General features: G+C 70.8%; 388 protein-coding genes, 5 tRNA genes, 7 pseudogenes and 2 riboswitches (1 of these 402 only partly in view). Of the genes and pseudogenes, 237 read left to right on the top strand and 163 right to left on the bottom strand.

All coding sequences use genetic code 11. The annotated features are described in order from the left end of the window. The 4 genes from J2Z30_RS10025 to J2Z30_RS10010 all read left to right on the top strand — a co-directional run. Positions 1-357, top strand: partial view of a F0F1 ATP synthase subunit gamma gene (locus J2Z30_RS10025; protein WP_020868404.1) — the 3' portion only. 558 nt of this gene lie to the left of the window's left edge; the window shows 357 of its 915 coding nt (coding positions 559-915); its start codon lies beyond the left edge, outside the window; the stop codon is at positions 355-357. Positions 358-361: 4 nt separating this feature from the next. Beyond that, positions 362-1,807 carry a F0F1 ATP synthase subunit beta gene (atpD, locus tag J2Z30_RS10020; RefSeq protein WP_044569921.1) on the top strand — a complete coding sequence of 482 codons (1,446 nt, stop codon included), beginning with the start codon at positions 362-364 and terminating at the stop codon, positions 1,805-1,807. A gap of 111 nt (positions 1,808-1,918) precedes the next feature. Beyond that, positions 1,919-2,296, top strand: coding sequence for a F0F1 ATP synthase subunit epsilon (locus J2Z30_RS10015; protein ID WP_044569919.1), 378 nt, complete (start codon positions 1,919-1,921; stop codon positions 2,294-2,296). A gap of 121 nt (positions 2,297-2,417) precedes the next feature. Next, positions 2,418-2,867, top strand: coding sequence for a DUF2550 domain-containing protein (locus tag J2Z30_RS10010; RefSeq protein ID WP_044569916.1), 450 nt, complete (start codon positions 2,418-2,420; stop codon positions 2,865-2,867). 112 nt (positions 2,868-2,979) lie between these two features. Here the strand turns inward: J2Z30_RS10010 and J2Z30_RS10005 are convergent, their stop codons facing one another. Both J2Z30_RS10005 and J2Z30_RS10000 read right to left on the bottom strand, forming a co-directional pair. Continuing rightward, positions 2,980-3,669: a response regulator gene (locus J2Z30_RS10005; RefSeq protein WP_044569913.1), complete on the bottom strand. Its 690-nt coding sequence runs from the start codon at positions 3,667-3,669 to the stop codon at positions 2,980-2,982. Between the two features lie 52 nt (positions 3,670-3,721). After that, positions 3,722-4,936, bottom strand: coding sequence for a histidine kinase (locus tag J2Z30_RS10000; RefSeq protein ID WP_044581383.1), 1,215 nt, complete (start codon positions 4,934-4,936; stop codon positions 3,722-3,724). Between the two features lie 171 nt (positions 4,937-5,107). Between J2Z30_RS10000 and J2Z30_RS09995 the strand changes: the two genes are divergently transcribed. Beyond that, complete coding sequence (locus J2Z30_RS09995) at positions 5,108-5,659, top strand: hypothetical protein (RefSeq protein WP_044581382.1); 552 nt, start codon at positions 5,108-5,110, stop codon at positions 5,657-5,659. 94 nt (positions 5,660-5,753) lie between these two features. On the opposite strand, the gene J2Z30_RS09990 is transcribed toward J2Z30_RS09995, so the two are convergent. From J2Z30_RS09990 to J2Z30_RS09980, 3 genes are read right to left on the bottom strand one after another with little or no spacing between them, the layout of a single operon-like run. Beyond that, positions 5,754-6,326 carry a cob(I)yrinic acid a,c-diamide adenosyltransferase gene (locus J2Z30_RS09990; RefSeq protein WP_044569911.1) on the bottom strand — a complete coding sequence of 191 codons (573 nt, stop codon included), beginning with the start codon at positions 6,324-6,326 and terminating at the stop codon, positions 5,754-5,756. A gap of 23 nt (positions 6,327-6,349) precedes the next feature. Next, entirely contained in the window at positions 6,350-7,105 is a 756-nt protein-coding gene (locus J2Z30_RS09985) for an ABC transporter permease (RefSeq protein WP_044569909.1), read from the bottom strand. A gap of 53 nt (positions 7,106-7,158) precedes the next feature. After that, positions 7,159-7,941, bottom strand: a complete 783-nt coding sequence (locus J2Z30_RS09980; protein WP_044569907.1) for an ABC transporter ATP-binding protein — start codon at positions 7,939-7,941, stop codon at positions 7,159-7,161. Positions 7,942-8,021: 80 nt separating this feature from the next. Between J2Z30_RS09980 and J2Z30_RS09975 the strand changes: the two genes are divergently transcribed. The 4 genes from J2Z30_RS09975 (at position 8,022) to J2Z30_RS09960 (ending at position 12,961) form a co-directional block, all read left to right on the top strand. Continuing rightward, complete coding sequence (locus J2Z30_RS09975; RefSeq protein WP_044569904.1) at positions 8,022-8,663, top strand: TetR/AcrR family transcriptional regulator; 642 nt, start codon at positions 8,022-8,024, stop codon at positions 8,661-8,663. A 125-nt stretch (positions 8,664-8,788) separates the two neighbouring features. Then, on the top strand, positions 8,789-9,637 hold the full coding sequence (locus tag J2Z30_RS09970) for a 3-hydroxyacyl-CoA dehydrogenase family protein (RefSeq protein WP_044569901.1): 849 nt from the start codon (positions 8,789-8,791) through the stop codon (positions 9,635-9,637). A 155-nt stretch (positions 9,638-9,792) separates the two neighbouring features. Further along, the gene (locus J2Z30_RS09965) at positions 9,793-10,116 is read left to right on the top strand and encodes an STAS domain-containing protein (RefSeq protein WP_044569898.1); all 324 of its coding nucleotides are present in this window, start codon (positions 9,793-9,795) and stop codon (positions 10,114-10,116) included. Between the two features lie 211 nt (positions 10,117-10,327). Continuing rightward, positions 10,328-12,961: an ATP-binding protein gene (locus J2Z30_RS09960; protein WP_044569896.1), complete on the top strand. Its 2,634-nt coding sequence runs from the start codon at positions 10,328-10,330 to the stop codon at positions 12,959-12,961. 752 nt (positions 12,962-13,713) lie between these two features. On the opposite strand, the gene nucS is transcribed toward J2Z30_RS09960, so the two are convergent. Continuing rightward, entirely contained in the window at positions 13,714-14,376 is a 663-nt protein-coding gene (nucS, locus tag J2Z30_RS09955; RefSeq protein ID WP_044569893.1) for an endonuclease NucS, read from the bottom strand. 211 nt (positions 14,377-14,587) lie between these two features. Between nucS and J2Z30_RS09950 the strand changes: the two genes are divergently transcribed. Further along, positions 14,588-14,980 (top strand): SCO5389 family protein, encoded by a 393-nt coding sequence (locus J2Z30_RS09950; protein WP_037951008.1) that lies wholly within the window; start codon positions 14,588-14,590, stop codon positions 14,978-14,980. Positions 14,981-15,017: 37 nt separating this feature from the next. On the opposite strand, the gene J2Z30_RS09945 is transcribed toward J2Z30_RS09950, so the two are convergent. Further along, positions 15,018-16,058 carry an LLM class flavin-dependent oxidoreductase gene (locus J2Z30_RS09945; RefSeq protein ID WP_044569887.1) on the bottom strand — a complete coding sequence of 347 codons (1,041 nt, stop codon included), beginning with the start codon at positions 16,056-16,058 and terminating at the stop codon, positions 15,018-15,020. Positions 16,059-16,267: 209 nt separating this feature from the next. On the opposite strand from J2Z30_RS09945, the gene J2Z30_RS09940 reads away from it, so the two are divergent. Beyond that, entirely contained in the window at positions 16,268-16,585 is a 318-nt protein-coding gene (locus J2Z30_RS09940; RefSeq protein WP_044569885.1) for an Rv1322 family protein, read from the top strand. A gap of 38 nt (positions 16,586-16,623) precedes the next feature. Here the strand turns inward: J2Z30_RS09940 and J2Z30_RS09935 are convergent, their stop codons facing one another. The 6 genes from J2Z30_RS09935 to mce form a co-directional block, all read right to left on the bottom strand. Beyond that, positions 16,624-17,571, bottom strand: coding sequence for an ABC transporter permease (locus tag J2Z30_RS09935; protein WP_078956637.1), 948 nt, complete (start codon positions 17,569-17,571; stop codon positions 16,624-16,626). Beyond that, positions 17,568-18,812 carry an ABC transporter ATP-binding protein gene (locus tag J2Z30_RS09930; protein ID WP_044569879.1) on the bottom strand — a complete coding sequence of 415 codons (1,245 nt, stop codon included), beginning with the start codon at positions 18,810-18,812 and terminating at the stop codon, positions 17,568-17,570. Before J2Z30_RS09930 ends, J2Z30_RS09935 begins: the two co-directional genes overlap by 4 nt. 81 nt (positions 18,813-18,893) lie before the next feature. Then, positions 18,894-19,799, bottom strand: a complete 906-nt coding sequence (locus J2Z30_RS09925) for a hypothetical protein (protein ID WP_044569877.1) — start codon at positions 19,797-19,799, stop codon at positions 18,894-18,896. Between the two features lie 440 nt (positions 19,800-20,239). Further along, a complete protein-coding gene (locus J2Z30_RS09920) occupies positions 20,240-21,178 on the bottom strand; it encodes a coiled-coil domain-containing protein (protein ID WP_044569875.1) in 939 nt (312 codons plus the stop codon). Positions 21,179-21,437: 259 nt separating this feature from the next. Further along, positions 21,438-25,466, bottom strand: coding sequence for a polarized growth protein Scy (scy, locus tag J2Z30_RS09915; RefSeq protein WP_281062674.1), 4,029 nt, complete (start codon positions 25,464-25,466; stop codon positions 21,438-21,440). A 245-nt stretch (positions 25,467-25,711) separates the two neighbouring features. Further along, positions 25,712-26,164, bottom strand: coding sequence for a methylmalonyl-CoA epimerase (mce, locus tag J2Z30_RS09910; protein WP_020868383.1), 453 nt, complete (start codon positions 26,162-26,164; stop codon positions 25,712-25,714). A gap of 156 nt (positions 26,165-26,320) precedes the next feature. Between mce and J2Z30_RS09905 the strand changes: the two genes are divergently transcribed. Next, complete coding sequence (locus J2Z30_RS09905; protein ID WP_044569871.1) at positions 26,321-27,499, top strand: acetyl-CoA C-acetyltransferase; 1,179 nt, start codon at positions 26,321-26,323, stop codon at positions 27,497-27,499. A gap of 96 nt (positions 27,500-27,595) precedes the next feature. Beyond that, the gene (gene meaB / locus J2Z30_RS09900; RefSeq protein WP_044569869.1) at positions 27,596-28,555 is read left to right on the top strand and encodes a methylmalonyl Co-A mutase-associated GTPase MeaB; all 960 of its coding nucleotides are present in this window, start codon (positions 27,596-27,598) and stop codon (positions 28,553-28,555) included. 256 nt (positions 28,556-28,811) lie between these two features. Here meaB and J2Z30_RS09895 read toward each other — a convergent pair whose 3' ends face one another. Then, on the bottom strand, positions 28,812-29,339 hold the full coding sequence (locus J2Z30_RS09895; protein WP_044569867.1) for a PepSY domain-containing protein: 528 nt from the start codon (positions 29,337-29,339) through the stop codon (positions 28,812-28,814). 112 nt (positions 29,340-29,451) lie between these two features. On the opposite strand from J2Z30_RS09895, the gene J2Z30_RS09890 reads away from it, so the two are divergent. Both J2Z30_RS09890 and J2Z30_RS09885 read left to right on the top strand, forming a co-directional pair. Then, the gene (locus J2Z30_RS09890; protein WP_044569864.1) at positions 29,452-30,108 is read left to right on the top strand and encodes a response regulator transcription factor; all 657 of its coding nucleotides are present in this window, start codon (positions 29,452-29,454) and stop codon (positions 30,106-30,108) included. Beyond that, positions 30,101-31,501 carry a sensor histidine kinase gene (locus J2Z30_RS09885; RefSeq protein WP_044569862.1) on the top strand — a complete coding sequence of 467 codons (1,401 nt, stop codon included), beginning with the start codon at positions 30,101-30,103 and terminating at the stop codon, positions 31,499-31,501. The genes J2Z30_RS09890 and J2Z30_RS09885 overlap by 8 nt, the downstream gene beginning before the upstream one ends. On the opposite strand, the gene J2Z30_RS09880 is transcribed toward J2Z30_RS09885, so the two are convergent. The 4 genes from J2Z30_RS09880 to J2Z30_RS09865 all read right to left on the bottom strand — a co-directional run bounded on the left by J2Z30_RS09880 (position 31,498) and on the right by J2Z30_RS09865 (position 34,034). Then, the gene (locus tag J2Z30_RS09880) at positions 31,498-31,974 is read right to left on the bottom strand and encodes a MarR family winged helix-turn-helix transcriptional regulator (RefSeq protein ID WP_044569859.1); all 477 of its coding nucleotides are present in this window, start codon (positions 31,972-31,974) and stop codon (positions 31,498-31,500) included. The genes J2Z30_RS09885 and J2Z30_RS09880 overlap by 4 nt on opposite strands. Positions 31,975-32,068: 94 nt before the next feature. Beyond that, positions 32,069-32,749, bottom strand: a complete 681-nt coding sequence (locus tag J2Z30_RS09875) for an AIM24 family protein (RefSeq protein WP_044569856.1) — start codon at positions 32,747-32,749, stop codon at positions 32,069-32,071. Then, complete coding sequence (locus tag J2Z30_RS09870; RefSeq protein ID WP_044569854.1) at positions 32,746-33,396, bottom strand: AIM24 family protein; 651 nt, start codon at positions 33,394-33,396, stop codon at positions 32,746-32,748. The genes J2Z30_RS09875 and J2Z30_RS09870 overlap by 4 nt, the downstream gene beginning before the upstream one ends. Further along, complete coding sequence (locus J2Z30_RS09865; protein ID WP_078956636.1) at positions 33,396-34,034, bottom strand: AIM24 family protein; 639 nt, start codon at positions 34,032-34,034, stop codon at positions 33,396-33,398. Before J2Z30_RS09865 ends, J2Z30_RS09870 begins: the two co-directional genes overlap by 1 nt. A 171-nt stretch (positions 34,035-34,205) precedes the next feature. On the opposite strand from J2Z30_RS09865, the gene J2Z30_RS09860 reads away from it, so the two are divergent. Both J2Z30_RS09860 and J2Z30_RS09855 read left to right on the top strand, forming a co-directional pair. Beyond that, complete coding sequence (locus tag J2Z30_RS09860; protein WP_020868373.1) at positions 34,206-34,550, top strand: DUF3817 domain-containing protein; 345 nt, start codon at positions 34,206-34,208, stop codon at positions 34,548-34,550. Then, positions 34,547-34,840: an MTH1187 family thiamine-binding protein gene (locus J2Z30_RS09855; RefSeq protein WP_020868372.1), complete on the top strand. Its 294-nt coding sequence runs from the start codon at positions 34,547-34,549 to the stop codon at positions 34,838-34,840. The genes J2Z30_RS09860 and J2Z30_RS09855 overlap by 4 nt, the downstream gene beginning before the upstream one ends. A gap of 21 nt (positions 34,841-34,861) precedes the next feature. Here the strand turns inward: J2Z30_RS09855 and J2Z30_RS09850 are convergent, their stop codons facing one another. Then, positions 34,862-35,848 carry an ArsR/SmtB family transcription factor gene (locus J2Z30_RS09850; protein WP_044569849.1) on the bottom strand — a complete coding sequence of 329 codons (987 nt, stop codon included), beginning with the start codon at positions 35,846-35,848 and terminating at the stop codon, positions 34,862-34,864. A gap of 101 nt (positions 35,849-35,949) precedes the next feature. On the opposite strand from J2Z30_RS09850, the gene J2Z30_RS09845 reads away from it, so the two are divergent. The 4 genes from J2Z30_RS09845 (at position 35,950) to icmA (ending at position 40,165) form a co-directional block, all read left to right on the top strand. Continuing rightward, positions 35,950-37,281 (top strand): MFS transporter, encoded by a 1,332-nt coding sequence (locus J2Z30_RS09845; RefSeq protein ID WP_044569847.1) that lies wholly within the window; start codon positions 35,950-35,952, stop codon positions 37,279-37,281. A 68-nt stretch (positions 37,282-37,349) separates the two neighbouring features. Beyond that, on the top strand, positions 37,350-37,859 hold the full coding sequence (locus J2Z30_RS09840) for a MarR family winged helix-turn-helix transcriptional regulator (protein WP_044569846.1): 510 nt from the start codon (positions 37,350-37,352) through the stop codon (positions 37,857-37,859). Between the two features lie 98 nt (positions 37,860-37,957). After that, positions 37,958-38,290, top strand: a complete 333-nt coding sequence (locus J2Z30_RS09835; protein ID WP_078956635.1) for a DUF3817 domain-containing protein — start codon at positions 37,958-37,960, stop codon at positions 38,288-38,290. A 138-nt stretch (positions 38,291-38,428) separates the two neighbouring features. Next, on the top strand, positions 38,429-40,165 hold the full coding sequence (icmA, locus tag J2Z30_RS09830) for a coenzyme B12-dependent isobutyryl-CoA mutase large subunit (protein WP_044569842.1): 1,737 nt from the start codon (positions 38,429-38,431) through the stop codon (positions 40,163-40,165). On the opposite strand, the gene J2Z30_RS09825 is transcribed toward icmA, so the two are convergent. Further along, on the bottom strand, positions 40,141-40,818 hold the full coding sequence (locus tag J2Z30_RS09825) for a TetR/AcrR family transcriptional regulator (protein ID WP_044569840.1): 678 nt from the start codon (positions 40,816-40,818) through the stop codon (positions 40,141-40,143). The two genes, icmA and J2Z30_RS09825, sit on opposite strands and share 25 nt — an antisense overlap. 138 nt (positions 40,819-40,956) lie before the next feature. Between J2Z30_RS09825 and J2Z30_RS09820 the strand changes: the two genes are divergently transcribed. The 4 genes from J2Z30_RS09820 to J2Z30_RS09805 all read left to right on the top strand — a co-directional run bounded on the left by J2Z30_RS09820 (position 40,957) and on the right by J2Z30_RS09805 (position 45,096). After that, positions 40,957-41,928 carry a tetratricopeptide repeat protein gene (locus J2Z30_RS09820; RefSeq protein WP_044569838.1) on the top strand — a complete coding sequence of 324 codons (972 nt, stop codon included), beginning with the start codon at positions 40,957-40,959 and terminating at the stop codon, positions 41,926-41,928. A gap of 562 nt (positions 41,929-42,490) precedes the next feature. Beyond that, on the top strand, positions 42,491-43,108 hold the full coding sequence (locus J2Z30_RS09815; protein WP_020868364.1) for a DUF6230 family protein: 618 nt from the start codon (positions 42,491-42,493) through the stop codon (positions 43,106-43,108). 136 nt (positions 43,109-43,244) lie between these two features. Next, positions 43,245-43,775, top strand: a complete 531-nt coding sequence (locus J2Z30_RS09810) for a DUF6114 domain-containing protein (protein ID WP_044569836.1) — start codon at positions 43,245-43,247, stop codon at positions 43,773-43,775. Then, on the top strand, positions 43,753-45,096 hold the full coding sequence (locus tag J2Z30_RS09805) for a hypothetical protein (RefSeq protein ID WP_044569833.1): 1,344 nt from the start codon (positions 43,753-43,755) through the stop codon (positions 45,094-45,096). The genes J2Z30_RS09810 and J2Z30_RS09805 overlap by 23 nt, the downstream gene beginning before the upstream one ends. 120 nt (positions 45,097-45,216) lie before the next feature. Here J2Z30_RS09805 and pyk read toward each other — a convergent pair whose 3' ends face one another. The 3 genes from pyk to pta all read right to left on the bottom strand — a co-directional run bounded on the left by pyk (position 45,217) and on the right by pta (position 49,974). Beyond that, positions 45,217-46,644 (bottom strand): pyruvate kinase, encoded by a 1,428-nt coding sequence (pyk, locus tag J2Z30_RS09800; RefSeq protein ID WP_044569831.1) that lies wholly within the window; start codon positions 46,642-46,644, stop codon positions 45,217-45,219. A gap of 61 nt (positions 46,645-46,705) precedes the next feature. Continuing rightward, positions 46,706-47,851, bottom strand: a complete 1,146-nt coding sequence (locus tag J2Z30_RS09795) for an acetate kinase (RefSeq protein WP_044569830.1) — start codon at positions 47,849-47,851, stop codon at positions 46,706-46,708. Next, positions 47,848-49,974 carry a phosphate acetyltransferase gene (gene pta / locus J2Z30_RS09790; protein ID WP_044569828.1) on the bottom strand — a complete coding sequence of 709 codons (2,127 nt, stop codon included), beginning with the start codon at positions 49,972-49,974 and terminating at the stop codon, positions 47,848-47,850. Before pta ends, J2Z30_RS09795 begins: the two co-directional genes overlap by 4 nt. A gap of 209 nt (positions 49,975-50,183) precedes the next feature. Here pta and J2Z30_RS09785 point away from each other — a divergent pair, with 209 nt between their 5' ends. The 10 genes from J2Z30_RS09785 to J2Z30_RS09740 all read left to right on the top strand — a co-directional run bounded on the left by J2Z30_RS09785 (position 50,184) and on the right by J2Z30_RS09740 (position 60,504). Beyond that, the gene (locus J2Z30_RS09785) at positions 50,184-51,209 is read left to right on the top strand and encodes a 6-phosphofructokinase (RefSeq protein WP_044569825.1); all 1,026 of its coding nucleotides are present in this window, start codon (positions 50,184-50,186) and stop codon (positions 51,207-51,209) included. A gap of 53 nt (positions 51,210-51,262) precedes the next feature. Continuing rightward, positions 51,263-52,645, top strand: a complete 1,383-nt coding sequence (locus tag J2Z30_RS09780) for a hypothetical protein (protein ID WP_044569822.1) — start codon at positions 51,263-51,265, stop codon at positions 52,643-52,645. Next, a complete protein-coding gene (locus J2Z30_RS09775) occupies positions 52,636-53,808 on the top strand; it encodes a hypothetical protein (RefSeq protein WP_044569820.1) in 1,173 nt (390 codons plus the stop codon). The genes J2Z30_RS09780 and J2Z30_RS09775 overlap by 10 nt, the downstream gene beginning before the upstream one ends. 49 nt (positions 53,809-53,857) lie before the next feature. Further along, positions 53,858-54,373: an Lrp/AsnC family transcriptional regulator gene (locus J2Z30_RS09770; RefSeq protein ID WP_052701358.1), complete on the top strand. Its 516-nt coding sequence runs from the start codon at positions 53,858-53,860 to the stop codon at positions 54,371-54,373. Between the two features lie 213 nt (positions 54,374-54,586). After that, positions 54,587-55,702: an aromatic ring-hydroxylating oxygenase subunit alpha gene (locus J2Z30_RS09765; protein ID WP_044569817.1), complete on the top strand. Its 1,116-nt coding sequence runs from the start codon at positions 54,587-54,589 to the stop codon at positions 55,700-55,702. A gap of 25 nt (positions 55,703-55,727) precedes the next feature. Beyond that, positions 55,728-55,925 (top strand): ferredoxin, encoded by a 198-nt coding sequence (locus J2Z30_RS09760; protein ID WP_044569814.1) that lies wholly within the window; start codon positions 55,728-55,730, stop codon positions 55,923-55,925. Further along, entirely contained in the window at positions 55,922-57,118 is a 1,197-nt protein-coding gene (locus tag J2Z30_RS09755; RefSeq protein WP_044569812.1) for an NAD(P)/FAD-dependent oxidoreductase, read from the top strand. The genes J2Z30_RS09760 and J2Z30_RS09755 overlap by 4 nt, the downstream gene beginning before the upstream one ends. Positions 57,119-57,153: 35 nt before the next feature. Beyond that, positions 57,154-58,662 carry an APC family permease gene (locus tag J2Z30_RS09750; RefSeq protein ID WP_209468627.1) on the top strand — a complete coding sequence of 503 codons (1,509 nt, stop codon included), beginning with the start codon at positions 57,154-57,156 and terminating at the stop codon, positions 58,660-58,662. 14 nt (positions 58,663-58,676) lie between these two features. After that, entirely contained in the window at positions 58,677-59,441 is a 765-nt protein-coding gene (locus tag J2Z30_RS09745) for an SDR family NAD(P)-dependent oxidoreductase (RefSeq protein ID WP_052701357.1), read from the top strand. Between the two features lie 34 nt (positions 59,442-59,475). Continuing rightward, positions 59,476-60,504, top strand: coding sequence for an NAD(P)-dependent alcohol dehydrogenase (locus J2Z30_RS09740; RefSeq protein WP_044569807.1), 1,029 nt, complete (start codon positions 59,476-59,478; stop codon positions 60,502-60,504). Between the two features lie 52 nt (positions 60,505-60,556). On the opposite strand, the gene J2Z30_RS09735 is transcribed toward J2Z30_RS09740, so the two are convergent. The 10 genes from J2Z30_RS09735 to J2Z30_RS09690 form a co-directional block, all read right to left on the bottom strand. Beyond that, positions 60,557-61,369 (bottom strand): carbohydrate ABC transporter permease, encoded by an 813-nt coding sequence (locus J2Z30_RS09735; protein ID WP_044581379.1) that lies wholly within the window; start codon positions 61,367-61,369, stop codon positions 60,557-60,559. 176 nt (positions 61,370-61,545) lie between these two features. Next, complete coding sequence (locus tag J2Z30_RS09730; protein ID WP_044569805.1) at positions 61,546-62,832, bottom strand: LCP family protein; 1,287 nt, start codon at positions 62,830-62,832, stop codon at positions 61,546-61,548. Positions 62,833-62,930: 98 nt separating this feature from the next. After that, positions 62,931-65,051 carry a bifunctional polysaccharide deacetylase/glycosyltransferase family 2 protein gene (locus J2Z30_RS09725; RefSeq protein ID WP_044569802.1) on the bottom strand — a complete coding sequence of 707 codons (2,121 nt, stop codon included), beginning with the start codon at positions 65,049-65,051 and terminating at the stop codon, positions 62,931-62,933. A gap of 186 nt (positions 65,052-65,237) precedes the next feature. Further along, positions 65,238-65,864 (bottom strand): TIGR03086 family metal-binding protein, encoded by a 627-nt coding sequence (locus tag J2Z30_RS09720; RefSeq protein WP_044581378.1) that lies wholly within the window; start codon positions 65,862-65,864, stop codon positions 65,238-65,240. 82 nt (positions 65,865-65,946) lie between these two features. Next, positions 65,947-67,401, bottom strand: coding sequence for an FAD-dependent monooxygenase (locus J2Z30_RS09715; protein WP_044569800.1), 1,455 nt, complete (start codon positions 67,399-67,401; stop codon positions 65,947-65,949). 33 nt (positions 67,402-67,434) lie between these two features. Beyond that, entirely contained in the window at positions 67,435-68,043 is a 609-nt protein-coding gene (locus tag J2Z30_RS09710) for an acyl-CoA-like ligand-binding transcription factor (protein WP_044569797.1), read from the bottom strand. Between the two features lie 53 nt (positions 68,044-68,096). After that, positions 68,097-69,284 carry a methyltransferase domain-containing protein gene (locus tag J2Z30_RS09705; protein ID WP_052701356.1) on the bottom strand — a complete coding sequence of 396 codons (1,188 nt, stop codon included), beginning with the start codon at positions 69,282-69,284 and terminating at the stop codon, positions 68,097-68,099. Further along, entirely contained in the window at positions 69,281-70,246 is a 966-nt protein-coding gene (gene tgmB / locus J2Z30_RS09700; protein ID WP_044569796.1) for an ATP-grasp ribosomal peptide maturase, read from the bottom strand. The genes J2Z30_RS09705 and tgmB overlap by 4 nt, the downstream gene beginning before the upstream one ends. 4 nt (positions 70,247-70,250) lie before the next feature. Further along, complete coding sequence (gene tgmA / locus J2Z30_RS09695; RefSeq protein ID WP_044569794.1) at positions 70,251-70,547, bottom strand: putative ATP-grasp-modified RiPP; 297 nt, start codon at positions 70,545-70,547, stop codon at positions 70,251-70,253. Positions 70,548-70,600: 53 nt separating this feature from the next. Continuing rightward, complete coding sequence (locus J2Z30_RS09690) at positions 70,601-71,047, bottom strand: ATP-binding protein (RefSeq protein WP_044569793.1); 447 nt, start codon at positions 71,045-71,047, stop codon at positions 70,601-70,603. Positions 71,048-71,236: 189 nt separating this feature from the next. On the opposite strand from J2Z30_RS09690, the gene J2Z30_RS09685 reads away from it, so the two are divergent. Further along, positions 71,237-72,115 (top strand): helix-turn-helix domain-containing protein, encoded by an 879-nt coding sequence (locus J2Z30_RS09685; RefSeq protein ID WP_044569791.1) that lies wholly within the window; start codon positions 71,237-71,239, stop codon positions 72,113-72,115. Then, the gene (locus J2Z30_RS09680) at positions 72,102-72,293 is read left to right on the top strand and encodes a DUF397 domain-containing protein (protein WP_044569789.1); all 192 of its coding nucleotides are present in this window, start codon (positions 72,102-72,104) and stop codon (positions 72,291-72,293) included. The genes J2Z30_RS09685 and J2Z30_RS09680 overlap by 14 nt, the downstream gene beginning before the upstream one ends. Here J2Z30_RS09680 and pip read toward each other — a convergent pair. Beyond that, positions 72,267-73,247, bottom strand: coding sequence for a prolyl aminopeptidase (gene pip, locus J2Z30_RS09675; protein WP_044569787.1), 981 nt, complete (start codon positions 73,245-73,247; stop codon positions 72,267-72,269). The two genes, J2Z30_RS09680 and pip, sit on opposite strands and share 27 nt — an antisense overlap. 42 nt (positions 73,248-73,289) lie before the next feature. Beyond that, entirely contained in the window at positions 73,290-73,997 is a 708-nt protein-coding gene (locus tag J2Z30_RS09670; protein ID WP_044581376.1) for a TetR/AcrR family transcriptional regulator, read from the bottom strand. A 52-nt stretch (positions 73,998-74,049) separates the two neighbouring features. Here J2Z30_RS09670 and J2Z30_RS09665 point away from each other — a divergent pair, with 52 nt between their 5' ends. Beyond that, complete coding sequence (locus tag J2Z30_RS09665; RefSeq protein WP_044569784.1) at positions 74,050-75,171, top strand: FAD-dependent oxidoreductase; 1,122 nt, start codon at positions 74,050-74,052, stop codon at positions 75,169-75,171. A 12-nt stretch (positions 75,172-75,183) separates the two neighbouring features. Here J2Z30_RS09665 and J2Z30_RS09660 read toward each other — a convergent pair whose 3' ends face one another. Further along, complete coding sequence (locus J2Z30_RS09660) at positions 75,184-76,080, bottom strand: NmrA family NAD(P)-binding protein (RefSeq protein ID WP_044581375.1); 897 nt, start codon at positions 76,078-76,080, stop codon at positions 75,184-75,186. A 151-nt stretch (positions 76,081-76,231) separates the two neighbouring features. Here J2Z30_RS09660 and J2Z30_RS09655 point away from each other — a divergent pair, with 151 nt between their 5' ends. Next, on the top strand, positions 76,232-77,026 hold the full coding sequence (locus J2Z30_RS09655) for a TetR/AcrR family transcriptional regulator (protein ID WP_308279898.1): 795 nt from the start codon (positions 76,232-76,234) through the stop codon (positions 77,024-77,026). 7 nt (positions 77,027-77,033) lie between these two features. On the opposite strand, the gene J2Z30_RS09650 is transcribed toward J2Z30_RS09655, so the two are convergent. From J2Z30_RS09650 to J2Z30_RS09640, 3 genes are all read right to left on the bottom strand, one after another. Further along, positions 77,034-77,951 carry a carbohydrate ABC transporter permease gene (locus J2Z30_RS09650; RefSeq protein ID WP_020868341.1) on the bottom strand — a complete coding sequence of 306 codons (918 nt, stop codon included), beginning with the start codon at positions 77,949-77,951 and terminating at the stop codon, positions 77,034-77,036. Between the two features lie 13 nt (positions 77,952-77,964). Further along, complete coding sequence (locus tag J2Z30_RS09645; protein ID WP_044569780.1) at positions 77,965-79,341, bottom strand: ABC transporter substrate-binding protein; 1,377 nt, start codon at positions 79,339-79,341, stop codon at positions 77,965-77,967. A gap of 158 nt (positions 79,342-79,499) precedes the next feature. Continuing rightward, complete coding sequence (locus tag J2Z30_RS09640; protein WP_052701354.1) at positions 79,500-80,510, bottom strand: chitinase; 1,011 nt, start codon at positions 80,508-80,510, stop codon at positions 79,500-79,502. Between the two features lie 302 nt (positions 80,511-80,812). On the opposite strand from J2Z30_RS09640, the gene J2Z30_RS09635 reads away from it, so the two are divergent. Then, a complete protein-coding gene (locus tag J2Z30_RS09635) occupies positions 80,813-81,832 on the top strand; it encodes a GlxA family transcriptional regulator (RefSeq protein ID WP_044569777.1) in 1,020 nt (339 codons plus the stop codon). Between the two features lie 45 nt (positions 81,833-81,877). Here the strand turns inward: J2Z30_RS09635 and J2Z30_RS09630 are convergent, their stop codons facing one another. The 4 genes and pseudogenes from J2Z30_RS09630 to J2Z30_RS09620 all read right to left on the bottom strand — a co-directional run bounded on the left by J2Z30_RS09630 (position 81,878) and on the right by J2Z30_RS09620 (position 86,865). Beyond that, positions 81,878-84,661 carry a multifunctional oxoglutarate decarboxylase/oxoglutarate dehydrogenase thiamine pyrophosphate-binding subunit/dihydrolipoyllysine-residue succinyltransferase subunit gene (locus J2Z30_RS09630; protein ID WP_078956632.1) on the bottom strand — a complete coding sequence of 928 codons (2,784 nt, stop codon included), beginning with the start codon at positions 84,659-84,661 and terminating at the stop codon, positions 81,878-81,880. Further along, the gene (locus J2Z30_RS09625) at positions 84,661-85,764 is read right to left on the bottom strand and encodes a TDT family transporter (protein WP_044581372.1); all 1,104 of its coding nucleotides are present in this window, start codon (positions 85,762-85,764) and stop codon (positions 84,661-84,663) included. The genes J2Z30_RS09630 and J2Z30_RS09625 overlap by 1 nt, the downstream gene beginning before the upstream one ends. A gap of 103 nt (positions 85,765-85,867) precedes the next feature. Then, positions 85,868-86,107, bottom strand: a pseudogene (locus J2Z30_RS49445) (two-component system response regulator); the annotation flags it as partial. 113 nt (positions 86,108-86,220) lie between these two features. Then, the gene (locus J2Z30_RS09620; protein ID WP_044569772.1) at positions 86,221-86,865 is read right to left on the bottom strand and encodes a dihydrofolate reductase family protein; all 645 of its coding nucleotides are present in this window, start codon (positions 86,863-86,865) and stop codon (positions 86,221-86,223) included. Positions 86,866-86,994: 129 nt separating this feature from the next. On the opposite strand from J2Z30_RS09620, the pseudogene J2Z30_RS09615 reads away from it, so the two are divergent. Beyond that, positions 86,995-87,474, top strand: a pseudogene (locus J2Z30_RS09615) (winged helix-turn-helix transcriptional regulator); the annotation flags it as partial. A gap of 136 nt (positions 87,475-87,610) precedes the next feature. Here the strand turns inward: J2Z30_RS09615 and J2Z30_RS09610 are convergent. Further along, positions 87,611-88,321: a response regulator gene (locus J2Z30_RS09610; protein WP_044569769.1), complete on the bottom strand. Its 711-nt coding sequence runs from the start codon at positions 88,319-88,321 to the stop codon at positions 87,611-87,613. 202 nt (positions 88,322-88,523) lie between these two features. Beyond that, positions 88,524-90,146 carry a sensor histidine kinase gene (locus J2Z30_RS09605; RefSeq protein ID WP_044581370.1) on the bottom strand — a complete coding sequence of 541 codons (1,623 nt, stop codon included), beginning with the start codon at positions 90,144-90,146 and terminating at the stop codon, positions 88,524-88,526. Between the two features lie 163 nt (positions 90,147-90,309). Between J2Z30_RS09605 and J2Z30_RS09600 the strand changes: the two genes are divergently transcribed. Continuing rightward, complete coding sequence (locus J2Z30_RS09600) at positions 90,310-91,749, top strand: cation:dicarboxylate symporter family transporter (protein WP_044569767.1); 1,440 nt, start codon at positions 90,310-90,312, stop codon at positions 91,747-91,749. A gap of 457 nt (positions 91,750-92,206) precedes the next feature. Here J2Z30_RS09600 and J2Z30_RS09595 read toward each other — a convergent pair whose 3' ends face one another. Next, positions 92,207-92,401 (bottom strand): hypothetical protein, encoded by a 195-nt coding sequence (locus J2Z30_RS09595; RefSeq protein ID WP_020868332.1) that lies wholly within the window; start codon positions 92,399-92,401, stop codon positions 92,207-92,209. A 278-nt stretch (positions 92,402-92,679) separates the two neighbouring features. Here J2Z30_RS09595 and J2Z30_RS09590 point away from each other — a divergent pair, with 278 nt between their 5' ends. Continuing rightward, complete coding sequence (locus tag J2Z30_RS09590) at positions 92,680-95,793, top strand: AfsR/SARP family transcriptional regulator (RefSeq protein WP_245387775.1); 3,114 nt, start codon at positions 92,680-92,682, stop codon at positions 95,791-95,793. A 39-nt stretch (positions 95,794-95,832) separates the two neighbouring features. Here J2Z30_RS09590 and glgB read toward each other — a convergent pair whose 3' ends face one another. The 8 genes from glgB to J2Z30_RS09550 all read right to left on the bottom strand — a co-directional run bounded on the left by glgB (position 95,833) and on the right by J2Z30_RS09550 (position 109,391). Next, positions 95,833-98,364 carry a 1,4-alpha-glucan branching enzyme gene (gene glgB, locus J2Z30_RS09585; RefSeq protein WP_308279883.1) on the bottom strand — a complete coding sequence of 844 codons (2,532 nt, stop codon included), beginning with the start codon at positions 98,362-98,364 and terminating at the stop codon, positions 95,833-95,835. Positions 98,365-98,451: 87 nt separating this feature from the next. Further along, positions 98,452-99,987 carry a maltokinase N-terminal cap-like domain-containing protein gene (locus J2Z30_RS09580; protein WP_044569758.1) on the bottom strand — a complete coding sequence of 512 codons (1,536 nt, stop codon included), beginning with the start codon at positions 99,985-99,987 and terminating at the stop codon, positions 98,452-98,454. Between the two features lie 442 nt (positions 99,988-100,429). Further along, entirely contained in the window at positions 100,430-102,175 is a 1,746-nt protein-coding gene (gene treS / locus J2Z30_RS09575) for a maltose alpha-D-glucosyltransferase (protein WP_044569755.1), read from the bottom strand. After that, positions 102,172-104,166: an alpha-1,4-glucan--maltose-1-phosphate maltosyltransferase gene (locus tag J2Z30_RS09570; protein WP_044569752.1), complete on the bottom strand. Its 1,995-nt coding sequence runs from the start codon at positions 104,164-104,166 to the stop codon at positions 102,172-102,174. Before J2Z30_RS09570 ends, treS begins: the two co-directional genes overlap by 4 nt. Before the next feature lie 279 nt (positions 104,167-104,445). Beyond that, positions 104,446-105,699 (bottom strand): S8 family peptidase, encoded by a 1,254-nt coding sequence (locus tag J2Z30_RS09565; RefSeq protein ID WP_044569749.1) that lies wholly within the window; start codon positions 105,697-105,699, stop codon positions 104,446-104,448. A 68-nt stretch (positions 105,700-105,767) separates the two neighbouring features. Beyond that, positions 105,768-106,631 carry a helix-turn-helix domain-containing protein gene (locus tag J2Z30_RS09560; protein WP_044569746.1) on the bottom strand — a complete coding sequence of 288 codons (864 nt, stop codon included), beginning with the start codon at positions 106,629-106,631 and terminating at the stop codon, positions 105,768-105,770. Positions 106,632-106,719: 88 nt separating this feature from the next. Further along, positions 106,720-107,517, bottom strand: a complete 798-nt coding sequence (locus J2Z30_RS09555; protein ID WP_044569744.1) for a pectate lyase — start codon at positions 107,515-107,517, stop codon at positions 106,720-106,722. 26 nt (positions 107,518-107,543) lie between these two features. After that, entirely contained in the window at positions 107,544-109,391 is a 1,848-nt protein-coding gene (locus J2Z30_RS09550) for a rhamnogalacturonan lyase (protein WP_372453253.1), read from the bottom strand. Positions 109,392-109,607: 216 nt separating this feature from the next. On the opposite strand from J2Z30_RS09550, the gene glgP reads away from it, so the two are divergent. Together glgP and J2Z30_RS09540 are read left to right on the top strand one after the other, a co-directional pair. Continuing rightward, the gene (glgP, locus tag J2Z30_RS09545) at positions 109,608-112,295 is read left to right on the top strand and encodes an alpha-glucan family phosphorylase (RefSeq protein ID WP_044569741.1); all 2,688 of its coding nucleotides are present in this window, start codon (positions 109,608-109,610) and stop codon (positions 112,293-112,295) included. A 268-nt stretch (positions 112,296-112,563) separates the two neighbouring features. After that, the gene (locus J2Z30_RS09540; RefSeq protein ID WP_209468625.1) at positions 112,564-112,719 is read left to right on the top strand and encodes a hypothetical protein; all 156 of its coding nucleotides are present in this window, start codon (positions 112,564-112,566) and stop codon (positions 112,717-112,719) included. Between the two features lie 221 nt (positions 112,720-112,940). On the opposite strand, the gene J2Z30_RS09535 is transcribed toward J2Z30_RS09540, so the two are convergent. Continuing rightward, on the bottom strand, positions 112,941-113,471 hold the full coding sequence (locus tag J2Z30_RS09535; protein ID WP_044569739.1) for a hypothetical protein: 531 nt from the start codon (positions 113,469-113,471) through the stop codon (positions 112,941-112,943). A 212-nt stretch (positions 113,472-113,683) separates the two neighbouring features. On the opposite strand from J2Z30_RS09535, the gene J2Z30_RS09530 reads away from it, so the two are divergent. From J2Z30_RS09530 to J2Z30_RS09520, 3 genes are all read left to right on the top strand, one after another. Then, positions 113,684-113,881: a hypothetical protein gene (locus J2Z30_RS09530; protein ID WP_078957305.1), complete on the top strand. Its 198-nt coding sequence runs from the start codon at positions 113,684-113,686 to the stop codon at positions 113,879-113,881. A 55-nt stretch (positions 113,882-113,936) separates the two neighbouring features. After that, positions 113,937-114,821, top strand: a complete 885-nt coding sequence (locus J2Z30_RS09525) for a hypothetical protein (RefSeq protein WP_044569737.1) — start codon at positions 113,937-113,939, stop codon at positions 114,819-114,821. Positions 114,822-114,925: 104 nt separating this feature from the next. Then, positions 114,926-116,479, top strand: coding sequence for a phosphate ABC transporter substrate-binding protein (locus J2Z30_RS09520; protein ID WP_044569736.1), 1,554 nt, complete (start codon positions 114,926-114,928; stop codon positions 116,477-116,479). A gap of 54 nt (positions 116,480-116,533) precedes the next feature. Here J2Z30_RS09520 and J2Z30_RS09515 read toward each other — a convergent pair whose 3' ends face one another. The 5 genes from J2Z30_RS09515 to J2Z30_RS09495 all read right to left on the bottom strand — a co-directional run bounded on the left by J2Z30_RS09515 (position 116,534) and on the right by J2Z30_RS09495 (position 124,693). Continuing rightward, entirely contained in the window at positions 116,534-118,213 is a 1,680-nt protein-coding gene (locus tag J2Z30_RS09515) for a M4 family metallopeptidase (RefSeq protein WP_078956630.1), read from the bottom strand. Between the two features lie 145 nt (positions 118,214-118,358). Then, the gene (locus tag J2Z30_RS09510; protein WP_044581367.1) at positions 118,359-119,990 is read right to left on the bottom strand and encodes a M4 family metallopeptidase; all 1,632 of its coding nucleotides are present in this window, start codon (positions 119,988-119,990) and stop codon (positions 118,359-118,361) included. Between the two features lie 338 nt (positions 119,991-120,328). Further along, positions 120,329-122,575 carry a M4 family metallopeptidase gene (locus J2Z30_RS09505; protein WP_044569735.1) on the bottom strand — a complete coding sequence of 749 codons (2,247 nt, stop codon included), beginning with the start codon at positions 122,573-122,575 and terminating at the stop codon, positions 120,329-120,331. 499 nt (positions 122,576-123,074) lie between these two features. After that, on the bottom strand, positions 123,075-123,806 hold the full coding sequence (gene pepE, locus J2Z30_RS09500) for a dipeptidase PepE (protein WP_044569733.1): 732 nt from the start codon (positions 123,804-123,806) through the stop codon (positions 123,075-123,077). 74 nt (positions 123,807-123,880) lie between these two features. After that, positions 123,881-124,693: an IclR family transcriptional regulator gene (locus J2Z30_RS09495; RefSeq protein WP_044569732.1), complete on the bottom strand. Its 813-nt coding sequence runs from the start codon at positions 124,691-124,693 to the stop codon at positions 123,881-123,883. A gap of 256 nt (positions 124,694-124,949) precedes the next feature. On the opposite strand from J2Z30_RS09495, the gene J2Z30_RS09490 reads away from it, so the two are divergent. The 4 genes from J2Z30_RS09490 (at position 124,950) to J2Z30_RS09475 (ending at position 129,354) form a co-directional block, all read left to right on the top strand. Further along, a complete protein-coding gene (locus J2Z30_RS09490) occupies positions 124,950-125,912 on the top strand; it encodes a DUF1177 domain-containing protein (RefSeq protein ID WP_044569731.1) in 963 nt (320 codons plus the stop codon). A 36-nt stretch (positions 125,913-125,948) separates the two neighbouring features. After that, positions 125,949-127,640, top strand: coding sequence for an OPT/YSL family transporter (locus tag J2Z30_RS09485; protein ID WP_044569730.1), 1,692 nt, complete (start codon positions 125,949-125,951; stop codon positions 127,638-127,640). A gap of 62 nt (positions 127,641-127,702) precedes the next feature. Next, the gene (locus J2Z30_RS09480; protein ID WP_044569729.1) at positions 127,703-128,461 is read left to right on the top strand and encodes an AroM family protein; all 759 of its coding nucleotides are present in this window, start codon (positions 127,703-127,705) and stop codon (positions 128,459-128,461) included. 224 nt (positions 128,462-128,685) lie between these two features. After that, a complete protein-coding gene (locus tag J2Z30_RS09475; protein ID WP_044569728.1) occupies positions 128,686-129,354 on the top strand; it encodes an aspartate/glutamate racemase family protein in 669 nt (222 codons plus the stop codon). A gap of 68 nt (positions 129,355-129,422) precedes the next feature. Here the strand turns inward: J2Z30_RS09475 and J2Z30_RS09470 are convergent, their stop codons facing one another. Then, a complete protein-coding gene (locus J2Z30_RS09470; protein WP_209468624.1) occupies positions 129,423-130,649 on the bottom strand; it encodes a DUF3500 domain-containing protein in 1,227 nt (408 codons plus the stop codon). Between the two features lie 111 nt (positions 130,650-130,760). Continuing rightward, positions 130,761-131,408, bottom strand: a complete 648-nt coding sequence (locus J2Z30_RS09465) for an NAD(P)-dependent oxidoreductase (protein ID WP_044569725.1) — start codon at positions 131,406-131,408, stop codon at positions 130,761-130,763. Positions 131,409-131,496: 88 nt separating this feature from the next. Between J2Z30_RS09465 and J2Z30_RS09460 the strand changes: the two genes are divergently transcribed. Continuing rightward, positions 131,497-131,913 carry a winged helix-turn-helix transcriptional regulator gene (locus J2Z30_RS09460; protein WP_308279879.1) on the top strand — a complete coding sequence of 139 codons (417 nt, stop codon included), beginning with the start codon at positions 131,497-131,499 and terminating at the stop codon, positions 131,911-131,913. A 105-nt stretch (positions 131,914-132,018) separates the two neighbouring features. Here the strand turns inward: J2Z30_RS09460 and J2Z30_RS09455 are convergent, their stop codons facing one another. From J2Z30_RS09455 to glgX, 3 genes are read right to left on the bottom strand one after another with little or no spacing between them, the layout of a single operon-like run. Beyond that, positions 132,019-133,884 carry an ABC transporter ATP-binding protein gene (locus J2Z30_RS09455; RefSeq protein ID WP_044569722.1) on the bottom strand — a complete coding sequence of 622 codons (1,866 nt, stop codon included), beginning with the start codon at positions 133,882-133,884 and terminating at the stop codon, positions 132,019-132,021. Further along, positions 133,881-135,785, bottom strand: a complete 1,905-nt coding sequence (locus J2Z30_RS09450) for an ABC transporter ATP-binding protein (protein ID WP_044569721.1) — start codon at positions 135,783-135,785, stop codon at positions 133,881-133,883. Before J2Z30_RS09450 ends, J2Z30_RS09455 begins: the two co-directional genes overlap by 4 nt. Before the next feature lie 34 nt (positions 135,786-135,819). Then, positions 135,820-138,168, bottom strand: coding sequence for a glycogen debranching protein GlgX (gene glgX / locus J2Z30_RS09445; protein WP_044569720.1), 2,349 nt, complete (start codon positions 138,166-138,168; stop codon positions 135,820-135,822). Between the two features lie 326 nt (positions 138,169-138,494). On the opposite strand from glgX, the gene J2Z30_RS09440 reads away from it, so the two are divergent. The 5 genes from J2Z30_RS09440 to J2Z30_RS09420 all read left to right on the top strand — a co-directional run bounded on the left by J2Z30_RS09440 (position 138,495) and on the right by J2Z30_RS09420 (position 143,090). Then, positions 138,495-139,721: a L,D-transpeptidase gene (locus tag J2Z30_RS09440; protein WP_044569719.1), complete on the top strand. Its 1,227-nt coding sequence runs from the start codon at positions 138,495-138,497 to the stop codon at positions 139,719-139,721. Between the two features lie 260 nt (positions 139,722-139,981). Further along, entirely contained in the window at positions 139,982-140,749 is a 768-nt protein-coding gene (locus tag J2Z30_RS09435; RefSeq protein WP_044569717.1) for an enoyl-CoA hydratase/isomerase family protein, read from the top strand. Between the two features lie 301 nt (positions 140,750-141,050). Continuing rightward, complete coding sequence (locus tag J2Z30_RS09430) at positions 141,051-141,554, top strand: ATP-binding protein (RefSeq protein WP_044569715.1); 504 nt, start codon at positions 141,051-141,053, stop codon at positions 141,552-141,554. Between the two features lie 496 nt (positions 141,555-142,050). After that, complete coding sequence (locus tag J2Z30_RS09425; protein ID WP_044569714.1) at positions 142,051-142,698, top strand: N-acetylmuramoyl-L-alanine amidase; 648 nt, start codon at positions 142,051-142,053, stop codon at positions 142,696-142,698. A gap of 161 nt (positions 142,699-142,859) precedes the next feature. Continuing rightward, positions 142,860-143,090: an EF-hand domain-containing protein gene (locus tag J2Z30_RS09420; protein WP_037960901.1), complete on the top strand. Its 231-nt coding sequence runs from the start codon at positions 142,860-142,862 to the stop codon at positions 143,088-143,090. Between the two features lie 119 nt (positions 143,091-143,209). On the opposite strand, the gene J2Z30_RS09415 is transcribed toward J2Z30_RS09420, so the two are convergent. Both J2Z30_RS09415 and J2Z30_RS09410 read right to left on the bottom strand, forming a co-directional pair. Continuing rightward, on the bottom strand, positions 143,210-143,518 hold the full coding sequence (locus J2Z30_RS09415) for a hypothetical protein (protein WP_020868286.1): 309 nt from the start codon (positions 143,516-143,518) through the stop codon (positions 143,210-143,212). A gap of 61 nt (positions 143,519-143,579) precedes the next feature. Beyond that, the gene (locus J2Z30_RS09410; RefSeq protein ID WP_044569713.1) at positions 143,580-144,239 is read right to left on the bottom strand and encodes a glycoside hydrolase family 25 protein; all 660 of its coding nucleotides are present in this window, start codon (positions 144,237-144,239) and stop codon (positions 143,580-143,582) included. Between the two features lie 467 nt (positions 144,240-144,706). Between J2Z30_RS09410 and J2Z30_RS09405 the strand changes: the two genes are divergently transcribed. Then, positions 144,707-145,216, top strand: a complete 510-nt coding sequence (locus J2Z30_RS09405) for a hypothetical protein (RefSeq protein WP_044569712.1) — start codon at positions 144,707-144,709, stop codon at positions 145,214-145,216. Positions 145,217-145,261: 45 nt separating this feature from the next. Here J2Z30_RS09405 and J2Z30_RS09400 read toward each other — a convergent pair whose 3' ends face one another. Continuing rightward, a complete protein-coding gene (locus J2Z30_RS09400) occupies positions 145,262-145,510 on the bottom strand; it encodes a hypothetical protein (protein ID WP_044569711.1) in 249 nt (82 codons plus the stop codon). Further along, on the bottom strand, positions 145,507-145,668 hold the full coding sequence (locus tag J2Z30_RS09395; RefSeq protein WP_209468623.1) for a hypothetical protein: 162 nt from the start codon (positions 145,666-145,668) through the stop codon (positions 145,507-145,509). Before J2Z30_RS09395 ends, J2Z30_RS09400 begins: the two co-directional genes overlap by 4 nt. Before the next feature lie 382 nt (positions 145,669-146,050). Here J2Z30_RS09395 and J2Z30_RS09390 point away from each other — a divergent pair, with 382 nt between their 5' ends. Together J2Z30_RS09390 and J2Z30_RS09385 are read left to right on the top strand one after the other, a co-directional pair. Further along, entirely contained in the window at positions 146,051-146,875 is an 825-nt protein-coding gene (locus J2Z30_RS09390; RefSeq protein WP_044569710.1) for a helix-turn-helix domain-containing protein, read from the top strand. Beyond that, positions 146,872-147,096 carry a DUF397 domain-containing protein gene (locus J2Z30_RS09385; protein WP_044569709.1) on the top strand — a complete coding sequence of 75 codons (225 nt, stop codon included), beginning with the start codon at positions 146,872-146,874 and terminating at the stop codon, positions 147,094-147,096. The genes J2Z30_RS09390 and J2Z30_RS09385 overlap by 4 nt, the downstream gene beginning before the upstream one ends. 24 nt (positions 147,097-147,120) lie before the next feature. On the opposite strand, the gene J2Z30_RS09380 is transcribed toward J2Z30_RS09385, so the two are convergent. The 3 genes from J2Z30_RS09380 to J2Z30_RS09370 form a co-directional block, all read right to left on the bottom strand. Further along, complete coding sequence (locus J2Z30_RS09380) at positions 147,121-147,465, bottom strand: hypothetical protein (protein WP_044581365.1); 345 nt, start codon at positions 147,463-147,465, stop codon at positions 147,121-147,123. A 65-nt stretch (positions 147,466-147,530) separates the two neighbouring features. After that, positions 147,531-152,765, bottom strand: a complete 5,235-nt coding sequence (locus J2Z30_RS09375) for a DUF6531 domain-containing protein (protein WP_209468622.1) — start codon at positions 152,763-152,765, stop codon at positions 147,531-147,533. Between the two features lie 149 nt (positions 152,766-152,914). Further along, on the bottom strand, positions 152,915-153,637 hold the full coding sequence (locus J2Z30_RS09370; protein WP_052701351.1) for a hypothetical protein: 723 nt from the start codon (positions 153,635-153,637) through the stop codon (positions 152,915-152,917). Between the two features lie 88 nt (positions 153,638-153,725). Here J2Z30_RS09370 and J2Z30_RS09365 point away from each other — a divergent pair, with 88 nt between their 5' ends. Beyond that, positions 153,726-154,292, top strand: coding sequence for a MarR family winged helix-turn-helix transcriptional regulator (locus J2Z30_RS09365; RefSeq protein ID WP_044569708.1), 567 nt, complete (start codon positions 153,726-153,728; stop codon positions 154,290-154,292). A gap of 579 nt (positions 154,293-154,871) precedes the next feature. Further along, positions 154,872-155,438: a Uma2 family endonuclease gene (locus J2Z30_RS09360; RefSeq protein ID WP_044569707.1), complete on the top strand. Its 567-nt coding sequence runs from the start codon at positions 154,872-154,874 to the stop codon at positions 155,436-155,438. A 4-nt stretch (positions 155,439-155,442) separates the two neighbouring features. Here the strand turns inward: J2Z30_RS09360 and J2Z30_RS09355 are convergent, their stop codons facing one another. Continuing rightward, positions 155,443-156,069, bottom strand: coding sequence for a TetR/AcrR family transcriptional regulator (locus J2Z30_RS09355; RefSeq protein ID WP_107073281.1), 627 nt, complete (start codon positions 156,067-156,069; stop codon positions 155,443-155,445). A 160-nt stretch (positions 156,070-156,229) separates the two neighbouring features. Here J2Z30_RS09355 and mca point away from each other — a divergent pair, with 160 nt between their 5' ends. Beyond that, entirely contained in the window at positions 156,230-157,123 is an 894-nt protein-coding gene (mca, locus tag J2Z30_RS09350; RefSeq protein ID WP_044581362.1) for a mycothiol conjugate amidase Mca, read from the top strand. On the opposite strand, the gene J2Z30_RS09345 is transcribed toward mca, so the two are convergent. The 10 genes from J2Z30_RS09345 to J2Z30_RS49435 all read right to left on the bottom strand — a co-directional run bounded on the left by J2Z30_RS09345 (position 157,080) and on the right by J2Z30_RS49435 (position 166,980). After that, on the bottom strand, positions 157,080-157,937 hold the full coding sequence (locus J2Z30_RS09345; RefSeq protein ID WP_078956624.1) for an RNA polymerase sigma-70 factor: 858 nt from the start codon (positions 157,935-157,937) through the stop codon (positions 157,080-157,082). The two genes, mca and J2Z30_RS09345, sit on opposite strands and share 44 nt — an antisense overlap. Then, positions 157,934-158,491: a carboxymuconolactone decarboxylase family protein gene (locus J2Z30_RS09340; RefSeq protein ID WP_044569705.1), complete on the bottom strand. Its 558-nt coding sequence runs from the start codon at positions 158,489-158,491 to the stop codon at positions 157,934-157,936. Before J2Z30_RS09340 ends, J2Z30_RS09345 begins: the two co-directional genes overlap by 4 nt. 244 nt (positions 158,492-158,735) lie before the next feature. Then, entirely contained in the window at positions 158,736-159,425 is a 690-nt protein-coding gene (locus tag J2Z30_RS09335; RefSeq protein ID WP_078956623.1) for a 4'-phosphopantetheinyl transferase family protein, read from the bottom strand. Between the two features lie 486 nt (positions 159,426-159,911). After that, a complete protein-coding gene (locus J2Z30_RS09330; RefSeq protein ID WP_078956622.1) occupies positions 159,912-161,891 on the bottom strand; it encodes an AfsR/SARP family transcriptional regulator in 1,980 nt (659 codons plus the stop codon). Positions 161,892-161,961: 70 nt separating this feature from the next. Then, positions 161,962-163,287 carry a cation:proton antiporter gene (locus tag J2Z30_RS09325; RefSeq protein WP_044569703.1) on the bottom strand — a complete coding sequence of 442 codons (1,326 nt, stop codon included), beginning with the start codon at positions 163,285-163,287 and terminating at the stop codon, positions 161,962-161,964. Positions 163,288-163,388: 101 nt separating this feature from the next. Beyond that, positions 163,389-164,168 (bottom strand): thioesterase II family protein, encoded by a 780-nt coding sequence (locus J2Z30_RS09320; protein ID WP_052701349.1) that lies wholly within the window; start codon positions 164,166-164,168, stop codon positions 163,389-163,391. Positions 164,169-164,174: 6 nt separating this feature from the next. After that, a complete protein-coding gene (gene accC, locus J2Z30_RS09315; RefSeq protein ID WP_044581358.1) occupies positions 164,175-165,524 on the bottom strand; it encodes an acetyl-CoA carboxylase biotin carboxylase subunit in 1,350 nt (449 codons plus the stop codon). 5 nt (positions 165,525-165,529) lie between these two features. Next, positions 165,530-166,006, bottom strand: coding sequence for an acetyl-CoA carboxylase biotin carboxyl carrier protein (locus J2Z30_RS09310; RefSeq protein WP_044569702.1), 477 nt, complete (start codon positions 166,004-166,006; stop codon positions 165,530-165,532). Then, positions 165,993-166,343, bottom strand: a complete 351-nt coding sequence (locus J2Z30_RS49440) for a Clp protease/crotonase-like domain-containing protein (protein WP_245387774.1) — start codon at positions 166,341-166,343, stop codon at positions 165,993-165,995. The genes J2Z30_RS09310 and J2Z30_RS49440 overlap by 14 nt, the downstream gene beginning before the upstream one ends. After that, positions 166,312-166,980: a hypothetical protein gene (locus J2Z30_RS49435; RefSeq protein WP_308279897.1), complete on the bottom strand. Its 669-nt coding sequence runs from the start codon at positions 166,978-166,980 to the stop codon at positions 166,312-166,314. The genes J2Z30_RS49440 and J2Z30_RS49435 overlap by 32 nt, the downstream gene beginning before the upstream one ends. A gap of 13 nt (positions 166,981-166,993) precedes the next feature. Between J2Z30_RS49435 and J2Z30_RS49430 the strand changes: the two genes are divergently transcribed. Then, positions 166,994-167,266: a hypothetical protein gene (locus J2Z30_RS49430; RefSeq protein ID WP_044569700.1), complete on the top strand. Its 273-nt coding sequence runs from the start codon at positions 166,994-166,996 to the stop codon at positions 167,264-167,266. 78 nt (positions 167,267-167,344) lie between these two features. Here J2Z30_RS49430 and J2Z30_RS49425 read toward each other — a convergent pair. The 10 genes and pseudogenes from J2Z30_RS49425 to J2Z30_RS09260 form a co-directional block, all read right to left on the bottom strand. Further along, positions 167,345-167,446: pseudogene (locus J2Z30_RS49425) on the bottom strand (hypothetical protein); the annotation flags it as partial. A gap of 15 nt (positions 167,447-167,461) precedes the next feature. Further along, a complete protein-coding gene (locus J2Z30_RS09300; RefSeq protein ID WP_044569699.1) occupies positions 167,462-167,782 on the bottom strand; it encodes an antibiotic biosynthesis monooxygenase family protein in 321 nt (106 codons plus the stop codon). Between the two features lie 2 nt (positions 167,783-167,784). Further along, positions 167,785-169,029, bottom strand: coding sequence for a ketosynthase chain-length factor (locus J2Z30_RS09295; RefSeq protein WP_044569698.1), 1,245 nt, complete (start codon positions 169,027-169,029; stop codon positions 167,785-167,787). Continuing rightward, a complete protein-coding gene (locus J2Z30_RS09290; RefSeq protein WP_044569697.1) occupies positions 169,029-170,288 on the bottom strand; it encodes a beta-ketoacyl-[acyl-carrier-protein] synthase family protein in 1,260 nt (419 codons plus the stop codon). Before J2Z30_RS09290 ends, J2Z30_RS09295 begins: the two co-directional genes overlap by 1 nt. A gap of 3 nt (positions 170,289-170,291) precedes the next feature. Then, a complete protein-coding gene (locus J2Z30_RS09285; protein WP_308279873.1) occupies positions 170,292-170,708 on the bottom strand; it encodes a cupin domain-containing protein in 417 nt (138 codons plus the stop codon). A 3-nt stretch (positions 170,709-170,711) separates the two neighbouring features. Next, positions 170,712-171,050, bottom strand: a complete 339-nt coding sequence (locus tag J2Z30_RS09280; RefSeq protein WP_044569693.1) for a TcmI family type II polyketide cyclase — start codon at positions 171,048-171,050, stop codon at positions 170,712-170,714. Then, complete coding sequence (locus tag J2Z30_RS09275; protein WP_044569692.1) at positions 171,038-172,606, bottom strand: AMP-binding protein; 1,569 nt, start codon at positions 172,604-172,606, stop codon at positions 171,038-171,040. Before J2Z30_RS09275 ends, J2Z30_RS09280 begins: the two co-directional genes overlap by 13 nt. A gap of 9 nt (positions 172,607-172,615) precedes the next feature. Then, a complete protein-coding gene (locus tag J2Z30_RS09270; RefSeq protein WP_044569691.1) occupies positions 172,616-173,071 on the bottom strand; it encodes an SRPBCC family protein in 456 nt (151 codons plus the stop codon). Continuing rightward, positions 173,071-173,313, bottom strand: a complete 243-nt coding sequence (locus J2Z30_RS09265) for an acyl carrier protein (RefSeq protein WP_044569689.1) — start codon at positions 173,311-173,313, stop codon at positions 173,071-173,073. The genes J2Z30_RS09270 and J2Z30_RS09265 overlap by 1 nt, the downstream gene beginning before the upstream one ends. A 52-nt stretch (positions 173,314-173,365) precedes the next feature. Continuing rightward, positions 173,366-174,607 (bottom strand): methyltransferase, encoded by a 1,242-nt coding sequence (locus J2Z30_RS09260; protein WP_209468619.1) that lies wholly within the window; start codon positions 174,605-174,607, stop codon positions 173,366-173,368. A 250-nt stretch (positions 174,608-174,857) separates the two neighbouring features. Between J2Z30_RS09260 and J2Z30_RS09255 the strand changes: the two genes are divergently transcribed. The 7 genes from J2Z30_RS09255 to J2Z30_RS09225 all read left to right on the top strand — a co-directional run bounded on the left by J2Z30_RS09255 (position 174,858) and on the right by J2Z30_RS09225 (position 181,269). Next, the gene (locus J2Z30_RS09255; RefSeq protein WP_044569687.1) at positions 174,858-176,504 is read left to right on the top strand and encodes an FAD-dependent monooxygenase; all 1,647 of its coding nucleotides are present in this window, start codon (positions 174,858-174,860) and stop codon (positions 176,502-176,504) included. A 28-nt stretch (positions 176,505-176,532) separates the two neighbouring features. Further along, positions 176,533-176,856, top strand: coding sequence for an antibiotic biosynthesis monooxygenase family protein (locus J2Z30_RS09250; protein ID WP_044569685.1), 324 nt, complete (start codon positions 176,533-176,535; stop codon positions 176,854-176,856). Positions 176,857-176,904: 48 nt separating this feature from the next. Continuing rightward, positions 176,905-177,228 carry an antibiotic biosynthesis monooxygenase family protein gene (locus J2Z30_RS09245; protein ID WP_052701345.1) on the top strand — a complete coding sequence of 108 codons (324 nt, stop codon included), beginning with the start codon at positions 176,905-176,907 and terminating at the stop codon, positions 177,226-177,228. A gap of 28 nt (positions 177,229-177,256) precedes the next feature. Further along, a complete protein-coding gene (locus J2Z30_RS09240; protein ID WP_044569683.1) occupies positions 177,257-178,183 on the top strand; it encodes an NADP-dependent oxidoreductase in 927 nt (308 codons plus the stop codon). A 259-nt stretch (positions 178,184-178,442) separates the two neighbouring features. Then, complete coding sequence (locus tag J2Z30_RS09235) at positions 178,443-179,318, top strand: AfsR/SARP family transcriptional regulator (protein ID WP_052701344.1); 876 nt, start codon at positions 178,443-178,445, stop codon at positions 179,316-179,318. Between the two features lie 32 nt (positions 179,319-179,350). Further along, positions 179,351-180,367, top strand: a complete 1,017-nt coding sequence (locus J2Z30_RS09230) for a methyltransferase (protein WP_209468618.1) — start codon at positions 179,351-179,353, stop codon at positions 180,365-180,367. Positions 180,368-180,543: 176 nt separating this feature from the next. Then, a complete protein-coding gene (locus J2Z30_RS09225) occupies positions 180,544-181,269 on the top strand; it encodes a TetR/AcrR family transcriptional regulator (RefSeq protein WP_078956620.1) in 726 nt (241 codons plus the stop codon). A gap of 97 nt (positions 181,270-181,366) precedes the next feature. Here the strand turns inward: J2Z30_RS09225 and J2Z30_RS09220 are convergent, their stop codons facing one another. The 6 genes from J2Z30_RS09220 to J2Z30_RS09195 all read right to left on the bottom strand — a co-directional run bounded on the left by J2Z30_RS09220 (position 181,367) and on the right by J2Z30_RS09195 (position 188,114). Beyond that, positions 181,367-182,590, bottom strand: a complete 1,224-nt coding sequence (locus J2Z30_RS09220; protein WP_052701341.1) for an acyltransferase family protein — start codon at positions 182,588-182,590, stop codon at positions 181,367-181,369. 1 nt (position 182,591) lies between these two features. Continuing rightward, positions 182,592-183,425: an SDR family oxidoreductase gene (locus J2Z30_RS09215; RefSeq protein WP_044569679.1), complete on the bottom strand. Its 834-nt coding sequence runs from the start codon at positions 183,423-183,425 to the stop codon at positions 182,592-182,594. A 38-nt stretch (positions 183,426-183,463) separates the two neighbouring features. After that, on the bottom strand, positions 183,464-183,781 hold the full coding sequence (locus J2Z30_RS09210; RefSeq protein ID WP_044569678.1) for a putative quinol monooxygenase: 318 nt from the start codon (positions 183,779-183,781) through the stop codon (positions 183,464-183,466). Positions 183,782-183,952: 171 nt separating this feature from the next. Further along, the gene (locus J2Z30_RS09205) at positions 183,953-185,506 is read right to left on the bottom strand and encodes an MFS transporter (protein WP_209468617.1); all 1,554 of its coding nucleotides are present in this window, start codon (positions 185,504-185,506) and stop codon (positions 183,953-183,955) included. Between the two features lie 187 nt (positions 185,507-185,693). Next, entirely contained in the window at positions 185,694-186,947 is a 1,254-nt protein-coding gene (locus J2Z30_RS09200; RefSeq protein ID WP_044569677.1) for an NAD(P)/FAD-dependent oxidoreductase, read from the bottom strand. A 108-nt stretch (positions 186,948-187,055) separates the two neighbouring features. Next, positions 187,056-188,114, bottom strand: a complete 1,059-nt coding sequence (locus J2Z30_RS09195) for a histidinol-phosphate transaminase (protein WP_044569675.1) — start codon at positions 188,112-188,114, stop codon at positions 187,056-187,058. 249 nt (positions 188,115-188,363) lie between these two features. On the opposite strand from J2Z30_RS09195, the gene J2Z30_RS09190 reads away from it, so the two are divergent. Then, positions 188,364-189,263 (top strand): MBL fold metallo-hydrolase, encoded by a 900-nt coding sequence (locus tag J2Z30_RS09190; RefSeq protein WP_044569674.1) that lies wholly within the window; start codon positions 188,364-188,366, stop codon positions 189,261-189,263. Positions 189,264-190,026: 763 nt separating this feature from the next. Here J2Z30_RS09190 and J2Z30_RS09185 read toward each other — a convergent pair. The 4 genes from J2Z30_RS09185 to gcvT form a co-directional block, all read right to left on the bottom strand. Further along, the gene (locus tag J2Z30_RS09185; protein WP_044569673.1) at positions 190,027-191,409 is read right to left on the bottom strand and encodes an L-serine ammonia-lyase; all 1,383 of its coding nucleotides are present in this window, start codon (positions 191,407-191,409) and stop codon (positions 190,027-190,029) included. 137 nt (positions 191,410-191,546) lie between these two features. After that, positions 191,547-192,827: a serine hydroxymethyltransferase gene (gene glyA / locus J2Z30_RS09180; protein WP_044569672.1), complete on the bottom strand. Its 1,281-nt coding sequence runs from the start codon at positions 192,825-192,827 to the stop codon at positions 191,547-191,549. Between the two features lie 26 nt (positions 192,828-192,853). Next, positions 192,854-193,234, bottom strand: a complete 381-nt coding sequence (gene gcvH, locus J2Z30_RS09175) for a glycine cleavage system protein GcvH (RefSeq protein ID WP_044569671.1) — start codon at positions 193,232-193,234, stop codon at positions 192,854-192,856. 247 nt (positions 193,235-193,481) lie between these two features. Then, entirely contained in the window at positions 193,482-194,609 is a 1,128-nt protein-coding gene (gene gcvT, locus J2Z30_RS09170) for a glycine cleavage system aminomethyltransferase GcvT (RefSeq protein WP_044569670.1), read from the bottom strand. Between the two features lie 170 nt (positions 194,610-194,779). Then, positions 194,780-194,890, bottom strand: a riboswitch (glycine riboswitch). 164 nt (positions 194,891-195,054) lie between these two features. On the opposite strand from gcvT, the gene J2Z30_RS09165 reads away from it, so the two are divergent. From J2Z30_RS09165 to J2Z30_RS09115, 11 genes are all read left to right on the top strand, one after another. Next, a complete protein-coding gene (locus J2Z30_RS09165; protein WP_372453255.1) occupies positions 195,055-195,759 on the top strand; it encodes an AAA family ATPase in 705 nt (234 codons plus the stop codon). Positions 195,760-195,997: 238 nt separating this feature from the next. Next, positions 195,998-196,804: an enhanced serine sensitivity protein SseB gene (locus J2Z30_RS09160; RefSeq protein WP_044569667.1), complete on the top strand. Its 807-nt coding sequence runs from the start codon at positions 195,998-196,000 to the stop codon at positions 196,802-196,804. A gap of 111 nt (positions 196,805-196,915) precedes the next feature. Continuing rightward, positions 196,916-197,713: an enhanced serine sensitivity protein SseB C-terminal domain-containing protein gene (locus J2Z30_RS09155; RefSeq protein ID WP_044569665.1), complete on the top strand. Its 798-nt coding sequence runs from the start codon at positions 196,916-196,918 to the stop codon at positions 197,711-197,713. A 388-nt stretch (positions 197,714-198,101) separates the two neighbouring features. After that, positions 198,102-199,106: an ABC transporter permease gene (locus tag J2Z30_RS09150; protein ID WP_044569663.1), complete on the top strand. Its 1,005-nt coding sequence runs from the start codon at positions 198,102-198,104 to the stop codon at positions 199,104-199,106. Between the two features lie 125 nt (positions 199,107-199,231). Then, positions 199,232-200,992: an ABC transporter substrate-binding protein gene (locus tag J2Z30_RS09145; RefSeq protein ID WP_209468616.1), complete on the top strand. Its 1,761-nt coding sequence runs from the start codon at positions 199,232-199,234 to the stop codon at positions 200,990-200,992. A 160-nt stretch (positions 200,993-201,152) separates the two neighbouring features. After that, entirely contained in the window at positions 201,153-202,127 is a 975-nt protein-coding gene (locus tag J2Z30_RS09140; RefSeq protein ID WP_078957303.1) for an ABC transporter permease, read from the top strand. After that, positions 202,124-203,266: an ABC transporter ATP-binding protein gene (locus tag J2Z30_RS09135; RefSeq protein WP_044569659.1), complete on the top strand. Its 1,143-nt coding sequence runs from the start codon at positions 202,124-202,126 to the stop codon at positions 203,264-203,266. The genes J2Z30_RS09140 and J2Z30_RS09135 overlap by 4 nt, the downstream gene beginning before the upstream one ends. Before the next feature lie 20 nt (positions 203,267-203,286). Next, positions 203,287-204,363, top strand: coding sequence for an ABC transporter ATP-binding protein (locus J2Z30_RS09130; RefSeq protein ID WP_044581350.1), 1,077 nt, complete (start codon positions 203,287-203,289; stop codon positions 204,361-204,363). Between the two features lie 52 nt (positions 204,364-204,415). Then, positions 204,416-205,075 carry a trimeric intracellular cation channel family protein gene (locus J2Z30_RS09125; RefSeq protein ID WP_107073280.1) on the top strand — a complete coding sequence of 220 codons (660 nt, stop codon included), beginning with the start codon at positions 204,416-204,418 and terminating at the stop codon, positions 205,073-205,075. Between the two features lie 62 nt (positions 205,076-205,137). Next, a complete protein-coding gene (locus J2Z30_RS09120) occupies positions 205,138-205,536 on the top strand; it encodes an ArsR/SmtB family transcription factor (RefSeq protein ID WP_044569658.1) in 399 nt (132 codons plus the stop codon). Next, complete coding sequence (locus tag J2Z30_RS09115) at positions 205,533-206,414, top strand: SRPBCC family protein (protein ID WP_044569656.1); 882 nt, start codon at positions 205,533-205,535, stop codon at positions 206,412-206,414. Before J2Z30_RS09120 ends, J2Z30_RS09115 begins: the two co-directional genes overlap by 4 nt. 227 nt (positions 206,415-206,641) lie before the next feature. Here J2Z30_RS09115 and J2Z30_RS09110 read toward each other — a convergent pair whose 3' ends face one another. Then, positions 206,642-207,505, bottom strand: a complete 864-nt coding sequence (locus J2Z30_RS09110) for an alpha/beta fold hydrolase (protein WP_044569654.1) — start codon at positions 207,503-207,505, stop codon at positions 206,642-206,644. Positions 207,506-207,626: 121 nt separating this feature from the next. Here J2Z30_RS09110 and J2Z30_RS09105 point away from each other — a divergent pair, with 121 nt between their 5' ends. Then, positions 207,627-208,796 carry a cysteine desulfurase family protein gene (locus J2Z30_RS09105; protein WP_044569653.1) on the top strand — a complete coding sequence of 390 codons (1,170 nt, stop codon included), beginning with the start codon at positions 207,627-207,629 and terminating at the stop codon, positions 208,794-208,796. 206 nt (positions 208,797-209,002) lie between these two features. Further along, entirely contained in the window at positions 209,003-210,436 is a 1,434-nt protein-coding gene (locus tag J2Z30_RS09100; RefSeq protein WP_245387772.1) for a hypothetical protein, read from the top strand. 10 nt (positions 210,437-210,446) lie between these two features. Here J2Z30_RS09100 and J2Z30_RS09095 read toward each other — a convergent pair whose 3' ends face one another. Beyond that, positions 210,447-211,121 (bottom strand): N-acetylmuramoyl-L-alanine amidase, encoded by a 675-nt coding sequence (locus J2Z30_RS09095; protein ID WP_044569651.1) that lies wholly within the window; start codon positions 211,119-211,121, stop codon positions 210,447-210,449. A 165-nt stretch (positions 211,122-211,286) separates the two neighbouring features. Here J2Z30_RS09095 and J2Z30_RS09090 point away from each other — a divergent pair, with 165 nt between their 5' ends. The 3 genes from J2Z30_RS09090 (at position 211,287) to J2Z30_RS09080 (ending at position 215,303) form a co-directional block, all read left to right on the top strand. After that, on the top strand, positions 211,287-212,198 hold the full coding sequence (locus J2Z30_RS09090) for a TIGR03619 family F420-dependent LLM class oxidoreductase (RefSeq protein WP_044569649.1): 912 nt from the start codon (positions 211,287-211,289) through the stop codon (positions 212,196-212,198). Positions 212,199-212,268: 70 nt separating this feature from the next. Continuing rightward, positions 212,269-213,420: a tRNA 2-thiouridine(34) synthase MnmA gene (gene mnmA / locus J2Z30_RS09085; RefSeq protein ID WP_044569648.1), complete on the top strand. Its 1,152-nt coding sequence runs from the start codon at positions 212,269-212,271 to the stop codon at positions 213,418-213,420. 128 nt (positions 213,421-213,548) lie between these two features. Then, positions 213,549-215,303: a glycine/sarcosine N-methyltransferase gene (locus J2Z30_RS09080; RefSeq protein WP_078956616.1), complete on the top strand. Its 1,755-nt coding sequence runs from the start codon at positions 213,549-213,551 to the stop codon at positions 215,301-215,303. 116 nt (positions 215,304-215,419) lie between these two features. Here the strand turns inward: J2Z30_RS09080 and J2Z30_RS09075 are convergent, their stop codons facing one another. Continuing rightward, positions 215,420-216,472 (bottom strand): helix-turn-helix domain-containing protein, encoded by a 1,053-nt coding sequence (locus tag J2Z30_RS09075; protein ID WP_308279868.1) that lies wholly within the window; start codon positions 216,470-216,472, stop codon positions 215,420-215,422. Between J2Z30_RS09075 and J2Z30_RS09070 the strand changes: the two genes are divergently transcribed. The 10 genes from J2Z30_RS09070 (at position 216,473) to gatB (ending at position 229,478) form a co-directional block, all read left to right on the top strand. Then, the gene (locus J2Z30_RS09070) at positions 216,473-217,690 is read left to right on the top strand and encodes a glycosyltransferase (RefSeq protein WP_044581346.1); all 1,218 of its coding nucleotides are present in this window, start codon (positions 216,473-216,475) and stop codon (positions 217,688-217,690) included. An 825-nt stretch (positions 217,691-218,515) separates the two neighbouring features. Next, entirely contained in the window at positions 218,516-219,043 is a 528-nt protein-coding gene (locus J2Z30_RS09065) for an LOG family protein (protein ID WP_044569646.1), read from the top strand. 172 nt (positions 219,044-219,215) lie between these two features. Beyond that, complete coding sequence (locus J2Z30_RS09060; protein ID WP_044569645.1) at positions 219,216-219,905, top strand: SDR family oxidoreductase; 690 nt, start codon at positions 219,216-219,218, stop codon at positions 219,903-219,905. A 213-nt stretch (positions 219,906-220,118) separates the two neighbouring features. Then, positions 220,119-221,072: a methionine synthase gene (locus J2Z30_RS09055; RefSeq protein WP_044569644.1), complete on the top strand. Its 954-nt coding sequence runs from the start codon at positions 220,119-220,121 to the stop codon at positions 221,070-221,072. A gap of 15 nt (positions 221,073-221,087) precedes the next feature. Next, the gene (gene ligA / locus J2Z30_RS09050; RefSeq protein ID WP_044569643.1) at positions 221,088-223,298 is read left to right on the top strand and encodes an NAD-dependent DNA ligase LigA; all 2,211 of its coding nucleotides are present in this window, start codon (positions 221,088-221,090) and stop codon (positions 223,296-223,298) included. Positions 223,299-223,601: 303 nt separating this feature from the next. Then, positions 223,602-225,707 (top strand): putative bifunctional diguanylate cyclase/phosphodiesterase, encoded by a 2,106-nt coding sequence (locus tag J2Z30_RS09045; RefSeq protein WP_044569641.1) that lies wholly within the window; start codon positions 223,602-223,604, stop codon positions 225,705-225,707. A 218-nt stretch (positions 225,708-225,925) separates the two neighbouring features. After that, complete coding sequence (gene gatC / locus J2Z30_RS09040; protein ID WP_014055099.1) at positions 225,926-226,222, top strand: Asp-tRNA(Asn)/Glu-tRNA(Gln) amidotransferase subunit GatC; 297 nt, start codon at positions 225,926-225,928, stop codon at positions 226,220-226,222. A 5-nt stretch (positions 226,223-226,227) separates the two neighbouring features. Continuing rightward, positions 226,228-227,721 carry an Asp-tRNA(Asn)/Glu-tRNA(Gln) amidotransferase subunit GatA gene (gene gatA, locus J2Z30_RS09035; protein ID WP_044581345.1) on the top strand — a complete coding sequence of 498 codons (1,494 nt, stop codon included), beginning with the start codon at positions 226,228-226,230 and terminating at the stop codon, positions 227,719-227,721. Next, the gene (locus J2Z30_RS09030; RefSeq protein WP_020868240.1) at positions 227,718-227,957 is read left to right on the top strand and encodes a hypothetical protein; all 240 of its coding nucleotides are present in this window, start codon (positions 227,718-227,720) and stop codon (positions 227,955-227,957) included. Before gatA ends, J2Z30_RS09030 begins: the two co-directional genes overlap by 4 nt. Positions 227,958-227,972: 15 nt before the next feature. Further along, the gene (gene gatB / locus J2Z30_RS09025; protein ID WP_044569639.1) at positions 227,973-229,478 is read left to right on the top strand and encodes an Asp-tRNA(Asn)/Glu-tRNA(Gln) amidotransferase subunit GatB; all 1,506 of its coding nucleotides are present in this window, start codon (positions 227,973-227,975) and stop codon (positions 229,476-229,478) included. 582 nt (positions 229,479-230,060) lie between these two features. Here the strand turns inward: gatB and J2Z30_RS09020 are convergent. Further along, on the bottom strand, positions 230,061-231,608 hold the full coding sequence (locus J2Z30_RS09020; RefSeq protein WP_281062673.1) for a M81 family metallopeptidase: 1,548 nt from the start codon (positions 231,606-231,608) through the stop codon (positions 230,061-230,063). 152 nt (positions 231,609-231,760) lie between these two features. Then, positions 231,761-232,942, bottom strand: coding sequence for an ROK family transcriptional regulator (locus tag J2Z30_RS09015; RefSeq protein ID WP_044569637.1), 1,182 nt, complete (start codon positions 232,940-232,942; stop codon positions 231,761-231,763). A 230-nt stretch (positions 232,943-233,172) separates the two neighbouring features. Between J2Z30_RS09015 and J2Z30_RS09010 the strand changes: the two genes are divergently transcribed. The 7 genes from J2Z30_RS09010 (at position 233,173) to J2Z30_RS08980 (ending at position 245,481) form a co-directional block, all read left to right on the top strand. Beyond that, positions 233,173-234,978, top strand: coding sequence for a peptide ABC transporter substrate-binding protein (locus tag J2Z30_RS09010; RefSeq protein WP_044569636.1), 1,806 nt, complete (start codon positions 233,173-233,175; stop codon positions 234,976-234,978). After that, positions 234,975-235,925 carry an ABC transporter permease gene (locus J2Z30_RS09005; RefSeq protein WP_044569634.1) on the top strand — a complete coding sequence of 317 codons (951 nt, stop codon included), beginning with the start codon at positions 234,975-234,977 and terminating at the stop codon, positions 235,923-235,925. Before J2Z30_RS09010 ends, J2Z30_RS09005 begins: the two co-directional genes overlap by 4 nt. After that, positions 235,922-236,839, top strand: coding sequence for an ABC transporter permease (locus J2Z30_RS09000; protein WP_078956614.1), 918 nt, complete (start codon positions 235,922-235,924; stop codon positions 236,837-236,839). Before J2Z30_RS09005 ends, J2Z30_RS09000 begins: the two co-directional genes overlap by 4 nt. Continuing rightward, the gene (locus J2Z30_RS08995; RefSeq protein WP_044569632.1) at positions 236,839-239,037 is read left to right on the top strand and encodes an ABC transporter ATP-binding protein; all 2,199 of its coding nucleotides are present in this window, start codon (positions 236,839-236,841) and stop codon (positions 239,035-239,037) included. Before J2Z30_RS09000 ends, J2Z30_RS08995 begins: the two co-directional genes overlap by 1 nt. 158 nt (positions 239,038-239,195) lie before the next feature. After that, entirely contained in the window at positions 239,196-241,568 is a 2,373-nt protein-coding gene (locus J2Z30_RS08990; RefSeq protein WP_044569630.1) for an MMPL family transporter, read from the top strand. Positions 241,569-241,718: 150 nt separating this feature from the next. Beyond that, positions 241,719-241,910, top strand: coding sequence for a hypothetical protein (locus J2Z30_RS08985; protein WP_044569628.1), 192 nt, complete (start codon positions 241,719-241,721; stop codon positions 241,908-241,910). Positions 241,911-242,049: 139 nt separating this feature from the next. Next, positions 242,050-245,481, top strand: a complete 3,432-nt coding sequence (locus J2Z30_RS08980; RefSeq protein WP_245387771.1) for an AAA family ATPase — start codon at positions 242,050-242,052, stop codon at positions 245,479-245,481. Positions 245,482-245,603: 122 nt separating this feature from the next. Here J2Z30_RS08980 and J2Z30_RS08970 read toward each other — a convergent pair whose 3' ends face one another. The 3 genes from J2Z30_RS08970 to J2Z30_RS08960 form a co-directional block, all read right to left on the bottom strand. After that, on the bottom strand, positions 245,604-245,771 hold the full coding sequence (locus J2Z30_RS08970) for a DUF6191 domain-containing protein (RefSeq protein ID WP_167396640.1): 168 nt from the start codon (positions 245,769-245,771) through the stop codon (positions 245,604-245,606). A 139-nt stretch (positions 245,772-245,910) separates the two neighbouring features. Then, the gene (locus J2Z30_RS08965; protein ID WP_044569626.1) at positions 245,911-247,104 is read right to left on the bottom strand and encodes a PQQ-dependent sugar dehydrogenase; all 1,194 of its coding nucleotides are present in this window, start codon (positions 247,102-247,104) and stop codon (positions 245,911-245,913) included. Between the two features lie 135 nt (positions 247,105-247,239). Then, positions 247,240-248,238 (bottom strand): aldo/keto reductase, encoded by a 999-nt coding sequence (locus tag J2Z30_RS08960; protein ID WP_078956613.1) that lies wholly within the window; start codon positions 248,236-248,238, stop codon positions 247,240-247,242. Positions 248,239-248,313: 75 nt separating this feature from the next. On the opposite strand from J2Z30_RS08960, the gene J2Z30_RS08955 reads away from it, so the two are divergent. From J2Z30_RS08955 to J2Z30_RS08920, 8 genes are all read left to right on the top strand, one after another. Then, the gene (locus J2Z30_RS08955) at positions 248,314-249,312 is read left to right on the top strand and encodes a 2-hydroxyacid dehydrogenase (protein ID WP_209468615.1); all 999 of its coding nucleotides are present in this window, start codon (positions 248,314-248,316) and stop codon (positions 249,310-249,312) included. A 346-nt stretch (positions 249,313-249,658) separates the two neighbouring features. Next, complete coding sequence (locus tag J2Z30_RS08950; RefSeq protein WP_044569624.1) at positions 249,659-252,574, top strand: putative bifunctional diguanylate cyclase/phosphodiesterase; 2,916 nt, start codon at positions 249,659-249,661, stop codon at positions 252,572-252,574. 228 nt (positions 252,575-252,802) lie between these two features. After that, a complete protein-coding gene (locus J2Z30_RS08945) occupies positions 252,803-254,656 on the top strand; it encodes an acetolactate synthase large subunit (RefSeq protein WP_044581341.1) in 1,854 nt (617 codons plus the stop codon). A gap of 33 nt (positions 254,657-254,689) precedes the next feature. After that, the gene (gene ilvN / locus J2Z30_RS08940) at positions 254,690-255,214 is read left to right on the top strand and encodes an acetolactate synthase small subunit (RefSeq protein ID WP_044569623.1); all 525 of its coding nucleotides are present in this window, start codon (positions 254,690-254,692) and stop codon (positions 255,212-255,214) included. A gap of 136 nt (positions 255,215-255,350) precedes the next feature. Beyond that, positions 255,351-256,349: a ketol-acid reductoisomerase gene (gene ilvC, locus J2Z30_RS08935; RefSeq protein ID WP_044569622.1), complete on the top strand. Its 999-nt coding sequence runs from the start codon at positions 255,351-255,353 to the stop codon at positions 256,347-256,349. A 272-nt stretch (positions 256,350-256,621) separates the two neighbouring features. Beyond that, complete coding sequence (gene serA, locus J2Z30_RS08930) at positions 256,622-258,223, top strand: phosphoglycerate dehydrogenase (protein ID WP_044569621.1); 1,602 nt, start codon at positions 256,622-256,624, stop codon at positions 258,221-258,223. Positions 258,224-258,439: 216 nt separating this feature from the next. After that, complete coding sequence (locus J2Z30_RS08925; RefSeq protein WP_308279863.1) at positions 258,440-259,240, top strand: TetR/AcrR family transcriptional regulator; 801 nt, start codon at positions 258,440-258,442, stop codon at positions 259,238-259,240. A 44-nt stretch (positions 259,241-259,284) separates the two neighbouring features. Then, positions 259,285-260,787 (top strand): MFS transporter, encoded by a 1,503-nt coding sequence (locus J2Z30_RS08920; protein ID WP_044569620.1) that lies wholly within the window; start codon positions 259,285-259,287, stop codon positions 260,785-260,787. Positions 260,788-260,853: 66 nt separating this feature from the next. On the opposite strand, the gene J2Z30_RS08915 is transcribed toward J2Z30_RS08920, so the two are convergent. After that, entirely contained in the window at positions 260,854-261,438 is a 585-nt protein-coding gene (locus J2Z30_RS08915) for a peroxiredoxin-like family protein (RefSeq protein WP_044569618.1), read from the bottom strand. A 71-nt stretch (positions 261,439-261,509) separates the two neighbouring features. Between J2Z30_RS08915 and J2Z30_RS08910 the strand changes: the two genes are divergently transcribed. Beyond that, positions 261,510-262,124 carry a TetR/AcrR family transcriptional regulator gene (locus J2Z30_RS08910; RefSeq protein ID WP_044569617.1) on the top strand — a complete coding sequence of 205 codons (615 nt, stop codon included), beginning with the start codon at positions 261,510-261,512 and terminating at the stop codon, positions 262,122-262,124. A gap of 108 nt (positions 262,125-262,232) precedes the next feature. Then, positions 262,233-262,817, top strand: coding sequence for a Uma2 family endonuclease (locus J2Z30_RS08905; protein WP_044569616.1), 585 nt, complete (start codon positions 262,233-262,235; stop codon positions 262,815-262,817). A 30-nt stretch (positions 262,818-262,847) separates the two neighbouring features. Here the strand turns inward: J2Z30_RS08905 and J2Z30_RS08900 are convergent, their stop codons facing one another. Continuing rightward, a complete protein-coding gene (locus J2Z30_RS08900) occupies positions 262,848-263,804 on the bottom strand; it encodes a glycoside hydrolase family 6 protein (protein WP_044581339.1) in 957 nt (318 codons plus the stop codon). Between the two features lie 203 nt (positions 263,805-264,007). Then, complete coding sequence (locus J2Z30_RS08895; RefSeq protein WP_044569615.1) at positions 264,008-265,594, bottom strand: MFS transporter; 1,587 nt, start codon at positions 265,592-265,594, stop codon at positions 264,008-264,010. Between the two features lie 109 nt (positions 265,595-265,703). Here J2Z30_RS08895 and J2Z30_RS50830 point away from each other — a divergent pair, with 109 nt between their 5' ends. Beyond that, entirely contained in the window at positions 265,704-266,345 is a 642-nt protein-coding gene (locus J2Z30_RS50830; RefSeq protein WP_044569613.1) for a TetR/AcrR family transcriptional regulator, read from the top strand. Between the two features lie 62 nt (positions 266,346-266,407). Here J2Z30_RS50830 and J2Z30_RS08885 read toward each other — a convergent pair whose 3' ends face one another. Beyond that, the gene (locus tag J2Z30_RS08885; RefSeq protein WP_044569612.1) at positions 266,408-267,673 is read right to left on the bottom strand and encodes a PucR family transcriptional regulator; all 1,266 of its coding nucleotides are present in this window, start codon (positions 267,671-267,673) and stop codon (positions 266,408-266,410) included. A gap of 164 nt (positions 267,674-267,837) precedes the next feature. On the opposite strand from J2Z30_RS08885, the gene J2Z30_RS08880 reads away from it, so the two are divergent. The 3 genes from J2Z30_RS08880 to J2Z30_RS50825 all read left to right on the top strand — a co-directional run bounded on the left by J2Z30_RS08880 (position 267,838) and on the right by J2Z30_RS50825 (position 271,111). Continuing rightward, positions 267,838-268,764 carry a proline dehydrogenase family protein gene (locus J2Z30_RS08880; protein ID WP_044569611.1) on the top strand — a complete coding sequence of 309 codons (927 nt, stop codon included), beginning with the start codon at positions 267,838-267,840 and terminating at the stop codon, positions 268,762-268,764. A gap of 68 nt (positions 268,765-268,832) precedes the next feature. Then, complete coding sequence (gene pruA / locus J2Z30_RS08875) at positions 268,833-270,464, top strand: L-glutamate gamma-semialdehyde dehydrogenase (RefSeq protein WP_044569610.1); 1,632 nt, start codon at positions 268,833-268,835, stop codon at positions 270,462-270,464. A 524-nt stretch (positions 270,465-270,988) separates the two neighbouring features. Beyond that, on the top strand, positions 270,989-271,111 hold the full coding sequence (locus J2Z30_RS50825) for a hypothetical protein (protein WP_020868213.1): 123 nt from the start codon (positions 270,989-270,991) through the stop codon (positions 271,109-271,111). Here J2Z30_RS50825 and J2Z30_RS08870 read toward each other — a convergent pair. Further along, positions 271,105-272,688 carry a purple acid phosphatase family protein gene (locus J2Z30_RS08870; protein ID WP_044569609.1) on the bottom strand — a complete coding sequence of 528 codons (1,584 nt, stop codon included), beginning with the start codon at positions 272,686-272,688 and terminating at the stop codon, positions 271,105-271,107. The genes J2Z30_RS50825 and J2Z30_RS08870 overlap by 7 nt on opposite strands. Before the next feature lie 128 nt (positions 272,689-272,816). Here J2Z30_RS08870 and J2Z30_RS08865 point away from each other — a divergent pair, with 128 nt between their 5' ends. From J2Z30_RS08865 to J2Z30_RS08845, 5 genes are all read left to right on the top strand, one after another. Beyond that, complete coding sequence (locus J2Z30_RS08865; protein WP_044569608.1) at positions 272,817-273,860, top strand: 3-isopropylmalate dehydrogenase; 1,044 nt, start codon at positions 272,817-272,819, stop codon at positions 273,858-273,860. 203 nt (positions 273,861-274,063) lie between these two features. After that, complete coding sequence (locus J2Z30_RS08860) at positions 274,064-275,149, top strand: branched-chain amino acid aminotransferase (protein ID WP_044569606.1); 1,086 nt, start codon at positions 274,064-274,066, stop codon at positions 275,147-275,149. Between the two features lie 323 nt (positions 275,150-275,472). Next, positions 275,473-277,071 (top strand): citramalate synthase, encoded by a 1,599-nt coding sequence (gene cimA, locus J2Z30_RS08855; protein ID WP_044569605.1) that lies wholly within the window; start codon positions 275,473-275,475, stop codon positions 277,069-277,071. Between the two features lie 329 nt (positions 277,072-277,400). Then, complete coding sequence (locus J2Z30_RS08850; protein WP_044569604.1) at positions 277,401-278,984, top strand: acyl-CoA carboxylase subunit beta; 1,584 nt, start codon at positions 277,401-277,403, stop codon at positions 278,982-278,984. 55 nt (positions 278,985-279,039) lie between these two features. After that, positions 279,040-279,279 carry an acyl-CoA carboxylase subunit epsilon gene (locus J2Z30_RS08845; protein WP_078956611.1) on the top strand — a complete coding sequence of 80 codons (240 nt, stop codon included), beginning with the start codon at positions 279,040-279,042 and terminating at the stop codon, positions 279,277-279,279. 133 nt (positions 279,280-279,412) lie between these two features. Here the strand turns inward: J2Z30_RS08845 and J2Z30_RS08840 are convergent, their stop codons facing one another. The 8 genes from J2Z30_RS08840 to J2Z30_RS08805 form a co-directional block, all read right to left on the bottom strand. Next, a complete protein-coding gene (locus J2Z30_RS08840; RefSeq protein WP_078956610.1) occupies positions 279,413-279,991 on the bottom strand; it encodes a GTP-binding protein in 579 nt (192 codons plus the stop codon). After that, entirely contained in the window at positions 279,972-280,634 is a 663-nt protein-coding gene (locus tag J2Z30_RS08835) for a DUF742 domain-containing protein (protein WP_063790901.1), read from the bottom strand. The genes J2Z30_RS08840 and J2Z30_RS08835 overlap by 20 nt, the downstream gene beginning before the upstream one ends. A gap of 82 nt (positions 280,635-280,716) precedes the next feature. Beyond that, positions 280,717-281,130, bottom strand: a complete 414-nt coding sequence (locus J2Z30_RS08830; RefSeq protein WP_020868201.1) for a roadblock/LC7 domain-containing protein — start codon at positions 281,128-281,130, stop codon at positions 280,717-280,719. A gap of 10 nt (positions 281,131-281,140) precedes the next feature. Further along, positions 281,141-284,179, bottom strand: a complete 3,039-nt coding sequence (locus J2Z30_RS08825; protein ID WP_063790899.1) for a nitrate- and nitrite sensing domain-containing protein — start codon at positions 284,177-284,179, stop codon at positions 281,141-281,143. A gap of 335 nt (positions 284,180-284,514) precedes the next feature. Next, positions 284,515-285,099, bottom strand: a complete 585-nt coding sequence (locus J2Z30_RS08820) for a GTP-binding protein (protein ID WP_078956609.1) — start codon at positions 285,097-285,099, stop codon at positions 284,515-284,517. Beyond that, positions 285,080-285,490 (bottom strand): DUF742 domain-containing protein, encoded by a 411-nt coding sequence (locus J2Z30_RS08815; protein ID WP_014055140.1) that lies wholly within the window; start codon positions 285,488-285,490, stop codon positions 285,080-285,082. Before J2Z30_RS08815 ends, J2Z30_RS08820 begins: the two co-directional genes overlap by 20 nt. Before the next feature lie 106 nt (positions 285,491-285,596). Beyond that, entirely contained in the window at positions 285,597-286,010 is a 414-nt protein-coding gene (locus tag J2Z30_RS08810; protein ID WP_020868201.1) for a roadblock/LC7 domain-containing protein, read from the bottom strand. A gap of 9 nt (positions 286,011-286,019) precedes the next feature. Next, positions 286,020-289,952: a sensor histidine kinase gene (locus J2Z30_RS08805; protein ID WP_044569601.1), complete on the bottom strand. Its 3,933-nt coding sequence runs from the start codon at positions 289,950-289,952 to the stop codon at positions 286,020-286,022. Between the two features lie 595 nt (positions 289,953-290,547). On the opposite strand from J2Z30_RS08805, the gene J2Z30_RS08800 reads away from it, so the two are divergent. The 8 genes from J2Z30_RS08800 to J2Z30_RS08765 all read left to right on the top strand — a co-directional run bounded on the left by J2Z30_RS08800 (position 290,548) and on the right by J2Z30_RS08765 (position 293,807). Further along, positions 290,548-290,763, top strand: a complete 216-nt coding sequence (locus J2Z30_RS08800) for a hypothetical protein (RefSeq protein ID WP_044569599.1) — start codon at positions 290,548-290,550, stop codon at positions 290,761-290,763. 122 nt (positions 290,764-290,885) lie between these two features. Next, positions 290,886-291,677, top strand: coding sequence for a fumarylacetoacetate hydrolase family protein (locus J2Z30_RS08795; RefSeq protein WP_044569598.1), 792 nt, complete (start codon positions 290,886-290,888; stop codon positions 291,675-291,677). After that, the gene (gene gltX, locus J2Z30_RS08790; protein ID WP_044569597.1) at positions 291,670-293,157 is read left to right on the top strand and encodes a glutamate--tRNA ligase; all 1,488 of its coding nucleotides are present in this window, start codon (positions 291,670-291,672) and stop codon (positions 293,155-293,157) included. Before J2Z30_RS08795 ends, gltX begins: the two co-directional genes overlap by 8 nt. Positions 293,158-293,325: 168 nt before the next feature. Continuing rightward, a tRNA-Gln gene (locus J2Z30_RS08785) sits at positions 293,326-293,397 on the top strand. A 50-nt stretch (positions 293,398-293,447) separates the two neighbouring features. Further along, positions 293,448-293,520 (top strand) — tRNA-Glu (locus J2Z30_RS08780). A gap of 31 nt (positions 293,521-293,551) precedes the next feature. Further along, positions 293,552-293,624, top strand: a tRNA-Glu gene (locus tag J2Z30_RS08775). Positions 293,625-293,637: 13 nt separating this feature from the next. Continuing rightward, a tRNA-Gln gene (locus J2Z30_RS08770) sits at positions 293,638-293,709 on the top strand. Positions 293,710-293,731: 22 nt separating this feature from the next. Beyond that, a tRNA-Glu gene (locus tag J2Z30_RS08765) sits at positions 293,732-293,807 on the top strand. A 63-nt stretch (positions 293,808-293,870) separates the two neighbouring features. Here J2Z30_RS08765 and J2Z30_RS08760 read toward each other — a convergent pair. Then, complete coding sequence (locus tag J2Z30_RS08760; protein WP_044569596.1) at positions 293,871-294,512, bottom strand: MerR family transcriptional regulator; 642 nt, start codon at positions 294,510-294,512, stop codon at positions 293,871-293,873. A gap of 96 nt (positions 294,513-294,608) precedes the next feature. Here J2Z30_RS08760 and J2Z30_RS08755 point away from each other — a divergent pair, with 96 nt between their 5' ends. After that, the gene (locus J2Z30_RS08755) at positions 294,609-295,100 is read left to right on the top strand and encodes a DUF4188 domain-containing protein (RefSeq protein WP_209468614.1); all 492 of its coding nucleotides are present in this window, start codon (positions 294,609-294,611) and stop codon (positions 295,098-295,100) included. Between the two features lie 30 nt (positions 295,101-295,130). Here J2Z30_RS08755 and ndgR read toward each other — a convergent pair whose 3' ends face one another. Beyond that, positions 295,131-295,847 carry an IclR family transcriptional regulator NdgR gene (gene ndgR / locus J2Z30_RS08750; RefSeq protein ID WP_030834082.1) on the bottom strand — a complete coding sequence of 239 codons (717 nt, stop codon included), beginning with the start codon at positions 295,845-295,847 and terminating at the stop codon, positions 295,131-295,133. 143 nt (positions 295,848-295,990) lie between these two features. On the opposite strand from ndgR, the gene leuC reads away from it, so the two are divergent. The 4 genes from leuC to J2Z30_RS08730 all read left to right on the top strand — a co-directional run bounded on the left by leuC (position 295,991) and on the right by J2Z30_RS08730 (position 299,092). Further along, on the top strand, positions 295,991-297,421 hold the full coding sequence (leuC, locus tag J2Z30_RS08745) for a 3-isopropylmalate dehydratase large subunit (RefSeq protein ID WP_044569595.1): 1,431 nt from the start codon (positions 295,991-295,993) through the stop codon (positions 297,419-297,421). 6 nt (positions 297,422-297,427) lie between these two features. Then, the gene (gene leuD, locus J2Z30_RS08740) at positions 297,428-298,021 is read left to right on the top strand and encodes a 3-isopropylmalate dehydratase small subunit (RefSeq protein ID WP_044569594.1); all 594 of its coding nucleotides are present in this window, start codon (positions 297,428-297,430) and stop codon (positions 298,019-298,021) included. 124 nt (positions 298,022-298,145) lie between these two features. After that, a complete protein-coding gene (locus tag J2Z30_RS08735; RefSeq protein WP_044569593.1) occupies positions 298,146-298,391 on the top strand; it encodes an SCO5555 family protein in 246 nt (81 codons plus the stop codon). 125 nt (positions 298,392-298,516) lie between these two features. After that, the gene (locus J2Z30_RS08730; protein WP_044569592.1) at positions 298,517-299,092 is read left to right on the top strand and encodes an HU family DNA-binding protein; all 576 of its coding nucleotides are present in this window, start codon (positions 298,517-298,519) and stop codon (positions 299,090-299,092) included. A gap of 357 nt (positions 299,093-299,449) precedes the next feature. Here J2Z30_RS08730 and cofC read toward each other — a convergent pair. Then, positions 299,450-300,070 (bottom strand): annotated as a pseudogene (cofC, locus tag J2Z30_RS08725) (2-phospho-L-lactate guanylyltransferase); the annotation flags it as partial. 171 nt (positions 300,071-300,241) lie between these two features. Here cofC and J2Z30_RS08720 point away from each other — a divergent pair. The 3 genes from J2Z30_RS08720 to J2Z30_RS08710 are packed head-to-tail and all read left to right on the top strand — an operon-like array spanning position 300,242 to position 303,205. Further along, positions 300,242-301,000 (top strand): lysophospholipid acyltransferase family protein, encoded by a 759-nt coding sequence (locus J2Z30_RS08720; RefSeq protein ID WP_044569591.1) that lies wholly within the window; start codon positions 300,242-300,244, stop codon positions 300,998-301,000. Further along, the gene (locus J2Z30_RS08715) at positions 300,997-301,998 is read left to right on the top strand and encodes an NAD(P)H-dependent glycerol-3-phosphate dehydrogenase (RefSeq protein WP_044569587.1); all 1,002 of its coding nucleotides are present in this window, start codon (positions 300,997-300,999) and stop codon (positions 301,996-301,998) included. The genes J2Z30_RS08720 and J2Z30_RS08715 overlap by 4 nt, the downstream gene beginning before the upstream one ends. Positions 301,999-302,032: 34 nt before the next feature. After that, the gene (locus J2Z30_RS08710; RefSeq protein WP_044569586.1) at positions 302,033-303,205 is read left to right on the top strand and encodes a D-alanine--D-alanine ligase family protein; all 1,173 of its coding nucleotides are present in this window, start codon (positions 302,033-302,035) and stop codon (positions 303,203-303,205) included. A 108-nt stretch (positions 303,206-303,313) separates the two neighbouring features. On the opposite strand, the gene J2Z30_RS08705 is transcribed toward J2Z30_RS08710, so the two are convergent. Next, positions 303,314-303,811 (bottom strand): DUF3515 domain-containing protein, encoded by a 498-nt coding sequence (locus J2Z30_RS08705; RefSeq protein ID WP_044569585.1) that lies wholly within the window; start codon positions 303,809-303,811, stop codon positions 303,314-303,316. 20 nt (positions 303,812-303,831) lie between these two features. Then, positions 303,832-304,065, bottom strand: coding sequence for an Lrp/AsnC family transcriptional regulator (locus J2Z30_RS08700; RefSeq protein ID WP_020868183.1), 234 nt, complete (start codon positions 304,063-304,065; stop codon positions 303,832-303,834). A 136-nt stretch (positions 304,066-304,201) separates the two neighbouring features. Between J2Z30_RS08700 and J2Z30_RS08695 the strand changes: the two genes are divergently transcribed. Both J2Z30_RS08695 and thiD read left to right on the top strand, forming a co-directional pair. Further along, complete coding sequence (locus tag J2Z30_RS08695) at positions 304,202-305,170, top strand: thiamine-phosphate kinase (protein WP_044569584.1); 969 nt, start codon at positions 304,202-304,204, stop codon at positions 305,168-305,170. Between the two features lie 92 nt (positions 305,171-305,262). Beyond that, positions 305,263-306,120 carry a bifunctional hydroxymethylpyrimidine kinase/phosphomethylpyrimidine kinase gene (thiD, locus tag J2Z30_RS08690; protein WP_044569583.1) on the top strand — a complete coding sequence of 286 codons (858 nt, stop codon included), beginning with the start codon at positions 305,263-305,265 and terminating at the stop codon, positions 306,118-306,120. A 164-nt stretch (positions 306,121-306,284) separates the two neighbouring features. On the opposite strand, the pseudogene rpmB reads toward thiD, so the two are convergent. Further along, positions 306,285-306,395, bottom strand: a pseudogene (gene rpmB / locus J2Z30_RS52110) (50S ribosomal protein L28); the annotation flags it as partial. A 216-nt stretch (positions 306,396-306,611) separates the two neighbouring features. Between rpmB and J2Z30_RS08680 the strand changes: the two are divergent. The 9 genes from J2Z30_RS08680 to mutM all read left to right on the top strand — a co-directional run bounded on the left by J2Z30_RS08680 (position 306,612) and on the right by mutM (position 316,107). Further along, positions 306,612-308,417, top strand: coding sequence for a DAK2 domain-containing protein (locus tag J2Z30_RS08680; protein WP_044581334.1), 1,806 nt, complete (start codon positions 306,612-306,614; stop codon positions 308,415-308,417). Between the two features lie 166 nt (positions 308,418-308,583). Beyond that, positions 308,584-310,731, top strand: coding sequence for an ATP-dependent DNA helicase RecG (gene recG, locus J2Z30_RS08675; RefSeq protein ID WP_044581333.1), 2,148 nt, complete (start codon positions 308,584-308,586; stop codon positions 310,729-310,731). A gap of 122 nt (positions 310,732-310,853) precedes the next feature. Next, positions 310,854-311,441: a 16S rRNA (guanine(966)-N(2))-methyltransferase RsmD gene (gene rsmD / locus J2Z30_RS08670; protein WP_044569582.1), complete on the top strand. Its 588-nt coding sequence runs from the start codon at positions 310,854-310,856 to the stop codon at positions 311,439-311,441. Then, positions 311,438-311,947, top strand: coding sequence for a pantetheine-phosphate adenylyltransferase (gene coaD, locus J2Z30_RS08665; RefSeq protein WP_044569581.1), 510 nt, complete (start codon positions 311,438-311,440; stop codon positions 311,945-311,947). The genes rsmD and coaD overlap by 4 nt, the downstream gene beginning before the upstream one ends. 107 nt (positions 311,948-312,054) lie before the next feature. After that, the gene (locus J2Z30_RS08660; protein WP_044569580.1) at positions 312,055-313,128 is read left to right on the top strand and encodes a F0F1 ATP synthase subunit B family protein; all 1,074 of its coding nucleotides are present in this window, start codon (positions 312,055-312,057) and stop codon (positions 313,126-313,128) included. 292 nt (positions 313,129-313,420) lie between these two features. Further along, a complete protein-coding gene (locus J2Z30_RS08655) occupies positions 313,421-314,011 on the top strand; it encodes a YceD family protein (protein ID WP_044569579.1) in 591 nt (196 codons plus the stop codon). A gap of 2 nt (positions 314,012-314,013) precedes the next feature. After that, positions 314,014-314,187: a 50S ribosomal protein L32 gene (rpmF, locus tag J2Z30_RS08650; RefSeq protein ID WP_037948573.1), complete on the top strand. Its 174-nt coding sequence runs from the start codon at positions 314,014-314,016 to the stop codon at positions 314,185-314,187. Positions 314,188-314,206: 19 nt separating this feature from the next. Beyond that, a complete protein-coding gene (rnc, locus tag J2Z30_RS08645; protein WP_044569578.1) occupies positions 314,207-315,043 on the top strand; it encodes a ribonuclease III in 837 nt (278 codons plus the stop codon). A 125-nt stretch (positions 315,044-315,168) separates the two neighbouring features. Next, on the top strand, positions 315,169-316,107 hold the full coding sequence (mutM, locus tag J2Z30_RS08640) for a bifunctional DNA-formamidopyrimidine glycosylase/DNA-(apurinic or apyrimidinic site) lyase (protein WP_044569577.1): 939 nt from the start codon (positions 315,169-315,171) through the stop codon (positions 316,105-316,107). Here mutM and J2Z30_RS08635 read toward each other — a convergent pair. Together J2Z30_RS08635 and J2Z30_RS08630 are read right to left on the bottom strand one after the other, a co-directional pair. After that, entirely contained in the window at positions 316,017-316,496 is a 480-nt protein-coding gene (locus J2Z30_RS08635; protein ID WP_044569575.1) for a winged helix-turn-helix transcriptional regulator, read from the bottom strand. The genes mutM and J2Z30_RS08635 overlap by 91 nt on opposite strands. A gap of 162 nt (positions 316,497-316,658) precedes the next feature. Then, the gene (locus tag J2Z30_RS08630; protein ID WP_044569574.1) at positions 316,659-317,603 is read right to left on the bottom strand and encodes a CAP domain-containing protein; all 945 of its coding nucleotides are present in this window, start codon (positions 317,601-317,603) and stop codon (positions 316,659-316,661) included. A 191-nt stretch (positions 317,604-317,794) separates the two neighbouring features. Here J2Z30_RS08630 and J2Z30_RS08625 point away from each other — a divergent pair, with 191 nt between their 5' ends. From J2Z30_RS08625 to J2Z30_RS08610, 4 genes are all read left to right on the top strand, one after another. After that, complete coding sequence (locus tag J2Z30_RS08625) at positions 317,795-318,076, top strand: acylphosphatase (RefSeq protein ID WP_037948581.1); 282 nt, start codon at positions 317,795-317,797, stop codon at positions 318,074-318,076. Positions 318,077-318,449: 373 nt separating this feature from the next. Continuing rightward, complete coding sequence (locus J2Z30_RS08620; RefSeq protein ID WP_020868169.1) at positions 318,450-318,656, top strand: hypothetical protein; 207 nt, start codon at positions 318,450-318,452, stop codon at positions 318,654-318,656. Between the two features lie 240 nt (positions 318,657-318,896). Beyond that, positions 318,897-323,357, top strand: coding sequence for a chromosome segregation SMC family protein (locus tag J2Z30_RS08615; protein ID WP_044569571.1), 4,461 nt, complete (start codon positions 318,897-318,899; stop codon positions 323,355-323,357). Between the two features lie 216 nt (positions 323,358-323,573). Continuing rightward, complete coding sequence (locus J2Z30_RS08610; RefSeq protein WP_044569570.1) at positions 323,574-324,992, top strand: sugar porter family MFS transporter; 1,419 nt, start codon at positions 323,574-323,576, stop codon at positions 324,990-324,992. Positions 324,993-325,035: 43 nt separating this feature from the next. On the opposite strand, the gene J2Z30_RS08605 is transcribed toward J2Z30_RS08610, so the two are convergent. Then, positions 325,036-326,022 (bottom strand): LLM class flavin-dependent oxidoreductase, encoded by a 987-nt coding sequence (locus J2Z30_RS08605; RefSeq protein ID WP_044581332.1) that lies wholly within the window; start codon positions 326,020-326,022, stop codon positions 325,036-325,038. A gap of 204 nt (positions 326,023-326,226) precedes the next feature. On the opposite strand from J2Z30_RS08605, the gene J2Z30_RS08600 reads away from it, so the two are divergent. The 5 genes from J2Z30_RS08600 to ftsY all read left to right on the top strand — a co-directional run bounded on the left by J2Z30_RS08600 (position 326,227) and on the right by ftsY (position 331,288). Next, positions 326,227-326,655 carry a YqxI family protein gene (locus J2Z30_RS08600; protein ID WP_044569569.1) on the top strand — a complete coding sequence of 143 codons (429 nt, stop codon included), beginning with the start codon at positions 326,227-326,229 and terminating at the stop codon, positions 326,653-326,655. Positions 326,656-326,786: 131 nt separating this feature from the next. After that, entirely contained in the window at positions 326,787-327,098 is a 312-nt protein-coding gene (locus tag J2Z30_RS08595; RefSeq protein WP_044569568.1) for a hypothetical protein, read from the top strand. A 34-nt stretch (positions 327,099-327,132) separates the two neighbouring features. Further along, the gene (locus J2Z30_RS08590) at positions 327,133-329,232 is read left to right on the top strand and encodes a sensor histidine kinase (protein WP_052702042.1); all 2,100 of its coding nucleotides are present in this window, start codon (positions 327,133-327,135) and stop codon (positions 329,230-329,232) included. Between the two features lie 176 nt (positions 329,233-329,408). Then, complete coding sequence (locus J2Z30_RS08585) at positions 329,409-330,035, top strand: response regulator (protein WP_308279857.1); 627 nt, start codon at positions 329,409-329,411, stop codon at positions 330,033-330,035. 35 nt (positions 330,036-330,070) lie between these two features. Continuing rightward, positions 330,071-331,288 (top strand): signal recognition particle-docking protein FtsY, encoded by a 1,218-nt coding sequence (gene ftsY, locus J2Z30_RS08580; RefSeq protein ID WP_044569564.1) that lies wholly within the window; start codon positions 330,071-330,073, stop codon positions 331,286-331,288. A gap of 94 nt (positions 331,289-331,382) precedes the next feature. On the opposite strand, the gene J2Z30_RS08575 is transcribed toward ftsY, so the two are convergent. Continuing rightward, positions 331,383-332,054, bottom strand: a complete 672-nt coding sequence (locus J2Z30_RS08575) for a bifunctional DNA primase/polymerase (protein ID WP_044569563.1) — start codon at positions 332,052-332,054, stop codon at positions 331,383-331,385. 450 nt (positions 332,055-332,504) lie between these two features. Here J2Z30_RS08575 and nsdA point away from each other — a divergent pair, with 450 nt between their 5' ends. The 5 genes from nsdA to ffh all read left to right on the top strand — a co-directional run bounded on the left by nsdA (position 332,505) and on the right by ffh (position 340,364). Then, on the top strand, positions 332,505-334,019 hold the full coding sequence (nsdA, locus tag J2Z30_RS08570) for a transcriptional repressor NsdA (protein WP_044569562.1): 1,515 nt from the start codon (positions 332,505-332,507) through the stop codon (positions 334,017-334,019). A 207-nt stretch (positions 334,020-334,226) separates the two neighbouring features. Beyond that, positions 334,227-335,519 (top strand): ammonium transporter, encoded by a 1,293-nt coding sequence (locus J2Z30_RS08565; protein WP_044569561.1) that lies wholly within the window; start codon positions 334,227-334,229, stop codon positions 335,517-335,519. After that, positions 335,516-335,854, top strand: a complete 339-nt coding sequence (locus J2Z30_RS08560) for a P-II family nitrogen regulator (protein ID WP_014055184.1) — start codon at positions 335,516-335,518, stop codon at positions 335,852-335,854. The genes J2Z30_RS08565 and J2Z30_RS08560 overlap by 4 nt, the downstream gene beginning before the upstream one ends. A 40-nt stretch (positions 335,855-335,894) precedes the next feature. Then, positions 335,895-338,477 (top strand): [protein-PII] uridylyltransferase, encoded by a 2,583-nt coding sequence (locus J2Z30_RS08555; RefSeq protein WP_044569559.1) that lies wholly within the window; start codon positions 335,895-335,897, stop codon positions 338,475-338,477. Positions 338,478-338,816: 339 nt separating this feature from the next. Beyond that, complete coding sequence (ffh, locus tag J2Z30_RS08550) at positions 338,817-340,364, top strand: signal recognition particle protein (protein ID WP_044569558.1); 1,548 nt, start codon at positions 338,817-338,819, stop codon at positions 340,362-340,364. 86 nt (positions 340,365-340,450) lie between these two features. On the opposite strand, the gene J2Z30_RS08545 is transcribed toward ffh, so the two are convergent. Next, a complete protein-coding gene (locus tag J2Z30_RS08545) occupies positions 340,451-341,353 on the bottom strand; it encodes a methyltransferase domain-containing protein (protein WP_044569557.1) in 903 nt (300 codons plus the stop codon). Between the two features lie 335 nt (positions 341,354-341,688). Between J2Z30_RS08545 and proS the strand changes: the two genes are divergently transcribed. The 18 genes and pseudogenes from proS (at position 341,689) to J2Z30_RS08455 (ending at position 356,720) form a co-directional block, all read left to right on the top strand. Further along, positions 341,689-343,104, top strand: a complete 1,416-nt coding sequence (gene proS, locus J2Z30_RS08540; RefSeq protein ID WP_044569556.1) for a proline--tRNA ligase — start codon at positions 341,689-341,691, stop codon at positions 343,102-343,104. Positions 343,105-343,297: 193 nt separating this feature from the next. After that, positions 343,298-343,891 carry a hypothetical protein gene (locus J2Z30_RS08535; RefSeq protein WP_020868151.1) on the top strand — a complete coding sequence of 198 codons (594 nt, stop codon included), beginning with the start codon at positions 343,298-343,300 and terminating at the stop codon, positions 343,889-343,891. A gap of 155 nt (positions 343,892-344,046) precedes the next feature. Beyond that, entirely contained in the window at positions 344,047-344,490 is a 444-nt protein-coding gene (rpsP, locus tag J2Z30_RS08530; RefSeq protein ID WP_044569555.1) for a 30S ribosomal protein S16, read from the top strand. A 2-nt stretch (positions 344,491-344,492) separates the two neighbouring features. Next, positions 344,493-344,732, top strand: coding sequence for an RNA-binding protein (locus J2Z30_RS08525; RefSeq protein WP_020868149.1), 240 nt, complete (start codon positions 344,493-344,495; stop codon positions 344,730-344,732). Positions 344,733-344,813: 81 nt separating this feature from the next. Further along, complete coding sequence (gene rimM, locus J2Z30_RS08520) at positions 344,814-345,458, top strand: ribosome maturation factor RimM (RefSeq protein ID WP_044581331.1); 645 nt, start codon at positions 344,814-344,816, stop codon at positions 345,456-345,458. Next, positions 345,455-346,333, top strand: a complete 879-nt coding sequence (gene trmD / locus J2Z30_RS08515; RefSeq protein ID WP_044569554.1) for a tRNA (guanosine(37)-N1)-methyltransferase TrmD — start codon at positions 345,455-345,457, stop codon at positions 346,331-346,333. The genes rimM and trmD overlap by 4 nt, the downstream gene beginning before the upstream one ends. A gap of 133 nt (positions 346,334-346,466) precedes the next feature. Continuing rightward, entirely contained in the window at positions 346,467-346,817 is a 351-nt protein-coding gene (gene rplS / locus J2Z30_RS08510; protein WP_030834224.1) for a 50S ribosomal protein L19, read from the top strand. Between the two features lie 83 nt (positions 346,818-346,900). Next, positions 346,901-347,752, top strand: coding sequence for a signal peptidase I (gene lepB / locus J2Z30_RS08505; protein ID WP_044569553.1), 852 nt, complete (start codon positions 346,901-346,903; stop codon positions 347,750-347,752). Next, positions 347,745-348,785 (top strand): annotated as a pseudogene (gene lepB / locus J2Z30_RS08500) (signal peptidase I); the annotation flags it as partial. The gene lepB (J2Z30_RS08505) and the pseudogene lepB (J2Z30_RS08500), both read left to right, overlap by 8 nt. Continuing rightward, entirely contained in the window at positions 348,733-349,818 is a 1,086-nt protein-coding gene (gene lepB / locus J2Z30_RS08495; RefSeq protein ID WP_372453254.1) for a signal peptidase I, read from the top strand. The pseudogene lepB (J2Z30_RS08500) and the gene lepB (J2Z30_RS08495), both read left to right, overlap by 53 nt. A gap of 96 nt (positions 349,819-349,914) precedes the next feature. After that, the gene (gene lepB / locus J2Z30_RS08490) at positions 349,915-350,685 is read left to right on the top strand and encodes a signal peptidase I (protein WP_044569551.1); all 771 of its coding nucleotides are present in this window, start codon (positions 349,915-349,917) and stop codon (positions 350,683-350,685) included. Beyond that, on the top strand, positions 350,678-351,208 hold the full coding sequence (locus tag J2Z30_RS08485) for an NUDIX hydrolase (protein ID WP_044569550.1): 531 nt from the start codon (positions 350,678-350,680) through the stop codon (positions 351,206-351,208). The genes lepB (J2Z30_RS08490) and J2Z30_RS08485 overlap by 8 nt, the downstream gene beginning before the upstream one ends. 39 nt (positions 351,209-351,247) lie before the next feature. After that, positions 351,248-351,556, top strand: coding sequence for a DUF2469 domain-containing protein (locus J2Z30_RS08480; RefSeq protein WP_009714730.1), 309 nt, complete (start codon positions 351,248-351,250; stop codon positions 351,554-351,556). A gap of 177 nt (positions 351,557-351,733) precedes the next feature. Continuing rightward, the gene (locus tag J2Z30_RS08475) at positions 351,734-352,093 is read left to right on the top strand and encodes a YraN family protein (RefSeq protein WP_044569549.1); all 360 of its coding nucleotides are present in this window, start codon (positions 351,734-351,736) and stop codon (positions 352,091-352,093) included. Then, the gene (locus J2Z30_RS08470) at positions 352,093-353,715 is read left to right on the top strand and encodes a YifB family Mg chelatase-like AAA ATPase (protein WP_044569548.1); all 1,623 of its coding nucleotides are present in this window, start codon (positions 352,093-352,095) and stop codon (positions 353,713-353,715) included. Before J2Z30_RS08475 ends, J2Z30_RS08470 begins: the two co-directional genes overlap by 1 nt. Next, positions 353,715-355,124: a DNA-processing protein DprA gene (gene dprA / locus J2Z30_RS08465; RefSeq protein WP_245387767.1), complete on the top strand. Its 1,410-nt coding sequence runs from the start codon at positions 353,715-353,717 to the stop codon at positions 355,122-355,124. The genes J2Z30_RS08470 and dprA overlap by 1 nt, the downstream gene beginning before the upstream one ends. A gap of 129 nt (positions 355,125-355,253) precedes the next feature. Then, complete coding sequence (whiG, locus tag J2Z30_RS08460; RefSeq protein WP_044569547.1) at positions 355,254-356,087, top strand: RNA polymerase sigma factor WhiG; 834 nt, start codon at positions 355,254-355,256, stop codon at positions 356,085-356,087. 93 nt (positions 356,088-356,180) lie between these two features. After that, a complete protein-coding gene (locus tag J2Z30_RS08455) occupies positions 356,181-356,720 on the top strand; it encodes a TetR/AcrR family transcriptional regulator (protein ID WP_044581329.1) in 540 nt (179 codons plus the stop codon). A 359-nt stretch (positions 356,721-357,079) separates the two neighbouring features. On the opposite strand, the pseudogene J2Z30_RS08450 reads toward J2Z30_RS08455, so the two are convergent. After that, positions 357,080-357,625, bottom strand: a pseudogene (locus J2Z30_RS08450) (peptidoglycan DD-metalloendopeptidase family protein); the annotation flags it as partial. 313 nt (positions 357,626-357,938) lie between these two features. Between J2Z30_RS08450 and rpsB the strand changes: the two are divergent. The 9 genes from rpsB (at position 357,939) to J2Z30_RS08405 (ending at position 367,808) form a co-directional block, all read left to right on the top strand. Beyond that, on the top strand, positions 357,939-358,919 hold the full coding sequence (gene rpsB, locus J2Z30_RS08445; RefSeq protein ID WP_044569545.1) for a 30S ribosomal protein S2: 981 nt from the start codon (positions 357,939-357,941) through the stop codon (positions 358,917-358,919). A gap of 110 nt (positions 358,920-359,029) precedes the next feature. Continuing rightward, positions 359,030-359,866 carry a translation elongation factor Ts gene (tsf, locus tag J2Z30_RS08440; protein WP_044569543.1) on the top strand — a complete coding sequence of 279 codons (837 nt, stop codon included), beginning with the start codon at positions 359,030-359,032 and terminating at the stop codon, positions 359,864-359,866. Between the two features lie 155 nt (positions 359,867-360,021). After that, positions 360,022-360,804 carry a UMP kinase gene (gene pyrH / locus J2Z30_RS08435; RefSeq protein ID WP_044569542.1) on the top strand — a complete coding sequence of 261 codons (783 nt, stop codon included), beginning with the start codon at positions 360,022-360,024 and terminating at the stop codon, positions 360,802-360,804. Positions 360,805-360,908: 104 nt separating this feature from the next. Continuing rightward, the gene (frr, locus tag J2Z30_RS08430) at positions 360,909-361,466 is read left to right on the top strand and encodes a ribosome recycling factor (RefSeq protein WP_044569540.1); all 558 of its coding nucleotides are present in this window, start codon (positions 360,909-360,911) and stop codon (positions 361,464-361,466) included. Beyond that, the gene (locus J2Z30_RS08425; RefSeq protein ID WP_063790895.1) at positions 361,466-362,635 is read left to right on the top strand and encodes a phosphatidate cytidylyltransferase; all 1,170 of its coding nucleotides are present in this window, start codon (positions 361,466-361,468) and stop codon (positions 362,633-362,635) included. Before frr ends, J2Z30_RS08425 begins: the two co-directional genes overlap by 1 nt. Before the next feature lie 72 nt (positions 362,636-362,707). Continuing rightward, complete coding sequence (gene rlmN / locus J2Z30_RS08420) at positions 362,708-363,814, top strand: dual-specificity RNA methyltransferase RlmN (RefSeq protein WP_044569537.1); 1,107 nt, start codon at positions 362,708-362,710, stop codon at positions 363,812-363,814. A gap of 73 nt (positions 363,815-363,887) precedes the next feature. Then, positions 363,888-363,992: riboswitch (TPP riboswitch) on the top strand. Then, positions 363,988-365,061, top strand: coding sequence for a thiamine ABC transporter substrate-binding protein (locus J2Z30_RS08415; RefSeq protein ID WP_044569536.1), 1,074 nt, complete (start codon positions 363,988-363,990; stop codon positions 365,059-365,061). It overlaps the preceding riboswitch by 5 nt. A 95-nt stretch (positions 365,062-365,156) precedes the next feature. After that, positions 365,157-366,770 (top strand): ABC transporter permease, encoded by a 1,614-nt coding sequence (locus J2Z30_RS08410; protein WP_044581328.1) that lies wholly within the window; start codon positions 365,157-365,159, stop codon positions 366,768-366,770. Beyond that, the gene (locus J2Z30_RS08405; protein WP_044569535.1) at positions 366,771-367,808 is read left to right on the top strand and encodes an ABC transporter ATP-binding protein; all 1,038 of its coding nucleotides are present in this window, start codon (positions 366,771-366,773) and stop codon (positions 367,806-367,808) included. Positions 367,809-367,859: 51 nt separating this feature from the next. Here the strand turns inward: J2Z30_RS08405 and J2Z30_RS08400 are convergent, their stop codons facing one another. From J2Z30_RS08400 to J2Z30_RS08380, 5 genes are all read right to left on the bottom strand, one after another. Continuing rightward, positions 367,860-368,957 (bottom strand): LOG family protein, encoded by a 1,098-nt coding sequence (locus J2Z30_RS08400; protein WP_044569534.1) that lies wholly within the window; start codon positions 368,955-368,957, stop codon positions 367,860-367,862. 105 nt (positions 368,958-369,062) lie between these two features. Next, positions 369,063-370,319 (bottom strand): hypothetical protein, encoded by a 1,257-nt coding sequence (locus J2Z30_RS08395; protein ID WP_044569533.1) that lies wholly within the window; start codon positions 370,317-370,319, stop codon positions 369,063-369,065. Then, on the bottom strand, positions 370,301-371,026 hold the full coding sequence (locus tag J2Z30_RS08390; RefSeq protein ID WP_044581327.1) for an ABC transporter ATP-binding protein: 726 nt from the start codon (positions 371,024-371,026) through the stop codon (positions 370,301-370,303). The genes J2Z30_RS08395 and J2Z30_RS08390 overlap by 19 nt, the downstream gene beginning before the upstream one ends. Positions 371,027-371,195: 169 nt before the next feature. Beyond that, positions 371,196-372,890, bottom strand: a complete 1,695-nt coding sequence (locus J2Z30_RS08385; RefSeq protein WP_044569532.1) for a thiamine pyrophosphate-binding protein — start codon at positions 372,888-372,890, stop codon at positions 371,196-371,198. Positions 372,891-372,944: 54 nt separating this feature from the next. Beyond that, positions 372,945-374,420, bottom strand: coding sequence for a sodium:solute symporter family protein (locus J2Z30_RS08380; protein ID WP_044569531.1), 1,476 nt, complete (start codon positions 374,418-374,420; stop codon positions 372,945-372,947). A 241-nt stretch (positions 374,421-374,661) separates the two neighbouring features. Here J2Z30_RS08380 and J2Z30_RS08375 point away from each other — a divergent pair, with 241 nt between their 5' ends. Beyond that, complete coding sequence (locus J2Z30_RS08375) at positions 374,662-376,464, top strand: PucR family transcriptional regulator ligand-binding domain-containing protein (RefSeq protein ID WP_044569530.1); 1,803 nt, start codon at positions 374,662-374,664, stop codon at positions 376,462-376,464. 42 nt (positions 376,465-376,506) lie between these two features. Here J2Z30_RS08375 and J2Z30_RS08370 read toward each other — a convergent pair whose 3' ends face one another. Both J2Z30_RS08370 and J2Z30_RS08365 read right to left on the bottom strand, forming a co-directional pair. Further along, complete coding sequence (locus tag J2Z30_RS08370) at positions 376,507-377,868, bottom strand: aspartate aminotransferase family protein (protein WP_044569528.1); 1,362 nt, start codon at positions 377,866-377,868, stop codon at positions 376,507-376,509. Between the two features lie 2 nt (positions 377,869-377,870). Further along, positions 377,871-378,344 (bottom strand): Lrp/AsnC family transcriptional regulator, encoded by a 474-nt coding sequence (locus tag J2Z30_RS08365; RefSeq protein ID WP_020868121.1) that lies wholly within the window; start codon positions 378,342-378,344, stop codon positions 377,871-377,873. A 178-nt stretch (positions 378,345-378,522) separates the two neighbouring features. Between J2Z30_RS08365 and J2Z30_RS08360 the strand changes: the two genes are divergently transcribed. Then, a complete protein-coding gene (locus J2Z30_RS08360; protein WP_044569527.1) occupies positions 378,523-379,974 on the top strand; it encodes a gamma-aminobutyraldehyde dehydrogenase in 1,452 nt (483 codons plus the stop codon). A 113-nt stretch (positions 379,975-380,087) separates the two neighbouring features. Here J2Z30_RS08360 and J2Z30_RS08355 read toward each other — a convergent pair whose 3' ends face one another. Together J2Z30_RS08355 and J2Z30_RS08350 are read right to left on the bottom strand one after the other, a co-directional pair. Beyond that, positions 380,088-380,795: a glycerophosphodiester phosphodiesterase gene (locus J2Z30_RS08355; protein WP_044569525.1), complete on the bottom strand. Its 708-nt coding sequence runs from the start codon at positions 380,793-380,795 to the stop codon at positions 380,088-380,090. Beyond that, complete coding sequence (locus J2Z30_RS08350) at positions 380,792-381,814, bottom strand: adenosine deaminase (RefSeq protein WP_044569524.1); 1,023 nt, start codon at positions 381,812-381,814, stop codon at positions 380,792-380,794. The genes J2Z30_RS08355 and J2Z30_RS08350 overlap by 4 nt, the downstream gene beginning before the upstream one ends. Positions 381,815-381,925: 111 nt before the next feature. Between J2Z30_RS08350 and J2Z30_RS08345 the strand changes: the two genes are divergently transcribed. Next, complete coding sequence (locus J2Z30_RS08345; RefSeq protein ID WP_052701338.1) at positions 381,926-383,014, top strand: DUF4190 domain-containing protein; 1,089 nt, start codon at positions 381,926-381,928, stop codon at positions 383,012-383,014. Here the strand turns inward: J2Z30_RS08345 and ybiA are convergent. Further along, entirely contained in the window at positions 382,954-383,610 is a 657-nt protein-coding gene (ybiA, locus tag J2Z30_RS08340; RefSeq protein WP_044569523.1) for a riboflavin biosynthesis intermediates N-glycosidase, read from the bottom strand. The two genes, J2Z30_RS08345 and ybiA, sit on opposite strands and share 61 nt — an antisense overlap. Before the next feature lie 115 nt (positions 383,611-383,725). On the opposite strand from ybiA, the gene J2Z30_RS08335 reads away from it, so the two are divergent. The 7 genes from J2Z30_RS08335 (at position 383,726) to J2Z30_RS08305 (ending at position 391,721) form a co-directional block, all read left to right on the top strand. Beyond that, on the top strand, positions 383,726-384,160 hold the full coding sequence (locus J2Z30_RS08335; protein WP_044569522.1) for a DUF4190 domain-containing protein: 435 nt from the start codon (positions 383,726-383,728) through the stop codon (positions 384,158-384,160). A gap of 252 nt (positions 384,161-384,412) precedes the next feature. Then, entirely contained in the window at positions 384,413-385,933 is a 1,521-nt protein-coding gene (locus J2Z30_RS08330; protein WP_044569521.1) for a gamma-aminobutyraldehyde dehydrogenase, read from the top strand. A 67-nt stretch (positions 385,934-386,000) separates the two neighbouring features. Continuing rightward, positions 386,001-387,248, top strand: a complete 1,248-nt coding sequence (locus J2Z30_RS08325; protein WP_044569520.1) for a polyamine ABC transporter substrate-binding protein — start codon at positions 386,001-386,003, stop codon at positions 387,246-387,248. A gap of 21 nt (positions 387,249-387,269) precedes the next feature. Continuing rightward, positions 387,270-388,421: an ABC transporter ATP-binding protein gene (locus tag J2Z30_RS08320; RefSeq protein WP_044569519.1), complete on the top strand. Its 1,152-nt coding sequence runs from the start codon at positions 387,270-387,272 to the stop codon at positions 388,419-388,421. Continuing rightward, a complete protein-coding gene (locus J2Z30_RS08315) occupies positions 388,418-389,473 on the top strand; it encodes an ABC transporter permease (protein WP_245387766.1) in 1,056 nt (351 codons plus the stop codon). The genes J2Z30_RS08320 and J2Z30_RS08315 overlap by 4 nt, the downstream gene beginning before the upstream one ends. Continuing rightward, a complete protein-coding gene (locus J2Z30_RS08310) occupies positions 389,470-390,267 on the top strand; it encodes an ABC transporter permease (RefSeq protein WP_037948688.1) in 798 nt (265 codons plus the stop codon). Before J2Z30_RS08315 ends, J2Z30_RS08310 begins: the two co-directional genes overlap by 4 nt. Positions 390,268-390,272: 5 nt before the next feature. Continuing rightward, positions 390,273-391,721 (top strand): NAD(P)/FAD-dependent oxidoreductase, encoded by a 1,449-nt coding sequence (locus J2Z30_RS08305; RefSeq protein ID WP_245387765.1) that lies wholly within the window; start codon positions 390,273-390,275, stop codon positions 391,719-391,721. A gap of 21 nt (positions 391,722-391,742) precedes the next feature. Here J2Z30_RS08305 and J2Z30_RS08300 read toward each other — a convergent pair whose 3' ends face one another. Both J2Z30_RS08300 and gabT read right to left on the bottom strand, forming a co-directional pair. Beyond that, positions 391,743-392,426, bottom strand: coding sequence for a phosphatase PAP2 family protein (locus J2Z30_RS08300; RefSeq protein WP_308279849.1), 684 nt, complete (start codon positions 392,424-392,426; stop codon positions 391,743-391,745). 387 nt (positions 392,427-392,813) lie between these two features. Next, positions 392,814-394,163, bottom strand: a complete 1,350-nt coding sequence (gene gabT / locus J2Z30_RS08295) for a 4-aminobutyrate--2-oxoglutarate transaminase (protein ID WP_044569516.1) — start codon at positions 394,161-394,163, stop codon at positions 392,814-392,816. 250 nt (positions 394,164-394,413) lie between these two features. Here gabT and J2Z30_RS08290 point away from each other — a divergent pair, with 250 nt between their 5' ends. The 3 genes from J2Z30_RS08290 to J2Z30_RS08280 all read left to right on the top strand — a co-directional run bounded on the left by J2Z30_RS08290 (position 394,414) and on the right by J2Z30_RS08280 (position 400,321). Beyond that, positions 394,414-396,582 (top strand): type IV secretory system conjugative DNA transfer family protein, encoded by a 2,169-nt coding sequence (locus J2Z30_RS08290; RefSeq protein WP_044569515.1) that lies wholly within the window; start codon positions 394,414-394,416, stop codon positions 396,580-396,582. Between the two features lie 303 nt (positions 396,583-396,885). Further along, positions 396,886-398,637 (top strand): PucR family transcriptional regulator, encoded by a 1,752-nt coding sequence (locus J2Z30_RS08285; protein ID WP_044569514.1) that lies wholly within the window; start codon positions 396,886-396,888, stop codon positions 398,635-398,637. 223 nt (positions 398,638-398,860) lie between these two features. After that, complete coding sequence (locus J2Z30_RS08280) at positions 398,861-400,321, top strand: aldehyde dehydrogenase family protein (protein ID WP_044569512.1); 1,461 nt, start codon at positions 398,861-398,863, stop codon at positions 400,319-400,321. 86 nt (positions 400,322-400,407) lie between these two features. Here J2Z30_RS08280 and J2Z30_RS08275 read toward each other — a convergent pair whose 3' ends face one another. Beyond that, complete coding sequence (locus J2Z30_RS08275) at positions 400,408-403,335, bottom strand: glycoside hydrolase family 3 C-terminal domain-containing protein (RefSeq protein ID WP_078956604.1); 2,928 nt, start codon at positions 403,333-403,335, stop codon at positions 400,408-400,410. Between the two features lie 300 nt (positions 403,336-403,635). On the opposite strand from J2Z30_RS08275, the gene J2Z30_RS08270 reads away from it, so the two are divergent. From J2Z30_RS08270 to J2Z30_RS08250, 5 genes are read left to right on the top strand one after another with little or no spacing between them, the layout of a single operon-like run. After that, positions 403,636-405,318 (top strand): extracellular solute-binding protein, encoded by a 1,683-nt coding sequence (locus tag J2Z30_RS08270; RefSeq protein ID WP_044569510.1) that lies wholly within the window; start codon positions 403,636-403,638, stop codon positions 405,316-405,318. Continuing rightward, complete coding sequence (locus tag J2Z30_RS08265; RefSeq protein WP_107073275.1) at positions 405,318-406,352, top strand: ABC transporter permease; 1,035 nt, start codon at positions 405,318-405,320, stop codon at positions 406,350-406,352. Before J2Z30_RS08270 ends, J2Z30_RS08265 begins: the two co-directional genes overlap by 1 nt. Then, a complete protein-coding gene (locus J2Z30_RS08260) occupies positions 406,349-407,308 on the top strand; it encodes a carbohydrate ABC transporter permease (RefSeq protein ID WP_044569509.1) in 960 nt (319 codons plus the stop codon). Before J2Z30_RS08265 ends, J2Z30_RS08260 begins: the two co-directional genes overlap by 4 nt. Positions 407,309-407,351: 43 nt before the next feature. Further along, positions 407,352-409,364 (top strand): beta-galactosidase, encoded by a 2,013-nt coding sequence (locus J2Z30_RS08255; RefSeq protein WP_044569508.1) that lies wholly within the window; start codon positions 407,352-407,354, stop codon positions 409,362-409,364. Positions 409,365-409,402: 38 nt separating this feature from the next. Further along, positions 409,403-410,104: a glycoside hydrolase family 12 protein gene (locus J2Z30_RS08250; RefSeq protein WP_044569506.1), complete on the top strand. Its 702-nt coding sequence runs from the start codon at positions 409,403-409,405 to the stop codon at positions 410,102-410,104. Positions 410,105-410,168: 64 nt separating this feature from the next. On the opposite strand, the gene J2Z30_RS08245 is transcribed toward J2Z30_RS08250, so the two are convergent. Continuing rightward, complete coding sequence (locus J2Z30_RS08245) at positions 410,169-411,185, bottom strand: LacI family DNA-binding transcriptional regulator (RefSeq protein ID WP_044569505.1); 1,017 nt, start codon at positions 411,183-411,185, stop codon at positions 410,169-410,171. A gap of 300 nt (positions 411,186-411,485) precedes the next feature. On the opposite strand from J2Z30_RS08245, the gene J2Z30_RS08240 reads away from it, so the two are divergent. The 7 genes from J2Z30_RS08240 to J2Z30_RS08210 all read left to right on the top strand — a co-directional run bounded on the left by J2Z30_RS08240 (position 411,486) and on the right by J2Z30_RS08210 (position 420,909). Beyond that, positions 411,486-413,420, top strand: a complete 1,935-nt coding sequence (locus J2Z30_RS08240) for an acyl-CoA dehydrogenase family protein (RefSeq protein WP_044569504.1) — start codon at positions 411,486-411,488, stop codon at positions 413,418-413,420. A 111-nt stretch (positions 413,421-413,531) separates the two neighbouring features. Beyond that, positions 413,532-414,794 carry a 1-deoxy-D-xylulose-5-phosphate reductoisomerase gene (gene dxr / locus J2Z30_RS08235; RefSeq protein ID WP_044569503.1) on the top strand — a complete coding sequence of 421 codons (1,263 nt, stop codon included), beginning with the start codon at positions 413,532-413,534 and terminating at the stop codon, positions 414,792-414,794. Next, complete coding sequence (locus J2Z30_RS08230; protein ID WP_044569502.1) at positions 414,791-416,092, top strand: M50 family metallopeptidase; 1,302 nt, start codon at positions 414,791-414,793, stop codon at positions 416,090-416,092. Before dxr ends, J2Z30_RS08230 begins: the two co-directional genes overlap by 4 nt. Positions 416,093-416,230: 138 nt before the next feature. Continuing rightward, on the top strand, positions 416,231-417,388 hold the full coding sequence (gene ispG / locus J2Z30_RS08225; protein ID WP_209468613.1) for a flavodoxin-dependent (E)-4-hydroxy-3-methylbut-2-enyl-diphosphate synthase: 1,158 nt from the start codon (positions 416,231-416,233) through the stop codon (positions 417,386-417,388). A 127-nt stretch (positions 417,389-417,515) separates the two neighbouring features. After that, on the top strand, positions 417,516-418,361 hold the full coding sequence (locus J2Z30_RS08220; protein ID WP_044569500.1) for a GNAT family N-acetyltransferase: 846 nt from the start codon (positions 417,516-417,518) through the stop codon (positions 418,359-418,361). A 25-nt stretch (positions 418,362-418,386) separates the two neighbouring features. Further along, positions 418,387-418,956: a GNAT family N-acetyltransferase gene (locus J2Z30_RS08215; RefSeq protein WP_044581320.1), complete on the top strand. Its 570-nt coding sequence runs from the start codon at positions 418,387-418,389 to the stop codon at positions 418,954-418,956. 237 nt (positions 418,957-419,193) lie between these two features. Next, positions 419,194-420,909: a proline--tRNA ligase gene (locus J2Z30_RS08210; protein ID WP_044569498.1), complete on the top strand. Its 1,716-nt coding sequence runs from the start codon at positions 419,194-419,196 to the stop codon at positions 420,907-420,909. A gap of 120 nt (positions 420,910-421,029) precedes the next feature. Here the strand turns inward: J2Z30_RS08210 and J2Z30_RS08205 are convergent, their stop codons facing one another. From J2Z30_RS08205 to J2Z30_RS08195, 3 genes are read right to left on the bottom strand one after another with little or no spacing between them, the layout of a single operon-like run. Then, a complete protein-coding gene (locus J2Z30_RS08205; protein ID WP_044569497.1) occupies positions 421,030-421,974 on the bottom strand; it encodes an aminoglycoside phosphotransferase family protein in 945 nt (314 codons plus the stop codon). A 31-nt stretch (positions 421,975-422,005) separates the two neighbouring features. Beyond that, positions 422,006-422,509, bottom strand: a complete 504-nt coding sequence (locus tag J2Z30_RS08200) for a ferritin-like domain-containing protein (protein ID WP_044569495.1) — start codon at positions 422,507-422,509, stop codon at positions 422,006-422,008. A 33-nt stretch (positions 422,510-422,542) separates the two neighbouring features. Beyond that, the gene (locus tag J2Z30_RS08195) at positions 422,543-423,265 is read right to left on the bottom strand and encodes a hypothetical protein (RefSeq protein ID WP_245387764.1); all 723 of its coding nucleotides are present in this window, start codon (positions 423,263-423,265) and stop codon (positions 422,543-422,545) included. A 137-nt stretch (positions 423,266-423,402) separates the two neighbouring features. On the opposite strand from J2Z30_RS08195, the gene rimP reads away from it, so the two are divergent. The 8 genes from rimP to J2Z30_RS08155 all read left to right on the top strand — a co-directional run bounded on the left by rimP (position 423,403) and on the right by J2Z30_RS08155 (position 431,662). Then, positions 423,403-423,927 (top strand): ribosome maturation factor RimP, encoded by a 525-nt coding sequence (rimP, locus tag J2Z30_RS08190; RefSeq protein WP_044569493.1) that lies wholly within the window; start codon positions 423,403-423,405, stop codon positions 423,925-423,927. Positions 423,928-423,929: 2 nt separating this feature from the next. Beyond that, positions 423,930-424,922 (top strand): transcription termination factor NusA, encoded by a 993-nt coding sequence (nusA, locus tag J2Z30_RS08185; RefSeq protein WP_044569492.1) that lies wholly within the window; start codon positions 423,930-423,932, stop codon positions 424,920-424,922. Positions 424,923-425,018: 96 nt separating this feature from the next. Next, positions 425,019-425,306, top strand: a complete 288-nt coding sequence (locus J2Z30_RS08180; protein ID WP_078956603.1) for a YlxR family protein — start codon at positions 425,019-425,021, stop codon at positions 425,304-425,306. A gap of 152 nt (positions 425,307-425,458) precedes the next feature. After that, entirely contained in the window at positions 425,459-428,581 is a 3,123-nt protein-coding gene (gene infB, locus J2Z30_RS08175; protein WP_078956602.1) for a translation initiation factor IF-2, read from the top strand. Positions 428,582-428,703: 122 nt separating this feature from the next. Further along, complete coding sequence (locus J2Z30_RS08170) at positions 428,704-429,000, top strand: DUF503 domain-containing protein (RefSeq protein ID WP_044569488.1); 297 nt, start codon at positions 428,704-428,706, stop codon at positions 428,998-429,000. Between the two features lie 72 nt (positions 429,001-429,072). Next, positions 429,073-429,543, top strand: a complete 471-nt coding sequence (gene rbfA, locus J2Z30_RS08165) for a 30S ribosome-binding factor RbfA (RefSeq protein ID WP_044569487.1) — start codon at positions 429,073-429,075, stop codon at positions 429,541-429,543. After that, positions 429,540-430,463, top strand: a complete 924-nt coding sequence (gene truB / locus J2Z30_RS08160) for a tRNA pseudouridine(55) synthase TruB (protein WP_044569485.1) — start codon at positions 429,540-429,542, stop codon at positions 430,461-430,463. The genes rbfA and truB overlap by 4 nt, the downstream gene beginning before the upstream one ends. A gap of 245 nt (positions 430,464-430,708) precedes the next feature. Continuing rightward, positions 430,709-431,662 carry a bifunctional riboflavin kinase/FAD synthetase gene (locus J2Z30_RS08155; RefSeq protein ID WP_044569484.1) on the top strand — a complete coding sequence of 318 codons (954 nt, stop codon included), beginning with the start codon at positions 430,709-430,711 and terminating at the stop codon, positions 431,660-431,662. A 160-nt stretch (positions 431,663-431,822) separates the two neighbouring features. On the opposite strand, the gene J2Z30_RS51315 is transcribed toward J2Z30_RS08155, so the two are convergent. Next, on the bottom strand, positions 431,823-435,206 hold the full coding sequence (locus J2Z30_RS51315) for an SCO5717 family growth-regulating ATPase (RefSeq protein WP_044569483.1): 3,384 nt from the start codon (positions 435,204-435,206) through the stop codon (positions 431,823-431,825). A gap of 809 nt (positions 435,207-436,015) precedes the next feature. Between J2Z30_RS51315 and J2Z30_RS08145 the strand changes: the two genes are divergently transcribed. Beyond that, positions 436,016-437,395, top strand: a complete 1,380-nt coding sequence (locus J2Z30_RS08145; protein WP_245387847.1) for an outer membrane protein assembly factor BamB family protein — start codon at positions 436,016-436,018, stop codon at positions 437,393-437,395. A gap of 83 nt (positions 437,396-437,478) precedes the next feature. Here the strand turns inward: J2Z30_RS08145 and J2Z30_RS08140 are convergent, their stop codons facing one another. The 3 genes from J2Z30_RS08140 to eccE all read right to left on the bottom strand — a co-directional run bounded on the left by J2Z30_RS08140 (position 437,479) and on the right by eccE (position 439,954). Beyond that, complete coding sequence (locus J2Z30_RS08140) at positions 437,479-437,709, bottom strand: DUF397 domain-containing protein (RefSeq protein ID WP_044569480.1); 231 nt, start codon at positions 437,707-437,709, stop codon at positions 437,479-437,481. A gap of 95 nt (positions 437,710-437,804) precedes the next feature. Continuing rightward, positions 437,805-438,611, bottom strand: coding sequence for a hypothetical protein (locus tag J2Z30_RS08135; RefSeq protein ID WP_044569478.1), 807 nt, complete (start codon positions 438,609-438,611; stop codon positions 437,805-437,807). Continuing rightward, a complete protein-coding gene (eccE, locus tag J2Z30_RS08130) occupies positions 438,611-439,954 on the bottom strand; it encodes a type VII secretion protein EccE (protein ID WP_044569477.1) in 1,344 nt (447 codons plus the stop codon). The genes J2Z30_RS08135 and eccE overlap by 1 nt, the downstream gene beginning before the upstream one ends. Positions 439,955-440,135: 181 nt before the next feature. On the opposite strand from eccE, the gene eccB reads away from it, so the two are divergent. The 6 genes from eccB (at position 440,136) to J2Z30_RS08100 (ending at position 446,824) form a co-directional block, all read left to right on the top strand. Continuing rightward, a complete protein-coding gene (eccB, locus tag J2Z30_RS08125) occupies positions 440,136-441,698 on the top strand; it encodes a type VII secretion protein EccB (protein ID WP_044569476.1) in 1,563 nt (520 codons plus the stop codon). 3 nt (positions 441,699-441,701) lie between these two features. Then, complete coding sequence (gene mycP, locus J2Z30_RS08120; RefSeq protein WP_372453248.1) at positions 441,702-442,979, top strand: type VII secretion-associated serine protease mycosin; 1,278 nt, start codon at positions 441,702-441,704, stop codon at positions 442,977-442,979. Between the two features lie 89 nt (positions 442,980-443,068). After that, entirely contained in the window at positions 443,069-443,533 is a 465-nt protein-coding gene (locus J2Z30_RS08115; RefSeq protein WP_044569471.1) for a hypothetical protein, read from the top strand. A gap of 9 nt (positions 443,534-443,542) precedes the next feature. Beyond that, positions 443,543-445,408 carry an alpha/beta hydrolase gene (locus J2Z30_RS08110; protein WP_044569469.1) on the top strand — a complete coding sequence of 622 codons (1,866 nt, stop codon included), beginning with the start codon at positions 443,543-443,545 and terminating at the stop codon, positions 445,406-445,408. An 88-nt stretch (positions 445,409-445,496) separates the two neighbouring features. Beyond that, complete coding sequence (locus J2Z30_RS08105) at positions 445,497-445,982, top strand: hypothetical protein (RefSeq protein ID WP_044569467.1); 486 nt, start codon at positions 445,497-445,499, stop codon at positions 445,980-445,982. Positions 445,983-446,362: 380 nt separating this feature from the next. Continuing rightward, positions 446,363-446,824 carry a DUF2563 family protein gene (locus J2Z30_RS08100; RefSeq protein ID WP_052701335.1) on the top strand — a complete coding sequence of 154 codons (462 nt, stop codon included), beginning with the start codon at positions 446,363-446,365 and terminating at the stop codon, positions 446,822-446,824. On the opposite strand, the gene J2Z30_RS08095 is transcribed toward J2Z30_RS08100, so the two are convergent. Continuing rightward, on the bottom strand, positions 446,788-447,273 hold the full coding sequence (locus tag J2Z30_RS08095) for a hypothetical protein (protein WP_209468611.1): 486 nt from the start codon (positions 447,271-447,273) through the stop codon (positions 446,788-446,790). The genes J2Z30_RS08100 and J2Z30_RS08095 overlap by 37 nt on opposite strands. Before the next feature lie 1,178 nt (positions 447,274-448,451). On the opposite strand from J2Z30_RS08095, the gene J2Z30_RS08090 reads away from it, so the two are divergent. The 3 genes from J2Z30_RS08090 (at position 448,452) to J2Z30_RS08080 (ending at position 450,586) form a co-directional block, all read left to right on the top strand. Beyond that, positions 448,452-449,696 (top strand): S8 family serine peptidase, encoded by a 1,245-nt coding sequence (locus J2Z30_RS08090; protein WP_078956601.1) that lies wholly within the window; start codon positions 448,452-448,454, stop codon positions 449,694-449,696. 125 nt (positions 449,697-449,821) lie between these two features. Then, positions 449,822-450,196 carry a WXG100 family type VII secretion target gene (locus J2Z30_RS08085; protein WP_052701333.1) on the top strand — a complete coding sequence of 125 codons (375 nt, stop codon included), beginning with the start codon at positions 449,822-449,824 and terminating at the stop codon, positions 450,194-450,196. A gap of 78 nt (positions 450,197-450,274) precedes the next feature. Continuing rightward, the gene (locus J2Z30_RS08080) at positions 450,275-450,586 is read left to right on the top strand and encodes a WXG100 family type VII secretion target (RefSeq protein WP_044569463.1); all 312 of its coding nucleotides are present in this window, start codon (positions 450,275-450,277) and stop codon (positions 450,584-450,586) included. 755 nt (positions 450,587-451,341) lie between these two features. Here the strand turns inward: J2Z30_RS08080 and J2Z30_RS08075 are convergent. Next, positions 451,342-451,809 carry a hypothetical protein gene (locus tag J2Z30_RS08075; RefSeq protein WP_044569459.1) on the bottom strand — a complete coding sequence of 156 codons (468 nt, stop codon included), beginning with the start codon at positions 451,807-451,809 and terminating at the stop codon, positions 451,342-451,344. A 119-nt stretch (positions 451,810-451,928) separates the two neighbouring features. After that, the gene (locus J2Z30_RS08070; protein WP_044569456.1) at positions 451,929-455,879 is read right to left on the bottom strand and encodes a type VII secretion protein EccC; all 3,951 of its coding nucleotides are present in this window, start codon (positions 455,877-455,879) and stop codon (positions 451,929-451,931) included. A gap of 174 nt (positions 455,880-456,053) precedes the next feature. On the opposite strand from J2Z30_RS08070, the gene eccD reads away from it, so the two are divergent. After that, positions 456,054-457,511, top strand: coding sequence for a type VII secretion integral membrane protein EccD (eccD, locus tag J2Z30_RS08065; RefSeq protein WP_044569453.1), 1,458 nt, complete (start codon positions 456,054-456,056; stop codon positions 457,509-457,511). 150 nt (positions 457,512-457,661) lie between these two features. On the opposite strand, the gene J2Z30_RS08060 is transcribed toward eccD, so the two are convergent. The 3 genes from J2Z30_RS08060 to J2Z30_RS08050 are packed head-to-tail and all read right to left on the bottom strand — an operon-like array spanning position 457,662 to position 461,114. Further along, on the bottom strand, positions 457,662-458,360 hold the full coding sequence (locus J2Z30_RS08060) for a hypothetical protein (protein WP_209468610.1): 699 nt from the start codon (positions 458,358-458,360) through the stop codon (positions 457,662-457,664). A 6-nt stretch (positions 458,361-458,366) separates the two neighbouring features. Continuing rightward, a complete protein-coding gene (locus J2Z30_RS08055; protein WP_044569449.1) occupies positions 458,367-460,661 on the bottom strand; it encodes a DUF6571 family protein in 2,295 nt (764 codons plus the stop codon). 12 nt (positions 460,662-460,673) lie between these two features. Beyond that, entirely contained in the window at positions 460,674-461,114 is a 441-nt protein-coding gene (locus tag J2Z30_RS08050) for a hypothetical protein (RefSeq protein ID WP_308279835.1), read from the bottom strand. Between the last annotated feature and the right edge of the window lie 259 nt (positions 461,115-461,373).

Below are 461,373 nucleotides of genomic sequence, written 5' to 3'. Positions count from 1 at the left end.
ACCCCGGTCCAGGACCGGCTGCTGCCGCTCAGCCTCGAGGAAAAGGCGGAGGAGCAGGAGAAGAAGGGCGAGATCCTCCCGCTCTTCGACTTCGAGCCGTCCTCCGAGGACGTGCTGGACGCCCTGCTGCCCCGGTATGTCGAGGCCCGTATCTACAACGCCCTGCTCCAGGCCGCCGCCTCCAAGCACGCGGCGACCCGGCGGGCGATGAAGTCGGCGACCGACAATGCCGATGAACTCATCAAGTCGCTCACGCGGCTTGCCAACGCGGCCCGCCAGGCCGACATCACCCAGGAAATCAGCGAGATCGTCGGTGGCGCGAGCGCTCTGGCCGACGCCTCCGCGGGGAGTGACTGACACTATGACCACCACTGTTGAGCCAACCGCTGTGGCCGCCGGCCGCGTCGCGCGGGTCATCGGCCCGGTCGTCGACGTGGAGTTCCCCGTCGACGCGATGCCGGACATCTACAACGCGCTGACCGTCGAGGTCGCCGACCCGGCCCAGGACGGGGCGAAGAAGACCCTGACCCTCGAGGTCGCGCAGCACCTCGGCGAGGGCCTGGTGCGCTCCATCTCCATGCAGCCCACCGACGGCCTGGTCCGCCAGGCCGCCGTGACCGACACCGGCGCCGGCATCACCGTGCCCGTCGGCGACGTCACCAAGGGCCGCGTGTTCAACACCCTCGGCCAGATCCTCAACGAGCCCGAGGCCGAGTCCGAGATCACCGAGCGCTGGTCCATCCACCGCAAGGCCCCGGCCTTCGACCAGCTCGAGTCCAAGACCGAGATGTTCGAGACCGGTCTGAAGGTCGTCGACCTGCTGACCCCATACGTCAAGGGCGGCAAGATCGGCCTGTTCGGCGGCGCGGGCGTCGGCAAGACCGTCCTCATCCAGGAAATGATCATGCGTGTGGCCAAGCTGCACGAGGGCGTTTCCGTGTTCGCCGGTGTCGGCGAGCGCACCCGTGAGGGCAACGACCTGATCGAGGAGATGGCCGAGTCCGGCGTGCTCCCGCAGACCGCGCTGGTCTTCGGCCAGATGGACGAGCCCCCGGGCACCCGGCTGCGGGTCGCCCTGGCCGGTCTGACCATGGCGGAGTACTTCCGCGATGTGCAGAAGCAGGACGTGCTGTTCTTCGTCGACAACATCTTCCGCTTCACCCAGGCCGGTTCCGAGGTCTCGACCCTGCTCGGCCGGATGCCCTCCGCGGTGGGCTACCAGCCGAACCTGGCCGACGAGATGGGCCTTCTCCAGGAGCGCATCACCTCGACCCGTGGTCACTCCATCACCTCGATGCAGGCGATCTACGTCCCCGCGGACGACCTGACCGACCCGGCCCCGGCGAACGTCTTCGCGCACCTCGACGCGACGACGACGCTGTCCCGGCCGATCTCGGAGAAGGGCATCTACCCGGCGGTGGACCCGCTGGACTCGACGTCCCGGATCCTGGACCCGCGCTACATCTCGCAGGACCACTACGACTGCGCCTCGCGGGTGAAGTCGATCCTGCAGAAGTACAAGGACCTCCAGGACATCATCAACATCCTGGGCATCGACGAGCTCGGCGAGGAGGACAAGCTCACCGTCTTCCGCGCCCGTCGTATCGAGCGCTTCCTGTCGCAGAACACCCACGCGGCGAAGCAGTTCACCGGTCTCGACGGATCGGACGTGCCGCTGGACGAGTCCATCGCCGCGTTCAACGCGATCGCCGACGGTGAGTTCGACCACTTCCCCGAGCAGGCGTTCTTCATGTGCGGTGGCCTGGAGGACCTCAAGGCCAAGGCCAAGGAGCTGGGCGTCTCCTGAGCCCGGTAGCTCCGTGAGAGGGGTGGGCCCGGTCCCGCCCCTCTCCGTACGCCCGTTATTCTTTGACGAAAGCCCTGCCCGACCCGGCAGGGAGAGACCCGAGGAGCCACGTTGGCTGCTGAGCTGCAGGTCGAGATGGTCGCGGCGGACCGTAGTGTCTGGTCCGGTGCGGCCACCTTGGTCATCGCGCGCACCACATCGGGTGACATCGGCGTCATGCCCGGCCACCAGCCGCTGCTCGGTGTGCTGGAGTCCGGCCCGGTGACCATCCGTTCGGTCGATGGCGGGACGGTCGTGGCCGCGGTGCACGGTGGGTTCATCTCGTTCTCGGACGACAAGCTCTCACTGCTGGCCGAGGTCGCGGAGCTGTCCGACGAAATCGATGTGAAGCGCGCGGAGCGGGCGCTGGAGCGTGCCAAGTCGGAGGCGGACGCCGCCGCCGAGCGGCGCGCCGACGTCCGGCTGCGCGCGGTGGCGGGAGCGCACTGAGCCTGTCACGTACGGTCGGAAAACCTCAGCCGCGGACCTCGCTGGAGCTCCCCTTCAGCGGGTCCGCGGCTGAGGCGATGCAGGTGCGGTTTTTCCGGATGACGCGAGGAGGTCGGTGAAGATGGTCCTCGCTCTGCTTGTGGGCGGCGTGGTCGTCGCGCTGGTGGTGGTGGGACTCTTCGTCTTCGGTCTCCGGCGGCGGCTGATCCAGCGGTCCGGCGGAACCTTCGACTGTTCACTGCGCTGGGATCCCCCGCCAAGCGAATCCGACCCCAGCGGCAAGGGCTGGGTGTACGGCGTCGCCCGCTACAACGGTGACCGCGTCGAGTGGTTCCGGGTCTTCTCCTACGCGCCGAGGCCCCGGCGGATCCTGGAGCGCGCCTCGATCGAGGTGCTGGAGCGGCGCACCCCCAAGGGCGAGGAGGAGCTGGCGCTGCTCTCCGACGCGGTGGTGCTCGCCTGCCGGCACGGCGGCACCCGGCTGGAACTGGCCATGAGCGATGACGCCCTGACCGGCTTTCTGGCCTGGCTGGAGGCCGCGCCCCCCGGCCAGCGCGTCAACGTGGCCTGAAGCAGAAGGGGCGCGGGGCTGTGTCGATGTGCGGCTCCGCCGCGTGGGCGCGACCAGCCACGACGGCGCCGCAGTCGGCCGACGACGCATCGCGACACTTCCAGCGGAGCGCTTAGCGCACGCCCAGTTCCTGGGCCAGCACCGCGGCCTGGACCCGGCTGCGCAGCTCCAGCTTGTTCAGCAGCCGGCTGACATGCGTCTTCACCGTCGCCTCCGCCATGGTGAGCCGTTCCGCGATCTGCGCGTTCGACAGCCCCTGCCCCAGACAGGCCAGCACCTCCCGCTCCCGCGGGGTGAGCGTGGCGAGCACCTCGGGGCTGGGTGCGGTGGGGGAGGGGACGGCCTGGGGCCGGGCGAACTCCGCGATCAGACGGCGGGTGACCGCGGTGGCGATCATGCCCTCGCCGCGCCCCACCGTACGGACGGCCTCGATCAGATCGGCCGCCTCGCTGTCCTTGAGCAGGAACCCGGCGGCACCCGCGCGCAGCGCCCCGAAGACATACTCGTCCAGGTCGAAGGTGGTCAGCACCAGCACGTCCGCCAGCTGCTCGGCGACCACCTGACGGGTGGCCGACACCCCGTCCAGCCGGGGCATCTGGACGTCCATGAGCACCACGTCGGGGCGCAGCGTCCGGGCCATCTCCACCGCCTGGAGGCCGTCCACCGCCTCGCCGACCACCTCCACATCGGGGGCGGACCGCAGGATCAGCACCAGCCCGGAGCGGACCGAGCCCTGGTCCTCGGCGACCAGCACCCGGATCGGCTTGGACGCGGAACGGGCGGGCGGGGCGGGCGGGGTCACGGCGGCTCCTGGCTGGTCGTCGAAGGGTCATGGCACACGCTGAGCCGAGGGGTCATGGCACACGCCGAGCGCTCTCCTCGCCCAGCGGCAGCGCGGCCCGCACCTGCCACACCGTGCCCCCGGGCCCGGAGACCGGGCCGGCGTCGAGGGTGCCGCCGAGCAGGGACACCCGCTCGCGCATCCCGATCAGCCCGGTGCCGGAGCCGGGCGCCCGGGGGCCCTCGCGGTCGCCGTACGGGCTGATGACGCTGACCTCGAGCGGGCCGTCCGCGCGATGCGCCAGCGTCACGTCCACCCGGCCGGACGCGGCGTGCTTGAGGGCGTTGGTGAGCGACTCCTGGACGATGCGGTACGCGGCGAGCTCGACCGGGGCGGGCAGCGCGGCGGCGCCGTCCGGCCGCTCGTCGCACAGGACGATGTCCTGACCGCCGGAGCGGGCGTTGGTGCGGGCCTGCTCCAGCAGGGTGTCGAGCGCGTCGAGGGTGGAGGTGGCGGCGGGTTCCGAGGTCTCCCCGGGGTCCCGCAGCAGCCCGATCAGCCGGCGCATCTCGGCCAGGCCGCGCACGCTGTTCTCCCGGATGACGCCGAGCGCCTCGTCGGTCGCGGCGGGGTCCTTGAGCGAGAGCGCGGCGCTGGAGTGGATGGCGATGGCCGAGAGGTGGTTGGCCACCATGTCGTGGAGTTCGCGCGCCATCCGGGAGCGCTCCGAGGCCACCGCCTCCCGCCGGTCCAACTCGGCCAGCAGCGCGACGCGTTCGGCCTCCAGACGGGCGGCCGCGGCCTCCTCGCGGTGGTTGCGGACCACCGCCCCGGTCCACGCCGGGGTGAGGGTGAGCAGCGCGACGAACGTGCCGACCAGCAGCGCCAGCGGGTCGTTGTAGACGGCCAGCGGCACCACGGTCGCCAGCACCGTGAGGAGCCCGCAGAGCCGGGGGATGCGCCGGGCGGCGCCGGGGCCGGAGTACATGACGGCCGCGTACACCAGGTCGGTGTACATCAGGAACGTCACGGCCAGCCCGCCGCTGAGGACGTCGAGGGAGATCGCGGCGGTCCCCACGCCCAGGCCGACGAGCGGCCGGGAGCGCCGGAGCAGTTCGGACGCGGCGATCACGACGAGCGCGATCAGCCCCAGCCAGCGGGGCGTATGGAAGAACGACTGGTTGTTGTGCACCCCCACCGCCCACATCAGGGCCCCGCCGAGCAGTCCGCTCAGGGCGATGAGGACGTCATGCCGGTGTGGGCGTGGGAGGTGGGGACGGGACGGCATGGCACCCATCACACCATGTGGCGCGCCGGGCGGACCTCCCCCTTGGGGCCGGGCCCGCCGCCCGGCGGCGTACATCGAAGGATGCAGTCGGGATTCATCGCCGCCGACGACGCGCGCGGCCCTGTCGACCGGGAGGGTTGGGACCAAGGGCAGAGCGAGAGAGGAAACATCGTGGTTGTCGCGCTGATCATCGCCTGTGAGGTCGGCTTCTGGGTGCTGCTGGGCATCGGCATTCTGCTGCGCTACGTGGCGAAGATGCCGAAGGCGAGCACCGTGGTGCTCTTGTGCGAACCGGTGCTGGAGGTGGTGCTGTTCGTGACGACCGTGATCGACCTGAGGAACGGCGCCGAACCGGACTGGAAGCACGGTCTGGCCGCGGTCTACATCGGCTACTCGGCCGCGCTCGGCCATTCGACGATCAAATGGGTCGACGCCCGGGTGGCCCACCGCTTCTTCGGCGGGCCGCCGCCGGTCAAGCCCGCGAAGTACGGTGCGGCGCGCACGCTGCACGAGTGGAAGAACGCCGGGCGCTGGGTGCTGGCCGCGGTCATCGCCATGGCACTGCTCCAGGGCGGGATCTGGTACGTCGGCGACGACGGTGAGATCGGCTCGCTGCGCGACTGGCAGCTGAAGATGCTGTTCCTGATCGGCATCAACGTGGCCATCGCGCTCAGCTACACGCTCTTTCCCAAGCGGGAGCGCTCCGCGTCGTCTGCCCGCTAACCCCCGTAACGGGCAGACGGCGCCGGGCCCCGCCCCGCCCCGTCGGCCCCGGCGACGCGCGACGCGCGGCCGGGCCGACGGGGCCCGTGGCTTTTCAGCGGTTCTCGCCCGGGACCCACAGGACGTCGCCGACCTCCTTGTTGGCCGAGCGGGCCAGGATGAACAGCAGATCCGAGAGCCGGTTGAGATAGGTGGCGGTGAGCGCGTTCATCGAGTCCCCGTGCTCGGTGAGCGCCGCCCAGGTGGAGCGCTCGGCGCGGCGCGCCACCGTGCACGCCTGGTGCAGCAGCGCCGCGCCCGGGGTGCCGCCCGGGAGGATGAAGCTGCGCAGCTTCTCCAGCCCCTCCAGAAAGTGGTCGCAGTCCGCCTCCAGCTTGTCGATATAGCTCTGCGCCACGCGCAGCGGCGGATGGGCGGGGTCCTCCACCACCGGTGTGCACAGGTCCGCGCCCACGTCGAACAGGTCGTTCTGGACGCGGACCAGCACCTTGACGATCTCGGCGGGCAGCTGGCCCAGTGCGATGGCCACCCCGATCGCGGCGTTCGCCTCGTTGGCGTCGGCGTACGCGCCGATCCGCGAATCGGTCTTGGCGGTGCGGCTCATATCGCCGAGGGCGGTGGAGCCCGTGTCGCCGGTACGCGTATAGATGCGGGTGAGATTGACCATGGCTCCGAGCCTACGCGGCGGCGTTACGCCCCGGCCTGCTGGAAGAGCCGTGCCCCGAGGGTGACGGCCACGGCCGCGAGCGCGGTGGCGACCAGCGCGGCCAGCGCGATCTTCCCGTCCCCGTACTCCCCGGTGAAGGCGGCCCGCACCCCGTCCACGAGGTAGCGGAACGGCACGAAGTGCGAGGCGATGTCGAGCCAGCGGGGCCCGAGCGACATCGGCAGCAGGATGCCGGACAGCAGCATCGCGGGCATGGTGATGGAGTTGATGACCGGCGCGAACCCCTGCGGCGAGGCCACTCGCATCGCCAGCGCGTAGGAGAGCGAGGCGAGCGAGATGGTCAGCACGCCGACGAAGACGAAGCCGATCGCCACGCCCAGCACCGGGGCGCGCAGCCCGAGCGCCACGGCGACGCACACCAGCATCAGGGACTGCCAGAGCAGCTGGACGACGTCCTTGAGCACCCGGCCCATGAGCAGCGCCAGCCGGCTGACCGGGGTCACCCGCATCCGCTCGATGACGCCCGTACGGCGCTCGAGGATCAGCCCGATCCCGGTGAACGAGGCGCTGAACAGGCCGAGTTGGACGAGGATGCCGGGGACGATGGTCTGCCAGGAGCCGGCCCGGCCGCCGAGCGGCAGATCGGTGAGCAGCGGGCCGAAGAAGACGAGGAAGAGCAGCGGCTGGACCATCCCGAAGATCAGGGCGGGTTTGGAGCGCAGCGTCTGGCGGGCGTAGCGGCCGAATATCAGGGCCGTGTCGGAGACGAGATGAGGCATCGGGCCTTCTTCCGGGGCTTGGGGGTAGGCGTCCTTGGGGGTAGGCGTCCTGGTCAGACGGCGAGCGGGGCGGGGTTCCGCGGGGCGGTGCCGCGCCCGGTGATGGCGATGAAGGCGTCCTGCAGGGTGGTGTCCGGTGCGCCGCCGTGCTCGGCCTTGAGCCGCTCCGCCGTCCCCTCGGCGGCCACCAGGCCCTGGTCGACGATGACCAGCCGGTCGGACAGCGCCTCCGCCTCGTCCAGGTAGTGGGTGGTCAGGAAGACCGTCATGCCGTGCTCGGCGCGCAGCCGGCGGATCAGCTGCCACAGCTCGGCGCGGCTGCCGGGGTCGAGCCCGGTGGTCGGTTCGTCCAGGAAGAGGACCTCGGGCCGGTGGACCAGGCCGAGGGCGATGTCCAGCCGCCGCCGCTGGCCGCCGGAGAGCGCGGCGCAGGGGCGGTCCAGCAGCTCGGCCAGGCCCAGGTCCCGGGCGAGCTCCCCGGCGCGGGCGGTGGCCTCGGCCCTGCCCATCCGGTAGAGCCGCCCCTGGGTGACCAGCTCCTCCCGTACGGAGACGGTGGGATCGACCCCGCCGGACTGGGCCACATAGCCGATCCGCCGGCGCACCCCGGCCGGATCGCGGGCGAGGTCGTGCCCGGCGACGGTGGCGCTGCCGCCGGTGGGCGGGAGCAGCGTGGTGAGCATGCGCAGCGTGGTGGTCTTGCCCGCTCCGTTGGGTCCGAGGAAGCCGAGGATCTCACCGCGCTCGACGGTCAGGTCGATTCCGCGCACGGCTGCCACGGGGCCGCGCTTGGTCCGGAAGGTGTGGGTGAGGCCGTTCGTCGTGATGACTGCCATGGGACCCAGAAAAACAGAGACGCACCAATTTTGCAATCACCCCAAAAATCAAGGAGCCCCAGCGAAGCTAGGATGAGGCCATGGCGGAAGGACTCAGGGAGCGGAAGAAGCGGCAGACCAGGCAGCACATCTCGGACATCGCGACCGGGCTGTTCATGGCGCGCGGCTTCGAGGCGGTCACGATCGCGGAGATCGCCGAGGCGGCCGAGGTCTCCGTCAACACGGTCTACAACTACTTCCCGACCAAGGAGGACCTCTTCGTCGACCGCGAGGAGGAGGTCGTCGACCGCCCCTCCCGGCTCGTACGGGAGCGCGCGGCCGGTCAGTCGGCGGCGCGGGCGCTGATGGACCAGCTGCGCCAGGACATCCGCGAACGGCACCCCTACGTCGGGCTGAGCGAGGGCTACGACCGGTTCCGGCAGGTCATCGTGGAGTCCCCGACGCTGATGGCCAGGCTCTTCGCCATCCAGGGCAAGGCGGTCCACCAGCTCGGGGTCACCCTGCGAGAGGAGGCCGCCGCCGACTCCGAGGACCCCAGACCCGAGTTCATCGCCCACCAGCTCGTCGGGTTGCAGAACGCGGTGCTGCGCTCGATCATCCGCGGGCTCGCGGAGGGCGGCGGCGTGGACGCCGTCGCCGAGGACGCCCTCCGCAAGGTCGACGTCATGGAGTCGCTCCTGAGCGACACGGTCCTCAACTATGCGGCGAAGAACACACCGTGACGCGCGTTACGAGGGGCTGCCCGCGGGGGTGAACGGACGTTAAGGTCCGGCACATCGGACTGTCGACAGATCAGACGGACTGCCGGCGGAACGGACGGAAGCTACCGAACGGAGAGGTGTGTGTCGTGGCCAAGAAGCTCGCGGTCATCGGAGCCGGACTCATGGGGTCCGGTATCGCGCAGGTCTCGGCCCAGGCCGGCTGGGACGTGGTGCTGCGCGATGTGACCGACGAGGCGCTGCGGCGCGGCACGGACACCATCCGGGCCTCGTACGACAAGTTCGTCTCCAAGGGCAAGCTGGGGGCGGAGGAGGCCGAGCGGGCGCTGGGCCGGATCACCACCACGACCGACCTGGACGCCGCCGCCGACGCGGATGTCGTGGTGGAGGCGGTCTTCGAGAAGATCGAGGTCAAGCGGGAGATCTTCGGCACCCTCGATGAACTGGTCAAGGACGACACGATCCTGGCCTCGAACACCTCGGCCATCCCGATCACCAAGATCGCCGCGGCCACCCGGCGCCCGGAGCGGGTCGTCGGCACCCACTTCTTCTCGCCGGTGCCGATGATGGGGCTGTGCGAGCTGGTGCGCGGGCACAAGACGAGCGATGAAACCCTGGCCGCCGCACGGGAGTTCGCGGAGGGCGTCGGCAAGACCTGTATCGTCGTCAACCGCGATGTCGCGGGCTTCGTCACCACCCGGCTGATCTCCGCCCTCGTCGTGGAAGCGGCGAAGCTGTACGAGTCGGGGGTCGCCACGGCCGAGGACATCGACACCGCCTGCAAGCTGGGCTTCGGCCATGCGATGGGACCGCTCGCGACGGCCGACCTGACCGGCGTGGACATCCTGCTGCACGCCACCGACAACATCTACACCGAGTCGCAGGACGAGAAGTTCGCACCGCCGGAGATCATGCGCCGGATGGTCGATGCGGGGGACATCGGCCGGAAGAGCGGCGAGGGCTTCTACCGCTACTGAGGGCCTTGGTGCGGCGCCAGGCCCGGAACTCACCCTCCTGGGTGAATTCGGTATCGGTTCGCTTACAGACGGCAACTTCCTCGTGTGAGAGACAGTCAGTTCTGTAGACAGAAATGGCGCATTGACGACACGACGCACCGTATAGGGGAGCGCATATGCACATCAGGGGCGACCACGCCGAGCTGGTCGTCGGGGGCCGGCTGGACGTCCGGAGCGCGGCGGACGCCCGTACGGCCCTGCACACCGCCGTCGACGCGGGCGGCGGGGATCTCGTCCTCGACCTCACCGAACTGGACTCCTGGGACGCCACCGGGCTCGGGGTGATCATGGGTGCGCACCGCCGCGCGGGCCGGGCGGGCAGACGGCTGGTGCTGCGCGGGGTGCCGCCCCAGATGCAGCGGCTGCTGGTGGCCACCCGGCTGCACCGCATCCTCGCGATCGAAGGCGGACTGGAGGCGGAGTCCCTGCCGCGTGTCTGAGCGGCGGGGACCGCCTGCCCCGGGGCCGGTGGGTTACCCGGGGTGGCGTGGGCCCCCTCCGGCGCGGTGGATACTGTGAACAGGTCCAGGCCGTCTGATACGGCCCGGGGTTCGGCGAGCGCCGGACACATTCCCTACGGCGGCACCGGACCAGAAGCGAAGGCAGGCCGGGGAGCCTTACAGCACGCCACGCATCTGGGGGGCAAGGACATTGGACCCGAAGAACCGCGGATCGCAGGAGCACGGCCACGACGAGGCCGCGCCGGGTGTGGCTTCCGGTGCGTCGCGTGCGGCGGACAGTCCGGGCGACGGCCCGTCGCCGCGCCTGCCGCGCCTGCCGCGCCCGACGGGGCCGACGGGGGACGTACCGACGCCCCCGCTGGGCGCCCCGGTGCCCGGCGCGTCCGCCTCCCCGCCCTCCTCCGCCTCTTCCGCTTCCTCTCCCTCCTCCGCGCCCACTTCCGCGTCCCCGGCCCGCACCGCGCGCATCGTCGCCGGTGACCATCTGCTGACGGTCAACCCCGTCGACGGCAGCGAGATAGAACCCTGCCCGCCCGGTGAGCGCCCCGCGCGGCCCGAGCGCCACGGCCCCGACGAGCGGGCCGAGCTGCGCCGGGCCGCCGCCGCGCCCCGCCCGTCCGGCACCGTCGTGCCCGAGCTGCCGATGCTGGAGCGGGACGAGGAGCGGGAGCGGCTCGCCCGGCTGCTCGCCCGCGGCCGCTCGGTGCGGGTCACCGGGCCCTCCGGCGCCGGGCGCAGCACCCTGCTGGAGGCCGTCGCCTCCGACTGCGAGCGGCTCGCCCCCGACGGCGTCGTACGCCTCTCCGGCTACCACCGCACCCCCACCGACCTCCTCCACGACCTCTACGCCGCCGTCCTCAGCGCCCCGCTCTACCGGCCGGACCGCGCGGAGCTGCTGGCGGCGGCCCTGGAGATCGGCGCGGTCGTCGTCCTGGACGACGTCGAGTTCGGCGGCGCCGCGCTGGACGAGTTCCTCGACGCGACCCCCGAATGCGCGTTCCTGATCTCCGCCACCCCCGATGTCCCGGCGCCGTCCCCCGACTCCCACCTGGAGGAGGTCTTCCTCTCCGGGCTCAGCCGCACGGCCGGACTCGAACTGCTCGAGCGGGCCGCACGACGGCCCCTGGACGAGGACGAGGCGAGCTGGGCCGCGGACCTGTGGTTCGAGTCCGAGGGGCTGCCACTGCGCTTCGTCCAGGCGGGCGCGCTGCTGCGGCAGCGGGACGCCCGGCGCGGCGACGCCTCCGCGCCGGAGGACGGGGGCGCGCTGCCCTCGATCGCCGAGGCGGCGTCCCCCGCCGCGCTGCTCGCCGGACGGCTGAGCGAGGCGGCCCACGACGCCCTGCGGTTCGCGGTCGCGCTCGGCGGCGAATGCCCGGACCAGGTGCATCTGCGCGCGCTGTCCGCGGACACCCACGCCGACGCGGCCCTCGGCGAGCTGCTCGGCTGTGGCCTCGTCACCCCGGCCGGATCGCACTACCGGCTGGCGGCGCGCGTCACCGCCCAGCTCGCGGAGGCGGGCTACGCCGACGAGGACGCCGCGCGCGCACACGCCGTCGCCCAGCACTACGCCTGGTGGGCCGCGCACCCCTCGGTGGCCCCCGGGCGCGTCGCCGCCGAGGCCGACGCGATCCTCGCGGCGATGACCGCGCTCATCGGCAGCCGCGAGGCGGGCCACGCCGACGCCGCCGTGCTCCTGGCCCGCGCCGCCGCGCCCGCCCTCGCCACGGCGCTGCACTGGGGCGCCTGGGAGCGCGCGGTGCGGCACGGCCAGGAGGCCGCGCGGCTCGCGGGGCAGGTCGCGGACGAGGCGTACTTCCACCACGAGCTGGGCGTCCTCGCGCTGTGCACGGGCCATCTGGAGCGGGCCCGCGCCGAGCTGGAGGCGTCCATCGGGCTGCGGGGCGTCCTCGCGGACAAGCGGGGCACGGTCGCGGGCCGGCGCGCGCTGGCGCTGGTCGCCGACCGCTCGCCCGGCTCGGCGATGGCCGGGGCGTTCGGGACGAGCGGTGGGAACCGTAAGGACGACGCGGCGCCCCCGGCGGCGGACGGAGCGCCGGACGACACCGAGACCACGATCGTCACCCCGAAGGTGGCGCCCACGACGCCGATGGCCGCCATGGGCGGCACGGCGGCGACGACGGCGGTGACCGCGGCGGTCCCGTCCGCCTCCCGGACCTCGGTGGCCGCCCCCGCCACGCCCACGGTCCTCACCGCCGAGTCCGCCCCCGCCGGGCCCCCGGGCGGCAAGCCGGGCGGTCTGCGGCGGCTGACGGCGCACGGTGCCCGGCGCAATGTGGTCGCGGCGGCCTCGGGTGTGCTGCTGGTGGCCGTGCTCGGCACCGTGGTGACCCTGGGCACCACCTCGGGCGACGACTCGGACAGCCCGGCCGACAAGGTCAAGCCGGACCGTTCGGCCAGCCAGCGGGACGACGACAAGGGGCTGACCGCCGACGAGCCCACGAGCGGCACCAGCCAGGCCCCGCAGCCCGGCCTCAGCGGGGTGCCGAAGGCGTCCACGTCACCGACCGCGCCCAGCGGCTCGCCCAGCGGCTCCACGGCGACCAGCGGCCCGTCGTCCACCAGCGGCTCGCCCTCGGACACCGAGCAGCCGCCCTCGCCGCCGTCCTCGCACCCCACGACCTCCGACCCGCGGCCGACGACCAAGCCGCCGACGAGCAGGCCGCCGACGCCGACCGGCGAACCCACCGAGCCGACGCCCACGACGTCGCCCCCGACCACGACGCCCACCGGCGACACCTCGACCACCGCGAGCGCCCCCACGACCCACACGGCGCCGAGCACGGCCACTCCGGTCGCGTAGCGGCCCGGGAAGGCGGTGCGGGGGCGCCGGATCGCGCCAGTGGGTGCGGCGCCTCCGTGGCGTGATGTGATCGGCTCAGGGGGGTGTCCGGCGGATCGTGACGACTGCGGCGGGCTGCTCCCCTCCCCGCCCCTCCCCGAAACTGGGGCCCCGCCCCAGCCCCCGCTCCTCAAGCGCCGGAGAGGCTGGAAGGCGGGGCTCCGCCCCTTCCCACGGCATCGATATGCGGCTCCGCCGCGTGGTGGGGCTCCGCCCAGCGGGGCTGCCCCAGACGCTGGACCGGGGTTCCGCCCCAGCCCCCGCTCCTCAAACGCCGGAGGGGCTGGAAGGCGGGGCTCCGCCCCTTCCTGCGGCATCGATGTGTGGCTTCGCCGCGTGGTGGGGCTCCGCCCCTGGGCCCCGGGCCGGGGCTGCCCCAGACGGCGGGTCGGGGCTCCGCCCCAGCCCCCGCTCCTGGAGCGCCGGAGAGGCTGGAAGGCGCAGACTCCGGACGGGGGCTCCGCCGCTTCCCGCGGCATCGATGTGCGGCTTCGCCGCGCGGTGAAGCTCCGTCCCTGGGCTCCGGGGTCCAGGGGCGGAGTCCCTGGTATCGGGAAGGGGCGGGGAGGGGAAAGCGTCGATGCGCGGCTCTCCGTCGCGTGGTCCGCTGGGCGCCGCGTAGGGGCTCGGCTCCGGGGGCGGGCGCGGCTCGTACGACGGGAGGAGGCCGGGGCCTCACGGCCACGGCCTCTCACGTCGGAGCGGGCCCCGCGTCAGAAGAGCCGGAGCTTGTCGTCCTCGATGCCCCGGAGCGCGTCGTAGTCCAGCACCGCACACCCGATGCCCCGGTCCGTGGCGAGGACGCGCGCCTGCGGCTTGATCTCCTGGGCGGCGAAGATGCCCTTCACCGGGGCGAGGTGCGGGTCGCGGTTGAGGAGTTCGAGATAGCGGGTGAGCTGCTCGACACCGTCGATCTCACCACGGCGTTTGATCTCCACGGCGACCGTCCCCCCGTCCGCGTCGCGGCAGAGAATGTCCACGGGGCCGATGGCGGTGGGGTATTCACGCCGAATAAGCGTCCAGCCATCGCCAAGTGTCTCGATACGATCGGCGAGCAGCTCCTGCAGATGGGCCTCGACACCGTCCTTGATCAGGCCGGGGTCGACGCCGAGTTCGTGCGAGGAGTCATGGAGGACCTCCTCCATGGTGATGATGAGCTTCTCGCCCGCCTTGTTCACGACCGTCCACACATCGTCGTCGCCTTCCTTCAGCGTGCACGGCGGAGACATCCAGTTGAGGGGTTTGTAGGCCCTGTCGTCCGCGTGGATGGACACACTGCCGTCGGCCTTGACCAGGATCAGACGGGGTGCCGAGGGGAGGTGGGCGGTGAGGCGGCCGGCGTAGTCCACCGAGCACCGGGCGATGACGAGACGCATGGTCGGCAACGCTACTCGACCACCACCGCCGCACGCGATTCGTCCGCCGATGGACCCCTTCGGCGATGGCTGGTTGTGTGCCCATTCTCCTGGTGCGGGCGCAGTGGCCGAATTACCGTTGAAGCGGGCGGTCGTCGGACGGGTACGCTGCGTCGCCGTCCGCCCTTCCCATCCCTGAGACCCCGCGCGCGGGGTCGCGAGAGGAGAACCCATGTCGCTCGACGTCTCACCGGCCCTGCTCGAACAGGCCGAGCGAGGCGAGGTCGACGAAGCGGCCTTCGTCGACTGCGTCCGGAACTCCCTACCGTACGCATGGGAGATGATCAGCTCGCTGGTGGCCCAGCTGAAGGTGGACGGCGGGGAGTTCGCCGACAACCAGACGCCGCCGCCCGATGAGCAGGCACGCGGTCAACTGCTCCGCGCACTCGCCAGTGACGCGATACGCGGCGCACTGCAGCGCCACTTCGGGGTGCGGCTGGCCTTCCAGAACTGTCACCGGGTGGCGGTCTTCCCGATGGACGCATCGGCCGACGAGCGCCTCGCCCGCTTCACCTCGGTCCGGGGGCAGCTGCTCAACCAGTCACCCGAACTCCGCGACTGCTGACGGGACGTACGCTGCCGCTCCACCAGGGGGAGGTGTATCAGCGCAGGAGCGGCAGCACCTCACCACCGAGCCGTCGTACGTTCTCCTCCGTGGCCGCCAGATCGCCCGATCCCTCGACCAGCAGCGCGAACCGGTGGATCCCGGTGCGCTCGGCGGTCGCCGCCAGCCGGTCGGCGCACAGCCGCGGCGAGCCCACCGGATGCAGCTCGCACAGCAGCTCCGCATAGGCCACGGGGTCGCGCATCCGGCGCTCCCGGCCGTCGACCGTCACATGCGCCTCAAGACCCTGCCGCAGCCAGCCGGGCATCGCCTTGGTCAGGATCTCGGCCGCCGCGGAGCGGGTGTCCGCGATCTGCGCCACCCCGGCCGAGACATGGCGGGCCGCCACCGCCTCGACGTGCTCCGGCGAACGGCCCGCCGCCAGCGCGGACTTCCGCCACAGGCCGACCACCTCGGCCTTCTCCTCATCCCCGCAGTGCATCCCGAGCAGCATGGGCAGTCCGCGCTCGGCGGCCAGCCGCACGCTGGTGGGCGAGGTGCAGGCGACGACCACCGGCGGGGCGCCCACCACCGGCCCGGCGAGGGCGTCGTCGGGGCGCGGCACCACCGCCACCTCGCGGAAGGCGAACCGCTCGCCGTCCGCCTCCACCCGGGGCTCGCGCAGCCAGCGCAGCAGCAGATCGAGCGATTCGGGGAAGCCCTGCTCGTACGCCCGCAGGCCTGAGCCGAAGACCTCGAGGTCCACCCAGGGACCGCCACGGCCGACACCCAGCGTGAACCGGCCACCGGAGAGGAGATGGAGCAGTGCCGCCTGCTCACCCAGCGCGACGGGATGCGCGGTCGGCAGTACGCTCACCGCCGTACCGACGCCGATCCGGCGGGTACGTCCCAGCAGCAGCGCGGCGAGGGTGACCGCGGACGGGCAGACGCCATACGGAACGAAGTGGTGCTCGGCGACCCAGACCGCGTCCAGCCCGGTCTCCTCGGAGAGCTCGGCCGACCGCACCGCCCGGTGCAGCGCCTCCTCCTGTCCCTGGCCTGGGAATTGAGCGGCCAGGATGAAAGCCCCCACATCCATCGTGAAACTGCCTCCTTGTCGCGGCTGAAGTGCCGGCGTGGGCATCCCCCCTCATAGGCATTAACGCCTGACACGTGCCAAGGGCACGGCCGTGCATGAAGTTTTCATGATGATCAGAGGGTGGGTGTGGATGACGGCTTTCCCGGAGGGTGACCGTAGCGCGTACGCTGGTCACAGCCCGTTAGCTCCCAGCTCTGTCGAGGTGCCCCGTGTCTCCACGCCGAAACCGCCCGCGAGGCGGCGAAATGCCTGTCGGCCACGAGAGTACGGACCGTTATGGCCTCGACCGCATGGAGACCTGGCAGGGGGAGGAGTGGGTGGTCCGGCAGGTCGGCGGCGGGGCGGCCGCCAAGCACTACCGCTGCCCGGGTTGCGATCAGGAGATTCCGCCGGGGGTGGCGCATGTGGTCGCCTGGCAGGAGCACATGGGAGCGGACGACCGGCGCCACTGGCACAAGGCGTGCTGGAACGCACGGGACCGCCGGAGCGCGAAGCTCCAGCGGTCCCGTAACGCACCGCGACATTGACTCAGGCGCGGGTACGTCCGGCTCGGGCCGCGCGAGCCCTACACGTCGCGCTTCTCCAGCAGCACATAGGCGGCGATCATCGCCGCCGCCGTGACTCCGGCCAGCGCCCACAGCTGGGGCCAGCCGCTGTTCAGGCTCTCGTCGATCCGGAAGAGGGAGGCCAGCGCCTGGGGCGAGGAGTACTCCTGCATCTTCTCCCCCAGATCACGGAGGCTGTCCGACATCATCAGGAACGCGGGGAGGATGGCCGGGAGCAGCACCACACCGAGCATCGCGGTGATCGCGCCCGCGGAGTGCCGCAGCATGCAGCCGACGGCCAGCGAGAGCAGCCCCAGCAGCGACATATAGAGCCCGGCGCCGACCGTCGCGCCCAGGAGCTGGTCACTCGACGGCTCCTGGACACCCGGACCGCTGTGCATCCCGGCGCTGGCGAGCGCCACCAGCGCGAGCGCGAGGGTCGTGGTGGTGAACGAGAGGGTGAAGAACACCAGCGCCTTGGCGGTGAGCACCCGGGAGCGCTGCGGGGAGGCGGTGAGGGTGGTCCGGATCATCCCGGTGCCGTACTCGGAGGTGATCACGAGCACCCCGAGCGTGACGATGCACAGCTGGCCGAGCAGGGTGCCGAAGAACCCGGGGAGGGTGGTGGGGAGGGTCTCGTAGTCGCTGTCGCTGGTGCTCGCCGCCACCAGGAGTCCGATCCCGGCCACCAGCGCCACCATCACGCCCAGCGTCCAGATCGTGGAGCGCACCGACTTGATCTTGGTCCACTCGGAGGCGAGGGCATTGCCGAGGTGGGTCTGGCGGACCGGGATCGGCGAGGTGTACGGGCCGACACCGGCGTACGGCTGCGACGGAGGCCCGGAGGGCACCGGCTGGTGCGGGGCCGCCTGCGGCGGCATCTGCGGAGGACCACCCTGCGGAGGCCCCTGCGGAGGCCCCTGCGGGGGGACGGGCGCCTGGTACTGCTGCTGGTACGGGGTCGTCATCGGGCGTCCTCGGTGTCGCTCTTGGTCAGATCGGCGGGGGCGGACGGCGCCGCGGGCGGCTGAGCCGGGGGAGCGGTGGGCGGCATCGCGGGGGCGGCGGGAGCGGCGGACGGGGCCCCCGGTGCGGAGGGCATCGGTGCGCCCGGGGTGTACGGGGCGCCCGGGGCGTGCTGCTGTGGCGGGGCCGGGGGTTCGGCGTAGCCCGGCAGCATGGTCCCGGGCGGGAAGCCCACCTGCTGTGCCGGGGCGCCCGGCGCATGGCCGTACGGCCCGCCCTGCGGCACCGCGCCCGGCATCTGCTGCTGCAGGGCGGCGCGCTCGTCGACGGTCGAGCGGTAGTCCACCGCGCCCTGGGTCATCCGCATGTACGCCTCTTCCAGCGACGCCTGGTGCGGAGAGAGCTCCCACAGCCGTACGTCCGCCCCATGCGCCAGATCGCTGATGCGCGGCAGCGGCAGCCCGGTCACCCGCAGCGCGCCGTCCTGCTCCGGCAGCACCTGGCCGCCCGCCTCGCTCAGCGCGGCGGTCAGCTTCTCGCGCTGCCCCGGGTCGCCCTCGGGGGTGCGGACGCGCGCGAAGTCCGCGGAGTTGTAGGAGATGAAGTCCTTGACGCTCATATCGGCGAGCAGCTGCCCGCGCCCGATCACGATCAGATGGTCGGCGGTGAGCGCCATCTCACTCATCAGATGGCTGGAGACGAAGACGGTGCGGCCCTCGGAGGCCAGCTGCTTCATGAAGTTGCGGACCCAGAGGATGCCCTCGGGGTCCAGGCCGTTGACCGGCTCGTCGAAGAGCAGCACCTGCGGGTCGCCGAGAAGGGCGGCCGCGATGCCCAGCCGCTGGCCCATGCCGAGCGAGAAGCCCTTGGAGCGCTTGCGCGCCACGTTCTGGAGGCCCACCACGCCCAGCACCTCGTCCACCCGGCGGGCCGGGATGCCGGACAGCTGGGCAAGGCAGAGCAGGTGCTGGCGGGCGCTGCGGCCGCCGTGCACCGCCTTGGCGTCGAGCAGCGCGCCCACCTGGCGGGGGGCGTTGGGGAGTTTGCGGAACGGGTAGCCGCCGACCGTGACATGGCCGGCGGTGGGCTCGTCGAGGCCCAGGATCATCCGCATGGTGGTGGACTTGCCCGACCCGTTGGGCCCGAGAAAGCCGGTGACGGCACCGGGCCTCACCTGGAAGGACAGGTTGTACACGGCCGTCTTGGCACCGTAGCGCTTCGTCAGGCCGACTGCCTCGATCATTCTCCGCCCCTCATGAGCATGGGTCGGGCGTGCTCGCCCCCGATGAGGCTTAGGAGCCTAACGGCGCGGTGACGGTTCCCGTTACTCGGGAGATGAGAGCGCATCGTAACTCTTGGGGTTGCCGCACCCTCCGGGCCCGCCCTGCCGCTCGTCCTCCGGGCAGCGGAGGAGGTCGGGCTGCGGCAGCGCCCAGCCCTCCTCCTGGAAGATCCGGGTGCCGGTTCTGCGTACGGCGGGGTCGGCGCCCGCGCGGGTGACCCAGGCGCGGGGGTCCGGTCCGAGGAGTGCGCGCAGCCGTGGCGAGCCGGCGAGCAGGCGGGTGAGCAGGGCGCTCTGGTCGCCGCCGCCGGGGAGCGGGCGCTCGGTGCCGTCCGGGGACATCAGCACTCCGCGCTCGCCGACGTAGAGGTACGCGCCGCCGAGCCGCTCGCCGGACGGCATGACCATCGGGTACTGGCCGCCGGGCAGCAGGACGCGGCGGTAGTTGGGGTACTCGGTGGCGTCCACGGCCGCCAGCTGCTCGGCGTCCAGCCAGCTGATGACGAGCGGGGTGCGGGCGCCGGGCGCCGTGTACGGGGCGGAGGCCACATAGCCGTACCGGCCGATGTGGGCCGAGCAGCCGACCGCGATGCCGTGTACGTCGACCGGGACCATGGGGACGGTGGCCGGGTGGCCGGGGCGGGACAGCTTGTGGTGGAGCTGGGCGGGGGAGGCGTTGGAGCCGACCGCGATGACGGGGTGGCGGTGGGGGGTCGGGGGGTGGCCCAGGTGGGTGAGGACGGCGTCGAGTGGCTCTTCGGGCGCTTCGTCTTTGCCGGGGCGTGGGTTGACCGTCCAGGTGCCCAGGCGGCCTGGGTTGGGGGTGAGGTCCCAGAGCTCGCCGGTGGTGAGGAGGGTGGGGTGGGTGATGGGGCGGCCGGGGTAGGTGAGGGGTTGTTGGGCGGGGACGTCGGCGAAGCCGAGGGTTTTGAGGGTGCGGTCGGTCACGGGGGGTTGCCTCCCCCACCCCGCCCCTCCCCGAAACCGGGCCCCGCCCGGCCCCGCCGGGGGCTCCGCCCCCGGATCCCCGCTCCTCAATCGCCGGAGGGGCTGGATTGTTCCCCTGGAAGGCCGCCCGAAGGGGCTGGTTGTGCGTGCCGCGCCCCAGGGCGCGGGCGGTTGGTCCCGGCCCCTGCCTGCCATGCGCGGGAGTCCCTGCGTCCGCACGGCCGCCCCGGGCCCCAACGCGTCTCAAGGCCCGAGGGCCAGGTTTTGGGGCCCGCCCCGGGCGCGGCTTCATGCGGCGGGGGCCGGGCTCCGCTCGCGTCGGGGCGCGGCCGAAGTGCCATGGCCAGCCTGGCCGGGAAGGCGATTGTTGCCCATAACATGCGCGTGCCCCGCGCCGCTTGGGCGGCGCGGGGCATCGGGCGCTCCGGTGTGACCGAGGGTCACCGGGACTGCTGGGCCGGGACGCCGCGGGTGGCCGCCTCGTCCTCGCCCGGGGCACCGGCCGCGGCCACCGCCGCGCCGGTCAGCGTGGCCAGCATCTCGCGGACGTTGGTCAGCTGGGCGTTGATGCTGTCGCGGCGGTTGGTGAGGGCCGCGAGCTCGCGCTCGGATTCGCTGCGGATGCGGTCCGCCTTGGCGTTGGCGTCGGCCACGATGTCCTCGGCCTGGCGCTGGGCGGTCTCCACCGTCTGGCGGGCGCGGCGCTCGGCGTCGGTGCGCAGCTTCTCGGCCTCCAGGCGCAGCTGCTCGGCGCGGTGCTCGATCTCCGCGAGCCGCTTCTCGGCCTTGGCCTGACGCGACGCCAGGTCGCGCTCGGACTGCTCGCGGCGCTTGGCGAGGTTGGTCTCGAAGTCGGCGGCGGCCTGCGCGGCCTTGGCGCGGGTCTCCTCGAAGAGGGAGTCCGCCTCCTCGCGCTTGGACTGGGCGTCCTTCTGCGCCTCCTGGCGCAGCGTGGCCGCCTCGCCCTTCGCCTTCTCGACGATCCGCGCGCCCTCGTCCTCGGCCTTGGTCTTGCGGTCGGCGGCGAACGACTCGGCGTCGTTGCGGACCTGCTGGGCGGCCGACTCGGCCAGCTCACGGTGCTGTTCGGCGGCGCGCCGAGCCTCCTCGCGCAGATCCTTCGCCTCTTCCTCGGCGAGACGGAGGATCTTCTCGACCCGGGCGCCGAGCCCCGCGTAGGACGGCTCCGAATCGTTGATCTGGGCCTGAGCGTTCTGCGTCTCGAGGTGCAGCTCCTCGATGCGCTTTTCCAGAGAGGTGATACGGGCCAGTGCACTGTCACGATCGGCGACGAGCTTGGAAATGCGGTCGTCCACCTGACCGCGGTCGTACCCACGCCGCACGAGCTCGAAGCCGAAGGGGGAGGAAGTGTCGCTCATGGGGTTCCTGTCGAAAGAGACCGGTGAGGTGATAGAGGGAATCCTAGGGGGCCGAACGGCGTGTCATCGAGTCAACGTCTGTTTGATCTGCTGAATCTCCAGCCTTTTGAGTGGCAGTAAGACGGAGACCTCGTCACTCGTCGGGATGATACGGACATGCCGTGATGGACGCAGCCTGACGCGAGACTTACGCGAAACCGACGCGAGACTTAAGCGAAACCTCGATAGGCACAGCTGAGACTCGTCCCCCCGGATACGGTTACCCCTCCGACCGCTTTCCACTCCTCGTCGCACCCGCACCCGCCGCTGTCTTGACTTGGCCGTTCTCCTTGCCGCCCGCGCCACCCGACGCGGGGGTCTCGAAGGATTCCAACGCCTCGAGGACGTCCTGGACACGGGAGATCTCCGCGTTGATGTCCTCGCGGCGGCGCTTGAGCAATTCCAGCTCGCGCTTGCCCTCGTCCACGATCTGCTGTGCCTCGTCCGTGGCCTGGGTCCGGAGCCGGTCCGCCTCCCGCTCGGCCTCGGTCTTCTTCTGCTCGGCCTCCTTCAGCAGACCCTCGGCCTTCTTCACCGCCGCGATCCGCACCCGGCTCGCTTCGCTCTCCGCCTCCGCGACCAGCGACTTGGCCTTCTCCTCGGCCTTCATCAGCTGCGCGGTGGCCGCCGCGACCAGCTTGTCGACCCGCTCGCCGGTGGCCTTCATCTGCTCCGCGGACTCCCGGCGGGCCCGCTCGTGCAACTCCTCGACCTCGGCCTCGGTACGGGCGCGCAGCTCCTCGGCACGCTCCCGGATGGCCGTGGCGTCGCCCCGGGCCTCGCCCAGCATGGTGTCGGAGTCCGTACGGGCCTTCTCCACCATGGCGTTGGACTCGGCCGTGGCCTCGGAGACCAGCCGGTCCGCCTCATGGCGGGCCATGCCCACCATGGTGTCCGCCTGCTCCTCGGCCGCGGTCGCCGCGCGCAGCGCCGCCTCCTGCGCCTCGGAGGTGAGCCGCTCGGCCTCCGCCGAGGACTCGGTGATCAGCCGGTCGGCCTGCTCGGCGGCGTCCGAACGCCGCTTGTTGGCGTCCTCGCGCGCCCGGTCGATCAGCCGGTCCGTCTCGGCCTGCGCCTCGTTGCGGATCCGCTCCGCCTCGGCCGCCGCCTCGGTCGAGACCCGCTCGGCCTCGGCGCGGGTGCGCGCCGCGTGCTGCTGCGCCGAACCGACGGTCTCCGCGGCCTCGCTGCGCAGCCGCTCCGCCTCGCCGCTCGCCTCCGCGTGCAGCCGGTCGGCCTCGTTCCGGGCCTCGGTGACCAGGCGGTCCGCCTGCTCGGCCGCCTCCGAGCGGATGCTGTTGGCGTCGCCGCGGGCCTGGGCCCGGGTGCGGGCCGCGTCCTGCTCCGCGGTCGCCCGTGCGTCGGACGCCTCCGTACGCAGCGCCTGCGCCCGGGTGGTGGCCTCCGAGACCAGCCGCTGGGCCTCCTCGGTGGCGCCGCCGATGAGCGTATCGGCCTGCTCGGCGGCCTCGGCACGGGACTTGTTGGCCGAGCGGCGCGCCTCGTCGAGCGTCTCGTTGGCCTCGGCGCGCAGCCGCTCGGCCTCGTGGGTGGCCTCGGTGACCAGCCGGTCCGCCTGCTCGGCGGCATCGGCGCGGCGCCTGTTCGCCTCCTCGCGGGCCCGCTCGGTCAGCCGCTCCGACTCGGCGATCGCCTCCGCGACCGTGCGCTCCGCGAGCGACTTGGCGGCCTCGGACTCCTCCGTGGCCTCCCGCCGCACCCGGGTGGCGTCCTGCGAGGCGCGCTCCCGCTCCGCGTAGGCGTCCGCGCGGACCCGGTCGGCCTCGGCCTGCGCCTCGTCGCGCACCCGCTCCGCGGCGTGCTCCGCGGCGTTGCGCAGCGCGGTGATCTCCTGCTCGGCCTGCTCGTGCAGCCCCGCGACCGAGTCCCGCACCTGCTGGGCGGTCTGCTCGGCGGCGGCCACCAGGTCGGCCGAGCGCCGCTCGGCCTCCTCGACCAGCCGCTGCGCCTCGGCCTGCGCCTCGGAGACCCGGTTCCGGGCGGCGGCCAGCAGCTCCTCGCTCTGCTCCCGCGCCGCCGTACGCTCCGCCTGCGCCTCCTCGCGGGCGTCGGCGAGCAGCTCCTCGGCCTCGCGGCGGCGGCGGGCCGCCTCCTCCTGGGCGGCGGCCAGGGCCTCCGCGGCCTCGGTGCCGATCCGCTCGGCGGCGCTCGCCGCCTCCGCGCGCACCCGGTCGGCCGTCTCCTGGGCCTCCGAGCGCAGCCGCTCGGCCTCCGCGGCGGCCTCGCCGCGCAGCCGTACGGCCACCGACTCGCCCTCGGCGCGCGCGTTCGACGCGTCGGCCGCGGCCTCGTCGCGCAGCCGGGCGGCCTCGTCCTCCGCCTGCTGGCGCAGCGCGTTCAGCCGTTCGGCGGACTCGGTGCGCTGCCGCTCGATCTCCTCGCCGGTCTCCTTGCGCAGCCGCTCCGCCTCTTCGCGGGCGTCCCGCAGCGCCTGGTCGGCGGAGGAGAGCCGCTGCTCGGCCTCCTGGTGCAGCCGGTTCAGCTCGCCCTCGGCCTCGGCGCGGCGGTCCTCGGCGGCGCGCTCGGCCTCCTCGCGCAGCTCCTCGGCCGCGGTGGCCGCCTCCGACTTGACCCGCTCGGCCTGCTCCTCGGCCGAGGTCACCAGCTCCTCGGCCTCGCCACGCGCCCGCTTCAGCAGCTCATCGGCCTGCCGGCGCAGCGCGTTGGCCCGCTCGATGGCCTCGGTGCGCACCCGCTCGCTCTCGGCGGTGGCACCGGAGCGGGTCTCCTCCGCGTCGGCCTTCGCCTTGGTCAGCAGGTCCTCGGCGGTGCTGGCCGCCTCCTCGATCTGCTGGACCGCCTCGCGGCGCGCGTCGGCGCGGACCCGCTCGCCCTCGGCGGCCGCCTCCGACTTCAGCTGCTCGGCCTCGCCGCGCAGCCGGCGGGCCTCCTCCTGCAGCTCGACGGTCTTGGCGCGGTACTCCTTGGTGTCGTCCTTGGCCGTGCCCTTGAGCTGCTCGGCGGTGTCGTGCGCCTCTGCCCGCAGCCGGTCGGCCTCGTCCTCGGCCTCGCGCCGGATCCGCTCCGCCTCGTCGGTGGCCGCCTTGGTGGTGGACTGCGCCTTCTCCGAGGCGCGGGTCAGCACCTCCTCGGCGCTCCGGGCCGCCTTGGCCAGCTGGGCCGCGGAGTCCTCGGCGGCCCTGGCCCGAGCGTCGTCTCCCGCCTCGGCGACCATCCGCTCGGCCTCGGCACGGGCGTCGTCCCGCAGCTGCTCGGCCTCGGCCCGCAGCCGCTCGGCCTCCTTGGTGGCCTCGCCGACCAGCCGGGCGACCTCCGCCTTGGCGGTACGGGTGCGCGTCTCGTTGTCCGACTCGGCGGCGCTGAGCCGCTTGGACGCCGCGTCCTTGGCCTCGGTGACCACCTTCTCGGCCTCGCTGCGCGCCTCCCGCAGCGCCTGCTCGGCCTCGTGCATCCGCTGCTCGGCGGCGCGGGTCTGCTCGGCCGCGGCACGGCGGGCCTGGTCCGCCTCGCTGGCGGTGGAGGTGCGCAGCTGCTCGGCGTGGTCGGTGGCCTCCTGGGCCTGGGTGCCCGCGTTGGTCAGCAGCCGCTCGGCGTCGGTACGGGCCCGGCGCAGAATCGCCTCGGCCTCGGCGCGGGCGGCCTCCGCCTCCGACCCCAGCCGCTGGCGCGCCTGTTCGGTCATCCGCTGGGCCTCGGCGCGGGCCTCGGCCAGGGCCTGCTCGGCCTCCGTCCGGGACTCGTCCATCAGCCGGCGGGCCTGCGCCTCGGTACGGGCCCGCAGCTGCTCGGCCCAGGCCACGTTCTCGTTGACGTGGGACTCGACGGTGGCGCGGCGCTCGGCCAGCTCCTGGTCAAGACGCTGGCGCCGGGCCACGGCCTCGGCGTGCAGCTCGGCCTCGAGCCGGGACTGCCGCTCGGCCTGCTCCTGGAGCAGCCGCTGGGTCTGGGCGCGGGTCTCGCGCAGCTCCCGCTCGGCGTTGGCGCGCAGCTGGTCCGCCTGGAGCTGGGCGTCCCGCAGCAACTGCTCAGCCTGGTAGCCGGCGTTGGTGCTGTCGTAGGCGGGGCGGGCCGCCAGATTACGGCGCGCCTCATGCAGCTTGGCGCGCAGCACCTCGACTTGGTAGCCGAGGTCGTCGGCGTGCTGGACGGCCTTCTCCCGCTCGGTCTTCAGCCGCTCCATCTCGGCCTCGAACTTCGAGAGCTGATCGTCAGGCTCGTAGCGGTCGTAGCCCCGCACTGCGCGGTCCCATCCGTCCCCTGGTCGCATTGGCGGCCGGCTCCGTAACCCTCCAGGCTCCCGTGGTCCCTTGCGGTGCCCGGGGTCCCTCGACGGTTTCCCTTGCGGTACCGACCAGGCGAGGTGCGTGCCGGGTCGGACCGGAGCTGGCCCTTCCGAGAAATGGTGTCAGATCATCGGCGGAGTCCGGGCCGGACGCCGAACCCTCTCCGTTTCCGTACCCCGGCCGATGCAGCACTCTACCGGCCGGGGAAGGGGTAGGTCAGTGGTCCGCTTTAGTGATCCTCTTCGTCCTTGTGCGCGGCGGGGTTCGCGGCGGTGACGAGCTCGGTCAGCACACCGTGACAGTCCTTGGGGTGGAGGAAGGTGATGCGGGAGTCCATCGAGCCGCGGCGGGGCTGTTCGTAGAGGACCCGGACGCCCTTGTCGCGGATGGCCTCGGAGTCGGTGTCGACATCGGCGGTGCCGAAGGCGATGTGGTGGACGCCCTCACCGTTCTTGGCCATCCATTTGCCGACCGCGGAGTCCTCCCGGATCGGCTCGAGAAGCTGCAGGTAGGAGGCCCCGCCGTCGGAGGTCTCATTGATCTTGAGCATGGCCTCACGGACGCCCTGCTCTTCGTTGATCTCGGAGTGGAACACCTCGAAGCCGTACGTGGCACGGTAGAACTCGACAGTCTTGTCGAGGTCGGAGCAGGCGATCCCGATGTGGTCGATTCTCGTCAGCATGGGAACAGTGCACCGCCGTACGGTCGGTTACGCAACGTGCGCGCGATCACACCGATGGGCCGGTGACCGCGCGGGTACTCGTCAGTACATTGACGATAACCCTCGTTAACTTCCTTCTTCTCGTGAAGGGACGCACCAATGACTGGTACGACCTCTGTGATGGTGGCGGGCGCGCGCACGCCCATGGGACGGCTGCTCGGCAGTCTGCGCTCGTTTTCCGGCGCCGACCTGGGCGGAATCGCGATCAAGGCAGCGCTGGAGCGGGCCGGAGTCGGTGCCGAGCAGGTGCAATACGTGATCATGGGGCAGGTGCTCCAGGCGGGCACCGGACAGATCCCCGCCCGTCAGGCGGCGGTCAAGGCCGGTATCCCGATGAGCGTGCCCGCCATCACGATCAACAAGGTCTGCCTCTCCGGGCTGGACGCGATCGCCCTGGCCGACCAGCTGATCCGCGCCGGTGAGTTCGACATCGTGGTCGCGGGCGGCCAGGAGTCCATGACCAACGCCCCCCATCTGCTGCCCAAGTCCCGTGAGGGGTACAAGTACGGCGCGATCGAGATGCTCGACGCGATGGCGTACGACGGGCTGACGGACGCCTTCGAGCACATCGCCATGGGCGAGTCCACCGAGAAGCACAACACCCGGCTGGGCATCCAGCGCCCCGAGCAGGACGAGTTCGCGGCCCAGTCCCACCAGCGGGCCGCCGCCGCGCAGAAGAACGGCCTCTTCGACGCCGAGATCACCCCGGTGGAGATCCCGCAGCGCAAGGGCGAGCCGGTGGTCTTCGACAAGGACGAGGGCATCCGCGGCGAGACCACCGCGGAGCTGCTGGCCCGGCTGAAGCCCGCCTTCACCAAGGACGGGACGATCACCGCCGGCACGTCTTCGCAGATCTCCGACGGTGCGGCCGCGGTCGTCGTGATGAGCAAGGCCAAGGCGGAGGAACTGGGGCTGGAGTGGATCGCCGAGATCGGCGCCCACGGAAATGTGGCGGGACCCGACAACTCGCTCCAGTCGCAGCCGTCCAACGCGATCGCGCACGCCCTGGGCAAGGACGGGCTGACGGTGGACGACCTCGATCTCATCGAGATCAACGAGGCGTTCTCCGCGGTCGCCGTGCAGTCAATGAAGGACCTGGGCGTCTCCCCCGAAAAGGTGAATGTGAATGGGGGCGCGATCGCCCTCGGCCACCCCATCGGAATGTCCGGCGCGCGCATCGCGCTGCATCTGGCGCTGGAGCTGCGGCGGCGCGGCGGCGGCACCGGCGCGGCGGGGCTGTGCGGTGGCGGCGGGCAGGGCGACGCGCTGATCCTGCGGGTGCCGGCGGGGAAGTAGACGGTCCTCGCGTTCCCGCGCGGGGCGTCGGATTCCGCTGTGATCAAGCGACTGTGATCAAGCGATTGTGGTCGAGCGATAAGGAGTACGGCACCCATGGCTGATGTGCCCACGCTGGTGGAGCAGGCACGGCAGGGGCGGCCGCGTGCGGTCGCCCGGCTGATCTCGCTGGTCGAGGGCGCCTCGCCGCAGCTGCGCGAGGTGATGGCCGCGCTCGCTCCGCTGGCCGGCGGCGCGTATGTGGTCGGGGTGACCGGCTCGCCGGGGGTCGGCAAGTCCACGTCGACCTCCGCGCTCGTCTCCGCCTACCGGCGGGCGGGCAAGCGGGTGGGCGTGCTCGCCGTGGACCCCTCCTCGCCGTTCTCCGGCGGGGCGCTCCTCGGCGACCGGGTGCGGATGTCGGAGCACGCCTCCGACCCCGGCGTCTACATCCGCTCCATGGCCACCCGCGGCCATCTCGGCGGGCTCGCCTGGGCCGCCCCGCAGGCCATCCGGGTGCTGGACGCGGCCGGCTGCGACGTCATCCTGGTGGAGACGGTGGGCGTCGGCCAGTCCGAGGTCGAGATCGCCGCCCAGGCAGACACCAGCGTGCTGCTGCTCGCGCCGGGGATGGGCGACGGGATCCAGGCGGCCAAGGCCGGGATCCTGGAGATCGGCGATGTGTACGTGGTCAACAAGGCCGACCGGGAGGGCGCCGACGCCACGGCCCGTGAGCTCAACCACATGCTGGGGCTGGGCGAGTCGCGGTCGCCGGGCGACTGGCGGCCGCCGATCGTGAAGACCGTGGCGGCGCGCGGCGAGGGGATCGAGGAGGTCGTCGAGGCGCTGGAGAAGCACCGTGCGTGGATGGAGGAGCACGGTGTGCTCGCCGAGCGCCGGATGCGGCGGGCGGCGGGCGAGGTCGAGACGATCGCGGTGACCGCGCTGCGGGAGCGGATCGGCGATCTGCACGGCGACCGCCGCCTGGGGGCGCTCGCCGAGCGGGTCGTCGCGGGCGGGCTGGACCCGTACACGGCGGCGGACGAGCTGGTGGCGGCGGTGACCGAGCAGGGCTAGCGCGTGCGCTCGGGTTCGGGTGCGCCGAGGGCGCGTTCCGGGTGCGCCGGGGGTGCGCTCGGGTGCGTTTCCGGTGCGCCGGGGGTGCGTTCCGGGTGCGGGGGCGGGGCCTCCGGGGCGGGGCCCTGGACCGTATATTTACGGCGCCATAGGCCGGGGGCTTGCGTGGGCCGGTGATTGGCGCCGTAAATACACGTAAGCGTCCAGGACCCCACCCCTCCGACCCCGCCCCCTCCTGCCTCGTCGGCGGCTCTCCCTAGTCGTCGTCGCCGTGGTCGTCGTCGGCCGGGGCCTGGGTGACCTTGCCGGACTGCGGGTCGACGATCAGGTCGCGCTCCTTGTGGTTCTTGACGGTCTCGACCTCCCACACCGGGCTGCGGTCACCGTCGAACTCCACCGAGGTCACGGTGGAACCCGACGCGGCCTTCCGGGCCGCCTCGGTGGCCGAGACGTCGGCGTTCCGCAGGGCCTTGGCCTCGGCGGCGTCCTCGGGGTCGGTGTCCCTGTCGACGTGCTGACCGATTACCTTGCCGTTGGCGTCCAGCGTGACCTCGTGCCACTTGCCGTCCTTGCCCAGGACGTCCGCCTCCCAGCGGCCGTGGTCGCGGTCGATGGAGTCCAGCGTGCCCGGGACGGCCTTCAGCGCGGCACCGGCCGCCTGGGTCAGCGAGGTGCCGGTGGACGCGGCCGCCGGGGTGGAGGACTGGGTGCCCGCCACCGCGACGGCCGTACCGCCCGTGACCAGGGCGGCTGTGGCGACAGATGCGATGATGATGCGCTTCATGTGGGTTCCTCCCCATTCGTGTTCGGACGTCAACCACCCTGGCCGATCGATGCTGAAGCCCAGCTGAAGCCGCCTGAAGAGATCTTCAGGTTCGCTCTGCGACGCTGGTCGCATGCGTTTGCTGATCGTGGAGGACGAGCGGCGGCTGGCCCTGTCGCTGGCCAAGGGGCTGCGTGCGGAGGGGTTCGCCGTGGATGTTGTGCACGACGGCCAGGAGGGGCTGCACCGTGCGCAGGAGGGGGTGTACGACCTCGTCGTCCTCGACATCATGCTGCCGGGGCTGAACGGCTACCGCGTGTGCGGGGCGCTCCGGGCGGTCGGCAACGAGGTGCCGATCCTGATGCTCACCGCCAAGGACGGCGAGTACGACGAGGCGGAGGGGCTCGACACCGGGGCCGACGACTATCTGACCAAGCCGTTCTCGTATGTGGTGCTGGTGGCGCGGGTACGGGCGCTGCTGCGGCGGCGCGGCCCGGGGGCCTCGCCCGTGGTGCGGGTGGGGCCGCTCACCGTGGACCGGGGCGCGCGCCGGGTGGAGCGGGACGGCCGGGAGGTGCCGCTGACCGCCAAGGAGTTCTCCGTGCTGGAGCAATTGGCGACGCGGGCGGGGGACGTGGTTTCCAAGGCGGAGATCCTGGAGCATGTGTGGGACTTCGCCTATGACGGCGACCCCAACATCGTCGAGGTGTACGTGAGCGCGCTGCGCCGCAAGTTGGGCGCGGGGTTCATCGAGACCGTACGGGGAGCGGGGTACCGGCTCCGTGGGTAAGGTCTTCGGCTCCGTACGGGCGCGGGCGGCGCTGGGTGCGACCGTGGTGGTCGCGGTGGCGTTGGTGGCCGCGGGGATCGCGGTGCTCGCGGTGTTGCAGAGCAATCTGGCGGACCGGGCCGAGGTCGACGCCGGGGCCACCGCGCGGGCGGTGGCCTCCAAGGTCGCCGGTGGGGTGCCGTACCAGGAGCTGGACCTCGGCGACGACACCCCGGTGCAGATCGTGGACGAGGACCACCGGGTCCGCGCCGTCAGCGACGACCTCCAGGCCGTCACGGGCACCGGCAGTTCCTCGGTACGGCCGGTCCCGGCGGCGCCGGGAGAGGACGACGACGATGACGACGGCGGCGCGGGGGAGGTCTCCTCGACGCCCGACTACAGCTCCGGCACGGCCCGGGTCGACGACAAGACGGCGGAGTACCGCTGGGCGGCTGTCGAGGTCACCGACGCCCGGGGCGAGGACGTCACCGTCTACGCGGGCGCCCCGCTGGCCACCGAGCGCGGCGCGGTCACCACGGTGCGGAACGCGATGCTGCTCGGGCTGCCGCTGTTGCTGGTGGTCGTGGCGGCCGTGACCTGGCTGGTGACCCGGCGCGCGCTGCGGCCCGTGGAGGGCATCCGGCGCGAGATGGCCGCCATCACGGCGAGTACGGACCTGGCCCGGCGGGTGCCCGAGCCGGGGTCGCACGACGAGGTGGCGCGGCTGGCCCGGACCACCAACGAGACGCTCACGGCGCTGGAGGCGTCCGTGGAGCGGCAGCGGGCCTTCGTGGCCGACGCCTCCCATGAGCTGCGCTCCCCGGTGGCCTCGCTCCGCACCCAGCTGGAGGTGGGCGCCGCCCATCCGGAGCTGCTGGACCTGGACGGCGCCGTGGAGGACGTGGTGCGGCTGCAGCGGCTCGCGGCCGATCTGCTGCTGCTGGCCCGGCTGGACGCGGGGGAGCGGCCCACAGGGGAGACACCGGTGGCGCTGGACGCCCTGGTGCGCGAGGAGCTGGCCCAGCGGGTGGCGGACCGGGTGCCGGTGCGGGACGAGGCGGCGCCGGTCGCGGTGCCGGGCTTGCGCGGGCAGCTGGCCCAGGTGCTGGGCAATCTGGTCGACAACGCCCAGCGGCACGCCCGGAGCGGGGTGCGGGTGACGGTGCGCGAGGAGGGCCGGTGGGCCGTGCTGGAGGTCGCGGACGACGGCGCGGGCGTGCCCGAGGCCGAGCGGGAGCGGATCTTCGAGCGGTTCGTACGGCTCGACGACGCCCGCAGCCGCGACGATGGCGGGGCCGGGCTCGGCCTCGCCATCGCGCGGGACGTGGCGGTGCGCCACGGCGGCACGCTGGCCGTCCGTACGGCACCCGAGGGCGGCGCCCTGTTCGAGCTGCGGCTGCCGGCGGGCCCCTAGACCCGGCCCCGCTGGGTGCGCAGATGCTCCGCGACGGGTACCAGCGATCCGTACAGCGCCTTGAGGTCCTCCGGCGCGAGCAGATCGATGAAGTGCCTGCGCACGGACGCCACATGGTGGGGGGCGACCTTGCGCATGGTGTCCCAGCCCTGCTCGGTCAGCACGGCGTACAGCCCCCGCCGGTCCGATTCGCAGTTCTCGCGGCGGACCAGGCCGGCGTTCTCCATCCGGGTGATCTGGTGGGACAGCCGGCTCTTGGACTGCAGGGTCGCGGACGCGAGATCGCTCATCCGCATCCGGTGGTCCTCCGACTCCGAGAGGTTGACCAGGATCTCGTAGTCGTTCATGGTCAGGCCGAACGGCTGCAGGTCTTTTTCGAGCTGGTAGGTCAGCAGCCGGCTGACGTCCAGATGGGTGCGCCAGGCGCGCTGTTCCTCTTCGCTGAGCCAGCGCGTGCCGTTCTCGGTCTCCATGGGATGTATTCTACCTATAGAAGTTGAATTCCGAACCAATGGATGTATCGGGCTAGAGGTCACCTGTTCGACGTTACACTCCGCACCTTCGTGCTCACGAACCGGTACCCCCTGTCTCGCCGACCGATATCTCGGCGACGACCTCCTCCGTGGACTGGAGCAGTACGGTCCCCGCGCCCACGAACTCGAATTGGTGCTCCTCGCCCGATGCGCCCCCGATGCCCGTACGCGACCGGACGGCCCCGAGGAAGCCGCGCAGATACTGGTGGTCGTAGTGGTGGCACGGCGTCGGGCAGTCCGCCCAGCCGACCAGCGCCTGGGGATCCACCCGGATCGGCGGCTCCATGAAGACCACGGGACCGTTGGAGGCGGCCACGAACTTCCCCGTGCCGATGAGGGTGAGGAAGCCCGGGACGATGGACTGCTTCAGGGACAGCGAGGGCTGGAAGGCGAGCAGATTGCCGGACCGGATGGAGAGGTTGCCGTCGTCCAGGTCGTAGGAGTTGACGTCGAAGGCGCGGTCCGCGAGCACCATCTTGCCCTGCCCCTCGGCCACCACCCACTCCGCCGCGTGCAGCGGGGAGTGGAAGCTGTGGGCGATGAGGTGGTCGAGGTGGCCGAGGCCGACGCCCTGGAAGTCGATCTGCCCGTAGTAGGCGACCATCTTCCCCTTCTGCAGGAACCACTGCCCGTTCAGATCCACGCTGAAGGCGTACGGATTGATGTTGTCGTCGACGGGCAGCGTCCAGACGTCATGGATGACGGGGCTGTTCACAGCTTCTCCTCCGATGCCTGGACGTAGACCATGCCGGTGCCGGACAGCTCCAGTTGGAACGCCTCGCCCGAGCCGCGGCCCACCATTTCGCGCCAGCCGATCGCCGTCGAGAGCTTATTGCGAACATCACCCCGGTGGGCGACATAGGCTTGCGGATCGACATGCACCGGACGTCCCGGGCCGATCGGCAGCTCCAGCACCCCGCCGTGCGCCATGACCGCCGCCGAGCCGTGCCCCTCCAGGGTGGTGGTGAACAGCCCCTGGCCGGTGACCTGGCCGCGCACCATGCCCATCACCCCGCCCTGGGAGCCCAGGAACATCGTGCCCTGGCGCAGCGAGCCGTCGAAGGCCAGCAGCCGGTCCGACTCCACACAGAGGGTGTCGCCGACCAGGTCGATCACATGGACGTGGTGGCCGCCGTGCCCGAACATCACCGTGCCCTGGCCCTCGACGGTCATCAGCGGAGTGGCCTCATTGGCGACCCGCCGCCCGATCATTCCCCGCAGCCCGCCCTGGCCGCCGGTGATGCTGGGCGTGAACCGCACGTCCCCGCGGTAGGCGAGCATCGCGCCACGCTGGCTGAACAGGGTCTGTCCGGGCATCACCTGGGCCTCGACCATCCGCGAGGTGAGCAGATTGAACGGCATCACACCTCACCCCCGATCGTGTTGCGCTCACTGGGCTGCACGTAGACCAGCCCATCGCCCTCGAAGCGGATCTGGAAGGACTCCCCGCCGCTCTCGCCTATCAGCGCGCGGAAGTTCACCCCCGCCTGGAAGTGCTGCTTGAGACCGCCGGTGTGGGCGAGGTACGCGCCCGGGTCGACCTGGAGCGGTGTCTGCGGGGTGACGCGCAGTACGACCGCCGTGCCGGCGGAGACGAGCGCGGCCTGGCCGGTGCCCTCGACGGTCGTGGTGAACAGCCCGTTGCCCTGAGAGGAGCCGCGCAGCCCGGTGAAGGAGGTGCCGGTGCGCAGCGCGGAGTCCGCGCACAGCAGATTGCTGGACTCCACATAGAGCTTCTCGCCCCGCAGCGACACCAGGTTGATCTCGCTCGCCCGGTCGGCGAAGTAGCACGTGCCGTGCCCCTTCACCTCCATGACCGCCATCTGCTCACCGGTGAGCCGCCGGGTCACCATCCCGCGCAGCCCCTCCCCGCCGCCCGTCCTCTTCTTGAAGGTCATATCCCCCTCGTAGGCGACCATCGCGCCGTTCTTGGCCTTCACGGAGTCGCCGGTCAGGTCGACCGCGAGCACCCTGCTTCCCTGGAGCCGAAACTGAGCCACGGAGCCGACGGTAGCGGTCCGGCGACGTCGGGGGACAGGGAGCGCGGGGGCATGAGGTGACCCCCGGACGGAGATCGCCCGCGCGGCTGCGACAATGGGCGAAAGCTTGTGCATTCCTTCACAAGCTGGTCTGTGCTCTCCCGTCTTCTCTCTTCACACGAAGGTGCTCTCGTGGACTTCAAGACCGCCACCGCGCTGCGCCGGCTCCGCCTGGTCTCCGCGCCCGAGGCCGTGTCGTTCCTGCTGCTGCTCATCTGCTCGGTGCTCAAGCGCACCACGGACTTCAACGCGGTGCCGGTGATGGGCATGGTGCACGGCGTGCTCTTCATCCTCTACGTGGTCTTCTGGGCGGACGCCTGGAACCGCGCCAAGTGGAAGTGGCAGACCGCGGCCCTGTACTTCGTCCTCTCCGTCCTGCCCACCGGCGGCTTCTTCGCCGAGCGCAAGCTCAAGCGGGAGACCGAGGCCGGGGTGATCGCGGCCCGCGCCCGTAAGGAGGGCGTGGTCAACGCATGATCGTCGCCTTTTCGGTGACGCCGCTGGGCGTCGGCGAGGACGTGGGGGAGTACGTGGCCGACGCGGTGCGGGTGGTCCGCGAGTCGGGGCTGCCGAACCGTACGGACGCGATGTTCACCTCGATCGAGGGCGAGTGGGACGAGGTCATGGACGTCGTCAAGCGTGCTGTCGCGGTGGTGGAGGCGCGGGCGCCCCGGGTCTCGGTGGTCCTCAAGGCCGATATCCGCCCGGGGGTCACGGACGGTCTGACCTCCAAGGTCGAGACGGTCGAGCGTCACCTCTCCGACTGACCCCGGTGCGGGCGGGCGGCCTCAGCCCCCGCCCACCAGGGCCATGCCCAGCGGGGTGCGTTCGTACAGCACCTGATGGCCCTGGCGGCGCGAGCTGAGCAGCCCGGCGGCGCGCAGCACCGCCAGATGCGCCGAGACCGACGAGGGCGCCAGGCGGTGCCGGGCGGCCAGGGCCGTGGTGGACGCGGGCTCCTCCAGACCGGAGAGGATCGCGGCCCGGCTGGCCCCCAGGAGCCGTACGAGCGCGTCCGCCGTGACCGCGTCCGGCTCCCGCCACAGCCCGCCGACCCCGCGCGCCGGATAGATCACCGTGGGCTGCCACGGCGGGGCGAAGCCGCTGACCACATCCGGCCAGACGAAGACGCTGGGCATCAGCAGCACCCCGCGGCCGTCGAGGTCCTGCGTCTGGGCGGGCACCACGGAGTTGCGGATGGTGAGCGTGGAGTCGGTCCAGCGCAGCGCCGGGCGCAGATCCGCGAACAGCCGCTCCAGGCCGCCCTCGGCCAGCTGCCGTGAGCGATGGGCGATATCGGTCTCCAGTAACGCCCGCAGCCGGGGCCAGTCCGGTGCCACCAGGGCCCGCCAGGCCCGTTCGGTCACATCCGCCAGCCGCTGGACGGCCCGCGCCGGATCGTCCAGCATCGCCCGGCCCCGCGCGGAGCCGGCCGCCCCCGGCGTGCACTCCAGGGACAGGGCCAGCTCACGGCGGGCGACGGCGGGGTCCGTGGCCCGCATCCGCGCCAGCTCGTCCTCGAACGGCGCGTACGGCACCTCCGGCGGCGGGCCCAGGAAGTCCGGGGTGTAGCCGCGCCCCGGCATCAGCAGCCACAGCTCCGACAGATCGAGCCCGGCCATCGCCTCCCGTACCCGCCGCAGCCACGGCAGGTGATAGCCGTGCCGCTCGGTCCGGCGCAGCGTGCGCACCGCCTCATGGGTCTGGCACAGCGGCGAGATGGCGAACCGGCAGCGCAGCAGATCATCGGCACCGAACTGCATATGCAGTGGCATGGCGGCACCCCCGGGCCCGAAGATTCGGCTCAGTCCGAGACAGGATTCGGCTCAGTCCGAAACACTAGAGCCCGCCCCGCCCGTACGGGCACGCTTCCGGCATGGCAACGCCCTCCGGGCCCGGCACCACGGACCCCCTCGAGCCGCGCACCGACGCGCCCGCCTCCCGACCCGAGCTCGCGCCCGGCGCCGACGAGGGGCCGCCGCGGGGCCCGGGGAGCGTTGGCTACCGCGCGGTGTTCGCGGTCGGTGAGTTCCGGGCCGTTTTCGCCGCGCACCTGGTCTCCATGCTCGGCGAGGTGGTCGGCCAGCTGGCGCTGTCCGTCCTGGTCTTCCGGCTCACCGGATCGCCGCTGCTGAGCGCCCTGACGTTCGCCACCTCGATGCTGCCGTACGTGATCGGCGGCGCCCTGCTCTCCTCCGTCGCCGACCGCTTCCCGGCCCGCCGGGTGCTGGTGGTCTGCGATCTGGTGCACGCCGCGTGCGTGGCCGCCATGGTGGTGCCGGGGATGCCGGTGGCGGCGCTGCTCGCGCTGCGCTGTGTGCCCGCCGCGATCTCCCCGGTGTTCAGCGGCACCCGGTCGGCGACGCTCGGCGACATCCTCGGCGAGGGCGACCCCTTCGTACTGGGCCGCTCGGTCATCCGGATCACCGCCCAGACCGCGCAGCTCGCCGGGTTCGGCGTCGGCGGGCTGCTGCTGGCCGCCGTCTCGCCGCGGGCCGCGCTGGCGCTCACCGCGGCGGCGCTCGTCGGCTCGGCGCTGGTGCTCCGCTTCGGCACCCGCCGCCGCCCGGCGCGGCAGCTGACCGGGGGCGGGGCTCCCCCAGCTACCGCTGGGAGATGCCCCCTGCTCGGGGACTCGCTGAGCGGGGTCCGGCGGCTGTTCGCCGACCGCCGGATCCGGGCGCTGATGCTGCTGTCGTGGGTGCCGCCGATGTTCGTGGTGATGCCCGAGGTCCTGCTGACGCCGTACTCCGATGGGCTGGGTCTCGGCTCGGTGGGTCTTGGGCTGCTGATGTGCGGGATGCCGGTGGGCGCGGTCGCGAGCGAGGCGCTGGTGGGCTCGCTGCTGGGACCGCGCGCTCGGGCCCGGCTGACGCTGCCGGTCGGCGTCGTGGCGATGCTGCCCGCCCTGGGGTACGCCGTCCGTCCGTCGTTCGGCTGGGCGCTGGCCCTCCAGGTGCTGACCGGCTGCGGTATCGCCTACAGCCTCGGCCTCGACCAGTGGTTCTTCGCCGCCGTCCCCGATGAGCTGCGCGGCCGGGCGATGACGGTGATGACGGCCGGGCTGATGACCGCGCAGGGTCTCGGCATGGCGGTCTCGGGCGCGGTCGCCGAGTTCGTACCGGTCCATGTGGTGGCCGCGACCGCGGGCGGCTGCGGGGCGCTGTGCTCGCTGCTGGTGGCGCTGGAGGTGCGGCGTACGGTCTGAAGGGCTCGTCCGGCCCGAAGTGTGAGATAGGGCTGACCACGATATGACCGGCCGGTAGGGTCGGTGGTGTGCCGAAGCCGCTCAGCCTGTCGTTCGACCCCATCGCCCGCGCCGATGAGCTCTGGAAGCAGCGGTGGGGGTCCGTGCCCTCGATGGCCGCGATCACCTCGATCATGCGGGCCCACCAGATCCTGCTCAGCCAGGTCGACGCGGTCGTCAGACCCTACGGACTGACCTTCGCCCGCTATGAGGCGCTGGTGCTGCTCACCTTCTCCAAGGCCGGTGAGCTGCCGATGTCCAAGATCGGCGAGCGGCTGATGGTCCACCCGACCTCGGTCACCAATACGGTGGACCGCCTGGTCAAATCGGGTCTGGTCGACAAGCGGCCGAACCCCAACGACGGCCGCGGCACCCTGGCCTCGATCACCGACCGGGGCCGTGAGGTGGTCGAGTCGGCCAGCCGTGATCTGATGGCGATGGAGTTCGGGCTCGGGGCCTACGACGCCGAGGACTGCGGCAGGCTCTTTGAGATGCTGCGCCCGCTGCGGGTCGCCGCGGAGGACTTCGAGGACGACTGAGCAGCGCCTCGAGGACGACTGACGCGGGGCTCGGGGGGCGGCCGCCGCGGACCGGGGGCGGCGAAGATCGCCCCGGAACGGGCGGTTACGCTCAGGGCATGAAACGCAGCGTGCTGACCCGCTACCGGGTCATGGCCTACATCACCGCAGTGATGCTGCTCGTGCTCTGCACCTGCATGGTGTTCAAGTACGGCTTCGACACGGGCGAGGACCTCACGCTCGTGGTCTCCCAGATCCACGGCGTGCTCTACATCGTCTACCTGGTCTTCGCCTTCGACCTCGGCTCCAAGGCCAAGTGGCCGTTCGGCAAGCTGCTGTGGGTCCTGGTGGCGGGCACCATCCCGACGGCCGCGTTCTTCGTCGAGCGCAAGGTGACCCATGAGGTGGAGCCGCTGGTCAGCGGCGCGGAGCCCGCGCCCGCGCGGGTCTGACCAGCGGTTTGTGGCCCTTCCGCGCGTCCCGTCCGGGATCGGACGAGGCGCACGGAAGGGGAGCGGGATGCCCCCATTCGGCTGAGTGTGGTGAGTTTCGCGTCGACAATTAGTAGGACGTCCAAGTACTTTTGAAGCATGGACGCCGAAGGCATTGACGCGGGCCGCCGACGGTGGCAGGCCCGGTACGACGCGGCACGCAAGCGCGATGCCGCCGGGGGTTTGGGGGCGAAGCCCCCAAGGGATTGGACGCGCAGCACGTTGTCGGGTGACCCCGTCGAGCCAGTCTACGGACCCGCCCCGGGCGACTCCGTGGAGGGGTTCGAGCGGATCGGCTGGCCCGGGGAGTTCCCCTTCACCCGTGGCCTCTACGCCACCGGGTACCGGGGCCGGTCCTGGACCATCCGCCAGTTCGCCGGGTTCGGCAATGCCGAGCAGACCAACGAGCGCTACAAGATGATCCTCGAGGCGGGCGGCGGCGGGCTCTCGGTCGCCTTCGACATGCCCACGCTGATGGGTCGCGACTCCGACGACCCGCGCTCGCTCGGCGAGGTCGGCCACTGCGGTGTCGCCATCGACTCCGCCGCCGACATGGAGATCCTCTTCAAGGACATCCCGCTCGGCGACGTCACCACCTCGATGACCATCAGCGGTCCGGCCGTCCCCGTCTTCTGTATGTACCTGGTCGCGGCCGAGCGCCAGGGCGTGGACATCGCACGGCTGAACGGCACGCTCCAGACGGACATCTTCAAGGAGTACATCGCCCAGAAGGAGTGGCTCTTCCCGCCGGAGCCGCATCTGAAGCTGATCGGCGACCTGATGGAGTACTGCTCCGAGGGCATCCCCGCGTACAAGCCGCTGTCCGTCTCCGGCTACCACATCCGCGAGGCCGGGGCGACGGCGGCGCAGGAGCTCGCGTACACCCTCGCCGACGGCTTCGGCTATGTGGAGCTGGGTCTCTCCCGGGGCCTTGACGTCGACACCTTCGCGCCCGGCCTGTCCTTCTTCTTCGACGCGCATGTCGACTTCTTCGAGGAGATCGCCAAGTTCCGCGCCGCCCGCCGGATCTGGGCCCGCTGGATGCGCGACGTCTACGGGGCGACCACCGAGAAGGCGCAGTGGCTGCGGTTCCACACCCAGACCGCCGGGGTCTCGCTCACCGCCCAGCAGCCGTACAACAACGTGGTGCGGACCGCCGTGGAGGCCCTCGCCGCCGTCCTCGGCGGCACCAACTCGCTGCACACCAACGCCCTGGACGAGACCCTCGCGCTGCCCAGCGAGCAGGCCGCCGAGATCGCCCTGCGCACCCAGCAGGTGCTGATGGAGGAGACCGGGGTGGTCAATGTGGCCGATCCGCTGGGCGGTTCCTGGTACATCGAGGCGCTGACCGACCGGATCGAGGCCGACGCCGAGAAGATCTTCGAGCGGATCAAGGAGCGCGGCCGCCGCACGGTGCCGGGCGGGCAGGAGCCCCGGTGGCCGATCACCGCCGGCATCCTCCAGGGCATCGAGGACGGCTGGTTCACCGGCGAGATCGCCGAATCCGCCTTCCGCTACCAGCGGGCCCTGGAGAAGGGCGACAAGAAGGTCGTCGGCGTCAACTGCCACGAGGGCTCGGTCACCGGCGATCTGGAGATCCTGCGGGTCAGCCACGAGGTCGAGCGCGAGCAGGTGCGGGCGCTGGGCGGCCGCAAGGCCGGGCGTGACGAGGCCGAGATCACCAAGGGGCTCCGGGCGATGGTCGCCGCCGCCCGCGAGGGGTCCAACATGATCGAGCCGATGCTGGCCGCGGTGCGCGCCGAGGCGACACTCGGCGAGGTCTGCGACGCCCTCCGCGACGAGTGGGGCGTCTACACGGAGCCGGCCGGCTTCTGAGCCCCGTCCGGGGCGGGTCCGGCGGCCGCCGCGCCACCGGCGTCCGCCCCGGTCATCCCGTACAGCAGCAGATCCGTGAAGTCCCGGGCCCAGCGCGGGTCCACCGGCTCCGCGCTGACCATCAGCCGGTGGAGCACCGTCCCGGCGACCGCGTCGAAGATCAGGTCCGCGTTGCGGGCCGACGCCTCCGGGTCCTCCTCGCGCGGCAGCTCACCACGGAGCCGGGCGCGCTCCCGGCCGATCGTCACCAGCCGCTTCTGCCGGTCCACGATCGCCGAGCGCACCCGGCACCGCAGCGACTCGTCGTGCGTGGCCTCGGCGAGGACGGCCATCAGCGCGGTGCCCGTCTCGGGGCGCTCCAGCAGCGCCCCCAGCCGGATCACCGCGGCCTCCACATCGGCGTGCAGACTGCCGTGGTCGCCCGCTTCCAGGTGTTCGTCGAAGACCGCCGCGACCGCGTCCACCACCAGCTCGCACTTGCTCGCCCAGCGGCGGTAGAGGGTCGTCTTGGCGACTCCGGCACGGGCCGCCACATCGCCCAGGGTCAGCTTCGCCCAGCCCAGTTCCACCAGGGCGGCACGCGTGGCGCCCAGGATGGCGCGGTCGGCCTCGGCGCTGCGCGGGCGCCCGGTGCGGCGTGCGGACGGGCTCATGCGCGGCACCCTACCCGCCAGTACCGCGCATCGTCCCGGGTGAGTTACGCTACGACTCGTAGCGTAAGGGCGTGCCACGGCCGGTCCATCGGCTGATGCGCTTTTCCCTTCACCGCGCGAAGAGGGGAGGATGGGACCATGCAGCCACGGAACATGTCCATGAGTGGAGCGGTCGACCTCGCCGCGGTGAAGGCGGCCGGAGAAGCGAAGCAGAAGGCGGAGCGGGCGCGGGCCGAGACGGCCCGCACCGGGGGCGCCCCCGCGCCCGGCCGTCTGATCTTCAATGTCGACGAGGCGGGTTTTCAGCAGGACGTCCTGCAGCGCTCCACCGAAGTGCCGGTCGTCATCGACTTCTGGGCCGAGTGGTGCGAGCCGTGCAAGCAGCTCGGCCCCGTCCTGGAGCGGCTGGCCACGGAGTACGCGGGGCAGTTCGTCCTCGCGAAGATCGACGTCGACGCCAACCAGATGCTCTTCCAGCAGTTCGGCGTGCAGGGCATCCCCGCGGTCTTCGCGGTGATCGCGGGCCAGCCGGTGCCGCTCTTCCAGGGCGCCGCGCCCGAGGCGCAGATCCGCCAGGTGCTGGACCAGCTGATCCAGGCGGCGGAGCAGCAGTTCGGCATCGTGGGCACACCGGTTGAACCCGGCGCCCAGGACGAGGCCGCCGAGGAGGACGTGCCGGAGGTCCCCGAGTCGCCGCAGGACCTCGCGCTCGCCGCGGCCCACCAGGCGCTGGACGCCGGTGACCTGGGCGGCGCGGTGCGGGCGTACCAGGGTCTGCTCGCCGACGACCCCGCCAACGGCGAGGCCAAGCTGGGCCTGGCCCAGGCCCAGTTGCTGGAGCGCGTCCAGGGAGCGGACGCCACGCAGGTGCGCAAGGCGGCCGCGGAGGGCCCGGCGGATGTCAGGGCCCAGATCGCGGCGGCCGACCTCGACCTGGTGGGCGGTCATGTGGAGGACGCCTTCGGCCGGTTGGTGGACGCGGTGCGCCGCACGGCGGGGGAGGACCGGGACGCGGCCCGGGTTCATCTCCTGAGTCTGTTCGATGTGATCGGCGGTGAGGACCCCCGAGTGGTGGCGGCGCGCGGCGCGTTGGCGCGGGTGCTGTTCTGACCTCCGGCTCCTCAAACAACACAGCGACCGCTCTTTACTAAAACTTGGTAAACGCGGTCGCTGTTACTGCCAGTAAATGCGAGCCCCGGCTTTGTCCGGTCTTGGAGTAAATCTCCCTCTCTTTCCGGTCACTGTCCGGCAACCCTGTGTGGCCGATCTCGACCGTCCTGCCGCAGTTCGGTTATCCGTCCGTTACTCGCTAGTAACGAACCCCTTGTGCCCAGGCCGGGAATGGACCACGATCGGCCAAGCTCGGTCCATCCCCCCGTAGCTCGGCATCCGGTCGGCGCGTCGGTGTGGTTGGGTCCCCACCGGGCAGGTCGGCGGCAGTGGCGCCGGCCGTGGACAGGGGGGTCTCTGCCCACAAGGCAGGGCCTGTCCAGGAGGTTGCGCGAGATTGCGTGGCCAGTGGTTGTCGCTCGGGGGTGATCGCCGGTGTTTCGGGTGCGGTGTGCGCCTGTGAGACGTGGGCGCTCTCCTTCCCGAGGACGTAGCACTTCTCCCATCCCAGGTCCGGGGCCCCGCCCCGGCCGGAGATGTACGTCCGAGAAGGAGGAAAGTCATGGAGTCCGTGGCTCGTGGCGGCACCAGATGGAAGCGGTTCGCCGTTGTCATGGTGCCGAGCGTTGCTGCCACGGCCGCGATCGGCGTCGCCCTGTCCCAGGGTGCGCTCGCGGCCTCGTTCAACGTGTCCGGTCAGCAGTTCAAGGTTTCGGTCGACCGGCTCGACGGCACCGGGTTCGCGCAGTACGGCGCGCTTGACACCCAGCACGGGGGCAAGAAGATCCCCGTAGCGGTGTCGGCGTTCAAGAGCGCGAAGCTCAAGGGCCTGTGCCAGTCCGTCGTGATCCCGGTTCCGGTCTTCGGCGATGTGTCGCTGAAGCTGACGGCCGGCAACGGCAGCAAGCAGGTTGAGGCCAAGAACCTCTTCATCGATCTGGATCAGCTCAACGCGGACGCCACGTTCCGTGGGATCGACATCGGTGTCGCGGCGGGTGACGCCCATAAGGGTCCCGGAATCAACAAGGGCGACGTGGCCGATCCCGGCTCGTTCGGCCAGCAGTCCGATTCCGCCACGCTGACCGGTGTGAAGCAGACCGCCTGGGCGACCAGCGCGGGCACGTTCAAGCTCTCCGGCCTTTCGATGAAGGTCAGCAAGGGCAAGAACGAGTGCTTCTGATCAGCTGAGCCAAGGGTGGGGGGCCGCGGTGCTGCCCCTCACCCGGGCATCGACCCGCAGCGGGTATGCGCCAGGCTAGTACCGCTGTAGAACAACCGCGATCACACCGATCGCCAGCCCCAGGGAGCTGTTTTCAATGAGTGCCGAGTCGCCGGGGGCGAGTGACCGTATCAGCCGTTGGCGGGGGTCCTTCAGGGCATGGCGCTGGCAGCGCCCGTTCTGGGCCGGGCTGTTGAGCCTGCTGGCGGGCGTACCGATCATGTACTTCCCGTACAACGACCTCAACGCCGGTGGATTCACCATCAACATGTCCACCACCGCCGGATCGGCCTCGCTGATCATCGGGGTGTTGTTGGTGGTCCTGGGCCTGACCATGTGGTTCCAGCCCATGGTGCGGGTGTTCGCCGGAGTCGCCACCATCCTGCTCGGTCTGGTGTCGATCCCCGTCTCGAACTTCGGCGGCTTCCTGATGGGATTCCTGCTCGCGCTGTTCGGCGGCGGCATGAGCATCTCCTGGGCACCCGGGGAGAATCCCTCCGCGCAGCCGGCCGCGGGGCCGGGAAACGCGTCGGAGGACGACGGGAACGGTGACAGCGTGCCGGAGCCGGCCGGGGCCGGGTCCGCGTCGGACCAGGAAGCCAGGAATGGGAGGCACCGTGCGGGGTGAAGACCGACCCGAGCAGCCGGAGGGAGTGAGCCCGCGCCGGGTCAGAACCGGCCCACGGCACGCGGCACCGAAGAAGTCGGTACTCACCCGCCTTCAGGTGCCCGCCGGCAAGGCCATAGCGCTGGCCGCCATGCCGACGGCCGTGCTGATGGGCATGGGGCTCACTCCGCAGCTCGCCTCGGCCAACCCCCGGCCCGAGGACCGCTACAAGCCCGGCCCGTGTGTGTCGCAGCCGGACGAGGCGGACAAGGACGACGCCAAGGGTGGCAAGGAGGCCCAGGGCGAGGACAAGGACTCCAAGGACGCCAAGGACTCCAAGGGTTCGTCCGAGAAGGGCTCCAAGGACGACTCCAAGGGCTCTGAGGAGTCCTCGGGCGGCCGGACCGGTTCCCGGGACGACAAGGCCGCTCCCACGCCGTCTCCGTCCAGTTCCTCCTCCGCTCCGTCGTCCGGCTCCGAGGACGAGAAGGAGTCGAAGGAGCCCTCGGCCTCGCCGAGCCCCTCCAAGTCCAAGAACCCGCTGGACCCGCTGGGCCTCGGGGACACGCTCCACGACGTCCTCACGCCCGACGAGAAGAGCGGGGACGACTCGGCCGAGCCGAGCACCTCGCCGAGCCCGTCCTCCAGCGCCGAGCCCAGCTCGTCGCCGTCCCCGTCCAAGTCCTCCGACAAGCTCACCGATCCGGTCAAGGACACGGTGGACAAGGTGGGCAAGGGCGTCAAGGACACCGTGGACGGGGTGGGCAAGACCGTCGACGACGCCAAGGACAAGGCGGACAAGGCGCTTCCGGGGCCCTCCGCGTCCGCCTCGAAGGACGCGGACGGCAAGGAGGCGTTCCCCTGCCCGAAGTTCGACGCCGACGCGTACGAGAACGCCGAGACGGACCCGACCTCGAGCCTGCTGCCCGAGGACCCCTGGACCCTCAAGAGCACGATGCTGAGCCTGCACGGCCTGGACTACAAGGGCATCGTGGAGGTCAAGACGCAGGGGGGCCAGATCAAGAAGGTCCTGAAGTTCACCGCCTCGGGCGTGGACATCAAGGACCTCCACCAGCTGGTGGTGGGTCCGGCCGGGACCACCACGCACGTGCAGGCGCGCGGGGGGTCCACCTCGACCATTCGCAACGGCACGGTGACCATGTACACCGAGGAGCTGAAGGGGAACCTGCTGGGGCTCATCCCGATCACCTTCAGCCCCAAGAGCCCGCCGCCGGTGAACATCCCCGAGGTGTTCTTCACCGATGTCACGGTCACCCAGGCCGGTCAGTTCGGTGGCGATCTCACCGTTCCGGGGATGCATCTGTTCAAGACCGGGGAGTGATCCCGCGACCCCAGCGACCCGTTCGGGAGCCGCACAGCCCCTCCATGAGGAGGGAAACGCCCGTGGGCACCGCCTCCATTCGGAGACGGTGCCCACGGTCGCGTCGCGGGGCGTTCGGCGCTACTTGCTCGCGCCGCCCAGGTGGTGCACCCGGACCATGTTGGTGGTGCCGGGGACGCCGGGGGGCGAACCGGCGGTCATGATCATGGTGTCGCCCTCGGAGTAGCGGCCCAGCTTCAGCAGCTCGGCGTCCACCAGGTCGACCATCGCGTCGGTGTGCTCGACATACGGCACCACGAAGGACTCCACGCCCCAGCTCAGCGTGAGCTGGTTGCGGGTGGACGCGTCGGTGGTGAAGGCCACGATCGGCTGCTGGGCGCGGTAGCGGGACAGCCGGCGGGCGGTGTCACCGGACTGGGTGAACGCCACCAGCGACTTGGCGCCCAGGAAGTCGGCGATCTCGCACGCCGCACGCGCCACCGAACCGCCCTGGGTGCGCGGCTTCTTGCCCGGCACCAGCGGCTGGAGACCGCGCGAGAGCAGCTCCTGCTCGGCGGCCTCGACGATCCGGGACATCACCTTGACCGTCTCGATCGGGTACGAGCCGACCGAGGACTCGGCGGAGAGCATCACCGCGTCGGCGCCGTCCAGGATCGCGTTGGCGACGTCGGACGCCTCGGCGCGGGTGGGCCGGGAGTTGGTGATCATCGACTCCATCATCTGGGTCGCGACGATCACCGGCTTGGCGTTGCGGCGGCAGAGCTCGATCAGCCGCTTCTGCACCATCGGGACCTTCTCCAGCGGATACTCCACCGCGAGGTCACCACGGGCCACCATCACCCCATCGAAGGCCGCGACGACGTCGGTCATGTTGGCGACCGCCTGCGGCTTCTCCACCTTGGCGATCACCGGCACCCGGCGGCCCACCTCGTCCATGATCCGGTGGACGTCCCGGACGTCGCCGGCGTCCCGGACGAAGGACAGGGCGACCATGTCGCAGCCCATCCGCAGGGCGAACTTCAGGTCCTCGATGTCCTTCTCGGACAGCGCGGGCACATTGACCGCCGCCCCCGGCAGGTTGATCCCCTTGTGGTCGGAGATCACCCCGCCCTCGATGACGATGGTCCGCACCCGCGGGCCCTCGACGGAGGTGACCCGCAGCTCGACATTGCCGTCGTTGATCAGGACCTGGTCGCCCTTGGAGACGTCGCCCGGCAGACCCTTGTAGGTGGTGCCGCAGATGGTCCGGTCACCGTCCACGTCCTCGGTGGTGATGATGAACTCGTCCCCGCGGACCAGCTCAACGGGTCCGTCCTTGAAGGTCTCCAGACGGATCTTGGGGCCCTGGAGGTCGGCGAGGACGCCGACCGCGTGCCCGGTCTCCTCGGATGCCTTGCGGACGCGGTGGTACCGCTCCTCGTGCTCCGGGTGGCTTCCGTGGCTCATGTTGAACCGGGCCACGTTCATCCCGGCCTCGATCAGGGACTTCAGCTGGTCGTAGGAGTCGACGGCGGGGCCCAGAGTGCAGACGATTTTGGAACGGCGCATGAGGCAGATCCTATCGGGTTTGTTTCGGAGCGGAATATTCAAGTCAAGGGCACAGCGGAGCCTAGGCGCTGACCAGGTCGAACGTCTGGCTGGCGATCTCCAGCTCCTCATCGGTGGGCACCACGGCCACCGCGACCCGGCTGGTCTCCGTGGAGATCAGCCGCGCCGTGGCGGAGCGCAGCGCGTTGCGGACGCCGTCCACCTCGATGCCGAACGCGGTGAGGCCGCGCATCGCCGCCTCCCGTACCGCCGCGGAGTTCTCCCCCACACCGGCGGTGAACGCGATGGCGTCCACCCGTCCCAGCACCGCGGTGTACGCGCCCACATACTTCCGCAGTCGGTGGATGTAGATGTCGAAGGCGAGCTGGGCGGCGTCGTCGCCCTCGCCCATCCGGCGGCCGATCTCGCGCATGTCGTTGTCCCCGCACAGCCCGGCCAGCCCGCTGCGCTTGTTGAGCAGCGTGTCGATCTCATCGGTCGACATACCGCCCACCCGGGACAGATGGAAGATCGCCGCCGGGTCGATGTCCCCGGACCGGGTACCCATCACCAGGCCCTCCAACGGGGTCAGCCCCATCGAGGTCTCCACGCATACACCGCCGCGCACCGCCGAGGCGCTGGCCCCGTTGCCCAGGTGCAGCACGATCGTGTTGACCTCCGCGGGCTCCTTGCCCAGCAGCTCCGCGGTGGCCCGGGAGACATACGCGTGCGAGGTGCCGTGGAAGCCGTAGCGCCGCACCCCCCAGCGGTCGGCGGTCGCCACGTCGATCGCGTAGCGCGCCGCCGCCTCCGGGATGGTGGAGTGGAACGCCGTGTCGAAGACCGCGACCTGCGGCAGGTCCGGGCGCAGTGAGCGGGCCACCTTGATCCCGGTGACATTGGCCGGGTTGTGCAGCGGGGCCAGCGGGATCAGCTTCTCGATCTCCTCGACCACCTCGTCGGTGATCAGGGTCGGCTCGGTGAACCGGGTGCCGCCGTGCACCACCCGGTGGCCGACCGCCGCCAGCTCGGGCGAGTCGAGGCCCAGGCCCTTGGCGGCCAGCTCGTCGGCCACCTGCTTGAGGGCCGCCGCGTGGTCGGCGACCGGGCCCTCACCGATCCGCTCCACGATGCCGGAGGCCGGACGGGATCCGTCGGCCATGTCCAGCAGCTGGTACTTCACGGACGAGGAGCCGGAGTTGAGGACGAGGACTCGGGAGCCGTTCACGCGGACTGCGCCTTCTGTGTCGGGGAGGTCGGGGAGGTGGCGGTTGCCGGGGACGTGGGGGACTGGGCCTGGATGGCGGTGATCGAGACCGTGTTGACGATGTCCTGCACGAGTGCCCCGCGGGACAGGTCGTTCACCGGCTTGCGCAGGCCCTGGAGCACCGGGCCGACCGCGACGGCGCCCGCCGAGCGCTGTACGGCCTTGTAGGTGTTGTTGCCGGTGTTCAGGTCCGGGAAGATCAGCACGGTGGCCTTGCCCGCCACCTCGGACTCGGGCAGCTTGGTCGCCGCCACCGCGGCGTCCACCGCCGCGTCGTACTGGATCGGGCCCTCGACCAGCAGATCCGGGCGGCGCTCGCGGACCAGCTCGGTCGCCTTGCGCACCTTGTCCACGTCCGCGCCGGAGCCCGAGGTGCCGGTGGAGTACGACAGCATCGCGATCCTCGGCTCCACCCCGAACCGGGCGGCCGTCGTCGCCGACTGGATGGCGATGTCAGCGAGCTGCTCGGCGCCCGGGTCGGGGTTGACCGCGCAGTCGCCGTACACCAGCACCCGGTCGGCCAGGCACATGAAGAAGACCGAGGAGACGATCTGGGCGCCCGGGGCGGTCTTGATGATCTCGAAGGCGGGCCGGATGGTGGCGGCGGTGGAGTGCACCGCGCCCGAGACCATGCCGTCGGCCAGCCCCTCCTGGACCATCAGGGTGCCGAAGTAGGAGACGTCGGCCACCACGTCGTACGCCAGCTCGTAGGAGACGCCCTTGTGGGCGCGCAGCTTCGCGTAGCCCTCCGCGAAGCGCTCCCGCAGCGGGGAGGTCTGCGGATCGATGATCTGCGCCTCGGCGAGCTGGATGCCGAGCTCGGCGGCGCGCTTTCGGATCGAGTCCTCCTCGCCCAGCAGTGTGAGATCGCACACATCGCGGCGGAGCAGTACGTCGGCGGCGCGCAGCACCCGCTCCTCCGCGCCCTCGGGCAGCACCACCCGGCGGCGGTGGGACCGGGACCGCTCGATCAGCTCGCGCTCGAACATCATCGGGGTCACCCGGCTGGAGCGGCCCACCGAGATGCGCTCGGTCAGCGCCGCGGTGTCCACATGCCGCTCGAAGAGGCCCAGCGCGGTCTCCGCCTTGCGCGGCGCGCTCGCCGTGAGCTTGCCCTCGACGGCGAACAGCTCGGCCGCCGTCGGGAAGGACCCGCCCGCCACCGACACCACCGGGGTCCCCGGGGCCAGCCGCGAGGCCAGCGCCAGGATGTCCGGACCCGGCCGCTCGTCCAGGGTGAGCAGCACCCCGGCGATCGGCGGGGCGCCCGCGCTGTGCGCGGCGAGCGCGCCGACGATCAGGTCCGCGCGGTCCCCGGGCGTCACCACCAGGCAGCCCTCGGTCAGCGCGGGCAGGAAGCTCGGCAGCATCGCGCCGCCGAAGACGAAGTCCCGCACATCCCGGGAGAGCCCGGTGTGATCGCCGAGCAGCACCTCGGCGCCCAGGGAGCGGACGATCTGGGAGACGGTGGGCGCCGACAGCGACCCGTCCTCGGGCAGCACATAGCTGGGGACCGGCAGCTTGGCGGCCAGCCGCTCGGCGATGGCCGCGCGGTCCCCGGGCGCCACCCGGTTGACGACCACCGCGACCACGTCGCAGCCCCGCCCCTCATAGGCGCGGTAGGCGTTGTGGGCCTCGGCGCCGGCCGACTCGGCGGTCTGCTTCTGCCCGCCGACCACCGTGATCACCGAGGCGCCGAACTCATTGGCCAGCCGTGCGTTCAGCCCCAGTTCGTCGGGGAGGCTGGTGGCCGCGTAGTCGCTGCCCAGCACCAGGACGTAGTCATACGCGTCGGCCACCTCGTGGAAGCGGCCGACCAGCTGCGAGACCAGCTCGTCGGTGCCCCGCTCGGCCTGGAGCGTGGCCGCGTCCTCGTAACGCATGCCGAAGACGGACTCCGGCGACTGGCTGAGCCGGTAGCGCGCCCGCAGCAGATCGAAGAGGCGGTCGGGGTCGTCGTGCACCAGGGGGCGGAAGACGCCGACCCGGTCGACGTGGCGGGTCAGGAGCTCCATGACTCCCAGCTCCACGACCTGGCGTCCGTCGCCACGCTCGACTCCGGTCACGTACACGCTGCGTGTCACGCGTGCTCTCCGTTCCTCTGGCGTTCGTCGGTGTTTTCGTCATGTGCGCCCATCGGACACAAATCGGCCACATTGACCGGCCCAGTCCTCTTGACAATACCTGCGACCGTGATTAAGGCGCTTGTCGCTGGGGGGATACAGCACCACCCCGCCCATGAAACAATCGGACTGGCTCACATCTACCCGTAGGGAGCAGGAGACACAGCACGATGCGCATCGGAGTTCTCACCGCAGGCGGCGACTGCCCCGGTCTCAACGCTGTGATCCGGTCGGTGGTGCACCGCGCGGTCGCCGGCCACGGAGACGAGGTGATCGGATTCGAGGACGGTTTCAAGGGGCTCCTCGACGGCCGTCACCGCAAGCTCGACCTCGACGCCGTCAGCGGCATCCTCGCCCGCGGCGGCACCATCCTCGGTTCCTCCCGCCTGGAGCGCGCCCGGCTGCGCGAGGCGTGCGAGACCTCGAAGGACCACGCCCGTGACTACGGGATAGACGTATTGATCCCGATCGGTGGCGAGGGCACCCTCACCGCGGCGCGGATGCTCTCCGACGCCGGGCTGCCGATCGTCGGCGTCCCCAAGACGATCGACAACGACATCTCCTCCACCGACCGAACCTTCGGCTTCGACACCGCCGTCGGCGTCGCCACCGAGGCCATGGACCGGCTGAAGACCACCGCCGAATCCCATCAGCGGGTGATGGTCGTCGAGGTCATGGGGCGCCACGCGGGCTGGATCGCGCTGGAGTCCGGGATGGCCGGCGGCGCCCACGGCATCTGCCTGCCGGAGCGGCCCTTCGAGGTCGACGGGCTGGTGAAGATGGTCGAGGAGCGATTCGCCCGCGGCAAGAAGTTCGCCGTCATCTGCGTCGCCGAGGGCGCGCACCCGGCCGAGGGCTCCATGGACTACCAGAAGGGCGAGATCGACCAGTACGGGCATGAGCGGTTCACCGGGATCGGCAACCGCCTCGCGGCCGAGCTGGAGCGGCGCCTGGGCAAGGAGGCCCGCCCGGTCATCCTGGGGCATGTGCAGCGCGGCGGCACGCCCACCGCGTACGACCGCGTGCTGGCCACCCGCTTCGGCTGGCACGCCGTCGAGGCGGCGCACCGGGGCGACTTCGGCATGATGACCGCGCTGCGCGGCACGGACATCACGATGGTGCCGATCGCCAACGCGGTCACCGAGCTCAAGACCGTGCCGGTGGACCGGATGGACGAGGCCGAGTCGGTCTTCTGACCCCGCCTGATCAAGGGGGAACTGGCCAGGGGATGTAAGGAGTTACGGGCGGGATGCGTGGTTTATGGGGCCGTGTGTGGCAGCGCCGCACGCCCCTTGTCGTACTGATGGCGGTCGTGGGGATCGCGGGGGCCGTCCTCGTGACCCGGGACAGCGGCGGCGGCCATCTCGCCGCCAACCGGGCCCAGTTGAGGAAGGCATGCGACGGCACCCTGCCGTACGGGGACCTCGAACGGCTGGTGCGTGACGAGCGGCCGGGCGAGCTCAGAGAGCACGGCACGATGCTCGCCCCCGGTCAGGAGAGCCGCTCGTTGCTGGACTGCTCGCTGTCGTGGGGCGACGGATACGGGGTCACGGTCCACGCCGAGGCGCTGGTTTCCGATGTGCCCGAGGCAGTCGAGACCCGGGACCTCCTCGAACCGGCCGGTGGCCGTGGCACCTTCGTGGCGCCGGGTACCACCGGCCAGTACGGGAAGCGGGGCGCCTGGCTGGTGGCCGACTGCCTGGGCGGGCTCGGCGGCCGGGTCAGGCCCACGACCGATCTGTATGTGACGGCCCGGGTGACGGACGGGACCGACGGCGGGGTCGGCGGGACTGACGGCACCGACTCGGCAGACGAGGCCGACGAGGCGGCGGCGGGGAACGGCAAGCCGGACCGCGCCACCGCGCTCCTCGGCTTCCGTACCGCCGTGCACGTGGCCAACGCCCTCACCAAGGCCCAGCACTGCGGCTCCGGCCCGCTCACGACGCCGACCGCCGTGGTGGACACGGACGAGACCCATGGCGCGCCCGGTCAGGGACTGCGCAAATGCGAGTGGATCGACGGCTCCTCGCTCCCCGGTGTCGCCTCCGGCTCCTGGACCACCCTCGGCGATCTCCAGGAGTCCACCGGCCTGAGCGCCTGCGCCGGGGAGTGGGACGCGGAGAAGAACGCCGGTGAGCGCCCGCGCCCGAAGCAGTGGCAGGTCACCGAGGTCGAGGCGGCCAGCTGGTCGGGGATCCTCGGCCGGTCGGCGTACGACTCCTACGAACGCGAGGGCCATGTGCCCGGGTGGGGAGCGGAGGACGACAAGCGCCCCTCCGAGGCCGGTTCCGAGACGGACTCCGAGGCCGGTTCCGAGACGGACTCCGAGACGGACGCGGGCGCTGACACCCGGCAGGACGACCGCGTCTCCTCCTACGCCGGACGGCCCCAACTCGCCCTGTGGGCCCGGTCGGTGTGCGGCGGCCGCACCACCTACCACCGGGTCGCCGTCCTCCCCGAGATCCGGCTCGAGGACGGTGAGACGGCCGTCATCGGTGGCAAGGACCGCGCCAGGCTCTCCACCGCCGCGCGTACGGTCCTGGACCGCTATCTCGACGCCGACGACGGCTGGCCCGCGTCCGCGAAGTGCCACGGCACCAAGGTGCTCGGGGAGGTGGAGCAGTGGCACTGACCCGACCCACACTCACCCGGCGGCAGATCCGCGCCCTGGTGGCCGTCGCGGTGGCGCTGGCCGCCCTCACCGGAGCGTTCGTCTGGTTCGCGGGCAGCGAGGACCGGGCGCTGGAAGGGGCCTGCGACGGGGTGCTGCCGATCGGCGAGGTCCGCGCGGTGCTCGGCGACGACGCCGAACTGGACGTCACGAACCGCACCGAGGGCTCCTTCGGCAAGACGGCCGCCAAGAGCGGAGAGGGCGACGAGAACGGCACCGAGCGGGCCAACTCCCTCTCCGCCCACTGCCGGATCACCGCCGAGGACACCGGCCACATCGCCGTCTCCATCGCGGGCTCGCCCCGCCCCCGCGCCGAGTACGGATACGACGACCTCTACGCCGCCGTACCCGCCCGCCGCACGCTCCCCGTCCCCCTCGGCCACGGCTGGTCCGGCCTGTTCGCCACCGACACCGCACGGCTGGACGACGCCGAGGACGGCACGGCCACCACCGCCGTGCTGCTCGACTGCGCCCGGCGCGGCGAGAGTCTGCTGATCACCGTCGAGACCGCGCTGCGCGGCCGCACCACCCTCGACGACCCCGCCGTCCGCCCCGACTTCGTCCGCACCGCCACCGCGACCGCCGAGGCGGCCAACGACCACTGGGGCTGCGGCGCGCGCCTGGGCAAGCCGGTCCGCACCGTCGGCCTGCCGGTGAACGAGGACGAGTACGAACCGCTGCTCGGCGCCAAGGGCACCTGCGCGGCCGTCCCCACCGCCTCCCGCTCCGCCGTCTCCACCGCCCGCGAGACCGCCCGCGACCGCGCACCGCGCGAGGCTTGCGTCCTCGGCACCCGGGACGGCTCACCGCTCTACCGGCTGGAGGCGTACTACGGCCCCTACGCGGAGGACGCCCGCTCCCAGTACACCCGGGACTACGACTACGAGAACGTGACCCCCGCCGAGAAGCCCGCCGGGCGGCTCGGCCGGAGCGCCTACTGGGCCGGTGCCACCTGCCCGCGCGGCGCCGAGTCCGCCCTCTACCTCATCCGCGCCGACGCCGCCGACGGCGAGACCCGCCGCCGCCCCGACCTCGCCTACGAACGCGCCGCCCTGGCGGCTTTCGCCGCCGCCTCGGCCGAACACCACGGCTGCGCGGCGCCGACGTTGCCGGAGGGCGGGTGAGGCGTCCGGGGCCCGCGGAGGTCCGGGGGAGCGCGGCTATGCTGAGCCAATGAGCACGACGGGTGACGATCGTACGAAGGGGCCGGAGCAGGAACCGGGCGGCGAGGCGGCCGGGCCGGACAGGCCGCTCGACGAGCTCGACCACGCGATCGTGGGGCTGCTCCAGCAGGACGGCCGGATGGCGTACCGGCAGATCGCGCGGGAGCTCGACGTCTCCGAGGGGACCGTACGCTTCCGGGTCAATCGGCTTCAGACCTCGGGCGTGCTGACCGTGATCGCCATCGCCGATCCCCACCGGATGGGTTACCAGGTGCTGGCGTTCAGCCTGCTGTCGGTCGACCTCGACCGGCAGAAGGAAGTGGTCGACACGCTCGCGGAATGGGACGAGATCACCTACATCTCGTCGTGCACGGGCCGTGCGGACCTGTATGTCCAGCTCGTCTGCCGCGATCACGACCACATGTGGCATCTGCTCTATGAGCGCCTTCCGGCCGTGGAGGGCGTCACCAAGGCGGAGACCTTCATGGAGCTCAAGATGCACAAGGTGTCGTACGGGTACCGCTGACCGCCCCTGACCCACCGCCCACGAACCACCCCACGCCCCACCCGAGCCCCTGCGCCCGCGCGCAGGGGCTTTACGCATTGCGTGAGCGCCAAGGGTTGACTATGCGCAAAATCGAACGCACTGTGTTACGCAAGCAGCGATCAGAGCAGGTATCTGCTGCTGTTCGCGTAAAGCGGCTTGCGCAATCCATGATGTGAAGGGACTGACGGCCCCATGGCGCTGCTCGATGACATCCGGACCAGGTACGGACTGCCGTCCGACCAGGAGATCCTCAGGGGTCTGGAACGAGGCGAAACCCTGCCCGCGGAGTTCTACTTCGCCCCCGAGATCCAGGATCTGGAGCAGGAGAGGATCTTCTCCAAGTCCTGGCAGTACGCCTGCCACGAGTCCAAGGTGGCCAAGCCCGGCGACTACGCCGTGACCACGGCGGGCAACATCCCGATCATCATCACCCACGGCCGTGACGGGGAGGTCCGCGGCTTTGTCAACGTGTGCCGCCACCGGCTGCACGCCATCGCCACGGAAGACGGCAACAAGCCGCTGTTGCAGTGCCCGTACCACGGCTGGACCTACGGTCTCGACGGCCGGCTGACCTCCGCGCCGAGGTCGGAGCGGGAGTCCGGGTTCGACTGCTCCTCGCGTTCGCTGATCCCGGTCGCGGTCGAGCGCTGGGACCAATGGATCTTCGTCAATCCCGACACCGGGGCGACGCCGCTCGCGGAGGTCACCCGCGACATCCGCGCCAGGACCGACGAGCTCAACACCGACCTCAGGGAGTACGAGTTCCAGGTCAGGTACGAGTACACGATGGACTGCAACTGGAAGGTGTGGGCGGAGAACGCGGTGGAGTGCTACCACTGTCCGACCCTGCACCGGAGCAGCTTCGGCAGGACCTACGACACCGGCCCGGACGACTACTCGGTGGCCGCCCAGGACCGCGATCGGACCATCTGGAACAGCGGCCCCATCAAGTGGCTCCCCGGCGATGCCGAGCCGGAGCGGCTGAAGGGATTCCGGTTCGCCTTCACCTTCCCGTCCTCGTTCTTCGCCCTCGACGACTACGTCGGATTCGTCGGTAGCGTGCTGCCGCTGTCCCCGGAGCGGTGCTGGGCCTTCGTCGACATGTACGCCAAGCCCGGCGCGGACGAGGACATCGTCAAGGCATGGCTGGAGATGTGGGACCAGACCCTCGTCGAGGACAAGCGGGCCACCGACTGTCAGCAGATCGGCTACCGGTCCGCCCGGGTGCGCAACGGCCGGCTGATGCTCGACAGCGAACACCCCCTGCGCGCCTTCATGAAGGCGACGTTCACCGCGCTCTCGGCATGAGGACGCCCGGCGAAGGGAGCGGATCATGAGCAGAATCGACGTCGACCCACATGTGTGCCAGGGCTACGCAAACTGCGTGGTCACCGCGCCGGAGCTGCTGGACCTGGGCGACGACGGCAAGGTGGACATCCTCCGGGCCGAGGTCCACGGGGCCGACCTGGCGACGGCCGAGGACGCGGTGCGGGCCTGCCCCGTCGCCGCGCTTCGGCTGGAGAACCGATGACGTCCCGGCGCGTCGTCGTCGTGGGCGCGTCACTGGCCGGGGCGACCGTGGCCCGGACACTGCGGAGCAACGGTTTCACCGGGGAGGTGACGCTGGCCGGCGCCGAAGGCCACCGGCCCTACGACCGGCCGCCGCTGTCGAAGCAGGTGCTCACGGACGAGACCCGGACCGAGTTCCGTCCCGCCGGCCCCGGCGACCTCGACGACCTGGACATCACCTGGCGGCCGGGCGCCACCGCGACGGGCGTCGATCTGCCCCGCCGTGCCGTCACCCTCGACTCCGGAGCCTCGATCGGCTTCGACGACCTGGTCATCGCCACCGGGGCCCGCCCGCTGCAGCCGTTCGCGGACCCGCCGGACGGTGTCGTGTGCCTGCGCACGCTCGACGAGGCGATGGCACTGCGGGCGGCGATGCGGAAGTCCACGCGTCTGGCCGTCATCGGCGGCGGCTTCATCGGGCTCGAAGTGGCCTCCGCCGCACGCTCGATCGGCCTGGACGTGGTCGTGGTGGAAGCGGCGCGGACGGTCCTGTCCCGCGGTCTGGTCCCGGAGGCGGGCGAGGTTCTCGCGACCATCGCCCGCGACAGCGGGGTGACGGTCCGCTGTGGACGCCAGGTGGTGGGCTTCGCCGGCGCCGAGCGGGTCGAGGGGGTGGTACTCGACGGGGGCGACATCGAGCCCTGTGACCTCGTCGTCGTGGGAGTCGGCGCCGTGCCCAATGTCGAATGGCTCGCCGGATCCGGCATCGAGGCGACGCGGCGGGGTGTCCTGTGCGACGCCTCGGGACGTGCCGCCCACCAGGCCGAGGGGGTATGGGCGGTGGGCGACGCGGCGTGCTGGCAAGGGCCCGACCTGGAGCACCGCCGGTACGAGAACTGGACCTCGGCGTCGGAACAGGCCCGGGTCGTGGCCGCCAACATCGCCGACAACGGAAGCCGCACGGTGCGCTCGGCGCCGTACGTCTGGTCCGACCAGTTCGGCAGGCGGCTCCATGTGATCGGCGAGACGCTCGACCACGACGCGGTCCGATTCGTCTGCTCCGAGCCGGACGATCTCGCCGTCCTCTACGCGAGGGAGGGGGCCCTGGTCGGCGCATGCGTCATCGACCGGGCGCGACTGGCACTGCGATGCCGCACCTGGGTGGCGCGTGCCACCCCCCTGCACGACATCCCCCCATGGCAGGACGCCGCGTAGCGGCACCGTTCTTCCGCCTTACGAGAGGCACTTCCATGGCATCGTCCGAATCAAGCCCGCACAGCGCGGCGAATACGATGCGCCACGCGCTCACCTGGCGTGACGGAGTCATCTTCGCGCTGAACCTGCCCATCGGGCTCTTCCTCACCCTCGGCTACACCGTCGGCGCGATCGGCGGCCTCACCGCCATCTGCATCTGGGCGGCGGCCTGCGTACTGGCCTATCTGCAGAACAACCTGTTCGCCGAGATGGCGGGCATGTTCCCGGACAGGTCCGGCGGAATCTCGGTCTACGCCTACGAAGGCTGGAAACGGCACTTCGCCCCCCTGGGCGCGATCGCCGCGTTCGGCTACTGGATGGGCTGGTCGCTTTCCCTGTCGGTGGAAGGCGTGGCCCTCGGCAAACTGATGCAGCAGGCCTTCTTCCCGCATGTGACGTTCGCGCTCCCGCTCCCCACCGGGCATGAGCTCAGCTTCGAATATCTGATCGCGATCGCCGCCATCTTCTCCGCCTGGGCGCTGAACTACTTCGGCGTCAAGGTCGCCGCCGGAGTAGCCAAGATCACTGGTGGACTGCTGGTCATCGGCCTGATCGTGCTCATCGCGGGGCCTCTGCTCTCCTCGGGAGCCGACTTCGACCCGGCACGGCTGTCCTGGACCGGATCGAGTTCTCCCTTCGGCTGGCGCGAGATCACCGTGTGGTTCTACATCACCGCGTGGACCACCTACGGCAGCGAACTGTGCGCCGGATTCGCCCCGGAGTACAAGAACCCCGTCAAGGACACCGCGAAGGCGCTGCGCGTCTCCGGACTGCTCATCCTGGGGCTGTACATCGTCCTGCCGTACATGGTGGTCGGCACGATCGGTGAACACACCGTCGGGCTCAATCCGGTCGGCTACATCGGCATCGCGTTCCATCACATCCTCGGCGGCTACGCGTGGCTGGGCCAGATCCCGGTCATGGCGGCGTTCGTCATCGCGATGATGACCGCCACCGCCGACGGCGGGCGCTCACTGTACGGAATCTCCCGCTCCGGCGGAACGATCCGCCAGCTCGGCGTCCTCAACAGGTACGGCGTGCCGGGGCGCGCACTGACCACCGACATGCTCATCAACGTGCTGATCCTGCTGATCCTCGGTGAGCCGATCGCGATCCTGCTGGCCAGCAACCTCGGCTATCTCTCCGCCGCCACACTGGCCGTCGGCGCGTTCGTCCTGCTGCGCCGCGATCGGCCCGGCCTTCCGAGACCGATCCGGCTCACACCGGTCTGGATTCCCATCGCCTGCGCACTGTTCGTGCTGAACGTCTTCGTGATCGTCATCGGAACCGCCAGCCCCCAGCTGACCGGCTACGGCGGACCGCTCGAGACAGTCGCCGGCGTAGGAATCCTGATGTTCGCCTGCGTGCTCTGGTGGTACCGCCAGCGCGTCCAGGACAAGACCCGCATCCAGTGGCGGATACGCGACTCCGACGGCGCCGCGCCGGATCAGCCGGATCGACCGGATCAGCCCCGGCCCCGCCACGACGTCACCACCACCGACTGACCAGGAGGATGAATATGTCTCTCGACGACCGCGTCACCGTAGTCACCGGGGCGAGCCAGGGAATCGGACAGGGAGTCGCCCTGCGCATGGCCCGGACCGGATCACGGATCGCCATCCTGGACCGGCAGCCGGCCGAGGAAACCACCGAACTCCTCACTCAGCAGGGAGCCGACTGGTGGCAGTACGAGGTCGACATCGCCGAGGCAGGACAGGTGGCCGAGGCGTTCAGCCGGATGGAGAACGAGTTCGGCGTTCCGTACGCGCTGGTCAACGCGGCGGGAGTCTTCGCCGACAAGCCGTTCCTCGACACACCCGTGGAGGTGTGGGACCGGGTCCTCGCGGTCAACGCCCGTGGCGCGTTCCTCACCTGCCAGGAAGCCGGACGCCGCATGAGGGACCACGGTGGCGGCCGTATCGTCAACATCCTCTCCACGGCGGCGGCCCAGGGCTTCGCCCAGGAGACCGCCTACTGCGCGTCGAAGGGCGCCGCGCTGCTGCTGACCCGTACGCTGGCCGTCGAGTTCGCGCAGTACGGCATCACCGTCAACGGAGTCGGGCCCGGGACCGTCGAGACCCCCATGGGCGGCGACTACCTCGGCGACGGTCCCATCGCCGGACACGAGCTCGCCCGGACCCCGCTGGGCCGCTTCGGGCAGCCCGCGGACATCGCCGAGGCGGTCGCGTTCTTCATCGGCGGTGCCACCTGGGTGACGGGGCAGGCGTTGTACGTCGACGGCGGATTCCTGGCCGCCGGACTGCCGCTGCTCAAGGGCATGTGAACGAGGCGATGTCTGCGCGAAGGAGTACGGAAAGATGAAAGCGGTACGCGTACACGCATACGGTGAGCCGGCCCGGATCGAGTCCGTTCCCGACCCCGTGGTCAGGGGTCCGCTGGAGGTGCTGGTCGAGATCAACGCGGCCGGTGTCTGCCGCACCGATCTGCACATCCTCGAAGGACAGTGGGCGGACAAGAGCGGGGTGACCCTGCCCTACACCATCGGCCACGAGAACGCGGGCACGGTACGCGAGGTCGGCTCCGCCGTCTCGGGAGTCCGGCCCGGTGACAAGGTGATCCTGCATCCGCTGGTCACCTGCGGACTGTGCCGGCCGTGCCGGTCCGGCGACGACGTGCACTGCGAGAACTCGTCGTTCCCCGGCATCGACACCGACGGTGGCATGGCCGAGCTGATGCTGACCAACGCCCGCTCGGTGGTCCGGCTCAGCGAGCAGCTCGCGCCCGCCGATGTCGCCGCCCTGGCCGACGCCGGCCTGACCGCCTACCACGCGGTGCGCAAGGCCGTACCGTCGCTGTACCCCGGAACCCATGCCGTCGTGATCGGCGCGGGCGGCCTCGGCCATATCGGACTCCAGGCGCTGCTGGCCCTGACCCCGGCGCGGACCATCGTCGTCGACAGGTCACCCGAAGTGCTGCGGCTGGCCGGTGAACTGGGCGCGCATCACACGGTCCACGCGGACGGCTCCCAGGTCGACGCGGTCCGCGACCTCACCCGCGGCGCGGGCGCCCAGGTGGTCCTGGACTTCGTGGGCGAGCACGGAACGGAATCCGACGGTATCGCGATGACCCGCGACGCCGGTTCCTACTTCGTGATCGGTTACGGGGGCAGGGTCGACGTGCCGACCATCGACATCATCTCCCGCGAGATCAACGTGATCGGCAACCTCGTCGGCTCCTACAACGACCTCGACGAGCTGATGACCCTGACCGCACAGGGCAAGGTCGCACTGCGCACCCGCACCTACCCCCTGGACGCGGCCCTCGACGCCCTCGCCGACCTCGACGCCAACCGCATCCCCGGAGGACGGGCCATCCTCGTCCCCTGAACGCTCCGGGGAACGTCCCGATGCGGCCACCGGCCGAACCGCGGCGGCGCCGTCATCCCTTGACGGCGCCGCCCAGGGCGAAGCCGCCGCCCAGACGGCGGGAGATCAGGATGTAGAGCAGGAGCACGGGCGTGGAGTAGAGGATCGAGAAGGCGGCCAGCTGGCCGTAGACGACCTGGCCGTAGTTGCCGAAGAAGGTGAAGATCGAGACGGACGCGGGGAGTTGTTCGGGGGAGAGCAGCAGCATGAAGGGGACGAAGAAGTTGCCCCACATCATGATGAAGCTGTAGATCATCACGACCGTGATGCCCGGCCCCATCAGCGGCAGGATCACCCGGGTCAGGCTCTGCAGCCAGGACGCGCCGTCGGTCCACGCGGCCTCCTCCAGGATCACCGGCACGCCGTCCATGAAGTTCTTCATCAGCCAGATCGCGAACGGGAGTTGGGAGGCGGCGAGGAAGAGGGCCGTGCCGGACATGGTGTCGATGAGGTCCACCTGGACGAAGAGTCCATAGACCGGAACCATGATCGCGGTGATCGGCAGACAGGTGGTGAAGAGCACCGTCAGCAGATACGGGCGCACGACGCGGGAGCGGAAGCGGGAGAGGGGATAGGCGGCGAGGGCCGCGCAGGCGACGGTCAGGACGGTGGCGCCGCCGCACAGGAGCAGGCTGTTGAGCATCGGTGTGAAGGTGATCTCGTCCGTCCACACCGCCGAGAAGTTGTCCATCGTGGGCGAGCCGGGCGCCGAGACCCGCAGGGTGGCATCGTTGTCGATCGAGGCCAGGACCAGCCAGGCGAGCGGAAGCAGGAACGCGGCGGCGATGAGCAGCAGCGCGGCGTCGGCGGCCAGCCGGCGGCGCAGCCGCGGGGACCACCGGGGGCCGGTACGGCTCTTGACGGAGCGGGGCCAGGGGCGGGCGGTGCGGGCGGAGAGCGCGGACAACCTCGGACCTCCTCGCGCGCTTGCGAGCGCAGTCGATCAGCGTGCGTCCATGAAACCCGTTGCCGCTCGCGTTGGGGAAGACGCGTGCGCGGTCCTTACGGCGCCGGTGGGGCCGCGGTCACCGGCTGGTCGTTCCGCAACTGGTCGAAGAGGCGCCGCGCCTGCGTCACGTTCCACTGCACCGCGCTGCCCTTGGAGGTCCGGAGGTTGGTGTCGGACACCGGGACGTTGAGCTGCTTGCCGTTGCCCGAGGTGACGCCCTTCACCGCCTCGAACAGGGACATCAGGGTCGGCAGGCCCATGTCCTTGTCCACGATCAGCGTGTCCAGACCCGCGCGCACGGTCGGGAAGGCCGCGAACGGGTTGGCCAGGACGCCCGGTGTGGCGGCCTTGGCCGCGAGCGCGGTCAGGAACTTCTGCTGGTTCTGGGTGCGGCCCAGGTCGCCCTTGGCCTCCTGCTTGCGCTGGCGGACGAACGCGAGCGCCTTGGCGCCGTCGAGGGTGTGGCAGCCCCTCTTCAGGTCCAGCCCGGACTTGGGGTCCTTGATGTCTCGGTCCACACACATCCGTACCCCGCCGACCGCGTCCACGACGTCCACGAACCCGGAGAAGCCGATCTCCGCGTAGTGGTCGATGCGCAGTCCCGTGTTGCGCTCGATGGTCGAGACGAGCAGATCGGGGCCGCCCATCGAATAGGCCGCGTTCAGCTTGTTCTGGGACGGGTTGTAGCGCCTGCCGGTCTCGGGGCGGACGAAACCGGGGATGTTCACCCAGGAGTCGCGCGGCAGGCTCATCATCGTGGTGCCGCTTGCGCCGGTGTGCAGGACCATCATCGAGTCGGTGCGGCGGCCCTCGGCCGAGCCGGTGCGCAGGCTCTTCCTGGCGTCCTCGGAGAGGCCCTCCCGGCTGTCGGAGCCCACGATGAGGTAGTTGGTGCCCTTGCCGGGCGGGGGGCGGTCCGGTGCCCTGCCGAGGTCGACCTCGCGGTTGAGCTGGGTGTCGGCCCAGACGTAGGCGCCGCCGGAGGCGAGGAGCAGCGCGGAGACCGCCACGATGGCCAGCCGGACGATCCGGCGGCGCCGGCTGAGCGGCTCCTTGGGGGCGCGGCGCCGGACGGTGGGGGTGGGCACGGGCGTGGGTACGGGCTCGAGGGTGCTGGTCTCGTCGCCCGTCCGGTAGGGGGCCGGTTTGGTGGGCACGCCATGGGGCGCGGGGACGCCCGGTGGCGCGGATGGCCCCTGCGCGGGGATGCCCTGGGCGCCCGCTGCGGGCATGCCCTGGCCCCCCTGCACGGGGATGCTCTGCGTGTCCGCCGTGGAGATGTCCCAGGCCCGCGCCGACGGCCGGTCCCCGGCGGCCCACCCGTCCAACCGATCGCTCATGGACGGCAGTCTGCCGAGCGGCCGGCGGCGCCCGCCGTCCGTTCATAGAGGTATGACAACTTCGGTGCCGCGTTGAACGCGGACCGGGTCGCCATACGTCACCTCGACGTCAGGCTCCGGTGCCCGGGTGCCTCGCCGAGCGCCTGGGCGGCCGTCCCGGAGCGCTGGATGCGGTGCCACCGCAGCCGCGTCCCGAGCAGGAGGGCGACCACGGACTGGATGACCACCAGATACATCAGCTGCCGGTAGACGAAGAGCTGGAACGGCAGGGACCACAGCGCCCGCATCCGCTCCCCGTCCAGCCGCAGCGCGTATCCGGCGCAGACCACCTGGATGGTGAGATAGCCGAACCACACCCCGGCCGCCTCCGCCGGGTCGAGGAAGAGCGCGCCGTACAGCGCGAAGAGGTCGATCACGGGTGCCAGCAGCGGCAGCAGCACCTGGAAGAGCGTGAGATAGCTGAGTCCCCGGCGGCCGAACCGCCCCACCGAGCCCAGCGAGGTCATCGCGCGGCGGTGCTTCCACATGGCCTGGAGCGTGCCGTACCCCCAGCGGTACCGCTGCCGCCACAACTGGCGCAGCGAGGTGGGCACCTCGGTCCAGGCGACGGCGGTCTCCTCGTACACCACCCGCCAGCCCGCCCGCCACAGCGCCATGGTGAGGTCGGTGTCCTCGGCGAGGGTGTCCTCGCTGACGCCGCCGACGCCCATCACCGCGTCCCGCCGGAAGGCCCCGATGGCGCCGGGCACGGTCGGCATGCACTCCAGTACCTCGAACATCCGCCGGTCGAGGTTGAATCCGAAGACGTACTCCAGGTGCTGCCACCGGCCCAGCAGACTGCGCCGGTTGCCCACCTTGGTGTTGCCGCTGACCGCGCCGATGGCCGGGTGGGCGAGCGGCTGGATGAGCTGGTGGATGGCGTCCGGTTCGAAGACGGTGTCGGCGTCGACCATGACCACGATGTCGTGCTTGGTGTGCGCCAGACCGGTGTTGAGGGCGGCCGCCTTGCCCGCGTTGGGCTGCCGGACCACCAGCACCCGGCGGTCCCTGACGCTCGCGGCGATATCGGCCGTACGGTCCGTCGAGCCGTCGTCGATCACCACGACTTGCAGCCGCTGATGGGTGGAGGCGAGCAGCGAGCGGATGGTGGCCTCGATGCCCGCCTCCTCGTTGTACGCGGGGATCAGCACTGTCACCGGCTCGTTGACCTGCTTCCCGGGCCGGAAGCGGGTGAGCCGCCGGACATGGGTGCGGGCGAACACCACCAGCATCAGCAGCCGCAGCACCCCCAGCGCCCCCGCGATCCCCAGCACCCATGCCATGGTGGACACGAAGCCCCGGCCGATGGCCGCGACCCAGATCAGCGCCTTGCCCTCCCAGCGCTCCAGGCCGGAGACCGGGACGTCGACCGGGGGCACGCCGAGCCCGCCGGTCACGGTGGTGAACTTCTTGGCCCGCGGGTCCTTGAGCAGCCTCTCCGTCTCCTGGTACGCGGTGTCCGTCTGGCTGAGCTGCCGGATCATCCCCTGCGAGGGCTTCGTGCCCGACCGGTCGGCGGCCACCAGCGCATAGCCCTCCGCCGCCACGCGCCGCGCCGCCTGCCACTCGTCGCCGCACAGCGTGTCCACATCGGTGGTCAGCGGCAGCCGCAGCAGCCTCGGCTGGACCCCCACGGAGCCCGCCAGCGCCGACTCGGTCAGGGACAGCTCCATCCGGGAGCGGCTGGAGGACGCCGTGCCCATGTCGGCGCCGGTGTAGGTGTTCGACCCGATCTCATGGCCCTCGGCGCGGATCCGGCGTACGAGGCCGGGGTACTGGGCCGCCTTGGCGCCGGAGACGAAGAACGTGGCCCGCGCGTCGTACCGGCGCAACAGGTCCAGCAGACGCGGCGTCTGGACGGGGTCCGGCCCGCCGTCGTAGGTCAGCGCCACCGTCCCGGCGGGCATCCCCACGGTCCGCACCCGGCCCCCGTTGATCTGCACCACCGGCCCGCCGTCGGCCAGCGCCCGGGGCACCGGACTGGTGCAGGGCCGCCGCGCCTTCGCCGCGTCGACCTCGTGGTTGGTCCAGCCCTGGAACATCAGCAGGCCGAACATGGCGGGAAGGACGAGGAGAAGGAGCAGCCAGTGCGCGCGCGGATCACGGGACCGCTTGTGCCGACCTCCCCGGGACGGGTGGTTTGGTTCCTGGCGTTTTTTCGACCGGTTGCCCTCAAACATGGTTGGTCGCACCGTAGTTGCCGGGTGCGCGGCGGATCCGGTGAAGCAGCGGGAATGGATAAGAATTCCCGGGACGCTCCCCGCCGCGTGGCCGGATCGCGTAGTGGGCATGCGGAAGGCCCGCCTCCGCGGGTCGGCTCCGCTCGGCAGACGCGTAGCTCAACCGGGGTTCTCGATCACACGGGCTCAGTGACCTCGTACGGGCGTCTCGGGCGTCCTCCCCATTCGGTGCAGCAGTCGCGTCTGTGGGGATGTGTCATGAGCGAGCACGCCCTCGGGAGCGGCGAAGAACCGGTGAGTGGTCTCGACGGCGGTGGGCGTTTCCGCCAGACCGGCGTAGATCTCCTCGAGATGTTCGTCGATCCATGCCACGAGGCTTTCATCGAGGGTGTCGTCCACGTGGACGGCCCGTGCGAGATCCCAGGTGTGGACAGTGCTGTCCGTGATTCTCACGGCAAGTGCCTGTCGGCCGGTCACCGGACCCAGGGGATAGTCCAGAATCCGCCGCAGAGCACCGGTCTCGCCGAACGCCTGGGCGCACTCCCGGACGGACCGGACGTACGCGCCGACCGGATCCGTGCCCAGCGCGTCGGCGTCCCGCAGCCGCAGGAAATCGGCGGCGGCGCCGCCGTGCAGCAGACTCACGTAATTGAGGTTTCCGCGCGTCATGTGGTTGACCAACTGCCGCACGTTCCACTCCGTGCAGGGAGTCGGCCAGGACCACTGTTCGGATCGCACGGCTCGCAGCTTCCGTTCGAACTCGGCGCCGGCCCCGAGGAACCGATCGATGAGCCCTTCAAACGCGTTGACCATGTGGCCCAGCATGCCCGCCGTGGGCGGCCGGGTCCGGCGGGTATCGGACGTCGAGGTCGCGGCACTGGGAGCCGCGGCGGCCTCAGGCGGCCCGGAACCAGGTGGCCAGGGCCTCGTGCAGACCGTCGTCCGTGGTGCCCTGCCACGCGACATAGCAGTCGGGGCGGAGCAGCAGTGCGGTGTCGAGGCCGGGGACGGTCGCGGTGTCGACGTGGGGTGACCAGGGGCCCGGGTCGAGGGTGCCGGTGGGGTCCAGGAGGAGGGGGCGGGCGGTGCGGGTCAGATCGCGCAGGCCCGGGAGGTCCGGGGCCCAGTGGCCGACGAGGGGGCCGGTCGCCGGGCCCATGGCGTAGGTGATGTCCGCGCCGGAGAGCAGCCCCGCGATGTGCTGCCGGGTCGTGGGCTGGCCGAGCAGTTCGCCGAACAGTTCGCGCAGCGCCGTCACATCGCCGCCCGGCCGGGTCAGCAGCGACTGCGCCTGGGTGTGCATGGCGACCCGCCGGGCCGCGGGGTGCCGCTCCGACTCGTACGTGTCGAGCAGCCCCTCCGCCGCGTGGCCGCGCACCTCGGCGGCCAGCTTCCAGCCGAGGTTCACCGCGTCCTGGAGGCCCAGGTTGAGCCCCGGGCCACCGATCGCGGAGTGCACATGGGCCGCGTCGCCGAGCAGCAGGACGCGGCCCGCGCGGTACCGCTCGGCGATCCGGGTGTTGCCGCCGAAGAGCCGCCGCATCAGATGCGGTCCCGGCCCGGTCGGCGGGGAGAGGGCGATGTCCGTGCCGAGCACCCGGCGGGCGCTGGCCCGCAGCTCGTCCAGCGACGCCTCGCCCTCGGCCGGTTGGCCCCATTCCACGGTGCTCAAGCCCGGGTCGCGGCCCGGGAACGGCGCCCAGGAGATCAGGCCGTGCTCGGTCCGCAGATGCTGGAACGGCGGTATGACGCCGAAACCGGGCACGGTCAGGCCGCCATCGGCACCGATCGCGTCCGGGTCCACGCTCACATGTCCGGTGCGCGACACCGAGTCGTCCGTCGTCACGCCGGGGAACGCGATCCCGGCGAGCTTGCGGACCACGCTGCGCCCGCCGTCGGCGCCGACCACGAACTCCGCCTCGATCGGATCCTGTTCGCGCAGCTCGACCGTCACCGACTTCTCGCCCTGCGTGAGCCCGACGACCTCGTGGCCGCGCCGGATGTCGACGCCCAGCTCCGCCGCGCGCTCGGCGAGCATGCTCTCGATCCGGCGCTGCGGCACCAGGAGCGTGTAGAGCGGGTTGTCCGGCAGGTCGCTCAGGTGGATCGGGAACGCGCCGAAGGTGAAACGGGGCGCCGGTTCGGGTGCGGTGCCGGGCTCGGTCAGCCGCTCGTACAGCCCGCGCCGGTCGAGCATGCGGACGACCTGGCCCACGAGGCCGTTGGCGCGCTGAGCGTCGTGCGGTTCGGTGAAGCGCTCCAGGACGACCGGGCGCACACCGGCCAGGGCGAGTTCGCAGGCGAGCATCAGGCCGTTGGGCCCCGCACCTGCGATGACGACCTCGATCATGAATTCCCTTTCGGGGCAGGGGGTTTGAGTGAGTTACGGGGTGGACAGCCCCGGGGCGACCCGGGCGAGAGCGTCCGTGAGCAGGCGGCGCACCGGCACGGCGGCGTCGGTGCGGAGATGGTGGGCGATGGCGGTGTTGACCGCGCCCATGACCGCCGAGGCGACGAGATGCGGGTACAGGTCCCGCTCCAGGTCGCCGCCGGTACGTGCCGCGACGGCCGCCGCGATCTCGGCCTCGGCGACGGCCCCGGCCCGCAACATCTCGCCCCGCAGGGCCGGTTCCGCGACCATCACCCGCACACCCGCCGTCCACTGCGCGGCGTCGGTGGCCGGGGGATGGGTCATCGACTCCACGTCCGCCGCGAACTGCCGCAGTACGGAGTCGGTGATCGCGTCCCACAGCGGCTCGCCCGGCCGTTCGCGCAACGCCTCCGCGACGCGCAGACAGCGGTCGAGGTGGCGGAACGCGATCGCCTCGGCCTTGCTCGAGAAGTAGTTGTTGAAAGTACGCGGCGAGACCCCGGCGGCCTCGGCGATGTCCTCCACCTTGACCTTGTCGAACCCACGCTCCACGGTCAGCCGCACCGCGGCCCAGCTGAGCGCGGCATGCGTCTGGGCCTTCTTCCGCTCTCGCAGTCCCATGGAGGGAGCGTAGCAAAATTTGCGGACCCCGCAAATATGCGTGTCCCGCAACCTCAGGCGTCGAGAGGCCAGCGATGTCCGTCCGGAATGTGCCACGCGTAGTGGCGTCCGTCGGCTTCGCGGGCATAGCCGAAACGGTCCTGAGCGGGGCGGTCGTGGTCGTTCCACCACTGCCAGACGGCCTCCGCTCGCCGCCACAGGTCGGCGCTCCCGCCGTATGTGGCGATGGTGGTGTCTTCATCGGCGATCGGCGCGCGTGCCCATGTGCCGTCGCGCCCCTGGAGCTGGAGCGACATGGCCCCGGTGTCGTCGTCCACGTGATAGACCAACTCGGCGCCGGGAAGATGGAAGGCGAGCAGCAGCCGGAACGGATAGTGCGCGCGGATGTCGGCAGCGGTGAGCGAGGCGGAGCGGAACCCGGCTCGGGGCGCGTAAGGCGCCCGCCCGGGGTGCCGGTAGGCATGCGCGTCACTGCGGGCGGCCATGAACCGGCCGGTTGTGGTGGTGAAGTGGCCCACGGCGCGTCCCTCTTCGTTCACGGTCAGGCGGACCAGGCCACCCTCGATGCCCATGGACACGTCGGCGAGGATCGCGCCGCCGGGTCGCGTCTGCTCGATCCAGGCGGCCGGGATACGGGGGACCGAGCAGGTCGCGATGGTCCGGTCGAACGGTGCGGGGTGCCCCGGGAAGCCCTGTTGCCCGTCTCCGGCGGCGAGGTGCGGCCGGTACCCCGCGGCGGCGAGCCGGCGGCGGGCAGCTTCCACGAGACCGGGCGAGACGTCGACGGAGTGCACAAGGCGATCGCCCAGCCGGGCGGACAGAAGGGCGGCGTTGTACCCCGTGCCGGTGCCGACTTCCAGCACTCGGTGGCCGTCCGCCACGCCCAGGTCCTCCAGCATCTGCGCCATGAGGCTGGGCATGGTGCTGGAGGATGTCGGAATACCGGTCCACGCTCGCTCGCCGACGCGTTCGGCGGTGTCGGGGTCGAGTGCCGTGACGAGGGTCTGGTCGCTGTAGACGGTGGCTTCCCAGGCATCACGGTCGGCCGCGTCACGTTGGCGCCATACGGTGATGCCCCTGCTGTCGGCCTCCTGCCCGTACCACTCCGGCACGAAGACATGGCGCGGCACCCTGGCGAAGGCCTCGGCCCAGGCGGCCGAACGGATCGCTCCCACCCGCCGCAAGTCCTCGACCAACGAGCGCAGTCGCGACGGCGCGCCGTCGAAGTGGGGGACACTCACGTGGGTACTCCTTGCAGTTCATCGGCGATGGCTTCGGCGATGGGCAGACCCGTGGCGCCTTGAATCCAGTCCCATTGCCCGCACGGATTAGCCTCCAGGAACGTCCATGCTCCCGATGGTGAGACGACGAAATCGAGGGCGGCGAAGCGAAGGTCCAGGCGGCCCATCAGGCGGTGCACCCCCTCGGCGACGTCCGCCGGTGTGTCCGTCCGGTGATAGATGAGTGAGCCGTAGTCGCTGCGCCAGTCCTCATGACCTCGGGCGCTCCGGGCGTGGACTTCCGCCGCGAGCAGACGGTCGCCCGCGATGGTGAGCCGGACCTCGTACGCCTTCTCGATCCAGGCTTGGAAGAGATGGGCGGTGGTGTCGATGCCACGCAGATCGACCAGGTCGTGCGGGGAGAGACGCCGGGTGTAGACGGTCTTGAGTTCATTGCCCTCGATGAATACCGGTGAGGCTACGGGCTTGCAGATGATCGGGCCCGGGGTGTCCTCGGCGAATGCCCTGACGGCATCGGGGTCGTTCGTCACGAGGGTCGGGGGGATGGTGAGGCCGCACTCACGGGCTGTCGCGAGTTGGATCGGTTTGTACTCGGCGCGAGTCATCGCCGCCGGGTGGTTGACCCACCGGGCGTCGAGCGCCGAGATCACTCCGCCGAACCCCGCGCGTGCCTGTGCCGCGGCGAACCGTTGTTCGGCCTTGGACATTCCGTCCGTGAGCCGGAACTGATGAGGCGCGCGGAAGTAGACGGCTTCGATGTCCGAGAGTTCGACAGCCCGGTGGGAGTTGGCGAGTCGGCCCGACCACCCCCGCCGGGTGCCGATGCGCCCAGCGAGGATGGCCTGCTGCGGAAAGTCCGCGGTGTCCATCCGGAATACCCGCACCCCTCGGTTGGTGAGTACGTTCACGACGCGGTCCGTCGGCCAGTCGTCGCGGGCGGCGATCACGAGGATGGTGGGCATGGCCTCAATCCTTCGGGCCCTCGTCGAGGGGCGGCGGATTGGTCATGTTGCCGTCGGGGACGGTGGGGCTGTGCGTCGTCATGTACGGCAGCGGGCCGTCGTAGAGCCCGACCGACATCTGCGATCCCTCGTCATAGACCGCCGCTGGTTTCTCGATCGCCTGTGTGGAGTCGGGTACACGGGCGAAACGAAGAATCCATGGGCGCGTGGTGGAGCCCGAGGGCCCCTCGTTGCTCTGCGGAGTCCGCTCGCTATGGGGTAGGAGCGGAAACGCCTCACGGGGATGTGCGAACGTGGTCACTGCTTGCTGTCCTTTTCCTCGCGATGGTCGAAGCGGCAAGAACCAGTGTGGTCCTATTCGCCTTGGTTACAGCTCGTTTGTGTATCCAGCTCGGCCCAGATCTCCTTGCCGACGGTGCGTTCGCGGACGCCCCAGCGGTCCGCGAGTGCGCGGACGATGAGCAGGCCGCGGCCGTGCTTGTCGCGGGGCGACGGGCGGCGGGGCCGGGGAAGCCGCTCGCCCCGGGGGTCGGATACGGCGATCCGCAGGCGGGTCTTGGTGAGCGTGAGCTCAACGCGGAAGAGCCGCCCGGGTACGTGCCCGTGCCGTAAGGCGTTGGTGGCCAGCTCGGACACGATGAGCGCCGTGTCGTCGGCGAGCGCGGGGTGCCCCCAGTCGGCGATGAGTCGTGTGGCGTGCCGGCGGGCCCTGGTCACGCTTATCGGTGTCGGGACGTAGTCGACGCGGCCCTCGTTGATGACGGGGTCCGGGATCCGGGGGTCTTGGGGCGCGAATGCCATCGCGTACCTCCAGTGGGCAGGGCAGGGCGGACTCCGTCCGCCAACTGACGTCCCTGTGCGAGCGGTTCATCACGGACCGTAGCGCTGCCGCCTTGCGGCGCACAAGTTCCTCTTGGAGGATTTCCCCCGATCTGGTTTGCGGCGGCTGCGCCGGGCGGCCAGACTGTGCGCGTGACGACAAGTCAGCCGATGCAGGGCAATAGCACCTCGACCGTTCTGGGACGCAGGCTCGGTGGTGAGCTGACCAGGCTCCGCACCGCGGCGGGCTTGACGCAGACCCACGCCGCCAAGGTGCTCACCGGGTCCACGACCAAGGTCGCCAAGATGGAGGGCGGCTGGGTCCCGATGCGGGACCCGGACATCCGCGCGCTGTGCGAGTTGTACGGCCTGAGCGACCCTGCGGCCGTGGGCGGCTTGCTGGAGCTGGCTCGGGTTGACCGCGAGCGTCGCAAGGCGAAGGGCTGGTGGAACGAGTTCCCGAACCTCGGGGACATGCAGGAGTACGTCGCCCTGGAGAACGCGGCGACGAGCATCAGGACCTGGCAGCTCTGCCTCGTGCCCGGCCTGCTCCAAACCCCCGGTTACGCACGTGCGTTGGCGATGGGCAATTCGACGAAGGGCCACCCCGACCGGGGTGAGACGTTGGTCGCCACAAGGATCGCGCGGCAGCGGCGGCTCTCCGAGGAGCCGATTCTCGATCTATGGGCGGTGGTCCACGAAAGCGCACTCCGGCATCGTGTTGGCGGTCCGGCGGTGATGCGTGAGCAGTTGAAGCGTCTGGAGGAGGCGGCCCAGCAGCCGAACATCACCATCCAGATCTTGCCGTTCGAGGCCGGAGAACATCTCGGCATGGGCGGGGCCTTCAACATCATCTCGTTCGCGGAGCCGGGAGCCATGGACGTGGTGTATACAGAAACTGCCTTCGGTCAGCTGTGGGTTGAGGGAGGTGACGAAGCCGCTCAGCACCAGGAGCTGTTCGAGAAGATCGCCCGCGACGCCCTCGCCGAGTCGGAGAGCAGATCATTCATCGAGGCGCTCCGAGGAGATGTGAGCAATGGCGGCTTTTGAGTTCCGGAAGTCCAGCTTCAGCACTGGCGATCGCGAATGCGTCGAGGTGGCCACGAACGTGCCCAACACCGTGGCGATACGGGACTCCAAGGACCCGGAGGGTCGAATACTCAGGTTCACCCCCGCCGCCTGGGCGGACTTCCAGGGTGCGCTAACCCAGGAGCCCAGCACGGTGTGACCGGCCGAAGCGGGCGATCGCGTCCAGGACCGCGTCCCGCAGCGTGGGGCTGCCCGTGTGGCCCGAGTCGTCGATCACCTTCAGCTCCGCGTCCGGCCAGGCCTTGGACAGCTCCCACGCGCTCTTGAGCGGACTGCCCAGGTCGAGTCGCCCATGGATCAGCACCGCGGGGATACCGGCCAGCCGGTGCGCGTCGCGGAGGAGTTGGCCGTCCTCGAGCCACCCGGCGTGGGCGAAGTAGTGGGCGCAGATCCGGACGAAGGCCATCAGCGCGTCGTCGGTCTTGTCGCTGTAGTAGCCGGGGCTCCCAAGGACCTCGTGGGCGATGACCGCGTCCTCCCAAGCGCACCAGGCCCGCGCCGCGTTGACCCTGACCGCCTCGTCCGGGCTGCTCACCAGCCGGTCGTAGGCCGCGACGAGATTGCCGCCCCGCTCCGCCTCCGGCACCGCGTCGCGGAACGTCTCCCAGGGGCCGGGCAGCAGGCGTCCGACGCCGTGGTAGAGCCAGTCGATCTCGTCCGGCCGGGTCATGGTGACGCCTGAGATGACGATCTCGGAGACCCGCTCGGGGTAGCGCTCGGCGTAGGCGAGGATCAGCGTCGAGCCCCAGGAGCCGCCGTAGAGGAGCCAGCGGTCGATGCCCAAGTGCTCGCGCAGTCGCTCCATATCGGCGATGAGGTGGTCGGTGGTGTTGTGGTCGAGGCCGACGGACGGGTCGGAGGCGTGAGGCAGGCTTTCACCGCAGCCGCGCTGGTCGAACAGGACGATCCGGAAGACCTCGGGATCGAACATCGTGCGCGCGCCGCGGCGCCCTCCGCTGCCGGGGCCGCCGTGCACCCACAAGGCCGCCTTCCCCTGGGGGTTCCCGCTGGTCTCCCAGTAGATCCGGTTTCCGTCGCCGACCTCGAGGAGGCCTTGCGCGTACGGTTCGACGGGCGGGAACGGCTCGGCCATGGCGGTCTCCTCCTGAAGGCGCGAAAGGGCAACCTCGCGAGGCTAGTCCACGGCTGACCCGGCGTCTCCTGATTTGAGTTTGGCGGCCACGGCGTCGAGGACCCAGTCCAGGCCGGTCGCGAAGGATGTCTCGGCGTCCACGTCCGTGCCGTCGTACACGGCCTTGGCCAGCGCCGGGAAGCGGCCCGTGGCCAGCATTCTCGTCACATGCGGGCCGGAGGCGCGCTGCCAGTCGCGCTTGGAAAGGCCCGTGGCGCGCTCGGCCCGCAGGTTCGCGATCTCGCGCCTGATCGCGCCGGTGAAGTAGGCGCTGACAGTCTCCACGGCGCGCATGACGGTGTCGACGTCGGCGAGGCCGTCGAGGGCGGCCAGCGTGGCCTCGGTCACGGCGAGGCCGTTCGGGCCCAGGGTCGGGCGGCCGCCGAGCAGATCGGCCAGCCATTCGTGCCGGAGAGCGGTCCGCCTGGTGCGGTGGGCGAGGACGCGCAGCGCCTCCCGCCAGTCACCGGGCTGCTCATCGGGGAGTATCTCGGCCTGGGCCTCGTCCACCATGAGGTCGAACAGTTCCTCCTTGGTGGAGATGTATCCGTACAGCCGCATCGGCCCCGCGTTCAGCCGGGCGGCGACCTTGCGCAACGACACCGCTCCCAGCCCGCCCTCGTCGGCCAGCGCGATGGCGGCGGCGACGATCCGCTCCCGGTCGAGCGGCACGGGGCGAATCGGCGGCTCAGGCCGGTCCCACACAGTCATGGTCACACCGTATGTTGCGATGCGTCGTAATGAAGAAATACAGTGTATTGGCATGAGACATCGTATCGCCGTGGTCGGGGGCGGCCCTGCCAGCCTTACCTTCGCCCGCGTCCTGCACCGCCACGATTACCCCGTCGCCGTCCTCGAACGCGATCCCGCCCCCGACGCCCGCCCCCCGGGCGGCGCGCTGGACCTGCACGAAGGGCTGGGCCAGCGCGCGCTGGACAAGGCGGGGCTGCTGGCGGAGTTCCAGGCGCTGTCCCGTCCCGAGGGGCAGGCCATGCGCATCCTGGACGCGGACGGGACCGTCCTGCGCGACTGGCGACCCCGTCCGGATGACCGGGCCAATCCCGAGATCGACCGCGGGCAACTCCGTGATCTGCTGCTCGGCCCTCTCGACGTCCGGTGGGGGGAGGGCGTGACGGAGGTGGTGCCGGGGACCAGGGATGGCGTACTGGTCCAGTTCGCGGACGGACGACAGGAGACGTTCGACCTGGTGGTCGGCGCGGACGGCGGCTGGTCCCGGATCCGCCCGGCGGTCTCGTCGGTGACGCCGCACTACACCGGCGTCACCTCGGTCGAGACCTCACTGGACGACGTCGACACCCGCCATCCCGGCCTCGCCCGGCTGATCGGCGACGGTTCCGTGGCCGTGTACGGCGTGAACCGAGCTCTCGTCGCCCAGCGCAACAGCGGCGGCCATGCCAAGGTGTACGCCCAGTTCCGCGCGGAGTTGGACTGGCACACTGACCTGGACCCGACCGACGTCGAGGCCGTGCGATCGAGCCTGCTGGCGCTGTTCGACGGCTGGGCCGCTCCCGTCCTCGACCTCCTCCGCCACGGCACCGCTTTCGTACACCGCCCCCTCTACGTCCTGCCCGTGTCCCACACCTGGACCCACGTCTCCGGGGTGACGCTACTGGGCGACGCCGCCCATCTGATGCCCCCCTTGGGGGCGGGCGCGAACCTCGCGATGCTGGAAGGCGCCGAACTCGCCGAGTCCATCGCCGCCACCGGCCCCGGAGATCTGGACGAGGCCGTCCGCGCCTTCGAGGAACGGATGTGGGAACGGGCCGGCAGGTGGGCGAAGATCACGACGGCCGGTCTGGAACGCCTCGTGAGCCCGGACCCCGCCCAAGCCCTCGCCCTCTTCGACGAAGTCCAGCCATCCTGACTGCCAAGTGCGTCAGGCGTTCAGCAGGGCCTTGAGGCGGGCCGCGCCGTGGTGGGTCAGCCAGTCCTCGAAGGTGAGCAGGCCGGGGTGGAGAGCGCGCAGGGACTCGATGTCGACCAAGGGGTAGATACCGTCGTTGAGGGACTGGATGCCGCGGGCCGCCTCCTCGCTCTGGGCGCGTACGGCATCGAGGGGGATATGGACGTACGGGACCTCCTGCCCTGTGGCCCGGCTGATGGCGGCGGCGGTCTCCGGCGGGGTGAGGGTGTCGCCCGCCAGATCGAAGGCGCGGGAGCGGAAGCGGTCGGGGTCGTCGAAGGCGAGGGCGGCGAAGGCCGCGACGTCGGACAGCGCGATGAACTGCTGGCGGGTGTCCGGGTCGTAGGGGGTGGCCAGGGCGCCGCCCCGCAGACCCCAGGTGGGGTGGACGAGGTTTTCCATGAAGGACGCGGGCCGCAGGACGGTCGCGGGCATGCCGATCGAGCCGATGTGCTCCTCGATGTGCCGCTTGCTCTCCAGCGTCGACAGCCCGCTGTCGACATCGGCGCCGAACGCGGAGGCGTAGACGAGGAGTCGGGCCCCGGCCGCCAGCGCGGCGGCCGCCACGTTCCCACCCCGCCGTACCTCGTCGTCCGGTCCGTATTCCGCGGGCAGGCCCGGCATGCCGGGGGTGGGCTGGACGCTGAAGACACCGTGGGCTCCGCGGGCCGCCGCGTCGAGCGAGGCGCGGTCGTCCAGGTCGCCCGCGACCAATTCGGCGCCCGCCGAGGCGAGGGCGCGTGCCGCGGGGCTGGTGGTGTCCCGGGTGAGCGCGCGTACGTGCCGGCCGTCCGCGAGCAGTCGCCTCGCGGTGGCGCCGCCCTGCTGACCGGTCGCGCCGGTCACCAGGATGGTTCGCTTCGACGTCATGGGGGTCATAGTGGAAGGCTCCCGAGTAGAATCGGAACGAGTAACCCGGTTAACGTACCGGAGCGGCTGACCCGCTTGTCAATCAGGAATCAGGAAGAGGGGCACGGAGACAGTGAGGGAAGCGGCGCACGGCGCGGCAGATGGTGAAGGGCTGCCTCCGCAAGGGCTGCCTCCGCAGGGTCTGCCGCCGGAAGGTCTGCCCTCGCGGGCCGACGCGCGGCGGAACAGGGCGCGGGTACTGGCCGCGGCCAGGGCCTCGTTCGCGGCGGAGGGCCGCATGGCGCCGCTCGGCGCCATCGCCGCGCGGGCCGGGGTGGGCGCCGGGACGGTGTACCGCCACTTCCCCTCCAAGGAGGACCTTTTCGAAGCGGTGATAGCCGACAGCGTTGAGGGGTTCGTCGCCGAGGGGCGGGCGTTGGCCGTGGCCGACGACCCGGGGGCGGCGTTCTTCGGCTTCCTGGAGCGCGTGGTCGGGGAGGCTTCGCTCAACCGTGCGCTGTGCGAGGCCTTCGCCCGGGAGTCGCCCGGCCGCATCCCCGACGCGGCGGCGGCCGGTGCCAGGCACGAGTTCGGTGACGTGCTGAGGGTGCTGCTCCGGCGTTCCCAGGAAGCCGGAGCGGTCAGGGCGGATGTCGAAGTGCCGGACGTACAGGCGCTGGTGGCGGGGTGTGCGGCCATGGAGCAGGCACGCGGTCCCGGCACCGGGGTGCTGACGGCGGTGATGTGCGACGGACTGCGAGCGGAGCGATCCGTAACGAAATCCCATAACGTAACGGGGGAGGCGCACGGCGGAGCCACCGTTACGCGTGACGAAATCGATCGGTGCGGGATGTGCGGTGGCCCGCTGCCCGGCGATCGCACCAGCCGTGCGGGCCGCCCCGCGCGGTTCTGCGGGGCGGCCTGCAGACAGAAGGCCTACCGGCGGCGCACCCGCGCCAGTGGCTGACCGCGGCTCAGACCTCCTCGCGCATCAGCCGCAGATACACCACCGAGAACACCGCGCCCACCAGCAGCAACAGCAGTGCCACCGCCGTGCCGTAGCCGATCAGGGACTTGTTGAACGCCTGGTCGTACATGAAGACCGGCAGGGTCTGGCTGCGGTTTCCCGGGCCGCCTCGGGTCATGGCCCAGATGAGGCCGAACACCGACAGCGTCTGGAGGGTGTTCAGCATCAGATTGGTGCCGATGGAGCGGCGGATCATCGGCAGGGTGATGTGCCAGAAGCGGCCCAGCCCGCCGGCGCCGTCGACCTCCGCCGCCTCGGTGATCTCCTTGGGGATCTCCGAGAGGGCGGCGGAGTAGACGAGCATCGAGAAGGCCGTGCCGCGCCAGACGTTGGCGAAGGAGACGGCGAGGATGGGCAGCGTGTAGAGCCAGTTCTGGGACGGCAGGCCCAGCCAGTCCAGCAGCGCGTTGAGCGTGCCCTCGCGGCGGAAGAACGCGTACAGCAGGAAGCCCGCCACGATCTCGGGGACGACCCAGGCCGCGATGACGATCGAGCCGGTCAGCGTGCGCACCGGCCGGGAGGCGCGCTGCATCAGGGCGGCCAGGGCCAGGCCGAGGGTGTTCTGGCCGACGAGGGAGGAGAGCAGGGTGAAGACGAGGGTGAGGACGACCGCGTTGCGGAAGTCGTCGTCCCCGAAGGCGCGCTGGAAGTTGTCCAGGCCCACGAAGTCCGTGGAGGACGCGCCCGTGAGCTGCATATTGGTGAAGGCGATATAGACGCAGTAGGCGATCGGGCCACCGAGGAAGAGCAGCAGCATGACGGTGGCGGGGGCGAGCGGAAGCCAGCGCAGGGGGCGGCCGCGACGGGGGCCCGGCCGGGCCGGGGTCTCCGTCGGGGCCGCCGCCACCTTGGTCGCGGTTGCCATCGGGGGTCGGCCCTCAGCCCCGGCCGCCCGCCGCCACCGTGGCGCCGTCGGCGATGGACTTCAGCTGGTCGTCGTAGGACTTCGCGGCCTTCTCCGGTGAGGTGTCACCCGTGGTCGCCGCCTCCATCGCCTCGCCGATCGCCGTGGACACCTGGGGATAGACGGGGGTGGTGGGGCGGTAGTGGGTGTGCTTCACCAGGCCCGTGAAGAAGGTGATGCCGGGCATGGACGAGGTGTACTTCGGGTCCTGCGCGACGTCCTTGCGGACCGCGATCTGCGCGTCGACGATGTCCCAGGTGACCGCGTTGTCCTTGGTCTGGAGCCGCTCGATGAACTTCCAGGCCAGATCCGGGTTCTTGGACTTCGCGGTGATCGCCCACGTCCAGCCGCCGGACATGCTGACCTTGCCGGGCGCCTGGCCGTGCTGCGTGGGCATCGGGGCCTGGCCGAGGGTCTTGGACCACTCGGGCCAGGGCTTGCCGCCGGTCTTCAGCCAGTTCTGGCCGAGCCAGGAGCCGTCGAGGGCGATGGCCAGTTTGCCCTCGGGGAGCCATTCGCTGAAGACCGTGGTGCCGACGTTGGGGTCGAGGGCGTCGGAGATATCCGGGCCGAGCTTCTGCGAGTAGACGGTCTTGAGGAAGCCGAGGGCGTCGCTGAACCCCTTGCCGCCGGTGACCCACTTCTTGGCGCCGGGGTCGTAGAGCGGGTTCCCGCCCGCCTCACCCGTGCCGTACAGCAGCATCTCGAAGCCCTGCATCACGGAGGTCTCGCCCGGGGCCTTGCCGGTGTAGACGTTGAGCGGGGTGACGCCGGGGACCTTCTTCTTGATCGTGCGCGCCGCCTGGAGGATCTCGTTCCAGTTCTTGGGCGACCAGTCGGCGGGCAGCCCGGCCTTGGCGAAGATCTCCTTGTTGAACCACAGGCCACGGGTGTCGGTACCGTCCGGGACGCCGTACGTCTTGCCGTCCTCGGCCTTGGCCGCGGCCTTCGCGGTGTCGACGAACTGGTCCCAGGTCTTCCACTTGGCCAGATACTCGTCCAGGGGGCGCAGATAGCCCGCCTTGATGTCGGAGTTGATCCGGAAGGTGTCCTCGTAGACCAGGTCCGGGGCGGTCTTGGGGGACCGCATCATCTGCTGGACCTTGGTGGCGTAGTCGTTGTCCTGCGCCTGGATCGGGATCAGCTTGACCTTCTTGCCGGGGTTGGCCTTCTCGAACTGCTTCTTGACCTCGGCGAGATGGTTGTCCTTGAAGCGGATCTTGTTGTCGGTGGAGCGGTTGTAGGCGACCTTGACGGTGTCCGGGTCGCTGCCCGAACCGCCACCGCAGGATGTGAGTCCGGCGGTGGCGGCGAGGGTGGCGGCGAGGATCAGTGGGGCGGTGGGGCGCACGGGCACGACCTCCTTGCTGGCCTCTGTGGGCTGCGGGCTGACCGTAAGGTCGGCTTCAACGGAAGGTCAATCCCCGTGACCTGGATGGTCGCTTGATCGAACGCCGCCCGGTGGGCGGACGGGCCCGGTCCGGTGTCACGGACGGGCCCGGTCCGGTGTCAGCCGGTGTAGCCCGCGAGCGCCTTGGTGAAGTCGTACGTGCCCTGGTCGATACCGCTGCACGCGTCCCCGTCCGTGCCGGAGCCGCACTTGCGGTCGCGGTTGAGCGACCAGAAGCTGACGCGGGCCAGGTGGTGGCTCTTGGCGTAGGAGACCATGTCCTTGAAGTTGTTCAGGGATATGGTCTCGCCCGCGACGTCGGTCTTGCCGTTCATCGAGGAGAAGCCGACCTTGCGGTAGGCGGCGTCGGAGGAGAGGCCGTACGCGCTGGCCACCGTGTTCTTCAGACCGTCCACCGCGGACTTGGTGGCCGCCGCCATGTCGATCGAGCCCTGGCCGAAGTCGAACGGCATGACCGCCCAGCCGTCCACGTCGAGCCCGGCCGTGGCACCGCGCTTGACCAGATCCTTTCCGTTGGAGTCGGGCCCTGTCGTGGTGGTGCCGAAGGTGACGTACACCTTGATGCCGCTGTTCTTCTGCTTGACCGTCTTGAGCGCGTCGATCACGCGCTGGCGGACCGTGGCGTTCTCGAACTCGGTCGACTCGATGTCGATGTCGATCGACTTGAGCTTGTACGCGTCGATGACCTTCTGATACGCGCCGGCGAGCGCGGACGCGGAGGAGCACTTCTCGCCCAGCTTGTTACCGCTCCAGCCGCCGAAGGAGACGGTGACATCGCCGCCCGCCGAGCGGATGGAGTTGATCGTCGACTGGTCGTTGCCGCCGGTGAGCGCGCGGGAGCCGTCCCACTTGGGGTTGCAGCCGCCGTCGGAGAGCATGAAGGCCATCGTGAACTGCTGGGTGCCGGTGGCCGACATGACGTCCGTGGCCTTGGGCGGGGAGCCCCAACCCAGGTAGAGGTAGGGGCCGTTGAGCCCGCTGGGCGCGGCGGCGGTGTGCGCCGCGCGCGGCGCCGCCTGGGCGGTGGCCGCCGTGGCGGCGCCCGCGCCGAGCAGGCCGATGGCGGCGGCGAGGGCGAGTCTGCGGTGCGTCGGCTTGGAAAGAGGCATGGCTGATGGAGCCTCCTGGGTGGGGGGTGGGAGGAAGTCGAGCGAAGCTGAACCTAGCGAGGCGGCATGGCCGCGACAAGATGTCGGATAGGAAACTTTCCTATTGGGGGCTCGCGGGCGACTGGGAGGATGTGCCTACCAGCAGGGAGGACACCGGTCGTAGCCCCGGTCGTGGCCGCGGTCGGAGACTGACCGCAGGAGGGGCGCCCCCGATCCGTCCTGGAACTGGAACGCTCGCCGACCGGCGCTCAACGGTCGCCGGTGTCCGCCCGCCCCCTCCGCGTACGGCCCGGAGGCAACCGATGAACCACAAGCGCCCAGCAAGGGGCCCGCTCACCGTGACGGTGTTCGTCTTCCCTGGGGTGCGGCTGCTCGATGTGACCGGCCCCATCGAAGTGTTCGCTTCGGCCAACGAGATCGGCGGGCGCTATCGGGTGCGGACCGTGTCCGAGGACGGGGCGGAGGTGATCACCGCCGCCGGGACCCGCCTCGGCGCCGACCTGCGCGTCGATGAGGTGGGTGAGCCGTGCGACGTTCTGGTGATCCCGGGCGGCCCGGAATGGGAAACGCTGATCAAGGACGACGCGTTCCTGGACGTCGTCCGGCGACTGCACGGGAAGGCCCGCCGCACGGCATCGGTGTGCACGGGAGCTTTTCTGCTGGCGGCGGCGGGACTGCTGGACGGGCGTCGCGCCGCGACACACTGGCGGCACGCACGGCAACTGGCCGAGCGTTTCCCGTCCGTGCGGGTCAAACCGGACGCCATCTTCGTGCGGGACGGGCGCGTGATGACTTCGGCGGGTGTCAGCGCCGGGATCGACCTCTCCCTGGCGCTCGTCGAAGAGCATTACGGTGCGGAGGTGGCTCGAGCGGTTGCCAAGGACATGGTCGTCTTCATGCAACGACCGGGGAACCAGTCCCAGTTCAGCGTCCGCTCCCAGGTCCCGCACTCCCGTCGGGAGACGCTCCGCCGGGTGCTGGACGAGGTCGCCGAGGACCCCGGGGCCAACCACACGCTGTCGGCCATGGCACGCAAGGCGGGCGTCAGCGTCCGTCATGTGACCCGGCTCTTCGACGAGGAGGTGGGAACCACTCCGGCCCGGTACGTGGAGCAGGTCCGGTTGGAGGCCGCCCAGGTGCTGCTGGAGACGGGCGATGACGCCATGACGGTGGTGGCGCGGCGTACCGGGTTCGGTTCGCCCGAGTCGATGCGCAGGGCGTTCGTACGGCACCTGGGTGTGACGCCCGGTGCGTATCGGACCAGTTTCCGCACGACCGGGATGGGCGCGAAGGACGCGGCGCCCGAACCCGTCTCGCGGTAGCCGAGGGCGCGACGGGTCCCTTCCGCGGTGTGGCAGGCCGCGCGGTCAGCGGAAGGCGGAGGCCACCAGAGCCTTCTGCTCGTCGGCGTGCCGCCGGGCGGAGCCCACGGCCGGGGCCGGGGCCGGCGGCCGGCTGACGCATTCGACGGGGCGGCTCGCCGGCCGCCGCACGCGCGGCCCCACGAAGGACCAGGCGCCCTGGTTCTCCGGCTCCTCCTGCACCCACCGCACCTCGGCGTCGGCGGGGAAACGGGCGAGTTCCGCGCTGAGCTCCCGCTCCGGGAACGGGTGGAGACGCTCCACGCGGACGATCGCGGTGTCCGAAAGGTTCGAGCTTCGCCGGTGGGCGTCCAGGTCGTAGAAGACCTTGCCCGAGCACACCAGCACCCGCCGGGTCCTGGCGGCATCGGCCGTCTCGTCCGGCAGGACCGCACGGAACGCGCCCGTGGTGAGCTCCGTCAGCGTGGAGGTGGCCGCCTTCAGCCGCAGCATCGACTTCGGAGTGAACACGACCAGCGGCCTTCTGCGTTCGCGCTCGCCGAGCGCCTGCTGCCTGAGCAGGTGGAAGTAGTTGCCGGGAACGGAGGGCACGGCGACGCTCATGTTCCCCTGCGCACACAGTTGGAGGAACCGCTCGATCCTGCCGGAGGAGTGGTCCGGTCCCTGCCCCTCCAAACCGTGCGGCAGCAGCAGCGTCACCCCGGAGCGCTGCCCCCATTTCTGTTCGGACGACGCGATGTACTCGTCGATCACCATCTGGGCGCCGTTGGCGAAGTCGCCGAACTGTGCCTCCCACAGCACCAGGGCGTCGGGCCGAGCCAGGGAGTAGCCGTATTCGAAGGCCAGGGCCGCCAGTTCGGAGAGCATCGAGTCGTAGGGCGCGAAGTCCGCGGCCGACGCGCCGAGGGAGCTCAGCGGTATGTGTTCCAGGCCGGTGCGCCGGTCGGTGAGCACGGCGTGCCGCTGCCCGAACGTGCCGCGGCGGGAATCCTGCCCGGCCAGCCGCACCGGAACCCCGTCCAGCAACAGGGAGCCGATGGCGAGGGACTCCGCGGTGGCCCAGTCGATCGTTCCCGCGTCCAGCATCGTGGCGCGTCGGCGCAGCTGCGGCAGAACGCGCGGGTGCACGGTGAAGCCTTGCGGCGGGCTGGTCTGGGCCGCGATCACGTGCCGGGCGGTCGCCTCGGTGATCGCGGTGGGCGCTTGAGGGGCGGCCTCGGCCTCGGCGTCCCCGGGAACGACCCGTGCCGGGGAGCGGCCGGGAACCGACGGCGCCCGGGTCTCGACGAAGGCGCGCTCAAGGCGTTCCCGGTAGTCCCGCAGGGCGCCCTCGACCTGACGTTCGCTGATGTCCCCGCGGCGGATCAGCGCCTCGGCGTACAGCTTGCGCACCGATGGCCTGGCGACGATGCGGTCGTACATCGCCGGCTGTGTGATGGACGGGTCATCGACCTCGCTGTGGCCGTGGCGCCGGTAGCAGATCAGATCGATGACGACGTCCTTGTGGAACGCCTGACGGTAGTCGAAGGCCAACCGTGCGACGCGGACGACCGCCTCGGGGTCGTCTCCGTTGACGTGGAAGACGGGGGCTTCGACGGACCGTGCCGCATCGGTGGCGTAGCCGCTCGTACGGCCGTAGGCGGGTGAGGTCGTGAAGCCGAGCTGGTTGTTGATGACGATGTGCACCGTCCCCCCGGTGCGGTAGCCGGGCAGCTGCGACATGTTCAGCGTCTCGCCGACCACACCCTGACCCGCGAACGCGGCGTCCCCGTGGATGACGATGGGCAGGATGGGGAAGGCGTCGGCGCCGTCCGTGGCCACCTCCTGCCTGGCGCGGACCACTCCCTGGGCCACCGGCCCCACGATCTCCAGGTGCGAGGGGTTCGCCACGACGGAGACGGCGATGGTGCCGCCGTTCAGGGCGCGGTAGTTCCCCTCCGCGCCGAGGTGGTACTTCACGTCCCCGGATCCCTGGACCGACCGGATGTCCACCGCGTCCTCGAACTCGTGGAAGATCTCCGCGGAGGACTTGCCGACGATGTTGGCGAGAACGTTGAGCCGGCCGCGGTGTGCCATACCGATGACGGCTTCGCTCACCCCGGTCTTGATGCAGCGGTGCAGCAGCGCGTCCAGCAGCACGATTGCGGACTCGCCGCCTTCGAGTGAATACCGCTTCTGGCCCACGTATTTGGTGTGCAGGAACGTCTCGAGGGCCTCCGCCGCGCCCAGTCGGTAGAGGATCTGCAATTGTTCCGCGCGGTCCGTCCCGGGGGGAGGCGATTCGATCCGCTGCTGGACCCAGCGACGTTCTCCGGCGCTTTGGATGTGCATGTACTGGGCGCCGACGGTCCGGCAGTAGGACTCCCGCAGGACCCGCAGAACGTCGCGAAGGGACATGGTGACCCGCCCGGCGAAGCCGTCGACGACGAACGTCCTCTCCAGGTCCTCGTCGCCGAGCCCGAAGGCATCGATGTCGAGCTCCGGGTGCGAACCCCTCCGCTGCGCTGTAAGCGGATCGGTGTCGGCCATCAGATGTCCGCGCACGCGATACGCGTGGATGAGCGCCGCGACGCGGACCGCCTTCACCGCATGGTCACTCACCGTGCCGGAGTCGTGACGCTCTTGGTCCGCCGCGGAGGCGGAGGAGGTGAAGAGGTCCCGCCACGCCTGGTCGACCGAGCCCGGGTCATGGAGATACCGCTCGTGCTGCTCCTCGACAAGCCATTCGTTGAGGCCGAATTCCAGCTCGTACGACTGTGTCATGCCATCCACGCTAAAACAGCTGGAAAGATGAGAAAGACAGGTGAATATGACATAGCGACGGCACATCAGGACATATCGCCTGCCGGGTCGAGCAGGAGGTGCCGGCGGGCGTGGCCCAGGGAGTGGCCGGTCACCACCACCCAGGCGATGACGAGCAGCCCGTAGAGCGGCACGGCGATCCAGACGAACAGATCCGAACCGGTCCGTCCCGCGAGGGCGCTGGTGGCCGTCACACAGGCGCCGACCGGGAAGATGAAGGACCACCAGGTGGGCGCGAACGGCAGCCCGGCCCGGATCGTCCGTACGGTCAGTGCCGTGGCCAGCACCCCCCACAGCATGGCGAAGCCCCACAGCACGATCCCGCCCAGCAGCGCGAACACCTCGGTGCCCCGCGCGTAGGGCGCGGGCAGCGCGCTCGGTGCCACTGCGGCCAGCGCGCCGAGCGCCGTCACCGCCTGGCCCAACGCCCCCACCCCGATCCACACCGTGGGCACCACCGCTCCGGCGGGGGCCTCATGGTGCACCAGACGGCCGTAGATCATAGCCAGCACCAGCAGCGCCGCGACCAGGCCGAGTCCGAGCATCGCGTAGCAGCCCAGCAGCAGGGCGAGCCGCGGCTGCCCGGCCGGGGCATGCGGGACGAGCAGCGCGCCGGTCGCGGCCGAGACCATCGGCGGCACCACTGGCATCAGCCAGCCCCCGAACGCCGCGTCCGGCGTGAAGCGGTGCCGGGTGACCATCAGATAGGGCACCGCGCAGGCCGTGACGAGGCCGAGCACGGTACCGAGCGACCACAGCACCCAGTCCACGTCCAGTGCCGTTTCGGCCCCGATCAGCGGGCGGCCGAGCAGCAGCGCCCCGGAGCCCACTGTGAGCAGCGCCATCGGCGGCGCGCCGAAGAACTGGGCGGTCACCGGATCACCGGCGTGCGACCGCAGTGCCCCCTGCCGGAGGTAACCGGCGGCCAGCAGGACCAGCAGGAGCGCGGCGCCCAGCCAGACCACCAGGGCGGCGGTCCGCAGCGGGTGGAAGCTCCGTGGCAGGGTGACCGCCGCGTTGGCGACGATGCCGGTACCCATCACGGCGGCGAACCAACTGGGGGCGAGGAGCGGACGCCGCTTCCTGTGTGCCGTGGGCGCCAACGGGCCGACGCATGCGGAACGATTCATTTGGCAAACGTAGGCGTGGATCAGGGCGGCGCTGCCGAGCATGTCCTGATGTAAGCGCCGCGTGGCAGACATCGAGCGACCGGCGCGGCGGCTCCTGGTGCTCGCTGAGCCATCGGTACAGCGGCTCGGGCCGTCCGATCTGCCCGTAGCGCGGGGCGCGGGCGGCGCGCCCCGCCTCCACCAGGTGTTCCAGATAGCGGCGGGCGGTGATCCGGGAGATTCCCACGGTCTCGGCGGTGGCCGCGGTGGAGATGCCCTCTTCCGCCGCGCCGCGCAGCGCCTCGGTGACCGCGTGCAGGGTGGCCTGGGTCAGCCCCTTCGGCATCGCGGCGGGCTGCGCGCGATCCGCCGCTGGCCGTCGAGCATCAGCAGCCCTTCGCGCACGGCGTGCAGCGCGGCCTGGTGGTAGTCGTGCATCCGGCTCACCAAGGAGGCTTGGGCGATACCGGGCCGGGTCTAGCCGCGGATGGTCCGATTCCAGAAGTGGTGGGTGAGGCCGCTCGCCGAGGTCGCCGACTCGGTGGTGAAGCGGTCCTGGACCTCGGCCTGCCCGTCCCACAGCGAGACCCCGGTGCCGAGGGTGATGGGCACGGTGACCAGGTGCATGAAGTCGATGAGGTCGGCCGTCAGAAACTGCCGGACGGTGGAGGGGCCGCCGCCGATGCGCACGTCCCGGCCGTCGGCGAGATCCTGGGCGTAGGCGAGCGCGTCCTCCGGTGTGGCGTCGAGAAAGTGGAAGCTCGTCCCATTGTCGAAGTGGATGGGGTCACGCCGATGGTGGGTGAGCACCACCACGGGCGTGCGGAAGGGGGGTTCGTCGCCCCACCAGCCTCGCCAGTCCTCGTCGGTCCACTCGCCGGTCTGCGGGCCGAACTTGCCCCGGCCCATGATCTCGACCCCGATGCCCTGCCCCCAGGTGCTGGTGAGGGCGCGATCGAGGGTGATCGGTTCATCCATGACGTCCACGCCGTGGATGAACCGCCCGTCGAAGCCCGCGAACAGTCTCTCCGCGCCCCCGATGGGCTTGTCGAGTGTGATCGTGTCGCCCGCGCTGTAGCCGTCGAGGGAGATGAAGAAGTTGTGCACTCGGACCCTGGCCATGCGGTCCACCTCCGATGAGTGATTGCGATCTGCAACTGGTTGAGGGAACTCTACGATGGAGGGGTTGCGAGTCGCAATCAGTGGCGGTCGGCCGTCATCGGTCTTCATCGGTCAGGAGGTGCGTGCGCGATGCGCGAGGAGCCGCGCTCGGGGTGTGCGATCAACGCCGCGGTGGAGGCCCTGGGGGACCCGTGGACTCTGATCGTGCTGCGTGACGTGATCTTCGGTGGACGCCGCCACTTCCGCGATCTGCTGACCCGGAACGACGAGGGCATCGCGTCCAACGTCCTCGCCAGCCGGCTGCGCAAGCTCGTCGAGGGAGGCCTGCTCACCCGCGACGGTGCCACGCGTGGCCAGAAGGCGACCTACACCCTCACCGAAGCCGGCATCCAGACGCTCCCGGTGATGGTCGCCCTCGGCGCATGGGGGTTGCGGCATCGGCCCACCACCTCGGAGCTCGCGGTGCGTGCCCGGCTTCTCGCGGAGGGGTCCCCGGACCTCGTCGAGGAGCTCATGGACGAACTTCGCGAGATCCACCTCGGCGTCATGCGCGAAAGCCCGAAGAGCCCCACCGCTTCCGAGCGGTTGCAGCGAGCGTACGAAGCCGCGATCGCGACCGCGACCGCGGACAGCGCCCCGAAGGGGCGCGGGGCTGTATCGATATGCGGCTCCGCCGCGGGGCGCGACCAGCCACGAGGGCGCCGCAGTCGATCGACGGCAGGTCAGGGCACTTCCAGCGAAGCGCCTAGTGCTCGCTGAGCCAGCGGTACAGCAGCTCGGGCCGTCCGATCTGCCCGTAGTGCGGGGCGCGGGCGGCGCGCCCCGCCTCCACCAGGTGTTCCAGATAGCGGCGGGCGGTGATCCGGGAGATTCCCACGGTCTCGGCGGTGGCCGCGGCCGAGATGCCCTCTTCCGCCGCGCCGCGCAGCGCCTCGGTGACCGCGTGCAGGGTGGCCTGGGTCAGCCCCTTCGGCATCGCGGCGGGCTGCGGCGCCCGCAGTGCGGCCAGCGCCCGGTCCACCTCGTCCTGCCCGCTGGCCTCGCCCGCGGTCGCGCGGAACTCGGCGTACCGGAGGAGGCGGTCCCGGAGGGTGGAGAAGGTGAACGGTTTCAGCACGTACTGCACGACCCCGAGGGAGACTCCGTCGCGGACCACCGCGAGGTCCCGGGCCGAGGTGACCGCGATCACATCCGCGCCGTTCCCGGCGGCGCGCAGCGCCCGTACGAGCTGGAGGCCGTGCCCGTCGGGGAGGTAGAGGTCCAGCAGCAGCAGATCGGCGGGCGTCCGCTCCAGCAACCGCTGCGCGTCCCCGCCACTCCGCGCCGCTCCGACGACGGCGAAGCCGGGAACGCGCTCGACGTACATCCGGTGCGCGTCCGCCGCGACGGGGTCGTCTTCGACGACGAGAACCCGGATCGGCGCCGGATCCCCCGGTCTCGCCTGCGGCGGGCTCATGAACGGATTCCTCTCGAAACGCGGTCGAAACGCGGTGCGCGCGGGAAGCTCAGGGCTCCAATTTACGGAGGGTAACCGCAAGTGGCCAGATCCCTACGGTGACGATTCCCCTACGCCCTGTCTCCCGGGGCCTCCGCCCGCGGACCCCCACTCCCGGACGGCCGGATATGGCCGCCGGCGGCCGGGTCGTCCAGAGGGCCGCTCACGGCGTGACGGCCGGGGTCGTCAGGGGGAGACGGGCGGTGAATTCGGCGCCGCCGTCGGGGGAGGTGGTCACTTCCACCGTGCCCGCGTTGCGGCGGGTGGCCTGCCGGACCAGGGCCAGGCCGATGCCGCGCCCCGGGGACTTCGTGCTCCAGCCGCGGCGGAAGACCTCCTCGGCCGCCGCCGGGTCGAGCCCGGCGCCGGTGTCCGACACCCGCAGGGTCAGCTCGCCGGCGTCCGTGCGGGCGGTGACCGTGACGCGGGCGCTGCGCGGGGCCGACTCGTTGCCGACGCCCTCGGCGGCCGCGTCCGTGGCGTTGTCGATGAGGTTGCCGAGGATGGTCACCAGGTCGCGGGCGGGCAGGCCGGGCGGGAGGACGCCGTCGTCGATACGGCTGTCGGGGGCCAGGACGAGCTCGACGCCGCGCTCGCTGGCCTGGGCCGCCTTGCCCAGCAGCAGGGCGGCCAGGACGGGTTCGGCGACGGCCGCCACCACCTGGTCGGTCAGGGCCTGGGCCAGCTCCAGCTCGGCGGTGGCGAAGTCGACCGCCTCGTCCTCCCGGCCCAGTTCGATCAGTGAGACGACGGCATGCAGCCGGTTCGCGGCCTCATGGGCCTGGGAGCGCAGCGCCTCCGCGAAGCCGCGCACCGAGTCCAGTTCGCCGGAGAGCGCCTGAAGCTCGGTGTGGTCGCGCAGCGTGACGACCGTGCCGCGTTGCTCACCGCTGCTCACCGGTGAGGTGTTGAGGACCACGACCCGTTCCGCGGTCAGATGCAGTTCGTCCACGCGCGGCTCGGTGGCCAGCAGGGCGCCGGTCAGTGCGGGTGGCAGGCCCAGGTCGGAGGCGTAGCGGCCGACGGAGTCCTCGGGCAGGCCGAGCAGTTCCCGCCCGCCGTCGTTGATCAGCGCGATCCGCCGCTGGCCGTCGAGCATCAGCAGCCCTTCGCGCACGGCGTGCAGCGCGGCCTGGTGGTAGTCGTGCATCCGGCTCAGCTCGGCCGCGTTCATCCCGTGTGTATGGCGGCGCAGCCGGGCGTTGATCACATACGCGCACAGGCCGCCGACCGCGAGCGCGGCGGCCGCGACGCCGAGCAGCGCGAGCAGCTGGCGGCGCACCTGGGCGCTGATCGTGTCCACCGTTATGCCCGCGCTGACCAGCGCGGTGATCCGGCCCCCGGCGCGGGCGTCGCGCACCGGGGCGACCACGCGCACGGAGGAGCCGAGCGTGCCGGTGTACGTCTCGTCGAAGATCCGCCCGCGCAGCGCGGGCTTGATGTGGCCGAGATAGGTGGCGCCGATCTGGCGCGGATCGGGGTGCGCCCAGCGCACCCCGTGGGTATCCATGATCGTGACGAAGGTGACGCCGGTGTCCCGGCGCACCTTCTCCGCGTACGGCTGGAGCCGGGCCGTGGGGTCCTTGGACCGCGCGGCCTCGGCGACCGACGGGGAGTCGGCGACGGCCACCGCGGCGGCGGTCGCCCGCTGCCGCGCGGCCACTACCGCCTGCTCGCGGTCGGTCACGTAGGCGAAGACGGCGCATCCGGCCACCAGGGCGGCGACCAGCACGACCTGCATCGCGAACAGCTGGCCCGCCAGGCTCCGGGGGTGGGGGATGCGCATGGCCATCAGTCTGCACACGCATCTTTGCGTGAACGAAATGAACGGAAGGGTGACCCCCGTCACAGGCTGGGGCATAGTCGCCGGGACCGTTCAAGGCGGTGTGCGAGCCGCACACAGTACAGCGCCGGGACAGTTGGACGGCAGAAAAGAAGGAGGCAGCACCGTGGCTGCGGACACCACGCCGCCCGCATCCGGGCGTACGGAACCGGATGGGACGAAGCCGAAGAAAGAAAGGATTCACTACCTCTACCTCGCCGTCATCGGGGCGGTGGCGCTCGGCATCCTCGTGGGCTTCGTGGCCCCCGATACCGCGGTGGAGCTCAAGCCCATCGGCGAAGGCTTCGTCAACCTGATCAAGATGCTGATCTCGCCGATCATCTTCTGCACGATCGTGCTCGGCATCGGTTCGGTGCGGAAGGCCGCGAAGGTCGGTGCCGTAGGCGGTCTCGCACTCGGCTACTTCATGCTGATGTCCACCGTCGCCCTCGCGATCGGTCTGATCGTCGGCAACTTCCTCGATCCCGGCAGCGGTCTGCACATGAGCCACGAGGCGGCCCAGGCCGGGCAGAGCCAGGCCGAGGGCGCCCATGAGTCGATGGCGGACTTCCTGGTCGGCATCATCCCGACCACGCTCGTGTCCGCCTTCACCGGTGGCGAGGTGCTGCAGACGCTGTTCGTGGCGCTGCTCGCGGGCTTCGCCCTCCAGGCGATGGGCAAGGCGGGCGAGCCGGTGCTGCGCGGCATAGGCCACATACAGCAGCTCGTCTTCAAGCTGCTGTCGATGGTCATGTGGGCCGCCCCGATCGGCGCCTTCGGCGCGATCGCCGCCGTGGTCGGCGAGACCGGTCTGGACGCGCTCAAGGCGCTCGCGGTCATCATGATCGGCTTCTATACCACCTGCTTGCTGTTCGTCTTCGTCGTCCTCGGGACGATCCTGCGGCTGGTCGCGGGCGTGAACATCTTCCTGCTGCTGAAGTACCTGGCGCGGGAGTTCCTGCTGATCCTGTCGACGTCCTCCTCCGAGTCGGCGCTGCCGCTGCTCATCGCGAAGATGGAGCACGCGGGTGTCAGCAGGCCGGTCGTCGGCATCACCGTCCCCACCGGCTACTCCTTCAACCTGGACGGCACCGCCATCTACCTGACCATGTCCTCGCTGTTCATCGCCGAGGCCATGGGTGACCCGCTCTCCATAGGCCAGCAGATATCCCTGCTCGTCTTCATGATCGTCGCCTCGAAGGGCGCCGCCGGTGTGACCGGCGCGGGAATGGCGACGCTGGCGGGCGGTCTGCAGTCGCACCGGCCCGAACTGGTCGACGGCGTCGGCCTGATCGTCGGCATCGACCGCTTCATGAGCGAGGCCCGCGCCCTCACCAACTTCGCGGGCAACGCGGTCGCGACCGTCCTGGTCGGCACCTGGACCAAGGAGGTCGACAAGGAGCGGATGAACGAAGTCCTCGCCGGACGGCTGCCGTTCGACGCCTCCGCGTTCGCCTACAAGGGGGGCGGCCACGGCCCGGCCGCGGACGACTCCGAGGCGGCCGAGGGCAAGTCCCTCCCCGAGCGGCGTGGCGGTGACACGGCGAAGGAGCACGTGCCCGCCTGACACCCCACGCGCAACGCGGCCCTGCCCTCCTGAATCGGGGCAGGGCCGTGCGCGTTTCATGTGCCCGGGGCGCATGGCGTGGCGCACAAGACGAATGGCGCCCCGCACAGGTCGCGTGGCGTCTTGCGCACGACGGAGGGCAGGGCCTTGTGGACACGCCGCGTGGCGTCCGGCGCACGACAACCGCGTCGCGCACAAGACGAATGGCGCCCCGCGTCTTCCCCCCGTTGGAAGACGCGAGACGCCGGCATTGGCCCGGCCGCCAAGGGGTCCTCGGCGGTGCCCGGCTGGTCTTGGCGCCGAAGGCGCGTCAGCGCCTTACGGGGTGTCCGGCGGCCCCTGGGCCCCGGGGTCTGGGGCGGAGCCCCACCACGCGGCGGAGCCGCATATCGATGCTTCGGGAAAGGGCGGGGAGGGGAACAGCCCGCCGCAGGCGTCACCATCCGCCGGACACCTCCTACCGCTCGCCGTCCGGCGCGCGGCGCAGCTGTTCCGGCAGGGCCGTCCACTCGGGGCCCTCGCGCAGGGGTTTGACCCAGGCGATGTTCCCGCCGGTGTCCACGTAGGCGACCCGGCCCATGGCCTCGCGCTCGAGGTCGTAGACGAGTTCGCCGATCCGTGGTGTGCTCCGTGTTCCTCCTGCGGTGGTCATGAGCCGCCTCCTCGGCACCTCACTGCCATACCGTCCCCCGTTCATCGTCGGAAGAGGGCCCGGAGACCGGAGAGTTCCGGTCCGGCCGCCGCCGCCAGCGGTGACCGGGGAGAGCTTCTGGTGCCCGTGGGACCCTCGAACACTCGTAGGGTGCTACGAGCCGCTGATATCCCGCTGATGCCTCGCTGACCCGAACCCGTGGGTAGGCTTCCAAGTGGTCACAGTGAAATCTCTGGTACCAACGGGGGCAGTGTGTGGATGGGACCGAGTTTCGCCTGTTGGGACCGGTCGGAATATGGCAGGGCGAGCGTCTGCTGGGGCCGACCGCCGCACAACAGCGGTCCGTTCTGGCGATGCTGCTGATGGCCTCCGGCCGCGTGGTGTCCGTCGACAGGCTGGTGTTGGCAGTATGGGGCGAGGACCCACCGGGGTCCGCGCGAAACGCCGTACAGGTACAGATTTCCAAGCTGCGGCGGATCCTGTCCGCCTTGCCCGGGGCCGAGTTGACGACGTCGGCGAAGGGCTATTCGCTGACCGCCGCGCGTGAGCAGGTCGATCTGCACCGGTTCCGCGATCTGGTGCGGGCCGCGCGGGAGGCTCCCAAGGACGCCGGGGCCACCGGGGAGCCCGAGGCCGCCGTGGCCGCCGAGGCCCGAGCCGGGGAGCTGCTGCGCGCCGCGCTCCAGCTGTGGCGCGGGCCCGCGCTGGCGGATGTCGCGGGCGGCTGGCTGCCCGAGACCCTGGGCGCCGGTCTGGAGGAGGAGCGGCGGGCCGCGGTCGAGGAGTGTGCCGCGATCGATCTGCGCTCCGGACGCCACCACGAGGCCGCCGCGGAGCTGTCTGCCCTGGTGGCCGAACACCCCTTGCGGGAATGCTCGGTGGCGCTGCTGATGGAGGCGCTACGGCGCTGTGGCAGGCGGGCCGACGCCCTCGCGCTGTTCCGCTCCACCCGCCGGAGGTACGTGGAGGAGCTGGGCATCGAGCCCGGCGACGAGCTGCAGCGGCTCCACCGGCAGGCGCTGGAGGACAGCCGGGACGGGCGGGACAGCCGGGACGGGTGGGACGCGTGGGACGGGTGGGACGGGCGGGACAGCCAAGACGGCCGCTCCGCGGATCCCTCCGGGCCGTCCGGCGCGTACGGGAGCGCTCCCGCGGTGCCGACGCCGCCCGACGCGCCACCCGGCCCGACCCCCGCGCCCGCGCCCGCGCCCGCCCCCGCCCCGGAGGGCATCCCGCCCGCCGACGAGGCCGAAGCCCCCGAGCTCGCCGCCGACCCCTCGGGCACCTCCACCCCCGCCACCGCCCCCGCCCCCGAGCAGATCACCGCCGTCACCGCCGTACCCCAGCAACTCCCCTCCGACGTCGCCCACTTCACCGGCCGTGAGCGCGAACTGGCCGGGCTGGACGCCCTGCTGCCCGCGGGCACGGGCACGGGCGAGGGCGACGGCGGGGGAGGGGGACGGGCGTCCACGGCCGCGAGGATCACCGTGATCGCGGGCAGCGGCGGCCTCGGCAAGACCACCCTCGCGGTGCACTGGGCCCACCGCGTCCGCGACCGGTTCCCCGATGGCCAGCTCTATGTGAATCTGCGCGGCTTCGGCCCCACCGACTCGGCCATGACCGTCGCCGAGGCCGTACGGGGCTTCCTGGACGCCTTCCAGGTGCCCGCCCACCGGATCCCCGCGACCCTGGAGGCGCAGACCGCGCTGTACCGGAGCCTGCTGGCCGACCGCCGGATGCTGATCCTGCTCGACAACGCCCGGGACGCCGAGCAGGTGCGGCCCCTGCTGCCCGGTTCCCCCGGCTGTCTGGTGGTGCTGACCAGCCGTAACGAGCTCACCAGCCTGGTCGTCGCCGAGCAGGCCCAGCCGCTGCCGCTGGATCTGCTCGACCGCGACGAGGCGCGCGAACTGCTGATCAGCCGGGTGGGCGGTGAGCGGGTGGCCGCGGAGCCCGAGGCCGTGGAGGAGGTCATCACGGTGTGCGCCGGGCTGCCGCTCGCGCTCGCCATCGTGGCCGCCCGCGCCGCCACCCACCCCCGCTTCGGCCTGGAGGCGCTCGCCGGGGAGCTGCGCGACGCCCGCGGCAGCCTCGACGCGTTCGAGGGCGGGGACGCCACCACCGATGTCCGGGCCGTCTTCTCCTGGTCGTACCACACCCTGGACGCCGACGCCGCCCGGCTGTTCCGGCTGCTGGGCGTGCACCCTGGCCCCGACATCGCGGCCCCCGCGGCCGCCAGCCTGGTGGGGATCCCGGTGCCGCAGGCCCGCCGGCTGCTGATCCAGCTGACCCGGGCGCATCTGATCACCGAGCGCGCCCCCGGTCAGTACGGCTTCCACGATCTGCTGCGCGCCTACGCCATGGAGCTCACCCAGGCGTACGACGCGCAGGAGGAGCGCCGTACCGCGCTGCACCGGATGCTCGACCACTATCTGCACACCGCCGTGGCCGCCGGGAGGGCCTTCACCCCGCACCGGGAGCGGATCACGGTCGAGCCGGTCCGGCCCGGTGTCGGCGTCGGCGAGTTCGCGGGGCACGGCCAGGCGCTGCTCTGGTTCATCGTCACCTGTCCGGCGCTGATGGCGGCCCTGCAGGAGGCCGCGGAGGCCGGATTCGAGACCCACGCCTGGCAACTGGCCTGGTCGCTCACGGAGTTCCTGGACCAGCGGGGCCACTGGCACGACCAGCGCACCGTGCACCGGATCGCCCTGGGCTCGGCCCACCGCATCCGCGACCTCGCCGGTCAGGCTCACTCCTGCTATGCCCTGGGCCTCGCCGATCTGCGGATGGGGCGCTACGACCGGGCCCGCGGCCATCTGGTGCGCGCCCTGAACCTGCACCGCGAGACCGGCAACGCCGTCGGCCAGGCCCTGGCCCATGGCGCGCTCAACCTCGCCAGTGAGCGGGAGGGACGCCATGACGAGGGACTGCACCACGCGCTGCGCGCCCTGAAGCTGTACCGGGCGGCGGGCCACCGCAGCGGCGAGGCGTACGCCCTGAACAACGTCGGCTGGGCGTACGCCATGCTGGGTGACTTCCAGCAGACCCTCGTCCACTGCGAGAAGGCGCTGACCATGCTGCGGCAGGCGGGGGACAGGCGCGGGGAGTCCGCCGCCTGGGACAGCCTCGGCTACGCCCATCAGCACGTCGGCGACCACCAGCAGGCCATCAGCTGCTACCGGCACGCGGTGGATCTGCGGCGCGGCCGGGGCGAGCGGGTCCGGGAGGCCGAGTCCCTGCACCGGCTCGGCAGCGCCCAGCTGGCCGCCGGGGACCGGGCCGGGGCCCGCCGCAGCTGGCAGCGGGCCCTGACCCGGTTCGACTCCCTCGGCCACCCCGACGCCCACCGGGTCCGGGACGGCCTCACCGGTCTTGGCGGATCGGACGGCTGACGGGACGTAAGGCTGTGAAGCAGGGGGTGTACGTACGGCTCAGGCGGGCCGCAGCCAGACCGTTCCCAGCGGCGGCAGCACCGGCAGGACGGAGGCCGGACGGCCGTGCCACCCCGTGGGCTCGGCCTTCAGCGGCTCGGCGTTGACCACGCCACCGCCGCCGTAGCGCCGGTCGTCGGTGTTCAGCACCTCGCGCCACACCGGCACCGCCTCCGGTGTCCCGACGCGGTACTCATGGCGGACCACCGGGGAGAAGTTGCTGATGGCCAGCAGCGGGGAGCCCTCGGCGTCGTAGCGGAGGAAGGCGAAGACGTTGTCCTCGCGGGCATCGCCCTCGACCCAGGAGAAGCCCTCGGGGTCGGTGTCCCGCTGCCACAGCGCGGGCGTGGCCGCGTACGCCTGGTTGAGGTCGCGGACCAGATCGCGGACGCCCCGGTGGTCGGGCTCGGCGGAGTACGACGGGTCCAGCAGCCACCAGTCGGGACCGTGCGCCTCCGACCATTCGGCGCCCTGCGCGAACTCCTGTCCCATGAAGAGGAGTTGCTTGCCCGGGTGGGCCCACATGAAGCCGAGGTAGGCGCGGTGGGTGGCGCGCCGCTGCCACCAGTCGCCGGGCATCTTCGACACCAGGGCCCGCTTGCCGTGCACCACCTCGTCGTGCGAGATCGGCAGCACATAGTTCTCGCTGTACGCGTACACCATCGAGAACGTCATCTCGTGGTGGTGATAGGCGCGGTGCACCGGCTCGTGCGCGAGATAGGCCAGCGAGTCGTGCATCCACCCCATGTTCCACTTCAGCCCGAAGCCGAGGCCGCCGAAGCCGCTGGGGCCCACATGGTGGGTGGCGCGGGTGACCCCGTCCCACGCGGTCGACTCCTCGGCGATGGTGACCACACCCGGACAGCGGCGGTAGACGGTCGCGTTCATCTCCTGGAGGAAGGCGACCGCGTCCAGGTTCTCCCGGCCGCCGTGCGCGTTGGGCGTCCACTGGCCGGGCTCGCGGGAGTAGTCGAGGTAGAGCATGGAGGCGACGGCGTCCACGCGCAGACCGTCGACGTGGAACTCCTCGCACCAGTAGACCGCGTTCGCCACCAGGAAGTTGCGCACCTCCGTACGCCCGTAGTCGAACTCCAGCGTGCCCCAGTCGGGGTGCGCGGCCCGCAGCGGATCCGCGGGCTCGTACAGCGGACGGCCGTCGAACTCCGCCAGTGCCCAGGCGTCCTTCGGGAAGTGCGCGGGCACCCAGTCCACGATGACCCCGATGCCCGCCCGGTGCAGCGCGTCCACCAGGTGCTTGAAGTCGTCGGGGGTGCCGAGGCGGGCCGTGGGCGCGTAGAAGCCGGTCACCTGGTAGCCCCAGGAACCGCCGAAGGGGTGCTCGGCCACCGGCATCAGCTCGACGTGGGTGAAGCCCAGGTCCTTGACGTACGCCGGGAGCTGCTCGGCGAGCTGCCGGTAGGTCAGCCCCGGCCGCCAGGACGGCAGATGCACCTCGTAGACGGAGAACGGCAGCTCATGGACGCGCCCGCCCGCCCGGCCCGCCATCCACGCGTCATCGCCCCAGTCGTGGTGCGAGGCGTGGACGACGGAGGCGGTGGCGGGCGGGCACTCGGTGCGCCGCGCCATCGGGTCGGCGCGCAGCGAGTGGCCGCCGTCGGGCCGGGCGATCTCGAACTTGTAGAGCGCGCCCTCGCCGACGCCGGGCAGGAACAGCTCCCACACGCCGCTGCCGCCGAGCGAGCGCATCGGCAGCGCGGTGCCGTCCCAGTAGGTGAAGTCGCCGGTCAGCCGCACTCCGAGGGCATTGGGCGCCCATACGGTGAAGCGGGTGCCGGCCACGCCGTCGTGGGTCATCGGCCGCGCGCCGAGCGCCCGCCACAGCTCCTCGTGGCGGCCCTCGCCGATGAGATGCAGATCGAGCTCGCCGATGGCGGGCAGGAAGCGGTACGGGTCGTGCAGCTCCAGCTTGGCGTCCTCGTACGCCACCAGCAGCCGGTAGTCCGGGACCTCCCGCAGCGGCAGCACCCCGGAGAACAGCCCGTCCCCCTCGGCCCGCAGCCGGGCGCGCAGCCCGGCGGCGGTGACGGTCACCGAGCGGGCGTACGGGCGCAGGGCCCGGAACAGCACCCCGCCGCGCACGGGGTGGGCGCCGAGCACGGCGTGCGGATCGTGATGCGCCCCGGCCAGCAGCCGCCGCCGGTCCTCGTCCCCCAGCGCGGGCGCGGCCCGCACCCCCCGCTCGTCCTCCCCCGCGTCCTCGGGGCCCGCGCCACCCCCGGCCACGGGCCGCCCGGCCACCCGCGACGGCCCGCCCACGCCGCCGTCCTCCATGTGCCGTTCCTCCTCGTACCGCTCCTCCTCGTGCCGCTCCTCGTCCGCGCGAGGCGCCCGGGGCACGGGCGGTGAGCCGTAGGACACCCGGGCCGCGGAGCCCGGGTGCGCGGGCGGATGGGGGCGGCCGGAGAGGAACGTCGCCGGGACCGCCGGGCCGGTTGTGGCGCCGGTGGCGGCGGGCGCGTGGCCCGGTCCCTCGTCGGACGGGTACTGGCCGGACGGCGGTCGTGCGGTCACGGGGTGGTCCTCCCGGGGGTGTCGGAGGTGTCGGAGGGAACGGCGGGCAAGCGGGCCGGGCCGGGGCGGGACCGCCCCGGCCCGGGGTCAGGCGCGGGTGGCGGCCAGGCGGTGGATCGCGGTCATCGGGACGGACAGCCAGTCGGGGCGGTGCCGCGCCTCGTAGAGCACCTCGTAGACGGCCTTGTCGGTCTCGTGGGCGCGCAGCAGCTCCGGTTCGTCGCGCGGATCGGTGCCGGACGCCTCCGCGTAGCCCGCGCAGTACGCGGCGCGGGTGCGGCCCGCCCACTCCTGCGGGTGCTCATGGCGTCCCACGGCCGCCGCGTAGTCGAAGGACCGCAGCATGCCCGCGATGTCGCGCACCGGCGGCTGCGGGCGGCGCCGCTCGGCCAGCGGACGGGATGGCTCGCCCTCGAAGTCGATGAGCGACCACCGTCCGCCTGCTCCGCCGCCGTCGTCCCCGGTCAGCAGCGCCTGCCCCAGGTGCAGATCGCCGTGGATGCGCTGGGCCGCCCAGGCGCGGCCCGCGCGCCCCAGCGCTGCCAGGTCCTCGTACGCGCCGTGCAGCGCGGTGCGGTACGGCTGGAGGGCGGGCACCGCGGCGGCGGCCGAGTCGAGCCGCTCGCTCATGGCGGCGGCGAGGTGCTCGATCTGCGGGCGGCGCAGCACGGAGGTGGGCAGCGCGCGGGCCATGGCCAGATGGACCTCGGCGGTGGCGTGCCCCAGCGCGCGGGCGGCGTCGGTGAAGTCGCCGTCGGCGGCCAGGGCGTCCAGCGCCAGCTGCCAGCCGTCCCGGGAACCGGCCAGGAAGGGCTGGAGCACCCCCAGAGTGAAGGGCTCCGGCCGTGGCCCGGCCCCCTCGGCCGGGGGCTCGGCCTCGAACCAGGCGGCGGGCGCGGGCACCCTGGAGCAGCCGGTGCGGGCGAGCGCGAGGGGGAGTTCGAGGTCCGGGTTGGTGCCGGGGCTGACCCGCCGGAAGAGCTTGAGAATAAACGTATCGCCGTAAACCACCGAGGAGTTGGACTGCTCCGCGGTCATCACCCGGGGCGCGAGCGCGGACGGGATGGCGCTGGACGGCTCCCGTACGAAACGCAGCGGGCCGAGCCGTCCGGGCATCCGCAGCCGCTCCAGCAGCAGCGTCGTGAGCCGGGGGTCGGCCAGCGCCTCGTACACCGTCTGCCCGTCCAGCGGCCCGCCGCTGGGCCGGCCGATGAGCGCGGGGGCGAGCGGCGGCGGCAGGGCGGGGCGCGCCCCGAGCAGGAGCTGGTAGCAGTCGCTGGCCGCCGCCCCGCGCCGGTGGCCGCAGCCGAAGCCGTGCCGGTGGCCGGGCGGCTCCGGCTGCTGGGCGCGGATCAGCAGATGGAGCAGTCCCGGCGTGCCGCCGCTCGCCCGCCACGGCAGCAGCTCGGTCGCGGAGACCAGCGCGAAGCCGCTGACGGGACGGCCCTTGCCCGCGAACCAGCGCTGCCGGGGCAGCCACTCGGCGAGCAGCGGCGCGAGCGAGGCGAGCAGCCCGGGTGGGCCCGCGGCCGCGGCGGTGCGGGCCGCGGCCGGTGGGGGCTGGTCCCGCGGTACGGCGGTCGGCGGGTGATGTGCCCCCCGGGAGAGCGGAGCTTCCGGCATGGCGTCGCGTCCTTTCCCCGGGCACACGACAGATCAGGGCAAAGTGTCCCGGATTGCGGCATTGACTGTGCGACGGTGCGGGACGTGTCGGGCGAGGATCGTCCGTACGGAGAGCCCGGTGAACGCCATCGGGCCCGCCGGTGACGGTGTGAGTACAGAGTGCCCATGACGGGGGGTCGAAAACGCCCGTACGCGCCCGAGATGGACGCGTACGGACGAGCGAAGGCCGGGCCCGGCCCAAACCGGATGGCGGGCTTGGCGCCTGCGGCGGGCTGTTCCCCTACCCGCCCCTTCCCGAAGCACCGATATGCGGCTCCGCCGCGTGGCAGGGGCTCCGCCCCTGGACCCCGGACCGGCTGAAATCAGCCCCTCCGGCGCTTGAGGAGCGGGGTCTGGGGCGGTGCCCCAGCTGAGGGAAGGGGCGGGGAGGGGAAAGCGTCGCTCAGCCGACGCGGTCGGCCCAGTGCCCCATCACCTCACTGCGCCGCAGCCGGAACCAGTAGAAGCCGTGCCCGGCCAGGGTGAGCAGATACGGCAGCTCGCCGATGGCCGGGAAGCGGACCCCGCCGATCAGCTCGACCGGATGGCGGCCCGCGAAGGACTGCAGGTCCAGCTCGGTGGGCTGGGCGAAGCGCGAGAAGTTGTTCACGCACAGCACCAGGTCGTCCTCGCCGTCCCGGGTCCTCGGGGCCTCGCGCAGGAACGCGAGGACGGCCGGGTTGGAGGACGGCAGCTCGGTGAAGGAGCCGAGCCCGAAGGCGGGGTTCTGCTTACGGATCTCGATCATCCGGCGGGTCCAGTGCAGCAGCGAGGACGGGCTGCTCATGGCCGCCTCGACATTGGTGACCTGATAGCCGTAGACCGGATCCATGATGGTCGGCAGGAACAGCCGCCCCGGATCGCAGGAGGAGAAGCCCGCGTTCCGGTCGGGGGTCCACTGCATGGGGGTGCGCACGGCGTCGCGGTCGCCGAGCCAGATGTTGTCGCCCATGCCGATCTCGTCGCCGTAGTAGAGGATCGGCGAGCCGGGCAGGGACAGCAGCAGCGCGGTGAACAGCTCGATCTGGTTGCGGTCGTTGTCCAGCAGGGGCGCCAGTCGTCTGCGGATGCCGATGTTGGCCCGCATTCTCGGATCCTTGGCGTACTCCGCGTACATGTAGTCGCGCTCTTCGTCGGTGACCATCTCCAGCGTCAGCTCGTCGTGGTTGCGCAGGAAGATGCCCCACTGGCAGCCGGAGGGGATGGCGGGGGTCTTGGCGAGGATCTCCGAGACCGGATAGCGGGACTCGCGCCGCACGGCCATGAAGATGCGCGGCATCACCGGGAAGTGGAAGGCCATATGGCATTCGTCGCCGCCCGCCGAGAAGTCGCCGAAGTAGTCGACGACGTCCTCCGGCCACTGATTGGCCTCGGCCAGCAGCACGGTGTCCGGATAGTGGGCGTCGATCTCGGCCCGGACGCGCCTGAGCATCTCATGTGTCCGGGGCAGGTTCTCGCAGTCGGTGCCTTCCTCGGCATACAGATATGGGACGGCGTCGAGCCGGAATCCGTCGATGCCCAGGTCCAGCCAGAAGCGCAGGGCGGCCAGTACCTCCTCCTGGACGGCGGGGTTCTCGAAGTTGAGGTCCGGCTGGTGCGAGAAGAAGCGGTGCCAGTAGTACTGCTTACGTACCGGATCAAAGGTCCAGTTGGACGCCTCGGTGTCGACGAAGATGATCCGCGCGTCCTGGTACTGCTTGTCGTCGTCGGCCCAGACGTAGTAGTCGCCGTACGGTCCGTCCGGGTCGCTGCGGGACTCCTGGAACCACGGATGCTGATCACTCGTGTGGTTCATGACAAAGTCAATGATCACGCGCATCCCGCGCTGATGAGCGGCGTCGACGAACTCCACGAAGTCCGCGAGGTCCCCGAACTCCGGCAGCACGGCGGTGTAGTCCGAGACGTCATAGCCGCCGTCGCGCAGCGGTGAGGCGAAGAACGGCGGCAGCCACAGGCAGTCCACGCCCAGCCACTGCAGATAGTCCAGCTTGGCCGTCAGGCCCTTGAGGTCGCCGACGCCGTCGCCGTTGCTGTCCTGGAAGGAGCGGACCAGGACCTCGTAGAAGACCGCGCGCTTGAACCAGTCGGGATCGCGGTCGCCCGCGGGCGTGTCCTCGAATGTGTCCGGTACGGGCTCGTTGACGATCATGTTGTGGGTGACCCTCCGATCGGTGAGGACGGTCGCAGGGACAGCACATGCGCCGGAGCCGTGTCCCGCCCCGGCTCCAGGCGCACATAGTTGTCCCTGCCCCAGTGATAGGTCTCGCCGGTGAGCTCGTCGCGCACCGGGACGGACTCATGCCACTCGAGGCCGAGTTCCGGCATGTTCAACGAGACCGTCGCCTCCTGGGTGTGGTGAGGGTCGAGGTTGACGACCGTGACCACACACGAGTCGCCCGCACGCTTGGAGTAGACGATGACGGAATCGTTGTCGGCGTGGTGGAATCTGAGGTTGCGCAGCCGGCGCAGGGCGGGCTGGCGGCGGCGCACCCGGTTCAGCCGGGCGAGCAGCGGGGTGATCGTTCTTCCCTCGCGCTCGGCCGCCGCCCAGTCGCGCGGCCGCAGCTGGTACTTCTCCGAGTCCAGGTACTCCTCGCCGCCCTGCCGCACCGGGGTGCCCTCGCACAGCTCGTAGCCCGCGTAGACGCCCCAGGCGGGGGAGAGGGTGGCGGCGAGCACGGCCCGCACCTCGAAGGCGGGGCGGCCGCCCTCCTGGAGGTAGGCGTGCAGGATGTCGGGGGTGTTGACGAAGAAGTTGGGCCGGATCCAGGCGGCCGCGTCCCCCGACAGCTCGGTGAGGTAGTCGGTGAGCTCCTGCTTGGTGTTCCGCCAGGTGAAGTAGGTGTACGACTGGTGGAAGCCGACCGCGCCCAGGGCGTTGAGCATCGCAGGGCGGGTGAACGCCTCGGAGAGGAAGAGGACATCGGGGTCGCTGCGGTGGATGTCGCCGAGCACCTTCTCCCAGAAGACCACCGGCTTGGTGTGCGGATTGTCCACGCGGAAGATCCGCACCCCGTGCGCCATCCAGAAGCGCAGCACCCGCTCGGTCTCCCGGACCAGCCCGTGGAAGTCCCGGTCGAAGGCGAGCGGATAGATGTCCTGGTACTTCTTGGGCGGGTTCTCGGCGTACCCGATGGTGCCGTCGGCGCGCTGGTGGAACCACTCGGGGTGCTGGGAGACCCAGGGGTGGTCCGGGGAGCACTGGAGCGCGAAGTCCAGCGCCACCTCCATGCGCAGCTCCCGGGCGCGCGCCACGAAGTGGTCGAAGTCCTCGAAGGTGCCGAGGTCGGGGTGGATCGCGTCATGGCCGCCGTCGGCCGAGCCGATGGCCCAGGGCGAGCCCACGTCGAAGGGGCCCGCGGAGAGCGTGTTGTTGGGGCCCTTGCGGAACGCGGTGCCGATGGGGTGGATCGGCGGCAGATAGACCACGTCGAAGCCCGCGGCGGCGATCGCGGGCAGCCGCTCGGCGGCGGTACGCAGGGTGCCGCTGACCGGCCGCCGCCCCTCGGACACCTTGGCGCCCTCCGAGCGCGGGAAGAGCTCGTACCAGGAGCCGAACAGCGCGCGCTCCCGGTCCACCTGGAGCGGCATGGGGCGCGAGGAACTGACCAACTCCCGCAGCGGGTGGCGGTCGAGGGCCGCGGTCACATCGGGCGCGAGGGCGGCGGCGAGCCGGTCGGCCACCGGGCGGCGCTCGTCGCGCAGCCCGTCGACCGCCGCCAGCACCGCCTCCCGGCCGTCGTTCTTGGGCACTCCGGCGGCGGCCCGCTCATGCAGCCGGGCCCCCTCCTCCAGGACCAGATCGGTGTCGATCCCGGCCGGGATCTTGATGCGGGCGTGATGGCGCCAGGTGGCGATCGGATCGCTCCACGCCTCGACCGTGTACGTCCAGCGGCCGGGCGCGCCGGGGGTGACCTCGGCGCCCCAGCGGTCGGTGCCGGGGGCGAGTTCACGCATCGGGGTCCAGGGGCCGGAGCGGCCGGACGGATCCCGGAGGACCACATTGGCGTTGACCGCGTCATGGCCCTCCCGGAACACGGTGGCACTGACCTCGAAGGTCTCGTCCACCACCGCCTTGGCGGGGCGGCGGCCGCAGTCGATCAGCGGGCGGATATCCAGAATGGGAATGCGACCGATCATAGGATCACCTGACGGCAGTGCGGATGGAGGCGCGGGGGCGGCTTTTGTCCTTTGTATCGGTTTTGCCGCCGGGCGTTGGGTTGCGGGCATGACAGCTCCTGTCCGCGTTCACTCTGGTGGGCGGATGGGGTCGGCCATGGGGGGCGCGCGTGGAAAGCCTTCCCCCGCGGAACGGGGAGACAATCCGGGTTCCCGTTAACTACCGGTTCGTAACGCGGGGTACACGAATCGACCCCGCCCGTAGGCGGGGCCGTCCACTCGATACGTTCTGTGTTTACGTCAGTTGGCCACCCGCAGCAGACGGTTCGGCGAGCCCGGACCCGCACCGCGCACCCGGCCCTTGCTCGCCCCGGCCGTCAGCGCGGCCCCGACCTGGGCCGGAGTCGCGAAGCGATGGCCGGCGAGATACAGCGCGGCGGCGCCCGCGACATGCGGGGCCGCCATCGACGTACCGGAGAGCGTCCTGACCGCCGTGTCGCTCGCGTCGGACGCCGAGACGATCCGGTCCCCGGGCGCGAACAGGTCAACTCCCGGGCCCCAGTTGGAGAAACCCGAGCGCCGGTCGGCGCGGTCGGTCGCGCCCACCGTGAGCGCCCCCGGCACCCGGCCCGGCGAGAACGAGGCGGCGGACCGGTCCTGGTTGCCCGCCGCCACGGTGAAGACCAGACCGGCGGCGATCCCCGCCCGTACCGCCGCGTCCCACTCGGGCAGCGGAGTCGCGGCCGCCGAGCCCAGACTCAGATTGACCACCGCGGGCCGCCTGGCGTGTCGCAGCACCCAGTCCATTCCGGCCAGCACCTGCGCGATGGTCCCCTCGCCCCGGTCGTCCAGCACCCGGACGGCCACGATCGCGGCCTCCTTCGCCACGCCGTAGCGCGCGCCCGCCGCCGTCGCGGCCACATGGGTGCCATGGCCATTGCCGTCCTCGGCCACCGGATCGTCGTCCACGAAGTCCCAGCCGGAGCGGGCCCGGCCGCCGAAGTCCTCATGGGAGGTGCGGACCCCGGAGTCGATCACATAGATCGTGGTGCCGCGCCCGCCGCCACGGGGCGCGGTGTACGCCCCGTCCAGCCGCCGGTCCGGCTGGTCGATCCGGTCCAGACCCCACGGCGGCCGCGCCCGGCCGCGCGGTGGGGCCGGTAACCGCGCCCGGGACCAGCGCAGCGACACCCGCTCGTCCCGGGTCACCGAGGCGATGCGCGGATCGGCCGCCAGCCGCCCGGCCTGTGCCGCGTTCGCCCGTACCGCATAGCCGTTGAGCGCGGTGCGGTAGACCCGGCGCACCCGCGCCCCGTACCGCTCGACCAGCGCCCGGCCCGCCCCGGACGCCGCCATGGGCACTCCCGGGCCCCGCTTCAGGGCGACGATATAGCCGTGGTCCGCCGCGATATGGCCTTGGGTCCCCGCTCCGCCCGTGGCCTGGACCCCCTGCGCGGGAACGGTCTGAGCGGGCGACAAGACCACCAGGACCACCGCGACGACGGCGGCCGGCGCCGCCACCCTCCGACGGGGGCCCGCGGATGCGCATGCCATGGAACGATCCCCTCCCCAACTCGACGGCGCAAGCGTCGCGTGGGACGAAAGATCCCGACAAGGGCGCATCAGGGGGCGTAGAACGCGACGGCCTCCCTCGACAGCAGCCGCAGCGCCGCCTCCGACGGCGACCCCGGCTCCGCCCCGTACATCAGCAGGGCCTGGCCCCCCGAGTCCGGCAGCCGGGTCATCTCGAAGTCCAGCTCCAGGGGCCCCACCAGCGGATGGTGGAAGGACTTGGTGCCGAAGGCGCACCGGCGCACCGGGTGGCGCGACCACAGCGCCGCGAACTCCCCGCTCCTCATGGTCAGTTCGCCGACCAGCTCCGCCAGCCGCCGGTCGTCGGGGTGCGCCCCGGCCACCAGCCGCAGCGAGGAGACCGCGCGCCGCGCCTCGCCCTTCCAGTCCGGATACAGCTCACGGGTGTGCGGATCGAGGAACAGCATCCGCTGGGTGTTGGGCCGGTCGTCGGGGTGCTCGGGCGCGTCGGCGGGCAGATGCCCGGCGATCAGGGCGTGCCCCAGCGGATTCCACGCCAGGACGTCGAAGCGCGCACCGAGGACCACGGCCGGTACGCCGTCCATCGCGGCGAGCAGCCGCCGGGTCGCCGGGCGCGCGGACTCGGCGCGCCGCGCGGGGCGGCGCCCGGCACGCGGCGGACGGGCCAGGTTGCCGAGGTGCGCCCGCTCGTCCGGGCTCAGCCGCAGTGCGCGGGCGATGGCGTCCAGCACCCCGTCCGAGGCACCGCTGGACTGGCCCTGCTCCAGCCGGGTGTAGTACGCCGCGCTCACCCCGGCCAGCTGCGCCAGCTCCTCGCGGCGCAGCCCCGGGACCCGGCGCCGGGTCCCGTACGCGACCAGGCCGACGTCCTCCGGGCGCAGCCCGGCGCGGCGGGTGCGCAGAAAGCTCCCCAGCTCGGCAGGTGTGTCCATACCGACCAGTGTCCGGTACGGGCACGCGCCGTGCCTGTCCCTGTGAGGGTCAGGCACGGCGCGGCCAGGGGGGATCACTCGTGGGCGATCACCTGTACGTGATGTCGGAGCTGCTGTACTTGCAGTAGGTGCCGTCGGGGCCGCTGCCGTTCTTGCTCGGCTCGGCGCCGGTGTTGTTCCCGATGTACTTCTGGCACGGGACGATCTTCTTGCTGCTGTCGCCGACGATCGTGATCCCGCGCAGGGTCAGCGAGTCGCCGTAGTTGGTGTTGATCCCGCCGATGACCTTGCCGGGGGCGGTGATCTCGGTGTTGCTCACGTTGATCGTGCGCTTGTACTGCGAGGAGCAGTTGCCGCAGGAGCGGACGAAGGTCGAGAAGTCCTGCCCGGCGAAGCCCGAGATGTTGAGCGTGCCGCCGCCGTTGAACTGGAAGATCTTGTCCGCGGCCTTACGGGCGCCGCCACCGATGACATTGAACGTCTTGCCGGTGCCGCGGAAGGTGGCGGCGTCCTCGCCGACGTCCTCCCACCAGACGTTCTGCAGGGTGCAGCTGCCCTCGCAGTGGACGCCGTCGGCGGCCGGGGCGCCGAGGATGACGTTCTTCAGGGTGGCGCCGTCCTTCAGCTCGAACAGCGGGCCCTGGTCCTCCTCCTGGCCGTCGCCGCCGAGGTCGCCGGAGCCGTAGTAGCGCTTCATACCGCCGTCGGTGGTCCCGCTGACGCCGATGGTCTTGGAGACCGCCTGCGGGGTGCCGCTGGGCGTGGGCCAGGTGGCGGCGGAGGCCGTGGGCAGGGTCAGCCCGGTGGTGATCGCGCCCGCGGTGAGGGCGACGGCGCCGAGGGCCCCGGCTATCGCCCGGTGCCGCTTGGTGCGTTGTTCAGCCATGTCGGATCTCCTTCTCTGTGGGGGTCTCACGGGGTGGTGATGGCCGGCCGCGGCGGGGTCGCCATCTTGTCGCCGATGAAGAAGCTGGGGTGCGGGGGCTGGTTGTAGGCCGTGTTCTGCCAGGCCAGCGCCTCGCGGTACTGCCGGTCGTGGAGCAGCGTGGTGATCTTCCGGTCGGTCTCGTACGGCGTGGAGTAGATCCGCAGCGCCTTGTTGTCGCTCGTCGGCCAGACCACCTCCTCGCGCCAGTCGCCGAGGATGTCGCCGGACAGCGACGGGGTGGCCTTGGTGCCGTTGTCGGAGTGCACTCCGGAGCCGGTGAGCAGCCGGGTGTCACCCGAGGTGCCGTACTTGTCGATGTGGGTGCCGTCCAGCAGCTCGCGCACCGGATCGCCGTCCCACCAGGCCAGGAAGTTGATCGAGGAGGGCTTGCGGCCCTTGGTGCCGCCGCCCTCGTCGCGGATCTGGCCGTCCCGCGCGGACCACATCTCGGCGCCGTCGCTGCCCGCCCAGATGTCACCGGCCACGCCGCGCCCGTTGTCGCCGCCGGACGCGGTGGACCAGAGCACCTGGCCGGTGCGGGCGTCGGCGAGGTACGAGCCCGGCTTGGCGGAGTCCTCGTCCACCTTGAAGTACTCAAGACCCGCCCGTGAGGGGTCGAGGTCGCCGAGGTGGGCGGCGTCGCCGTGGCCGTTCTTCGTGGTCCACAGCCCGGAGCCGTTGTCGTCCACGGCCATCGAGCCGTAGACGATCTCGTCCCGGCCGTCGCCGTCCACATCGCCGGTGGCCAGCGCGTGGTTGCCCTGGCCGTCGTAGCCCTTGCCGGTGTTGGTGGAGCTGTTGGTGTCGAACGTCCACTGGCGGGTGAGCTGGCCTCCGCTGAACCTCCAGGCGGAGATCACGGTGCGGGTGTAGTAGCCGCGCGCCTCGATCAGCGAGGGGGTGGAGCCGTTGAGATACGCCGTCCCGGCCAGGAAGCGGTCCACGCGGTTGCCGTAGGAGTCGCCCCAGGAGGAGACGGTGCCGCGCGGCGGGACGTAGTCCACCGTGCTCATCGCGGCGCCGGTGCGGCCGTTGAACATCGTCAGATATTCCGGTCCGCTGAGCACATAGCCGCTGGAGTTGCGGTAGTCGGCGGAGGCGTTGCCGATCGTCTTACCGGCGCCGTCGACCGTGCCGTCCGCGGTCTTCATCGCGATCTCGGCCTGGCCGTCGCCGTCGTAGTCGTACACCTGGAACTGGGTGTAGTGGGCGCCGGAGCGGATGTTGCGGCCCAGGTCGATACGCCACAGCCGCTGCCCCTGGAGGGTGTAGCCGTCGACGATGGTGTTGCCGGTGACGCCCGACTGGGAGTTGTCCTTGGCGTTGGTCGGCTGCCACTTCAGGACGAAGTCCAGGTCGCCGTCGCCGTCGAGGTCACCCACGGAGGCGTCATTGGCCTCGTAGGTGTAGTCCGAGCCGCCCGCCGGGGGTGAGATCGGCACGTCGTAGTACCCCGGGCGGAACTGGATCGCGCTCGGCGAGGCGGGCTGCTCCGCCCCGCCCACGATGGCCCGCACGGTGTAGTCGGCGCTGCTCGGGGCGTCCTTGTGGAGGTAATTGGCCGTGGTGATGGGGGAGGAGTTGACCTTGACGCCGCCCCGGTAGAGGTTGAACGTGACACCGTCCGGGTCGGTGGCCAGCCAGCGCCAGCTGACCAGGTTGTCATTGCCGGTGTGCACGCTCACCAGCCCCCGGTCCAGCTTCTCGAGCTGGGCCGCGGCGGCCGCCTTGGGGCCTGCGGCCCCCTTTGCACCCCCGGGTTCGGCGGCCCCCGAGACGCCTCCCAGCATGGTGACGGTCAGCGCGCCCGCCGCGCAGGCGGCGGCCAGCATCCGGCCGCGTGTCCTCCGCGCCGGGGATCTGGGCGGATGAGCGGGGGGCGGAGTGTGCGAACTGTCCCGAGAGCGCACGTGGTCCTCCAAGGCATGGGGGGAAGGTGTGCCCCGTAGTCGTCCCCTTGGCCGGAAAGGTTGCCGCCTTCGGGCCGACTTCTCGGGAGCGGGGCGAAACAGTCGAAACGGGGACTCGTCGGCCGCTACCGTCGAAGGGTGAAGGCCATTCGTCGATTCAGCGTGCGCCCCGTCCTTCCGGAGCCCCTGCGACCGCTCAACCGGCTGGCGCGCAATCTGCGCTGGTCCTGGCACCCCGAGACCCGCGAGCTCTTCGAGTCCGTGGACCCCGAGGGATGGCGGGAGTCGGGCGGCGACCCGGTGCGGCTGCTGGGCGCCGTGCCCCTCTCCCGGCTCGCGGACCTCGCCGAGGACCGCTCCTTCCTGCGCCGTCTCACGGCGGCCGCGGATGATCTGCACGACTATCTGACCGGGCCCCGGTGGTATCAGGGGCGGGTCGCCGCAGAGGACAGAGCCGGGCCGATCCCGGTCGAGTCCGCGGTTCCAGGGGCGCCTGTGTCAGCAGACGCGCCCGTGCCGTCAGGCTCGTCCGTACCCCCAGACGCACCCGCCGCCTCCGGGCTGCCCACCGCCATCGCCTACTTCTCGCCGGAGTTCGGGATCACCGCCGCCCTGCCCCAGTACTCCGGCGGCCTCGGCATCCTCGCCGGTGACCACCTCAAGGCCGCCAGCGACCTCGGCGTGCCTCTGATGGGCGTCGGACTGCTCTACCGCCACGGCTACTTCCGGCAGTCGCTCTCCCGCGACGGCTGGCAGCAGGAGCACTATCCGGTCCTGGACCCCGACGAGCTGCCGCTCACCCAGCTGTGCGAGACGGACGGCCGGCCCGTCCGGATCCCGCTCACCCTGCCCGGCGGCCGTCCGCTCCACGCCCGCGTCTGGCAGGCCCAGGTGGGCAGGGTGCCGCTGCTGCTGCTCGACTCCGACGTGGAGGAGAACGGCCACGGCGAGCGCGAGGTCACCGACCGGCTCTACGGCGGCGGCAGCGAGCACCGGCTGCTCCAGGAGATGCTGCTGGGCATCGGCGGCGTCCGCGCCCTGCGCGCGTACTGCGGGCTCACCGGCCACCCCGAACCCGAGGTGTTCCACACCAACGAGGGCCACGCCGGGTTCCAGGGCCTGGAGCGCATCCGCGAACTGATCGACGGCGGGGCCGACTTCGAGGCCGCCCATGAGGCGGTGCGGGCCGGGACCGTCTTCACCACCCACACCCCCGTGCCCGCCGGGATCGACCGCTTCGACCGCGAGCTGGTCGCCCGCCACTTCGGCGACGACGCCGAGCTGCCCGGGATCGAGGTCGAGCGGATCCTCGCGCTCGGTATGGAGACGTACCCCGGCGGGGAGCCCAACCTCTTCAACATGGCCGTGATGGGGCTGCGGCTGGGCCGGCGCGCCAATGGGGTGTCCACCCTGCACGGCCGCGTCAGCCGGGAGATGTTCGCCGGGCTCTGGCCTGGCTTCGACCCCGAGGAGGTGCCCATCACCTCCGTCACCAACGGGGTGCACGCACCCACCTGGACGGCCCCCGAGGTCACCCGGCTCGGCGCCCGCCAGTTCGGCCACCTCGGCGACTCCGAGCTGTGGGAGCTGCGCCGCACCCTGCGCAAGCGGCTGGTCGCCGAGGTCCGGCAGCGGCTGTACGCCTCCTGGCGGCAGCGCGGCGCGGGCACCGCCGAGCTCGGCTGGATCGACGGGGTGCTCGACCCCGACGTCCTCACCATCGGCTTCGCCCGCCGCGTCCCCTCCTACAAGCGGCTCACCCTGATGCTGCGCGACCAGGACCGGCTGATGGAGCTGCTGCTCCACCCCGAACGGCCGATCCAGATCGTCGTCGCGGGCAAGGCCCACCCGGCCGACGACGGCGGCAAGCGCCTCGTCCAGGAACTCGTCCGCTTCGCCGACGACCCCCGGGTGCGCCACCGCCTGGTCTTCCTGCCCGACTACGGCATGGGCATGGCCCAGAAGCTCTACCCCGGCTGCGACGTCTGGCTCAACAACCCGCTGCGCCCGCTGGAGGCATGCGGCACCAGCGGTATGAAGGCGGCCCTGAACGGCTGTCTCAACCTCTCCGTCCTCGACGGCTGGTGGGACGAGTGGTACGAGCCGGACTTCGGCTGGGCCATCCCCACAGCCGACGGCGACGCCATCGACGAGACCCGCCGCGACGACCTGGAGGCCGCCGCCCTCTACGACCTGCTGGAGCAGCGGGTCGCCCCGCGCTTCTACGACCGCGGCCTGGACGGCCTCCCCGGCCGCTGGATCGCCATGGTCCGCCGCACCCTCACCACCCTCGGCCCCAAGGTGCTCGCGGGCCGCATGGTCCGCGAATACGTCGAGCGCCTCTACGCCCCCGCCGCCCGCTCGCACCGAGCCCTGAACCTCGAGGCGGCCGCCGAACTGGCCACCTGGAAGACCCGAATCCGTGCCGCCTGGCCGGACGTCGCCGTCGACCACGTCGAGGCCCACCTCACCCCACCCGCCCCGGGCGGCGCCGCGGAACTCGGCTCGACGCTCTCCCTCCGCGTCCGGGTGCGCCTCGGCGGCCTGGACCCGACGGACGTCGAAGTCCAGGCCGTGGCCGGCCGCGTGGACGACACCGACCGCATCACCGACGCCACCCATGTCCCCCTCAAACCCACCGCGGGCCCCGACCTCGAAGGCAGCCGCCTCTACGAAGCCCCCCTGGCCCTCAACCGCACCGGCCCCTTCGGCTACACCATCCGCGTCCTCCCCACTCACCCCCTCCTCTCCCACCCCGCCGAACCGGGCCTCATCGCCATCCCCTCGGAGTCCACATCCGAAGCGGCGGGAGTCCTGATGCGCTGAGCCTCCGGCGGCTAAACTGGTGACGGACCGTCCGGCACGGGGGAAAGTGCCACCCCAAGCCCGACGTCTCGGGGTGCACGAAAAAAGCCGGCCGCCGCCCGCGTGGCGGCCGGAATTGCCGACGGTCCCGGAGAGCGCCGCTCTCCGGCTGTTCGTATTGAGATCTTGGACGTCGGCAGGACCTCAGCTGACCACCGTACGAGGTGGTCGGGCTGAGCTGCCTGCCGGGCCATCGGTTCGACCACCCGACTGAGGGGTGTGAGAACTGGTGGACTGGGACACCGTCACCCTGCTCGTGCTCGCCGCATTCGGCCTGGCCGGGCTGATACTCACCATGGCAGCGGAGCTCCTGTCCAAGATTCCGGCCGTCATCGAGGCCTGGCGCCGGGTCCGCGCGACATGGCGCGGGGGCGACGATGGCTAGGCGGCCAGCTTTGTGTGCACGTCGCGGCAGGAGAGCGCGAGCCCATCATGCTCCGCGAGAGCGAGGAGCTACGAGCGACTCAGGCAGGCCCTCGGTCGACGTCCGGCGGTACTCCACTCCTTGGGGGTGTAGTGAGTCAGCAACTCAGGCGGGACGACGATGAATTCCTCGGACTCCTTGATGTCTCGCAGCTGGGTGCCCCGTTGGCACTGCTGAACAGATCAATCCGGTACCAGGTACTCCCACCGCTTGACGTGAGCACAACTGCGTAGACCGGCCTTCTTGGCTGCCGCCCCCGCCTCCTCCGCGCTGTCCTTGACGATGTTGGCGGTCACGGCGAGCAGCAGCTCCATGCCGGGCTTGAGGTTCTGGATGACGCTGTGCATCGTGTACAGCTCTTTCGCGTACGCGTCCAGCTTGCCCAGCCAGGCGTTCAGTGCGGCCCGGTCGGCCGCGGAATCGGGTTGGGGCAGCTCTTTGACGTCCTTCCGCAGGTCCCTGATCAGAGTGTTCCGCTTGCGCACCTTCGTCAGGTCGTCCGATCCGAGTGTCTTGCCGTAGGCCAGGTCCCCGGTGAACCGGTCGGTGATGGTGTCGCACTTCTTGTCGGCGCTCTCGACCAGCCCGGGAGGCGACGACGAGCAACCGCCCAGGGCGACGACGGTGACCAGCGCGGCCGTACCGGCGGCGCTCGCTTGCCAGGGCGCGCGGGGCCGCTGTGGTCGATGGCAATAGGTGCTCTCGTCGCGCATGTCGTCCCGTTCCGCCGTGGGCCATGGCGGCCGGGACGCCCCGGCCGCCAGCCGGGATGGTCTCGCGGCTGCTGGGGACCCCTCCCCGGACCGTGCGCATCGCCGGGGAGGGGTCGAGTTGTCCGGTTGTGTACTGTCCGTCAGTCAATGTGCCTCGTAGGCTCGCGGGTTGGCTGTCCGCCTTTTCAGGAGGTGTCGTGCGAGACCAGAAGATGTACTGCTACACCTGCGGATCCGACGAGCTGCACCGTCGGCTCACCGCCGACGAGAAGTCCTGGCTGAAAAACCGCACGGGGCGGAAGACGGTCGAGGAGTTCTTCATGTGCAAGGCGCCGGACTGCCGCAATCTGCGGACCGGTTTCCAGAAGCGCCCCTTCGATCCCGTCATCCGCCTGCCCTTGCCCGACTGACCCTTCATGCGGCCACGGTTGACCTTGTCGCAGCGGCAGGGTTTCTACTGGCGGCATGCGTATCGGAGAGGGCGGCGAGGCCGTCAAGGGCCTGCGGGTCGCGCGGGTGGCGGTGTGGGTGGTGCTGCCCGCCGAGGTGGTCGTCGCGGTGTGTGTGGTGGCAGGCGTACGGATACCCGGAGCGGTTCTCGTGGGGGCCGAGGCGCTGGTCGCGACCGTGCTCGCGCTGGAGGCCGTCGTTCTGTGGCGGCTGTACGCCGTCCGGCGGCGGGCCGGGGCCGGGCGGCGGGACGCCATGCGAGGGGCGCTGCGTACGCTGGTACCGGTGGTCGCGCGCAGGCTCATCGTGCATGAGGTCCGGGCCCTGCACAGCGTCGGGCTGTGGGTGCTGCGCCGCCGTCACCAGGTCCCCGAGGGGGCGCTGGCCGCCGCGTACACCGGACCCCAGACGGCCATGATGTACGGGCTGCTCTTCGTCTCCGTGGTCGAAACGGTCGGGCTGGCGCTGGTGATCCCCTGGCCGGTCGTGCACGCGATCCTGCTCGTCGTCGATGTGTACGGGGTGGTGCTGATCCTCGCCCTGCACGCGTCCTGCGTGGTCCGGCCGCATGTCGTGGGATCCGACGGCTCGTTGCGCATACGGTTCGGCGCACTGTTCGACCTGCGGGTTCCGGCCGCCACCATCGCCGCCGCCCGGGTCGAGCGGCGCTACCCCGACGGACGGCTGCTGCAGGTGAGCGCGGACGGGGTGCTCGACCTCGCGGTGGGCAGCCAGACCACGGTGACGGTGGAGCTGACGGAACCGGTGGAGTTCGTGCGACCGCTCGGCGGGCCGGGCTTCGCCCGTACGCTCCGGTTTCACGCGGACGACCCGCGTGGAACGGTCGCCGCCCTCACGCGGGTTGGAGCCTCCGTTCCGGACCACGACAGGGGTCGTTGAACGCGGGACGAACATTGGATGAGAGGTGAGCCACATCGGCCACATGTGCGTTCGTGGAGCGTACATTCGCCCCCCTGAAGCCATTGCGTGCACGGGGGGCAATCGTGAAGTGGCTGGAGCAGTTGACGGCGCCCGAAAATCTGCTGGCGCTGCTCGGCGTCGTGGTGACGGTCGGGGGGCTGTCGTACGAGCGGCTGATTCCCGGGCGGAAGCGTATCGGCTATCGCGTGCAGATGGACACGTTGATAGACGACAGCACCCAGGACGGGCCGATTCATCAGCGGTTGCGGATGCTGGAGAATACCCCGGATCTGGCCGGGGCCTCCTTGGTGCTGTTGCGGATTGAGAATGATGGGTTTCGGAGCATTGACGCCGACGACTACATCACGGCGCCGGCGACGAATCACCGTGGGCTCACCGCGACCTTTCCCAATCGCACCGTGCGGGATGTGGCGGTCACCGAGCCCAGCCATCCGGATCTGCTGCGGCATCTGCCGCAGCGCGGGACGCCGGAGAATCCCGGGCTGGTCTGTGCGGGCAATGAGATCTCGCTGCCCCGGGTGCCGCTGAACAAGGGGGATCACTTCAAGCTGCTGGTGCTGCTGACGGGTGCCGGGACCGATAAGCCGCCGCATGTGGGCGGGCGGATCAAAGAGGGCAGGATCCGCAACAACGAGAAGTTCCGGCGGCCCAGCAATCGCATGCTCGGGCTGATCGGCAGTCTGCTGGCCATGCTGATGCTCCAGTCGTTCGGTATGCGGGTGTGGCGGGACGATCCGCTGCCGCGCGGCTGCGCCGAGGGGAATCTGACGATCGTCGGCTCGACCGCGTTCAAGCCGGTGACGCAGGACGCGGGCGAGGCGTATCAGGGCGACTGCCGGGATGCCCATGTCACCGTCGAGGCGCAGGGCAGTGGGCGCGGTACGAAGACGCTGATCGACGCCGGGGAGGCGGCGAAGGGCGGATTCCCGGGATATCTCGCATTTTCCGACGGCCCGGAGGGGGATGGGGACCCCAAGCTCAAGGAGCATCTGGTGGCGCTGTCCGTCTTCAGCGTGGTGGTGAACAAGGACGTACGGATGCCCGATCTCTCGCTCGAGGAGCTTCGCAGGCTCTATTCGGGCCGGATCACCAACTGGAACCAGCTGCCCGGCGGGCCCGATCTGCCGGTGCGGCTGGTGAGCCGGGACGCGAAATCGGGGACGCGCGGGGTGTTCGAGAACCGGGTGCTGGGGCGTAACGAGATCTCGCGGACGTCCGACAACTGCCGGACCCCGAAATTCACCGGGGACGCCGTCGTCCGCTGTGAACTCGACAGCACCGGCGAGGTGTTGAAGACGGTGGCGAACACCCCCGGCGCGATCGGCTACGCCGAATTGCATTCCGCCGAGGAGAGCGCCCGGAAGGGGAATCTCCATCTGGTGGCCCTCGACAACCGCAAGCCTTCCATCGACGCGGTGCGGGAGCGGATCTACCCCTTCTGGGAGCCGGAGTACGCGTACACCTACACCGCACCGCCCGCGAACTCCCTGACCTCGAAGTTCCTCGACTATCTGGCCGGGGACACCGGGCGGAACCTCATCGAGACCCACGGCCATCTGCCCTGCGCCGCCGCGGAGAACCAGCGGGCGTGCCAGTTGGCGGCCGGCGGGCGGTAGGAGATGGAGGGGTAACCGGTCGGCCGGGCTGGGCAGCCCGGCCGACCGGCGGGGTCACTTGACGTTCACGCCGCCCCAGGCGTTGTCGACCGCCTTGTACTCGGCGCTGCTCGCGCCGTACAGCGCCTTCGCGGCCTTGAGGGTCGCGGTGCGGGCCTTGGCGTAGTTGGTGGTCGAGGTCATGTACGTGGTCAGGGCCTTGTACCAGATCTTCTCGGCCTTGGCGCGGCCGATGCCCTTGACGGTGCGGCCGTCCTTGGTCGGGCTGTTGTAGGTCACCCCGCCGATGACCTTGCGGCCGCTGCCCTCGGACAGCAGATAGAAGAAGTGGTTGGCGATACCGGAGGTGAAGTGCGGGTCGTCGTCGCCCACACCGCTCTTCCAGTAGTCGTAGGACAGGCCGTCCTTGCTGGGCTTGTCCATGTAGCGCAGCGGGGTGCCGTCGCCGTTGATGTCGATCTTCTCGCCGATGAGGTAGTCACCGGGGTCCTTGGCGTTCTTGGCGTACCACTCCACGGCGGTGCCGAAGATGTCGGAGGTGGCCTCGTTGAGCCCGCCGGACTCGCCGCTGTACTCGAGGTTGGCGGTGGCCGAGGTGAGCCCGTGGCTCATCTCGTGGCCGGCGACGTCGAGCGAGGTCAGCGGCTTCTTGTTGCCCGCGCCGTCGCCGTAGGTCATGCAGAAGCAGTCGTCGTCCCAGAAGGCGTTCTCGTACGCGTCGCCGTAGTGGACGCGGGAGTACGCGGCCTTGCCGTTGCCCTTGATGCCGTTCCGGCCGAGGACGTACTTGTAGTAGTCCCAGGTCATGGCCGCGCCGTAGTGGACGTCCACGGCGGCGGTCTGCGCGATGGTGGGCTTGCCGTTGCCCCAGACGTTGTCGGCGTCGTAGAACGCCGACCCCTTCTTGGTGTCTTCCCACGCGTGCTTGAGGTTGTACGTCTGGTGGCCGCCGCGCGGGGCGTCCTTCAGCATCCACTGGCTGCCGCTGCGGACGCTGCCGACGGTGACCTTGCCGTTGTGCTGGCCGGTGCCGGTGCCGTTCTCGACGGCCTGGAACTCGTAGAGCTTCCGGCCGGAGTCGGCGTCGGTGATGACGTGCAGCTTGCTCGGCGTACCGTCCTTCTGCACCCCGGTGACGACCGTCTCGTACGCGAGCGTGGGCTTGCCGGTGGCGGCCCAGATCACCTTGCGCGCGTCCTCGGCCCCCGCCTTCTTGTCGCCCGCGGCCCGCGCGGCGCCGAGGGCGGACCGCTCGGCGCCGGAGGGGGCGATGGCGGCGCTGGTGTCGCCGACCTCGATGTCGGCGTCGGTCGCCTTGTCGACACCCTGGGAGGCGCCGGTCGCGGACTCATGGACGATCAGATCGCCGCCGAGGACCGGCAGTCCCGCGTAGGTGCGCTCGTAGCGGGTGTGGGTGGTGCCGTCGGCGTCCTTGACGACGTCCCTGACGACCAGCTTCTCCTTGGCACCGAGCCGCAGCGACTTCGCGGTGGAGACGGCGGTGGAGCCCGCCTCCCGCAGCAGCTCGGCGCGGACCGAGGGGGAGAGCGGGACGGTGGCGGCACCCGAGGGGGTGGCCGAAGGAGCCGAAGGAGCGGCCGCGTTCGCGGATCCGGCGGTGGCGCCGGCGACGAGCAGGGAGGCGGCCAGGGTCGCCGCTCCGGCGGCGAGGGCGGTACGCGAGCGTCTGAGACGGGATATGCCGGATATGGCTGACGTCGAACGTGAATCCACGCGTATCTCCAGTTGTGTTGGGGAGTTGGGTGAAGCTTCCGCCCAACGCGACAAAGATGTCGCTTTACCGTGGATGAAACATACCGGTGCCCGGGGCCTCAGGCCCCGGGCACCGGCAGAGTGTCGTGCGGTAACTCAGTTGGTTTTACTTGACGTTGACCCCGGCCCAGGCGGCGTCCACGCCCTTGGACTCGGCGCTGTCGGCGCCGTACAGGTCCGTGGCGGCCTTCTGCGTGGCCTCACGGGCGGCGTGGTAGTCGGTGTTGGAGGTCATGTACGTGGTCAGGGCCTTGTACCAGATCTTCTCGGCCTTGTCCCGCCCGATGCCCTCGACCTTGGAGCCGTCGGAGGTGGGGCTGTCGTACTTCACACCGTTGATCTCCTTCGCGCCGCTGCCCTCGGACAGCAGGTAGAAGAAGTGGTTGGCGACACCGGAGGAGTAGTGCACGTCCTGGTCGCCCACGCCGTCGGACCAGTTGTCCGCGGACTGGCCGTCCTTGCTGGGCTTGTCCATGTAGCGCAGCGGGGTGCCGTCACCGTTGATGTCGATCGCCTCGCCGATGAGGTAGTCACCGACGTCGGTGGTGTTCTTGACGTTGAACTCCACCGAGGTGCCGAAGATGTCGGAGGTGGCCTCGTTGAGGCCGCCCGACTCGCCGCTGTACTCCAGGCCCGCGGTCGTGGAGGTGACGCCGTGGCTCATCTCGTGGCCCGCCACGTCGAGCGCGGTCAGCGGGGCCTTGTTGCCCTGGCCGTCGCCGTAGGTCATGCAGAAGCAGCTGTCGTCCCAGAAGGCGTTGACGTAGCTGTCGCCGTAGTGCACGCGGGAGTAGGCGCCCTTGCCGTCGCCCGCGATGCCGTCGCGGCCGTGCACGTTCTTGTAGTAGTCCCAGGTGGCGGCGGCGCCGTAGTGGGCGTCGACGGCGGCGGTCTGGGGGTCGTCCGGCTTGCCGGTGCCCCAGTTGTCGTCGTCGTCGGTGAAGGCCTTGCCCTCGCCGTCCTCCTTGTTCTCCAGGTTGGTGGTCTTGTGGCCGCCGCGGTCGGCGTCGGTCAGGGTGTAACCGCTGCCTTCCTTGCTGGTGCCCAGCTCGACCGAGCCGCTGTACTCGCTCTCGCCCTTGCCGGTCTCGATGCCCTGGTACTCGTAGAGCTTCTTGCCGGTGGCGGCGTCGGTGATGACGTGCAGCTGGTTCGGGGTGCCGTCCTTCTGCACCCCGCCGACGACGGTCTCGTAGGCGAGCACGGGCTTGCCGTCGGCGGCCCAGATCACCTTGCGCGGGGCCTGGTCGGCCGCGGCCTTGGCGGTGTCGTCGGCCTTGGCCAGCTTGACGGCCGACTTCGCCGCGGCGCTCGGGGCGATCCCGGCCGTGGTGGAGGCGACCTTGACGGTGGCCTTGGTGGCCTTGGTGACACTTCGGACGTCACCGCCCTTGGCGCGGTGGACGATCAGGTCGCCACCGAGGACGGGCAGTCCGTCGTAGGTGCGGTCGTAGCGGGTGTGGGTGGTGCCGTCGGCGTCCTTGATGACGTCCTTGACGACCAGCTTCTCCTTGGCGCCGAGGCCGAGCGACGAGGCGGTGTCCGCCTTGGTCGTGTTGGCCTCGCGGAGCAGCTCGGCACGGGCCGAGGCGGTGAGCGCCGTGGGCTGGGCGCCGGACTTGGCCGGGGCGGCACCCGCGGTGCCGGTGCTCAGTCCGGAGGCGAGCAGGGCCGCCGCGGCGACCGCGGTACCGGCGGCGATGGCGGAACGCCGCTTCGCCGCACCGGATATGGGCATGCTGAAGGTCTTGCGCACGCGATCTCCTCGTTGCTGTGGGGGGTCAGCGCCGGACTGCGGGGAAGTGCGGTCCGGTGCTGAACAAGAGGTACTGATGCGTAATGCGTTGGGCAGACTGTCACACAAGTCCGGGACATGTCACGGGTTTCACGACAGGTCGAAGGGAAAATGTTCGTTGAATGCTGATCAACCTTCGGATTCCGGACAGGCGTATGTAAGAGTCATGGACTGAAAATGGGCTAAAAGAGGCGCCGCCAGGGGGAGTCGGGTCGACCCCTGGCGGCGCCTGTCCTGGGTGAGCCTCGAGGCTCGGTCAGAACGTCAGTGCGTCAGAACCTTCAGAACGTCAGCTTCCAGCTGTTGATGTAGCCGGTGTCCTGGGCGTACATGTCCTGCACCCGCAGCTTCCAGGTGCCGACCGCGGTCTCGGAGGACGCGTTCACGGTGTACGTGGTCCGCACATCGTCCGCCGAGTCGAAGAGGCTGCTGTCCTTGAGCCGGTAGGCCGTACCGTCCGGGGCCACCAGGTCGATCACCAGGTCGCCGCGGTAGGTGTGCACGATGTCCACGCCCACCTGGAGGTTGCTGGGCGCGTTGCCGGCCCGGCTCACCGAGATCGGCGAGGTGATCGGCTCACCCGCGTCCGGGATGGCGATGTCCGCGGTGTTCTCGAAGACATTGCCGCCGCTGGTGCCGACCGTCCAGGTGAAGGACGCCGTACCCGTCTTGCCGGCCGAGTCGGTCACCGTGACGGTCACCGAGCTCGACCCGACGGTGGTCGGGGTGCCGGAGACCAGACCGCTGGCGGAGTCGATGGCCAGGCCCGCGGGGAGCCCGGTGGCCGCGTAGCTCAGCGCGCCCGGGTTGGAGCTGGTCGCGGTGATCTGGAGGCCGGTGGCCTGGTTGACGACGCTGGTCTGGTCGCCGGGCGGGGTGACGGTGACGCCGTCGGCGATCCGGGTGCCGACGTTGACCCCGGCCCAGGCGTTGGCCACCGCGTTGTACTGCGCGCTGCCCTGGCCGAACAGCTCGCCCGCCGCCCACAGTGTGGCGTCGCGGGCGCCCGCGTAGTTGGTGTTGGAGGTCATCCGCTGGCTCAGCGCCTTGAACCAGATCTTCTCCGCGTTGTCCCGCCCGATGCCGGTGACCGGGAGGTTGTCGTACGTCGGGCTGTTGTAGCTCACGCCGTTGATGACCTTGGCGCCGCTGCCCTCGGAGAGCAGGTAGAAGAAGTGGTTGGCGATGCCGGACGAGTAGTGGACGTCCACATTGCCGACACCGGAGTACCAGCTGTCCTTGGAGGCCCCGTCCTTGCTGGGCTTGTCCATGTAGCGCAGCGGGGTGCCGTTGCCGTTGATGTCGATCTTCTCGCCGACGAGGTAGTCACCGGGGTCGTTCGCGTTGTTCGCGTAGAACTCGACGGCGGCGGCGAAGATGTCGGAGGTGCCCTCGTTGAGCCCGCCGGACTCACCGCTGTAGGTGAGGTTGGCGGTGGCCGCGGTGACACCGTGGCTCATCTCGTGCGCGGCGACATCGATGGAGGTCAGCGGCTTGGCGTTGCCCGAGCCATCGCCGTAGGTCATGCAGAAGCAGGCGTCCTGCCAGAAGGCGTTGACGTAACCGCTGCTGTAGTGGACCCGGGAGTACGCCCCGACGCCGTCGCCCCGGATACCGGTGCGGCCGTGGACGTTCTTGTAGTAGTCCCAGGTCTCGGCGGCGCCGTAGTGCGCGTCCACCCCGGCGGTCGCGGCGTCGGAGGTGGTGCCGTTGCCCCAGACGTCGTCGGCGTCCGTGAAGAGCGTGCCGGTGCCCGAGGTGGAGCGGTTGAGGTTGTACGTCTTGTGGTTGCCGCGACCGGAGTCGGTGAGGTTGTACGAGCCGGCGCTGCCCGAGGTGCCGAGGGTCACCTGGCCGCTGTACTGGCTGTTCCCGGTGCCCTTCTTGACGCCCTGGAACTCGAACAGCTTCTTGCCGGTGGCCGCGTCGGTGATGACGTGCAGCTCGTTCGGAGTGCCGTCCTCCTGGAGGCCGCCGACGACCGTCTCGTAGGCGAGGGTCGGGGTGCCCTTCGCGGCCCAGATCACCTTGCGGGGCGCCCGGTCGGCGGAGGTCTTCCGCGAGCCCTGCGCGTTCGCCGCCTTCACGGCGGCCTTCTCGGCGGTGGCGGGTGCGACGGCGGCGCTGGTGGTCGGGACGGTCAGCCGGGCCTTGGTGGCCTTGGCGACGGTCAGCGGCGCGCCGCTCTTCGCCCGGTCGACGACCAAGTCGCCGCCGAGGACGGGGAGTCCGGCGTAGGTGCGCTCGTAGCGGGTGTGCGTCGTGCCGTCGGCGTCCTTGACGACGTCCTTGACGACCAGCTTCTCCTTGGCCCCGAGCTTGAGGTCCTGGGCGGTCTCGCCCTTGGCGGCGTCCGCCTCGCGGATCAGCTCGGCGCGCTGGGCGGGGGACAGCTTCACGGGGAGGGCGCCGCGGTCGGGGGCGCCGGAGATCGTGCGGGCGGCGGGACGGTCGGCGGCGTTCGCGGCCTTCGCGGAGTCGTCCGGGCGGGCGGCGGCGGTGCCGCTCTGGAAGCCGACGCCGATCATCGCCGCCGCGACGACCAGCGCACCGGTCGCGATGGCCCGATTGCCCGGGGTGCGACCGGATCTGCGGCTACTGGGTCTGAGGTGCCGTTGGGGGAGCGATCTCACACTGACTCCTTCTGCGCTGGCCGCGCGGTGGCACGGCCGGGACGACCGGGCGGCTGGGTCGCCGTCCGGGCAGGGCAGGGCAGAACGCGTGCTGGTGTGGAGGGTGGCTGTGGCTGTCGCTGTGCCTGTGGCTTCGGGCGCGGCTGTGGGCTGGGGGAAGCGCCGCGCCTCGGCCGAGGGAAGAGTGGCACCAATGGACTCGACCTGTCAGGATCGCGACAAAAACTTGTCCGGAAAGTGTCCGTTGACAGGTGTGCCGTGTTCATATGACGGTGATTTACGGTCAATTTCGGTAAGGGGTGATGTCGGTGGCGTATCCCAGCATCACCTGCCATGTCCCACCCCTTACGTCCCACCCCCATGCCCCCGAACTCGGCGAACCCGATCCCCGCCGTCAGCGCACGGCGGAGTCGAAGCGCGGCTCCTCGCGCAGCAGGGCGCTCAGATCGGCACCGGGGCGCAGCTCCGCCGGGTCCTCGCCCCGGCGGAAGAGGATCGCCCCGGCGTCGATGCCGCCCAGGGTCAACCGGTCCGCGTTCCGGCGCAGCCAGGTGCCCTCGCGGAGGCCGAGCACGGGGACGTCGTTCTCCTCGAGGAACTGCTCGAGTCGCTGGGCCCGGGTCTCGCCCATGTGAGCGGTGTCCGGTTTGGCGTCGAGGTAGTGCGGGTTGATCTGGAACGGCAGCAGGCCCAGCGCCTCGAAGCTGGGCGGCTGGACGATGGGCATGTCGTTGGTGGTGCGCAGGGTCGGGCAGGCCATGTTGGTGCCCGCGCTGGAGCCCATGTAGACCGCGCCCGCGGCCACCCGCTCCCGTATCGCCCGGACCAGATCGCGCTCGTGCAACGCCTTGAGCAGCCGGAAGCTGTTGCCGCCGCCGACGAACACCGCCCGTGCCCCGCGCACCAGACCGGCCGGGTCGTCGGCGGTGTGCGCACCGGTGACCTCCACGCCCAGCGGCTCCAGGGCCGAGGCCACCTGGGCGGTGTAGCCGTCGTGGTCGGCCAGCGCGTACGGCACGAAGACGAGCCGGCGCGCGCCGTCCAGCACCGAGGCGATCTCCTCCCGTGCGTGTTCCAGATAGCCACGGCCGGGCGCGGCGGAGTTCGACAGCAGCAGCAACTGCATGAGGGGGCCTTTCCGAGACGGGTCACAAGGGAGGCGGCGGGACGCCGGGTGGCCCGCCGCCGACGCCGCGCCGTTCAGCGCCGCTCGCCGTGCGGGGCGCGCCGGGGCCGGGCGGGCGTCAGTGCCCGGCCCAGATCGGCGGCGCCCTGGAGCAGCGGTGCCACCAGCTGCTCCCGGCGTGGGCGCAGCACCTCGGGGGTGGCGGCCAGGGTCAGGGTGCCCACCGGACGTCTGCCCACCAGAACCGGCGCCGCGAGCGCGGCGGTGTCCGGATCGTACTCGCCCTCGGAGTAGGCGTAGCCCTCGCGCCGCACCTCGGAGAAGCGCTCCTCCAGCCGCATTGGATCGGTCAGAGTGTGCTCGCCGAAGCGCGCCATCGGGCGGCCGTACAGCAGGACGGCCCGGTCACCGGGCGCGAGCATACCGAAGTAGGCGCGGGAGGTGGCCCCGGCGTGCGCCGGGTACAGCTCGCCCGCCAGTACGTAGTAGCGCAGCGGGCCGGTGGCCCCGTCCACCGCCGCGACGCAGCGCATATGCACCCCGTCCGGGACCGCGAACAGCGCGTTCACCCCGACCGCCCCGGCCAGCGCCTCCAGGGTGGGCCGGGCCAGGCTGGCCATGCCGCCGCCTCGCTCCCACACCCAGGACAGATGCCACACCGCCGGGCCCAGCCGGTAGCGGCGTGAGCGCTTGTCGGAGACCAGGAAGCCCCGGTAGGCGAGCGCGGCCAGCAGCCGCTGGGCCACCGACTTGTCCAGCCCGAACTCCTCGGCGATCTCGGTGACGCCCCACTCCGGGCGCTCCCGGTCGAAGGACAGCAGCACATTCAGCACGCGGTCCGCGGTCTGGAGGGGTGGGGCGCCGGTTACGGGCGTCTGCTCAGCCATGACGAAAGGGTAAACATTCTCGGATATAGAGAAAACATTGCGCACTGTGCGACACCGGGCGGACCCTGGCGGGGCCGGCGCCGGGAGGATCCCTGGCCAGGCCGGTGCCCGGTGGCAGTGCCCGCCCCGCGCACCGCTTCCCCGCTCGTGTCCGGTCGGGCCATCGGCGTCACCGACCGCATCATCCCGACCGGCCGCATCACCCCGACCACCGCTTCACCCCGACCACCGCATCACCCGCCGTGAGAGGCCAGCCGTGCTCAAACACGTCCTTGACATCATCGAACTCCTCGACCGTCCGCAGACCAGCGGCGCCCTCCTCGCCGACCATCTGCGCGCGGTCCAGACCGCGGCCGGAGCCGACCCCCAGACGGCGCCCGCGATCGAGGTACGCACCGTCGAGGGCGACAAGGGCAGCACGGACTTCGTCTCCGTCACCGTCCCCGGCCGCCGCGGCAAGCTGGCCGGCGGCGCCGCCCCGACGCTGGGCATCCTCGGCCGGCTCGGCGGAGTCGGCGCCCGACCGGAGCGGATCGGGCTGGTCTCGGACGCCGACGGGGCGGTCGCGGCGCTGTCCGCCGCGGCCAAGCTGCTGGACATGCACGCCCGGGGCGACGTCCTGGACGGCGATGTCACGCTCTCCACGCACGTCTCCGGCTGGGCTCCCACCCAGCCGCACGACCCCGTACCCTTCATGGACTCCCCGGTGGACACCCTGGTGTGCAACCGCGAGGAGATCTCGACCGCGATGGACGCGGTCGTCTCCATCGACACCACCAAGGGCAACCGGCTGCTCAACCACCGCGGCGTCGCCCTGTCGCCCACGGTCTGCCAGGGCTGGATCCTGCGGGTCAGCGAGGATCTGGTGTCGGTCCTGGAGAGCGTGACCGGCGAGTCGGCGCGGATCCTGCCGATCACCACCCAGGACATCACCCCGTACGGCAACGGAGTGCACCACCTCAACTCCATCCTCCAGCCCGCCGTGGCCACCACCGCCCCCGTCGTCGGCCTCGCGATCACGGCGGGCACGGCGGTGGCCGGATGCGCCACCGGCGCCAGCCATGAGACCGACATCGCCGTCGCCGCCCGGTTCGCCGTCGAGACCGCCAAGGAGTTCGGACGCGGCGTCGCCCGCTTCCTGGACGCCGAGGAGTTCGCCCGCCTGGTCGAGCTGTACGGACCCATGACCCACCTCCAGGCCCTCACCCCAGCGGGGTGACCGACCCGTCCCCACCCGGACCCCGCAGGAGTCCCCATGAACCCGAACCCCCAGGCCACCACGGCCGCGGACGCCCCACCGCGGTCGCACCCCAGAGCCTTCGAACCGGTCACCCTCGTCCTGACCATCGTGCTGTCGGTCCTCGGCGCCCTGATCGGCATCGTGCTGATCACCACGCTCGGGGTGTCGCCCAATACGGCGGTGATCGGCGCCCTGGTGGCGATGCTCATCGGCCGCGTCCCGGTGGGCGTGCTGACCCGGATGCGTTCGAAGCACCGGCAGAACCTGGTGCAGTCGGCGATCTCCGGCTCCACCTTCGCCGCGGCGAACTCCCTGCTCACCCCCATCGCGGTGCCGTTCGCTCTCGGGCGTAACGACCTGGTGTGGCCCATGCTCGGCGGGGCCGTCATCGGCCTGGCGGTCGACAGCTGGGTGCTGTACCGGGTGTTCGACTCCAAGCTGCTGCCCGCCACCGGCTCCTGGCCGGCCGGTATCGCGGCGGCCGAGACGATCAATGCCGGGGACACCGGCGGGCGCAAGGCCGCGATCCTGGGCGTGGGGGCCGTGGTCGGCTTCGTCGGCGCGCTGTTCAAGCTGCCGACCAGCGCCGCGGGTGTGGGCTTCCTGGGCAACATCTGGGCGCTGGCCATGTTCGGCATCGGGCTGACCGTGGGGCAGTACGCCCCCGACTTCGGCTTCGACCTGGGCGCGAACCATGTGCCCCACGGGCTGATGATCGGCGCCGGGCTGGTCGCCCTGACCCAGGCGCTGCTCCTGATGCGGACGCGGAAGGGCGGGGGCGAAGGGGCTGATCAGGCGGAGAGCGCCGATGGCGGCCCGGACACCGATGGCCCGGACGCCGACGGTGGCCGTACGGTCCGGGCCCCCCAGCTGCGGCGGGGACTGCTGGAGGGCATGGGTCTGTTCATCTGTGGCGCGGTCGTGGTCGCGATCGCGGGCGGCGTGGTCGGCGGGCTCTCGCTGCCCGCCCTGGTCGGCTGGGTGCTGCTGGCCGGTGTCGCCGCCATCGTCCACCAGCTGATCGTGGGGCTGGCGGCGATGCACTCCGGCTGGTTCCCGGCCTTCGCCGTCACCCTGATCTTCCTGATCATCGGCCTGGTGCTGCACATACCGACCGTCCCGCTCGCCCTGCTGGTCGGCTACACGGCCTCCACCGGCCCCGCCTTCGCCGACCTCGGCTACGACTTCAAGGCGGGCTGGCTGCTGCGCCGGGACGCCGCGCCCTGGCGGCCCTTCGAGATCGAGGGGCGGCGTCAGCAGTACCTCGCCCAGCTCGTCGGCTTCGGTGTGGCGCTCGTCGTCGTCGCCGTCGCCTGGAAGGCCTTCTTCTCCGAAGGCAAGGTGCCGCCGGTCGCCGAGGTCTACGTCACCACCATCAAGACCGGCCTCGAACCCGGCACCATGACCACCATGCTGCTGTGGGCGATCCCCGGCGCGCTGGTCCAGCTGATCGGCGGACCCTCCCGGCAGATGGGCGTCCTGCTGGCCACCGGCCTTCTGGTGGCCACGCCCCAGGCCGGATGGATGGTCCTCGGCGCCCTGGTGGTCCGTCAGCTCTACACCATGTGGCGGCGGCGCGGGATCGCCGACGCGAGGGCGCGCAAGGAGTCCGACGAGCAGGCCGAGAACGATCTGTCGCTGGTCGGCGCGGGACTCGTCGCCGGAAGCTCCCTCAACGACGTCGGACAGCTCACCAAGGCGCTGTGAACGAGCCCGTGGCGGGCTCCGAGCCTTTGAACAGTTCTGTGAACGGCCCTGTGAGGAAGGACATGCACGCTGTGGACACCACGGAGACCGTGGACCGCGAAGACCCGGCGGGCGGTCCGGCCCTCGGCCTCGTCACCATCGGCCAGGCCCCGCGCGCCGACCTCCGCCCGGACGCCGAACCGCTGCTGCCCGGGGTGCGCCTGGTCGAACACGGCGCGCTCGACGCCGACCGGTTCGACGGCGACGCCGAGGCCGCGACCCGCCGACTGCTGGCCCCCGAACACGGCGAGGCACCGCTGGTCTCCCGGCTGCGCGACGGCCGTTCGGTGCTGCTCGGGCATGGTGCGATCGTCCCGCGGATCACGGACGCGGTCGCCCGCGCGGAGCGGGACGGCGCAGCCGCGACGCTGCTGCTGTGCACCGGGCGCTTCCCGGCGGTACGGGCCCGGCGGCCGCTGCTGTTCGCCGAACCGCTGGTGCAGCAGGCCGTGGCCGCGGCCGTGGGCACCGACCCCGTGGGCATCGTCTGCCCGCACCCGGACCAGGCGGAGGACGTCTCCCGGCGCTGGGCGGAGCTGCTGCCCGGCCGGGTGGAGGCCGCGGTCGCCGATCCGTACGGCCCCGCCGAGCGCGTCCTGGACGACGTGGCCGCCGCCGCGCGCGGCCTGGCCGAGCGCGGCAGCTCCTGGCTCGTCCTGGACTGCATCGGCTACACCGAGCGGATGCGCACCGCCGCCCTGCGGGCCGCCGACCGCCCCGTGCTCCTGGCCCGCGCCATCGCCGTCCGGATGGCGGCGGAGGTGGTGGCGGCCTCGGCGTAACGGGTGCGCGGTGCCTGCCGCGTTGCCCACGCACATCCTCGGCGTGACGGGTGCGCGGTGCCTGCCGCGTTCCCCACGCACATCCTCGGTGCGACGGGTGCGCGGCGCCTTCGCGTATTCCACTCGCACCCTCGGGGCGACCGGCGGGCGGCGCCCCTCCCGCGCCGCGCCCCCGCCCGCACCCTTCGTCCGACCCGATGCGCCTCACCCACCGGAGGTCCCTCATGTCCGTGCCCCCGTCCGAAGCCCCGGCCCGGCCCATCGGGGTGATCCGCGTCCTCACCAGCGAGGACCCCGCCGCCGTCGCCACCCATGGCACGGCCATCGAGGAGCGCTACGGTCTGCCGACCGTCTCGCGGTGCATCCCCGACCAGCCGTACGGCATCCACGACGACGAGTCCGAGGCCCGCGCCGAACCCAAGATCGTCGCCCTCGCCCGGGAGTTGGCCGATGCCGGGGCGCAGGCGCTGATCATCAGCTGCGCCGCCGATCCGGCGCTCCAGGAGACCCGTCGGGCCGTCGGCGTCCCCGTCATCGGCGCGGGGTCGGCGGCCGCCGCCGTCGCCCTGGGCCTCGGCCGCCGGGTCGGGGTACTGGGCATCCGGGACGAGGCACCGCCCGCGGTACGCGCCCTGCTCGGCGACCGCTTCACCGCCTCCGCCCGCCCCCACGGCGTCCACCGCACCACCGACCTGCTCGCCCCGGAGGGGCCCGAGGCGGTGCTGGAGGCCGCGGCCGGGCTCGTCGCCTCGGGCGCGGACACGCTGCTCCTCGCCTGTACGGGCCTGAACACCATCGGCATCCGGCCCCTGCTGGAGCGGCGGCTGGGCGTCCCGGTCGTGGACCCGGTGCTCGCCGCGGGGCTGCTGGCCTCGTACGCGCACGGGGCCTGAGCGACCGGCAACGGATCGCCGGGCCGCACCCGGCGCCCGGCCGCCGGGCTCACCGAGTCCCGGTTTGGTCAACCGCCGTGGTGGAGCCGGTAGTGCTGGGCGAGGAGATCACGTCCGTAGTCGTTGCCGTTGGGGGCCCGCACGATGGTGTGGACGTGGAAGCGGGCGGGCTCGGGATTGGCGAGGAAGACACCGGGATGGTTGTCGTACTCGACCAGGAGTACGGGTGAGTGGATCCGGTAGTAGAAGGCGCACTCGTCGTCGTGGCCGCCGCGCCAGGCGAACCGCGTCTCGTCGAAGTGCTCACGGACGAGTGCCAGGGTGCGCTCGGCCTGTGGCGTCGGGAGGCGGTCGAGGTAGACCCGGATCAGCTCCACCAGACCGTCACGCTGGTCGGCCGGCAGGCTTGCCGCGACGATCCCCTCGGGAGGCAGGACGAGGTTGTCACTGCCCGCACCGGCGAGATGCCGTCCGTTCCACGGTCCGGCGAGTTCGGGCGGAAGGTCCTCCGCGCGCAGCGAGGACCCCATCAGGAACTCGCCCTCCCGGTCGGGGTCCAGGGTGCGGCGGAAGGCCAGGGCGACCTCGGTCTCGTCGCCGAAGGCCGTGATGCCCTCGAACCGTCCCGTCCCGGTCGTCGGCTCGGCACCGAGGAACACGGGGGCGAGAACCACCTGCCCTCCGACAAAGACGCAATGCAGGTCCACGTGATGGCCCATCAGCTGCCATCCCCACGGGGAGTCGCCCGAGGGAGTCCCGAAGACGGTGAACCAGTAGGCGAACTCCGTGAGGGTGTCCCGGTAGTCGTCGATGAGCTCGCCCAAGTGCTCGTTGAGTGCCATCGCCGCTCTCACCTGGGCGTATCCGGCAGGGCTGAGGCTCGCCTCGATGACGGCGAGTGCGCGGTCGCGGTCGCTGTCGGCGAGCCGTTCCAGGCGCATGCCCTTCGGGTGCCATGTCGGGATCGCGTTCGTCCACAACCGCCACTCCGGGGCGTCCATCGGTAACGCGGCGACCACCCTCTGGTGGGGCGTCAGCCCGTCGAGGTAGGCCCGTGCGGCCATGACGGCGGTCTTCGGGGATGCCCCCGCATCATTGAGACGGTAGAGGCCGGGGCGCGGGGTGCCGTTCTCGGTGATGCCGACGTAGGGCTCGCGATGACGGCGTACGCCTGCGGTGATCTCGAAGGCCACCTCCGGCGGGATCAAGTCGTCGAACAGGTGGGAGTCGACGATCGGCAGGGCGCTTCGAGTGGTCGGAAGGGGGAAATCTTCCCTGCTTCGTTGGCGGGACATGCGCTCGTTGCCTTTCTCGACAGGTCTGGAGAGTGACAAGCCGTTGTCGGGGGGAGCGCGTCAACGGTGCGCTTCCTCGGCCGACCCCGGAAGCCCTCCGGGGTCGACCACTCAGTGGGCGAGGTTGACGTGTGCCCTGTGGTGGTCGCCTTTCTCGATCAGGTCGACGAACCCGAGGGCGTAGTCCGGGGCGGAGATCGCGCCGCCGTCCTCGGGCTGAACCGCGACGTCGTCGCCGAGCCGATACTGGCCGAGCCGTTCGCCGGGCATACGTGCACCGAACCTGAGCGCCGGGCTCACGAAGACCCAGTCGAGTGTCGCGGGGGTGGCAGGGAGGTCCTCGATGATGAGCGCGGCCCCGACGCGGATCTCGTCGTGGAGCTCTGCGGGGATGTGGCTGAGGTCGGTGACGAAACGATCCGCCCCGGGCGCGGGGCGCAGCGACGAGGCGCCGCCCACGACGAACAGGACTACGCCTGCGGCATCGGCCAGACGTGCGATGGTGCTGTAGACGTCGCGGAAGGTGCCGGCCAGCGGGCCGCGTGGGGCGAGTGCGCCCACCGCGACGTCCGCGCCCTCGATGGAGGCCGAGAGCGTCGCTTCGTCGGCGGCGTCGCCTTGGACATAGGTCACGTTCGGGATGGGCGCGTCGGGGAGCGAGCGGCTCAGTGCGGTGACCTGGTGACCGCGGGCAGCGGCCTCCGCGACGATGGCCGAACCTGCATAGCCGGTGCCGCCGATAACGGTGATGCGAGACATGAGGCGCCTTTCTACGGAACGGTTGGCGTCGGGCGACGCGCTGCAATTACCGTATGAATGCAGCTCTCCGATGGGAAGAAGGCACTTTGTGGTAACCACTCAGGACGAATTGGTGCTCCGCGGCAGCCCCTACCGTGCGGACTGCCCGACTCGCCACATCCTGGATCGCATTGGCGACCGTTGGACGGTGCTCATAGTGGGCGCCCTCTGGGACGGCAGCGCCCGCTTCTCGGAGTTGCGTCGGCGCATCGAGGGCGTCTCGCAGAAGATGCTCACCCAGACTCTCCGCGGGCTCGAACGGGACGGGATCGTGCGCCGCACCGTCCACCCCGAAGTTCCGGTCCGCGTCGAGTACACGCTCACCGAGGCGGGCCGCACCCTGCGCGAGCCGCTGCGCGCACTTCAGGAATGGTCGATCGCGCATTTCGACCACGTGTCAGCGTCGCAGGAAGCCTACGACCACGCGAATCGGCCTTCTCCCGACTCCACGGATCGCGACAAGTAACGCGGCGATTTAGGCGCTGCTTACCGCCGGCATTCGCATTTCTGCCGTCGCCGTGGACCTTTGACGCCGTGCGGTTTCATTGGATACGAGTACACGGCGCCCGCCTCATACCAAGCTGTCCCGCCACGCCTGGTGCAGTGCCGCGAACCGGCCCTCGCCCGCGATCAGCCGGTCCGGCGGGCCGTCCTCGACGATCCGGCCGTCGGCCATGACCAGCACTCGGTCGGCCGTCTCGACGGTCGACAGCCGGTGGGCGATGACGACCGCCGTACGGCCGCGCAGCACCGTGTCCATGGCGCGCTGCACCGCCCGCTCGCCAGGGATGTCGAGGGAGGAGGTGGCCTCGTCGAGGATGAGGACGGACGGATCGGCGAGCAACGCGCGGGCGAACGCGACCAGTTGGCGCTGACCGGCCGAGATCCGGCCGCCGCGCTTGCGTACATCGGTGTCGTAGCCGTTGGGCAGCGCGGCGATGAAGTCATGCGCGCCGATCGCCTTGGCCGCCTGCTCGATCTCGGCGCGGGTGGCGTCGGGGCGGCCGATGGTGATGTTGTCGGCGACCGTGCCGGAGAACAGGAACGCCTCCTGCGTCACCATGACCACACCGCGCCGCAGTTCGGGCATGGCCAGATCGCGCAGATCCACCCCGTCGAGCAGCACCCGGCCGTCGCTGGGGTCGTAGAACCGGGCCAGCAGCTTGGCCAGGGTGGACTTGCCCGCGCCGGTGGCCCCGACCACCGCGACTGTCTGCCCGGCGGGCAGCGTGAGGTCGAAGCGGGGCAGCACCTCGCCGCCGGTGCGATAGGCGAAGCGCACCCCGCCGAAGACCACCTCCCGGCCGGGGGCCTTCGTCGGGCGCGGCGGCAGCGGCTTGGGGTCTGCGGGCTCGGGCACGGAGGGGCGCTGGGCCAGCAGGCCCGCGATCTTCTCCAGCGAGGCGGCCGCGGACTGGTAGGAGTTGAGGAACATCCCCAGCCGGTCGATCGGGTCGTACAGCCTGCGCAGATACAGCGCCGCCGCGGCGAGCACCCCGAGCGCGAGCGATCCGGAGGCCACCCGGTAGGCGCCCCAGAGGACGATGGCGGCCACCGCCGCGTTGGCGACCAGCCGGGAGCTGACCACATAGCGGGCCATCTCCAGGATCGCGTCCCCGTTGGCGCGCTCATGGTGGTGGTTCTGCTCGCCGAAGCGCGCGTCGTTGGCGCGCTCGCGGCGGAACGCCTGCACGGGGCGGATGCCGTTCATGGTCTCGGTGAACGTCACGATGACCGCCGCGATGGCCGTCGACCGCTTGCGGTACACCCGCATGGAGCGGCGCTGGAAGGAGCGGATCAGCAGATACAGCGGCCAGAAGGAGAGCACGGCCGCCCCGCCGAGACCCCAGTCCAGATACAGCAGCGTGATGGAGATGTAGACCACCGACAGGGCGACCCCGAGCAGCTCCTCCAGGCCCTCGATGAGCAGCTCGCGCAGCGACTCGACGTCCGTCGTGGCGCGGGAGATCAGCCGGCCGGAGGTGTACCGCTCATGGAAGTCCACGCTCAGCGCCTGGGCATGACGGAAGATCCGGCCGCGCAGATCCAGCAGCACGTCCTGGCTGATCCGCGCGGAGGCGCGGATGAACGCGTACTGCAGCGCCCCGGAGGCGAGCGCACAGCCCAGATAGCCCGCGCCGACGGCGATCAGCGGGCCGTGGCCACCGTCGCGGAAGGCGGGCACGGCACGGTCGATGGCGTACGCCACGAGCAGCGGACCCGCCTGGACGGCGGCCTGCTGGAGCAGCAGCAGAACGGTCGCCAGCCACACCCGCCGCCGGCGCGGGGAGAGCAGCGAGCGCAGCAGGGCCCGCGACGCGCCCTTGGGCACGGGCAGGACATCGCGGTCGAACCGGTCGTCGGACGACGCCGCCCGGCCCCCGTCCTCGTCGTCCCAGTCGTCCGCGCTCTCCCGCTCCTCCTCGACCGTGGTCATGGGCTTCTCTCCCCCTCCTCGGCTTCCTGCCCGGACATCAGCGAGCGGTACTCCGCGCTCTCCCGCAGCAGCCGCTGATGGGTGCCGACGGCGGCGATCCGGCCCCCCGACAGCAGCGCGACCCGGTCGGCGAGCAGCACGGTGGACGGCCGGTGGGCGACGACCAGCGCGGTCGTGGACGCCAGCACCCGCCGCAGCGCCGCCTCCACCAGCGCTTCGGTGTGTACGTCGAGGGCGGACAGCGGATCGTCGAGCACCAGGAACCGGGGGCCGCCCACGACGGCCCGCGCCAGCGCGAGCCGCTGCCGCTGACCGCCGGACAGACTCAGCCCCTGCTCGCCGACCTCGGTGTCGGTGCCCTCGGGCAGGGCGTGCACGAAGTCGGCCTGCGCCACCTTCAGGGCCCGCAGCAGCTCCTCCGTCCCCGCGTCGGCGGCGCCCATGAGGACGTTCTCCCCGGCGGTGGCGGAGAACAGCGTGGGCTCCTCGAACGCGACGGCCACCAGGGCGCGCAGCTCCTCCCGGGCGAGGGCGGTGATGTCCCGGCCGTCGAGGGTGATCCGGCCGCGCGTGACCTCATGGAGCCGGGGGACGAGGGCGGTGAGGGTGGTCTTGCCGGAACCGGTCGCCCCGACCAGCGCCATGGTCTCGCCGGGGCGGATGTGGAGATCGACCCCGCGCAGCACGGGCGGCTCGTCGGGCGGCGCGTCCGCGTAGGCGAACTCCACCCCCTCGAACCGCAGCCCGCCCTCGCCCTCCTGCTCTTGGCCGCCGTCGCTCTCCTGCTCCTGGCCGCGCTCGCCCTCCTGCTCCTGGCCGCCCTCGCCCTCCTGCTCCTGGCCGCGCTCCCGCGAAGGCGCGGCCCGAAGCCGGTCGGCGGCCGTGGCCGGTTCCGCGTCCATGACGTCGAAATAGCGGTCGGTGGCCGTGGCCGCGTCCTGGCTCATCGCGAGGAGGAAGCCCAGGGACTCCACCGGCCAGCGCAGCGTCAGGGCGGTGGAGAGGAAGGCGACCAGCGTGCCCGCCGACAGATCCCCGTCGGCCACCCGCACCGTGCCCAGCACCAGCGCCGCGCCGATCGCCAGCTCCGGCAGGGTCATGATCAGCGCCCAGAGCGTGGCCAGCAGCCGCGCCTTGTGCAGCTCGGTGGAGCGGACCTGCTCGGACAGCGCGCGGAAGGCGCGGGCCTGGCTGCGGTGGCGGCCGAAGCCCTTGACGATCCGGACGCCCAGCACGCCCTCCTCCACGACCGTCGTCAGATCGCCGGTCTGGTCCTGCACGGTGCGGGCCACCGTCGCGTACCGCGTCTCGAACAGCGAGCAAAGGATCACCAGCGGCACCGCCGGGATCACCAGGACCAGGCCCAGCGTCCACTCCTGGGACAGCAGAATGGCGAACCCGGCCAGGATGGTCACCCCGTTGACCACCAGGAAGGTGAGCGGGAAGGCCAGGAACATCCGCAGCAGCATCAGATCGGTCGTGGCCCGCGACAGCAGCTGGCCCGAGGCCCAGCGGTCGTGGAAGGAGACCGGCAGCCGCTGCAGATGTCGGTAGAGATCGGCGCGCATCGCGGCCTCCACGGATGCCAGCGGCCGCCCCACCAGCCAGCGCCGCAGCCCGAACAGCGCCGCCTCGGCCGTGCCGAGGGCGAGCAGCAGCGCACCGCCCAGCCAGACCCCGCCCGGGTCCCGGTGGGCCACCGGCCCGTCCACCATCCACTTGAGGACCAGCGGGATGACCAGCCCCATACAGGAGGCGACGACCGCCACCCCGGCCGCGCCGAACAGCCGCGCCCGCACCGGGCGCACATATGGCCACAGCCGCAGGAGCGAACGCGTGGCGGAGCGGTGCCGCGGGGCGGCACCGCCTTCCTGGGCGCGGGGTTCACTCGTCACAGCCATCAGTGGGGAGACTACGGTCCGCCACTGACAGTGCTCACTCGGTTTTTTGGCGTAGGTCCACGGAGGTGAGGGCGCGCAGCAGCAGGACCGAGCGTTCCGGAAGCTCGATGGGCGCGCCCGCCGCGAGGAGCGTGCCCGGGGGCGCGTCCTGCTCCTCGCGGGCGGTGTCCAGCAGGAGCTCGTACCCCCGGGCCCAGGGCCGTCCGGGCAGGGTGAAGGAGACCGGCCGCGGGCCCGCGTGCAGCAGCGCGAGGAAGCTGTCGTCGGTGACCGGGGCGCCGTGCGGATCGGGCTGGGGCAGTTCGCGGCCCGATAGATACGCCCCGAGGGCGGTCGTCGGCGCGTACCAGTCGGATTCGGTCATCTCGGTGCCGTGCGGGGTGAACCAGGCCAGGTCGCGCAGCCCCTCCGGGGGCCGGGCCAGACCGGAGAAGAAGACCGGGCGGCGCAGCACCGGATGGGCCCGGCGCAGTCGTATCAGCCGGGCGGTGAGCTCGGTGAGGGCGCGCCAGCCGGGGTCCTCCAGCAGCGACCAGTCCAGCCAGCCGGTCTCGTTGTCCTGGCAGTACGCGTTGTTGTTGCCGCCCTGGGTGCGGCCCAGTTCATCGCCCGCGATCAGCATCGGCACCCCGGTGGACAGCAGCAGGGTGGCCAGCAGATTGCGCAGCTGGCGGCGGCGCAGCGCGCGTATGCCGGGGTCGTCGGACTCGCCCTCGGCGCCGCAGTTCCAGGCGCGGTTGTCGGGGGAGCCGTCGCGATTGCCCTCCCCGTTGGCCTCGTTGTGCTTGCGCTCGTACGAGACCAGGTCGCGCAGGGTGAAACCGTCGTGCGCGGTGATGAAGTTGACCGAGGCGTACGGGCGGCGGCCACCGCGCTCGTACAGGTCGCTGGAGCCGGAGAGCCGGTAGCCCAGATCGCGGGCATCGGGCAGCGCCCCGCGCCAGAAGTCCCTCACCGCGTCGCGGTAGCGGTCGTTCCACTCCGCCCACAGCGGCGGGAAGGCGCCCACCTGATAGCCGCCGGAGCCCACGTCCCACGGCTCCGCGATCAGCTTGACCCGGCGCAGTACGGGATCCTGCGCGATCACGGCCAGGAAGGGCGAGAGCATGTCCACGCCGTGCGCGGCGCGGGCGAGCGCGCTGGCCAGGTCGAAGCGGAAGCCGTCCACGCCCATCTCGGTGACCCAGTAGCGCAGCGAGTCGGTGATCAGCCGCAGCACCTGGGGCTGGAGGACGTTGAGGGTGTTGCCGCAGCCGGTGAAGTCGGCGTAGCGGCGGGGGTCCTGCTGCAGCCGGTAGTAGCCGCGGTTGTCCACGCCGCGCAGCGAGAGGGTGGGGCCCAGCTCATCGGCCTCGGCGGTGTGGTTGTAGACCACGTCGAGGATCACCTCGATCCCGGCGGCGTGCAGGGCCCGCACCATCCGCCGGAACTCCGCGACCTGCTGGCCCCGGGTGCCGCCGGCCGCGTATCCGGCGTGCGGCGCGAAGTAGCCGATGGAGTTGTAGCCCCAGTAGTTGCGTAAGCCACGCCGCAGCAGATGGTCCTCATGGGCGAACTGATGCACCGGCAGCAGTTCCACCGCCGTGACCCCGAGCCGGGTCAGATGCTCGATCGCCGCCGGATGCGCCAGCCCCGCGTAGGTGCCGCGCAGCTCGGGCTCCACCCCGGGGTGGCGCATGGTGAAGCCGCGCACATGGAGCTCGTAGATCACCGATTCGGCCCACGGCGTCTTGGGCCGCCGGTCCTCGGTCCACTCGTCGGGCGCCCCGTCCGCCGCGTCGTCGCCGATGACCACGCCCTTGGGGACGTACGGGGCGGAGTCGCGATCGTCGCGTACGGTGTCCGCCACATGCTGCTGCGGCCAGTCCCGCACATGTCCGTAGACCTCCGCCGGGAGCGCGAAGTCCCCGTCCACGGCGCGGGCGTACGGATCCAGCAGCAGCTTCGCCGGATTCCAGCGGGCGCCCATCCAGGGGTCCCAGCGGCCGTGCACCCGGTAGCCGTAGCGGCGGCCGGGCAGCACACCGGGGACGAAGCCGTGCCATACCTCGTGGGTGAGCTCGGTGAGCGGACAGCGCAGCTCGTGGCCGTCGTCGTCGAACAGGCAGAGGTCGACGGCCTCGGCGCCGCCCGCCCACAGCGCGAAGTTGGTCCCCCACGCCCCGCCCGGCCCCCGGCAGGGGCGGGCGCCGAGCGGCTCCGGGCTGCCCGGCAGGACGGCGGGGCCCGCCGCGGGGGCGGTGGTCCGGTCGCGGCGCGGCGCGGCGGCCGTGGGCCGGTGGCCGACGGGGTGCCCCACCGCCGTCGCCGAGGGGCGTGCGGGGGTGCCGTCGCGCATCGCCTGCTGGGCTGCGCGGGTCTCCTGCTCGGCTGCGCTGGACACATCGGCCTCCGCGGCTCGTGGCCAACCGCCTCCGCCCCGTGGGAGGGAGGCGGGCAGCACCTCATGGCGGGCCGGTGGGCCCGCGGTGTCCCGTCCCGCACGGCCCGGCCCGCGCCCTCCCACCTGTTCTGCCCGTAATCCCGCCGACTCGCACGTTTTCCGCTGCCGCCACCGGCCGATCATCGTGGAGCCCCTCTGGCCTGGGACTGAAACGTGACCATCGAGGGGAGTCCACTGTCGGCGGCGTGTGATTACCTATCGCCAGGCGCGCCTGCGCGTGATCGGGGTTGCCGCGGGGGCGCGGCCCTGGGGAGGGGAGAGCTGTTGTGACGGTGCGGCGGATACCGGGGGCGGCGGCGCTGGGCGGCCGTAAGGGGCTTCTCGCGTTGCTGCTCGGGGCGTTGCTGATGGCGGTGGCCGCATGCGGCGGCGGTGGCTCCGACGACGACGGTAAGAAGGGCAAGGACGGCAAGGGCGACCGGCCCAAGACCTCGCGGGCCGTGGTGACCATCGCGCCCAAGGACGGCGCCAAGGGCGTGGACACCAGCGGCGCCCTGAAGGTCACCTCGGCGAAGGGCACGCTGTCCTCGGTCAAGGTCGAGGACGCGAAGGGCACCGCGGTCGAGGGGAAGATCACCCAGGGCGGGAAGGGCTGGCGGCCCGACGCCCATCTCCGCTCGGACACCACCTACACCGTGGACGCGGTCGCCAAGGACTCCCACGGTCTGACCACGGCCAAGCACGCCACCTTCACCACCCTCCGTCCCAAGAACACCTTCGTGGGCATCTACACCCCGGAGGACGGCACGACGGTCGGCGTCGGCATGCCGGTCTCGCTCCACTTCAACCGCGGCATCACCCACCCGGCGGACGTGGAGAAGGGGATAAAGGTCAGCGCCTCGCCGTCGGTGCCGATCGAGGGCCACTGGTTCGGCAACGACCGGCTGGACTTCCGGCCGGAGGAGTACTGGAAGCCCGGCACCAAGGTGACGCTCCGCATGGACCTCGACGGGATCGAGGGCAGGCCGGGGGTGTACGGCGAGCAGCGGAAGTCCGTGACGTTCACCGTCGGCCGCAGCCAGATCTCCGTCGTCGACGCCAAGTCCAAGAAGATGACGGTCAAACGGGACGGCAAGACCATCAAGACCATCCCCATCACCTCCGGCGCGCCCGGCCACGAGACCTACAACGGCAAGATGGTGATCAGCGAGAAGCATCCGGTGACCCGGATGGACGGCGCCACGGTCGGCTTCGACGGGGAGTACGACATCAAGGACGTGCCGCACGCCATGCGACTGTCGACCTCCGGCACCTTCATTCACGGCAACTACTGGGCGGGGCGGCCCACGTTCGGTTCGTCCAACGTCAGCCACGGCTGTGTGGGCCTGTTCGACCAGCGCGGCGGAGGGGACTCCTCCACGCCGGCGTCCTGGTTCTTCCGCAAGTCGATCATCGGCGATGTGGTCATCGTGAAGAACTCCCATGACGAGACCGTCCAGCCGGACAACGGGCTCAATGGCTGGAACATGTCCTGGGAGAAGTGGAAGGCGTGACCTCGGCCGGTGTCCGGGCGCCCTGTCGGGGCGTCCCGGCGCCGCCCCGGCGCGCGCTCCCAACACCGGCCCGCGACACCGGCCCGTGACGCTCGCCCGCGACACCGGCTCGCGGCGTCCGTCCGCGACATCGGCCTGCGGCGTCCGTCCGCGACACCGGCCCGCGTCCGTCCGCGGCGTCCGTCCCGGCGCCCCCGTCATCCCTTCCGGCATCCGCCCCGGCCCTCCGCTCCCGTGTTAGCGGGCGCTAACCTGCGCTCATGACTGTGAACCTCGAGGTTGCCGACGGCGTTGCCACCTTCCGTCTTGACCGCCCCCCGATGAACGCGCTCGACATCGCCACCCAGGACCGGCTGCGGGAGCTCGCGGCCGAGGTGACCCGCCGCGACGACGTGCGCGCGGTGGTCATCTGGGGCGGTGAGAAGGTGTTCGCGGCCGGCGCGGACATCAAGGAGATGCGGGAGATGGACCACGCCGCGATGGTGGTCCGCTCCGGTGAGCTGCAGGAGTCCTTCACCGCCGTGGCCCGGATCCCCAAGCCCGTGGTCGCCGCCGTCACCGGCTACGCCCTCGGCGGCGGCTGCGAGCTGGCGCTGTGCGCCGACTTCCGGATCGCCGCGGAGAACGCCAAGCTCGGCCAGCCCGAGATCCTGCTCGGTCTGATCCCGGGCGCGGGCGGCACCCAGCGGCTGGCCCGGCTGGTCGGCCCGGCCAAGGCCAAGGACCTCATCTTCACGGGCCGTCAGGTCAAGGCCGACGAGGCGCTCACCATCGGCCTGGTGGACCGGGTCGTACCGGCCGAGGAGGTCTACGAGCAGGCCCACGCCTGGGCGGCGAAGCTGGCCAAGGGCCCGGCGATCGCGCTGCGCGCGGCCAAGGAGTCGGTGGACCGGGGGCTGGAGACGGACCTCGACAGTGGTCTCGCCATCGAACGGAACTGGTTCGCCGGGCTGTTCGCCACGGAGGACCGGGAGATCGGGATGCGCAGCTTTGTCGAGGACGGGCCGGGCAAGGCCACGTTCCGCTGACACCCGACCGGTTCCGATCGCCTCGGCCGGGGTTTACGAAGCCACCCCGGTCGAGGTCGTGAAGCCGCGTATGCCCCGTGCGAGCGAATTTTCTTCGCCAACGATCGGCCCTCGACTGACCCGGTCCGGTACGCTGGGTGATCACGCGTACGCGCGGTGACATCGCTGGTCAGATGGGGTGTTGCGGTTCCCCAACTGCCCTTGGCATATGTCGGATCGGATTTATGGAGCCTGGGGCTCCGGTGTTCGGAATCCCACGGTTCCGCCCCGGATGGCCTTTTGGGCGGCCATGATGGGGGGCATGGCGGGCTTGGAGGGAATGGAGCAGCCGCAGCAGCGCACTGGTACGGCTGCGGTGCGGGGGGCGCCGTCCGTCGAGGACGACCTGGCCCTCAGAGCGCTTGACCTCTTCGGGAACCCCGCGTGCGAGGAGGTACGGCTGCCCTCCCGCCCCGAGTCCGCGGGGACCGCCCGCCGGATGGCCGAATTCGTGGTGGCGCGGGACTGGGGGCTGGGCCTTCAGCTCGCCGAGCACACCGTGCTGCTGGTCTCCGAGCTCGTCGGCAACGCCGTACGGCACACCGGTGCCCGCACCTTCGGGCTGCGGATGCTGCGGCGGCGCGGCTGGATCCGGGTCGAGGTCCGCGACCCGTCGCGGGGGCTGCCGTGTCTGATGCCGGTGGGGGAGCTCGACACCAGCGGACGCGGGCTGATGCTGGTCGACCAGCTCTCCCAGCGGTGGGGCGTCGATCTGCTGCCGTGCGGCAAGACGACCTGGTTCGAGATGCGAGTGGCCGAAAACTGATCGTTCGTACACCGATCCAGACCTCACGCAGAGCGTGAAGCGGAATGAAGCGGCGCGAAAGAGGCGTGAAAGCGGCTGAAAGGGGCCTCCGTGTCGTCGCGCACCGACGGCATGGAGGCCCCTTCCGTCCCCGGCCATGGCGCGAAAGGGGTGTTCGCCGTGGCATTCGGGGGAAGCGACCTCGCTCGGGTCAATGGGGGTCGCGGCCCCGACTATCGCAGAGACGGTAGAGCAGTTCCAAGCCAACCCAAGGTGAGGTGTAACACTTGCCTTGTTAATGGCGGGTAGAGCGGCAAATTTCCTTCGTTGTCGGCCTGATTCTTTCGAAACTCCAGTGGTCCAGACCGTGACACGAAATCTTTCTTTGCCCGTCGGTTCTTGGCATGGCCCTGCCGAGGACCCACCATGGAACCGCGCTACGCGCGTCACACCCCCACGCGTCACACCCCCACGCGTCACCCCATTTGTCCCCGCTACGACATTCGGGAGACCCCCCATGGAAGCGCACGGCCGCACCCCCACCCGGCGCGCCCTGCTCCGCTCGGGCGCCTATCTCGCCACCGCCGCCACCGGACTCGCCGCCACGGCCGCAACGGCCACCACCGCCCACGCCGACGGCAGACGCCGCCGTCGCGTGGCCGCCTATCCCCCCACCCACTGGATCCCGGCCTCCACCGCCAACTACCGCGTCTCCAGCCGCCCGACCTCGTATCCGATCGACTTCATCGTCATCCATGTGACGCAGGAGACCTTCCCGGACGCGATGAAGATCTTCCAGGACCCGGCCAAGCAGGTGTCCACCCACTACATGGTCGCCTCGGCCGACGGCTACATCGGGCAGTTCGTCCGGGAGAAGGACGTCGCTTGGCACGCGGGCAACAAGGACTACAACAACCGCAGCATCGGCATCGAGCACGAGGGCTGGGTGGACGACCCCAAGTGGTTCACGGACGAGATGTACGCCTCGTCCGCCGCCCTGACCGCGGCCGTCTGCGACCGCTACGGCATCCCCAAGAACCGCGACCACATCATCGGCCATGTGGAGGTCCCCGGCACCGACCACACCGACCCCGGCCCGCTGTGGGACTGGGACCGCTATATCGGGCTGGTCAACGGAGGGAGCCGGGTACACCGCGGAGTCTGAGGCCGCGCACCGCGGCGTACGCCTCGTACGCCTCGTATGACTCGTACGCCGCGTGCGCCGCGAACCGAACGCCGAGCGCGCCGTGACACTGCCGGGACGAACCGGCCACCCCCGACCGCTAATCTGTGCGGGTCAAGAAACGCACGGAAGGGGCGGAACAGGTGGCGGACATCGAGGCGGCGCGCAAGGCGTTCGAGCGGTATGACCTCAACGGTGACGGTCAGATCACCGCGGCCGAGTACAAGAGCGTGATGGCGCAGCTGGGGGACCCGTATGTCACGGAGCCCGTCGCCCAGGCCGTCATCAACGCCCACGACTCCAACGGTGACGGGCTGCTCACCTTCGACGAGTTCTGGGCGGCCCAGAACAAGAGCGGCGAGAAGACCGCCTGAAACAAGCCGGAAGCGGACCCGCTGAGCAGGCCGAAGACCGGCTGAACGGGCCGAAGACCGGCTGATCGGGGCCGAAGACCGGTTGATCGGGCCGTACGGACGACGGCGCGGCCGGCGCGTCAGCGCCAGCCGCGCCGCTGTGCGCCGGCCCGCCGTCTGCGGTCGTTGCACAGCAGACATCGGCCGTAGCCGGGCGGCAGCGGGTCGTCCGGATCCCCGTACAGCGGATCGACGGCCCCGCGCGGATGCTCCGGGCAGCCCGTCGAACCGTGCTCAGCGGTCAGCGATCCCGCCGCGGCGAGTGCCCGCCGCAGGGCGTCGGTGAGCAGCTCGGTCTCCGGCCCGGAGGGTGCGGCGTCCAGCGAGAAGGCGATGTCCGACGCGGTGGTGAGCGCGCTGCGGAGTTCGCGCAGGTCTGCGTAACTCATACCGGGCAGCGTAGGCGCCCCCACCGACAACGCCCGAGGGGCCCGGGGCCCCGGGGTCCGGTCAGGCCCCGCCCGCCACGTTCTCCCCGTCCTCCCCATCCGCCACGTCCTCCGCCGTGTGGACGTCCGCCACGTCCTCCGCCTCCTCATCGGCGGTGAGCGCCGCCCGGCTGGGGTCGGCCCATGCCTGGAGCGCGGACTTGCTGGAGAAGTTCGCCACGTCCTTGTCCAGCGGGCGGTCGGTGTACTGGTGGATCCGCCACTTCGCCTTGATGCGCGGCTTGCCCGCCGTCACGTAGTCCGCTATCCACAGGCCGTCGCCGGCGTACGACGTGGTGTCGTAGTTGAGCCAGAAGTTCCGGTTGCAGTAGAGCATGACCCGGTGGGTGGGCCGCAGCTTCTTGACCTCGCGGATGAACCGGTCCTTCTCGGCGTTGCTGGCGCGGGTGCCGGAACCGGTGGTCTCCCAGTCCACGGCGAGCAGATCGTGCTTCTGGGACGCGCACTTCTCGACGAAGTAGCGCGCCTGTGCCGAGATGTTGCCCGGCCACAGGAAGTGGTAGAAGCCGACGACGCATCCCGCCTTACGCGCCCGGGACGCCTGCGAGGTCTGCTTCGGGTTGATGTACGACCGGCCTTCGGTCGCCTTGATGAAGACGAAGGCCAGTCCGTCCGCGTCGAACGTGGACTGGTGCGAACTCACGTCGATGCCGTGCAGCATGGCGCCTACCTCGGGTCAAGAACGGGTGAATACACGGGTGTTATTCCCCCTCTCGTACGCAGGACCCTACTGGGACGGGATCTCGATCCGCAGGTGTTCGGGCCCACGCCCGGGGGAGCGGCACACCGAGGGAACGGGCACGCCAGAGGAACGGGTAGGCCGACGGAACGGGTAGGCCGAGGGACGGACACTCCGACCGAACGGCCACAAAGAGAAGCGGACCCGAGGGTTTGGCCATCCCCCGGGCCCTGTGATGCCGCCCAACTGCGCACGCCCCGGATGGGAACGGGTCAATCTGATGTCGTCTTCTTCGTACGGACGGCCCGGACGGATCAGCCGGGTCAGCGTGTCGTCGCGGTATCGCGAAGGACGTCCTCCGCGGACCCCGCCCGGGACCGGTCCCGCAGCCGATGTGCCAGCTTGGTCGTGCTGAGGAAGGCCCTCAAATCCACCCACGGGAGCCAGCCATGCGCGGGAAACCCTCCCCCGGACGACGCGACCCGCTCGCGGCCGCCTCCGCTGCCTTTGGCGTGGCCGCCGTGCTGCTGCTGGCGGGCTGCGGCACCGACGACTCACACCCCGAGGCGGCCTCGCCCAAGCCGAGCACGACCACTACGTCGGCCGGCACGTCACCACCCCCAACCTCCAAGCCCCCCACAACTCCCGTCACCCCCTCGGCCTCACCCACCGACCACAGGCTTCCGGTGCAGGTCCCGTCGGACGCCAGTGACCAGGCCAAGGAAGACTTGCTGGGCCTCCGCGCCCTTGAACTCCAAAGCGCCCTACGCGACATCGACCCGGCGCTCGGGGCCGCCGAAGACATCAACAAGGCCGGCGAACAGTGCTACGACCTCCGCCGAAAGGCTGCGAACCCTGACGAGAAAGCGGCACGTCGCTTCAGCAGCGCACACCACAAGGTGACCGTGTCCAACGGCAAGCGAATCAACGCGCTGCTGCGTGAGGGCTACTGCTCCTGAGGAACGCCGAGGCGCTCCGCGAGCACCTCGGTGGACTCGACGGCATCAGACGGTCCTTTCCTCATCCGTCGGGAAACGCAGGGCCGCAGCATCGGCCGTCCACTCGACCCCGCCTCGCTCCGGCCGGAGGAACGCGACGGGATCGCTGGTCATCCGGTGGTCGAAGCGCAATTCGGCGACGCTGTGCACCGCCTGCACCACGCCGGTACGGCCACTGGCCGGGTCGTACGCCACCTGGCCGGGGGCGGGCCCTGGACGGGTGCTGGGCCGTGGCTGATGGGGCTGGTGGTTCATGCGATGCGTCCTTTGGGCTGCCGGGGGATGTGGACGGTGTGGGCGGGGTGGCGCCGGCGCAGTACCTCGTAGTCGGTGGCCTTGCTGTAGTCCCCGGCTTGTCTGGCCTGTTCGCGCAGTGCCGCGTAGTGGCGGCAGGTGGGGCAGACGTCGTTCAACGGTCACTCTCCGGTGGGTGCGGGTGCGGGTGCGGGTGTGGGTGAGAGGCAGGGCGGCTGTCGGCGCCGTGCGAGATCTTCGGGGAGCGCCCCGCAGAAGAGGACGTACGGAGTCCCTCCCGCCGCTGGCTCGGCCGGGCCCGCCGAACTCCAGCCACGTCGCCGCGCCACTTCTCGCATCTCGCGGGTGACCCGGTCCGCGACGCGATGTCGCGTGGATTCGGTGATGTGTTCGGGGGGAAACACCATGGGGGGTTCTTCCTGACCTGGATGTGTCTTGCGAGCTTTAATCACTCTGTGTACTCCCAGCGTTGCCCTGCGGGGCCGCGCGCAACAGGGATTCGGGCACACCAAGAGGCTTGGGGTGAGGGGAGAACCACAGGTGAGTGAGGCCAAGGAAGGCCAGGAACCGCCCAGCGGGGCGGCGTTCTTAGGAGCCGAGGTACGGACCTGGCGCATGCGGGCGGAGCTGAGCCAGCGGGAGTTGGGCTTGAAGGCCAACTACGGGCAGCAGTATGTGGCCAAGGTGGAGGCAGGGGAGCGGCTGGCCAGCCCGGAGTTCGCCGAGGCGTGCGATCGGGTCTTCGGCACGCCGGGCACGTTCGCGCGCCTTCGGAAGCGGGCCAGCCAGCACGGCTATCCGGACTGGTTCGTGCCGTACGTGCAGTTGGAGCGGCAGGCGGTCAGCATCCTGGACTACTCGGCGACGCTCATCATGGGCATGCTGCAAACGCCCGAGTACGCGCGCGAGATCTTCCGGGCTGTCCACCCCCGGGCGAGTGCCAATGAAATCGATGCGAAGGTCGAGCGGCGGCTGCGGAGGCGGGAGGTGATGGAGAAGGACACGCCTCCGCTGCTGTGGTGCATCCTGAACGAGGCGTGCCTACGGCACACGGTGGGTGGCGCCGGAGTCATGGCCGCACAGCTTGCCCACCTCCTGAAGGCGGCGGAGTCCCCGCACATCACCATCCAGGTACTACCGTTCGCGGTGGGGGCACCGCCTGCGGCGGAGAGTTTCACGCTTCTGGTATTCGATGAGGGACCGAATGTCCTCTACGCGGATACGGCGATCGCAGGCCAACTCATCGATTCGCCCGAAGCGGTGGGGAGCGCGACGGCCACCTATGATCGGCTACGGGCTGCCGCGCTGCACCCTGATGAGTCGTTGTCCATGATCCGTAGTGTGATGGAGGAATACGCCCGATGAAAATTTCCCTCGACCTTTCCCGTGCCGTATGGGTCAAGTCCAGCTACAGCAACGGGAACGAAGGCCAGTGCGTGGAGTTCGCGCCCTCCATAGCCGCCACCGCCGGTGTCGTCCCGGTCCGGGACAGCAAGCACCCGGCAGGCCCCGCCCTCGTCTTCCCCGTAGAAGCGTGGACTTCGTTCACGAGCGCCGTGTGCGGTGGACAGTTCCCGGCGCTCTGAGGCGCCGGTCTTGGTCGATGGGCGTCAGGCATGGTCAATCGTTGTGGCGATGCCGGACGCCCCGAGAAGTTCAGCAAGCAGGGAAACCTCTACCAGGGTTCCCCGATATCCCTCTTCCTCGGCAAGCTCATTGGCCGATTGCTTCGCCTCGCCGATGGATACCCCGAAGGCATTTCGGAACGCTCTGAGGACCTTTCCTCCTGAACTGATGGACCCCTCGACCCGGATTCGCCGATACCCGTGCTCGGCCAGGATGGGCCGCCGCACTTCGTCCGGAGCGATACCCCAATCACCGTCGTGCGAAACGCCACAGTCGTCGCAGGCCCACTCAAGCTCCCAGCGGAGCCTGCCCTCCTTCACCAATTGCACCGCCCACCCCTCGCACGGTCGGCCGCAATCGCCACACGGCTCAATGAGCCTGGCCGCCTGCTGAATCATCGCCAGCCTCGCATTCTCATGTATCTGTCCACCGTTTCATAGAATTTCGCGGACATGCCGGAGCCGTCGCGAGGGTGATGTGTGCCACCGGGGATGCCGCGCCCGTACCAGCGGTGGTGGAGTTCCTCGTGCACAAGTGTGTTACGCAGCTCGTCCCTACTGGCAAATGACTTCCATCCGACTTGAGTGCCCACATTATTTTTGGCGATTCCCGTGCTTGCCCAGGGGCTGTACCGGGGTCGATGCGTGAACCGCAGGTGCTGGAAATCCTCTCTGATCATGGCGTCGATCGCCCGATTCCGTGATCGTGCCGTCTTGCCGGTCACATGGCTCAGGTCCTTCGTCCAGACATTCCCTATGCCCCTCTGCTCATCCTGTATGAGCGCCCCCGGACCGGGGCGGCATGGCGCGAGACCGTCAGGGTCCAGCGAAACATGAGGATTGTGGACGTACGTGACGAGGTTGGGATCCGGCGCGAGGCCCAGGGGGTCGGGGGAGAGGTAGCGGGCGGTTTCGGGGTCGTAATAGCGGTGGAAATTGTAGTGGAGGCCGGTTTCGGGGTCGAAGTATTGGCCGGGAAAGCGGAGCGGGGTGTAGGCCGTGCTGTCGGCGGCCCAGGTGGTGGTGCCCCAGAGGGTGGAGCGGGTATGCCACGCGATGGTGCCCGATTCGTCGATGAGTACGGTGGGGGTGCCGACCAGGTCGGTGACGATCGCGAAGAAGCGGGCGTCGATCTCGCGTTGGGTGGTGGCTTCGGTGACGCGTTCGGTCTGGGTTATGGGGTGAAGGCCCTCGTGGTCCCAGGTGAGGGTGACGGGGTGAGGGAAGTCCGGGGTAGTGGTGGTCTGTTCCACCAGGGTGGGGCCGTCCCAGGTGAAATCCGTTTGCTCCAGGACGCTTTCGCCGTCGGCCGCGAGGCGTTGTTTGGTGGTGCGGCGACCGAAGGGGTCGTACAGGTAGCGCCAGACCGTACCGTCGGGGGTGGTGACCGATACCAGGCGGTCTTCGGAGTCCCAGGTGTAGCGCCAGGTATCGGGCTTCTTCGACAGGCGGGTCCTTTGGCGGAGGGTGAGGCGGCCCGCGTCGTCGTGTTCGTAGCGGACCGAGCCCGCGCCGGTGATGCGCGTGCCGGTGTAGGTGCGGGGGCCCGTCGCCTCCTGGGCGGGTTGCGTGCTCGGCCAGGCCGCGTGCGTTTGGTTGCCCGCCTCGTCGTAGGCGTAGGTCTCGGTCCAACTGTCGGCGTGGACGGCCGTCACCCGGCCCGTCGCGTCCAGACCGAAGGTGCGTCGGCCCGATAGGTGGTCGTCCACCGCGATCAGGTGGCCGTCGGCTCGATAGTCGTACGTCCGGTGGTGGATGCCGCCGGATGCGCCGGTCAGCGATTGCGTGGTCAGGCGGCCAAGTGGGTCCCAGGCGTTGGTGAGGGTGAGGGCGTCGCCGATGTGGCGCGTAGTCTCGCGGCCCGCCGCGTCGTGTGCCGAGGCGAGGGTGTGGTTCCCGGCGGTCAGAGCGGTGCGGTTGCCCGCCGCGTCATAGGCGTAGGTCGTGACGGCACCGGTGGGTGTGGTGCGGCGGGTGCGGCGGCCGAGGGGGTCGTAGGTGTGCGTCAGGGCGCGGCCGTTCACCGTTTCGGACGTCACTCGGCCCAGGAGGTCACGTTGGTAGACGAGCTTCGCGTCCGGGTCGGCGGCTGAGGTAAGGAGCCCGGCGGGGTCGTAGGTGAAGGTTGTGGTGCGGTCGTCGGACGCTTTGCGTATCAGTCGGCCGAGCACGTCGTACTCGTACGTGGTGGTCTGGCCCAAGGGCGTGGTCCGGGCGGTGAGCTGGCCCGCCGCGTCGTATGCGTAGCGCACTTCGCGGTCGTCGAAGTCCGTCTCCGTCACCAGGCGGCCCGCCAGGTCGTACGCGTAACTCCAGGTCAGCCCCTGTGGATTGGTGACCTTCGCCAGCCGCAGCGCCGCGTCATGCTCGAACTCGTACCGGACGCCATCCGGGCCCGTGCGGGCGGCCAGCAGGTCGAAGTGGGTGTATTCGAAGACGGTCGTGCCGCCGACGGGGTCGGTGTGGGTGGTGCGGTTGCCCTCGCCGTCGTACGTCCAGGACTCCGCCGACCCATCCGGGCCGGTGCGGCGCAGGAGTTTGCCCTCCGGGTTCCAGTCGTAGCGGGTCACCGCGCCCAGCGGGTCGGTCTCGGCCACGACGCGGCCGAACGCGTCCCGCCGGTAGCAGGTCGTGGCGCCCAGCGGGTCGGTGATCTCGACCGGGAGCCCGGCTCCGTCGCAGCGCACCCGGGTCGTCGCGCCCAGCGGATCGGTGACGGCGAGCAGACCTCCGCGCGGGTCGTAGAGGTAGTGGGTGGTGGCGGCGAGGGGGTCGGTGAGGGTCGTGCGGTTGCCCGCGGCGTCGAAGGTCTGCTGCCACACCGCGCCGCCCGGGTCGGTGATCCGTACAGGGTTGCCCTGTGCGTCCGGCGCCGCGCTGATCTCGCTGCCGTCCGGGCGGATCACGGCCGTCAGATGGCCGTGTTCGTCGTAGCGCAAGCCGGTGGTGCGGCCCAGCGGGTCGGTTTCGGCGACCGTACGGCCCGCCTGGTCGTACGCCGTGCGGCTGACCGCGCCGGACGCGTCGATCTCCCCGACGACCTGGTGCGCCTCGTCGATCAGATAGCGGGTGACCGCATCGTCCGGTGAGGTGAGGGTCGTGACCTTCAGGCCGGGGAAATCCGGGTCCACCCCGTCGTAGCCGATCCGGAGGGTGTAGTGGCCGCCTTCGCCGCCCTCGGCGACGACCCGGTCCCGCTCGTCGTAGGCGTAGGAGTACCACCGGTTGTTGGTGTCGATCCAGGACGTGACCCGCCCGGCCCGGTCGTAGACGAAACGCAGCGGCAGCCCCGAGGAGCCCGTCACTTCGGTGAGATGGCCGTCGGTGTAGCCGTAGCCCATCACCCTTACGTCCCCCACCCACAGGCCGGTGATCCGCTCGTGCTCCGACGTCAGCCGAAGCCGGTAGCCGCCGCTGTGGAGGATCTCGAGGGGGGTGCCGGAAGCGTCGTAGGTGAAGGTGACGCGGTTGCCGTTGCGGTCGGTGATCTCCCGCAGCAGCGCGAGCGCCTCGCCGCCGTGCGCGGTGAAGGTGCGTACGAGCCCGGCGTCCGGGTCGGTGAGGGTGTACGTCACCCCGTCCGCCGTCCGTGCCAGCGGCCACCGCGGACCCTCCGCGGGCAGGACCGCGGCGCCGCCCGGCACCGGATGCGGATAGGCCAGCAGCAGACCGTCCTCGGTGAAGAAGATCACGCCCTGCTCGTCGGACTCCAGTCGCTGGTCGGCCGTCGACGCCCAGGTCGGGCCGAACCAACCTCCGGCGCGGTACCCGGAGTCCACCCGGCGGGAGAACACCAGCGGCAGCACACCCGGCAGCTCCACATCCGTCTGCGGCAGGAACATCCGCCCGGTCGCCAGATCCACCGGATCGGTACGGCCGTGCCGCACCCGGTCCCAGGTACGGGAGAAGAACCCCCGGCCACGGCTCCGGAGCGCGCCGCGCGCCCATTGCGTGGCCTCGCGCGCCGCCAGCCTGGCTCCGACGCGTGAGGCGATCGGGGCCAGGGCGCGCGGGGCGAGGCCCATCAGCAGGGTCTCCGCCAGCCCGCCGCCCATGGCGAGCTCCAGCGGCAGCGCGTAGGGCATGGCGAACATGGCGAGGGTGAGGAGAAGAGGAAGGCCGGTCTCCAGGAGCTTTTCCAGCAGGAAGCGGTCGGTGCCGAGGATGCGGTAGCCCGCAAGCGGGGCCTCGCCATCGGCGATGGCCGACCAGCGGGACAGCAGCAGGACGCCGACCACCAGCGAGCCCGCGCAGACGGCGATGCGGAACTGGACCAGGGCGACGGCCTCGCCCAGCGGAGACGCGCCCGCCCTCCGATAGCCGCGTACGGCGGAGATCAGACGCCACAGGGTCAGGGCCAGCCCGGCCAGACCGACGCCGACCAGAACGCGCAGCCCGGTGCCCCCGGCGAAGTACTCCTGCAGATCCTTCGTGGCCGGGAAGGAGCCCACCGCCAGATACAGCAGGGAGGGGACGGCCAGCAGCAGGCTGAGCACCAGGAGGACTTTCTCCTGCCGCGGCCACCGGGGGCGCTGCTCCCGGGCCCGGTGCCACAGCTGCCGTAAGGTCACGCCACGCCATGCCTCCTGGCTGTGGCTGGCGTCCATACGGCGGGTCTGCTCGACGACCGACGCGCGCAGCGGCTCCAGCTTCTCCGCGCGGGTACGGGGGTGGGCCGTGGCGTACAGGAGCGCCCGGCGCTGCCGGGCGTAACCCAGGGCGATGATCCAGGTGGCCGGAAGGCGCAGCAGGGCGTACCCGGAGAGAGCTTCGGGGGCGGTCCGGCCCTGGCGCTCGGCCGCCAGCGCGACATCGGGCGCGCGCCGCCGCCCCAGGCGGGACCGGCGCAGATCCCAGATCCACGCGGTGGCAAGGCACCCCAGGATGATCCACAGCCCCCACTCCCCGGCCAGCCGCTCCCGCCACTCCATCGCCGTGTCGTCGCCCTGGAAGACCGCGGCGTAATTGGTCACCCAGTGGATCGCCACCGCCCCGGCCAGCGGTACCAGTGCCGCGACCCGGGTCACCGCGCGGGCACCACACCACAGCAGGCCCACCGCCAGCCCACCGAGCGCACTGGCGAAGATGTGTACGTCATAGGGGAGTACCGCTCCCTCGACGACTTCGACGGTGCCGGTCGGTGCGGGAAACCAACTGCCGACGATCTGACCGAGGCCGGGAACGTACGGGTGGTCGATCAGCCCCTTCGCGATCAGCCAGCCTCCCTCGTCCGAAGGAACGGCCTTGCCCGCGGACTCGGCGTACATCAGGAGGTTTTCCAGCAGGCCGAACCCCGCCCCGGCGGCACCGCCCAGCACCACGAAGTCCGCCAGACCCCACTGCATCCGCTCGCGCAGGGCCCACCCCGCGACCAGGAGCGGTGCGATCTTGATCAGCTCCTCCACCACCGGAGCCGTCGTCCACGACACCTCGTCCATGACGGCCGACAGCGAGGTCCCCCTCGTGGTGGCCAACTGCCGTGCCACCACGAGCTCCAGCACCATCGAGAGCACACCGCAGCCGTAAGCGCCCACCCCGAAGGCGAGCAGCACCGTCGGCCACCGCACCGTCCGCACCGGCCAGGACAGCAACAACAGCTGCAGCACAGCCCATAACGACGTCGCAGCCATCCAGAACGCCACGCCCCGCGCCCCCTCAACTTGTCAGTGATCCGTCACGCTAAGTCGAACGGCGGTCACCTACAAGGGAGTTCATGGGCGTGTCGCCCATGGACCCGCGCTCTGTGCGGGTCCTCGGCGGGTCCGCGCGTCCGACGGGCTCACTGGTGCCGGGACGGGCGGGTGCGGGGCAGCAGGAACGCGGTGGTGACCAGCCAGATGAGCCCGCCGAAGCGGACGACCGGCAGCAGGTAGCCGAACGGGTCGGCGATCAGCGAGAGCAGGGAGGCCATGCCCACGGCGGCCAGTGCCAGCCCGGTCCAGGTGAGCGGACGGGGCAGCAGGCGGGTCATCAGCCCGGTCACCGAGATGCCGGAGACGAGCATCGCGAACGTCACCGAGTAGGCGACGCCGCCGGACAGGAACGACAGGTCGGCCAGCGCGCGGGCCAGGGCCGGATCGGCGTCCATGGGCAGACGGCCGCCGGCCCAGCCGAACAGCGCGCCGCCGGTCAGCGCCGCGGCCGCCAGCACCCCGCCCACCAGCGTGATCGCCGAGCCCGGTGCGGTGATGCCGAGTGCTCGCAGCCGCCGGTAGAGCACCGCCGCCATGAGCGCCAGTGGTGTGGCCGAGGCGAGGAGCAGGAGCGAACCCAGCTCGATGGTGGTGCCGTTGTCCCGCGCGTACCGCAGGACCTCCTTGCCGGAGGCGTCGGGGCGTGGGGTCGAGCTGTTGACGACGACGTAGCCGATGGTCAGGACGGCGAACGCGAGCACGGGCGCCGCCAGCGGAGGCCCGCCCTGCGGGCGACGGCCGGGGGTGTGCTCGGCAGGGGCGCTCCGGGTGGCAGGGGTGGGGGGCGGCTGGGGGGTCGTGCTGGGCATGGCTTCTCCTCCGTTGGTCGGTCAGGCAACCGATACGAAAGATAATGATTACGAACTGAAACGATTGTCAAGCAGGTATGATGTCTGCATGGGAATGACCAACGAAGGTGAACGGCCGCCGGGTCCGCCCCCGACCGGTGCCGCCTTCCTGCTCGCCCAGCTCGGCGCCCACGCCGCCGAGCTGTTCGCCGAACGCCTCGCCGAGCTGGACCTGACCCCGCCGCAGGGCGGCCTGCTCCGGCTGCTGGCCGACTCACCGGGCCGCAGTCAGCGCGAGCTCGCCGACGACCTGGGCATGCCACCGAGCCGGTTCGTCGCGTTCGCCGACGAACTGGAGGAGCGCGGGTTGATCGAGCGCCGCAGGAACCCCGTCGACCGGCGCCTGTACGCGGTCCATCTGACCGATGAGGGCCGGAAGTTGCTGGAAGGGCTGCGGAAGGTGGGCGCGGAGCACGAGCGCCGGATGACCGATGGCCTCTCGGAGCAGGAGCGGGATCAACTGACCGGGCTGCTGCGGCGACTGGCGGACCGGCAGGGCCTCAGCCCCGGCGTCCACCCCGGCTTCCGCTCGGTGCGCGCCGAACGCTCCGGCCGCCGGGGAGGCCGCCGGAAGGGGACGCCCACCGACGGCGCGGACACCGACACCGCCCCGTAAGCGGCAGGCGGGGGGACTGGGCGCGGCGTTACCCATGGTGGCCGCGAGCGTGTACGGCGTGGCGCAGCTTCTGGTGCTGTCCTCTGGTGCTGTCCTCGCCGACCCGGTCGGTGCGTGTCTCCACGACGCTGCTGGCATCGCGGTCGGTGTGTATGGGGCCGGGGCCGCGGCGGCGCCTGATGAAGCTGGCGCCGCTGCTGTTCGTGGCGTGGAACGTGAGAATCCGCCGCCAGTGGGGGCTGACCGATTACGTCGTGCTCGGCGCGGCGCTGGGGGTGGGAGTCCGATGTACGCAGGGCCGCTGCCCTTGCGCTGGGCCACCTGGCCCGGCTTCACCGGCAGGTATCACCTGAGGCAGTCGAGGCGGTGGGGAGGCTTCGGGACGACCAGTCCCTCGCGGGCGCTGCCGCCGACGCACTCGAAGACGTGGAGATCTTCACCTGTGAACCGTGACGGGGTGGGGGATGCGGGCCGGCGGGTCCCTGCGCTGGGGCCGTGAGTCCGGAGTAGGGGGCGCCTCCCCCGGTACGCTGAGCCCAGCAGTGCCACACCCGTCGCGCGGGTTCAGGGAGGTGAGTCATGACCGCCGAGATGGTCGCTCCGGCGTGGATGCATGAGCAGATCACGGCTGAGCAGTACGACTCCTGGTCCGAGGAGCAGTGCGCGGGCATCGAGATCGTGGACGGGATGGTCGTGGTGAGCCCCAGCGCGTCGAAGCGGCACAACCGCCTGGCTCGGATCCTTGCCAACGCCCTGGAAGACGCCGCGGGCCCTGACTGGAACGCCGATACGGACTTCGACGTCCGGCTTCAGGATGTGCCGCTCACCAATCGTCGTCCGGACGTGGTCGTGTATCGGGCGGAAACGATCGACGTCACGCCCACCCGCCCCGAGCATGTGCTGCTGGTCGCCGAGGTGGTGTCGCCGGGTTCGGAAACCACCGACCGCATTGTGAAGGTGGACCAGTATGCCAAGGCGGGCATCGCCTTCTACTGGCGGATCGAGCAGGCGGCCACCGGCGTCCCGCTCGTCTATACCTACGTCCTCGACCCCGCGACCAAGACCTACCGGGAGGGAGACGTGTTCACCGGTGTGGTGAAGGTCGTGGCTCCGTTTCCGGTGCGGGTCGATCTCGGCCAGCTCTGACGGCTCAGCGCACCGCGTAGCCGCCAAAGGAAGGCTCCAGCAGGTCGAAGACCTTCTCGGCTGAGCGGGTCGCCGCGCCGGCGATCTCCTCGTCGGGGTGGCCCGCGCGGGTCAGGGCCTGGACGTGGTGGAACAGGGTGCGGTGGGCGGCGGTGAGGAGGGCGGCGGCGGCTCGGGGGGTGGGGTCGTCGGGGGTGGGTGCCGTGGCGGTGGTGAGTGCGTCCGCCAGGGCTTCCTCGCGTTGGTCGTGCAGTTCGCGGAGTCTCGCGGTCAGGGTGGGGCTGTCGGCGAGCATGTGGGCGAACTCCGGGCTGGAGAAGCCGACGACCGGGTCGTGACGGTCGACCGCGGCCAGATGCGCGCGGCGCAGCGCCGTCAGGGCCGATTCGCCGGTCGGGCGGTCCGCGACCGTCCGGGCCAGGGCGGTGGTGATGGTCTCGTGGTAGTCGAGGGCCAGGTCTTCCTTGCGTGGGAAGTAGTTCGTGACCGTCATCTTGGCCACCTGGGCGGCCGCGGCGATCTCGGCGATGGTCACCGCCTCGAAGCCGCGCTCCATGAAGAGGCGGGTCGCGGTGTCGGAGATCATCTGGCGCGTCTGCCGCTTCTTCAGCTCACGCAGTCCTGCTGTCATGGCACCCATCCTCGCATGGGCGGTTCTAAGATTGTGGTTGACCTAAATTTGGGTTCGGGCTATTTTCTCTTCGTCAGTCGCCCAGTCGCCCAGTCGCCCAGTCGCCCAGCCATTCAGCCACCACGAGCCATCCCTAGGAGTGCGTTTGAACCTGCGTCTGATGAGCGTGCACGCCCACCCCGACGACGAGTCCAGCAAGGGCGCCGCCACGCTGGCCAAATACGCCGCCGAGGGAGTGGAGGTGCTGGTGGTCACCTGCACCGGAGGGGAGCGCGGCGATGTGCTCAACCCCGCCATGGACCGGCCCGGCGTGCGGGAGAACCTCACCGCGATACGGCGGGACGAGATGGCCGAGGCCCGTCGGATCCTGGGGGTGCGGCAGCGCTTTCTGGGGTTCGTCGACTCGGGGCTCCCGGGGCCGGGCCAGCCGCTGCCCGACGGCTGCTTCGCGCTCGCGCCGCTGGAGGAGGCGGCCGGGCGCCTGGTGGGGCTGATGCGGAGCTTCCGGCCGCATGTAGTCGTCACGTACGACGAGACCGGCGGCTATCCGCACCCGGATCACATCAGGACCCATGAGGTGACGGCCGCGGCCTTCGACGCGGTGGGGGAGGCAAGCAGTCATCCCGAGGCGGGGGCGGCTTGGCGGCCGCTGAAGCTGTACTACCAGGGCGGCTTGTCGCGGCCGTGGTTCCAGGCCATGCACGACGCCATGACCGCGCGGGGCATGGACTCGGGCATGCGGGAGGTGCTGGCCGAACTGCCCGTGGCCGGGCTGGAGATCACCACGCGGGTGCCGTGCGCGGAGTACTTCGCGACCAGGGACCGGGCGCTGCTCGCGCATGCCACGCAGATCGACCCGAACGCCGGGTTCATGGTTCACGACCGTGACGTTGAGCGGCAGGTCTGGCCCACTGAGGACTACCACCTGGCCCGGTCCCACGTCGTTGTCGACGTCGACGGCGCGACTCCCGAGGACGATCTGTTCGCCGGTGTGCGGCGCCCCCAGCGGCCTACGGCGACGGCAGGTGCCGCAGCTTCTCCGGGTTGCGGATGATGCGGATCTCGGTGATGCGCCCGTCCTCGACCTCCGCACAGGCGACCGTGTCCGGGCGGCCCGCGACCGTGAGCAGCAGTCCCGGCCGGCCGTTGACGTCCACCGCGTGCACCCGGGGGTCGTCCATCGGCTGGGCGATGACCGCGGCGAGGAAACGGGCGACCTTCTCGGCGCCCTGCTGCGGGCGGAGGGCGGCCTTCACCTTGCCGCCGCCGTCGCTCCACGCCGTCACATCGGGGGCGAGCAGCTCCATCATGCGGTTCAGGTCGCCGCCGAGACAGGCGGCCAGGAACTCCTCGGTGACCCGCCGCCGCACCTCCGCCGGGGCGTCGTAACGCGGCCGCCGGGCCTGGACATGGGCCCTGGCCCGGCTGCCCACCTGCCGTACGGCCGCCTCGCCGCGGTCCAGCATTCCGGCGATCTCCCGGAAGGAGAAGCCGAAGACGTCCTTGAGTACGAAGACCGCCCGCTCCAGCGGCGACAGACTCTCCAGGACGACGAGCATGGCGAGCGAGACCGACTCGGCCAGCTCCACCTCCTCCCCGACGTCCGGCCGGGTGACCAGCGGCTCGGGCAGCCAGGGGCCGACGTACTGCTCCCGGGTGGCGGCGGCCGAGGTGAGCCGGTTGAGCGCGAGGTTGGTGACCGTACGGGCAAGATAGCCCGCCGGGTTCTCCACCGGCGTGGACACCTGACTGCAGCGCAGCCAGGCGTCCTGCACCACGTCCTCGGCATCGGCGACGGAGCCGAGCATGCGGTAGGCGATGCCGAACAGCATCCGCCGGTGCTCTTCGAAGGTGGTCGTGTCGATCACGCCTGTGACGGTACCTCGCAGACGTCCGAGAAGCCCTGGCTGGTCAGGCCGAAGGCGCTGTTGACGCGATAGCGGTAGTTCTCCAGGCCGACCATGGCGGTGAGTTCGACGAACGCGGCCTCACCGAGCCGCTCGATCAGGGCGGCCGCGAGCTCGTCGGTCACGCGGGGCTCGGTCTCGGTCATCGCCTCGGCGTAGTCCAGGACGAGCAGCTCCAGCTCGGTGAAGGCGTCCTCGTGGTCGCGCCACCGCGGCACCTTGGAGATCTTGTCCATCGGGAGCCCGAGGTTGTCGGCCTCCCAGTGGCCGAAGTCCATGCACCACGAGCAGTTGACCCTGGCCGCCGCGGCCATGACCGCGAGGTGCTTGAGGCCCGGGTCGAGGCGGTTCCACTTGGCGGCACCGCGCTCCTGCCGTACGTAGGTGAGCAGCACCCGCGGATTGTGGCCGACGGCCAGACCGGGGTCGAGCACCTTGCCGTAGGTGCGCCGGGAGTACCAGGCGCCGACGCGGTTGAGCAGCGTGCTGGGCGGGGTGAGCGGGATACGGGCCATGGCGGGCTCTCCATCGTGTCGTACCTGTGGTGGCGATGCCGTGCGCAGGTACGACAGAGAAGCCCGCCGGAGTGTGACATCCGGCGGGCACTCATCGGAAACGAAACCGGCCGGAGCCGGTTCCCGGTTCCCTCGGCGCTGGATGAGCGGCTCAGCACTCGATGACGTTCACCGCGAGCCCGCCCCGCGCCGTCTCCTTGTACTTGACCTTCATATCGGCCGCTTTTTCGGCCGCGAGGACGCATCACCCCTGGGTACGGCGGACAGTCACAGCGGTGGCAAGGTAGCCAGCGTGACAGAGCCATTTCCCGACGAAGCCGGAGAGGCGGCGTCCCTCAAGTGAGGGGCCCGGGACCAACAGGTTGGCTGTAAAGGCACCGGCCATGGGGTCACCGGGCGTACGTGTCAAGTTGATTCGCGCCTGATCGAAGCTCAGCTCCGATTGCGTCATCGGATACCAAGTCTTGAAAACTGATTCCTTGGCGCTGAGTAGGAGCCGATCCCAACGGATTTCAGGGCCGTCGTCCAACAGCACTCTGATTGAGTTGCGTTCTTCAGCGAGCGTGACGAGATCCAGAGTGCCTCCCGGCAGTGGGGCGTTGGGCTCGGCGTCGATACCGATCGATGCAACGAGTTCCTTACTGGCGACGGCGGCCGCCCGGTAGCCGTCGCAGTGCGTCATACTGCCAGTCACGCCCCCTGGCCAGCTGGGTGCTCCGCGCCTGCCTGGGAGCAAGGGCGCGGGCGGATATCCCAGCATGCTCAGCGCGCGGCGGGCGCAGATCCGTACGGTGGAAAACTCACGTTGGCGTTTCTCGACTGCGCAGGCGACCGCCGATGCTTCCTGCGGATACAGGTAATCAAACGGTGGCCTGACCGGATCCTGGAAGGCTTCGGACGTGGCAACGTCGTCGGGCAGGAGACGCTCGATCACTGGTGTGCTCCCGGTGCATCAGCAGTTAGGAATGCCTCATGCAGAAGAATGCGGCAAGGGTGGGGCGACCGCTCATCGCGGTCGATCGTCATCGTCTTCTCGTTGTCCGTGAGCGCGCAGGCCAAGGCGCAGCTGTGCGACGACCGCGGTCTTCTCGCGCTGCGCGAATTGCTCGGCCGCAGTCAGCCGCTCCCGCGTCTCCTACTCCTTGGTCGTCAGCTCACCTCCTTTTCAACCTGAGTACCAAAAGGGATCTGGAGTGCTTCGCAGTTCGCGCGGCAGTTCCTTTCGGCGTGTCCGTTCGGCAGCGGGGGAGAGGTAAATCTGTTTGGAGCCGCCGGGTGCCGTCGGGCGGTCCATCTCCACCGAGGATGTCGTCGGATGCGGGCCTTCGGCCTGCGCTCCTGGCCCCATCGATTCGTTGTCAGTGAGCAAGCTCGGTTTCCTGCGGCTTTGCCGCGGCCTGATTTGCCAGGGCCCGGCTTGTCAGGCGTAGTCGAACACCAGGTGGTCCGTGGGCGGACATGTGGTCGTGGCTGCCCCCGGAGCCTCCTGCGTCGTGACGAAGACGCGGACGAGCTCGGGAAGGATGTAGCGCAGTTCGCCGGAGCACACAGGATCCGTCAGCAGCAGCCGGGCCTCGTAGATGGTACGCAGCTGGGCTTCGACCTGGGATTTTGCCCCGATCAGAGCCGCCGCCTCCTGGACCGTGAAAGCTGTGGCGCTCTGCTCACTGAGCGAACGAAGCAGTTCGCGCTCCAGGTCCCCTATCGCCTGATAGCTTTCCCTTATCTTCTCCTGAATATCCAGGTCGCCCGATTTCAGCTCACCAAGCCTCTTGCGTTTGTCGGCGAGACGGGCCGCTGTCTTCTTCAGTGAGAAACCTGTCGGATTCGCCAGCTTCACGCCCACTGCCCGAATCGCCATAGGCAGGTTGTCGCAGAGTTTGACGATCGTGTTGGCGGCCTGCAGTTCTTCCTGGTCTCGTGGCCGGCCGGTGATACGGAGCAGTAGTTCCAGCCCGTCTTCGCTCGATAGCGGGTTCAGTTCGACGTGGCGCGCTCCGCTCAGGCCGTACAGCGGCTTCCGATTGGTGACGATGACGGCGCACCGCGGGCCGCCGGGAAGCAGGGGGCGGACCTGCTCCTCCGATACCGCGTCGTCGAGTATCAGCAGTACTCGCCGATCGGCGCACCAACTACGGAAAAGCTGGCTGCGCGCCTCCAGAGAGGTGGGAGTCTCCGCAGGCGGGATTCCGATAGCCAGAAGGAAGCCTTCCAGCGCGTCCACCGGAATGACAGGCCGGGCGCCGCCACTCTTCAGCGAGGTGAAGAACTGGCCGTCCGGGAAGAGATGACGCAGCTGGTGGGCGAGCCGGACGGCGAGCGTCGTCTTGCCCACACCGCCCATGCCGGTCAGGGAGAGCAGTGCGGTGGTTTGACTGTCGCAGCTCGCCGTCAGGGCCTGCTCCAGTTCGGCGACGAGAGATTCAGGCGCGACGAGATCGGCGATGTCGGGCGGGAGCTGGGCGGGGGGCACCGGCGCCGTGGATCCGAAGCGACCGGCCGGGGAGGCTCCGTCGAGCGCCGGATCGCCGGCCAAGAGCCTCTGGTGAAGCTGTCGGACTGAGAATGAGGGCTCGATCCCCAGCTCGTTGGCGAGCGTCCGGCGGAGCCGCCGGTAGGTGTCGAGTGCTTCGTGGCGTCGGCCCGCCCGGTGCAGGGCGACCATCAAGGAGCAGTGAAAGCCCTCGTGCAGGGGGTGTCTGACGGTGAGTGATTTCAGCTCACGGATCGCGTCGAGATGGCGCCCGAGGCGTAGGTAGGCGTCGATGCGCAGCTCAGTGGCCTGAGTCCAGGTCTCCTCCAGCCTGGCCGCGTAGGCATCCAGGAACTGGCCCTTGTCCACATCGGCCAGCACGGACGCCCCCCACAGGGCCTCTGTGCTGCCGAGAGCGCTGAACGCCCGTTCGTACTGGTGCTCGGCGAACGCCTTCTGAGCTGCCTCAAAACACTGTTCGAAGCACGCCACGTCCACTGATTCCGTCGGCACGCGCAGCATGTACCCAGACGGCCTCGTCAGCAGCGCGACACCGTCGACGCTCCGTCCATCGGTGATGCCGAGGAGCTTGCGCAGCTGGTAGACATAGGTCTGGATAGTGGCCATGGCCGTCGTGGGCGGTTCGCCGAGCCACAGTTCGTCGATGATGTCGCTGACAGGCACGATACGGTCGTGCATAGCGATAAGCATGGCCAGAATGGTGCGTAATTTCGGAGGCAGGGAAACGTTTTCGCAGGTTCCCGCATGAACCCTGAGATTGCCAAGTAGCCTGAATTGCACGAGCCCCCCGTTTCTCCTTTTGGGTCTTTCGGGTGGCCTGAAGAAACCCGGTTGTCCGAAAAGGATTCTTGGATGTGTTTGGCTGAAGCCTCTAGCGGTGCTCGGGTATTTCACCCTAATGCCCATTGGGGGTGTGTGCAAGGAGGGGGTGGGTGGGTATTGTCAAGGTCGGGTAAAATGAGGAGAGTGGAGCATTTCATTCCGCTGCGCTGATCAATTCATTTTTCGAGCGATCTTTCTCCGGCAACATTACCTGCAAAGACACACCGGCTCTCGCCATCGCGAAGCGGAGTACCGGAGGTGCCATCAGGGACGTCGCGATGGCCACGAGGACGACGATGGTATATACGTCGGGACTGAGCACGCCCAAGCGCAGGCCAGCCATCGCGACCACTACCTCGATGACGCCGCGAGCGTTCATCCCTGCTCCGATGGCCAGACTCTCCCAGTGGCCGAGCCGGCTCAGCCGACCGCCCACGTAGGCCCCCGCGAACTTGCCCGTCGTGGCGACGAGCAGCAGCACCACGCCCGTCGCCAGCACGACGGGCTCGGCAAGCGCCGACAAGTCGATCCGCAGTCCCGCGGTGGCGAAGAAGAGAGGCGCCAGGATCGTCAGCGTGGTCGTGCGCACCGCCGCCAGCTGATCGGCCGCCGCGCGGCCCCATCCACCAACCACGACACCGCCGACGAACGCCCCGAACACCGCTTCCAGGCCCATCGCCTGAGTGGCGGCCGCGCAGAGCAGGATGAAGGCTACCGCCAGCGCGGCCGACGTGCCGTCCCGTGTCCCTCGGTCGACCGCCCGCAGTCCGGCTCCCACTGGCCTGCGCACCAGCAGCACCATCACCAGTACGACCACGAGCCAGCCCATGGAGGTCAGTACCGCTCCGGCACGGATCCCGGTCGTCGCCATCGCGGAGACAACGGACAGCAGGATCCAGCCGACCGTATCGTCCACCACTACCGCGCACATGATCAGTCGGCCGATCTCGTGGTGGATCAACCGGAGCTCGATGAGGGCCTTTGCGATGACCGGCATGGCGCTGATTCCCATGGCCACTCCCAGGAAGAGGGCGAAGACGGGACGGCGCGCGGTCTCCGCCATCAGCGACGCGGGTATGACGAATCCGGCACAGACCCCGAGCCCCAGCGGCACCAGGATCCCCGCGGCACTCACTCCGGCTGCCGCGGGCGCGTTCCGCCGCAGCGCTCCAGCATCGAGTTCGACCCCGGTCAGGCCGATCAGCATCAGTACGCCGAGCTGGCCCGCCGCGTCGAGGAGATGGAACTGGGCCGGATCGTTCGGCAGTAACCAGTGCGACACGGCTGGGGCAGCATGGGACAGAACCGAGGGGCCGACCAGGACCCCGGTGCACAGCTCGCCGACGATCGCGGGCATCCTCAGCTGGATCGCCAGTCGGCCGAGCAGCGTGGCGAGCAGCAGGAGCGTGCCCACCTGAAGGAGGAAGAGAAGTAGTTGATGAGCGCCGATGGGTGCGGTCGGTGCGAGGCTGAACGCCACGAGGGGTCTCCCGGGGTGTGGAAGCAGGTGCGGGACAAGGGGCACAGCCGGGCGCCACGCCCGGGTGCCGGTCGGGCGAACGGGTGGGGCCACGGCCCGGGTCAGGACAGAGCGGCGCCGAGCTCCCGAGCCAGAACCCGAGCGAAAGCCGGGAGATTCTCGGCGTGGAAGAAGTGGCCGCCATCGATCACATGGAGGCGGAAACCGGCATTGGCCAACTCGCTCCAACGCCGCATCACTTGCGCCCCCGCCAGCCGGTCCCGGCTGCCGGCGAAGGCGACGACTGGGACCGTCAGAGCTGCGGACGGCTGCTGACCCGCGAGGCGATAGGTGGCCAGCCATCGCACATCCGCCCGCACCACCTCGACGAACCGGGCTCGCAGCCGCGGATGGCCGAGCGCAGTCGTCGGGAGGCCGCCCAGAGCGGCAACCTCCGAGACCAGCGCGTCGTCGGCCAGGTCTGCCCAACGCTCGAACACGTTGGGCGCGAGATGGGGCGGTCGGCTGGCGCCCACGCACAGGCACAGGGGCGGCGGTCCGCCCAGTGCCGCGATCCGGCGGACGACCTCCTGCGCGAGCACGCCGCCCATGCTGTGCCCGTAGATCGCATACGGTCGGTCGGCCCGGCGCAGCAGCGCACGGGCCACCTCCCACGGCTCGATACGAGCGGGCTCACGAAGCCGGCTCTCCCGTCCGGGCAGCTGGACCGGTTGCACTCCGACGAACCCGGGCAGCGCGTCGCGCCACCGGGCGAAGCTTGTGCCACCCCCGCCGGCGTGCGGTAGGCAGAACAGCAGCAGTCGCGCCTGTGTCGGCGCCCCGGACCTGGGAAACCAGCGGTCGCCCGAGTCCGGGACCGGTGTCAGGGAATACCCCGTCACGGCTTCTCACATCCCGAGGTGCCGGGGCAGGAAGTCGGTGCGCACTTCTCCGCTGCGGAAGGCGGGATGATCCAGCACCCGCTGGTGGAAGGGGATCGTGGTGCGTATCCCGGGACCGACGACCGTGGTCTCGCCGAGCGCGCGCCGCGCACGGTCCAGGGCCGCTCGGCGGTCGGACGCCCACACGATCAGCTTCGCGATCATCGAGTCGTAGTGGGGGGAGACGTCCGCGCCCGGAACGCAGTGCGAGTCGACCCGGACGCCCGGACCGCCCGGTGTCCGGAACTCGGTCAGTGTGCCCGGGGTCGGGGCGAAGCCGCGGTCCGGGTCCTCGGCGTTGATCCGTACCTCCACCGCGTGCCCGCGCAGCTGCACGTCGGCCTGGCCGAGTTGGAGACGGCAGCCTGCCGCGATACAAATTTGTTCCGCCACCAGGTCCACCCCGGTGATCGCCTCGGTGACGGGGTGCTCGACCTGGATCCGCGCGTTCATCTCCATGAACCAGTAGCGGCCGTCGTCATCCAGGAGGAACTCCATGGTTCCCGCGCCGCAGTAGCCGAGGGACTTCGTGCCCCGCAGCGCCGCTTCCCCCATCTGCGTACGGGTCTGCTCGTCCAGTGCCGACGACGGCCCCTCCTCGATCAGCTTCTGGTGCCGGCGCTGCACTGAGCAGTCCCGCTCGCCCAGGTGGACCGCGTTGCCGAAGCCGTCGGCCAGTAGCTGGAACTCGATGTGCCGCGCCGACTCGAGGTAACGCTCCAGGTAGACCCGGCTGTCGCCGAAGACCGCCTGCGCCCCCGCCCGGGTCTGGCGGTACGCCGTCCGGAGCGCCTCGGGCGACCGGGCGACCGCGATGCCGCGTCCGCCGCCGCCGGCCACTGCCTTCACCACCACCGGGTACCCGATCCGCCCGGTGGCGGCCAGGGCATCATCCAGCGAGGCGACGGGCTCAGTGGTGCCCGGCAGCAGAGGCAGACCTGCGTCGGCCATGAGCCTGCGGGTGGTCGCCTTGTCCCCGGCCGACTCCATCACCCCGGGGGGCGGTCCGATGAAGGTGATGCCGTTCTCTGCGCATATCTCGGCGAAGTACGGATCCTCGGAGAGGAAGCCATAGCCGGGGTGAATGGCCTCGGCGCCGGTCTTGAGGGCCGCCGCGATCACGTTCGGGATGTTCAGGTAGCTGCGGCGGGCGGCGGCCGGGCCGATCCGCACGGCCTCGTCGGCGAGTTCCACGTGCGCCGACGAGGCGTCCGCCGTGGAGTACACGGCGACGGACCGGACCCCCAGCTCACGGCACGCCCGGATGATCCGGACGGCGATCTCGCCCCGGTTGGCGATGAGCACCTTGCGGAACACCTTCCTCACCCCTCCACTGGTACATAGTCGATCAGCGGCTGGTCGTACTCGACCATGTCCCCGTCTGCTACGTGCACGGCGGTGATCCGGCCTCGGGTGTCCATCGTGATCGGGGTGAAGAGCTTCATTGCCTCCACCAGGGCGATCTGTTGTCCGGGTTCCACTACGTCTCCGACTTCCACGAACGCCGACTCCTCCGGGGACGGGCCGCGGTAGAACGTACCGACGAGGGGTGAGCGCACCGTGAGGGTTCCGTCGTCCGGTTCGCCGGGGGATTCCTCCCATGGCGCCGCGAGAACCGGCCCCGGGGGCGGCGGCGCGGTCACCGCTGCCGGGGCGTCCCAGGAGACATCGATCGAGCATTCTCCGGCCCGCACGGTCACCTGTCGCACGGGGCCCGGAAGGCTTTCCACCACAGCCCTGAGCGCGCTGCTCAGCTGGTGGACGCCCGCCACGTCAACCGTGGTCTCACTGTCCCTCATGGGTGTCCACCTCAACGAGTCGTGGCTGCTGAACCGGGTCGCCGAACCGCGCGAACCGCTTGTACCGCTGCTCGACCAGCTCGCGGGGGCCGAGCGCGTCGAACTCCGTCAGGACCGCCAGTAGCGCGGACCTGACGTGGTCCGCGGTCCGCGCGTGATCGGCGCGGGCGTCACCCTCCGGCTCGGTTATCACCCCGTCCACCACCCCAAGCGCCAGCAGGTCGGCCGAGGTCAGCCGGAGTTGTTCCGCGGCCCGCGGGGCCGAGGCCGCACTGCCGAACAGGATGGTCGAGCAGCCCTCGGGGCTAATCACCGACAGATAGGCGTTCTCCAGCATGAGAACCCGGTTGCCGACGGCCAGGGCCAGGGCCCCGCCGCTGCCGCCTTCGCCGGGAGGCGAGCCCGCCCACGGTGGCCGGGTCGTCGTTGCCGAGGCGGTCGCCGGGCAACTCGACGAAGTCGTCGAAGAGGTGGGCGCAGTAGTCCAGTGTCGTCGGGCGCCCGGTGTCGCGGGCGAGAGCCACGACGTCGCGAGCGGCCCGCACGGGTGCCGCGGGCTGCAGGGGTGGTTCGGGCGGCGGTGCCACGGCGGCCGCAGCGCGCTCCGGTGACCGGGCGTGCAGCTTGAGGATCCGGGCCAGGAGCGGACGCAGCCCTTCGCGCGGAACCACCATATCGATCAGGCCGTGGTCGCGCAGGAACTCCGCGGTCTGGAAGCCCTCCGGTAGTTCCTGGCGGATGGTCTGCCGGATCACGCCCGGGCCGGCGAAACCGATCCGTGCGCCCGGCTCGGCGACGACGATGTCGCCGAGCATGGAGAAGGACGCCGTCGCGCCCCCGTAGGTAGGGTCGGTGTTGAGGTTGAGGACCATCACACCGGCTTCTCGTAGCCGTTCCAACTCCTGGCTGGTCTTCGCCAGTTGCATCAGCGAGATCGCGCCCTCCTGCATCCGGGCACCGCCCGAGGCTGACACGATCAGCAAAGGTGTGCGGTCCTCGAGCGCCCGGCGGGCCGAACCGGGCGATCAGCTCGCCGACCGCGCCGCCGACACTGCCGCCGAGGAAGGCGAAGTCCAGGGCGGCGACGACGACGGGCGCTCCCTCCACTCGTCCGGTCCCGCACACCACGGCGGCGTTGTTCCCGGTGCGGGACCGGTTCTCCTCCAGCCGCTGCCTGTACGGCTTGGTATCGACGAAGCCGAGGATGTCGTCAGAGGTCACGTCGGCCCCGAACCGGCTGAGACTGCCGGGATCGAGTAGCAGGTCCAGCCGCTGCCGGACACCGATCCGGCCATGGTGCCCGCACTCGGGGCACACCTGAAGATGTCGTTCCCACCGCTTGCGGTAGATGGGCTCTCCACAGCTGTCGCACCGCACCCAGCTGTTGTCCGTACCGCCGAAGCGGGACGTCCGCGGCGGGGTCCTGTCCGTCGTCGTCATCGCCCGCACCCTGCCTCAGACACCGTCGTGGGCGTAGGCGACGCGGCAGAAGACCGAGTCGATCCCGGCCAGTTCGCGACAGCGCCGGAAGTGACCTTGGACGCTTGGGTGCCGCTGCATGGCCTCGAACTGCTCCTCGCTGCGCCACTGGGCGTAGTTCACGACTCGGGAGCCGTCCTCGCCCATGTGCACGTTCGCCGACACGAAGCCGGGAAACCGCTTGATGATGTCGGTGACGCCGACGATCTCGTCGTACATCCGCTGCTGGTTCTCGGGCTTGACCGTGAACACGTTGATCAGCGTGTAGTAGCCGTCCGCCGTCGAGATAAGTGCCATGATCAATCACTCCCTGGTGTCTCCGGCCCCCGCACCACCAGTGCGGAGTTGAAACCGCCGAGCCCTCGCGCCACGACCAGCGTGGTGCGCACCGGCATGCGGCGGTGCGCGCCGGTGACGACGTCGATCTCGTACTCCTCGGGCACGTCGCCGATGTTGACAGCAGCGGGAACGATTCCGTCGCGAATCATCATCAGTGCGCTGAACACGTCCAAAGCGGCGCCGCCGGAGTAGAGGCGGCCCGTCATCGTCTTGGGAGCGGCCACCGGGACCGCTCGTGCGCCGAAGACCCCGGCGATCGCGGCGGCCTCGACCCGGTCGAGATCGGGACTGCCGTGGGCGTCGGCCACGACTACGTCCACCTCGCCCGGAGCGACCCCGGCGTCGTCCAGGGCACCGGTGACGGCCCTGACCAGTGCCCGGTCACGGCCGGATCCGGGTGCCGGGTCGAAGGTCGCCGCGTAACCGGCGAGTTCGCCGTAGATCCGTCGCGCGCCGCGCTCACGCGCCGCCCCGGCCTCCTCCAGGACGAAGAACGCGCCACCCTCCCCAGGGACGTATCCACACGCGTCCTGGTCGAAGGGCAGGTAGGAGCGGTGCGGCTCGGGACGTCGGCTCAGGCGCCCGTTGGGGATCTGCGCTGTCAGTCCCCACGGGCCCAGCGGTGCGTCCACTCCGCCGGCGAGCGCGACCGCGAGGGTGCCGGAGCGTACCTTGCGACGGGCCGCGGCCAGTGCGTCGAGCCCGCCCGCTTGCTCCGTCACCAACACCGAGCTATGACCTCGCAGACCGTGCCGGATCGACAGCTGGCCGGTGTTGACAGCGTAGAACCATGCGAAGGACTGGTAGGCGCTGACCCGGTGTGGTCCCTCGCTCCACAGCTTCTGCAGCTCGTGCTGACCGAACTCGAAGCCACCGCACGCGTTGGCCGTCACGACGCCCGCGTCGTATTCGCCAAGCGCGTGCGCGTCCACCTCGGCGTCGTCGAACGCCCAGGCCGCGGCGGCGAGCGCGTACTGGGTCGTACGGTCCGTCTGCGGACGCAGACGGCTCGGCACATGCTGCGTCAGGTCGAAGTCGGTGATCTCCCCACCCACCGTGACGGGGTATGAGGACGGGTCGAAACGGCTCAGCCTGCGAATTCCACTGCGTCCCTGAATCACCGCTGTCCAGTACGCGTCGGCGCCCACCCCGTTCGGAGCGACCGCGCCCACCCCGGTAACGACGACACTGGCGGCACGTCCCATCACACGGCCTCCGAACGCCTGAGGACCGCAGCGCTCTGGAAGCCGCCGAATCCGCTGCCGACAGTGAGAGCGGCGTCCACCCGGGTCTCCCGGGCGACCAGGGGCACGTAGTCCAGGTCGCACTCGGGGTCGGGCACCCGCAGGTTCGCCGTCGGCGGGATCACCCCGTGCTCGATGGCGAGAGCGCACGCGGCGATCTCCAGTGAGCCGACGGATCCCAGCGAGTGACCGATCATCGACTTGATCGAACTGACCGGGATTCCGTAGGCGCTCAAGCCGAGGGCGTGCTTGAATGCGGCTGTCTCGTGCAGATCGTTCTGGCGCGTGCCCGAACCATGGGCGTTGATGTAGTCCAGGTCGTCCGGGGCCATACGGGCTTGGCGCATGGCCGCGTCGATCGCCTCGGCCATCTCCAGACCGTCGGGGCTCAGTCCCGTCATGTGGTAGGCGTTGCAGCGGGTGGCGAAACCGGCCAGTTCGGCGTGGACATGGGCGCCGCGCCGTCTGGCGTGCTCGTACTCCTCCAGGACGAACACCGCCGCCCCTTCCCCCAGGGCGAAGCCGTTACGGGTCAGGTCGAACGGCCGGCACGCTCCCGCGGGGTCGTCGTTGTCCGGGGAGGTGGCTCGCAGGGCGTCGAAGCAGGCGTAGGTGATGGGTGACAGGGGGGCGTCCGAGGCTCCGGTGATCATCACGTCGGCGGTGCCGTCGAGGATCAGGTCGAGGGCGTAGCCCACGGCGTCCAGGCCGGAGGTGCAGCCGGTGGAGACGACCGCGGCCGGTCCCTCGGCTCCGGCGGCCCACGCCACTTCGCGGGACAGCGACGTCGGGACGAAGAAGTCGAACAGGTGTCCGACGGCGCGGGTGTGATCGACCAACCAGTCCCGTCCGCTGCTGCTGACCGTCGCGTATTGGCTCTCCAGCCCCATGGTGCAGCCGACCGCCGTCCCGATGCTGACGCCGATCCGGTGCGGCGCGGGACTCTCCATCGGCAGGCCGCTGTCGTCCAGGGCTTCCCGGAGAGCGACGAGCGCGAACTGCACCATCCGGTCGAGTCCTTCGGCCTGTTCGGGCCGCAGGCCGGCCGCGACGGGGTCGAAGTCGACCTCGCCGGCGATCCGCGAACGGTAGCCGGTGGCGTCGAAGAGGGTGACAGGCCGGGTGGCGGACCGGCCGGAGGTGATCTGCTCCCAGAACGGCTTGGTACCGACGCCGCCCGGCGCGACCACGCCGATGCCGGTGAGAACGGCTCTGCGCACGAGTCAACTCCCTACGGACGGCGGCGTGGCGTCCGGGTTGGGTGCGGGTTCCACCTCGACGTGTCCCTCGGCGGGGCTGGGGGCCAGCGGCGCCATCTGGAAGACCACGAGCGCCGGTTCACCGCCGTCGTTCTGGATGCGGTGCGGGGTGAACTTGGGGACCATGGCGGCCTCTGTCCTGCTCAGCCGCAGCTCCTCGCCGCCCGCAGTCAGCAGGACCTCGCCCTCCGCGATGAAGATGAACTCCTCCGAGTGCGGGTGGTAGTGGGCGGCGATGAACTCTCCGGGCGCCAGCTTCATCGCGCCGAGGAATCCGGCGCTGGCCCCCACGGAGCCCGGGGTGAGCAGCGGGTAGATGCTCCCGCCGAGTCTGCGGCTGGGGACGACGTCCCCGAGTGCCACCTTGGTCAGTACGGACACGATTCACTCCTTCGACGCGGACCACTGGTAGAACTCCTCGGCACGGGTGTCCAACAGACCGCGGCAGTCCGAGGAGTAGGGGGTGAGATACGTGGCCAAGCGGTCGCGGACCTCGATGTACGACGGGTGGGTGCGGGCTGAGTGGATCTGCTCGGCGAGGTCGACGGTCAGGTCCGGCCGGGCCGCTACGACATGCATGTACAGGCCGCGGAACCGGTAGAGGGTCCGCCGGGCGACCCCGATCTCCTCCGGCAGGCCGGTGCGGTCGTGCTCGTCCCAGATCCGGGCCACGCGGGGGGCGTCCTCGGGACTCATCCGGTCGACGAAGATCACGTGCTGCATTCGGTCTCTTCCCTTCGGGCGACCGACTGCGCGATGGCACGGCGGTCCACCTTTCCGTTGGCGTTCAGCGGCAGGTCCGGCCAGTGCGCGATCGTGCGCGGCAGCATGTGGGCGGGCAGCCGTCGACGCAGGGCGGCTGAGAGCGCGTCCTGCGACCCGGCCTCTCCGGTGTAGACGGCGTGCAGTACGGCGGCTCGGCCCGACGCTTCGACCACGACCACGACGGCGTCCAGCACCCACGGTTGGTCGTGCAGAGCGGACTCGATCTCGCCCAGCTCGATCCGGTAGCCCTGGATCTTCACCTGGTGGTCCAGTCGGCCCAGATGGACCAGCCCCCACTCGGTGCGCCGCACGCGGTCGCCGGTGCGGTACCAGAGGCCGTCGTCCGGGTGCTCCGTCGCGTTCACGACAGTCGCCCGGGTGCCGTCGAAGGACACGAACCGGTCGGCGTTGTCCGCGGGATCCAGATAGCCGCCGAAGCGCTGCGGACCGCGGATGCACAGCTCGCCCTCGGTGGCCACCCTGCCCCGCGGGTCTATGACCAGTTCCTCGTGCCCCGGGTGCAACTCACCGATCGGCACCGTCCCGTTGGACGGCGACGGCCAGCTGCCCGGGTCCGCACTGAGCCGGTACTGGGCGCAGCTCAGGGTCAGCTCGGTGGGCCCGTACAGGTTCTCCAGCACGGCACCCGGGGCGGCGGCACGCCAGGCTCGGGCCTGGGCGAGGGTGAGCTGCTCGCCGCAGAACAGGCTCCAGCGCAGCCCCGGCATGGACCCGGCCGACAGCCGTCCCAGCCGCCGGGCCAACGAGACGACGGACGGCACGGAGAACCAGTGCGTGATCCGCCGCTCCACGACGAACCTGACCGGGGCGAGCAGGTCGGCCCGGGACGGCACGACCAGGGTCGCCCCCGATCCCCACGAGGCGAACAGATCGAACACCGCCAGGTCGAAGGTGAGGTCGAACATCTGTGTCACCCGGCTGTCCGGCCCGAGTCCGTAGCGCGGGATGACGTGATCCAAGTACGCGGACACGTTCCGGTGTGCGACGGGCACGCCCTTGGGCACTCCGGTCGAGCCGGAGGTGAACAGCAGGTACGCGGTGTCCTGCCCGTCCGTCGGCCCGGTGGGCGTGGGGATCGCTTCCGGCGGGGCCGGTGTGTCACGAAGCCGGGCGAGCACCGCCGGTGTCAGGGCGAGGACCGGCTGCGGCAGCGGGGAGGCGTCGTTCTCCGAGAGCACCGCGTCCACCCGCGCGGTGGCAGCGACCGTCGCGTTGCGCGTGGCCGGGAACAGCGGGTTGAACGGTACGGCCACGGCGCCCAGGCGCTGAATCGCGAGGTATCCGGCGTAGGCGGCGAGGGTACGTGAGGCGTACAGGCCGATGGTCCGGGGTGTACGGCCGAGCGTCCGTACGAGTTCCACGGCGATGGTGCCGGCGAGCCGGTCCAGTTCCGCGTAGGTCACCCGGGCGTCATTGAGCTCGACCGCCACAGCCTGACCATGCAGCGCCGCGGAACCGGCGAACCGCTCGTACAGGGTCTGGTGATCCGCCATGGCCGCGGGTCACCCCTGTGTCTTGGCGCGTTCGATCTTCTCCTTGATGACCTTCATCTGGATCGCGGTGTTGTCGTTGATCCTCTTGGTGATGGCGTCGTCGTCGAACGGCGCGGTCGGCTTCGCCTCGAACTCCTGGCGCCAGCGCATGGTTGTGCCCTGTGCGTCGCCGTCGAAGTCCCAGTAGATGCGCATGTACTCGAACGGTCCGGTCTCCACCCGGTGGGCTCGGACGGTCTTGGTGGATTCGTCCCAGGTGCGCTCGCTGACCCAGCTCCACACGGTGCCGTCGGGGTCGGGCACCATCGTCAGCCGGAACCGGACGGTGTTCTCATCCTCTTTCAGGACGTCTATCGCGGCGTACTCGGTGAACAAGTCTGGCCAGGACCGCACGTCGTTGGTCATGCGCCAGACGAGTTCCAGAGGCGCGTCGATGCGGATGCTGTTGTCGGTGCTGTTGGCCATCAGAGTGAATCTCCTGGGGAGTTGAGGTGGATGAGGATCTGATCGATGGTCATGGCAGGGGTGTCCTCGGGCAGGGCAATGCCGTAGCGGTCGTCCAGGACCTTCTCCAGCTCCAGGACACCGATCGAGTCGATGCCGAGGTCACTGGGTGTCAGGGCGCCCTCGATCGCCTGGGGATCGACCCCGATGTGCGTGCTGAGAATGGCGTACAGGTCGTTTCGGGATACGCTCGCCGTACTCATCGGCGGACCTCCGTGATATCGCGGGGAAGGGACCTGACGGCTGCCGCGGTGGTCACACGGGCCGGCACTCGAGCAGGGTCCAGTGGTAGATCGGTTCGGAGAGCAGCTCGAACCCGGCGGCGGTGAACAGGGCCTTCCAATCGTCGAGGGTGCGCTCCCGGCCGCCGTGCAGGACGAGCATGTCGAGGTCCAGGAACTTGCCGTGGTCCCACGCGTTGCCCGAGTCGAGGATCGAGTCGACGACGAGCAGCCGGGCCCCGCTGTCGCCGATCGTCGACCGGATCCGGCCGAGTACCCGGCCGGCCTCGTCGTCCGGCAGATCGTGCAGCACGGCCTTGACGAAGTAGCAGTCGCACCCCTCGGGCAGCGGGGCCGTGAGCAGGTCACCGGCCTGGACGATCACCCGGTCCTCGACCTGATGCTCGGCGAGGACCTTGGCGGCCTTCTCCGCCATCCAGGCCAGCTCCACCAGATGGCCGGTCGTGCCTGGATGCCGCCTGAGCACTTGGGCCAGGAAGTAGCCGTCTCCTCCACCGAGATCGGCGATCCTGCTGAACCGCCCCAGGTCCCACCGGTCCAGCTCCTCCTGGACGAACCCCCGGCTCCAGTGGGACATGAAGGAGTCGTAGAACGCGTCGATCTCCGGGGTGCGCTGGAGGTACTCGATGAACGACATGCCGTACGCCCGGCGGAATCCGGGCTCCCCGGTCCGCACGGTGTGGGCGAGTTCGGCGTACGCCTTCTCGGTCAGCGGCATCCGGTTGTACTCGGCGAGCGCCAGGATGTTCTGGGGGTTGTCCGCGCGCAGGCCGTCGGCCAGCGGGGTCAGGCCGAAGGTACCCTTCGGCCCCTCCGCGAAGATTCCCACTCCGGCGGCACAGCGCAGCAGCCGGTACAGCGAGGGCCCATGCGTCGAGGTGTGCTCGGCTATCGTCTCGATCGGCAGCGGGCCGTCGCCGAGCAGGTCGGCCACGCGCAGTTCCATCAGCAACTCGACCAGCTGCGACAACCGGCCGGAGCAGGCCAGCAGGATCAGGTGCTGGGCGTGCAGATCGTCGGGAACGGGGTTCGGAATCTTCGTATTCCTCTGCTCGGCCATGTCACTCCTGATGGGATTGCCGTTGATCGCGGCATTGACCGCGTTGAGCACGTCGCGTGGCGATTTTGAGGTCCCTACGACCTCGTCGGCCAGGTCTATTCCGTACTGATTCCGGATCTGGCTCAACACCTCGAGAAGAGCGACCGAGTCGTAGCCGAGGTTTCCGAAAAGGACGTCGATTACATCACCGTCCAATGCACCGTCCTCGGCCTCTCCGGCGTGCCTCTTCGTCAGGGCAACCAATTCCTCAAGGCTCAGTTCCCGCATGTTCCTCAGGGTTCGGCACGCCCATATTGCGCGTCAAGAAGCTTTCAGTGGGCCACCAGTGGTCCTTCAGTGCAACGTGTCTGACATGGCCGTTCACCATATCTTCAGAAGCGCATGAGCGACTTCGAGAACCCTGGGTGCAGGTCAGAGAAATTACCGTGAGAACGGGGATACGATCATGTCGGATGTCGAGGTTCCCGTGTTGATTGTCGGGGGCGGAATGTCCGGTCTGGCGGCCGCTCTGTTTCTTCGTCAGCACGGAGTGGACTGCCTGCTGGCAGAACGGAACACCACCACCTCGCAGTTGTTGCGCTCGACGCACGTCAGCCCGCGCACCATGGAGCTCTTCCGCACTGTGGGCATCCAGCAGGTGGTGTGGGACGTGGCGGAGAAAGTGGTGCCGGGCATGTACTGGTCCCGCCAGGACCTGCCGCCCCGGCAGCTGCCGCGCGCCATCCTGCGGGCGGGGTCGCTCGCCGACGTTGTGGCCGGTGACATCGTCGTCATGGAGGAGGGCATCAACCAGTTCACGAACATTGGGCCTTGTGAGCCGGTCTGGTGCGGGCAGGACAAGGTGGAACCGATCATGCTCCGGGAAGCGGCGGAGCGCGGAGCCCGGGTCGGTTTCAACACCGAGATGCTCCAGTACACGCACGATCCGGACGGTGTCACCGCGGTGCTGCGCGACCGTGGCACCGGCGAGAAGATCACGGTGCGCGCCCGGTACCTGATCGCGGCCGACGGCGCCGGTGGGTCGATCCGTACGACGGAGGGCATCGGACGCTCGGGGCGGGGGACGGTCGGCCATGTGCTGAACGTGCTGTTCAAGGCGGATCTCGACGCCATCCTGGGCGGCCGTCGGTTCCTCATCCTGTATCTGACGAACCATCAGGCATCGGGCATGCTGTTCAAGCTCGACAACGAGAGGTGGATCTTCGGTCTCTTCTGTGGCCCGGACGACATCGTCGAGGGGAAGATTTCCCACGACGAGTGTGCGGAACTGATCCGTACCGCCACGGGCGAGCCGGACCTGGCCATCGACATCCACACGACGATGGGCTGGTGGATGGCGCACGAGGTCGCCGACAGCTACCGCAGCGGCCGGGTCTTCCTGGTCGGCGACGCCTGCCACGTGCTGCCCCCGACCGGCGGTTTCGGAGCCAACGCCGGTGTCCAGGACGCGAACAACCTGGCCTGGAAGCTCGCCGGCGTGCTCAACGGCTGGGCGGGTGAGGAACTGCTGGAGACCTACGAGGCGGAGCGCCTGCGGGTGGGCCGGGAGACCGCGGACCAGGCATGGCTGCGGCACATGCGGTGGAGCGGTCCGCAGGACGGCGCCACGGACCCGCAGCGGGATCAGACGGTGGTGACCACCGCCTATCGCTACACCTCCCGGGCCGTGGTCGGTGAGCCCTTCCCTGAGGCATTCGGGCACGACCTGACCATCGACGGCCGTCCGGGAATGCGGGTGCCGCACGTCTGGCTGACGCTCGGCGAGCGACGCGTGTCCTCCGTCGACCTGGCCGGTGACGCGTTCGCGCTGATCGCCGGCGCCGATGGCGCGCCGTGGGCCGAGGCGGCGCGCGAGGCAGCGGCCGACAGTGGCATCCCGCTGCGGGCGCATGTGCTGGACCGAGCCGGCGACCCGGCGGATCCAGCGGGCGAGTTCGCCGCCGCCGCGGGCATCGGCCGGAGCGGCGCCCTGCTGGTACGGCCGGACAGCTTTGTCGCCTGGCGGGCCGTCGGCCCGTCGGCCGACACCGGGCCGATGGTGCGGGGCGTTCTCTCCGCAGTCACCGGGCGCGGGGTCGGCGCAGCCATCTGAGAATCACCTGAGAAAAGGAGCAACGAGAATGCCGGAAATCTCCCTCAAGAAAAACTACTTCACCACGATCAGTGTGTTCACGGCTGCGCCGGAGGACCAGCGGCGGCTGTTCGAGATCATCGTCGAGGGCGAGGAGAAACTGCGCGGAATTTCCGGACTGGTCGCGTCCGCCGTGCATCTCAGCCATGACGGCACGCGTGTCATCGGATATGCGCAGTGGGAGCGCAAGGAGGACTTCGAGGCGATGCGTGCGGACCCGGACCGGCAGGGGCACTTCCGTGAGGTGCGAGAACTGGTCAAAGGTGTGGATCTGATCGCTTGCCGAGTCGCGTTCACGCACGACAACTCGTAATCTGCCGACGCCCACCCGCATCGCACACCCACCTGAAAGGAAGAGAAAGTGGCGCGTATCCCGGCCGACAAGGCCCACTTTACGATGGTCAACACCTTCCACACCGACCCGGAACACCAAGAGCGCTTGTTCGAGGTCATGTCCAAGGGCTCCGACGTCATGGGCGAGCACCCGGGGTGTATCTCGGTCACCATGCACCTCAGCCACGACGGCAAGCGACTGATCACCATCACCGAATGGGAGAGCAAGGAGGACTTCGACGCCATGCGGGCCCGCTCGGACCTCCAGCAGTACTTCAAGGAGGTGAGCGGGATCATCACCTCCGTCGATCCCACTCCTTGCCGTGTGGCCTACAGCCACACGGTGGTCTGAGCCGGCCGGACTCTTCCCAGGAGGCAGAATGCGAGCGGTAGGTATCACCTCGTTCGGCGGCCCGGAGGCACTGACGGTCGTCGACGTACCCGTGCCGGAGCCCGCGGCGGGCCAGGTGCGCATCAAGGTGGCGGCAGCGGCCGTGGCCAACTTCGACCTGGTCGCACGGGCCGGCTGGCTGGGGCCCATGCTGCCTGCGGCCCCGCTGTACGTCTTCGGATGGGATGCCTCGGGCACGGTGGACGCGGTCGGGCCGGGCGTCGTCGGATTCGCCCCGGGCGATCCGGTCGTCGCGGTCTCCGACTGGCTCGACACCAAGGTCGGTACCCAGGCGGAGTACGTGGTGCTGGACGCGGCCGCCTTGGCGGCGGCGCCCTCCACGGTGGATCTGACTGAGGCGGCGGCACTGCCCGTCAACGCGCATACCGCGACCCGGGCGCTGGATCTTCTGGGGCTGGAGGCCGGACAGACCCTCGCGATCACCGGAGCGGGCGGAGCGGTTGGCGGCTTCACCCTGGAGCTGGCCCGGGAACGCGGGCTGAAGGTTGTCGGACTCGCCTCCGCCCGGGATGAAGAGTTCGTCACGTCGCGGGACGCGGTCTACGTGCCGCGCTCCGACGACCCGGTTGGGGCGCTGCGCGCCGTGGCCCCGGAGGGTGTGGATGCCATGGTGGACGCGGCCGCGATCGGGCCGCAGATGGTGGGCACGGTGAAGGACGGCGGCGCGTTCGCGAGTCTGACACCGCCGAAGACACCGGAGCCCGAACGCGGCATCGAAGTCCACCGGGTTCACATGCACAGCGACGGGGCGGAGCTGAGCCGGCTGGCGGCGCTGGTCGACCGGGGCCGACTGACCCTCCGGGTCCACCAGACCGTCCCGTTCGAACAGGCTGCCCAGGCGCACGAGATGCTCGCCAAGGGCGGCATACGAGGGCGGCTGGTGCTCATACCGTAGCGAGGCTGGTCCGTGCCTGCGGACCGGGATCCAGCGTCACCCCGCGGGGCGTCCGGCACTGGCCGGACGCCCCGCTCGCGCGTGTCCGGCCCGCCGTGTACGGGCGTGGCCGAAACGTTGCCCACCCCGGGCACTGGCATTGCCGGAAGGAGCCTAGCGTCGCTAGGCTATGACTAGCGGCGCTAGGGGGGGTGGTGGGCTCCGAACCGCCAGGGCCGGTGGATGCCGCCCGATCCACAACCGTGCGAGGTGACGAAAGATGCAGGAGAAGCGACACGCTCTGCGGTTCCAGCTACTGGGGCCGGTAGAGGCGTGGTGGTCGAGGGGGCGCCTCCCGGTCGGCGGCGTCAAACGCCGTACGACGCTCGCCGCGTTCCTGCTGCGGCCGGGTACGGTTATCCCGCTCGACGAGATCGTCCAGGCCGTCTGGGGCCCGGACGCGTTACCTACCCTCCGCAACGCGGCACAGGCCCACATCTCGCGGCTGCGACGCTCGCTGCCGGCGCCGTCGCCCGTGGCGATCTCGGCCCGTTCGGGGGGCTACGTCCTGGACGTCGACCCGGACTGCATCGACCTGTACCGCTTCCGCCGCATGGTCGCGGACGCCCGGACGAGCGGCCGCGCGGAGCAGTTCCGGCAGGCGCTGGAGGTCTGGCGCGGCCGCGCGCTGGCCGACATCGACTCGCCGTGGCTGACCGGGCTGTGCGGAGGCAATCTGGAGGAGGAGCGGCTGGGCGTCGTCGAGGACTGGATCGACGCCGAGGTGCGCGAGGGTAACTACGCAGACGTCCTCGCCGGCCTGTCCGACCTGGCTCGAGCGCACGCGTCTCGGGAGCGGGTGCACGAGTTGCTCATCATCGCCCTGTGCCAGGCAGGACGGCAGGCGGAGGCCATGCTCGCGTACGAGCGGGCGCGTGAGTGGTTGGACCGGGAACTGGGAGTCCCTCCCGGGGCTCGGCTGCAGCGGCTCGCCCGGCAGATCCTCGGCGACCGGGCCCCCGGCACGCGCCCCGCCCTCGCGCCCGCGGCGGCGACCGCGTGGGGGAGGCCGCTGGCCGTCGCGTCCGTCAGGGACGCCATCGTGCCGAGCCTGACCCCGTCTTCAGTGACTTCCGATCTGTGTGTCCGAGGATGACTGTACGGATTTCCGCGAGAAGGGAGCAGCAGGTGGAGGCCTCGGATTCGGTCAGTTCCGATCTTGACTTCGTCATGGATATCGCCAGCGGATTCTGGCGGTCGCGGGCCCTGTTCAGCGCCGTGGAGTTAGGCCTGTTCACCGAACTGGCCCAGGCACCTATGACGGATGAGCAAATCACGGTGAAACTCGGGCTGCACCCCCGGGCGGCACAGGACTTCCTGGACGCGCTGGTCGCACTCGGGTTGCTGAGCCGTACCGGAGATGGCCAGTACGCCAACTCCGTGCCCGCGCAGCGGCTGCTGGACCGCGACCAGCCCGGCTACGTCGGCGGTTTCCTGTCCTTCATGGGCCGCGCGCTGTACCCGGCCTGGGGTCGCCTGAGCGACCTGCTGAGGACCGGACGGCTCCAGGAGGGCGACGACACGTTCGGCGAGTTCTACAAGGACCACGACCGGGTACGGGGTTTCATGGCCGCCATGGACAGCGCGTCCGCGGCCGTGGCTGCCCGACTCGTCGAGTGCGTGGACTGGAGCCGCTACCGGAGCGTGGCGGACCTGGGCGGGGCCCGCGGCAATCTGGTGGCGAGGATCGTCTCGACGCATCCGCACCTGCGGGGCGTGTGCGTCGACCTGCCGCCGCTCAAAGCGCACTTCGACGAGCACATGGCGGCCCTCGGAACCGCCGGGCGGGTCACCTTCCACGCGGCCGACTTCCGGACCGATCCGCTGCCCGAGGCCGACGTGATGATCTTCGGTCATGTCCTGCACGACTGGGACGAGCCGAGCCGGGCGCTGCTGGTGGGGCGGGTCTACGAGGCCCTCGCCCCGGGCGGTGACCTGCTCATCTACGACGAGCTGATCGACGACGACCGCTCCGGTCCCGCGCGCAGCCTGCTGATGAGTGTGAACATGAAGCTGGTCCGCAGCGGCGGCGCCGAGTACACCTCCGCAGATGCCCTGTCGTGGCTGGGAGCCGCCGGGTTCCAGGACATCCGCACCGAACCGCTGACCGCCACGGAGCGGCTCATCACCGCGCACAAGAAGTGACCCATCCCAAGGCCGGCGATCATCCCCGGGCATCCCCCGACCGGGGATGATCGCCTTCATTACGGCCGCATCGCCGTGCGGGCTCCTCGCAGTACTGGCACGTACAGGTCCATGGCAACCATGCAGTGCTAGCTTGTAGCTCAAACGCGCAGAGCCCGATTGGACCCAAGCAGCAGATGACAGCTCAACGTGCCGGTGATCCGCAGAAAGGGAAGCCCCGCCGCAGTTCGCGGAGTCTGTGGAACGACAATCGGACCGCCGAGCCGCAGCTGACCCGCTCCGAGATCGTACGCGTCGCCCTGGAATTGCTGGTGAGGCACGGATATGAAGCGTTCAGCATGCGTAAACTCGCAGCCGAACTCGACGTCAAGAATCCTTCTCTCTACTGGCATTTTCAGAACAAGGAGGATCTCTTCGACCTGGTCGCCGACGCGATTGTCGGCGAATGCGTGCTCCCGGAGGACGGAGAACCCGAGGCGTGGGCGGAGCGGCTGGCCGAGACCGCCCGTAATCTGCGCGCCGCGTTCCTCGAATACTCCGCCGCCATGCCGCTGTTCACCGGCCGCGCCCTCCTCGGACCGAACGGACTCAGGCTCAGCGATTACGTCATCGGCACCATGCGACGGGCCGGTTTCGACGACCGGACCGCCGGCTACGCCTATCTGCTGCTCACCTACTACGTCGTCGGGTTCGTCATCCAGGAGACAGCTTTCGGCCGGGGTGAGGCCGGTGAGGCACGGCTGCGCGAGATGAACGATTTGCTCAGAGGGCTGTCCCCGGAGCGCTTCCCGAACATCGCAGCCATACGTGAGACGCTGACCGAACGAGGCCTCGATGAGCGGTTCGAGCTCGGCCTGCGCGGCATGCTCGGCGGCTTCGCGGGGGAACGAAAAGAGAACTGACGAAGCGTCGGGCAGGAGCTCGGGCGCCGATCTGCAGCAGTCTCTGGAGCCCCTGCCCGTGTGTCCTGTGTCCAGCCGCACGTAAACCGGTGGCCTGTCACCGGTCGGCCATCACCTGCTGTCCCGCATCCTGGGCCCTTCTGTTGGGCGGCGGGCCCAGGAACCGTAGGAGAGGTGCTTCCCACCGCGTGTACATCAGCCAGGACAGCGCCTGGGTGACCGCGAAGATGAGCACGAAGAGCCCGGCCGCCTGGGCCACGTTCCACCGCGCGTCCGTCCCGACCAGGTGGTGCGCGCTGATGAGCACCATGTAGTGCAGGAGATAGAACGCGTAGGACTGCACACCCAGTTCGACGACGAGCCGATTGCGCAGCGGAGACACCTGCCCGCGCACATCGGCGGCGGCCGCAGCCAGGATCAGCAGGGCGATGGGCACGATCGTGGTCGCCACCTGTTGGTAGAGGTACGGCGAGTCGATGGTGGCGATGTAGACCACGACCAGCAGGGCGCTCGCCGTCGGGAGGTTCACGGGAACCCGGCGGCCGGTCTGGAGGATCCGGGCGAGCAGAATGCCCAGCACGAACTCCAGCAAACGCACGGGCGGGAAGTTGTTGACGAACAGCACCTGATACAGCGGCTCCGGGTTCCAGACGTAGCCCGGCTTCTCAGGCAGCAGCTTGGCGACCAGCGGCATGCACATCACCAGCCCCATGAGGCCCCAGGCGTATGGCCACAACCGCTCGGGCCGGATCCGCCGTAGGTAGCGGTACAGCAGAGGGAAGAGCAAGTAGAAGAACGCCTCACAGGCCAGGGTCCAGGCCACCGGATTGGCGCTGAGGAAGACCTTGGCCTGGGGGAACCATGCCTGGATCAGGAAGAGGTTGGGCAGCGCGGGCAGCCAGGTGTCCGGGGCGGTGAGCCGTGGGACGCTTTGGAATGGCTCCAGGGTCCATCCGGCCATGGCCATCAGGACGATGGCGGCCGTCCAGGCGACGAAGTGGTTCGGGTAGACCTTGGCGAACCGGCGGCGCCAGAAGCGGGGCGCCGTGTCGTCGGGCCGGGCGGACCAGGTCAGCACGAAGCCGCTGAGCACGAAGAACAGCGACACCCCGGCCCAGCCGGCCTTGCCGAAGGCGTGCATGGTGAAGTCCACCGCGCCCGGCTCGCTCCACATCCCCTCGTAGGTGAAGTGGAAGAGGAAGACGAATATGGCGGCCACGAAGCGGAGTCCTGTGAGGGACGGCAGCCGTTCGTCGCCCGCGATGGCCGACCGCTGTGGCGCTGGCGCGGACCGGGCACCTCTGCCACGGGGAGTCCGCATGTCAGATTCCTTCCTCCCCGGGACCCGCAGGACAGGGGAGGGCCTCCAGATCCGGTATGCCGAGGTCCACGTTCGTGGTCTCGATGCCACCGTCCACCTCCAGCAGGGTGCCGGTGACGTACGAGGCGGCGGGGGAGGCCAGGTAGACGACAGCGTGCGCGACGTCCTCAGGCGTCCCTGCTCGGCGCATCGGCGTCGCGGCCTCCAACTCGCGGCGCGCCGCGTCGTCTTCCATCACGAACCGCAGGTTGTCGGTGGCGATGGCGCCCGGCACGACCCCGTTGACCCTGACCCTGGGCGCCAGATCGTGGGCGGCGAGCCGCGTGTAGTGGGCCAGTGCCGCCTTCGACATGCCGTAGGACAGCCAGCCGCGGGCCGCCACCCTGCCTACGGTGGAACAGATGTTCACCACGGCACCCCCGTCCCGCGCAGCGAGCAGGTGCGGCAGGGCGGCACGGGTCAGCGCGTGAGCGGTTCCGACGTTGTACCGGAGCGCCTTTTCGACGGCCTCCCAGGAGGTTTCCTGGAACGGCTCGATCTCGGCGTCGCCCACGTTGTTCACCACGATGTCCAGCCGGCCGAAGGTGTCCATAGCCCGTTCGGCCAGTTCCCCGGCTGTCCCCGGCGCGGAGAGGTCAGCCCGGACGACGACGGCACGGCGGCCGTGGCTCTCGATCTCCTTGGCCACCGCACGCAGATCCTCCTGCGTGCGGGAAGCGATCAGCACGTCGGCGCCGGCCCGGGCCAGGGCTATGGCGGTCGCGGCGCCGATGCCGCGTCCGGCTCCGGTGACCACGGCAGCGCGGTCGTTGAGGAAGAAGGGGGTCATGGACATATTTCTGCACCACCTCGGGGTCGCTGGGGTTCGCAGGCTTAGTCGCGGCTGTATCCGACCGCGCATGTGAGCGGGGTGAACTGGGTGACCAGATCGCGAATCCGGCCGAAGTGCGCGGTCAGCGCGGGCTCCTGCCGCATCGCGCTGAAATGCCCCTCCGATTCCCACTGCGCGTAGACCACGAAACGGGTCCGGTCGTCGCTGGTGTGCACGTTCGCCGACACGAAGCCCGGCATCCGCCTCATCGCCCTCACCATGTCGGGGATGACGGTCATCACCTGGTCCAGATTCTCGGGAAGCACGGTTCCGAGGTTGATGATGGTGAACAGGTTATCTTCGGTGGAAATGTGTGCCATCGACGAACACCTCCCGGTGAATTGGGGCGGCCTCAGGTCCGCGTCGCCGCCGTCGATCGTCAGCCTCGCGGACCACTCTCCGGTTCTTCTGAAGGACCGGTCAGGAGGTGCGGACGCAGCTGGTTGCTGTGGAGGGGCAGCCATGGCGATCAGCCCGGCTGAGGGGAGGGGTCAGTTGTCCGTGGCGCGGGCCCTGAGCCGTACCAGCGTCACGGTGAGGACGGCGCCGACGAAGGCCACGCCGGCCACGACGAGGAACAGGAGATTCATCCCGGCCACGAACCCCTCACGAGCCGCGCTGACCACCTGTGCCCTCACGGCCCCGCTCAGTTGGCCCACGGACTGCGCGATGTCACCACCGGCCGCCGCGTTCGCCAGCTCCCGCACAGGCAGCCCACCGTCCAGGCGGTCACTCATCGTGGTGCTCACCTGGTGCTCCAGCAAGGCGCCGTAGACGGCGATGCTGATGGTCATGCCGGCCTGCCCCACCGTCGAGTTGATCCCGGCGGCCATGCCGAGCCGGCGGGAGTCGGCGACTTCCATCGCCAGTGCGCCGAGCGAGGGGAGAGCGATGCCGAGACCGAAGCCGACCGCGATCAACCCCGGGATCAGCGCCTTGACGGTGGAGTCGGTGGTGATGCCGTACATCAGGATCATGCCGACGCCGACGAGCATGAGACCCAGGGTCGGTAGCACCCGGGCCGGCAGTCGGTCCATCAGGGAACCCGCGATCGGACCGGCCAGCAGGATCGGCACGTTGGCGGCGAGGAAGCACAGGCCCGCCTTCAGCGCCGAATAGCCGAGCTGGTTCTGCAGATACAGGGATAGGTAGACCAGCAGTCCGAAGAAACTGGCGTTGGTGCACAGAGTGGCCAGCTGGGTGCCGGTGAACGAACGGCCGCGGAAGAGCGACAGGTCGAGCATCGGGTCGGGGTGCCGTGCCTCGATGAACAGGAAGGCGGCGAGGCAGGCCACCGCGGCGGTCAGCAGCACGACGACCTTGTTACTGGTCCACCCGTAGTCGTCGCCGCTCAGGAGTACGTACGTCAGCAGTAGAAGGCCTGCGGTGAGCGTGCTCAGACCGCCCCCGTCGAAGCGCTGGACCTTGCGTAGCTCCAGTTGCTCGGGGATGTTGAACCAGCCGATCACGACGACGGCGGCCACGATGGGTACGTTGATGAAGAAGATCCAGCGCCAGCCCAGCGACGAGACGATGACTCCGCCCAGCAGGGGACTGAGGACAACCATGGCGCCGGCGACGCCACCGCGGACCCCGAAGGCGGTGCCGCGGGCCTTTCCGGTGTAGCACTGGGCGATCAGGGCCATGGTCATGGAGAAGATGGCCGCGCCCGATGCGCCCTGGACGGCCCGTGCCGCGATGAGGAACTCAGGGGACCAGGCCAGACCGCACGCCACCGACGCCGCCCCGAACAGCAGCACACCGCCGAGGAACATCCGCCGGCGGCCGAATCGGTCACCGAGGAAGCCGACCGCGAGCTGGAAGGAGGCCAGGGCGAGCGTGAAGGCGTTGAGTACCCACTGCGAGTCCCTGAGGGTTGTGTGCAGGCTGTCCTGAATGTCCGGCAGAGCCACAATGACCACCGTGCCGTCGAGCATCAGCATCGACACGGCCAGGACAATCGCGACCAGCGGCCACCAGCCGCCGGTGGTCTCGGTCCGCTCGGGGCTCGACGACGCATCGGTGTCGGCCGGTAAGCCCTTCATGTCCATTGATCTTCAGCCTTCCGTTCCAGCGGGACTAGCATCGCTAGAGGAAAGGCTAGCAGTGGTAGGGTTTCTCTTGCAATGCTAGGGATTGGGTGGGTGTGGCAGTCCGGCCCTGGAGCGAGGAGCCAGGGCCGGACTGCGGCTGTTCCGTGGCGTGCTCGGCCGCGCGGGATCGGCGCGCGGACTACGCGATGACCGAGCTGCTCAGGTTGTCGGTGTCCAGGTCGAAGATCGGGCGTAGTGAGTTGAGGCCGGAGATCAGGGTCACGAAGTCCTTGCGTGGGAAGAAGAGCTTCCCCGGGTCCACCAGGGCCTGTGCGTACTTGTAGTACTCCTCGCGATCCAGGCCCGCGTTGTAGAAGAACCGGACGAAAGACAGGATGCTCTCCAAGAACTCTCGGTACGAGCGCTCGTACCGCTCGCCTACAGCGGCCTCCCGTGCGGGATCACACAGAACGCAGTCGACCGCCTTGGCCGCAGCGCCGGCGGCCAGCATGGCCAGCGTCACACCGGTGGAGAAGAGCGGATCCACGAACGCGGCGGCGTCACCGGCGAGCATCCAGCCCGGCCCGGCCATGCGATCGCAGGCGTAGGACCAGTCCCGGGCGCTGCGGTACGCGCTCACCCGGGTGCCGTTCTCCAGCATCTGCCGCAGATGGGTGGACTCCTTGAGCTTCGTTTCCAGCAGCTCCGGGAGGCCGAGCCCCGTCGCGGACGCGTCCTCGGCAGCGGTGACGTAGCCCACGCTGTGGGTGCTGTCGTACATCGGGATATACCAGAACCAACCCCCGGGGACGTGCTCGATGAATATGTTCCCGGCCTCGTCGCCGGTCAGGGGGAGGCCGTTCTGGAAGTAGCTCCACACGGCCACGTTGCGCAGATCCTCGTGGAACTCGACCTGGGTCATTTCCCGCCCGAGAACCCGGGCCTGCCCGGAGCAGTCGATGACGAACCGGGCCCTGACCCGGCACTCGGCGCCGCCCCGCTCGGCATAGGCGACCCCGACGACCCGCTCGTCCTCGACGAGCGGCTTCCTGACCGTCACCTCCTCCCGCACCTCGGCCCCCAGCTCGCGGGCCCGGGTCAGGATGAGGGCGTCGAAGTCCGCCCGGCGCACGTTGTATGCGTTGGGGAACTCCGGTTCGCCCTCGGTGAACTTGAACTGCCACCGGCCATCGCGCCCCCAGACCAGGCTGCCGCCGAACTTCTTGACGAAACCGAGGGCCTCGACCCGTTCCCTGACGCCGAGTTCCTCCAGCACTCCGACGCAGCCCGTGATCAGGGACTCCCCAATGTGGTAGCGCGGGAACTTCTCCCGTTCCAGGACCAGGACCCTGTGTCCCCGTTGGGCGAGCAGCCCGGCCGTCGAGGCGCCGGCCGGTCCTCCGCCGACGACGATGACGTCCCATTCCTCGCTGAGTGGTTCCTCGTTCGGCATCGTGCCTTCCCCTCTTCCTCGATGGGGTGCCGGTCGTCCGGCCCGCTCGGGAGAGGCTTTCGTGCCGGTCTGAAGGCACGCTCGTGGAACAGTGAGGACAGGTCGCGATCACGCTGCGGAGAAGCGGGAAGCCACGAATAGAACCAGGTTGTTCGCCTCCACCTCGCGGATGGTGACGCGCACCCCCGTCCGGTGCACCTCATGGACGGCCACACCGAGATCGGCGCAGGCCCGCCGGAACTCTGCGGATCGGTCGCCGAGCGGCAGCCATAGGAAGTTCCCGCCGGCAGCGGGGATCCGCCAGCCTCTGGCCCGCAGGAACCCCGCCACCCGGTCCCGTTCCCGCCGCAGCGCGAGCACCCGTTCTGACACCTCGGCCTTGGCCCGCAGTGACGCGAGCGCCGCCGCCTGTGCCATGACGTCCACCGCGTACGGCAGACCTGTCCTGCGTACTGCGCGGGCCACCGCTGGACGGGCGATCGCGAAGCCGACCCGCAGACCCGCCAGCCCGTTCGCGTGCGAGAAGGAGCGGACCACCGCCACATTGGGCCGTTCAAGGTGCAGTCGTACGCCGTCAGGGCCGCTCGGAGCGTCGGTGGACTCCTGGTACTCCTCGTCGAGTATGACGAGGACGTCGCTGGGCACACGTTCCAGGAAGACGTCGAGGTCGCGCCGGTCCACACTGGTACCCGTAGGGTCATTGGGGTTGCCGATGAAGATCAGCCGAGTGCGGGCCGTCACTGCTTCGGCAAGCCCCCTCAGATCCTGGTCGGGCCCTCGGAGCGGTACGCTCACCGGTCGGGCCCCAGCGACCGCGCTCAGCGTCGGATACCGCTCGAACGACGGCCAGGAGAAGACGACTTCATCGCCGTGTTCTACCGTGGCCAGCAGTAGCTGCTGAACGATCGCGGTACTCCCCGGCCCGACCGCGACATGCGCTGTGGGGACGAGCAGGTCCTCCGCAATGGCGCGGACAAGCTCGGAACACCGGTCGTCCGGGTATCGGTTCATCGCGGCTCCCGCCTCGTTCACGGACTCGATCACCGCGCGGACCGGAGGGTAGGGGCATTCGTTGGCGTGGGCACGGTAGATGCTGTCCGTCATCGCCCGCGGGCGAGAGGACAGGGTGTTCAGGACGGCCCGCAGCCGAGGTTCTGGTCCCGTCATCGCAGAGCTCCTGTGAGAACGCATCTGTGACCAGGTACACAACCTGTCATGGCGGCATCGTGCCAAGGACCGTTGACAAAGCGCTGACAGTGACTTGTCCGGTTCAGCGGCAGGCCATGATTCCGGGCATTCTGCTGTCACTGCCCCTGAGTACGCCAGCAGCGTGCGCGAGCCGCTGACCTGTGCCCTCAGCGGATCCGCCAGCACCTCTTCATCCAACTACCAGCTCTGGAACGTAACTTCACCGACATGACGACTCCACAGAAGATGTCCGAGAGCGCGAGCTGGCAAATCGGCGAGATGACGGTGCACCGAATCGAGGAGATTCCTCTGCGGGGGTTCGGGCGATGGCTCCTCCCCCGTGCAACGCCGGACGTGGTCGCCGAATCGGCCTGGCTGCGACCGTCGTACGTGGACGACGACGGGCAACTCCTCGGATCGGTGCATGCTTTCGCCGTCGAGCTCGGCGACGCACGGATCCTCGTCGACAGTGGCGTCGGAAACGGCAAGAGCCGACCCTTCCCTGCCTGGGACCACCTGAGTACCCCCTTCCTGGATCGGCTGGCGGCTGTCGGCTTCACACCCGAGAACGTGAACGTGGTGGTCAACACCCATCTGCACCAGGACCACGTCGGCTGGAACACCCGCCTGGTCGGTGACACATGGGTGCCCACGTTCGTCAACGCGCGTTACGTGTGCGCACAGGCCGAGCACGGGTACTGGGCCGATCGCGAGCTGAAGGACGACGAGCGCGAGATGTTCGCCGACTCCATCGACCCACTGCGGGGGACCGGACAACTGTCCCCCACCGATGTCCCGGAAGCCGGCACTGAGATCGCCCCCGGCGTCCGGCTGCTGCCGGCGCCCGGCCACACGCCTGGCCAGGTAATGGTCCGGCTCGACAGCGCCGGGCACTCCGCGGTGATCTCCGCCGACTGCCTCCACCACCCGGTCCAGTTCGCCCAGACCGACATGTGCGCCACCGCCGACGTGGACCCGGCGCAGGCCACTCGTACGCGCCAGAATCTCTTCGCCGAGTTGGCCAAAAGTGACACCGTCCTCTTTGGCAGCCACTTCGACGCTCCCGTCGCTGGCAGGGTGCGTGACGAAGGACGGGCCTATCGGTTTGTGCCTGTGCCCGGGGAGTGAGACCTCTCTCCACAGCCCAGTGTCTACTGCGGCAGATCCGGCAATCCCGGTATCCTGACTCGGGAGTTTTGCCCCCGGTCTGTCACCCCGCGCACCGCGGGGTGACAACCCGGCTGCAGGCAGGAAATCGGGGTCGCTGTCCGGGACTGGAGTGCCACCGGTGGCGACCAGGGGAGCGCGGACGCCTTTGGGCTCTGCAACACGGGTTGCGCTTAGCGGGACCGCGATATGTGCTGGCGGCGCGGCGGCCACGCGGCCCGGTGTTGAGGAGGCCCGCGCCCACTTCGTGATCAGCTGTTCGGCGAGGCGCCACGGCCAGTAGCGCTGTCGTCGTGGGGCTGGTCCGCGATTCCCTGGAGAACGGAGTCGATCACGTGGGCGGCCCGTTCGGCGTCCGTGGGCCGACCGGCGAGGTGGTCGGCGTAACACGCCCCCGACAGCGCTCACCGCCTGCTCCAGATCGGCGTCCTCGTGGACCTGGCCGTTACTTTGCGCGGCCCGGAGAACCCGCAGGAAGATCTCGCGCCTGGGCAGCAGCCGCGCTTCTGATCGTCTTGAGGGTTCGTGGTCCGGACCCGCGAAGCCGCGGTCGGCGCGGGCAACTATCACTACGTGCTGCCCATGTGAGTACCACGAACTTCCAGGTCAGACGCCCGTCTTGAGGGGATTTCCCCAGGGACTTTTCAGGGACTTTCCGCTACGTAAACAGGGAAGGCCCCGACAGCGCTGAAAGAAACAAACACGCTGGTCAGAGCCCATTTCCCTAGCACTCGATGACGTTCACCGCGAGCCCGCCCCGCGCCGTCTCCTTGTACTTGACCTTCATATCCGCGCCCGTCTGCTTCATCGTCTTGATGACCTTGTCGAGCGAGACATGGTGGCGGCCGTCGCCGCGCAGGGCCATCCTCGCGGCGGTGACCGCCTTGACCGAGGCCATGCCGTTGCGCTCGATGCAGGGGATCTGGACCAGCCCGCCGACGGGGTCGCAGGTGAGGCCGAGGTTGTGTTCCATGCCGATCTCGGCGGCGTTCTCCACCTGCTCCGGGGAGCCGCCGAGGACCTCGGCGAGGCCGCCGGCGGCCATCGAGCAGGCGGAGCCGACCTCGCCCTGGCAGCCGACCTCGGCGCCGGAGATCGAGGCGTTCTCCTTGAAGAGCATGCCGATGGCGCCCGCGGCGAGGAGGAAGCGGATGACGCCCTCCTCGTCGGCGCCCGGGACGAACCGGGTGTAGTAGTGCAGGACGGCGGGGATGATGCCCGCCGCACCGTTGGTGGGGGCGGTGACCACGCGGCCGCCCGCCGCGTTCTCCTCGTTGACCGCCATGGCGTAGAGGGTGATCCACTCCATGGCACGGGCGCCCGGGTCGCCCTCGGAGCGCAGGGCGCGGGCGGCGGTGGCGGCGCGGCGGCGGACCTTGAGGCCGCCGGGCAGAATGCCCTCCTGGGACATGCCGCGGGCCACGCATGCCTCCATGACCTGCCAGATCTCCAGCAGCCCGGTCCGGATCTCCTGCTCCGTGCGCCACGCCTTCTCGTTCTCCAGCATCAGGGCCGAGATGGACAGGCCCGTCTCCTGGGAGAGCCGCAGCAGCTCGTCACCGGTGCGGAAGGGGTGGGTGAGGACGGTGTCGTCGAGCTTGATGCGGTCCTCGCCGACCGCGTCCTCGTCCACCACGAAGCCGCCGCCGACCGAGTAGTACGTCTTCTCCAGCAGCGGATGGCCCTCCGCGTCGTACGCGCACAGCGTCATGCCGTTGGCGTGGTACGGCAGCGAGCGGCGGCGGTGCAGGATCAGCTGGGCCGAGTCGTCGAAGTCGATCTCGTGGCCGGGGCCGATCTCGGCGCCGAGCAGCCGCAGCCGCTTGGTGGTGCGGATGCGCTCCACCTCGCCGTCGGCCGTATCGACGTCGACGGTGCGCGGGGAGTTGCCCTCCAGGCCCAGCAGTACGGCCTTCGGGGTGCCGTGGCCATGACCGGTGGCGCCCAGGGAGCCGAAGAGCTCGGCGCGGACGGACGCGGTGTGGGCCAGCAGACCCTCGTTCTTCAGCCGGCGGACGAACATCCGCGCGGCCCGCATCGGGCCCACGGTGTGCGAACTGGACGGGCCGATGCCGATCGAGAAGAGGTCGAATACGGAAATGGCCACCGGGAGACTCCTTCGTCTGCACGCCGGGGGAAGCGTGTGCCCGCCGGGGAAGCGCGCGGGCCGTGCATGGGGTGGTGCGGGGTCGGTGCGGATGGTGCGGTGGGGGCGCGCCGGGCGGACGCGCCCCCGTGCCCGGGTTACTTGGACAGGTGCGCGTACAGCGGGTGCTTGTCGGCCAGGGCGGTGACCCGGGCCTTCAGCGCGTCCGCGTCGGCCGCCCCGAAGGGAGAGGGCGCCTTCAGCGTCTCCGCGATCACGTCGGCGACCTCGCGGAAGTCCTCCGTGGTGAAGCCGCGCGTGGCCAGCGCCGGGGTGCCGATCCGCAGACCCGAGGTGACCATCGGGGGCCGCGGGTCGTTCGGGATCGCGTTGCGGTTGACCGTGATGCCGACCTCGTGCAGCCGGTCCTCGGCCTGCCGCCCGTCCAGCTCGGAGTCGCGCAGATCGACCAGGACCAGATGGACATCGGTGCCGCCGGAGAGGACGGCGACGCCCACCTCCCGCACATCGTCCTGGCTCAGGCGCTCGGCGAGGATCCTGGCGCCCTCCAGCGTGCGCTCCTGACGCTCCTTGAACGCCGAGCTCGCCGCCACCTTGAAGGACACCGCCTTCGCCGCGACCACATGCTCCAGCGGACCGCCCTGCTGGCCCGGGAAGACCGCCGAGTTGATCTTCTTGGCCAGGTCGGCGGTGGAGAGGATCACGCCACCGCGCGGACCGCCCAGGGTCTTGTGGGTGGTGGTGGTCACCACATGGGCGTGCGGTACGGGCGAGGGGTGCAGCCCGGCCGCCACCAGACCCGCGAAGTGGGCCATGTCGACCATCAGGTACGCGCCGACCTCGTCCGCGATCCGGCGGAAGGCGGCGAAGTCCAGCTGGCGCGGGTACGCCGACCAGCCCGCGATCACCAGCTTGGGGCGGTGCTCCTTGGCCAGCCGCTCGACCTCGTCCATGTCGACCAGACCGGTCTCGGCGTCCACGTGGTAGGGCACCACGTTGTAGAGCTTGCCGGAGAAGTTGATCTTCATGCCGTGGGTCAGATGGCCGCCGTGTGCCAGGTTCAGCCCCAGGATGGTGTCGCCGGGGGAGAGCAGGGCGAACATCGCGGCGGCGTTGGCCTGGGCGCCCGAGTGCGGCTGGACGTTCGCCGCCTCGGCGCCGAAGAGCTCCTTCACCCGGTCGATGGCGATCTGCTCGACCACGTCGACGTATTCACAGCCGCCGTAGTAGCGGCGGCCGGGGTAGCCCTCGGCGTATTTGTTGGTCAGGACCGAGCCCTGGGCCTCCATGACCGCCGACGGAGCGAAGTTCTCCGAGGCGATCATCTCCAGGGTGGACTGCTGGCGGTGGAGTTCGGCGTCGACAGCAGCGGCGACGTCCGGGTCGAGCTCGTGCAGGGAGCTGTTGAGAAGCGACATCGAGGGTCCCGATCGAATAAGGAGGGTCAGTTTTCGGCGAAGGCGGTGTACTCGTCGGCGGAGAGCAGGTCCTCCGGCTCGCTCGTCACCCGCACCTTGAACAGCCAGCCGCCCTCGAAGGGGGCGGAATTCACCAGCGCCGGATCGTTCACCACGTCCTCGTTGATCTCGGTGACCTCACCGGAGACCGGCGTGTACAGGTCGCTGACCGACTTGGTGGACTCCAGCTCACCGCAGGTGTCACCGGCGGAGACCGTGGAGCCGACGTCCGGGAGCTGGACATAGACGACGTCGCCGAGCGCGTTGGCCGCGAATTCGGTGATGCCGATCGTCGACACGCCGTCATCGCCGGCGGCCGACAGCCACTCGTGCTCCTTGCTGTACCGCAGCTGCTGGGGGTTGCTCATGGTCCGATTCTCCTGGATACGGGGGAGTGCTTGGGAAACGGGTCTTAGCTGGTGGGATGCGGCGCCGAGGGATACGACGCCGAGGGGACGCGATGGGCCGGGGCCCGCTCGTGCTCGGAGAGGCTCAGCGATGGGCCGGGGTTCCGTGCGCGCGTGGACATGCTGTCCCCGGCCGCGGGCTACGGTCAGGGCTGTCTCGGGGTTCCGTGTGCGCGTGGACATGCTCAGCGCTCGCGCCCGGAGAAGCTCAGCGCTCGCGCTTGTAGAAGGGGAGCGCCACGACCTCGTACGGCTCCCGGGCACCGCGGATGTCCACGAAGACCCCCTCGGTGCCGGGCTTCGCGTACTCCGGGTCCACGTACGCCATCGCGATCGGCCTGCCCAGCGTCGGCGAGGGCGCGCCCGAGGTGACCTGGCCGATCGATGCGCCGTCGGCGGCCACCACGGCGTATCCGGCGCGCGGCACCCGGCGGCCTGAAGCGATCAGGCCGACCAGGGTGCGCGGGGTGACGGTGTCCGCCTGGTGGGACGCGGCCTCCAGGGCCTCGCGGCCGACGAAGCCGCCCGGCTTGTCGAACTTCACCACCCGGCCGAGCCCCGCGTCGAAGGGGGTGGTGTCGGTGGTCAGCTCATGCCCGTACAGCGGCATCCCCGCCTCGAGACGCAGAGTGTCCCGGCAGGAGAGACCGCAGGGCACCAGGCCCGCCGGGGCCCCGGCCTCGGTCAGCGCCTCCCACACCCGCTCGGCGTCGTCCGGCGCCAGGAACAGCTCGAAGCCGTCCTCGCCCGTGTAGCCGGTGCGGGCGATCATGGCGGAGACGCCCGCGACGGTGCCCGGCAGCCCGGCGTAGTACTTCAGCCCGTCCAGGTCGGCGTCGGTCAGGCGCTTCAGGATCCCCGCGGACTCGGGCCCCTGGACGGCGAGCAGCGCGTAGGCGTCGCGGTCGTCCCTTACGGTCGCCTCGAAACCGCCGGCCCGCCCGGTCAGCGCGTCCAGCACCACCTGGGCGTTGGCGGCGTTGGCCACGACCAGGAACTCCTCGTCCCCGAGGCGGTAGACGATCAGGTCGTCCAGGATGCCGCCCTCGTCGTCGCAGATCATGGTGTAGCGGGCGCGGCCCACGGCGAGCGCGGACAGCCGGCCGACCAGCGCGTGGTCCAGGGCGTCCCCGGCCTGCGGACCGATGAGAGAGATCTCACCCATGTGGGAGAGGTCGAAGAGCCCGGCGCGGGTGCGCACCGCGGTGTGCTCGTCGCGCTCGCTGCCGTAGCGCAGCGGCATGTCCCAGCCGGCGAAGTCGGTCATGGTGGCGCCGAGCGCGCGGTGCCGCGCGTCCAGCGCGGTACGGCGTGGGGTGGGCGGGGCGTCGGTCACGATTCAGGCTCCAGAGGTCGGGGTCGCGCGACGGCGAGGACGGACGACAAGGACGCGTGCGTCCTCCCCATCTGTCATCGGAACCTGAGAGGTTCGCCGTGACGCCCGTAAGGGGCCCGACTTGCACCTTGGGTGGAGCCGCGCCCGCGCGGCCCGCTTTTCAGATCTGCCTCGTCCGCGCGGTATCGGGGCCTGAGAGATTCAAGGGAGGACTTGCTCCTTCGGCGCCCCGGACACCCGGCACGGATGCCGGTCACCAAGGACTCTCCCGCGCGGATTCAAGCGGCCGGTATGGAGTTGCGCGGACATCATCGCATGTATGGCCGAGAAGGGAAGCCCCGATCCGACCGGGCTTCCGGCCGCCCGGTCAGGGGCAGCCTTGCCCGACATTACCTTTTCTTGACACTCTGCGGGTACGAGCAGCGTTGACCGACCTGGGAGGACGATCACGGTGCATGGGCAGGGAACGCACGCGACAACACAGAAGCTCCTGCCGGCGCGGCGTGGGCGCACACCCTCCGGGTCGACGGCCCGCCCCGGTCGAAGAAGCGCGGTGCACGATCTGCGCGCCGGGGCGGAGGGTGGCGGCACGGACCCACGTGAGCTGCGCTTTCCGGCAGGGGATGTGCTGGTCGCCTCCGGGCTGCCGGGCAGCGGCAAGAGCACCCTGATCAATCGGACGGTGCCGCTCCTGGACGAGACGGGCGCGGTCGTGATCAGGGTGGACTCGCAGAACACCCGCGAGGTGTGGGAGCGCCGGCTGCCCGGCTGGCTGCCGTACGCGCTCTACCGCCCGCTGGTCCGGTACGCCCACTACGCCGGGCTGCGCAGGGCGCTGCGCTCGGGCGTGAGCGTCGTGGTGCACGACTGCGGGGCGCTGCCGTGGGTCCGCCGCTGGCTGGCGCGGGACGTGCGGCGCCGGGGCCGCAGTCTCCACATGGTGCTGCTGGACGTGGGCGCCACGGAGGCGCTGGAGGGCCAGGCCGCCCGTGGCCGCGGGGTCTCCGTCTACGCCTTCGGGCGGCATCTGCGCGCGATGCGGCGGCTGATCACCGGGATGGAGGAGGGGCGTCCGCCGCGGGGGTGCGCGTCGGCGGTGCTGCTGGACCGGCGAGGCGCGAGCGCGCTGCGCTGCATCTCCTTCGAGTGATCACGCCTCTCCCTCGGGTGGCCGAAAATCGGCCATCGGCATCACACAGCGTGACGAGGGTCAGGGTCCTTCTGGCGGATCTCCGCGGCGTCGCCACGCCGCGGAGATCCGTCAGAAGGACCCTGGTCCGGACGAGGTGGGGAAGTGCTGTGGAGATCGCCGCCGCCCCCTCCGGCCCCGGGCCGCCCAGCGGTTAGGGTGCTTCGGGCAGGTCGGACGAGATGGCGGTTGGACGAAGATGAGCTTCCCGGAGCAGTACGGAGTGGCCCCGGCGCACGGAGGATTCCCGGACGGCGGGTATGCCGCGCATCCGGCGTTTCCCGGCAATGAGCTCGAAGAGGTGATGGCCGCCTCCGTCGACGTCCCCGGCGCCGGAGCGCGCATCGTCGAGACGCTCTCCCGCAGCCACCTGTGGATTCCGCTGCCCAATGGCGGGGGTCCGGGCAGCCCGAGTCTCGATCTGCCCACGATGGAGATCGACGGCGGCGCGTATGTCCCGGTGTTCAGCTCCGAGCAGCAGTTCCTGCGGCTCGTCGGCTCCCATATGTCCTTCACCGTCGCCCCGGCCGTGGAGTTCGCCCGCGGACTGCCGCCCCAGCTCGGCATCGCGGTGAACCCCGGAGGCGCGGTGGTCGTACCGCTGCCTCCGCCCGCCGTCCGGGAGTTGTGCCGCGCCGGGCGCACCGAGCTCGACGGCCCGGCCAACGGTGGCCGGGTGCGGCTCTTCGAACCGGACTGGCAGGACGAGCCGGTGGACTTCCTGGCCGCCGCCGGGATCGAGTTCGCCAAGGGCACCGGGGTGCGGACCGCCCGGCGCGCCCTGGCCAGCGTCGAGGGCGACGAGCCGGCGCTCTTCGTCGGTGTGCAGCTCGACGAGCCCGGCCCCGAGGGACAGGCGCGCGCGGTGGAGGCGCTGGGCCGCGCCCTCGGCTCGGTGCCGGTGCCGTGGAAGGTTCAGCTGGTGCTCCTGGACGTGGCGCAGGGCGATCCGGTGGCCGACTGGATGCTGGGACGGGTGCGGCCGTTCTACGACCGTGACATCTGACTCACCCCTGGGTCCGCTGCCGCGGCCCGTAAGCTGGTTTGATGACCAGGAGGGGTGCGAGCACGCTCCCCGGTGAGGTGTGGGCAAGGCGATGAGAAGGGGCGGACCCAGGTGAGCGCGGGCGCGGATTGGGGGGCGGCGGCCGGCCAGGTTGAGCGAGCGTTGCAACAGGTCGCTCCCGGCCGGTACGACGCCTACGAGGCGCTGTTGCACGCCATCGGCGAGGGCCAGGTCTGGATGCTGCTGTGGCATGGCGCGCCCGGCTCGCCCGACGCCCAGTACGGGAACATGGACGTGGACGGCCTCGGTTACGCCCCGTGTGTGACCTCCGCGCAGGAATTGGCCGCCAGTGGCTGGAACCGTGCGCATGAGGTGGTCGACGGACGCCTCATCGCCGACTCGCTCTACCGTGACCGCTACGGCCTCTGGCTCAACCCCCACGCCCGTGGCGGCGGGGTGGGCATCCCGTGGCCGGATCTGCGCCGGATCGCGGGCGGTCTGGACCGGCTGCCCGCCGGGCCGCTGCGGCTGACCGAGCCCGCCATCGACATCCCGCAGTTCTACGCCCTGTTGGGGCAGAACGCGCATCGCACCGCCGCGGTTCGGTCGCTGCGGCGCGTCTGGGTGCAGCCCGCGCTGGGCGCCCCGTACCTGGCGATCGGCCTGGATCTGTACGACACCGGCGCCGCGTCGGTGCAGTCGGTGCGGGTGATGATGGAGCAGTCGATCACCGCCGTGCCGGACGGGCTGCCGGTCTCCACGGTCGCGCTCTCGGACGAGTACGACCCCGTCGCCATGTGGATGCGGGCCAACGCCCGCCCCTTCTTCGACCGTGACGCCTATGGCGCCACGTCCGCAGCGCCGCCGTCGTACGGCTACGGCTATCCGCCCCCGCGCCCCGCGTACTGAGCCACCCCGTCCCACGTACTGAGCCACCGCGTCCCGCCGCGTACTGAGCCGCGCACCGATTGACGGGATTGCCCGACCGGCCTTCCGCCCCTATCGGGCCGAACACCCCATTACGGGCGCGAGGTTACTGCTGCGTTCTCGTGTCGCGACCGTCCGTATAGCGGAGCGGTACTCCTCACATCACGGTTAGGCATCCATTGCCCGGGAGTACTGGCGGGTGATCACAAACGCGTTGAAGACTCCCGCTCCAAGGGGTGCGGTTCCTGTGTACGACCCCTTCCGAGAAGGTTCCGTACCAGAACGCGACTTTCACCCAGGTTGTGAACGAAGCCGCCACAGCGGCGAGTCGTGGGCCGGTCACCACCGGTCGAGAGGGGTCTCCACCACGATGACGGCACCATTGCACGGCACGAGCACGGACAGCGATCCGGTCGCGACTGCCGATGTAGCGGCGGATGTGGTCAAAGCGTCCGTCGAAGGCAGATCGCTACGGCAGATCGCCTGGTCACGCCTGAAGCGCGACAAGCTCGCACTGGCGGGTGGCATCGTTGTCGTCTTCCTCGTGCTGGTGGCGATCTTCGCTCCGCTCATCGTGAGTCTGCTCGGGCATCCGCCCAATGAGTTCCACCAGGAGGAGATCGACCCGCTGTTCGGCACCCCGAAGGGGTCCATGGGCGGCATCAGCTCGGACTTCCTCTTCGGCGTGGAGCCGTCCAACGGCCGCGACGTCTTCAGCCGGGTCGTCTACGGTGCCCGGATCTCGCTGCTTGTGGCCTTCCTCGCGGCGGTGGTCGCGGTGGTCCTCGGCACCGTGTTCGGCATCATCGCCGGGTACTTCGGCGGCTGGGTGGACTCGGTGATCAGCCGGGTGATGGACATGCTGCTGGCCTTCCCGCAGCTGCTCTTCATCATCTCCCTGGTCTCGGTGCTCCCCAACGACCTGCTGGGGCTGACCGGCAGCGGGGTGCGGATCGCGATCCTGGTCTCGGTCATCGGCTTCTTCGGCTGGCCGTACGTCGGCCGCATCGTGCGCGGCCAGACGCTGTCGCTGCGCGAGAAGGAGTACATCGAGGCCGCGCGGAGCCTGGGCGCGGGCCGGCGCTACATCCTCTTCCGTGAGCTGCTGCCCAACCTGGTGGCGCCGATCACCGTCTACGCGACGCTGATGATCCCCACCAACATCCTCACCGAGGCCGCGCTCAGCTTCCTCGGCGCGGGCGTGAAGCCGCCCACCGCCTCCTGGGGGCAGATGCTCTCCAAGGCGGTCGGCACCTACGAGGACGACCCGATGTTCATGATCATCCCGGGTGTGGCGATCTTCGTCACGGTGCTGGCCTTCAACCTCTTCGGCGACGGCGTCCGCGACGCACTGGATCCGAAGGGCACCCGATGACGGCGCGGCACACGGCCGCCCGGTCGCACTCGAACGCATCAGCCCCTGCCGCATCCGGCAGACGGCTCCCCAAGGTATTCCGCGGCGCCATGCCTAGGACCGCTAACCCGGAGGTTGCAGCAACTATGAAACGGCTCTCGAGAAGCAGGCGGATCGCCGGAGCGGCGGCTGTCGTCGGCGCTCTGCTGGCCACCGCCGCCTGCGGCGGTGGCGATTCCGGCGACGAGGGCTCGGGCGCCGGGTTCAACGCCGCGGTGAAGGGTGTCGCGGCCAAGTCCGCCAAGAAGGGCGGCACCCTCAAGTTCATCAACAAGCAGGAGTTCGACTCCCTCGACCCGCAGCGTCAGTACTACGGGTTCGCCTGGGACTTCTCCCGCTTCTACGCGCGCCAACTGATCTCCTACACGCCGAAGCCGGGCAACGCCGCGAACGAGCTGATGCCGGACCTCGCCACCTCCACCGGCAAGATCACCAACGGCGGCAAGACCTACACCTACACCCTGCGCGACGGGATCACCTGGGAGGACGGCTCCCCGATCACGTCCAAGGACGTCAAGTACGGCATCGAGCGCATCTGGGCCAAGGACGTCGTCTCCGGCGGCCCCGGCTATCTGCGCCAGGTCCTGGACCCCAAGGGCGAGTACAAGGGCCCGTACAAGGACAAGTCCAAGGACAAGCTGGGTCTGAAGGCGATTGAGACGCCGAACGACAAGACGGTCGTCTTCAACCTCGCCAAGCCCAACGGTGACTTCGAGCAGATGCTCGCGATGCCGACCGGCTCCCCGGTGAAGGCGGACAAGGACACCGGCGCCAAGTACACCAACCGGCCGTTCTCCTCCGGTCCGTACAAGGTCCAGTCGTACACCCCGGGCAAGAGCCTGTCGCTGGTCCGCAACAGCAACTGGAAGAAGGCCTCCGACCCGATCCGCCCGGCCCTGCCGGACAAGGTCTCGGTCACCTTCAACTCCAACCTCGAGGCGATCGACCGGCTGCTGATCAAGGGCGACTACGACGTCTTCCTCAGCGCCACGGGTATGACCCCCTCGGGCCGTAACGAGGCCCTCAAGCAGCACAAGGGCAACGTCGACAACATCACCACCAGCTTCGTCCGGTACGTCGACTTCACCACCAAGGTCAAGCCGTTCAACAACATCCACTGCCGCAAGGCGGTCATCTACGGCACCGACTACAAGTCGCTCCAGACCACCCGCGGTGGCCCGCAGGCCGGTGGTGACCTCGCCACCAACATGCTCCCCAAGAGCGTGAAGGGCGCGGACAACTACGACCCGTACGGCATCCTCAAGCGCGGCGGCAAGCCGGACGCGGCCAAGGCCAAGGACGAGCTCAAGCAGTGCGGCAAGCCGGGCGGCTTCTCGACCAGCATCGTGGCCCGCAGCGACCAGCCCGCCGAGGTCGAGGCCGCGGAGGCGCTGCAGGCCTCGCTGAAGAAGGTCGGCATCGGCCTCAACGTGGAGCCGATCCAGGGCAGCACCTCCGCCAGCATCACCGGTTCGCCGTCGGTGATGAAGAAGCGCGGCTACGGCCTGTCCATGACCGGCTGGGGCCCGGACTTCCCCACCGGCCAGGGCTTCTCCCAGCCGCTGATCGACGGCCGCTTCATCGAGCAGACCGGTAACTACAACGTCTCCGAGACCAACAACGCGGAGATCAACCAGTACTTCGACGACGCGCTCAAGGAGACCGACCCCAACAAGGCCGGGGCGATCTACCAGAAGATGAACCACAAGGTCAGCGACCTGGCCGTGCAGATGCCGTTCATCTACGAGAAGAACATCTCCTGGCGCAGCTCGCGGCTGACGAACGTCTTCTCGTCGGCGGCCTACAACGGCCGCTACGACTACTCCCAGCTGGGCGTCGTCAAGTGACGGCAGGTCACCGGATCCGCCACACACGTTAACCGTCGCCGCACCCGATAGGCCCGAAGGGCAGGTGATGGCCGCGGGCGGTGGCCCGTGATCCCCCTCAACCGGGGGGTCACGGGCCACCCCCGGGCCGCGCACAGTGCTTGCTTATCTCATCCGGCGCTTGTTCGCCGTCGTCGTGATGCTGTTGGTCGTCACCCTTACGACCTTCGCCATCTTCTTCGTGATCCCGAAGTGGGCCGGTGCCGATCCCGCGCTGCTGTTCGTCGGCAAACAGGCCGACCCCGCGGCCATCGAGGGCATCCGGCAGAAGCTCAGTCTCGGTGATCCGGTCCTGGTGCAGTTCTGGCACTTCGTCCAGGGCCTCTTCGTCGGCCGGGACTACGCCAGCGGCACGGACGTCACCCACTGCCCGGCGCCCTGCTTCGGCTACTCCTTCCGCACCGAGCAGGCGGTGTGGCCGCAGCTCACCGACGCCATGCCGGTCACCCTCTCGCTCGCCGCGGGCGCCTGTCTGCTGTGGCTGGTCGGCGGCATCACCACCGGTGTCGTCTCCGCGCTGCGCCGGGGCACCCTGTGGGACCGCTCGGCGATGACGGTCGCGCTGGCCGGTGTCTCGCTGCCGATCTACTTCACCGGTCTGCTCTCGCTGGCGATCTTCAGCTACTCGTTGAAGTGGGTCAACGTGGACTACAAGGGGCTCGGTGACGATCCGGCGATGTGGTTCGAGAGCCTGATCCTCCCATGGATCACGCTCGCCTTCCTCTATGCGGCGATGTACGCCCGGCTCACCCGGGCCACCATGCTGGAGATCATGGGAGAGGACTACATCCGCACCGCCCGTGCCAAGGGTCTGCGGGAGCGGGTGGTGATCGGCCGGCACGCGATGCGCTCGACCTGGACCCCGGTTCTCACCCTGCTCGGCCTCGACCTGGGCGCGCTGCTGGGCGGCGCGGTCCTCACCGAGACCACCTACAACCTGCCCGGCCTCGGGCGGCTCGCGGTGAACGCGATCACCGAGAAGGATCTGCCGGTCATTCTCGGCGTCACCTTGATCGCGGCCGTCTTCATCGTGATCGCCAACCTCGTCGTGGACCTCCTGTACGCCGTCATCGACCCGCGAGTGAGGCTCGGATGACCGACCTGACCAAGCCCTCCGGACAGCCCGGGAACGGCGATCTGCCGGCCACCGGGACCGCCGCCGTGGGCGAGGTGGCCGCGGCGGGCTCGCCCGCCCCCACCGCCTTCCTCGAGGTGCGCGATCTGCACGTCCACTTCCCGACCGACGACGGTCTGGTGAAGTCCGTGGACGGGCTCAGCTTCCGGCTGGAGAAGGGCAAGACGCTCGGCATCGTCGGCGAGTCCGGCTCCGGCAAGTCCGTCACCTCGCTCGGCATCATGGGGCTGCACACCGCGGGCCAGTACGGCCGCCGCAAGGCGCGGATCTCCGGTGAGATCTGGCTCAACGGCCAGGAACTGCTGGGCGCCGACCCCGACGAGGTGCGCAAGCTGCGCGGCCGCGAGATGTCGATGATCTTCCAGGATCCGCTGTCCGCGCTGCACCCGTACTACACCATCGGCCGCCAGATCATCGAGGCGTACCGGGTGCACCACGAGGTCACCAAGGGGGTGGCCCGCAAGCGCGCGATCGAGCTGCTGGACCGCGTCGGCATCCCGCAGCCCGACAAGCGGGTGGACAGCTATCCGCACGAGTTCTCCGGCGGTATGCGCCAGCGCGCCATGATCGCGATGGCGCTGGTCAACAACCCCGAGCTGCTGATCGCCGACGAGCCGACCACCGCCCTGGACGTCACCGTCCAGGCCCAGATCCTCGACCTCATCCGGGATCTGCAGAAGGAGTTCGGCTCCGCGGTCATCATCATCACCCATGACCTGGGCGTGGTCGCCGAGCTCGCCGACGATCTGCTGGTGATGTACGGCGGCCGCTGTGTCGAGCGCGGCCCGGCCGAAAAGGTCTTCTACGAGCCCCAGCACCCGTACACCTGGGGACTGCTGGGCTCGATGCCCCGTATCGACCGCGACCAGACCGAGCGGCTCATCCCGGTCAAGGGCTCCCCGCCCAGCCTCATCAACGTGCCGTCAGGCTGCGCCTTCCACCCGCGCTGCCCGTACGCCGAGGTGCCGAAGGACAACATCACCCGCACCGAGCGGCCGGAGCTCACCGAGGCCGGGGGCGGCGGGCACTTCTCCGCGTGCCATATGACGCAGGAGGAGCGCACCCGGATCTGGACCGAAGAGATTGCGCCGAAGCTGTGACCGACACGAAGGATCCGAAGATGACGGTCCCGGAGAAGGCGACGACGTCGCCCGAGCCCCTGCTCAAGGTGTCGGGTCTGGTCAAGCACTTCCCCATCAAGAAGGGGCTGCTCCAGCGGCAGTCCGGTGCGGTCCAGGCGGTCGACGGGCTCGACTTCGACGTCCGGCCGGGGGAGACCCTGGGCGTGGTGGGCGAGTCGGGCTGCGGCAAGTCCACCATGGGGCGGCTGGTCACCCGGCTGCTCGAACCCACCTCGGGCAGGATCGAGTTCGAGGGCAAGGACATCACGCATCTCAACACCGCCCAGATGCGGCCGATGCGGCGCGACGTCCAGATGATCTTCCAGGATCCGTACTCCTCGCTGAACCCCCGGCACACCGTGGGCGCGATCGTCAGCGCGCCCTTCCGGCTCCAGGGCGTCACCCCCGAGGGCGGGATCAAGGCGGAGGTCCAGCGGCTGCTGGCGCTGGTCGGGCTCAACCCCGAGCACTACAACCGCTATCCCCACGAGTTCTCCGGCGGTCAGCGGCAGCGCATCGGCATCGCTCGGGCGCTGGCCCTCAAGCCCAAGCTGGTCGTGGCCGACGAGCCGGTGTCGGCACTGGACGTGTCGATCCAGGCGCAGGTGGTCAACCTGCTGGACGACCTCCAGGACGAGCTGGGCCTGACGTATGTGATCATCGCGCACGACCTGTCGGTCATCCGCCATGTCTCGGACCGGATCGCGGTGATGTACCTGGGGAAGATCGTCGAGCTGGCGGACCGCAAGGACCTCTACGAGCGCCCCATGCACCCGTACACCAAGGCGCTGCTGTCCGCCGTGCCGGTGCCGGACCCCAGGCGGCGCGCCAAGCGGGAGCGGATCCTGCTCAAGGGCGATGTGCCGTCGCCGATCGCCCCGCCCTCCGGCTGCCGCTTCCACACCCGGTGCTGGAAGGCGACCGAGGTGTGCAAGCAGCAGGAGCCGCCGCTGGTGTCACTGGCCACCGGCCACCAGGTGGCCTGCCACCACCCGGAAAACGCGGCTGACCAGGCACCGCAGGAGAAGCCCGGCGCCGAGGCGGCACAGAAGGTGACGAAGAAGACCGACAGCTGAGACGGGACGGGGTCCGGACGGGGCCGTGGGCCCTCGCGGATAACAATGTCGCGTGCCCACCGAACTGTTCACCCCGTCCATCCAGCACGCCCTGGAAGTCGCCGGGATCTTCGTCTTCGCGATATCCGGCGCGCTGCTCGCCGTGCGGAAGAACTTCGATGTCTTCGGCATGGCGGTGCTCGCCGAGGTCACCGCGCTGGGCGGCGGTGTCTTCCGTGACCTGGTGATCGGCGCGGTGCCGCCCATCGCCTTCACCGACCTCGGCTACTTCCTCACCCCGCTCGTGGCCACCGCGCTCGTCTTCTTCCTCCACCCCGAGGTCGAGCGGATCACGGCGGCGGTGGGGGTCTTCGACGCGGCCGGGCTGGGGCTGTTCTGCGTCGAGGGCACGATGAAGGCGCACGACTTCGGGCTGGGCCTCACCTCGTCCGTCACCCTCGGCATGGCCACGGCGGTCGGCGGCGGTGTGCTCCGCGACCTCCTCGCCCACGAGGTGCCCTCGCTGCTGCGCTGGGACCGGGACCTGTACGCCGTCCCGGCCATCGTCGGCTCCTCGACAGCGGCGCTGCTGCTCCATTTCGACGCCCTTACGGCGGCCACGAGCGCTCTCGCGGCCGCCGTGGCATTCGCGGTGCGGTTGGCGGCGATGCGGTTCGGCTGGCGGGCGCCGAGGGCGTGGAACCGGCGCAGTACGGCGACGGAGGAGCCCTGAGGGGGCTCGTTCCGCGCTTTCATGCCCTTGCGGTTATATAGCTGTGTCGTTATGTTGAGGTCATGGCCATACCGTTCGATGTGCTGGCGGAGCCCAGTCGACGGCAGATCCTGGACCTCCTGCTGGAGCGGCCCCGCCTGGTCGGCGAGCTGACCGAGCACCTGGGGCTCACCCAGCCGGGCACCTCCAAACACCTGCGGGTGCTGCGCGAGGCCGGTCTGGTGCGGGTCCGCCGGGACGCCCAGCGCCGCTGGTACGAGCTCTGCCCGGAGCCGCTCGCCGAGGTGGACGCCTGGCTGGCGCCGTACCGTCGGCTGTGGACCGACCGTCTCGACGCGCTCGAACGACACCTGGACACGATGCCGGAGCTCGCCGAGGTGACCGGCGGACCCGAGCCACCCGACGCGCCCGACGCACCCCCCGACGCACCCCCCGACCCACCCGACGGAGAAGCGCCATGAAAGACACCCTCGCCCAGTCCGACGGCGGCCGCTCGGCCCTGCGCCTCGAGCGCCGGCTCGCCCATCCCCCGGAGAAGGTCTGGCGGGCGCTCACCGAGCCCGCCCAGCTCGCCCACTGGTTCCCCTCCGAGGTTCAGGTCGAGCTGAAGGTCGGGGGCCGGATGGGCTTCGTCTTCCCCGGGCGCGAGGGCCCGGACATGGACGGCGTCGTCACCGAGCTCGACCCGCCCCATGTCTTCGCCTTCACCTGGGGCGAGGACGAGCTCCGCTGGGAGCTGCGCCCCGAGGGCGAGGGCTCTGTGCTGACCCTCACCCACACCTTCGGCGACCGCTTCGGCGCGGCCAGCTTCGCCTCCGGCTGGCACGCCTGCATCACGGGGCTCGCCGCCCTGCTCGGCGGCGAGGAGGTCGCCCACGGCGACATGGCCGAGCTGCACGAGCAGTACGTCGAGGCGTTCGGGCTCGCCGAGGGCGCGGTGGAGACCACCGAGGACGGCGGCTGGCGGCTGCGCTTCGAGCGCCAGCTGGTCCGCCCCGCCGAGACGGCCTGGCGGGCGCTGACCGGCCCGGCCGCCGACACCACCGCCGAACCAGCGGCCGGGGCGCCGGTCCCCTCGGGTTTCCGTACGGACGCGGTCCCGGCGGGCCCGATCACCGAGGCGCGCCCGCCCCGGGTGCTCGCCTACGACTGGGAGCGCGGCGGCCACCCCGCCGGAACGGTCCGCTGGGAACTCACCGAAGGCACCGGCCACGGCGCCCGCCTCATCCTCACCCAGACGGGCCCGTCGGACGCCGCCGCGGAACGCACCGAAGCCCAAAACTCCTGGCGCCACCACATCGGCCTCTTCGCGGCCGAACTTCTCCGGATGAGCGCCTGAACCTCAAACCCGCCCAGCACCAACGCCCAGCCCGCCCAGCACCAACGCCCAGCCCGCCCAGCGCCAACGCCCAGCCCGTCCAGGGCTGACACCCAGCCCGTCCAGGGCTGACACCCAGCCCGTCCAGGGCGAACTTCCAGCCCGTCCGGCGTTTGAGGACCGGGGTCTGGGGCGGAGCCCCAGTCGGGAAGGGGCGGGGTGGGGAAGCAAACGCCGTAGGCGCCCCCTCAGCCTTCGCCGAGGAACCCGCTGAGCGCAGCCGTGAACTCGGCCGGAGCATCCTCCTGCACCAGATGCCCCGCCCCCTCGATCAGCCGAAGCCCCGCCCCCGGAATCCGAGAAGCGAGCTCTCGCCCCCGCTCCACCGGAATCCACGCATCGTCCGCACCCCAGCAGACCAGCACCGGCAGCCGGATCTCCCCGTAGCGCCCCTCGATCTCATCGGTGAAGCGCCGATCGTTCTGCGCGATCTGCCGGTAGAACGCGGCCTGGTCCTCAGGACCGCCGCACCACCCGTCCACGATCCGCTCCAGCACCCGTGGATGCAGCCCTGAGGCGCTCCCCGAGCGGATGTACTCGCGCACCAGCCCCCGATGCACCTCGGGCGACAGCTGCCCGAAGACCTCGTGGTGGGCGCCGATCAGGCGGTACGTGGGGGAGCCCCACGGGGACAGCGCGAGGGCGTTGACCAGCGCCAGCCGGCGATACCGCGCACCGTGCAGCAGATGCGCGCGCAGGGCGACACATCCGCCGAAGTCATGGGCGACGACGGCCGGTCCCGCCCCCTCCCCGGTCAGCCCCCACTCCTCGAGCAGCTCACCGAAGACCCGGCCCTGCGCGGCCAGTGAGACGTCCTGGTCAGCCCGTTTCTCGGAGGCCCCATAGCCCGGCATGTCCCAGACGAACACCCGGTACCGGTCGGCCAGCGCACGGGCGACGCCCCGCCATACGTACGACGAGAACGGCGTGCCGTGCAGCAGCACGACCGGCGGCGCGTCCGGCGCGCCGAACGCGGCCCAGCGGACCTCGCCGGAGGAGCTGAGGTAGGTGCGGTCCAGGTTCCACTCGGTCTTCCACTCAGTGCCTGTCATGAGTAAAACCGTAGACACTCCTTACCCTCCCTGTCGAGGGGTCCTCGCGAACCCATGACAAGGCCGCGCCCCCGCGCACCCGGTACGCGCCCCCACAACGCCTCGTAGAATCGAGGCCACCATGGTTTATCTCGACCACGCCGCCACCACCCCGATGCTCCCGGAGGCGGTGCAGGCGATGACCGCCCAGCTCGCCGTCACGGGCAACGCCTCCTCGCTGCACGCCGCCGGCCGGCGTGCCCGCCGTACCGTCGAGGAGTCACGCGAATCCCTGGCCGCCTCACTGGGCGCCCGCCCGAGCGAGGTCGTCTTCACCGCCGGGGGGACCGAGGCCGACAATCTCGCGGTCAAGGGGCTCTACTGGTCCCGCAGGGACGCCGACCCGGCCCGCGTCCGGCTGCTCGCCAGCCCCGTGGAGCACCACGCCGTGCTCGACGCGGTCGACTGGCTCGCCGAGCACGAGGGCGCGCGGGTCGAATGGCTGCCGGTCGACTCCCTCGGCCGGGTCCACCCCGAAGTGCTGCGCGAGGCGATCGCCCGCGATCCCTCGGATGTCGCCCTCGCCACCGTCATGTGGGCCAACAACGAGATCGGCACCGTCCAGCCGGTCCGTGAACTCGCCGCCACCGCCGCCGAATTCGGCGTTCCGCTGCATGCCGACGCGGTCCAGGCGTTCGGCCAGATCGAGGTCGACTTCGCCGCCTCGGGGCTGGCCGCGATGACCGTCAGCGGCCACAAGATAGGCGGGCCCTACGGCATCGGCGCGCTGCTGCTCGGCCGTGAGCACACGCCCGTGCCCGTGCTGCACGGCGGCGGCCAGGAGCGCCAGGTGCGCTCCGGGACGCTCGACACCCCGGCCATCGCCGCCTTCGCCGTGGCCGGTGCGCATGCCACCGAGCACCGCGAGGAGTTCGCCCGCGAGATCGGCGCCCTGCGCGACGCGCTGATCACCGCCGTCCGTACCGCCGTGCCCGACGCGGTCCTCGGCGGCGACCCCGACCCGGCGGGCCGGCTCCCCGCCAATGCCCACTTCTCCTTTCCCGGCTGCGAGGGCGATTCGCTGCTTCTGCTGCTGGACGCGCAGGGCATCGAATGCTCGACGGGCTCGGCCTGCACGGCCGGTGTCGCCCAGCCCAGCCATGTGGTCCTGGCCACCGGCAGCGACGCCGACCTCGCCCGGGGCACCCTGCGCTTCTCGTTCGGCCACACCTCGACCAAGGCCGATGTGGAGGCCGTCGCGGAGGCGATCGGGCCGGCGGTGGAACGGGCGCGCGGGGCGGGGCTCAGCTGACGGCCCCGCCGACGGCCCCGCCCGGACCGCCTCATCATAACCACGGAATTCGAATTGTTCCGGCGGCCATTTCACATAACCTACGGAACATCAATCTCCGCTTGAAATGGCGGAGAGCCGTGGGAAAGGATTTACCCGTCAACGAGACCTGTCATGCGCGGAAAGCGCACAGGTTTTCTTCACGGGGAAAATCCAGGAGTTCATCGATGTCGCAGCCTTCGCTGCCGCCGCACCACCAGCCGCCGCACGAGTCCCCGCAGCCGCAGGGGGTGCGGCGGCCGCCGTCGCGGGGGCGGCGCTCCAAGCCGGCCCTGAAGCTGATCGTGGGCGGGGTCCTCGCGGCCGCCCTGGTGAGCGGCTGCGGGTCCGATGACGACGGCGGTGAGAGCGGAGGCTCGGCCAAGGGCGCCCAGGCGAAGACGCTGGGCAAGGTCGCCATGCCGAAGGTCGGCAAGGAGGCCAACACCATGGGCACCTGGGTGACCGACTCGGCCTTTGTGAAGGGCGAGGTCAACAAGATCGTCGGTTACTCGCTCGACGGCGCCAAGTCCAAGTGGCAGATCCCGCTCGGCGGACAGCTCTGCTGGGCCTCACCGCATATGACCAAGGACGGTCTGACCGCGATCCTGTTCCAGGACGGCGCGGGCGAGGACGCGTCGTGCACCAAGGTCGGGCTGGTCGACCTGAAGAAGGGCAAGCTGGTCTGGCAGAAGGAGGGGTCGGACAGCGAGGGCAACGCCGGGGTGGAGTTCGACGAGGTCACCATCGGCGGTGGCACTGTGGCCGCGGGCGGCACCAGCGGCGGGGGAGCCTGGTCGCTCGACGGCAAGCCGCTGTGGAAGCCCGCATACGTCGCGGACTGCGACGACGAGGGCTACGCGGGCGGCGACGACAAGATCGTCGCGATCCGGGGCTGCGAAGGAGAGGAAGACCCCAGCGCCAAGCGGCTGGAGGTCCAGACGGTCGACCCCAAGACCCGCGATGTGAAGTCGTCCTACAAGCTGGACGAGAAGGTCGAGTACGCGCATGTGATCTCCACCGCGCCGCTCGTCGTGGCCGTCGACACCGGTGACTCGGACGGCGGGTCGGGGGTCACGGACATCCTGACCATCGACGACAGCGGCAAGCAGGGCAAGCTGCTCAGCACGATCGACGTGCTGGCCAAGGGATACCAGCCCGACTGCGCGGCCACGAACGTGGAGGGCTGCACCCAACTCGCCCTCGACAAGGCGAGCAGCACCCTCTACCTCTCCTCGGAGGTGGACGTGGACGACGGCGGCCCCGGAGACCGGATCAGCGGCCTGAACCTGAAGACCGGTAAGGAGACCGGGAAGACGAAGATGGCGGAGAGCCGGTCGCTGATCCCCGTCCAGACCGATGACGACGGCTCCCTGATCGCCTATCTGGGCTCCATGTACAGCGAGGGGGGCGGGGTCGTGCGCGTCGATCCCAAGAACTTCGGGATGGAGACGCTCCAGACCCACCCGGACGACATGAAGGACGCGGAGTCCGACATGGACACGTACGGGGACTGCATCATGATCTACACCGGCAAGAAGCTCTACATCGGCGACAACAAGGCTGACAGGCCCACCGCCGACAGCAAGGCCCGTCCGCTCGCCGTCGTCTTCGGCCCCTGAGCCGGGCCTGTCACTTCGCCGTCCGTGCCACGCGCACCGCTCGCACCAGCCGTATATACCGGTCCCAGTCCCAGTGACGGCCGGGGTCGGTGTGATCGGTGCCCGGCACCTCCACATGGCCGACGATGTGCTCACGGTCCCGAGGGATGTCGTACCGCTCGCAGATCGACGCGGTCAGCCGTGCCGAGGCGCGGTACATCGCGTCCGTGAAGGAGCTCGGCTCGCTCACGAACCCCTCGTGCTCGATGCCGATACTGCGCTCGTTGTATGAGCGGTTCCCCGCGTGGAACGCCACGTCCAGCTCCCGGACCAACTGCGCGATATGCCCGTCGCGGCGCACCACATAGTGCGCCGCGGCGCGGTGTCCGGGGTCCCGGAAGACCCGCACCGCGTCGTCGAAGCTGCCCTGGACCACATGGATCACCACCCGGTCGATGGCGTAGTCGTCCGGGCGGTCCGCCCACCGCCAGTTCGCGCCCGAGGCCGCGATCCACTCCGCGCCCGGCTGGTCGACCACCCCGGCCTTACGGGGCTTGTCGATCCCGGGCAGCCGCCACCACATCCGGGCCAGCTCGTCCCGCGCGGCATAGGCCGCGACACCCGCCCCGAGACCGGCCGCCGAGCCGCCGATCAGGAGGGTGCGCCTGCTGACGCGGCGTCCACCGCCGGTCGGGGTCTCGCTCACGGAACACTCAACGTGCGGGGGAGGGCGTCGGGTTCCGGCCGCCGGGATCATGGCGGGAACCTTTCGTTCCGCGCGATGGCCCTCTGGCCGTCCGGGTAGATGAACGTTGAACTGTCTCTGTGGCCCCGTGCCTCCCGCACATCCGCTCGACGAGGAGCTGACGGTATGCGCATCGGATTCGCCCTTCCCCAGTTCGGTCCGCTCGCCCACCACCCCGAGGACATCGTGCGGTTCGCGCGCCAGGCCGAGGAGCTCGGCGCGGACAGCCTGTGGGTCGGGGACCGCCTGCTCGCCCCGGTCGACCCGATCGTCGGCTACGCGGGCACCGATGTGATCCCGCCCGAATTCCGCGCCGCGCTCGACCCCTTCGCGGTGCTCGCCGCCGCTGCCGTGGCCACCGAGCGGGTCGAGCTCGGCACCGATGTCATCAACGCCCCCTGGTACCCGCCCGCGCTGCTCGCCCGCTCCCTCACCACCGTCGATCTGCTGAGCGCGGGGCGGCTGCTGGTCGGGCTCGGCACCGGCTGGTCGCCCGAGGAGTACGAGGCGGTGGACGTCCCCATGGCCGAGCGCGGCCGGCGCCTGGACGAATGCCTGGACGCCCTGGACGCCTGGTGGACCCGGAACCCGGTCGAGTACCGCGGGGACCACTGGACCGTGCCCGCCTCCCACGTGGACCTCAAACCGGCCTCGCGCCCCCGCCCGCCGGTCTACCTCGCCGCCTTCGCGCCCGCGGCCATGCGCCGGGTGGCCCGGCGCGCCGACGGCTGGCTGCCCATCGTGGTCGTCCCCGCCGCGTCCGGAGCGCCCGACCCCATCGCCGCCCTCGCCGAGCGGCTGCCCGGGGTGCGGGAAGCGGTCGAGCGGGAGGGCCGGGACCCGGCGGCATTCGACGCGATCCTGCGCGTCAACCCGAGCGCCGACGCCTCCGTGGACGACATCGCGACGACCCTGGTCCGGGCCGAGCGAGAGGCGGGTGTCCAGCACGCCTTCGTCGACCTGATCTACCTCGGCAAGGACGCCGACCAGGCCCTGGACCTCGTCCGGCGGGTGCTGGAGCGGGCGCGGGCGAGCTGAGCGGGGCGGCAGGCGGGGTCTCCATACCCATTTAGTCGTTGTACATGTGGCGACTTATGCTGGCCGGGTTATGACTGACTTCCCCGGTGTGCCCACAGGTCCCCGCGACGGCCGTCGGCTGCGCGTCCTCGCCGCCATGTCCGGCGGTGTGGACTCCGCGGTCGCCGCCGCGCGGGCGGCCGAGGCGGGCCACGATGTGACCGGTGTCCATCTCGCGCTCTCCGCCAACCCGCAGTCGTTCCGCACCGGCGCCCGTGGCTGTTGCACCATCGAGGACTCGCGGGACGCCCGGCGGGCCGCCGATGTGATCGGGATCCCCTTCTACGTGTGGGACCTCGCCGAGCGGTTCCGCGAGGACGTGGTCGAGGACTTCATCGCCGAGTACGAGGCGGGCCGCACCCCCAATCCGTGTCTGCGCTGCAACGAGAAGATCAAGTTCGCCGCGCTGCTGGACAAGGCCATCGCCCTCGGCTTCGACGCCGTCTGCACCGGGCACTACGCCACGATCGTGGAGCGCGCGGACGGCTCGCGCGAGCTGCACCGCGCCAGCGACATGGCCAAGGACCAGTCCTATGTTCTCGGCGTGCTCGACGAGCGCCAGCTCGCCCATGCGATGTTCCCCCTCGGCGACACCCTGACCACCAAGGACGAGATCCGCGCGGAGGCGGAGCGGCGGGACCTGGCAGTGGCCAAGAAGCCCGACAGCCATGACATCTGCTTCATCGCCGACGGCGACACCCAGGGCTTCCTGGCCCAGCACCTCGGTACGGCCGAAGGCGACATCGTCGACGAGGACGGGCACAGGCTGGGCAGCCACGAGGGCGCGTACGGCTTCACCATCGGCCAGCGCAAGGGGCTGCGCATCGGCCATCCGGCGCCCGACGGCAAGCCGCGCTATGTCCTGGACATCTCCCCGGTGGACAACACGGTCACGGTCGGCCCCGCCGAGGCACTGGACGTGGCCGCCCTCACCGCCATCAAGCCGCGCTGGTGCGGGGCCCCTCCGGCGGGCCCGGGTACGTACACCGCCCAGTTGCGCGCACATGGCGGCGAAACCGAGGTGATGGCCGAGCGGATCGGGGAAACCGAACTGCGGGTGACCTTCACCGAGCCGGTGCGGGGCGTGGCACCCGGGCAGGCGATCGTGCTCTACGACGACACCCGGGTGGTCGGCTCCGCGACCATCGCCGCGACCGAGCGGGCCCAGGCGATCGCCTCGTAGGCTCCAGGCCCCCAGGTGGATATCCGCTTTTGGTGAGAAAGAAGCCGAAAGTCAGGATTGGGTGGTTGATCTCCGTTTGGCGCGATCAGTTTTTCTTAAATTAACGTGCGTCCGGCCATTCCGGTGGCATGCGTCACGTGAATCTGGGAATGCGCCCCGCGGACACGGGTGCCGTGGTCCGCTGTCTCAGCACCGGAGGTTCCGTTATTTCTGCGCAACCTGTACAGAAATTTGGCGACAATCCAGTTGATGTCAGGGACACTGATCACTACACAGAGGAGTACGTACCCAGCTTCGTAGAAAAGTGGGACTCGCTGATCGACTGGGACCGGAGGGCGGAGAGCGAGGGTACGTTCTTCATCGACCTGCTGCGCGAGCGCGGTGTCAAGAAGGTCCTGGACGTGGCCACCGGGACCGGCTTCCATTCGGTCCGGCTGCTCGAGGCCGGATTCGAGGCCGTGAGCGCCGACGGCAGTGCCGAGATGCTCGCCCAGGCATTCTCCAACGGGCTCAAGCACGGTGACCACATCCTCCGCGTCGTCCAGGCCGACTGGCGCTGGCTCAACCGCGACGCCCACGGCGAGTACGACGCCATCGTCTGTCTCGGGAACTCCTTCACGCATCTGTTCTCCGAGCGCGACCGGCGCAAGGCGCTCGCGGAGTTCTACGCCATGCTCAAGCACGACGGAATCCTGATCCTGGACCAGCGCAACTACGACGCGATCCTCGATCGCGGCTACAGCAGCAAGCATGTGTACTACTACTGCGGAGAAGACGTCGCCGTCGAACCGGAGTACGTGGACGAGGGGCTGGTGCGCATGCGCTACAGCTTCCCCGACGAATCCGTCTACCACCTCAACATGTTTCCGCTGCGCAAGGACTACACGCGCAGGCTGATGGAGGAGGTCGGCTTCCAGCGGATCGAGACCTACGGCGACTTCCAGCACACCTACCGGACGGAGCGGCCCGACTTCTTCATCCACGTCGCGGAGAAGGAATACCGCACGACGGACGAGCCGGTCGGCCCGATCGGTTCGGTCACGGCGAACGGGGAGTATTCGGGAGCCGTGGGCACCGCCCGCGACTACTACAACTCCGCGGACGCCGACGCCTTCTACTGGAGTGTCTGGGGCGGCGAGGACATCCACATCGGCATCTACGACCGGCCCGACGAGCCGATCGCCGAGGCCAGCAGGCGCACCGTGGCCCGTATGGCCGGGCAGCTGGACCTGACCGAGTCCTCCGTCGTCCTCGACCTCGGAGCGGGCTTCGGCGGCTCGGCGCGCTATCTGGCCGAGACGTACGGCTGCCGCGTCATGGCGCTCAACCTCAGCGAGGTGGAGAACGAGCGGCATCGCGCGCTGAACGCCGAGCGCGGGCTGACCGAGGCGATCGAGGTGATGGACGGCTCCTTCGAGTCCATCCCGCTGCCGGACGACAGCGTCGACGTCGTCTGGTCCCAGGACGCGTTCCTGCACAGCGGCAACCGCGCCCGCCCCCTGGAGGAGGCCGCCCGCGTGCTGCGCCCCGGCGGTCACCTCATCTTCACCGATCCCATGGCGGCCGACGGCTGCCCCGCCGAAACCCTCCGCCCCATCCTGGACCGCATCCACCTGGAGACCATGGGGTCGCCCGAGTTCTACCGCCATGAACTGGCGCGGCTCGGCTTCATCGAGGTCGGCGGCGGCTTCCAGGAGCACCGCGAGCATCTGATCACCCACTACGCCCGGGTCCTGGAGGAAACCCGGCGCCAGGAGGCGGACGGCCTGACGGAGCAGGTCAGCGCCGACTACCTCACCCATATGAAGAAGGGGCTGAGCAACTGGGTCGAGGGCGGCAGCAACCGCCATGTGACCTGGGGCATCTTCCACTTCACCCGCTGATCCCCGAGCCCTGCCCCCCGACCCCTGATCCCTGATCCCTGATCCCGGCCGGATGGCCGGTGCGGCTGGCCCAGGCCCGCCGCACCGGCCGCCCCGGGGCGGCCGCCCCGGGGCGCTCACAAGGTGTCAGCGGTCAGGGGCAGACCGGCGATCTGATGGTGCAGGGCAGCGAGGGGTGCGGCGAGGTGGCCCCTGCCGGAGGCCGCGGATGGCCGTGGGGTCTCGCCGGTGACGGCGAAGGCCTGTCGCCAGTAGCGCAGCGAGAACGAGCCGGCGCGCGTTCCCCGGCGGAACCGGGCGCGCAGCCGCGCCCGGAACGCCGGTGTGTCGTCATGGCCGCCGATGCGGGCGTAGGCGCGTACGAAGTGGTCGAGCGCTTCGGCGCGCAGGTCCGGGCAGCCGGAGACCAGGGCCTCGCCTGCCAGCCCGCAGGCGTCCAGGAGACCGGCGTAGAACGACGCGACGTCGCCCACCTGGTGGGGCTGCGGTTGGCGGCGCCGGTCCTCGGCGGTGGCCACGGCGTGGAGTTCGGCGTAGGCGAGGACGTTCGCGGTGGTCGGGGCGGCCGGTGGCGCGGGCACCGCGCCGTCGATGACGGCCTGGGCCAGCCGGTGCGGCAGGTCCGCCGGAAGCGCCCAGTGCCAGTACCGCACCAGCCGGTCGTGGGCGTCGTCCGGGCTGCCCACCCCGGCGAGCACGGCGAGGCGCCGCAGCCGCTCCGGCCCGGGGCAGTCGTCCAGTGCGCTGAGTACCTCCCGGCGCCAGGTCGCCTCGCGCAACTGTTCCTGGATCGCGTCCAGTTCGCGGGTGACGAGTTCGGCCAGTGAGCGTTCCCCCGCCATGACCGCGGCGATCGCGGCGATCGGAGTGCCGAGCGCACGCAGGCGCTGGATCAGCCGGAGCCGGGGCAGCGCGTCCGCGGCGTATCTGCGATGGCCGCCCGGACTGCGCCCGCACTCGGGCAGCAGCCCGATGTCCGAGTAGTAGCGGATGGTCTTCACCGGCAGTCCGGTACGCGTTGCCAACTCGCCGATGCCCACCGTGTTCCCGCCTTGTGTGCCGCCCGTCACAGCCGCTTGAACCTCCACCGCGCAGGAGCCCTTAGCGTCCGTGGCGAACGCCGTCGTCCGAGTATGCGCCGGGCGGCACTCGCCGAGGAGGATCAGCACATGCGGATTCTGATCGTGACCGCCGGTTCGCGAGGGGACGTCGCCCCGTACACGGGCCTGGGGCGGCGCCTGCTGGAGGCCGGTCATGAAGTGGCCGTGGCCGCGCACCCGCCCTTCGCCGGGCTCCTCGACGGATGCGGTCTGGACCACCGGCCGCTGCCGGGCGATCCACGGGAGCTGATCCGCGACAGGGCGCGGGCGGCTTCGTGGGAGGAGGCGCGGGCGGCGATGGCGGCGTTCCTGGACCGGCTCGCTGACGGGGTGGCGGCGGCGGTGGCGGACGGGGCGGACCTGGTGCTCACCGCGTTCGGCCCGGCGGCGCTCAGCCGGGTGGCCGGTGAGGCGTCCGGCGTCCCCGTCATCGGCACCTATCTCGCACCGGCCTGTGCCACGAGGGAGTTCCCGCCGGCCGGTGCGACGGACGCCGAGGACCTCGGACCGGAGGGCAACCTGGCGGCGGGGCAGCGGCTGCTGGCGGATGCCGGAGCGCTCCAGGCGGGGGCCGTGGCGGGGCTGCGCACCCGGCTCGGGCTGCCGCCCGCCAGCTCGCGGGCGACGGGAGCGGACATCCGCCCCGTCTTCCACGGCTTCAGCCCGCTGGTCGTACCGCGCCCGGCGGACTGGCCGTCCTGGGTCGATGTCGCGGGCTACTGGTGGCCCGCCCGGCCCCGGGACTGGCGGCCCCCGGCCGAGCTGGTCGACTTCCTCCAGGCTGGACCGCCGCCGGTGTTCATCGGGTTCGGCAGCATGGCGCCGGGCGAGGGGGAGCGGCTGGGCGAGCTGGTGACTGCGGCGGTGGACCGGGCGGGGGTACGCGCGGTGGTGCAGGCGGGCTGGGCCGGGCTGACGGCGGCCGGGGACGACGTCCTGGCGGTCGGCGACCTCCCGCACGACTGGCTGTTCCCGCGCACGGCCGCCGTCGTCCACCACGCCGGAGCGGGCACGACCGCGGCCGGGCTGCGGGCCGGGGTGCCCGCGGTGCCGGTGCCCGCCATGGCCGACCAGCCGTTTTGGGCGGCGCGGCTGCACCGGCTCGGCGTCGCCTCCCGGCCACTACCACTCGCCGACCTCACGGCCGAATCCCTGGCCGCCTCGATCACGACCTCCGTGACCGAGCCCGCCCTCCGCCGCCGGGCGGCCGAGCTCGCCGATGCGATCGGTGCGGAGGACGGGGCCGCGACGGTACTCGCCCACGTCGGCGCGGCGCGCGAGCGCTGAGGCCGCGCGCGGCCAGGGGGCCCCTGTACCCCGGCGACCCCGGCTCCTCCTGGACCCGCACCATGACCGGCGGCGGCTGCGCCGTCGCCACCGCACCAGAGGTCCGACGGACCCTGACGCCTGCGGTGGACTGCTTCCCGCCCCGCCCCTCCCCGAAACTGGGGCTCCGCCCCAGGCCCCGGATGGGGGCTCTGGTCCAGGCCCCGGTCGGGGCCTCCGCCCCAGGCCCCGGTTGGGGGCTCTGGTCCGGGTTCCGGTTGGGGGCTCTGGTCCGGGTTCCGGTTGGGGGCTCTGGTCCAGGTTCCGGTTCGGGGCTCTGGTCCAGGTTCCGGTCGGGGGCTTTGCTCCGGGCCTCGGTTGTGGGCTCTGGTCCGGGCTCCGGTTGGGGGCTTTGCCCCAGGCTCCGGTTGGGGGCTTTGCTCCAGGCCCCGGTTGGGGGCTCTGCCCCAGGCCCCGGTTGTGGCCTCTGCCCCAGGCCCCGGTTGTGGGCTCTGGTCCGGGCTCCGGTTGGGGGCTTTGCCCCAGGCCCCGGTCGGGGCCTCTGCTCCAGGCCCCGGTCGGGGGCTTTGCTCCGGGCCCTGGTCGGGGGCTCCGCCCCAGAACCCGGGCCGGGGCTCTGCTCCCGGCCCTGGTCCCGGGGCTCCGCCCGTTTCCGCGGTGTCGATATGCGGCGGCGGCGCCGAGTGGGGCTCCGCCCCGGATCCGGGGTCCAGGGGCGGAGCCCCTGGTTTCGGGAAGGGGCGGGGAGGGGAAAGGCCCGCCGCACGGCGCGACCCCTGGCGCACGGCGGCGAGGGTGTCCGACCCGGCTCGTAGAGTGGCGCGCATGAACATCTGCGTCTTCTGCTCCGCCGCCGACCTCGACGACCGTTACACCGCCCCCGCCCGCGAGTTCGCCGAGCTGATCGGCAAGGGCGGGCACACGCTGGTCTGGGGCGGGTCCGACGTCGGGCTGATGAAGGTGATGGCGGACGGGGTGCAGGAGCACGGGGGGCGGCTGGTCGGGATCTCGGTGGAGTTCCTCGCCGCCAAGGCCCGGGAGAACGCCGACGAGATGGTGATCGCCAGGGACCTCGCCGAGCGCAAGGCGCAGCTGCTCACCCGCGCCGACGCCGTCGTGATCATGGTCGGCGGCACCGGGACGCTGGACGAGGCCACCGAGATCCTGGAGCTCAAGAAGCACGGGCTGCACATCAAGCCGGTGGTGCTGCTCAACGCGGCGGGGTTCTACGACGGCCTGAAGCAGCAGTTCCAGCGGATGGAGGAGGAGGGGTTCCTGCCCCGGCCGCTGAGCGAGCTGGTCTTCTTCGCGGAGAACGGGGCGGAGGCCATGACGTATCTGGAGACCGTCTGAGCCAGACCGTCTGAGCCAGACCGTCTGAGCCCCCGGCCTCGTGACAGCCGGCGCCACGCCCGTTACAGGATGGGAGCGCCCGGCGGGAAGTCCGCGCGGGTTTCGGGTATGGGATCGCGCCAAGCCGGGACCGTGGTCGGGGCGCGTCCCTGAGTGAGGCAAGCTGGGGAGCATGGGAACGCATCTGATCACTGGGGCAGGCTCGGGCATCGGCGCGGCGGTCACCGAGCGGCTGGCCGAGCGCGGCGACGAGCTGTGGCTGCTCGCGCGGGACGCCGGGCGGGCGAAGGAGCTGGCGGAGCGGTTCCCGGGGGTGCGGACGGTCGTCGGTGACCTGGCCGACCCGGACCGGCTGTCCTGGGCGCTGGGCCATCAGACGCTGCCCGACCGGCTGGACTCGCTGCTGCACATCGCCGGAGTGGTCGACCTGGGCGAGGTCGGGGAGCTGACCCCGAAGGCGTGGAACCGCCAGCTCGCCGCCAACCTCGTGGCGCCCGCCGAGCTGACCCGGCTGCTGCTGCCGCAGCTGCGGCTCGCCCAGGGGCATGTCGTCTTCGTCAACTCCGGTGCCGGGCTGCGCGCCAACGCCCAGTGGGCCGCGTACGCCGCCAGCAAGCACGGGCTCAAGGCGCTGGCCGACGCGCTGCGCTGGGAGGAGAGCGGTAACGGCGTCCGGGTGACCACGGTCTACCCGGGGCGTACGGCCACCCCGATGCAGGTGAAGGTGCACCAGCAGGAGGGCAAGGAGTACGACGCGGAGCGCTGGATCGCGCCCGAGACCGTGGCGACGACCATCCTGACCGCGCTCGACCTGCCGCACGACGCCGAGATCACCGACCTCCAGATCCGCCCGCGAGGCTGAGCAGCTGTCCTCGGCTGCGGTGGGTGGTGCCCCGTAGGGGCGCGGGGAACTGCGCGACCAGCCACGTCGGCGCTGCGGACGACCGACGGCAATGCGGGGCACCCCGGAATCTCGGGGCACCCCAGCGGACCGCTTACCCTTTCGCTGGTGAGCGAGAAGAGCACCAAAACCCACCACCCATGGCCCCGCGGAGCGGCAAGCGGCGTCGGATCGATGCCGGGCGGCGACGCGCGGGAGGCCGCGAAGACCGTCACCGGCTCGCTGGAGGCCCTGCCGTACCTTCCGGAGCTGCCCGCGCGCGGGCCCGGCGCGGACATGATCGGGCGCACCGCCGGGATGCTGGCCGAGCTGTACGCGCATGTCGAGCCCAGCGGCTGGCGGATCAGCGACCGGCCGGGCCGGGACACCCGGCGGGCCCGCTCCTGGCTGGGCGAGGACCTGGACGCGCTGGAGGAGTTCACCCAGGGGCACCAGGGCGCGCTCAAGGTGTCGGCAGTCGGGCCCTGGACCCTGGCCGCCTCCCTCGAACTGCGCGGCGGTGAGGCCGCGCTGAGCGACCCGGGCGCCTGCCGGGACCTCACGGCCTCACTCACCGAGGGCGTGCGCGCCCATCTGGCGGAGGTGCGCCGCCGGGTGCCGGGCGCCGAGGTGGTGCTCCAGCTCGACGAGCCGTCGCTGACGTCGGTGCTGCGCGGGAGCGTCCGTACGGCGAGCGGCTACCGCACCCACGCCGCCGTGGACCGGGGCGTGGTCGAGGGCGCGCTGCGGACCCTGGTGGAGGCGGCCGGCGGGCCGGTGGTGGTGCACTCGTGCGCACCGGCCGTGCCGTTCGGGCTGCTGCGGCGCGCGGGTGTCGCGGGGATCTCCTTCGATCTGTCACTGCTCACGGAGGGTGAGGAGGAGGCGATCGGGGAAGCCGTGGAAGGCGGTACGGCACTCCTCATCGGCGCGGTACCCGGCACCGACACTCCATTGTCGGACCCTGCCGGTAGCGTCGGGGGTGTCAGGACGCTGTGGCGCAGGCTGGGGCTGGCACCGGCGACTCTCGCGGAGTCGGTGGTGGTCACCCCGTCGTGCGGGCTCGCGGGCGCCTCGCCCGGGTACGCCCGCGCCGCGCTGGCCCACTGCGTCCGGGCGGCGAGATCGCTCGCGGACAACCCTGAGTAACGGGAGGACGACACGGTGGCCGGCGAACAGCAGTCGAAGGTCCCCGCCGAGGTGCGGGAGAGGCACGCCAGGCTCGCTGAGCAGATCGAGGAGCACCGCTTCCGGTACTACGTGAAGGACGCGCCGGTCGTCAGTGACGCCGAGTTCGACAAGCTCATGCGCGAGCTGGAGGCGCTGGAGGAGGAGCATCCCACGCTCCGTACGCCCGACTCGCCGACCCAGAAGGTCGCGGGGGCGTACGAGACGGAGTTCACCGAGGTCGCGCACCGCGAGCGGATGCTCAGCCTGGACAACGCCTTCGACGACGAGGAGCTGGCCGGCTGGGCGGACCGCATCGCCAAGGAGCTGGGCAGCGGTTCGTACCACTTCCTGTGCGAGCTGAAGGTGGACGGCCTCGCGGTCAACCTCACCTATGAGCAAGGGCGGCTGACCCGCGCCGCGACCCGTGGTGACGGCCGCACCGGGGAGGACATCACGCCCAATGTGCGGACGATCGCCAAGATCCCGAACCGGCTGACGGGTGACCGCATCCCGGCGCTGGTGGAGGTGCGCGGCGAAGTCTTCCTGCCCCGCGAGCGGTTCGAGGAGCTGAACGCCGGGCTGGTGGAGGCGGGCAAGCCGCCCTTCGCCAACCCCCGGAACGCGGCGGCGGGTTCGCTGCGCCAGAAGGACCCGAAGATCACCGCGTCCCGGCCGCTGGACATGGTGGTGCACGGCATCGGGGCGCGCGAGGGCTTCGACATCGACCGGCTGTCGCAGGCGTACGAGCTGCTGCACGAATGGGGGTTGCCCACCGCCGCCCACTTCTCGGTGGTGGACTCGATCGAGGGCGTGCGCGAGTACATCGCGTACTACGGCGAGAGCGAGCACCGGCATTCGGTGGAGCACGAGATCGACGGCGCGGTCGTCAAGCTGGACGAGATCCCGCTGCAGGGGCGGCTCGGCTCCACCTCGCGCGCGCCGCGCTGGGCGATCGCCTGGAAGTTCCCGCCCGAGGAGGTCAACACCAAGCTGGTGGACATCCGGGTGGGTGTGGGGCGCACGGGGCGGGTGACGCCTTATGCGGTGGTCGAGCCGATCACCGTCGCGGGCTCGGAGGTCGAATTCGCGACGCTGCACAACCAGGATGTGGTCAAGGCCAAAGGCGTGCTGATCGGTGACACCGTGGTGCTCCGCAAAGCGGGCGATGTCATTCCGGAAATTCTGGGCCCGGTCGTCGATCTGCGGGACGGCAGCGAGCGGGAATTCGTGATGCCGGCCGCCTGCCCCGAGTGCGATACGCCGCTCCAGCCCGCCAAGGAGGGCGATGTCGATCTGCGGTGTCCCAACGGCCGGTCCTGCCCGGCGCAGCTGCGCGAGCGGATTTTCTATCTCGCCGGGCGGAAATCCCTGGACATCGAGAACCTCGGCTATGTCGCCGCCGCCGCCCTCACCCAGCCGCTGGAACCCGCCGAACCGCCGCTGAAGGACGAGGGCGATCTGTTCGACCTGAAGATCGAACAACTGCTGCCCATTCGGTCGCATGTACTGGACCCGGACAGCGGACTGCCCAAGCGTGATCCGGAGACCGGTGAGGAGAAGGTGGTCACCTTCTTCGCCACCCAGAAGGGCGAGGCGAAGAAGAACGCCCTGGCGATGCTGGCCAATATCGAGGCGGCCAAGGAGCGCCCGCTGGCCCGGATCATCACCGGCCTTTCGATCCGTCATGTCGGCCCCGTCGCCGCCACCGCGCTGGCCCGGGAATTCCGCTCGCTGGACCGGATCGCCGAGGCGGACGAGGAGGAGCTGGCGGCCGTGGAGGGGGTCGGGCCGACCATCGCCGCCTCGCTCAAGGAGTGGTTCGCGGTCGACTGGCACCGCGAGATCGTCGAGAAATGGCGGCGCGCCGGGGTCCGGCTGGAGGAGGAGGGCGGCGAGGACGAAGGCCCCCGTCCGCTGGCGGGCCTCACCGTCGTCGTCACCGGAACGCTGCAGTCGTACACCCGGGATGGGGCCAAGGAGGCCCTGCAGAGCCGTGGTGCGAAAGTCACCGGATCGGTTTCGAAAAAGACCGATTTCGTGGTCGTCGGCGACAATCCGGGCTCGAAGTATGACAAGGCCATGCAGGTGAAGGTTCCCGTGCTCGATGAGGAAGGATTTGGCGTCCTGCTCGAACAGGGGCCCGACGCGGCGAGAGAGGTCGCGTTGACGCCCCCGGAAGAGTCCGGGGAAGAGTCCACGGAGTAGCACGGAGGGCCGGTGGAGCGGCGGTTGGAGTAGCCCCTGGAGTAGCCGCTCCACCCATCCGGCGTAGTGCTCCGGCCATCTTGTCCGCTCAATGGGTCTAAACCTGGCCGGATTACGACTGGGAGCACTTCCCGGGCACAGCCGGCGGGCATCACCCTTACAGCGCATAGCAGAAGGTCATGGATCGTCGGGTGGCATTCGGGGAACCGTCGCCGATCGCCGCCCGTCTTCCCCTTCTGCCGCCTACTGTTGAGGTGTGCGCCCGCCGTGGCGCTGGCACCGCCGGCTGTGAGAGGGACGGGTATGAAACCGACCGAAAGCGCCGCCCCGGCGTCGCGGCTGCGCCGGGCCGTGCTGCCCGCGCTGCCGGCCGCTGCGGTCGCCATGGCGGCTTTCGCACTCGGTATCGGAGTCTTCCGAGTGCTCGACGCGGGCAATGCGCTCTTTCCCGACGGAACCGTGGGCTGGTCACTCGCCGTGCTCACCGGAATCATCGTCGGCCATCTGGTCGCCCTCGGCCGTGACCGGTGGTGGGGCGGCACCGGCTCCGGGGCCGCGTTAACCCTGGCGGCGCTGCTGCTCTACGGCTGGATTCCGGCCGTGCTGGTCAGCCTCGCCGTGGTCGTCCTGGTCGGCGCCGCCCGCCGGCACCGATGGCGGCAGGCCGCCCTGCACGGCGCGGTCGACATCCTCGGGGTGGGCGCGGCCGCCCTCACCCTCGCCGCCTTCGGCACCACCCCCTCCGTCGAACACCCCTGGCGCACCGACACCTGGCATGTGTCCGCCATCCCCCAGACGGCCCTGGCCGCCTTCGTCTATCTCGCGGTGACCCGCGCCCTGCTGTGGTGCTCCCTCGCCCCGCCCGGCGCCGGACTGCCCACCGTCGCCCGCACCGCCCTCTTCCGGCAGGCCCTCGTCGGCATCGCGCTCCTCGGCATCGCCCCCCTCATCGTGGTCGTCGCCGGGGACACCCCGCTGCTGCTCCCGCTGTTCGCGGTGCCGCTGGTCGCCCTGGACTCCACGCTCTGGATCGCCCGGGTCCGCGCCGAGGAGCAGCTGCGCGACCCGCTCACCGGGCTGCCCAACCGCCAGTGGCTGCTGGAGCGCACCTGGACCGCGCTGGACGAGGCCGAGCGGGCCGGCACCCGCACCGCGCTGGTGCTGCTGGACCTCGACCGCTTCCGCTCGGTCAACGACACCCTGGGCCATCTGGCCGGTGACCGGCTGCTGCTCCAGATCGCCGAGCGGCTGCGGCTCGCCCTGCCACGCGGGGCGGAGGTGGCCAGGCTCGGCGGCGACGAGTTCGCGGTGCTGCTGCCCACCACCGACTCGCTCACCAGCGCCCAGCGCAGCGCCCGCGTCCTCGTCGGCGACCTCGGCTCCCCGCTCGACCTGGACGGGCTGACGCTGGTGCTCGAGGCCAGCGCGGGCGTCGCCGTCTATCCCGACCACGCCCTGGACGCCGAGGGGCTGCTGCGCCGCGCCGACGTCGCGATGTACCAGGCCAAGCGGGACCGCAGCGGAGTCGAGCTGTACGAGGCGCGGCGGGACGGCAACACCCCCGACCGGCTCGGTCTGCTCGGCGATCTGCGGCGCGCCCTGGACGCGGGCGACGTCGAGCTGCACTACCAGCCCAAGGTCGGCTTCGACGGCCATGTGGCGGGCCTGGAGGCCCTGGTGCGCTGGGTGCACCCGGACCGGGGGAGGGTGCCGCCGGACGAGTTCATCTCCATGGCCGAGAGCTCGGGGCTGATGCCCCGGCTGACCGAGTACGTCCTGGAGACGGCCCTGGGCCAGGTCGCGCGGTGGCGCGCCGACGGCCTCGAGGTGCCCGTCGCGGTCAATGTCTCGCCGCGCGATGTCCACACCCCCGGTTTCGCGGGCGCGGTCGCCGGGCGGCTGGCCCGGCACGGGGTCCCGGCGGGCGCCCTGCAGCTGGAGATAACCGAGCACGTCCTGCTGGAGGACCCGCAGCGGGCCGCCGACACCCTGGCCGGGCTCACCGGTCATGGGGTGAAGATGTCGCTCGACGACTTCGGGACGGGCTATTCGTCGCTGGTCCATCTGCGGCGGCTGCCGGTGAGCGAGCTCAAGATCGACCGTTCCTTCGTGGCCCGGCTGGCGGTGGACAACGAGGACGCGGAGATCGTCCGCTGTACGGTCGACCTCGCCCACTCGCTGGGTCTGCTCGTGGTCGCGGAGGGTGTCGAGGACGACGAGACCTGGGAGCGGCTGCGGGATCTGGGCTGCGACGCGGTCCAGGGCTGGCTGGTGGCCGCGGCGATGCCGCCGGACGAGATGACGGCGTGGCTGCGGGCGCGGGGTGAGAGTGGCTGGCACCGCGAGACGGCGGAGCCGTCGAGCGAAGACGCTTCCGCTGACGAGGACGCGGATCAGCCGGTGACGTAGGGGTGCGGCGCCGGTGCTGCCCGTTGGCGTTTCGTTGCCGGGCGCGGGCCGGTGGGTGGCGTTGTGCCCACCCGTCCCGCCAGGGGGCACCTCCCAGCGTTAGCTGGGGGAGGAACGATTGCCCACAACGAGGCGCACCCAAAGCCTTTCGCGCGCTGTGTGCGGGGAGCCATAGGATTGGGGCCGAAACACTCCACACTTACCCAGAGGATCGCTGCATGCCTGGCATCACGCGCGAGGAGGTCGCCCACCTCGCCCGGCTGGCGCGTCTGGAGCTGAAGGCCGAAGAGCTAGACCACTTCGCCGGACAGCTCGACGACATCATCGGCGCGGTCGCCCGCGTCTCCGAGGTCGCCGACCAAGACGTTCCGCCGACCTCTCACCCGCTGCCGCTGACCAACGTCATGCGGGCGGACGAGGTCCGTCCGTCCCTGACCCCGCAGCAGGCACTGGCCTGCGCCCCGGCCCAGGAGCAGCAGCGTTTCAAGGTGCCGCAGATCCTGGGGGAGGAGTGACCACCGTGACCGACCTGACCAGGCTCACCGCGGCCGAGATCGCCGCCAGGATCGCCTCCGGCGAGGTCACCGCCGTCGAGGTGACCGAGGCGCACCTGGCCCGTATCGAGGCCGTCGACGAGAAGGTGCACGCCTTCCTGCACGTGGACCGTGAGGGGGCGCTCGCCCAGGCGCGCGCCGTCGACGCGAAGCGGGAGCGCGGTGCGGAGCTGGGCCCGCTGGCCGGTGTTCCGCTCGCGCTCAAGGACATCTTCACCACCAAGGGGATCCCGACCACGGTCGGTTCCAAGATCCTCGACGGGTGGATCCCGCCGTACGACGCGACCGTCACCCAGCGGCTGCGGGCCGCGGACGTGATCGTCCTCGGCAAGACCAACATGGACGAGTTCGCCATGGGGTCCTCGACCGAGAACAGCGCCTTCGGCCCCACCGGCAACCCCTGGGACCTCACCCGGGTCCCCGGCGGCTCCGGCGGCGGCTCCTCCGCCTCGCTGGCCTCCTTCCAGGCCCCGCTCGCCATCGGCACCGACACCGGCGGCTCGATCCGCCAGCCCGCCGCCGTCACCGGCACGGTCGGGGTCAAGCCGACGTACGGCGGGGTCTCCCGCTACGGCATGGTGGCGTTCTCGTCCTCGCTCGACCAGGGCGGACCCTGCGCCCGCACCGTGCTGGACGCGGCGCTGCTGCACGAGGTCATCGCCGGGCACGACCCGATGGACTCGACCTCCATCGACGAGCCGGTCCCGGCCGTCGTCGAGGCCGCCCGCAGCGGAAGCGTGCGGGGCATGCGGATCGGCGTCGTCAAGGAGTTCGCGGGCGAGGGCTACCAGGCCGGCGTCATGCAGCGCTTCAGCGAGACGGTGGAGCTGCTGCGGGAGCTGGGTGCCGAGGTCGAGGAGATCTCCTGCCCGTCCTTCGACAAGGCGCTGGCCGCGTACTACCTGATCGCGCCGTCCGAGTGCTCTTCCAACCTGGCCCGCTTCGACGCCATGCGCTACGGCCTGCGGGTGGGCGACGACGGCACCAAGTCCGCCGAGGACGTCACCGCGCTCACCCGCGCGGAGGGCTTCGGCGCCGAGGTCAAGCGCCGGATCATGCTCGGCACCTACGCGCTCAGCTCCGGCTACTACGACGCGTACTACGGCTCCGCGCAGAAGGTCCGTACGCTGATCAAGCGTGACTTCGAGAAGGCGTTCGAGCAGGTCGACGTGCTGATCTCGCCGACCACCCCGACCACCGCCTTCCCGATCGGCGAGCGCGCCGACGACCCGATGGCGATGTATCTGGCCGATCTCTGCACGATTCCCACCAACCTCGCGGGGAACGCGGCCATGTCACTGCCCTGCGGTCTGGCACCGGAGGACGGTCTGCCCGTCGGACTGCAGATCATCGCCCCCGCCATGGCCGACGACCGGCTCTACAAGGTCGGTGCCGCGGTCGAGGCCGCGCTCATCGACAAATGGGGCCACCCGCTGATCGAGGAGGCACCGTCACTATGAGTGCGATCAAGAAGGCGAAGGGCTTCAAGAAGTCCAGGCCCGGCACCTACCTGTCCATCGCGACCTCGCTGTTCGGCGCGGTCAGTGTGGCGAAGCAGGCCAAGAAGGCCCGATTCGAGAACGACAAGCTGCAGCTGGCCGACGCGGTGGTCTCGGCCGCCGCCATCGTCACCGGCGTCGCCCTGCTCATCCGCGAGCTCAAGCGCATGGGCGACGACGACGTCCTCGCGGACTGAGAGGTTAGTTTTTCCGTGACCGTCACTGAACTGGTGTCGTACGAGGACGCCCTCGCCACCTACGACCCCGTGATGGGGCTCGAGGTGCACGTCGAGCTCGGCACCAAGACCAAGATGTTCTGCGGGTGCTCCACGGCGCTGGGCGCCGAGCCCAACACGCAGACCTGTCCCACCTGCCTCGGCCTGCCCGGCTCGCTCCCGGTGGTCAACGCGACCGGCGTCGAGTCCGCCATCAAGATCGGGCTCGCGCTCAACTGCGAGATCGCCGAGTGGTGCCGCTTCGCCCGGAAGAACTACTTCTATCCGGACATGCCGAAGAACTTCCAGACGTCGCAGTACGACGAGCCGATCGCCTTCAACGGCTATCTGGACGTCGACGTCGACGGAGAGGTCTTCCGCGTCGAGATCGAGCGCGCCCATATGGAGGAGGACACCGGCAAGTCCACCCATGTGGGTGGCGCGACCGGCCGCATCCACGGCGCCCAGCACTCCCTCCTGGACTACAACCGGGCCGGGATCCCGCTGATCGAGATCGTCACCAAGCCGATCGTCGGCGCCGGGGAGAAGGCCCCGGAGGTCGCCAAGGCGTATGTGACCGAGCTGCGCGAGCTCATCAAGTCGCTCGGGGTCTCCGACGCGCGCATGGAGATGGGCCAGATGCGCTGCGATGTGAACCTGTCGCTGCGCCCGCAGGGCGCCGACAAGTTCGGCACCCGCTCCGAGACCAAGAACGTCAACTCGCTGAGGTCGGTCGAGCGCGCCGTCCGCTTCGAGGTCCAGCGCCATGCCGCGGTGCTGAACGACGGCGGCACGATCATCCAGGAGACCCGCCACTTCCACGAGGAGGACGGCTCCACGACCTCCGGCCGGGTCAAGGAGGAGGCCGAGGACTACCGCTACTTCCCCGAGCCCGACCTGGTGCCGGTCGCCCCCGCCCGGACGTGGGTGGAGGAGCTGCGCGGCGGGCTTCCGGAGCTGCCGCGGGTGCGCCGCAACCGGCTGCGCGAGGACTGGGGCCTGTCCCGGCACGAGATGCAGTCGGTGCTCAACGCGGGGGCGATCGACCTGATCACGGCCACGATGGACGAGGGCGCCCCGGCCGACCAGGCCCGTAAGTGGTGGATGGGCGAGCTGGCCCGCCGTGCCAACGAGGACGGGGTGGAGCTCGCCGAGCTGCCGATCACCCCGGCGCAGGTGGCCCGGGTGTGCGCGCTGGTCAAGGAGGGTTCGCTCAACGACAAGCTGGCCCGCCAGACCATCGAGGGCGTCCTCGCGGGCGAGGGCGGCCCGGACGAGGTCGTCGCCGAGCGCGGGCTGAAGGTCGTCTCGGACGAGGGCGCGCTGGGCACCGCCGTGGACGAGGCGATCGCGGCCAACGCGGCCATCGCCGACAAGATCCGCGGCGGCAAGGTCGCGGCGGCGGGTGCGCTGGTCGGCGCGGTCATGAAGGCCACGCGCGGCCAGGCGGACGCGGCGCGGGTGCGCGAGCTGATCCTGGAGAAGCTGGGCGTCGAGGGCTGACCGGCTCGGCGTTCGTCCCTGTGTGACGGCGGCGGGGTGCGCGAGGGCGCGCCCCGCCGCCGTCGTACGCGCCCGCATCGATATGCGGCTCCGCCGCGTGGCAGTGGCTCCGCCCCTGGACCCGGGGCGAGGGGCAGATCGTCGCCGCGGTCAGCTCACCGGCCAGGGCGCCGACCGCGCCGCCTGTGACACGGTGGTCGAGTGGCTGGCCGGTGGTGCAGGGAGCCAGGGCGTCCGCGGGACGCGGGCTGGCCGCGGTGGGGCGGGTGCCCGTGCGCATCTGAGGTGTCCGGCCGGGGTCTGGGGGAGCCCCAGTTTCGGGAAGGGGTGGGGAGGGGGCGGCCCGCCGCAGGCGTCACGATCCGCTGGACGCCCCTGGAGTAGCCCGGGTGCCCTCCGCGCTTCCGGTTCGTCCGGCTGGGGTCCGGGGCGGAGCCCCCACGCGGCGGAGCCGCATATCGATGCTGCTGGGAAGGAGCGGGGAGGGGGCGGCCCGCCGCAGGCGCCAAGACCCGCCGGACACCGTCAGCACAGCCCGGCCTTCCCTTAGCGCAGCCCGCCCCCAGCACAGCCTGGACACCCCTAGAGCAGCATCGGCTCCAGATGCGGCACCTCGAACCCCTCGTCGTCGAAGGGGTACAGCGGCCGTACGAGGCGCCGGTGGCCCAGGCGGGCCAGATCCTGGTCGACCCCGCCGGGGGTGAGCGCGAGCCGCCAGTCCGCCGCCAGGTCGTACAGCTCGGGCTCCAGATAGCCGATCTTGACGACGACGAGGTCATAGCCGCGCGGGTCCAGCTCGCCGAAGTCGGCCAGGGTGTGGAACGGCTTGCGGCGGCTGACCAGGATCGCCGTGACGCCCCCGTGGCGCACCGCCGCGAGGTCGCCGCCGACCGGGTCGTCCCGGCGCAGGGCGACCACCTCGCCGGTCAGTTCGCAGGGCGCGGCGTGGTCCGCCGTCCCCCGGCTGATCCCGCCGCCGACGGACAGCCGGACCGTCGCGCCCGGCCCGGCGGCGAAGCACTCCGCGACCGCCGCCGGGTCGGTGATCCCGGGGTGCAGGGCGGTGGCGCGGCCGGTGGCCAGGTCCTCGTTGGCCAGCAGCCGCCCGAGCATATAGGCGAGGTCCCCGGCGCCCCCGGCCGTGGGATTGTCGCCGGAGTCGCTGATCAGGAAGGGGCGGGCGGAGGAGGCGACGGCCTCGGCGACGCACTCGTCGGCGCCTCCGGTGGGGCCGACGAACGCGAAGTCGCGGCGCACCTCCCAGTACTCGCGGGCCAGGGAGCGGGCCTGCTCGACGGCGAGCACGGGGTCGTCGCCGGTCACCACCACGGCCGCCCGGCAGCGCGGCTCGTCGGCCCAGGGGTAGCCCACCCAGATCGCCGCGTCCACGACACCGTCCATCGCCTCCACCGCGGCCAGCCGCCCGTACAGCGACTTGGCGGGCTCCAGACGGGTGCTGGTGCGCTCACCGGGCAGCAGCACCGGGATCTGCACCCAGGCCAGATGCGGGCGGCCCCTGCCGGAGACCAGGCGCTCCAGCAGCTTGCGGGCGGCGCGCTCGCGGGTCTCCCAGGCGTCCTCGTGCGGGGCGAGCCGATGGGCGGTGATCAGATCGAGTCGGCCGGCGAAGCGGCGGGAGACATTGCCGTGCAGGTCCATGGCGGCGGAGATCAGCGTGTCGGGCCCGATCGCCTCCCGTACGGCCTCGGTCAGATCGCCCTCGGCGTCCTCCAGGCCGACGACGCTCATCGCGCCGTGGATGTCGTAGACCAGCCCGTCGAGCGGACCGGCCCGCCGCAGCCGCTCGATCAGCTCGCCCTTGAGCCGGTCGTAGGTCCCGCGCTCGACCGGGCCGCCGGGGAGCGAGACGGCGTGGAGCAGGGGCACCCACTCGGCGTGCTCCGCGAGGTCGCCGTCGGGCGCCGTCCAGGTGTAGCGGTCCAGCAACTCGGCGCCGCGGGTGACCCGGAAGTCGTCGTAGGTCGTGCGGTGCGGGCAGAAGGTGCTGGACTCGATGGACATGCCGCCGATGCCGATGCGCAGGCGACGACGGCCCGGGGGCGCCGCCGCGCCGTCCGGGTACGGTCCTGCCGCCGGACCGTCGGCCGGGCGGGGTGCGGTGGAAGCCATGCTGTCTCGCTTTCAGATGCGCCGGGGTGCGTCCGGTTGCGCCGGTCGGATGCGCCGGTCGGATGCGCCGGTCGGTTGTGCCGGTCGGATGCGTCGAGGGGCGGTGTCCAGCGGTGGGCGGACCGGCCGCGCGGGCTGGTGCGGCACGGGCGTCATCGGGGGGCGGCCGGGGTCATGGGCACCGGCCGGCTGCCGGGGGCGAGTTCGCGCAGCGCCGCGTGGCCCGCCCCGAGCAGCCCCGCGTCGGCGCCGCTCGTGGCCGCCGTGATCGTCAGCTCGCTCGTCGCCATCGGCAGACACCGCTCGTACAGCATCCCGCGGACCGCGGCGACCAGCGGCTCGGCCTCGGCGAGGGCCCCCGCGAGTACCACCGCCTCCGGGTTGAAGAAGTTGACGACGACGGACAGGACGGCCCCGATGTGCCGGCCGGCCTGTCGTACCAGGGTGGTCGCGTGCGGCTCGCCGTCCGTCACCAGGCGCAGCACATCCGTCGACCCGTCGACGCCGATGCCGAGCGTGCGCAGCTCGGCGGCGATCGCGGCGCCGCTGGCGACGGTCTCCAGGCAGCCGATGTTGCCGCAGGAGCAGGGGCGCTCGGCGGCCGCGTCGACGCGCACATGGCTGATGTCGCCCGCCGAGCCGCGCGCCCCCCGGTACAGGCGGCCGTCGCTGATCACGCCGGAGCCGATGCCGCGGCCCGCCTTGACGACGACGAGGTGGCGCAGCCCGGGGTGGGCGGCCCGGTGCTCGCCGAGGGCCATCATGTTGGCGTCGTTGTCGACGAGGACGGGCAGTCCGAGCCGCTCGGCGAGCCGGTCGCGCAGCTCGTACAGATGCCAGCCGGGCATCCGGGCCGGGGCGATGACCTGGCCCGTGCCCGTGTCCACGGGGCCGGGGAAGCCGACGCCGACGGCCCGCACCGTGCGGCCCGCCGCGCGCTGGCGGTCCGCGAGCTCGGCGAGCCGCCCCACCAGCGGCTCCAGGGCCCGGTCGGGACCGGCCGTCAGGTCGAAGGAGTGCTCGGTCACGTCGAAGGTGGCGCCCGTGCGGCCGACCGCGCCGACGCGGGCGTGATGGCTGCCCAGGTCGGCGGCGAGCGCGATGCCCCCGCTGTCCGGTATCCGCAGCAGGCGGGGTCGGCGGCCGCCGCGCGAGGCGCCCTCGCCGTATTCGGTGAGCAGCCCGGCGTCCACCAGCTCCTGCACCCGTGCGGAGACGGTGGAGGCGGCGAGCCCCAACTCCCGTACGAGATCGGCGCGGGAGGCTGCGGTGCCGCTCGCGACGAGTTCGAGGACGTGCTCGGCGGAGCCGGGCTGCTCCTCGGCGGCGGTCATGTGGCGCCCTTTCCGTCGGTCCGTCTTTCCTGCATCGTCTGGACTTTATTCGATACCCGAACGAAGTCCATGTAGCAACGGGCTCTCAGTAGATAACATTCCCGGCTTCGCGCGCCAGACTCTTGACTTCTTTTCAGGGCCGTCCGTACTTTGCTCGCTATCTTCGTTCGGCCGACGACCCCGAACCATCCCGACGGTCCCGACGATCCCGACGACCCCGCGGAGGCGGCATGGGTCTGCGCAGTACACGAATACGCGGGCCCGTCGCGGGACTTGTCGCGGCCCTCATCCTCGGCGGCACGGGCCTGGCCACCGGCTGCGGACCCCGGGCCGGCCGGATCACCGATGTCGGCGCGACCGGCGGCACCAGGGTCGAGGGCGGTACGGCGACCATGGCGCTGCCGCCGGCGGCCACCCCCAACTGGATTTTCCCGATCGGTGCGCCCGGCTATCTGGCCACCTACAACAGCTCCCTCCAGCACCTGCTCTATCTGCCGCTCTACCAGCCCGAGAAGAAGGGCGACGCGCTCAGCCTGGACAGCCCGCGCAACCTCGCCGAGCAGCCCCGCTACAGCGACGGCAACAAGACCGTGACCGTCACGTTGAAGAAGGGCTACCGCTGGTCCGACGGAAAGCCCGTCACCACCCGGGACGTGAAGTTCTGGTTCGACCTGATCAAGCACAACAAGGCGGAGTGGGGCGGCTATTCGCCGAAGCTGCTGCCGGACAACATCAAGCGGTTCCAGGCGATCGACGAACGCACCTTCCGGCTCCGGCTCGACCGCGCGTACAACCCCGCCTGGTTCACCGCCAACCAGCTCCTCTACTTCACCCCGCTGCCCCGGCACGCCTGGAATCCGGACGACGAGGACCCCAAGAAGGTCTTCGCGCGGCTGACCCGGCACGCCAAGCAGCTCTCGGCCTTCGCCACCGACCCGCTGTGGAAGACCGTCAACGGGCCGTGGAAGATCCGCCAGTGGGCCACCTCGGGGCAGGTCGCGCTCGAACCCAACACCCGCTACTCCGGCCCCGACAAGCCCCACCTCGACCGCGTCGTCTTCAAGCCCTTCACCACCGCCGACTCCGAATTCAACGTGCTGCGCTCCGGCGGCGTCGACTACGGCTACATCCCGCCGTCGGTGATGGCCCAGTCCGGGAAATTCAAGGAGATGGGCTATCGCGTCGACCCATGGGAGGGCTGGGCGATCACCTATCTCGTGCTCAACTTCAACCACCCCACCGCGGGTCCGCTGCTGCGCCAGACCTATCTCCGCCAGGCTCTCCAGCTCCTCATCGACCAGCGCGCCATCTCCAGGGTGATCTGGCACGGCAGCGCCGACCCCACCCGCGGCCCGGTCCCCGCGAGCCTGCTCGCGAAGGACCCCTATCCGTACGACCCGGCCGCGGCGAAGCGGCTGCTGGCCGCCCACGGCTGGAAGGCGCGGGACGGCGGGACGCTGCGCTGCGTGCGGCCCGGGACCGGCGGCGACGCGTGCGGCAAGGGCATCGAGGAGGGGCAGCCGCTGAAGCTCTCGCTGCTGTCGCAGTCCGGCTCGACCGAGAGCTCCAACCAGATGCAGGAGATCAAGTCCTCCTACGACAAGGCCGGGATCACCCTCGACGTCCGGCAGCAGCCGCTGAACACGGTGCTCGGCACCACCATCCCCTGCGAACGGACCGAACCGCTGTGCAAGGCGTGGCAGTTGGGGTTCTTCGGCACGGCGGGCAGCTGGTACTTCCCGCCCGACCCCAGCGGAGAACAGCTCTTCGCCACCGGCGCCCCCTCCAACATGGGCAACTGGTCCGATCCGCGCACCGATGAGCTGATCAAGGACACCGAGTACTCCGGCGACCCGGCCGCGATGCGCCGCTACGGCGAGTATGTCGCCCGCAAGGTCCCCGTCCTGTGGACCCCCAACCCCGCCTACCAGGTCTCCGTCATCCGCAACGACCTGCGCGGCGTCGACCAGAACCCGACCCTGAGCCTCGCCCCCCAGGACTGGTACTTCGTAAGGCAGGGGGCGGGCCGGAAGTGATCCGCTTTCTGATCAAGCGCACCGCGCAGGCCGCCGTCGTCCTGCTGCTCGTCTCCGTCATCGTCTTCGTGCTGCTGCACCAGCTCCCCGGGGGCCCCGCCCGCGCCATCCTCGGCCCCAAGGCCACCCCGCAGGCGGTCGAGCACTTCAATCACCAGCAGGGCTACGACCGCTCGCTCCCTCTCCAGTACGTGAAGTACCTCGGGCGGCTGCTCACCGGCGACCTCGGCGAGTCGTACAAGCTCAACCAGACGGTCTCCTCGCTGCTGGCCGACCGGCTGCCCAAGACCCTCGTACTGACCGGGCTGGCCATCGCCCTCGCCGCCGTCCTCGCGATTCCGCTGGGCATCCTCCAGGCCGTACGCCGGGGCAGGGCCGCCGACTACCTCCTCACCGGGATGGCCTTCCTCGCCTACGCCACCCCCGTCTTCTTCCTCGGCCTGGTCCTGATCCTGGTTTTCAGCCAGCGGCTCCAGCTCTTCCCGGCCGAGGCGCCGCAGGCGGACACCGTCGGCGGCATCCTGGGCGACCTTCCCGGGCTCGTGCTGCCCGTGGTGACCATGGCGCTCGGCGTCATCGCCGCCTTCAGCCGCTATATGCGTTCGGCGGTCCTGGACAACCTGGGCGAGGAATACGTCCGCACCGCGCGGGCCAAGGGCCAGTCCAGCGCGCGGATCATGGCCCGGCATGTGCTGCGCAACGCGCTCATTCCGCTCGCCACCCTCCTCGGCCTCTATCTCCCGACCCTCTTCAGCGGCGCGCTCGTCGTGGAGTCGATGTTCAACTACCCCGGGATGGGGCTGCTGTTCTGGAACGCCGCCCAGGGCTCCGACTTCCCGGTGCTGCTCGGGGTGACCTTCGTCGTCGGCGTCGCCACCGTCATCGGCTCGCTGATCACCGATATCGCGTACGCCGTCCTCGACCCCCGGATCAGGAGCGTCTCGTGACCGCCACAGCCGCCGGGACCGCCCCCGCCGCCGCCGAGACGGCCGTCCCCACCCCGAGCCTCGCCCGCCGCACCCTCGCCGTCTTCACCCGCAACAAACTGGCCCTGGCCGGGGCGGTGGTGCTGGTGGCGCTGAGCGCCTTCTGCTTTCTCGGCCCGCTGTTCCACTCCACCGACCAGGTGCACACCGATCTGGGCCAGGCCAACCTCGCGCCCGGCAGCCCCGGCCATCCGCTGGGCACCACCGACCTCGGCTACGACATGCTCGGCCGGCTGATGACCGGCGGCCGGACCTCCCTGGAAGTGGGCCTCGCGGCGGGGCTTCTCGCCACGTTCATCGGCACCGTCTACGGCTCGGTCGCGGGCTACTTCGGTGGCTGGCTGGACGCGGCCATGATGCGGATCACCGACGCCGCGCTCGCCATCCCCGCCCTCTTCCTGCTGGTCGTCGTCGCCGCGATCGTCACGCCCAGCAAACTGGTGCTGATCCTCATCATCGCCTCGGTCGCCTGGCTGTCCCCGGCCCGCCTCATCCGCGGTGAAGCCCTCGCCCTGCGCAGCCGGGACTACATCCACGCCATGCGGCTCATGGGCGGCGGCGGGACGCGCGCCGTCTTCCGGCACATCGTGCCGAACGCGATCGGCACCGTCGTCGTCAACGCCACCTTCCAGATCGCCGACGCGATTCTCTACGTCGCGTATCTGTCGTTCCTCGGCCTGTCCATCCCGCCGCCCGCCGCCGACTGGGGCTCCATGCTCAGCGCGGGTATCACCTACACCCAGGTCGGCTACTGGTGGCTGATCTTCCCGCCGGGCATCGCGATCGTGCTCGTTGTCGCCGCCTTCAACTTCATCGGGGACGGGCTGCGGGACGCCTTCGACGTGCGGCTCCAGAAGAGCGGAGGCAACCGCTGATGACCGGCTCCACCGCGTCCACGGACTCGACCGCGTCCACCGGCTCCACCGGATCTCTCCTGCTGCGGGTCGACGATCTCCATGTCGAGATTGCGGGCCGCGACCGTACCGTGCACGCCCTCGACGGAGTCTCCCTGGACCTCGCCCCGGGCGAGGCGCTGGGCATCGTCGGCGAGTCCGGCTGCGGGAAGACCATGACCGCGCTGAGCGTGCTCGGCCTGCTGCCGGGCGGCGGCCGGATCACCGGCGGCTCCATCGACTTCGGCGGTACGGACCTGGCGACCGCGACCGAGCCGGTGCTCCGGGGCGTTCGCGGCAACTCCATCGGCATGGTCTTCCAGGACCCGCTCACCTCCCTCAACCCGACCATGACCATCGGCGCCCAGGTCGCGGAGCCGCTGCTGCTGCACAAGGGCCTGGGCAAGGCGGAAGCGTGGCAGCGGGCCGAGGAGATGCTGCGGCTGGTGGGCCTGCCGACCCCCGGCGAGCGGCTGAAGAACTACCCACACCAGCTCAGCGGCGGCATGCGGCAGCGCGTCGCCATCGCCATGGCGCTGATCTGCGAGCCCGAGCTGCTGATCGCCGACGAGCCGACGACCGCGCTCGACGTCACCACACAGGCCCAGATCCTGGAGCTCATCGACGATCTGCGGTCGCGTCTGGGCATGGCGATGATCCTGGTCACGCACGACTTGGGGGTGATCGCCAGACGGGTGGACCGGGTGGCGGTGATGTACGCGGGCAAGACGGTGGAACGGGCGGGTGTGCGCACCCTGTTCGCGGCCCCGCGCCATCGGTATACGCAGGCGTTGTTCGCCGCGCTGCCGGAGCGGGCGGCGGACGAGTCGCAGCCGCTCGCCACGATTCCGGGCCTGCCGCCGTCCCTTGTCACGCGGCCCGCGGGTTGCCGGTTCGCGCCACGGTGCGGCTTCGCGACCGGGGAGTGCCGGGAGCTGGAGCCAGAGCTGTCCGAGGTGGTGCTGCCCCTGCCTGCCACTTCCCGGAACGGGGACTCCGCCCCGGCCCCCGGTCCGAGGACGGCGCCGCACGGTCCGGCGACCGGGGACATACCCGAGGGGCGGGCGGGAGCCGCCCGTCGCGGCGCACACGCCTTCGCCTGCTTCCACCCCGTCGACCCCGCCGTCGACCCCGTCGCCGAGGTCGTCCCCGCCGCCCCCGCCGCGCCCCCGTCCCGTGCCGACGAGACCCTGCTCGCGCTCACCGACGTCACCAAGGACTACCCCCTGCACAGCAGCCCCTTCGCGCTCCGCAGGCGCGCCGCGGCCGCCGTCGTGAGCGCCGTCGCCGGGGTGTCGTTGATCGTCAGGCGTGGTGAGACCTTCGGCATCGTGGGGGAGTCCGGCTGCGGCAAGTCCACGCTCGGGCGGCTGGTCGTCGGCATGGAGGAGCCGACTCGCGGCACCGTCCGCTTCGCGGACCGTGACATCGCCGCGCTGGACCGGCGCGCGCTGCGCGCCCACCGGCGCGAGGTGCAGCTGATGTTCCAGGACTCGTACGCGTCCATGGACCCGCGGATGCGGGTCGGCGCGATCCTGCGGGAGCCGCTGGTCATCCAGGGCATCGGCGACCGTGCCGCGCAGAACGCGCGGATCGCCGGGCTGCTGGACGACGTCGGGCTGGATCGCGGCGCCGTGGACCGCTACCCGCACGAGTTCTCCGGCGGCCAGCGCCAGCGCCTCGGGCTGGCCCGCGCGCTCGCGCTGTCACCGTCGCTGGTGGTCGCCGACGAACCCGTCTCGGCCCTCGACGTCTCCGTACAGGCACAGATCCTCAATTTGATGCGGGACCTGCAGCGCGAGAAGGGGCTGGCCTATCTGTTCATCTCGCACGACCTGGCCGTGGTGCGCCATCTCGCGGACACGGTCGGCGTGATGTATCTGGGCAAGCTGGTCGAAACAGGACCGGCGGCCTCGGTATTCGACGCGCCGCTGCATCCCTACACCCGCGGACTGCTGGACACCGCCGAGCAGCCCGACCCGGCGGCCGAGGCCGCCGGGGCGCCGCTGGGCGGCGAGGCCCCCTCGGCCGCCGACCCGCCCTCGGGCTGCCGGTTCCGTACCCGTTGTCCGGCCGCTCAGGAAATCTGCGCCCGGATCGAGCCCGCCCCCGCCGAGCCGGCCGTGCCGGGACACCGGGTGGCCTGCCACTTTCCGCTGGTCGCGGCGGCCGGGCGGTGATGGCCCGGCCGCGGCCGACTCCCTCGGCCGGAGACGGAACCGGCGATCACTCGCGGATGTGGGGAAAGCCACAAAGGAGGCAAAGGATCTTTTCGGGCTGACACAGTGCACTGGTCTCAGCCACATCGCGCGTTCGGCGCAATACCCGGAAAGCAGCCATGGCCGCACTCGCCCGCTGGTGTCTCAGGCGCCGCGCCATCGTCATCGTGCTGTGGCTGGCCGCCTTCGCCGGGGTCGCCGCGGCGGCGGCCGTGACGGGTTCGGCGTACTCCAACGACTACGACATCCCGGGCACCGACTCCTCCAAGGTCTCCGCCCTGATGGAGCGGCGGCTGCCGGACCGGGCGGGGGACAGCGACACCATCGTCTGGCACACCGCGGACGGCGCGGGCACCGTACGCGCCCCTGGGGTCGAGCGGCGGATGGCGACGGCGCTGCGGCAGGTGGCGGACCTGCCCGGCGTCGCCTCCGTGACCGGCCCGTACGGCGCCGTCTCCGCCACCGGTCCGTACGGCGCCGGTGACACCGGCCGGCTGGGCGGATCCGGCGGGCTCGGCGAAGCCCGTGACAACAGCCGGATCAGCGCCGACGGGCACACCGCCTACGCCACCATCGTCTTCCGCGAACCCGCCGCCGACCTGGGCGAGGCGGAGGTGCGCCGGGTGCTCGACACGGTGCGCTCCGCCGCCTCCGGGGCCAAGGGCCTTCAGGTCGAGATGGGCGGCGCGGGCGCCGGGCTCACCGAGCGGACCGGGCCCGCCCATCTGAGCGAGGCCATCGGGGTCGGCGTGGCCGCCGTGGTGCTCTTCCTCGCGTTCGGCTCGTTCGCGGCGACGCTGCTGCCGATAGCCACCGCGCTCATCGGCGTCGGCACCGCGTACGCGGCCATCGGGCTGCTCGGCCACGCCATGACGATCGCCGACTTCGCGCCGATGCTCGGCATGCTGATCGGCCTCGGCGTGGGGATCGACTACGCGCTGTTCATCGTCACCCGGCACCGCAAGGGGCTGCGGCGGGGGCTGCCGGTCGAACAGGCCGCCCAGCGCGCGGTGGCCACCTCGGGGCGCGCGGTGGTCTTCGCGGGCGCGACCGTCTGTCTCGCGCTCCTCGGCATGCTCGTCCTGCGGCTGTCCTTCCTCAACGGGGTGGCGGTCGCGGCGGCGCTCACCGTCGCCCTTACGGTCGCCGCCTCGCTCACCCTGCTGCCCGCGCTGCTCGGCCTGATCGGTATGCGGGCCCTGAGCCGGAAGGAGCGCAGACGGCTGGCCGAGCGGGGGCCGGAAGCCGCGGCGTCCCAGGGTCTGTGCGCCCGCTGGGCGCGCTACGTCGAGCGCCGCCCCAAACTGCTGGGGGCGGTCGCGGCCGCCCTCATCGCGGTGCTCGCCCTCCCCACGTTCTCGCTCCACCTGGGCACCTCGGACCAGGGCAACGGCTCCTCGGCCTCGACGACGCGACGGGCCTACGACCTGCTGGCCGAGGGGTTCGGACCAGGTTTCAACGGCCCATTGACGCTGATGGGCAGCATGGACGGGGCCGACGACCGGATGGCCTTCACACAGCTGTCCGAGACCCTGCGCACCATCCACGGGGTGGCCTCGGTGAGCGCCGCGGACCTGGGCGGAGGCGGCGACACCGGCGTCATCACGGTCGTCCCCACGACGGCACCGCAGTCACGGGACACCTCCGACCTCGTCGGACGGCTGCGCGCCGAGGTGCTGCCCCGGGCCGAGGAGGGCAGCTCGCTGCGGGTCTACGTGGGCGGGCTGACCGCGGGCTACGACGACTTCGCCGCGGTGATCGTGAGCAAGCTGCCGCTGTTCGTGGGGGTGGTGGTGGCGCTGGGATGCGCGCTGTTGCTGCTCGCGTTCCGCAGCATCGGCATCCCGATCAAGGCGGCGGTCATGAACGTGGCCGCCGTCGCGTCGTCCTTCGGCGTGGTGGTCGCGATCTTCCAATGGGGCTGGGGGAGCGAACTGCTGGGTCTTGGCAGGGCGGGCCCGATCGAGCCCTTCCTACCGGTGATCATGGTGTCGGTGCTCTTCGGGCTCTCCATGGACTACCAGGTCTTCCTGGTCAGCCGGATGTACGAGGAGTGGCGGCGCACCCGCGACAACCGCACCGCGGTCCGGGTGGGGCTCGCCGAGACCAGCCGGGTCATCAACTCCGCGGCCGTCATCATGATCGCGGTCTTCTCGGCGTTCGTGCTCAGCGGCGACCGGATCATCGCGATGTTCGGCATCGGACTGGCGGCCGCGGTCGCCCTGGACGCCTTCGTCCTCCGTACGCTCCTGGTGCCCGCGCTGATGCATCTGCTCGGGGGCGCCAACTGGTGGCTGCCGGGCTGGCTGGAGCGGCTGCTGCCGAGGATCAGCATCGAGGCGGAGGGCGACGCCGGGGGCGAGGGCGACGCCGGGGGCGAGGGCGAGGGCGATGGCCCGGCGTCCGGACCGGTGGCGGTGCCCGTGCCACTGCCGGGGCAGCCCGCCGAGGGCGCGGCGCGGGCCGGTACGGCACGGTCGCCGGTGCCCTAAGGACCCTCCCCGGGCCTTCTCAGCCGTGTGGGCAGGGTGCCTAAGGCCTTGGCCCGAGCGAAGATCGGGCAGCCTACCGATGTGCCGGACCCTCCTGGGCGACGAGAGTGGACGTGTTCCACGAAACCACTCGTCACCAGGGAGAACACCATGCTGCACCATGAGTTGCACCGGATCCGCGAGGCCGAGCTGCTGCGGGAGGCCGCCGCCCACCGGCTGGTCCGGGAGGCGGCGGAGGGGCCCGGCGGCCGGTCGGCCGGGCGGGAGCGGGGCGGGCGGCTGAGGCAGGTCCGGCGGTGGCGGGGCAACCGCTCACCACGGTCGTACGGCACGGCGGCCTGACGGCGGCCGGGCCGTGCCGCTCGTCATAAGGGCTGGAGCGGGAGCCGGGCCTGGGGCCGGAGCGGTGGAACCCGGAACGGCGGGTGCCGGAAAAGCCGGTGCCGGAAAAGCCGGTGCCGCGGTGTCGGGGCCCTGTGCGATGCTCGACGACGTGCACACCATGTCCGTCAGCCCGGTGTTCATCGGTCGCGCCCAGGAGTTGGCCACCCTCGAGGACGCGCTCGCCCGCGCCACCGCGGGCGAGCCGCAGGTGCTGCTGGTGGGGGGAGAGGCGGGGGTCGGCAAGACCCGGCTCATCGACGAGTTCCTGGCCCCGGCCATGGCCGCGGGGGCGGTCGCGGCGGTCGGCGGCTGTGTGGAAATCGGCGCCGACGGGCTGCCGTTCGCGCCCGTGTCCACCGTGCTGCGCTCACTGCGCCGGAAACTGGGCACCGAGCTGGACAGGGCCGCCGCCGGGCAGGAGGGCGAACTGGCCCGGCTGCTGCCCGAGCTGGGCGAGACCTCCCGCGCGTCCCACGACGGCGACGGCCGGGCCCGGCTGTTCGAGCTCACGGTCCGGCTGCTGGAGCGGCTGGCCGCGGAGCGCACCCTCGTCGTCGCCATCGAGGATCTGCACTGGGCCGACCGCTCCACCCGCGAGCTGCTCGGCTATCTCTTCCGCTCGCTGCTCAGTGCCCGGCTGCTGGTCGTGGCCACCTACCGCTCCGACGACATCCACCGCCGCCATCCGCTGCGCCCCTTCCTCGCCGAGGTGGACCGGATGCGCGAGGTGCGGCGCATCGAGCTGTCCCGCTTCACCCGCGGCGAGGTGCACGCCCAGCTGACCGGGATCAACGGGGCCGAGCCGGAGCGCGAGCTGGTCGACCGGATCTTCGAGCGCAGCGACGGCAATGCCTTCTTCGTGGAGGAGATCGCCCGCTCCCTCAACGAGGGCTGCGCCACCGGGCTCAGCGAATCGCTGCGCGATCTGCTGCTGGTGCGGGTCGAGGCGCTGCCCGAGGAGGCCCAGGGGGTGGTGCGGATCCTCGCCGAGGGCGGCTCCTCGGTGGAGTACGAACTGCTGCGCGCGGTCGCCAGGCTGGGCGAGGACGAACTGATCGACGCGCTGCGGGCCGCCGTCGGGGCGAACATCCTGCGCCCCACGGCCGACGACAGCGGCTACCGCTTCCGGCATTCGCTGGTGCGCGAAGCCGTGCGCGACGATCTGCTGCCCGGGGAGCGCTCCCGGCTCAACCGGCGCTTCGCGGAGGCACTGGAGGCCGAGCCCGCGCTGGTGCGGGCCGATGAGCGGGCCGCCCGGCTGGCCAGCTACTGGTACCACGCGCACGACCCCGCCAAGGCCCTGCCCGCCGTGCTCCAGGCGTCCGTCGCGGCGCGGCGGCGGTACGCCCACGCGGAGCAGCTGCGGCTGCTGGAGCGGGCCATGGAGCTGTGGGAGGACGCCCCCAAGGAGATACGGCGGGCGCAGCGGCCCATGGACTACGCGGAGGTGTACCCCGCCCGCGGCTGTGAGGACCAGGCGCTGCGCCATCTCGATCTGCTCGCCGAGGTGGTGGTGGCCGCGCACATGTCCGGGCAGCGGGAGCGGGCGCTGGCCGTCAGCAAGCGGGCGCTGCGGACGCTGGACCGGGGTGGTGACGCCCCGCTGCGGGCCGCCTGGTTCTGGACCCAGCAGGGCAAACTGATGGAGGGCCTGGCCCGCGGTGACGGGTGGGAGGAGCTGAGCCGGGCCCAGGAGCTGGTGCGCGGACTGCCGCCGTCCCCCGTGCACGCCGAGGTCATGGCACAGGTGGCGGGCTGGACGATGACCCACCGGCCAGGTGCCGAGGGCCTGGCCGCGGCCGAACGGGCGGTGGAGCTGGCCCGGCTGGTCGGCGCCGAGAGCACGGAGCTGAACGCCCGCCTGACGCTGGGCTACTTCACCGGTGACTCCGGCGACATCGAGCGTGGCCTGGCCGAGATGCGCGAGGTCTGCGAGCGGGCCCTGGACCTCGATGACATCAGCGTCCTGGGTCGCTGCTATGTCAATCTGGCCTCGGCGCTGGAGGGGGTGGGCCGGTCGGCCGAGGCGGTGGAGACCGCCGAGGAGGGCGCCCGGATCCTGGACCGCGTCGGCCTGGTGGACTCCCGGGCCTGGGTCTACGGGAATCTGGCCGAGTCGCTGTTCTCCCTGGGCCGCTGGGACGAGGCGGAGGCGGCGGCCCTGATGACCCGGCGGCTCGCCCTTGGCACCAAGCCGCGCGGCACCGCCGCCAACCGGCTCACCCAGCTGGCGCTGGCGCGCGGTGAGTGGAACACGGCGGAGCGCGAGCTGACCGCGGCCCGGGAGCACTACGGCGCCCGCAACACCGAACCGCAGTACACCCTCCAGATCACGGGGCACGCCATCGAACTCGCGGCGGCCCGTGGCCGGATCCTGGAGGTCCGGGCCCTGCTGGACCAGGCCGTGGAGGCCGGATTCCCGCCCGGGATGCAGCGCTACGCCTGGCGGTTGCTGTACACGGCCGCCGCGGCCGAGTCGGCCGCGCGCGGACTGCCCACGGCCGAGCCGGGCCGGGGCGAGGCGCTGGCCCGCCTCCGGGCGGCGGCGAAGCGGGTGTCGCAGCCCGTGCCGGTGTGGCGGGCGCACGCGGCGATGGTCCAGGCCGAACTGGCGCGCGCCGAGGGCCGGGACCGGCCCGACCTCTGGGCCGAGGCCACGGCCGCCTTCGCCGCGCTGGACCGCCCCTATCCACTGGCCCGAGCCCGCCACCGCTGGGCGGAAGCGCTACTAACCCCGATCCAGAGCCCCTCCGCCCCGGACGCCCCCGGCCGGGGTGCCTCCGGCCGGGGTGCCTCCGGCCGGGGTGCCTCCGGCCGGGGTGCCTCCGGCCGGGGTGCCTCCGGCCGGGGTGCCCCCGGTCTCGGTGCCTCCGGTCGGGGTGCCTCCGCCCCGGGCGCCCTCGGTCCGAGTGTCCCCGGTCAGGGCGCTTCCCGCCCGGGTGCCTCCGGCCAAGATGTCCACGGTCGGGGTGCCTCCGGTCCGGGTGCCTCCGGCCGGGGCCCCTCCGACCCGGGTGCCCCCGACCAGAGCGCCCTCGGTCCGGGGGCCTCCGGTCCGGCGGGGGCCCCGGCTCAGGCCGATCGTGAGCATGCCGCCGAACTGCTCGCCCAGGCGCATGCCGTGGCCGACCGGCTGGGTGCCCGTCCGCTGCGCGAGGAGATCGAGCTGCTGGCCCGGCGCGCCCGGCTGCCCTTGGCGTCCGCCGCGACCCGCGCCGCGCTTGACGCGTCCCCGGGCCGCACCCCCGCGCTGCCCCCGGCCCCGGTCGCCGACGCCGCCGGACCCGCCGATCCGGCCGAGGAGCTGGGGCTGACGCCCCGGGAGCGGGATGTGCTGCGGCTGGTCGCCGACGGGCGCAGCAATCGCCAGATCGCCGAGAAGCTCTTCATCTCGCCCAAGACGGCCAGCGTGCATGTCTCCAACATCCTGGCCAAGCTGGGCGTCTCGGGCCGGGCCGAGGCTGCCGCCGTGGCCCACCGACTGCGCCTGGTGGACGGCCTGGCCGACGGCGCGGCGGCGGCCCGCTGACGGTGTGCGCGGTACGCACCGGCAGCACGCCGGGGCGCTGACTGGACGCCGGGGGTGCCAGGACGCGCGGTACGCCGACCACCCGCCGAGCCAGCCCCCTTCCGAGCCAGTCCCCTTCCGGGTCAGTCCCCTTCGCGGGGCCGGATCACCACTCGCCCTGAGTCAAGGTCTATAGGGCCCTTCCCCGGGTCGCTGCTGCGCGTCTCGTCGAGCGTGAACTCCAGCCGGTTGCGCTCTTCCTCGGTGTGCTTGCGGCCGGGCGCGAACAGTTCCTCGATGAGGTTGAACATGACGACCCCCGTAGGCGTGCGACTGCTGCCAGTGTAGGCAGACCCGTCACAGAACGGGCACTCCGCACCATGTCGGCCGAACTCAACGCCACGATCAGCCGATTCGCCCCCTCAGTGGATCTCCCTTCAGTGGATCCCGTCAGCGGACCTCCAGCCGCAGGATCCGGTCGTCCTCCCGGCCCGGCTTACCACGCCCATCCGTATTGCTCGTGGTCAGCCACAGCCCCCCGTCGTCCGCCGCCACCACGCTGCGCAGCCGTCCGTACTTCCCGTCCAGGAACGACTGTGGCTTCGCCACCGCCTTGTCGCCCTTCAGCGGAATGCGCCACAGCCGCTCACCGCGCAGCCCGGCCATCCAGATCGAGCCCTTGGCGAAGGCGATTCCGCTCGGCGAGGCGTCCTTGGGCTTCCACTGCTCCAGCGGATCGGCGAAGCCCTTCTTCCCGGCCTTGCCCTCGACTTCCGGCCAGCCGTAATTCTTGCCCGGCTCGATCAGATTGAGCTCGTCCCAGGTGTCCTGGCCGAACTCGGAGGCCCACAGCCGCTTGTCCGCATCCCAGGCCAGGCCCTGCACATTGCGGTGACCCGGGGAGTAGACGACCGACTGGGCGTCCGGATTGCGGGGCGCGGGCTCGCCGTCCGGGGTCATCCGCAGGATCTTGCCGCCGAAGGAGTCCATGTCCTGGGCGAGCCCGCGGTCACCGCTCTCGCCCGTGCCCGCGTAGAGCATCTTGTCCGGGCCGAAGGCGATGCGGCCCCCGTTGTGGATCGCGCCCTTGGGGATGCCCTTGAAGATCGTGTCCGGGGCGCCGAGCTGATCGCCGGCGGGGCGCTTGTCGTCGTACACCATCCGGACGATGCGGTTGTCCGAATCGGTGGTGTAGTACGCGTAGACCATATGGTCCGTGCCGAAGTCGGAGGAGATCGCCAGCCCCAGCAGCCCGCCCTCACCGGCGGCGGAGACGCCCGGGACGGACCCCAGCTCGGTCTTCTTCCCCGAGTCCGCCGAGACCTTGAAGATCTTCCCGGTGTCCCGCGAGGAGACCAGCAGATCCCCGTCGGGCAGCGGCGCCAGCCCCCAGGGGGAGTTCAGCTTCGTGGTGAGCGTGCGCTCCACCTTCACCGAGCCCTTCGCGGGCGCCGCGGACTCCGTCGGCGAGGGCGCGCCCGAGGAGGAGCCCCCGCCGCCCGGCTTCGTGGGCGCGGCCGACCGGCCGACCGGTCTGGTGATGCTGTCGCCGTCGGACGAGCAGCCCGCCACGAGCACCACGGCGGCAGCGGCGGCGAGAACAGAGGTGACGCGAGGACGTCGCACGGTCGGGTTCCTCTCCATGGGCACGTGTGCCGCGGCACGGCACTGATTCTTATACACCGCGGACCCGCGCCGGGTTCCCATCCCCGAATCGGGCCCGGACCAGGGCCGAACGCACAACGGCGGCCCGCGCCGGGCGGCCGTTGTGCGACGCGTTCAGTCCCACGACCCCCGCGCCGGCGGCAGCCCCGCGATCTCCGCGAGGTCCTCGGGGGAGAGCGGCAGACCGGCCGCCGCACAGTTCTCCGCCGCCCACCGCTCCCGCTTCGTCCCCGGCACCGGCACCACATGCGGCCCCTGCGCCAGCAGCCAGGCCAGGGCCACCTGCGCGGGTGTCACCCCGTCCCCGTGCCGCCGGGCGACCCGTCGCAGACCGGCCACGATCGGCTGGTTCGCGGCCATCATCTCCGCCGTGAACCGCGGATGCCGGGCCCGCATGTCGTCCGGCTCGAAGCCCTGTCCCGGGGTGAGCGTCCCGCTCAGGAAGCCGTTGCCCAGCGGCATCGCCGCCAGGAAGCCCACCCCGTGTGAGGCGCACCACGGCACCAGCGCCTCCAGCGCGTCGGGCGACCACACCGACAGCTCGGCCTGCACACAGCTGACCGGAAAGACCTGCTGGACCCGCTCCAGCTGGCGCACCGTGGCGTCGTGCATCCCGGCGCCCGCCCGCCGCTGCGCCCGCGCGCCCACGGCGCACAGCCCGAGCGCCCGTACCTTCCCGGCCGCGACCAGCTCCGCCATCGCGCCCCAGGTCTCCTCTATGGGGACCTCCGGGTCGGCCCGGTGCAGCTGGTAGAGGTCGATCACATCGGTCTGCAGCCGCCGCAGCGAGGCGTCGCAGGCCCGCTTCACATAGCCGGGCCGCCCGTTGGCCACGATGTGCTGGTCGCCCACCAGCAGTCCGCATTTGGTGGACACGAAGGCGTCCGTCCGCCGCTCCTTGAGCACCCGCCCCACCAGCAGCTCATTGGTGAAGGGGCCGTACATGTCGGCGGTGTCCAGCAGGCTCGCCCCCGAGTCGAGCGCGGTGTGCACGGTGCGCACCGAGTGCTCGCCACTGCGCTGCGAAGCGGTGTACGCCCAGCTCATCGGCATGCATCCAAGGCCGATGGCCCCCACTTCGAGCGCCGCCGCTCCGATTCTCCTGCGCTCCACCTGGCCTGACCCCTCCCGTTCCTCGGACCCCAAACTAACCTCTGCCGGCGGCCGGTGATCGCATAGCCTCCTGGCATGAGTGCAGATCACAGCGATACGTTCCGCCACCACGATTCGACTCACGGTTCATCCGAAGCGCGCGACCTGGTGTGGCTGCCCATCCCGCCCGAGGAGATGGACGGCCTTCCCGACACCCTCGAATACGCCCACTGGGACGGCGGTGAGGACTTCCCCACCGACCCGGCGCGCTGCGCGTTCTACTGCGTCCCCTACATGAAGCCGCCGCAGGTGTGCACCCGCCCGCTGCCCGCCATGACCAACCTGCGGGTGGTGCAGACCCTGACCGCCGGAATAGACCACATCAAGCCCGCGCTGGCCGATCTCGCGCCCGGGGTGCGGCTGTGCAACGCGCGCGGGGTGCACGACGCGAGCACCGCCGAGCTCGCCCTCACCCTCATCCTGGCCTCGCTGCGCGGTATCCCCGACTTCGTCCGGGGCCAGGACGCCGAGGAGTGGCGCTCCGGCTTCCGCCCCGCGCTCGCCGACAAGTCCGTACTGATCGTCGGCTACGGGGCCATCGGCAGCGCGATCGAGGATCGGCTTGTGCCGTTCGAGTGCGAGCGGGTGGCGCGCGTCGCGCGCTCCCCGCGCACGACCGAGCGCGGCCCGGTGCATCCGATCGACGAATTGCCCCGGCTGCTTCCGGAAGCCGATGTGGTGGTGCTGGTGACCCCGCTCACCGAGGCCACCCGTGGTCTGGCCGGGGCGGAGTTCCTGTCGCTGATGAAGGACGGGGCGCTGCTGGTGAATGTCTCCCGTGGTGGGGTCGTGGACACCAAGGCCCTGCTCACGGAGTTGGAGTCGGGCCGGCTGCGGGCCGCGCTCGATGTGACCGACCCCGAACCACTGCCCGCCGGGCATCCGCTGTGGCACGCTCCAGGGGTGCTCATCTCCCCGCATGTGGGCGGCCCCACGTCGGCCTTCCTCCCGCGCGCCAAGCGGCTGTTGAGGGATCAGCTGCATCGTTACGCGCGCGGCGAGTCGCTGGCACATCTCGTCGCCACGACGGGGTAGACATGCCTCTGGTACCACATACAGGCACCGATTGACTCCACTCCGTATATACAACGCCGTAGTCGGTTACGGTCCGTAGATGGCCTATGTCCCTGAGTGACCAGTCTGGTGTATCGTCCCGAGCGGGGGCTGCGCCACTGACCTGACGGCGTCAGCGATGGACCGGAACTCGAGGGGGGCGACGGGCGATGTATGGCCGATGGACCGACAACCCGACGCAGCTCAGGCGTCGACCGCGACACTTCCGCGCAGCCGCGCGGTTCTCCAACTCGACGAGGCCCGCGGGGATACCGCTGCCGGGAGCCCCGAGGCGTCAGTGGTCCGCCACGCAGTGGATGGCAGTCCAGTGAGCGCCACGGGAGCGGTGCTCGCCCGGCCGTCGGTCTCCGGCGGCGGGGCCGGGCTGTTGCCGCAAGTGGTCCTCGCCCTGGTCTGCGGCGGTTACGCGGCGGGGGCGATCGTCGGCTGGGGGTCGTCCCAACTGGCCCTCGTCATGGGTGACTTCGGGCTGAGCGCCGCCGCGTTCGCCGCCACGGCCTCCTGTCTGTGGCACGGCCGCCGGCACGCCGGGCGGCTGCGCCCGGCCTGGCTGCTGTTCGCCGCCTCCTCGGCCATGGCCGGGCTGGGGAACGCCGTATGGGGCTGGTACGAGGTGGTGCTGGGCCGCCCCGTGCCGACGCCCTCGGTCGCCGACTTCTGCTTCCTGCTCTTCGCGCCGCCCGCCATCGTCGGGATGCTGGTGCTCGCCAAGCGCCCCACGAGCCGCGCCCGGTGGATCTGTCTGGGGCTGGACGCCTGGCTGATCGCCGGATCGCTGGTCACACTCTCCTGGAGCCTCGCGCTCGCCCACACCGGGGAGTTCGGCGCGGACGGCGCCTCCGTGGCCCGCGGCGCCCTGTCGCTCGCCTATCCGCTGCTGGACATCGTGCTGGTGAGCATGGTGATCGTGCTCCACTTCCGGCGCTCCTCGGGCAACCGCTCCGCGATCAACACCGCGATCGCCGCCTTCGCGCTCACCGTGCTGTGCGACGCGCTGTTCACCTCGCCGCTGCTGCGGGAGCACTACCGCTCCGGGCAGATACTCGACGCCGGGTGGTTCGCCGGTTCCGCGCTGCTGGCGTACGCACCATGGGTGGCCCGCCGCGAGGCCGCCCAGAACCCGCCGTCGGCGCGCCGCTCCCCGCAGCAGAGCGTCCCCATCGCGGGCTCGCTCGCCGCACTCGCGCCCTATCTCGCCGCCGCCGTCTGCACCTTGGGGGTCCTGTCCAACGTGATGGACGGCCGGCCGATCGACGGGGTGGTGCTCTGCACCGCCTGCGCGGTCGTGCTCGCGCTCGTCGTCCGACAGGCGATCATGCTGATGGACAACATCAGGCTCACCCAGGAACTCGCCCAGAAGGAGAACCACTTCCGCTCCCTGGTGCAGAGCTCCAGCGATGTGATCATGATCGCCGCGCCCACCGGAATCCTGCGCTACGTCAGCCCGGCCGCCTCCGGGGTCTACGGCCGTGACGCGGACGAGATGATCGGCTCCGAGCTGGCCTCCCTCATCCACCCCGAGGACCTCGGATCGGTGGTCCACGAGGTCCGCCGGTTCCTGGCCGCCGCACCGGGCGAGGAGCCCACCACGCGGATCGAATGCCGCTTCCGCTCCGGCTCCGGCGACTGGCTCAACGTGGAGTCCACGATCAACCGCCACCACGGCGGACTGATCTTCAACAGCCGCGATGTCACCGAGCGGGTCCGACTCCAGGCCCAGCTCCAGCACAACGCCGAGCACGACCCGCTCACCGATCTGCCCAACCGCGCCCTGTTCACCCGGCGGGTCGCGCACGCCGTCGCCGGCCGCCGCCGTACGGACGCCGGCACCGCCGTGCTCTTCATCGACCTCGACGGCTTCAAGGCGGTCAACGACACCGTCGGCCACCACGCCGGGGACGAGCTGCTGGTCCAGGCCGCCCGTCGGCTCCAGGAGTCCGTGCGGTCCGGGTCCGGCGACTGCGCGGCCCGGCTCGGGGGCGACGAGTTCGCCGCCCTCATCCTCGGCGACGGCGAGGGGGACGCGGGCACCCGCGAGCAGCGCATCATGGAGATCGCCGACCGGCTGCGGCTCCGGCTCTCCCAGCCCTACCGGGTCGAGAGCGGCACCGAGGTCCGGGTCGCCGCCAGCATCGGCGTCGCCTTCGCCGAGCCCGGCACCAGCCCCGGCGCCCTGATGCGCAACGCCGATCTGGCGATGTACCGCGCCAAGGCCGCGGGCAAGAACCGCGTGGAGCTGTACGCACCACAGATGCAGGCCGAGGTGGCGCGGCGCGCCGAGGTCGCCACCAGACTGCGCGCCGCGCTGCACGACGGGGAGTTCGTACTGCTGCACCAGCCCGTCGTCGAGCTGGCCGGCGGCCGGATCACCGCGGTCGCCGCGCAGGCCCGCTGGCGCTCGGCCCAGGGCATCCTGTTCACCCCCGCCGAGTTCCTCCGGGTCGCCGACAACGGCCGGGGGAGCGGCGAGGACACCGCCCGCACCGCCGAGCTGTCCCGCTGGATGCTGGAGGCGGCCGTGGAGCAGGCCGCCCAGCGGCGCCGCGACGGCCATCCGGTCCCGGTCTGCGTACGGCTCCCCGCGAGCCGGCTGGTGGACAGGTCGATGCCGCCCAAGGCCGTGGAGGCGCTGCTGGCCCGCCATGGGCTGCCGTCCGGCGCGCTGATCCTGGAGCTGACCGACAGCGATCCACGGGTGCCGCTGGACGAGCTCGAGCACCGACTCGGCGCACTGCGCCGTCTGGGGGTGCGGATCGCCCTCGACGGCTTCGGCAGCGGCTATGCCGCGATCAGGGCGCTCCGCAGGCTTCCCATCGATGTGCTGAAACTGGACCCCGGACTGGTCGAGGGAGTGGTCGAGTCCTCACGGCTGCACAAGATCACCGCAGGGCTGCTGAGGATCGCCGGCGATCTCGGAATGCAGTCCATCGCAGAGGGGGTGGAGTTGCCCGAGCAGATTGTCACCCTGCGCGGTATGGGATGCACCCACGCCCAGGGGGCGGCGTTCAGCGGGCCGCTGGACGAGCACCGGCTGCGCCGGGCGCTGCTGCGCGGCGGCTATCCGGTGCCGCGCCCGGAGCCCCCGCTGCTGGTCGGCGGCGCCCTGCCGATCCGGCACGGCGGTCATGGCGGGCATGGCGGCTCCCACGGCCCGCGCCGTACGGAGCCGCACACCCACCCGCCGACCCGCTCAAATACTGAGACGCCCGTCCCACCCACTTGACACCCGATATGCGCGGGGGGGAGGGTCGGAGCCATGCGCACCCGAATTCTCGTACTTGGACAGCGCGTCGGCTGAGCAGGGCTCATCGAAGCCCTGCGGACCCTCACCGGCGCGCTCCCCTCGCTTGCCTTACGGCACGAGGGGTTTTTTGTTGCACCGGCAGGGCCCGGTGCACCGCCCCGCCCCCTCCCTCCCGCACCGAACCTCATCTTCGAGAAGAGAATGCCGATGACCGAGCAGGCCCCCGGGTCCCATCACCCCCAGCCTCGGCCCCGTAGCGGCGGACCGCAGTCCGCCCCCGTCGAGCACGTCACGGGCGCGCAGTCCCTCATCCGTTCCCTCGAGGAAGTGGGTGCCGACACCGTCTTCGGCATCCCCGGTGGCACGATCCTTCCCGCCTACGACCCGATGATGGACTCCTCGAAGGTCCGGCATGTGCTCGTCCGCCATGAGCAGGGCGCGGGCCACGCGGCCACCGGCTATGCCCAGGCCACCGGCAAGGTCGGCGTCTGCATGGCGACCTCGGGCCCCGGAGCGACCAACCTGGTCACCCCCATCGGCGACGCCCATATGGACTCGGTCCCGATCGTCGCGATCACCGGCCAGGTGGCGTCCAAGGCCATCGGTACGGACGCCTTCCAGGAGGCGGACATCTGCGGCATCACCATGCCGATCACCAAGCACAACTTCCTGGTCACCAAGGCCGAGGACATCCCGCGCACGATCGCCGAGGCGTTCCACATCGCCTCCACCGGCCGCCCAGGCCCGGTCCTGGTCGACATCCCCAAGGACGTGCTCCAGGCGCAGACCACCTTTTCCTGGCCGCCGCAGACCGATCTGCCCGGCTACCGCCCGGTCACCAAGCCGCACGCCAAGCAGATCCGCGAGGCCGCCCGCCTGATGACCCAGGCCGAGCGCCCGGTGCTGTACGTCGGCGGCGGCGTGATCAAGGCCCAGGCCACCGCCGAGCTGAAGGTGCTGGCCGAACTGACCGGCGCGCCGGTCACCACCACCCTGATGGCGCTGGGCGCCTTCCCCGACAGCCACCACCTCCACCTCGGCATGCCGGGCATGCACGGCACCGTCGCCGCCGTGACCGCCCTGCAGAAGGCCGATCTGATCGTGGCGCTCGGCGCCCGCTTCGACGACCGCGTCACCGGCAAGCTGGACTCCTTCGCCCCGTACGCCAAGATCGTGCATGCGGACATCGACCCGGCCGAGATCGGCAAGAACCGCGCCGCCGACGTGCCGATCGTCGGGGACGCCCGCGAGGTCATCGCGGACCTGGTCGTCGCCGTCCAGGCCGAGCACGACGCGGGCCGCGCCGGTGACTACAGCGGCTGGTGGGAGGACCTGAACCGGTGGCGGGAGACCTACCCGCTCGGCTACGACCAGCCCGCCGACGGCAGCCTCGCCCCGCAGCAGGTCATCCAGCGGATCGGGCAGCTGGCACCGGAGGGCACGATCTTCGCCGCGGGCGTCGGCCAGCACCAGATGTGGGCCGCCCACTTCATCGACTACGAGACCCCCGCGACCTGGCTGAACTCCGGCGGCGCCGGGACGATGGGCTACGCCGTCCCGGCCGCCATGGGCGCCAAGGCCGGCGCCGACGAGGGCCGTACGGTCTGGGCGATCGACGGTGACGGCTGCTTCCAGATGACCAACCAGGAGCTGGCCACCTGTGCGCTGAACAACATCCCGATCAAGGTCGCGATCATCAACAACGGCGCGCTGGGCATGGTCCGCCAGTGGCAGACCCTCTTCTACAACCAGCGCTACTCCAACACGGTCCTGCACTCCGGCCCCGACACCCCCGCGCAAGCGAGCCTGGGCACCCGCGTCCCCGACTTCGTGAAGCTCTCCGAGGCCATGGGCTGCGTCGGACTGCGCTGCGAGGATCCGGCCGACCTCGACGCCGTGATCGAGAAGGCCAACGCGATCAACGACCGCCCGGTGGTCGTGGACTTCATCGTCCATGAGGACGCCATGGTCTGGCCGATGGTCGCGGCCGGCACCTCCAACGACGAGATCCTGGCGGCGCGCGACACCCGCCCGGACTTCGGCGACGGCGCGGACGACTGAGACCAGGACCGAAAGAGAGAAGAGACCGAGCCCATGTCCAAGCACACGCTCTCCGTCCTGGTGGAGAACACCCCCGGCATCCTCGCCCGGATCGCCGCCCTGTTCTCCCGCCGCGGCTTCAACATCGACTCGCTCGCCGTGGGCGTCACCGAGCACCCCGACATCTCCCGGATCACCATCGTGGTCAATGTCGAGGAGCTGCCGCTGGAGCAGGTCACCAAGCAGCTCAACAAGCTCGTCAACGTCCTGAAGATCGTCGAGCTGGAGGACGGCTCGGCCATCCAGCGGGAACTCGTTCTCGTGAAGGTCCGCGCCGACAACGAGACCCGCTCCCAGATCGTCGAGATCGTCCAGCTGTTCCGCGCCAAGACCGTGGACGTCTCCCCGGAGGCCGTGACCATCGAGGCCACCGGCAGCAGCGACAAGCTCGAGGCCATGCTCAAGATGCTGGAACCGTACGGCATCAAGGAGCTGGTCCAGTCCGGCACCATCGCCATAGGGCGCGGCGCCCGCTCCATCACCGACCGGAGCCTGCGCGCGCTCGACCGGTCCGCCTGACCCCCGCCCCGCCCGACCAGCGGGGCCACGGTCCGGCGCCACCCGCGCGCCGGACCGGATGGCGAGACCCTGAAACCTTCACCCGCCCGCCCGTCATACGGTGGGAGCACAACCCACACGCTAGGAGATTCCCGAAGTGGCCGAGCTGTTCTACGACGACGACGCCGACCTGTCCATCATCCAGGGCCGCAAGGTCGCAATTCTCGGCTACGGCAGCCAGGGCCACGCCCACGCGCTGTCGCTGCGCGACTCGGGCGTCGATGTCCGGGTCGGCCTGCACGAGGGCTCCAAGTCCAAGGCCAAGGCCGAGGAGCAGGGCCTGCGCGTGGTCACCCCGGCCGAGGCGTCCGCCGAGGCCGACGTGATCATGGTCCTGGTCCCGGACCCGATCCAGGCCAAGGTCTACGAGGAGTCCGTGAAGGGCAACCTGAAGGACGGCGACGCGCTGTTCTTCGGGCACGGTCTCAACATCCGGTTCGACTTCATCAAGCCCCCGGCCAACGTGGACGTCTGCATGGTCGCCCCCAAGGGTCCGGGCCACCTGGTCCGCCGCCAGTACGAGGAGGGCCGCGGCGTGCCGTGCATCGCGGCCGTCGAGCAGGACGCCACGGGCAACGCCTTCCCGCTCGCCCTCTCGTACGCCAAGGGCATCGGCGGCACCCGCGCCGGCGTCATCAAGACCACCTTCACCGAGGAGACCGAGACCGACCTCTTCGGTGAGCAGGCGGTGCTGTGCGGCGGCACCTCGGCGCTGGTCAAGGCCGGGTTCGAGACCCTGGTCGAGGCCGGTTACCAGCCGGAGATCGCGTACTTCGAGTGCCTCCACGAGCTCAAGCTGATCGTGGACCTGATGTACGAGGGCGGCCTGGAGAAGATGCGCTGGTCGATCTCCGAGACCGCCGAGTGGGGCGACTACGTCTCCGGTCCGCGGATCATCAACGAGTCCACCAAGGCCGAGATGAAGAAGATCCTCGGCGAGATCCAGGACGGCACCTTCGCCAAGAACTGGATGGCGGAGTACAACGCCGGCCTGCCGAAGTACAACGAGCTGAAGAAGGCCGACGAGAACCACCTGCTGGAGACCACCGGCAAGGAGCTGCGCAAGCTCATGAGCTGGGTCGACGAGGAGGCGTAACCGCGCCTGGTGGCGCGGAGGCCGTGCCCCGGGTGCGGCGGGGGTCCGCCGGACCCCCGCCGCACCCGGTTCGCGCTTTGTCCATCGCGCACCACCACGTGCGGGTGATCCTGCCGCAACGGCACATGACGAAGGCCCGACCGCCACTACACTCATCAACAGCAAGCGCGTCAGGCTCACAGCGTCGTGCGTCTCCCACGCGGCTGACCCCTTCACCGCCAGCGGCCGTCGGGACGGCCGTCCGCTGAGGACTAGTGAGGACTGAAGACCACGTGAGCACTGCTTCCACTGGTAAGCCCGTCGTACTCATCGCCGAAGAGCTCTCTCCGGCGACGGTCGAGGCCCTGGGCCCGGACTTCGAGATCCGGAACTGCAACGGGGCGGACCGAGCCGAGCTCCTTCCCGCCATCGCCGATGTGGACGCGATCCTCGTCCGCAGCGCGACCAAGGTCGACGCCGAGGCCATCGCCGCCGCGAAGAAGCTGAAGGTGGTCGCCCGCGCGGGCGTCGGCCTGGACAATGTGGACGTCTCGTCCGCCACCAAGGCGGGCGTCATGGTTGTCAACGCGCCGACGTCCAACATCGTCACCGCCGCCGAGCTCGCCTGCGGTCTGCTGGTGGCCACGGCCCGGAACATTCCGCAGGCCAGTGCGGCGCTGAAGAACGGCGAGTGGAAGCGCAGCAAGTACACCGGTGTGGAGCTGAGCGAGAAGACCCTGGGTGTGGTCGGCCTCGGCCGCATCGGCGTCCTGGTGGCCCAGCGGATGTCCGCCTTCGGCATGAAGGTCGTCGCGTACGACCCGTATGTGCAGCCCGCGCGGGCCGCGCAGATGGGTGTGAAGCTGCTCTCGATGGACGAGCTGCTCGAGGTCTCCGACTTCATCACGGTCCACCTCCCCAAGACCCCCGAGACGGTCGGCCTGATCGGCGACGAGGCGCTGCACAAGGTCAAGCCGGAGCTCCGGATCGTGAACGCCGCGCGCGGCGGGATCGTGGACGAGGTGGCGCTGGCCGCCGCCCTCAAGGAGGGCCGGGTGGCCGGGGCCGGGCTGGACGTCTTCTCCCAGGAGCCGTGCACCGAGTCCCCGCTGTTCGAGTTCGACAATGTGGTGGTCACCCCGCATCTGGGCGCCTCCACCGGTGAGGCCCAGGAGAAGGCGGGCATCGCGGTCGCCCGCTCGGTGCGGCTGGCGCTGGCCGGCGAGCTGGTCCCGGACGCGGTGAACGTCCAGGGCGGCGTCATCGCCGAGGACGTGCGGCCCGGTCTGCCGCTGGCCGAGAAGCTGGGGCGGATCTTCACCGCGCTGGCGGGCGAGGTCGCGGTCCGCCTCGATGTCGAGGTGTACGGCGAGATCACCCAGCACGACGTCAAGGTGCTGGAGCTGTCGGCGCTCAAGGGCGTCTTCGAGGACATCGTCGACGAGACCGTCTCGTATGTGAACGCGCCGCTGTTCGCGCAGGAGCGCGGGGTCGAGGTGCGGCTGACCACCAGCTCGGAGTCGAACGAGCACCGCAATGTGGTGACCGTGCGCGGCACTCTGTCGGACGGCGAGGAGGTCTCGATCTCCGGCACGCTGGCCGGCCCCAAGCACCAGCAGAAGATCGTCGCGGTGGGGGAGTACGACGTGGATCTGGCGCTTGCCGACCATATGGCCTTCCTCCGCTACACCGACCGCCCGGGTGTGGTCGGCACGCTCGGCCGCATCCTGGGCGAGGCGGGGATCAACATCGCGGGGATGCAGGTCTCGCGGGCGGCGGCGGGCGGTGCCGCACTGGTGGCGCTCACGGTGGACGACACCATTCCGCAGCCCGTGCTCACCGAGATCGCCGAGGAGATCGGCGCCACCTCGGCCCGCTCGGTCAATCTGGTCTGAGCCGCTTCAGACATCACCCATCTGGGCCCGGTCCCCGCTTCGGCGGGGGCCGGGCCCAGGTCTTTGCGCGTCTGCGGCGGCAAGGCGCCCCGGAGGGGTTCCGGATCTTTTTCATCGCGTGTTGAATAATAGCGGTGGGCTCGCTACGCTCGCAGCTATGTGGAGAAAATTTCTCCACATAGCTGTAGGTATGTGCCGTGCTGTCAGGAGAGCCCCGTGTCCGCAGACGCTGAGACCGACACCGACGCCCCTGCCGACGTCCCGTCGCCCCCCATGCGAGCCGACGCGCGGCGCAACCGGGAGCAGCTCCTGCGCGCCGCCCGCGAGGTCTTCGCCGATCAGGGGCCGGATGCCCCGCTGGATGAGATAGCCCGGCGCGCCGGGGTCGGCATCGCGACCCTCTACCGGCGGTTTCCACACCGTGCCGATCTGCACCGAGGGGTCGCCATCGAGGTGCTGACCGCGCTGGTCGAGGCCGCGAACCGGGCCGTCGCCGAGGAGGGCGATCCCTGTCTCGCGCTGCGCCGCTTCATGCACGCCGCCCTCGACCTCAAGATCGGCTCGGTGATGCCCGCACTGCTGGGCCGGTTCACCGTGGACGAGATCCTCGACAGCGTCCCCGGCGACGCCGTCGACCCGATCGACGCGATGCTCCTGCGTGCCCAGGCCCAGGGGCTGGTCCGGAGTGATGTCGTCTTCGGCGACATCACGCTGATGATCATCCGGCTGACGCGGCCGCTGCCCGGCGGCGGCCGGTTCGCCCCCGATGACGCCCTCGCCCATCGCCAACTTGATGTCTACATCGACGGGTTGCGCCCCACCGGCTCCCCGCGCCCCACCACCCCGCTCGGCGGCCCGGCCGTGGACGCGGCGGCGTTCAAGCGCATCCGGGAGCGAGTGATCGACGAGGCCCACGAGGCCCACGAGGCCCACGACGCGCACGACGTCCGGGAGGCCCGAGGCGCCCACGACGCCGCCCCCGACCTCCACTCCGATCCCCCCGCCGACCCCGTCTGACCTCCCTCTCCGCTCGCCTTCCGCAAGACCAGAAAGGCATCGTCATGTCCCAGCCCTCAGAGGCACCGCCGCGAGCCAACCCCCGGCGCTGGCTCGCCCTCGTCTTCATCGGCCTGGCCCAGCTGATGATCGTCCTCGACATCACCATCGTGAACATCGCCCTGCCGTCGGCCCAGAGGGATCTCGGCATCTCCGACGGCGACCGGCAGTGGGTCATCACCGCCTACACCCTGGCGTTCGGCAGTCTGCTGCTGCTCGGCGGCCGGATCGCGGACTACACCGGCCGTAAGCGCACCTTCCTCATCGGCCTGCTGGGGTTCGCCGGGGCCTCCGCGCTCGGCGGTGCCGCCTCCGGTTTCGAGATGCTGCTCGCGGCCCGCGCCCTGCAGGGCGCCTTCGCCGCGCTGCTCGCCCCCTCGGCGCTGTCGCTGCTCGCGGTGAACTTCACCGAGCCCCGTGAGCGCGCCAAGGCGTTCGGCATCTTCGGTGCGATCGCGGCGGGCGGCGGTGCGATCGGGCTGGTCGTCGGCGGACTGCTGACCGAGTACCTCGACTGGCGCTGGTGCCTGTACGTCAATGTGCCGATCGCCGTCGTCGCCGCCATCAGCTGGTCCGTGCTGCCCACCGACACCCGCGCCGAGGGCCGGGCCCGGTTCGACATCCCCGGTGTGGTGCTGGCGGTGTGCGGGCTGGTGGCCGTGGTCTACGGATGCAGCGAGGCCGAGTCCGAGGGCTGGGACTCCCGGCTGGTGACCGGGCTGCTGATCCTGGGCGCGGTGCTGCTCCTCGCCTTCGTCATGGTGGAGCGGAGCGTGGCACGCCCGCTGCTGCCGCCGCGCGTGGTGGCGGACCGCACCCGCGGCAGCGCCTATCTGGCGGTCGGCCTCTCGGTGGTCGGCATGTTCGCGATGTTCCTCTTCCTCACGTACTACATGCAGCTCGTGAAGGGGTACTCGGCGCTGCTCACCGGGGTGGCGTTCCTGCCGATGACCGGGGCGGTGCTGATCGGCGCGGGCGGCGTCGCCTCCCGCCTCATCCCCAAGGTGCCGCCGCGGCTGCTGGTGGCGCCCGGTCTGCTGATCGCGGCCACCGGAGTCGTCCTGCTGGTGCCCCTGGACGTCGACAGCTCGTACGCGGCGGGGGTGCTGCCCGCCGAGCTCCTGGTCGGCTTCGGCATGGGCCTGGTGATGGCGCCCTCGATGAACTACGCGACCCATGGGGTGGGGGCGGGGGACGCGGGTGTCGCCTCCGCCACCGTCAACACCGCCCAGCAGATCGGCGGTTCCATCGGCACGGCGATGCTCAACACCATCGCCACCAGCGCGACCTCCGACTACATGGCCTCGCACGCCCGGCAGATGACACCTCAGACCGCCAAGGCGACGGCCAAGGCCGGTCTGGTCGAGGGCTTCTCGCACGCCTTCGTCGTCTCGTCCTCGATCCTCGTGGGCGCCGCGGTGGTCGTGGCCCTGCTGATGAACACCCCGCGCCCGGTACGCGAGCCCGGCACCGAAGGCGCCACCCCGCTCCCCGCCCACATGGGCTGACATCGCCCCGCGCCCCGGAGGCCCTTCGCTCCACCGCCGGAGCGGAGGGCCTCCGGTGGTGGTGGGTCAGGAGGTGGGGTCGGGGCGCGGCGCACGGGTGGCCAGCTCCAGCAGCTCGTCCACCGACCACTGGTCATAGGCGTGTTCGCCGTGCTTGGCGGCGATGACACGGCCGTCCCCGCCGATGCCGTTCCCGAGGATCAGGAAGTCCGCGGGCAACCCGAGGCGGCCCCCGGGCTGGCTGGGTTCGGGGAGCCTCTCCCGGCCGCGAAGGACCGCCCACGCGCCGGTGACCAGCGCCCACCCGACCGGCCCCCAGGCGCGTGGGCTGAGCAGGGCCCTGCGCGCCTGCTCCACCCCGAACTCCCGGTACAGCCGCTTCTGGGGGTCGGCGATGACGGCGAACGGCAGGTCGTCCGTGTGCTTCCGCAGTTCCTCGGCGGGGGAGTGGAAGACCACCACCTCCCGGATTCCGGCCGTCTCGATCTCCTGGTGGCGCCGCACGATCGACCGCAGATGGAGATTGCAGACGGGGCATCCGGCGAAGCGCCGGAACTGGAGGTGGATCAGCCGGCCGGAGTCGGGCACGGCGACGGCCGGTCCGGTCACCGGGGTGAGGGTCCGGGCGGAGACGACGGAACCGGGCTCCATGGAAGCCCCCTTTCGTAAGCGTGCGGCATACGCCTACCAGCGTAGGCGTATGCCGTACGCTGTCAATCGCCATGCCACGACCACGCTCCCTCACCCCCGATCAGCCCGCCTCGGCCGCCCTCGCCGTCCTCGACCGCGAGGGGCTCGCCGGGCTCTCGATGCGCGCGGTCGCCAAGGAACTCGGAATGAGCACGATGGGGCTCTACCGCTATGTGGACGACCGCGAGGAGCTCGAAGGGCTGGTGGTCGAGCGCGTCCTCGGCGCCGTCGACACCACGCCGCCCGATCCCGGAGCTCCATGGGACGAACGGCTCCGGATCATGGTCGGCCGACTGCGCGACGCGGTCAGCGCCCACCCCGCGGTCCTCCCGCTGACCCTCACCCACCGGCACCGTTCCCCCAGCTCACTGCGGTGGGCGGAGACGGCGCTCGCGATCCTCACCGCGGCGGGCCTGGACGGCGAACGCCGGGTCCTCGCCCTGCGCGCCCTGCTCGGCTATGTGATCGGCGCGATCCAGCTCGAACACCTGGGACCGCTGTCCGGCGCGGGCACGGTCACGATCTCCGAGCTGCCGTCCGACGCGTTCCCGTACCTGGCCGACACGGCACGACAGGCGCGGAGCGTGGGGGTGGAGCGGGAGTTCTTCGGGGGCCTGGAGGTGTTCCTGCGCGGGCTGGGCCCATAGCCGGGGCGCGTCAACGCCGGGGCCGCCGCTCACCTGTGTGGGGCGTTCCCGGCGTTCCTGCCCGCTACCCTTGGTCACGCGGACAGAATCCCGTCCATGGGAGGAACCATGACTGCTGAACCGCTTCCGGCCTGGGCCTTTCCGCCCCCGGGCGGATTCACCGCAGACGACCTTGACCGCATTCCGGATCTCCCGCCGCACACTGAGCTGATCGACGGGAGCCTGGTTTTCGTGAGTCCGCAGAAGAGTTTTCACTCGCTGGCGATGTATTTGCTGGAGAGGGGGCTCCGGGCGTCGGTGCCGGAGACGCTGCGGGTGCGCCGCGAGATGACGATCACTCTCGACAGCGGCAACCGTCCCGAGCCGGATATCTCCGTCGTGCGGGCCGAGGCGACCACCGCTGACGCCCATGAGACGGGCTACAAGGCTGTTGACACCGTCCTCGCGGTAGAGGTGGTGTCGCCGGAATCGCAACTTCGCGACCGCAAGCGGAAGCCGCAGCTCTATGCCGAGGCGGAGATCCAGCACTTCTGGCTGATCGAGAAGGACGCGGGCAGCCGCCCCGTTGTGCACGTGTACGAGCTGGATTCAGTGACCGGCTGCTACGTCCCCTCCGGTATCCACCACGACCGCCTGAAGCTCACGGTCCCCTTCGACATCGACATCGACCTCACCGAGATCGACCGGCTGTAGGCCCCTCGAGACCGAGGGGCCGGCCGGTGGCTAGCCCGCCAGTTCATAGGCGTAGTCCGGTGCGAAGGTGCCCGCCGGGCCCGCGCAGCCGTCGACTTCGCCCGGGGGCTTGACCCAGAGGTAGGCGTCGATGGCCGGGTCGCCGGTGTTCGCCGTCGGGTTTTCGCCGACCTTGCGGCCGTGGGGATCGCACCAGGCGTTGTCGGGGGCGGGGCCGTTGCCGTTGCGGCTGGTGTCGATGACGGCGGTGAGCCCGGAGGAGGTGCCGAGCTGGGCGAGCACGCTCTTGGTGAAGGTCACCTCGTCGGCGGTGCGGCGGAAGTTGGAGACATTGCCGTAGATGCCGTCGCCGCTGGTCAGCACGCCGGCCGAGCGGAGCCGAGAGGCCTGGACGGCGGCGCTGTTCCAGGCCGAGTGGCCGGCGTCGAAGTACACCCGGGCGCTGGGGTTCGCGCTGTGGACGGCGGTGGCGGCGCGGGCCAGGGAGGCGTAGCGGCCGCTCAGCTCGGTGGGTGAGAGGCAGCTGATGAGCGCGATCGAGTCGGGTTCGAGGATGATGACGGCGGGCCCGCTGCCCAGCCCGGCGGCGAAGCCGCGCACCCATGTGTCATAGCTCGCGAGGTCGGGCGCGCCACCGGCGGAGGCCCCGCCGCAGTCGCGGTTGGGGATCTGATACGTCACCAGGACGGGGGTCTGGCCCTTGGCGGAGGCGGCGGAGGTGACCTTGCGGACGTCCTCGGTGACGGTGGCGGGGGAGTACCGGGAGAACCACACGGCCTGGGGCTGACTGGCGATCCGTGAGGCGATGCGCTGCTGCCGGGAGTCGCCCGGATTCGCGGCGACCCACTTGTTGACGAGCGAGTCGGGGTTGTTGAAGAACCGGGTGTCGCCCGGCAGTTCGCCCGCGACGGCCTGCGGTGCGTGGGCCGCGCCGATCAGGAAGGCGGCGGCGAGCCCGGCTGCCGCTAACGCTCTGGTGATGCGCACGGTGCGTCACTCCTCTCGCGTGGGGTGGCTGGTCAGACCTCTGGCCGCCGTGTCCGGCCGCCGTCCTCTGGTTGCCGCCGGGCGGGGAATGGTTGCCGTGATGTTCGAGAAAACGCGTACGGCTGCGGTCAAATCGCCGTGTGCGCAGCGCCTGTTGGGGACCCCACCGCGGTGGGGTCCCCAACAGGCACGGCACACAGGGCTCAGCGACTCGGCACCGCCTCGTCCGCGCGGGTCGAGGGCGCGTCCTCGACCGTGGGTCCGGCGTCCTCCGCCCCGACCCGGCGCAGCGTCACCAGGGCCAGGATCGCGCCCGCCACCAGGACCGTCGCCCCGGCCCCGCACGCGATCCGCATCCCGTGGGTGAACGCCTCGCGCGCCGCGTCCAGCAGATGCTCCCCGGCCCGCCCCTTCAGCGAGCCCGCCACCGCGGCGGCCGCGCCCAGTGTCTCGCGCACCTGGTCGAGGGCGTCGGCGGGCAGTCCGGCGCCCAGTGAGTCCTTGACGTCGCTCCGGTAGACGGCGGTGCCGACGCTGCCGAGCACCGCCATGCCCATCGCCCCGCCGAACTCCTGGCCCGTCTCCAGCAGCGCGGCCGCCGAACCCGCCCGCTTCGGCGGGACGCTGCCGATCGCCAGGTCGGTGACGAGCGACATCACCGCGACGATCCCGCTGGCCAGGACGGCGGCGCCGATCAGCACGGTCCACAGTGCTTCCGTATCGGCCAGGGCCAGAATCCCGTAGCCGATAGCCGCGGTCGCGAAGCCCGCGCCGATCACGTACGCCCGGTTGGCGCCGCGCTGGACCGCCGCGGCCGCCACCGGCCCGGCGATGCCGACGCAGACGGACGGGGCCAGGCTCCACAGCGCCGCCTCCAACGGGCCCTTGCCGAGCACCGACTGCAGATACTGGGTGGTGAAGTAGGCCGAGCCCATCATGGCGAAGGTGGCCAGCGCGTTGAGCGCGATCGACGGCCCGAAACCGCGGTGGTGGAACAGCTCCGGGCTGATCATCGCGTCGTGCCGGATGCGCTGGCGCCGTACGAAGACGGCGCCGATGGCGAGACCGGCCACGATGGACAGCACCGGGATCAGGCCGACGCCGTTGTCGGCGGCGATCTTCTTCAGTCCGTAGATCACCGGCAGCACCGCGGCCATCGACAGCGGCACGCTCGGCAGATCGAACGCCCCGGGCGCGGGGTCCTTGAACTCCGGCACCAGGAGCGGCACCAGCGCCAGCAGCAGCACCATCGCCGGGACGTTGATCAGGAAGACCGAGCCCCACCAGAAGTGCTCGATCATCACCCCGCTCAGCACCGAGCCCAGCGCGATACCGCCCGCCATGGCCGACGACCAGATCGCGATCGCCTTGGCCCGCTGCCTCTCGTCGAGGAAGAGGTTGCGGACCAGCGCCATCGTCGAGGGCATCAGCGTGGCGCCGCCGATCCCGAGCACCGCCCGTGCGGTGATGAGCATCTCGGCGCTCTGCGCGTACGCCGCCGCGACGGACGCGGCGCCGAAGGCCGCGGCCCCGAACAGCAGCAGCTTCCGCCGTCCGAAGCGGTCGCCCAGCGCTCCCATGGTGATGAGCAGCCCGGCGAGGGCGAAGGCGTAGATGTCGAAGATCCACAGCTGCTGGGTGGAACTGGGGTGCAGCTCCCGGCTGATGGCCGGCACCGCGAAGTACAGCACCGACACATCCATGGAGACCAGGAGGAGCGGAAGCATCAGGACCACGAAGGCGGTCCATTCCCTGCGTCCGGCGCGTGGGCCGGTGGAAGTCGAGGTCATGGCGGCGACTATACGAGCGTCTTAAACGAGCGTCTAGTACGGCTGTGTAAGACGGTCGTGTGAGACGTTCGTCTAGGACGGTCGTATGGGGTCGGGATACCCTGGCGCCATGGGACATCGAGAGGATCTGCTGGCCGGGGCCAAGCGCTGTCTTGAGGAGAAGGGCTGGTCCCGTACGACGGCGCGGGACATCGTGGCCGCCTCGGGCGCCAATCTGGCCTCCATCGGCTACCACTACGGCTCCAAGGACGCCCTGATGCGGGAGGCGCTCTTCGCCTCCATGGGCGACTGGGCCGATGACGTCCAGCGGTCCCTCGAGGCGGACGCACCGGCGGGCGAGGGCCCGGACACCGGGCTGCGGGAGCGGTTCGAGGCCCGGTGGACCCGGGTGCTCGAGCTGTTCGACAAGCACCAGGCGGTGTGGCGCTCCCAGTTGGAGGCCATCCTCCAGGTTCAGCACGACCCCGAGCTGCGCGCGGCCTTCGGCCGGGCCCAACCGGAGGGGCGCCAGGGGCTGGTGGGGCTGATCCACGGCATCGACGAGCGCGATGTGGACGAGGAGACCTCCCGGGTCATGGGCTCGTTCTATATGACGCTCGTGAGCGGGATGGTCGTCCAGATGGCCATCGACCCCGACCTCATGCCAAGCGCCCATGACCTCGTCGAGGCGATGCGCCGGATCGTCGGTGACGCCCCCGCGGCACCGGCCGCCCCAGACGCCCCTGACACCCCCGCGGCCTCCGCCGACTGACCTCGGGGCGCAAGGGCTCAGGGGCGCAAGGGCTCAAGGGCGCAAGGGTTCAGGGGCTCGGCTCAGCGCCCCGGCGGCCCGAGACGCGCGGCCTTCAGCGTCATATGGAGCAGCAGCCGGTCCTCGCCCGCGTCCAGGTCGAGACCGGTCAGCTGCCGCACCCGCGAGAGCCGGTAGTACAGCGTCTGCCGGTGGATGCCCAGCCGCTGGGCGGTGCGCCCGGCCTGTCCCGCGCAGTCCAGGAAGGTCTCGGCGGTGCGGGCGAGCTCGGCGTGCGCGGGCTCCAGCAGCGGCCGTACGGCGGCGTCGGGCGGCAGCGCGGGCAGCGCGGCCAGCAGTCGGTACGGGCCGATGGCGGACCACTCCGCGACCGGGCCCAGATGGGTGTCGGCGTGCGCCGCCCGCGCGGCGGCCAGCGCCTCCTGCCAGGCGGCGGGCAGATCCTCCAGCCCGCGCCGGGGAGCGCTGACCCCGGCGGCGGCCCTGGGTGCCGGTCTCCGCGGGCCCCTGCCACCCGCCGTGGCCCGGGGCGAGCGCAACAGCTGCTCGGCCGTCGCGCGGGCCGGGTCCAGGGCGGAGGCCGCGCGCAGCCGGACCAGCGCCGCCAGCCCCGCTCCGGGCGCCCCCGCCGCCCCGGCCGCCGCGTCCCCCAGCAGCGCGCACGCGGCCACGATGCCCGGCAGATGGGGGAGGCCCGGGTGGTCCGCGTCCTCGCCGGTCCCCGGTGTCCACGGCACCACCGCCACCAGCGCCAGCGGCCCGTCGGCCGCTCCGCGCAGCGCGGTCCGCAGTCCGGAGCGGGCGGCGTCCCGCCCGGCCGGCGGTCCGGTCAGCGCATCGCGCAGCAGCTCGCCGAGCTCCTCCCCGGCCCGCGCCTCGGTCGCCAGCAGCGCCCCGATGCGGTCCGCGGTCTCCATCGCGCGGACCAGCCGTGGGTCCCGAGCGCCCGCCGGGCCGCCCAGCTCCAGATCGGCGAGATGGCCGTCGTCCAGCAGCCAGACATAGCCGTGCACCACCCCGCGGTGCCGGACGGGCAGACAGATGCGGCCCATGAACACCCCGGCCGCCGGGTCGGGCGGAATCCGCAGCGGAGCCTGCGCTCGGGCGATCCCGAATGCCTCGAACCAGGCCCGCACCGCCGCCGTCGAGCGGCGCTGGAGGATCGAGCGGGTGCGGACCGGGTCCAGCGCGGGCTCCGCCGTGTCATCGCTGTCTTCGCTGTCCTGGGCACCGAAGGCGATCAGTGCGAAATCGCGGTTCTCCAGGGTCGCGGGTGCCCGGAGCACCGCCGTGATCTCGTCCACCAGCTGCTGGTAGTCGTCGCGCATGGGTCCCGCCTCTTCCCGCTTTCGCCTCCCACATTCTCATACAGATGTCTGAGATCCCGGCCACGGATGCGTGACAGCTGTCGATGGTCCGGAATCCGCGCCATCCTTAAGTTTCACGGTGAGTTGCCGTTGCCGTTCATCGGCCGTCATCGTGGAGGTGCCCCGTGCTGGGACCCGTGCTGCTCGCCGCTTCGCGCAGTGCCGCCATCCGCCGTATCGTCTCGGCCGCGCCGGTCACCCGCCCGATGGTGGACCGCTTCGTCGCCGGGGAACGGCTGGCCGAGTCCCTGGGGGCGGTGCGGTCGCTGACCGCCCGCGGCCTGGACGTCACCCTGGACCATCTGGGCGAGGACGTGACCGACCGGTCCGAGGCGCTGCGCAGCCGTGACGCCTATCTGGCGCTGACCGAGGCGCTGGCCGCCGAGGGGCTCGCCGGGCGCGCGGAGATGTCCGTGAAGCTCTCCGCCTTCGGCCAGGCGCTGCCCGGGGGCCACGATCTGGCGCTGGCCAATGTGACCCCGGTCGTCGAGGCCGCCGCGGCGGCGGGCACGACCGTCACCCTCGACATGGAGGACCACACCACGGTGGACTCCACCCTCGCCATCCTCGGCGAGCTGCGCACCCGCTTCCCGCAGACCGGCGCGGTCCTCCAGTCCTATCTCTTCCGGACCGAGGACGACTGCCGGGCGCTGGCCGGGGAAGGCTCCCGGGTGCGGCTGGTGAAGGGCGCGTACAACGAGCCGGCGAGCGTCGCCCACCAGGACAAGCGCGAGGTGGACCGTGCATACGTGCGCTGTCTGAAGATCCTGATGGCCGGTGACGGCTACCCCATGATCGGCTCGCACGATCCGCGTATGGTCGCCATCGCCCAGGATCTGGCACACCGCCTCGGGCGCAAGCTGGACGAGTACGAGTTCCAGATGCTGTACGGGATCCGCGTGGCCGAGCAGGAGCGGCTGGTGGCGGAAGGTCACCGTATGCGGGTTTACGTCCCGTATGGCACAGACTGGTATGGGTACTTCATGCGCCGCCTCGCGGAGCGTCCCGCCAACCTCACATTCTTCCTGCGTTCGCTGGTCGGCCGACGCTGACCGCTCCCGGGATCGCAGACCTCGTAACCCCCCGACGCCCCCGACGATCGAAGGAGACAACGGCCATCATGGACGCCGTCACCCAGGTCCCCGTGCCGGTGAACGAGCCGGTGCACACCTACGCCCCCGGTACCCCGGAGCGCGCCCGCCTCGAGACCAAGCTCAAGGAGCTCGGCGAGAACCCCATCGACCTGCCGATGACCATCGGCGGCCAGAAGCGGATGGGAGCGGGGGAGCGCTTCGACGTCGTCCAGCCGCACAAGCACTCCGCCCGCCTGGGCACCTACGGCAACGCCACCCAGCGGGACGCGCAGGACGCGATCGACGCCGCCCTGGCCGCGGCCCCGGCGTGGCGCGCGCTCAGCTTCGACGACCGCGCCGCGGTCATCCTCAAGGCCGCCGATCTGCTCTCCGGCCCCTGGCGGGAGACGCTCGCCGCGTCCACCATGCTGGGCCAGTCGAAGACCGCGCAGCAGGCGGAGATCGACACCCCCTGTGAGCTGATCGACTTCTGGCGCTTCAACGTCCACTTCGCCCGCCAGATCCTGGCCGAGCAGCCGGTGACCAACTCGCCCGGGGTCTGGAACCGCACCGACCACCGGCCGCTGGAGGGGTTCGTCTACGCGATCACCCCCTTCAACTTCTCCGCCATCGCGGGCAACCTCCCGACCGCCCCCGCCCTGATGGGCAACGTGGTGGTCTGGAAGCCGTCCCCGACCCAGACGCACGCCGCCGTGCTGCTCATGGAGGTGCTGGAGGAGGCCGGGCTGCCCAAGGGCGTGATCAACCTGGTCACGGGCGACGGCAAGGAGGTCTCCGAGGTGGCGCTGGCCCACCCGGACCTCGCGGGCATCCACTTCACCGGTTCGACCCGTACCTTCCAGTACCTGTGGAAGACGGTCGGCAACAACATCGAGAACTACAAGACCTATCCGCGGCTGGTCGGTGAGACCGGCGGCAAGGACTTCATCGTCGCCCACCCCTCCGCCGACCCGGCGGTGCTCAAGACGGCGATGACCCGCGGCGCCTTCGAGTTCCAGGGCCAGAAGTGCTCCGCGGCCTCCCGCGCCTATGTGCCGCGCTCCCTGTGGGAGAACGGCCTCAAGGAGGAGTTCGCCACCGAGGTCAACGGGCTGACCATGGGCGATGTGGCCGACCTCGACAACTTCATGGGAGCGGTCATCGACGAGCGCGCCTTCGCCAAGAACAAGGCGGCGATCGACCGGGCGAAGTCCGACCCGACGATCGAGGTCGTCGCGGGCGGCTCCTACGACGACAGCGAGGGCTGGTTCGTCCGCCCGACCGTGCTGGTCTCCACCGACCCGGGGAACGAGATCTTCAAGGACGAGTACTTCGGCCCGATCCTCGGGGTGCACGTCTACGAGGACGAGGAGTACGACGCGATGCTGAAGCAGATGGAGTCGGCCGCCCCGTACGGGCTGACCGGCGCCGTCATCGCCCAGGACCGCGCGGCGGCGGCCGCCGCCTGTGAGGCGCTGCGCTTCGCGGCCGGCAACTTCTACATCAACGACAAGCCGACCGGTGCCGTCGTCGGCCAGCAGCCCTTCGGCGGCGGCCGCGCGTCCGGCACCAACGACAAGGCGGGCGCCAAGCAGAACCTGATGCGCTGGACCTCCACCCGCTCGATCAAGGAGACCCTGGTCCCGCCGACCGACTACCGCTACCCGCACATGGGCTGACCCTCGGGCCCGGCGACCCGCGCCCCCGGACCGCACTGAAGTGGTCCGGGGGCGCGGTGCTGTACGGGGGCGCGTCGGGGGAAATCTGTGGACGCCCGATACGCGGCGGTGCTAGCGTCAAGCAGTCAAGTAGGCACTATTTACCGCAGTTTACGTGGGTAACCAGGCGCGGGATCGCCCACGGACTTGCGATCGACCGCCGTTGGTCGAGGTCGGACGGGGGTCGGCCTCGGCCATCGGCGCGGCGCCGGTGGATGATCACCCTGGGTCAGTGGCCGATATCACGCTGTTCGCGTCTCAGATAGTAGGACGTCCGACTAATTGTGCAGACACTGACGCTCCGCTGCCTTACTTTTGTGGAAGCCGAACGTCTCGCTGTATCCAGCGATGGCGGCCGCGGCCGGTGCACATCGCGCAGGCGACCCCTGCCGCACCCAGGCCCCCGCCCCTTCCGGCAGCCACCTTCTCGGGGAGCTTTCCTTCCTCCCGGGCGTTCACCGGGGTTCAGCAGAGGAGATGTGATCATGGCCGAGACGACTGTCCGCAGGATCCGCCGCAAGACCGACAACACCGACCGCAAGAAGGCGGCCGCCGCGCTCCAGCGCGCCCTCGACCGCCGGGACAACGGCGGCGCCACCGGTCACTGACGCCGGGGCCGGGTCACCTCGAAGCGGTCCACCCGCTCGCCCGACTCCGCCAGGGCCGTGACGGTGAGCCTGGGGCGGGGGCCCGGCTCCACCTCCACCGCGAGGAACGAGAAGCCGGTGTAGCGGACCCGGGACCAGTCCGCGCTGTCCCGGTTCTTCTCGCCGTCCTCGGTCCAGTGGTAGGTCTTCACCTCGTCGAGGTGGTTGACGTGCCCCTCGTAGCTGTCGGGCACCGGGAACTCGTAGAGCTTCGCGCCCGCCCCGCCCGCTGTCACGTAGACGATCCCGTCGCGCACCGCGTCGGCGCTCCCCTCCACCGGGACCCGGCGGGCGACCTTGCCGCCCCGGAGCGCGTCGGTCCGCTCGTAGACGTGGTTGTGGCCGTTGATGACCAGGTCCACCTGGTGCTTGTCGAACAGCGGCACCCACGCGTCGCGCACCCCGCCGTCCGAGGCGTGGGCGCTGGTGGTGGAGTAGGCGCAGTGGTGGAAGAAGACCACCAGGAAGTCGATGCCGGGCCGCTTGCGCAGCCGCCCCAGCTCGCGGTCCAGCCAGCGGGTCTGCGCCCCGTCCGTGTACCCCTTGTTGGCCGGCATCTCGTACGACACGTCATTGGCGTCCAGGGCGACCACGCCCACGTTCCCGTAGACGAACGAATAGACCCCGGGCGCCTTGCGCGGGTCCGGGCCGTTCTCGGGCAGTGACCAGCGGGCCAGCTGGCCGCCGTAGCCGTCGGGGGAGTACCACGCCTCCATGTCGTGGTTGCCGGTGGTCACCATCCACGGCACGCTCGCCGCGACCGAGTCGGTCTGGGCGAGGAAGGAGTCCCAGACCCGGGCGTCATAGAGGTCGGACTTCTCTCCGTGGCCGGTGGTGTCCGCGTAGCACAGATCTCCGGCGTGCAGATGGAACGACGGGTTCTGGCCGAGGATCAACTGATCGTTGGCGAGCGCGTCATAGCTCACCCCCTGGTCCCCGAAGGCGGTGAAGACGAACTTCCCGGGCCGGTCCGGCGCGGTGCGGAAGGTGCCCACGGACGCGAAGTGACGCGGCACGGCCGGATCGCGGTCCGCATGCCCGACGCCGTAGTAGTAGGTGACCCCGGGGCGCAGGTCGTCCACCGCGGCGTGCAGATGGAACTGGTCGACCGCGGGCAGCTTGGCGCTCAGCGACGGGGTGTGCAGATGGCGCACCTCGGCCTCGACCTTGCGGGTGAGCTCCAACGGGCTGGTGCCGATCCGCACATACGGCTTCCGCACCGCGAACGGGACCTGCCAGGAGATCCGCATTTGCGTCCGCGGATCGGCGCCGAAGGCCAGATGGCGGCCGAACGGGGCGACCAGCGTGCCGTCCACCGTGGCGGCCCCCGGCTTCGGGCTCGCGGCCGGCGCCGGCCTGGTCCCGGCCGCGCACGCCGCCCCGCCCAGCAGCCCCGCGCCCGCGACCGTGCCCGCCGTGGCGGCGCCCCCGCGCAGCACCCGGCGGCGGGAGAGCCGGGCCCGCAGATACTCGTGCTGCTCCGCCATGGTCATCCGCTGGGCGAGCCGTTCCGGTACGCCGAACCGTGGTGTATCCATGGACCGGAATGTCCCCCGAGCGGTCAACGGCGCACCATACAGGGGGTGAACGGGTGATTGCCGCTGGGCGGCCGTCCGAATGCTGGAACGCCTATGTCAATCCATGGGACGAGCGGTAGGGTCCCGGTATGTCTCGCAGCATTCGCCTCGCAGTGATCCCCGGTGACGGTATCGGCCAGGAAGTCGTGGCCCAGGGCCTGAAGGTCCTCTCCGCCGCCCTTCCGCAGGACGTGAAGCTGGAGACCCGGAGTTACGATCTCGGCGCCCAGCGCTGGCACGCCACCGGCGACACCCTGCCGGACGCGGAGCTGGAGTCGCTGAAGGACCACGACGCGATCCTGCTCGGCGCGATCGGCGACCCGTCGGTGCCCTCCGGCGTGCTCGAGCGCGGGCTGCTGCTCAAGCTGCGCTTCGCCTTCGACCACTACGTCAACCTGCGTCCGTCGAAGCTCTTCCCGAACACCCCGACCCCGCTGGCCGGCCGCCCCGACATCGACTTCGTGGTCGTCCGCGAGGGCACCGAGGGCCCGTACGTGGGCAACGGCGGTTCGATGCGCACCGGCACCCCGGACGAGGTCGCCACCGAGGTCAGCCTGAACACCGCCCACGGGGTCGAGCGCGTGGTCCGGGACGCCTACGAGCGTGCCGACTCCCGGCCGCGCAAGAAGCTGACCCTCGTGCACAAGAACAACGTCCTGGTGCACGCCGGCCACCTGTGGAAGAACATCTTCGACCGGGTCGGCCAGGAGTACCCCGAGGTCACCACCGACTATCTGCACGTCGACGCCGCGACGATCTTCTTCGTCACCCAGCCGGAGCGGTTCGACGTGATCGTCACCGACAACCTCTTCGGTGACATCCTCACCGACCTCGCCGCCGCCGTCACCGGTGGCATCGGGCTCGCCGCGAGCGGAAACATCAACCCCTCCGGCGCCTTCCCGTCGATGTTCGAGCCGGTCCACGGCTCCGCGCCGGACATCGCGGGCACCGGCAAGGCCGACCCGACGGCGACCGTCCTGTCGGTGGCCCTGCTGCTGTCGCACCTCGGCTACGGGGACGAGGCGGCCCGTATCGAGACCGCCGTCGCCTCGGACCTCGCCGAGCGGGACGCGGCCGCGCCGCGCACCACCGACGAGATCGGCGACGCGCTCGCCGCCCGAGTATCCGGCTGACCCCAGCCTGTGCCAGTGCGCGGCTGGGTGCGACCATCGACCTTGGGCCGCGCGTTGCACAACGCTCACTTCCCCGGCCTCACCTAGGAGATAATCCGCGGTGGGGCCGCTGTGTGAAGAAGAGCTTGGATGTCCTAGTACCGCTTGCGGGCAGGATGGTGCGAGCGCGGTCCGCCACAACCCAAGGTGAAGGACTACCTGCCATGACGACGCCCACGATCGAGCTCAAGCCCTCCTCCCACCCCCTTCCAGCCGCCGAGCGGGAGAAGATCCTGGCCAACCCCGGATTCGGCCGCCACTTCACCGATCACATGGTGACGGTCAAGTGGACGGAGGGCCGTGGCTGGCACGAGGCCCAGCTCGTGCCGTACGCCCCGCTCTCGCTCGACCCGGCGAACATGACGCTGCACTACGCCCAGACGATCTTCGAGGGGCTCAAGGCGTACCGCCGGCCCGACGGCACCGTGGCCACGTTCCGCCCCGACCAGAACGCCGAGCGGTTCCAGACCTCCGCACGCCGCATGGGCATGCCGGAGCTCCCCGTCGAGACCTTCGTCGCGGCGTGTGACGCGCTGGTCACCCAGGACAAGGCGTGGGTGCCGGGCCACGGGGAGCAGTCCCTGTATCTGCGGCCCTTCATGTTCGCCACCGAGGTCGGGCTCGGCGTCCGGCCCGCCAACGAGTTCCTCTTCGTGGTGATCGCCTCCCCGGCCGGGGCCTACTTCCCCGGCGGTGTGCAGCCGGTCTCGGTCTGGCTCTCGGAGGAGTATGTCCGCGCCGCGCCCGGCGGCACCGGCGCGGCCAAGACGGGCGGCAACTACGCGGCCTCCCTGGTCGCCCAGGCGCAGGCCGCCGAGCAGGGCTGTGACCAGGTGGTCTGGCTGGACGCGATCGAGCGCCGCTGGATCGAGGAGATGGGCGGGATGAACCTGTACTTCGTGTACGGGGACCGCATCGTGACCCCCGAGCTGTCCGGTTCGCTGCTGCCGGGGATCACCCGCGCCTCGCTGCTGGAGATCGCCGCCGACCTCGGCTACGAGGTCACCGAGGGCCGGATCTCCGTCGACGACTGGCGCGAGGGCAACGCCGACGGGACCCTCACCGAGGTCTTCGCCTGCGGTACCGCGGCCGTGATCACCCCGGTCGGCTCGGTCAAGTCCGCTCGGGCGAGCTGGACGGTGGCCGACGGTGAGCCGGGCGAGGTGACGATGCGGCTGCGCAAGGCGCTGCTGGACGTCCAGACCGGCGCCGCCCCGGACCCGCATGGCTGGATGCACCCCCTGGGCTGACCTTCGGGCGTCACCTCGTTGACGCCGAGAGTTCGCATCCTGAGACGGATGAGAGCGCGGGGGCGGAATGTGCCAAACTGCTCCCGTGCTCTCGTTCGTCATGATTATTGGCAGCAGGCGCGCCGGTCCGCAGTGACCGCCCGTACGACCAGGTACGGGGCGGCCACCGTGCCCCAGACCCGCGCGCAGACCTCTCGCACCCGCGAGGGGTCTTTTCGTTTTCCGGACCATCCCGCCGGAGGCGAAGCGTGAGGGATCATAGGAGGGCGCGGAACCGGATATTCCGGTAGACCGAGATCCATCCGACAGGAGCCAGACCAACCATGAAGGATCTGCCCGACGACGGCTTCCATGTCTTCGACACCACCCTGCGCGACGGAGCGCAGCGCGAGGGCATCAGCCTCACGGTCGCGGACAAGCTGACCATCGCCCGTCACCTGGACGACTTCGGCGTGGGCTTCATCGAGGGCGGCTGGCCCGGTGCCAACCCGCGCGACACGGAGTTCTTCGCTCGGGCCCGCGCCGAGATCGACTTCAAACACGCCCAGCTGGTGGCGTTCGGCGCCACCCGCAAGGCGGGGGTGCGCGCCGAGGACGACGCCCAGGTCAAGGCGTTGCTGGAGTCCGGGGCGCCGGTGATCACCCTGGTGGCGAAGTCCCACGACCGCCATGTGGAGCTGGCCCTGCGCACCACGCTCGAGGAGAACCTCGCGATGGTCCGGGAGACCGTCGCCTACCTGCGGTCCCAGGGCCGCCGGGTCTTCCTCGACTGCGAGCACTTCTTCGACGGCTACCGCGCCAACGCCGGCTACGCCAAGCAGGTCGTCTCCGCCGCCCACGAGGCGGGCGCCGAGGTGGTGATCCTCTGCGACACCAACGGCGGCATGCTCCCCGGCCAGATCGACGCGGTGGTCCGCACCGTGCTGGCCGACACCGGGGCGCGGCTGGGTATCCACGCCCAGGACGACACCGGCTGCGCGGTCGCCAACACCCTCGCCGCCGTGGACGCGGGCGCCACCCACGTCCAGTGCACGGCCAACGGCTACGGCGAGCGGGTGGGCAACGCCAACCTCTTCCCGGTCGTCGCGGCCCTGGAGCTCAAGTACGGCCGCCGGGTGCTGCCGGAGGGCGCCCTGGAGGAGATGACCCGGATCTCGCACGCGATCGCCGAGGTCGTCAATCTGACGCCGTCCACTCACCAGCCCTATGTGGGTGTTTCCGCCTTCGCCCACAAGGCCGGACTGCACGCCTCCGCGATCAAGGTCGACCCGGATCTGTACCAGCACATCGACCCCGAGCGGGTCGGCAACACCATGCGGATGCTCGTCTCCGACATGGCCGGACGGGCGTCGATCGAGCTCAAGGGCAAGGAGCTGGGCATCGACCTCGGCGGCGACCGGGCGCTGGTGGGCCGGATCGTGGAGCGGGTCAAGGAGCGGGAGCTCGCGGGCTACACCTACGAGGCCGCCGACGCCTCCTTCGAGCTGCTGCTGCGCCAGGAGGTCGAGGGCCGTCCCCGCCGCTTCTTCCGCGTCGAGTCCTGGCGCGCGATCGTCGAGGACCGCCCGGACGGCACCCACGCCAACGAGGCCACCGTGAAGCTGTGGGCCAAGGGCGAGCGGATCGTCGCCACGGCGGAGGGCAACGGCCCGGTCAACGCCCTGGACCGGGCGCTGCGGGTGGGTCTTGAGCGGATCTATCCGCAGCTGGCGACGATGGAGCTGGTGGACTACAAGGTCCGCATCCTGGAAGGCAAGCACGGCACCGAGTCGACGACCCGGGTGCTGGTCGCCACCGCGGACGGCCAGGGGGAGTGGTCGACCGTGGGCGTCGGGGAGAACGTGATCGCCGCGTCCTGGCAGGCACTGGACGACGCCTACGCCTACGGGCTGCTGCGGGCCGGGGTGGACCCGCAGGAGTGACGCGCCGGCCGGCGCGAGGAGGCGGACGGTGCGGCGTCGGCGGCGGCCGGAGTAGGGTGCGGGGAGCGGAGCGCGGCCGACGTGCTCCGTTGCCCGATCCGGCCGCACGGCCGCTCCGGCGGACGCCGCCCATCCGGGTGGTCGCGCCCGCCCCTCACACCGTCACGGCCTGGAGGTTTGTGGGGTGCCGACAGGGCCGATAGTCCTTTAGGACACCAGGTAGTGGGAAAGCCGCTGTCCAGTTCTGTTCCGCCTGCCCACCAAAACGCCCTTGACGTTGTAGGGAATTGACATGCGTTTCCGGGGGCCCGGGAACGTACCGTCATTGCATGACCAATCTCGAAGGTGCGCCTGCTGAGGCGAGTGACGTTCGCGGGCGCGTCGCCGAGCTGCACGCGATTCGCGAGCAGGCTCGGCGTGGCCCGAGCGAGCGGGCGACCGAGGCCCAGAAGGCCAAGGGGAAGCTGACGGCTCGCGAGCGGATCGATCTGCTGCTTGACGAGGGGTCCTTCAACGAAGTGGAGCCGCTGCGGCGGCATCGTGCGACCGGGTTCGGTCTTGAGGCCAAGAAGCCTTACACCGACGGTGTCGTCACCGGCTGGGGGACCGTCCACGGACGGACGGTGTTCGTCTACGCACACGACTTCAGGATCTTCGGCGGGGCGCTGGGGGAAGCCCATGCCACCAAGATCCACAAGATCATGGACATGGCCATCTCGGCCGGGGCGCCGCTGGTGTCCCTCAACGACGGCGCCGGTGCCCGCATCCAGGAGGGCGTCTCGGCGCTCGCCGGTTACGGGGGCATCTTCCAGCGGAACACCAAGGCGTCCGGTGTCATCCCCCAGATCAGCGTGATGCTCGGCCCGTGCGCGGGCGGCGCGGCGTACTCCCCGGCGCTGACGGACTTCGTCTTCATGGTCCGGGAGACCTCGCAGATGTTCATCACCGGACCCGATGTGGTCCAGGCGGTGACGGGCGAGAAGGTCAGCCAGAACGGACTGGGCGGCGCGGATGTGCACGCCGAGACCTCGGGTGTGTGCCACTTCGCCTACGACGACGAGGAGACCTGCCTCGAGGAGGTCCGCTACCTCCTGTCGCTGCTGCCGCAGAACAACCGCGAGAACCCGCCGACCGTCGAGTCCGACGACCCGGCCTCCCGGCGCGGCGACTCGCTGCTGGACCTCGTCCCGGCCGACGGCAACCGGCCGTACGACATGCGCAAGGTCATCGAGGAGATCGTCGACGACGGCGAGTACCTCGAGGTCCACGAGCGCTGGGCGACCAACATCATCTGCGCGCTGACCCGGCTCGACGGCCAGGTGGCCGGCATCATCGCCAACCAGCCGCAGTCGCTGGCCGGGGTGCTGGACATCGAGGCGTCGGAGAAGTCCGCACGCTTCATCCAGATGTGCGACGCCTTCAACATCCCGCTGGTCACCTTCCTCGACGTGCCCGGCTTCCTGCCCGGTGTGGACCAGGAGCACGGCGGGATCATCCGGCACGGCGCCAAGATGCTGTACGCGTACTGCAACGCCACCGTGCCGCGGATCTCCGTCATCCTGCGCAAGGCGTACGGCGGCGCCTACATCGTGATGGACTCCCAGTCCATCGGGGCCGACCTGACCTACGCCTGGCCGACCAACGAGATCGCGGTGATGGGTGCCGAGGGCGCCGCCAACGTGATCTTCCGCCGTCAGATCTCCGGGGCCGACGACCCCGAGGCCATGCGCGCCCGCATGGTCAAGGAGTACAAGTCCGAGCTGATGCACCCGTACTACGCGGCCGAGCGGGGGCTGGTCGACGATGTGATCGACCCGGCCGAAACCCGTGAGGTCCTCATCCGGTCCCTGGCGATGCTGCGCGACAAGCACGCCGACCTGCCGTCCCGCAAGCACGGCAACCCGCCGCAGTAACCCTCACGTTCATGACCTCGCGCGGGACCCGCGCGACAAGGGAGAAGAGAAAACCGTGAGCACACCCAGCGATATCGCCGATCCCGCCGCCGCGGCGGCGGCCACCCTGGTCCGGGTCGAGAAGGGCCACGCCGACGCCGAGGAGCTCGCCGCGGTCACCGCGGTGCTGCTCGCCCGCGCGGCCGCCGGCACCCACCGGGCCGCCGGCTCCACCCGCCCGAGCCGCAGCGCCGCCCGCTGGCGCCGTCTGGAGCGCCGCCCGGCGTTCAGCGCGCCGCACAGCTGGCAGGGCTGACCGCGCCCCACAGGCGCCGCCGGGTCCGGACGGCCGCACACCGCCCGGACGCCCGAGAAGGCCCGCTGAAACGCACAAATCCCCTGTTCTCCTTCGGAGAGCAGGGGATTTTGGCTTCCGCCGTCGGCCTCGGCTAGCGCAGCCGGGCCATCAGCGCGTGCTCGACCAGGGTGATCAGCGCGCTCTTGGCCTCGCTGCGGTGGCGGGCGTCGGTGACGATGATCGGCGCGTCGGGGCCGATCTGGAGGGCCTCGCGGACCTCTTCGGGGTTGTAGGGCTGGTGCCCGTCGAAGCCGTTGAGGGCGATGACGAACGGCAGCCCGGAGTTCTCGAAGTAGTCGACCGCCGGGAAGCAGTCGGCGAGGCGGCGGGTGTCCACCAGGACGACCGCGCCGATGGCACCGCGGACCAGGTCGTCCCACATGAACCAGAAGCGGTCCTGGCCGGGCGTGCCGAACAGGTACAGGATCAGGTCCTGGTCCAGCGTGATGCGGCCGAAGTCCATGGCCACCGTGGTGGTGGTCTTGTCCGGCGCGTGGGTGAGATCGTCGATCCCCGCCGAGGCGGAGGTCATCACGGCTTCGGTGCGCAGCGGGTTGATCTCCGAGACCGCGCCGACGAACGTGGTCTTGCCCACGCCGAAGCCGCCCGCCACCACGATTTTCGCGGAGGTGGTGGAGCGGGCTGCACCGCTAGAGCTTGCGAAGTCCACTGAGCACCCTTTCGAGCAGTGTCACGTCAGGCTGACCGCCGGCGGTCTCGTCGCCGCCGGGCTGATGGATCGCGACGAGCCCCGCCTCGGCCAGGTCGGCTACGAGGATGCGGGCTACGCCGAGAGGAATGTTGAGCAGTGCGGAGATCTCGGCGACCGACTTGATCTCGCGGCACAGGTGGCAGATCCGCTGGTGCTCGGGCAGTTGGCCCTGGAGCTGAGCGGGGTCGGCCGTGGTGTGCACCAGCGCCTCGATGGCGAGCTGGTACCGGGGCCGGGTCCGGCCCCCTGTCATGGCGTACGGGCGCACCAGAGGGTTATGGGTGCCGCCCGCGGGGGAGGAAGGTTCCGGGGCTGGGCGCTGAGGCGGCTGTACGGGCTCGATACGGGGCGCGGGCGGCGCGTCGTACCAGGACCCCTCCGACTGCCTGGGAGGCGCGTAGGAGGGCGTGTACGGCTGTTGCTGGGGCCGCTGCGGCTGCCGCCGCGGGGGCTGCTGCTCCCGCTGGGGCTCCGGCTGCTGTGGCGAGCGGGCCTGGCGGCTGGGTGCGGAGGGGAAGTTGTAGCGCTTCACTGGGCCCTCTCCGCGCGGCTCGGACGGCTGCCCGTGGGCGTACGGATATCCGCTAGGGGGCGTTGCCACGTGTCCTCCTCCAACTCGCCTGTCTTGCCGGTCGCGCCACCGCACCCTATGGCGCGGTGGCGCGAAACGCACTCCATGTTTGCTAGTTGAGAAGACTGCCCTGCAATTCCGCGCGGAGGTCCGGGGTGAGGACGTTGCCCGCGCGATCGACCAGCAGGGCCATCTCGTAGCCGACGAGGCCGATGTCGCACTCGGGGTGGGCGAGCACGGCGAGGGAGGATCCGTCGGAGATCGACATGATGAAGAGGAACCCTCGTTCCATTTCGACGACGGTCTGGTTGACCACGCCGCCTTCGAAGATGCGGGAGGCTCCGGAGGTGAGCGAGGTCAGGCCGGAGGCCACCGCCGCCAGTTGATCGGCTCGGTCACGGGGGAAGCCTTCGGACATCGCCAGAAGGAGTCCGTCGGCGGAGACCACCACCGTGTGGGACACCCCGGGGGTGTTGTCCACGAAGTTCGTGATCAACCAGTTCAGGTTCTGCGCCGCCTGGCTCATCGGGCTCACACTAACGCTCCTGATCGTAGGTGCTGCCGGGGCCGAAGCCCTGTTGGTCATGCTGGTCACGCCCGGGGGTCCCGGATCTCGCGTCGCGTCCCCGCTGGACGCCGCGGCGCAGGTTGCTCAGCCTGCCGCGGACGTCCTCGGGGGCGCGGGAGACCTGGGGGCCGCCCTGTCCGGTCGGCTCCGCGGCGCCCTCGACCAGATTGGCCTTGGGCACCCGGCGGGGCAGGCCGGACGATGTGATCCCGCCGGCCTTCGGCTCGCGCAGCCGCTCGGCACGGTGCCAGCGCTGGTCGTTCTCCGACTGCCACGGGGCACCGTCCTCCTGCTGCTGGGGAGCCTGATAGGGCCGCTCCGGCGCCGCGGGCGCCGCCGGGTCCCCGACCATCCCCTGTGCCCCTATGTCCCCGGACGGCTGCCACTGCTTGCCACGACGCGGAAGCCCGGCGTCGGTCATCGAGTGGATTCCGCTCGGGGAGGGGCCCGGACGGTGGAACTCTACGCGGTCCCGGGAAACTTCGGGAGCGCTGGGTCCTGATTCCGCTTCGGTCCCGAACTGCGGCGCGAAGGGCATCTCGAAAGATCCGGAATCGCCCCACTCTCCCTGCTGAGGGGGTGAGTTGTAGCCGATGTACGGCTGCTGTTCGGATTCCGTTTGAGTTGTGTAATCCGCTTCCGGTTGCGTAAAGGCGGAATTCTGGTAGGCGGACTGCGCCAATGGATCGGAAACCGCCTGGTCATGCCGCGGATCCTGCTCCGGCGGGGTGGCCCCCATCCCGCTGTACTGGCCCAGGAACTGGTTCTGCCCCTGGTCCCGGTCGTAGGCGGAGTCGTCGAAGCCCAGCTCGGCGGCGGTGCGCGAGGACAGCTCGCTCGCGTCCTCGTAGCCGGGCGCGGGCCGCGGCTCGGGGACGATCCGGGAGACCGTGAAGTCGTCCTGGGGCAGCTCCTCGCCGCCACCGCCGTGGGTGATCGCCTCGGGCAGCATCACCAGCGAGGTGGTGCCCGCCAGCTCCCCGGAGGGGCGCAGCTGGACCCGGATGCCGTGCCGGTCGGCGAGGCGGCCGACCACGAACAGGCCCATGCGCTGGGACACCGAGGCGTCCACCGTCGGCGGATTGGCCAGCTTGTGGTTGATGTCGGCGAAGTCCTCGGCGGTGAGGCCGATGCCCTTGTCGTGGATCTCCACCACCACCCGGCCGTCGGGCAGCCGGGTCGAGGTGACCCGCACCTTGGTGTGCGGGGAGGAGAAGGTGGTGGCGTTCTCCAGCAGCTCGGCCAGGAGGTGCACCAGGTCGGTCACCGCGGTGCCGTGGATCTCGCTCTCGGAGATCCCGGCCAGCTCGATCCGCTCGTAGGACTCCACCTCCGAGGAGGAGGCCCGCAACACGTCGATCAGCGGCACCGGCTGGTTCCAGCGCCGGCCGGGCTCCTCGCCCGCGAGGATCAGGAGGTTCTCGCCGTTGCGCCGCATACGGGTGGCCAGGTGGTCCAGCCGGAAGAGGTGCTCCAGCTGGTCCGGATCGGCCTCCCGGCTCTCCAGTTCGGAGATCAGGGTCAGCTGCCGCTCGATCAGTCCCTGGTTGCGACTGGAAAGGTTGGTGAAGATCGCGTTGACGCCGCCGCGCAGCATCGCCTGCTCGGCCGCGAGCCGGATCGCCTCGCGGTGCACCTGGTCGAAGGCGCGGGCCACCTCGCCGATCTCGTCCCGGGTGTTGATCGGTATCGAGCTGACCCGGGTGTCCACCCGTCCGGGGTCGGTGCGGGAGAGCTGGCCGACCACCGCCGGCAGCCGCTTCTCGGCGACCTCGAAGGCGGCGTTGCGCAGTTGCCGCATCGAATGGCTCATCGAGCGGGCCATCCGGGCGGCCACGAAGAAGGCGGCGAGGAGCGCCAGCACCACGATCGCGCCGTTCACGATCGCATCGCGCCGGGCGTCCGAGGAGATCTGTGCCGCCTCGTCCACGGCCTTGTTCACCAGGGTCTGCTCGACATCCCGGTAGGCGTTGAACTTGATCGTGGAGGCGTTGAACCAGGAATCCGGGGTGACCCCCTGGGCGGCCAGCGCGGAGGGGCTCGCACCGCTGCCGATGGCCTTGAGCATCTTGTCCATGCCGGGCGGCGCCACGAACTTCCTTCCGGCCGCCTCGGCCTTCCGCTTCGCCTCGGCGATTTGCGTCTGCGCACGCTTCTCCGCCGCCGTGAGGGTGTCCTCGAGCCGGGTCACGTCCTGCGGGGTGCCGGCGGCCTCGAACTCCCCGAGCGCGATGCCCTCGAGGTAGACGTACGAGGTGAAGGCGGTGAGCTGGGTCTTGCGGTCGGTCGCGGACGGGCCGGGCTTCACCAGCAGATGGGTGCCGATGGAGCGCTGCAGCGACTCCGCGCCCTTGGCCAGGGATACCGCGTAGACGGTACGGCCGTATGACGTGATATTGCCGGTGCCCAGGCCCAGTTCATTGGCGAACTCGGTCAGCCCGTGCTCGACGGCCACATAGCCCTCTTCGGTCTTCACACCGTCGAGGCGGTCGGTGTAGGCGTTCCGGCGGAGGGTGGCCAGCTGCGGTTCGCTGGCTCTGAACGCTTTGAGGCGGCGTTTCAGGGCGGGTGTCTGCGGCATGTCGGCGACGGCCTTGTCGAAACCCTTCTTCGCCGCGTCGCTGGCGGCCCGTGCCTTGGCCACCGTGGCCTCGTTGGTGCCGCTGAGCAGCGGGCCCGCGGTCAGGTCGCGCTCGTTGACCAGGGCGTGGGCGTAGGTGGTGGCGGCCCGGACGACCTGAGCGGTGCGCTCGGCGTCCCGCGCCTCGTTCCAGGTGGAGACCGATGAGGCGACCTGGAAGCCACCGAAGACCAGGGCGACGAGCACGGGGATGAGCAGGATCGCGTACAGCCGGCCGCGCACCCGCCAGTTCCGAGGGGAGATCCGGCCACCACTGGGTGCGGCCGGCTCCGCTGCCTCGGCGGGCGACGCCGCTGTGCCTGTACGCGGCGGCGGGGTGAAGTTCCCTCGCGCCTCTTGCGCGGGGTCCGGCTTGCTTCGCCTCACTCGACCAACAACCTCTCGGCATCGGCACCTGAATCGTGCCGTTCCCAGCTGAGCCCTGACTGCCCAGTTCAGCGAATTCCAGCACGCCGCGCGGGTGCTTTCCAAACAGTGCGCAAAGCGCTCAGTGCGTTGTCTGGACCAGAGAAAAAAGGGGCGTTACGGATGAGATATGTCGAATACCGAACTATTTGAGTGCGCACCGGAGCTGCGCGATCGCGCTCTGTATCGAGAGTCGGTGCATATCTCTGTCGAAACGTTATGAAGGACGAGCGGGCCGTGTCGTTCGACACAGCCCGCCCTACGTCGGTTTTCCGACAACTTCCGGACGGCGGCCGCTACTTGAGTCGGGCCATCAGCGCATGCTCGACCAGCGTGATGAGCGCGCTCTTCGCCTCGCTGCGGTGGCGCGCGTCGGTGGTGATGATGGGAGTGTCCGGGCCGATCTGCAGGGCCTCGCGGACCTCTTCGGGGTTGTAGGGCTGCTGGCCGTCGAAGCCGTTGAGGGCGATGACGAAGGGCAGTCCGGAGTTCTCGAAGTAGTCGACCGCCGGGAAGCAGTCGGCCAGCCGGCGGGTGTCCACCAGGACCACGGCGCCGATCGCGCCGCGCACCAGGTCGTCCCACATGAACCAGAAGCGGTCCTGGCCGGGCGTGCCGAACAGGTACAGGATCAGGTCGTCGTCGAGTGTGATGCGGCCGAAGTCCATCGCCACGGTCGTCGTGGTCTTGTCCTGGACGTGGCTCAGATCGTCGATCCCCGCCGAGGCCGACGTCATCACGGCTTCGGTGCGCAGCGGATTGATCTCCGAGACCGCGCCGACGAACGTGGTCTTGCCCACGCCGAAGCCGCCCGCCACCACGATCTTCGCCGAGGTGGTCGCGCGGGAGGGGGGAGCACCGCTAGAGCTTGCGAAGTCCACTGAGCACCCTTTCGAGCAGTGTCACGTCCGGAGTTCCGCCCGCTTCCGAACCGCCCCCGGGCTGGTGGATCGCCACCATGCCGGCCTCCGCCAGGTCCGCCACCAGGATGCGTGCCACACCAAGGGGGATGTTCAGCAGCGCCGAGACCTCGGCGACCGACTTGACCTCCTGGCACAGGTGGCAGATCCGCTGGTGCTCGGGAAGGAGCCCCTGCAGATGCACGGGGTCGGCCGTCGTGCTGACCAGCGCCTCGATGGCGAGCTGGTAGCGGGGCCGGGTCCGGCCACCGGTCATGGCATAGGGGCGCACCAATGGCTGGTCGCCTTCACCCCCGTACGGCGATTGGTGATGGCCGCCGTACGGGCCGGGCGAGGCGGGGGGCGGGGTCATGGATCCTCCGGTCGGACAACAAGGTGACGGTGGTGCCGTCGGTCGGTGCCGGTGGGGGGCCGACCGGCCGTATGGCCGGGCGGGCGGGCGTCGGATGGTCGTTGGATCAGTTCAACAGGCTGCCCTGAAGTTCGGCACGCAGGTCCGGGGTGAGGACGTTGCCCGCGCGATCGACCAGCAGGGCCATCTCGTAGCCGACGAGGCCGATGTCGCACTCGGGGTGGGCGAGCACGGCGAGGGAGGATCCGTCGGAGATCGACATGATGAAGAGGAACCCTCGTTCCATTTCGACGACGGTCTGGTTGACCACGCCGCCTTCGAAGATGCGGGAGGCTCCGGAGGTGAGCGAGGTCAGGCCGGAGGCCACCGCCGCCAGTTGATCGGCTCGGTCACGGGGGAAGCCTTCGGACATCGCCAGAAGGAGTCCGTCGGCGGAGACCACCACCGTGTGGGACACCCCGGGGGTGTTGTCCACGAAGTTCGTGATCAACCAGTTCAGATTCTGCGCCGCCTGGCTCATCGGGCTCAACTAACGCTCCTGCTGGTAAGTCGGGCCAATGCCGCGATCATGGTTGTCGCCGAGTCCGGTACCGGCCCGGCGACCCTGCTGGATCCCACGGCGGAGGTTGGTCAGCCTTCCGCGTACATCATCGGGTGCGCGAGACACCTGCGGCCCAGTCCGTTCGGGCTGCTGCGGCTGCTGGTGTGCGGCGCCCTCCACGAGGTTTGCGCGCGGCACCCGCCGTGGCAACCCGGACGACGTGATACCGCCGGCCGCGGGTTCGCGGATCTGCTCGGCGCGGCGCCAGCGCTCGTCGTTGTGGGGCGACGTACGCCAGTGGGAGCCCGTGCTCCGGCCGCCCCGACCGGCGCCGCCCGGGGGGCCCGCCGAGGCGCCCGATCCGGCGAAGTCCGCCGTGCCCTGGGGCGCCGGCTGCGGCTCGCGGGGCGAGGGGGGCGGCACGGCCGAGGCGGGCCGGCCGGGGGTGGGCTCGGGCGCGGAGGGCGCGGACGGGTACGACCGGCCCCCGTCCCGCGGGCCCGAGTTGCCCGGGTCCACGACCTGGTGGTGATGCCAGGTCGACTCGATGGTGTCGAAGATCGGGGTACGGCCGTCGCCGGGACCGGCGGCGGGCGGCAGCGGGTCGTTCGTGCGCCGGCCGGACTCGCCCTGGGAGTCCTGGGGCAACGCGTACTCGCCGGTGCCGCTCATGTCCGGGCGGGGGAATTCGCCGGTGTCACCGGGGCCGCCCATGTTCGGGCGGGGGAATTCGCCGGTGTCGCCGGGACCGCCCACGTTCGGGCGGGGGAACTCACCCGTGTTGCCGGGGCCGCCCATGTTCGGGCGGGGGAACTCACCCGTGTTGCCGGGACCGCCCATGTTCGGACGCGGGAACTCGCCCGTGTCGCCGGGGCCGCGGCCGCCGCTCGGGGCGGTGTCCTCGAACCGGGGCTGGGCGTACTCACCGGTGTCGCTCGGGCCCTGGCCGAGCTCCGGACGGGCGTACTCACCGGTGTCGACCGGGCCGCGGCCGTAGTCGGGGCGGTTGAACTGGCCGGTGTCGGACAGCCCCTGCCCGGCCTGCGGCCCACCGGGCGCGCGGCGCGGCTCGAACATGCTGGGGCCGTCGGTCAGCTGCGGCAGTTCGCCGGTGTCGCCGGGGCCGCGGTTGCCGAACGGATCGCGCCGCGCCGACGGGCCGCCGAGCTCAGGACGGGCGAACTGGCCGGTGGACTCGTACTCCTCGTGCCCGCGCGGGGTGTCCCCGGCGTCGCGCGGCGTGCCCGGCCAGTCGTCCTCGCCGGACGCGCGGCGCGCACCCCAGCTGGTGCCGGGCTGCGCGGGGGCCGGAAGCTCGGGCGCGGGGCCGCGGGTGGGCAGCTGCGGGCGGCCGCCCTGGTCGCCTCCGTCGGCACGGGCCGGGGCTCCGGTCGGCGGGGCGACGGTCGGGTTCTCGCCGCGCGTCGGAAGCGGGGGACGGCCGGAGGGGGCGCCGGGGCCGCCCTGCTGACCGCCGGGACCGGAGGGGGCGTTGGTCCGGGGGGCGGGCGGCCGTCCGCCCTCGAAGAAGTTGGTGCCGCCGGACGGGGCGCCGCCCGAGGGGCCCGCACCCGCGCCGACCGGCCGGGTCGGCAGTCCGCTGCCGCCGCCGTTGCCCGGCAGCGCGGCGCGCGAACCGGAGCCCGGGACCTGGCGCCGCGAGGGCGCCGAGCCGAGCAGCCCCGCGCCGCCGCCCTGAGCACCGCCGGTGCCGGCGCCCGGCCCGCCCTGGCCGCCGGCGGCCTGCGGGGCCGGCTTCCGGCCGCCCTGGGCGACATCGACCGGCAGCATGACCAGCGCCGTCGTACCGCCCGAGTCGGACGGGCGGAGCTGGATGCGGATGCCGTGGCGCAGCGAGAGGCGGCCGACCACGAACAGGCCCATGCGCCGGGAGACCGACACATCGACGGTGGGCGGGGAGGCCAGCCGCTCGTTGATCGCCGCCAGGTCCTCGGGCGAGAGCCCGATACCGGTGTCGTGGATCTCGACCAGCACCCGCCCGTCGGGCAGCGCGTGACCGGTGACCTTGACCTTGGTCTGCGGCGAGGAGAAGGAGGTGGCGTTCTCCAGCAGCTCGGCGAGCAGGTGGACGAGGTCGTTGACGACCCGGCCCGCGACCTCGGTCGCCGGGACCGAGCTGAGCTCGATGCGCTCGTACTGCTCCACCTCGGAGGCGGCCGCGCGGAGCACGTCCACCAGCGGCACCGGGCGGGTCCACCGGCGGCCCGGCTCCTCGCCCGCGAGGACCAGGAGGTTCTCGCCGTTACGGCGCATACGGGTGGCGAGGTGGTCCAGCTTGAACAGCGAGGAGAGCTGGTCCGGGTCGGCCTCGCGGCTCTCCAGCTCGGAGATGAGCGAGAGCTGGCGCTGGATGAGGCCCTGGCTGCGGCGCGAGAGGTTGGTGAACATCGCGTTGACGTTGCCCCGCAGCAGCGCCTGCTCGGCGGCGAGCCGGACCGCCTCGCGGTGCACGTCGTCGAAGGCCGCGGCCACCTTTCCGATCTCGTCCCGGCTGTGCACACCGACGGACTCGACGGAGGTGTCCACATCCTGCGGATCGGACTCGGAGAGCTGCTTGACCAGTTCGGGCAGCCGCTTCTGGGAGACGTCCTGCGCGGTGTCCTGGAGGCGGCGCAGCGAGCGGACCATGGAGCGGGCGACGACGAAGGCGCCGACCAGGGAGACGCCGAGGACCAGCAGGATCAGCGCACCGTTGAGGATGGCGTCCTGCTGGGCGGAGTCGCGGAGCTCACGAGCCTTCTGCTGCATCTCGCTGAGCAGCGTTTCCTCGATCTTGCCCATCTCTTCGATCTTGATACTGTCCTGGTCGTACCAGTCAAGATCGGTCCGCTTCTCCGCCTTGAGCCCCTCGGGGTCGCGCACCGCGCGGTCGGCGTACATGGTCGCCGCCTTGATGTCGGGGCGGCTGTCCAGCGGTTCGAGCAGGTCCTCGGAGTTGCCCTGGCGGATCTGCTTGAAGCGGCCGAGCGCCTCGTTCTCCTTGTCCACCGCGGTCCTGGCGAAGCGGCGGTCGTTGGCGGAGAAGTCGGCGCCCTTGGGGTCGGCGAGAGCGGCGCTGATGAGCGCGCGCTGGATGGAGGCGTACTCCTTCGCGGAGGAGAAGGTGGCGAGCGCGCGGGTGTTGTTGATCATCGCGCGGTTGCTGGTCGCCTGCGCCATGTCCTGCGAGAGCGACAGCAGCGAGTTGATCAGCTCGTTGTAGTTCTGGACCGTCAGCGAGTAGTACTGGCTGTTGTCGTAGGCCGTGTCCCGGACCTCGTTGATCTTGCCGAGCTGACGGTCGATGTTGACGAGCGTGGACTGCACACCGGCCAGCGACTGGTCACCGGGGTCGATCTTGTGGGTGGCCTCGCGGAACGCCGCGATCGAGCGGTTGGTGTCCTCGCGGGTGGAGACGACCCGGTCGTCCTTGTCGTTGTCCTTGCCCGCCAGCGGACCTGCCGACTTGTCGCGCTCCTCCTGGAGCGCGCTGGCCAGCTGGGTGGCCTGCTGCGTCATCTCGGTGAGCAGCTTCATCTGGTCCAGCTGCTTGATGTTGTCCAGCGAGCCCTCGATGCGCAGCGCGCCCAGCGTGGTCGCGGCGACCACCGGGAGCGCCAGCAGGGAGACCAGTCGGGTGCTGATGCGCCAGTTGCGCAGGGCCATGCGACTGCCGGGCCCGGTGGGGCCGGAGGGCTTCGCCTTGGCCGGCGGCTCCGTGGCATCTCCGCCGCCGCCACCGCCGCTGGGCGCACTGATCCGGGTAGCGCTCTGCGCACCGGCATCGGGACTCTGGTCGCCCAGCGTCCTGCCGTTGCTTCCCTGGGCACGCTGGGGCGAGGAGCCGCGGTCGGTCGCGCCGCGCGGCTCCGGGTCCGCCGAAGCTTCCCCTCGGCCCTGGCGGGCCTGGGGAGCCTCCATACCATCCCTCTTGAAACGTCCCTGCACTAGCGTCGCAACCTCTGGACCAGGCGCCCCACCGGCTTGAGCGGCGGAGCGGTGTCGAGTCGTGGGGGACCGCGATCCCCCCTGTCGGTCGTGAGTGACCGGCGCGCATCCTTTCGTGTCGACAAGAGGAGCCCCCCGCCGCTCGGCGCCTCTGATCGTTGCGCCCCCGTGCGCGCCGGTGATTCCCGCGGCGGTCCCGGGAATTCCAGCACAGTGCCGGATGCTGCAACAAGGGCAATGGATAAGGCTGTGATGCGCGTGACGCTCAGTACGGACTTTATTACGGGACGTAGAAAGCCATGTCGGCGATAACGGACTTTCGCGTACGAATCGAATGGCGCAATCGAGTGTCCGGCTAGCGATGATCAAGAGCGGAACGTCAGGTTCGGGTACGCGATGTCCGTTTAGCGTGATTGGGCAACTGTCTTCTATGTCGCATTTGCCTGATCACTCGTGAGCAATATCACATGCCGGCGGCGACTTTTCCTGCGAATCGATGGGCAAGGCCGCCTCTAGCCTGACGCTTTACACGGCCGGAACGAACGACAAGAGCGAGGCGTACACCCCAGTGAAGACGACGATGATGTTCCGCTCCATAGCCAACCCGCGGCGCACCACCCTGGCGCATGTCAAGGACGTCCAAGAGCTCAAGGACGCCACGGACATCGCCATGGGCATCGAGGACACCGGCGCGCCCGAGGAGCAGCCGGAGCAGCGCGTCGATCTGCCCAACCGGACCGCGAACCCCAGGCGCACCGTGCTGACCGAGACCCCGGGCAACTGACCCCCGGGGCCGTGGTGGGCACCACCACCACGGGCGGCAGGCGGGACGGCGGCGCGCGGGACGCGGGGCGATAGCCTGGGGCGTCAGTCTCCAGCGAGTTCAGTCAGGAGCCAAGGCTTCCCGTGCGCATCGCCAGATTCTCCATCGACGGCAACGTCGCCTTCGGCGTGGTGGAGGGCGAACCGTCCGATCCGGACGGCCCCGTCATCGACATCATCAAGGGCCACCCCTTCGCCGAATTCGAGCGCTCGGGCCAGAAGGTCCCCCTGAGCAAGGTCCGGCTGCTGTCGCCCGTCCTGCCGAACAAGGTCGTCGGAATCGGGCGCAACTACGCCGAGCACGCGGCGGAGCTGGGCAACGAGGTCCCCGACGTCCCGGTCGTCTTCTTCAAGCCGTCCACCTCCGTGGTCGGCCCCGGCGACCCCGTCGCGTACCCCTCCTTCTCCTCCGAGGTCCACTACGAGGCCGAGCTTGCCGTGGTCATCGGACGGATGTGCCGCGAGGTTCCGCGTGACCGCGTCCAGGACGTCATCCTCGGCTACACCTGCGGCAACGACATCACGGCCCGCGACGCCCAGCGGCGCGAGAAGCAGTGGGCGCGGGCCAAGGGCTTCGACACCTCCTGCCCGCTGGGCCCCTGGGTGGAGACCGATATCGACCTGACGCGCGCCGGCGACCTCGGCATCATGTGCACCGTCAACGGTGAGCAGCGTCAGCTCGGCCGTACGAGCGAGATGGTGCGCCCGATCGAGGATCTGATCGTGCACATCACCGAGGCGATGACGCTGCTCCCCGGCGACGTCGTGCTCACCGGTACTCCGGCGGGCGTCGGCCCGCTCTCCGTCGGCGACGAGGTCGCCGTCACCATCGAAGGCATCGGCACTCTCACCAACAAGGTGATCAAGCGTGGCTAGCGCACCCTCCTCCGCCCCCGTGCGGGTTCGTTTCTGTCCCTCGCCGACCGGCAACCCCCATGTCGGCCTGGTCCGCACGGCCCTGTTCAACTGGGCCTTCGCCCGTCACCACGGCGGCACCCTGGTGTTCCGCATCGAGGACACCGACGCCGCGCGCGACTCCGAGGAGTCCTACACCCAACTGCTGGACGCCATGCGCTGGCTGGGTTTCGACTGGGACGAGGGCCCCGAGGTCGGCGGTCCGCACGCGCCCTACCGCCAGTCGCAGCGGATGGACCTCTACCGCGAGGTCGCGGAGAAGCTGCTGGAGGCGGGCCACGCCTACCGCTGCTACTGCACGGCCGAGGAGCTGGAGGAGCGCCGCGAGACGGCCCGCAAGGCCGGCCGGCCCTCCGGCTACGACGGGAAGTGCCGCACCCTGACCGCCGAGCAGATCGCGGGGTACGAGGCCGAGGGGCGCGCCTCGATCGTGCGCTTCCGGATGCCGGACGAGCCGATCACCTTCACCGACCTGGTGCGCGGTGAGCTGACCTTCGCCCCCGAGAACGTCACGGACTACGGGATCGTGCGGGCCAACGGCGCGCCCCTCTACACGCTCGTCAACCCCGTCGACGACGCGCTGATGGAGATCACGCACGTACTGCGCGGCGAGGATCTGCTCTCCTCCACCCCGCGGCAGATCGCGCTCTACCGCGCGCTTGCCGAGATCGGTGTGGGCGGCGGCACGGTGCCCTCCTTCGGGCACCTCCCGTATGTCATGGGCGAGGGCAACAAGAAGCTCTCCAAGCGCGATCCGCAGGCCTCGCTGAACCTCTACCGGGAGCGCGGCTTCCTCCCCGAGGGGCTGCTCAACTACCTCTCCCTGCTGGGCTGGTCGCTCTCCTCCGACCGGGACGTCTTCCCGCTGGAGGAGATGGTCGAGGCGTTCGACATCTCGGCGGTGAACGCCAACCCGGCGCGCTTCGACCTCAAGAAGGCCGAGGCGATCAACGCGGACCACATCCGGCTGCTGGACGTGAAGGCGTTCATCGAGCGTTGCGAACCCTGGCTGAGCGCCCCGCACGCGCCGTGGGCCCCGGAAGCCTTCGACGCGGCCGCCTTCGAGGCGCTTGCCCCGCTGGCCCAGACCCGGCTGACCGTCCTGTCCGACATCACCCCGAACGTGGACTTCCTCTTCCTTGCCGAGCCGGTGGCCGACGAGGCGTCCTGGACCAAGGCGATGAAGCCGGGCGCGGACGCGCTCCTGGCCTCGGTCCGCACCAGGCTCGCCGAGGCGGACTGGGACGCCGAGACGCTGAAGGCCGCGGTCCTCGCGGCCGGTGAGGAGCACGGCCTGAAGCTGGGCAAGGCCCAGGCGCCGCTGCGCGTCGCGGTCACCGGGCGCACGGTCGGACTGCCGCTGTTCGAGTCCCTGGAGGTCCTGGGCCGCGAGCGCACGCTGGCCCGGGTCGACGCGGCGCTGTCGAAGCTGGCCGGATAGGCGGCGTGAGGCGCCGCCCGTGCCCGCGAGGCGGCGCCACTCGCGGTGATACCCGTTTTGGTGGCCCGTCCACCATCGGGTAATGTTCTTCCTGCGCCGGACGGGCCGCCGAGAGGTCGGACCGGAGACGCGAACCAAACAAAACCCCTTACGGGGGTGGCGTTTTGGTGGGGTATGGTGTAATTGGCAGCACGAGTGATTCTGGTTCACTTAGTCTAGGTTCGAGTCCTGGTACCCCAGCAAGAGATCTCCTGGATGTCCGGTGGATCTCTTGATCAGAGCAGGACCAAGCCCCCGTTGTGTAGCGGCCTAGCACGCTGCCCTCTCAAGGCAGTAGCGCCGGTTCGAATCCGGTCGGGGGTACGGATCTCTTCGCAAGACGGAGATCGCTAGAGCCCCCGTTGTGTAGCGGCCTAGCACGCCGCCCTCTCAAGGCGGTAGCGCCGGTTCGAATCCGGTCGGGGGTACTGGTCTATACCATGGGCTATGGTGTAATTGGCAGCACGAGTGATTCTGGTTCATTTAGTCTAGGTTCGAGTCCTGGTAGCCCAGCGCAGCACCTGTGCTGATTCAGGCCCCCGTTGTGTAGCGGCCTAGCACGCCGCCCTCTCAAGGCGGTAGCGCCGGTTCGAATCCGGTCGGGGGTACCAGCGAAAAGCCCTCCGCGACAGCGGGGGGCTTTTTCGTGTCCCGTTCCTGCCCTCGGTCCCCGATCACTTCTCGAAGCGACGGCCGGATTCCTCGGTTTGCGCGAGCCGCCGCAGGCTGAGCAGCACCGGTTCGTAGAGCACCGTCAGTGCCACCACCGCCTCGACCCGCTCGGGCGGGGTGTCGTAGGTCTCCACCAGGTCCAGGTCGGCGACGGCCAGTTCGCCCGCCAGCCGGGCGTGCACCAGCAGATGCTCGGTGTCATGGGGGTACCCCAGGCGGTCCAGGGAGGCGATGGCCGCCACCAGCATCCGGTAGGCGGGGGAGGTGTCGCCCAGCTCCTGGCCGTGGGACCAGTCCATCCGCCGCAGCACCGCGTCCACCTGCGCACGGGCGCGCGCCGCGTGCGGATCGTCCTCGTCGGGCTCGGGGCCGTGCGGCAGTGCCCAGATCGCGGCTCCCATCCGGGCGTTCTGGCTGAGCGACTCGTCCTCGGAGGCCGCCAGCACCTCGCGCGCCGTGGCCACCGGCATCCGGCCGACCTGGATCAGCGAGCGCACCAGGCGCAGTCTGCGCAGATGCTCCTCGCCGTACTCGGCCTGGGTGGCGGTGATCCGCTCTCCCGGCGGCAGCAGTCGCTCGCGCAGGTAGTACTTGATCGTCGCGGTGGGCACTCCGCTGCGCTCGCTGAGCTCCGCCAGTCGCATCCCTGTTGCACCTTCCGTTGGAGAGTGGCACTATCTAAGTACTGGATAGCGCCGCTATCCAAGTCTATCCCGGACGTGGGGAACGAGGGGATCACCATGGGTGCCGAGCTGCTCGCCGGCCGTATGACCGCCGAGGCCGAGGGGGAGGTCACCGTCTTCCTGATCGGCATGCGCATCAACCGCTTCCGTGCGCTGCGGAGCTGGCTGCCGGTCTTCCGGGCGATGCCGCGGATGCTCCGCGAGCTGTCGCGGGACGGGGAGAGCGGGATGCTGGGCTATCAGCTGCTGTTCGGCGCGCCGCGGGTGCTCTACGTGGTCCAGTACTGGGACTCGCACGAGCGGCTGCTGGAGTACTCGGTGGCCCAGGACAAGGAGCACCGCCCCGCCTGGGCGGCGTTCAACCGCCGGCTGCGAGAGGGCCGGGGCAAGGTCGGCTTCTGGCACGAGACCTATGTCGTACCGGCCGGGGCGCACGAGGCGGTCTACATCAACATGCCGGCGTTCGGCCTGGGCAAGGCCACCGGAGTCGTCCCGGTCGGCCGCCGCGGGGACCGTGCGGCCGACCGGCTGAGATTGAACACGGCGTAATAGGGCGCCATGGGCGCCGTAAGGCGCTCATCAGTTGCCCCGGCGGAGGGCGTCCGTCAGGCGTGCCGCCGCGTCGATGACCGCCTGGGCGTGCATGCGGCCCGGGTGGCGGGTCAGCCGCTCGATCGGTCCGGAGACCGAGACGGCGGCGACCACGCGGTTGGACGGGCCGCGCACGGGCGCCGAGACGGACGCCACGCCCGGCTCCCGCTCGCCGATCGACTGGGCCCAGCCCCGCCGCCGTACGCCCGACAGGGCCGTGGCGGTGAAGCGGGCGCCCTGGAGTCCGCGGTGCAGCCGCTCGGGCTCCTCCCAGGCCATCAGCACCTGGGCGGCCGAGCCGGCCTTCATGGGGAGTGTGGAGCCGACCGGCACGGTGTCCCGCAGTCCGGACAGCCGCTCGGCCGCGGCGACACAGATGCGCATGTCTCCCTGGCGCCGGTAGAGCTGCGCGCTCTCGCCGGTCACGTCCCGGAGGTGGGTGAGTACGGGCCCGGCCGTGGCGAGCAGCCGGTCCTCGCCCGCGGCCGCCGCCAGCTCGGCCAGGCGGGGGCCCAGAATGAAGCGCCCCTGCATGTCACGTGCCACCATCCGGTGGTGCTCGAGTGCCACCGCCAGCCGGTGTGCCGTCGGGCGGGCGAGGCCGGTCGCCCCGACCAGCCCGGCGAGGGTGGCCGGACCGGACTCAAGGGCGCTCAGAACCAGAGCCGCCTTGTCGAGAACGCCGACACCGCTAGTGTTGTCCATGGGACGATACTCACGTCTCACAGTGTGAAACGCAAGTTCAATTTCCGGGGATACCCGCCACCCTGTAAATGGCGGGCCCGCGGACCAGGGCACGCACTCGACTCGAGTTTGGGCCGGCGCTGGCGCCGGCCGGAGGGACAGCGATGGGACGGACACTCGCGGAGAAGGTCTGGGACGACCATGTCGTCCGGCGCGCCGAAGGCGAGCCTGACCTGCTTTTCATCGATCTGCATCTGCTGCACGAGGTGACCAGCCCGCAGGCGTTCGACGGCCTGCGCAAGGCCGGCCGTACGGTCCGTCGTACCGATCTCACCCTCGCGACCGAGGACCACAACACCCCCACCCTCGACATCGACAAGCCGATCGCGGACCCCGTCTCGCGCGCCCAGTTGGAGACGCTGCGCAAGAACTGTGCGGAGTTCGGTGTCCGGCTGCACCCGCTCGGCGATGTCGAGCAGGGCGTCGTCCACGTGGTGGGACCGCAGCTGGGACTGACCCAGCCGGGCACGACCGTGGTCTGCGGTGACAGCCACACCTCGACCCACGGCGCCTTCGGCGCGCTCGCGTTCGGCATCGGCACCAGCCAGGTCGAGCATGTGCTGGCGACGCAGACGCTGCCGCTCGCGCCGTTCAAGACCATGGCGATCACCGTCGAGGGTGAGCTGCCCGAGAGCGTCACCGCCAAGGATCTGATCCTGGCGATCATCGCGAAGATCGGCACCGGCGGCGGCCAGGGTTATGTGATCGAGTACCGCGGCCCGGCCATCGAGAAGCTCTCGATGGAGGCCCGGATGACCGTGTGCAACATGTCCATCGAGGCGGGCGCCCGCGCGGGCATGATCGCCCCGGACGAGACGACCTTCGCCTATCTGGAGGGCCGCCCGCACGCGCCCCAGGGTGCCGACTGGGACGCCGCCGTCGCGTACTGGCGCACCCTGCGCGGTGACGACGACGCGGTCTTCGACCGTGAGGTCGTCATCGACGCCTCCGAACTCGCCCCGTTCGTCACCTGGGGCACCAACCCGGGCCAGGGCGCGCCGCTGTCGGAGTCGGTCCCGGACCCGGCCTCCTTCGAGGACGCCAGCGAGAGCTACGCCGCCGAGAAGGCCCTGGAGTACATGGGCCTGACGGCCGGTCAGCCGCTGCGCGACATCAAGGTGGACACGGTCTTCGTCGGCTCCTGCACCAACGGGCGCATCGAGGACCTGCGCTCCGCCGCCTCGGTGCTGTCCGGCCGTGCGGTGGCCGACGGCGTACGGATGTTGGTGGTCCCCGGTTCGGTGCGGGTCGCCCTCCAGGCCGTCGAGGAGGGGCTGGACAAGGTGTTCACCGCCGCGGGGGCCGAATGGCGGCACGCGGGCTGCTCGATGTGCCTGGGCATGAACCCCGACCAGCTCGCGCCCGGTGAGCGGTCGGCGTCCACGTCCAACCGCAACTTCGAGGGCCGGCAGGGCAAGGGCGGCCGGACCCACCTGGTCTCGCCGCAGGTCGCCGCCGCCACCGCGGTGCTGGGCCATCTGGCCTCGCCCGCCGACCTGTCCGACGCCGCCGTATCGACTCCCGTGGGGGCCTGAGCAGTCATGGAAGCATTTACCACGCACACCGGCCGGGCCGTCCCGCTGCGCCGCAGCAACGTGGACACGGACCAGATCATCCCGGCGCACTGGCTCAAGAAGGTCACCCGCGACGGCTTCGAGGACGGCCTTTTCGAGGCGTGGCGCAAGGACCCGGAGTTCGTGCTCAACAAGGCCGAGCACAAGGGTGGAACGGTTCTGGTGGCCGGTCCCGACTTCGGCACCGGCTCCTCGCGCGAGCACGCGGTGTGGGCGCTGCAGAACTACGGCTTCAAGGCCGTCGTCTCCGCCCGCTTCGCCGACATCTTCCGAGGCAACTCCCTCAAGAACGGGTTGCTGACCGTCGTCCTGCCGCAGGAGACCGTGGACCGGCTGTGGAAGCTGGTCGAGGCGGACCCCACGGCGGAGGTCACCGTGGACCTCGTCGAGCGCCAGGTCCGGGCCGAGGGCATCACGGCTGATTTTGAGCTTGACGAGAACGCCCGGTGGCGACTCCTGGAGGGGCTGGACGACATCAGCCTCACCCTCAGGGAGGAGGACTCGATCGCCTCGTACGAGGTGGGTCGCCCCTCCTTCAAGCCCAGCACCGTGGAGGTCTGACCCCCCGGTTCTCCCTGTACAGAGCGGGTTTGGCAAGATGCGCCGCCGGTCCTCGGACCGGCGGCGCATCGGCATGTTGAGGCCCCGTGAAGCGACAACTCGCCTCAGATGGCACAATCAGTGCATGGAACGCGACGGCCAACTCGAGCTCTACGGCATCGTCGCCGACCGGCTCAAGGAAGCGCACGCAAAGGTGCGCGCACTGCAAGTCCCGGAGGGCGTACGGATGGCGCTGTCCCGGAAGCTGCTGGTCATCACCTCAGCGGCGAAACACGATCTCGCAGACGCGGCAAAGCGTCTGGAGCGGTTGATGAACGACCTCGACGAGGGGCGTTTCCCCCAAGATCCCGACACCGACGGATGTCCGTGACGATCGAGTGCGTTGCGGCACAAGGGTGATTAGCCCGTTTCGTGTTTGATTTGCGGTATATATCTGCCTAACGTGCGAAAAGGCTTGAACACATTGATTCCGGCAATGTCTCCGAAGGGGAAGACGTGAACAAGGCGCAGCTCGTAGAAGCGATTGCCGACAAGGTCGGCGGCCGTCAGCAGGCCGCCGATGCCGTAGACGCAGTCCTGGACGCCATCGTCCGGGCGGTCGTCACCGGGGAGCGAGTTTCGGTCACTGGATTCGGTTCGTTCGAGAAGGTGGAGCGGCCCGCCCGGTACGCCCGTAACCCCCAGACCGGGGAGCGCGTGCGGGTCAAGAAGACCTCGGTGCCCCGCTTCCGTCCCGGCCAGGGCTTCAAGGATCTGGTGAGCGGCTCCAAGAAGCTCCCACGCGGCGGCGAGGTCGCCGTGAAGAAGGCCCCCAAGGGCAGCCTCCAGGTGGCGGCGAAGAAGGCCGCGGCCAAGAAGGCGACCGCCAAGAAGACCACGGCCAAGAAGGCCCCGGCGAAGAAGGCGGCTGCCAAGAAGGCTCCAGCCAAGAAGGCCACGGCCAAGAAGGCCCCCGCCAAGAAGACCACGGCCAAGAAGGCCCCTGCCAAGGCCACCGCGAAGAAGGCCCCGGCGCGCAAGACGAGTGCCCGTAAGACCACCGCGAAGAAGACCACCGCCAGGAAGCGCTAGCCGGCGGCGCTCAGGCGCCCCACCGCATCCGCGCCGGGCCGGGCTCCCCGAGGGAGCCCGGCCCGCGGTGCTGTCGGCGCCCGGTGTCGCAGGGGCTGGCGCCCAGAGCCTCCGTGGCGCCCGGATCCGTCCGCCGGGCTCGGAGCCTCACGGCGCTCAGAACGTCTGCAGCGTGACGAAGACGACCCGGCGCTGCTCGCCCTCGCCCTCCACCTCGATCCGCACCCGCTGCCCCGGGCGCAGCATCCGCAGCCCCCCGGCGTCGAAGGCCGCGGTGTCGAACGGCAGCGGGGTGCCGTCGTCCAGCAGCACGCTGCCGGCGCGGGTCTCGGGGTCGTACGTATAGGCGGTTCCCTGCATGTCCGCCAGCCTAGCCCTGGTGTGGGCGCCCACGCCCAGGGCCACCGCCGCGCGCAGATCCCCGGCCGTGTCCACATCGCGCCGCACCGAGTCCACCCCCGTCAGCTCGATCTCCCGCGCCCCCGACGCCCGGTGCCGGTCCCGCGACGGGCCCCCGAAGGCGGGCGCCAGCTCGGCGCCGGGCGCCGCCGAGAGCAGCGTGGTGCCCACCCCCGCGGCGTCCGCCAGGAAGGCGCGTGAGAAGCCGGAGGCGGCCTCGAGCACCAGGTCGAGTTCCACCGTCCGCAGCGCCGGGAGATCGGCGTTGAGCGCCGCCACGGCGGCCTCGGGACGCTCCTCGCGGACCGCGCGGGCGCCGTGCGCCAGGGCAGCGTTCAGCCCGAGCCCCGGGGAGTCGGGCAGGATCCGGGCGCCGAGGGCCGACAGCTCACGTCCGGCGAGCGGATCGTCGGTGACGACGGTCACCTCCCGCACCCATCGGCTCGCCAGCGCCGCGCCCACCGTGTCCTGGGCGAACGCGAGGGCGAGCAGGGTCCGCGGACCGTCCCCCGCGGCGTCGGAGAGCCTGGTCTTGGCCCGCGCCAAGGGCTTCAGCGGTACCACGAGGGTCCAGGTCACAGGGGCTCCGTTTCTTCCCACGGGCCTCATTCTGACCTGCTGCCCGGCTCGCCGAAGACGTGCGGGGTTACGGTGTCCTCGACAGACGGGGTGCCTGGAGCGACACTTGTGCGGCTGCCGGGGACGACAGCAAGCCAGCAGGTCAGCAGGGTCCAAGAGAGGATGTTCCGAGTGTCCGGCCGCAGAATCGGCTTCTGGTACCGCATGGCCGCGGTCCTGTGCAAACCGCCGCTGGTGGTTCTGTTCAAGCGGGACTGGCACGGAATGGAGCACATTCCCGCCGACGGTGGATTTATCACCGCGATCAATCACAACTCGTATCTCGACCCGCTCTCCTACGCGCACTTCCAGTACAACACCGGAAGGGTGCCGCGCTTCCTCGCCAAGGCCGCCCTCTTCAGAGGCGGCTTCGTGGGCACCATGCTCCGCGGCACCGGCCAGATCCCCGTATACCGCGAGTCCACCGACGCCGCCAACGCCTTCCGCTCCGCCGTGGACGCCATCAACAAGGGGGAGTGCGTGGCCTTCTACCCCGAGGGCACCCTCACCCGCGACCCGGACATGTGGCCCATGCGCGGAAAGACCGGCGCCGCGCGGGTCGCGCTGCTCACCAAGGCCCCGGTCATCCCCGTCGCCCAGTGGGGCGCCAACGAGGCCGTGCCGCCCTACGCCAAGGAGAAGCGGGTCCGCCTCTTCCCCCGTAAGACGCTCAAGGTGCACGCCGGCCCGCCGGTGGACCTGTCCGAGTTCTACGGCCAGGAGCCCACCGCTGAAGTCCTCAGGGCGGCCACCGACACCATCATGGGCGCCATCACCGAGCTCCTCTCCGAGGTGCGCGGCCAGTCGGCGCCCGTTCAGAGGTACGACCGGCCCACGCGGAACGGCACCGACGGTCCGCCGCTCCCGCTGGCCGATGAGGAGAGCAAGTGACGCGCTGCGCCGTCTTCGGCACCGGCTCCTGGGGCACCGCCTTCGCGATGGTGCTCGCCGACGCGGGGTGCGAGGTGACGCTGTGGGGGCGCCGGCCCGGTGTCGTCGAGGCCATCAACACCGGCCACGGCAATCCCGACTACTTCCCCGGGGTGCGGCTCCCCGACGGTGTGCGCGCCACCACCGACCCGGCCGAGGCCGCGGCCGGCGCGGAGTTCACCGTGTTCTCCGTGCCCTCCCAGACGCTGCGCGGCAACCTCACCGACTGGGCCCCGCTGCTGGCCGCCGACACCGTGCTGGTCTCCCTGATGAAGGGCGTCGAACTCGGCACGGCCAAGCGGATGAGCGAGGTCGTCCAGGAGGTCGCCAAGGCGCCCGCCGAGCGCGTCGCGGTGCTCACCGGACCCAACCTCGCCAAGGAGATCGCCGCCCGGCAGCCCGCCGCCTCCGTGGTGGCCTGCCCCGACGAGAGCGTGGCCCGCCGCCTCCAGACCGCCTGCCACACCGCGTACTTCCGCCCGTACACCAACACCGACGTGGTCGGCTGCGAGCTGGGTGGCGCGGTGAAGAACGTCATCGCGCTGGCCGTGGGCATCGCCGACGGCATGGGCCTCGGCGACAACACCAAGGCGTCGCTCATCACCCGCGGCCTCGCCGAAACGACCCGGCTGGGCCTGGCGATGGGCGCCGACGCGCACACCTTCGCGGGCCTGGCGGGCATGGGCGACCTCGTCGCCACCTGCTCCTCCCCGCTCTCCCGCAACCACACCTTCGGCACCAACCTGGGCCGCGGGATGACACTGGAGGAGACCATCGCGGTCACCAAGCAGACCGCGGAGGGCGTCAAGTCGTGCGAGTCGGTGCTGGATCTCGCCCGCCGCCACGATGTCGACATGCCCATCACCGAAACCGTCGTCGAGATCGTGCACGACGGCAAACAGCCCCTTGTCGCACTCAAAGAGCTGATGTCCCGCAGCGCCAAGGCCGAGCGGCACTGACGCCACGCGGACCGCAAGGTAACCTCAACGCGATATGAGCAGCCAGACCCCTTCCCCAGGCCCTGTCCCGGCTTCATCCGGAGGCGAGCGGCGGAAGCCGCGCGTCGCCGTCGTCTTCGGCGGCCGCAGCTCCGAGCACGCCATCTCGGTGGTCACCGCGGGCGCCGTGCTGCGCGCCATCGACCGCGAGAAGTACGACGTGCTGCCGATCGGCATCACCGCGGACGGCCGTTGGGCGCTGACCGCCGACGAGCCCGAGCGGATGGCCATCGCCAATCGCGAGCTGCCCAGCGTCGAACGGCTCGCCGAGTCCAGCGAGGGCTCGGTCGTCCTCCCGGTCGACCCGGGGAACCGCGAGGTCGTCTACAGCGAACCGGGGGCGGTGCCCAAGGCACTGGGCGACGTCGACGTCGTCTTCCCCATGCTGCACGGCCCGTACGGCGAGGACGGCACCCTCCAGGGGCTGCTGGAGCTGTCCGGGGTGCCGTACGTGGGGGCCGGGGTGCTCGCCTCCGCCGTGGGCATGGACAAGGAGTACATGAAGCGGGTGTTCGTCTCCTTCGGGCTGCCCGTCGGCCCGTACGAGGTGATCCGCCCCCGGGCCTGGGAGCAGGAACCTTCCGCCGCCCGCCAGCGGATCGTGGAGTTCGCCGAGGAGCACGGCTGGCCGCTCTTCGTGAAGCCCGCGCGGGCCGGCTCGTCCTTCGGCATCAGCAAGGTCGAGGGCCCGGCGGACCTGGACGCGGCCGTCGAGGAGGCCAGGCGCCACGACCCGAAGGTCATCGTGGAGGCGCTGCTGCGCGGCCGCGAGATCGAGTGCGGGGTGCTGGAGTACGAGGACGGGCCGCGCGCCAGCGTGCCCGCCGAGATCCCGCCGGTCTCCTCCCACACCTTCTACGACTTCGAGGCGAAGTACATCGACGCGGCGGACGGCATCGTGCCCGCGCCGCTCACCGAGGAGCAGACCCGGCGGGTCCAGGAACTCGCGGTGGCCGCCTTCGAGGCGGCGTCCTGCGAGGGGCTGGTTCGGGCCGACTTCTTCCTGCTGGACAGCGGTGAGTTCGTGATCAACGAGATCAACACCATGCCCGGTTTCACTCCGATCTCGATGTACCCGCGCATGTGGCAGGAGAGCGGCGTGAGCTACCCCGAGCTGGTGGACCGGCTGCTGGAGGCCGCGCTGCGCCGCTCGACGGGGCTGCGCTAGCCGGACGGCCGCGCCAGCCGCACGGGGCCGCGCCAGCCGCACGGGGCCGCGCCAGCCGCACGGGGCCGCGCCAGCCGCACGGGGCCGCGCCAGCCGCACGGGGCCGCGCTAGGCCACGCCCTTCGGGACCGTCTTCTTGACGGCGCGGGCGAGGTCGAGCAGGGGGTTGATCTCGGGGGAGTACTTCCCGGGCACGGTCACCTCGACATAGGCCCGGCGCAGTACGGTGGTGAAGCGGTAGCCGCCGTCTCGCTTCTCCGGGAGCCACTCGACGCCGTTCACCTCGGCCGACGCGGTCTTGGAGCCCATCGCCTCCGGCCGGGGGACTCCGCAGCGCAGCTGCACGGCGGGGTCCCCCCACACGGCTGTGTAGTCCGAGGCGGGCTCGGCGGTGCCCCGCTTCAGCCCGTTCACGGCATGGGGCAGTTTCTTGTGCAGCGCGCGGCAGATCGCGGCCGCCTGTGGGGCCGGAGTGGGAACCGCGAGCGCCTTGGTGTCGTCGGAGTCCCCGGTGAAGGAGCAACCGGCTACCGGCACCAGGGCCAGGACCACCGCGGCGGACAGCGGAACGAGCCGTCGGGTGAGACTACGGTGTGCGGAATTCACCGGCCGATCATACGGGGGAGCTAGAGATGGACGACCGGGCAGGTCAGGGTACGGGTGATCCCTTCCACTTGCTGGACTTTCGCGACCACCATGCGGCCGAGCTCATCGACCGTGTCGGCCTGGGCGCGGACGATCACGTCATAGGGGCCCGTGACGTCCTCCGCCTGTATCACCCCGGGGAGCTTGGCGATGATGTCGGCCACGGTCGAGGCCCTGCCGACCTCGGTCTGGATCAGGATGTACGCCTGTACCACGGAACCTCCAGGGCGGCTACGAGGATCATGTGGAGAGAAGGGACGCCACGGTACCGCGTCGCCATGCGGCGCGGGGAGACCCGCGCGGGGAGCGCGGCGCGGCGGAAAGTGGTCACGAGCACGAAGGGGCGATGGGATGAAGGGCACCGTGGGCGAGTTGGGGGAGTTCGGGCTCATCAGAGAGCTCACATCCCGGCTCACCACCACCCCGGCGGTGAGGTTGGGGCCCGGTGACGATGCCGCGGTCGTGGCCGCGCCCGACCGGAGGGTCGTGGCCAGTACGGACATCCTGCTGGAGGGCAGGCACTTCCGGCGGGACTGGTCCACCGCCTATGACGTCGGCCGTAAGGCCGCGGCCCAGAACCTGGCCGACATCGCGGCCATGGGCGCCGTGCCGACAGCCCTGCTGCTCGGCCTGGTGGTCCCCGCCGATCTGCCGGTGACCTGGCCGGCCGAGCTGATGGACGGCATCCGCGACGAATGCCAGGTCGCGGGCGCGGCCGTGGTGGGCGGTGACGTCGTGCGCGGGGACACCATCACCGTTGCCATCACCGCACTGGGCGATCTGCGCAACCACGAGCCGGTCACCCGATCCGGTGCCCAGCCCGGCGACGTTGTCGCCGTCACCGGCTGGCTGGGCTGGTCGGCGGCCGGGCACGCGGTGCTCTCGCGCGGCTTCCGCTCGCCGCGGGCCTTCGTCGAGGCGCACCGGCGGCCGGAGCCGCCGTACCACGCCGGTCCCGCCGCCGCCGGGCTGGGGGCGACCGCGATGACCGATGTGAGCGACGGCCTGGTGGCCGACCTCGGGCATATCGCGGAGGCCAGCAAGGTCCGCATCGATCTGCGCTCGGCGGACATCGACGTCCCCTCGCAGATGTCGGACATCGGGCAGGCGGTGGGCGTCGATCCGCTCCAGTGGGTGCTCAGCGGGGGAGAGGACCACGCGATCGTGGCCACCTTCCCGCCCGACGCCAAGCTGCCGGCCCGCTGGAAGGTGATCGGCGAGGTGCTCAACCCCTCGGCGCTGCCCCAGGTGACGGTGGACGGAGCTCCCTGGGCACACGGGGGCTGGGACCACTTCGGCGACGGTGAGGGCGCCGAGTGACGTCGCCGGGTGACGGTATGGGCGCCGAGTGACCGTAAGGGCGCCTTGGGGGACGTTCGGGGGTGCCGGGGGCGCCGAGTAGATTCGGTGCCATGGCTCTACCTCCCCGCGTCCCCCGCCCCGCCCATGACGGCTCGGCGCCCGTGCGTGTCCTCACCGTCGCCGGATCGGACTCCGGTGGCGGTGCGGGCATCCAGGCCGACCTGAAGACCATGCTGGCCCTGGGCGCCCACGGCATGAGCGTGATCACCGCGGTGACGGCTCAGAACTCCCTGGGCGTCCAGGGCGCCTGGGAGCTGCCCGCCGAGGCCGTACGGACCCAGTTCCGCAGCGTGGCCGACGACATCGGCGTCCAGGCGGTCAAGACCGGCATGCTGGCGACCGCCGAACTGGTCGAGACCGTCGCCGCGCTGCTCGCGGACGTCACCGCGCCGGTGGTCGTCGATCCGGTCGGCGTCTCCAAGCACGGTGACCCGCTGCTGGCCGCCGAGGCGCTCGACGCGGTCCGTACGAAGCTGCTGCCGGCCGCGACCGTGGCCACGCCGAACCTGGACGAGGTGACCCAGCTCACCGGCGTCCGCGTGGAGTCGGAGGACGACCAGCGGCGGGCGGCCGGGGCGGTGCTGGGCCACGGTCCGCGATGGGCGCTGATCAAGGGTGGCCATCTGCCCGGCGGCGACGCGGTGGATCTGCTCACCGACGGCACCGAGGAGCACTGGCTGCGCGCGCCCCGCCAGGACAACCGCCATACGCACGGCACGGGGTGCACCCTCGCCGCGGCCATCGCCACGTATCTGGCGGGCGGCTACGAGGTCCCCGAGGCCGTCACCGCGGCCAAGGACTACGTCACGGGCGCCATCGCGGCGGGCTTCCCCCTGGGCGCGGGCATCGGCCCGGTCGACCACGGGTGGCTGTCGGAGGGGACTGGCTGGTCGGAGGGGACTGGCTGAGGGCACGCGAAAGGCCGGTCCACTCCAGTGGTGGACCGGCCTGGCGTACCGGTATCCCGCTTGCGCGGGGAGGCCGTGCGACTAGACGACTAGCGCGAAACCTTGCCGGCCTTGATGCACGAGGTGCAGACGTTGAGCCGCTTCGGGGTACGACCGACCACAGCGCGCACCGTCTGGATGTTGGGGTTCCAACGACGGCGGGTGCGGCGGTGCGAGTGCGAGATGTTGTTGCCGAAGCCCGGCCCCTTGCCGCAGACGTCGCAGTTGGCAGCCACGGGTTACTCCAAAGACGGGTCAACCTCGCTTCTCGCGAGGAGACAGGACACTGAACGGATGCCCCGGACGCTGACTGAATCGTGGAGGATTCGGCGGCGCCTGGGGGAATGGCCCGATTCGCATCGGGCAACCGGAGCAGCATACAACGGCCACTCCCGTACAACGAAACTATCATGGCTGCCCCGGCACCCGCCGAGGGCGGCGGCTACCCTGCGATGACGCGATGCCCACCCCGCCCCAGCAGCCTCCGAGGAGGACCTTTCGTGCCGCACACGCTCGACGCCGATGCGGTACGGACCTGGTGCGGGCTCGCCCTCGACGCGCTGGGCCGGGCCCGAGCGGACATCGACGCGATCAACGTCTATCCGGTCGCGGACGGGGACACCGGCACCAATCTGTATCTGACCGTGGAGTCCGCCGCACGGGCCGTGGACGCCGCCTTCGACGGCCACGCGACCTCGGCCGCCGTGTCCCGTCCCACCCTCGCCGATGTGGTGCGCGCCATGGCCCATGGCGCGCTGATCGGCGCGCGGGGCAACTCCGGCACGATCCTCGCGCAGCTGCTGCGCGGTATGGCGGACGTCCTGGCCGACGGCACACCGGACGGGAACCCGGGCGCGGGCGAGGCGGACGGGCTGCGGCGGGCGCTGCGGCGCGCGGTCGACCTCGCCTACCTGGCCGTCGCGCACCCCGTCGAAGGCACCGTCCTTACGGTCGCCGTGGCCGCAGCGGAGAGCGCGGAGCGCGCCACGGGTGACGTCGCCACGGTGGCCCGCGCCGCGTACGAGGGCGCCCGTACGGCGCTCCAGGCCACCCCCGGCCAGCTCGACGCCCTCGCCCGCGCGGGGGTGGTCGACGCGGGCGGCTACGGCCTGGTGACGGTCCTGGGCGGGCTCGCCCAGGCCCTGTCGGGCGAGGCCCCCGCGGCGCTCGCCCCGGCTCGCCCCGGCCGTGACGCCCTGGCGCCCACCGGGACGGGCGGGCAGGGGCAGGATCTGGTGGGCTGCTCCACCGACGGCGCCCCGGACGGCGGGCCCGCCTTCGAGGTGATCTACCTCCTGGAGGCCGACGACACGGCCGTGACCGCCCTGCGGGAGCGGCTGGACGCCCTCGGCGACTCCCTGGTGGTCGTCGGCGGCGACGGCCTGTGGAACGTCCACGTCCATGTGGACGACGCGGGGGCGGCCGTGGAGGCGGGCATCCAGGCCGGGCGCCCGTACCGCATCCGGATCACCCACTTCGACGGCGCCGCCGTCCGTAAGGCGGGCTTGGGCGGTCCGGACCGGCCAGGCCCGGCCATCGTCCTGCCGGACCAGTCCGGCGCCCAGGGCCCTACGGGCGGCCCGCGCGCCGAGCGCGTGCCCCGCGCCGTGGTCGCCGTCGTCCCCGGCGACGGGCTGGCCGCGCTGTGCGCGGAGGCGGGCGCGACCGCGGTCGCCACCCGCCCCGGGGAGCCGCCCGCCAGTGGTGAGCTGGTGGACGCGGTCCGCCGGGCCCACGCACGGGAGGTCGTGCTGCTGCCGAACGACAGCGAGCTGCACCACGCGGCGGCCGCGGCCGCGGCCCAGGCCCGCGCCGAGGGCGTACGGGTCGCGGTGATCCCCACCCGCTCCGCCGTCCAGGGCATCGCCGCGCTCGCCGTCCACGAGCCCGGCCGCAGCTTCGACGAGGACGTGGTCGCCATGACCTCGGCCGCGGGCGCCACCCGCTACGCGGAACTGGCCGTCGCCGAGCGCCAGTCCTGGACCATGGCAGGGGTGTGCCAGGCCGGAGACGTCCTGGGCATGATCGACGGTGATGTGGCGGTGATCGGCTCGGAGCTGGCCGCGACCGCCGGGACGGTGCTGGACCGGATGCTGGCGGCGGGCGGTGAGATGGTCACGCTGGTGCTCGGCGCGGACCTTCCGGACGAGGTCGCCGAACGGCTGGAGCGCCATGTGCGGGAGGGGCACTTCGCCGTCGACACGGTCGTCTACCGCGGCGGTCAGCCCACCGCGCCGCTGATCATAGGCATCGAATGAGCCCGGCCGCGCAGAGCGGCCCCGCTGGAACCACCCCGCTGAACCACCCCCGCTGGAATCACCCCGCTCGTCATCCCCGATTGTCACCCCCGTGGTGTGCAATGGACGGGTGCCCGTGCTGGATGAACCCCTGAAGAAGGTCCTGGGCGGCAACACCGCGAAGGTGATGGCCGACCATCTCGACCTGCACACCGTCGGCGACCTGCTGCACCACTACCCGCGGCGGTACGCGGAGCGCGGTGAGCTGACCCGGCTGTCCGACCTGCCCCTGGACGAGCATGTGACCGTGGTGGCGCAGGTCGCCGACGCCCGGGTGCACACGTTCAACGGCGGCCGGGGCCGGCGGCTGGAGGTCACCATCACCGACGGCAGCGGCCGTCTCCAGCTGGTCTTCTTCGGCAAGGGCGTCCACAAGCCGCGTACGGAGCTCCAGCCCGGCACCCGCGCGATGTTCGCCGGGAAGGTCTCGGTCTTCAACCGCAAGCGGCAGCTGGCACACCCGGAGTTCAAGGCGCTGGGCGCCGGGAGCGGCACGGAGGCCGTGGAGGCGTTCGCCAATCAGCTGCTGCCGCTGTACCCGGCGTGCAAGCAGATGGAGTCCTGGCAGATCCAGCAGGCCGTCGACACCGTGCTCGGCCCGGCCGGTCATGAGGAGTCCGCGCTGGCCGGGCTGATCGACCCGCTGCCCGAGAGCCTGCGCGAGGGCCGGGGGCTGGCCACGCTCCCCGAGGCGCTGCGCAAGGTCCACCGGCCGGGCACCAAGGCCGATATCGCGACGGCCCGGGACCGGCTGAAGTGGGACGAGGCGTTCGTCCTGCAGGTGGCGCTCGCCCGGCGGCGGCAGGCCGACGCCCAGCTGCCCGCGGCGCCCCGCAAGCCCGCCCCGGACGGGCTGCTGACCGCCTTCGACGCCCGGCTGCCGTTCACCCTCACCGAGGGCCAGCGCAAGGTCAGCGAGGAGATCTTCGCCGACCTCGCCACCGACCACCCGATGCACCGGCTGCTCCAGGGCGAGGTCGGCTCGGGCAAGACCATGGTCGCGCTGCGCGCGATGCTCGGCGTCGTGGACGCCGGAGGACAGGCGGCGATGCTCGCGCCCACCGAGGTGCTCGCCCAGCAGCACCACCGGTCGATCACCGAGATGATGGGGAAGCTGGCCGAGGGAGGGATGCTCGGCGGCGCGGAGCAGGGCACCAAGGTCGTGCTGCTCACCGGCTCCATGGGCGCCGCGGCCCGCCGTCAGGCGCTGCTGGACCTGGTCACCGGCGAGGCCGGGATCGTGATCGGCACCCATGCCCTGATCGAGGACAAGGTCCAGTTCCACGATCTCGGCCTGGTGGTCGTGGACGAGCAGCACCGCTTCGGGGTCGAGCAGCGCGACGCCCTGCGCTCCAAGGGCAAGCAGCCCCCGCATCTGCTGGTGATGACGGCCACGCCGATCCCGCGCACCGTCGCCATGACCGTCTTCGGCGACCTGGAGACCTCCGTCCTGGACCAGCTGCCCTCGGGCCGTTCCCCGATCGCGTCCCATGTGGTGCCCGCCAAGGACAAGCCGCACTTCCTGACCCGCGCCTGGGAGCGGGTGCGCGAGGAGGTGGCCGCCGGCCACCAGGGCTATGTGGTGTGCCCGCGGATCGGGGACGAGGAGGACGAGTCCAAGGCGGCGAAGGAGAAGTCCGCCGAGGACGAGGCGGAGAAGCGCCCGCCGCTGGCCGTCGTCGACGTCGCCGAGCAGCTCGTCAAGGGCCCGCTGAGTGATCTGCGGGTGGAGGTGCTGCACGGGCGGATGCAGCCCGAGGCCAAGGACGAGGTGATGCGCCGTTTCGCCGCGGGCGAGGTGGACGTCCTGGTCGCCACGACCGTCATCGAGGTCGGTGTGAACGTGCCCAACGCCACCGCCATGGTGATCATGGATGCCGACCGGTTCGGCGTCTCCCAGCTCCACCAGCTGCGCGGCCGCGTCGGCCGGGGCTCGGCCGCCGGGCTGTGTCTGCTGGTGACCGACATGCCCGAGGGCAGCCCCGCCCGGTCGCGGCTGGGCGCGGTCGCGGCCACGCTCGACGGCTTCGAACTGTCCCGGATCGACCTGGAGCAGCGCCGGGAGGGCGATGTGCTCGGCCAGGCCCAGTCCGGGGTCCGTTCCTCGCTGCGGGTGCTCGCCGTCATCGACGACGAGGAGGTCATCGCGGCGGCCCGGGAGGAGGCGGCCGCGATCGTGGCCGCCGACCCGGAGCTGGCCGGATACCCGCAGTTGCGCACCGCGCTGGACGCCCTGCTGGACAAGGAGCGCGCGGAGTTCCTCGACAAGGGCTGAGCCCGCGGGGAGCGCCCGGCCACCGCCCGCCCCGGTACGCCATATCGTGGAGATGCGGCGGCCCCGCCCGGACGGGCACCCGGCGCCGCTGCCCCGACCACCGTGAAGGACGGCCCCCACCCATGACCCGCGTGATCGCCGGAGCGGCCGGCGGCCGCCGCCTGGCCGTGCCGCCGGGAAACGGCACCCGACCCACCTCGGACCGGGCGCGTGAGGGCCTGTTCTCCACCTGGGAGTCGCTGCTCGGCTCGCTGGACGGGGCCCGCGTCCTGGATCTGTACGGCGGCTCAGGCGCGGTCGGCCTGGAGGCGCTGTCCCGCGGCGCCGCCCACACGCTGCTGGTCGAGTCCGACCCGCGGGCGGCCCGCACGATCCGTCAGAACGTCCGCACCCTCGGTCTGCCCGGCGCGGAGCTGCGCACCGGCAAGGCCGAACAGACCATCGCCGGACAGGCCCCCGACACCGGCCCGTACGACGTCGTTTTCCTGGATCCGCCCTACGCGGTCACCGACGGCCAGCTCCGGGAGATACTCCTCACACTCCTGGGGAAGGGCTGGCTCGCGCCGGGCGCGCTGGCCACCGTTGAGCGGAGCACACGAGGTGGGGAGTTCGTGTGGCCTGCCGGATTCGAGGGGCTCAGGGCCCGTCGCTACGGCGAGGGCACGCTTTGGTACGGTCGCGCCGCCTCGACGTGCGAGAACGCGTCATGACCGGACCCGAGAGCGAGGAACTTCCGTTGCGCCGCGCAGTCTGTCCGGGGTCGTTCGACCCCGTCACCAATGGACACCTCGACATCATCGCCCGTGCCTCCAAGCTCTATGACGTCGTGCACGTCGCCGTGATGATCAACAAGTCGAAGCAGGGCCTGTTCACGGTGGACGAGCGGATGGATCTCCTCCGCCAGACCACGGAGGAGTACGGAAACGTCCAGGTGGAGGCGTTCCACGGCCTCCTGGTGGACTTCTGCAAGCAGCGGGACATCCCCGCGATCGTCAAGGGGCTGCGGGCCGTCAGCGACTTCGACTACGAGCTGCAGATGGCCCAGATGAACAACGGCCTCTCCGGCGTGGAGACGCTGTTCGTGCCCACCAACCCCACCTACAGCTTCCTCTCCTCCAGCCTGGTCAAGGAGGTTGCGGCCTGGGGCGGTGACGTCTCCCATCTGGTGCCCCCGCTGGTCCTGGAGGCGCTCGCCGAGCGGCTCGGCCGGAAGTAGCGGCTGACGGGCCGTCAGCGGCTGTCCGGGAGGTGTCCGCTGGTCGTACAGTCGTCCCGTTCGTGTCCCGTACCCATCCGCATCCAGACAGTCTGCGAGCACCCACAGTGGACGTGCAGAAGAAGCTCGACGAGATCGTCGATACCGTCGGCGGCGCCCGGTCCATGCCCATGTCGGCCTCGTGCGTGATCAACCGCGCCGAGCTGCTCGCCATGCTCGAAGAGGTGCGCGCGGCGCTGCCGGACTCCCTGGCTCATGCCCAGGAGCTGATCGGCGGCCGGGACCAGATGGTCGAGGAGGCCCACCGGGAGGCTGGCCGGATCATCGAGTCCGCGCACGCCCAGCGCGCCTCGCTGATCTCGGACACCGAGCTGGTGCGGAAGTCCCAGGAGGAGGCCGACCGGATCCTCACCGAGGCCCGCCGGGAGGCCGAGGAGATCCGTATCGAGGCCGACGACTACGTGGACAGCAAGCTGGCCAACTTCGAGGTCGTGCTCACCAAGACCATCGGCTCGGTCGACCGCGGCCGGGAGAAGCTGCTGGGCCGCGCCCCCGGCGCCGAGGACGGCCTGGGGCAGCCCGACGAGGGCCCGGAGCGCAGCGCCGACCCGGCCACCCTGCGGCACCGCGCGGACGAGTACGTGGACACCAAGCTGGGGGCCGTCTCGGCGGTCCTCGCCAAGACCCTGGAGGCGGTCGGCCGGGGCCGCCAGAAGCTGCTCGGGGCCCGGCCCGCCGATGAGCTCGGCGCCCATATGGCGGCCCAGGACGAGGCCGGTATGGCCCTGCGGACCACCGACGACGACTATCTGGCGGACCTGGCCCAGTCCCAGGCGGACCTCGTCCAGCCCGTCGCCCCGCCCGACCAGGCGGCCGCCGACGCCGCGTACTACGCCGCCACCGCGAGCTATCAGCAGCAGGACGCGTACGGCTACCAGCAGGCGTACGTACAGCAGGACCCGTACGCCGCGCAGGGCGGCTATCAGCAGGACGCCTATGCCTGGCAGCAGCAGGCCCAGGCCCAGGGCTACGACCCGAACGCGGCCTACGTGCCCCAGCAGCCCCAGCAGCTGCCCCAGCACCATCAGCAGCAGCCGGGCGCCGCGCTCGACGAGACCAGCCTGTTCGACACGAGCATGATCGACCTCGATCAGCTCCGCCAGTACGAGCAGGGCCGCTGAGCGCTCCGCGGGAAGTGCCGCGATGCGTCGTCGGCCGACCGCGGCGCCGTCGTGGCTGGTCGCGCCCGCGCGGCGGAGCCGCACATCGACACGGCCCCGCACCCCTTCCGGGCGCGAGAACCCCTTCCCCACCGGGCGGATTGGGTCTACGGCGGCCCGTCCAGTATCCTGGCTCTTCGGTCGCGTGTACGTCCGCGATCTCGGCTGCCCGTTTCGTAACGGATCGGGTGGCCCGCCGCAGCGTAGAAAGCAGGAAGCCCTGAACGCCCGCCTCGACCACCGTGCCCCTCTCGTGTTCGACACGCGCGAGCTGGGCCGTCGTCCTGGTGCGCTCAAAAGGGTCTCCCGCTCCGTGGTGGCGCCCAAGGGCCTCGGCATCGAGGTCATCGGGGTGCGGGAGGGCGCGACGATCGAGCTCGACCTCCGCCTGGAGTCGGTCATGGAAGGGGTGCTTGTCACAGGCACCGCCCGTGCGCCGCTCATGGGGGAGTGCGTAAGGTGTCTGGAGCCGCTGGAGCGAGAGCTCGAAGTGGACTTCCAGGAGATGTACTCCTACCCCGACGCCGACGACCGGAGCCGCGAAGCGGATACCGGCGACGACGCCGAGGAGGAGGACATGCTCTTCCTCGAGGCCGACCTGTTCGACCTCGAACCCGTGCTGCGCGACGCGGTGGTGCTCGCACTGCCGCTGCAGCCGGTGTGCCGGGAGGACTGCCCGGGGCTGTGCGCCGATTGCGGCGCCCGGCTCGCGGACGACCCCGACCACCACCACGAGTCCGCCGACATCCGTTGGGCGGCACTGCAGGGACTCGCCGAGACCATGAGGGACGGCGAGAAGGACAACGCACCCCGCGAGCGCGGGGATGACTCACAGGAGAAGTAGCCGTGGCTGTTCCGAAGCGGAAGATGTCGCGCAGCAACACGCGCCACCGCCGGTCGCAGTGGAAGGCTGCGGTCCCCAACCTGGTGGCGTGCGAGCGCTGCCACGAGCCGAAGCAGCAGCACATCGCGTGCCCGAGCTGCGGCACCTACAACCGCCGCCAGGTCCTCGAGGTCTGATCGGCGGGTGACAGGCTCTATGTCAGACGCCACCACGCCTCCGCGTAAGCGCGGTGAAGCGGCCCAGGCGGACACGGCCTCGTCTCACACGATCCTGGAAGGGCGGCTCGGGTACCAGCTCGAGTCCGCCCTTCTGGTGCGTGCGCTGACCCACCGCTCCTTCGCGTACGAGAACGGCGGGCTGCCCACCAACGAGCGACTGGAATTCCTCGGGGATTCGGTGCTCGGCCTGGTGGTCACCGACACGCTGTACCGCATCCACCCCGACCTGCCCGAGGGCCAGCTGGCCAAGCTGCGGGCCGCGGTGGTGAACTCGCGCGCGCTCGCGGAGGTGGGACGCGGCCTCGACCTCGGCGCCTTCATCCGGCTCGGCCGGGGCGAAGAGGGCACCGGCGGCAGGGACAAGGCTTCCATCCTCGCCGACACCCTTGAAGCGGTGATCGGCGCGGTCTATCTCGACCGGGGGCTCGACGCCGCCGCGGAGCTGGTCCACCGGCTCTTCGACCCGCTCATCGAGAAGTCCTCGAACCTCGGCGCCGGCCTGGACTGGAAGACCAGCCTCCAGGAGCTGACCGCCACCGAGGGCCTCGGGGTCCCGGAGTACCTGGTCTCCGAGACCGGTCCCGACCACGAGAAGACCTTCACGGCTGCCGCCCGCGTCGGTGGTGTCGCGTACGGCACCGGCACCGGCCGCAGCAAGAAGGAAGCCGAGCAGCAGGCGGCGGAGGCCGCCTGGCGCGCCATCCGTGCGGCCGCCGACGAGGCCCAGGCGAAGGCCAAGGCGGCCGACGCCGGAACCGCGGGCACGGCGGTCGACGGCGGAGCCGCCGCCGACACGGCCTCCCCGGCACGCTGATCGGCCTTCCCCGACCCACACCGTCCATCACGTCCGTAACACCTCTCACCGCCCCCGCGGCGGACGGCCCGCCCGGCCGTTCCGCCCGGGGGCGGTGAGGGCACGAAGGCTTAAGGAGGCCCCCGTTGCCCGAGCTGCCCGAGGTCGAGGTGGTCCGCCGCGGACTGGAGCGCTGGGTCAGCGGCCGTACGGTCGCCGAGGTCCAGGTGCTGCACCCCCGCGCGGTCCGCCGCCATCTCGGCGGCGCGGAGGACTTCGCGGCCCGCCTCCGGGGCCGCCGCGCCGGGACCGTCCGGCGCCGCGGCAAGTACCTGTGGCTGCCGTTCGACGACGACGCCCCCGTCGAGTCCGTCCTGGCCCACCTCGGGATGAGCGGGCAGCTGCTGGTCCAGCCGGCCGAGGCGCCCGACGAGAAGCATCTGCGCATCCGGGTCCGCTTCGCCGACGAGGCGGGCACCGAGCTGCGCTTCGTCGACCAGCGCACCTTCGGCGGGCTCTCGCTGCACGACACCGTCCCCGGCGACCTGGAGGGGCTGCCGGACGCCATCGCGCACATCGCCCGCGACCCGCTGGACCCCGTCTTCGACGAGGCCGCCTTCCACCTCGCGCTGCGCCGCCGGCGCACCACGATCAAGCGCGCGCTGCTGGACCAGTCACTGATCAGCGGGGTCGGCAACATCTACGCCGACGAGGCGCTGTGGCGCGCCCGGCTGCACTACGACCGGCCCACGGCCACCCTCACCCGGCCGCGCGCCGCCGAACTCCTGGACCATGTGCGCGAGGTGATGACCGCCGCGCTCGCCGTCGGCGGCACCAGCTTCGACAGCCTCTATGTGAACGTGAACGGCGAGTCGGGGTACTTCGAGCGCTCCCTGGACGCCTACGGCCGGGAGGACGAGCCGTGCCGCCGCTGCGGCACCGCGATGCGCCGCCGCCCCTGGATGAACCGCTCCAGCTACTTCTGCCCGCGCTGTCAGCGCCCGCCGCGCCCGGCCACCACGGAGGCCCGTCCGGCGTCCCGCGCGGCCGCCGCCTCGCCGCTCCCGGCGCGCGTGGTGTCGTAGCGCTCCTGGGCCGTCAGCACCTCGGGCATCCGGTCCTCGACCAGATGGATGAGGGCCAGCAGCCGCTCGGCGACCGCGCTGCCCAGCGGGGTCAGCCGGTAGTCCACCCGGGGCGGGTTGGTCGGCTGCGCCTCGCGGTGCACCAGACCGTCGCGCTCCAGCGCGTGCAGCGTCTGGGACAGCATCTTCTCGCTGACGCCGTCGACCCGCCGCCGCAGCTCGTTGAAGCGGAAGGTGCTGTCGTGGAGCGCGCTCAGGATGAGGCCGCCCCATTTGCCGGTGACGTGCTCCAGCGTGCCGCGTGAGGGGCAGGCACGGGCGAACACGTCGAAGGCCAGGTTCTCCGCGTCCGCCGTGGTGGACGCCCCGCCAGTGGGTTCACTGTCCATACCCACACCATACGCGCACTCAGCGCTGACTCCAGGGTCGCGCTTTCGGCTGGTGAGCGTGGTGCGCGTACGGGCATATGAAAGCCCGGGGCGCTTTCGTACGCCCCGGGCTTTCACGCATGGCCGGATGCGGAGGCCCGCTCGGGGGCTCCGCTCAGTGGCTCAGTAGCCGAAGTCCTGGGTCCACCAGGGGCCGCCGTCGCCGAAGTGCGCGCCGACGCCCAGTCGCTTGAACGAGCAGTTGAGGATGTTGGCGCGATGGCCGGAGCTGTTCATCCACGAGTCCATCACGGACTGTGCGTCCGACTGGCCGCGGGCGATGTTCTCCCCGCCCAGGTCCAGGATGCCCGCGCCCTCGGCGCGCTCCCACGGGCTGTCGCCGTCGGGGTTGATGTGGTCGAAGAACTGCCGCAGGGACATGTCCTCGCTGAAGTCCTCGGCCAGCTGGGTGAGTTTGGAGTCGGCCGTCACGGGGTCGCAGCCGACCTTCTTGCGCTCTTTGTTGACGAGGGTGAGGACTTCGGCCTCCGAGGCGGTCTCGGGGCCGGCCGACTCCGCCGGGGGTTCGGGTGCGGTCGGCTCCGTCGAGGGCGTCTGCGACGGCTTGCCGTGCCCGCCGCCGTTCGCGCCGCCCTTGCCGTTGCCGTTGTCGCTTCCCTTGCCCTTGCCGTTTCCGCCGGGCCGGTCGTTCCCGGAGGGCTGGGAGGGCCCCGGCTGCTCCGGTGGGGTGGTGGAGGGCGTCTCAGAGGGCTTGGCGGGGGTCCTGGAGGGAGTCGTGGAGGGTGCGTGAGGACGATCGTCACCACGGCTGGGCGGCACCGTGCCGCGATCGGTGGGGGTCGCGGACTGCGAGCCCTGTGTCTCCAGGCCGGAGTCCGGGGGACCGCCCGCCTGGACCTGTCCGGCGGAGTCATTGCCCCCGCCTAGTTCGTAGCCGTTCGGACCGAGTCCGGAGGCCATCGCCACGGCGCCGACCGCGACAGCGGCGGACACGCCCAACAGTCCGGTCCGGACCGGAGCGAGGGGGCTCCGGTGCGGTCCCCGGTGGCGGCCTGCGGCGGCCACCTGCGCCGGGGTACCGGGGGCAGATCGTCGATGGCGGCCCATCTCCTGCCTTCCTTGTGTGCTCGGCGTCAAAAGTCGCTCGAAATGTGTCACTCGTGTGCGCGAGCCATGTATCACTCGTGTGGGTGAGTCCTGTTGAGCCGGGACTGTACGCCATTCGGGCCCCAACGCGCCTGCCTACTGGGCAATTCGATGGTTTAGCGGCTGCTCGGACGGGGGGTTAGCGTGCGCATATGAACGAAAGAGTCCGCCTCACCGTGTGGGTCCGCGGCCGCGTCCAGGGTGTCGGCTTCCGTTGGTACACCCGGGCCAACGCACTGCGCATCGGGGACCTCGTCGGCTTCGCGTCCAACCTCGCCGACGGGCGGGTGCAGGTGGTCGCGGAGGGCCCGCGCGCGGAGTGCGAACAGCTGCTCGAATGGCTCCGGGACGGCGACACGCCCGGGAAAGTCGAGGGAATCACCGAGATCTGGGACACACCGCGCGGCGGCTACGACGCCTTCGAGATCCGTTGATCAACTCCCCGGTGACACCCTCCGCGGCCCCCTCTGACCACGCCTTCCCTGCGCACCGTGAGCAGAAATCGGCTGATGGTTGCCAACGGGGCCGCTCCATGGAAGGCTGCGGAGTCACGAAAGATCCCCGACCGCGAGGGGTCATCTGGAGAGGGGCGGGACCGTCCGCCGCCAGTGTGCTCTCGGCCCCTGCCGGGCCCGTCGGCGTGTGATCGTGTTGACCCTCAAACCAATTGGTGAGACGCTGGAAGCCCCGCGCACCTTAACTGTTTGCCGCGCAGCACGGTAGTAAATTCGGCAGGCAGCGCGGGTGCAAATTCCCTCACGACCCACACCGCTTCGGTCGGTCACTCAGTGTGGAGGACCATCCATCATGGCAAAGGCGCTTCTCGGTTACGTCGGCGGTTCCGACCCCCGAGTCCTCGCCGAGATGCGACGGCTTCAGCAGCGCGTCCAGGACCTTGAATCCGAGATCGTTCGGATTCAGGCCGAGAACGACGCGCTGTCCGCCGCCGCTCGTCACGGCGACTCGCTGCTCGAAAGCTTCGACGTATCCCAGGCGGAGCCTGCGCTCGCCTGACCCAGCCCCAGGGCCGGTCGGGCTGCATCGTCAGCCGCTTGAGAATCTTCAAGGGACGCTTCGGCGTCCCTTCGTCGTATCCCCAGTGTTGCCTCCGAGCCACCCTTACCGACTGATGTGCCCCTCTCTTCCAGCGGTGAAACCGATCATTGCTGAAACGGAGAAAAAGCCGGGACGGGTGCGCCGCGCCACCGTCATGGGACGGTGCCGGAGGAAGTGCGGCGGGTAGAGTCCAAAGGCGTGCATCTCAAGAGCCTGACCCTGCGAGGGTTCAAATCCTTCGCCTCCGCCACGACGCTCCGGTTCGAGCCGGGTATCACCTGCGTCGTCGGCCCCAATGGCTCGGGCAAGTCCAATGTCGTGGACGCTCTTTCCTGGGTTATGGGCGAACAGGGTGCCAAGTCGCTGCGCGGCGGCAAGATGGAGGACGTCATCTTCGCCGGTACCACCGGCCGTCCCCCGCTCGGCCGCGCCGAGGTCTCGCTCACCATCGACAACGCCGATGGGGCACTGCCCATCGACTACGCCGAAGTCACCATCACGCGGATCATGTTCCGCAACGGCGGCAGCGAGTACCAGCTCAACGGGGACACCTGTCGGCTGCTGGACATCCAGGAGCTGCTCTCGGACTCCGGTATCGGCCGTGAGATGCACGTCATCGTCGGGCAGGGCCAGCTCGACGGGGTGCTGCACGCCGACCCGACCGGCCGCCGCGCCTTCATCGAGGAGGCCGCGGGCGTTCTCAAGCACCGCAAGCGCAAGGAGAAGGCGCTGCGGAAGCTGGACGCGATGCAGGCCAACCTCGCCCGCGTCCAGGACCTCACCGACGAACTGCGCCGCCAGCTCAAGCCGCTCGGCCGGCAGGCCGCGGTGGCCCGGCGGGCCGCCGTCATCCAGGCCGATCTGCGCGACGCCCGGCTGCGGCTGCTCGCCGACGACCTGGTGACCCTGCGCGAGGCGCTGCGCGCCGAGGTCGCCGACGAGGCCGAGCTCAAGCGGCGCAAGGAGGCCGCCGAGACCGATCTGCGCACCGCGCAGCAGCGCGAGGCGGCGCTGGAGGAGCAGGTGCGGCGGCTCGCGCCGCGGCTCCGGGACGCCCAGCAGACCTGGTACGAGCTCTCGCAGCTCGCCGAGCGGGTGCGCGGCACGATCAGCCTGGCGGACGCCCGCATCAAGAGCGCCACCTCCGCCCCCGGGGAGGAGCGGCGCGGCCGTGACCCCGAGGACATGGAGCGCGAGGCGGCCCGCATCCGGGAGCAGGAGGCCGAACTGGAGGCCGCCCTGGAGGCGGCGAGCCGGGCGCTGGACGACACCGTGGAGCACCGGGCCGAGCTCGAGCGGAGCCTGGCCGAGGAGGAGCGCCGGCTCAAGGACGTGGCCCGCGCCATCGCCGACCGCCGCGAAGGGCTCGCCCGGCTCCAGGGCCAGGTGAACGCCGCCCGCGGCCGGGCCGGTTCGGCCCGCGCCGAGATCGAGCGGCTGGCCGCGTCCCGCGACGAGGCACAGACCCGGGCGGTCGCCGCACAGGAGGAGTACGAGCAGCTGAAGGCGGAGGTCGACGGACTCGACGCGGATGACGCGGAATTGGCGGAGCGCCACGAGGCCGCGAAGCGCGAGCTCGCCGAGGCGGAGACCGCGCTGAGCGCGGCCCGCGAGGCGGCCACGGCCGCCGAACGCGAGCGCGCGGCCACCTCCGCCCGGCATGACGCCCTCGCCCTCGGCTTGCGCCGTAAGGACGGCACGGGCGCCCTTATGGCCGCCGCCGACCGCCTCGGCGGACTCCTGGGCCCCGCCGCCGAACTCCTCACCGTGACCCCGGGCTTCGAGATGCCCGTCGCCACGGCCCTGGGCGCCGCCGCCGACGCGATCGCCGTCAGCGGCCCCCACGCGGCCGCCGAGGCGATCCGCCTCCTGAGGGCCGACGACGCCGGCCGCGCCGCCCTGCTGCTGACGACGCCGGCCGCGGAGGGGGAGGAGCCCTCGTCGGCCAACCTGGCGGAGTTTCCGTCCGCCGCCCTCGCGGAGTCCTCGTCCACCGCCCTCGCGGAGTCCCCGTCCGCCGCCTCGGATCACGGCGGCTCCGGCTCGCCCGCGCCGGGTGGCGCCCACGTGCCGGGCACGCGCGCCGAGGGGACTGGGCCGAGCGGGCCGGGCCAGGGGCCCGTGCCGCGATCGGCGGTCACCCCGGCGGCGTCCGGGGCCCTCGTTCCCCCGTTCGAGCCGGGCGCGGCGCCGGGCGCGGGCACCGAAACGCCCACGGCCGGGGCCGGTTTCCCGGCTGCCGCGCCCACGCCCGAGGGCCCCTCCGAGACGGCTGACGGCGCTGCCGCCGTACCGGGCACGCGGTCTTCGGACGGTCCGGTGACGGGGTCCTCCGGCTCCGATGAGGGCCCTCGGCCGGGTGGCGCGCCGGAGCCCGGCGGTCCGGGCGCGCCGCAGGCCGCCGCCGATGGTGCGGGGGCGTCTCCCGGCGCGGCTGACGGCGCCGCCGCGGTGCCCGGCACGCGGGTGCCGGGTGCCGATCCCGGGCGCCGGAACGACCCCACAGCCAGGGCCGGTTCACCGGCCGCCGCGCCGGACGGCCGGACGGACGACTCCACCGAGACGGCTGACAGTGCCGCCGCAGTGCCCGGCACGCGGGTGCCGGGGGCCGACTCCGCACGCCGGGACGACACGGAGGCCGCGAGCGAGGGGCGCGAGCCCCTTACGGCGCCCGGCGGCGGCCCGGCCGCGACCGAGCCCGGTGCCGCGGTCGCCGCCGCCGGTGGGGCGTCCGCCGCCGGTGGGGCGTCCGCGGCGGTCGTTTCCGCGCGGGTGCCGCAGCCCGCCGGGGGAGCGGCGGCCGTACCGGGCGTCGGACCCGGGGACGAGCCGGGCGGGCGGGCCGCGGCCGTCGAAGCGTCGCCGCGGGTGGCGGATTTGGTGGCGGGGCCGGCCGCGCTGCTGCCCGCCGTAAGGCGGTTGCTCGATGGCATGGTGGTGGTCGAGAGCCTGGAGGAGGCCGAGGAACTGCTCGCGCGGCGGCCGGAGTTGACGGCCGTGACCGCCGAGGGCGATCTGCTCGGGGCGCATTTCGCACAGGGCGGGTCCGCCGGGGCGCCCACGCTGCTGGAGGTGCAGGCGTCCGTCGACGAGGCCGCGGCGGAGCTCGAGCGGCTCGCCGTACGGTGCGAGGAGCTGGCCGGGGCGCAGCGCGCGGCGCAGGAGCGGCGGGCCGAGTGCCTGGCGCTCGTCGAGGAGCTGGCGGGCCGCCGGAGCGCGGCGGACCGGGAGAAGTCGCGGGTCGCGCAGTCGCTGGGCCGGTTGGCCGGGCAGGCGCGCGGGGCCGCCGGGGAGGCCGAGCGGAGCACCGCGGCGGTCGCCAGGGCCGAGGAGGCGCTGGAGCGGGCGACCGAGGAGGCCGAGGAGCTCGCCGAACGACTGGCCGTGGCGGAGGAGGAGCCGGGCGAGGAGGAGCCGGACACCTCGGTACGGGACCGGCTGGCGGCCGACGGCGCGAACGCCCGGCAGACCGAGATGGAGGCGCGGCTCCAGGTCCGTACGCATGAGGAGCGCGTCAAGGGGCTCGCGGGGCGGGCCGACGCGCTCGACCGGGGCGCGCGCGCCGAGCGCGAGGCCCGGACGCGCGCCGAGCAGCGGCGCGCCCGGCTGCGCCATGAGGCCGAGGTGGCGTCGGCCGTGGCCGCCGGCGCCCGTCAGCTGCTGGCGCATGTCGAGGTGTCGCTGGTACGGGCCGAGCAGGAGCGGGACGTCGCGGAGCGCGCCAAGGCCGAGCGCGAGCGGGAGCTGGACGCCGCCCGCGGCCAGGGGCGTGACCTCAAGAGCGAGCTGGACAAGCTGACCGATTCGGTGCACCGGGGCGAGGTGCTGGGCGCCGAGAAGCGGATGCGGATCGAGCAGCTGGAGACCAAGGCGCTGGAGGAGCTGGGTGTCGAACCGGCCGGGCTGATCGCCGAATACGGCCCCGACCAGCTCGTCCCGCCGTCCCCGCCCGCCGAGGGCGAGGTGTTGCCGGAGGATCCTGAGGATCCGCGCAACCAGCCGGTGCGGTACGTAAGAGCGCAGCAGGAGAAGCGGCTGAAGGTCGCGGAGCGCGCGTACCAGCAGCTCGGCAAGGTCAATCCGCTGGCGCTCGAGGAGTTCGCGGCGCTGGAGGAGCGGCATCAGTTCCTGAGCGAGCAGCTGGAGGACCTCAAGAAGACCCGGGCCGATCTCCTCCAGGTGGTCAAGGAGGTCGACGAGCGGGTCGAGCAGGTCTTCACCGAGGCGTACCAGGACACCGCGCGCGAGTTCGAGGGCGTCTTCTCGCGGCTGTTCCCGGGCGGGGAGGGGCGGCTGGTGCTGACCGACCCCGAGAACATGCTGACCACGGGCGTGGACGTGGAGGCCCGGCCGCCGGGCAAGAAGGTCAAGCGGCTGTCGCTGCTGTCGGGCGGTGAGCGCTCGCTGACCGCCGTGGCCCTGCTGGTGTCGATCTTCAAGGCGCGGCCGAGCCCGTTCTATGTGATGGACGAGGTCGAGGCGGCGCTCGACGACACCAACCTGCAGCGGCTGATCCGGATCATGCAGGAGCTCCAGGAGGCTTCCCAGCTGATCGTGATCACCCACCAGAAGCGGACGATGGAGGTCGCCGACGCGCTGTACGGCGTCTCCATGCAGGGTGACGGCGTCTCGAAGGTCATCAGCCAGCGCTTGCGGTGACCGTTTCAATACTTGAAGTCAAGACTTGCTCCCGCGTGTCGACGTACTGGAGCGATTTCTTCGTCACACCCTATTGACTTCGAAACTTGAAGGAATAGTCTCTGCAACGTTGCTTTTACCTTCAAGTGGTGGTTGACGCCTTAGTAGCGACCGCTGGAAGGGTCAGCCGTTCCCCCACGTCCGGCGCCGTTGCCGGGCGGGCGTCAGGAGTTCACGTTGTCCACCACCGTGCAGGCACAGGGAGCCGAGGGCCGCAAGGCCCAGCCGGATCACCTCGGCCACGTCATCTTCATCACCGCAGCCGCCGCGATGGGCGGCTTTCTCTTCGGCTACGACAGCTCGGTGATCAACGGAGCGGTCGAAGCCATCCGCGGCAAGTACGACATCGGCTCCGCGGCCCTCGCCCAGGTCGTGGCCATCGCCCTGATCGGCTCGGCCATCGGCGCCGCCACCGCGGGCCGGATAGCCGACCGGATCGGCCGGATCCGCGTCATGCAGATCGCCGCCGCCCTCTTCACGATCAGCGCGGTCGGCTCGGCGCTGCCCTTCTCGCTGTGGGACCTGGCCTTCTGGCGGGTGCTCGGCGGCGTCGGCATCGGCATGGCCTCGGTGATCGGCCCGGCCTACATCGCCGAGGTCGCCCCGCCCGCCTACCGCGGCCGGCTCGCCTCGTTCCAGCAGGCCGCGATCGTCGTCGGCATCGCCATCTCCCAGCTCGTCAACTGGGGCATCCTCAACCTCGCCGACGGAGACCAGCGCGGGCAGATCGCCGGTCTGGAGGCATGGCAGTGGATGCTCGGCGTCATGATCATCCCGGCCATCCTCTACGGGCTGCTGTCCTTCGCCATCCCCGAGTCGCCCCGCTTCCTGATCTCCGTCGGCCGCACCGCCCAGGCCAAGCAGGTCCTGGAGGAGGTCGAGGGCAAGACCGTGGACCTCGATGTGCGGGTCGCCGAGATCGACCGGGCCATGCGCAGTGAGGAGAAGTCGACCTTCAAGGACCTCCTCGGCGGCCGGTTCGGTCTGCTGCCCATCGTCTGGATCGGCGTCGGGCTCTCGGTCTTCCAGCAGCTCGTCGGCATCAACGTGGCGTTCTACTACTCCTCGACGCTGTGGCAGTCTGTCGGCGTCGACCCGAGCAGCTCGTTCTTCTACTCCTTCACCACGTCGATCATCAACATCCTCGGCACCGTGATCGCGATGATCTTCGTCGACCGGGTCGGCCGCAAGCCGCTCGCGCTCATCGGCTCCGTGGGCATGGCCGTCTCCCTCGCCCTGGTGGCCTGGGCCTTCTCGGCGCACCTGGTGGACGGCAAGCTGCCGCACGCCGAGGGTGTCCTGGCGCTGATCGCGGCCCACTCCTTCGTGCTGTTCTTCGCCCTCTCGTGGGGCGTGGTGGTCTGGGTCCTGCTCGGCGAGATGTTCCCGAACAAGATCCGCGCCGCCGGCCTCGGTGTCGCCGCCTCCGCCCAGTGGATCGCCAACTGGGCCATCATCGCCAGCTTCCCGAGCCTGTCGGACTGGAACCTGTCGGGTACGTACATCATGTACACGGCCTTCGCCCTGCTCTCGATCCCGTTCATCCTCAAGTGGGTGCCGGAGACCAAGGGCAAGGCGTTGGAGGAGATGGGCTAACCCCCCCGCCGCCCACTCCTCGCAACAGGAGAACTGCCCCGCCTCAGTCCTTGAGGCGGGGCAGCACTCGTTCCGCGAACAGCCGCAGGGACCGCCAGCCCTCCTCGACCGGCATCCCGCCGCACAGCGGATGGAGCACCAGACTCGCCATCTCGCCGCCCTCCTCCGCAAGCGCCACGCACTCCTCCGGGGTGACGATGCGGTAGACGCCCTCACGGCGCAGCGCCGCCACATCCTCGGCCCGTGAACGCACCGCCGAGCGCACCGTGCCCTGCTGCCAGGACGCGTATCTGCGCGCCTCGTACAGCAGATGGGTGCCGTACTCCTCCCAGGCCCGGTCCGGGTCCTCGGACAGATGCAGCAGCGGGGTGGCCGCCGGGGGCATCAGACACCAGCCCTCGGTGCCGTACTCCTCCCGCCGCGCGTGGTAGTACGCCTCCAGCTCCGGCAGATGCGCGCTGGGGAAGAACGGCAGGCCCAGGCGCGCCGCGCGGCGGGCCGCCGCCTGGGAACTGCCGCCGATCAGCAGCGGCGGATGCGGCCGGGTGTACGGGCGCGGGGTGATCCGGACGGTGCGGCCCCGGTGCTCGAAGGGCTCGCCCGTCCAGGCCGCGAGCAGCGTCTCCAGCGCCTCGTCCTGGAGCGCGCCGCGCCGCTTCCAGTCCGTGCCCAGGGCCGCGTACTCCTCCGGCCGGTAGCCGATCCCGGCCACCGTGATCAGCCGCCCGCCACTGGCCAGATCCAGCACGGCGAGGTCCTCGGCGAGCCGCAGCGGGTCGTACAGCGGCGCGATCAGCGCCGAGACGGTGACGGTGATCCGGCGGGTGGCGCCCAGCAGCGTGCCCGCGAAGGCCAGCGGGGCGGGCAGCCAGTTGTCGGGGGACCCGTGGTGCTCCTCGGTCTGGAGGGTGGAGATGCCCCGCTCATCGGCGAAGGCCGCCATCTCCAGTGCGGCGCGGTATCGCTCGGACAGTCCGCGCGGGGTCGCGTCGGGATCGACGAGGTTGAGGCGTACGACCGTGACGGGCATGCGGATGTCCTCCTTCGTCATGGGACGCGGCAGCCGGACCGTAGCTGACGGGCCGTCAAATAGCCACCGTCATGGCCCGTTCGGCCCACCGCACGGGCACGGCCGGGGCGGATGACTCATGTGCCTGGGACACGGGGCGGCCGATGGTGAGGGTCGGCCCGCCCCATGGGCCACCGCCTGCACACACCAACTGAGGAGGGGCGCGTGACGATCAGCACGGGGGAATCGCTCATCACCGCGGCCGACATCGACGACCTCATCACCCGGGTCCGGCAGACCGCCGGCGACCCCGGGCCCCTGGAATCCGCCAAGGCCGCGCTCTTCTCCGGCGACGGCGACGGCGACTGCGACGGCACCTGCCCCGGTCCCGGCCCCGAGGCGGCGCGGCTCATCCGGCAGCGGCTGCTGGTGACCGCCCTCCGCCACGGGGGCGCGCTGCTGGCCAAGCTGCTCAGCCGGCTCAGCCCCCGCGAGACCGCCATGGTGCGCCGCTACGCCCACCGGCTCGCGAACTTCCTCGACACGCTGGAGGTCTGGGCGGCGCAGCCCATCATGCTCGCCCTGATGCGCTTCGGACTGCCTTACGGAGAGGCGGAGACGATCGCGGTGGCCGTACTGCTGCTCGTGGGGTGAGCACCGGAGACCGGCGCCGCCTATGGAAACGGGGGTGCTAGGAGGTCACCGGTTCGGGTGGGCCGGGGCATCCGCGCACTTCACGGCGGCGGTGGCGGGTAGTGCTCGGGCGAGACCCAAGGAGAACGACCATGCGCCCTACCCGAATCCGCACGGCGATCGCCCTCGGCCTGAGCGCCGGGGCCGTCATGTGGACCGCGGCCGCCTCCCCCGCCACCGCCTCCTCCCATGCCGCCACGACCGCCGAGACCGACTGGCGGGAGGCGGGGCATTACGACACCACCGCGGCCTGCAAGCGCGCGGGCAAGGCCGGTGTCGAACGGCACAAGTGGGCCGAGTACAAATGCCGCCCCGGCCGTAACGACAACTACGTCACGCTGTGGGTCAGAGGCGGCGGCTCCGGCGCGGCGCGCGCCCTGACCGCCGGGCCGGCCGCAGGTTGAGATGCGACAGGCCGCACTGCCGAACGATCGCGCCGTGCGTGCCGCGGGCGGGGTATCGGCACTGATCGTGGTGGTCCTGGCCGGATGGGTGGCCGGGCTGCTGCGGGTCAACGACGAGTGGCTCGCGCTCGCCTACCCCCACCCCCGGGGCGCCACCGTGCTGACCAGGGTCGCCGTGGGCGTCCCGGTGCTGGGCGTCGGCGTGCTGCTGCTCGCCGAGCGCTCGGCCCGGCGCTACGGCGGCGTCCTGCTGGTGGCCGGCGGCCTGTGGCTGCTGCCCTCGGCCGCCGCCGGACTGCTGGGCCTGGCCGACCTGGGCACCACGGGCGCCGTGCTGTCCCTGCTGCTCGCCGCCGCCAAGATGGCCTGCCGCCCGCTGACCGTACTACTGCTGCCGCTGTGGCTGTTCCCCAGGGGCGGGCGCCGGCGGTGGCAGTGGTGGGTGATCAGCCTGGGCGCGTCCGGCTACTGGCTGGGGTACGCGGGGCTGTGGCTGATCAGCGAGCCCCGGGTGGGCTCCGTGGCCAACCCGGCGTTCTCCACCGCGAGCGGCCAGTGGGCCTTCGACCACCTCGACGCCTACGCCGAGGCCGAACCCTGGGTGCTGCGCAGCGTCGCCGCGGCCGTGACCGCCGCCCTGTGCTGCCGCGCCGCCGTCTCGCGCGGCGCCGAGCGGCGCGACTGGGCGCTGCTGGCCGCCGCCTACCCCGCCTGCGTCTCGCTCCTGTTGTCCCAGTGGGGCGAGGGCGTACCCACCATCGTGGCCCGTACGGTCGGCAGCGCCGTATGGGCCGCGGCGATCTGCCTCGGCGTCGCCCGCACCGGCATATGGCGGCTGGACCGCTCCACCAGCCACCGCCTCGCCCGCGCCTTCGTGCTCACCTCCCTGGCCGCCGTGGTGGTCTGCGCGGTCGTCGCCGTCCAGGCCGGACTCCCCTCCGTACGCAGCGGGGCCACGACCATCACCGCCGGATGCGCCCTGGTACTGGGCTGGGGGCTGCGGCCCAGCGCCCGCAAGCTCACCCTCTGCGTCGAGCGTGCCTTCTACGGGCCCCGGGCCCGCCCGCACGAAGCCGTGAGCGCCCTCGCCGTACGGCTGCAACAGGCCCCGCACCCCGGCGAGGTGCCCCAGCAGATCTGCCGCAGCGCCGTGGAGGACCTCGGCGTCTCGGGCGCCGCCGTCAGCGTCGACACCCGCGCCGGGCCCCGGCGGCTGGCCTCCGTGGGGGCCCCGCTGACCGGCGCGGTCCAGACGTTCCTGCTGCGCCACCACGGCCGTACCGTCGGCCGGTTGGAGGTCTCCCGCGACGGCTCCGGCACCCCCGCCGAACGCGACAGCGGACTGCTCTCCCTCCTCGCCGACCAGGCCGCCCCCGCGCTCGCCGCGCTGCGCCTGGCCGAGGAGGCCCAGGCCGCCCGCGAGCGCTTGGTGCTCGCCCGCGAACAGGAGCGCCGCCGGCTGCGCCGGGAGATCCACGACGGGCTCGGCCCCCAACTGGCCGCCGTAAGGCTGCGCTTGGACATCGCCCAGACCTCCTGCCCGCCCGGCCACCCCGCCACTCCGCAGCTGTGCGAGGCCGCCGAGACGCTCGCCGAGGCCCTGGTCGAGGTGCGCCGGATCACCGCGGGCCTCGCCCCGGCCGCGCTGGCCGAGCGCGGACTCGCCGGTGCGGTTCGCGACCTGGCGCACCGGCTGGGCGTCGACGGCCTGCGGGTCACCGTGGCCAACCGCCCCGCCGCACTGCCCCCGCTGTCGCCGGGGGTGGAGACGGCCGCGTACCGGATCGCGGCGGAGTCGCTGACCAACGCCGTACGGCACGCTCGGGCACGCCAGGTGAGCGTCGAGCTGACCGCGGGCCCGGACACCCTCGAGGTCAAGGTCACCGACGACGGCAGCGGTCTGCGCGAGACCGCGGTGCCCGGCGTCGGCCTCGCCTCGGTCACCGAACGGGCCGAGGAGATCGGCGGCTCCTGCTCGGTGACCGGATCGGCGACCGGCACGGTGGTCCACGCGGTACTGCCCCTCGCCGGACCGGGCGAACACGGCAACCCGGAGGAGCACCGGAAGCCGACTGGGCACGAGGCGTGCCGGGCCCTGCTCAAGACCAGCAGACCGATGAGCCGGGCGCCGTAAGGCTTTGGGCGCTGGGTCTTCTGGTGGGGCCCGGCCTTGGTGCGGGAAGGGCGCCATAGAGCATCCGGTCCGTGCGACTTACCGGCTGGGGGTACCTCCCGGCGGTAGCCGGTGGAGAACCGAGCCTCAAAAAAGAAGGGTGCGAGCGAAGCGTGTCGCGATGGAGAGTGCTGCTGGTGGACGATCATCCCCTCTTCCGGGAGGGCCTGGCCGCCGCCGTCAATCTCGATGACGCGTTCACCGTCGTCGGCCAGGCGGCCTGCGCGGACGGGGCGATGGCCGAGGCCGTGCGCACCGGCCCGGATCTGGTGATGATGGATCTCGCGCTGCCGGGCCGGTCCGGGCTGGAGGCGACCCGGCGGATCCTGTGCGATCACCCCGAGGTCCGGGTGCTGGTCATGACGATGTCGGAGGACGACGACAGTCTGCTGGCCGCCCTGCGCGCCGGGGCCCGTGGCTATCTGCTCAAGGGCGCGGGCCGGGACGAGATCCTGCGGGCGCTGCACACCGTGGCGCGCGGCGGCGCGGTCTTCAGCCCGCGGATGGCCGAGCGGCTCGGGGCGCTGGTCGGCGCGTCGGGTTCGGCGTCCGCGAAGGAGGCGTTCCCGACGCTGACCGCCCGGGAGCTGGAGGTGCTGGATCTGCTCGCGGCCGGACTGGGCTATCGCCAGATCGCCCAGCGGCTGGTGGTGACGGACAAGACGGTGCGCAATCACGTCGGATCGATCTTCGCCAAGCTCCAGGTGCGCGACCGTGCCCAGGCGATTGTGCGCGCCCGGCAGGCCGGGCTGGGAGGCGAATGACTCGCTCCCCCTCGTGGCTGATACTGGGGGGCGTTATGGAATACCTCATCCTTGCCGTAGTCATCGCTGTGGTCGCGGTCGCCGCGATCAGCGGGCTCGTGATCAGCGGCCGCAAGAAGAAGCGGCTGCCCCCGCCCCCGCCGAGCAGCCCCACCGTCACCGCGCCGCCCGCCGAACCGCACGTCGGTGAGGAGGCCGAAACACCGCGTGAGGAACCACGCAGAACCATCGAGGAGGTGGATCTTCCGGGGGCCGAGGCCCCGGCCGCGACCGCGGAGGCACCCGCGCCCGAGGCCCCGCCGATCGAGGTCCCGGAGCCGACCGCCGGCCGGCTGGTCAGGCTGCGTGCCCGGCTGTCCCGCTCCCAGAACACCCTGGGCAAGGGGCTGCTGACGCTGCTGTCCCGGGAGCACCTCGACGACGAAACCTGGGAGGAGATCGAGGACACGCTGCTGACCGCGGACGTCGGTGTGGCGCCGACGCAGGAGCTGGTCGAGCGGCTGCGGGAGCGTGTGAAGGTGCTCGGCACCCGTACGCCCGACGAGCTGCGCAGTCTGCTGCGCGAGGAGCTGCTGCACCTCATCGGCACCGAGGCCGACCGTTCGGTGCACACCGAGAGCGGTGTGGGCGCGAACGGTGAGGAGAAGCCGGGTGTCGTCATGGTCGTCGGCGTCAATGGCACCGGTAAGACGACCACGACCGGCAAGCTGGCCCGGGTGCTCGTGGCCGACGGCAAGTCGGTCGTGCTCGGCGCGGCCGACACCTTCCGCGCCGCGGCCGCCGATCAGCTGCAGACCTGGGGCGAGCGGGTCGGTGCCCGTACGGTCCGGGGTCCGGAGGCCGGCGATCCGGCGTCGGTCGCCTTCGACGCGGTGAAGGAGGGCATCGCCGAGAGCGCGGACGTCGTCCTGATCGACACCGCGGGGCGGCTGCACACCAAGACCGGTCTGATGGACGAGCTGGGCAAGGTCAAGCGGGTCGTGGAGAAGCACGGCGCGGTGGACGAGGTGCTGCTGGTCCTGGACGCCACGACGGGGCAGAACGGTCTGGTGCAGGCGCGGGTGTTCGCCGAGGTGGTGGACATCACCGGCATCGTGCTGACCAAGCTGGACGGCACCGCCAAGGGCGGCATCGTGGTGGCGGTGCAGCGTGAGCTGAACGTGCCGGTCAAGCTGGTGGGCCTGGGCGAAGGCGCGGACGATCTCGCGCCGTTCGAGCCGGAGGCGTTCGTCGACGCGCTGATCGGCGGCTGAGTCCGGTGGCGGGGGGATCACCCGTATCGCGCCGGACGGGCCGGGGATGAACTCCCGGCCCGTCCGGCGTTCGCACGCGAGGGGCGAGCCGCGTTCAGCCCCCGGCCCGATGGCTCAAATAGGCCAGAGTCCCCAGCACCAGCCGGGCGTGCGGCGGGCGGCCCGCGGTGTCGAGGGTCGGGGGGCGCAGCCAGCGCACCGGTCCGAGCCCGCCGAGGTCCGAGGGCGGGGCGGTGATGTGGTCGCCCGCGCCCAGGCAGCGCAGATCGAGGTCGGCGTCGTCCCACCCCATGCGGTACAGCAGCTCGGGAAGTTCGGCGGCGGCGCCGGGGGCGACGAAGAACTGGGCGCGCCCGTGCGGGGTGGCGGCCACCGGGCCCAGGGGCAGCCCCATCCGCTCCAGCCGGACCAGCGCGTGTCCGCCCGCGTACTCCGAGACCTCCAGGACGTCGAACGAGCGGCCCACGGGCAGCAGTACGGCCGCCCCCGGGACCCGCTCCCACGCGGCCGCGGCGGCGTCCAGGGTGGCGCCCGCCGGGACGCCGGGGGCGAAGGCGAGCGGATGCGCCCCGGGGGAGGGACAGTCCCGGTCACCGCATGAACATTCGTTTCTGCCGCCCCCCGAGCCTCGCGCCGCCCGCGCGCCCGGCACCACGTCCCAGCCCCACAGCCCGGTGTACTCCGCCACCGTCGTGGACTCGGACGTACGGCCGCGGCGCCGTGAGCCGGACCGCATGTCCCGGATGCCGCCGATCGTGAAGCCCATGCCCCCTCCAACGGGTCCCGCTCTCGATGGTTACGAGCCGGAGCATCATGATGACGCTCCGTCGCCGATGAGGTGCGGCGGTGTGCGCTCCGATGTGACGGAGGTGGTGAGACGCGACTCGCGCGCCCCCACATGCACCCCTTCACCTCTTCCCGTCGCCTCGGTGTCAAGTGAATCGTGGGAAACGGCAACCGGGTTCATTCGAAGGGGTGGCGAATGGTGGCGTTTTCGGGAACCGCCTCGCCGGAGGCGTGATCGTAGGATTACTTTCAGTGCACAGTCCCTGGAAGTAGCGCTCGCTCGAATGCGAGCTGACGACGGGCGGAGTACGGATCGGTACATGCCACTGGCATGAGGCGGTTCCCCGTCCGGACGGTTGATGCGCCGCATCCCGGGGACAACTGACCGTGACAGAAGGCATTCTGGTGGCGGTTCGGGAAGATTCGTGGGATGGGGGCGTTCCGGGTGGGCGACGGCGGCGGCGGTGCTGGGAAGCGCCCCAATGCGCAATTGGGGTCGTGGTTCGTGCGCAGCGGCTGGTCGAAGGGGGAGCTGGCGCGCCAAGTCAACCGCAGAGCGCGGCAGTTAGGTGCCCACCACATCAGCACGGACACCTCGCGGGTGCGCCGCTGGCTGGACGGCGAGCAGCCCCGCGAGCCGATCCCGCAGATCCTCTCCGAGCTGTTCTCCGAGCGCTTCGGCTGTGTGGTCGGCATCGAGGACCTCGGGCTGCGCGCCGTCCACCGGTCACCGTCCGTGTCCGGGGTGGACCTGCCCTGGGCCGGGCCCGAAACCGTCGCGCTGATCGGCGAGTTCTCCCGCAGCGATCTGATGCTGGCCCGCCGCGGCTTCCTCGGCACCTCGCTCTCGCTGTCCGCGGGCCCCGCCCTCATCGAGCCCATGCAGCGCTGGCTGGTGCCCTCGACGAGCGGACAGCCCGGCGGCGTCACGGCGGCCGGCGGCGGGCGCGCGCGCCGGGTCTCCCGGCTCTCCGAGCCCGAGCTGGAGCTGCTGGAGTCCACCATCGTGATGTTCCGCGCCTGGGACGCCCAGTGCGGGGGCGGGCTGCGCCGCAAGGCGGTGGTCGGCCAGCTGCACGAGGTCACCGACCTGCTCCAGGAGCCGCATCCGGACGCCGTCTCCCGGCGGCTGTTCAAGGTCGCGGGCGAGCTCGCCCAGCTGGCCGGGTGGATGAGCTATGACATCGGGCTCCAGCCCACCGCGCAGAAGTACTTCGTGCTCGCCCTCCACGCCGCCAAGGAGTCCGGCGACCGCCCCCTCGGCTCGTACGTCCTCTCCAGCATGAGCCGTCAGATGATCCACGTCGGCCGGCCCGACGACGCGCTGGAGCTGATCCACCTCGCGCAGTACGGCAGCCGGGAGAACGCCACGCCGCGCACCCAGGCCATGCTGTATGCGATGGAGGCCCGCGCCTACGCCAATATGGGCCAGCCCAGCAAGTGCCACCGCGCGGTGAAGATGGCCGAGGACACCTTCGCCGACTGCGCCGGGGGCGACAGCGACCCGGACTGGATCCGCTTCTTCTCCGAGGCCGAGCTCAACGCGGAGAACGCCCACTCCTACCGCGATCTCGCCTATGTGGCCGGCCGCAGCCCCACCTACGCCAAGATGGCCGACCCGGTGATGCGCAAGGCCGTGCAGCTCTTCGGCCAGGAGACCGAGAACGAGTCCGGCCCCCAGCGTTCGTATGCGCTCAACCTGATCGGCATGGCAACCGTCCACCTCCTCCAGACCCAGCCCGAGCAGGCCGCCGCGGTCGCCCGCGAGGCGCTGCCGCTCGCCAAGCGGGTGCGCTCGGAGCGGGTCAACAACCGGCTGCGCAAGACCGTGGACACGGCGGTGCGCCAGTTCGGCGACGTGCCGGAGATCACCGACCTCAGTGAGCGGCTGGCCACCCTGATGCCCGACACCCCCGAGACGACGGGTCCCGGCCAGGCCATCTGAGCGGTCCCGGCGATGATCGCGGCACCGTAACGGAGGGCTCCGGCCCGCCCACCGCGGTTCACCGCCACGTAACACTCCCGCGTCCTTCGTCACTGCGGTGAAACATCGGGCGGCATTGGCTGAAACGGCGCTGCGCCAATCTCGAGGCGAATACCGGCCCACCGATGTCCTGCCCGCACGGGCCGTCGCTTCGAGGAGACGTCCACATTGAATGGCGCAAATACAGCGTTCGTCTTGATCAGCGCCGCGCTCGTGATGCTGATGACCCCCGGCCTGGCCTTCTTCTACGGCGGCATGGTGCGGGTGAAGAGCACCCTGAACATGCTGATGATGTCCTTCATCTCGCTCGGCGTCGTCTCGCTGCTGTGGGTGCTGTTCGGCTACTCGCTCACCTTCGGTGATGACATCGGCGGCGGGCTGCTGGGCAATCTCGACCACATCGGATTCAAGGGCATCGACCCGACCTCGCTGTGGGGCGAGAAGCCGGACGCGATCCCGGTCCTGGCCTTCGCGCTCTTCCAGCTGATGTTCGCGGTGATCACCCCCGCGCTGATCAGCGGAGCCGTCGCCGACCGCGTCAAGTTCGGCGCCTGGGCGCTCTTCATCACCCTGTGGACCACGGTCGTCTACTTCCCGGTCGCGCACTGGGTTTGGCAGGCCGACGGCTGGCTGTTCAAGAAGGAGGTCATCGACTTCGCGGGCGGCACGGCGGTCCACATCAACGCGGGCGCCGCGGGCCTCGCCGTGGCCCTGGTGCTCGGCAAGCGCATCGGCTTCAAGAAGGACCCGATGCGCCCGCACAACCTGCCGCTGGTGATGCTCGGCTCCGGTCTGCTGTGGTTCGGCTGGTTCGGCTTCAACGCCGGTTCCGCCCTCGCCGCCAACGGAACCGCCGCCAACATGGCCTTCAACACCCAGATCGCCACCGGCGTCGCCATGCTCGGCTGGCTCGCCTACGAGCGCATCCGGCACGGCGCGTTCACCACCCTGGGCGCCGCCTCCGGCGCGGTCGCGGGCCTGGTCGCCATCACCCCCTCCGGCGCGGCGGTCAACGCCTGGGGCGCCATCGTGATCGGCCTGGTGGCCGGAGTCGTCTGCTCCTGGGCCGTCAGCCTCAAGTACAAGCTGGGCTACGACGACTCGCTCGACGTGGTCGGAGTGCACCTGGTCGGCGGTCTCATCGGCACCCTCCTGGTCGGCGTCCTCGCCACCGACGGCGTCGGCGGTGTGACCCAGCTGGGCAAGCAGGCACTCGGCGCCTTCACGGTGCTGCTCTACTCCTTCGCCGTCTCCTGGATCCTGGCCAAGATCATCCACGTCACCATCGGCTTCCGGGCCAGTGAGGACGACGAGCTCGGCGGCATCGACCAGGCGTTCCACGCCGAGACCGCCTACGACTTCAGCGCGGTCGGCGGATCCCCGCGTAGTACGGTGCCCGCCGCGGGCCAGGCCGGCGCGTCCGCGCCGCAGAAGCCGCACAACAAGAAGGTGGACGCGTGAAGCTCATCACCGCGGTAGTGAAGCCGCACCGGCTCGACGAGATCAAGGAAGCGCTGCAGGCGTTCGGCGTCCAGGGCCTGACCGTCACCGAGGCCAGCGGCTACGGCCGTCAGCGCGGCCACACCGAGGTCTACCGGGGCGCGGAGTACACCGTCGACCTGGTGCCCAAGGTGCGCATAGAGGTGCTGGTCGAGGACGAGGACGCCGATGACCTCGTCGACGTCGTGGTCAAGGCCGCCCGCACCGGAAAGATCGGGGACGGCAAGGTCTGGAGCGTCCCCGTGGAGACCGCGGTCCGCGTCCGTACCGGGGAGCGCGGCCCGGACGCCCTCTGACCGCTCCGGACCACCAGTGGCACGCGGACAGGGAGCCGAGTTGACGGACAGCCTCGAGACCACGACCCACACCACCGACTCGGGGCCCGGCGGCTACGCGGCGGCGCGGCTGCGACTCCTCCAGGAGGAGTCGCGGTCCGGGCCACCGCGCCGCACCGCCCTGGCCGAACTCACCGACCAGTGGCTGGCCGCCCTGCTCACCGGCGGGGCGGAGACCGCCGGGATCGCCCGCGGCGTCGCCCTGGTGGCCGTCGGTGGCTACGGACGCGGCGAACTCTCTCCCCGCAGCGACCTCGATGTGCTGCTGTTGCACGACGGCTCCGCCGACCGTTCGGCCCTCGCCGCGCTCGCCGACCACATCTGGTACCCCGTCTGGGACATGGGCCTCGCCCTCGACCACTCCGTGCGCACCCCCGACGAGGCCCGCGGAACCGCTGCCGAGGATCTCAAGGTCCAGCTCGGCCTGCTCGACGCCCGCCACATCGCGGGCGACGCCGCGCTCACCGCCGATCTGCGCACCACCGTCCTCGCCGACTGGCGCGCCCAGGCCCCGCGGCGGCTGCCCGAGCTCCACGCGCTGTGCCAGGAGCGCGCCGAGCGCCACGGAGAGCTGCAGTTCCTGCTCGAACCCGATCTGAAGGAGGCCCGCGGCGGGCTCCGCGACGCCACCGCGCTGCGCGCCATCGCCGCCTCCTGGCTCGCCGACGCCCCCCGCGAGGGCCTCGACGACGCGCGGCGGCGGCTCCTGGACGCCCGCGACGCGCTCCATCTGTCCACCGGCCGCGCCACCGACCGCCTCGCCCTCCAGGAGCAGGACCAGGTCGCGGGAGCCCTCGGGCTGCTGGACGCCGACGCCCTGCTGCGTCAGATCTACGAATCCGCCCGGATCATCTCCTACGCCTCCGATGTCACCTGGCGCGAGGTCGAACGGGTGCTGCGTGCCCGCTCGGCCGCCCGGCCCCGGCTGCGTGCCCTCCTCGGCGGCCGCGGCGGCCGCGGCGGCCGCGGGGGCGCCGGAAGCGGCGCGGACGCGGGGGAGCGCAGCCCGCTCGCCGAGGGCGTGGTGGAGCAGGACGGCGAGGTGGTGCTGGCCCGCGCCGCACGCCCCGACCGCGACCCCGTGCTCCCCCTGCGGGCCGCCGCGGCCGCCGCCCAGGCCGGACTGCCGCTGTCCCCGCACGCCGTACGGCGGCTGACCGCCGCTGCCCGGCCGCTGCCCGTCCCGTGGCCGCCCGAGGCCAGGGAGCAGCTGATCACGCTGCTGGGGGCGGGCGAGTCCACCGTCGGAGTGTGGGAGGCCCTGGAGGCCGAGGGGCTGATCACCCGGCTGCTGCCGGACTGGGAGCGGGTGCGCTGCCGTCCGCAGCGCAACCCCGTCCACCGCTGGACCGTGGACCGGCATCTGGTCGAGACCGCGGTCCGTGCCAGCGCCCTCAGCCGCCGGGTCGGCCGCCCCGATCTGCTGCTGGTCGCCGCGCTGCTGCACGACATCGGCAAGGGCTGGCCCGGCGATCACTCGGTGGCCGGGGAGACCATCGCCCGCGACGTCGCCGCCCGTATCGGCTTCGACCGCGCCGACGTCGCGGTCCTGGCCACCCTCGTACGCCACCATCTGCTGCTCGTCGAGACCGCCACCCGCCGCGACCTGGACGACCCGGCCACGGTGCGCTCGGTCGCCGAGGCCGTCGGCAGCGCCACCACTCTGGAGCTGCTGCACGCCCTCACCGAGGCCGACGCCCTCGCCACCGGCCCCGCGGCCTGGAGCGCCTGGCGCGGCTCCCTCGTCGCCGACCTGGTCAAGCGGGTCTCGGCGGTGCTCTCCGGCGAACCCGCGGACGACTGGTCCACCCCGCAGCACACCACGGCCGAGCAGGAGCGCCTCGCGGTCGAGGCATGGCGCACCGGCGGCCCGGTGCTGGCCCTGCACGCACGCTCCGAGGCACTGCCGCCGGGCGAAACGGGCCTCCGTACGGACGTCACCGAAGGGCCGCCGGAGGAGGGGCCCACCGGCCCCGAGCCGATCGGCGTGGAACTCCTCATCGCCGTCCCCGACCAGTCCGGCGTCCTCGCCACGGCGGCCGGCGTCCTGGCCCTGCACCGCCTTACGGTGCGCGCGGCGGACCTGCGCGCCGTCGAACTGCCGTCGGAGCTGGACGCGGCGGGCGCCGCGGGTGGGGTGCTGCTGCTGAGCTGGCGGGTGGCGGCCGAGTACGGCTCGCTGCCCCAGGCCGCCCGGCTCCGGAACGATCTGCTCCGCGCCCTGGACGGCTCGCTCGACATCGTCGCCCGCCTCGCCGAGCGCGAGGCCGCCTACCGCAAGTACCCCCGGCGCCGCGGGGTGCACGCCCCACCACCCCGGGTCACGGTCGCCCCCGGCAGCTCCCAGCTCGCCACCGTGATCGAGGTCCGCGCCCAGGACGTCCCCGGACTGCTGCACCGCATCGGCCGCGCCCTGGAGCACGCCGGCGTCGCGGTCCGCAGCGCCCACGTCTCCACCCTCGGCGCCAACGCGGTGGACGCGTTCTATGTCACAGACGACGCCGGCGCCCCTCTGAAGCCCATGCACGCGGCCGAGGTGGCCCAGGAAGTCGAGCGGGCGCTGACCAGCTCACCCGGTGCTTGAGGGCACGATTCAGCTCGTCCGGAGTTTGGGGAGCGGGGCCCGCGTTCAGCCCCTCCGGTGCTTGGGGAGCCCCAGCCCATCCGGCTTTTGAGGAGGGGCCCGGGAGGGCTGACCCCGCTCGGGCCGCCGTCGCCTGAGGGGGCGGATCGGCCCCGCCTCCCAGCCCCTCCGGCGCTTGAGGAGCGGGGTCCGGGGCGGAGCCCCGGCGGGGGCACGGGGGCGGAGTCCCCGGAACGAGGGTCGCGCCGCAAACCCGGGGGCAGACCGTTCGCGCCATGGGCGGATACCCTTGGAGGCCGACCACCGACCCGACATCCGACCGAAGGATTCGCGACCACCGTGTTCGATACCCTCTCCGATCGCCTCGCAGCGACTTTCAAGAACCTCCGGGGCAAGGGACGCCTCAGCGAGGCGGACATCGACGCCACGGCACGCGAGATCCGGATCGCCCTGCTCGAAGCCGACGTGGCGCTGCCCGTCGTCCGGGCGTTCATCAAGCAGGTCAAGGAGCGCAGCCTCGGCGCGGAGGTCTCCCAGGCGCTCAACCCCGCCCAGCAGGTCATCAAGATCGTCAACGACGAGCTCATCGGCATCCTCGGCGGCGAGGCCCGGCGCCTCCGCTTCGCCAAGCAGCCGCCGACCGTGATCATGCTCGCGGGTCTGCAGGGTGCCGGTAAGACCACGCTCGCCGGAAAGCTCGGCCGCTGGCTGAACGCCCAGGGCCACACCCCGCTGCTCGTCGCCTGTGACCTCCAGCGCCCCAACGCGGTCAACCAGCTCTCGGTGGTCGCGGAGCGGGCCGGTGTCGCCGTCTTCGCCCCCGAGCCGGGCAACGGCGTCGGCGACCCGGTGAAGGTGGCGCAGGACTCGATCGAGTTCGCCCGCACCAAGCAGCACGACGTCGTGATCGTCGACACCGCGGGCCGCCTCGGCATCGACGAGGAGCTGATGCGGCAGGCCGCCGACATCCGCGACGCGGTCCGCCCGGACGAGGTGCTCTTCGTCGTCGACGCGATGATCGGCCAGGACGCGGTGAACACCGCGGAGGCGTTCCGCGACGGCGTCGGCTTCGACGGTGTGGTGCTCTCCAAGCTGGATGGCGACGCGCGCGGCGGTGCCGCGCTGTCCATCGCGCATGTCACCGGCCGCCAGATCATGTTCGCCTCCAACGGCGAGAAGCTGGACGACTTCGACGCGTTCCACCCGGACCGCATGGCGTCCCGCATCCTCGGCATGGGCGACATGCTCAGCCTGATCGAGAAGGCCGAGCAGACCTTCAGCCAGCAAGAGGCCGAGAAGATGGCGGCCAAGCTGGCGAAGGGCCCCAAGGAGTTCACGCTCGACGACTTCCTGGCGCAGATGGAGCAGGTCCGCAAGATGGGCTCCATCTCCAAGCTGCTCGGCATGCTGCCGGGCATGGGCCAGATGAAGGACCAGATCAACAACCTGGACGAGCGGGATGTGGACCGCACCGCGGCCATCATCAAGTCGATGACTCCTGGCGAGCGCCAGGACCCCACGATCATCAACGGCTCGCGCCGCGCCCGTATCGCCCGCGGTTCCGGCGTCGAGGTGAGCGCGGTCAAGAACCTGGTGGAGCGGTTCTTCGACGCGCGCAAGATGATGTCGAAGATGGCCCAGGGCGGCATGCCGGGGATGCCCGGGATGCCGGGCATGCCAGGCGTGGGCGGCGGCAACAAGCGCAAGGGCAAGCAGCAGAAGAAGGCCAAGGGCAAGCAGCGCTCGGGCAACCCCATGAAGCGCAAGGCCGAGGAGCAGGCCGCAGCGGCACGCCGCGAGCAGGGCGGCGCGTTCGGGCTGCCCGACGGCGACCAGGGCGGTCAGGACTTCGAACTCCCCGACGAGTTCAAGAAGTTCATGGGCTGAGCCGCCCCGGCTCCCGAGCCGCCTCCGTACGAGCGAACCGTAAGGCCCCTGCGCACACCGGCAGGGGCCTTACGCGATGACCCCGTTCAGACGCGGCAGATCAGATAGCGGAAGACGTTCGGCATCCACACCGCGCCGTCCGCCCGCTCATGCGGATGCAGCGCCTCGGTGATCTCCTTACGGACCTGGGTCGGATCCGTGGCCCGCTCCGCCGCGTCGAACAGCCCCGTCGACAGCAGCCCGCGCACCGCGCTGTCCATGTCGGCGTACCCGAACGGGCAGGCCACCCGGCCGGAGCCGTCGGGCCGCAGGCCCGCCCGCGCGGCCAGCTCCTCCAGGTCGTCCCGGCCGCACAGCTCCCAGCGCGCGGGAGGGGGCGCCTCCCGGCGGTAGCCGGGGGCGCACATGGGATCGGCGAGCCGGGCGCCCACCCGCAGCACCCCGGAGGTGGCGCAGCGCTCCGGCGGGCCCCATCCGGCGAGCACGACGGCCCCGCCGCGCTCGGTGTCCGCCGCGGCGGCCGCGAGCGTGGACGCCGCGGCGGACACCGTCGCACCGGGGCTTCCCGCGCCCAGGGCGCACAGCGGCTCGAAGGCGGTCACCACCGTGAAGGCCGCGTCCGCGGCCGCCTCCCGCACGCAGGGGCTCTCCGGGCCGCCGAGGCCCAGCCGGGCGGGCCGCGCCCGGTCGCCCGGCGCGTCCGCGGCGGTCAGCCGCTCCCGTGCGAGGTCCAGGCGCCGCTCGTCCGTGTCCACCCCGCAGACCGCGGCGCCGCGCGCGGCCGCGATGAGGAGGGCGAGCCCGGAGCCGCAGCCCAGGCCCAGCAGACGCGTTCCGGCGCCGACGTCCAGCCGTTCGTACACGGCCTCGTACAGCGGGACCAGCATCCGCTCCTGGATCTCCGCCCAGTCGCGGGTGCGAGCGTGCGCGTCCGTCGTCCACGACGAGGAGGGGCGCGGGCGGTGCCGCCGTACGAGCGTAGATGTCATCGAAAGGGCCCCAATCAGCGAAGAGCTGTGCCGTCGTCAGATTCGGTGTCACATCCCCCGTGGTGCGTTTCCCCCGTTGTGCGTTGTGACGTCCCACCCCCAAATGCCAGGGAACTCCGCATCCGTCCCCGCGTCCAGAGGTTTCACGGCCGTGCTTGCGTACCCCCTTTGTGCGCCCCCGCGCACCTGTGCGTACGTCTCGCTCCCCGAACCGCCCCCTGACCTCCGCCGGGCCGCCGGACGGCAGCGGGCGTGGCGCGGGCGGTGGCCGGCACTGATCGGCTCGTTTTGGTCCGATTCACGGTTCGGTACCCCCGGGCCGTACGATCGGCGCCATGGCTAAGGCTCCCGTGCTCACCCCCCAGGCGGAGGACTTCCCCCGCTGGTACCAGGACGTGATCAACAAGGCCGAACTGGCCGACAACGGGCCGGTGCGCGGCACGATGGTGATCCGACCGTACGGGTACGGGCTGTGGGAGCGGATGCAGCAGGACATGGACGCCCGTATCAAGGCGGTCGGCGTCCAGAACGCGTACTTCCCGCTCTTCATCCCGCAGTCGTATCTGGCCAAGGAGGCCGATCACGTCGAGGGGTTCGCACCGGAGCTCGCGGTCGTCACCCATGGCGGCGGTAAGGAGCTCGAGGAGCCGGTCGTCGTGCGGCCCACCTCCGAGACGATCGTCAACGAGTACTTCTCCAAGTGGGTGCAGAGTTACCGCGATCTGCCGCTGCTGATCAACCAGTGGGCCAATGTGGTGCGTTGGGAGCTGCGGCCGCGGCTGTTCCTGCGGACGACCGAGTTCCTGTGGCAGGAGGGCCACACCGCGCACGCGTCGTACGAGGACGCCCGGGTCTTCGCCGCCCGGATCCACCGCGAGGTCTACGCCCGGTTCATGGCGGACGTCCTGGCGATGGACGTGGTCCTGGGCCGCAAGACCGCCCGGGAGCGGTTCGCCGGCGCCCTCAACACCCTCACCCTCGAAGGGATGATGGGTGACGGCAAGGCGCTTCAGCTGGGCACCAGCCATGAGCTCGGCCAGAACTTCGCGCGGGCCTTCCACACCAGCTATCTGTCCAAGGACGGCGAGCAGGAGCTGGTCTGGCAGACCTCCTGGGGCAGCACGACCCGGATGGTCGGCGCGCTGGTGATGATGCACGGCGACGACAACGGCCTGCGGATCCCGCCGAGGCTGGCCCCGATCCAGGTCGTGGTGCTGGCGATCAAGGGCGACGACGCGGTGCTCGCCAAGGTCCGCGAGATCGGCGAACTGCTCACCGCGGCGGGCGTGCGGGTCCATGTCGACGACCGTACGGACACCCCCTTCGGCCGGCGCGCGGTCGACTGGGAGCTCAAGGGCGTGCCGGTCCGGGTCGAGGTCGGCCCGCGCGACCTGGAGGGTGGCACCGCGATGGTGGCCAGGCGGATCCCCGGCGGTAAGGAGCCGGTGCGCGCCGAGTTGCTGCCGGAGCTGCTGCCCAAGGTCCTGGAGGAGGACCAGGCGCTGCTGCTGCGGCAGGCCCGTGAGCGCCGTAAGGCGCGCACCACGGACGTGACGACCATGGAGGAGGCCGCCGAGGCCGCGGCCGCGGGCGGCTGGGCCCGTATCCGGTGGGCGGACCTGGGGCCGGAGGGCGAGGCGGCGCTCGCCGAGCGGTCCGTGTCCGTCCGGTGTCTGGTCACCGAGGACGGGGCGGTGCCGGACGCCGATGACGCTCCCGGTAACGTCGCGTTCGTCGCGAGAGCCTACTGACGTCGCGAGAACTGACGTCGCGAGGGCCTACTGAACCGGTACGTACCGGCTTGGTGCGCGGTGCGTGGCTCATCCATACATTTACGCACCCGCCCCTCGTCGTCGTACATCACCGTGAACTGACTGGTACGTGCAAATTATTTGGGATGCCCCGGAATCGGAACACCGGACCGGTCCCGCTCGTTAGGACGACGTGAGCACGACACCACCTGTTCTCGCCGCAGAGCTGGCGCAGGCGTGGGCCGACATTCAACGGCACCACCCCGAGCTGCCGGATCTAGCCGCGCCCGAATCGCTGATCGGAGAATCGTCGTCCGCATGTGGCGCCGAGCTCTCCTTCGAACGGCTGCTGCATGAGGCAGTGCATGGGATCGCCGCTGCCCGCGGTGTCCGTGACACCTCACGCGCCGGCCGCTACCACAACCGCCGGTTCCTGGCGATCGCCGAGGATCTGGGTCTTGACCACCCCGAGGAGCCGCATCCCAGCAGTGGCTTCTCGCTGGTCACCCTCAGCCCCGAGGCGAGAAAGCGGTACCGGACGACGATCGAACGCCTCCAGCGCGCACTCAAGGCGCACACCGTGGCGACCACCGCCGAGACCTCCCGCACCTTCCGTGGGCCGGCCGCGCGCCACGGCTCGTCCGGTGGCGGGGTCCGGGTCAAGGCGGTGTGCGACTGCGGGCGCAATGTCCGCGTCGTCCCATCGGTGCTGGCCCAGGCGCCGATCATGTGCGGTGGATGCGGGAAGCCGTTCCGCATTCCGGAGCCGGTAGCCGCGGTCGGCTGACCTGTCACGGTGTGGCACAATGGTCAGCTGTACTCGACAGTCGACCAGGACCCCTCTCTCCTCCGGCTGACGCGTCCATCGGGCACTCGGGTACCGCAACCCCACGCGGCACGTCGCAGTGCTCAACCACGTCAAGACCAGGAGACACCACTTCCGTGGCAGTCAAGATCAAGCTGAAGCGTCTGGGCAAGATCCGGTCGCCCCACTACCGCATCGTCGTCGCCGACTCCCGCACCCGCCGTGACGGCCGGGCAATCGAGGAGATCGGTCTGTACCACCCGGTGCAGAACCCGTCGCGCATCGAGGTCGACTCGGAGCGTGTTCAGCACTGGCTGAAGGTCGGCGCGCAGCCGACCGAGCCGGTGCTGGCCATCCTGAAGGTCACCGGCGACTGGCAGCAGTTCAAGGGTCTGCCCGCCCCGGCTCCGATGAAGGTCGCCGAGCCGAAGGCCGACAAGCGCGCGCTGTTCGAGGCGGCCGCCAAGGACTCCGGTGACGAGCCGAAGGGTGAGGCGATCACCCCGAAGGCGAAGAAGGCCGACAAGAAGTCGGACGAGGCGGCCGCGGCCGCCGAGTCCACCGCGTCGACTGAGGCCTGAGGATGCTCGAGGAGGCCCTCGAGCACCTGGTGAAGGGCATCGTCGACAACCCTGACGAGGTGCAGGTGGCCTCGCGCAACCTGCGGCGCGGGCGGGTGCTGGAGGTTCGGGTGCACCCCGATGACCTCGGCAAGGTGATCGGCCGTAACGGCCGCACCGCACGCGCCCTGCGCACCGTCGTGGGCGCCATCGGCGGCCGTGGGATCCGCGTCGACCTCGTCGACGTCGATCAGGTCCGCTGAGGCGATCAAGAAGAGCACCGGCACGGGCCGGGGAGGGCCTTGGGCCGTCCCCGGCCCGTGTGTGTGAAGGGACATCGCATCGTGCAGTTGGTTGTCGCGCGGATCGGCCGTGCCCATGGCATCAAGGGCGAGGTCACCGTCGAGGTGCGGACGGACGAGCCGGAGCTGCGGCTCGGACCGGGCGCCGTGCTGGCCACCGAGCCCGCCTCGGCCGGGCCGCTGACCATCGAGTCCGGCCGGGTGCACAGCGGCCGGCTGCTGCTGCGCTTCGACGGCGTACGCGACCGCAACGCCGCGGAGGCGCTGCGCAACACCCTGCTGATCGCGGAGGTCGACCCGGAGGAACTCCCCGAGGATCCCGAGGAGTTCTACGACCATCAGCTGATCGACCTCGATGTGGTCACCGTGGACGGCACGGAGGTCGGACGGATCTCCGAGATCTCCCATCTGCCGTACCAGGACCTGCTGGTCGTGAAGCGCCCCGACGGGGGTGAGGCGCTGATCCCGTTCGTCTCCGAGGTCGTGCCGGAGATCGATCTGGAGGCGCAGCGCGCCGTGATCGATCCGCCGCCGGGCCTGCTCGACGAGGCCGAGGCGGAGATCGCGGGCAGCCGTAAGGGCGAGGCCGAGGGGGACCGTAGGGGCGCGGCTGCGGACAGCGGTGAGACCACGGACGACGACCGTAAGGGCGACACCGCGGGCGGCCGTGAGGATGAGCCGTCATGAGGCTCGACGTCGTCACGATCTTCCCCGAGTATCTGGAGCCGCTGAACGTCTCGCTGGTCGGCAAGGCCCGCGCCCGCGGCCGGCTCGACGTGCGCGTCCACGATCTGCGCGCCTGGACGCACGACCGGCACAACACGGTCGACGACACTCCGTACGGCGGCGGCCCCGGCATGGTGATGAAGCCCGAGCCCTGGGGCGAGGCGCTTGACTCGATCATGGCGTCTGGCGAGGCCGAGGGGCTGGTCAAGCCCACGCTGATCGTGCCGACCCCGAGCGGCCGTCCGTTCACCCAGGCCCTCGCCGTCGAGCTCGCCGAGCGCCCCTGGCTGGTGTTCGCGCCCGCCCGTTACGAGGGCATCGACCGCCGGGTGATCGAGGAGTACGGCGAGCGGCTGGAGGTCCACGAGGTCTCGATCGGCGACTACGTCCTGGCCGGCGGCGAGGCCGCGGTGCTGGTGATCACCGAGGCGGTGGCCCGGCTGCTGCCGGGCGTGCTGGGCAACGCCGAGTCGCACCGCGACGACTCCTTCGCCCCCGGCACGATGGCCGACCTCCTGGAGGGGCCCGTCTACACCAAGCCCCCCGAGTGGCGCGGCCGCTCCATCCCGGAGGTGCTGATCAGCGGCCACCACGGCAGGGTCGCCCGCTGGCGCCGGGACGAGGCGTTCCGCCGTACCAGCGAGAACCGCCCCGATCTGATCGAGCGCTGCGACCCGGCGACGCTCGACAAGCACGACCGCGCGCTCCTGGCCGAGCTGGGCTGGGAGGAGCTGCCCGGGACCGGTGGGACGACCAGCGGGGCGACCGGTGGGACGACCAGCAGGGCGACCGGTGGGGCCCGATTTGGGCGGCCGGACCGGGCCGTGGAAGAATAGGCCGCTGCCGTACGTCCGGGTGTGCGCCCCTGCCACAGGGGGACCGACGCCCACCCGATGAGGGCGGCACCTCCGAATCATCATCCGATATGCCGCTGATGACCTGTGGCATCAGCGAGGAAAGCAGACGATCATGTCTCACCTGCTCGACACCGTCGACTCCGCGTCGCTGCGCAGCGACATCCCGACCTTCCGCCCCGGCGACACGGTCAACGTCCACGTCCGCGTCATCGAGGGCAACCGCTCCCGTGTCCAGCAGTTCAAGGGCGTCGTCATCCGCCGCCAGGGCTCCGGTGTCCGCGAGACCTTCACCGTCCGCAAGGTGAGCTTCAGCGTCGGCGTGGAGCGCACCTTCCCGGTGCACACCCCGATCGTCGAGAAGATCGAGGTCGTCACCCGCGGTGATGTGCGCCGGGCGAAGCTGTACTACCTGCGCGACCTCCGCGGCAAGGCCGCCAAGATCAAGGAGAAGCGCGAGAACTGAGTTCGCGACTGGATCGCGGCGATTTTGCGCGACTACTGAGCTACCGCCGGATCATCCGGCCGGGCCGGATAGGCTCTGGCCCGATGAACACCGAAGGACAGCTCGCGGAGCGCGACAGCTCCCCGGGCTCCGAGAAGGAGCGCGAGGGGCGGTCGCGCTCTTCGCATGCCTCCGCGCGGACCGGGGAGCCTCCGTCCGCCGGGCGGCTGCCGCACAGGCCGGCCTGGGGCTGGCTGACCGGCGGCGGGCGCTGGCGGCGGGCGGCGCTGCTCGCGACCGCGTGTGCCGCGTTCGTGCTGCTGGTGAGCGGTTTTGTGCTGCAGCCGTTCCTGATCCCGAGCGGTTCCATGGAGAGCACCCTCCGCCCCGGGGACCGGGTGCTTGTGAACAAGCTCGCCTACCGTTTCGGGGACGATCCGCGCCGCGGCGACGTTGTCGTGTTCGACGGAGCCGGTTCCTTCGGCGAGGAGGAGCCGTCCGGGAATCCGGTGACGGGTCTGCTGCGCAAGGCGGCCGCGGCGGTCGGGCTGGCCGAACCGGCCGAGTCCGACTACGTCAAGCGCGTGGTGGGCATTGGTGGTGACCGGGTCACCTGCTGCGACGAGCGGGGGAGGATCGAGGTGAACGGTCAGCCGGTGGACGAGCACTATCTGCACCCCGGGGACAGCCCCTCGCGGGTGCGCTTCGACATCGCCGTGCCCGAAGGACGGCTGTGGGTGATGGGCGACCACCGTGACGCCTCCCGGGACTCGCGCGACTATCTGGGCGCCCCGGGCGGGGGCACGGTCCCCGTCGACAAGGTGATCGGCCGCGCCGAATGGATCGGCTGGCCGTTCGGCCGCTGGTCCTCCGTACCCCGGACCGACGCCTTCACAAGCGTGCCCGCGGCGCCCGGCCGCATACCGTCCGCTGCCCCCGGTGGTGCCCATGGGTAAGCGTGGGCGTCCTCGTGCCAGGGCGCGCCAGGCCGTTCCGCCCGCCGGCGTCGACCTGGGCACTCCCCGTCCGCCGGGCGAGCGCCGGGTGGGCGGGCGCGCGGAGCGGCGCAGGATCCAGCGCCGTATCAAGCGCAGGCGGCGCCGTTCGGCCGTCAAGGAGATACCGATCCTGGTGGGCGTGGCGTTGGTGATCGCGCTCGTCCTGAAGACCTTCCTGGTGCAGGCGTTCGTCATTCCGTCCGGCTCGATGGAGCAGACCATCCGGATCGGCGACCGGGTCCTGGTGGACAAGTTCACCCCGTGGTTCGGCTCGAAGCCGGAGCGCGGCGATGTGGTGGTGTTCAAGGACCCCGGGGGGTGGCTGGACGACGAGCGGAAGCCGCCCAAGGACGATCCGCCGGTCATCAAGCAGGGCAAGGAGTTCCTGACCTTCATCGGGCTGCTGCCGTCCTCCGACGAGCAGGACCTGATCAAGCGGGTGGTCGCGGTGGGCGGCGACACGGTGGAGTGCTGCGATACGAACGGTAAGATCACCGTCAACGGGACGCCGCTGAACGAACCGTATCTGCACCCGGGCAACCCGCCGTCGCAGAAGCAGTTCAAGGTGACGGTCCCTCAGGGGCGGATGTTCGTGATGGGCGATCACCGGTCCAACTCGGCGGACTCCCGGGTCCATCTGGACGAGCCGTACCAGGGCACGGTGCCGGACAACATGGTGGTCGGCCGCGCTGTGGTGATCGCTTGGCCGTTCGGGCACATGCGGCGGCTCGAGGAACCGGGCACCTACGCCTCGGTGAAGGACGCGCCGAGTGGGGCGACACAGGCCGAGGGCTCGGCACATAGGCTGTCCCCCATGGATCAGCAAGGAATGGTCCAGCTCCCGACCCCTGCGGAACTCCCGCTCGTTATGGGAGTGGTGATCCTGCGCCGTTCGTGGGGCAGGCGGCAGTCAGGCGTGAGGAGTGGATGTGGGGGATTTGGCGGTCGGCGCACGATCCGGTCACGAAGAGCCCGAGAGGCAGCCCGGGACGGGGGCGGAGCACCCCACGGACGGGGCGGACGAGGCGCCCGAAGCCGGTGCACCCACGAACGGGACGGCTGCCGCGCCCAGCGCGTCGGACCCACACGGAGCCGATGGCGGGCCGGACCCCTCCGATCCCCAGGACGGTGCCGGCGCGGCTGATCCGTCCGGGCCCGGGGACGAGGCGTCGAAGCCGGGCCCCGGCGGGCCCGGCGGGCCCGGGAAGCTCGGCAAGCCCAAGAAGGTGCGCTCCTTCTGGAAGGAGCTGCCGATCCTGGTCGTCATCGCGCTGGCTTTGGCGCTGCTGATCAAGACCTTCCTGGTGCAGGCGTTCTCGATCCCGTCCGACTCGATGCAGGACACCCTGCAGCGGGGCGACCGGGTGCTGGTGGACAAGCTCACCCCGTGGTTCGGCTCCGAGCCGGAGCGCGGTGAGGTGGTCGTCTTCCACGACCCGGGCGGCTGGCTCGGCGAGTCGCAGACCACGAGCTCCGGCCCGGTCGCCGAGGGCATCCAGAAGGCGCTCAGCTTCATCGGGCTGATGCCGTCGGCGGAGGAGAAGGACCTGATCAAGCGGGTCATCGCGGTCGGCGGGGACACCGTCTCCTGCAAGCGCGGCGGCAAGGTCATGGTCAACGGCAAGCCGCTGGACGAGCCGTACATCTTCCCCGGGAACACCCCCTGTGACGAGAAGCCGTTCGGCCCGATCAAGGTGCCCGAGGGCCGGATCTGGGTGATGGGCGACCACCGACAGGACTCGCTGGACTCCCGCTACCACCAGAACCTGAACAACGGCACGGTCTCGGTGGACGATGTCGTCGGGCGCGCGATCGTCATCGCCTGGCCGATCAACCGCTGGACCACCCTGCCGGTGCCGAGCACCTTCGACCAGCCGGGTCTGGGCGCGGCCGCCGCGATGGCCCCCTCGGCCCTGGGGTTCGCGGGCGCGCTGCCGATCGTGCTGTGGCGCCGCCGCCGACTGATCGCCAGGGTCCGTACGGAGGCCGAGAGCCGGCCGGAGCGGTTGACCGCCGACTGCTGACGGGGCCCGTACCGCCGGGTAAGGTGCGGTTCCGTGTGCCCCGGGGCACACGGAACCTGATCTTCTACGTCTGTTGCGTACGGCGGGAGCACTGGAATGAGCGGAGCCCAAGGGGTGGGGGGCGGCAAGCCGCGGCGCACGCCCGGCAGCGTGCTGTCCGGGCTGGCGGTGGCCGTCGGCTGTGTGCTGTTCCTCGGCGGCTTCGTCTGGGGCGCGCTGCTCTACAAGCCGTACACGGTCCCCACCGACTCCATGACGCCGACGATCGGCAAGGGCGCCCGGGTGCTGGCGGAGCGGGTCGACGGCGGCGACGTGCGCCGCGGCGATGTGGTGGTCTTCCGCGACCAGGTGTGGGGCGACCTGCCCATGGTGAAACGGGTTATCGGGGTCGGCGGCGACCGGGTCGAGTGCTGTGACAAACAGGGCCGGCTGCGGGTGAACGGCAAGGTTCTCGAGGAACCGTATCTGCGCTCGGGGGAGCAGGCGTCCGCCTCGGCCTTCTCCACCACCGTGCCCAAGAACCGGCTGTTCCTGATGGGCGACCATCGCAGCGACTCCCTGGACTCGCGGGTGCACCTCACCGACGAGGCGGGCGGCGCCGTGGAGCGCGGCGCGGTGGATGCCCGGGTGGACGCCACCGCCTGGCCGCTGGGGTCCTGGGGGACAGTGGGGCGGCCCGATGCCTTCAAGGCGCTGCCGGGCGGGATCTCGCAGCCGGGCCCGCTGGGGCCGATCCTGATCGCGGTCATCGTGGGTGCGGTGCTGATCCTGGCGGGCGCGGCCCATGGGCCGATCGCCCGGCGCAGGGCGGGCGGCGGCGCGCGGCGGGACCAGACGGCGAAAGGGAAGGTGGCCGCCAATGGCTGAGGGAGCGGGCGGAGCCGAGCGGACCGGCATGGACGAGCGGCGGCTGCGGAAGGTCGCCCGGGTGGTGCTGCTGGATCCGCAGGACCGGATCCTGCTGCTGCACGGCTTCGAACCGGATGATCCCTCGTCCACCTGGTGGTTCACCCCGGGAGGCGGCCTGGAGGGCGAGGAGAGCCGCGAGGAGGCCGCGCTCCGCGAGCTCGCGGAGGAGACGGGGATCACCGATGTGCGGCTCGGCCCGCTGCTGTGGCGGCGGATCTGCTCCTTCCCGTTCGACGGGCGGCGCTGGGACCAGGACGAGTGGTACTACCTGTGTCGTACCCAACAGACCCCGGCGCGGGCCGGCGGCGGGCTGACGGAGCTGGAGCGGCGGAGCGTGGCCGGTCTGCGCTGGTGGGCGGCGGATGAGCTGGCCGCGGCCACCGAGCCGGTGTACCCGACACGGCTGGCGGAGCTGTTGCGTACGCTGCTCGTCGAGGGACCCCCGAGTGCACCGGTGATCCTGGAGACTGAGCGCGTCTGACGCACAATGGGGGGACGCACGGCTGAAGGGGAACATGCCATGAGCGCCGAGGACCTCGAGAAGTACGAGACCGAGATGGAGCTGAAGCTCTACCGGGAGTACCGCGATGTCGTCGGTCTGTTCAAATATGTGATCGAGACCGAGCGCCGCTTCTATCTCACCAACGACTACGAGATGCAGGTGCACTCGGTCCAGGGTGAGGTCTTCTTCGAGGTGTCGATGGCCGACGCCTGGGTCTGGGACATGTACCGCCCGGCCCGTTTCGTGAAGCAGGTACGGGTTCTCACGTTCAAGGACGTGAATATCGAGGAGCTGAACAAGAGCGACCTCGACCTTCCGGGCGGCTGACTGCACCTTCCGGATGGCTGACTCCACCCTCCGGGCAGCTGACTCAGCCTTCCGGGCAGCTGACTCAGCCTTCCGGGTGGCTGAGTTTTCCACAGCCGGACGGCTGTCCACAGGAATGCTCCAAGATCCCTGAGCGGGGCGCGGGGGCGTCACAGTCGGTGCCGGAGGTGGTGCCGAATGAACGCCCGAGGAGCGCTCGGCCGCTACGGCGAGGGTGTGGCGGTCCGCACATTGGCGGAAGCCGGGATGACCGTCCTGGAGCGCAATTGGCGATGCCGGGACGGCGAGATCGACATCGTCGCGCTCGACGCCGGGGCGCTGGTGGTGTGCGAGGTCAAGACGCGCCGTGAGGGTGGTTACGAGCATCCGATGGCGGCCGTCGGACCGGGCAAGACCGAGCGGCTGCGGTGGCTGGCGGAGCGCTGGCTGGAGCGGCACGGCGGCCCGCCGCCGGGCGGGGTGCGGATCGATGTGGTGGGGGTGGTGCTGCCCCGCCGGGGCGCGCCCGTGGTCGAGCATGTGCGAGGGGTGGCCTGATGGGGTTCGCCCGCACCTGCTCGGTGGCGCTGGTCGGGGTCGAGGGCGTGGTGGTGGAGGTCCAGGCCGACCTGGAGCCGGGAGTGGCCGCCTTCACCCTGGTCGGTCTGCCCGACAAGAGCCTGGTGGAGAGCCGGGACCGGGTCCGCGCGGCCGTGGTCAATTCCGGCGGTGAATGGCCGCAGAGGAAGCTCACGGTCGGGCTCAGCCCGGCATCCGTCCCCAAGGGCGGCAGCGGCTTCGACCTGGCCGTGGCCTGTGCGGTGCTCGGCGCCGCCGAGCGCGTGGACCCACGTGAGATCGCCGATCTGATGATGATCGGGGAGCTGGGTCTTGACGGCCGGGTGCGGCCGGTCCGCGGCGTGCTGCCCGCCGTGCTCGCCGCCTCCGAGGCGGGCTACCGCCAGGTCGTGGTCCCCGAGCAGACGGCGGCGGAGGCGGCCCTGGTGCCGGGCGTCTCGGTGCTGGGCGTGCGCAGCCTGCGTCAGCTGATCGCGGTGCTGACGGACGAGCCGGTGCCCGAAGAGGAGGAGCCCCAGGAGCTGGGCCGCCCCGATCCGATGCTGGCGGGGCTCACCGTGCCCGGCGCCGGTATGGGCACCGGTGTCGCCGCGGTGCCCGGGGCCGGGGCGGGGCGGCCCGATCTGGCCGAGGTCGCCGGACAGCGGGCCGCGCGCACCGCCCTGGAGGTGGCGGCCGCGGGCGGGCACCACCTCTTCCTGAACGGGCCTCCGGGCGCCGGGAAGACCATGCTGGCCGAGCGGCTGCCCGGACTGCTGCCGCCACTCACCCAGCAGGAGGCCCTGGAGGTCACCGCGGTCCATTCGGTCGCCGGGGTCCTCCCGCCGGGGCAGCCCCTGGTGGAGACCCCGCCGTACTGCGCCCCGCACCACTCGGCGACCATGGCCGCGCTCGTCGGCGGGGGCAACGGCCTGCCCCGCCCCGGCGCGGTCTCGCTCGCCCACCGCGGAGTGCTCTTCCTGGACGAGGCTCCCGAGTTCAGCGGGAAGGCGCTGGACGCCCTGCGGCAGCCCCTGGAATCGGGGCATGTGGTGGTCGCCCGGTCCGCCGGGATGATGCGGATGCCGGCGCGCTTCCTGCTGATGCTGGCGGCCAACCCCTGCCCTTGCGGGCGCCACGGTCTGATGGGCGACGTCTGCGAGTGCCCGCCCGCCACGGTCCGGCGCTATCAGGCACGGCTGTCCGGACCGCTGCTTGACCGGGTGGACCTGCGGGTCCGTGTCGAGGCGGTGAGCCGGACCGAGCTCACCGGGGCGGGTGCCGGGGCGGAGAGCAGCGCGTCCGTCGCGGCCCGGGTCCAGGAGGCCCGGGAGCGGTCCGCCGCCCGGCTCCACGGCACCCCCTGGCGGCTGAACAGCGAGGTGCCGGGCCATGAGCTGCGCACCCGCTGGCAGCCGTCCCCCGGCGCGCTGCGCGAGGCCGAGCGCGATATGGAGCGCGGGTTGCTCACCGCCCGGGGGCTCGACCGGGTGCTGAGGGTCGCCTGGACCGTCGCCGACCTGGCTGGGCACGACCGGCCGATGGCGCCGGACATCGCCCAGGCGCTGCAACTGCGCACCGGGATCAGCCGCGGGGTGCCGGTCCCGGCGGGGGAGTGCTGATGCCGGCTTCTTCGACGGGCGGTCGCGGCGCCGTTCCCGCGCTGTTCTCCGGGCATGGGCAGGGGCAGGGCGACTGGGACGAGGGGCAGGCGCTCCTGGAGGGGCGGGGCGTCGCGGATGAGGGGAAGGGGCTGCCGGAGGGGTGGGGCGTCCCGGAGGAGGGGCAGGAGCTCTTCGAGAAACGGGCCACCCCGGACGAGGGGCGGGAGCCCGCCGAGCGGCGGGGCGTTCCGGACGAGGAGCGGCTGGGGCGGGCGGCGCTCACCCGGCTCGTGGAGCCCGGGGACGAGACCGTGGGGCGCTGGCTGCGCCGTATGGGGCCGGTGGCGCTGTGGCGGGCGCTCACCGGGAAGGGCAAGCCCCCACCCGGGGCCACCGGGGAGCGGCTGGCGGGATGCGCTCTCCGGGCGGCCGGGGTGGACCCGGTCGCCGACCTCGCGCTGATCGGCCGGTGCGGCGGAAGGTTCATCTGCCCCGGGGATCTGGACTGGCCCGGTCAGCTCGACGATCTCGGTGACGCTCGCCCGGTCGGGTTATGGGTGCGCGGCCGGGCCGACTTGCGGATATGGGCGCTGCGCTCGGTCGCCGTGGTGGGCGCGCGAGCCTGCAGCGACTACGGCGCGCATGTCGCGGCGTCCCTCGGCACAGGGCTCGCCGAGCGGGGCTGGGTGGTGGTCTCCGGGGCGGCCCACGGCGTGGACGGCGCGGCTCACCGAGGGGCGCTCGCCGCGGGCGGGGCCACCATCGCCGTGCTCGCCTCCGGTGTGGACGTCCCCTATCCGCGAGCGCACGCCGAGTTGATCGAGCGCATCGCGGAACAGGGCCTGGTGCTGGCCGAGTTGCCACCCGGAGCGCATCCGACGCGCCCCAGATTCGTGCTCCGTAACCGGGTCATCGCCGCCCTCACCCGCGGCACGGTCGTGGTCGAGGCCCAGTACCGCAGCGGATCGTTGGTCACCGCGCGCCGGGCACAACAGCTCGGGCGGTCCACCATGGGGGTGCCCGGACCGGTGACCAGTGGGCTCTCCGCAGGGGTGCATGAACTGCTACGCGGCGAGGCCGTCCTGGTCTCCGACGCCGCCGAAGTGGCCGAGCTCATCGGCGGCATCGGAGACCTCGCCCCGGAGCGGCGGGGGCCGCTGGTCGAGCGGGACCTGCTCGATCCCGTGACGGCACGGGTGCTGGAAGCGTTGTCGGCACGGGGCGGCAACCACCTGCGGGATGTGGCCCGGGAATCCGGGACCGGCTGTGACGAGGCCCTGGGCCGGCTCCATGAACTGCTCGCCCTGGGCTTTGTCGAACGTCATGGCGACCGATGGGAGTTGGTCCCGCCCGTGTGCCGGAGCGACGGCGCACGGCGAGGCGATCCCCCGAATCGGGGCAATCGGGTGAAAGGGTTGAGGCGATGACCGTATCCGCACACCGCCGAGCCGACGCCCTTCGCATACCGCGACGCCTTAGTCACGCTACGCTCACAAGGTTTCCGGCGGAAGCGTACGTCCTCACCCATGTCATGGCAGAACGGCTCAAGGCGACGAATGCCCCAGCACATCTCCGGGTCTGACCGCGCGGCGCCGCCCGCGGCCCGCGGCGCGGTGCACCCTGCCGCGCCCTCATCGCTCGACGAGCTGTGGCGGTCGTACAAGACCACGGGCGACGGCCGGCTGCGGGAGCAGCTGATCCTGCACTACTCACCGCTGGTGAAATATGTGGCCGGCCGGGTCAGCGTCGGGCTGCCCTCCAATGTCGAGCAGGCGGACTTCGTCTCGTCCGGGGTCTTCGGACTCATCGACGCCATCGAGAAGTTCGACCCCGAGCGCGCCATCAAGTTCGAGACCTACGCGATCACCCGGATCCGTGGCGCGATGATCGACGAGCTGCGGGCGCTGGACTGGATCCCGCGGTCGGTCCGCCAGAAGGCCAGGGCGGTGGAGCGGGCGTACGCAACGCTGGAGGCCCAGCTGCGCCGCACCCCCTCTGAGGCCGAGGTGGCCACCGAGATGAGCATCAGCCTCGAGGAACTGCACGGCGTCTTCAGCCAGTTGTCGCTCGCCAACGTGGTCGCCCTGGAGGAGCTGCTGCACGTCGGCGGCGAGGGCGGTGACCGGCTCAGCCTCATGGACACCCTCGAGGACACCGCGGCGGACAACCCCGTCGAGGTGGCCGAGGACCGGGAGCTGCGGCGGCTGCTCGCTCGGGCGATCAACACCCTCCCGGAGCGGGAGAAGACCGTGGTCACGCTCTACTACTACGAGGGGCTCACACTCGCCGAGATCGGTCAGGTGCTCGGCGTCACCGAGAGCCGGGTCAGCCAGATCCACACCAAGTCGGTGCTCCAGCTGCGGGCGAAACTCGCCGACGTCGGGCGCTGAATCGTCCCTCCGGCATCGCCCTCCGGGCGGCCTCTTCCGTAGAGTGGTCGGGTGCCCAGGATTCGAGCGGCCTCAGTGGCCGAGCACCGGACGATGCAGCGCGCGGCCCTGCTGGAGGCCGCCCGCACCCTGCTGTCCGAGGGCGGCACGGAGGCGCTGACCTTCCCTGCCCTCGCCGAGCGCACGGGACTCGCACGGTCCTCCGTCTATGAGTACTTCCGCTCCCGAGCCGCCGTGGTCGAGGAGCTGTGCGCCGTGGACTTCCCGGTCTGGGCCGCTGAGGTCGAGGCCGCGATGGAACGGGCCGACGGGCCCGAGGCGAAGATCGAGGCGTATGTCCGCCGGCAGCTCGCGCTCGTCGGCGACCGCCGGCACCGCGCGGTGGTGGCGATCTCCGCCGGTGAGCTGGACGCGGGCGCGCGCGAGAAGATCCGGGCGGCCCACGGCGGGCTGATCGCCATGGTGGTCGAGGCCCTCGCGACCCTCGGGCATGAGCAGCCCCGGCTCTCGGCCGTCCTGCTGCAGGGCGTCGTGGACGCCGCGGTCCGCCGCATCGAGCTCGGCGCGGCCGAGGACCCCGAGCGGATCACCGAGGCGGCCGTCGCCATGGCCCTGCGTGGCGTCCGGGGCTGACCTCCCGGCCCCTTTACGGTTCCCGCGGGCTTACCGTTCCCGCGGACGCGGACGCGGACGCGGGGGCGCGCGGGGCGCGGTCCGGACGGCCGGGCCATCCGGACCGGCCCGGAGCGACTCGGGCGACCGAGCCGGATCCGGGCCCAGAGGGACGCCACCACCAGCACCGCGGCAGTCGGCAGCCGGGTGTCCCCGGCGGCGGAGGCGAGCGCGGAGACCGTGGGCGCGTCGTGCACCCCGAACACCGGGAGCAGCCGGGACGGCCCGCCCCGCAACATCGACAGTGGCAGCAGTGACAGCGGATCGAGATAGCGGTCGGCGCGCCGCAGCCCCCAGTGCAGACAGCCGGGCCGGCAGTGGAAGGGGCCGGGCGCCACCACGCCGACCACCTGCCCGGCGGCCACCCGCTCCCCCTTGGCCACTGTGGCGCGCACCGGTTCGTAGGTGGTGCGCAGGGGAGGGGAGCCGGTCCCGGACACCTCGATCACCAGCACACCACGGCCCGCGACCGGACCCACGAAGCTCACCCGCCCCGGGGCCGCCGCCCGGACCCGCTCGCCCGGACGCGCCGCGAGGTCGACCCCGCGGTGCCCCGCCGCCCAGGGCGCCGGCGGCGGCCGCCAGCCCCTCAGCACGGCAGGTCGCACCGCGCCCGGCGCACCGTCGACCGGCCATGACCGCTCCCCGCCGGGCGTCAACCGCTCCCTGCCCGGCGTCGACCGTCCTCCGCCCGGCCTCGTCCCCGGCTCCGGCGCCGCGTGTGAAGCAGGCGCCGCGCGCGGATCCGCCGCCACGGCCCGTACCGCCGAAGGGGGCGACACCGGAAGAGCGGCTGTCGGCACCGGCAGCACCGACAGCACAAGAATCACCAGGGCAAGAGCCCACCCCACCACAAGCCTTCGCATGTCCCCACGATGGCCGGGCGGCGCGAAACGGGTGGATCATGGACGGAATCGGGGGACTACTCACGGGTTGTGGATAACGCCGTCACCCGGCACCGTACCGGTCCCGTACACTTCTTATGGCGATCCGGGTCACCGGATCGACTTCGCACGCCCCGCCACCGGTGCTCCGATCGCGCATCGGTCAGCTCGGTGGCCGCGCCCCTCGGTCCTCGGACGACCCCCGAAAGGGCACCGTCCGTGGCAGGCGCGCCGGGACGTCAGGAGCGGCGGCCGCCCGGCCGCCGTGGAACCGAGTACCTCAAGGAGTACGGCCATGGCCGTCGTCACGATGCGGGAGCTGCTGGAGAGCGGCGTCCACTTCGGGCACCAGACCCGCCGCTGGAACCCGAAGATGAAGCGCTTCATCTTCACCGAGCGCAACGGCATCTACATCATCGACCTGCTCCAGTCGCTGTCGTACATCGACCGCGCCTACGAGTTCGTCAAGGAGACCGTCGCCCACGGCGGCTCCATCATGTTCGTCGGCACCAAGAAGCAGGCGCAGGAGGCCATCGCCGAGCAGGCGACCCGCGTCGGCATGCCGTACGTCAACCAGCGCTGGCTGGGCGGCATGCTCACCAACTTCTCGACCGTCTACAAGCGCCTGCAGCGCCTGAAGGAGCTCGAGCAGATCGACTTCGAGGATGTGGCCGCCTCCGGCCTCACCAAGAAGGAGCTCCTGGTCCTCTCCCGCGAGAAGGCCAAGCTGGAGAAGACCCTCGGCGGTATCCGCGAGATGCAGAAGGTGCCGAGCGCCGTCTGGATCGTGGACACCAAGAAGGAGCACATCGCCGTCGGTGAGGCGCGCAAGCTCCGGATCCCGGTCGTCGCGATCCTCGACACCAACTGCGACCCGGACGAGGTCGACTACAAGATCCCGGGCAACGACGACGCGATCCGCTCCGTCACCCTGCTCACCCGGGTGATCGCCGACGCCGTCGCCGAGGGCCTCATCGCCCGTTCCGGTGTCGCCACCGGTGACGAGAAGGCCGACAAGGCCGCGGGCGAGCCGCTCGCCGAGTGGGAGCGCGACCTGCTCGAGGGCGAGAAGAAGGCCGACGAGGCCGAGGCCAAGCCGGCTGAGGCCGCCGCGGACAAGCCCGCCGAGGACGCCGCCAAGCCCGCCGAGGCCGCCGAGGCCGCCGCGGACAAGCCCGCTGAGGCCGCCGCGGACAAGCCTGCCGAGGACGCCAAGCCCGCCGAGGACGCCGCCAAGCCCGCCGAGACCCCCGCCGCGGGCGCCGAGCAGGGCTGACCACTCAGACGTCACTCAGACGGTGTATGACGGCGGGGGACGGTGCCAGTGGCGCCGCCCCCGCCGTTCACCCGTAGAGCTTTCGACTTTCGAGAAGAGATTCACAGATCATGGCGAACTTCACCGCCGCCGACGTCAAGAAGCTCCGTGAGCTGACCGGCGCCGGCATGATGGACTGCAAGAAGGCGCTGGACGAGGCCGAGGGCAACGTCGACAAGGCCGTCGAGATCCTGCGCGTCAAGGGCCAGAAGGGCGTGGCCAAGCGCGAGAGCCGCAACGCCGAGAACGGCGCGGTCGTCTCCCTCATCGCGGACGACAAGACCTCCGGCGTGCTGGTCGAGCTGAAGTGCGAGACGGACTTCGTCGCCAAGGGCGACAAGTTCGTGGTCGTCGCGGACGCCATCGCCGCCCACGTCGCCAAGACCTCCCCGGCCGATCTGGAGGCCCTGCTGGCCTCCGAGATCGAGGCGGGCAAGACCGTTCAGGCGTTCGTCGACGAGGCCAACGCGACCCTCGGCGAGAAGATCGTCCTGGACCGCTTCGCGCAGTTCTCCGGCGGCTTCGTCGCGGCGTACATGCACCGCACCAGCCCGGACCTGCCGCCGCAGGTCGGCGTCCTGGTCGAGCTGGACAAGGAAGACGCCACGGTCGCCAAGGACGTCGCGCAGCACATCGCCGCCTTCGCCCCGAAGTTCCTCACCCGCGACGAGATTCCGGCCGAGACGGTCGAGAACGAGCGCCGGGTCGCCGAGGCCACCGCCCGCGAGGAGGGCAAGCCCGAGGGCGCCCTGCCGAAGATCGTCGAGGGTCGCGTCACCGGCTTCTTCAAGGAGAACGTGCTGGTGGACCAGCCGTTCGCCAAGGACAACAAGAAGTCCGTCCAGAAGATCCTGGACGAGGCCGGTGTCTCGCTCAAGCGCTTCGCCCGTTTCCGCGTCGGCGTCTGAGCCGAGCAGCGAATGACCGGCGACCCCGATAGGGTCGTAGGCAGCCAACCGTCGACCGGTCGGCCGCAGATGTGACGAGGAGGCCATTGCCGCAGAGGTCGTAACAGGACCCGTCCGGCAGTGGCCTTCTTCGTATGTGCACGAGGAGATCTCCAATGAATCACGGCGCGGACGCCAAACAGGCCGCCGATGACAAGAAGGCACAGGGCGTGGCCCCACACGGTCGCTTCCTGCTGAAGCTGTCCGGCGAGGCGTTCGCCGGAGGCGGGGGACTCGGTGTCGATCCCGATGTCGTGCACGCCATCGCCCGCGAGGTCGCTGCCGTGGTCAGGGACGGTGCCGAGATCGCCATCGTCATCGGCGGCGGTAACTTCTTCCGCGGTGCGGAGCTGCAGCAGCGCGGTATGGACCGGGCCCGCTCGGACTACATGGGCATGCTCGGAACCGTCATGAACTGTCTCGCCCTCCAGGACTTCCTGGAAAAGGAGGGCATCGACTCCCGCGTCCAGACCGCCATCACCATGGGCCAGGTCGCGGAGCCGTACATTCCGCTGCGTGCGGTGCGCCATCTGGAGAAGGGGCGTGTGGTCATCTTCGGCGCGGGTATGGGTATGCCGTACTTCTCCACGGACACCACCGCGGCCCAGCGAGCGCTGGAGATCGACGCGCAGGCCCTGCTCATGGGCAAGAACGGCGTGGACGGGGTCTATGACTCCGACCCCGCCCGCAACCCCGACGCGGTGAAGTTCGACGCCCTGGAGTATGGCGAGGTGATCACCCGGGACCTCAAGGTGGCCGACGCCACCGCGATCACCCTGTGCCGGGACAACAAGTTGCCCATCCTCGTCTTCGAGCTCCTGGCCGAAGGAAACATCGCGCGTGCGGTGAAGGGTGAGAAGATCGGCACGCTGGTGAGCGACCAGGGCTCCCGGGCCTGACGGCTCGAACGGGGGATGGACAACGGCCTGCCGGTCGGACACCGTGCAGGAGAAGACGCACGCAGGGGCGAGGCTCTGCTTACTGATAACACCAGGAGCAAGTGGTGATCGAAGAGACCCTCCTCGAGGCCGAGGAGAAGATGGAGAAAGCCGTTGTGGTCGCCAAGGAGGACTTCGCCGCGATCCGCACCGGGCGTGCGCACCCGGCGATGTTCAACAAGATCGTGGCGGACTACTACGGTGCGCTGACGCCGATCAATCAGCTGGCGTCGTTCTCGGTGCCGGAGCCGCGGATGGCCGTGGTCACGCCGTTCGACAAGACCGCGCTCCGCAACATCGAGCAGGCGATCCGGGACTCCGATCTGGGCGTCAACCCGAGCAATGACGGCAACATCATCCGTGTGGTGTTCCCCGAGCTCACCGAGCAGCGCCGTAAGGAGTTCATCAAGGTCGCCAAGGGCAAGGGCGAGGACGCGAAGATCTCGATCCGCAGCGTCCGCCGCAAGGCCAAGGAGTCGATCGACAAGCTGATCAAGGACGGCGAGGTCGGCGAGGACGAGGGGCGCCGCGCGGAGAAGGAGCTCGACGACACCACCGCGAAGTATGTCGCGCAGGTGGATGAGCTGCTCAAGCACAAGGAAGCCGAGCTGCTCGAGGTCTGATGAACGACTCTTCCTGGGGGGCCCCACCAAGCGCCGGACTCCGGGGACCGGGCCGTCAGGGCACCTCCCCCGGCTATGGCTGGGAGGTGCCCACTTCTTCGGCGGGTCCCGCGCACGAGGTGGGTGGGGCGGCGCAAACTCGCCCCATGCCCACCGTGCCCCACGCAGGCGGCGACTCCGGCGAGGCCGCCGACCGTGACCGGGGGGCCGCTCGGCTGAGCGGCCCCCTCTTCCGCGATGAGCGGGAGCCGCAGCCCGGCCCCCGGCAGCCCGACGGGCGCCGGCCGACGCCCCCCGACCCCGCGCCCGACCCGGCCTCCGCCGACGGCGCGCCCGGCACCGGGCAGGGCAAGAAGAGCGCGGGCCGGAACCTGCGCGCCGCGATAGGGGTGGGCATCGGCCTCGGTGTGCTCATCTTGGCCTCGCTCTTCATCTACAAGCCCGTGTTCGTCGGCGTGGTGGCGGTCGCGGTGGTGGTCGGGCTCTGGGAGCTGACCTCGAGGCTGACCGAGCGCAAGGACATCCGGGTCCCCCTGGTGCCGCTCGCCGTCGGCGGGGTCGCCATGGTCGTCGCCGGCTATGTGCGCGGTGCCCAGGGCGCGGTGGTGGCGGTCGCCCTTACGGCGCTCGCGGTGCTGGTCTGGCGGATGACCGAGCCGCCCGACAACTACCTCAGGGACGTCACCGCGGGCGTCTTCGCTGCCTTCTACGTGCCGTTTCTGGCCACTTTCGTGGCGCTCATGCTCGACACCGACGACGGCCCGTGGCGGGTCCTGACCTTCCTGCTGCTGACCGTGGTCAGCGACACGGGGGCGTACGCGGTGGGCTGGCGCTTCGGCAAGCATCCGCTGGCCCCGCGCATCAGCCCCGGCAAGACCCGGGAGGGGCTGATGGGCGCGGTGGCCTTCGCGATGGTCGCGGGTGCGCTGTGCATGCAGTACCTCATCGACGACGGCGTCTGGTGGCAGGGCCTGCTGCTCGGCCTCGCCGCCGCGGTCAGCGCGACCCTCGGCGACCTCGGCGAGTCCATGATCAAGCGCGACCTCGGCATCAAGGACATGGGCAAGCTGCTGCCCGGCCATGGCGGGATCATGGACCGGCTCGACTCGCTGCTGCCCACCGCGCCGGTGGTGTGGCTGCTGCTGGTGATCTTCGTGGGTGGCGGCTGACCACGCCCGCCCACGGGCCCCGCGCCACTCCCGGCGCGGGGCCCTTCGTACGTCTGCGACACTGGGTGAACCATGCCTAAGCCCGGAGAACTCACCTTCGTCGCGCCGCGTGGGGCCAAGAAGCCCCCGCGGCATCTTGCCGACCTCACGCCCGCCGAGCGCCGGGAGGCCGTCGCCGCCCTCGGGGAGAAGCCCTTCCGGGCAGGTCAGGTGTCGCGTCACTACTTCGTGCGCTATGCCGACGACCCCGCTCAGTGGACCGACATTCCGGCCGCCGCGCGCGAGAAGCTGGCCGCCGGGCTGCTGCCGGATCTGATGAGCGTGGTGCGGCACATCAGCTGTGACGACGACACCACGCGCAAGACGCTGTGGCGGTTGTTCGACGGCACGCTCGTGGAGTCCGTCCTGATGCGCTACCCGGACCGGGTCACCATGTGCATCAGCTCACAGGCGGGCTGCGGGATGAACTGCCCGTTCTGCGCCACCGGGCAGGCGGGGCTGGACCGGAATCTGTCCACCGCCGAGATCGTGCACCAGATCGTCGACGGGATGCGGGCCCTCCGGGACGGGGAGATCCCCGGTGGCCCGGCCCGGCTGTCCAACATCGTCTTCATGGGCATGGGCGAGCCGCTGGCCAACTACAACCGCGTCGTCGGCGCCATCCGCCGGCTCACCGACCCCGAGCCCGACGGGCTCGGTCTGTCGCAGCGCGGTATCACCGTCTCGACCGTCGGCCTCGTCCCGGCGATGCTGCGGCTGGCGGACGAGGGCTTCAAGTGCCGGCTCGCGGTGTCGCTGCACGCGCCCGACGATGAGCTGCGCGACACCCTCGTTCCGGTCAACACCCGCTGGAAGGTGCGCGAGGTCCTGGACGCCGCGTGGGAGTACGCGGAGAAGTCCGGCCGCCGGATCTCCATCGAGTACGCGCTGATCAAGGACATCAACGACCAGGCGTGGCGCGCCGATCTGCTCGGCCGGCTGCTCAAGAGCCACCGGGTGCATGTGAACCTCATCCCGCTCAACCCGACGCCCGGTTCCAAGTGGACGGCGTCGCGGCCCGAGGACGAGAAGGCGTTCGTGGCGGCTCTGGAGGCCCATGGGGTGCCGGTGACCGTCCGGGACACCCGGGGCCAGGAGATCGACGGGGCCTGCGGGCAGCTGGCGGCTTCGGAGCGCTGAGCACCGGCTGATACGGTGCCTGGGCATCGTTGCATCATGCGATCGTCATAGAAGTGAATGTCCGTACAAGTGAACATTCCGACAGGGGAGCGCTCAGAGCGCTGAGAGTGCGGCACGGCCGCAGACCCTCGGACCTGATCCGGGTCATACCGGCGTAGGGAGTCAGTATCACCATGATCAGCCAGCTTCGGCGTGCCATCTCGGGCGCCCTCCTGGGCTCACTGGCCCTGGGCGCGCTCATCGGCTGCGGCGAGGACACCAAGAGCGGCTCGGACTCCAAGACGGTCACCCTGGTCACGCATGACTCGTTCGCGGCCTCCAAGGCGGTCCTCAAGGAGTTCACCAAGGAGACCGGCTACAAGGTGCGCGTGCAGGCCGGGGGCGACGCCGGAGCTGCCGTCAACCAGGCGATCCTGTCCAAGGGTCACCCCCAGGGCGATGTGTTCTTCGGCGTCGACAACACGCTCCTCTCCCGCGCGCTCGACAACGACCTGTTCACCTCCTACGCGGCGAAGGGACTCGACAAGGTCCCGGCGGCCCTGCAGCTCGACCGGGCCGAACGCCGCGTCACCCCCGTCGACTTCGGCGACATCTGCGTCAACTACGACCGGAAGTACTTCGCCGACAAGAAGCTGACGCCGCCCCGGACGCTGGACGATCTGACCAAGCCCGCTTACAAGAACCTCCTCGTCACCGAGAACGCGGCCACCTCGTCCCCCGGTCTCGGTTTCCTCCTCGCCACGGCCGCGAAGTACGGCGACGACGGCTGGAAGGGCTACTGGAAGAAGCTGCGGGCCAACGGCGTCGAGGTCGTCGACGGCTGGGAGCAGGCGTATTACGACCGGTTCTCCGGTTCGGCGGGCGGCGGCAAGGGCGACCGGCCGCTCGTCGTCTCCTATGCCTCCAGCCCGCCCGCCGAGGTGGCCGACGCCAAGAGCAAGCCCGCGAAGGCCCCCACCGGGGTGGCGACGGGCACCTGCTTCCGGCAGGTGGAGTTCGCCGGGCTGCTGAGCGGCGCGGGCAACGCAAAGGGCGGCAGGGCGCTGCTGGACTTCCTGCTGAGCAAGCGGTTCCAGGAGGACGTCCCGCTGAACATGTTCGTCAACCCGGCGCGCGAGGACGCCAAGCTGCCGGAGCTGTTCACCCGATACGGGGTCAGGATCGCCGACTCGGCCACCCTGGCGCCGCGGAAGATCGCCAAGAACCGTGAGCCGTGGGTCAAGACATGGTCCTCGCTGGTCCTGTAGAGCCTCGCGAGAACCGTAAGAAGGCCGACGGCCACCGTAAGGCCGACAAGGCGGACCACGGCGGCCGTCGCGCGATCGCCCTCCGGCTCGCTCTGATGGCGGTGCCGCTCGCCTTCTTCGCGGTCTTCTTCGCCTATCCCGTGGCCGCCATCGTCACCAGGGGGCTGCGCGTCGGCGGGCGGTGGCGGTTCGGCCGGATCGCCGAGGTGGTGACCGATCCGGCGACGCTGGACGTCCTGTGGTTCACCTGCTGGCAGGCGGTCGCGTCGACCGCCCTCACGCTCGCTGTGGCGCTGCCCGGCGCGTATGTCTTCGCCCGCTTCGACTTCCCCGGCAAGGGGCTGCTGCGGGCCGTGGTGACCGTGCCGTTCGTCCTGCCGACCGTCGTCGCCGGATCGGCCTTCCTGGCCGTGCTCGGCCGGGGCGGGCTGCTGGACGAGCTGTGGGGGGTGCGGCTGGACACCTCCGTCTGGGCGATCCTCCTGGCCCACGTCTTCTTCAACTACGCGGTCGTCGTCAGGACCGTGGGCGGGCTGTGGGCCCAGCTCGACCCGCGCCAGGAGGAGGCCGCGCGGGTGCTCGGCGCGAGCCCGCTGTCGGCCTGGCGCCGGGTGACGCTGCCCGCCCTGGCACCGGCCGTGGCCGCCGCCGCGCTGATGGTGTTCCTGTTCACCTTCACCTCCTTCGGTGTGATCCAGATCCTGGGCGGCCCCCGCTACGCCACCCTGGAGGTGGCGATCTACCGGGAGACCGCGCAACTGCTCGACCTCCCCACGGCCGCGGTGCTGACCCTCGTCCAGTTCGCCGCGGTCGCGGCCGTATTGGCCCTGCACGCGTGGACCGTAAGGCGCCGCGAGAGCGCCCTGCGGCTCGTCGACCCGGGCCGCACCGCGCGCCGCCCGAAGGGCCCGGCCCAGTGGGCGCTGCTGTGGGGCGTGCTGGCGGTGGTCGCGCTGCTGATCGTGACACCGCTCGCGGTGCTGGTGGAGCGCTCGCTGAACGGACCGGACGGCTACGGGTTCACCTACTACGAGGCGCTGCTGTCGGCCGCCGACAGCGGGGGCACCTTCTTCGTGGCTCCCATGGAGGCCGTCGGGAACTCCCTGTGGTATGCGGCGGTCGCCACCGTCTTCGCCCTCGTCGTGGGCGGTCTCGCCGCCGCGGCCCTCACCCGTAGGGCGGGCAGGCTGGTACGGGGCTTCGACGCGCTGCTGATGCTGCCGCTGGGCACCTCGGCCGTCACCGTGGGATTCGGGTTCCTGATCGCCCTGGACGAGCCCCCGCTGGATCTGCGCGCCTCCTGGGTCCTGGTGCCGCTCGCCCAGGCCCTGGTGGGCGTGCCCTTCGTCGTACGGACCATGCTGCCGGTGCTGCGGGCGGTGGACCACCGGCTCCGGGAGGCGGCGGCCGTGCTCGGGGCGTCCCCGTGGCGGGTCTGGCGGGAGGTGGACCTGCCGCTGGTCGGACGGGCCGTGGCGGTCGCGGCGGGCTTCGCGTTCGCCGTCTCCCTGGGCGAGTTCGGGGCGACCGTCTTCATCGCGCGCCCCGACCACCCGACCCTCCCGGTGGCCATCGCCCGCTTCCTGGGCCGGGCCGGACAGCTCACCTACGGGCAGGCGATGGCCCTGAGCACGATCCTGATGCTGGTCTGCGCCGGATCGCTGCTGGCGCTCGAGCGCATCCGCACCGACCGTTCCGGAGAGTTCTGAATGACGCTGCTGCGACTGGACGAGGTGACCGTAAGGTTCGGCCGGCGCGACGCGCTGGACGCCGTGGACCTGGAGGTCGCCGAGCACGAGACGGTCTGTGTGCTGGGGCCGAGCGGAAGCGGCAAGTCCACCATGCTGCGCGTGGTGGCCGGGCTGCAGCGCCCCGACACCGGCCGGGTGTGGCTCGCCGGACGCGACCAGAGCGGGGTGCCCACGCACCGGCGCGGCGTGGGGCTGATGTTCCAGGACCACCAGCTGTTCCCGCAGCGGGACGTTGGCGGGAATGTCGCCTTCGGGCTGCGGATGCGCAAGGTGGGCCGCGCGGAGGCGGATCGCCGGGTCGCCGAACTGCTGGAGCTCGTGGGGCTGCCGGGCGCCCAGCGCCGCCCCGTCGACTCGCTCTCCGGCGGTGAGCAGCAGCGGGTGGCGCTCGCCCGCGCGCTGGCCCCGCGGCCCAAGCTGCTGATGCTGGACGAGCCGCTGGGCCAGCTCGACCGGGGGCTGCGGGAGCGGCTGGTGGTGGAGCTGCGCGAGCTCTTCGAACGGCTGGGCACCACCGTTCTCGCGGTCACCCACGACCAGGGGGAGGCGTTCGCGCTCGCGGACCGGGTGGTGGTGATGGAGAACGGCCGGATCGCCCAGACCGGCACCCCGCTGGAGGTGTGGCAGCGGCCCGCCACCGAGTTCGTCGCCCGGTTCCTCGGCTTCGACAATGTGGTCGAGGCGATCGTGCACGGCGAGGTCGCCGACACCGTATGGGGCAAGCTGCCCGTGCCGCCCGGCTCCCGGCCGGGCCCCGGCAGGCTGCTGGTCCGCCCCGCCGGGGTGCGGCTGACGGACCCCGAGGAGGGGCTTGCGTGCACCGTGGCGGCGCGCACCTTCCGCGGCGACCATGTGGCGCTCATCCTGCGGCTGTCGGACCCGGCCGCGCCGCGTCTGGAGGCCTCCTGTGCCCTGCGGGACGCCCCGGAGGCGGGGGTCCGGGCCGGGGCGGTCATCGACCCGGCCGACGTGGTGCTCCTGGACCCCGAGCCCTGACGCCGGGGCCCCTTGCCCTCCGCTGGTACTCGGCGCTTCCTCGACGCCGGTTCAGCCCAGCATCGACAGCAGTGCCTCGGGTGCCTCGTCCACCGAGTCCACCAGAGCGATACGGGCCTTCATGGACCGTCCCTCCGCGAGCGCTTCGAGCAGCGGCCAGGTCGGCAGCCGCCGGGTCCAGTGGTCCCGGTCCACCAGCACCATCGGGGTCGGCTCACCGCGCGACTCGTAGTAGTTCGGCGTCGCGTTGTCGAAGATCTCCTGGACGGTCCCGGCGGCGCCGGGCAGGAAGACCACGCCCGCGGTCGAGCGCGCCAGCAGCCCGTCCTCACGGGTGGCGTTGGCGAAGTACTTGGCGATGTGCGAGGCGAACGCGTTCGGCGGCTCATGCCCGTAGAACCAGGTGGGGATGCCGACCGACGCCCCGCCGTCCGGCCAGCGCTCGCGCACCGCGAGGGCGGCCTCGGCCCAGGCCCCGATGGACGGCCGGAAGGAGGGCGTCTCGCCGAGCAGTTCGAGCGCCTCGTCCAGCACCGCGTCCTCGTGCGGGGCCGCGTAGGCGCCCAGGTTCGCGGCCTCCATCGCGCCGGGCCCGCCGCCCGTCGCGACCGTGAGGCCGGTCCGCGCCAGAGCCCGGCCGAGCCGTGCGGCGCCCGCGAATCCGTCGGAGCCGCGCTCCAGCGCGTGGCCGCCCATGACGCCCACCACCCGCGTCCCGACGAGGAACTCGTCGAGCGCGTCGGAGACCGCGTCGTCGTGGATGGAGCGCAGCATCGAGGCGAAGATGTCGCCGTCGGTCTTGGTCCGCTGGAACCAGGCGTAGGCGAGCGCGTCCGGCGTCCGCGCGTAACCGTGTTCTGTGAGGCCCCCGAAGAGCTCCGCGGGGGAGTAGAGCGTGCCGCGGTACGGATCGAACGGCAGATCCGGCACCGGCGGGAACACCAGCGCGCCCCCGGCCCGGACCTTCGCCGCCGCCTCGGTCTCCATCGGGCAGCCGAGGAAGACGGACTCGCTGGTGTCGGTGGAGAGGAGCGCGGCCGTACGGCCTGTCAGGTCCACGGACTGGACCCGGAACCCGGCCAGGGTGCCGCGGGCGACGACCTGGTCGAACTCCTCGATGGACTCTATTTCCCAGTCTGGTTCCTGCACGCCGACATGCTAATCACACCGGAGGTATGGGGCTGTGGATTGGGGCAATCATGACCGGGCCGCTTCGCCGCACAATCCAGGCATGAACACCGACACCCGGGATTTTCAGCGGTGGAACGGCATCGCCGTGAGATGCGCCACCACCCACACCAGCGGCACCAGGAGCGCCAGCAGGGCCGTCGCGCGCAGCGCGGCCGCCCCGCGGAGCAGCCGGGCCGGGGCGCCCAGGCGGACCAGGGCGGCCGTCGTGCGCTCACGCGCGCTCCTCGCTTCCACGACCGCGGTCAGGGTCGTGGCAGCGGCGCACAGCGTGACCAGGGCCGCGCCCAGGCCGGTGAGCGGGCCGAAGGCATGGGCGCCGGACGGCCCGGAGGCCCTTCCGTACAGTTCGAGGACGGTGAATCCGGCGGCGGCCAGGGCACACAGCGCGCCGACCGGGCGTCCGATCAGCCCGGCCTCCTGCTGGAGCATCCGCCCGGCGAGCAGCCGCAGCACGCCAGGCCGGCCCACGGCCAGCAGCCTGCCGCACAGATGGGTGAGGCCGGGCCCGGCCAGCACCAGCCCGAGCGCCGCCAGCGCCCAGCCACCCACCACACCGGGCGGGTTGCCGCCGAGTCGGCCCGGCACGGCGAGCAGGGCGTCGGGGAGCGGGGGCGCGTTACCGCTCGCGTACGCCTGCAGGGCGAGTCCGGCCGCGGTCAGGGCGATGCCCCAGGGAAGTCCGGAGGCGGCCTGGTGGGGCCGGGGCGCGACCGGCCCCGTCACGACGGTGGGCCGGGCCGGGGCCGCCGGGCGGCGGGCGCCCCGCGGTCCGCGGACCGGCTGGTGGACCGCCCTCGGCTGCCGGGGCCACAGTCCGGCCGCACACGCGGCACCCACCACCATGGGGACGACGGCGAGCAGCGTGACCGTACCGGCCAAGGGCAGCGGCCAGCCGCCGCCGAGCTGCCGGCCGGCCGCCCCGCTTCCGGCCCAGCCCAGCCAGGAGTCCCCGAGATCGCCGCGCAGATGCAGGAAGACCAGCAGCGCCAGCACACCGCCGAGCGCACAGGCGGCCGCCATCGAGACCGCCGCGAGCAGCGCCGCCCGAGCCGGGCCGACTCCGGCCGCGGCGAAACCGGGGCCAGGGCCGGTGCTGGGGTCGGCGCGGCCCACGGCGATGGCCAGCTGGACGGTCGCGGCCAGCGGTACCAGGCACCACAGCAGCCGCCCCACCGCTCCCTGCGAGTCGTCTGGATGGCCCGAGGCGAACCCGAGGGCGCTCAGCAGCAGAAAGCTCGCGCCCGCCGCCGCGACGGTGACCAGCGACCGCCGCAGCAGCACCGACGGGCGGGCGCCGCGGGCTAGGCGGAGGCTGAGCACGCGGCCCTGCCTTCCGCCTCGGAGGGGTCCGAGCCCATCCGGCGCCCGTCGAGCAGGGCGACGGTGTGGTCGGCGAGGGTGGCCACCTCCTGGTCATGCGTCGCGAGGACCACGGTGATGCCGTGGGAGCGGGCCGCCGAGGTGAGGGTGCGCAGCAGCTGGGCGCGGTCGGTCTGGTGCAGCGGGGCGGTGGGCTCGTCGGCGAAGAGCACGCTGGGCCCGGCGGCCAGCGCGCGGGCGAGCGCGACCCGCTGGCGCTGCGACTGCAGCAGTGCGGCGGGCCGCGCTCGGGCGCACTCGCCGATGTCGAGCCGGTCCAGCCATTCGCATGCGGCGCTCTTCGCGGCGCGCCGCCCGGTGCCGCGCAGCATCAGGGCGAGCGCCGCGTTCTCCCAGGCGGTGAGCTCGGGGACGAGCTGGGGTTCGGTGCCGATCCAGCCGAAGTGCTCGCGCCGCAGCCGTTCGAGGCCGAGTGGAGGGAGGGAGTGCACGGGCACGCCCTTGAACCACACCTCCCCGCTGTCCGGGACGAGTTGGCCCGCCAGACAGGCGAGGAGGGTGGTCTTGCCACAGCCGCGCGGACCGGTGACGGCGACGATCTCGCCCTTCCGGGCGCCGAGGGAGACCCCGGTGAGGGCGGGCGAGCCGCCGTAGGCGTACGACACGGTGCGTGCCGCGAGCATGTCGTCGTCCGGCGGAGCCACCATCGCGAGCACCTCGCCTTACCTGCGACCGTCTCGTTCCCCCGGTTGGGGGAACGAGCGCGGAGCCAATGGGTCACTGGCACGGTAAGGACTCGGGTGGGGGCCCGCGCCCAGGCTCGGCGCGGGTGGCCCCCATTTCCTCCGATCAGCCCTGATCGGGGTCGGGCTCCGATCAGCGCTGATCGGAACCGGGGTCGCCATCGGGACCGTGGCCGCCATCGTGGCCGCCGTCGGTGAGCCGGTCGAGGTGGGTGGGCGCGAACATCCGCAGCAGCGCGGGCAGTACCACGACCGACGGCCCGGGGGCCGCGAGGGCGTCGGCGAGGTCCGCGCGCAGCCGCTCGGGTGTGGTGCGGACCGCCGGGACGCCGAAGGACTCGGCCAGCGCGACGAAGTCCGGGCGGGACAGCTCGGTGGCGGTCGCCTCGCCGAACGTGTCCGTCATGTACTCGCGCAGGATGCCGTAGCCGCCGTCGTCCACGATCAGCCAGGTGATGGGGAGTTGACACTGATGGGCGGTCGCGAGTTCGGCGATCGAGTACATGGCGCCGCCGTCGCCCGACACGGCCAGCACCGGCCGTCCGCGATCCGCGGCGGCTGCACCGAGGGCGGCCGGGAAGCCGTAGCCGAGGCCGCCCGCGCCCTGCGCCGAGTGCAGGGCGCCCGCACGGGGATCGAAGGCGGACCAGGCCCAGTAGGCGAGGATCGTCATGTCCCAGAAGCTGGGGGAGTCATCGGGCAGCGCGTCCCGCACCGCGTCCAGCACCCGCCGCTCCAGCTCCAGGCCCTGCGCGTCGATCCGCTCCCGCACCCGGGTGAGCAGCCCGGCCGCGGCCTTGGCCGCCGGGCCCGGCGGGCGGGGCGTCACGGCCTCGGTGAGGGCGGCCAGCGCCTCGCGGGCGTCGGCGTGGATGCCGAGCGCCGGATGGTTGGACTCCAGCTTGCCGAGGTCGGCCTCGATCTGTACGAGACGGCCTCGCGGGCTGAACGTGTGGTAGTTGGAGGAGAGTTCACCGAGCCCGGAGCCGACGACCAGCAGGACGTCGGCGTCCTCCAGGAACTCGGTGGTGTGCGCGTCCTCCAGCCAGGACTGGAGCGAGAGCGGGTGATCCCACGGAAACGCGCCCTTGCCGCCGAAGGTCGTTGCCACGGGGGCGTCCAGCGCCTCGGCCAGCGCCCGCAGCTCCTGCCGCGCCCCGGCGCGCACCACTCCGCCCCCGGCCAGGATCACCGGACGCTCGGCGGCGTTCAGCAGCCTCACGGCCTCCGCCGTCAGCTCGGGCCGGGGCGGCAGCGGCCGGGGCTCGGCCCGCAGCGAGGTCACCGGCGGCACGGAGACCGGTGCGAGCAGCACGTCCTGCGGGATCTCCAGCCACACCGGCCCGGCGGGGGCCTCCAGCGCGGACGCCCAGGCGGCGGCGACCGCGGAGGGGATCTGGGAGGCGGTACGGACCGTGTGGACGGACTTCACCACGTCGCGGAACGACGCCTTCTGGTCCACGAGTTCATGCAGATAGCCCTTGCGCCCGCCGCCCAGCCCCGCCGTCGGCACCTGGCTGCCGATGGCGAGGACCGGCGCGGACGCCGCCGCCGACTCCTGCAGCGCGGCGAGCGTCATGAGCGCCCCCGGCCCGGTGGACACCAGCAGCGGTGCCACTGTGCCGGTGACCCGCGCGAAGGCGTCGGCGGCGAACCCGGCGTTGTTCTCCACCCGCAGCCCCACATAGGTGAGCCCGGACCGCCGCAGCGCGTCGAACGCCCCGAGGGCGTGCTGTCCGGGAAGCCCGAACACGGTGCTCGCCCCGAGCGCGGTGAGGGACTCCACGACGAGATCGCCGCCGTGACGCGCGCGCTGTGCGGTGGGCATGGGTTTGGTGCCTTTCTGACGATGTGTATCGAAGAGAGCGAGCGTGATGCGGTGTCAGGCGCCCGCGGTGGCCCGACTGGTGGTCTCCGAGACGGGGGCGGCGGGCTCACCGGCCAGCCGCCGCCGCCAGACGTCCAGGATCGCCGCGTCCGTCGGCTTGGTGGCGAGGCTGACCGCCACATACGCCACCAGCGAGGCCAGCAGCCCGAAGTAGATGGGCTCGTTGGCGAGGATGCCCTTCCACCCCATCAGCGCGATGACCGTAAGGCCGCCGACACCGACCGAGGCCAGTGCGCCCGCGCCGGTGCCGCGCTTCCACAGCAGCCCGCCCAGGATCGGCATCAGCAACCCGCCGACCAGCATGTTGTAGGCGACGGTCAGCGCCTCGACGACATCGTTGAGCGCCACGGAGATGCCGATCACGGCGACGCCCATGATGAGGATGAAGACGCGGTTGCCGCCGATCTCGTCATGGGAGGCGCCGGCCGTACGGAGCGTACGGCCGCTCAGCCGGGCCCAGATGTCGTTGTTGGCCACCGTCGCGCAGGCGATCAGCGCGCCCGAGGAGGTGGACATCACCGCGGACAGCGCGGCGGCCAGCACCAGCCCCTTCACGCCGACCGGGAGGGCGTCCTTGACGATGGTCGCGAACGCGTCGTCCGGGGCGCCCAGCTTGGGGTACAGCACCCTGGCCGCCGTGCCGATGATCGCGCCCGCGACCGCGTAGGCCAGGCAGTACGTACCGGCGGCGGTGCCGCCGAGGCGGGCGACCCGGTCATCGCGGGCGGTGAAGACCCGCTGCCAGATGTCCTGGCCGATCAGCATGCCGAAGGAGTAGATCAGCACATAGGTGAAGACGGTCTGGCCGCCGATGCCCATGGGGGAGAAGTAGCCATGGGGGAGTTCGGCCTTCATCGCGTCGAAGCCGCCCGCCTTCACCACCGCGATCGGCAGCAGCAGGAGCAGCACGCCCACCGTCTTGACCACGAACTGCACCATGTCGGTGAGGGTGATCGACCACATGCCGCCGAGCGCCGAGTAACAGACCACGATCGCCCCGCCGAGCACGATGGCGACGACCCGGTCAAGACCGAAGATCACGTCGAAGATGGTGGCGTAGGCGATGGTCGAGGTGACCGCCAGCATCAGGGTGTAGGCCCACATCACGATGCCCGAGATCAGCCCGGAGGAGCCGCCGTAGCGCAGATCCAGCATCTGGCTGACTGTGTAGACCTTGAGCCGGGCGATGCGCGCCGAGAAGAAGACCGACAGCGCCAGCAGCCCGAGGCCGATGGCGATGACCATCCAGGCGCCGGAGAGCCCGTACTGATAGCCGAGCCCGACGCCGCCGATGGTGGACGCGCCGCCGAGCACGATCGCGGCCATCGTCCCGGAGTACATCAGCGGCCCCAGCCGCCGCCCCGCGACCAGGAAGTCGCTGGTGGAGCTGGTGCGGCGCATCCCCCACCAGCCGAGCGCGAGCATGCCCGCGAGATAGACGACGATCACGGTGTAGTCGACAGCGGTCATGGCGGTGCTCCTCGGTCCGGCGGGGGTCGGCTGGCGGTCGGGAGGTCGGGACGTCGGGCGGGCGGGGACGCACGGGATCGGGGAGGTCCCGGCGATCCGCGGGGATCGAGCCCCAGGGGAGTGTGGGGAATGTGGGGAGTGACGGAGACCCTAGGTGTCGCCGAAGCGTCCGGGAAGTGTACGTTTCCTCCACTCCCGATCCCCGGGATGTACGAACCGTCCCCACGCGAGGTCCGCCGTGATGAACGACCGCGTCCCCCCGACGGCCCCCGTCCCGCTCTCCACCCTCCTTCGCCACCCCGCCCTGGGGTTGCGGCAGGTCGCGGGCGGGCGCGAGACGGACACGCCCGTGTACTTCGTCCACACCAGCGAGATGGAGGACCCCGTTCCGTATCTGCTGGGCGGCGAGCTGCTGCTCAGCGCGGGGGTGCACTGCCCGGAGGCGGCGGGCGCCGGCACCTACTGGGACCGCTATGTGGCCCGTACGGTTCAGGCGGGCGCGGCGGCGCTCGGCTTCGGCATCGCGCCGGTGCACGACACGGTGCCCCGCGCGCTGGCCGAGGCGTGCGACCGGCACGGGCTGCCGCTGGTGGAAGTGCCACGGCAGACGACCTTCACGGCCGTGGCGAGCGCCGTATGGGACGCGATGGCCGAGCGCCGCCACCATGAGCTGCGGAGTCTCACCGAGGCGCAGCAGTCACTGGCGACGGCCGCGGCGCGCCCGCACCCCGTACCGGCCGTGCTGCGCCAGCTCGGCCAGCGCCTCGGGGCCTGGACGGTGCTCTACGGCCCGGCCGGTCCGGACGCCCCGGACGGCGCGGAGCTGGCGGCCGCCGGGCCGCGGCCGCCGCGCGAGGCCCGCAAGGCGCTCGGCGCGCTCGCGGCGCGGCTGCGCTCGGGCCCGTCCTCGGCGGCGGGCAGGGCGACCGGCGCGGCCGGTGAGGAACTGCTGCTGACCGCGTACGGGCTGGGCGGCCCGGCGGGGCCGGAGGACCGGCTCGCCCTCGGCGTCTGCGCACCCCGGCGGGACGGGGCGGACGGGGCGATCGTGGGGGTGGCCGTGGTGCTGCTGTCGCTGCTGACGGCCCGCCGGGTGGTCGGGGCCGAGGCCGAGCGCACATCGGCGCTGGTGCGGCTGATGCTCGGCGCCGAACCGGCGCGGGTGGCAGGGCTGCTGAGTCCCTCGCAGGGACAGTCGGGCACGCCGGGGCAGTCGGGCACGCCGCGGCAGCCGGGTACGCCGGGGCAGTCGGGCACGCCGCGGCAGCCGGGTCCGCCGGGACAGCCAGCACAGTCGGGGCAGCCGGGTATGCCGGGACAGCCGGGCACGCCGGGCACGCCGGGACAGCCAGCACAGTCGAGGACGCCGGGGCAGTCGGGTACGCCGGGGCAGCCGGGCGCGCCGGGACAGTCGGGCACGCCACGGCAGTCGGGCACGTCGGGGCAGTCGGGGGCGTCCCCCGAGCCCTCGGATGGCGGCGGGCTGTGGACCGTGGTGCACGGGCGGCGGCGCGGCCGCGGCCGGGACGACGGGCTGCTGGCCACGGCGGCGCTCGCGGCCGGGCTCGGGACCCCGCTGGTCGACCTCGACGGGGACGCGCTGAGCGCCCTGGTCCCGGGCGAGGGGGAGGTACGGGCGCAGCCCGGCTGGACCCTCGGCGTCGGGGCGCCGGTACCGGCCGCGGATCTGACGCGTGGCGGCGCCGACGCCGCCCGTGCGCTGCGGCGGGCGGTCGCCGAGCGGGTGCCGCTGGTGCGGGACGGCCCGGCCCGTGCGGGCGGGGTCGGCTCGCTGGTGGACCCGGCCGAGGCGGGGGCGCACGGCCGGACCCTGCTCGCGCCGCTCGAGGGCGCACCGGCGCTGCTGGAGACGCTGCGGGTGTGGCTGTCGCTGCACGGCAGCTGGGACCGTACGGCGGTGGCGCTGGAGGTCCACCGCAATACGGTCCGTCAGCGGATCGCCCGCGCCGGGGCCCTGCTGGATGTGGACCTGGGCGACGCGGATGTCCGTATGGAGCTGTGGTTCGCCCTCAAGTGGGCGTGAAGCTGGGCCTGAGACGCCAGGGCTTGAGCTGCCGAGGCGGCCTCAGAGCTTGGTCCACGCCTCCGTCAGCACCGTCCGCAGCACCTGCTCGATCTCGTCGAACACCGCCTGGTCGGCGATCAGCGGCGGGGCCAGCTGGACGACCGGGTCGCCGCGGTCGTCGGCCCGGCAGTACAGCCCGTTCTCGAACAGCGCCTTGGAGAGGAAGCCGTAGAGGATCCGCTCGGTCTCCTCCTCGTCGAAGGACTCCTTGGTGGCCTTGTCCTTCACCAGCTCGATGCCGTAGAAGAAACCATTCCCCCGGACATCGCCGACGATCGGCAGATCGTGCAGCCGCTCCAGCGTGGAGCGGAACGCGGTCTCGTTGTCCAGCACATGCTGGTTGAGACCCTCGCGCTCGAAGATGTCGAAGTTGGCCAGGGCCACGGCGGACGAGACCGGATGGCCGCCGAAGGTGTAGCCGTGCAGGAAGGTGTTGTCGCCCTCGTAGAAGGGCTCGGCGAGCCGGTCGGAGACGATGCACGCGCCGATCGGGGAGTAGCCGGAGGTCATCCCCTTGGCGCAGGTGATCATGTCCGGGACGTAGCCGAACTTGTCGCAGGCGAACATCGTGCCCAGCCGCCCGAAGGCGCAGATGACCTCGTCCGAGACGAGCAGCACGTCATGGCGGTCGCAGATCTCGCGGACCCGCTGGAAGTACCCGGGCGGCGGCGGGAAGCAGCCGCCCGCGTTCTGCACCGGCTCCAGGAAGACCGCGGCCACGGTGTCCGGGCCTTCGAAGAGGATCTGCTGCTCGATCTGGTCGGCGGCCCAGCGGCCGAACGCCTCGGGGTCGTCACCGAAGATCGGGGCGCGGTAGATGTTGGTGTTGGGGACCTTGTGGGCGCCGGGGACCAGCGGTTCGAAGGGGGCCTTGAGCCCCGGCAGACCGGTGATCGACAGGGCGCCCTGCGGGGTGCCGTGGTAGGCGACGGCCCGGGATATGACCTTGTACTTGGTGGGCTTGCCGGTCAGCTTGAAGTACTGCTTGGCCAGCTTCCACGCGGTCTCGACGGCCTCGCCGCCGCCCGTGGTGAAGAAGACCTTGTTCAGGTCGCCGGGCGCGTAGCCCGCGATCCGCTCGGCGAGCTCGACGGCCTTGGGGTGGGCGTAGCTCCACACCGGGAAGAAGGCGAGCTCCTGGGCCTGCTTGTAGGCCGTCTCCGCCAGTTCGACCCGGCCGTGGCCCGCGTTGACCACGAACAGGCCGGCCAGGCCGTCGATGTACCGCTTGCCCTTGTCGTCGTAGATGTACGTACCCTCACCGCGCACGATCGTCGGCACGGGGGAGTTCTCGTACGACGACATGCGGGTGAAGTGCATCCACAGGTGGTCGTACGCCGTCTTGGAGAGGTCGGCGCTCATTGCTATCTCGTTCCCCAGGTATAGGTCTGCTTCCGGAGCTTGAGGTAGACGAAGCTCTCGGTGGAGCGCACACCGGGCAGCGTGCGGATCCGCTTGTTGATCATTTCGAGGAGATGGTCGTCGTCCTCGCAGACGATCTCGATCAGGAGATCGAAGGAGCCCGCGGTGACGACCACGTACTCGACCTCGTCCATGGCGGTCAGCGCGTCCGCGACCGGGTCGAGATCGCCCTCGACGTTGATGCCGACCATCGCCTGCCGCCGGAACCCCACGGTGAGAGGATCGGTGACGGCGACGATCTGCATCACGCCCTGGTCGAGCAGCTTCTGCACACGCTGCCGTACGGCGGCCTCGGAGAGCCCGACGGCCTTTCCGATGGCGGCGTACGGCCGGCGACCGTCCTCCTGGAGCTGCTCGATGATCGCCAGGGATACGGAGTCGAGGGTCGGCGTGCCGTTCTTGTCAGGTGTGGCCACGACCCTCACTGTGCACGAGCCTCGCCCGTGTCGCAACCCTTCTTCGATGTATTTCGTCGTTAAGAGACCTCGAAAACACTGATTCCGTCGTTCTGGTGTGGCGGGTATGTTGAAAACGCAGCACCGGCGACTACTGTGGGTGTCTCACCCATCGGACAGCTGACAGGAGGGGTGGCACGTGACCACCGAACTGCGTCGTCTGCGCAATTACATCGACGGAGAGTTCCGGGACGCCGCGGACGGGCGGACCACGGAGGTGGTCAACCCGGCCACGGGCGAGCCCTACGCCACCGCGCCGCTGTCGGGCGCCGCGGACGTGGACGCGGCGATGGCCGCCGCCGAGGCCGCCTTCCCGGCCTGGCGCGACCTGGTGCCCGGCGAGCGGCAGAAGGCCCTGCTCAAGATCGCCGACGCCTTCGAGGCGCGGGCGGAGGAGCTGATCGCCGCCGAGTCCGAGAACACCGGCAAGCCGATCGGTCTCACGCGGGACGAGGAGATCCCGCCGATGATCGACCAGATCCGCTTCTTCGCGGGCGCGGCCCGGATGCTGGAGGGCCGCTCGGCCGGTGAGTACATGGAGGGGCTCACCTCGATCATCCGGCGCGAGCCGGTCGGGGTGTGTGCCCAGGTCGCACCGTGGAACTACCCGATGATGATGGCCGTATGGAAGTTCGCCCCGGCGCTGGCGGCGGGCAACACGGTCGTCATCAAGCCCTCGGACACCACGCCCGCCTCCACCGTGCTGTTCGCCGAGATCATCGGCGGGGTGCTGGCGGAGCTGGGCCATCCGCAGGGTGTCTTCAACGTGATCTGCGGCGACCGCGAGACCGGCCGGCTGATGGTCGAGCACTCCGTGCCCGCCATGGCGTCCATCACCGGCTCGGTGCGGGCCGGCAAGCAGGTCGCCGAGAGCGCCTCCAAGGACATCAAGCGGGTGCACCTGGAGCTCGGCGGCAAGGCCCCGGTCGTGGTCTTCGAGGACACCGACATCCCCAAGGCGGTCGAGGACATCTCGGTCGCGGGCTTCTTCAACGCGGGGCAGGACTGTACGGCCGCCACCCGGGTGCTGGTCCACGAGTCCATCCACGACGAGTTCGTGAGCGCGCTCGCCAAGGCCGCCGCCGAGACCAAGACCGGCGCGCCGGACGACGAGGACGTGCTGTACGGCCCGTTGAACAACGCCAACCAGCTGGCCCAGGTCACCGGCTTCATCGACCGGCTCCCCGCGCACGCCAAGGTCGAGGCGGGCGGCCACCGGGTCGGCGACAAGGGCTTCTTCTACGCGCCCACCGTGGTCTCCGGACTGAAGCAGGACGACGAGATCATCCAGAACGAGGTCTTCGGCCCGGTCATCACCGTGCAGACCTTCTCGGACGAGGAGCAGGCCATCTCCTACGCCAACGGTGTGGAGTACGCGCTCGCCTCGTCGGTGTGGACCAAGGACCACGCCCGCGCGATGCGGATGTCCAGGGCCCTGGACTTCGGCTGCGTCTGGATCAACACCCACATCCCGCTGGTCGCCGAGATGCCGCACGGCGGCTTCAAGAAGTCCGGCTACGGCAAGGATCTGTCCGCGTACGGCTTCGAGGACTACACCCGCATCAAGCACGTCATGACGTCGCTGGGCTGATGCGGGGCTGATTCCCGCGCCGGGCGGGCCGATGTCCGCCCGGGGCGGGTTGGTTCCCGTGCCGCGCGGGCCGACGATTCCCGCGCCGGGCTTGTCACTTGGTCATGGCAGGGTCACCCGTCATGACCAAGGGGGGACATCCGGACCAGGGCCGCCAGGGCGGCGACGCGGTTGGTGGTGATCGCGTCGACGCCCGCCCGCAGCAGCCGGGACATCGACCGCCGGGTATCGGCGGTCCAGGCGGAGACCAGCAGCCCGTCGGCGTGATGGCGGGCGACCAGCTCCCGGGAGACCAGCCCGAAGCGGTAGTTGAGCCACCGGGGGCGCAGCGCGGCCAGCAGCGCCGGACGCGGTGGGGCCAGCGTGGTCCAGGTCAGCGCGATCTCGGCGTCCGGGTCCGCGCGGCGCACGGCGTGCAGGGCCGCCAGGGCGCCGCAGTAGTACACCCGGTCGGCCGCCCCGCTCTCCCGCACCTGGGCGACGGCGGCGGACGCGGCCGACGCGTCCGGCAGGTCGATCAGCAGCCGGGTGGAGGCGGTGCGGGCGAGGGCCTCGAGCAGGGTCGGCACGCCCCCGCCGGTCAGCTGCCGCACCTCGTCGGCGGTCAGCCCGGACAGCGGCCGGTCCCGGCCCCACAGCCGCTTCAGCGTGGCGTCGTGGAGCAGCACCGGCACACCGTCCCGGGTCAGCCGTACGTCGATCTCGACCGCGCCCGCGCCCGCGCGAACCGCGGAGCGGATCGAGGGCAGGGTGTTCTCACGGCACACATACGGGTCGCCGCGGTGGCCGACCGGGACGCATCCCGCCCCCGCCGGTCTCATCGGCCCGCGACCACCGTGTAGGCGTCGATCTCCGCCGAGAGCCGCGCCTTGCCCTCGGCGTCCAGGAAGGACGCCTCGACCGCGTTCTTGGCGAGGGCCGCTACGCCCGCCGCGTCCAGATCCAGCAGCCGGGCCGCGACCTGGTACTCGGTGTTGAGGTCGGTGCCGAACATCGGCGGGTCGTCGCTGTTGATCGTGACCAACACCCCGGCCTCGACCATCTGCTTCAGGGGGTGCTCACCGAGCGTGGCGACGGCGCGGGTGGCGATGTTGGAGGTCGGGCAGACCTCCAGCGGAATGCGGTGCTCCGCGAGATGGGCGAGCAGCTTCGGGTCCTGGACGGCGCTGGTGCCATGGCCGATGCGCTCCGCCCGCAGCTCGACGAGGGCGTCCCAGATCGTCTCCGGCCCGGTGGTCTCGCCCGCATGCGGCACACTGCGCAGCCCGGCGGCGATGGCCCGGTCGAAGTACGGCTTGAACTGGGGGCGCGGCACCCCTATCTCCGGACCGCCGAGACCGAAGCCGACCAGCCCCTCGGGGTTCAGCTCACAGGCGATCCTGGTGGTCTCCTCGGCGGCCTCGAGACCGGCCTCGCCGGGGATGTCGAAGCACCAGCGCAGCACCGTGCCGAAATCCGACTCGGCGGCCTTACGGGCGTCCTCGATCGCCTCGACGAACGCGGTGTCCGGGATGCCGCGCCGGGTCGAGCTGTAGGGGGTGACGGTCAGCTCGGCGTAGCGGATGTGCTGCCGGGCCATGTCACGGGCGATCTCGTAGGTCAGCAGCCGGACGTCCTCGGCGTCGCGGATCAGGTCCACCACGGAGAGATAGATCTCGATGAAGTGCGCGAAGTCCCGGAAGACGAAGTACTCGGCGAGGGCCTCGGGATCGGTGGGCACCTTGGAGTCGGGGTGGCGGGCGGCCAGCTCGGCCACGATGCGCGGCGAGGCGGATCCCACGTGGTGCACATGGAGCTCCGCCTTGGGCAGCCCGGCGATGAAGGTGGTCAGATCGGTCAACAAAACCTCCGGGAGACGCCCGCCGACGGCGGGTTCCGGTCATCGTATTGTGTGGCGCCGACGGGCTCGCCACAGGCCGTAGCATGGGCGGACGTCTTTGTGGGGAGCTCCATGGCCGACCAGCACGACCCGTCCGAGCCGCAGGATGAGCAGCGGCGACCCGGACTGCCGAGGCAGCCCGAGCCGCTCGACCGCGACCCCTGGGCTCCACCGGCGCGGCGGGTCGCGATGGACAAGGTCGCTGGGGAGACGGGTGCGGCGGACAGCGGCGCGGCCGACGCGGGCGTGGCGGACAACGCGGTGCGCGTGGGCGAGCAGGACATACCCGCACCCCGGCCCCCGGCGGCCCCCGCTCCTCGGCCCAGGGTGGCCGAGCAGCCGACCCTCACCTCATATCCCGCCCCGGGCCCGACGCCCCCGCCCCCTCCGCCGCCCCCGCCGAGCGCCGCGTGGCCACGGGGCCCGGTGACCCCGTCGGGCGCGGTGCCCCCACCGCCGCCCGCGCCGACCGGCCCGGGTACGCCCAGCGCCTATGCGGCCGGGCCGTACGGTCCCGCGGGCTACGCGCCGAGCGGGTACGGCCAGAGCGCCTACACCGAGCCGAGCGGGTACGGCCAGAGCGGGTACGCCCAGCCGAACGGATACGCCCAGCCCGGGTACGGGCAGCAGGCGCCGTACGAGCAGTCCCCGTACGGCGGTGCGCAGGGCCAGGGCCATCCCGGCTACGGCTACCCGGGCGCCTCCTACCCCGCCACGGGCTACCCCGGCACCGCCCACTCCGGCACGGGTTACCCCGGCTCCGGCTACGCCGGCGGCGCCTACCCCGGAGGGGCGTACGGTCAGGGCTGGCCGGGCGCGCCGTATGTGCCGAACAACGGCCATGGCACGGCCGCCCTGGTCCTCGGCATCATCGGCCTGGTGCTCTTCGCGAGCATCGTGCTCGGCATCGTCCTCGGTGTGCTCGCGATCGTCTTCGGGGTGCTCGGCCGCTCCAGGGCGGCCGGCGGTGAGGCGACCAACGGCGGCTCGGCGCTGGCCGGGGTGATCCTCGGGGTGATCGCCGTGGTGGCGAGCGTCGTCATGATCTTCGTCTACATAGCCACCGAGGACGACGGCTCGGGCAGCGATGACGACCCGGGCTATGCCAGCGTCTCGGCCCCGGCGGTGCTCCCGCCCCCGCTCGCCGATATCAGCCGCTGACGCGCCTCCATCAGCGCGAACCCCAGCAGATTGAGCCCGCGCCAGCGGGCCGGGTCCGCCGCCCGCTCGTCGTCCGCCGCCAGCCCGATGCCCCACACCCGGTCCACCGGGCTGGCCTCCACCAGCACCCGCGACCCGGTGCCCAGCAGATAGCCGCGCAGCTCGGGGTGGTGGCCGAACTTGTGCACACTGCCCTCGACCACGAGCCCGAAGCGATGGCGCCGCCAGGTCTCCTCGTCGAAGCCGCGCACCGCGCGGCCCGCGTCCTTGGCCTGTTTGGGGTGGGAGGCGTCGAGCGCCGAGCGCTCGGCCTCCGCGTCGCCGAACAGCCGCGCCTTGCCCGCCATCATCCAGTGCTCGGCCGTCGTGTAGGTGACCCCGTCCACGGTGAACGGCGACGGCCACCACTGGCTGAAGCACCCCGAACCCACGCTTCCGTCCGGCCTGGGCCGATGCCCCCAGAACCAGACGTACTTCAGGCGGTCACCGCGCGCCGCCCGCTCGACCAGCTCCTCGACCGACCGAGGGCCCCCGTCCGCCGAAACCGGGGGACTCCCCTCCGCCGAAACCGAATCCCCCACCCCGTTCGTCTTCATGCCCAGGATTCTCGCACCCGCCACTGACAGCCCCGCCGACCTGCGCAATTGTGCTGTCCAGGCATGAGTACTGCCCATAACATTGCCGGACGTTATCCAGGAGGGGAGACCGACGATGTCCAGCAACACACCCGGCCCGGAGCAGGGGCCGTACGACCCACAGGCCAATCCCTACGCCGCGCCCCCGCCGCCGGCGCAGCCCCCGGTCCAGCAGCCGCAGTACCCCGGGGCCGGCTACCCCGCCGCGCCGCCCCTCTACCCGGGGGCGGCCGGGATGCCGATGCAGCTGAGCAACGGCATGGGCACGGCCGCGCTGGTCTGCGGCATCGTCGGTCTGGTCTGCGGGATCACCTACTTCCTGTGGGTCTTCGCGGTCATCCTCGGCATCCTGGCGATCATCTTCGGCGCCATCGGCAAGGGGAAGGCCGGCCGCGGCGAGGCGAACAACGGGGGCTCGGCCACCGCCGGTCTGGTCTGCGGCATCATCGGCATGGTGCTCCCGGCGATCTACCTCGCCGCGCTGGACGCCGCCATCGACTCCGTCTTCTAGAAGGCGCCCGGACCGGCCGTTGGAAGGCGCCCGGACCGGCCGTCCGGACCGGCTGCTCAATCCGTCGGTCCGGACCGGGGTCCGGCTCGGAAACGGTGATGCCGGACCCACTCTGATCACTGAATCCGTCGCGAAACCAAAAAGCAACAACGGAATCCCTTGTTGAAGCGCTGCTCCTCTGTCAGGATCGGCCATCAATTCCGGTTGTAGCTACGCCGTGCCCCTATGGGCGGATCGGCGGAGGAGAGCGCGATGGATCAGCGGTTCGACGTGACGGAGCGATTCGCCGACGGTGCCCAGTACATCGCGGGCCGTCTGCGCGAGGGTGGCTCCGAGGGCACGCACGCGGTCGTCGACCCGGCCACCGGCGAGCAGGTGTTCAGCTACCGGCTCGCCGGTACGGCCGATGTCGACGCCGCCGTGGCCGCCGCCGAGACCGCCTTCCCCGAGTGGGCGGGCGCCACCCCCGGCGAGCGGTCCGACGCGATGCACCGCTTCGCCGCGGCGCTCACCGAGCGGGCGGACGACCTCGCCCACGCCGAGTCGCTGCAGTGCGGCAAGCCCATCAAGCTCAGCGCCGAGTTCGATGTGCCCGGCTCCATCGACAACACCGCCTTCTTCGCGGGCGCCGCCCGCCACCTGGAGGGCAAGGCCGCCGGCGAGTACAGCGGCGACCACACCTCGTACATCCGCCGCGAGCCCATTGGTGTCATCGGCTCCATCGCCCCCTGGAACTACCCCCTCCAGATGGCGGCGTGGAAGGTCCTTCCGGCCATCGCCGCGGGCAACACCATCGTGCTGAAGCCCGCCGAACTGACGCCCCTGACCTCGCTGATGTTCGCCCAGGCGGCCACGGAGGCGGGCCTCCCGGACGGCGTCGTCAACGTGGTGAGCGGCACCGGCCGCGAGGCGGGCGAGCGCCTGGTCTCCCACCCCGGCGTGGCGATGACCTCCTTCACCGGCTCCACGGCGGTCGGCAAGCGGGTCGCGGAACTCGCCACGGCCACCGTCAAGCGGATCCATCTCGAACTCGGCGGCAAGGCGCCCTTCGTCGTCTTCGACGACGCGGACCTGGCGGCCGCCGCCCACGGCGCCATCGCGGGCGCGCTGATCAACACCGGACAGGACTGCACCGCGGCCACCCGGGCCTATGTGCAGCGCCCGCTGTACGACGCGTTCGTCGCCGCCGTCGCCGATCTCATGGCGACCGTAAGGCTCGGCGATCCCTTCGATCCGCACACCGACCTCGGCCCGCTGATCTCCCATGCCCAGCGCGACCGCGTGGCGGGCTTCGTGGAGCGGGCCCGCGGCTACGCCACCGTCGTCACCGGCGGCGAGGCCCCGGGCGGCGACCTCGCCAAGGGCGCCTACTACCGGCCCACGCTCATCACCGGCGCGCCCCAGGACAGCGAGGTCGTCCAGTCCGAGATCTTCGGCCCGGTCCTGGTCGTCCTCCCCTTCGACAGCGACGACGAGGGCATCGCGCTCGCCAACGACACCCCTTACGGCCTCGCCGCCTCCGCCTGGAGCCGCGATGTCTACCGTACGGGCCGCGCCTCCCGCGAGATCCGGGCCGGCTGCGTCTGGATCAACGACCACATCCCGATCATCAGCGAGATGCCGCACGGCGGGGTGCGGGCATCCGGCTTCGGCAAGGACATGTCGGCGTACTCCTTCGAGGAGTACACGCAGGTCAAGCATGTGATGTCCGATAACACCGCGGTGGTCCGCAAGGACTGGCACCGCACGGTCTTCGGGGACCGACAGACCTGAATGTGCGGCCACCTCCGCGTGGCCTCGGCCGGCCGCCACCGGCCGACACCCTCGAAAGGCACAGCTTATGGAAGCACGGCACGAGCCCGAGAGCCTGTCCCCACCACAGATCGCCGCGATGCGGCGCTCCATGACCAGCGGCCGTATGGCGCTCACCCGCCGCTCCCTGCTGCGTGCGGGAGGCGCCGGGGCGGTCGCCGTCGGCGGGCTCGGGGCGCTCGGTGGCTGCGGTATCCCGCCCGCGGGGCGCACCGAGGTGGACAACGCCTCAGATGACCACTCGGCCGAGGAGAAGCGGCTCGCCTTCTCCAACTGGACCGAGTACATGGACGTCGGCAAGGGCGGCCGCCATCCGACCCTGGACGCGTTCCAGCGCCGTACCGGCATCAAGGTCAAGTACACCGAGGACATCAACGACAACGTCGAGTTCTTCGGCAAGATCAAGCCGCAGCTCGCGGCGGGCCAGGACACCGGCCGCGACCTCATCTGCGTCACCGACTGGCTGGCCGCCCGGATGATCCGGCTCGGCTGGATACAGCCGCTGGACCCCGCCCAACTGCCCCATGCCTACACCAACCTGGGGAAACCTTTTCGCACCCCGGACTGGGACCCGGGCCGCGCCCACTCCTACCCGTGGACCGGTATCCCCGCCGTCATCGCGTACAACAAGAAGGCCACCGGCGGCCGTAAGGTCACCTCGGTCTCGCAGTTGCTGGAGGACCCCAAGCTCAAGGGCCGCGTCGGGCTGCTGACCGAGATGCGCGACACCGTCGGGCTGACCCTCCTGGACATGGGCAAGAACCCCGAGACGGTCACCGCCGACGACTACGACGCCGCGATCGCCCGCCTCCAGAAGGCGTCCGACCGGGGCCAGGTCCGCCGCTTCACCGGCAACGACTACACCGGCGACCTCACCAAGGGCGACATCGCCGCCTGTATGGCCTGGGCCGGGGACCTGATCCAGCTCCAGTCGGACAACCCCGAGATCGAGTTCGCGATCCCCGACGCCGGCTATATGACGGCCACCGACAACCTCCTGGTCCCCAACAAGGCGCGCCACAAGAGGAACGCTGAACGGCTCATCGACTACTTCTACGAGCCCAAGGTCGCCGCGAAGATCGCCGCCTACATCAACTACGTCTGCCCGGTCGACGGGGTGCGCGAGGAGCTCGCGAAGATCGACAAGGCGCTGGCGGACAATCCGCTGATCCTCCCGGACGAGGAGATGGCCGCCAAGTCCCACTCCTTCCGCTCGCTCTCCAGCAAGGAAGAAGCGGCATTCGAGGACAAGTTCGCCAAGCTCACCGGCGCCTGACAAGCGAGGAAGCGCACCGCCATGACCCAGCCCACCTCCGGCGGCGACGTCCGGCTCGACCGGATCAGCAAGACCTACGGGTCCTTCACCGCCGTCCACCCGCTCGATCTGCAGATACCCGCCGGCTCCTTCTTCGCCCTGCTCGGCGCCTCCGGCTGCGGCAAGACCACCACCCTGCGCATGATCGCGGGCCTGGAGGACCCCACCACCGGGACCGTCGCGCTGGCCGGCGAGGACATCACCGTCCTCCCGCCCCACAAGCGGCCCGTCAACACGGTCTTCCAGAGCTACGCCCTCTTCCCGCACCTCGACATCTTCGAGAACGTCGCCTTCGGACTGCGCCGGCGTGGCGTCAAATCGGTGAAGAAGCAGGTCGAGGAGATGCTGGAGCTGGTCCAGCTCGGTGACTTCGCCCGCCGCAAACCGCAGCAGCTCTCCGGCGGCCAGCAGCAGCGCGTCGCCGTCGCCCGAGCCCTGATCAACCACCCCAGGGTGCTGCTGCTCGACGAGCCGCTGGGCGCGCTGGACCTCAAGCTGCGCCGTCAGATGCAGCTGGAGCTCAAGCGCATCCAGACCGAGGTCGGGATCACCTTCGTCCATGTCACCCACGACCAGGAGGAGGCCATGACCATGGCCGACACGGTCGCGGTGATGAACGGCGGCCGGGTCGAGCAGCGCGGCGCCCCCGCCGACCTCTACGAGAACCCCGGCACCACCTTCGTCGCCAACTTCCTCGGCACCTCCAATCTCATCGAGGCCGAGATCACCGACAAGAGCGGCGGCGACCTCGTCCTCACCGCCGCCGGCGGCAAGCTCGCCCTGCCCGCCGACCGATGTAGCGCCCCCGTCCGCACGGGTGGGAAAGTGCTGGTGGGGGTGCGTCCCGAGAAGATCACCCTGGCCCATTCCGAGGACGCCGGGACCGTCCCCGAGGGGCGCAACCGGATCACCGGGCGGATCGTCGACTCCAGCTTCATCGGCGTCTCCACCCAGTACCTCATCACCACCCCGGACTGCCCCGAGATCACCGTCTACGAGCAGAACATCGAGCGCGACGCCCGGCTCGTCCCCGGTGCCGAGGTCGTCCTGCACTGGAACCCCGCCCACACCTTCGGCCTCGACGCGGCCCAGGACATCGACGCCGGTACGGAGCTGGACGAGGAGGCCCCATGAGCGTGTCCCGGCGCGCTGCGCGGGCTGGACTGAGGAGCCGCGCAGCGACGAAGGAGCGAGCAGTGACGAGGGAAGCCCGCGCGTCGGAGCGTGCCGGGACTGAGCGGGTAGGGGGGTTGGCTACGGCCACTCCCGAAGCCGCGCCGGACGCCGGGCCCGTGCAGAAGCCACCCCTTCTCAAGCCCGCCGTCCGCAAGCGGCTGGTGCCCTACTGGCTGCTGCTCCCCGGCATCCTCTGGCTGCTGATCTTCTTCGCCGCACCGCTGATCTACCAGGCGTCGACCTCCGTGCAGACCGGCTCCCTCGAAGAGGGCTTCAAGGTCACCTGGCACTTCCAGACCTACTGGGACGCGCTCACCGAGTACTACCCGCACTTCCTGCGCTCGGTGCTCTACGCCGCCACCGCCACCGTGCTGTGCCTGCTGCTCGGCTATCCGCTCGCGTACCTCATCGCCTTCCGGGCGGGCCGCTGGCGCCATCTGGTGATGATCCTGGTCATCGCGCCGTTCTTCACCAGCTTCCTGATCCGCACCCTCGCCTGGAAGACGATCCTGGCCGACAGCGGCCCCGTGGTGGGCGCGCTCAACTCGCTGCACATCCTGGACGTCACCAGCTATCTGGGGATCACCGAGGGGCAGCGGGTGCTGGCCACCCCGCTCGCGGTGGTCTGCGGGCTGACGTACAACTTCCTGCCCTTCATGATCCTTCCGCTCTACACCTCCCTGGAGCGCATCGACCCCCGGCTGCACGAGGCCGCGGGGGACCTCTACGCGCGCCCCATCACCATCTTCCGGAAGGTGACCTTCCCGCTGTCCATGCCGGGCGTCGTCGCGGGCACGCTGCTCACCTTCATCCCCGCCGCGGGCGACTACATCAACGCCGAACTGCTGGGCTCCACCGACCAGAAGATGATCGGCAACGTCATCCAGTCGCAGTTCCTGCGGGTGCTGGACTACCCGACGGCGGCGGCGCTGTCCTTCATCCTCATGGCGGCCATCCTCACGATGGTCACCGTCTACATCCGCAAGTCCGGGACGGAGGACCTGGTGTGACGGCCCTGACGCGCTGGATACGGCGGAACCTGGTGGTCATCGCGGGGCTCGGCACCCTCGCGTATCTGATTCTGCCCAACGTCGTCGTCCTGGTCTTCTCCTTCAACAAGCCCAACGGCCGGTTCAACTACGAATGGCAGCGGTTCTCCACCGACGCCTGGACCGATCCGTGCGGCGTCGCCGACCTGTGCGGCTCGCTCTCGCTCAGCCTGAAGATCGCGGTATGGGCGACGATCGGCGCGACCGTCCTCGGCACGATGATCTCCTTCGCACTGGCCCGCTACCGCTTCCGGGCCCGCCCCGCGGTCAACAGCCTGATCTTCCTGCCGATGGCGATGCCCGAGGTCGTCATGGCCGCCTCGCTGGCCACCCTCTTCCTCAACATGGGCGTGGACTTCGGCTTCTGGACGATCCTCATCGCCCACATCATGTTCTGCCTGAGCTTCGTGGTGACGGCCGTCAAGGCGCGGGTGATGTCCATGGACCCCCGGCTGGAGCAGGCCGCCCAGGACCTCTACGCCTCCCCGGCGCAGACCTTCCTGCGCGTCACCCTGCCGATCGCCGCGCCCGGGATCGCCGCGGGCGCGCTGCTGTCCTTCGCGCTCTCCTTCGACGACTTCATCATCACCAACTTCAACGCCGGCTCGACCGTGACCTTCCCCATGTTCGTCTGGGGATCCGCACAGCGCGGCACGCCCGTGCAGATCAATGTGATCGGAACGGCGATGTTCGCGGTCGCGGTGTTGTGCGTTCTCGTCGGCCAACTGGCCGGCGCCCGCCGCAAGAGGAGCTGAGAACCATGGCCACGGACGCCATGACCCGCTCGTCCGGGGGCGAAGGTGCCCCCACCCCGTCCGCTTGGAAGGCCCTGGCCGGGGCCGCGTACCGGCCGTACTGGCTGGACGACCCCGGCAGGCCCGGCCCCCGCCCCGCCCTCGTCGGGGAGGAGCGGTGCGATCTGCTCGTGGTCGGCGGCGGCTACAGCGGACTGTGGACCGCCCTGATCGCCAAGGAGCGCGACCCCGCCCGCGAGGTGGTCCTGGTCGAGGGCCAGGAGATCGGCTGGGCCGCCTCCGGGCGCAACGGCGGCTTCTGCGCCGCCTCCCTCACCCACGGCCTCGGCAACGGCGCCGCCCGCTGGCCCGCTGAGCTGGCCGAACTCGAACGGCTCGGCCACCGCAACCTCGACGCCATCGAGTCCGCCGTCGAGCGCTACGGCATCGACTGCGACTTCGAGCGCACCGGCGAGATCGATGTGGCCACCGAGCCGTACCAGGTGGCGGAGTTGTGCGAGGCCGCCCAGCTGGCGGCCGAACTCGGCGTCGGCGAGCAGGAGTTCCTCGACCGCGACGCGGTGCGCGCCGAGGTCGACTCGCCCACCTTCCTGGCCGGGCTGTGGGACCGCCGCGGCGTGGCCATGCTGCACCCCGCCAAGCTCGCCTGGGGCCTGGCGCGGGCCTGCGCCGAGCTGGGCGTACGGATCTATGAACACACCCCGGCCGAACGGCTGGCGAGCGCCGGGGCGGCGATGGCCGTCCGCACGCCCTTCGGCCGGGTGCGCGCCCGCCAGGTGGCGCTCGCCACCAATGCCTTCCCCTCGCTGGTGCGCCGCGTTCGCCCGTACATCACCCCGGTCTACGATCACGCGCTGATGACCGAGCCGCTTAACCAGGAGCAGCTCGACGCGATCGGCTGGCGGGGCAGGCAGGGACTCAGCGACACCGCCAACCACTTCCACTACTTCCGGCTCACCGCCGACCAGCGCGTCCTGTGGGGCGGCTACGACATCGTCTACCGCTACGGCGGCCGGGTGCGCGCCGAATACGACCACCACCCCGCCACCTACCGCACCCTCGCCCAGCACTTCTTCCGCTGCTTCCCGCAGCTGGAGGGCGTGCGCTTCAGCCACGCCTGGGGCGGCGCCATCGACACCTGCTCGCGCTTCTCCGCCTTCTTCGGCAGCGCGCACGGGGGGAGGGTGGCGTACGCCCTCGGCTATACGGGCCTGGGCGTCGGGGCGACCCGGTTCGGTGCCGAGGTGATGCTCGATCTGCTCGCCGGTGAGCGCACCGAGCGCACCCGCCTGGAGATGGTCCGCAGCAAGCCCCTGCCCTTCCCGCCGGAGCCGGTGCGGTGGGCGGGGATCGGCATCACCCAGTGGTCCATGACCCGGGCCGATGAGAACGGTGGGCGCCGCAATCTGTGGCTGAAGGCGATGGACAAGGTGGGGCTGGGGTTCGACAGCTGAGCGCGGAGCCCCGCGCCGTGGTCACTCCGGGCCGCTCGGCGCGGTCTGGGGCGGCCGCGGCCTGTGGGGGCCGGATGCCGCTTTCCCCTGGCCGCCGGGGCTGGACTGGCCGCCGGGGCTGGACTGGCCGTTGTGGCTCAATCGGCTGACCCTGAGCACCGTCCACAGCAGTAGACCGGACAGACACCAGCTCGCGACGGTGTCCAGCGGCCAGTGGTAGCCGCGCCGGACCAGCCCGGCTGCCACGGCGAGGTTCAGCACGGCGACGGCCACCAGGAGGGGCCGCCGCAGCCGCGGGCGCAGGAGGGGGTGGAGGAGCAGCGCCGCCGCGCCGTAGGCGACGGCGGCCGTCGCGGCATGGCCGGAGGGAAAGAATCCGGTCTCGTCCGCCAGTGCCCCGGGCGGGCCGGGGCGGTCGATCAGCGCCTTGAACGGAACCACCAGCGCCGGAACCGCCGCCATCGCCACCGCGGTGGCCAGCGGCGGCAGCCACCAGCGCGGCGCTCCCGCGCGCCGGGCGCACCACGCCGCCCAGCCGAGGGCGGGGGCGAGGACGGGGACCGCCACCGCCGTGTTGCCGAGGTCGGCGAGGAACTCGGCGATTTGGGAGGGGAGCACTGAGCCGGCGATCGCACGGCCGAACCGTTCGTCGTAGGTGCGCAGGGGGCCGTGGGCGGCGATCTGCCAGGTGCACAGCGCGAGCAACGCGATCAGTGCGAGGGGCGTGAGGAGCGCGGGAAAGGGCGCCCGTGGCGCGGAAGGGGAGTGAACAGTCGGCGGCCCCGGAACAGGGGGGGTGGTTCCGGGGCCGCCGTGGCGATCGGTGTGCCGCGCGCCCCGGGGGGTTTGGGGCGGGCGGCCGTCCGATCGGTGAGGAGATCCGGAGCCGGAGGCTCCAGTGGTGTGCGCGAGGGCACAGCCGGGTCGGGGCTGGGGAAGCACCGGCTCGGCATCGCCCGCAGTCCCCTGCGAGCGGGGTGTTTCTCTCATCTGCAATGACCGTACGGCAGCGAAGCCCCGCCCGACAGACCGATCACCCACCTGTCATCGGCCCCGCACATCTTCTTCACGCCACCCATCGATCACTCACAGTCACAGCTCGGCGAAGGCGCCCTCGAGGATGTCGAGACCCTCGTTCAGAAGGTCCTCGCCGATCACCAGCGGCGGCAGGAAACGCAGCACATTGCCGTAGGTGCCGCACGTCAGCACCAGCAGCCCGGCCGAGTGGCACGCCTTGGCGACGGCGGCCGTGGCCTCGGGGTTGGGGTCCTTCGTGCCGGACTTCACGAGTTCGATGGCGATCATGGCGCCACGGCCGCGGAGGTCGCCGATGATGTCGTACTTCTCCCGGATCGCGGCGAGGCGGCCCTTCATGACCTCCTCGATGCGCTTGGCCCTGGCGTTGAGGTCCAGCTCGCGCATCGTCTCGATCGCGCCGAGCGCCGCCGCGCACGCCACCGGGTTTCCGCCGTAGGTGCCGCCGAGACCGCCGGAGTGCGCCGCGTCCATGATCTCCGCGCGGCCGGTGACGGCCGCCAGCGGCAGACCGCCCGCGATGCCCTTGGCGGTGGTGATCAGGTCCGGGACGATGCCCTCGTCCTCACAGGCGAACCACTGGCCGGTGCGGCAGAAGCCGGACTGGATCTCGTCCGCCACGAAGACGATGCCGTTGGACTTGGCGAACTCCGCGACCCTGGGCAGGAAGCCCTTGGCGGGCTCGATGAAGCCGCCCTCGCCGAGGACCGGCTCGATGATGATCGCGGCCACGTTCTCGGCCCCGATCTGCTTGCTGATCATGTCGATGGCCTGGGCCGCGGCCTCCTCGGCACAGTTCTCCGGGCCGGTCAGCCAGCGGTAGGGGTAGGCGAGCGGAACACGGTACACCTCCGGCGCGAAGGGGCCGAAGCCGTGCTTGTACGGCATGTTCTTGGCGGTGAGCGCCATGGTGAGGTTGGTCCGGCCGTGGTAGCCGTGGTCGAAGACGACGACCGCCTGGCGCCCGGTGTACGAACGGGCGATCTTCACCGCGTTCTCCACCGCCTCGGCGCCCGAGTTGAACAGCGCCGACTTCTTGGCGTGGTCGCCGGGCGTGAGCCGGGCCAGCTCCTCGCAAACCTCCACATAGCCCTCGTACGGGGTGACCATGAAACAGGTGTGCGTGAAGTCCGCCAGCTGCGCCGACGCCCGGCGCACGACGGCCTCAGCGGAGGAGCCGACGGAGGTCACGGCGATACCGGAACCGAAGTCGATCAGCGAGTTGCCGTCCACGTCCTCGATCACACCGCCGCCCGCGCGCACGGTGAAGACCGGCAGCACACTCCCCACCCCGTCGGCGACCGCCGCGTTCTTACGGGCGAGCAGCTCCTGCGACTTCGGGCCGGGAATGGCGGTGACGACGCGACGCTCCTGGGGGAGGGCCGGGCCTCCGGACAGTTCGGTCATGACGGGCTCCAGGGGAAAGAACAGGGGGCTTTAGTCGCAGGCTATGGGCGTGGCGAGGGATGAGGCATGTTCCGTTCGGGAGCACTGCGCGTGTTTCCTTGTCCGCGACGGCCATAGCCCGACGACGGCCTTACGGATCCCGCGAGTGAGACGGGCCCGCCCGGGTCGCTGAACTCCCCGCGCGGGAACACTAGATTGAGCGATGGCGCGAAAGCCGAGGAACAGCCGGTCAGGGGGCAAGGGGCAGCACATGGACACCGAGGGCACGTTCGATCCACGCAGCACACGCCACAACCCGCCCCCACCCCCACCCCCGCAATCCCCGCCTTCCTTTCCCGCCGCCCCGCCGCCGATGCCGCCGACCGCACCCCCGGCGGCCCCAGGTGCCCCTCCGGCCCCCGCGCCCGCGGCCCGCCCGTCCTTCGTCGCCTGGCTGCGCGCTCCGCGGTCCGAGGCGGCGCCGGGGGTGTGGACGTACGAACACAAGCCGAAGGCTCCGGAGGAGCCGGATCGGATTCCGGGGCAGCGGCTGCTCAGCGGGGCCCTGATCTCGGCCTTGTGCGGCTGGCTGGTCTGGTCACTGATCTATTACGAGTACTTCGGCAGCTTCTATCTCTGGCCGCTGTACTTGCTGACCCCGGAGTCCTGGGTCGAGGGCGACAACAAGATGGCGTTCGTATGGGCTTGGCGCATCTACCAAGTCATCTTCGCAGGGGTCCTCGCCGTGATCTTCGGTCGCGTCGGCCACTGGCCCGAGGTCTGGCGTCGCTACGTCGCGCCCCTCTTCCGGCGGGCCTGGGATGAGCCCGCTCCTGAGGCGGCTGCCGCGGGGCGGCCGGAGGGGGATCCGGTGGAGTGGCCGCATTTGCGGGCCGCAGGGGGGCACAGTGCGGCTGATCGGCTGGCGGCGGACGCGCGGGCGGGGGCGATGAATGACGTCGACCACGCCCGGATCGAGCGCGCCTGGCAGTCCGTGCGGGCGGGGAGGAATTCGCTCGCCTCGTTCACCGACACCGTGCTGCGTCATGGCGCAGCCTCGTACGGCCATCCGTCCGGTGCGCGGGATCTGCCCGTCCGGACGGCGCGGCATGATCTCCTCGCCCATCAGGTCCGCCTCGGCACCGCTGCTGAGGATTCCCGCAATCCTTACCAGCACCGCGGCGTCGGGCTCGCCCTCGATCCCGAGGTGCTCGGCACCTCGCTGCTGGCCGTCGGGCCGCCCGGTTCGGGGAAGACGGGGCGGGTGGTGCGGCCCGTCGTGGAGTCGCTGTGTCTGCAGGCGCTCGCCGGGCGGGTCGCGGTTGTGGCGGTCGGGGCGGCGGGGGCCGGGCTGGGGGCGGATGAGGCGTTCGACGTCGTCGTGAAGATCGGACGGCCCGACTCCGGCTATGACCTCGATCTCTACGGCGGCACCACCGACCCCGACGAGGCCGCGGGCATCCTCGCCGAGGCCCTGATCGGCGACATGGCGGCCTCGCTGCCCGGCGGGGACAGCCGGCGAGCCGCCACCGCGCTGGCCCAGCTGCTCGGCCCTTACCGTGCCGCCCACGGCCGCTTCCCGTCCGTCCCGGATCTGCGGGAGCTGCTGGACGGTTCCAAGGCGGCCGTCAACGCGCTGCGTGAGGTGCTGGATGAGGCGGGGGAGCGGGCGCAGGCCCGTGAGCTGGAGGCGCGGGTCCGGCAGTCGGGTGCGCCCGGGGACGTGGGCGCGCTGCTCGCGGACCGGATCGCGCTGTTGGACCGGCCCGCGTTCGCCGATTTCTTCGACACCACGGGCGACCGCCGCCCGTTCTCGCTCCGCGCCCTCGAACACCCCCTCCGGGTCCGTATCGATCTGCCCGAGCGCGGCCACGCGGAGGCGTCGCGGATGCTCGCGCGGCTGGTCCTGGCGCAGTTCACCGAGTGCGCCGTGGGCCGGGTCGACCGTTCGCTGTTCGCCTGCCTCGTCCTGGACGACGCCTCGCACACCGTCACGCCCGAGGCCCTGCGCGGCATCCAGCGGCTCCGCTCCGCCCACGCGGGCGCCGTGCTCACCCTCCGCACCCTCGACGACGTGCCCGAGTCGTTGCGCAGCGCGCTGCTCGGCGCGGTCGGCTGCCGGATGGCCTGTGCCGGGGTGACGACCTGGGACGGTGCGCGGTTCGCCGAGGTGTGGGGGACGGAGTGGGTCGAGACCCGGGATGTCACCGACCGGCAGATCATCGCCGAGGAGCCGCTCACCAAGGTGCTGCACTTCATCCGTAAGGTCGCCACCGGCAAGGCGGTGACCACGCAGTCGGTGACCGTACGGACGGTGGAGCGCGAGCGCTGGTCCGCCTCGGAGCTGGCCCATGCGGTCCCCCCGGGGCATGCGGTGCTGTCGGTGACCTCCGTAAGGGGCGAGGGCGGGCCCCCGGTGCTGGTGGATCTGCGCGGGTGACCGGCGGCCGTTCCGGTCGGTCCTCATGCCGTCATCCGTTGCTCTGCCCTGGTCGGCCTGGTCGGCCTGGTCGCCCTGTCGCCCCGGTCGTCATGGTTGTCCCGGTCGCCCTGGTCGTCATGGTTGCCCCCGGTTGCCCCGCTCCGGTGGCCGGAGCAACCGGAACCGCGCCGTCACGGCCATACCCGTGGCGAAATCAGGCCGTCAATTCCGCGTTTTCCTCCATTGAGGCAGAATCGGCAGTAGCCGTTCATACGGGACGGTGAAGTCGTCGCAAGTCGTCGCATTCGCTTCGAAGGTGCCATGCCTCCCACGCTCGCCTCACTCGTCCGCCACCCCGGCCTCAAGCTGTCCGTCCTCGCGGGCGAGGACCGGCTGGAGACCCCCGTGCGCTGGGCGCATGTCAGCGAGCTGGCCGACCCCGTGCCCTATATGGACGGCGGCGAGCTGCTCCTGATCACCGCTATGCAGATCGAGGCCGATGACCCGGAGGAGATGAGCCGCTATGTGCGGCGGCTGGTGGGCGCGGGTGTGGTGGGGCTCGGGTTCGCGCTCGGCGTCAACTACGCCGAGGTGCCGCCCGCGCTCGCCACGGCGGCCAAGGAGGAGGGGCTGCCGCTGCTCGGCGTGCCACGCCGCACCCCGTTCATCGCGATCAGCAAGGCCGTCTCCGCGGCGATAGCCGCGGACCAGTACCGGGCCGTGACGGCCGGGTTCGAGGCGCAGCGCGAGCTGACCCGCGCCGCCATCGGCGCCGAGGGGCCCGCCGCGCTGCTCGCCCGGCTCGCCGCCCATGTCGACGGCTGGGCCGCGCTCTACGACGTCTCCGGCGCCGTGGTCGCCGCCGCCCCCGACTGGGCCGCTCGTCGCGCCGCCCGGCTCACCGCCGACGTCGAGCGGCTGCGCTCCCGCCCCGGACCCGCGAGCATCGTGGTCGGCGGGGGCCGCGGACCGGCCGGGGCCACGGGCGCGGAACCGGCCGAGGACACGGCCGTCGCCGACCGGGTGGAGCTCCAGTCGCTGGGTACCGGGCGCCGTACGCGTGGGGTGCTCGCGGTCGGCACGGGCGCGCCGCTGGGCACCGCGGAGCGCTACGCCGTGCATTCCGCGGTCGCGCTGCTGACCCTGACCACTGAGCGTTCCCGCGCCCTCCAGGAGGCCGAGCAGCGGCTCGGCGCCGCCGTGCTGCGGATGCTGCTCGCGGGCGAGCCCGACCATGCGCGGGCGGTCGCCGGGCGGCTGTACGGCGGGCTGCTCGACGCGCCGTTCCGGATGCTGGTCGCCGAGGTGCCGTCCGGTGGCACGGCCCAGCAGGCCCACGCGGCGCCCTCCGGCGCGGACGGCGCCCCAGCGGAAATCCCCACAGATGCCACCACCACGGCCGCGGGCGAAGCCGAGGCGGCCGACCCCCTCGGCACGCTCATCGACACCATGGAGGCGGCCGCGGCCCGTATCGGCGAGTCGGTGCTGGTCGTGCCCGACGGCGAGCGGCTCATCGTGCTGGCCCCCGACGGCGGGGCGGCGGTCGCGGCCTGCGCCGAGCACGCCCAGGCCGTCGAGGCGCGCCGGGGTACGAAGGCCCGCCCCCGCGACCGCGCCGCGGTCGCCGCGCTCCGCGGCGACGAGCTCGTCATCGGGCTGTCCGCCCCCGCGGGCCCCATCGCCGCCGCGGCCGCCTACCGCCAGGCGGAGCAGGCGCTGTCGGTTGCGCGCCGCCGCGGCCGGATGCTGGTCGAGCACGAGCGGATGGCGGCGGGTTCGGTACTGCCCCTGCTTGCCGACGACGCCGTCAGGGCGTTCGCCGACGGCATGCTGCGCGCCCTGCACGAGCACGACGCCACCGGCCGGGGCGACCTGGTCGCCTCGCTGCGCGCCTGGCTCTCCCGGCACGGCCAGTGGGACGCGGCCGCCGCCGACCTCGGCGTCCACCGGCACACCCTGCGCTACCGGATGCGTCGCGTCGAGGAGATCCTGGGCCGCTCCCTGGACGACCCGGACGTCCGCATGGAGCTCTGGCTGGCCCTCAAGGCCACGGCCCCCGGCACCTCGACCTGAACCGCGCGCCTCCGCCCCGAGTCGGCCGACTCTTCCCGATCACCGCCCCAGCCGCCCCACCCCGGTCACCGCCGCGACCCCCTCGTCCCGATCCCTCCGCATTCCGGCACGCCATTGCGTAGCGCCCGCGCGCCCGACTGCTACGCCTCGGACAAACGCCGAGCGGGCGCGGCGCGCCTACGGTGGGAGGAGAGACACCACTTCAGAAGGGTCGGGATCCGCTGTGCCAGACACACACGAAGCTGTCACCCACGCGTTCTGGCTCGCCGGCCGTAAGGCGACGGGCGAGAGCACGCTCGAGGTCACCTCGCCCTGGGACGGCCGCCGCGTCGGCGTGGTGAGCGTTCCCACCGATGCGCAGATCGAGGAGGCCGTCGCCGCGGCCGACGCGGTGCGTGAGGAGTTCGCCGCGACCCCCGCGCACGTCCGGGCCGCCGCGCTGGACCATGTGTCGCGCCGTCTCGCCGAGCGCGGCGAGGAGATCGCCCGGCTGATCTCGGACGAGAACGGCAAGCCGATCAAGTGGGCGCGCGGTGAGGTGGGCCGCGCCGTGTCCGTCTTCCGGTTCGCGGCCGAGGAGGCCCGCCGGTTCAACAGCGGGGACGCCCAGCGGCTGGACACCGACGCCGGTGGCACCGGGCGGCTCGCGCTGACCCGTCGCTTCCCGCGCGGCACCGTCCTCGGCATCGCGCCGTTCAACTTCCCGCTGAACCTCAGCGCCCACAAGGTCGCCCCGGCGATCGCCGTCGGCACGCCGATCATCCTCAAGCCGGCTCCCGCGACCCCGCTGTCCGCGCTGATCCTCGGTGAGCTGCTGGCCGAGACCGAGCTCCCGGCGGGCTCCTGGAGCGTCCTTACGGTGCCCAACGACCGGATGCCCGCGCTGGTCCAGGACGAGCGGCTGCCGGTCATCTCCTTCACAGGTTCGGAGAAGGTCGGCTACGCGATCAAGGAGTCGGTGCCGCTCAAGCACTGCACCCTGGAACTCGGCGGCAACGGCGCCGCGGTCGTGCTGTCGGATTACGCCGCCGACGCCGACCTCGACTGGGCGGCCACCCGCATTGGCACCTTCTCCAACTACCAGGGCGGACAGTCCTGCATCTCCGTGCAGCGGGTGATCGCGGACGCGTCCGTCTACGAGGAGCTCGTGCCCAAGATCGTCGCGGCCGTCGAGGCGCAGGCCACCGGCGACCCGACCGAGGACGCCACCGATGTCGGCCCGCTGATCAGCGAGGACGCCGCCAAGCGCGTCGAGTCCTGGGTGGACGAGGCCGTCCGGGCCGGTGCGAAGCTGCTCACCGGCGGCAAGCGCGAGGGCTCGAGCTACGCCCCGACCGTGCTCGCGGACGTCCCCGCCGATGTCACCCTCTCCTGCGAGGAGATCTTCGGACCGGTGCTCACCCTGCACAAGGCGGCGGACGAGGACGAGGCGTTCGCGGCCGTCAACGGCTCCAAGTACGGCCTGCAGGCGGGCGTCTTCACCCGCGAGGTGCAGACCGCCTTCCGCGCCCATCGCGCGCTGGAGGTCGGCGGCGTGATCATCGGCGATGTGCCCTCGTACCGCGCCGACCAGATGCCCTACGGCGGCGCCAAGAGGTCCGGTGTCGGCCGCGAGGGCGTGCGGTACGCGATGGAGGACTACACCTACGAGCGGGTCATGGTCCTCACCGGCCTCGACCTCTGATCCACCCACCGCCGGGCCCCGCCCCGCCGCGGGGCCCGGCGTATGACGAAGGCAGGGGGTTGACCCGTCCCGGCCACTCCGGACCCTCAGCCGGAGAAGCCGAGACGGGCCAGTCTCAGGCCGCCGCCGCGCAGCGTGATGTGCAGGTCCTGGACGCCGGTCGGCGGCGCGGGCAGGGCGGTGCGGACCGTGGTGTAGACGTAGCGGCCGCCGGTGGGCGGGACGGCGGCGGTGGCCAGGGCGGTGCCGTCGGCGAGGTGCGCCTCGACCGTCGCGCCCTCCACCGCGACGTCCCCCGCCCCAGTCACCTCGTACGCGGCCTCGACCATCATCGACACCGCCCCCGCGCCGAAGTCGCAGGCGCGGAAGAGCAGTCGGCCGACCGCGCCGTCTCGGCAGGCCACCGCGTCCCCGCGGACCTTGGCGCGGTCCACCAGCACGATCCCGTCCGCCGCGTCGTAGTCCGCGGCCTCCAGACCGCGCCGCAGCACCGGGCGCGGTGCGGGCGGCGCGCCCTCGACGGTCACGGTCGCGGTGGCGCGGAGGTCCGCGCCGGACGCGCCCGCGTGGATCTCGTACGTCCCCGGGTCGACGGTCCAGCGGCCGTGCGCCACGTCCCAGAAGCCCAGCGCGTCCTCGACCGGCACGGTGAAGAACAGCCGCACCCTCTCACCCCGGCGCAGCCACACCCTGCGGTGGGCGATGAGCCGGCGGTGCGGCAGCGGGACCCGCGACCCCGGGGCGCTCGCGTAGATCTGCACGACCTCGTCGCCGTCGCGCGGACCGGAGTTGGTGACCTCGCACTCCACGGCCAGCCCCGCCTCCCGCCGCACCGACAGCTCGCCGTAGGCGAAGGCGGTGTACGACAGGCCGTGCCCGAAGGGGAAGAGCGGGGTGCCGTCGAAGTACAGATAGGTGGCGCGCGAGGCGATGATGTCGTAGTCGAGCGGATCGGGCAGATCGTGGTCGGAGGCGTACCACGTCTGCGGCAGCCGCCCCGCCGGTGAGACGTCCCCGAACAGCACCCGGGCCAGCGCCGTGCCCGCCGCCTGGCCGCCGTGCGCCGTCCACAGCAGCGCGGGCAGCGCATCGGCCGCCTCCGCGACCGCGTACGGATAGCTCGAGGTCAGCACCAGCGCGGTCCGCGGATTGGCGGCGTGGGCCGCGCGCCACAGCCGCTGCTGCTGGGCGGGCAGGGCGAGGGTGGTGCGGTCCTCGGTCTCCCGGCCGCCGATGTGCGGGTCGTTGCCCGCCACGACCACTACGGCGTCCGCCCGCCCGGCGGCGCGGGCCACCGCGTCCTCGCCGCGCTCGACGACCTCCAGCCGGAAGACGGTCCCGGTCCCCTCCTCGCCGCCGTCACGTTCGGCAACCTTCAGGCCGCCCGCGGCGACACAGACGTAGCCACCCGTCCCCAGGTGCCTGAGGAGGTGTCCGTCGGGGTGCGCTTCGAGTGTGAACGTCTCCTGGACCACCCAGCCCCCGGGCTGCTCCGCCGCCGCGCGGACGAAGCCGTCCTCGGCCACGGTCAGACAGCGGCCGGAGGGCGCGCGCAGGGTGAGCGCACCGCCGCCCCAGTCGGCCAGGGACAGATCGGTGGGGGTGTCGCCGACGGTCAGCGGCGGCAGATCGGTACGGCCCGCCGTATGCGCCGGATTGAGCGAGCCCGATGCCTCCACCGGACCTTCGTCCTCCGCCGCCGTGTCCGGCACCCGCACCCAACCGGCCGCCGTGCGCAGCCGTACGGTGTCCAGGCCGTCCGCGAACACCACCCGGTCCGCGCCGAGCCGCTCGGCCAGCGCCTCGCGCGGCGAACTGCGGCGGATCAGACTGCCGCTGTACCAGTCCAGCTTGCACTCGTCGGCGAGCGGACCGACGACCGCGAGGGTGCGGACGGCGCTCTCGGAGAGCGGCAGCAGACCGTCGTTGGTGAGCAGGACGACGGCCTGTTCGGCGGCCTCCAGGGCGAGCGCCCGATGGGCGGGCGTGTCGAAGGCACCGTCGGATTCTTCCGGCTGCCCGCCGGGCTCGTCGAACTCGCCCAGCGCACACCGCATCCCCAGCAGCCGCCGCACCGCCGTGTCCACCGTGGACACGTCGATCAGTCCGCGCGCCAGCCCGCCCCGCACCCGCGCGATCGTCTTCGACGGGTTCTGGTCGTGGTCGGTGAAGCTGTCCACCCCGGCCCGCAGGGCCGCGGCGATGGCCTCCTCATGGGTGTCGAAGTAGTGCTCGGAGTCGACCAGATTGGACGGCGCGCCCGCGTCGGAGCAGACCACCAGCTCCTGGTCGGTCCAGGTGCGCAAGTGCTCGCGCAGATACGGCGAGACGTGGTTGGGCCGCCCGTTGACCAGGTTGTACGCGGGCATCACCCCGGCCACCGCGCCCGCCCGCACCGCCCCGCGGAAGGCCGCCAGATCGTATTCGTGCAGCACCCGCGGCCGCACCGAGGAGGAGGTGGTGTCCCGGTCGGTCTCGTTGTTGTGCGCCAGCCAGTGCTTCAGGACGGGCGCGGTGCGCCAGCGATCCGGATGGTCGCCGCGCAGCCCGCGGGTGTAGGCCGTGGCCAGGGCCGAGGTGAGGTACGGATCCTCGGCGTACCCCTCCTCGTTGCGGCCCCAGCGCGGATCGCGCAGCGGATTCACCGTCGGCGACCACACATTGAGGCCCACCCGCGGATCGCGTGCGCGCATGGCCCGCGCCTCACGGCCGACCGCCTCGCCGACGCGCCGCACCAGCTCCGGGTTCCAGGTCGCGCCGAGCCCGACGGCCTGGGGGAAGACGGTCGCCGGGCCCATCCAGGCGACGCCGTGCAGCGCCTCCTGCCCGGTGCGGAAGGGCGCGAGGCCGAGCCGCTCCACTCCGGGCGCGTACTGGTGGAGCATCGCGATCCGCTCAGCCGGCGTGAGCCGGGCCAGCAGATCCTCGACGCGGGTACGCACCGGCAGCCGTGGATCGCGAAAGGGCAGATGGCGAAAGGGCGGACGGGTGATCAGATCACCGTCATCGCTCACGGATACGGCCCCTCTTCCCCAGCTCGTGCGTCGACTTCCATAGCCCCTGACGGCGAATCGACTCGATTCGACATCGATTCGACATCAATTCGAAGCGCTTCGATGCTGGGCGCACCATGCCCACCCTGTCAAGGCTTCCCGGGAGCACAACCCATCGGCACCCTGCGCCACCACTCTTGCGCGACCCCACCCCCCGCCTTAATCTCGGCGCAATATCGAAGCGCTTCGACCAATCTTCGATCAATCTCGGCCAACTCGACCATCGGTCGTACGGCGGGCACGCCACGAAGGGTTGACGCAATGCCGAACTCCCAGGCTTCGGCCTCCACTTCCCCTCCCAGCCGGAGAACCTTCCTGGCCTCCACGGCGGTTGCCGCGGCGGCCGTCGCGGGAGGGGTTCCGCTGCTCACCGGCTGCTCCACCGAGGAGGGCTCCAGCAAGGGCGGCACCACCTCCGGCAAGCAGCTGAAGAACCTGCTGCCGACCTATGCGGCTTCGAAGGTGGCGGACCCGGACATCCCCAGCGTCAACGGCTCCAGCCCCGGCTACACCAAGGCCCCGCCCGCCGCCGGACTCGTCGCCTCCGTGCGGGGCAAGCCCGGTCACGGCGGCAGCTACACGATGTTCGAACCGCTCTGGGGCACCCCGCCGCCCAAGAACAACGCCTACTACAAGGCGGTCGACGAGGCGCTCGGCGCCACGGTCAAGCTCCAGCCGCAGGACGGCAACACCTACGGCGAGAAGCTCGGCGCCGTCCTCGCCTCCGGCGACATAGCCGATATCGTGATGATCCCGCTGTGGGAGATGGGCGGGCGGATCCATGGCGCGGTCAGCGCCAAATTCGCCGATCTGGGCCCGTATCTCTCCGGTGACAGGGTCAAGAAATATCCGAACCTCGCCGCCATTCCCACCGCCGCCTGGCAGATGTCCGTCTTCGGCGGCAAGCTCCGCGGGCTGCCGATGCCCTCCCGTCCGCTCGGCGGCGTCATTCCGTACTACCGCGAGGACATCTTCACCAAGGAGGGCTATCACGTCCCCAAGAGCCCGGCGGAATTCCTCGCCCTGGCCAAGGAGATCACCCGGCCCAAGAGCAAGGTATGGGCCTGCGACGACATGTGGTGGTCGGCGCAGCGGTTCTTCGGCTGCCCGGGGGAGAAGCCGTACTACTGGATCGAGAAGAACGGCAAGCTGGTCCACAAGGTCGAGACCGAGAACTATCTCGAGGCCCTGGAATGGTGCCGCAAGCTCTTCGCCGGGGGCTGTGTCCACCCCGACGCGGTCGCGGGCAAGGCCAATGACGCACCGACCCGCTTCACCTCCGGGCAGACCCTCTTCTACAACGACGGCGACGCCAAGTGGTACGGCGCCACGTTCGAACAGGCCGGTCCCAACCCCGACTTCAAGATTCAGGGAATGGACTGGTTCGGCCCCGACGGCGGCGACCCGGTCATCTATCTCGACCCGCCCGCCCAGATCTGGTCGTTCCTGAACAAGAACCTCTCCAAGGATCAGATCGAGGAAATCCTCGCCCTCGCGAACTTCATCGCCGCGCCCTTCGGCACCAGGGAGCAGCGCCTCATCGACTACGGCGTCGAAGGCGTGCACCACGACATGAAGAAGGGCGTACCGGTCAAGAACGCCACGGGGGTCCGGGACGTCCAGGACACCTACCGCTTCATCGTCTCCCCGCAGGCGAGCGTCGCCTATCCGGACTTCCCGCGGATGGTCGAGGACTACTGCGGCTGGATGCGGCGGATGGGCAAGTTCGCCAGGAAACCGCTCTTCTACGGAATGCAGATCCAGGAGCCCAATCGGTACGCCTCGCTCTACACGCCGTTCGAGGACCTCGCCAAGGACGTCACCCGAGGCCGTAAGTCGGTCAAGGACGCCCAGCGGGCGATCAGCGACTGGCGCAGCGGTGGCGGCGACCGGCTCCGCGACTGGTATGCGGGGCTCCTCGACGAGAACGGCAGCGGCGCCTGATGGCCAAGCGGGCCCGTGGCGCCCCGGCGGCCCGTGGCGCCCTGGCGGCCCGTGGCGCCCCGGCAGACCGGAGTGCCCCGCCAGGCCCCGGCACTCCGCCGAGCCGCGGGACCCCCACCGCCCGCACCGGATGGTGGCACCGGCTCCGCCGCGACCGCACCCTGCTGCTGATGGTCGCCCCCGCCGTCGGTCTGCTCCTGCTCTTCACCTACGTCCCGCTGCTCTGGACCACGGTCGCCTTCAAAGACTACGACCCGTTCACCCAGGGGCTGTGGACCAGCCCATGGGTGGGCCTCGACAACTTCGGCCTCCTCTTCGAGGACAGCCGCTTCTGGGACGCCTTCGCCAACACCCTCTCCATCACCTTCATCCAGCTGGTGCTGTTCTTCCCGGTGCCCATCGCGCTGGCGCTGCTGCTCAACAGCGTGCTCAGCGACAAGGTCCGCGGCCTGGTGCAGTCGATCCTGTACCTGCCGCACTTCTTCTCCTGGGTGCTGGTGATCACGATCTTCCAGCAGATGCTCGGGGGCGCCGGACTGCTCGCCCAGCAGCTGCGCGCCCACGGTCACGAGGGCTTCGACCTGATGACCGACCCGGGCGTCTTCAAGTTCCTGATCACCGCCCAGCTGGTGTGGAAGGACGCGGGCTGGGGCGTGATCGTCTTCCTGGCCGCGCTCTCCGCCGTCAACCAGGACCTCTACGAGGCCGCGGCCGTGGACGGCGCGAACCGCCGGCGCCGGATGTGGCACGTCACCCTGCCCGCGCTGCGCCCCGTGGTCGCCCTGCTGCTGGTGCTGCGCGTCGGCGACTCGCTGACGGTCGGCTTCGAACAGATCCTGCTCCAGCGCGACGCGGTGGGTCCCGGCGCCTCGGAGGTCTTCGACACCTATGTGTGGTGGGTCGGCATCGCCAACACCGACTACGGGATCGCCGCCGCCGGCGGTCTGATCAAGGGCGCCTTCAGCCTGGTGCTGGTGCTGATCGCCAACAAGGTCGCCCATATGCTCGGCGAGCAGGGGGTTTACCGGAAATGACCGTGACCGAGCGGACCGCGGCCCCGACCGGACCCGCTGCCCCGCCCCCGCCCCCGCGTCGGCGCCGCGACGAGAGGCGCCCGGTGTGGGAGGAGGAGCCCGGCAGGGTCGGCCAGGGGCTCAAGGGGGCCACCCTGGCCGGGGTGTGTCTGGCGATCCTCGGCCCGCTGTGGGTGGTGATCGTCACCAGCCTCTCCGACCAGAGGACCATCACCGACGCCGGGGGGCTGGTGATCGTGCCCAAGACGATCACCTTCCGGGCCTACACCGAGCTGCTGAGCGGCGGCACGGTGACCCGGGCGACGCTCGTCAGCCTCGGGCTCACCGCCGTGGGCACCGTGATCAGCACCGTCGTCTCGGTCCTGTGCGCCTACGGCCTGTCCCGCCCGGGGTCCTTCCTGCACCGGCCGATCCTGATGGTGCTGCTGGTCACCATGTTCTTCAACGCCGGTCTCATTCCCACGTATCTGCTGGTCACCGGCGTCGGTCTGGAGGGCAGCTACTGGTCGATGATCCTTCCCGGGGCCGTCTCCGTCTTCAACGTCCTGGTGCTGCGGGCGTTCTTCCAGAACATCGCGCCCGAGCTGATCGACAGCGCCCGGATCGACGGTGCGGGGGACTGGCGGATCCTGTTCCGCATCGTCCTGCCGCTGTCGAAGGCCGTGATCGCTGTGGTCTCGCTCTTCTACGCGGTCGGCTACTGGAGCCAGTGGTTCAACGCCATGCTCTACCTCAACGACCAGGACAAATGGCCGCTGCAGATGATCCTGCGCCAGCTGGTGATCAAGCAGCAGGCGCCGCAGGGCATGTCCCAGATGATCTCCACCCAGCAGATCCCGGGACTGGCGGTGCAGATGGCCGTCATGGTGCTCGCGCTGATCCCGGTCGCGGTGCTCTACCCCTTCGTCCAGAAGCACTTCACCAAGGGCATGCTCACCGGCGCCGTCAAGGGCTGACGCCGGTCGCCCCGTACCCAGCCGATCCGAGACGGGAGCCGGTATGCCCGACCTGAACGACGCCACCCGCGGCCGCGTCCTCTACGGCGGCGACTACAACCCCGAGCAGTGGCCCGAGAGCGTCTGGCACGACGACATCCGGCTGATGCGCCGGGCGGGTGTCACCACCGTCACCGTCGGCGTCTTCTCCTGGGCGCGGCTCGAACCCCGTCCCGGGGCACGGGACTTCGACTGGCTGGACCGGGTCCTGGACCTGCTCCACGAGGGCGGGATCGAGGTGTGCCTGGCCACCCCGACCGCCTCCCCGCCGCCCTGGATGGGCTCCCGCCACCCCGAAACCCTGCCGCGCGACGAGAGCGGCACGGTCGTCTGGTACGGCTCACGGAACCAGTTCTGCGCCTCGTCCCCCGTCTACCGCGACCACGCCCTGCGCATCACCGAGGACCTGGCGGACCGCTACGGCGGCCATCCGGGCCTGCGGATGTGGCACGTCGGCAACGAGTACGGCACCCACTGCTGGTGCGATGAGACCGCCCGGCACTTCCGCCGCTGGCTGCGCACGCGGTACGGCGGCCTGGACGCCCTCAACGAGGCGTGGGGGACGGCCTTCTGGAGCCAGCGCTACGACTCCTGGGAGGAGATCATCCCGCCGCGCCGCGCCCAGTACCTGATCAACCCCGGTCAGGCGCTGGACTTCCGCCGCTTCACCAGCGACGCCCTGCTTGAGTGCTTCACCGCCGAACGCGACGCGCTGGCCGCCCGCACCCCGCACATCCCCGTGACCACCAACTTCCATCCGCTGTTCATCGGCCAGGACGGCTGGGCCTGGGCGGCGGAGGAGGACGTCGTCTCCGTCGACCTCTACCCCGACCCCAAGGACCCGCACGCGGCCGCCTACGGCGCGCTGGTCCAGGATCTGACCCGCTCCCAGGCGGGCGGCCCCTGGGTCCTCATGGAGCAGGCCGCGGGACCGGTCAACTGGCGCGGCGTCAACCACCCCAAGCCGCACGGGCTGATGCGGCTGTGGTCCCTCCAGGCCGTCGCGCGCGGCGCCGACGCGGTCTGCTTCTTCCAGTGGCGGCAGTCCCGGCAGGGCGGCGAGAAATTCCACTCCGGGATGGTCCCGCACGCCGGTGAGCACAGCCGCACCTTCGCCCGGGTGGGCGAACTCGGCGCCGAGCTGCGCGAACTGGCCCCGGTCGTGGGCACGGACGTCCCCGCGCGGGCCGCGATCCTGCACGACTGGCACTCCTGGTGGGCCACCGTCCAGGACGGCCGCCCCTCCTCCCTGGTCTCCTGCGAACGGCTGCTGCGCGCCTGGCACCAGGCCCTGTGGGAGCGGAACCTCACCACCGACTTCGCCCATCCGCACGCCGACCTCACCGACTACGCCCTCGTCGCCGTCCCCCAGCTGTATCTGCTCACCGACGAGGCGCTGGACAACCTCGCGGCGTACGTACGCGGCGGTGGCACCCTCGTCTGCGGCTTCTTCACCGGCGTCGCCGACGAGGACGACCGGGTGCGCCCCGGCGGGGTGGACCGCCGCCTCCGCGGGCTCCTGGGCATCCGTACGGTCCACGAGTGGTGGCCGCTGGACGAGGGCGAGGCGCTCACCGCCGAGGGCGCCTGGCTGGGCGCGTTCCACGGCACCCTCTGGTCCGAGGACCTGGAGCCGTCCACCGCCGAACCGGTCGCCCGGATCAAGGGCGGTGAGCTCGACGGCCGCCCCGCCGTCATCCGCAACGCCTACGGCACCGGCACCGCCTGGTACGTCTCGACCCTCCCCGAACCCACCGCCCTGCGCGCGCTGCTCGGCCGCGCCGCCGAGGAGGCGGGGCTGGCCCCCGCGCTGCCCGGCCTCCCCGAGGGCGTAGAGGCGGTGTGGCGCGGCCCGTATCTCTTCCTGCTCAACCACGGCCGCACCCCGGCGGTCGTCCCGCTTCCGTCCGCTCCGTCCGGGCGGACGGATCTGCTCACCGGGCGCGCGCACCACACCAGCGTCCGGCTGGACCGCTTCGCGGTCATGGTCCTGGCTCCGCCCGAATCCCTCGCCTGAAGCTCCGCCCGAATCCCTCGTCCGAAAGGGAAGGTCCCGTGCAACGAGCCGCTCGAACGCTCTTCCTCACCCCGCTGATCGCGTTACTCGCGCTGATCGGCTTCGCCGCCGCCCCCGCCCAGGCCGCCACCTGGTCCTCCTCGGACCAGTGGGGCACCTGGTCCAACGGCGGCTACACCCTCTACAACAACATCTGGGGCTCCGGCGCCGGAGCCCAGACCATCTGGGCCAACTCCTACAGCGACTGGGGAGTGTGGGCCAACCACCCGAACACCGGCGGCATCAAGTCCTACCCCAACGCCAAGAAGGTCGTCGGCAAGAAGATCAGCGCCATCTCCAAGCTGACCAGCACCTACAACGTCACCGTGCCGTCCTCGGGCGCGTACAACACCTCGTACGACATCTGGGACTCCAACTACGACTACGAGATCATGCTGTGGGTCAACAAGACCGGTCCGGTTGGCCCGCTCGGCACCGCCCAGGGGGATGTCTCCCTAGGCGGCCACACCTGGAGCGTCTACAAGGGCAGCAACGGAGCCAATGAGGTCTTCTCGTTCATCCGCACCTCGAACTCCACCTCCGGCTCCGTGGACATCAAGCCCATCGTGAACTGGATCAAGAACACCAAGGGCTGGTTCGGCGATGTGACCATCGGCGACGTCCAGTTCGGCTATGAGATCACCTCCTCGGCCGGCGGTCTGGACTTCCGCACCAACGGCTTCGGGGTGAGCGCGAGCTGACTCCCGCGTTCCGCCGCCGCCCGGCCACGCGGCGGCGGTACGCCACCGGCCCGGCGAGGTCGCGTCAGGACGTGCCGGGGGCCGGGCCCGAGCTGGCCCGTACGGTCAGCTCCGGGGCGAGCAGGGTCACCTGCTCCTCCGGGGCGCGGCCCGCCAGTTTCGCCACCGCCAGTTCCACGGCGCGCCGCCCCATCTCCTGCGCGGGGATGGCCACCGAGGTGAGCCGCACCGACGCCTGGGTGGCCACCTGCTCGGGGCATATGGCGACCACCGAGACGTCCTCGGGCACCGCGCGGCCCTGCCGGCGCAACAGGCTGAGCAGCGGATCGATCGCCGCCTCGTTCTGCACCACGAAGCCGGTGGTGCCGGGCCGTTCGTCAAAGATCCGGGAGAGGGTGCCGTCCATGGACTCGTAGCTGCCCTCGCACGGGCGGTGCAGCAGCCGCACCCCCAGCTCACCGGCGCGGCGGCGCAGCCCCTCCAGGGTCCGCTCGGCGAATCCGGTGTGGCGCTCATAGACCGCCGGGGCCTCGCCCACGACGGCGATCTCCCGGTGGCCGAGGTCCGCCAGATGATCGGCGCACAGCGCACCGGTGGCGGTGAAGTCCAGATCGACGCAGGTCAGGCCGACGGTGTCGGCGGGAAGCCCGATCAGCACGGTGGGCTGGCGGGCCGCGTGCAGCAGCGGCAGCCGCTCGTCCTCCAGCTCCACATCCATCACGATCATGGCGTCGGCGAGTCCGCTGCCGGTCACCCGGCGCACCGCCGCCGGGCCCTCCTCGCCGGTGAGCAGCAGGACGTCATAGCCGTGGGAGCGGGCCGTGGTGGCGACCGCGATGGCGATCTCCATCATCACCGGCACATACATGTCCGTCCGCAGCGGCACCATGAGCGCGAGGATGTTGGAGCGGCTGCTGGCCAGGGCGCGGGCTCCGGCGTTGGGGTGGTAGCCGAGCTCCTTGATGCTGTGCTCGACGCGCTCGCGCGTGGGAGCGGAGATCGACCGCTTGCCGCTGAGGACGTAGCTCACCGTGCTGGCGGAGACTCCGGCGTGGCGGGCGACCTCGGCGAGGGTGACCATGCGGGGGACTCCATCCGGGGGATTGTCAGTGAAGCGCTTCGACGCGTGGCGAGACCCTTCCGCCCGACCATGCGGATTGACCCTAAACCCGCAGCGCAAGGGCTGTCCAGAGGGAGTCGAAGCGCTTCAACACCACGTCCATGCCCCTCGGCATCCCCGCCGGGTCCGCCGCCGCGGCAATCCTTCCCGAACCTCCAGATCCCGGCGTCACCCCGCTTTGCCGTCCCGTCGGACCGGATGCACACTGGCAGCGGTACGTGCCGGTAATGTCACGAGATCGTCGCGGCAAAGGGAGCACCGATGACCGCATCCTCCGTCAGGCCGGTGTCCGAGCGTGAAGCGCGCCAGGTCGCCGAGGCCGCACGCGAACAGGTATGGCACAAGCCCAGCTTTGCCAAGGAGCTCTTCCTCGGCCGCTTCCGACTCGATCTGATCCATCCCCACCCCGCCCCCGCCCCGGACGACGTCCGCCGCGGCGAGACCTTCCTCGCCAAGCTCCAGGAGTTCTGCGAGACGCGGGTCGACGCCGCCCGCATCGAGCGCGAGGCGCAGATCCCCGACGAGACCATCAAGGGGCTCAAGGAGCTCGGCGCGCTCGGCATGAAGATCGACACCAAGTACGGAGGGCTGGGCCTCACCCAGGTCTACTACAACAAGGCCCTCGCCCTGGCCGGCTCCGTCAGCCCGGCGATCGGCGCCCTGCTCTCCGCCCACCAGTCCATCGGCGTACCGCAGCCGCTGAAGCTCTTCGGCACCCAGGAGCAGAAGGACCGCTTCCTGCCGCGCTGCGCCCGCACCGACATCTCGGCCTTCCTGCTCACCGAGCCGGACGTGGGCTCCGACCCGGCCCGCCTCGCCACCACCGCCGTGCCCGACGGCGACGACTACCTGCTGGACGGCGTCAAGCTGTGGACCACCAACGGCGTGGTCGCCGACCTGCTCGTGGTGATGGCCCGGGTGCCGCGCTCCGAGGGCCACAAGGGCGGCATCACCGCCTTCGTCGTCGAGACCGCCTCCGAGGGCGTCACCGTGGAGAACCGCAACGCCTTCATGGGGCTGCGCGGTCTGGAGAACGGCGTCACCCGCCTGCACCGGGTCCGCGTCCCGGCCGCCAACCGGATCGGCCCCGAGGGCGCGGGCCTCAAGATCGCGCTGACCACGCTCAACACCGGACGGCTGTCGCTGCCCGCGATGTGCGCGGGCGCCGGGAAGTGGTGTCTGAAAATCGCCCGCGAATGGTCCGCCGCCCGTGAGCAGTGGGGCAAGCCCATCGCCAAGCACGAGGCCGTCGGCGCCAAGATCTCCTTCATCGCGGCGACCACCTTCGCCCTGGAGGCCGTCATCGACCTCGCCTCCCAGATGGCCGACGAGGACCGCAACGACATCCGCATCGAGGCGGCGCTCGCCAAGCTCTACGGCAGCGAGATGGCCTGGCTGATGGCCGACGAACTGGTCCAGATCCGCGGCGGCCGGGGTTATGAGACCGCGGCCTCGCTGGCCGCCCGCGGGGAGCGGGCCGTCCCCGCCGAGCAGATGCTGCGCGATCTGCGCATCAACCGGATCTTCGAGGGCTCGACCGAGATCATGCATCTCCTCATCGCCCGCGAGGCCGTGGACGCCCATCTGTCGGTGGCGGGCGATCTCATCGACCCCGGCAAGTCCCTCCAGGACAAGGGCAAGGCGGCCGCCAAGGCCGGTGGCTTCTACGCCCGCTGGCTGCCCGGCCTGCTCACCGGCCCCGGTCAACTGCCCCGCGCCTACCCGGAGTTCAACCCGGCGGGCCACCCGGACCTCTCCCCGCATCTGCGCTATGTGGAGCGCTCGGCGCGCAAGCTGGCCCGCTCCACGTTCTACGCCATGTCGCGCTGGCAGGGCCGGATGGAGACCAAACAGGGCTTCCTCAGCCGGATCGTCGACATCGGCGCGGAGCTGTTCGCGATGAGCGCGGCCTGCGTACGGGCCGAGATGCTGCGCTCCCGCGGCGACCACGGCGTCGCCGCCTACCAGTTGGCCGACGCGTTCTGCCGGCAGGCCAGGATCCGCGCCGAGGAGCTCTTCGGGCGGCTGTGGACCAACACCGACGAACTCGACCGCAAGGTGGTCTCCGGGGTGCTCTCCGGAACGTACGAGTGGCTCGAGCACGGGGTGATCGACCCCAGCGGTGACGGCCCCTGGATCGCCGACGCCACTCCCGGCCCGACCGCCGAGCAGAACGTCCACCGGCCCATCCACTGAGGAGCCGCCGGGAAGCCGCCGGAGCACGTGCTCACGGGCCCCCGGGATCAGCGATCACCGGATCCCGGGGCTTGTCACCGAGCCGTCACCCCTTGCCCCCACAATGGGGGGATGACGGATTCCCTGGCTGACCCGCATCAGCGCGTTCCGGCGGCCACCGCCGCGGCGAGCGTGCGCGACATCGTGATCCTGGGCTCCACCGGTTCGGTCGGCACCCAGGCCATCGACGTGGTGCTGCGCAACCCCGACCGCTTCCGCGTGACCGGCCTGTCCGCCGCCGGGGGACGGGCCGGGCTCCTCGCCGAGCAGGCCCACCGGCTGCGGGTGGACAGGGTCGCGGTCGCCCGGCCGGAGGCGGTGGCCGAGGTGCGCCAGGCGCTGAGCGCGCGCTACGGCGCCGGTGAGCCGCTCCCCGAGATCCTGGCGGGGCCCGACGCGGCCACCGAGCTCGCCCGCTCCCAGTGCCACACCGTGCTCAACGGCATCACCGGCTCCATCGGCCTGGCGCCCACCCTGGCCGCCCTGGAGGCGGGCCGGGTGCTGGCGCTGGCGAACAAGGAATCGCTCATCGTCGGCGGCCCCCTGGTCAAGGCCCTGGCCAAGCCCGGACAGATCGTCCCCGTCGACTCCGAGCACTCCGCGCTCTTCCAGGCGCTGCTCGGCGGCGCCCGCGAGGAGGTCCGCAAGCTGGTCGTCACCGCCTCCGGCGGCCCGTTCCGCGGCCGGACCAAGCGGGAGCTGGCCTCGGTCACCCCGGAGCAGGCGCTGGCCCATCCCACCTGGGACATGGGCCCGGTGATCACAATCAACTCCGCGACCCTCGTCAACAAGGGCCTGGAGGTCATCGAGGCTCATCTGCTCTACGACATTCCCTTCGAGCGGATTGAGGTGGTGGTCCACCCTCAGTCGTATATCCACTCGATGGTTGAATTCACCGATGGCTCGACGCTCGCCCAGGCGAGCCCGCCCGATATGCGGATGCCGATCGCGCTCGGCCTCGGCTGGCCCGAGCGGGTGCCGGACGCCGCGCCCGGCTGCGACTGGACCAAGGCCCACACCTGGGAGTTCTTTCCCCTGGACACCGAGGCGTTCCCCTCGATCGGGCTCGCCCGCCAGGTCGGCGACCTCGGCGGCACCGCCCCGGCCGTCTTCAACGCGGCGAACGAGGAGTGTGTGGACGCCTTCCTTGACGGAAAGCTGCCGTTCAACGGAATCGTCGATACGGTCGCCGAGGTGGTGGCCGAGCACGGCACCCCGGCCGCGGGAACCCGGCTCACCGTCGCGGACGTCCTCGAGGCCGAGACATGGGCCCGCGCCCGCGCAACGGAACTGGCCGCCAGAGCGGCGAAGGCGACCCCGGAGGCTCGCGCATGACGACACTGATGACGGTCCTCGGCATAGTGGTGTTCGCCGTCGGCCTGCTGATCTCCATCGCCTGGCATGAGCTCGGCCACCTCTCCACGGCCAAGCTCTTCGGCATCCGGGTGCCCCAGTACATGGTCGGCTTCGGGCCGACCATCTTCTCCCGGAAGAAGGGCGAGACCGAGTACGGCATCAAGGCGGTTCCGCTCGGCGGCTACATCCGCATGATCGGGATGTTCCCGCCGGGCGACGACGGAAAGATCACCGCGCGCTCCACCTCACCGTGGCGCGGCATGATCGAGGACGCCCGGTCGGCCGCCTTCGAGGAGCTGCAGCCCGGCGACGACAAGCGCCTGTTCTACACGCGCAAGCCGTGGAAGCGCGTGATCGTCATGTTCGCCGGGCCCTTCATGAACCTGATCCTCGCGGTGGTGATCTTCCTCGGGGTGATGATGAGCTTCGGCGTCAACACCCAGACCACCAATGTGGGCACGGTCTCCCAGTGCGTGGTCGCGGCCTCGTCCTCCACCGACAAGTGCCCCAAGGGCGCCAAGGACTCCCCGGCCAAGGCCGCCGGTCTGCAGCCCCGGGACAAGATCGTCGCCTTCAACGGCCGCCCCACCCCGGACTGGGGAGCCCTCCAGCAGGACATCCGCGAGACCACCGGCCCCGCCACGATCACCGTCGAGCGGGACGGCGTCCGCAAGACCCTGCACGCCGACCTCATAGAGAACCAGGTCGCCAAGTCCGACGGGAACGGCGGCTATGTCGAGGGCGAGTTCGTCACCGCCGGCTTCCTCGGCTTCACCCCGGCCAACGGAGTGGTCCAGCAGTCCTTCGGGCAGTCCGTGGACCGTATGGGCAACATGGTCGAGGACGGCATCGACTCCATGATCGCCCTGCCCTCCAAGATCCCGGACCTGTGGAACGCGGCCTTCGGGGACGGCGAGCGCAAGGCGGACTCCCCGATGGGCGTCGTGGGCGCGGCCCGGGTCGGCGGCGAGGTCGCCAACCTCGACATCCCGCCCTCCCAGCGGATCGCGACCATGCTCTTCCTGGTCGCCGGGTTCAACCTCTCGCTGTTCCTGTTCAACATGCTGCCGCTGCTGCCGCTGGACGGCGGCCACATCGCGGGCGCGGTGTGGGAGGCCATCCGCCGCCACACCGCCCGGCTGGTCCGGCGGCCCGACCCCGGACCGTTCGACGTGGCGAAGATGATGCCGGCCGCCTATGTGATCGCCGGAGTTTTCATCTGCTTCACGCTGCTCGTCCTGGTGGCGGACGTCGTGAACCCCGTGAAAATCTCCTGATGACGGGAGATGTCCTGAAGTTCACCTTTGGGTGGACTTCAGGAGCGCGGTGTGCTGAGGCCATGACCGGTGCCGTAATCTCGGAGATCGGAGTCCGCTGATCTCCAGCCACGCACACACCTTGGGGTTTCGAACCAGATGACTGCGATTTCGCTAGGAATGCCGTCCGTACCGGCCAAGCTCGCCGAGCGCAGGGCCAGCCGGAAGATCCAGGTCGGGTCGGTGGCGGTGGGTGGTGACGCTCCGGTCTCGGTGCAGTCGATGACGACGACGGTGACGGCGGACATCGGTGCGACGTTGCAGCAGATCGCGGAGTTGACGGCGTCGGGGTGCCAGATCGTGCGGGTGGCGTGTCCGTCGCAGGATGACGCGGATGCGTTGCCGGTGATCGCGAAGAAGTCGCAGATCCCGGTGATCGCCGATATTCATTTCCAGCCGAAGTATGTGTTCGCGGCGATTGATGCCGGGTGTGCGGCGGTGCGGGTGAATCCGGGGAACATCCGGCAGTTCGACGACAAGGTCAGGGAGATCGCGAAGGCGGCGTCGGGTGCGGGTGTGCCGATTCGTATCGGGGTGAACGCGGGGTCGCTGGACAAGCGGTTGCTGGAGAAGTACGGCAAGGCCACGCCGGAGGCCTTGGTGGAGTCGGCGTTGTGGGAGTGTTCGCTGTTCGAGGAGCACGGGTTCCGGGATATCAAGATCTCGGTGAAGCACAACGATCCGGTGGTGATGGTCAATGCCTATCGTCAGCTGGCGGCTCGGTGTGACTATCCGTTGCATCTGGGGGTGACGGAGGCGGGTCCGGCGTTCCAGGGGACGATCAAGTCGGCGGTGGCGTTCGGTGCGCTGTTGAGTGAGGGGATCGGGGACACGATCCGGGTGTCGTTGTCGGCGCCTCCGGTGGAGGAGGTGAAGGTCGGGATTCAGATTCTGGAGTCGCTGAATCTGCGGCAGCGGCGGCTGGAGATCGTCTCGTGTCCGTCGTGCGGTCGGGCGCAGGTGGATGTGTACAAGCTCGCGGACCAGGTGACGGCCGGTCTGGAGGGTATGGAGGTTCCGTTGCGGGTGGCGGTCATGGGGTGTGTCGTCAACGGTCCGGGTGAGGCGCGTGAGGCGGACCTGGGTGTCGCCTCCGGCAATGGCAAGGGGCAGATCTTCGTCAAGGGCGAGGTCATCAAGACCGTGCCGGAGTCGAAGATCGTGGAGACCCTGATCGACGAGGCCATGAAGATCGCCGAGCAGATGGAGAAGGACGGCATCGCGTCCGGCGAGCCCGAGGTCTCCGTCGGCGGCTGAAGCGCCCCCAGGGAGGCGCACAGGGCCCCTGGAAAGGCGGTGAGGGGCCCTCTTGGCCTGCGCGGTAGAGTCTGGAGAATCGACGTCCCCGGCCCGCGGGCCCGCACCACGTGAGGCAGACCGACACGTGCTGACCACGTCCACCACCAGGGTTCTCGAGCCCCATGAGCTCGACGCGGCCCTTGCGGTGCTCGACCGCGACCCCGTCTCGAACGCCTTCGTGGCCGCCCGCGTCCAGGTCGCCGGCCTGGACCCGTGGCGGCTCGGTGGCGAGATGTGGGGCTGGTACTCCGGCGGACGGCTGGAGTCGCTCTGCTACGCCGGGGCGAACCTCGTGCCCATCTGCGCCACCCCCGAGGCCGTGCGCGGCTTCGCCGAGCGCGCCCGCCGGGCGGGCCGCCGCTGCTCCTCGATCGTCGGCCCCGCCGAGACCACCGCCGGGCTGTGGTCCCTGCTGGAGCCCAGCTGGGGCCCGGCCCGTGAGGTCCGGGCCCGGCAGCCGCTGATGGTCACCAGCTCGATGCCCGCCGACGTCCCGCCCGATCCGCTGGTGCGCCGCGTCCATAAGGACGAGATGGACGTGATCATGCCCGCGTGCGTGGCGATGTTCACCGAGGAGGTCGGCGTCTCGCCGCTCGCGGGCGACGGCGGGCTGCTCTACCAGGCGCGGGTCGCCGAGCTCGTCACCGCCGGGCGCTCCTTCGCCCGGATCGAGAACGGCCGGGTGGTGTTCAAGGCCGAGATCGGCGCGGCCACCCCGCACGCCTGCCAGATCCAGGGCGTATGGGTGGCCCCCGAGTACCGCGGCCGCGGCCTGTCCGAGACCGGAATGGCGGCCGTGCTGCGCTATGCGCTGAGCGAGGTCGCCCCGGTGGTGAGCCTGTACGTCAACGACTTCAACACCGCGGCCCGCGCCGCGTACCGCCGGGTCGGCTTCCGGGAAGTCGGCGCGTTCATGAGTGTGCTGTTCTGATCGACGGGCCAGTAGGGTGCCGCCCATGCTGCATCTCCCCGGGGGGCGGACCCCGGAACCCGAAGACGTCGTCGTCGGGTCGCTCGACCTCGCCGCACGCGTGGACGAAGCGCTCGACGTCCAGGCCGTCGCCTTCGGGCTGACGGACGAGGAGGTCGGCGTACGACGCCACATCGTGCTGCGCCACCTCAAGAGCCCCGGCGCCCGCGCGCTCGGCGCGACCACGCCCTCCGGCCGGCTCGTCGGCTTCGTCTACGGCATGCCCAACGACCGCACCCACTGGTGGTCCACGGTCGTCCAGCCGTATCTGCGCGCGGCCGGGCACGAGGACTGGCTGGACGACTCGTTCGTCATCACCGAGCTGCATGTCCACCCCGAGTACCAGAGCCGCGGCATCGGCCGACAGCTGATCACGACCATTACGGACGGCGCGGACGAGCCGCGCTCGATCCTGTCCGCGATCGACACCGAGAGCCCGGCCCGCGCGCTCTACCGCTCACTGGGCTATCGCGACCTCGCCCGCCCCGTGCTCTTCCCGAGCGCCCCGAGCCCGTACGCCGTGATGGGAGCCCCCCTGCCGCTGCGCCGTCGCTAAGCAGGTCGGAGGAAGTCCGCTACGGTTCCGGCAGCGCCCCGAAGGGGCGCGGGGCTGTGTCGATGTGCGGCTCCGCCGCGCGGGCGCGACCAGCCACGACGGCGCCGCAGTCGGCCGACGACGCATCGCGACACTTCCAGCGGAGCGCTTAGGCACCGCCGCGGCCTTACGCATTTCCGGGAAACCAGCCCGTGCGGCTAACCTCCTGAACATCCCATCGCACGCAGGAGAGACCCCATGGCCCACGCCGTCAACGTCCAGCGCATGTCCACGATGATGCTGAAGACGCTGCGCGAAGACCCGGCGGACGCCGAGACCGCCAGCCACAAGCTGCTCGTCCGCGCCGGGTACGTCCGCCGCGCCGCCGCGGGCATCTGGACCTGGCTGCCGATCGGCAAGAAGGTCCTGGAGAACGTCTCGCGGATCGTCCGCGAGGAGATGGACGCCATCGGCGCCCAGGAGGTCCTCCTGCCCGCGCTGCTGCCCCGTGAGCCGTACGAGACGAGCGGCCGCTGGGACGAGTACGGCGATCTGCTCTTCCGGATCAAGGACCGTAAGGGTGCCGACTACCTCCTGGGCCCGACCCACGAGGAGATCTTCACTCTGACGGTCAAGGACCAGTGCACGTCCTACAAGGATCTGCCGGTCATGCTCTACCAGATCCAGACCAAGTACCGGGACGAGGCCCGCCCCCGCTCGGGTGTGCTGCGCGGGCGCGAGTTCCTGATGAAGGACTCGTACTCCTTCGACACCACCGACGAGGGCCTCGCCGAGTCCTACCGGCTGCACCGCGAGGCGTACCAGCGGATCTTCCAGCGCCTCGGCCTGGACTACCGCATCGTCTCCGCGGTCTCCGGCGCGATGGGCGGCTCGGCGTCCGAGGAGTTCCTGGCCCCGGCGGCGGCCGGTGAGGACACCTTCGTCGACTGCCCGAACTGCGACTACGCCGCGAACACCGAGGCGGTCACGGTGACCGTGCCGCCGGTCGAGGGCGCCGGGCACGGCCCCCTCGAGGAGCTGGACACCCCCGACACCCCGACCATCGAGACCCTCGCCGAGTACCTCGGCGTCCCGGCCTCCGCCACCCTGAAGAACCTCCTGGTCAAGGTCGACGGCGAGATCACCGCGGTGGGCGTCCCCGGCGACCGCGAGGTGGACCTGGGCAAGCTGGGCGAGCACCTCGCCCCGGCTGTAGTCGAGCTCGTCACGGCCGAGGACTTCGAGGGCCGCCCCGAGCTGGTGCGCGGCTACGTCGGCCCGCAGGGTCTGGCGGGCAAGTCCTTCCGCTACATCGCCGACCCGCGCGTCGCCCCCGGCACCGCCTGGGTGACCGGCGCCAACAAGCCCGACACCCACGCGCGCGACGTGGTCTGCGGCCGTGACTTCGAGGTCGACGAGTACCTGGACGTCGTCGTGGTCGAGCCGGGCGACCCGTGCCCGCGCTGCGGTGCGGGCATCGAGCTGGACCGGGCGATCGAGATCGGCCACATCTTCCAGCTCGGCCGCAAGTACGCGGACGCCTTCCAGCTCGATGTGCTCGGTCAGAACGGCAAGCCGGCGCGGGTCACGATGGGCTCGTACGGCGTCGGCGTCTCCCGCGCCGTCGCCGCCCTCGCCGAGCAGACCCACGACGAGTCCGGGCTCTGCTGGCCCCGCGAGGTCGCCCCGGCCGACGTCCACATCGTCGCGGCGGGCAAGGCCCTCCAGACCGAGATGGCCCTCGACCTCGCCGAGAAGCTGGGCACGGCGGGCCTGCGGGTCATGGTCGACGACCGCGCCGGTGTCTCCCCGGGCGTGAAGTTCACCGACTCCGAGCTGATCGGCGTCCCGGCCATCCTGGTCGTGGGCCGCGGCGCGAAGGACGGCGTCGTCGAGCTGAAGGACCGCCGTACGGGCGAGCGGGAGGATCTCCCCATCGAGGAGGCCATCGCCCGCCTCACCACCACCGGCTGACGACCGCGGCGGCGCAGCGGGCGCGGCGCCGGGCGGCGAAGCCCGCGCCCCGCCTCCCGCTGCCCAACCGCGCCGGAGGCGCGAGACGTCAGCCGTGCCCGGCCGAGTCGGGCGGCCCCGTCAGAGCCAGCCCGCGAACTCCAGCAGCAGCTCCGCGCGGCGGCGGTCGCCCGCGGCGGCGTGGCGCAGGCCCGTCTCGACGGCGCGGTGGAGGGACCAGCCGCGCAGCCGGTCGCGGTCGACGTCCAGGGAATCCGCCAGCTTGGCGACCCGGCGCCGCGCGGCCGCGGCGGGACCGGGTCCCGCGGCCAGATCCTCGCAGCGGTCGAGCACCAGCCGCGCCAGGTCGTACGCGCGCTCGCCCACGAGCGGCGCCGGACCCACCGCGAGCCAGGGTGCGCGCTCCCCGGCCAGCACCTTCCCCTGCCGGAAGGCGCCGTGCAGCAGCACCTCCTCGGGCGGCTCGGCGGGCAGCGCCGCCCGCAGCTCCAGCGCCTCGTCGGTGAGCGGACGGGCCTGCGCCGCCCAGTCCCCGGCGCCGAGCACCCGCAGGATCTCCCGCTCCTCCTCGGTACGTCCGGTGACCGACGCGAACGGATGCCCCTCGGGCGGCGGCACCCACAGCCGCCGTACCGTGCCCGCCGCCTCCAGCAGCGCCTTCGGCTCGGGCAGCGAGCGCAGCGACACCGCGCCGTGCAGCCGCTCGAGCAGCAGCGCACCGGTGTCCGGGTCGGCGCGCAGCAGCCGGGCCGCGCCCCAGCCGTTCCAGTGCGCGAGGGCGGCCCGCTCACGGTCCGCGTCCGGGCCGGGGACCGGGAACTTCAGCGCCGCCGGGGTGTCGTCCGCCAGCCGTACGAGCGCGACGAGCCCGCGACGCCCCCCGGGTGTCGCGACCCGCTCCAGGGTCAGCTCCCAGGCCGCCAGCTGCCGCTCGGCCGTCCCCGGCAGGGCGTCCAGCCAGCTCCGTACGGCGCTCGCGGGGTCGTCGCCCAGCGCGTCCAGAAGCCGCTTCGGCACGAGGACGCGGTCCGTATCGCGGCCGCCGGGCCGTGGTGCCGATGCCATTCCTGAGCTGTCCCCTCCACCGTCAATGACGTCACACCCCGTCCGACCCACCGCTCGGCGACGCCGACGGAGTGGCCGGTGTGGCGCGTTCGGTGAGCCCAGGGAAGGCTACGCCGCCGCCCCGCCAGCGCACCGCCCGGACCGCCGCCTCCCGCAGCGCGCCCGCCGCCTGGCGGCGCAGGGATCCGGTCGAGGCCCGTACGAGGTCGGCGTAGACGGCGGCGACCCGGTTCTCCAACTCGGCCGCGAGCCGCACCGCGGCGGGCGCGTCCGGCACCGCGAAGGGCAGGGCGTAGGCGGGCGCCGCGCTGGTGGGGCGGCCGCCGAGGTCGCGCACGGTGCGGGCGAGGTCGTCCCGGCGCGCGCGGTGCGCGGCGTAGCCCTCGCGCGCCTCCGCGAGCCGGTCGTCGCCGATCCGCCCGCCGACGACGCCGTAGCCGTACACCGCGGCGTGCTCGGCGGCGAGCGCCGCCTGCGCGGCCCTGAGCGCCGCGGCGCGTTCGCCGACGGCCGGGCGGTCTGCTCGAGCGGCCATGTCAGTACCCCTTCCCGGTGGTCCCGAGCGTGATCACGAGTCCGTGTCGCGCTGCGTGAGGAGATACACGTGGGCGGCGCCGCAGGCCGCGACGGAGGCCAGCAGCCGGGCCAGCTCGGGCGGCGCGGTGGCGAGCGCGGCGGTGCGGGTGTCGGCGGTCCGGCGCTCGGCCTGGACGAGGGCGGACAGGGCCCGCTTCTCGTCCTTCGGGACCTTCGGCATCCGCCGCCCGCCCGCCGAGGGTGAGCGCGACACGGTCGCGGAGGGAGAGGGGGACCGGCCCTTGGCGGTGAAGACCGCGACATGCCGGGCCGTCTCCTCCCGCAGCGGCGCCAGCCGGTCCGCGAGGGCGGGGTGCGCGTCCACGGTCGCGTCGTAGCGCGCGAGGAGTGCGGTGGAGTCCCGCGCGCCCCGCGCCCGCAGCAGCGCGACGTCCGCCCCGCCGTCCGCCTCGCGCCGGGACTCGGGGTCGTCGGAGCAGCCGCTCAGCAGCGCGACGGCCCCCAGCGCCCCGCCGCCCAGCAGCAGACTCCGCCGCCGGGTCACCGGCGCGGTGCGGGCCGAAGAGGTGCCGGACGCCGAAGACACCGCGGACACGGCGGACACGGCGGACGAGGCGGACACGGCGGGGATCGCGGACACCGCGTCAGGCGCGGCTGTGGCACGGGGCGGGGGAGTGGCACGGGGCGGGGGAGTGGTGATCGACACGTTCCTCTTTCCGGGCTGCGGCCGCTCCCGGCCGCCGGTAGTGATCACAGCAGGCGAGCGTACCCGCGCCGAGGCCGTCTGCCCGGCAGCGGCCACCGAATCGTCAGCCCGCCGCCGGAACAGATAGGCTTTGACCTGACACGCGACCTTCCCACAACAGCACACGCGGCCGAGGAGTCACCCGGATGAGCACCACCCAGAGCGAGAGGCTGCGCGGACTGCTGGAACCGCTCGTCAGCGCGCGAGACCTGGATCTGGAAGAGGTCGAGGTGACACCGGCCGGGCGGCGGCGTGTGCTGAGAGTGGTCGTGGACTCCGACGACGGCGTGCAGCTGGACACGTGTGCGGAGCTGAGCCGGGACATCTCCAAGACCCTCGACGACACGGACGCCATGGGCCAGACCGCGTACGTCCTCGAGGTCACCTCCCCCGGCGCCGAACGCCCCCTGACCGAGCCTCGCCACTACCGCCGCGCCGCCGGCCGCCTCATGAGAGCGCGCCTCGCCGACGGCGACGAGCTGGTGGCCCGGATCGTCTCGGTGGACGACGGGGGACTCGATCTGGAGGTCCCCGGTGTGAAGGGGCGCAAGCCCACCGCCAGGCGGCTGGCCTTCGAGGAGATCTCCAAGGCCCGGGTGGAGATCGAGTTCAACCGCAAGTCCGCGGACAAGACCGCGGGCGACGACGACGAGAGCAAGGAGGAGGCGTAGCCGTGGACATCGACATGAGTGCCCTGCGGGGTCTGGTGCGAGAGAAGGAGATCTCCTTCGACCTGCTGGTCGAGGCGATCGAATCGGCCCTCCTCATCGCCTACCACCGCACCGAGGGAAGCCGCCGCCGGGCCCGCGTGGAGCTCAACCGCGACACCGGCCATGTGACCGTATGGGCCCGTGAGGACGCCGAGGACCTGGAGGAGGGGCAGGAGCCCCAGGAGTTCGACGACACCCCCTCCGGCTTCGGCCGGATCGCCGCCATGACCGCGAAGCAGGTCATCCTCCAGCGGCTGCGGGACGCCGAGGAGGAGATCACCTTCGGCGAGTACGCGGGGCGGGAGGGCGATGTCGTCGCCGGCGTCGTCCAGCAGGGCAAGGACCCCAAGAACGTGCTGGTGGACATCGGCCGTCTCGAGGCGATCCTGCCGGTGCAGGAGCAGGTCCCGGGCGAGGACTACGCCCATGGCACCCGGCTGCGTACGTACGTCGTACGAGTCGTCAAGGGCGTGCGCGGACCGTCGGTGACCCTTTCGCGTACGCATCCCAATCTGGTCAAGAAGCTCTTCGCGCTCGAGGTGCCGGAGATCGCGGACGGCTCCGTGGAGATCGCGGCGATCGCCCGTGAGGCGGGCCACCGCACCAAGATCGCGGTCCGGTCCACCCGCGCGGGGCTGAACGCCAAGGGCGCGTGCATCGGCCCGATGGGCGGGCGGGTGCGCAGCGTGATGGCCGAGCTGCACGGCGAGAAGATCGACATCGTCGACTGGTCGGACGAGCCCGCTGAGCTCGTGGCGAACGCGCTGTCACCCGCGCGGGTGAGCAAGGTCGAGGTGGTCGACCTGGCGGCGCGCTCGGCCCGGGTCACCGTGCCGGACTACCAGCTCTCGCTCGCCATCGGCAAGGAGGGGCAGAACGCCCGGCTGGCGGCGCGGCTGACCGGCTGGCGGATCGACATCCGGCCGGACACCGAGCAGTTGGGTGATCAAGGCTGATTCAGGTCGGATCCCCCAGGATCCGGGCCAAATCGAGTGACGGTTCGATCACTCCCCCCAGGGGGTGAGGTCGGTACGGGGAGGTAGACTTAACCAGTGTCTGGCCGCACGCGAGCTGGTGCCTGCCCTGAGAGAACCTGTGTGGGATGCCGGGATCGGGCGGCCAAGAACGATCTGCTGCGCATCGTGGCTGTCGAGGGTGTTTGTGTCCCCGACCGGCGCGGTACGCTCCCCGGTCGGGGTGCTTATGTTCACCCCACACGGGTCTGCCTTGACCTGGCGGTTCGCCGCCGGGCCTTTTCCCGGGCCTTCAGGGGGCCGGGAGCGCTCGACACCACGGCGCTCCGCCGGTTTGTCGAGCAGGGTGCACAGGCGACACCCTGAGTAGTTGAAAGAACGGCACGGGACACCGTGCGGTCAGGTACCTCGCGAGTCGGAAGTAGGTCGAGATTGCGATGAGCACTCGATGAGTACGCGATGAGTACGCCCATGAAGTAGCGACGGTCCGGCGACAACCCGGACCTAAAAGGAGCGAAGTGGCTAAGGTCCGGGTATACGAACTCGCCAAGGAGTTCGGAGTTGAGAGCAAGGTCGTCATGGCCAAGCTCCAGGAACTCGGTGAATTTGTACGTTCGGCGTCCTCGACGATCGAGGCGCCGGTTGTGCGCAAGTTGACTGACGCTTTCCAGGGTGGCAACGGCTCCGGCCGCGCCTCCGGTAAGCCCTCGGCGCCGCGCAAGGCGACGCCCAAGCCGCCGACCCCAGGTCCGGCGGCGGCGGCCCGTCCGGCCGCCCCCAAGCCCCCGGCGCCCGGCCCCAAGCCGGCCGGCGCCCCCGAGGGCCAGCGCGGCACCCCCTCCGCGGCGCCCACTCCGGGCCCGCGTCCCACACCGGCACCGGCTGCCCGTCCGGCCCCCGGCCCCAAGCCGGGCCCCGCGCCGGCGGCTCCGGCGCAGCCCGAGTTCACCGCGCCGCCGACCCCCGCGCCCAAGCCCGCCGCGGCCAAGCCGGGTGCGCCCGGCAAGCCGGGTGCCACTCCCGGTCCGCGCCCCGGCGCCCGTCCGGGCGCACCGGGCCAGGGCCAGGGTGGCCAGCGCGAGGGTGGTCAGCGCGAGGGCGGCCAGGGTGGCCGTGGTGGCCCGCGTCCGGGTCAGGAGCGTCCGCGTTCGGGTGGTCCCCGTCCGGCCGGTCCCCGTCCCGGTAACAACCCCTTCACCTCCGGTGGCTCCACCGGTATGGCGCGCCCCCAGGCGCCCCGTCCCGGCGGCGCCCCGCGTCCCGGCGGTCAGCCCGGCGGCGGTCCGCGTCCGCAGGGCGGCGGCCAGGGCGGTCCGGGCCGTGGCCAGGGCGGTCCCGGCGGTCCCCGTCCCACTCCGGGCCAGATGCCCCGTCCGCAGGGCGCCCAGGGTGGCGGCCCGCGTCCGGGTCCCGGCGGCGCGCGTCCGAACCCGGGCATGATGCCGCAGCGTCCGGCCGCGGGCCCGCGTCCGGGCCCCGGCGGCGGTGGCGGTCGCGGTCCCGGCGGCGGCGGTCGTCCCGGTGGCGGCGGTGGCGGTCGTCCCGGTGGTGGCGGCGGCTTCGCCGGTCGTCCCGGTGGCGGCGGTGGCGGTCGTCCCGGTGGTGGCGGCGGTTTCGCCGGCCGTCCGGGCGGTCCCGGCGGCGGTGGCGGTTTCGGCGGCGGTGGCCGTCCCGGCTTCGGCGGCCGTCCCGGCGGTCCCGGTGGCCGTGGTGGTACGCAGGGCGCCTTCGGCCGTCCCGGCGGTCCGGCGCGTCGTGGCCGTAAGTCGAAGCGGCAGAGGCGCCAGGAGTACGAGGCCATGCAGGCCCCGTCGGTCGGCGGCGTGATGCTGCCGCGCGGCAACGGCCAGACGGTCCGGCTGTCGCGTGGTGCCTCTCTCACCGACTTCGCGGAGAAGATCAACGCCAACCCGGCGTCGCTGGTCGCCGTCATGCTCAACCTCGGCGAGATGGTCACCGCGACGCAGTCCGTCTCCGACGAGACGCTTCAGCTTCTCGCCGACGAGATGAACTACAACGTCGAGATCGTCAGCCCGGAGGAGGAGGACCGCGAGCTTCTCGAGTCCTTCGACATCGAGTTCGGCGAGGACGAGGGCGGCGAGGAGATGCTCTCCGCGCGTCCGCCGGTGGTGACCGTCATGGGTCACGTCGACCACGGTAAGACCCGACTGCTGGACGCGATCCGCAAGACCAACGTGGTCGCGGGCGAGGCCGGCGGCATCACCCAGCACATCGGTGCCTACCAGGTCTCGACCGAGGTCAACGACGAAGAGCGCAGGATCACCTTCATCGACACCCCGGGTCACGAGGCGTTCACCGCCATGCGTGCCCGTGGTGCCAAGTCGACCGACATCGCGATCCTCGTGGTGGCGGCCAACGACGGTGTGATGCCCCAGACGATCGAGGCGCTGAACCACGCCAAGGCGGCCGATGTGCCGATCGTGGTCGCGGTCAACAAGATCGACGTCGAGGGCGCGGACCCGACCAAGGTGCGCGGTCAGCTGACCGAGTACGGCCTGGTGGCCGAGGAGTACGGCGGCGACACCATGTTCGTCGACATCTCCGCCAAGCAGGGTCTGCACATCGACAGCCTGCTGGAGGCCGTCGTCCTCACCGCCGACGCCTCGCTCGACCTGCGGGCCAACTCGGAGCAGGACGCACAGGGCATCGCGATCGAGGCCCACCTCGACCGCGGCCGCGGCGCCGTGGCCACCGTGCTGGTCCAGCGCGGCACCCTGCGGGTCGGCGACACGATGGTCGTCGGCGACGCGTACGGCCGCGTCCGGGCGATGCTCGACGACAACGGGAACAACGTGGTGGAGGCCGGCCCGGCGACCCCGGTCCTGGTGCTCGGTCTGACCAACGTGCCCGGTGCGGGTGACAACTTCCTCGTCGTGGACGAGGACCGCACCGCCCGCCAGATCGCCGAGAAGCGCGCCGCCCGCGAGCGGAACGCGGCCTTCGCCAAGCGCACCCGCCGGGTCTCCCTGGAGGACCTGGACAAGGTGCTCAAGGCCGGTCAGGTCCAGCAGCTCAACCTCATCATCAAGGGCGACGCGTCCGGTTCGGTGGAGGCTCTCGAGTCCTCGCTGCTCCAGCTCGACGTCGGCGAAGAGGTGGACCTGCGGGTGCTGCACCGCGGTGTGGGTGCGGTCACCGAGACCGACATCGACCTGGCGACGGGCTCGGACGCCATCGTCATCGGCTTCAACGTGCGCGCCGACGGGCGTGCCACGCAGATGGCCGAGCGCGAGGGCGTGGACGTCCGTTACTACTCGGTCATCTACCAGGTGATCGAGGAGATCGAGGCGGCCCTGAAGGGCATGCTCAAGCCGGAGTACGAAGAGGTCGAGCTCGGTACGGCGGAGATCCGCGAGGTCTTCCGCTCGTCCAAGCTGGGCAACATCGCGGGTGTGCTCATCCGCTCCGGCGAGGTCAAGCGGAACACCAAGGCCCGCCTCGTCCGCGACGGCAAGGTCATCGCGGAGAACCTCAACATCGAGGGCCTGCGCCGCTTCAAGGACGACGTCACCGAGATTCGCGAGGGCTTCGAGGGCGGTATCAACCTCGGCAGCTACAACGACATCAAGATCGACGACGTCATCGCGACGTACGAGATGCGCGAGAAGCCGCGCGGCTGACAAGCGGCGGCGGCCGGGGCCGATCGGCGGAGGAATTTCCGTCGATCGGCCCCGGCCCTTGCGTGTACGGTGCGAGAAGCCCGCAATCACAAAGGCCCCACGGGTGGCTTGACCCGGACCGCATGTATGTAGGGACGTTGTCCTTTGACCTGCTTCTCGGCGACGTACGGTCGTTGAAGGAGAAGCGCTCCGTCGTCCGCCCGATCGTCGCCGAGCTGCACCGCAAATTCGCGGTGAGCGCGGCGGAGGTCGGCGACCAGGACCTGTACCGCAGGGCCCAGATCGCCCTGGCGATGGTCTCCGGGGACCCGGGCCACCTCTCGGAGGTGCTCGACCGCTGCGAGCGGCTGGTGGCGGCGCGGCCGGAGGTGGAGCTGCTGTCCGTGCGACGGCGGTTCCACGGTGGCGATGATGAATGAGGGCCGGACCGGTGGTCGCAGACCGCGCCCCCGGCCATCGATGACTGACGCGAAGAAGAGAGAAGAAGACGCATGACCGACACCGCGCGGGCACGCAAGCTGGCGGACCGCATCCGGGTCGTGGTCGCGGAGACCCTGCAGCGGCGGATCAAGGACCCGCGGCTGGGCTATGTGACCATCACCGACACCCGGATCACCGGTGATCTGCGGGAGGCGACCGTCTTCTACACGGTCTTCGGCGACGACGAGGAGCGGGCGGCCTCCGCCGCGGCCCTGGAGAGCGCCAAGGGCGTGCTGCGGTCGGAGGTCGGGCGCCAGACGGGGGTGCGCTTCACCCCGACCCTGACGTTCGTCCCGGACGCGCTGCCGGAGAACGCCCGCACCATCGACGATCTGCTCGCCAAGGCCAGGGAGGCGGACGCCCAGGTGCGCGAGGCGTCCTCGGGGGCCGCTTACGCGGGCGAGGCCGATCCGTACCGCAAGCCCGGCCAGGAGGACGACGAGGAGCCCGGCACGGACGGCAAGGGTTCAGCGGACACATGACGCGCAACGGCAGGGCCGGTTCCGGGGCACCGGACGGCCTGGTGATCGTCGACAAACCGGCCGGTTTCACCTCGCACGACGTCGTCGCCAGGATGCGCCGCTTCGCCGGCACCCGGCGGGTCGGCCACGCCGGGACGCTGGACCCGATGGCCACGGGCGTGCTCGTGGTCGGCGTGGAGAAGGCCACCCGGCTGCTGGGCCATCTGGCGCTGACCGAGAAGGAGTACCGGGCCACCATCCGGCTCGGGCAGACCACGGTCACCGATGACGCGGAGGGCGAGACCACCGCCTCCGACGGCGCCGCCGGGGTCGACCTGGGCGCCGTCCGGGCCGGGATCGAGGAGCTGACCGGGGACATCCAGCAGGTTCCCTCGAAGGTCAGCGCCATCAAGATCGACGGCAAGCGCTCCTACGCACGGGCGCGGGAGGGCGAGGAGTTCGCGATCCCGGCACGGCCGGTGACCGTCTCCTCCTTCGTCCTCCACGACCGCCGCGAGGCCAAGGCGGAGGACGGCACCACCGTCCTCGACCTGGACGTCACGGTGGTGTGCTCCTCCGGCACCTATATCCGGGCCCTGGCGCGCGACCTGGGCGCCGGACTCGGCGTGGGCGGCCATCTCACGGCCCTGCGCCGGACCCGGGTCGGTCCGTACGGGCTGGAGGCGGCCAGGACGCTGGAGCGGCTGGAGGAGTCGCTTGAGATCCTGCCCATCGCGGAGGCGGCGGCCGCCGCGTTCCCGCGCTGGGACGTGGACGAGCGCCAGGCCCGGCTGCTGGGCAACGGGGTGCGGATCGACATGCCGTCGGGGGAGACGGGGCCGGGGTCGGGGCCGGTCGCGGTCTTCGGGCCGGAGGGGCGCTTTCTGGCCCTGGTGGAGGAGTCGAAGGGCAAGGCGAAGAGCCTGGCCGTCTTCGTATGACGGCGTTGATGCGTTGACGGGTTGCCGGGTTGACGCCGTCGGCGCGCCCGGCCCGGCCGACGCGGCGCCGGTGTGTCATTGCCGACTCCGGGCCGCGTTGCACCCGCCGGGACCGGCCGCCTACCGTGGCTTTCCGGCCGGTCCGGGCGCTCGAGGCGGCCACCGATGCGAGGCGGGGGCCCGGGGCATGGCAGTCTTAGACCTGCGAAGTCGACAGACAAAGGTTCGGGCGAGGAGCGGGCAAAGTGCAGCGCTGGCGTGGCTTGGAGGACATCCCCGAGGACTGGGGGCGCAGCGTCGTCACCATCGGTTCCTACGACGGGGTGCACCGAGGGCACCAGCTGATCATCGGCCGTGCCGTGGCACGGGCGCGTGAGCTGGGCGTACCGGCGGTCGTGGTCACCTTCGACCCGCATCCGAGCGAGGTCGTGCGGCCCGGCAGCCATCCACCGCTGCTCGCCACGCACCAGCGGCGCGCGGAGCTGATGGCCGGGCTGGGCGTGGACGCGGTGCTGATCCTGCCGTTCACGGCGGAGTTCTCGCGGCTCACCCCCGCGGACTTCGTGGTGAAGGTGCTGGTGGACAAGTTGCACACCCGGGTCGTGGTGGAGGGCCCCAACTTCCGCTTCGGCCACAAGGCCGCCGGGAACGTGGCATTCCTGCGCGAGCTCGGTACCACCTACGACTACGAGGTCGAGGTCATCGACCTGTACGAGCGCGGTGAGGCGGGCGGCGGCGAGCCGTTCTCCTCCACGCTGGTGCGCCGCCTGGTCGCGGAGGGCGATGTCACGGGCGCGATGGAGGTCCTCGGCCGGCCGCACCGGGTCGAGGGCGTGGTGGTGCGCGGTGCCCAGCGCGGCCGTGAGCTGGGCTTCCCGACGGCCAACCTGGAGACGCTGCCGCACACCGCGATCCCGGCCGACGGCGTCTACGCCGGCTGGCTGACGGCGCAGGGCGAGGCGATGCCCGCGGCGATCTCGGTCGGCACCAATCCGCAGTTCGACGGGACCGAGCGAACGGTCGAGGCGTATGCGATCGACCGGGTCGGACTGGATCTGTACGGACTCCATGTCGAGGTCGACTTCCTCGCCTATCTGCGGGGCCAGGAGAAGTTCGACTCGATCGAGGCGCTGCTGGAGCGCATGGCGGCCGATGTGAAGCGGGCGCGGGAGCTTGTGGAGGAGCACGGGAGCCGTTGAGGCGTACTGGCGTACGGGGCGTACGGCGCGGCGGCTGAGGCGTACGGGAGCGGCTGAGGGCGCGTGCTGAGGCGCCGTGCGCCGCGTGGTGAACGGAGAACGCGAATGCGCCCCGTGGACCGGATCACCGGCCCACGGGGCGCGTTCGCTTCTTCGCCCGCTACTGCTGCGGGGGCTGCTGCTGCCAGGGCTGCCCCGGCTGGGCCTGCTGCCACGGCTGGCCGGGCTGCGGCTGCTGCCCTTGCTGCCCCTGCTCATAGGACTGCTGCCAGCCCTGCTGGCCGCCTTGCTGCGGGTACCCGGGGTACTGCGGCTGCTGGCCCTGCTGAGGCGCGTAGGCGCCCGGGTAGGGCTGCTGGGCCGGTCCGGGCATCGGCGGGGCCACCTGCGGCGGCTGGGCCGCTCCGTCGCCCGTCCACAGACCCTGCTCCTGCTGGGCGCGGGTGAAGTCCTCCGCGACCATGGCCGAGAGGTTGAAGTACGCCTCACGGGTCTTGGGCCGCATCATGTCCAGGTCCACCTCGGCGCCCGCCGACAGATGCTCGTCGAACGGCACGACGATCACCCCGCGGCAGCGGGTCTCGAAGTGGGACACGATGTCCTCGACCTTGATCATCTTGCCGGTCTCCCGGACCCCGGAGATCACCGTGATGCTCCGCGAGACCAGATCCGCGTAGCCGTGCGCGGACAGCCAGTCCAGGGTGGTGCTGGCGCTGCTCGCGCCGTCCACCGAGGGCGTGGAGATGATGATCAACTGGTCGGCGAGGTCGAGGACGCCGCGCATGGCGCTGTAGAGCAGGCCCGTGCCCGAGTCGGTGAGGATGATCGGGTACTGCTTGCCCAGGACGTCGATGACGCTGCGGTAGTCGTCGTCGTTGAACGTCGTCGAGACCGCCGGGTCCACGTCGTTGGCGAGGATCTCCAGCCCCGACGGCGCCTGCGAGGTGAACCGCCGGATGTCCATATAGCTGTTGAGGTACGGGATCGCCGTGACCAGGTCGCGAATGGTCGCACCGGTCTCCCGGCGGACCCTTCGGCCGAGGGTGCCCGCGTCCGGGTTGGCGTCGATCGCGATGACCTTGTCCTGGCGCTCGATGGCCAGCGTCGAGCCGAGGGCGGTGGTCGTCGTGGTCTTGCCGACGCCGCCCTTGAGGCTGATCACCGCGATGCGGTAGCAGGAGAGCACCGGCGTGCGGATCAGCTCCAGCTTGCGCTGCCGCTCCGCCTCCTCCTTCTTGCCGCCGAGCTTGAAGCGGGAGGGGCCGGGGGTGTTCTTCTTCGGCTTCTGCTTGCCCTTGATCAGCCGGTCCGAGGAGAGCTCGACCGCGGCGGTGTACCCGAGCGGTGCCCCCGCGCCTCCGGCCTGGCGCCGCTGGTCGGGCGTCACGGTCGGCCAGCCGCCGGTACGGGGGTCGGCCGGGGCCGCCGGGGCGGCTTGGGCGTCCGGGCGCGGATAGCCGTATCCGTCATGCGGCTGTGGCTGCGCCGGCTGCCCGGGAACGGGTCCGGGAACGCCGTCGCCGGGCCGCGGGAAGCCGTACCCACCCTGCGCGCCCGGACCCTGCTGCCCGGGGAACTGCTGACCCTGGGGGTCATACGGCGGCTGGCCCTGGACGGGGCCGTTCGGCGCGTACGGACCGGGCTGGGCAGGCTGACCGGGCTGACCGGGCTGGGCAGGCTGGCCGGGCTGGCCCGGGTACATCGGCTGGGCGGGCTGTCCGGGGTGGCCGGGGTACTCGGCCTGCCCAGCCTGGGGCGCGGGGTAGGGCTGTGCGGGGGGCTGCTGGTACGGGCCCTGGCCCTGCTGGTCCGGGGCGGGCGGCTGCGGGAAGCCATAGCCGCCCGGGACGGGCGTCGGCCCCTGGCCCTGTCCCGGACCACCCGGGCCGGGCGCGGGCTGGGCCCCCGGGGGCGGGTAGCCGTAGTGGGGCCCCTGCGGAGCCGGGGCACCCTGCGGACCGGGACCCGGTACGCCCGGACCGGGCTGCTGGTAACCGCCCTGCGGGCCGGGCACGTTGCCCGCCGGGGGCTGCGCCCCCGGGGACTGATCCGGCAGCGGGGCCGGACCGGGCTGGCCCGGAATCGCACCGGGAGCGCCCTCACCGGGACGCGGATAGCCGTATCCGCCCTGCGGCCCCGGCCCGGCGGCGGGTTGCTCGGGCTGACCGTGCGGCTGGGGCGGGGGAGGCGCCCAGGAGGTGTCCTGCGGCGGGAGCGGCACTCCGGCACCAGGGGTGGCGGGCCCATCCGTCCGCTGCTCCGGAACCGGAGCGGGACCCGGAGCCGGTGGAGCGTCCTCGGGCGCCGCGGGCTGGAAGTCCGGCGGCAGGGGCGGCAGCCCCGACTGCGGAACGGGCGGCGGGGCCCAGGTGGTGGCGGGCTGCTCGGGCGACGGCGCGCTCGGCGGCACGGCGTCCTCGGGGACCGCGTCCTCGGGAACCGCGTCCTGAGGCTCGGCGCTCGCCTGCCTCAGCTCCTCCATCTCACGCCGCAGCGCGGCCGTGGAGAAGCGCAATGTGCCCTCGCTGCGCACGTCGTCGTCCGTACGGTCGTCCGACTCAGAGGAGCCGGAATCGCCGTCCGAACCGGACCGGGACGCACCCCCGGACCCGGACGCAACCCCGGACCCGGAGCCAGACCCGGGCCAAGACCCAGACTCGGAATCCGAACCGGAACCCGAAGGAGAACCGGAACCGGAGCCGGAAGGAGAACCGGAACCGGAACCGGGATCAGCGAACCCGGCGCCGGAGTCCTCGCTCCGCCTCTCGGCGATCTCGCGCCGCAGCGAGGCGGTGGAGAACCGCACGGTGGAAGGGCTGCCCAGATCGCCGTTCTCGCCCTCGTCGGAGCCCGCCTCGGTGGCGTACTCCGAGTCCGGCCGGAAGGCGTCGTCGTCCTGCGGAGCAGCGGCGGGCGCCAGCGTGAAGTCGTCATCGACGGGAGCGGAGGCGGAAGCCGCAGCCGAATCCTCCGTCTCGACATCGGCTGCCGGTGCGGAGGCCTCGTAGGAGGGCTCGGACTCAGCGCTGTCCGAAACGCCGTCATCCGTAACGCTGTCACCCGCGGGCGCGGCACCAATCGAATCAGCCCCAGAGTCGGGCAAAGGCGACATGTGACTGCCCGAGTCGGACTCTCTGCTCTCCGGTTCCGACCGTGCCTCGTCCTCCCTCTGCGCGGGGACCTCCGCCACCTCGGAGGCGTCCGACGCGACATCGGAGGAGGGCACCGGGGCCGGCGGCGGCCAGGCACCCGGAAAACCGCTCGGCTCCGGCACCCCCGGCACGGGCACCGGATTGCCGGTGGGCGGCGGTGGAGGCGGCGGACCCGGCATCCCCGCACCCGCGCCCGTCCCGGTTCCCCCGGAACCGCCGGTCGACGTGGGGGCCGTGGAGGACGGCGAGGACGACGACGAAGCGTTCTGCGTGTACCAGGCGGGTGGGGTGTAGTCGATGGTGAACTCGCCCGTGTGCTCGGTCTCCGCGTCGGACCGATCATCGCCGGGTGTGTTTCCGCCCGTGCGGATCTCGTCCCGATCGCTGCTCACAATGCCTCCTGGTGTGGTCGAACACCCTTGTAATTCTTGGCGAGGCCGATCTTCTGCCGATCGCTACTGTCGTCCGACCGTTCGGCTTTCCCCTTTTGTGACGCCGGGGGCCCCTGAACGGGCGCTCCACCGGGTACCCCAAGACTAATCACCATGAGCGCCGAGGGGGCAGGCCCATCCGCGCACTCGAGGCTGTCCGAGACCTCACCGTGCCTTACGGCGGTACGTACCCGGCAACCGCGGGGAGAAGTCCAAGCGTCCGGTGGTACAAAGAATCCCCGCTCGAATGCTGTTGCACAGTGGGACCTGAGACCAGGTCACCCCTTTCCGGCCGACGCCGCCGACCGGATCGCGGGGAGGAGGCTGACTGGTCGGTGGACTCTTGTGAGAGGTAGGCGCAGATGCCGCAGCCGCCCCAGCCACCCAACCAGCCGCCCTCCGGCGGCTTCGGTCCGCCGCCCCCAGAGCCTCAGGAGCCCGATCAGCCACAGGAGCCCCGGGAGCCCGGCCAGGGCGGCTCCGGCTCGCCGCGGAGACCTCCAACACCGCCCACGCCGAACACCGCGCCTCAGAGGCCCCCATCAGCTCCGTCGACGGGTCACACTCCGCCCCAGATATGGGACGGCGCCCTCCCGCCGAGCCCGCCCCCACCACCGCCCGGCGCGCCCCCGGACCCGTCGAACCCGTACGGACGCCAGCCGGAGTACGGCGGTCCGTACACCCAACTGCCCGGCGGGCCGTACGGCGCGCCTTCGCCCGCCGTTGGTGGCCGAACTCCGAAGCGGAAGGCTGTCATCGTCGGCGCGGCGGTGGCGGTACTGCTCGCGGCCGGTGGCGGGGTGTACGCAGCGGTGGGCGGTGATGACGGCGGTGAGAACCCCACCGCGAGTCCCACGACGACCACCCCGAGCCACTCCAAGACACAGGACCCGACACCCGAGCCGACGACCGGTGACGGCGACAACACCGGCGGCCGCGGCAACGGCGAAAGCGATCCCAACGACCAGCGCCGGGCAGGCGAGGCCAAGGTCCTCTACCAGAAGCCCGCGCCCGAGGTCAGCAAGAGTAACCTCGAAGTGCCCGGCTTCTGGGCGATGAAGGGCTATGTTGTCAAGGCGGTCGAGAACAAGATCGTCGCGTACAAGGACGAAGGGGGCAGCAAGTGGACCCTCTCGCTCCCCAAGGCGGTCTGCGCCGCTCCCACCTCCACGACCGACGGCAAGGTCGTGGTCGCCTATGCGGGCCATGGGAAGGACTCCTGCAGCCAACTCGCCCTGATCGACCTCAACAAGGGCGTCAAGCTCTGGGACCATCCCGCCCCCGAGAGTGACGCCCTGGGCGGTGGCTACACGAACGTGGGCATGGCGCAGAGCGGCAATCTCGTCGGCATGGCCTGGTTCGGCGGCTCCGCCGTCATCAAGGTCAGCGACGGCAAGGAAGTCTCACCCGAAAAGCCGAGCGCAGGCTGCTCCATTGACGGCTACGCGGGCGGCAGGGTCCTGCTGCGCGCTTACTCCTGCTCCAATGGCACCGCCAAGCTCCAGCAGCTCACCCTCAGCGGTTCGATCAAGTGGACCTATACCATCCGTAAGGGATTCAAGGTCAGCAACATCTTCTCCAGCAGCCCCGCTGTGGTGGCCCTCATTGACCAAGACCGACGCTCCGGAGGCATCCTGGCCCTCTCCGGCAAGGGCAAGGAACGCTCGACCCTCGCACTGGGCAAACAGTCCTACCAGCCGGAGTGCGGCACGGACATCTTCGGCACCAACATGGGCAACTGCGAGGGCGTCGCCGTCTCCGCCGACACCTTCTACCTGCCGACCGAGATGACCCAGGACCACGGCCTGGGCTCTACAAGCGAGATTCACGCCTTCGACCTCACCACCGGTAAGCGGAAATGGGCGGTCAAGGTGGCCGAACGGCTCCTGCTCCCGCTGAACATGGACGGTAAGAACCTCATCGCGTACGAAAAGCCCACATACACCGCCCCCGGCCGAATAGTCCGCATCGACCCCAGCGGCGGCAAGCCCAAAACCCTCCTGCGCCTTCCCCAGGCCACCCAAAAAGCAGAGCGCGACTTCTACTCGGCCAGCCACACCTACCGCAACGGCAACTTCTACATCGCCACCAACCGCATCACCGGCAGCGACACCACCGCCGAAAGCCTACTGATGGCCTTCGGCCGCTGAGCGGCGGCCGAGCGACGGCCGAGCGGTGGGACACGACCGCGGGGGCGGGCACCGACCGGCGTCCGCCCCCGCACCCGCGCTCCTCAGCTCAGATCGAATTCGCCATCCCTCGCGCCCAGGACGAAGGCACGCCATTCGGCCTCCGTATAGCGCAGCACGGTCTCGGGGTCGGTGGAATTCCGCATGGCCACTGCCCCGTTCGGCAGGTAGGCGATCTCCACCTGGTCTTCGGAGCTGCTGCCAGGTGCGCTGAGCCACTCGACACCGGAGATGTCGAGGGCGTACAGCTCTTCCTTCTCTTTGGCATCGGCCATTGGTGGAGAATCCCTTCGGGTACCGCGGAGACAAGTCCGCCTGGTGCTTGGCTGACAGTCTCATCCACCGTGTGCGCGGCGGCAATCGAACACCGTCAGTCCATGCGGCGAGGCCCGCCCAGCAGGCCGGATTCGATGTCAGTCGGATGCGTCGCCACGTAGAGCCGCGACTGACGATCACACCAAAGAGTGACCCCGTCCGGAAGCGTGGACAGTGATTCGACATCCGTGGACGGCAGCCCCACGATGCGTCCGACCTGGGCGGCCTCCTCAGGGGACACCCGCTGGATGCCCACCAGGTCCGCGTTCTCCATGAGCCGGGGGGCGACCGGGCTCAGGTACGGCAGAAGTGTCAGCACGGACTGCCACGGCGCCGAAGTCACCCGCCCGCGCGGCGGTCGCATGCCCGCGTCACGGATCACCAGAACGGGACTGCCGATCGACGGTCCCTGCGGCGGCACACGTCCCACATCGTGGAGCGTCATGCTCTGATACCCGCCGTTCGCGGCCTGCGTCAATGACGCCCACATCTGCTGACGGCCGGTCTCCACGGTGACCCGGGCGCCCGTGGCCACCGCTCGCAACCCGATCACCTGCGCCGTCCACAGCCCCCCGACCAGGACCACGTTGAAGGGCGTGGGACGGTGCAGGCCCAGCACGGCGGGTTGGTCCCGCGCGCCGACTCCGATCACCACCCCGTCGTCGCCGACCGGCAGTGCCAGTGCGTCGAACTGCTCCGGGGGGAGCTCATGCCGTTGACGCCGGGGTCCGATCAGCCCGAATCCCCGTCGCGTCCTGCGCGGGGCGGGAGCCACGAGCTCGTCCGGCTGACCGGGCATATGGCCAGGTGTGGGGGTCGGCGCGTAGGAAGGGCCGCCTGAGACGGTCGTCGGCATGGCCATCAGCGGGTCCCTCCCAGGGGCAGAGTAGCGAGTACGCCGGGTACCTGCTCGCGGTCCAGCCGTGCGAGACCTACCCGCACCCCACGGGCGGTGCGCTGGAGCTCTCGCCTCATCGCGACCAGGTCGTCCGCGCTATGACCCGTGATCCGCACATGCCCGCTCACCGTGGGTGCGGGCCGGCCGCTCTGCGTCCCGCCCCGTCGCAGGGTGAGGCTGAGCGTGGTCGCGAACGCGGGCAGTGAGGTCAGCAGCGCGGCCAGTTGAGGAAGGGGCGTGGCTCCCGGTCCCAACTGTGGCCACCTGCTGACCCAGTAAGTGGTGTGCCACCGGTCGTCGCAGCGCCAGGCCCGTGTGCTCTCGACCGTGCGTCGACTGAGCGTGTTGGTCTGCCGGGCCTGCGCCGTCGCCCTCGGATTGACGCTCGCGGCGGTGGAGATCGCCGCTGTCACGCCTTCCTCCGGCAGGAGCGTCACGCCGAAGCCTGCCCCCTGCAGCCTGCTCGACAGCTGATCCGCCGCCCGCAGCACACACCGCTGCGCGCCCTCGAGGCCCCCACCCCGGGCAGCGACAGCCTCCGGACAGAGCTCCGGGTCGAACTTCAGGGCCACCCACGTCAGACGGACCGCGGGCGCGCCCGTCTGCTCCTGAAGCGGCCCGTAGTTGCGCACGGGCACCGTCTGCGCCGACAGATGGGGTGCGGGCGCCGGCAACGCATGCTGAACCACCTGCACGGACTCCAGCAGGATTCCGTCGACGCCCATGGCGTCGCGCAGCAGCGAAAGCGGCAGCGGACGCTGCGTACGGTGCGGACGCAGCGGTGAGTCCGTGGCGTCCACCTGCAGGATCGCGGTCAGAAAGGTGCCGTCGCCCACCAAGCCGACCATGCGCCGCTCGCGATCGGTGAACGTGTAGGTGCGCAGGGCCGGTTCGCACTCCAAGGCCGGCGTGAAACCGGGGTCTGTGTCCGTGTCGAGCGGCTTCGCCGCCTGCCGCTGGCGCCTGCGCAGCGCGAGCGCGGTGCTCAGCCATTCCGGTATCGGCTGCTGATGACGCGTGACCACGGCCAGCAGAACCAGGACGACGCCCACGACTCCGGCGGGCACCAGCAGGAGTTTGTCGACCACCCCGGCGGCCAGCACGATCGCCGCGGCCACCTCGATCAGCACGAATTGCTGCAGTCGCAGGGGGCCGATGCTGCCGGGCCGGGACATCGTGCGCGGGGTGGCGGAGGTGATGGGAGCCGCTGTCGGAGGAGCGTCGGCGGGTGCGGGCGGACGGGGTCCGCTCGGTGCTCCTCGGCCGGACGCGCTCCTCGCGGCACGTGCGCGCGTTGCGGCAGCCATCCCCGTCAGCCCCCTAATGTCCGAAACCGGCCCGAACGGCCCGGTCGTCGTTGCCCCGGTGAGTGTCCCCGGGCGGCATGTGCCAGTTCACTACCGGCATAGTAGAGGGTCGGTACGACGCCAGGACCGAGGGCAGGCCACCTGACTACCGAGGCCGAAAAGCGGGGAGAAGCGGCTAAAAATGGCATCACGGCGGGACGAACTCAACGCCTATATCTATGCGAAGAAGCGGACAGTCGCCGCCTTTTTGCAACCCACGCCGAGTGGCACGGAGGAGGGTGCGCCGCGTCCGCTGCGCGCGGTCCTTCCCGGAGTCGTCGTCGGGGCCCTGATCCTCGCCGGTTTCGGCGCCTGGGGCATGTTCAAGCCCGTCGCCCCCAAGGGGTGGGACACACCGGAATCGCATGTGATCGTCGGCAGTGACTCCACTACTCGGTACGTCATCCTGAAGACCGGCGGCAAGCCCCAGCTCCACCCGGTGCTGAATCTCGCCTCCGCCAAGCTCCTCCTCGCCCCCGAGAAGTCCAGCATCATCAAGGTGAAGGAGTCGGAGCTGGACGACGGCCACATCCCGCGAGGCCCTACGATCGGCATTCCGTACGCACCGGACCGCATCCCCAGTGCGGACGAGGCGAGGAAGCGCATGACGTGGGCGGTCTGTGAACAGCCGGGCGGCAATGGGAACACCACGCAGAAGGCCGTCTTCCTCTTTTCCGACCGGGACCCGAAGCTCAAGAAGCTGCACGGATCCCAGGCGCTCCATGGTGGCCAGGCCCTCTACGTGCAGGGTCAGGACGGCGCCCGCTATCTCGTCGATCCCCAGGGCGTCAAGTATTTGATCGGCGGCCCGGACTGGAAGGCCAAGTCTGCCGAGGACGCCAATCTTCTGCAGCGCTCGATCTTTCATGATGGTGCGAAGCCGCAGCGAGTCACCAGGGACTGGCTGGCGACCTTCAGAGACGGGGCACCGATCGACTTTCCGCAGGTCCCGGGTCGGATCGGTGATGACGCCGGGGTCCCGAGCCTCGGCGAGGCGAACCGGGTCGGCATGGTACTCGAAGCGCCCACCGGAGCCGGCACCCAGAAGTATGTGGTGCTCCAGGGAAAGGTCCAACGCGTCTCCGAGTTTGTGGCCAAGCTTCTACTCAGGAGCAAGACCTCTATCAATGAGGCGAGTATGGCCAAGCGAGTGGCGGCCCAGTCGTTCAACCCGGACACGGAGAACGATTTCTATGGCCAGTACCACTGGCCCAGCGAAATCCCGAGCCAGGCCAATTCGGTCGATCCCGCGCTGGGCAGCGGAGCGCGGGACACCAGTTGCAGCATCTTGGACGGGGTGACAGCCAAGGGCGGTGCCAAGGTGGCGACTTGGGCTGGCAAGGACTTCCCGGCCACCATCCCGGACGGCGCCACCAGCGCCTATGTGACCCCTGGGTCGGGAGTGCTCTACCGCCAGGTGAGCGGCCGACAGATCAAGAACGGTCCGGTCTTCCTGGTGACCGACACCGGTCTTCGCTACTCGGTCCAGTCCAACAACGACAGCGATTCCGGCAAGTCGAAGATCGGTGACGAAGGCTCCGACAAGGACAAGGCCACTCAGACCCAGCAGGACGTCAACATGGCCCAGCGCAGCCTCGGATACCAGGATGTCAACCCGACTCCGGTGCCCGTGGACTGGTCCGAATTCCTGCCCACCGGTCCACGTCTCGACGCCAACAGCGCCAAGCAGCCGCAGGGTTCATAGGACATGAGGAAGCCCGAACACATGCGGCGCACCATCAAACCCCTCGCCCTGTCGGCGGCGACCGCTCTCACAGCACTGACGGCGGCGGCCGGACCGACATCGCCCTCCGCGGCTCCAGAACTGTCCCTGGCGGGCAGTGGCGAATGCACCTACCCCGCCAAACAGATAAAGGGCACCCCCTGGTCCCTCCAGCGGGTCATGCTCGACCAGCTGTGGCAGGACACCAAGGGGCTGGATTCGAAGGGCCATCCGGTAAAAGTCGCCGTCATCGACACCGGCGTCGACAACACCAATCCTCAGCTTAAGGACGCCGTCGACACCAGCAAGGGCAAGGAGGTCCGTAAGGGCGGCAAGAAGAGTCTGTCCAAGGGGAAGAAGGGCGACGGGACGGACGACTCGGTCGGCCACGGCACCAAGGTCGCCGGCATCATCGCCGCCCGCCCGCACTCAGGCACGGGATTCGTCGGCATGGCACCGAAAGCCAAGATCATCCCAATCCGGCAGAATGATGAAAAGGGCTCCGGGACCACCGACACCATGGCCATGGCCATCGACTGGGCGGTGGACGCGGGAGCCCGCGTCATCAATATCTCCCAGGACACCGTCAAGCCGCTCCAGACAAACAGCACGCTGCAGCAAGCCGTTGAGAATGCACTGCAAGCGGATGTCGTCGTGGTCGCCTCCGCCGGAAACGACGGTCTCGACGGCAAGGTCAAGAAGACCTACCCGGCCGCTTACGACGGCGTCCTCGCCGTCGGCGCCTCGGACCGCAACAACGAACGCGCTCCCTTCTCCCAGTCCGGCGACTTCGTCGATGTCGCCGCTCCCGGCGTCGAAATGGTCTCCACCGTCCCCAAGGGCGGTCAATGCGTGGACAACGGCACCAGCTTCTCCGCGCCCTACGTCGCCGGCGTCGCCGCCCTGATCCGCGCCAAGCACCCGGAGTGGCACCAGGACGAGGTGGTTGCCCAGATCGAGCAGACCGCTGAACGCGCCGTCAACCACCATGACCGCTTCATCGGCTGGGGCGTCGTGGACCCCGCCCGCGCCCTCACCGACGACGAAACCCGCATCGACCACGTCACCCTGGACAAGGGCGCAGCCCACGACGTCGCCGCGCCCGACCCCGCCCCCATGCCCCTGGGCGAGACCCCTCAGGAGCGCAAGGAACGCCTCGCGACGTACTCCGTGGGCGCCGTTGCCATCACGGTGGCGGGCATCGCGGGCCTGGCGGCAGTTCTCAACGAACGGAGGCGGCGGCGCTCCGGTATGGCTGAGTAGGAGTACTCATAGACGCCCGTGAAGCGTCATCTACACTGAGCTATTTGGTGTAACTGTGAGTCGTGTGAACCAGGGGGGGCGGGGAGCGTATGTCTACGTTCGAGACGGAATGGGCGCAGATGAAGCGTGAGGCATCCGGTGACACCGGGATGAGCCTCGCGAGCGCCGACGACAAGCCGGGATGGGCGCGAGGCGGATCAGACGGGGTGAAGTCCAGCAAGAAGGCCTGGACCACAGCCGGTCGGAGTGTCGGCAAGCTCCGGGGGGACATCAAGATCGCGCTGACGAAGCTGGAGGAGGAGCAGACCGGCCTGGGCGCGGGTAGTAAGAGCGGCGGCGGCATCGAGAGCGCGGCGGCTCAGCGGGAGCTCTGCAGCTCTTGGAAGCGTTATCTGAAGGGCGTGAGCGGGAAGTGCGGGGCGATTCAGGGTCGGCTTGAGAGGGCCGGAGATAGTCAATACAAGAACGACGAGGCCACCAAGTGCGCGTTCGATGGGCTGGACGTCCTCTACAAGGACACGAAGCCCGTCGGCGGCGAGAGTCGGGGTCGGTGACGCGGACCAGTGGATTACGCGACTCTCAAATCCTTGAAGCCGTCGGAATTTGAAGATGCCGCGGGCGGCTATAAGACGGTCGGTGACATGGCCAGCCAGGCCAAGGATGACGTCGAAAATCAGATCATCGCAGGCATGCGGCAAACGGTCGATGGCCAAGCCGTTCTCGAAGGTGAGGCAGCTGAGGCCGCCGTGGCGCAGCTCCGGAAGCTGGCGACGAACTTCCACTACACCCAGGTCGAATGTGCTCTCATCGCCACTGCGCTTAACTCTCTGGCCTACGAACTGCGAGCAGCCAAGGACAAGCTCGATGCTGCTGTGGAGGATGCCGAGGCAGAGAAGTTCACGGTGGGCGCTGATGGCTCGGTGAGCTACCCGGCGGGCGGCGACGAGGTCGACGGCAAAGTGCCGGAGGGTGGCACGGTCACGGGCAGCGCCAAGGGCAAGCCCACGAACCAGCCGATCGACCCGACCGGCGATGCGAATGACGCCGCCGACGCACTGGAGCGTCAGGCGGCGAACATCCACCCCAATCCCAACTTCGGCCGCGCGGTGGCCGTCGCCAACCGCATCGCCCAAGCCGTCCATGACGCCACGCAGACGGACGAGAAGTGGGCCCCCAAGCTACGCAAGCTGAAGGCCGACGACGATCTGCGCGTTTCCCGTTACGACTGGACCGATGCCCAGAGTGACACGAGTGGTGTCCGAAGCGGAGCGAAAGACTACCTCGACGATATCAAGAATCCGCCCAAGGACGGTAGTCCGAAGGATAATGCGAAATGGTGGAAGGGTCTTTCCGGTCAGGAGAAGGCAGACTATGCCGCCATGTACCCGGCTGGCCTCGGCAAACTGGATGGTATTCCTGCGGATGTCCGAGACGAGGCGAACCGTATCGACTTGGCGGAAAAGCGGGCCGACTACCAGATTCGGCTTGACGCGATACCAAAGGAACCCACGAAATTCAGGGATCTCGGCCCCAACGCCACCGCCTACACCCAGGAATGGCTCGACTGGCACCATAAGTACGAGGGCGAGAAGAAACGACTGGAAGGCGCCGTGAAGGGTATGAACGCCATTCAGGATCGATTTGATCAGACCGGTCGAAAGGGATTGCCGGAGGCATACCTTCTCGGGTTCAGTCCTGAAGGCCGAGGGCGTGCGATTGTCGCCAACGGCAATCCGGACACGGCCGATCACACGGCCGTCTATGTCCCTGGCACAACCTCGAATCTCAGTAAAATTCACGGGGACATCAACCGCATGACCAACTTGTGGCATGCGTCCGAACCCCTGGCGCCAGGACAAAAGGTCTCGACCATCACCTGGCTCGGCTACGACGCGCCACAAAACATTGTCACTGACGCCACCCGCCCCGGATACGCGAATACTGGTGCACCCGCGTTCAACCAATTCGTCGATGGCCTGAATGCGTCGAATGAGTCGGGGACGGATAGTCATGTCACGGCGATCGGCCACTCCTACGGATCCACCCTCATCGGTTCCGCAGCACGTCAGGGCGACCTTAACGCGGACGACATCATCTTCGCGGGAAGCCCGGGTGTCCAAGTCGGCAGTGCAGAGGATCTGGATGTACCCAAGGGGCATGTCTGGAACGAGTACGCTGATGGAGATCCAGTGCCTGAACTCGGTCGTGCATTCCACGGTGGTGACAAGAGCGGTCGCTTCTGGCACGACGCGGACATGCCCATCATTCCCGCTGATGCCGAATTCGGGGCGCATCAGATGACGACCGACACTGAAGGGCACAGTGGCTACTGGGATTACGACTTGGATCACGAAGACAGCTCGCAAAGTCTACTCAACCAGGCCAACGTGGTGGTAGGGCGACATGACAAGGCGCAAATCAGTGACTAGCTCCGTGCGAAACCGAATCGACATCCTTTCGCCCCTCGGTATCGTCATGTCTCTGGCTGCGGTATTTGCATTGGTGGGGTGCTCGGGAATGAGTGACAAGAAGAAGAGCGAGCTGGGCTACACGCCGAAGACGCGCAAGGTCGCTGACGTGGAAGAAGAAGCGACTGGTCTGTCCAGTGAGATCTTCGATGTGATTAACCTGCGCGGGAAGACGAGCAAGCCGGGGCCGTCGGTTGCCCGCTGTGCTGGCAAGGATGAGGAAAAGTTCTACAAGATCAACCATGCGTGGTCTCTGTGGGACGTGCCGGTCAAGGACATGAAGCAGGCAATGGCGAGGCTCAGGGAGGACCTCCCGCAGAAGGGCTGGAAGGTTGTCAAATACGGGCCGGATAAGAGTCCGAGTAAAAGCCCTGAGCTCATCGCCGATTCGACGAAGAAGCAGTTCTCGGTCAGCATCCATCTCTACGACGAGAGTGACAAGACCGGGTCTAAGGCGCCCAAGTCTTTGATCTACGTCCTTCTGACCTCGGCCTGCTTCCAGGTCCCCGACGGTCAGACCGTGGACGAGTACTGATCGATCCGTCTTGAGGCAGAGGGCCCGATCCGGTCCACCTCCCGTCCTGCACAGCCATACCGTGCCGCACCGCCTGGCGGCAAGCGAGGGCAAGGATCCGCCGCGCCGGGCCCCACGCCCGGCTCCGAGCAGTGCGTCTCGTTTTGGGAGCGAGGCGGACGCCGGCGCTGTCGTCCCGCGAAATGGGTATGCGTACTCATGTGCGCCTGTGGTGAAGTCGTTAATGTCATCAGATGCGATGCGTGCCTCGTATGCGTCGTTTGGGGGAGGAGACCGTTACTGAACCGTCGACGTCCCGCGGCTACGCGGCAGTTGGGGTGCCCAACGCTGATGGATAGAGTGGCTTAGGACATCGTTGGTGTCATACGGGGAGGGACAGCGTGAGGCCCATAGAGCCGGGGTCTGAGCCACAGACACCGTTCGGCAAGAAGCTGGTCAAGGAAGCCGAGACGCTTGCCAAGTTCAAGAAGCGCCTGGACAAGGTCCTGACCGACCTTGATAAGTCCCCGGCATCGCGCAAGACGATCTCGCAACAGTCCATCACCAGGGACGCGTACGGCTCGGGCACCGGGTTCACCTCCGCTGACGACCTGGCCAACCTCTACGAGAAGGTCCACGCGCGACTGGAGACCTTGTCCAAGTCCTTCGGCGACCAGATCGAGGCCATGGGCCTCATGGCGATTCTCGCCGAGCGTGGCTACGACGGCATGGACGCCGAACAGGCTCGTCGAATGCGGGAGATCCAGGCACGCACGCGGAAGTTCTACCGCGAGCCCACCGAGAAGCACGCTGGTCAGAGCGAGAATCACGGCAGCAAAGAGGTCGGGGGCGACGCGCTGTGAGGGGGAGAAGGTAGATGGCCGGAGGAAAGTTCGAGAAACGGTCGCACGACGAGCTCTACAACATGGTCGCGACCGCGCAGCCGGGTCAGCTGACCGACGTCGGGGCCGCTCTTATGGCTGCCTTCGACGACATCAACGCCATCGCGGACGAACTCAAGGCCCACGCCGAGCGGGTGCACTGGGAGGGCGAGGGCGCCGACGCATTCCGTGACTGGGGTCGCGAGGTGGCCAAGCAGACCCACAAGATGGCCGACTACACCTTGCTCGTCGGCGTCCACATGTCTACGGCGGGCCAGGGCCTGACCGAGGTCAAGGCGGCGATGCCGGCCCCGACGGTGGCCGATGACAAGAAGCACAAGAATGATGCGGAAAAGACGGTCGCGGACAAGCACCACTTGGAAGCGCTCCAGCAGATGGACAAGCTGGACTCGTATTACGAGACGGCTCATACGGAGATCAGGGATCTCGATGAGCCGAACTTTCCGCCACTGCCGCCTGAGTTCGGGAACTACTTCCAAGGCGATCCCGGTCCCTCGGGTGCATCGCCGTCTGGGAACGGAAGCGCAGGTGAGGAAAGCACAGCTTCCGCTGCGCCGTTCGCAGCTCGTTCTGATTCCGTTGATGGAACAGGCCTTGTCCAGCACCCAGGAGTGGCCTCTACAGGGCACGGCAACTTGGGAGTGGAGGGGCTGCCGGATGTTGTGCCAGATGCCAGGACCAACATTGACTCCACGAACACGCTACCCTCGCCTGACGTCATCGACCCAAGCAGGCCTCCTACTTCGCCACCGCAGGGTGCGTCCGAGCAGTACGTAAACCCTGTGGTGCCAAACGGACCCAGGCCATTCCTACCAAGCGGCCCGCCGCCTATGCGGGGTGGGGGCAATCCTGTACGAGAGCCCCTCCCTCCCTACCAAGGCGCGGCAAAGCAGCCTCGCCCGACGAGCCTTCCTCGAACCGGGTTGCCGGACGGTATTCACGGCGGGCAACAGGCTCGCCCGCCGGGGCAAACCAACACTCCGCGGATTCCCCGAGGCAGGGTTATCGGAGAAGAGCAAGGGCTCATGAGGCGTGGGCCGATGGGGCCCGCTGCTCACGGATTCAAAGGCACGCCTTCGCCTACGAATGGCGGGCCGGGCCGACGGCTCGCCTCAGAGCCGGGTGGCACCGTGGACAGTCCGCGAGGACCGAACAACGCGAATGGGCAGCGTCTGCCGAAGGGCACGGTCGTCGGAGACGAACACGGCATCCCTCCCAGGCGTGGTCCCCTGGGCACGGGTGGTGTGCCCGCGGATGAGGGTGCGCACGCGCCCGGGAGGGGCGGTGAGCAGGGTCGGCGGCTCGCATCGGAGTCGGGAGGTCCCGTCAGCGGTACGCGTTCTGGACGCGGAACGCAGTCCGATTTCACCCCAGGGGGATCCGGGCTTGTGCGGGGTAGCCAGGAGGAGCTTGAGCCCAAGCCGCGGTCTGGCTGGGCAGCCCCGAACGGCTCGGAACCCTCCGACTCCAGGCCCGATTACCTTCAGGAAGACGAAGAGAGCTGGTCGGGTGGGCGGCGTGACACGGTCCCGCCGGTCATCGAGTAGATCGACAGATCCCTGTGCAATGCCGAGGAGAGCACTCACCTATGCCATTTCAGAAGTATGGGGCGCGGCGGCGCTCCCTGACGGCTCTGGCGACACTCGGAGTCGGCCTCATGGCGGCGGGTGGTCTCGCGCCCGCGGCAGCTGCACAAGACATCAGCTCTCAACAGTGGTACCTGAAGGACATGCAAGCCGACGACATGTGGAAGGTGAGTAAGGGCAAGGGGGTCACCGTAGCCGTTGTCGACACGGGCGTTAAGGCATCGTTGCCCGAGTTGCAGGGGCAAGTGCTCGAAGGTGCGGACATGTCGCATAACCCGACGGGCGCACATAAAGACACGGATGGTCACGGAACAAACATCGCTGCTCTGATCGCTGGCACGGGAGCTGGTGGTGGCATTCAAGGACTGGCTCCTGAGGCCAAGATCCTTCCTGTAAAGGATGTGCTGGACGCGAGGGTCGACTCTGCGGACGGCAACGTGGGCAGGGCCATTCGGTACGCGGCGGACCATGGGGCACAAGTCATCAATGTCTCGCAAGGGTCAGACGCCGTAAGCAATCAGCTCCCGCGGACGCTCTCAGCTGTCAAATATGCCATCAAAAAGGGTAGCCTGATTTTTGCTTCTGTAGGAAATGTCGGCGACAAGGCCAATGAAGTGGCCTATCCTGCTGGATTTCCAGGTGTCGTGGGCATCGGTGCGATCGACCGTGAAGGCAAGGCAACGAAGTGGTCGAACTCGGGCGATCAGGTAGGGCTGGTGGCAATCGGGGATGAAATCCCCATACGCTGCGGGAACAGTGTCTGCACGTCTCGTGGCACCAGCCAAGCCACCGCCATCACCTCCGCCTCCGCCGCCCTGATCTGGTCCAAGCACCCCAAGTGGACCAACAACCAGGTCCTCCGCGTCATGATGCAGACCGCCGCGAAGCCCAAGACGGGTGACATCCCGAGCAGTTACCTCGGGTATGGCTCGGTCCGTCCTCGCAAGGTGCTTCTCGATGGCGAAGGGGACCCGGGGCCGGCCAACACCAATCCGTTGCTCGCTCGTGAGGGAGCGACGAAACCAAAGCCTTCCGAGTCGGCGTCTAAGTCGGCAGGGGATGCCGCACAGCCCCCCGCATCGGATGAGCAAGCCGCTAAGAAGCCCGCGGCGGAGGCCAAGGCGAACGACGACGGCGGTAATACGACGCTCTGGGTCGGCTTGGGTGTGGGCGTTGTCGTGGTCGCCGGGGCCGCGGTCGCCTTCACCGTCGTACGACGTCGTGGTGGAACGATGGCCAGGCCGTAAGCAGCACCAATACCAACTACAGCTAGACGCTTCCTGCCATGTCAGGTAGGAAACTCCACAGAGTGGTGAGCTGACGAAGAATCCCCAGCTCGGCTCACCAACACATCATGGGGGAAGGTGGAAAGATGTCGGGCTCGCAGCGGATTAGCGACGCACATTTCAGGAAGTTCGAGGGCGACCTCGGCCGCGTCAGCGAGGACCTCTCGCAGAACCTGCGCACGCTGATCAATGCCATCGACACGGTGGAGGCGGCGTGGACCGGTCAGGGCGGAAGCGCGTTCAGGAGGGCGCAGATGAGCCTCAACGAGGACCACGAGGCTCTGCGTCAGCTGATCGTCAACATCCACGAGGCGGTGCAGCTCACGCACCGTTCCAGTGGTGCCAACGACAGTGAGATCGCATCCCAGCTCCGTAGCGTTGACGTCAATGGCAGCGCGGCCGGCGGGCACCTCGGCAGTGGTGCGGATGGCCTGGCCCACAGCAAGGTCGACCAGTTCTAGTCGCTTAGGGGTGACATCAAAGCCCCTGGGACAGAAATGATCGACAACCATCAAGACACCACGAGGGGTGGAGCATAAGTGTCCGGTGACGGGATGGACATCAAGGTCACATACAACTCGCTCGAGGACACCGCTGGTGACCTCGAGCGGGGCGCCAGGGTCGTGAGCCAGCAGATCGAGGCCATCATCGCTTCGGTCAAGGCCGTGACCGACGGTTGGGAGGGTGAGGCTCACCAGATGATGCTGGCCGCCGAGAGGCAGTTCAAGACGCGCGCCAACCACATCGAGAGCACGCTCAAAGAGGTGGCGACGAAGGTCAGGACCGGCAGCATGGACTACCACGCGACCGACAAGAAGTCGGCCCAGCTGTTCCAGGACATCACCATCTGAGGGTGCGGTCGCAAGAACATGGGGGTGGGGCACCCCGGAACCGGGTTGCCCCCCCCCAGGTGACCGTCTACCCCCGCCCCCCCGTGGGCGGGGGGGGCCCAACCAAACGGGACGGGGAATAGGGGTATTCCCGGCAGTCCAAATCCGACGTCATCTGTTTCGCCGAGGCGATGAGCAGCTTGGCGTGCGAGTGGTCGCTGACGGTGGAGTAGTCGCGCATGGCGAACTCCAGGGAGAGACCCCCTCCCGATCCCTTCGCACCGCCGCTGCCGACGTCACACGCAACGAGAAGCCTGCTGGCGTCCTCCGGACCGACAGTGGTCGTGTAGTGCACCGACCGGCCCGACGGAGGTGAGTGAGGAGTCCACGCCACGGTGATGGCGAGCAGTTCCTTACCGTCGGCCTTGTCCGTCAAGGTGCAGAGGTTCTCGCGCGTGCTTCTCCCGGCCGGCTCCTCGTGCAATGCCTTCGCGACTTGGTCGGTGCTCTTGGTTTTGACCGGATAGACCTTGCTGGGGCCGTCGGCTCCCGCGCCTCCCTCGCGATGGCATCGTCGAACAGGCCACTGCAGGCTTGGGCGACAGGAACGAGCCCGGCGCCGGCGGTCGGCTTCGCCGCGGTCGGCTTCGGCGACCCGGATTCGTCGTCGCCACCGCCACAGCCTGTGACGGCGATGACGGATGTGCAGGCGAGGGCCGCCAGCCGCCCAAGAGTCAGACGAAGATTGCGTAGCACGATCTCTCCTGTCGACTCCATTAACTGCCGCTCCCAGTCAGCTGGGCGTCCCCCACATCGAAGTTCCCGTTCAGCCACTTGCGCTCTTTGAGGAGATACATGAGATCGTCGCTCGGCGGGGCCTTATCATCCTGTTCAAAGCGGTCGCGGTGAAAAATTGTCTGGGCCGCTTTGGGATTATGCCCAAGCGACTCCAAGTAGCCCGCCATGGGATCGACTCCGTGGTCATTGTCCTCACCGAAGTTGACGTACGTCTCGTATCCGTCGGGCCAGTAGAGATCCTTCAGGTCGTCCTTGTGCTTGCGGTCGAACTCGAACAGGCCGCTTGTGCGGCCGTCCTTGCTGTGCGGATCGGGATAGCCCTTGCCGTAGTCGACGAGGAAGTCCTTGTCGTACTCGCCGTACCGCAGCAGGCTGCGTCGTCGAGCTGATTGAGCCGCATATGGGATTCCTGCTGCTTTGCGGCTTCGGCCCCGATCTCCACCCATTCATCCTCGAACGACATGCTTCCCCCCGTGACTCAGGCCGCAAAGCGAGCCTGCTAGCTTGACTTGAGACGTCAAGCTAGCGGGGGCTGCGCGCGGAACGCAGCCCCGCACATGCCGTTCTATTGCTCCGGCAGCCACCCCACCTGGGTCAGCGGTACCCCGCGCTTACGGGAGACGAAGAAGCCGCGGCCGGGCGGCATGGGGCGGGGGCGGACTCCGCCGAAGACGTCGCCCTCGCCGGGGTCGCCGGAGAGCACCATGCCCTGGGCGCCGAGTTCCTTCACGCGCTGCATGAAGGTTTCGAACATTGAACGGGAGGCGCCCGCGGAATTGCGGGCGATGATGAAACGCATGCCGACGTCGCGAGCGAAGGGCAGGCTCTCGGTGAGGATTGCCAGCGGGTTGCCGCTGCTGGTGGAAACCAGTTCGTAGTCGTCGATGATGACGAAGAACTGAGGGCCGGTCCACCAGCTGCGGTCGCGGAGCTGCTGCGGGGTGATGTCCGGCTTGGGGGCGCGCCGTTCCATCAGCCCGTTCAACGCATTGGCGTGGAGCTCCAGGGCGGACGCGATCGGAGCGTACTCGAGGAGATGGCTGTCCGGGATGACACCGAGCAGGGAACGGCGGTAGTCGCCGACCACGATCTTCGCTTCGTCCGGGCCGTATCGCTCGATGATCTGCTTGGCGATCAGGCGGATGAGCGATGTCTTGCCCGACTCACTTTCACCGAAGATGACGAAGAACGGATCGGTCTCGAAATCGACGAATACCGGTTCCAGATTTGTCTCGTCGATGCCGATCGCAATGCCGTGCTGCGGGTATTCGAAGCCCTTGGGAAGCTCGTCCGCGCGGAGCTTGCGCGGGAGCAGCCGCACGCGCGGGGCGGGCGGCCCGGACCAGGCCGCGCTTACCGCGCGGACCAGTTCGGTCGTCGCATCCGTCATGGTGTCGGGGGCGTGGCCCTTGTCGATACGTGGCTGAGCGCCCATGAAGTGGAGCTTTTCCGGGAGTTGACCGCGGCCGGGAACACCGACCGGGACGTTCGCGGCGACCTTGCGGTCGAACTCCGAGTCCATTGTGTCACCGAGGCGCAGCTCCAGCCGGTTGAGCAGCTGGTCCTTCAGCGATGCGCGGACCTCCATGTTGCGGGAGGCGGTGATGACGACATGGACGCCGTAACCGAGTCCTCGGCCGGCGATGTCGGTGACGACACCTTCCAGCACGTCGTACTCGGCCTTGAAGTTGCCCCAGCCGTCGATGATGAGAAAGACATCGCCCCAGCCCTGGTCGGCGTGTTGTCCGGCCGCTCGCTGGCGTCGGTAGGTGCCGATGGAGTCGATGTTCTTGGCGCGGAAGTACTCCTCCCGCCGGGCCAGAACACCGGAGACCTCGGCGATGGTCCGCCGAACCTTCTCGGGGTCCAGACGGGAGGCGACCCCGCCCACATGCGGAAGGTCCGCGATGGCGCTCATACCTCCGCCACCGAAGTCGAGTCCGTAGAGCTGCACCTCGGCGGGGGTGTGGGTGAGGGCGAAGCCCGTGACCAGCGTGCGCATCAAGGTGGACTTGCCGGACCGCGGGCCGCCCACCACCAGCATGTGGCCCGCGGCGCCGGAGAAGTCGCGGTAGAGGATGTCGCGCCGCTGCTCGAAAGGCTTGTCGATGAGGCCCAGGGGCACGACGAGACCGCCCGGCCTGGCGTAGTCCGCCGACTGCAGACCCCGCTCCCGCGTGGGGGCCAGCGGCGGCAGCAGTTCGTCCATGGAAGGTGCCTCGTCCAGGGGAGGCAGCCAGACCTGGTGGGCGGGCTGGCCTTGGCCCTCCAGACGGCTCACGATGACGTCGAGGACCGTCTCCGCCAGCGCGTCGCCCTCGGGCCGAACCGGGGCGGTCAGCCGCTCCGGGTCCAGGGCGGCGTACGTCACCGGGACCGGGGCGGCCGTGAACAGGACCGGCCGGCGCTCGACGGGCAGGGACGCGCTGTCGAATTGCGCGGGGGCCGTGCGGTACGTGCCGGAGACGTACGCCGCCTTGAAGCGGGTCATCTCATCCGTACCGAACTTCAGATAGCCGGAGCCGGGCACGGAGGGAAGGTGGTACGCGTCCGTCACGCCCAGGGCCGTACGGGACTCGGCGGCGGAGAAGGTGCGCAGACCGATGCGATAGGAGAGGTACGTCTCCAGACCACGCAGGCGGCCCTCCTCCAGTCGCTGTGAGGCGAGCAGCAGATGCACACCCAGCGATCGGCCGATACGGCCGATCTGGATGAACATCTCGATGAAGTCCGGCTTCGCCGTCAACAGCTCGCTGAACTCGTCGATCACCAGAACGAGTGATGCCAGCGGCTCCAGTGGGGCCCCGGCCGCCCGTGCCTTCTCGTAGTCGTGCATGTTCGCGTAATTACCCGCCGAACGCAGCAGCTCTTGGCGGCGCTGCAGCTCACCGGTGATCGAGTCGCGCATGCGGTCGACCAGCGTGAGGTCATCGGCGAGGTTGGTGATGACCGCGGCTACATGAGGCAGCTCCGACATGCCCGCGAAGGTGGCGCCGCCCTTGAAGTCCGCGAGGACGAAGTTGAGGGTTTCGGACGAATGCGTGACCGCCAGCCCCAGCACCAGTGTCCGCAGCAGTTCCGACTTCCCCGAGCCCGTCGCGCCGACGCACAGACCGTGTGGGCCCATACCCTCCTGCGCCGCCTCCTTGAGGTCCAGCATGACCGGGGAGCCGTCCTCCGAGACGCCGATCGGCACCCGCAGCCGCTCGGCCAGCGAGCGGGGCCGCCAAGTGCGGGAGACGTCCACCGAACCGGCGTCGCCCAGCCCCAGCAGCTCGGTGAAGTCGAGGTTGGCGAGCAGTGGCTCATCGTCGTCGTCGCCGCCCATGCGCAGCGGCGCGAGCTGCCGGGCGAGCGCCTCCGCCGCTTCCACGGACAGCGAGTCGGGGGTCCCGTCGTACCCGGCGACCTGCGACTCCAGCTGTAGCCTGCCCGGCCGTACGACGATCGACAGACCGCCGCGCGGCTCGTCGAGTTCGCCCGCCAGGACCTCGATGACGGTGACGCCCTGCAGACCCTCGGGCGCCGCGAACGCCGAGTCCGGTGGCACCATCGCTCCGTCCAGCACGAGTACCAGATGCGGCTGGTCGATCAGCGGCTGCCCTTCCCTGCTGAAGCGTGTACGGCCTTCCAGCCGCCCCCGCAGCAGCTCCTCCACCTCGGCGAGGGAGTCGCCGAACAGCCGCCGAGAGCCGGCGCCGTCGAAGGATCCCGGCACCTGGGAGTGGGGGAGCCACTTCGTCCACTCCCATTGCTCCGTCGCGCCGGGCGAGGCGACCGTCGCGATGACGAGGTCTTCCGGCGAGTGCAGGGTGGCCAGTTGGGCGATCAGCGCCCTGGCGATCCCGTGCACCTGCTCCGGAGCCCCGGACACGGTCATGTGGTAGAAGGCGCGCAGCGACACCGCCATGGGCAGGTTGTCCAGCGACCCCTGGGTGGCGAGGAAGCGCTGCATCGCGCCTGCCGTCAGCGGCTCCAGCTCGTCCACGGTGGCGGTCTCGGGGGCGATCAGGGGACTGGAGAGCTGCTGCGTGCCCAGCCCGAGCCGCACCTGCACGAAGTCGTCGTCGGTCAGCCGCCGTTCCCACACCCGGCTGCCTTCGGCGACGATCGCCCACAGCTGCTCCGGGGCGGGGTGCAGATAGAACTGGGCGTCGCGCTGCCGACGGGCGGTGCGCCGTACGGTTCGGCGCGTCTGCGCGAGGTACTTGAGGTAGTCGCGGCGCATGTCCGCCCGCTGGCCCTGAGAGCCCTGCCGATGCCGCGTGATCATGGCGATGGTCATGCCGAGCGTGGAAAACATCATCATCACCCCCATGATCTTCATCATCGGGGCGGCGCCCGGCATGAAGAAGTAGACCATCGAGGAGCCCATGCCAAGCGTCGGCAGCAGCTGCATCAGCATGCCTTCTTGCTGGCCGCGCGGCAGTTCCGGGGGCGGCTCGAGGCGGAGTTCCTCGGTCGGCACCTCGGGCGGCAGAGCCCGTGGCTGGCGCTTGACGACGACCTGGCTCACCGGATCCCTCATCCCTCCGTACGGAGGGACAGTTCTCGTCCGGCACCCCCGTGGCGACGGCCTACCTCCGCGAGTCAGCGATCCTATCGGCGTATCGGCTCCTGAGCCCCGGTAGGGTGGCCGCCGCGCGCATGACACAGGCGATGTCGCAGATCGAACCAGGGGGCCTTACACGTGAGTACGTCCACAACAACCGGTTTCTGCAGGGTGACCGTCATCGCGCCCGACAGCCGGATCGATGTCGCCCTTCCGGAGGACATCCCTGTCGCCGATGTTTACCCGGAGATTCTGCGTCTGACGGGGCAGACACAGCCGACCGGCGCTCCTACCGGATATCACCTGGTGCGACGCGACGGCACGGTCCTGGACAGCGGCCGCTCTCTCCTGGCCCAGCAGGTTCTGGACGGGGAACTGCTTTCCCTGCGGCCCTTCGCCGAGTCGCTGCCCCCCGCCGTCTACGACGATGTGTCCGATGCGATCGCCTCCGCGGTCACGCGCGACCGCACGCTGTGGAACGACCGGTTCCTTCGTGCCGCCGGGCTCGTCGGAGGGGCGCTGCTGCTCATCCTCATGGGCTTCGTGCTTTGGTTCGCCGATCCGGTCAAGCACGACATGCACGGCCTCCCGGGTGTCATCGCCGCCGCCGTCGGCGTGTTGCTGACTTCCCTCGCCGGGGTGCGAGCACGGGTGTACGAGGACCGAGCCTCCGCCATAGCCCTCGGCATGTCCGCCCTTCCCCATCTCATGATCGCTGGATCGGGGATCCTGGCCCTGGACGCGGGGGAGGGCGTCGGACGGCTCCAGTTCCTGCTCGGCTGCGTCACCGTGCTCGTTGGCTCGGCCGTCCTGGTCGTCGTCATGCCCAGCGGCGACGCTCCATTCGTCGCCGCCGTGTTCGCGGCGAGCGTCGGGACCCTCGCCACCTTCTGCGAGATCGTCACCGATACCGGGGCCACCGAGACGGCCGCGGTGTGTGCCGTCGTCGCGATCGGAGTGATCGCCTTCCTGCCGGGTCTGTCGGCTCGAGTCGCCCGCCTGCCCATCGGTTACGACGCACCACACCCCTCGGCCGATGAGCTCGACGCCGGTCCGGACGCCGAGCCCCTCGACATCCACCGCATCGCCGCCCAGACCCGTCGCGGCCACGAGATGCTGCTGGGCATGGTCGGTGGCTGCTCGGCCGTCGTCGTCGGTGCCGCCGCGGTCCTGGGCTTCTCCGATGGTGCGTGGGCGCAGCTCCTCGCGCTCGCGGCCGGTCTGGCGATGCTGCTGCGCGCCCGCCTCTTCCGCTACACCGCCCAGGTCGCCGCCGTCCTCGGTGCGGGGCTGCTCGCCCTTGCTCTGCTCGTCCTGGGGCTGTCGCTGAATCCGCCGGCCGATGCGGTCCTCAAGCTCCTGACCGAGAACGACCGCGGACCGCTGGACATTCGTACGATCTGCCTCGCCGCTGCCGTGACCGTGGGCGCCGGGTTGATCATCGCTGTCGCCCTGATCATTCCGAAGAACGGCCTGTCGCCCTTCTGGGGACGTCTGTCCGACCTGGCCGAGAGCGCCTTCCTGCTCGCACTGGTGCCCCTGTGTCTCGCCGTGCTGGACGTCTACAGCTCGGCACGGAGCCTGACCAGTGGCTGAGGGGCCACCGCGCGTCTGTCGGTGCGATGGGGCGGCGCGCGGGGCGCCACCCTGGCGGGGACACCTGAACGGGCATCAGCACTGCTGAGTCCGTTGGGGTCCCGAGCGTCCGTTTTCAGCCACACGGAGGACAGCTTCCTGGAAGCGTCCTCAATTTTTCGTCCAATGCTCCGACGAGACCGGCATTTTCTCCGGCAGTTGCGACTCCTCCGAGCAGCCCAGGGCATCGGCGAGGTTCCGCGACACGGAATTCAGAATCGATATCCTTGCGAAGTCGGTGTCCTTCTCGGAAAGTGCGGAATTCGAACTGCGCAGATCTCCGCGGATCAGGTCCGGAACACCCTTGTTCTTGGCCGGGCACGAGAAGTAGATGTCCGCCCCGCTGCCCGATGCGCGGGCGTGTCGCCCAATGGGGAAGACGATCCACTCATCCGCGTTGCTCGACTCGAAGCTGCTACGTGTTGGATGCTCGGTGCGCCGGGAGAAGTCGATCTGTACGGCTGGGCTACTCGCGTCGGGAAGGTAGATCTCACAGGCGCTTCGAACGGTGCTCGACGATGACGTGAGCTTCTGGGCAACACTCTTGAGCTTGACCTCGTCGGTCTGTTCGAAGGTGTCCGCGCCGGTGAGCTTGCGCAGCTCCTGCGCTGCTTGTCCAGTGATCGACGCGTCGCACACTTTCGTGGCCGACGGCCCCTTCGGTTTCTCTTCGTTTGCCTTTTCCCGGCCGCCGTCCGAGTTTGAGCACGCACTGGTGAGTACGAGGAGGGAGACCGAAGCGATGAGAAGCGTCCCGCGCGCCAGTGGCTTGAGCCGAGGTTCTTGTGAGGACTTCAGAGAAGCGTGCACTGGTGGTCAGTCCTTCTTGTAGGGAGGTCGCCCGCGGTATTTGTCCTCGTTCGGCCCGGTCCCGTAGTACATATCCTTGAGATCGCGGTCCAAGTCGTCGTCATCGGCCTTGTCCGCGAATCGAGAGTCTTTGAAGTACTGGTCGTATGCCTTGCCCATGTCGTCGGCGCCTGCCGCGAAAAACTTCCTTCTCGCGTCCTGGGTCTTTTCTACGGGGTCACTGTTCGCATCGTCCACCGCTTCGTCGACCTTTTGGCCGAGGAACGTGTTCAGCATCTCACCAGCGGCCTCGGTGGCCACGGGGGCGAGGGCGATGGCCGCACCGGTGGAGCCGGGGACGGGGACCATCGCGACGCCCGCGGCGACACCGGTCCCGATGAGGTACTTCCCCCACTCTCCGGACTTGGCGATGGACTTGTTGGCCTCCTCCGAATTCGCACCGTACGTGGTCTCGGCCTGTTGCACACGTGAGTGGTCCAGGATCCCTCGGACTTCAGCGTCCGTCAGCAGAGCGTCCTTGCCGCGCTGGTAGTGCGCATCGCTGTTGGCGGGACTGTCGTCGAGGACGCTGAGAGAGTAGACGTGCTCCGCAGTGGTGACGATGCCGTGGGACTTCTCGTCCTGACCCAGAACGCTGAGGAAGTCGATGGCCCCCTGATTGCCGAATTCGGCCCGGCCTTGGTACTTCGCGGGGAACTCACTCGGGTCGTGGCCGGCGTTGTCGCTGATGCCGGAGACGGAGTTGTTGATGTCGTCGATGTAGGCGGCGCCCATCCTGCCGAGACTGTCGGAGATGCTCTCCTGCTCGTGGATGAGCTTGGGCCCGTCCTCGCCGCCGTAAATGTAGGCGACCTGTTCCATGACGCCAGCGGTCTCCGCGGTCCTCCGATCAGCGGACCCGGGCACCATCGGGTGTTTTCCGTTGAGTTCCGGCGCGTCGTACGCGTAGCCGGTGGTGGCTGATTCGAGAGCGTGACCGAGCTTGTCGTAGCCCACGATCTTGTCAGGATCACCCATGGGGGCGTCGGAGCGCCAGACCCGCTCCTTGGTGAGGTACTTCAGGTTCTCATTGACCTCGGAGTCCCTGTCCACGGTGTCGTTCTCTCCCGGGGGCGCGGCGAAGAAATCGGTCGATGCCTCCGGGTTATGGCCCAGGGCCTCGAGGAAGCCATTCATCGGGTCGCGGCCGCGGTCGCTCTTTCCATAGAAGTTTAGATCGGCGGTGTCCGCATTGCTCGTCCAGTAGGGGAGGTCCTTGGAGTTGTGCTTCTTGTCGTACGCGATGAGATCGTTCCCGTAGTTGGTGAGGAACGTCTTGTCGTACTCGCCGAACCGCATCAGATTACTCATGACCTGGAAACCCTGCGGATTTCCGGCGTGGTCGATCTCCAGCCGCTGCGGGCCGAGCTCGACCATTTTGCTTTCCCATACCTGCATACCGCTGCTATCGGACAGTGTGGCAGTGCCGATGGTGGTGCCCAGGCTTTTCTGGAGTTTCTTGGCGATATCGCCGCGACCGGGATCGTAGCTCCCCTGGTAAGGATCGGCGACACCGGCCCAGAATTCCAGGGTTTTTTTGGGCCCCAGTCCTGTCGCAAAGCGCTCAGCGAACAGTGGGTCATCCTTGTAGTTGTCCAGCGCCGTGTTGATCTGCACGAGTTGAGTGTTGGTGAGGTCGCTGGGATCCTTCTTCGCCAATTTGACGATCTTGTCGGCGTCGGCGATGGCCTTCGCGGCGTGGTCACGGTCCTGATAGTACGCCTCAGAGAATCCGTAGGGGGTCTGTGTGGTGAGCATACGGAGTACCTGCGCCGCCGATGTGTCGGACTCCGTGGCGTTCTTGACGATCCGCTTGATGTCGCCTGACAGATCCTCCATGTCGGCCTGGTTGTGTTCGGGTAGATCAACCCCCTTTCCGGCTCGATCGGGATGGATGTTCATCTGGATCGTCCAGCCTTTTCCGCTGGGCACCACCGTGAGGTTCTTCTCCTTTTGAGCGGTGCTGATCGTCCTCTTGAGTTCGTCCCGGTAGCTGATGAGTTCGCTTCGGGTGTCCTGGAGGATGTTGCGAATGGTGACCGCCTGATTGTAGGCGTCACCGAACTCTTTGGCGGTTTTGGTGACGAACTCGCGTGTCACGGTGGCATTCTCGCCCGCCCAGTCGGCCTTTTTTGCACGTCCTTGCAGTACCTCTTCGGCATCCCACTTGAGCGACTCGAGCTTGTCGATCATTTCGGTCCAGTCGGTCACCGCTTTGCCGAGGGACGAAAAATTTCCGTGGAGAAGGGCTTCAAACTTCATGGCTCTGTGCTCCTAGCGGAAGTTCTCGTCGAGGGTTTCGTAGCTGAACGAGGCGGCGATGTAATGTTCGTCGCCTGCATGCGCCTTCTTGGTGTAATCCAGGTGATTGGAGATGTGAGCGCAGGCGGCAAGTAGCGAGTTGACCTGAGTGCGCCAGGTTTCGACGACTTCGCTCAGTGCTCCGCCGATGTCGAAGTCGTCCTTGAGGTCTTTGGCCGCTGTGGCGCTGGTGGTCTGGGCGTGATCGCCGTCCTTGTCGAGCCGCTGGTAGAGCTTGAATGCCGCGTCGCCGATCGCGGCCAAGTCCTTCGCCTTGACGCTCAGGTCTCCCTTCTGGGCCGCAGGACTCGGGGCGGTACCACCTGGACCGTCGACCTGATTGAGGCGCATGTGCGTTTCCTGTCGCTGTGCGGCCTCGGACTTGATCTGGGCCCATTCATCCTCGAATGACACATTTCCCCCCGTGGCTGAACACCACCAGCGAGTCCGGTGATTGGTGTAAAGAGATAAGCTAGCAAGGGGTTGTGTCTGTTTGCAGCCCTTCTGTGTGCCGTTCTCGTGGTCTGAATTGCGGGTACCCATGACCGTTTGGTAGTGGGCCTTTCCGGGCCCTGCGGGGTCACGTCCGCTGGAGTGGTGTATCGACGGCCACTCGGTGATCCGTTGTTGAGGCTATGCAGTGAGTTCGGTGGGCAGGTCGGGTTCGTCGGTT

Source organism: Streptomyces iranensis (assembly GCF_017874715.1).
In the GTDB taxonomy this organism is placed as follows: domain Bacteria; phylum Actinomycetota; class Actinomycetes; order Streptomycetales; family Streptomycetaceae; genus Streptomyces; species Streptomyces iranensis.
This window is presented reverse-complemented; position numbering and strand designations above follow the sequence as displayed.

What these genes read in the sequence shown, in the direction of transcription:
- atpD (WP_044569921.1), top strand. Translation starts at nt 362, where the DNA reads ATGACCACCACTGTTGAGCCAACCGCTGTGGCCGCCGGCCGCGTCGCG.
- J2Z30_RS10010 (WP_044569916.1), top strand. Translation starts at nt 2,418, where the DNA reads ATGGTCCTCGCTCTGCTTGTGGGCGGCGTGGTCGTCGCGCTGGTGGTG.
- J2Z30_RS10000 (WP_044581383.1), bottom strand. Translation starts at nt 4,936, where the DNA reads ATGCCGTCCCGTCCCCACCTCCCACGCCCACACCGGCATGACGTCCTC.
- J2Z30_RS09990 (WP_044569911.1), bottom strand. Translation starts at nt 6,326, where the DNA reads ATGGTCAATCTCACCCGCATCTATACGCGTACCGGCGACACGGGCTCC.
- J2Z30_RS09985 (WP_044569909.1), bottom strand. Translation starts at nt 7,105, where the DNA reads ATGCCTCATCTCGTCTCCGACACGGCCCTGATATTCGGCCGCTACGCC.
- J2Z30_RS09980 (WP_044569907.1), bottom strand. Translation starts at nt 7,941, where the DNA reads ATGGCAGTCATCACGACGAACGGCCTCACCCACACCTTCCGGACCAAG.
- J2Z30_RS09975 (WP_044569904.1), top strand. Translation starts at nt 8,022, where the DNA reads ATGGCGGAAGGACTCAGGGAGCGGAAGAAGCGGCAGACCAGGCAGCAC.
- J2Z30_RS09965 (WP_044569898.1), top strand. Translation starts at nt 9,793, where the DNA reads ATGCACATCAGGGGCGACCACGCCGAGCTGGTCGTCGGGGGCCGGCTG.
- nucS (WP_044569893.1), bottom strand. Translation starts at nt 14,376, where the DNA reads ATGCGTCTCGTCATCGCCCGGTGCTCGGTGGACTACGCCGGCCGCCTC.
- J2Z30_RS09950 (WP_037951008.1), top strand. Translation starts at nt 14,588, where the DNA reads ATGTCGCTCGACGTCTCACCGGCCCTGCTCGAACAGGCCGAGCGAGGC.
- J2Z30_RS09945 (WP_044569887.1), bottom strand. Translation starts at nt 16,058, where the DNA reads ATGGATGTGGGGGCTTTCATCCTGGCCGCTCAATTCCCAGGCCAGGGA.
- J2Z30_RS09935 (WP_078956637.1), bottom strand. Translation starts at nt 17,571, where the DNA reads ATGACGACCCCGTACCAGCAGCAGTACCAGGCGCCCGTCCCCCCGCAG.
- J2Z30_RS09930 (WP_044569879.1), bottom strand. Translation starts at nt 18,812, where the DNA reads ATGATCGAGGCAGTCGGCCTGACGAAGCGCTACGGTGCCAAGACGGCC.
- J2Z30_RS09920 (WP_044569875.1), bottom strand. Translation starts at nt 21,178, where the DNA reads ATGAGCGACACTTCCTCCCCCTTCGGCTTCGAGCTCGTGCGGCGTGGG.
- scy (WP_281062674.1), bottom strand. Translation starts at nt 25,466, where the DNA reads ATGCGACCAGGGGACGGATGGGACCGCGCAGTGCGGGGCTACGACCGC.
- mce (WP_020868383.1), bottom strand. Translation starts at nt 26,164, where the DNA reads ATGCTGACGAGAATCGACCACATCGGGATCGCCTGCTCCGACCTCGAC.
- meaB (WP_044569869.1), top strand. Translation starts at nt 27,596, where the DNA reads ATGGCTGATGTGCCCACGCTGGTGGAGCAGGCACGGCAGGGGCGGCCG.
- J2Z30_RS09895 (WP_044569867.1), bottom strand. Translation starts at nt 29,339, where the DNA reads ATGAAGCGCATCATCATCGCATCTGTCGCCACAGCCGCCCTGGTCACG.
- J2Z30_RS09890 (WP_044569864.1), top strand. Translation starts at nt 29,452, where the DNA reads ATGCGTTTGCTGATCGTGGAGGACGAGCGGCGGCTGGCCCTGTCGCTG.
- J2Z30_RS09880 (WP_044569859.1), bottom strand. Translation starts at nt 31,974, where the DNA reads ATGGAGACCGAGAACGGCACGCGCTGGCTCAGCGAAGAGGAACAGCGC.
- J2Z30_RS09870 (WP_044569854.1), bottom strand. Translation starts at nt 33,396, where the DNA reads ATGCCGTTCAATCTGCTCACCTCGCGGATGGTCGAGGCCCAGGTGATG.
- J2Z30_RS09855 (WP_020868372.1), top strand. Translation starts at nt 34,547, where the DNA reads ATGATCGTCGCCTTTTCGGTGACGCCGCTGGGCGTCGGCGAGGACGTG.
- J2Z30_RS09850 (WP_044569849.1), bottom strand. Translation starts at nt 35,848, where the DNA reads ATGCCACTGCATATGCAGTTCGGTGCCGATGATCTGCTGCGCTGCCGG.
- J2Z30_RS09845 (WP_044569847.1), top strand. Translation starts at nt 35,950, where the DNA reads ATGGCAACGCCCTCCGGGCCCGGCACCACGGACCCCCTCGAGCCGCGC.
- J2Z30_RS09835 (WP_078956635.1), top strand. Translation starts at nt 37,958, where the DNA reads ATGAAACGCAGCGTGCTGACCCGCTACCGGGTCATGGCCTACATCACC.
- icmA (WP_044569842.1), top strand. Translation starts at nt 38,429, where the DNA reads ATGGACGCCGAAGGCATTGACGCGGGCCGCCGACGGTGGCAGGCCCGG.
- J2Z30_RS09825 (WP_044569840.1), bottom strand. Translation starts at nt 40,818, where the DNA reads ATGAGCCCGTCCGCACGCCGCACCGGGCGCCCGCGCAGCGCCGAGGCC.
- J2Z30_RS09820 (WP_044569838.1), top strand. Translation starts at nt 40,957, where the DNA reads ATGCAGCCACGGAACATGTCCATGAGTGGAGCGGTCGACCTCGCCGCG.
- J2Z30_RS09815 (WP_020868364.1), top strand. Translation starts at nt 42,491, where the DNA reads ATGGAGTCCGTGGCTCGTGGCGGCACCAGATGGAAGCGGTTCGCCGTT.
- J2Z30_RS09810 (WP_044569836.1), top strand. Translation starts at nt 43,245, where the DNA reads ATGAGTGCCGAGTCGCCGGGGGCGAGTGACCGTATCAGCCGTTGGCGG.
- J2Z30_RS09805 (WP_044569833.1), top strand. Translation starts at nt 43,753, where the DNA reads ATGGGAGGCACCGTGCGGGGTGAAGACCGACCCGAGCAGCCGGAGGGA.
- pyk (WP_044569831.1), bottom strand. Translation starts at nt 46,644, where the DNA reads ATGCGCCGTTCCAAAATCGTCTGCACTCTGGGCCCCGCCGTCGACTCC.
- J2Z30_RS09785 (WP_044569825.1), top strand. Translation starts at nt 50,184, where the DNA reads ATGCGCATCGGAGTTCTCACCGCAGGCGGCGACTGCCCCGGTCTCAAC.
- J2Z30_RS09780 (WP_044569822.1), top strand. Translation starts at nt 51,263, where the DNA reads ATGCGTGGTTTATGGGGCCGTGTGTGGCAGCGCCGCACGCCCCTTGTC.
- J2Z30_RS09770 (WP_052701358.1), top strand. Translation starts at nt 53,858, where the DNA reads ATGAGCACGACGGGTGACGATCGTACGAAGGGGCCGGAGCAGGAACCG.
- J2Z30_RS09765 (WP_044569817.1), top strand. Translation starts at nt 54,587, where the DNA reads ATGGCGCTGCTCGATGACATCCGGACCAGGTACGGACTGCCGTCCGAC.
- J2Z30_RS09760 (WP_044569814.1), top strand. Translation starts at nt 55,728, where the DNA reads ATGAGCAGAATCGACGTCGACCCACATGTGTGCCAGGGCTACGCAAAC.
- J2Z30_RS09755 (WP_044569812.1), top strand. Translation starts at nt 55,922, where the DNA reads ATGACGTCCCGGCGCGTCGTCGTCGTGGGCGCGTCACTGGCCGGGGCG.
- J2Z30_RS09750 (WP_209468627.1), top strand. Translation starts at nt 57,154, where the DNA reads ATGGCATCGTCCGAATCAAGCCCGCACAGCGCGGCGAATACGATGCGC.
- J2Z30_RS09745 (WP_052701357.1), top strand. Translation starts at nt 58,677, where the DNA reads ATGTCTCTCGACGACCGCGTCACCGTAGTCACCGGGGCGAGCCAGGGA.
- J2Z30_RS09740 (WP_044569807.1), top strand. Translation starts at nt 59,476, where the DNA reads ATGAAAGCGGTACGCGTACACGCATACGGTGAGCCGGCCCGGATCGAG.
- J2Z30_RS09730 (WP_044569805.1), bottom strand. Translation starts at nt 62,832, where the DNA reads ATGAGCGATCGGTTGGACGGGTGGGCCGCCGGGGACCGGCCGTCGGCG.
- J2Z30_RS09725 (WP_044569802.1), bottom strand. Translation starts at nt 65,051, where the DNA reads ATGTTTGAGGGCAACCGGTCGAAAAAACGCCAGGAACCAAACCACCCG.
- J2Z30_RS09720 (WP_044581378.1), bottom strand. Translation starts at nt 65,864, where the DNA reads ATGGTCAACGCGTTTGAAGGGCTCATCGATCGGTTCCTCGGGGCCGGC.
- J2Z30_RS09715 (WP_044569800.1), bottom strand. Translation starts at nt 67,401, where the DNA reads ATGATCGAGGTCGTCATCGCAGGTGCGGGGCCCAACGGCCTGATGCTC.
- J2Z30_RS09710 (WP_044569797.1), bottom strand. Translation starts at nt 68,043, where the DNA reads ATGGGACTGCGAGAGCGGAAGAAGGCCCAGACGCATGCCGCGCTCAGC.
- tgmB (WP_044569796.1), bottom strand. Translation starts at nt 70,246, where the DNA reads ATGCCCACCATCCTCGTGATCGCCGCCCGCGACGACTGGCCGACGGAC.
- J2Z30_RS09690 (WP_044569793.1), bottom strand. Translation starts at nt 71,047, where the DNA reads ATGGCATTCGCGCCCCAAGACCCCCGGATCCCGGACCCCGTCATCAAC.
- J2Z30_RS09685 (WP_044569791.1), top strand. Translation starts at nt 71,237, where the DNA reads ATGCAGGGCAATAGCACCTCGACCGTTCTGGGACGCAGGCTCGGTGGT.
- J2Z30_RS09680 (WP_044569789.1), top strand. Translation starts at nt 72,102, where the DNA reads ATGGCGGCTTTTGAGTTCCGGAAGTCCAGCTTCAGCACTGGCGATCGC.
- pip (WP_044569787.1), bottom strand. Translation starts at nt 73,247, where the DNA reads ATGGCCGAGCCGTTCCCGCCCGTCGAACCGTACGCGCAAGGCCTCCTC.
- J2Z30_RS09670 (WP_044581376.1), bottom strand. Translation starts at nt 73,997, where the DNA reads ATGACTGTGTGGGACCGGCCTGAGCCGCCGATTCGCCCCGTGCCGCTC.
- J2Z30_RS09665 (WP_044569784.1), top strand. Translation starts at nt 74,050, where the DNA reads ATGAGACATCGTATCGCCGTGGTCGGGGGCGGCCCTGCCAGCCTTACC.
- J2Z30_RS09660 (WP_044581375.1), bottom strand. Translation starts at nt 76,080, where the DNA reads ATGACGTCGAAGCGAACCATCCTGGTGACCGGCGCGACCGGTCAGCAG.
- J2Z30_RS09650 (WP_020868341.1), bottom strand. Translation starts at nt 77,951, where the DNA reads ATGGCAACCGCGACCAAGGTGGCGGCGGCCCCGACGGAGACCCCGGCC.
- J2Z30_RS09640 (WP_052701354.1), bottom strand. Translation starts at nt 80,510, where the DNA reads ATGCCTCTTTCCAAGCCGACGCACCGCAGACTCGCCCTCGCCGCCGCC.
- J2Z30_RS09635 (WP_044569777.1), top strand. Translation starts at nt 80,813, where the DNA reads ATGAACCACAAGCGCCCAGCAAGGGGCCCGCTCACCGTGACGGTGTTC.
- J2Z30_RS09630 (WP_078956632.1), bottom strand. Translation starts at nt 84,661, where the DNA reads ATGTGCCGTCGCTATGTCATATTCACCTGTCTTTCTCATCTTTCCAGC.
- J2Z30_RS09625 (WP_044581372.1), bottom strand. Translation starts at nt 85,764, where the DNA reads ATGAATCGTTCCGCATGCGTCGGCCCGTTGGCGCCCACGGCACACAGG.
- J2Z30_RS09620 (WP_044569772.1), bottom strand. Translation starts at nt 86,865, where the DNA reads ATGGCCAGGGTCCGAGTGCACAACTTCTTCATCTCCCTCGACGGCTAC.
- J2Z30_RS09610 (WP_044569769.1), bottom strand. Translation starts at nt 88,321, where the DNA reads ATGAGCCCGCCGCAGGCGAGACCGGGGGATCCGGCGCCGATCCGGGTT.
- J2Z30_RS09605 (WP_044581370.1), bottom strand. Translation starts at nt 90,146, where the DNA reads ATGCGCATCCCCCACCCCCGGAGCCTGGCGGGCCAGCTGTTCGCGATG.
- J2Z30_RS09595 (WP_020868332.1), bottom strand. Translation starts at nt 92,401, where the DNA reads ATGACCACCGCAGGAGGAACACGGAGCACACCACGGATCGGCGAACTC.
- J2Z30_RS09580 (WP_044569758.1), bottom strand. Translation starts at nt 99,987, where the DNA reads ATGCCGGAAGCTCCGCTCTCCCGGGGGGCACATCACCCGCCGACCGCC.
- treS (WP_044569755.1), bottom strand. Translation starts at nt 102,175, where the DNA reads ATGATCGTCAACGAGCCCGTACCGGACACATTCGAGGACACGCCCGCG.
- J2Z30_RS09570 (WP_044569752.1), bottom strand. Translation starts at nt 104,166, where the DNA reads ATGATCGGTCGCATTCCCATTCTGGATATCCGCCCGCTGATCGACTGC.
- J2Z30_RS09565 (WP_044569749.1), bottom strand. Translation starts at nt 105,699, where the DNA reads ATGGCATGCGCATCCGCGGGCCCCCGTCGGAGGGTGGCGGCGCCGGCC.
- J2Z30_RS09560 (WP_044569746.1), bottom strand. Translation starts at nt 106,631, where the DNA reads ATGGACACACCTGCCGAGCTGGGGAGCTTTCTGCGCACCCGCCGCGCC.
- J2Z30_RS09555 (WP_044569744.1), bottom strand. Translation starts at nt 107,517, where the DNA reads ATGGCTGAACAACGCACCAAGCGGCACCGGGCGATAGCCGGGGCCCTC.
- J2Z30_RS09550 (WP_372453253.1), bottom strand. Translation starts at nt 109,391, where the DNA reads ATGCTGGCCGCCGCCTGCGCGGCGGGCGCGCTGACCGTCACCATGCTG.
- J2Z30_RS09535 (WP_044569739.1), bottom strand. Translation starts at nt 113,471, where the DNA reads ATGCGCGACGAGAGCACCTATTGCCATCGACCACAGCGGCCCCGCGCG.
- J2Z30_RS09530 (WP_078957305.1), top strand. Translation starts at nt 113,684, where the DNA reads ATGTACTGCTACACCTGCGGATCCGACGAGCTGCACCGTCGGCTCACC.
- J2Z30_RS09525 (WP_044569737.1), top strand. Translation starts at nt 113,937, where the DNA reads ATGCGTATCGGAGAGGGCGGCGAGGCCGTCAAGGGCCTGCGGGTCGCG.
- J2Z30_RS09510 (WP_044581367.1), bottom strand. Translation starts at nt 119,990, where the DNA reads ATGCCCATATCCGGTGCGGCGAAGCGGCGTTCCGCCATCGCCGCCGGT.
- J2Z30_RS09505 (WP_044569735.1), bottom strand. Translation starts at nt 122,575, where the DNA reads ATGATCGGCGTCGGCTTCCAGAGCGGCACCGCCGCCGCCCGCCCGGAC.
- pepE (WP_044569733.1), bottom strand. Translation starts at nt 123,806, where the DNA reads ATGCAGTTGCTGCTGCTGTCGAACTCCGCCGCGCCCGGCCGTGGCTAT.
- J2Z30_RS09495 (WP_044569732.1), bottom strand. Translation starts at nt 124,693, where the DNA reads ATGGCTGAGCAGACGCCCGTAACCGGCGCCCCACCCCTCCAGACCGCG.
- J2Z30_RS09485 (WP_044569730.1), top strand. Translation starts at nt 125,949, where the DNA reads ATGAACCCGAACCCCCAGGCCACCACGGCCGCGGACGCCCCACCGCGG.
- J2Z30_RS09480 (WP_044569729.1), top strand. Translation starts at nt 127,703, where the DNA reads ATGCACGCTGTGGACACCACGGAGACCGTGGACCGCGAAGACCCGGCG.
- J2Z30_RS09475 (WP_044569728.1), top strand. Translation starts at nt 128,686, where the DNA reads ATGTCCGTGCCCCCGTCCGAAGCCCCGGCCCGGCCCATCGGGGTGATC.
- J2Z30_RS09470 (WP_209468624.1), bottom strand. Translation starts at nt 130,649, where the DNA reads ATGTCCCGCCAACGAAGCAGGGAAGATTTCCCCCTTCCGACCACTCGA.
- J2Z30_RS09465 (WP_044569725.1), bottom strand. Translation starts at nt 131,408, where the DNA reads ATGTCTCGCATCACCGTTATCGGCGGCACCGGCTATGCAGGTTCGGCC.
- J2Z30_RS09455 (WP_044569722.1), bottom strand. Translation starts at nt 133,884, where the DNA reads ATGACCACGGTCGAGGAGGAGCGGGAGAGCGCGGACGACTGGGACGAC.
- J2Z30_RS09450 (WP_044569721.1), bottom strand. Translation starts at nt 135,785, where the DNA reads ATGGCTGTGACGAGTGAACCCCGCGCCCAGGAAGGCGGTGCCGCCCCG.
- J2Z30_RS09435 (WP_044569717.1), top strand. Translation starts at nt 139,982, where the DNA reads ATGACTGTGAACCTCGAGGTTGCCGACGGCGTTGCCACCTTCCGTCTT.
- J2Z30_RS09430 (WP_044569715.1), top strand. Translation starts at nt 141,051, where the DNA reads ATGGCGGGCTTGGAGGGAATGGAGCAGCCGCAGCAGCGCACTGGTACG.
- J2Z30_RS09425 (WP_044569714.1), top strand. Translation starts at nt 142,051, where the DNA reads ATGGAAGCGCACGGCCGCACCCCCACCCGGCGCGCCCTGCTCCGCTCG.
- J2Z30_RS09415 (WP_020868286.1), bottom strand. Translation starts at nt 143,518, where the DNA reads ATGAGTTACGCAGACCTGCGCGAACTCCGCAGCGCGCTCACCACCGCG.
- J2Z30_RS09410 (WP_044569713.1), bottom strand. Translation starts at nt 144,239, where the DNA reads ATGCTGCACGGCATCGACGTGAGTTCGCACCAGTCCACGTTCGACGCG.
- J2Z30_RS09405 (WP_044569712.1), top strand. Translation starts at nt 144,707, where the DNA reads ATGCGCGGGAAACCCTCCCCCGGACGACGCGACCCGCTCGCGGCCGCC.
- J2Z30_RS09400 (WP_044569711.1), bottom strand. Translation starts at nt 145,510, where the DNA reads ATGAACCACCAGCCCCATCAGCCACGGCCCAGCACCCGTCCAGGGCCC.
- J2Z30_RS09385 (WP_044569709.1), top strand. Translation starts at nt 146,872, where the DNA reads ATGAAAATTTCCCTCGACCTTTCCCGTGCCGTATGGGTCAAGTCCAGC.
- J2Z30_RS09375 (WP_209468622.1), bottom strand. Translation starts at nt 152,765, where the DNA reads ATGGCTGCGACGTCGTTATGGGCTGTGCTGCAGCTGTTGTTGCTGTCC.
- J2Z30_RS09370 (WP_052701351.1), bottom strand. Translation starts at nt 153,637, where the DNA reads ATGCCCAGCACGACCCCCCAGCCGCCCCCCACCCCTGCCACCCGGAGC.
- J2Z30_RS09365 (WP_044569708.1), top strand. Translation starts at nt 153,726, where the DNA reads ATGGGAATGACCAACGAAGGTGAACGGCCGCCGGGTCCGCCCCCGACC.
- J2Z30_RS09360 (WP_044569707.1), top strand. Translation starts at nt 154,872, where the DNA reads ATGACCGCCGAGATGGTCGCTCCGGCGTGGATGCATGAGCAGATCACG.
- J2Z30_RS09355 (WP_107073281.1), bottom strand. Translation starts at nt 156,069, where the DNA reads ATGACAGCAGGACTGCGTGAGCTGAAGAAGCGGCAGACGCGCCAGATG.
- mca (WP_044581362.1), top strand. Translation starts at nt 156,230, where the DNA reads ATGAGCGTGCACGCCCACCCCGACGACGAGTCCAGCAAGGGCGCCGCC.
- J2Z30_RS09340 (WP_044569705.1), bottom strand. Translation starts at nt 158,491, where the DNA reads ATGGCCCGTATCCCGCTCACCCCGCCCAGCACGCTGCTCAACCGCGTC.
- J2Z30_RS09330 (WP_078956622.1), bottom strand. Translation starts at nt 161,891, where the DNA reads ATGGGCATTAGGGTGAAATACCCGAGCACCGCTAGAGGCTTCAGCCAA.
- J2Z30_RS09310 (WP_044569702.1), bottom strand. Translation starts at nt 166,006, where the DNA reads ATGAGGGACAGTGAGACCACGGTTGACGTGGCGGGCGTCCACCAGCTG.
- J2Z30_RS49440 (WP_245387774.1), bottom strand. Translation starts at nt 166,343, where the DNA reads ATGCTGGAGAACGCCTATCTGTCGGTGATTAGCCCCGAGGGCTGCTCG.
- J2Z30_RS09300 (WP_044569699.1), bottom strand. Translation starts at nt 167,782, where the DNA reads ATGGCACTTATCTCGACGGCGGACGGCTACTACACGCTGATCAACGTG.
- J2Z30_RS09295 (WP_044569698.1), bottom strand. Translation starts at nt 169,029, where the DNA reads ATGGGACGTGCCGCCAGTGTCGTCGTTACCGGGGTGGGCGCGGTCGCT.
- J2Z30_RS09280 (WP_044569693.1), bottom strand. Translation starts at nt 171,050, where the DNA reads ATGCAGCACGTGATCTTCGTCGACCGGATGAGTCCCGAGGACGCCCCC.
- J2Z30_RS09275 (WP_044569692.1), bottom strand. Translation starts at nt 172,606, where the DNA reads ATGGCGGATCACCAGACCCTGTACGAGCGGTTCGCCGGTTCCGCGGCG.
- J2Z30_RS09270 (WP_044569691.1), bottom strand. Translation starts at nt 173,071, where the DNA reads ATGGCCAACAGCACCGACAACAGCATCCGCATCGACGCGCCTCTGGAA.
- J2Z30_RS09265 (WP_044569689.1), bottom strand. Translation starts at nt 173,313, where the DNA reads ATGAGTACGGCGAGCGTATCCCGAAACGACCTGTACGCCATTCTCAGC.
- J2Z30_RS09255 (WP_044569687.1), top strand. Translation starts at nt 174,858, where the DNA reads ATGTCGGATGTCGAGGTTCCCGTGTTGATTGTCGGGGGCGGAATGTCC.
- J2Z30_RS09250 (WP_044569685.1), top strand. Translation starts at nt 176,533, where the DNA reads ATGCCGGAAATCTCCCTCAAGAAAAACTACTTCACCACGATCAGTGTG.
- J2Z30_RS09240 (WP_044569683.1), top strand. Translation starts at nt 177,257, where the DNA reads ATGCGAGCGGTAGGTATCACCTCGTTCGGCGGCCCGGAGGCACTGACG.
- J2Z30_RS09235 (WP_052701344.1), top strand. Translation starts at nt 178,443, where the DNA reads ATGCAGGAGAAGCGACACGCTCTGCGGTTCCAGCTACTGGGGCCGGTA.
- J2Z30_RS09225 (WP_078956620.1), top strand. Translation starts at nt 180,544, where the DNA reads ATGACAGCTCAACGTGCCGGTGATCCGCAGAAAGGGAAGCCCCGCCGC.
- J2Z30_RS09220 (WP_052701341.1), bottom strand. Translation starts at nt 182,590, where the DNA reads ATGCGGACTCCCCGTGGCAGAGGTGCCCGGTCCGCGCCAGCGCCACAG.
- J2Z30_RS09215 (WP_044569679.1), bottom strand. Translation starts at nt 183,425, where the DNA reads ATGTCCATGACCCCCTTCTTCCTCAACGACCGCGCTGCCGTGGTCACC.
- J2Z30_RS09210 (WP_044569678.1), bottom strand. Translation starts at nt 183,781, where the DNA reads ATGGCACACATTTCCACCGAAGATAACCTGTTCACCATCATCAACCTC.
- J2Z30_RS09205 (WP_209468617.1), bottom strand. Translation starts at nt 185,506, where the DNA reads ATGAAGGGCTTACCGGCCGACACCGATGCGTCGTCGAGCCCCGAGCGG.
- J2Z30_RS09200 (WP_044569677.1), bottom strand. Translation starts at nt 186,947, where the DNA reads ATGCCGAACGAGGAACCACTCAGCGAGGAATGGGACGTCATCGTCGTC.
- J2Z30_RS09195 (WP_044569675.1), bottom strand. Translation starts at nt 188,114, where the DNA reads ATGACGGGACCAGAACCTCGGCTGCGGGCCGTCCTGAACACCCTGTCC.
- J2Z30_RS09190 (WP_044569674.1), top strand. Translation starts at nt 188,364, where the DNA reads ATGACGACTCCACAGAAGATGTCCGAGAGCGCGAGCTGGCAAATCGGC.
- glyA (WP_044569672.1), bottom strand. Translation starts at nt 192,827, where the DNA reads ATGTCGCTTCTCAACAGCTCCCTGCACGAGCTCGACCCGGACGTCGCC.
- gcvH (WP_044569671.1), bottom strand. Translation starts at nt 193,234, where the DNA reads ATGAGCAACCCCCAGCAGCTGCGGTACAGCAAGGAGCACGAGTGGCTG.
- J2Z30_RS09160 (WP_044569667.1), top strand. Translation starts at nt 195,998, where the DNA reads ATGAGCTTCCCGGAGCAGTACGGAGTGGCCCCGGCGCACGGAGGATTC.
- J2Z30_RS09150 (WP_044569663.1), top strand. Translation starts at nt 198,102, where the DNA reads ATGACGGCACCATTGCACGGCACGAGCACGGACAGCGATCCGGTCGCG.
- J2Z30_RS09145 (WP_209468616.1), top strand. Translation starts at nt 199,232, where the DNA reads ATGAAACGGCTCTCGAGAAGCAGGCGGATCGCCGGAGCGGCGGCTGTC.
- J2Z30_RS09135 (WP_044569659.1), top strand. Translation starts at nt 202,124, where the DNA reads ATGACCGACCTGACCAAGCCCTCCGGACAGCCCGGGAACGGCGATCTG.
- J2Z30_RS09130 (WP_044581350.1), top strand. Translation starts at nt 203,287, where the DNA reads ATGACGGTCCCGGAGAAGGCGACGACGTCGCCCGAGCCCCTGCTCAAG.
- J2Z30_RS09120 (WP_044569658.1), top strand. Translation starts at nt 205,138, where the DNA reads ATGGCCATACCGTTCGATGTGCTGGCGGAGCCCAGTCGACGGCAGATC.
- J2Z30_RS09115 (WP_044569656.1), top strand. Translation starts at nt 205,533, where the DNA reads ATGAAAGACACCCTCGCCCAGTCCGACGGCGGCCGCTCGGCCCTGCGC.
- J2Z30_RS09110 (WP_044569654.1), bottom strand. Translation starts at nt 207,505, where the DNA reads ATGACAGGCACTGAGTGGAAGACCGAGTGGAACCTGGACCGCACCTAC.
- J2Z30_RS09105 (WP_044569653.1), top strand. Translation starts at nt 207,627, where the DNA reads ATGGTTTATCTCGACCACGCCGCCACCACCCCGATGCTCCCGGAGGCG.
- J2Z30_RS09100 (WP_245387772.1), top strand. Translation starts at nt 209,003, where the DNA reads ATGTCGCAGCCTTCGCTGCCGCCGCACCACCAGCCGCCGCACGAGTCC.
- J2Z30_RS09090 (WP_044569649.1), top strand. Translation starts at nt 211,287, where the DNA reads ATGCGCATCGGATTCGCCCTTCCCCAGTTCGGTCCGCTCGCCCACCAC.
- mnmA (WP_044569648.1), top strand. Translation starts at nt 212,269, where the DNA reads ATGACTGACTTCCCCGGTGTGCCCACAGGTCCCCGCGACGGCCGTCGG.
- J2Z30_RS09080 (WP_078956616.1), top strand. Translation starts at nt 213,549, where the DNA reads ATGCGTCACGTGAATCTGGGAATGCGCCCCGCGGACACGGGTGCCGTG.
- J2Z30_RS09070 (WP_044581346.1), top strand. Translation starts at nt 216,473, where the DNA reads ATGCGGATTCTGATCGTGACCGCCGGTTCGCGAGGGGACGTCGCCCCG.
- J2Z30_RS09065 (WP_044569646.1), top strand. Translation starts at nt 218,516, where the DNA reads ATGAACATCTGCGTCTTCTGCTCCGCCGCCGACCTCGACGACCGTTAC.
- J2Z30_RS09060 (WP_044569645.1), top strand. Translation starts at nt 219,216, where the DNA reads ATGGGAACGCATCTGATCACTGGGGCAGGCTCGGGCATCGGCGCGGCG.
- J2Z30_RS09055 (WP_044569644.1), top strand. Translation starts at nt 220,119, where the DNA reads ATGCCGGGCGGCGACGCGCGGGAGGCCGCGAAGACCGTCACCGGCTCG.
- J2Z30_RS09045 (WP_044569641.1), top strand. Translation starts at nt 223,602, where the DNA reads ATGAAACCGACCGAAAGCGCCGCCCCGGCGTCGCGGCTGCGCCGGGCC.
- gatC (WP_014055099.1), top strand. Translation starts at nt 225,926, where the DNA reads ATGCCTGGCATCACGCGCGAGGAGGTCGCCCACCTCGCCCGGCTGGCG.
- J2Z30_RS09030 (WP_020868240.1), top strand. Translation starts at nt 227,718, where the DNA reads ATGAGTGCGATCAAGAAGGCGAAGGGCTTCAAGAAGTCCAGGCCCGGC.
- J2Z30_RS09020 (WP_281062673.1), bottom strand. Translation starts at nt 231,608, where the DNA reads ATGGCTTCCACCGCACCCCGCCCGGCCGACGGTCCGGCGGCAGGACCG.
- J2Z30_RS09015 (WP_044569637.1), bottom strand. Translation starts at nt 232,942, where the DNA reads ATGACCGCCGCCGAGGAGCAGCCCGGCTCCGCCGAGCACGTCCTCGAA.
- J2Z30_RS09010 (WP_044569636.1), top strand. Translation starts at nt 233,173, where the DNA reads ATGGGTCTGCGCAGTACACGAATACGCGGGCCCGTCGCGGGACTTGTC.
- J2Z30_RS08995 (WP_044569632.1), top strand. Translation starts at nt 236,839, where the DNA reads ATGACCGGCTCCACCGCGTCCACGGACTCGACCGCGTCCACCGGCTCC.
- J2Z30_RS08990 (WP_044569630.1), top strand. Translation starts at nt 239,196, where the DNA reads ATGGCCGCACTCGCCCGCTGGTGTCTCAGGCGCCGCGCCATCGTCATC.
- J2Z30_RS08985 (WP_044569628.1), top strand. Translation starts at nt 241,719, where the DNA reads ATGCTGCACCATGAGTTGCACCGGATCCGCGAGGCCGAGCTGCTGCGG.
- J2Z30_RS08980 (WP_245387771.1), top strand. Translation starts at nt 242,050, where the DNA reads ATGCTCGACGACGTGCACACCATGTCCGTCAGCCCGGTGTTCATCGGT.
- J2Z30_RS08970 (WP_167396640.1), bottom strand. Translation starts at nt 245,771, where the DNA reads ATGTTCAACCTCATCGAGGAACTGTTCGCGCCCGGCCGCAAGCACACC.
- J2Z30_RS08965 (WP_044569626.1), bottom strand. Translation starts at nt 247,104, where the DNA reads ATGGAGAGGAACCCGACCGTGCGACGTCCTCGCGTCACCTCTGTTCTC.
- J2Z30_RS08955 (WP_209468615.1), top strand. Translation starts at nt 248,314, where the DNA reads ATGAGTGCAGATCACAGCGATACGTTCCGCCACCACGATTCGACTCAC.
- J2Z30_RS08945 (WP_044581341.1), top strand. Translation starts at nt 252,803, where the DNA reads ATGACCGAGCAGGCCCCCGGGTCCCATCACCCCCAGCCTCGGCCCCGT.
- ilvN (WP_044569623.1), top strand. Translation starts at nt 254,690, where the DNA reads ATGTCCAAGCACACGCTCTCCGTCCTGGTGGAGAACACCCCCGGCATC.
- J2Z30_RS08920 (WP_044569620.1), top strand. Translation starts at nt 259,285, where the DNA reads ATGTCCCAGCCCTCAGAGGCACCGCCGCGAGCCAACCCCCGGCGCTGG.
- J2Z30_RS08915 (WP_044569618.1), bottom strand. Translation starts at nt 261,438, where the DNA reads ATGGAGCCCGGTTCCGTCGTCTCCGCCCGGACCCTCACCCCGGTGACC.
- J2Z30_RS08910 (WP_044569617.1), top strand. Translation starts at nt 261,510, where the DNA reads ATGCCACGACCACGCTCCCTCACCCCCGATCAGCCCGCCTCGGCCGCC.
- J2Z30_RS08905 (WP_044569616.1), top strand. Translation starts at nt 262,233, where the DNA reads ATGACTGCTGAACCGCTTCCGGCCTGGGCCTTTCCGCCCCCGGGCGGA.
- J2Z30_RS08895 (WP_044569615.1), bottom strand. Translation starts at nt 265,594, where the DNA reads ATGACCTCGACTTCCACCGGCCCACGCGCCGGACGCAGGGAATGGACC.
- J2Z30_RS50830 (WP_044569613.1), top strand. Translation starts at nt 265,704, where the DNA reads ATGGGACATCGAGAGGATCTGCTGGCCGGGGCCAAGCGCTGTCTTGAG.
- J2Z30_RS08885 (WP_044569612.1), bottom strand. Translation starts at nt 267,673, where the DNA reads ATGCGCGACGACTACCAGCAGCTGGTGGACGAGATCACGGCGGTGCTC.
- pruA (WP_044569610.1), top strand. Translation starts at nt 268,833, where the DNA reads ATGGACGCCGTCACCCAGGTCCCCGTGCCGGTGAACGAGCCGGTGCAC.
- J2Z30_RS50825 (WP_020868213.1), top strand. Translation starts at nt 270,989, where the DNA reads ATGGCCGAGACGACTGTCCGCAGGATCCGCCGCAAGACCGACAACACC.
- J2Z30_RS08870 (WP_044569609.1), bottom strand. Translation starts at nt 272,688, where the DNA reads ATGGATACACCACGGTTCGGCGTACCGGAACGGCTCGCCCAGCGGATG.
- J2Z30_RS08865 (WP_044569608.1), top strand. Translation starts at nt 272,817, where the DNA reads ATGTCTCGCAGCATTCGCCTCGCAGTGATCCCCGGTGACGGTATCGGC.
- J2Z30_RS08860 (WP_044569606.1), top strand. Translation starts at nt 274,064, where the DNA reads ATGACGACGCCCACGATCGAGCTCAAGCCCTCCTCCCACCCCCTTCCA.
- cimA (WP_044569605.1), top strand. Translation starts at nt 275,473, where the DNA reads ATGAAGGATCTGCCCGACGACGGCTTCCATGTCTTCGACACCACCCTG.
- J2Z30_RS08850 (WP_044569604.1), top strand. Translation starts at nt 277,401, where the DNA reads ATGACCAATCTCGAAGGTGCGCCTGCTGAGGCGAGTGACGTTCGCGGG.
- J2Z30_RS08830 (WP_020868201.1), bottom strand. Translation starts at nt 281,130, where the DNA reads ATGAGCCAGGCGGCGCAGAACCTGAACTGGTTGATCACGAACTTCGTG.
- J2Z30_RS08815 (WP_014055140.1), bottom strand. Translation starts at nt 285,490, where the DNA reads ATGACCCCGCCCCCCGCCTCGCCCGGCCCGTACGGCGGCCATCACCAA.
- J2Z30_RS08810 (WP_020868201.1), bottom strand. Translation starts at nt 286,010, where the DNA reads ATGAGCCAGGCGGCGCAGAATCTGAACTGGTTGATCACGAACTTCGTG.
- J2Z30_RS08805 (WP_044569601.1), bottom strand. Translation starts at nt 289,952, where the DNA reads ATGGAGGCTCCCCAGGCCCGCCAGGGCCGAGGGGAAGCTTCGGCGGAC.
- J2Z30_RS08760 (WP_044569596.1), bottom strand. Translation starts at nt 294,512, where the DNA reads ATGCGACTGGCGGAGCTCAGCGAGCGCAGCGGAGTGCCCACCGCGACG.
- J2Z30_RS08755 (WP_209468614.1), top strand. Translation starts at nt 294,609, where the DNA reads ATGGGTGCCGAGCTGCTCGCCGGCCGTATGACCGCCGAGGCCGAGGGG.
- ndgR (WP_030834082.1), bottom strand. Translation starts at nt 295,847, where the DNA reads ATGGACAACACTAGCGGTGTCGGCGTTCTCGACAAGGCGGCTCTGGTT.
- leuC (WP_044569595.1), top strand. Translation starts at nt 295,991, where the DNA reads ATGGGACGGACACTCGCGGAGAAGGTCTGGGACGACCATGTCGTCCGG.
- leuD (WP_044569594.1), top strand. Translation starts at nt 297,428, where the DNA reads ATGGAAGCATTTACCACGCACACCGGCCGGGCCGTCCCGCTGCGCCGC.
- J2Z30_RS08735 (WP_044569593.1), top strand. Translation starts at nt 298,146, where the DNA reads ATGGAACGCGACGGCCAACTCGAGCTCTACGGCATCGTCGCCGACCGG.
- J2Z30_RS08710 (WP_044569586.1), top strand. Translation starts at nt 302,033, where the DNA reads ATGAGCAGCCAGACCCCTTCCCCAGGCCCTGTCCCGGCTTCATCCGGA.
- J2Z30_RS08695 (WP_044569584.1), top strand. Translation starts at nt 304,202, where the DNA reads ATGAAGGGCACCGTGGGCGAGTTGGGGGAGTTCGGGCTCATCAGAGAG.
- thiD (WP_044569583.1), top strand. Translation starts at nt 305,263, where the DNA reads ATGGCTCTACCTCCCCGCGTCCCCCGCCCCGCCCATGACGGCTCGGCG.
- J2Z30_RS08680 (WP_044581334.1), top strand. Translation starts at nt 306,612, where the DNA reads ATGACGCGATGCCCACCCCGCCCCAGCAGCCTCCGAGGAGGACCTTTC.
- recG (WP_044581333.1), top strand. Translation starts at nt 308,584, where the DNA reads ATGGCCGACCATCTCGACCTGCACACCGTCGGCGACCTGCTGCACCAC.
- rsmD (WP_044569582.1), top strand. Translation starts at nt 310,854, where the DNA reads ATGACCCGCGTGATCGCCGGAGCGGCCGGCGGCCGCCGCCTGGCCGTG.
- coaD (WP_044569581.1), top strand. Translation starts at nt 311,438, where the DNA reads ATGACCGGACCCGAGAGCGAGGAACTTCCGTTGCGCCGCGCAGTCTGT.
- rnc (WP_044569578.1), top strand. Translation starts at nt 314,207, where the DNA reads ATGTCAGACGCCACCACGCCTCCGCGTAAGCGCGGTGAAGCGGCCCAG.
- J2Z30_RS08635 (WP_044569575.1), bottom strand. Translation starts at nt 316,496, where the DNA reads ATGGACAGTGAACCCACTGGCGGGGCGTCCACCACGGCGGACGCGGAG.
- J2Z30_RS08630 (WP_044569574.1), bottom strand. Translation starts at nt 317,603, where the DNA reads ATGGGCCGCCATCGACGATCTGCCCCCGGTACCCCGGCGCAGGTGGCC.
- J2Z30_RS08625 (WP_037948581.1), top strand. Translation starts at nt 317,795, where the DNA reads ATGAACGAAAGAGTCCGCCTCACCGTGTGGGTCCGCGGCCGCGTCCAG.
- J2Z30_RS08620 (WP_020868169.1), top strand. Translation starts at nt 318,450, where the DNA reads ATGGCAAAGGCGCTTCTCGGTTACGTCGGCGGTTCCGACCCCCGAGTC.
- J2Z30_RS08605 (WP_044581332.1), bottom strand. Translation starts at nt 326,022, where the DNA reads ATGCCCGTCACGGTCGTACGCCTCAACCTCGTCGATCCCGACGCGACC.
- J2Z30_RS08595 (WP_044569568.1), top strand. Translation starts at nt 326,787, where the DNA reads ATGCGCCCTACCCGAATCCGCACGGCGATCGCCCTCGGCCTGAGCGCC.
- ftsY (WP_044569564.1), top strand. Translation starts at nt 330,071, where the DNA reads ATGGAATACCTCATCCTTGCCGTAGTCATCGCTGTGGTCGCGGTCGCC.
- J2Z30_RS08575 (WP_044569563.1), bottom strand. Translation starts at nt 332,054, where the DNA reads ATGGGCTTCACGATCGGCGGCATCCGGGACATGCGGTCCGGCTCACGG.
- nsdA (WP_044569562.1), top strand. Translation starts at nt 332,505, where the DNA reads ATGGGGGCGTTCCGGGTGGGCGACGGCGGCGGCGGTGCTGGGAAGCGC.
- J2Z30_RS08545 (WP_044569557.1), bottom strand. Translation starts at nt 341,353, where the DNA reads ATGACATCTACGCTCGTACGGCGGCACCGCCCGCGCCCCTCCTCGTCG.
- proS (WP_044569556.1), top strand. Translation starts at nt 341,689, where the DNA reads ATGGCTAAGGCTCCCGTGCTCACCCCCCAGGCGGAGGACTTCCCCCGC.
- J2Z30_RS08525 (WP_020868149.1), top strand. Translation starts at nt 344,493, where the DNA reads ATGCTCGAGGAGGCCCTCGAGCACCTGGTGAAGGGCATCGTCGACAAC.
- trmD (WP_044569554.1), top strand. Translation starts at nt 345,455, where the DNA reads ATGAGGCTCGACGTCGTCACGATCTTCCCCGAGTATCTGGAGCCGCTG.
- rplS (WP_030834224.1), top strand. Translation starts at nt 346,467, where the DNA reads ATGTCTCACCTGCTCGACACCGTCGACTCCGCGTCGCTGCGCAGCGAC.
- lepB (WP_044569553.1), top strand. Translation starts at nt 346,901, where the DNA reads ATGAACACCGAAGGACAGCTCGCGGAGCGCGACAGCTCCCCGGGCTCC.
- lepB (WP_044569551.1), top strand. Translation starts at nt 349,915, where the DNA reads ATGAGCGGAGCCCAAGGGGTGGGGGGCGGCAAGCCGCGGCGCACGCCC.
- J2Z30_RS08485 (WP_044569550.1), top strand. Translation starts at nt 350,678, where the DNA reads ATGGCTGAGGGAGCGGGCGGAGCCGAGCGGACCGGCATGGACGAGCGG.
- J2Z30_RS08480 (WP_009714730.1), top strand. Translation starts at nt 351,248, where the DNA reads ATGAGCGCCGAGGACCTCGAGAAGTACGAGACCGAGATGGAGCTGAAG.
- J2Z30_RS08475 (WP_044569549.1), top strand. Translation starts at nt 351,734, where the DNA reads ATGAACGCCCGAGGAGCGCTCGGCCGCTACGGCGAGGGTGTGGCGGTC.
- J2Z30_RS08470 (WP_044569548.1), top strand. Translation starts at nt 352,093, where the DNA reads ATGGGGTTCGCCCGCACCTGCTCGGTGGCGCTGGTCGGGGTCGAGGGC.
- dprA (WP_245387767.1), top strand. Translation starts at nt 353,715, where the DNA reads ATGCCGGCTTCTTCGACGGGCGGTCGCGGCGCCGTTCCCGCGCTGTTC.
- whiG (WP_044569547.1), top strand. Translation starts at nt 355,254, where the DNA reads ATGCCCCAGCACATCTCCGGGTCTGACCGCGCGGCGCCGCCCGCGGCC.
- J2Z30_RS08455 (WP_044581329.1), top strand. Translation starts at nt 356,181, where the DNA reads ATGCAGCGCGCGGCCCTGCTGGAGGCCGCCCGCACCCTGCTGTCCGAG.
- rpsB (WP_044569545.1), top strand. Translation starts at nt 357,939, where the DNA reads ATGGCCGTCGTCACGATGCGGGAGCTGCTGGAGAGCGGCGTCCACTTC.
- tsf (WP_044569543.1), top strand. Translation starts at nt 359,030, where the DNA reads ATGGCGAACTTCACCGCCGCCGACGTCAAGAAGCTCCGTGAGCTGACC.
- pyrH (WP_044569542.1), top strand. Translation starts at nt 360,022, where the DNA reads ATGAATCACGGCGCGGACGCCAAACAGGCCGCCGATGACAAGAAGGCA.
- J2Z30_RS08425 (WP_063790895.1), top strand. Translation starts at nt 361,466, where the DNA reads ATGAACGACTCTTCCTGGGGGGCCCCACCAAGCGCCGGACTCCGGGGA.
- rlmN (WP_044569537.1), top strand. Translation starts at nt 362,708, where the DNA reads ATGCCTAAGCCCGGAGAACTCACCTTCGTCGCGCCGCGTGGGGCCAAG.
- J2Z30_RS08415 (WP_044569536.1), top strand. Translation starts at nt 363,988, where the DNA reads ATGATCAGCCAGCTTCGGCGTGCCATCTCGGGCGCCCTCCTGGGCTCA.
- J2Z30_RS08410 (WP_044581328.1), top strand. Translation starts at nt 365,157, where the DNA reads ATGGCGGTGCCGCTCGCCTTCTTCGCGGTCTTCTTCGCCTATCCCGTG.
- J2Z30_RS08405 (WP_044569535.1), top strand. Translation starts at nt 366,771, where the DNA reads ATGACGCTGCTGCGACTGGACGAGGTGACCGTAAGGTTCGGCCGGCGC.
- J2Z30_RS08390 (WP_044581327.1), bottom strand. Translation starts at nt 371,026, where the DNA reads ATGGTGGCTCCGCCGGACGACGACATGCTCGCGGCACGCACCGTGTCG.
- J2Z30_RS08385 (WP_044569532.1), bottom strand. Translation starts at nt 372,890, where the DNA reads ATGCCCACCGCACAGCGCGCGCGTCACGGCGGCGATCTCGTCGTGGAG.
- J2Z30_RS08380 (WP_044569531.1), bottom strand. Translation starts at nt 374,420, where the DNA reads ATGACCGCTGTCGACTACACCGTGATCGTCGTCTATCTCGCGGGCATG.
- J2Z30_RS08375 (WP_044569530.1), top strand. Translation starts at nt 374,662, where the DNA reads ATGAACGACCGCGTCCCCCCGACGGCCCCCGTCCCGCTCTCCACCCTC.
- J2Z30_RS08370 (WP_044569528.1), bottom strand. Translation starts at nt 377,868, where the DNA reads ATGAGCGCCGACCTCTCCAAGACGGCGTACGACCACCTGTGGATGCAC.
- J2Z30_RS08355 (WP_044569525.1), bottom strand. Translation starts at nt 380,795, where the DNA reads ATGAGACCGGCGGGGGCGGGATGCGTCCCGGTCGGCCACCGCGGCGAC.
- J2Z30_RS08345 (WP_052701338.1), top strand. Translation starts at nt 381,926, where the DNA reads ATGGCCGACCAGCACGACCCGTCCGAGCCGCAGGATGAGCAGCGGCGA.
- ybiA (WP_044569523.1), bottom strand. Translation starts at nt 383,610, where the DNA reads ATGAAGACGAACGGGGTGGGGGATTCGGTTTCGGCGGAGGGGAGTCCC.
- J2Z30_RS08335 (WP_044569522.1), top strand. Translation starts at nt 383,726, where the DNA reads ATGTCCAGCAACACACCCGGCCCGGAGCAGGGGCCGTACGACCCACAG.
- J2Z30_RS08330 (WP_044569521.1), top strand. Translation starts at nt 384,413, where the DNA reads ATGGATCAGCGGTTCGACGTGACGGAGCGATTCGCCGACGGTGCCCAG.
- J2Z30_RS08325 (WP_044569520.1), top strand. Translation starts at nt 386,001, where the DNA reads ATGGAAGCACGGCACGAGCCCGAGAGCCTGTCCCCACCACAGATCGCC.
- J2Z30_RS08320 (WP_044569519.1), top strand. Translation starts at nt 387,270, where the DNA reads ATGACCCAGCCCACCTCCGGCGGCGACGTCCGGCTCGACCGGATCAGC.
- J2Z30_RS08315 (WP_245387766.1), top strand. Translation starts at nt 388,418, where the DNA reads ATGAGCGTGTCCCGGCGCGCTGCGCGGGCTGGACTGAGGAGCCGCGCA.
- J2Z30_RS08305 (WP_245387765.1), top strand. Translation starts at nt 390,273, where the DNA reads ATGGCCACGGACGCCATGACCCGCTCGTCCGGGGGCGAAGGTGCCCCC.
- gabT (WP_044569516.1), bottom strand. Translation starts at nt 394,163, where the DNA reads ATGACCGAACTGTCCGGAGGCCCGGCCCTCCCCCAGGAGCGTCGCGTC.
- J2Z30_RS08290 (WP_044569515.1), top strand. Translation starts at nt 394,414, where the DNA reads ATGGACACCGAGGGCACGTTCGATCCACGCAGCACACGCCACAACCCG.
- J2Z30_RS08285 (WP_044569514.1), top strand. Translation starts at nt 396,886, where the DNA reads ATGCCTCCCACGCTCGCCTCACTCGTCCGCCACCCCGGCCTCAAGCTG.
- J2Z30_RS08270 (WP_044569510.1), top strand. Translation starts at nt 403,636, where the DNA reads ATGCCGAACTCCCAGGCTTCGGCCTCCACTTCCCCTCCCAGCCGGAGA.
- J2Z30_RS08265 (WP_107073275.1), top strand. Translation starts at nt 405,318, where the DNA reads ATGGCCAAGCGGGCCCGTGGCGCCCCGGCGGCCCGTGGCGCCCTGGCG.
- J2Z30_RS08260 (WP_044569509.1), top strand. Translation starts at nt 406,349, where the DNA reads ATGACCGTGACCGAGCGGACCGCGGCCCCGACCGGACCCGCTGCCCCG.
- J2Z30_RS08255 (WP_044569508.1), top strand. Translation starts at nt 407,352, where the DNA reads ATGCCCGACCTGAACGACGCCACCCGCGGCCGCGTCCTCTACGGCGGC.
- J2Z30_RS08245 (WP_044569505.1), bottom strand. Translation starts at nt 411,185, where the DNA reads ATGGTCACCCTCGCCGAGGTCGCCCGCCACGCCGGAGTCTCCGCCAGC.
- J2Z30_RS08240 (WP_044569504.1), top strand. Translation starts at nt 411,486, where the DNA reads ATGACCGCATCCTCCGTCAGGCCGGTGTCCGAGCGTGAAGCGCGCCAG.
- dxr (WP_044569503.1), top strand. Translation starts at nt 413,532, where the DNA reads ATGACGGATTCCCTGGCTGACCCGCATCAGCGCGTTCCGGCGGCCACC.
- J2Z30_RS08230 (WP_044569502.1), top strand. Translation starts at nt 414,791, where the DNA reads ATGACGACACTGATGACGGTCCTCGGCATAGTGGTGTTCGCCGTCGGC.
- ispG (WP_209468613.1), top strand. Translation starts at nt 416,231, where the DNA reads ATGACTGCGATTTCGCTAGGAATGCCGTCCGTACCGGCCAAGCTCGCC.
- J2Z30_RS08215 (WP_044581320.1), top strand. Translation starts at nt 418,387, where the DNA reads ATGCTGCATCTCCCCGGGGGGCGGACCCCGGAACCCGAAGACGTCGTC.
- J2Z30_RS08210 (WP_044569498.1), top strand. Translation starts at nt 419,194, where the DNA reads ATGGCCCACGCCGTCAACGTCCAGCGCATGTCCACGATGATGCTGAAG.
- J2Z30_RS08205 (WP_044569497.1), bottom strand. Translation starts at nt 421,974, where the DNA reads ATGGCATCGGCACCACGGCCCGGCGGCCGCGATACGGACCGCGTCCTC.
- J2Z30_RS08200 (WP_044569495.1), bottom strand. Translation starts at nt 422,509, where the DNA reads ATGGCCGCTCGAGCAGACCGCCCGGCCGTCGGCGAACGCGCCGCGGCG.
- rimP (WP_044569493.1), top strand. Translation starts at nt 423,403, where the DNA reads ATGAGCACCACCCAGAGCGAGAGGCTGCGCGGACTGCTGGAACCGCTC.
- J2Z30_RS08170 (WP_044569488.1), top strand. Translation starts at nt 428,704, where the DNA reads ATGTATGTAGGGACGTTGTCCTTTGACCTGCTTCTCGGCGACGTACGG.
- rbfA (WP_044569487.1), top strand. Translation starts at nt 429,073, where the DNA reads ATGACCGACACCGCGCGGGCACGCAAGCTGGCGGACCGCATCCGGGTC.
- truB (WP_044569485.1), top strand. Translation starts at nt 429,540, where the DNA reads ATGACGCGCAACGGCAGGGCCGGTTCCGGGGCACCGGACGGCCTGGTG.
- J2Z30_RS08140 (WP_044569480.1), bottom strand. Translation starts at nt 437,709, where the DNA reads ATGGCCGATGCCAAAGAGAAGGAAGAGCTGTACGCCCTCGACATCTCC.
- J2Z30_RS08135 (WP_044569478.1), bottom strand. Translation starts at nt 438,611, where the DNA reads ATGGCCATGCCGACGACCGTCTCAGGCGGCCCTTCCTACGCGCCGACC.
- eccE (WP_044569477.1), bottom strand. Translation starts at nt 439,954, where the DNA reads ATGGCTGCCGCAACGCGCGCACGTGCCGCGAGGAGCGCGTCCGGCCGA.
- eccB (WP_044569476.1), top strand. Translation starts at nt 440,136, where the DNA reads ATGGCATCACGGCGGGACGAACTCAACGCCTATATCTATGCGAAGAAG.
- mycP (WP_372453248.1), top strand. Translation starts at nt 441,702, where the DNA reads ATGAGGAAGCCCGAACACATGCGGCGCACCATCAAACCCCTCGCCCTG.
- J2Z30_RS08115 (WP_044569471.1), top strand. Translation starts at nt 443,069, where the DNA reads ATGTCTACGTTCGAGACGGAATGGGCGCAGATGAAGCGTGAGGCATCC.
- J2Z30_RS08105 (WP_044569467.1), top strand. Translation starts at nt 445,497, where the DNA reads ATGAGTGACAAGAAGAAGAGCGAGCTGGGCTACACGCCGAAGACGCGC.
- J2Z30_RS08095 (WP_209468611.1), bottom strand. Translation starts at nt 447,273, where the DNA reads ATGAGCCGTCTCGTAATACGAGTCCAGCTTGTCCATCTGCTGGAGCGC.
- J2Z30_RS08090 (WP_078956601.1), top strand. Translation starts at nt 448,452, where the DNA reads ATGCCATTTCAGAAGTATGGGGCGCGGCGGCGCTCCCTGACGGCTCTG.
- J2Z30_RS08085 (WP_052701333.1), top strand. Translation starts at nt 449,822, where the DNA reads ATGTCGGGCTCGCAGCGGATTAGCGACGCACATTTCAGGAAGTTCGAG.
- J2Z30_RS08075 (WP_044569459.1), bottom strand. Translation starts at nt 451,809, where the DNA reads ATGGGTGGAGATCGGGGCCGAAGCCGCAAAGCAGCAGGAATCCCATAT.
- J2Z30_RS08055 (WP_044569449.1), bottom strand. Translation starts at nt 460,661, where the DNA reads ATGAAGTTTGAAGCCCTTCTCCACGGAAATTTTTCGTCCCTCGGCAAA.